Raw genomic sequence first — 456224 nt, forward strand, 5'->3', positions numbered from 1 at the left:
GAAGCTGGTCGAGGACGGCCACCACGGCGGCAAGGGATCGGCCTCGCACGAGGCCACGATCATCGGTGACACCGTCGGTGACCCCTTCAAGGACACCGCCGGTCCGGCGATCAACCCGCTCATCAAGGTGATGAACCTCGTCTCGCTGCTCATCGCGGGCGCGGTCGTGTCGCTGAGCGTGGGCGAGGACCAGAACGACGTGCTGAGGATCGCCATCGCGCTCGTCTCGCTGGCCCTCATCGTGTTCGCGGTCGTCGTGTCCAAGCGGCGTGGCAACGTCATGACCGACGACGCCCCGGCCCAGGCGCACACCACCACCTGAGCCGACGCACCACCGGCCCGGCCGGTCGTCCCCCGCGGGCGACCGGCCGTGCTGCGTCCGGGGCCGGATAGCGTGCGGGGGTGGCGGACACGGCGGGGCAGTCAGGGCGTACGACGGCGCAGTGGACCGGGCGGCTGCGCACCGCGCTGCAGGCGGCGGGCTTCACCTACGACGGCGTCGCCGAGGCCCTCGGGCCGGTGGCCCACGCGGCCCTGTCGCGCAACGAGACGGTGCCCGGGCTGCGGGCGACGCGGGGCGGCAGCCCGGTCGAGACGCTGACGCGGCTGTGGCTGCTGCAGGCGCCCGTGGCGGTGGCCGCGGTCGAGGCGGCGCTGCCCGGCCTGCTCGACCCGCTGTGCGCGGCCGGGCTGCTCGAGCGGTCCGTGGCCGAGGTGCGGGCGCGGGTCGACGTGCGGCCCTACGCCACCGAGGACCTCGACCTGTGGATCGCCAGCGACCTCACCCCCGGCCTCGACGGCCGGCCCTCGCACGTCTCCGGCGACCACGTGCTCGGCATCTCCTCGGCCGCGACCTCGCTGGCCCAGCTCACCGTGCGCGAGCCGGTCGGCCGCGCGCTGGACCTCGGCACCGGGTGCGGCGTCCAGGCGCTCCACCTCGCTCCGCACGCGGCCCACGTCGTGGCGACCGACGTCAACGAGCGCGCGCTCTGGCTGACCCGGGTCAACGCCGAGCTCAACGCGGTCGGCTCGGTCGAGACCCGCTCGGGGTCGTTCTTCGAGCCCGTCGCCGGCGAGCTGTTCGACCTCGTCGTGACCAACCCGCCGTTCGTGATCTCGCCCGCGACGGGGGAGCGGCTGGTCTACCGCGACTCCGGGCTGCCCGGCGACCAGGTCGTCGAGCACATCGTGCGCGGCCTGCCCGGCCTGCTCACCGAGGGCGGCACCGGCCAGGTCCTGGCCAACTGGATGATCCTCGGCGATCGCCCCTGGGACGAGCGGCTGGCGTCCTGGCTGCCCGACGGCACCGGCGCCGACGCGTGCGACGCCTGGGTGCTGCAGCGCGAGGTGGTCGACCTGCCGTCCTACGTCGAGCTCTGGCTCAAGGACGCCGGCCTGCACCCCTCGACGGGGCGGACCGACGCGGCGGCGTACGTCGAGCGCTACGACACCTGGCTCTCGTGGTTCGCCGACCAGGGCGCGGTGGGCGTCGGGTTCGGCTGGATCAACCTCCGCGCGGGTGGCGCCGGGGAGCACCACCTCGAGGAGTGGCCCTACGACGTCGAGCAGCCGATCGGCCCCGAGGTGACCGACCGCTTCGCCCGGCTCGCGGCGCTGCGCTCGCTCGACGACGCGGCCCTGCTCGCCGCTCGTCCGGTGACCCGCGTCGACGTGCGCCAGGAGACCTACGGCGCGCCCGGCGCCGAGGACCCCGAAGAGATCGTCGTGCGCCAGCAGCGGCTGCTGCGCCGCGCCCGGCAGGTCGACACCGTCGAGGCCGCGCTGGTCGGGGCCTGCGACGGCGAGCTCAGCGTCGGCCAGGTCCTCGGCGCGCTCGCCCAGCTCCTCGAGCGCGACGAGTCCGAGCTGCGGTCGGCGTACCTCCCGGTCGTGCGCGAGCTGGTCACCGACGGTCACCTCACGCTGTAGGTCGGGCGGGAGCGCCGGTCCGATCGGGGGCAGAGGTCATACGTCCTGGTCGTGGGGGCGGCCGTCTCGTATGACGTCCCACGCTCGTCGTGCGACCTCCCCACGGAGCTGACGCCGTCAGGGGTGCTCGCGTGGCGGCTGGGGGGTGCCGCCGACCAGGTCGGCCCAGAGCGCGATGAGGGCGGCGGCCGTGAGGGCCACGACGAGCGGGGCGTACGACGCGACGACGGGGGACGGGGAGACGGTGCTGAACGACCACCCGAGGAGCGCGCCGCCCGACAGGGAGGTGACCGCCCCGCCGACGGAGTGGGCGCCGCCGAGCCCCCGGAGGGCGAAGCCCTGGCAGTAGACGAGCAGCGGCACGCCCAGGCCGACCACGGCGACCTGCTCGACGAAGCAGCCGAACAGGTCGTCCGGCGAGGTGCTGCACCTCGGCCCCTCGGCGAACAGCTCCCACGCGAGCGTCAGCGCGAGCACGCCGAGCAGCGTCACCACCGCGGCCCGGGCCGGCCGGTTGCGTCTCAGTCGGTGCACGGGTGCGTTCCTAGCCCACCGCTGCCCCGTGGGTGCGGGCGACACCCGGGAGGGGGCGAAAACGGCTCGCTCCGAACAGGGCCCGGTCCGTAGCGTGGGCGGGTGCGTCACCTCCCCCTCGCCGACCCCGGCACCGCCGACCACCGGTCGCCGGGTCGGTTCCTGTGGTGGATGGCGCGGGGGCAGTGGCGCACGCTCGTCGTGGCGATGCTGTTCGGCATCGTGTGGATGGGCACGCAGGCGGTGATGCCCGCGGTGATCGGGCGCGCGATCGACGCCGGGGTGGCCGCGCGCGACCTCCGGACCCTGGCGGCGTACGGCGGCCTGATGCTCGTCCTCGGCCTGGTCCAGGCGGGCAGCGGCATCGTGCGCCACCGGTACGCCGTGACCAACTGGCTCACCGCGGCCTACCGCACCGTGCAGCTCGTGGGTCGCCAGACCACCCGGCTGGGCGGCTCGCTGCCGCGGCAGACCTCCACCGGCGAGGTCGCCGCCATGGGCACCAGCGACCTCGAGCACCTGGGTCACGTGATGGACGTGCTGGCGCGGTTCGCCGGGGCGATCGTCTCGTTCGTGCTGGTCGCGGTGATCCTGCTGCAGACCTCGGTCACGCTCGGTCTGGTCGTGCTCGTCGGGGTGCCGGTGCTCGTCCTGCTCGTCGGACCCCTGCTCGCCCCGTTGCAGCGCCGCAGCACCGCCCAGCGCGAGCTCACCGGCTCCCTGTCCAACACCGCCAGCGACATCGTCGCGGGACTGCGGGTGCTGCGCGGGGTGGGCGGCGAGCAGGTCTTCGCCCGCCGCTACGCCGCAGAGTCGCAGCGCACCCGTCGGGCGGGCGTCGAGGTGGCGCGACTGCAGTCGGTGCTCGACGCGCTGCAGGTGTTCCTGCCCGGCGTCTTCGTGGTCGTCGTGGTGTGGCTCGGGGCGCGGTACGCCGTCGCGGGCGAGCTCACCGCCGGCGAGCTGGTCGCGTTCTACGGGTACGCCGCGTTCCTGGTGCTGCCGCTGCGGACCGCGACCGAGTTCGTCAACCGGCTGATCCGCGCCCGCGTCTCCGCGCAGTGCGTGATCGCCTTCCTGGCGCTGGACCCCGAGCACACCGACCCCACGGGCACCCGGCCGGAGCCGCCCGTCGGGTCCGACCTCGCCGACGCGGTGAGCGGGCTGCACGTGCACGGCGGCAGCATCGTCGCGCTGGTCGGGGAGCGGCCCGACGAGACGGCCGCGCTCGCGGAGCGGCTCGGCCTGACCACGCCGGCGCGCGACGCGGCGGTGACGCTGGGCGGCGTACCCCTGACGGCGCTGCCCCTGGAGGTCGTACGCCGGCGCGTGGTGGTCTCCGACACGGGCGCGGCCCTGTTCTCCGGCCGGCTGCGCGACGTGCTCGACGTGACCGGGACCGGTGACGTCGAGGCGGCCCTGGCGACCGCGTCGGCGCAGGACGTCGTCGAGGCGCTGCCCGACGGGCTCGACCACGTCGTCACCGAGCGCGGCCGCAGCTTCTCGGGCGGCCAGCGCCAGCGGCTGGTGCTCGCGCGCGTGCTGGCGCTCGACCCCGAGGTGCTGGTGCTCGTCGAGCCCACGTCGGCCGTCGACGCCCACACCGAGGCGGCGATCGCCCGGCGGCTGCGCGAGCACCGCCGCGGCCGGACCACCGTGGTGACCACCTCGAGCCCGCTGCTGCTCGACGCGGTCGACGAGGTGGCCTACGTCCGCGACGGCCGCGTGGTGGCGACCGGCCGGCACCGCGACCTGCTCGCCTCGGTGACCGACTACCGCCTGACCGTGACCCGTGAGGACCTCGAGGAGGTGGCCCCGCGATGACCACGTTGCCGGTCGCCCAGGGACCGCAGGTACGGCGCTACGCGCTCGACCTGGCCCGTCGCCACCCGCGGATGCTCGGTGCCGCCCTGTTCCTGCACCTCTGCGCGGCGCTGGCCGGCCTCGCCGCGCCGCGGCTGCTCGGCGACCTCGTCGAGGGCGTCGAGACCGGCACCACGCTGGCCGCCGTCGACCGGGTGGGGCTGCTGCTCGCCGGGTTCCTGGTGCTGCAGACGGTGCTGACGCGGTTCGCGCGCTACCTCAGCCAGGTGCTGGGCGAGCAGGTGCTCGCCGAGCTGCGCGAGGACTTCGTCGGCCACGTGCTGCGGCTGCCGCTGGGCACCGTGGAGGACGCCGGGTCGGGCGACCTGCTCACGCGCACCGGCCGCGACACCGACCAGCTCGCCTGGTCGGTGCGGTGGGCGCTGCCCGAGTGGACGATCGCGGTGATCACCGCCGTCGTCACCTTCGCCGCCGCGCTCAGCGTGGGCTGGTGGGTGCTGCTGCCGTGCCTGCTCGGCGTGCCCCCGCTCGTGGCCGGGCTGCGGTGGTACCTCGCCCGTGCCAAGGACGGCTACCTGCGCGAGAGCGCGTCGTACTCCGCCATCAACGCGACCCTGACCGAGACCGTCGAGGGCGTCCGCACGGTCGAGGCGCTGGGACTGGGGCAGGAACGGGTCGGTGCCGTCGACGAGGCCATCGCCACGTCGTACGCCGCGGAGAAGTACACCCTGCACCTGCGCACCGTGTTCTTCCCGAGCATGGAGCTGTCCTACCTGCTGCCCACGGTGGGCACCCTGCTGGTCGGCGGCTACCTCCACTCCCAGGGGCAGGTGTCGCTCGGCGACGTCACCACCGCGACGCTCTACGTGCAGATGCTCATCGACCCGGTCGACCGGATCGTCTCGATCCTCGACGAGCTGCAGCTCGGCGCCGCGGCGCTGGCGAGGCTGCTCGGCGTGGCCCAGGTGCCCGACGACCGCGAGGCGACCGGGGTGGTCGCCGACGGCGAGGACCTGCGGGCCAGCGGGGTGCGGTTCTCCTACGTCGAGGGGCGCGAGGTGCTCCACGGCGTCGACCTCGTCGTCGCGCCGGGGGATAGGGTCGCGATGGTCGGGCCCTCCGGCGCGGGCAAGTCGACCCTGGGGCGGCTGCTGGCGGGCATCCACCCGCCCGGCGCGGGCAGCGTCCGCGTGGGCGGGGCGCCGCTGGTCGAGCTGCCGCTGGAGGAGCTGCGCGGCCACGTCGCGCTGGTCACCCAGGAGCACCACGTCTTCGCCGGGACGCTGCGGGAGAACCTCGCGCTCGCGCTGCGCGAGGAGGCCGAGGACGCCCGGATCCACGACGCGCTCGCCGCGGTCGACGCCGCGGAGTGGGTCGCGCTCCTGCCCGGGGGCCTCGACACCGTGGTCGGCTCGGGCGGGCTGGCGCTGAGCGCGTCGCAGGCCCAGCAGGTCGCGCTGGCACGGCTGGTGCTGGTCGACCCGCACACGCTGGTGCTCGACGAGGCGACCTCGCTGATCGACCCGCGCGCGGCGCGTCACCTCGAGCGGTCGCTGGCGGCGGTCCTCGAGGGTCGCACCGTGGTCGCCATCGCCCACCGGCTGTTCTCGGCCCACGACGCCGACCGGGTCGCCGTCGTCGAGGACGGCCGCATCGCCGAGCTCGGCAGCCACGACGAGCTGGTCGCGGCGGACGGCTCGTACGCCGCGCTCTGGCGCAGCTGGCACGGCGAGGACGCCCCGGAAGTGGACCACCGGTAGACCAGTCGCCGGGCCTCCCGGGACCCCGGCCCCCGTAGGGGGCCCGCCGGGAGGACCGGCGTGCGGGCGACCGGGCGGGTTTGCCGAGGCGTTGCGGCGAGGCGTTACGGTGACGCCGCACCCCCCGTGCACCCTCCGTGCACCCCAACGCACCACCAGCGAAGGACGAGAAACCCAGACGTGGCACACAAGCTCGTGATCGTGGAGTCGCCGGCCAAGGCCCGCACCATCGAGGGATACCTCGGGCGGGGCTACAAGGTCGAGTCCTCCATCGGTCACATCCGCGACCTCCCCCAGAGCGCCGCCGACATCCCGGCCAAGCTCAAGGGGGAGCCCTGGGCGCGCCTGGGTGTCGACGTCGACCACGACTTCGCGCCGGTCTACGTCGTCTCCCGCGACAAGAAGTCGCACATGACCAAGCTCAAGGGACTGCTCAAGGACGCCGACGAGCTCTTCCTCGCCACCGACGAGGACCGCGAGGGCGAGGCCATCGCGTGGCACCTGCTCGACGAGCTCAAGCCCAAGGTGCCCGTACGCCGGATGGTGTTCCACGAGATCACGCCCGCCGCCATCAACGCGGCCGTGGCGAACCCCCGCGAGATCGACATGGACCTCGTCGAGGCCCAGGAGGCGCGACGCATCCTCGACCGGCTCTACGGCTACGAGGTCTCGCCGGTGCTGTGGCGCAAGGTCATGTCCGGCCTGTCCGCCGGTCGCGTGCAGTCGGTCGCGACCCGCCTGGTGGTCGACAAGGAGCGCGAGCGGATGGCGTTCCGCGTCGCGTCGTACTGGGACCTCGAGGGCACCTTCGACGCGGGCTCGGCCCACGAGCAGCGGATGTTCCCCGCCCGGCTGCACTCCGTCGACGGCACCCGCGTGGCCCGCGGCTCCGACTTCGGCCAGGACGGCCAGCTCAAGGCCGCCGCCGCCAGCGGCGCCAAGGCCGTCGTCCACCTCGAGAAGACCCGCGCCGAGGCGCTCGCCGCCGCGCTGTCGGACACCGAGCTCTCGGTCCGCAGCCGCGAGTCCAAGCCCTACACGCGCAAGCCCTACGCGCCGTTCCGCACCACCACGCTGCAGCAGGAGGCCAGCCGCAAGCTCGGCTACGGCGCCTCGCGCACGATGTCGATCGCGCAGCGGCTCTACGAGAACGGCCACATCACCTACATGCGCACCGACTCCACGACGCTCTCGGAGACGGCCGTCAACGCGGCGCGCAACCAGGCCCGCGAGCTGTACGGCGCGGAGTACCTCCCCGACAGCCCGCGCACCTACACCTCGAAGGTCAAGAACGCCCAGGAGGCGCACGAGGCGATCCGGCCCGCCGGCGACGCCTTCCGCACCCCGGCGCAGAGCGGCCTGACCGGCGACGAGTTCCGGCTCTACGAGCTGATCTGGATGCGCACCATCGCCTCGCAGATGCGCGACGCGCAGGGCCAGTCGGTCACCATCCGGCTCGGCGGCGCCGCCGCGACCGGCGAGGACGTCGTGTTCTCCGCCAGCGGTCGCGTCATCACCTTCCACGGCTTCCTCAAGGCCTACGTCGAGGGCAGCGACGACGACGGCGCGACCGACGACCAGGAGACGCGGCTGCCCAACGTCTCCGAGGGCGACCGGGTCACCGCGGCCCAGCTGCGCGCCGAGGGCCACGCCACCAAGGCGCCCGCCCGCTACACCGAGGCGACCCTGGTCAAGGAGCTCGAGGAGCGCGAGATCGGTCGCCCCTCGACGTACGCCTCGATCATCGGGACCATCCTGAACCGCGGCTACGTCTACAAGAAGGGCACCGCGCTGGTCCCGGCGTGGCTGGCCTTCTCGGTGATCCGCCTGCTCGAGGAGCACTTCACCCGGCTGGTGTCCTACGAGTTCACCGCCCAGATGGAGGACGTGCTCGACGACGTCGCCGGCGGCCGGCGCGACCGCAACTCCGAGCTCGGCGAGTTCTACTTCGGCACCCCCGAGGTCGAGGGCCTGCAGAAGCTGGTCAACGAGCTCGGCGACATCGACGCCAAGGAGCTGGCGACCTTCCCGATCGGCGGTCCCGACAGCGGGGTGCACCTGCGGGTCGGCAAGTACGGCCCCTACCTCGAGGGCCCGGGCGACGACGGGACGGCGTACGCCAAGAAGGCCAACGTGCCCGACGACCTGCCCCCCGACGAGCTCACCATGGCCAAGGCCGAGGAGCTGCTGGCCAACCCGGCGGGCGAGGAGACGCTGCTCGGCGAGCACCCCGAGACCGGCCTGACGGTGGTGGCCAAGAACGGCCGCTACGGCCCGTTCGTCACCGAGCTGCTGCCCGAGGACGCGCCCAAGAACGCCAAGCCGCGCACCGGGTCGCTGTTCAAGGACATGTCGCTGGAGACCATCGACCTCGACCAGGCGGTCAAGCTGCTCTCGCTGCCGCGCGTGGTCGGTGTCGACGACGACGGCGAGACCATCACGGCGCAGAACGGCCGCTACGGCCCCTACCTCAAGCGCGGCACCGACTCGCGCTCGCTGGCCACCGAGCAGCAGCTGTTCGACATCACGTTGAAGGAAGCGCTGGAGATCTACGCCCAGCCCAAGCAGCGGGGTCGCGCGGCGGCCGCGCCGCCGCTCAAGGAGCTCGGCAACGACCCGGTCTCCGGTCAGCCGATGGTCGTCAAGGCGGGCCGCTTCGGGGAGTACGTCACCGACGGCGAGTACAACGCCACCCTGCGCAAGGACGACTCGGTCGAGGAGCTGACCGCCGAGCGTGCGGCCGAGCTGCTGGCCGAGCGCCGCGCCAAGGGCCCGGCCAAGAAGGCCGCCAAGCGGGGCGCGAAGAAGGCCCCCGCCAAGAAGTCGGCGACCAAGAAGACCACGGCCAAGAAGACCACGGCCAAGAAGACGACCGCGAAGAAGACGACCGTCAAGAAGGCCGCCGCCACCAAGACGACGAAGGCTGCCGCCGAGAAGTCCTGACGGGTGCCGCGAGGAGGTGCCGCGCCCCGGTGCGGGAGAAGCCGGTCACGGTGCCGTGCTCCCCCCTAGGATCGCCACCATGAAGCGCTCGGGTCTCCTTCGTCGTGCATCGTCGGTCTCGGCGGTGGTCCTGCTGGCCATGCTGGCCGCCTGTGGTGACAGCGGGTCCGCGGGGGAGGAGTCGGGCTCCTCGCCGTCGGCCTCCGCCTCGGCCTCGGAGTCGCCCTCGGAGCCGCCCTCGGAGTCCGCCTCGAGCGGCGAGGTCGCCGAGCCGGGTGCGAGCGCCGACGCGACCTGCGGCGACGGGGCCTACGAGACCAAGGTGGTCGAGGCCGCGCAGGGCATCCGGCTCACGGTGCCCGCCGACTGGGAGGTGGAGAGCTTCCGCGCCGGCTTCCAGAACCGGCTCTACCCGCCCGACCGCGACGTCGGCGACGGCTACCTCGTCATCTCGCCGTCGGTCCAGGACCTCGACGCCGCAGCCGACGACGTGCTGAAGGCGACCCGCTCCGCGGCGGAGACCACCTCCGAGCAGGACCTCGAACTGCCGGGCTTCGACGGTGCGCGGATGGAGACCTTCGCCTACGACGACGAGACCTTCGCGGTCAGCGTCGTCGCCGTCTACGAGGGGTTCCGCCTCCAGGCCAACATGACCCGGGAGGGCGTGCCCGAGGAGCAGGCCGTCGCGGAGTCGTGCCTCAGCACGATCTCGCGCAGCTCCTAGGGAGCCGGCCTCGGCGTGGCCTCGATCGGGCCGCTGCCCACGATCGACTCCTGCCCGCAGCGCTCGTAGCGGTAGGTGATGACGTGCTGCGCGGGGTCGGCGGGATCGATGCAGGCGAGCAGCGCGGACCCGGGCTGCCAGTAGTCGTCGGCGACCCAGTCGTCGCCGCCGTACCAGGTCCCGTCGTGCTGGTAGGCGTAGTCGAACTTGTAGCCGTCGCCGACGGTGGAGTCGTACTTCTCCTGCGGGTCGATGACGGTCAGCTCGACCTTCTCGGTGAGGGCGCTCTCGTCGCCGCCGCGGGTGAGGACGAACGTCGTGACGGCGAGGAAGCCTCCGACGAGCGCGACCAGGACCACGGCCACGCAGCCGACCGCCTTCACGCCGGGATGCTCCAGGGGCGCACGCGCAGGCTGCGGGTGATGCGGTCGAGGAGCTCGTGGCCGGCCTCGTGGTCGGGGACCAGGATGCGGGTGACGTGCATCAGCTCCCCGTCGGTGGTGACGACGACCCGCTGGTGCACCAGGTTGCCGCGCACCTCGCCCGCCTGGTCGGCGGCGGAGGCGGCGGCGCCCTCGACGAAGAGGGCGAGGTCGGTCTCGGTCGGGGACTCCGCGCCGGGGGCCGGTCCCGGGCGGAGCTGCTTCAGCTCGGCCCGGAGGTGGTCCCGCGCGCCTGCGGCCGTGCCGAGGCGGGTCGAGCGTGCGGCCACCGAGAGCGTGAACAGGTCGGAGCCGTCGCCGGTCCACTGCCACAGGTGGCCGTAGGTGGCGCGGACGTGACGCATGCCGGCCTCGGGCGCGAGCAGCGACACGGGACCGAGGTCGTTGCGGAGCAGCAGCGTGGACACCTCAGCCTCCCCAGCCGCCGTAGTGCGGCAGGTCCGTCGCCGGGTTAACGCGGATCATCTCGTCGCGACCGGCCTCCCGGTGCCAGATGGTGGTCGCGGTCTCCCCCGACGCCCCCCACCCGGCCTCGACCTCGGCGAACTTGAGGTCGAGCTCGTAGTCGTCCTCGGCGTACTTCTCCACCATCGTCTGACGCACCGTCAGCTCTCCGTTCTGCAGGGCCAGGTCCTTGGCGCGGTCGACGTCGCCCTGCGACAGCGCGGTCTTGATCTCGTCAAGCGCCGGGTTCTTGTCGTCGACCTTGAGCTGGACGTCGACGCCGGCGCCCGTGCTGGTGCCCGGGGGAGCCGCGATGCCGAGGGTGCTGTTCGCGGCGGTGCCGTCCATCTTCCCCGAGAGCGTGAACGAGTCGAACTTGCCGTCGTCGTCGATCTTGATCTCCCCGGCCAGCGAGGCGGCCGCGTTGTAGCCGGACTCGCGCTGACCGAGCTCGGCGTCGACCGATGCCTCGACCTTGAGGCCGTACTGGTCCTTGGCCCAGTCGTAGTAGGCCTCGGCCCGACCCTCCACGGCACCTCGCGCCCAGGGCGAGTCGAACTCCATCTCGCCGGACGCGTAGACGCCGGTGCGGAAGCTGTCGATGTCCTGCTCGTTGACGTAGCTGGCGACGTTGCGGGCGATCTCGATGGGGGCGTCGCCGGTGGCGACGTCCCAGACCCCGATGTCGTGGAACGCCTCCTCGCGGAGGTTCTCCAGGAACTCCTGCGCCTCCTGGGGCGTGTCGAACTTCAGCTCGAGGTCGGTGGTGCCGCCGGCCCCGACGTCGGCCTCGGTGCCGCCGACCTCGATCTCGCGGCCGAGCCCGCCCTCGAGGTGCAGCGCCAGGATGGTGGTGCCGTCGGCCATCACCTTGTAGTCGGCCTGGGCCTTGCCCTCGAACTCGAAGCTGCCGAGCTCGGCCTCGAGCTCCAGGTAGGCCGAGATGGTGTGGACGGTGACGTCCTCACCGAGGAGCGCGGCGAGCTCCTCGGGGCTGAGGTCGTCCATGCTGACCGGCCGCTGGTTGATGGCGTCGGAGAGCGAGCCGGTGCCGCCGTCGGTCTTGCCGTCCACGGCGGCCGTCAGGGCCTTGGCGAGGTCCATGTCGGCCTCCTGCGCGGCCTGGAGCGCGGCGTCGATGTCGGCCGAGACCTGGTCCACCAGCACACCGATCGCGTCGCGCTCGGCGGTGTTGGTGTAGGTGCGCGGGTCCTTGACCGCCCCGGTCTTCTTGTCGACCTCGAACCCCTGGCTCGCCGCGCTGCTCAGCGCGTCCTGCAGGCTCTGCTTGGCCTCCTTGATGCGGGTCTGGGCGTCGTCGAGGTTGACGGTCACGTCCGAGACCTCGGCGGCCATGTCCAGCAGCCGCAGGCGGAGCTTCTCGTGGCTGGTGCGGGCGCGTGACGCGGAGCCCGCCACCCAGGTGGTGGGCGGCTCGGACCCGTCCATCTCGTCCTGGAGGTCGACGAGCTTCTTGCGCTTGCGGGACAGGACGTCGGCCACGTCGCCGAGGGTGCCGGGCTGCCACTGCAGGACGGTGTCGATGGAGACCATGACCTCAGTACCCCCCGCCCGTGCGGTGCATCAGGATCCGCTGCTCGACGTCGGCGCGGTAGTCGCTGGCGTCGTAGGCCGCGGCGCTCTCGCGCATCCGCTCGGCCTGGGCCTCGGCGTCGTCGTGCCAGCCCTGGAAGCGCTCCCGCCAGGCGCCCACCAGCTTGCCGGCCGCTGCGGCGCTCTGGCTCCCGGGCAGGGCCGTGGCGACGTCGCCGACGCTGCCGCTGGGGTCGGCCGACTTCGCGCCGGCGGCGGCGGAGCTCATCTCGCTCCCCGCTGACCTGATGTCGGCTGCTACTGCCTCGAAACCACTCATGACGCCTGTGTCCCCCCGGATGGTGTGCTGCCACGACGGTAGGCCAGCCTGGCCGCACCCACCACCGATTCGCTGCACTCTGCCCGGCTCGGGGACCGTCAAACCCCCGGTGCTCTACGTTGGACGCGTGCCGCTGCCAGCGATCATCTTCGGGTCTCTCTTCCTGCTCCTGCTCCTCGCCGCGGTCGCCATCGTGGTCAACGCCGTCCGCCGCAGCAGGAAGGGCCAGGACGCCGTCGCGCAGCGCGGCTGGACCACGCTGCCGGACGCCGCCGACGTGGTGGCGGGCTGGGACGGCTGGCCCTTCCTGCGGGCGCTGGAGCCCGGCACCGCCCGCGACGTCGTGGTCGGTCACCACCAGGGCGTGGAGTTCGCGTGCCTGCGCTGGACGCAGCGGGAGTACTCCGGGTCGGAGGCCTCGCGCGAGGACCACGAGCGCTACAACATCGTCGCGCTGCGCACCGAGCAGACCTACCCGCACCTGTCGGTCGTCCGGGGTGGCAACCGCATCGACCCGACCGACCAGCACCCCGGCGTGACGGCGTTCGAGACCGGCGACGACCGCTTCGACCGGCGCTGGCAGACGCTGGGGGACGCGGAGTTCGGTCGCGACCTGCTGGTCCCGGAGGTCCGCGCCGCGATGGACGAGCGTGACCACGCCTGGGTGTTCCAGCCCGGGTGGGTCGCCCGGGTCGTCCCGTGGAGCTTCTACGCCGGGGAGGACCGCATGCTGGAGGAGATCGACCACCTGGTCGCCCCGCTGCGGCTGGTCCCGAACGACGTCTGGCGACGCCACGGCGGCGCGCCGCGCTTCCTCGGCAGCCTCGGGCACGGGGCCGGTCCGGGCTGACGGTGCCCCCGCCTAGGGTGGGGCCGTGCTGGACTTCCCCGGGGTGTACGCCGAGACCGGGCTCTTCGTCTGCTTCGAGGGCGGTGAGGGCGCCGGCAAGTCGACCCAGTCGCGGCTGCTGCGCCAGCGGCTCGAGGCCGCCGGCCGCACCGTGCTGCTGACCCGCGAGCCGGGCGGCACCCCCGTCGGGGCCGAGGTGCGCCGGATCGTGCTCGACCCGGCGACCGGTGTCCTCGCCGACCGCACCGAGGCCCTGCTCTACGCCGCCGACAAGGCCGAGCACGTCGAGTCCGTCGTCCTCCCCGCCCTGGCGCGCGACGAGGTGGTGGTGACCGACCGCTACGTCGACTCCACGCTCGCCTACCAGGGCGCCGGCCGCTCCCTCGACGCGGTCGAGCTCGAGCAGGTCGCCCGCTGGGCCACCGGCGACCTGCGGCCCCACCTGACCGTGCTGCTCGACCTCGAGCCCAGCCGCGGGCTGGTGCGCTTCGCCGAGCGCGACCGCATCGAGGGCGAGTCGCTGGAGTTCCACGAGCGGGTCCGGGCGGCGTTCGTCGCGCTGGCCGGCGCCGACCCGGAGCACTACCTCGTGCTCGACGCGCGCTCGGGCGTCGAGGAGATCGCCGCGCTGGTGTGGTCCCGCGTCGAGGGGCTGCTGCCGTGAGCGACGTCTGGAGCGGGCTGGTCGGGCAGGCGCCGGTGATCGCGATGCTGCGTCGGGCGGTCGCGGGCGACATGACCCACGCCTGGTTGTTCACCGGCCCGCCGGGGTCGGGCCGGTCCAACGCCGCGCTGGCGTTCGCGGCGGGTCTGCAGTGCGAGCGTGGTGGGTGCGGCGAGTGCCACAGCTGTCACGAGGTGTCGGTGGGGTCGCACCCCGACGTACGCCTCACCCGCACCGAGAAGCTCTCGATCGGGGTCGACGAGGTGCGCGAGCTGGTGCGCACCTCCGCTCTCGCGCCGGCGGGGCGCCGCTGGCAGGTGATGGTGGTCGAGGACGCCGACCGGCTCACCGACCAGGCCGCCAACGCGCTGCTCAAGGCCATCGAGGAGCCGACCGAGCGCACGGTGTGGCTGCTGTGCGCCCCCACCGTCGAGGACGTCCTGCCCACGATCCGCTCGCGCACCCGGCTGGTCGTGCTCGCCACGCCCTCGGCCGACGACGTCACCGACTTCCTGGTGCAGCACGACGGGTTGCCGGTCGAGACCGCGTCGTACGCCGCCCGCGCCTCGCAGGGCCACATCGGCCGTGCCCGGGCGCTGGCCCGCGACGAGGACACCCGGCGTCGTCGCCGCGAGGTGGTCTCGGTGCCCGGTCGGCTGAAGAACCTCGGCGCCTGCATGGCGGCCGCGGCCGACCTCCACGACCTCGCCAAGGAGGAGGCGGACGCGCTGACCAGTGAGCACGACCGGCGCGAGAAGACCGAGCTCGACCGGTCCTACGGCGTGGTGGAGCGGGGACGGCGGCCCAAGGAGTACGCCCCCGCCCTGCGCGACATGGAGAAGGCCCAGAAGACGCGGGCCAAGCGGCGGGTGCTCGACGTCGTCGACCGCGGGCTGATGGACCTCGTCTCGGTCTACCGCGACGTCCTCACCCTCCACCTGGCCACCGGCACCGACCTGGTCAACGAGGAGCTGCGCGGCGAGGTGGTGGCCCTGGCGCGCGCCTCGACGGCCGAGCTGACGCTGCAGCGGATCCAGGCGATCTTCGACGCCCGCGAGCAGATGCTGGAGTTCAACGTGCCGCCGCTGCTGGCGCTGGAGTCGATGACCGTCGCGCTGCAGCACCGCGCCCCGGCCTAGGACTCCTCGACGAGGGGCTGGGCCCCGCCCCTAGGGTGGCGCCATGGCCTTCCCGCCCCCGCCGCAGCAGGTCCCGCCGCCGCCCGGGGGCGGCGCCCCGTCCCGCTCGGGCTGGAGCACGCGCGCGATCGTCCTCACCGTGGTCGTCGCGATGCTCGCGGGCCTCGTGGTGGTCGGCATCGCGGGGTTCGTGACCTACCGCCTCGTCGACGACGGCAGCGGGGCGGAGGCCTCCCCGAGCGTGACGCCTCCGCCCGACCCCGGCTCGACGGCACCCGAGCCCGAGGTGCCCGCCGAGCTCCGGTCGTTCTACGAGCAGGAGCTCGGCTGGACCGACTGCGGCGAGAACCAGTGCGCCCGGCTGACCGTGCCGCTCGACTACGCCGAGCCCGACGGCGAGACGATCGAGATCGCGGTGCTGCGCGTCCGGGCGGGCGAGCCGGACGAGCGGGTGGGTCAGCTCGTGGTCAACCCCGGCGGCCCCGGTGGCTCCGGCGTCGACTACGCCGCCGGAGGCGGGGCCGTCTTCGGTGCGACCCTGGCGCGCTACTACGACATCGTCGGCTTCGACCCGCGCGGAGTCGGTCAGAGCACCGCCCTGGAGTGCGCCACCACCGCCCAGACCGACGAGTTCCTCGCCTCCGACCCCGACCCCGACACCCGGGCCGAGGTGCAGCGCAACGACCGCCTCACCCGGGCCTACGGCGAGGGCTGCCTGGAGCGCAGCGGCGACCTGGCCCGGCACGTGTCGACGGTCGAGGTCGCCCGGGACGTCGACGTGCTGCGCGCCGCGCTGGGGGAGCGGCAGCTCGACTGGTTCGGTGCGTCGTACGGCACCACGATCGGGGCGACGTACGCCGAGCTGTTCCCCGCCAACGTCCGCCGCATGGTGCTCGACGGTGCCGTGGCGCAGAACCTGCCCGAGGACCAGATGGACGTCGACCAGGCCCGCGGCTTCCAGACCGCCCTGGACGCCTACCTCCGCGACTGCCTCGACAAGGGCTGCTTCCTCGGCGAGGACCTCGGCGAGGCGCAACGCCGGCTGAGCGCCTTCCTCGAGGACGTCGACGCCGAGCCGCTGCCCACGGGGGTGGCGGAGCGGCCGCTCACCGAGGGCCTCGCGGTCTACGGCATCTTCCTGCCGCTCTACGTCCAGTCCTACTGGCCGCTGCTCACCGAGGCGCTGCGCCGCGCGATCCAGGACGGCGACGGCTCGCAGCTGCTGACGCTGGCCGACCAGTACACCCAGCGCACCGCCGACGGCTACCAGGGCAACCAGACCGAGGCGTTGTACGCCGTGAACTGCGCCGACTCCTCGGAGTCCGTCCCGCTGGCCGACGTACCGGACCGGTTCGGGGAGTTCGAGGCGGTGGCTCCGGTGTTCGCGCGGATCTTCGCCTACGGGCTCGCGACCTGCGACAGCTGGCCGATCGAGCCCACCGACGAGCGGCCCGAGGTCGACGGGAAGGGGGCGGCCCCGATCCTGGTCGTCGGCACCACCCGCGACCCGGCCACGCCGTACCGCTGGGCCGAGGAGCTGTCGGAGGAGCTGGACTCCGGCGTCCTGCTCAGCCGCGACGGCGACGGCCACACCGCCTTCCAGCAGGGCAACGCCTGCATCGACAAGGCCGTCGAGGCCTACCTCGTCGCCGGGAAGGTGCCCGAGGACGGCCGCTCCTGCTGAGCCCTCGGCCGTGTCGGTCGGACCCGTCGAGAGCCCCGGACCCGGTTTGGCGACCGGCCTGCCCGCGCCCCTATACTCGTCCGGCGTGCCCGGCTGACCGGCCGGGCACTGCGCCGCCTTAGCTCAGTCGGTAGAGCGTCTCACTCGTAATGAGAAGGTCGTCGGTTCGATTCCGACAGGCGGCTCCAACTCTCGTTGTCGGTCCTGCCCGCTCACCTCTGGGTGAGCCGGGACCGGGGAAGAAACGCGGTCGTCAGCCGGCGTACTCGTCGTCGGTGACGTGGTCGAGCCAGGTGACGACCTGGCCCTGCTCGTCAGCCTCCTGGATGGCGACGTGGGCCATGAACCGGTCGGGGGTGGCGCCGTGCCAGTGCTCCTCGCCGGGCTCGATGTAGACCACGTCGCCGGGTCGGATCTCCTGGACGCCGCCGTCGCGGGTGGCGACGAGGCCGATGCCGTCGGTGACGTAGAGGGTCTGGCCTCGGGGGTGGGTGTGCCACGCGGTGCGGGCGCCGGGGGTGAACCGGACGTGGGCGCAGCCGACGGCCGACTGGTCGTCGGGGTTGCGGATGCCGTCGATGAGGACGGCGCCGGTGAACCAGTCCTTCGGGCCGGAGCCGGACTGACCGCTGCTCTGGGTGAACTTCATGGTGGTGCTCCTCTCAGCGTTCGCTGATCTTGATGAGTGCCTTGATGGCCCGGCGCTCGTCCATGGCGGCGTAGGCGTCGGCGATGTGGTCGAGGTCGGTGACGAGGTCGAAGACCTTGCCGGGGTGGATCTCGCCGTCGAGGACGGCCCGCATGAGCTGGGGCTGGTAGTGGCGGGCGGGGGCCGGGCCGCCGCGCATGCCGATGTTGCGGAAGAAGGTGGCCTCGCCGTCGATGGTCACGTCGTGCGGCACTCCGACGCGACCGACGATGGCGCCGGCGGCGGCGATCGCGAAGCAGGTCTCGGTGGAGTCCTTGGTCCCGACGCACTCGAGGACGGCGTCGGCGCCGTTGCCGTCGGTGAGGTCCTTCAGTGCGGCCACGGCCTCGTCCCCGCGGACGGTGATGATCTCGTCGGCGCCCCACTCGCGGGCCAGTGCGTGGCGGTCCTCGTGGGTGCTGCCGAGGACGATGACGCGGGCGGCTCCGAGGAGCTTGGCCGACAGGACCCCGGACAGGCCCACCGCGCCGTCGCCGACGACGGCGACGGTCATGCCCTCGGTCACGCCGGCGCTGACGGCGGCGTGGTAGCCGGTGCTCATGACGTCGGTCAGGGCGAGCAGGTCGGCCATCACGTCGTCGGAGAGGTCGTCGCCAGGGACCTTGACCAGGGTGCCGGCGGCCTGGGGGACGCGGACGTACTCCGCCTGACCGCCGTCGTCCTGCCCGCCCTGGCCGAAGAAGCCGCCGTGGTCGCAGGCGGTGTGGAAACCGGCCCGGCAGTTGCGGCAGGTGCCGTCGCTCCAGGAGAACGGGGCGATGACGAAGTCACCGACCGCCAGGTCCTGGACGGCGTCTCCGACCTCGTCGACGACGCCGATGAACTCGTGACCGACGGTGCCGTGCGCGAGGTCGGAGATTCCCCGGTACCACCACAGGTCGGACCCGCAGACGCAGGCGAGCACCACGCGCACCACGGCGTCGGTCGGGTCCTTCACGACCGGCTTGGGGCGGTCCTCGAGGTCGATCTTGCCGGGGCCGTTGAAGATTGCTGCTCGCATGGTGGTTCCTCCTGAGTGGATGGGTGGCTCGTGTTCGGCGATGCGCCGAGGCGGGGTGGGGTGGTGTGTCAGCGTCCTTGGACCTGCACCCGGACGGTGCCGTCCAGGTCGGCGATGCGCTCGGCGGCGTCGCCCTGCAGCCGGCCGAGCACGACGATGCCCTCGTAGTAGGACTGGTCGCCGTAGTAGAGGACGAGGTCGTTGCCCGGCGCGTAGTAGCCGACGTCACCGACGTCCGGATCGGCCCCGGAGGGCTGGCCGTCGAGGGACAGGGGCGAGGGGAGACGGCCGGTCTTCTCGACGCCGCCGTGGTCGCTCATCTCGATCGTCACCGGCAGCTGCGCGAGCAGGTCGCGGTTGGCGGCGCTGTCGCGCAGGTCGGCGGTGAACTGCTGGTCGCCGATCGTGATCTCGAGCTGCATCTGGTCCTCCTGACCATCGGTGGGTGGGGTGGGGCTGGACGACGTGGTCTGTGTCGGGATCGGGTCCGTCGAGCTCGACCCGGTCGAGGAAGAGCCGGTGGAACCGGGCGGTGACCCGTCAGCACCGCAGGCGCTGAGCATCAGGGCGAGCAGCGGGATCGTCACCGACGCGCGTGAGGCGGGCCGGAAGGACATGGGTCTCACCGTGCTCCCTCGGAGTGACGCGGAGGCACGGGACGGGATGCGGACCGGAGTGCGGCGGCGGAGACGAGGACCATTGCGAGGACCGTCAGCGCCATGGGGACGGCGGTCGCGGCGCCCCCCGCCCCGGCGACGGGAGCGACCAGGCCGGCCGTGGACCACTGCACGAAGCCGAGCAGCGCCGAGCCGGTGCCGGGGTCGTCGGGGACGGCCTCCGAGGCGAGGGCGCCGGCGTTGGGGCCGATCAGGCCCTGGGCGGTCATGAGCACGAAGAAGCCCGGCACAGCGGCCCACAGGGGCATGTCGAACCACACAGCACCGACGAGAAGGAGCAACCCGGCCGCCCCGGTGGCAGCCAGACCGACGGCGACGACGAGCGCCGTACGCACCCGACCTGCGAGCCGGGCCGAGAGCAGCGTCGCGCCGACGAGGCCGACGGCGTTGGCGGCGAAGACGAGGGAGTACTGGACGGGCGTGAGCCCGTTCATGGACTGCAGCACGAAGGCCGACGCGGCGACGTAGGCGAAGATCACGCCCATCGACAGCGACATCACGACGAGGTGTGCCGTGAAGTGCCGGGTCCGCAGGACGCGAGCCCCTGCGTCGCGGAGGTGGTGGAGACCGCCACTGCTGCGGTGCTCGGTTGGGAGGGTCTCCGGCAGCACGAAGCGGACCACGACGATCATGACCGCGCTCCAGGCCACCAGCAGCCAGAAGGACATGCGCCAGCCCGAGTGCTCGAGCAGGGCGGCGCCGAGCAGCGGCCCGAGGACGGGAGCGACTCCGGCGACCCCCTGCACGAGGTTCAGCGAGCGCACCAGCGTGGGGCCGGAGGCGACGTCGACCACGACCGAGCGGGCGATCACCATGGCCCAGCCGCCGGCGAAGCCCTGCACGAACCGAGCCGCCGTCAGCACGGCCACGGTCGGACTCACCGCGCACCCGAGCGAGGCCACCACCATCAGCGCGAGGGCGGTGAACAGGGGGCGGCGGCGACCCAGCTGGTCGGACAGTGGACCGCCCAGGAGCTGCCCCAGGGCCATGCCCACGAAGTACGTCGTCAACGTGAGCTGGAGGGAGGTCGCCGTCGTCCCCAGGTCCTGCAGCACCAGCGGGAAGGCGGGGACGTACATGTCGGTGGCGAGCGGGGCGATCATGGTCAGCGCCGTGACGCTGACCAGGACGCCGACAGGCACGTGTGCCGGACGGTCGCCGGGCGTCGCCGCCCGGGGGCGACCGTCCCCGCGGGCGGGAGCGGTCGGAGAGGCTTCGGGTCGGGGCGTGGTTCTCGTGGTCATCTCGTCGTCCACTACACCCGCTCCGACGCTCGGGTGGGAGTCCCGCTCATGAGGTGTACTGACAGGGCACCCTTCGCCCTCCGCAGGGATCGATACCGCGACCTACGCTCGTCTGGTGGACAACCGTCATGAGGTTCGTGAGTTCCTGACGTCCCGGCGTGCTCGGCTGACGCCGGGCGACGTGGGCCTGCCCGACATTGGGATCCGTCGTGTCGCGGGGTTGCGTCGCAGCGAGGTCGCGACCATCGCCGGGTTGAGCGTGGAGTACTACGCCCGGCTCGAGCGCGGTCACGTCGCGGGTGCCTCGACGTCCGTGCTCGACGCACTGGCACGGGCGCTGCGCCTGGACGACACCGAGCGCGCCCACCTGTTCGACCTGGCCCGAGCCGCCGACGGCATCCCCACCTCGGGGCGGCCGCGGCGGCGCAGCTCCTCCAGGGTCGGGGCTCGACCCAGCCTGACGTGGGCCCTGGACGCGATCACCGACGGCGTCGCCGTCGTCCGTGACCCGTGCCAGAACCTCTTGGCCACCAACGCACTGGGACGAGCCTTCTACACGCCGGTGATCGGTGACGGTGGACGTACGCCGAACCTCGCCCGCTTCCAGTTCCTCGACCCTGCCTCTCGCGACTTCTACCCGGACTGGGACCGGTTCGCGGAGATGTGCGTCGGCATCATGCGCGCCGAGGCCGGTCGTGATCCGCACGACCGGGGTCTGCAGGAGCTCGTCGGCGAGCTGTCGACGCGGAGCGAGATCTTCCGTCGGCTGTGGGCCGACCACAACGTGCGCAACCACGGCGCGGGCACCAAGCGCTTCCACCATCCCGTGGTCGGCGAGCTCACCCTGGTCTACGAGGAGCTCGCGGTCACCGCCGAGCCCGGCCACATCGCCCTGATCTACACCGCCGAGCCGGGGTCACCGTCGGCCGAGCGGCTGCGCCTGCTGGCCTCGTGGACCGCAGAGATCCCCGCGGTGGAGTCCCACGGGCAGGACCTCACGTGACAGCGCCCTGAGACCATGGCGTCCCGACGCCACGATCGCCGCACGTCCGGCCCCCACGGCCTTGTGGCCCGCACCGGCCAGCCGAGGATGACACCTGATCAGGCCGGGACGCTCGCCCTGGCCAGCACGCGGACCGCGCCGGCGGCCTCGTCGGCAACGAGCTCTTCCTCGGTGGCGAAGCCACGCATGTCGGTCGGGAACTGACCCCCGAAACCGCCGGGCGGTCGGTAGGCGTAGCCGTGGACGACGGCGGTGAAGCTGCGCAGCAGCGGGTTGGCCGCCATCACGCCGCCCGTGACGGTGACGGCGGGCCACAGCAGCTGGTCGAACAACCCCCGGGTCACGTCACGGCGCTCGGCGTCGTGGAAGTCGGACAGCTCGTTGGCCAGGACCAGCTCGAAGGCGGCCCCGTGGGCCAGGGCGTAGCGGACGTACGCCGCCGCGAGGGCGGCCAGCGTCTCCACCGCGTGCCCGACCTCGTCGGCGGGAGCGGCAGGCACGGCCTCGGCCGCCGCGCGCATCTGCGCGGACAGGCGGCGGCCTGACACCGTGGCTGCCGCGGACAGCAGCTCGATCCGGCTGGCGAAGTGCCGGTAGGGGGCTGCCGTGCTCACGCCGATGCGTCGCGCGACCTCGGCCACGGACAGTCCCGCCACACCCTTCTCGGCGATCAGCTCCAGTGCGCCGCTCACCAGGGCCTCACGCAGGTCGCCGTGGTGGTAGGTCGTACGTCGCGCCACGTGCTCTCGCTCCTCTTGTGCCCCGACGCTCGGTGTGCGCGGGTGGGCCAGCCTCGCACTTGACTCAATGTTATAGGGCTCTTACATTGGTGTCGAGAAGCCATCACAGTCATTCGAGGAGTCATCCGCATGTCGTCGCCCGTCCCCACCTACGACCTCAACAACGGCGTGCAGATGCCTGCACTCGGCTTCGGTGTCTTCCAGGACGATCCCGACCAGACGCTCGCCGCGGTGGGCGCGGCGCTGGACGTCGGCTACCGGCACGTCGACACCGCCGCCGGCTACGGCAACGAGCGGCAGGTGGGCGAAGCGATCCGCCGGTCGGGCCTGGAGCGGTCCGAGGTGTTCGTCGAGACCAAGGTGTGGGTCAGCGACTACGGCTATGAGGCGACGTTGCACGCGTTCGACAAGAGCGCCCGCAAGCTGGGCATGCAGCAGATCGACCTGCTGATCCTGCACCAGCCCGCACCCCGGGAGTTCGACCGCACGCTGGAGGCCTACCGGGCGCTCGAGCGGCTGCTGGCCGACGGCCGGGTCCGCGCCATCGGTGTCAGCAACTTCATGCCCGACCACCTCGCCCGGCTGCTCGACGAGCGGACGGTCGTGCCGGCGGTCAACCAGGTCGAGGTGCACCCCTACTTCCAGCAGCCCGACGTGCTCGCGGCCAACGCGGCGAACGGGGTCCTGACCCAGGCGTGGTCGCCCATCGGGGGCATCACGTTCTACGCCGGGTTCGGCGACCAGCGCCGGAGCACCCTGTCCGACCCCGTGATCGCCGACATCGCCCGCGAGCACGACAAGACCCCCGCCCAGGTGATGCTGCGCTGGCACCTCGAGCGCGGACGCCAGGTCATCCCCAAGTCCGTCACGCCGTCCCGCATCGCCGAGAACCTCGACGTCGTCGACTTCACCCTCACCGACGCGCAGCTCCAGGCCATCGACGCACTGGACACCGGCGTACGAGGCGGACCGGACCCGGCCGAGATCACCAGCCAGAGCTTCGGCGGCATCACCATCCCCGAGGCCTGAACCCACCCGACCCCCACACGAGAGGAACCACCATGTCGACCCCGACCACACTGACGATCCCCACCGTCACCCTGAACAACGGCATCGAGATGCCGACCCTCGGGTTCGGCGTCTACGCCGTGTCCCCCGAGGAGACCGAGCGCGTCGTCACCGACGCCCTCGCTGCCGGCTACCGCCACCTCGACACCGCATCTGCCTACGAGAACGAGGCCGCTGTCGGCCGCGCCATCGCTGCCAGCGGGATCCCCCGCGACGAGCTGTTCGTCACCACCAAGCTGTGGATCTCCGACGCCGGCGAGGAGCCCGCGCGACGCGCTTTCGGCCGGTCGCTCGAGCGGCTGGGACTGGACCGCCTCGACCTCTACCTGATCCACCAGCCGTACGGCGACTACTACGGCTCGTGGCGTGCCATGGAAAAGCTGTACGCCGAGGGCGCGACCCGTGCCATCGGGGTCTCGAACTTCCACCCCGACCGGCTCGTCGACCTCGACGACCAGAACGAGATCACCCCCGCGGTCGACCAGGTCGAGACCCACCCGTTCTTCCAGCGCACCGTCGACCACCAGGTGATGGCCGAGCGCGGCGTGCAGCACGAGTCCTGGGGGCCCCTCGGCCAGGGTCGGAGCGACCTGTTCACCGACCCCGTGCTGACCGGGATCGCCGCCTCGCACGAGAAGACCGTCGCGCAGGTCGTCCTGCGCTGGCTGCTCCAGCGCGACATTGTCGTGATCCCCAAGTCGGCTCGTCCCGAGCGCATGCGCGAGAACCTCGACGTCTTCGACTTCGCGCTGACCGACGAGGAGATGGCACGCATCACCACGCTGGACACCGGCGCCAGCACGGCGTTCGACCACCGTGACCCGGCCGGTGTCGCCTTTCTGGGCAACGTCCGCTTCGACACCTGAGAGGCGCCGGCGCAGTCAGGTCAGGTCAGGGTCGGCGGAGTGATCGGAGCGCGTTGAGCCGAGGTCGTCGACGCTGAGCGCGGAGGACGGTTCACCCCGCCGGGTCTGGCGCGGTGGCGGCCGGGGTGTTGTCATCGCCGGGTGATCCACGAGCTGGCTGAGGTCTATCGGCAGTACCTGGATGAGGTTGCCTGGATCACGCGTTCGGGCGCGTGGGGGACTTACGCCGACCTCTTCGGCGAGGACGCGGTCTTCCACCGTTCCGGGTTCCGCGATGTTCGCGGGCGGGAGTCGATCAGGGCGATGATCCTGACGGAGACGACCACGCTGCCGGGGTCGTTGATCGAGCGCACCGACGTGCTGTGGCACGCGCTCGACCTGCGTCGCGGGCTGGTGGTGCAGGAGATGCGGCACGTCGCCAGAGATCCTGGGGACGGCTCTCATCACCAGGCCCTGGCCACGAGCGTGCTGCGCCTCGGCGCCGACGGACTGTGGGCGCGGCTTGACGTCGTGCACAGCCCTGAGGCGTACCGCTCGATGTACCGGAAGTGGGCGCTCGCTGCTCACCGGAGCGGCCGAGACGACGAGGCGCACCGGGTGAGGGAGCTGCTCGAGGTCGCCCACCCCGTCGTCTGAATCCCGACCCGCGATCCACCTGCGGTCAGCCCGAGACCGTGCCGTCGACTCCCGACGAACGCCAACAAAGTCCCGACAAACGATGCGTACACGTGGGTTCGGGTGCGTAACGGTGCGTAGGGATCTGCTGGGAAAACGCAGGTCAGCTGCCCTTCACGACGCGCTCCACGCGTGGACGAGGTGTCGTCACTCGGGATGAGAAGGTCGTCGGTTCGATTCCGACAGGCGGCTCCACGTCAGCTCGCTGACCTGCAGGTCCTCTCCAGGTAGTTGCGCCGTCTCCGAAGCACCTGACCTGCTGGGCGGAACCTGACGGTGCGGCAGTCGCTCTGCCAGGCCCGGTCGCTGCTAGGCCTGCGAGGATCCGCCCATGGGAGAACAGGCGGACCGGTTGGCGAGGGGCGATTGGTACCTCGACGATGCGGAGCTGCAGCGGCGGCGTCGCGACTGCTGGATCGAGCTCGACTGCTTCAACACTGCTCCCGCCGAGGACGACGCCACCCGCGCCCGGGTGCTGTCCGGGCTCCTGCGTTTCGTCGGTGAGGGAGCCTCGGTGGTGCCCCGGTTCCAGTGCAGCTACGGGAGCAACATCTCGATCGGCCGGCACGCCTTCGTGAACGGCAACTCGTTCTTCATGGACGACGCGCCCATCACCGTTGCCGACCACGCGAGGATCGGACCGGGGGTGCAGCTCATGACGGCACTCCACCCGGTCGACGAGCACCAACGCCGTCGAGAGGGGTGGGAACGAGCGGCGCCGATCACGATCGGAGCCAACGTGTGGCTCGGCGCGGCGGTGACGGTCTGCCCCGGGGTCACCATCGGCCGCAACTCCGTCGTCGGCGCTGGCAGCGTCGTCCTGAACGACATTCCCGATCACGCAGTCGCGGTCGGGTCACCTGCGAAGGTCATCCGCGCGACCCCTCCCGACGACGGCTGTCGTTGACGAGCCGGGCCACCGCACCGCACCGTGCCTGCTCCCAGCCATGAGGGAGCGCCGTCTCGGCGAAGCGACGACAGCAGTGGCCGACCGGCTGTTCGGGCCCGTCCTCGCACACACGGTCGGCGACACCGCCACGACGACGTGCGTGACGGCCGCCGCGTCACGGCGCGATGGTGCCGCGGAGCAGGCGGCAGGTCTCGGCGTACGTCTCCAGCAGGTCGGTCGTGCGACTGGTCTCGCGCGAGTCGGCCCACCGGTCGAGGGCCACGCGCACCGCGACGCCGGCTGCCTCGACCGCGACCCGTGGCGCCAGGTCGTCCTCGGCGCCGACGAGGTCGCGGAGCCGGGCGACGAGGGCGTCGGTGCGCTCCTCGTCGTAGCCGACCGCGGCCAGGCGCAGGGCCGGCTCGTGCTGCATCAGACGGCGTACGCGCAGCAGCAACCGACCCGACTCGCTGCGCCCGTTGTCGAAGTCCCGCATGACCGCGCGCCACACCTCCTCGAGCTGGTCGAGCAGAGGACGCGACGGGACCAGCTGCTGGAGGAGCGCCTCGACCCGCTCGTCGAGGTCGACGTGCGGCACCAGAGCAGCGCGCTCCTTGCTCGGGAAGTAGCGGAAGAACGTCCTCGGCGAGATCCCCGCCGCGCGCGCGATGTCGTCGACGGTCGTGCCATCGACGCCCCGGCTCTCGAACAGCTCCAGCGCGGCGTCGCCGATCTCGCGCTCGGTCTGCCGGCGTCGGCGCTCGCGGAGGGCGGTCTCGGACACGGGTCGATCCTACGTGGAACAAAGTCTCGTTGAGCCATGTTGGCACTGACTGCCAGACCGGCACGTGCCGCCATCTCGACCCAGGAGCCCCACCGTGACCACCACCCTCGACGCCGGCCGCACGAAGCGTCTCGTCGCCCTCCTCGTCGGCTCGGCCTTCGTCGTGATCCTCAACGAGACCATCATGAGCGTGGCCCTGCCCGAGCTGATGCGCGAGTTCGACGTGGAGGCGACCACGGCGCAGTGGCTGACCACGGCGTTCCTGCTGACGATGGCGATCGTCATCCCGGTCACCGGGTTCCTGCTGACCCGCTTCCCCCTGCGCACGGTGTTCGTGGCGGCGATGGGCTCCTTCAGTGCCGGCACCCTGGTGGCGGCGCTCGCCCCGACGTTCCCACTGCTCGTCACGGGCCGGGTGGTGCAGGCGGTCGGTACGGCGCTGATGATGCCGCTGCTGATCACCACGATCCTCAACGTCGTCGAACCGGAGCGCCGCGGCCGGATGATGGGCACGATCTCGATCGTCATCTCGGTGGCCCCCGCGATCGGGCCGACGGTGTCGGGCCTGGTGCTCGACTCCCTGTCGTGGCGCTGGATGTTCTGGCTGGTGCTGCCCATCGCCCTGGTCGCGCTGGGACTCGGTGCGAGCTGGGTGCGCAACGTGACCGAGCCGCGCCGCGTGCCGGTCGACGTCGTCTCGGTCGTCCTGTCGGCCCTCGCGTTCGGTGGCCTCATCTACGGCTTGAGCAGCATCGGCGAGAGCGCCGCCGGTGAGGTGCCGCTCGCCCCGTGGATCCCGCTGGCTCTCGGCGCCGCGGCCCTCGTCGCCTTCGTCGTCCGTCAGCTGACGCTGGAGGACCGGGCACTGCTCGACCTGCGCGCCTTCGCCGTCCCGTCGTTCTCCATCGCCGTGGCGCTGGTCGCGGTCAGCATGATGGCGTTGTTCGGCACCCTGATCCTCTTGCCGCTGTTCCTCCAGAACGTGCTCGGCCTCACCACGCTGCAGACCGGTCTCGTACTGCTGCCCGGCGGACTCGCCATGGGCCTCCTGGCACCTGTCGTCGGACGCGTCTTCGACCGCGTCGGCCCCCGGCCGCTCGTCGCCCCCGGCGCCGCTGTCACCAGCGCAGCCCTGTGGGGCATGACGACCCTGGACGCCGCGTCGGGCCGTCCGGCGGTCATCGGGCTGCACGTGCTGATGAGCGTCGGCCTGGCACTGATGTTCACGCCGCTGCTGACCTCGGCGCTGGGCTCGCTCCCGCAGCAGCTCTACTCGCACGGCAGCGCGATCGTCTCGACGCTCCAGCAGGTCGCCGGTGCCGCCGGCACCGCCCTCTTCATCACGGTGATGACCCGTGGCATCGCTGCCGGCACCGAGGCCGGCACGTCGGTGGTCGACGCGACCGCCGACGGCATCCACACCGCACTGACGTACGGCGGAGCCATCTCGGCCGTGGCGGTCCTCGTCGCCCTCCTCGTACGACGCCCGTCGGAGTCGCAGTCCCAGGCAGCGGCGCCCGAGCCCGAGACGGAGCCCGAGTCCGAGCCCGAGTCGGGCAGGGCCGCGGTCGGCGCCCCTCGCTGACGGGTCCGCCGGCAGTCAGCCGGCGCCTGCCGCGGGAAGCCCGCACGGGGACCGGGTGTTGGCCCCACGTGGAGGTCTCGCTGCTCGACCGGTCGAGGACGCGTGTGCACGTCACGGACGCCGCGGCGTTGCGCGGGTCGGTGGATCGGGCGGTGCACGCGGAACGGGTCGGCTACACCAGGTTCTGGGTGGCCGAGCACCACGCCGTGCCGGGCATCGCGTCCGGGTCGCCGGCGGTCCTCCTCGCCGCCGTCGGCGCGCGGACCTCGCGGATCCGGATCGGTGCGGGCGGCGTCATGCTCCCGCTCCACCAGCCGCTCGTCGTCGCCGAGCAGTTCCTCGCCCTCGAGGCCCTCCACCCGGGTCGGGTGGACCTCGGTCTCGGGCGATCGGTCGGGTTCACCGAGCCCGTCCGCCGTGCCCTGCGCCGCGACCTCGATGCCGTCGAGACCTTCGCCGACGACCTGGTCGAGCTGCGCGACCACCTCGGCGGCAGGGCCGAGGTGACGGCCCGCCCCGCCTCGGAGCGGATGGTCCCGATGCACGTCCTCGCCACCCGTCGCGGTGTCGGGCTCGCGGCAGAGCTCGGCCTCCCCGTGGTGGTCGGCGGGCCGCTGCTCGGCACCGACGAGCTCAGCCGGGCGCTCGACCGGTACCGCCGCGACTTCCAGCCGTACGACGCCAGCTCGCCGCACGTGACGATCTCGCTGGACGTCCTGGTGGCCGACGACGACGAGTCGGCTCGTCGGCTGGCGCTGCCCGAGGCGTGGGCGATGGCACGGTCACGGCAGACGGGTGAGTTCCCCCCGCTCGAGCCCGTCGAGGAGATCGAGGCCGCCCCGCGATCGGCGCAGGTGGATCGACGGGTCGAGAGCTGGCTGGGCTCGGCCGTCACGGGAGCTCCCGCCACCGTGCGGCGTCGCCTCGAGCAGCTGGTCGCCTCGACGGGGGCGGACGAGGTGATGTCGAGTGCCTCCACGTACGACCGCGAGGCGCTGTTCGCCTCCGACGCGATGCTGCTCGACCTCGTCGCCGAGCCCCCGGACCAGACGGTCGTGCCTCGGCCCACGCCCCAGGATCGTGCTACGAGCCTCCCGTGACGTCGAGCTCCTCGACTGCCTCGTCGAAGGCGCGGTCGGCCGCCTGCCACGGGTCCGACGGGCCGTTCTGCTGGGCCAGCCCGAGCAGGTGCGGGGTCAGGTCGGCACTGAACCCCTCGCTGGCCTCGCGCGGCAGCAGTGACGGCAGGTTGTCGATGGCGATGACCTCCAGCGGTGGGGTCCCGTGCGCGGGACTGCCGCCGTGCAGTCGCCTGACCGGGTCGTCCCAGGTGGTGATCTCGGTGTTCACCGGGAGCATGTTGGTGGGCCCGGTGACGTCGCAGGTCACGTCCGCGAGGACCCGGAGCCGGCGCTCGTGGTCGAGGTCTGCCTGTTCCAGGAACGGCGTCGTGGGGGTGCGCGTCACCACGCAGTTCACCAGCAGGTCGTGGCCGAGGAGCGCCTGCTTGTGCAGGTCCCGGGTCTCGCGCAGGTCCCACCGGGTGACCGGCACACCGGCCGTCACGAGCGCACCGTGGGCACCACGACCGGAGCGCCCGCGGCCCCCGGTCACGAGCGCGAGCAGGAGCTCGGCGCCCGACCTCCCCGCGTGCTCCAGCTGCGCGTCGAGCTCGCGCTTGGGCATCGGACCGAGCGGCGCGACCAGCGCGCCGGTCAGCTGCAGGACGCCGAGTGCGGCACCGACGTAGCCGGCCCAGTACCCGAACGCGACGACCCGCCTGCCGTCCGTGTCCGTGAGGTACTCGATGTCGAGCAGCCGTCCACCGCCGCGGCGGAACCGCTCCAGGGTGCGCTGGGCGTCCTGCTGACCCTTGAACGCGTGCGCGAAGTAGATGTGCCGGTGGTGCAGCGAGGCCGGCTCGTCGGGAAGCTCCTTGATCCCGAGCACGTAGGCGTCGTGCGGCGCGTCGGTCCACGTGCCCTCGCCCGCCACGGCCGCCCCGGCCGCGGCGTACTCGTCGATGGCGAAGATCCGCTGGGGCGACTCCTCGACCGTCACCTCGAACCCGGCGTCCAGCAGGAGCGGGACATCGGCGGGTACGACGGGCGCACGCCGCTCGGTGCCGCGAGACTCGGAACGGATCCACACATGGACGGGTCGCATGAGGTCAGGATGTCAGCGCCGCCCGCGGCCGCCCGCGGCCGCCCGCGACACCCTGCCTTCGCGGGCGGGGAACCACGTGGGCTTCGATGTCCGGCGGCGGGACGGGTACGGCCCGAGCGGTCAGGCTCTGCGGACGTCGGGCTGGGTCGAGCCACCGAGGCGCGAGGGGACGTGGCGACGCAGGAACCTGAGCTGGTCCGAGATGACCCGCTCGAAGTTCTCACCGCCGTAGATGTCGAAGTGCCCGGCCTGGTAGCGGTGGACCTCGCCCTGGGGCGCCTTGGCGGTGTGCCGCAGCGTCGTGGCCGCTGGGGCGACGGTGTCGTGGTCGCACACGCAGAACATGGCGGGCTTGGTGAGGTCCCTGGTTCGGCGGCCGGGCCGGGCGAGGGGGATGGCGAGGCCGATGCGGGCCGGGACCTGGGACCGGTACTCGGCCTCGGTGAGGCCGGACGCCTCGTCGCGCCCCGTCGAGCCGAGCAGCACGAGCACGACCTGGTCGCGTCGACCTCGGGCAGGGAACGCGCGAACGCCACCGCGGCCCGCCAGCTGCCGCCGGGCCGGCCTCACGCCCAACACTCTGTACTGGCACTTCAGCGACAAGGACGAGCTGTTTGTCGCCCCGTCGGCGACGTCTTCTTGGAGCTGGTCCTCGAGCAGCACTCGACCGTGGCCGACCAACCGTTGGCCCGGCAGCTCGTGTGGCTCGTCGACAGGCTGCGGCCGGTGCGTCACCCGATCGCCGCCGTGCACGACCGCGTGGCTCGCTCACCCGGCATCGCGCGGTGGCACGCCGGCTTCCACGCTCAGGTGGAGGCCCTCTTCGAGCAGCAGCTGGCTCTCGCGGTCCCGGGCGCGCGACGCGACGCCGAGGTCGCGGTCGTCACGTTCGCCATCGAGGGAGCCGTGACCCACGACCTCGAGGGCCGTGAGACCGCAGCGCTGTGCCACTTGCTCGCGGACAGGCTGACCGTGCTCTGAGGCAGACCGTCCGGGGGCGTGTCCCCGAGCACGGACATCCGACGTGTCGAGCAGTCATCGGGTCGTGGGCCCGCGCAGGCCCTGGCCCTCAGCCCTCGGTCGGGGTGAGCCGGAGGAGCCGCCCGGAGCCGGCGTCCTCCAGCAGCCAGACCGACCCGTCCGGGCCCTGCTCGACGGCTCGGACGCGCTGGCCCATGCCCCACGCCTCGATCTCGCCGGCGCGTCGGCCCGCGAGGTCGACGCGGACGAGGGCCTCGCCTGACAGGGCGCCGAGGAACGCGTCGCCGCGCCAGTCGGGGAACTGCTCGCCGTCGTAGATCATCAGGCTGCCGGGGGAGATGCTCGGGTCCCACCAGGCGACGGGGGCGGCGAAGCCGTCGCCGTCGGCGTGGTCCGGGATGTCGCTGCCGTCGTAGTTGCTGCCGTCGGAGGCCTCGGGCCAGCCGTAGTTGCGGCCCTCCTCGATGCGGTTGAGCTCGTCACCGCCGCGGGGTCCCATCTCCGAGGACCACAGCGTCCCGTCGGGGGCGAACTCCAGGCCGAGGGGGTTGCGGTGTCCCCAGCTCCAGATCTCGGCCGAGAGGCCGCCCTGGTCGGCGAGCGGGTTGCCCGGGGCGGGCTCGCCGTCGAGGGTCAGCCTCACGATGCTGCCGAGGTTGTTGCTGGTGTCCTGGGCCGGGTCGAACTGCTGTCGGTCGCCCGAGCTGACGAAGAGGTGACGGCCGTCGGGGGCGACCGCGATCCGGTGCGAGAAGTGGCCGTCGCCGTCGATCGTGGGGGACTGCCGCCAGATCACCTCGAGGCCGTCCAGCCGCGGCTCGCCGTCGGTGACGAGACGGGCGCGGCCCACCACGGCCCCCGAGGTCCCGCCGTCGCCGGCCTCGACCCAGCTGAGGTAGACGGTGCCGTCCTCGGCGTACGACGGGCCCGTGACGACGTCGCCGAGCCCGCCCTGCCCGGCGTCGACCACCTCGGGCACGCCGTCGACCTCGACCCGCTCGCCGGAGTCCTGGTCGCGCAGGTGCAGCACGCCGTCGCGCTCGGTGACGAGCAGGTCGCCCGAGCCGGGGAGGAAGGTCATCGCCCACGGCTGGTCGAACCGGTCGACCTCCTCGACCTCGAACGGCCGGTCCTCCCCGGACGTGGACGCGTCGGTCTGGGCGCCGGCCGCAGTGCGACCGCCGTCGAGGGGGTCACCCGATCCCGATCCCGAGCCCGAGGAGCAGCCGGCGACGAGGGCGGCGCTCGCGGCCAGGCCGGCGAGCAGGGCGGGCCGGGTACGGCGACGTCGGGTCACGCTCCGATCGTCCCCCGGCGGGCCAAGGGAGGGACCGAGGGTTCCTAGACTGCCGGCGTGACGGTGGCCGGGGACGAGGGAGCGCGCACGGCGTTCCGTCGTGGCCTCCGGCTGGGGGTCCCGTTCGCGGTGGTCGGCTTCCTGCTCAGCCTGTCCTTCGGCGTCCTGGCCCGGCAGGCCGGCTTCAGCGTCGGGCAGGCCGTCGTCACCTCGGTGATCGTCTTCGCCGGGTCGGCCCAGTTCGCGATGCTCTCGGTGATCACCGTCGGTGGGGGGATCCCGGCCGCGCTGACCGCGGCGAGCCTGATGAACACCCGCTTCCTGGCGATGGGCGTCGCGCTGGCGCCGTCGTTGCCGGGCGGCCCGTGGAAGCGGGCGGCGCAGGGCCAGACCGTCGTCGACTCCTCGTGGGCGCTGGCCAACCGCGGCGACGGCACCTTCGACCGGTGGCTGCTCTTCGGCACGACGGTCCCGCAGTACCTCACCTGGACGCTCGGGTCGGTCGTGGGCGCGACCTTCGGCAGCGCCCTGGGTGACACCCACCGGTTCGGGCTCGACGCGATCTACCCGGTGTTCTTCCTCTCGCTGCTGATCACCGAGCTCCGGGACCCGACGTCGCGCCGGGCGGCGGCGGGCGGCGGCCTGCTCGCCCTCGCGCTGGTGCCGATCAGTCCTCCGGGCATCCCCATCCTGGCCGCCAGCACCGTGGCGCTCATCGGCCTGATGAGGCGGCCGGCGTGACGCTGACCTACACCCAGGTCTGGGTCCTCATCCTCGGCTGCGCGGCGCTCACCGCGCTCATCAAGGCCTTCGGCCCGGTGCTCCTCGGCGGCCGGGAGCTGCCGACGTGGTTCACCCGCGTGATCGTGCTGATGGCGCCGACGCTGCTGTGCGCCCTGGTCGTCACCTCGGTGCTCGCCAGCGGGCGCTCCTGGTCGGTGGGTGCCCACACCGTCGGCGTCGCCGTGGCCGGCGTGATGCTCTGGCGGCGATGGCCGCTGGTGCTGTGCGTCGTCGTGGCGGTGGTCGTCACCGCCGGGCTGCGGGCGATCTGAGGCAGGGGACCGGTCAGGTCCCGTCCTCGGTCAGGGCCGCGGCCGGCAGCCAGTCGGCACCGAGGAGCCGGGCGAGGTCGGTGAGGCCGCTCGTGTCGCTGCCGACCGTGTCGGAGGCGGCGGCGATCCGCTCGACCATCACCTTGCCGACCTCCTCCTCGACGGTGCCCTCGGCGTACGCGACGTGCCAGGGCGAGACCTGGTGGTCGCGGTGGGTGCGGCCGGTCACCTGCCTCCCGGCGATCCCCGAGAAGCGCGCCTGGTGGAAGACGCCGACGCGCGGCTCGGGGCTGGCCCGGTGGCCGTCGGGGAGGGTCTCGCCCGCGTGCAGGCTGATCGAGGCGACCGTCGTGAACACGCACACCTTCGCCTGGCCGGTCTGGAACCGGAGCCGCTCGGCCTCGGGGTCGAACCGGTCGCGGCCGTAGATCGTGGCGACGTCGATGCCGGAGTCGCGCAGCCGGTCGGCGATCGGGTCGGCCGCGGTGGCGACGAACTCCACCGAGCACGCCACCTGTCGCTCGGCCTGGACCTGCTGGGCGATCCAGGCGACCGTCGAGTCCACCCGGATCAGCCCGGCCTTCTGCCGGAAGCGCAGCAGCGCGGAGCGGCCCTTCGCGACGCTGCGACCGCGTCGCGCGATCTCCATCTCGCGGCAGAACTCGCCCCACTCGGCGTCGTACGCCGCCCGTTCCGTCGGCGTCAGCGCCACCGGCATGCCGGAGATCGGCACCGGTCCCCACGGCGCGGCGCGGTGCAGCATCGCCGGGGGCCGCTCGTCGGCGAGCCACCCGCGCACCAGCTTCAGGTCGGCCGCGCGCCGCCCCGCGTCGGTGGTCCAGGTCGCGCCGTGACGCCCCTGCTCCACGCCGACGCCGTGGCGCTCGAGCGCGGTGGCGAACGCGTCGGCCGGTCGGGCCGCCGACGTCCACCCCCGCATCGGCTCGTCGTGGACCTGCGCGTACGCCGGGGCGAGGTAGGGCAGCTCCAGCGGCGTGTGCCCGGGCGTCGCGGTGGTCGCGATGACGAACGGTGCCGTGTCGTGCGACCGCCCGTGCCCCGAGATCCGCACCCAGTGCTTCCACCGCTTCGTCGTCGTGCGCCGCAGCGCGTGCGCCTCGTCGGCGATGATCACGTCCCAGTCGTGGCCCGCGACCTTCTCCAGCCGGTCCCACGTGATCACGACCCACTCCAGGCCCCCGTCGCCCAGCGCGTCGATGGTGCGGCACCAGTGGCCGATGGTGATCGCGGCGGGCCGGTCCGCCACGACGAGCACCCGTCGTGCGCCCCGGAGGTCGCCGACCGCCGTCGCCCCGAGGACCGCGGAGATCGTCTTGCCCACGCCCGGCTCGTCGGCCAGCAGGAACTGACGTCCGCCCGCCGCGGCGCGCGCCGCGATCGCGTCGGCCGCCTCGTACTGGTGCTGCCGCGGCTCGAGCACCCCGGTCGGCTCCGGGGCGTGAGCCGGGCCGTCGGGGTCGAGCGTGTTCTCCAGGAACCGCCCCAGCGTGTGCGGCCCCGGCGCGTACGGCGCGAGGTGCGTCGGCAGCGCGCGGCCGACGTACAGGTGGGTCCTGACCGCCGGGTGCCAGGCCGCGCCCTCGACCTGGGTCCCGTAGGGGACGTCGAGCACCCACACCCGCTCGCCCGGCCCGGCGACCGGGAGCGGTCGCGTGCTCGCCCCGCTCCGCCGCTGCGACGTCGGACGTCGTCGAGCACCGGCGGTACGGCGACTGGGCACCCCCGGACGGTATCGGCCCGCCTGGCCCACGACGGTCGGCTCGCCCACGCGGCGGCGCGGGTCGCGTCGGCCCGGCAGGGCGTCCGGTCCGCGGCGGCGCGGACCGCTCAGGTCCCGGGGGCGCGGATCCGGCGTGCCGCCAGGGCCACGGCGCCGAGGGCGGCGGCGGTCGCCCACAGGACGGCCCCGGCGCCGGCGCTCGCGGCGAAGGCGCCCGCCGCGGTCGGCACGACGACCTGGCCCAGCCGGTTGCCGGTGAGCCGCAGCGACATCGCCCGTCCCCGCAGCCCGGGTGGGGTGGCGTCGGCCAGCCAGGACATGGTCATGGGTTGACCCACGCCCAGCCCGAAGCCCATGACGGCCACGACGACGAACAGCGACCAGGTGGGCAGGGGGGCCGGCAGCAGGGCCATGCCGACAGCGGCCCCGGCCACGCTCCCGACCAGCAGCCGACCCCGGCCCAGGAGCGCCGCGAGCTGCCCGAGGAACAGCCTCGAGGCCATCGAGAACACGGCCCGCACCGACAGCAGGGCCCCGATCGTGGCGGCCGAGACGTCGCGCTCGGCTCCGAGGGCCGGCAGGTAGACCAGCGAGATGTCGACCGCCGCCAGGACCACCGAGCTCACCGTGAGCGCGCGCACCAGGCCCGGTCGCCGGAGCAGGGTGCGCACCGACCCCTGGTCGCCGGTCCGGCCACGCGAGCCCGTCGTCCGCGGTAGGGCGAGCGTGACGAGGAGCAGCGCCGCCGCCACGGCGCCGGAGGCGAGGAAGATCGCGTCGGTGTCGGGGATCGCCGAGCGTCCCCCGAACAGGGCGATGAAGCCCGGCCCCGCGGCCTGTCCCGCCGAGGCCGCGAACGTGTAGTGGCCGAACGCGGTGTCGTAGCGCGAGCTGTCGGAGACGTTGGCGACGTAGGCCTGCTGCCCCACCACCGAGCACAGGTGCCCCACGCCGAGGGTGACCGTGGCGAGCAGCAGGCCGGGGATGGTGCTGCCCAGGAGGGCGAAGCAGGCGGTGCTGCCGAGGAGGACGACGCCGCCGGTGATCATCAGCGACTTCTCGCCGAGCCGGTCGGTCAGGGTGCCGATGCCCACGGCGAGGAGCAGCGGGACCACGGCGAAGCTGGCGCCGATCGCACCCAGGAGCTGCGCGGGTGCGTCCAGCTCGATGGCGCGGTAGATCGCGGTCGGGCGCAGGATGAAGGTGACGACCTGGACCAGCAGGGTGGAGCCGTAGAGGCTGGCCAGGCCGAGGGGTGGTCGCCTCACGGCGCGTTGGAACGGGACGGGGCCGTCCCCGCACCCGGCTCCCCGAGGGCCCGGACAGCGACGTCGCGGGCGCCGAGGACGTGGCGGGAGGCGAGGTCGGCGGCCGCCACGTCGTCGCCGGCGATGATCGCCGCGCAGATGTCGTGGTGCTCGCCCAGCGCGGCGGTACGCCGCTCCTCGCTGGCGTTGGTGGCGAGCTTGTAGCGCCGCATCTGGTCCGAGACCTGCCGGTGGAGGTGCTGGGCCCAGGCGTTGCCGGCGATCTCCCCGATGCGGTCGTGGATCGCCGTGCCCGCGACCATGGCGTCGTCGCGGAAGTGCACCAGTGCCTCGTTGCGCGCGAGCAGCCCGCGCAGCGCGTCGTGGTCGGCCCCGGTCGCCCTCCGCGCCGCCGTGCCCGCCATCAGGCCCTCGAGCGCGGCGCGGACGTCGTAGAGCTCGACGACGTCGCGGGCGTCGAGGAGCGGGACGAGGACCGCCCCCGTCGGCTGCTGCTCGAGCAGGTTCTCGGCGATGAGCCGGCGCACGGCCTCGCGCAGCGGCGTACGGCTGACCCCGAGCTCGGTGGTGAGCGCCGGCTCGTGGAGCCGCGCGCCGGGCTCCAGCTCGAGGTCGAGGATCCGCCGCTTGAGCTCGACGTAGACGACGTGGGCGCCCGACGCGCGCGCTCCGCCCGGCCGCCGCACCTGGGTCATGTCGGGCAGACTACGGGATCGTGGACATCCGTACTTGTATACGAAACGTCGGTCAGGCCGTGGCGCCCCGGTCCGAGGGCTCCCCGGTCGGCGTCGTGCCCGTCCCCGGGTGAGCCCCACGGAGGTCCTGCTCCTCGTCGCGGCCGGGGTGGGTGCCGGGCTCACCGGGTCCGTCGCCGGACTCGCGTCGCTGATCAGCTATCCCGCGCTGCTCGCGGCCGGCCTGCCGCCCCTGGTCGCCAACGTGAGCAACACCGTGGCGCTGACGGGCAACGCGCTCGGCACGACCGTCGGCTCCCGCCGCGAGCTGGTGGGCCAGTGGCCGCGCCTGCGGCTGCTGATGCTGCTCTGCGCCACGGGCGGCGGCCTCGGCGCGGCCCTGCTCCTGCTGACCGACCCCGCGGTGTTCGAGGCCGTCGTGCCGTGGCTGGTCGCGCTCGGGTCGGCCCTGCTGCTCCTCCGTGACCGGCTGCGGCGGTGGTCGGAGACCCGCCGCGCGACCGCGGGCCCGCCCCGTGCCTGGCGCGGTCACCTCGTGGTCGGCGCAATCGGCGTGTACGGCGGCTACTTCGGCGCCGCCGCCGGGGTGATCATGCTTGCCGTCCTGGCGTTGCGGACCACCGAGCCGATGGCGGTCACCAACGCGGTCAAGAACGTCGCGACCAGCACCGCCAACCTGGTGGCGGCGATCGCCTACGTCGTGCTCGCCCCGGTCGACTGGGCGGCGGTCGTGCCCCTGGCCGGTGGCGCCGTCCTCGGCGGGTGGCTGGGGCCGCAGGTGGTGAGGCTGCTGCCCGAGCGGCCGCTGCGCTGGGGCATCGCCCTCGCCGGGTTCGGGCTCGCGATCCGGCTCCAGCTCGGCTGACGCCGGTCCCGGGGGCGACGTGTCGGTCCCTGCTCAGGCGCCCTCGTCCACCGCGAACCGACGGCGGTAGGACGTCGGTGTCGTGCCGTAGGCGTCGGCGAAGCGCTGCCGGAACGTGACGGCGCTGCCGAAGCCGGTGCGTGCGGCGATCGTGCCCACCGGCAGGGTCGAGCGCTCCAGGAGCCGGCGGGACTCGTCGAGGCGCCGGCTCGTCAGCCACTGCGCGGGGCTGGCCCCCGTCGCCTCCCCGAAGCGGCGGGTGAAGTTGCGCCGGCTCATCCCGGCGTGCGCGGCCATCGCCTCCACCGTGACCTGCTCCTCCAGGTGCGCCAGCGCCCAGTCGATCGTGGCGCCGAGCTGCCCCACGCCGTCCGGCTCGGGCAGGGGACGACGGATGTACTGCGCCTGGCCGCCGTCGCGGTGCGGGGCGACGACGAGGTGACGGGCCAGGGTCGCCGCGGCCTCCGAGCCGAGCTCGCGGCGTACGACGTGCAGGCAGGCGTCCAGCGCGGACGCGGTCCCCGCGGAGGTCAGCACGTCGCCGTGGTCGACGTAGATCGCGTCGGGGTTGACCTCGACGGCGGGGTAGCGCGTCGCCAGCTCCTGCGCCGCGCCCCAGTGGGTGACCACCGCGCGTCCGTCGAGCAGGCCGGAACCGGCGAGGGGGAAGGCGCCGAGGCAGAGTCCCACCAGGCGTGCTCCCCGGTCGACCGCGTCCTGCACGGCCGACGACAGCTCGGCCCCGGGCGGGCGGAGGTCCGGGTGCCACGACGGGAAGACCAGGAGGTCGGCGTCGAGCAGGGCCTCGGGGCCGGCGAGGCCGTCGAGCGAGAGGCCCTCGGAGGTGGTCACCCGGGGGTCGGTGCTCCACACCGTCGTCCGCCACCCGGGGGCCAGCCCGAGCGCGCCCACCTCGCAGAAGACGGTCGAGGGGACCGCGAGGTGGAACATGCTGATGCCCTCGAAGGCGTGGATCGCGATCTTCACGTGGCGTGTCCCAGATCCATCGTAGGTCGGCATTCGCGCCACTCACGATAGTGCCTCCGCGGCGGGGACGATGGTGGTCCGTTCCCCGACCCAGGAGGTTCCCCCGTGACCACCCCACGCCGCGCGCTGGTCGTCGTCGACGTCCAGAACGAGTACTTCGACGGCCCGCTGCAGGTCCAGCACCCGCCGCGCGAGGTCACCCTGGCCAACATCACGCGGGCGATGGACGCCGCGGTCGAGCTGGGCCTGCCCGTCGTCGTGCTCCAGCACGAGCTGCCCGAGGGCGCGCCGGTCTTCGCCGTCGGCTCGCACGGCTGGTCGCTGCACCCCGAGGTGGAGCGGCGGCTGCGGCCTGAGTTCCAGCGGGCGTCGAAGTCCTTCGGGAGCGCCTTCTCCGGCGACGGTGTCGCCGACTGGCTCCAGGAGCAGGAGGTCGACACCATCACCGTCGTGGGCTACATGACCAACAACTGCGACATCGCCACCGCCGTCGACGCCGAGACCCGAGGTGTCGCGGCGGAGGTGCTCGCGGACGCCTCGGGGGCCATCCACCTCGCCAACGACGCCGGGAGTGCGTCCGCCCAGCAGGTCCACGAGACCCTGATGGTGCTGCTCCACTCCAACTTCGCGGCGGTCGCCGACACCGACGCGTGGGTGGCCGCGGCCCGGGCGGGCGACCCGCTGCCCAAGAGCGACCTGGGGACCTCTGCCGTGCAGGGCCGGGCGCGGTACGGCGGCTGAGTCCCGCCCCCTCAGCGGCGGCCGGTCTCCCGGGGAGCCGCGGGGTCCGGGGGCGCCTCGAGCGGGGCGACCCGTGCCACGGCGTGCGCGCGCTCGGTGACCTCGAGCTTGCGGAGCACGCTCTGGACGTGGTGCTTCACGGTGTGGATGCTCACGTGGAGCGCCCCGGCGATGTCGCGGTTGCGCAGTCCCCGGACGAGCAGGCCGAGCACCTCCTGCTCGCGGGGGGAGAGCAGGGCCCAGGCCCGCTCGGCGTCCTTGCGGGCGGTGACGTCGGTGACGCTCACCACCAGCAGGTCGGAGAGCACCGAGGCCACGACGGGACGCTGCACGGTCGAGCTGACCCAGGCCACCGTCCCGTCGGGCCGCAGGAAGCGCCACTCGCGGGCCCGGGGCGACCCGCCGTCGGCCACGCGCCGCACCTCGGCCCGGTGCCCCTCGCGGTCCTCGGGGTGCACGGCCTCGCCGAGGTCGGCGAGCCCCAGCAACGCCTCGCGGGAGCGGCCGAGGACCTCGGCGAACCGGTCGTTGAAGCGGACCGGCCGGCCGTCGGTCCCGATGTTGGCGACGCCGGCCGCGGGCCCGTCCAGCGCGGTGAGGCCGTCGAAGTAGCTCGCGCCCAGCTGCTCGACCCGGTGGGTGATGTCGCGGAAGTGGACCGTCGAACCACCCACCTCCGGGTCCTCGGACAGGTCGCGGAGCATGACCTCGAGGTGGCGCCAGCGGCCGTCGCGGTGCCGGACCCGGAACACCACCGGCTCGGCCGGGCCGGTGGTGCCGCCGACCGCGAGCATCGCGTCGATCATCGGCTCGACGTCGTCGGGGTGGACCAGGTCGATGGTGACCTGCCCGGTCATCTCCTCCGGCGCGTAGCCGAGCACGTCGGTGACCGAGGGGCTGATGTAGCGCAGCGTCCCGTCGGCCTCGTAGAGCGCCACGACGTCGGGCGAGTGGTGGAGGGGGTGGCGGGACCACTGTCGCTCCAGCCCGGTCGGCACCTGGCGGTCCACGTCGTACTCCAGCACCGCGAGGTCCCGCGGCCCGGCGACCTCGACGTCGGTCCCGTCGACCGAGGTGACCGACACGGTGGCCTCGAAGGGTGTCCCCTCCTTGGGCTGGAGCCGCAGCCGCCCCGCGAACCGGCCCGTACGACGCTGCTCCTCGCGCGCCGGGCCGAGCCGGTCGTCGGTGGGGTCGAACACCGCGGTGGTGCCGGCGAGGATGTCCTCGCGCGACAGGCGCAGCTGGAAGCGGCACGTCGTGCTGGCGTCCAGGGCCCGGGACCAGTCGGGCGTGAGGAGCACGATCCGGGGTGCCGGGTCGCCGTGCGGGGGGTCGGGCGCGGAGGCGGGCGCGGCGTCGTCGTGCTGGGGGATGGGGCTGCCCACCTGTCGTGCCGGGCCGGACGCCGTGCGCCGGGAGGAGGGATCGGGGGTCGCGCCGCGTCAGCCTAGCCGCGGATCGAAGATGGGTCGCCCGGCTAGTACCGGTGTGCCTCGGCCCCGCCGAGACTGGGCAGGACCCACTCGTCCCCCGACAGGCATGGAGCCCCACCACGTGACGACCGACCGCACCACCCCCAGGACCGCCAGCGCCCCCACGACGAGGACCACCCGCTCCCGCATCCGCTGAGGGACGCCGTCGCGACCGGTACCGGGGGGAACCGGTCGCGACGACGCCCGTGACGCGGGTCAGGCGGAGGCGGCGATCTCCTCGGCGACGGCTCGGCCGCGGCGCAGGGCGCCGTCGACGTGTTGGTAGCCCTCGGCGGCGGTGTCGGAGCTGGCCCAGTGGATCCGCCCGACCGGGGCGGTCTGGTCCTTGCCGTAGCGGGAGAGGCCACCGAGGTCGAAGCTCGCGGCGTACGCCCCACGGGTCCACTCCTCGCTCGCCCAGTCCGACTCGTGGTAGACGAGCGGCTCGAGCGCCTGCGGCCCGAGGTAGTCGGCGATGGAGGCGAGCACCTCGGCCCGGCGGTCGGCGGGGTCGAGCTCGAGGAGCCGGTCGGCCTTCTCGTCGGAGACGAAGCCGACGAGGGTGCCGCGGTCGTCGCCGTGGTTGGTGTTGTCGTAGACCTCCTGCACCAGCGCGGTCGCACCGAAGCAGGTGCCCGACAGGCCGGCGTCGCGCCAGAACGGCGTCGTGTAGACGGCGTGCACCTTGATCACCAGGCCGAGCGAGAGGTGCTGGTGCATCTGGTGCTGGCGACGGGGCAGCGGCGGGTCGTAGCTGATCCGGCTGTAGAGGTTGGGCGGCACGGCGACCACGACGTGGCGGGCCGTGACGGTGACGTGGTCGGACTCGACGACCACGCCGTCGGCGGTGGTGCGGATGGTGCGCACCGGCGTCGCGAGGCGTACGTCGAGCCGGTCGGCCATCGTCTCGGAGACCGACTGCATGCCGCCGACGACACGGCGGTCGAGGATGAAGGCGTCGTCGAGCAGGTTGCTGAACGACCCGGCCGAGGCCGCCATGAGCACCGCCTGCAGCGCCGAGAAGGCGTGCGCCGGCTTGGTCAGCATGCCGCCGGCGATGAAGAGCCCGATGTTGTCGCAGGCCTGCTCGTCGGCGGAGACCTCGCGCAGCCAGTGGTGGAAGGAGATCCGGTCGAGCTCAGTGGCGCGGGGGTGGGCCCACGGCTCGTGGCACCCGATCTCGGCGGCGAGGTCGTCCAGCAGCGCGGTCAGGCGACGCATCTCGGCGGCGGTCCTCTCCCCGACGGGCAGCTCGAGGCCGTCGTACTGCACCACCTCGCCCTCGGGCGTGCGGTAGACCGAACGGCCCTCGCGGTAGCGGGGGAAGGTGCTCAGGCCGAGCTCGTCGACCAGGCCCAGCAGCTCGGTCTGGTCCGGCGAGACCCACTGCCCGCCGATCTCCAGGAACGCGCCGTCCACCACGTCGCTCCAGGTGCGCCCGCCCACGCGGTCGCGGGCCTCGAGGACCACGACGCTGCGCCCGGCCGCGGCGAGCGTGCGGGCCGCCATCAGGCCCGCGGGCCCGGCGCCGACCACGACCACGTCGCGGTCCAGGGGCGCGGTCGGGGCGTCGCCGGGGAGGTGCTGGCTGGTCATGGTGGCTCCGTCGGGGTGTGGCGGCTCGTGCTGCGCTGGATCAGTGGGTCGACGTCGGGCTTTGGTGCGGAATGCTAGTCCACAGCGGGTTGTGACGACGAATTCCGCAGGTCGTCGGCGAGCAGGGCGAGGTGGAGCGAGGTGCGTACCTCGGCGTCGGCCAGGTCGACCCCCAGCGCCCGCTCGACGCGCGCGATGCGGTCGTAGAGCGCGGGCCGGGACAGCCGCAGCCGGGCCGCCGCGGCCGACTTGTTGCCCCACTCCTCCACCACGACCCGGGCGGCCTCGCGCAGGTCGGTCCGGGCGGCCGAGCCGCCGGTGCCGTCGGGCCCCCGCAGCGGCTGCAGCTCGCGGTCGACGAAGGACCGCAGCCGCTCGTCGTCGGCCAGCAGCGCCAGCAGGCCGCGCACGTGGACGTCGGCGAGGCGGTGGAGCACGCCGGCGTCGGACCCGGCGTCGGACCGGGCGTCGGACCGGGCTCCGTTCTCCGGGGGCAGGGAAGCGAGCACGTGGGCCGCCTCGCGCAGCGTGCGGCCGGCGGCGGCGAGGCCGTCGACGACGCTGCCGGCGGCCGCGGTCGCCACCGGGGCGCGCGAGCGCACCCGGGCGACCAGCCGGTCGGCCGTCCGGTCGGGGTCCTGGCGCGCCGGCACCGGCAGCAGCACGCGTACGTCGGACCCGAACGCCGCGACCAGGAGCGGGGTGTGCAGCAGCTCGGCCGCCCGCAACGTCGCCGCGACCACCTCGTCGGGCGACGCGCCCGCACCGCCCGGGCCGCGGAGCACGAGACCGACGAGCCGGCGTCGCTCCACCGGCACCCCGGCCAGCTCCAGGCGCTGCGCCGTGGCCGGACCGGAGGCGTCGGCGAGCAGCTGCACCAGCAGCTCGTGGTGCAGCCGACGCAGGTGGCCGTCGCGGGTGCGGTCGTGCAGCCGGTGCAGCGCCAGCGCCGCGGCGGCCCGCTCGACCAGGGCGGTGAGCCGCTGCGGCGGCTCGTCGGGAGACTCCACGACCAGCCGCCCCCAGGCGCGCTCGCGGCGGCCGAGCCGGGTCACCAGCCAGCCGTTGCTGCGGTCCCAGGTGGTCCGGTCGGCGACCACGACGCTGCGCGAGCGACGCTCCCAGTCGGCCAGGAAGGCGGTCGGGTCGCCCGGCCCGGCACGGTAGTCGAGCACCTGGTGCTCCTCGCTCTCCAGCACCACCGTCGCCCCGGCCAGCCGCTGCGCGGCGGTGAGCACGTCGTCGGGCCCGGCCTCGGCCACGCTGAGCTCGGTGAAGGTGTCGTGCACCCGCTGCGCCTCGCGCAGCTCGGCGAGCTGGCGGTCGACGAGCCGTTCGCCGACGGCCTGGCTGACGGCCGCGAACCGCACCTCGCGGCGCAGCGCGACCAGCAGCAGCCCCAGCCGCTCGCACTCGGCGACGAGGTGGTCGGGCAGCACCCGCCACCGCCGCCCCAGCTCGACGACCAGGCCGGCGGCCCCGGACTCGACCAGGCTCCCGACGTACGCCGTGACGGCCGCGTCGTCGCCCGGCAGCGCGACGCCGGTCGTCAGCACCAGGTCGCCGCCGCGCAGCAGCGGCGCGATGTCGGCCAGCTCGGTCGGGTGCACCCAGCGGACGACGCCCTGCACGCCCCCCTCCCAGGCCAGCACGACGGGGTCGGCGGCGCGCAGGACCGGCAGCTCCAGGACGTCGGCGACGGTCAGCACCCTTCCAGGGTGTCAGAACACCGAGTCAGGAGCTGACACGGTGTCAGCCCCGTGGGGTCGTCGGGCGGGACGAGACTGGCGGGGACCCCGAGAGAGGACCACCCCATGAGCACCACCATCGCCCACTGGGCGTCGGGCGCGTCGTACGCCGGCTCCGGCGACCGCCGCGCCGACGTCACCAACCCCGCCACCGGCGAGGTGACCGGCTCGCTGCTGCTGGCCACCCGCGAGGACGCCGACGCCGTCATCGCCGCGGCGACGGCCGCGGCCCCGGAGTGGGGGCGCACGTCGCTCGCCCGCCGCACCCAGGTCCTCTTCGCCTTCCGCGAGCTGCTCAACTCCCGCCGCGAGGAGCTCGCCGCGATCATCACCGCCGAGCACGGCAAGGTGCTCTCGGACGCGCTCGGCGAGATCGCGCGCGGCCAGGAGGTGGTGGAGTTCGCCTGCGGGCTGTCGCACCTGCTCAAGGGCGGTCACTCCGAGGGCGTCTCGACCGGGGTCGACGTGCACTCCAAGCGCGACCCGCTGGGCGTGGTCGGCATCATCTCGCCCTTCAACTTCCCGGCCATGGTGCCGATGTGGTTCTTCCCGATCGCGATCGCCGCCGGCAACGCCGTGGTCCTCAAGCCCAGCGAGAAGGACCCGTCGGCCGCGCTGTGGCTGGCACGGCTGTGGCAGGAGGCCGGGCTGCCCGACGGCGTCTTCAACGTGCTGCAGGGCGACAAGGTCGCGGTCGACGCACTGCTGCAGAGCCCGGACGTGCAGGCGATCAGCTTCGTCGGCTCGACGCCGGTCGCGGAGTACGTCTACTCCGAGGCGACGCAGCGGGGCAAGCGCGTGCAGGCCCTGGGCGGCGCCAAGAACCACATGGTGGTGCTGCCCGACGCCGACCTCGACCTCGCGGCCGACTCGGCCGTCAACGCCGGCTACGGCAGTGCGGGGGAGCGGTGCATGGCGATCAGCGTCCTCGTGGCCGTCGGGCCGGTCGCCGACGACCTGGTCGCCCGCATCGCCGACCGCACCCGCGGCCTGGTGATCGGCGACGGCGGCGAGACCGGGGAGGAGAAGGAGGCCGACATGGGCCCCCTGGTCACCCGGGAGCACCGCGACCGCGTCGCCTCCTTCGTGGAGTCCGGCGAGCAGGAGGGGGCCAAGGTCGTGGTCGACGGTCGCGAGGTCCGGCCGCGCGGTGCGCAGGACGGCTTCTGGCTCGGCCCCACGCTGCTCGACCACGTCACCCCGGAGATGGGCGTCTACACCGAGGAGATCTTCGGCCCGGTGCTCAGCGTCGTCCGCGTGGAGACCTACGAGGAGGCGGTGGCGCTGGTCAACGCCAACCCCTACGGCAACGGCACCGCAGTGTTCACCAACGACGGCGGGGCGGCCCGCCGCTACGAGGCCGACGTGCAGGTCGGGATGATCGGCGTCAACGTGCCGGTGCCGGTGCCCGTCGCGTCGTACTCCTTCGGCGGGTGGAAGCGCTCGCTGTTCGGCGACACCCACGCGCACGGCACCGAGGGCGTCCACTTCTTCACCCGCGGCAAGGTCGTCACCACCCGCTGGGTCGACCCCGCCAACCGGCCGCAGGGCGGCCTCGAGCTGGGGTTCCCGCGCAATGTCTGACCGGAAGGGGCCCACCACCACCCACCGCAGCGAGCTCGTCGACCTCGACGCCGAGCAGACCTTCGAGCTCGACCGCCGCCACGTCTTCCACTCCTGGTCGGCCCAGGCGGCCCTCGCGCCGATGGTGATCACCAAGGCGCAGGGCTCCCACGTCTGGGACGGCGAGGGCCACCGGCTGCTCGACTTCACCTCGCAGCTGGTCTTCACCAACCTGGGCCACCAGCACCCGCGGGTCGTCTCGGCCGTCCAGGAGCAGGCCGCCCACCTGTGCACGGTCGCGCCGCAGCACGCCAACGCCGCGCGCTCGGAGGCGGCGCGGCTGGTCGCCTCCCACACCCCCGAGGGCCTCGACAAGGTCTTCTTCACCAACGGTGGTGCCGACGCCAACGAGCACGCGGTGCGGATGGCGCGGCTGCACACCGGCCGGCCCAAGGTGCTCTCGACCTACCGCAGCTACCACGGCGGCACCCAGCTCGCGATCAACCTGACGGGCGACCCGCGGCGCTGGCCCAACGACCAGGCTGCGAGCGGGACGGTCCACTTCTTCGGGCCCTACCTCTACCGCAGCGCCTTCCACGCCACCACGCAGGAGGAGGAGGGGGAGCGGGCGCTGGAGCACCTCGCCCAGGTGATCGCGCTCGAGGGTCCCGGCACCATCGCCGCGATCGTGCTCGAGAGCATCCCCGGCACCGCCGGCATCATGGTGCCGCCGCCGGGCTACCTCAGCGGCGTCCGGGAGCTGTGCGACCGCCACGGCATCCTGCTCGTGCTCGACGAGGTGATGGCCGGCTTCGGCCGGGCCGGGCGCTGGTTCGCCTGCGAGCACGACGCCGTCGTGCCCGACCTGCTCACCTTCGCCAAGGGTGTCAACTCCGGCTACGTCCCGCTCGGCGGCGTCGCGATCAGCGCCGAGGTCGCCGCGACCTTCGCCGAGCGCCCCTACCCGGGGGGCCTGACCTACTCGGGCCACCCGCTCGCGTGCGCCGCGGCCGTCGCCACGATCCGCACGATGGAGGACGACCGGGTGGTCGAGCACGCCGCTGCCCTGGGCGAGGAGGTCTTCGCCCCCGGGCTGGAGGCGCTGCGCGCGGAGCACGAGTGGATCGGCGACGTGCGCGGCACCGGCGCGTTCTGGGCCGTCGAGCTGGTGGCCGACCGGGCCACGCGGGAGCCGCTGGCGCCGTACGTCGGCACCAGCCCGCAGCTGGGCGCCGTGGTGGCCGCCTGCAAGCGCCGCGGGCTGCTGCCGCTCGCGGCGGGCAACCGGATCCACCTCGTGCCGCCGCTGACCACGTCGGCCACCGAGGTCCAGGAGGCGATCGGCATCCTCGGCGAGGCGCTCGGCGAGGCGGCCGCCACCGCGTGAGCGGCCGCCGACCCCGACGCTAGGCGGTGGGGCGGCGACCGATCAGCACCTGGCCGGCGCCGAGCAGCAGCAGCGCGAGGCCGCCGGCCAGCAGGTCCCAGCGCGGGCCGCCGGTGTCGGGCAGGGCCGACGTGGTCGTCCCGGTCGTGGTGGTGCCCGGGGCCGGCGCGGCCTGCGCCCCGCCGTCGCTGTCGGCCCCGTTGCCTGAGCCGTTGCCTGAGCCGCCACCCGAGCCGTCGCCGGTGTTGCCGCCGCTGCCGCTGCCGCTGCCGTTGCCGGAGCCGTTGCCGCCGGAGCCGGGGCCGTCCGTCCCGCCGCCGGGCGCGCCCGTGTCGGGCGTGCTGCCGGCCCCGGAGGAGGGGACGCCACCTGAGGTGGTCGGCAGGGTGAGGCTCTGCAGTGGCAGCGGCTCGGTGGAGTCCTCGCCAGCGGCGGTGGTGACGCTGACCGGGACCGGTGCGGTGTTGCCGCGGTAGTTGGGCGAGGCTCCGGCGACGAGCAGCCGGATCCGGTGGCCCCGGTCGAAGCGGTGCGCGAAGGCGGGCACCGTGACCGTGAACGGCTTCGTGACGTCCTCGACCCGCACGGGCGCCGCCAGGTTGCGCACCACCGTCGAGGTGCCGTCAGGTGCGACGTCGGCCACCTTCAGGTAGAGCACCAGCTTGCCCGTGTCCTCTCCCTGCGTGGCCTGGGCGCTCGGGGCTCGGACCTGCAGCCGGACCTGGGGAGAGCCGACGACGTCGACGGCACGCGTCAGCCGCGCGGTGTCGTAGCGCGCCGAGGTGCCCGGCTCCTCCGCACGCGGCTCGAGCTCCTCGGGCTGCTCGAACAGTGAGCTGATCACGTCGAGCTGCTCGGCGGCCGAGAGCGGACCGCCCGGGGCGACGAAGGCCTCGCGGCCCGCCGTGACGTCGCCGCGGTCGGTCACCAGCGACCCGCCGGTGAGCGCGCTCGTGGGCGTGCTGGAGAGGTGGTAGGTCGAGGTCGAGCCGACGGGGTAGGAGGGTGCGCTGCCGTAGGCGCCCGCGGCGCTGTCGGTGGGGTCGTAGTCGATCCAGTCGCGGAAGTAGGAGAACTCCGGACCGGTCGGGGCCGAGTCGTCCTGCTTCAGGTAGTGGTCGAACCAGTCGACGATGCGCCGGGTGATGTGCTGCGACTCGTAGTCCGGGTCCTCGAAGTCGATCTCGCCCGGGGCAGGGTCGCCGGAGTGGCCGTACTCGGTCCAGCTCATCTTCACCGGAGTGCCCTGCGCCTCGAGCTCCCGGTAGGTGGCGATCGCCTCGTTCAGGTTGAACAGGGTGTCGGCCTGGCCCTGGAGGATCAGCGTCGGGATCGTCACGTCGTCGACGTAGCTGGCCACGGAGGCCCGCCGCAACGCCTGCACGCTGGCGTCGTCGAGGGCACCTGACGCCGCGCCGTTGACCAGCGCGGGGCAGACGAAGTCGGCGAAGTTGGGACAGCCCCGGGGGATCGGGTCCTGCTGGTTCTGCACGTCGCCGGTCAGGCCGATCGCGGAGAAGCCGAGCGCCCAGTTCGTCTTCACCGAGCCGGGGGTGTCGGTGCTGACACCGACCCGCTCCTGGCCCGGCAGGGCGACCTGGTCGGTGTTGTTGGGGCCGAGGGAGTAGCTGAGGTCGTTCCAGGTGATCAACGGGATGATCGTGTCGAGCTTGTCGGTGACCGACGCGGCGGCGTACTGCACCTGGCCGCCGTAGGAGCCGCCGACCATGCCCACGCGGGGGTCGCCCGGACCGTCTTGTGCGACGACGTCGAGGGGGGCGACTGCCTGCGCCTCGGTGTGCTCCTCGCCGGTGAAGGCGATCCCGTCTGCACCGCCGAGGTAGTCGATGAGCTGGGCGGCCGCATCCCCGTCGTAGGCCGGGTCGTCCAGCGTGATCTCGCAGCCGGAGCCGCCGAAGCCGAGGCCGGAGTAGCTGAGCACGACGTAGCCGCGCTTCGCGAACAGCGTGGCCAGCCCGGCCTGGTCGTCCTTGCTGCCACCGAAGCCGTTGGTGGTGAGGATGGCCGGCGCCCGGGTCGACGACGTCGCACCCTCCGGGACGTAGAGGTCGCCGACGACGTCGCAGGGCTCGTTCCCCGGGCCCACCTCGAGGGCGAAGTGTCGCTCGAGGACGTCGAACCGCTGGTCGACGGACTCGGCGGCCCTGGCGGGGGAGGCGGCCCCGACCCCGCCGGCGAGGCCGGTCAGGGCGGTGAGGGACGCGAGGGCGAGGGCGGCGATGCGGCGTGAGCGGGACATGGGGTCCTTTCGACGTGACCACGACCACAACGACGCGGGGGCCTGCGAGGTCACGTGCCCAGCGGTCGGACACCATGGCCGGGTGACGGTGGGGACCCGGCGGGTCGACGGGCTCCTGGCGAGCGCCATCGGGCTCCGGGCGGTCTACGGCCTGGCGATGCTGCCGCTGATCCCGCTGCTGATCGCCTCCCACCCGCTGCTGCTCACCCTGCTGAGCGGCTCGACCGTGGCCGAGGTGGCCCTGGGCGCGCAGGTGCGGATCGGCGCGGTCTCCTGGCCGGTCGCCGTGCTCGCCGGGGTGCCGGTGTGGGTGCTCACCGACTGGCTCTACTGGCTGGCCGGCCGTCGCTGGGGCGACCGGGCGCTGCGGCTGCTGGTCGGTCGCGGACGCGCCGGTCGGGGCGACCCCGCCCGGGCCGAGCGCCGGGTCGAGAAGGCCGAGCGGGCGGCGTACCGCTTCGGGCCGGCGGGGGTCGTGCTCGCGCCGTTCCTGCCGGTCCCCGGCCCGCTGGTGTACGCCGCGGCCGGGACCGCCGGCGTGCGGCTGCCGGTCTTCGTCGCGCTCGACGTGCTCGGGCGGCTGGCCTCCTCGGTCCTCGTGGTGACGCTCGGCTACGCCCTGGGGCGTCGGGCGGTGGAGCTGCTCGACCTGGTGCGCCAGTACGCCCTCGTGACGACGCTGGTCGTCGTCGCGGTGCTGGTCCTGGCCCACGTCGTACGCCGCCGGCGCACCGCCTGAGCCCTCAGCGTCGGCGCAGCGCCACCACGGGGATGGTGCGCGAGGTCTTCTCCTCGTAGGAGCGGAACCCCTCGCTCAGCTGCGTGAACCGCTCCCACGCCCGGTCGCGGTCCTCGCCCCGGAGCTCTTCTGCCCGCACCTCCACCACGCCGTCGTCGGGGGTCTCGATCGAGACCTCCGGGTGGGTGCGGAGGTTGGTCCTCGGCGTGCGACAGCCTGGCGTCGGTCGTCCGGGCTGTCCAGCAGGTGGCGCGGCACCCGCCGTCCGCATGACGAACAGGTGTTCGATAGTGTCGGTGAGTCCGGTTAGAATCGAGCCATGGTTCCCGCATCCCGTTCGCAGAAGGCGCGTCTGGTCGACGCCGCCTGGGAGGCGCGTCTGGTCGACGCCGCCTGGGAGGCGCGGGCCGACGAGCACGAGGCGCAGCTGCGACAGCTCCGGGTCGCGCTGCAGTGGGCGCTGCTCCACCCCGCCCCGGTGGACGCCGACGGGGTGGTCGAGCACGCCGGGTGGGGCGAGATTCGGCTGGTCGGCGACCCGGCACCGCTGCGGCCTTTGGCGGGTGAGGGTGCGCCGTTGGTGGCGCACGAGGCGCCGGTGGAGCTGGCGGCGGCGCTGGGGGTGCCGGTGCTGCACGCCCAGCAGCTGATCGCCGACGCCCTCGAGCTCGCGTTCCGGCTGCCGCGGCTGTGGACCCTGCTCGACGAGGCCACCGGGTTCTCGGGGCCGCGGGTGTGGCAGGCCCGGCAGATCTCGCACGAGACCCACGACCTGTCCCTGGACGCAGCCCTGCACGCCGACCGGCTGATCTGCGCCGTCCCCGACCGGATCGGGCTGGTCGACGCCCGCCGACTGGCCCACGAGGCGCGGCTGCACGCCGACCCCGACCGCGCGGTCGCCGAGGAGGACGACGCCCTGGCCAAGCGGGGCGTGTGGCTGCACCGTGACGGCGCTGCGCCGGCGACGACCGAGGTCGTGATGACGCTGGACACCCCCGACGCGCAGCTGCTGGACCAGAGCGTGACCCGGATCGCGGCCGACCTGAAGCAGCTGGGTGACACCGACCCTCTGGACGTACGCCGCGCCCGCGCCGTCGGCGTCCTGGCCGACCCCCAGCACGCCCTGGACCTCATGTCCGGTCGACCCGACGCCGCACCCAGTCCCGGCGGCACCGGCTCGCTCGACCTCGTCGTCCACCTCACCCCCGCCGACCTGACCGCCGACCTGACCGACCAGCGCGGCGTCGCGTCCGTCGAAGGCCTCGGCGCGGTCTCGACCCGGCTGCTGGCCGACTGGCTCGCCCGCCACCGGCTCACCGACGGCCGGATCTCGGTGCGGGCCGTGGTCGACCTCGCCGACACCCGCGCCCTCGACGCCCACGACCCGCCACCGCTGCAGCGCGAGCAGGTGCTGCAGCGCGACGCCCACTGCGTGTTCCCCGGCTGCCGGGTCGACTCCCGCCGCTGCGACCTCGACCACGTCGTCCCCTACCTCGACCCGGCCGAGGGTGGGCCGCCCGGCCAGACCACCGCCCCCAACCTCGCACCGCTGTGCAGGCGGCACCACAACGCCAAGACCCACGGCGGCTGGACCTACCACCGCCGCGACGGGTCCTACGCCTGGACCTCACCCACCGGCCATCCCTACGACGTGACCCCGGTCAGCCGGGCCCCGATCCCCACCGGCGCCCGAAGAGCCTGACCGCCCCGTCCGGACCCACCCAGGTCCGGGCCACGGGCATGCCCGGACGTGGTCCCGACGGGCTCGACCGACTGGCTCGACCGACGGGCGGTGGAGCCGGTCAGGCGGGCGGGGCGAAGAGCTCCAGCGCAATGCCGTCGGGGTCGCGGAACGACAGGCCCGAGCCGTACGGCGCGTCGACGACGCCGCCGTGGGCGACGCCGAGCCCGTCGAGGCGCTCGGCCCAGGACTCCAGCTCGGCGCGGTCGCGGCAGCCGAAGGCGACGTGGTCCAGGCCCGTGCGCCGCTCGTCGAACCGCTCGCCGGGGGCGGCGTCGACGTGGGCGTGGAGGCCGAACAGCTGGCCCGACGCCAGGGCGAACACGGCGTGGTGGAAGGTGCCCTGCTGCTCCAGCTCGTCGAGCACCGGGTCAGTGCCGAACAGGGCGGCGTACCAGCGGCGGCTGGCCTCCAGGTCGGACACCGTCACGGCGACGTGGGCCAGGGCGGGGAACTCGGGCATGCGCACTCCTGCTCGACGAGGCCGGTGCGGTCACCGACGCGGTCCTCGTCACGCTAGGCGCCGTCCCGGGGCGGCGGACCTGCCTGATCGGGCTGCACCGACCCCCTCCGCCGGTGGGCGCGGTGACCGTCCGCGCGGTCCTCGGCGCCGGATCGTTTCGCGTTCAACCTCTCGGGGAACGCAGGACGTACGCCGCAGCACCTCGCTCGCGGCTCTCGGACTTCCCCACGAGGAGAACCCCCATGAGCACCCACGAGCAGACCCCGCTCGCCCGCAAGGACGTCGTCGCCCGCGAGAAGGAGAGGTACGGCGGCGTCAAGGTCGTCTGCGCCTTCTTCGGCTGGCTGACCGCGACCGGCATGACCGTCCTGCTCACCGCGCTGCTCGCCGCCCTCGGTGCGGGCGTCGGGCTGGTCTCCAGCGCCTCGGAGGTGGCCGACGCCGCGTCGGCCCGCGGCGTCTCGACCCAGGACATCGGCTGGTTCGGCGCGATCCTGGTGATCGCGGTCGTGCTGGTCGCCTACTACAGCGGCGGCTACGTCGCCGGCCGGATGGCGCGCTTCGACGGGGCCCGCCAGGGCGCGGCCGTCTTCGGCTGGGCCGTGCTCACCGCGATCGTCGTGGCCGTGCTCGGTGCCATCGGCGGCGCCAAGTTCGACGTGCTCGAGCAGCTCAACAGCTTTCCCCGGCTGCCCGGCAGCCTGTCCGACCTGAGCCTGCTCGCCGTGGTCGTCCTGGTCGGCGTCGTCGTGGCCAGCCTCGTCGGCGCGGTCCTCGGCGGCATCGCCGGCATGCACTTCCACCGCAAGGTCGACCGCACCGGCCTCGGTCGCTGAGGTCGGAGGAGATCGCCAGCCCACGCACCCCCCTGGGGTGAGGTGGGTCGGGGCCGTGCCGGGGTTCAATGCCGGCATGGCCCCGACGTGCACCCACCCCTGCTGATGGCGCTGCTCGACGAGGCGGCGGGGCTGGTCCTCACAGCGGCCCCGGGCACGGGCAGCACCGCGCTGCGCGAGGCGTTCCTGACGCGGCCCTCGGTGCGCGAGCTGCCCGGCGGCGCGGACGACGTCCGGGTCGCCCGAGCGGCCGGGGTCGACGTCAAGCACGGGACGGTCGGCGAGCTGGTGGCCTGCGGCCTGCTGCCGGCCGACCACGGGCTGCGGGTCGTCTCGACCACGCGCAACCCCTTCGACTTCTACGTCGCCGAGCACGAGCGCACCCGCACCCGCTGGGTCCACGAGCTGCGCGACCCGGAGTCCTGGGTTCACACCACCCCCGGAGCGGTCGACGGCATCGTCGCGGCGGTGACCCTCGACTTCCCCGCCTGGCTCGCCCGGGCGGTGGGCGACCCGCGCGGCACCCGACGGATCAACCGCGGCCACGTCGAGGAGGCCGACGTGGTGCTGCGCATGGAGCACCTCGAGGACGACGTCCGCGCGCTGCTCGGGCTCGAGCTGGCCGTGCCGCCGACCAACGTCACCGAGCGGGAGCGGGCCTACTGGCGCGCCTACGACGTCGAGGGGCGCCGGCTGGTGCAGGAGGCGCACGCCGAGGACCTCGCCCGCTTCGGCTACGTGTTCTAGGCGACACCGACCGCGCGCCCCGCGAGCGCGCACGCGGTCGCGGGTTGGGTACCGATGACGGGTGACCGCCGACCTCGTCTACGTCGTGGCGGGCGGCGCCCTCCTGCTGGCCGTCGTCCTGCCCCAGCTGCTGCGCCACTGGGCGATCTCCGCGCCGATGGTGCTGGTCGTGGTCGGGATGCTCATCGGGCTCACCCCGCTGCCCGACGGCATGCCGCTGGACCCGCAGGACAACCGCGCCACGATCGAGCACGTCACCGAGCTGACGGTGCTGATCGCGTTGATGGGGGTGGGGCTGGCCATCGACCGGCCGCTCAGCCTGCTGCGTCGCTCCTCGTGGCGCGGGTGGTCGCCGACCTGGCGGCTGCTCGTGGTCGCGATGCCGCTCACGATCGGTGCGGTCGCGCTGCTGGGGTGGTGGGTCGCCGGGCTCGCGCCCGCCGTCGCGCTGCTCCTCGGCGCCGTGCTCTCGCCCACCGACCCGGTGCTCGCCTCCGACGTGCAGGTGGAGGGCCCGCGGACCGGCTCCGAGGATCCCGGCGTGGAGGGCCACGACGACGTGCGGTTCGGCCTCACCTCCGAGGCCGGGCTCAACGACGGCCTGGCGTTCCCCTTCGTCTACGCCGCGATCCTGCTGGCGACCGAGGGCGCCGTCGGCGGGTGGGTGTGGGAGTGGGTCGGCTTCTACCTCGTCGGCAAGGTCGTGATCGGGGTCCTCGTCGGGCTCGCGGTCGGGTGGGCCCTGGCCAAGGTGGCGTTCCGCGGGCGGCGTCGGACCGAGGCGCCCAGCGTGGCCGAGCGCGGGGAGTCGCTGCTCGTGCTGGCGGCCCTGGTCTCGGCGTACGGCGTGGGGGAGGTGGCGGGCGGCTACGGCTTCCTGTCGGTCTTCGTCTGCGCCATGACGCTGCGCTCGGCCGAGCGCGGGCACGAGTACCACAAGGCGATGCACGAGGTCGTCGAGCGGCTGGAGCGGCTGTTCACGCTGTTCGTGCTGCTCGTCCTCGGCATCGCGCTCACCCGCGGGCTGCTCGCGACCCTCGACTGGCGGGGCGTGCTGGTGGGCCTCGCGCTGGTCCTCGTCGTGCGGCCGCTGGCGGGGTACGTCGCGCTGGCGCCGTGGGCGCGCCACCCCGACGAGGTCGGCGGCACCACCGGGCCCGAGCGCTGGGCGGTGTCGTTCTTCGGCGTCCGCGGCGTCGGCTCCCTGTTCTACCTCGCGTACGCCGCCGGCGAGTCCGGCGACCTCGGCACGGACTGGCTCTGGTCGACGGTCGCGTTCACGATCGTGCTCTCGGTGATGCTCCACGGGGTGCTGGCCACCCCGGTGATGAAGCGCCTGGACCGCGCGCGTGGTCGAGGCGCGGACGCCGACCCCGACCGCGACGTCCCGGGACGCTCGGCCTCACCCCTCGCTTCCTGACCGGTCGGTCCGTAGCCTCGCCTCCACGCGCCGGCGAGCCGAGGAGTGGACGTGGACGACCTGAGCCCCCGACCGGGTGACCTGGAGCCGGTCGAGACCGCGTCGCTCGACGAGCTCCGGGCGCTGCAGACCGAGCGGTTGGTCTGGTCGGTGCGCCACGCCTACTCCTGCGTCCCGCACTACCGCGCCTCCCTCGACGCGGCCGGGGTCCATCCCGACGACGTGACCGGACTCGACGACCTGGCGCGGCTGCCGTTCACCACCAAGGCCGACCTGCGCGAGAACTACCCCTTCGGGATGTTCGCGGTGCCCCGCGAGCAGGTGGTGCGGATCCACGCCTCGTCCGGCACGACCGGCAAGCCGACCGTCGTCGGCTACACCCGCGACGACGTCGAGACCTGGGCGACGGTGGTGGCGCGCAGCATCCGGGCCGCCGGGGGTCGGGCCGGCCACGTGCTGCACAACGCCTACGGCTACGGCCTGTTCACCGGCGGCCTCGGAGCGCACTACGGCGCCGAGAAGCTGGGGTGCACCGTGGTGCCGGTCAGCGGCGGCATGACCGAGCGGCAGGTGCAGCTGATCCAGGACTTCCGGCCCGACGTCATCATGGTGACGCCGTCCTACATGCTCGCGCTGGTCGACGAGATGGAGCGGCAGGGCGTCGACCCGCGCTCCACCTCGCTCAAGGTCGGGATCTTCGGCGCCGAGCCGTGGACCAACGACATGCGGCGCGAGGTCGAGGGCCGGCTCGACATGCACGCCGTCGACATCTACGGGCTCTCGGAGGTGATCGGCCCCGGCGTCGCCAGCGAGTGCGTGGAGACCAAGGACGGGCTGCACGTCTGGGAGGACCACTTCTACCCCGAGGTGATCGACCCGGTCACCGGCGAGGTGCTGCCCGACGGCGAGGAGGGCGAGCTGGTGCTGACCTCGCTGACCAAGCAGGCGATGCCGGTGCTGCGCTACCGCACCCGCGACCTCACCCGGCTGCTGCCCGGCACCGCGCGGACGATGCGGCGGATGGAGAAGATCACCGGCCGCACCGACGACATGATCATCCTGCGCGGGGTCAACCTGTTCCCGACCCAGGTCGAGGAGCTGATCCTCTCGGCCACCACGGAGCTCTCGCCGCACTTCCAGTGCGTGCTCGAGCGCGAGGGCCACCTCGACTTCATGACCGTGGTGGTGGAGCGGCGCGAGACCGCCGGCGACGAGGCGGCCCGGTCGGCCGGCGTACGCCTGCAGCACCTCGTGAAGAGCTCGATCGGCGTCTCCGTCGGGGTCCACGTCGTCGACCCCGGGACGATCGAGCGCTCGGTCGGCAAGATGAAGCGCATCGTCGACGCCCGCGCGCCGCGCTGAGGCCTTTGCTGACCGACCGGTCAGGAATAGACTCGCCACCAGTCCCTCCTGGAGGTCCGCATGAGCACCACCGCACCCGACGCGACCGCGCCCGACGAGACCGCGCTCGTCGAGCAGTTCGAGCAGGTCCTCGCCCGCCACGACCGGATCGAGCCGCGCGACTGGATGCCGGAGAAGTACCGCGCCACCCTGGTGCGCCAGATCGCCCAGCACGCGCACTCCGAGATCATCGGGATGCAGCCCGAGGGCAACTGGATCACCCGTGCACCGTCGCTGCGCCGCAAGGCGATCCTCCTGGCCAAGGTGCAGGACGAGGCCGGCCACGGGCTCTACCTCTACTCGGCGTGCGAGACGCTCGGCGTCTCGCGCCAGGAGCTGACCGAGAAGCTGGTCTCGGGCCAGCAGAAGTACTCCTCGATCTTCAACTACCCGACGCTGTCGTACGCCGACGTCGGCACCATCGGATGGCTCGTCGACGGCGCGGCCATCGCCAACCAGGTGCCGCTGTGCCGCACGTCGTACGGCCCCTACGGCCGGTCGATGATCCGGATCTGCAAGGAGGAGTCCTTCCACCAGCGGCAGGGCTACGAGCTGCTGATGACGATGATGCGCGGGAGCGACGCCCAGCGCGCCATGGTCCAGGAGTCGGTCGACCGGTTCTGGTGGCCCGCGCTGATGATGTTCGGCCCGCCCGACGACGACTCGCCCAACACCGCGCAGTCGATGGCGTGGGGGATCAAGCGCGACACCAACGACGAGCTGCGCCAGAAGTTCGTCGACATGAGCGTCCCGCAGGCCGAGCGGCTCGGCGTCACCCTGCCCGACCCCGACCTCGTCTGGAACGCCGAGCGCGGCCACCACGACTTCGGCCAGCCCGACTGGGAGGAGTTCCGCGCCGTGGTCACGGGCGCCGGCCCCTGCAACGCCCAGCGGATCGCGCACCGCCGTCGCGCCCACGAGGACGGCGCCTGGGTCCGCGACGCCGCCACCGCCTTCGCCGCCCGCTCGTCGGCCGAGCCCGTCGAGACCCGCGAGGCCCGCGCATGACCGGCCCGGGTGAGGGAGGCGAGGACTTCGCCGCCGAGGGCGGGCACGGCGCCGTGCCGCTCGAGGGCGTGCCCACCGCGCTGGGGGAGACCCCGCGCGGCGAGTGGCCGCTCTACGAGGTGTTCGTGCGCGGCAAGCGCGGCCTCAACCACGTGCACGTCGGGTCGCTGCACGCCGCCGACGACGAGATGGCGCTGCGCCACGCCCGCGACGTCTACACCCGCCGCAACGAGGGCGTCAGCATCTGGGCGGTCCGCGCCGACCGGATCGCGGCGTCGAGCCCCGACGAGAAGGACCCGCTGTTCGCCCCCGCCGGCGACAAGGTCTACCGGCACCCGACGTTCTACGCCGTCCCCGACGACGTCCCCCACATGTGAGCGGGCGGCGACGATGAGCGAGCACGAGAGCGTGTACGACGGCCTGCTGGGCGGCGACGACTCGCAGTGGGCCTTCGGCACCTCCTTCGAGGACCCCCTGGCCGGGGTGGACACCACCGTCCCCGACGGCGTCGACGCGGGCGCGCTCGCGGCGTACTGCCTGATGCTCGGCGACGACGCGCTCGTCCACTCCCACCGGCTCTCCCAGTGGGCCAGCAACGCGCCCGACCTGGAGGAGGACATCGCGCTGTCCAACGTCGCGCTCGACCTCCTCGGCCAGGCGCGGCTGCTGCTGGCCCGGGCCGCCGCCGCCGACCCGGACCTGGTGCCCGCCCTGCCGGAGGGCTCGCCGGTCCCGCCCGAGGACGCGCTGGCGTTCTTCCGCGACGAGGCGGCGTTCCGCAACGTGCGGCTCGCCGAGCAGGAGAACGGCGACTTCGCGGCGACCGTGGTGCGGCTGCTGCTGCTCTCCAGCCACCGGCTCGCGCTGCTGCAGCGGCTGGTGGCCAGCAGCGACCAGGTGCTCGCGGCGATCGCCGCCAAGGGCGTCAAGGAGCTGACCTACCACCGCGACTACGCCGGGCGCTGGTTCCTGACGCTGGCGCAGGGCACCGCGGAGTCGCGCCGCCGGTTGCTGGCGGGCCTCGCGCTGGTCTGGCCGCTGCGGGCCGAGCTGGCCCGCACCCACCCCGTCGAGCGCCTCGTCGCCGAGCAGGGCGTCGGCGTCGACCCGGCATCGGTGACCGACGAGGTCGACGTGCTGCTCGAGCAGGTGTTCTCGGTCAGCGGGGTCGAGCGCCCCGGGCTGCCGGCCACCGGGACCGTGGCCGGTGGCGCCGGCCGGGAGGGCCGCCACAGCGAGGCGATGGGGCGGCTGCTCGCCGAAATGCAGGTCGTCGCCCGCGCCCACCCGACGGGACTCTGGTGACCACCGCGACCCGATCCGACGTCGGTGACCTCGCGCGCTCGGTCACGGACCCGGAGATGCCGATGCTCACCCTCGAGGACCTGGGCGTGCTGCGCGACGTCGCCGTCGAGGACGGCGGGCGGGTGGTCCTCACCATCACGCCGACCTACTCCGGGTGCCCGGCCATGGCCACGATGCGCGACGACCTGGTGCACGTGCTGCACGACGCCGGCCACGACCGCGTCGAGGTCCGCGTCCGCCTGCACCCGGCCTGGTCGAGCGACTGGATCACCGAGCGCGGCCGGCAGGCGCTGCGTGACCACGGCCTCTCGGCGCCCGGCCCGGCGCCGCGCCACGACGGCCCGGTGCCGCTGACGCTGCTGCCCGTGCGCCGCGACCTGGCCTGTCCGCGCTGCGGCTCCGACGCGGTCGCGCTGACCTCGGAGTTCGGCCCGACGGCGTGCAAGGCGATGTACCGCTGCACCTCGTGCGCGGAGCCCTTCGAGCACGTCAAGGAGATCTGAGATGACCTCGGTCCGGGTCCGCGCGCGGTTCCACGAGCTCCGGGTGGCCGCCGTCGAGCGCCTCACCGACGACGCCGCCGCGATCACCTTCGAGGTGCCCGAGGAGCTGCGCGCGGCGTACGCCTTCGAGGCCGGCCAGTCGCTGACGCTGCGGCGCACGGTCGAGGGCCAGGAGCACCGCCGCTCCTACTCCATCTGCGCCCCCGCGGGCGCCCGGCCCCGCGTCGGGGTGCGCGAGGTCCCCGACGGGCTGTTCTCCCGCTGGCTGGTCCGCGAGCTGCGGGTCGGCGACGTGGTCGAGGTGCAGACGCCGACGGGGAGCTTCCGGGCCGACCCCGCCACCCCCGGCCGCCACCTGTGCATCGCCGCGGGCTCGGGCATCACCCCGATGCTCTCGATCGCCAGCTCGGTGCTGGCGCACCCCGAGAGCCGGGTGACGCTGCTCTACGGCAACCGCACCACCGGCTCGGTGATGTTCGCCGAGGAGCTGGCCGACCTGAAGAACCGCCACGGCGCTCAGCTCGACCTGGTCCACGTGCTCTCCCGCGAGCCCCGCGACGTGGAGCTGTTCTCGGGCCGGCTCGACGCCCAGCGGCTGCGCACGCTGCTGACGGTGCTGGTGCCCGTCGACGACCTCGACCACGTCTGGCTGTGCGGTCCCTTCGGGATGGTCGCCGACGCCCGGGCCGTGCTGGAGGAGCTCGGCGTGCCTGCCGACCGGGTGCACGTCGAGCTGTTCTACGTCGACGAGCCGCCGCCCGAGCTCGAGCGCCCCGACGCCGTCGTGGAGGGGGAGACCAGCGAGGTCACCGTCGTGCTCGACGGCCGCTCGACGACCGCCCCGATGAGCACGGGCGCCAGCGTCCTGGACGGCGCCGCGGCCACCCGCCACGACCTGCCGTTCGCCTGCAAGGGGGGCGTGTGCGGCACCTGCCGCGCGCGCGTCACCGCGGGCGAGGTCGACATGCGCCGCAACTACGCCCTCGACGACGACGAGGTCGAGCGCGGGTTCGTGCTGACCTGCCAGTCCTTCCCGGTCGGCGACGCCGTGACCGTCGACTTCGACGCGTGAGCCCGCGGTGGCCCCCGACGGAGGGCGACGAGCACCCCTGAGCACCTCGGGCCCCGGTGGGTACGACGAGACGGTGACCCCCTCGACGAAGGCCCGCCCCGCCGCCGGCACCCCCGACGCCGACCGCGCCCACGCACCCCGCCCCCACCTGTGGCTCCGCGAGGGGCTGACCGGTCTCGAGCTGGCCCACTCGGCGGCGTCGCGGCGCTACCTCGCCGGACTGCCGAGCGGCGACGGCCACCCCGTGCTCGTGCTGCCCGGCTTCCTCGCCGGCGCCAGCTCGACCGGCTTCTTGCGCGGGTTCCTGCGCAGCAAGGGCTACCGCGTCTACGACTGGGGCCAGGGTCGCAACATGGGCGTCCGGCAGGGGCTGCGAGGTCGGCTGAGCGAGCGGCTCGACCACATCGCGCAGCGCTCCGGCGAGCCGATGAGCATCGTCGGCTGGAGCGCGGGCGGCATCTACGCCCGCGAGATCGCGCGCGAGAACCCCGACCGGGTCCGCTCGGTGATCACGATGGGCACCCCGATGCGCGGCAACCTCCGGGCGACGTCGGCCTGGCCGGCGTACACGCTGCTCAACCGGGGCCGCAACGCCGTCGACCTGACGCCCGAGGTGCTCGGCAGCCGGGCGGCGCCGCTGTCCGTGCCGACCACCTGCATCTACAGCCGCTACGACGGCATCGTCGCCTGGGAGCTGTGCACCAGCCTGCCGGCGCCGACCACCGAGAACGTCGAGGTGCGCTCGACCCACCTGGGCTTCGGCCACCACCGCGCCACCCTCGCCGTCGTGGCCGACCGGCTCGCGCAGCCGGTGGGGGAGTGGCGGCCCTACGCGGGCTGAGGCCAGGTCCGCCCGACGACCTCCGCCACCGTCGCGCGAGCGGTGCGCCCGACGCCGATCAGCGTCGCGGAGGCGGGTCCGGTCCAGTCGCCGTACCCCACGAGGTGGACGCGGTGGTCGCGCTCGGCCCGGGTGCCCGACGTGCCGCCCACGGGGACCCGGCCGTCGGCGTCGCGCAGCCGCAGCGGCGCGAGGTGGCGCAGCGCCGGCCGGAAGCCGGTGCACCAGAGCACCACGTCGGCCCGCTCGGTGGTGCCGTCGGCCCAGGCGACGCCGTCGCGGGTGAGCCGCTCGAACATCGGGCGCGCGTGGAGCACCCCGCGGTCGCGGGCCTCGCGCACCTCCGGGACGACCACGACGTCGCCCAGGCCGCCGACCCCGTCGTGCGGCGTACCCCCCTCGCGGGCGCGGACCCGCGCGGTGGCCGCGTCGAAGAGGGCCCGCCCGTCCACGTCGTCGGGCAGGAACCGCGGCGGTCGCGTCGCGACCCAGGTGGTGTCGGCGACGCGGGAGACCAGGGCCAGCAGCTGGGCCGCGGAGTTGCCGCCGCCGACCACCACGACCCGCTGCCCCGCCAGCTCCTCGGGCGAGCGCAGGTCCGCGGCGTGCAGCTGGCGCCCGGCGTACAGCCCGCTCCCGGGGTACGCCGGCCGGAACGGGCGGTCCCACGTGCCGGTCGCCGACACCACCACCCGGGCCCTCACCGCCAGCCCGGGGGCACGCACGAGCAGCGGGCCGCCCGCGTCGTCGTCGGCCGCGACCACCTCGCTCACCCGGTGCGGGCGCAGCGGCGCCAGGCCGTAGCGCTGCTCGTACGCCGTCAGGTAGGCCACCACGTGGTCGCGCGGCGGGTAGCCGTCGTGGACGCCGGTCGGGTCCCGCCACGGCGGCATCATCCAGCCGGGCAGCGAGGAGTACGCCGGGGGCGAGAACAGGTGGAGGCCGTCCCACGTCCGGGGCCACGCGCCACCGGGACGGTCGGCGGCGTCGAGGAGGAGGAAGTCCTGCCGGGGGACCCGGCCGAGCCGCTGCAGGTGGTAGCCGACGGCCAGGCCCGCCTGTCCGGCCCCGACGACCACGACGGGGACCTCGAGGTGCTGCGTCCGCCCCGCCACCGAGCCAGGCTACGGCGCGGACCTCGAGGCCCGCCTGAGCCGCCGCCGCCTGGGTACGACGGGCCCATGCGCATCTTCTTCACCGGCGGCAGCGGCAAGGCCGGCCGGCACGTGGCCCCCTTCCTCGCCGACCAGGGCCACCAGGTCACCAACGCCGACCTCGTCCCGCTCGACCACCCCGGGGTCAGCGACCTGCGGGTCGACCTGACCGACGCGGGGGAGACCTGGTCGGCCCTCGCCGGCATGGCCACCTTCGAGGAGCTCGAGCACACCGAGGCGCTGCGCTACGACGCGGTCGTCCACTTCGCCGCGGTGCCGCGGATCCTGCTGACCAGCGACGCGGCGACGTACGCCACCAACGTGCTCAGCACCTACCACGTCCTCGAGGCCGCCACCCGGCTCGGGATCCCCAAGATCGTCTTCGCCTCCTCCGAGACGACCTACGGCATCTGCTTCGCCCGCGGCGAGCGCAAGCCGCTCCACGTCCCGGTCGACGAGGAGCACCCGACGGTGCCCGAGGACGCCTACGCGATGTCCAAGGTCGCGGGCGAGGTCACCGCACGCTCGTTCCAGGCCCGCACCGGCACCGACGTCTACGGGCTGCGGATCAACAACGTCATCGAGCCCCACGAGTACGCCGAGATGTTCCCGCCCTTCCTCACCGATCCCGGCCGCCGGCGCCGCAACGTCTTCGCCTACATCGACACCCGCGACCTCGGCCAGATGGTGCAGCGCTGCCTGGAGACCGACGGGCTGGGCTACCAGGTCTTCAACGTCGCCAACGCCGACATGTCCACCGCCGCCACGACCGAGCAGGTCCGCGAGCAGTTCTACGACGGCGTCGAGGTGCGCCGCGAGATGGGCCGCGACGAGACCTTCTACGCCATCGACAAGGCCCGCGAGCTGCTCGGCTTCGAGCCGCAGCACTCCTGGCGCGACGTGCTCGACGACCCGGGCGCAGGCGAGGGCTGACCCGGGCGCCCGCGCGGGCGTAGCGTGCCCAGCGGAGGAGGGGACGACCGATGCCGGGGACCCACGCGATCCGCACGCACGGGCTGGTCAAGCGGTTCGGCCGTGCCACCGCGCTCGACGGGCTCGACCTCGAGGTGGCCCGCGGGGAGGTGCACGGCTTCCTGGGCCCCAACGGCGCCGGCAAGTCGACGGCGCTGCGGGTCCTGCTCGGGCTGCTCCGCGCCGACGCCGGCACGGCCGAGCTGCTGGGCGGCGACCCGTGGCGCGACGTGGTCGAGCTGCACCGCCGGCTGGCCTACGTGCCCGGCGACGTGGTGCTGTGGCCCTCGCTGACCGGCGGCGAGGCGATCGACCTCATCGGCAACCTCCGGGGCGGCCTGGACCGGGCGCGTCGCGACGACCTCGTCGAGCGCTTCGAGCTCGACCCGACCAAGCGGGGCCGGCACTACTCCAAGGGCAACCGCCAGAAGGTCGCGATCGTCGTTGCGCTCGCAGCCGACGTCGAGCTGCTCGTCCTCGACGAGCCGACCTCGGGCCTCGACCCGCTGATGGAGGCGGCCTTCCAGGACGAGGTCGCGCGGCTGCCGGCCGAGGGCCGCACGGTGCTGCTGTCGAGCCACATCCTCGGCGAGGTGCAGGCGCTCGCCGACCGGGTGAGCATCATCCGCCGCGGCCGCGTCGTGCAGACCGGCACGCTGGCCGACCTGCGTGGGCAGACCCGGTGGGGCGTCGAGGCGGTCCTCGCCCGGCCGCCGGCCGACCCGGGCGCTCTGCCCGGCCTGCACGACGTGGTGCTCGACGACCGCGGCGGGCTGCGCGCGACCGTCGACCCCGGCGAGGTCAACCGGGCCATGGCCGCGCTGGTGGCGCACGACCTGCTCTCCATCACCGTCTCGCCGGCCTCGCTGGAGGACCTCTTCCTCCGGCAGTACGGCGATGCGCAGGCCGGCGCCACGCCGTGAGCACCCGCCTGGCCGGGGTCGGCCCGCTGCTGCGGGTCTCGCTGCGCCAGGACGCCCTGCGCACCGTGCCCTGGGTGCTGCTGGTCTGCCTGCTGCCGGTCTCCTCGGTGGTGGCCTACGACCTCGTGTTCCCCGCCGCCCGCGACCGGGCCGCGCTGGCCGCCAGCATGGGCAGCAACCCGGCGCTGTCGCTGCTGCTCGGCCCGGCCCGCGACCTGTCCACGGCCGACGGCTTCGCCGGCTGGCGCTCGGGACAGGTGGGTGCGGTGTTCGCAGGGCTGATGACGGTCCTCGTCGTGGTGCGTCACAGCCGGGCCCAGGAGGACTCCGGCCAGGCCGAGCTGCTCGCGTCCGCGGTGATGGCCCGCGGGTCGCGGCTGGCGGTCGCGCTCCTCGTCGCGGGGCTGGCCGCCGGGGCGACCGGGGTGACCTGCGCGGTCGCGACCGTGTCCGCCGGCGGCGACCCGCGGTCGTCGTGGCTGCTCGCCGCGACCTTCACCGCGTCCGGGCTGGTGTTCGCCGGCGTCGCGGCCGTCACCGCGCAGCTGGCCTCCGACGCCCGCACCGCCACGGGCCTCGCGGTCGCGGTGCTGGGCCTGTCCTACGTGCTGCGCGGCTACCTCGACGCCGCGGGAGCCCCGGCCTGGACCACCTGGCTGACGCCGCTGGGCTGGCTGGAGGCGACCCGGCCCGGAGCCGGTGACCGGCCGGCGCCGCTCCTGCTCGCCCTCGTCGCCTCGGTGGCGCTGGCCGCCGCCGCCTTCGTGCTGCAGTCCCGCCGTGACTTCGGTCAGGGCCTGCTCGCCGCGCGCACGGGCCCGGCCGAGGCCGGGTCGGTGGGCTCGCCCTGGGGCCTGGCCGTCCGGCTGCAGCGCGGACCGGTGCTGGCGTGGGTCCTCGCCGTCGTCGGGACGGGGCTGCTCCTGGGGAGCCTCACCGGCTCCGTGGGCGACCTCGTCGCCGAGAACCCCACGATGGCCGCGCTGCTGGCCTCGGGGGCGCTGAGCGCCGGCGGGCTGGCCTTCGCCTTCGTGGTCACGATGCTGCAGGTGCTCGCCCTGCTGGCGGCGGTCGCGGGCGTCCAGGTGGTGGTGCGCGCGCACGCCGAGGAGGCCGCCCACCGGCTCGAGCAGCTGCTGGCGGCCGGCCTGCGCCGGCGTACGCACCTCGCCACGCACGCGGTGATCGCGCTCGGTGCGCCGTCGCTCGCGCTGCTGCTCGCCGGCGCGGCGCTGGGGGTGGTCGCCCACGGACAGGAGCCGGACGTCGCGACCGGCGACGTGGTGCTGCAGGCCGCGGCGACCCTGCCGGCGGTGTGGCTGCTCGTCGGCCTCGCCCTCGCGGCGGTCGGCGCCGCCCCCCGCCTGCGCGCGGTCGGCTGGCTGGCCGTGGTGGGGACCTTCGTCCTCACCGTCCTGGGCCCGACGCTCGACCTGCCCGGGTGGGCGCTCGACCTGAGCCCGCTGCGCCACGTGCCCGACGTCGCGGCTCCGGGCCTCGCGTGGGGCGGCTCGGCGGCGCTGGCCGCGGTCGCGGCAGGGTTGGTCGCGGTGGCCTTCGTCGGCCTCGAGCGGCGCGACGTCGGCTAGGGGCCGGGTGGGGTCCGGCGCCTCAGACGGGCGGGGCGATCCCCTGGCGGTGCTGCTCGATCACGTCGGCGGCGAGCTGGGAGAGCTTGACGTTCATCTGCTGCGAGAGCCGCGAGAGCACCCCGAACGCCTCGGCGTCGGTGAGGTCGTGGGTCTGCATCAGCAGGCCGAGCGCGGTGCCGATGGTGCGGTTGCTCTGCAGCCCCGCCCGCATCGTCTCGGCCTCCTCGCCGTGCAGCGCGGCGGTGACCGCGACCGACGCGAACGCCGCCAGCACCGCGGCCTGGGCCATCGACTCCTCGCCGAGCGCCCCCGGGGTGCTGCTGAACAGGTTGAGCGCGCCCAGGTGGCGGCCGGCGGTGCGGAGCCGGAAGCCGCCCATGCCGCGCACGGGCGTCTCGGCCACGAGGCGGCTCGCGAGGGCCGGCCACCGGTTGGGTGCCGTGAGGTCGGCGCACAGGTGCAGGTCGGGCTCGTCGTCGCGCAGCGCGTCGAGGCAGGGCCCGTCGCCGAGCTCGAGCTCGATGGCGTCGCCGCGGCGGGCGACGTCGTCGGAGGCGGCGGCGGTGCGGCCGCGCCCGTCGGCCAGCAGCATGAGCGACGCGTGGTCGCAGCCGTCGACGACCTCGACGGCACCGCGGCACAGCACCTCGTAGGTGTCGGCCACCGACGCGGCCCGGCCGACGGCCTCGGCGAGGCGCGTGAAGGAGTCGACCAGCTCCGGGGGGTAGTCGACGGTCACGCGCACTCCTCTCGCGACGCCCGGGCACCCGGGCGACACCGGATCTTGTCACACCACGGCGTGGCGGACCGTCCGACCGGGTGTGAACGTGCCTGGAGTGGGCACCCGAGAGGTGGGCACAGATCGAGGTCTTCCTCGTCCCGCACCCCGACGCCTCCGCGGTGAAGCAGTCCGCCGCGGAGGCGTCACCCCGTCGCGACGGGCTGCGTCTGCAGCCGCGCGGGAAGGGCGCCCCACCCGCGCAGGATCCGGGTCGGCCGCCGCCGCGCCCCGGGCTCGAGGGCCAGGTCGGGGAACCGGTAGAAGACCGCGCGCAGCCCGACCTCGCCCTCCATCCGCGCCAGCGCCGCCCCGAGGCAGTAGTGGCGGCCGGACGAGAACGACACGTGGTCGCCCGCGTTGGCCCGGGCGACGTCGAACACGTCGGGGTCGGTGAAGACCTCCGGGTCGCGGTTGGCCCCGGCCAGCAGCGTGGTCACCACCGCGCCGCGGGGCACGGTCGTCCCCGCCAGCTCGGTGTCGCGCACCACGGTCCGGCCGGTCAGCAGCACCGGCGGGTCGTGCCGCAGCACCTCGTCGACGGCGTTGGGCCACAGCGCGGGGTCGTCCTGGAGGGCCCGCAGCTGGTCCGGGTGCTCGTGCAGCAGCCAGATGCCGTTGCCGAGCAGGTTGACCGTGGTCTCGAAGCCGGCGGCCAGGACCAGCCCGGCGGTGGCCTTGAGCTCCGCGTCGTCGAGACCGCGTCCGTCCTCGTCCCGGGCGGTGACGAGCTGGCTGAGGAGGTCGGCGCCGGGCGAGCGGCGTACGTCCTCGATGTGGGTGTGCAGCCACCGCTCGAACTCCGTCAGCGAGGCCTCGACCTCGCGGAAGTGGCGCCACCCCAGGCCCAGGTCGAGGCTGGGGGCGGCGCCCTCGCCGAAGCGCAGCACCCGGTCGCGGTCGGCGGCCGGCACCCCGAGGATCTCGGCGATCACCGTGACGGGCAGCAGCGCGCAGTAGCGCTCGACCAGGTCGACGGGGTGGCCGGCGCGGGCGTCGGCCCCGAGGTCGTCGAGGAGCTCGGTGGCGATCTGCTCGGTCCGCTCGCGCAGCTGCTGCACCGCGCGGGCGCTGAAGACCCGGGTGACCAGCTTGCGGTAGCGGGTGTGGTCGGGCGGCTCGGTCACCAGCAGCGACGGCGGGGTCAGCGGCCCGATGGGCGCCCGGCGTCCGGCCCACGTGGACAGCCGTCCCAGCGGGCCGGGCGCGGAGCCGATGTCGACGCCGGCGCGGACGTCGTTGCTGGTGAGCACCTCCTTCACCGTGGGGAGCGAGGCGGTGACGTAGGCGAACTGCGAGCGGTGCAGCGGGCCGTCGGCGCGGACCTCCTCGAACAGCTCGAGCGGGGCCGCGTCGCTGGAGGCGGTCGCCTCGATCAGCCGGCCGTGCAGGTCGCCGCGCTTCGCCGAGCCGCGGATCGCCCACCGCGGCAGCGCGTGGCCCAGGCCCCACCGCAGCGTGGAGGCGACCTGTCCCTCGAGTCCTGCTCGTACGCCGCTCATGTCGGGTCCCGTCCTCGTCTGCTCGATACCGTTCGGTATCCAATACCTTTCGGTATCGTGCCGCTCGTGTCAACCGTCGGTCCAGGTCGCCGCCCCCCGCGCGAGGAGGTGCGCCGCGCGCTCCTCGACGCCGCGGCGCAGGTGTTCGCCCGGCAGGGGGTCGACGGGGCCAGCGTCGGTGACGTCGCCGCCGCGGCGGGCTTCACCAAGGGCGCCGTCTACTCCAACTTCGGCAGCAAGGACGACCTGGTCGCCGCGCTCGTGGAGGACAGGGTCTCGGCCTACCTCGAGCTCGGTCTGGCCGCGGTCAGCGACACCGACGCCTCGCTCGGCGAGAAGGCCCGCGCGCTCGGCGACCGCCTGACGCGGGCCGCCGACGAGCAGCGCGACTGGCAGCTGCTCTTCCTCGAGCTGTGGCAGCGGGCCGTGCGCAGCGGCGCGGTGGACGGCGCCTTCGTCGACCGCCGGCGCGAGCTGCACGCCGCGGTCACCGACGCGGTGACCGCCCACCTCGACCAGGCCGGGGCGGAGCCGCCGCTGCCGCCCGCGGAGCTGGCCACGCTGCTGATGGCACTGTCCAACGGGCTGGCGCTGGAGCGGCAGATCGACCCCGCCGGGGTGCCCGACGACCTGTTCGGGCGGGTGCTCGCGCTGGTGGTCGGGGACCGGTCCGCGTCCTGAGCAATCGTTTGAAGTTTCAACTGATGCGGTAGGATGGGCCCATGGACGCACCGCAGTGGCTCGACGACGAGCAGCAGGCCGCCTGGCGCGCCTACCTGTTCGCCAACCAGGCGCTGCAGTCGTCCCTGGACCGGCAGCTGTCCCAGGTCGCCGGCATGCCGCACAGCGTCTACCTCGTGCTGGCGATGCTGAGCGAGGCGCCCGAGCGCACCCTCTCGATGGGCGTCTTGGCCGAGATGGTGCGCTCCTCGCCGTCGCGGCTCTCGCACGCGGTGGCCAAGCTGGAGTCGCAGGGCTGGGTCACCCGGGCCCGCCGGCCCGACAACGCCCGGGTGGTCGTCGCCACGCTCACCGACGCCGGCTTCGCCCGCGTCGAGGAGGTCGCGCCGCACCACGTCGCCCAGGTCCGTGAGGTGTTCTTCGACCGGCTCACCCGCGAGCAGGTGACGCAGCTGCGCGAGATCTTCGAGGCGGTGGGCGGTCCGCTCGCCCACGAGACCTCGGTCCCGCCGCCGGTGTGCGACTGAGCGGCTCGCTCAGGTGACCAGCCGCAGCAGCGCCGTCACCGCCACGGCCGCCACGAAGACGACCAGGACGCCCTGCCGCAGCAGCAGTGCCACCACGGCAGCGGCCATCCCGGCCAGGGTCCGCCAGTCCGCGCCGTAGCGACCTCCGTCGTCGAGCAGCTCCACCACGACCAGCCCCGCGAGCATCGCCACCGGGAGCAGGCCGGCCACCCGGCGTACGACGGGGTGGTCGAGGACCGCGGCCGGCAGTGCCACCCCGGCCAGCTTGAGCAGGTAGCAGCCGAGCGCGGCCACGACGACGCCGGTCCAGAGCCCGGTCACGCCCGGGCTCCCGGTCGGGCCCCGGGTCGGGCCCCGGGTCGGGCTCCGGGTCGGGCCAGGCCGAGCACCAGTGCCACGGCGGCGGCCGCCAGCACCGGGACGCCCGGCGGGGCGAGGGGGATCAGCACCAGCGCGACCGCGGCGCCGAGCAGCGCGGTCACGGGGGCGGTGCGCTCGCGCAGCTGCGGCCAGAGCAGGGCGAGGAAGACCGCCGGTGCGGCGACGTCGAGGCCCAGCGCCTCGGCGTCGACGCCCCGCCCGAGCAGCGCCCCGGCGAGGGTGCCTGCGTTCCACAGCACGCACAGCACCACGCCGGTGATCCAGAACGCCCGGCGACCCAGCGCCGGGTCGCGCTCGGCGACGGCCATCGCGGTGGTCTCGTCGATGACGAGGTGCGCGGCCAGCGGGCGTCGTACGCCGCGGGGCCGGACCAGCCGGCTCACCGGGATGCCGTAGAACGCGTTGCGCACCCCGAGCAGCAGCGCCGCCGACACCGCCGCGACGGCCGTGCCGCCCGCGGCGACCACCCCCACGAAGGCGAACTGCGAGGCGCCGGTGAACATCAGCAGGCTCAGCAGCATCGTCTGGCCGAGGTCGACGCCCGACCCGGTGGACACCGCGCCGAACGTCGCACCGAACGCCCCGGCGTACAGCGCGATGCCGGCGGCCGCGCGGTCGACCCGCCGCCGGTCGGCGGCGCTGGGACCAGGGGTGGGGCCGGGGGACGGGCCGGTGGTCGGGGTGGGCACGGGGCCAGCCTCCCAGCGCGCCGCCGCTCCGCGGCGCCGTCCCCGGGGTGCCCGCCGGTAGCGTTCGGCCCGTGGCGGGGATGGTGAGGGCGGCCGACGACGCCCAGCGCAGGTTTCCAGGGCTCGGCTTCCCCCTGGCGGTGGTCTACAAGTACTTCGACGACCAGGGCCCCTACCTGGCGGCGATCATCACCTACTACACCTTCGTCGCGGTCTTCCCGCTGCTGCTGCTCGGCACCTCGATCCTGGGCTTCGTGCTCCAGGGCGACCCGGAGCTGCAGCAGGCGGCGCTGGACTCCACGCTGCGGCAGTTCCCGATCGTCGGTGACCAGCTCGGTCGGCCCGAGGGGCTGCAGGGGTCGGTCGCCGCGGTGGTCACCGGTGGCCTGATCGCGCTCTACGGCTCGCTCGGCCTCGGCACCGCCATCCAGAACGCGATGAACGTCGCCTGGTCGGTGCCGCGCAACAGCCGCCCCAACCCGTTCCTGCTGCGGCTCAAGAGCCTGTTCCTGCTGCTGATCGCCGGTGGTGCGGTGCTGGCCGTCACGGCCGTCTCGGTCACCGGCCAGAAGCTGCTCTCCGACGCCGGCGTCGGCGGCGGTCGCACGCTGGTCTCGGTCGTCACGGTGCTGCTGGTCGGCGGCATCCTGACGGTGCTGTTCCGGCTCGCCACCGCGCGCGAGCACCCGTGGTACTACGCCGCTCCCGGTGGCTTCTTCGTCGCGGTGCTCTGGCAGGGGCTGCAGCTGCTGTCCACGGCGTACGTCAACCGGGTGCTGAGCGAGACCTCCTCGATGAACCAGACCTTCGGCCTGGTCCTCGGCCTGATCGGCCTGATCTTCCTCGCCGCCGTCATCGCCGTCCTCGGCATGGAGCTCAACGTCGTGCTCGTGCGCCACCTGTGGCCGCGCGCCCTGCTCACGCCCTTCACCGACTCCGTCGAGCTCACCGAGGCCGACCGCAAGGCCTACACCAGCTACGCCCGCGCCCAGCGCCACAAGGGCTTCGAGCAGGTGAAGGTCTCCTTCGGCGAGCCCCCCAGCATCCTCGGCTCCGGCTCCGAGGACCACCACGACACCGACTCCGCCCCCGAGCCCGAGCCCGAGCCCGATCGCTCCTAGGCCCCGGCGTCTTCGTGGACCCGGCCGGGCACGACGGTGGCGGGTCAGGTGGGGGCGGGGCCCGACGAGGCGCGGACGACGAGCTGGGTGGGCAGCACCCGGACGGGAGCGTCCTCGCCGGTGGGGGTGGCGCCGGGGCGGGTGAGGGCGGCGAGCGCCTCGACGGCGCGGGCGCCGGCCTCGGTGGTGCGCTCGGCGAGCGTGGTCAGCGGGGGGTGGCAGAAGTCGGCGCCGAAGACGTCGTCGAAGCCGACGACGCTCAGCTGCTCCGGGACGCGTACGCCGCGCTCGGCCAGGCGCTGGAGCACGCCGATCGCCAGCACGTCGTTGTGCGCCACGACCGCGGTCGCGCGGGTGGTGAGGACGGCGTCGGCGGCGGCCGGGCCGGAGGCGGTGGTGGGCGTGTAGGGCCCGAACCGGGTGGCCTCGAGGCCGTGCTCCGCCGCGGCCGCGTGCAGCCCGGCCCAGCGTCGCGCGCCCGACCACGACTCGGCCGGGCCGCCGAGGAAGACGAAGGAGCGGTGGCCGTGGGAGGCGAGGTGGGCGACGATCTGGCCGGTGCCGGAGGCGAAGTCGGCGACCACGCTGGTCAGCCCGGGTGAGGCCCGGTTGACCAGCACGATCCGGTTGAGCTCGCTCGCCCGCTGCAGCGCCTCGTCGGGCATCCGGGAGGCGGTCAGCACGAACCCGTCGACGGCCGCGCCCAGCCGCCTGACCAGGCGTTCCTCGTGCACGGGGTTCTCCTGGGCGTCGCCGATGACCAGCGTCAGTCGGGCCTCGGCGGCGGCGCGCTCGGCGCCCTTGACCACCCCGGAGAAGTAGGGGTTGGTGATGTCGGGGACGACCAGCGCGACGGTGTTCGTGCGGCCGGACTCGAGGGCCTGCGCCGTGGGGTTGGGGGAGTAGCCGAGCCGCTCGGCGACGGCGAGCACGTGCTCCCGCGTGACGTGGTTGACCCGGCCCGGGTTGCTGAACGCGCGCGACACCGTCGAGGTCGCGACCCCGGCCGCCTCGGCGACCGAGGTGATGGTGGCGCGACGGCGGGGGGCGGGCACGAGGCCATGCTGGCACGCGTCTGGCAACTTTTGGCAAACGATTGCCATGTGACGGCGGCCACACCTACGTTCGCCCGGACCGCGAGGAGCGAGACCTCGGGCCGGGAGACAAGTCGGCGAGGCCGACGGAGAGGCACCACCATGAGCACCATCGACACCGCCGCCGCGGGGCACCACGACGAGTCCCGCCGTACGCCGAAGCGCGCGGCCCTCGCCGCCTGGAGCGGCTCCGCGCTGGAGTACTACGACCTGGCGATCTACGGCACCGCCGCCGCCCTGGTCTTCCCCCAGATCTTCTTCCCCGAGGGCAACGACTCGGCCGCCACGATCGCGGCGTTCGCGACCTTCGGCGTCGCCTACGTCGCCCGGCCGTTCGGGTCCTTCCTGATGGGCCACATCGGCGACCGGCTCGGCCGCAAGACGATCCTGATCGGCACGCTGCTGCTGATGGGCGTCTCCACGTTCCTCATCGGCTGCCTCCCGACGTACAGCCAGATCGGGCTGTGGGCCCCGGCGCTGCTCGTGCTGCTCCGGCTGCTCCAGGGCCTCTCGGCCGCGGGCGAGCAGGCCGGCGCCAACTCGATGTCCTTCGAGCACGCCCCCGACGACCGTCGCGGCTTCTTCACCAGCTGGACCCTCAGCGGCACCCAGGGCGGCCAGGTGCTGGCGCCCGCGATCTTCCTGCCGCTGGCCGCGGTGCTGCCCGAGGACGCGCTGCTCAGCTGGGGCTGGCGGGTGCCGTTCTGGCTCAGCGCCGTCATCGTCGTGCTGGGCTTCGTGATCCGGGCCCGCCTCGACGAGACGCCCGCCTTCCAGGACGACGTCGCCGACAGCGACGAGCCGAAGCGGGCGCCGCTCAAGGAGCTGTTCGCCGACCACTCGCCCGCGGTGCTGCGCGTCTTCTTCGCCGCCTTCATCGCGATGGTCAACACCATGTTCCAGGTCTTCGCGCTCAACTTCGCGACGGCCGACGACTACGGCATCGGCTTCGACTCCTCCTTCATGCTGTGGCTGGCGATCGTGGCCAACCTGGTCGCCATCGCGGTGATCCCGTTCTGGGCGATGCTCTCGGACAAGGTCGGTCGCAAGCCGGTCTTCCTGACCGGTCTGGCCGGCAGCGCCGTGCTCGTCACCGCCTTCCTCGGCGCGATCCGGGCGGGCAACGAGCCGCTCACCTTCGTGCTCGGCGTGGCCCTGGCCGGCGTCGTCTACTCGATGCCCAACGCGGTGTGGCCCGCCACCTACGCGGAGTACTTCCCCACCAGCGTCCGCCTCTCCGGCATGGCCATCGGCACCCAGTTCGGCTTCGCGCTGGCCGGGTTCACCCCGACCATCGCCGGTGCCCTGATGGGCGGCGAGGCCGACAACTGGTGGCGCGTGGCGGCCTTCGCCGTCGGGGCCTGCGTGATCTCCGCGATCGCGGTGCTCACCGGGCCCGGCAGGACGCACACCGTGCCGACGCACCTGGTCGGCGTCCGTGCGGCCCGCACCCCCGCCCCGGCCGCGGCATGAGCATCGGCTCGTTCTCGCTCGGCCTGGTCGGCGGTGGCATCGCCCGCTCGCTCACCCCGGCGATGCAGGAGCGGGAGGGTCGCGAGCAGGGCCTCGCCCTGACCTACCGGCTCGTCGACGCCGAGCGGCCCGACGGGCGGGGCTTCGGGGTCGACGACCTGCCCGAGGTGCTGACCGGGGCGGAGCGGTTCGGCCTCGACGGGCTCAACGTCACCCACCCGTTCAAGCAGGCCGTGGTGCCGCTGCTCGACGACCTCTCCGAGGCCGCGGCCGACCTCGGTGCCGTCAACACCGTGGTGCTGCGCGACGGGAAGCGGGTCGGCCACAACACCGACACCACGGGGTACGCCGCGGCCCTCGCCGCCGGGCTGCCCGACGCGCCCCGGGACCGCGTGGTGCTGGTCGGGGCGGGCGGCGCCGGGGTCGCCGTCGGCTACGGCCTGCTCGCCGAGGGGGTGGGCCGGCTCGGCGTCCACGACGTCGACGCGGACCGGGCGCACGCGTGCGTCGTACGGCTGGCGAAGCGGTACGGCGACCACGCCGTGGAGGTCGTCACCGACCTGCCCGGCGCGCTCGCCGGGGCCGACGGCTTGGTCAACGCCACGCCGGTCGGGATGCACGGCCACGCCGGCCTGCCGGTCCCGGCCGAGCTGGTGCGCGGGGACCTGTGGGTCTCCGACGTCGTCTACTTCCCGCTCGAGACCGAGCTGGTCGCGCTGGCCCGCTCGCGGGGCTGCCGGGTGCTGCCCGGTGGCGCGATGGCGGTGCAGCAGGCCGTCGGCGCGTTCGAGCTGTTCACCGGCCGACCGGCCGACGCGGAGCGGATGCAGCGCCACTTCCGGGAGCTGACCGCCTGATGCGCACCGGCGTCGCCACGCTGTCCCTCAGCGGTCGCCTCGTGGACAAGCTGCACGCGGCGGCCACGGCGGGGTTCGACGGCGTCGAGGTCTTCGACAACGACCTCATCGGGTGCCCGCTGTCCCCGGCCGAGGTGGCCCGGCTCGCGGCTGACCTCGGCCTGACGATCGACCTCTTCCAGCCGGTGCGCGACGCGGCCGGCGTCGCCCCGGACGCCTGGCCCGCGACCCGGCGCCGGGTGGTGGCCAAGCTCGAGGTCGCCCGCGAGCTCGGCGCGCCCGTGGTGCTGCTGTGCTCCCACGTCGGCGCCGGCTCGGTCGACGACCCCGACCTCACCGCGTCCCAGCTGGCCGAGCTGGGCGACGAGGCGGCGGGACGCGGGCTGGTGCTGGCCTACGAGGCGCTGGCCTGGGGACGCCACGTCAATCGGCTCGCCCAGGCCTGGGACGTCGTACGCCGCGCCGACCACGCGGCCGTCACCGTGGCGGTCGACACCTTCCACGTGCTGGCCCGGGGCGACGACGCGACCGCGCTCGACGGCGTGCCGGGGGAGCGGATCGGCTTCCTCCAGGTGGCCGACGCGCCGCTGAAGCAGATGGACGTCCTGGAGTGGAGCCGCCACTTCCGCTGCTTCCCCGGCCAGGGGATGCTCGACGTCACCGGCGTCGTGGCCGCCACCTTGGAGGCCGGCTACCGCGGACCGGTCTCGCTCGAGGTGTTCAGCGACGTGGTCCGCGAGTCCGACCAGGCCGTCACGGCGCGCGACGCCTACCGCTCCCTGGTCTTCCTCGCCGACGAGCTCGCCGCCCGGTTGACCGGCCCGGCCGCCGCGCTGGTCGAGCCGGCCCCGCCCGCCCCCGAGCGGGTCGGCCTGGCCTTCCTCGAGGTCGCCGACCCCACCGGCGACCCCGCCCTGGAGGCGCTGCTGCGCGGGCTCGGCCTCACCCGGGTCGGCCGGCACCGCAGCAAGCCGGTGCAGTGGTGGCGCCAGGGGGAGGCCCACGTGGTGGTCAACCAGACCCCCGGCACCGATCCGCGGGCGCACGCCGTCGGGCTGGCCACGCCCCGGGTCGACACCGTCGCCGCCCGGGCCGAGGCGCTGCTCTGGCCCGAGGTCGACCGGACCCGCGGGGCGGGGGAGGCGCTGCTGCCCGGCATCACCACGCCCGGCGAGACCCACCTGTTCCTCTCCGCCGACCCCGGCGCCCCCGACCACTGGCAGGACGACTTCGTCGTCGAGGACGAGCCGGCGACCGAGGGGCGCTGGACCGGGCTCGACCACGTCGGCCTGGCCGTGCCGCCGCGCCGGCTGGACGAGGAGATCGGCTTCCTGCGCACCGTGCTGGGCCTGGAGGCCGCCCCGGTGGAGGAGTTCTGGGAGCCGCAGGGCCGGCTGCGCAGCCGCGCGCTCGAGCCCCGTCACGGTGGTGCGCGCATCGTCGTCAACGTGGCCGAGGGGCCCGACGGCGGCGCCGTCGACCCGGTCGTCGGAGTGACCCAGGCGGCCTTCGCCTGCACCGACCTGCTGGCCGAGGTGCGCGCCCTGCGCCAGCGCGGCGTACGCCTGATGCAGGTACCCGACAACTACTACGTCGACGTCGCCGCCCGCACCGGCCTCGACGCCGACCGCGTCGCCGAGCTGCGTGAGCACCAGGTGCTCTGCGACCGGGTGGGCGACGGGGACGCAGGGGCCGCCGAGCTGCTGCACGTCTACACCGACGTGCTCGCCACCGGGTTCTACGTCGAGCTGCTGGAGCGTCGGGGCGGGTACGCCGGCTACGGCAGCGCGAACACGCAGGTCAGGCTGGCCGTCCAGCGCGGCCCGGCGTAGTCATTGTTGGTCATTTATAGAGCGACCTGTCCGGATAAGTCCGTTTTCGACAGTTGAGAACCGAACTTTCTGGTCAGCGACGTCGCGCACACCCGTCCACCGACCTACCCTGGCAGCATGACCGCGATCTGGGAGTCCCCTGCCCTGGGCGGCATCCCCCTCGACCCGCGGGTCATGGCCGAGGAGGTCGCGGCCGACCTGGGCCTGCTGTCCGGCTCGGTCATCGAGGTCGTCCGGCTCCACCTCGAGGCGCTCGACAGCGCGTTGTCGCTCGGCGTCCCGGAGCTCCTGGCCGACCAGCTGCGGTGGCAGACCGTGCGGCTCGAGAGCGCCGGCGCCCCCTTCGGCCCCGAGGACGTCGACAAGGCGGTCCGCGAGGCGCTCGGACCCCACCTCACCCCGCGCCAGCTGGCCCAGGTCGAGGAGCTGCAGAACAGCGCGGCCGTGCTCGGCGCCAGTGGTGCCCACGCCGACTCGCTGGTCGCCCTGCCCGTCGGACCGGCCCACGACTACCTCGCGGCCGCCCTCGCCGGCCACCGCGACGAGGCGATCGCCGTGGTCCGCGAGGCGATGATGTCCGAGGTCAGCGTCGCCGACATCATGCTCGGCATCCTCCAGCCCGCCCAGGTCGAGCTCGGTCGGCTCTGGGAGGCGGGCGAGATCTCGATCGCCCACGAGCACTACACCACCGCCATCACCCAGCTCGCCCTGTCGCTGCTCTACCCGCGGCTGCTGCTCAACCGCACCCTGCTGGGCAGGAGCGTCGTGGCGACCAGCGTCGGCTCGGAGGCCCACGAGGTGGGCATCCGGATGATCTCCGACCTCATGGAGCAGGCCGGGTGGCGCACCGCCTACCTCGGCGCCGACGTCCCGCACGCCGACGTCATCGAGCGGGTCGCGCAGCACCGCGCCGACGTGCTGGCCGTCTCGGCCACCATGGCCGGCCACATCCGCGGGGTCCGCGAGCTGATCACGCTGCTGCGGGCCGACCCGCGCTGCGCCGGCGTCCGCGTCCTCGTCGGAGGACGCCCGTTCACCATCAACCCACAGCTGGCCGACCTGGTCGGTGCCGACGGCTGGGCCCCCGGGGCCGCCGAGGCGCTCGAGATCTGCCGGACGTGGACGGAGGACAGGTCCCGTGCCCGTTGAGGAGCCCGGACACGAGCTGCTCCTGAGGGAGCTGGGTCGCATCAACAGCGAGCTGGCCTCCCAGCGACGCCTCAGCGCCATGACGGTGCACGACCTCGGCAACCCCGCGCAGGTGATCATGGGGCTGAGCGAGCTGCTGCTCGACCACCCCACGCTCGACCCGTTCGTGCGCACCCGCGTGGAGCAGCTGCACCGCTCCGCGCTCACGATGTCGGCGCTGATCTCCGACCTCAACAACGGCTTCTCGATCGACGACCAGAACCACCTCGACGTGCAGCGCATCGACCTCGTCGAGCTGGTCACCTCGCTGGTGGAGCGTCAGCGGGTGCTGGCCAACGCCAAGGACATGACGATCCTGCTGCTGGTCGACCAGCCGCGTGACGCCGGCTGCTGGGTCGACGGCGACCCGGTCAAGCTGGAGCGCGCGCTGGGCAACCTGCTCGGCAACGCCATCAAGTTCTCCCCGCCGCGCAGCACCGTCTCGGTGGCGCTCGACCGCGGGCTCGACAACGCCAAGATCGCCGTCCACGACGAGGGCCCCGGCATCAGCCGGCTCGGCCTGCAGCGCATCTTCGAGGTCTTCCACCGCGAGCGCGGCACCGACCACGTGCCGGGCCTGGGCCTCGGGCTGTTCATCACCAAGCAGATCGCCGAGAGCCACGGCGGCTCGGTCGACGCCCGCTCCGAGCCGGGCCGCGGCTCGACCTTCCTGCTCGAGATCCCGCTGGCCGTCGAGGCCTACGCCGACCTTGCCTGACCGGGTCGCTCCCCGCGACCTGCCCAGCACGGGACGCGGCGCGTGGGCCGAGCCCGGGGTCGAGGAGGTCGCGCCCGGCGTCCACCGGCTGCCGCTGCCGCTGCCGATGGACGGCCTGCGCGCGGTCAACGTCTACGTCGTCGAGGGCGAGGACGGCCTGACCCTGGTCGACGGCGGCTGGGCGATCCCGACCTCGCGCCAGGTCTTCGAGGACGGGCTGCGCCGGCTCGGGCACGCGCCCTCCGACGTACGCCGGTTCCTGGTCACCCACATGCACCGCGACCACTACACCCAGGCCCGCGTCCTCGGCACCGAGCTGGGCTGCCCGGTCGTGCTGGGCTCCGGCGAGCGGCCCAACCTCGCGAGCGTGCACGCCGACGCCGAGGCCGGCGACACCCGGCAGGCCGGCACCCACGCGCGGCTGCGCTCCGCCGGGGCCGAGCACCTGCACGAGGCGTGGCTGGAGCTGGCGCCGCGCCGTCCCGACGCCCTCGACGCCTACGCCGCCCCCGACACCTGGCTCGAGCACGACCAGGACCTCGACGTGGCCGGCCGTCGGCTGCGCGCCGTGGCGACGCCCGGGCACACCCGCGGCCACTACGTCTTCGCCGACGAGGCCGCCTCGCTGCTCTTCGCCGGCGACCACGTGCTCTCGACGATCACGCCCTCGATCGGGTTCGAGCCGGCGTACGTCCGGCAGCCGCTGCGCGACTACCTCTCCTCGCTCGCCAAGGTCCTGGCGCTGCCCGACCTCACGCTGCTGCCCGCCCACGGCCCGGTCACCGCCTCCTCCCACGCCCGCGTCCACGAGCTGCTCGAGCACCACGACGTGCGGCTCGCGCAGTCGCTCGAGGCCGTGCGCGCCGGCGCCCGCACGGCCTGGGAGGTGGCCTGCGCGCTGCCCTGGACCCGCCGCGAGCGACACATCGACGAGCTCGGCCCGTTCGACCAGGCGCTGGCCGCCTTCGAGACGCTCGCCCACCTCGAGCTGCTCGCGCTGCGGGCCGACCTCGCCCGGGTCGCGGGGGACACCGTGCAGTTCGCGCTCCCGCGCCGCGGCTAGGGTGGGCAGCGTCCGACAGGGGAGCGCCGGGGGCCAGTGAGCCGGAGGCGCTGAGAGTGCGGGAGAGCCGCAGACCCTCGAACCTGCTCCGGTTAGTACCGGCGAAGGAAGTCGAAGGAGACTCCCGATGCGCATCCGCGTGCGTTCCCTGTCCACCCTGCTCACCGTCGGTGCCCTCACCGCGACCCTGGCCGCGTGCGGCTCGTCGGGATCCTCCGACGCCGGCGCGACCGAGGATCGCACGACCCTCACCGTCGTCACCCACGACAGCTGGGCCGTCCCCGACGACGTGCTCGCCGCGTTCACCGAGCAGAGCGGCATCACGGTGAAGGTCCAGCCGCAGGGTGACGCGGGCCAGCTGACCAACAAGCTGGTGCTGACCAAGGACTCGCCGCTGGCCGACGGGGTCTACGGCATCGACAACACCTTCGGGTCCCGCGCCGTCGACGAGGGCGTGCTCGCGGCGTACGACGCGGACCTGCCCGCCTCGGCCGAGCAGCTCCGGCTCCCCGGCGGCGAGGACCGGCTGACCCCGGTCGACTACAGCGACGTGTGCGTCAACGTCGACGACAGCTGGTTCGAGAAGGAGGGCAAGCAGCCGCCCACGGACCTCGACGACCTGACCGACCCGGCCTACGAGGGCCTGTTCGTGACCCCCGGCGCCACCACCTCCTCGCCGGGCCTGGCCTTCCTGCTCGCCACCGTGGCCGCCAAGGGCGCCGACTGGCCCGACTACTGGCAGGCGCTGGTCGACAACGGCGCCAAGGTGACCTCCGGCTGGTCCGACGCCTACGAGGTCGACTTCACCGCCGGCGGCGGCGGGGGCGACCGGCCGATCGTGCTGTCCTACTCCTCCTCGCCGCCGTTCACCGTGCCCGAGGGCGGCACCGAGCCGACCACGAGCGCGCTGCTGGACACCTGCTTCCGACAGGTGGAGTACGCCGGGGTGCTGGCCGGCGCCGAGAACCCCGAGGGCATGCAGGAGTTCATCGACTTCATGCTCGGGCGGGAGTTCCAGCAGGCGCTGCCCGACACCATGTACGTCTACCCCGTCGACGCCGACGTGGCCCTGCCCGAGGCCTGGGCGGAGTTCGCCCCGGCGGCCGAGGAGCCGCTCGCCGTCGAGCCGGCCGACCTCGACGCGAACCGCGAGAAGTGGCTGCGCGAGTGGCGCGACATCGTCACGCAGTAGCCACCGCGCTGCTGGCGGCGCTGCCGCTGGCGGCCCTCGCGCTGTTCTTCGTCTACCCGGTCGCCGGGATGGTGGGGCGCGGGTTCGTGCCCGACGGACGGTTCGAGCCGGGCGCGGTGCTCGAGGTGCTGACCCGACCGCGGGTGCACCGGGTGCTGTGGTTCACGCTCTGGTCGGCCACGGCGGGGACCCTGCTGTCGCTGGTGCTGGGGCTGCCCACGGCGTACGCCCTGCACCGGCTGCGGTTCCCCGGACGCGACCTGCTCCGGGCCGTGGTGGTGGTGCCGTTCGTGCTGCCGACCGTGGTCGTGGGCGTGGCCTTCCGCCAGCTGATCGCGTCCTCGGGCCCGCTGGGCGGGCTGGGGCTCGACGGCAGCGCGGTGGCGATCGTCGCGGCGCTGGCGTTCTTCAACGTCAGCGTCGTGGTGCGCACCGTCGGCACCTTCTGGGAGTCGATGGACCCGCGGCGCGAGGAGGCCGCCGCGGCGCTGGGCGCCACCCCGTGGCAGGTGCTGCGCACCGTGACGCTGCCGGCGCTGCGCCCGGGCGTCGTCTCGGCCGCCAGCGTGGTGTTCCTGTTCTGCTCGACCGCGTTCGGGGTGGTGCTGACCATGGGCGGGCTGCGCTACGCCAACGTCGAGACCGAGATCTACCTGCTCACCACCCAGGAGCTCGACCTGACCGCCGCGGCCGCCCTGTCGGTGCTGCAGCTGCTCGTGGTCACCGGCCTGCTCGTCCTGGCCGCGCGCGTACGCCGCTCCCCGCCGACCGCCCGCACCGCCCGGCCGCTGCCCCGGCCGCGCTGGACCCACGCCCCGGTGCTGCTGTGGACCGCGCTCACCCTGGTGCTGCTGCTCGCCCCGCTGGCCTCGCTCGTGGCCGCCTCGCTGCGCCGCGGCGAGGACTGGGGACTGCAGAACTACCGCGCGCTGGCGACGACCGGCGCCGACAACGCGCTGCTGGTGCCGGTGACCGAGGCGCTGGTCACCTCGCTCGAGATCGCCCTGGTCGCGGCCTCGCTGGCGCTGCTGCTCGGCACCGTCGTGGCCTACCTCGTCTCGCGACCGGGCGGCGGTCGGCCGCGGCAGCTGCTCGACGGCGTCTTCATGCTGCCGCTGGGCGTCTCCGCGGTCACGGTCGGCTTCGGGTTCCTGGTCACCCTGGACCGCCCGCCGCTCGACCTGCGCAGCTCCGCGCTGCTCGTGCCCGTCGCCCAGGCGATGGTGGCGCTGCCGCTGGTGGTGCGCACGGTCGCGCCGGTGCTGCGCTCGGTCGACGACCGGCAGCGGCAGGCGGCCGCCTCGCTGGGCGCCGGGCCGCTGCGGGTGCTGGCGACCGTGGACGTGCCGGCGGCCTGGCGGGCGCTGCTGGCCGCGGCGGGCTTCGGCTTCGCGGTCTCGCTGGGCGAGTTCGGCGCGACCAGCTTCCTCGCCCGCGACGACGACCCGACCCTGCCGGTGGTGATCTACCGGTTGATCGGCCGTCCGGGCGCGGAGAACTTCGGCATGGCGATGGCCGCCTCGGTCGTGCTCGCGGCCACCACGACCGCGGTGATGCTCGCGGTGCAGCGGCTGCGCGGCGGGTCGGTGGGGGTGCTGTGAGCGCGGCGGGACTGCGCGTCGAGGGTCTCTCGGTCACCTTCGAGGGCACCGCGGTTGTCCAGGACGTCGACCTGACGCTCGCGCCGGGGTCGGTGCTGGCCGTCCTCGGGCCCTCGGGCTGCGGCAAGTCGACGCTGCTGCGCACGGTCGCCGGCCTCGAGCGCCCGGCCGCCGGGCGGGTGCTGCTCGAGGGCCGCGACCTCGCCCGGGTGCCCACGCACCGACGGGGCTTCGCGCTGATGTTCCAGGACGGGCAGCTGTTCGAGCACCTCGACGTCGCCGGCAACGTCGGCTACCCGCTCCGGCTGCGACGCACCGGACGGGCGGAGCGTCGTCGTCGCACCGCCGAGCTGCTCGACCTCGTCGGCCTGGGCGGGTACGCCGCCCGCTCGCCCGCCACCCTCAGCGGCGGCGAGCGGCAGCGGGTCGCGCTGGCCCGCGCGCTCGCCGTCGAGCCGCGGCTGCTGCTGCTCGACGAGCCGCTGAGCGCCCTGGACCGTGGGCTGCGCGAGCGGCTGGCCGCCGACCTGCACGACATCCTGCGGGCCGCCGGGGTGACCGCGGTGCTGGTGACCCACGACCAGGAGGAGGCGTTCGCCGTCGCCGACACGATGGCGGTGATGCGCGAGGGGCGGCTGGTCCAGCAGGGCAGCCTGGCCGAGGTGTGGGCGCACCCGGTCGACGGCTGGACCGCCCGCTTCCTCGGGTACGCCGAGGTGCTGGACGGCGACCGGGCGCGGACCTTCCGCCGGCTGGTCGCCCCCGAGGCGTCCTGGGAGGCGGTCGCGCTCCGACGGTCGGCGCTGCGGCTGGACCCGGCCGGCTCGTTGGAGGCCACCGTCGAGGAGGCCCGGCTGACCCCCGAGCTGGTCCGGCTCCGCCTGGACGTCGACGGGCTGGGGGTGCTGCCCGGCGTGGCGTCCCCGGCGGCCGTCGTACGGGCGGGGGAGCGGGTGCGGGTCAGCCTGGATCCGGCCCGGACCGCGCCGCTGCCCGGGCCCGCCTAGACTGCCGCTCGTGAGGCGCGCGTACACGACCATGATCACCATCGCGGTGGTCATGGGGCTGTTGGCCTACTTCACCGGCCAGGCGCTCGGCCTGCCGATGCGCGACCCCGACGGCTTCCTCGGCCCCGCCTGGGTGCGGGCACCGATGCTGGTGCTCGGCGCGTTCGTCGCCGACATCGTGCCGCGCACGCTGTGGCGGTCGCGGTTCCGGCCCACCGAGTTCCGCCGCGAGGCGCGGCTGCTGATCCGCGAGCACTGGACCCGCGAGCGGATCCAGGTCGTGGTGCTCGGGGTGATCTGCTTCTACGTCACCTACGTGAGCTACCGCAACCTGAAGAACTTCCTGCCGTTCGTGCGCGACGTCGGCGTGCAGCCGGGCGACTACGAGCTGCACAAGTTCGACCAGTGGCTGTTCTTCGGCAACGACCTGGCCGTGGTGCTGCACAACGCGCTCGGCACTGGCATCACCGCGCAGGTGCTGTCGTGGGTCTACCTGATCTTCCTGCCGACCGTGCCGATCTCGGTGACCATCTGGGTGGTCTGGTCGCGCAACGTCAGCTTCGGCTACTGGTACGTCACCTCCCAGTGCATCTGCTGGACGCTCGGCACCGCCAGCTACTACATGATCCCCACGCTCGGCCCGAACTTCGCCTTCCCGTGGCTCTACTTCGACCTCGACACCACCGGGGTGACGGCGCTCCAGGAAGCGCTCTACTACGGCCGTGGGGACGTGCTGTCCGGCGTCTCCGACGGGGTCCAGTCGATCGCCGGCTTCGCCTCGCTCCACGTCGGCGTCACCCTGCTGATGGCCCTGGTCGCGCAGTACACCGTGCGCCACCGCCCCATCCGGATCGTGCTCTGGGTCTACATGGGCATCACGGTCCTCGCCACGACGTACTTCGGCTGGCACTACATCGCCGACGACATCTTCGGCGCCCTGATCGCCTTCACGTCCTTCTACCTCGGCGGCCTCGCCACCGGCCAGAAGTTCGACGAGCACGGCCGCCACTCCCACCCCACGACCACCACCTCCAACGTGCCGGTGGAGTCCGAGGTCCGGTAGGGGGTCGGGCAGTTTCACCGGCTAGCCGGTGAAACTGCCCCGCGAAGGGTGCAAACCGGGCGCTGGCGGGCAGTTTCCGCAGCTCCGACGCCCGATTCGTCCCTTCCTGGCGAACGCCGGTCCGGGGCTCGCCCGCAAATCACACGCGTGTGACTCGGGGACGTGTGGGACCACGTTGTCAAGACGACACGCAAGTTACAGATCTGTTCTTCTGGGATTGATGTTCCCAATGTGACGCGTGGGACCTAGCCTCGGCGACGTCCCGTGCCGTGGGGAAGCGGCGCGGGACCCCCGACGAAAGGCCTCGCGTGCTGTCCGCACGAGCCACCCGACGCTCCACCGCCGCCCTGGCGACCCGTGCTGCGACGTACGCCGCGGCGGGCGGGCTGGTGGGTGCCCTCGTGCTGGGCCTGGTCCCGCCGGCCGGTGCCGCACCCGTGCCGCAGCGGCCCGACGCCCCCGCGCCGGTGCCCAGCCGCGCCGAGGTCGACCGCGCCGAGGCCGCCGTGACCACCGGTCGGGCGGCCGTGGCCGGCATCGAGGCCGCGATGCTCGCCGCGAGCGCGCGGCTGCAGCAGGCCGAGGTCGAGGCGCAGCAGGCCGCCGAGGCCTACAACGGCGCCCGCTGGCAGCTCGAGCAGGCGCAGGACGAGGCCGAGCAGGCCGCCGCCCGCGAGCAGCGAGCCCGCCAGGCCGTCGCCGACCAGCGCGTCGGGATCGTCGCGCTCGTCACCGACAGCTACCAGAACGGCACCGAGCTCGGCACCGCCACGGCCCTGCTGGGCGACGAGGGGCCCGCCGGGCTGATGAACCGCGCCGCCGTCGTCCAGAGCGCGGGTGAGTCGATGGACGCGCGCTACCGCGACTTCCGGCGTACGTCGGCCCGCGCCGACCGCGCCACCGAGCGCGCCTCCGCCGCCGAGGAGCGCCAGCAGGAGCTCGCCGACTCCGCCGCGAGCGCCGCCGCCGGTGCCTCGTCGGCCGCGGCCGCCGCGGCCGGGGCAGCCACTGCCACCGCCGCCGAGCAGCAGCGGCTGGTGCGCTCGCTGGCCCGGGCGCAGGGCGTCTCGGTCGCGCTCGCCAGCCAGCGCCGCGACGCGCTCGAGCAGCGCAGCCGCGCCCGCGCCGCCGCCGCCGCGCGCGCCGCCGCGGCGACGGCACCCGTCGCCACCCCCGCCCCGGCCACGCGGGCCGGCGAGCCCGCGGCCGCGCCCCGCGCCACCCCGCGACCCGCCCCGCGACCCACCCCGCGTCCGGACCCCGCTCCGGCCCCGGCCCCCCGGCCGAACCCGGCCCCCGCCCCGGCCCCCGCTCCGGCACCGGCGCCTGCCCCTGCCCCCGCTCCGGCCCCCGCGCCCAGCGGCTCCGCCGTCCAGCGCGCCATCGCCTACGCCGCGGCGCAGGTCGGCAAGCCCTACCTGTGGGGCGCCGACGGCCCGTCGTCCTTCGACTGCTCCGGCCTGACGATGCGGGCCTGGGAGCGCGGCGGGATCTCGCTGCCGCACTACTCCGTCGCGCAGTACTACGCCAGCACGCCGGTCCCGATCTCGCAGGCCCGCCCGGGCGACCTGCTGTTCTGGAGCAGCAACGGCAGCCCGAGCGGCATCCACCACGTCGCGCTCTACCTGGGCGGCGGCCGCCTGATCGAGGCGCCGCGCACCGGCGTACCCGTGCGCTACAGCACGCTGTCGTACTGGTACCCCACCTTCGCCGCCCGCCCCTGACCCCGGGCTCGACGGGGGCTGCCGACGAAACCGCGCCGGGTGGGCCCGGGTCGAGTGCACGAGTGTGCTCGGTTCCACACCCGATCGGCGCGGGATTCGGGCACAGTGGAAGGCATGGCCGACACCACGTCCCTCTCCGTCGACGTCCCCGCCCTGACCTCCCTGCTGGACGGTCGCTACGCCGAGGTCCGCAACCTCGTGCGCAAGAACCTCGCGGAGTACGCCGGCGTCATCCAGGACCAGGTCGAGATGACCGACACCGACTTCCGCGAGCGCGTCCGCGAGGTCATCAAGCACATGGCCGACACCGGCGCGACCGGGCTCGGGTTCCCCACGGAGCACGGCGGCGGCGGTGACGTCGGCGCCTCGATCGCGGCCTTCGAGACCCTCGCCTTCGGCGACCTGTCCGTGCTGGTCAAGGCGGGCGTGCAGTTCGGGCTCTTCGGCGGGGCCGTGCTCCAGCTGGGCACGAAGCGACACCACGACGCCTACCTGCGCGACCTGATCAACGCCGACCTGCTCGGCTGCTTCGCGATGACCGAGTCCGGCCACGGGTCCAACGTGCAGCACCTCGGCACCGTCGCGACCTACGACGTGGCCACCCGCGAGTTCGTGATCACCACCACGACCGAGTCGGCGCGCAAGGACTACATCGGCAACGCCGCCGCCCACGCCTCGCACGCCGCGGTGTTCGCGGTCCTGGAGATCGGCGGGGAGTCGCAGGGCGTGCACGCCTTCGTGGTGCCGATCCGCGACGAGCACGGCGAGGCGATGCCGGGCGTGCGGATCGGTGACGACGGCCCCAAGATGGGCCTCCGCGGGGTCGACAACGGCCGGCTGTGGTTCGACGAGGTCCGCGTCCCCCGCGAGAACCTGCTCAACCGCTACGCCGACGTCAACGAGGCCGGCGTCTACAGCTCCGACATCGAGAACCCCGACCGCCGCTTCTTCACGATGCTGGGCACCCTCGTGCAGGGGCGGGTGAGCGTGGGCGGCGCCGGCATCTCGGCCAGCAAGGTCGCCATCACCATCGCGGTGAAGTACGCGCTCAAGCGCCGCCAGTTCGGCGCCCCCGGCACCGACGAGGAGGAGCTGCTCCTCGACTACGGCCTGCACCAGCGCCGGCTGCTGCCGCGGCTGGCGCGCAGCTATGCGCTGCACTTCGCCCAGGAGGTGCTGGTCGAGCAGCTGCACACCGCGAGCAACGACCCCGACTACCCCGAGCGCGACCGACGGGCGCTGGAGTCCCGGGCCGCCGGCACCAAGGCGCTCGGCACCTGGCACGCCACCGACACCATCCAGGAGGGCCGCGAGGCCTGCGGCGGCGCCGGCTACCTCGCCGTCAACCGGTTCGCGGCGCTCAAGGCCGACACCGACGTCTTCACCACCTTCGAGGGCGACAACCACGTCCTCCTCCAGCTCGTGGCCAAGGGCCTGCTCACCGACTACAGCACCAACTTCGAGGAGCTCGACCAGTTCGGGGTCGCGCGCTTCGTCGCCGACCTCGCCGTCGAGACCGTCATGGAGCGCACCGCGGTCCACAAGATCCTCGAGCGGCTGCGCGACGTGCTGCCGTCGTCCGACGACGGCCAGGACGAGTCGACGCTGCTCGACGCCGACTACCAGCTGGCGATGCTGCGCTGGCGCGAGGAGCACGTGCTCTCCGGCGTCGCCCGCCGCCTCAAGCGCGGCATCGACGGCGGCTCCGACCCGGTGCAGGTCTTCAGCCAGGTGCAGGACCACGTCATCCACGCCGCGCGCTCCCACATGGAGCGGCTGGTGCTCGAGGCCTTCACCGAGAAGCTCCAGGCGCACCCGGACGACCCCAACGCCGAGACGCTGGCGGCCGTGCGCGACCTGTTCGGGCTGAGCACGATCGAGGCCGACCGCGCCTGGTGGATGGAGCACGGCCGGCTCTCCAGCGCCCGCAGCAAGTCGATCACCCGCGAGGTCAACGCGCTGTGCCGCCGGCTGCGGCCGGTCGCCGACGACCTCGTCGACGGCTTCGGCATCCCGGTCGAGATGCTGCAGGCGGAGATGCTCGAGCAGGGCTACTGATGTCGGCCCTGCGACGCCTCGTGGGCCAGGTGCCCGGTGTCGGAGGGTGGGACGAGGACCCGCTGTGGGGCTCGGTCTACGACTGGAGCGTCGAGCACCCGGTGACGGGCGGCGCGCTGTGGCGGCTCGGCATCGGCAGCGACCTGCGCCTGCTGTACGCCGCGGCCGGCGAGACCGGTCGGCTCCCGGCCGGGTCGGTCGTGCTCGACGTCCCCAGCGGGGGCGGCGTGGCGCTGCGCGGGCTGCGGCCCGGCCAGGCAGTGCGCTACGTCGCGGTCGACATCTCCCAGCGGATGCTGGACCGCACCACCGCCTCGGCCCGCCGGCTCGGCGTCGAGGACCAGCTCGAGACGGTGCTGGCCGACGTCGTCGACCTGCCGTTCGCCGACGGGTCCGTGGACCACGTCGTCAGCCTGACCGGGCTGCACTGCTTCCCCGACCCGCGCGGAGCGGTCCGCGAGCTGGCGCGGGTGCTGCGTCCCGGTGGCGTGCTGACCGGAAGCGCGCTGCTCAACGACTCGGGCCTGCGCTTCGAGGGCGTACGCCGCGGCGGGCGCCTGGCCGGCCTGCTCGGTCCGGGCGCCACGCGGTCCGACGTACGCCGCTGGCTCGTCGCGGACGGCTTCGAGCAGGTGACGGTGCGGCTCTCCGGCGCGATCGGCTACTTCCGCGGCGTACGCGCGGACGGGGCCTGAGGCCCCGACCGGGTCAGTTGTCGGTGTCGCGACCCACGGAGGGAGCGGCGTCGCCCTTGACGCCGGACTCGTGCGGGTCCTCCTTGAAGCGCTCGAACGAGGCGTTGACCTCGGCCTCGGCCTCGCGACGGCCGGTCCACTCGGCGCCCTCGACGGACTTGCCGGGCTCGAGGTCCTTGTAGACCTCGAAGAAGTGCTGGATCTCGAGCCGGTCGAACTTCGAGACGTGGTTGATGTCGCGCAGGTGCTCCAGGCGCGGGTCCGTCGCGGGGACGCAGAGGACCTTGTCGTCGCCGCCGGCCTCGTCGGTCATCCGGAACATGCCGATCGCGCGGCACTTGATCAGGCAGCCGGGGAAGGTGGGCTCCTGCAGGATCACCAGGGCGTCCAGCGGGTCGCCGTCCAGGCCCAGGGTGTTCTCGATGTAGCCGTAGTCGGCGGGGTACTGCGTCGACGTGAACAGCGTCCGGTCCAACCGGATCCGCCCGCTCTCGTGGTCCACCTCGTACTTGTTGCGCTGACCCTTGGGGATCTCCACGAGCACGTCGAACTCCACGGCACTTCCTTCTCTGCAGGACGTCGCGGCCCCTGGGCGGGCGCGCCGGGGCTAGTGTCGCGCACATCCTGCCGGTCCGCACATCGAGGAGGCACCCCGCCCATGGGGCGTGAGCCACGCCACAGCCGCATCCACCCCGTGCTGCGCCACCTCGCCGAGCTGCTCGTGCTGGTGATGCTGGCCGCGGCGGTGGTCAGCTACCGCTTCGACCTGGGGGAGCGGTGGTTCGGGTGGGGACCCGTCGACCCGGCCACCGAGCCCGCCGCGGTGCTGCCGCCCGAGGGCCTGCGGCTGCCGGCCTCCCGCGTGGCCCAGCGCGTGGCGGTGGCCGGCGAGCACGTCGACGTCGACCCGGCCGCGGTCTCGGCGGCGGTCGCGCCGCTGCTCCAGCGCCGTGTCCTCGGCCCCCACTACGCGGTGCTGGTCACCGACCTCGGGACCGGCGAGGAGGTCTACCGCGCCGGCGCCCGCAGCGTGGTGCCCGCCTCCACGACCAAGCTGCTCACCTCGGTGGCGGCCCTGGAGTCCCTCGGCGGCACCAGCCGCTTCACCACCTCCACCCGCTGGCAGCCGCAGGCCGGCCGGCTGGTGCTGGTCGGGGGCGGCGACCCGTTGCTGGCCTCGGGCCCGAGCGAGGACGCCGGCACCTACCCCCGCCGGGCCGACCTCCGGACGCTGGCGAAGCGGTCCGCGCAGGCGCTGCGCGCCGAGGGCGTACGCCGGGTCCGGCTCGGCTACGACGACAGCCTGTTCACCGGGCCGGCCGTCAACCCCACCTGGGAGCCCGGCTACCTCGACGACATCACCTCCCCGATCAGCGCGCTGTGGGTCGACCACGCCGAGGACCCCGACGGCTTCGGCTTCGTCGCCGACCCGGCCGCCGACGCGGCGCGGGTCTTCGCGGCGGCGCTGCGCCAGGCCGGCGTCCAGGTGCGCGGCCCGGTCGCGCGCACGCCCGCCCCCGTCGACGCGACCACGACCGACCCGCCGCCCACGCTGGCCTCGGTCCGCAGCGCCACCGTCGGCGAGATCGTCGAGCGCCTCCTGGCGGTCAGCGACAACCAGGCCGCCGACGTGCTCGCCCACCACGTCGGGCTGGCCGAGTCGGGGCAGGGCTCGTTCGAGGGCGGCGCGGCCGGCGTCCTCGGGGTCGTCCAGCGCCTCGGCGTACCCGTGGACGGGGACCGGCTGTTCGACGGCAGCGGCCTCTCCCGCGACAACCGGCTCAGCCCCGACACCCTCGCCGGGGTGCTGCGGCTGGTGGAGGAGCAGGACCGGCCCGAGCTGCGTCAGGTGCTGACCGGCCTCCCGGTCTCGGGCTTCACCGGCTCGCTCGCGCTGCGCTTCGACGAGGGCCCGCCGGCCGCACGCGGCCGCGTCCGGGCCAAGACCGGCACCCTCACCGGCGTCCACGGGCTGGCCGGCGTGGCCGACGACCCGAGCGGTGGCCGGATGGCCTTCGTCGTCGTCGCCGACCGCGTCCGGCCCGAGAAGGAGCTCGAGGCGCGGGACCGCGTCGACCGGATCGCGGCCGCCCTGGGGGCGTGCAGGTGCGGCGTAGGGTCGCCGTCATGAGCGAGGGAGCACCAGGCAGCGCCCGGATGGTCGACTGGGACCTGGCGGTGCGCGTGGGCTCCCGGCTCGTCGGCGAGGGCCCCCAGGTCTCCCGGCGGGAGGCCGCCGACGCCGTCGCCGAGCTGCGGGCCGGGGCCGACCGCTCGACCCAGCTGGTCCGTGACTTCACCGGCCTGGTCGCCACCGAGCGCACCGCGCCGGTCCTCGTCGTCGACCGCCCTGGCTGGATCCAGGCCAACGCCGACGGGTTCGCGACCATCATGGGCCCGCTGCTCGACAAGCTGACCGAGAAAAAGGGACCGCCCGGCGGTCTCACCCAGGCCATCGGCTCGCGGATCACCGGCGTCGAGCTCGGCACCATGCTGGGGTTCCTCGGGTCCAAGGTGCTCGGCCAGTTCGACCCGTTCCACGACCAGCCCGGCGAGCAGGGGCGGCTGCTGCTGGTCGCCCCCAACATCGTCCACGTCGAGCGCGAGCTCGGCGCCGACCCGCACGACTTCCGGCTCTGGGTGTGCCTGCACGAGGAGACCCACCGGGTGCAGTTCACGGCCGTGCCGTGGATGACCGAGCACCTCCGGTCGCTGATGGGCGAGATCCTGTCCTCGGTGCAGACCGACCCGGCCGAGCTCGTGGGCGACCTCGTCCGCAAGCTGGGCGACGTGCGCGGCGGCCGGTCCGACGGCAGCCTGCTCGACCTGTTCGCCAGCCCCGAGCAGAAGGCCGTGATCGACCGGGTGACCGGTGTGATGAGCCTGCTCGAGGGCCACGCCGACGTCGTCATGGACGGCGTCGGTCCCGAGGTGATCCCCTCGGTCGCGCAGATCCGCCGCACGTTCACCGAGCGCCGCAAGGGCGTCGGTGCGCTCGACCGGCTGCTGCGCCGGCTGCTCGGCCTCGACCAGAAGATGGCGCAGTACCGCGACGGCGCGATCTTCGTCCGGGCCGCCGTCGACAAGGTCGGCATGGACGGCTTCAACGCCGTGTGGGCGGGGCCGGAGAACCTGCCCGGCAAGGCCGAGATCCTCGACCCCGCGCTGTGGGTCGCCCGCGTCCACGGCTGACCCGCACGCGTGGCACCCCAGCACCCCGCGGTCGCCGCGGTGCGCCTCGGCGTACGACGCGCGCTGACCGACCTCGACCCCGGCGCCACCGTCCTGGTCGCCTGCAGCGGCGGCGCCGACTCGCTCGCCCTGGCGGCGGCCACCGTCGCCGAGGCCGCCCCGGGGTCGCTGCGGGTCGTCGGGGCGACCGTCGACCACGGCCTCCAGGACGGCTCGGACGCGCAGGCCGCGCGGGTGGTGCAGCAGCTCGCCGACCTCGGCGTCGACGAGACGGTGGGCGCCCGGGTGGTGGTGTCCGCCGACGGGTCCGGGCCCGAGGCGGCGGCCCGGGAGGCGAGGTACGCCGTGCTCGGCGAGATGGCGCGCCACTTCTCCGCGGCCGCCGTGCTGCTGGGCCACACCCTCGACGACCAGGCCGAGACCGTCCTGCTCGGCCTGACCCGCGGTGCCGGCGCGCGCTCGCTGGCGGGGATGCGGCGCTCCTTCGAGGTGTTCCGTCGGCCGCTGCTCGACGTCACCCGCGCGCAGACCGAGACGGCGTGCCTGGTGCTGGGCCTCGAGCCGTGGTCCGACCCCCACAACGACGACGACCGCTTCACCCGGGTGCGGGTGCGCACGCGGGTGCTGCCGGTGCTGGAGGACGAGCTGGGCCCCGGCGTCGCCGCCACCCTGGCCCGCACCGCCGACCAGCTGCGCCGCGACACGGCGTACCTCGACGAGGTGACCGCCGCCGCCCTCGCCGCCGCCACCGGCCCCGACGGCCTGTCGGTGGTGGTGCTCGCCGACCTCCACGAGGCCGTCCGCCTCCGCGTCCTGCGCTCCGCGGCGCTGGCCGCCGGCGCCCTGCCCGCCGAGCTCGCCACCGTCCACCTCGACGACCTCGACCGCCTCGTCACCGCCTGGCACGGCCAGAAGTGGGTCGACCTCCCCGGCCACCTCCGTGCCTCCCGCTCCGGTGGTCTGCTGGTGTTCAGGTCGGTGGGGTGAGCGGTTGCTGATTACCCGGACGTCCGGGTAATCCGGGACTTGTCCGCTGTCGTGACGGCTGACAAGTCCCAGAGAAGGCGGACGGGTCGGTCTGGTCGATGGCGCTTGTCCACAGGTCCTGATTCTCCAGGTGCGCCCACGGTGGCCGGTGTCGCAGGGTCGGGCCATGCATCCGGCTCTGCGCGCGGCAACCAGCCCTCACGGCGTACTCATGCGGTCGGCGGCCCTGGAGCGGGGCTGCGATGACGACGACATCCGTGCCGCTCTGAGGAGCGGCGAGCTGTGGAGGATCCGCGCCGGAACCTATGCGTGGACCCGGCACTGGGACTCGCTCGACCAACGAGGTCGTCACCTGATGGGGGTGCGCGGCGTGGTGCTCAAGGCCGAGACCGATGTCGTGGTGTCGCACATCAGCGCGGTGGTCCTTCACCGAGGACCCCTGTGGGAGCTGCCCATCGACTTGGTGCACGTGACCCGGCCGGACCGTCGCGGGGGACGGCGGGCCGCGGGGGTGGTCCAGCATCGTGGCGTGCTCGCAGAGTCCGACGTGGTGGTGGTCGACGGGCTCGAGGTGACGAGTACGACGCGTACGGCGCTGGACGTGCTCGCCCTCCACGACCTCGAGCACGCGCTGCCGGTGCTGGACGACTTCCTCCGTCGTGGTCTGACGAGCACCGCGGCGCTCGAGGAGTGCCGGCGCCGCATGGACTCCTGGCCGGGCACCCTGTCCGCCGACCTCGCGATCCGTCTCAGCGACGGGCGACGGGAGTCGGTGGGTGAGTCGCGGACGGCGTACTGCTTGTACCTGGGCGGGGTCCCCAGGCCCACGCCGCAGTGGCGCGTCCTCGATGCGCGCGGAGTGGAGATCGCACGACTGGACTTCGCCTGGCCGGACGCGGGCGTGTGGGTCGAGTTCGACGGCAAGGAGAAGTACCTCAAGCACCGGCGGCCGGGTGAGAGCGTGGTCGATGCGGTGCTCCGGGAGAAGCGGCGCGAGGAGCGCATCGCCCGCCTCACCGGATGGCGGTGCATCCGCATCGTCTGGGCCGACCTGTTCCACCCCGAGGCCCTCGCGGCGTACGTCGTCAGCGTGCTGCGCGGTGGACCCGTGCACGCCGGCCGCAAGAGCGCCTGACGTGTCAGCCGTTCTGGGCACTCGTCAGCCGTCGGGACGACTGACACGTCCCCAATTACCCGGACGTCCGGGTAATCCAGCAGCCTCAGACCGCCTCGGCAAGGAGGCGCAGGGTGGCCTCCCGGGTGGGGGCGGAGGTGGGGTCGGTGCCGGTGAGGGCGCCGGCGACGGGGTGGACCATCACCTCGTCGACGTCGAAGGTGTCGGCGAGCTCGCGGACCTGCTTGGCGGCGTCGGCGGGCGTGCCGACGACCCAGCGGGTCAGCATCGACTCCGCCAGTGCGCGGTGGGCGTCGGGCAGCGGGTCGGCCTCGGCCTGCTCGACGGTGCGCTGGGGGGCGAGCTGGCCGCCGGTGCGCAGCGCGACCATGGCGTGCAGGTTGGGCAGCACCAGGCGCTGCGCCTCCTCGGTCGTGTCGGCGACGACGGCGTTGACGGTGAGGAACGTGCGGGGGCGGTCGAGCTGCTCGGAGGGGCGGAACTGCGAGCGGTAGAGGTCCAGCGCCTCGGCGGTGCCGTGGCCGGAGAAGTGGTGGGCGAAGACGTACGGCAGGCCCTTCTCGGCCGCCAGCCGTGCCGAGTAGTCCGACGAGCCCAGCAGCCACACCGGGGCCACCGAGGTGGCGACGGGGGTGGCGCTGAGCGGGTGGGAGCGTCCCTGCACCTGCAGGCCGACCCCGCCGGGGCTCATCATCGCGATGACGTTGTCGACGTACGACGGGAAGCGGGAGACGGCGTCCTCCTCGACCCCACCGGCGCCGTGGCGCAGCGCCCACGAGGTGACGGGGTCCGAGCCGGGGGCCCGGCCGATGCCGAGGTCGATCCGCCCGGGGAAGGCGGCCTCGAGCAGCGCGAACTGCTCGGCCACCACCAGCGGGGCGTGGTTGGGCAGCATCACGCCGCCGGAGCCGACCCGGATCCGCGACGTGGCGGCGGCCAGCATCGCGATCACCACGGGCGGGTTCGTGGCCGCGACGGCGGGCATGTTGTGGTGCTCGGCCACCCAGTAGCGGGTGTAGCCGGCCTCGTCGGCCACCTGCGCGAGGCGGCGGGCGGCGGCGAGCGCGTCACCGGTGGTCTGGTCGGAACGCACGGGCACGAGGTCGAGGACGGAGAGCTGCATACCGGCCCAACGAACCGGCGGCGACCGGCATTCCGACCGGTATGTCGGACAGCGCCCCGCCGTGGGAGGGTGGCTCCATGGACGCAGCCGACCTCGAGGGCGATCTGGTCAACATCCTGTTCACCGAGGAGGACATCCAGCGTCGCCTCGCCGAGATGGCCCGGCAGATCGAGCAGGACTACGAGGGCGAGGACCTCCTCATCGTCGGCGTGCTGCGCGGCGCGGTGATGGTCATGGCCGACATGGCGCGGTCGTTCAACCGCCACCTCGAGATGGACTGGATGGCGGTGTCGTCCTACGGCTCGGGCACCAAGAGCTCGGGCGTCGTACGCATCCTCAAGGACCTCGACACCGACATCAGCGGCCGCCACGTGCTGATCGTCGACGAGATCATCGACACCGGCCTCACGCTGAGCTGGCTGACCGCCAACCTGGCCTCGCGCAACGCCGCCTCGGTGGAGATCTGCACGCTGCTGCGCAAGCCCGAGGCGCTGACGATGCAGGTCGACGTGAAGTACGTCGGCTGGGACATCCCCAACGAGTTCGTCGTCGGCTACGGCCTCGACTACAACGAGCGCTACCGCAACCTGCGCGACATCGGCACGCTCGCCCCGCACGTCTACAGCTGAGCCCGTTCCCACGTCCCGTCGCCGCCGGTTGGCTGACCTGAGAGGATTGCGCGCGTGAAGCGATACGTGCGCAGCCCATGGCTCTGGATCCCCATCGCGGTGGTCGGAGTCCTGCTGGCCCTCCAGTACCTCGTGCCCAACGGCGGATACACGGAGATCAAGACCTCCACGATGGTCTCGCGGATCACCGACGGCGACGTCAAGGAGATCACCTTCGTCGACGGCGGCGACCAGCAGCTGCGCGCCACGATGGACAACGGCGACAAGGAGATGGCCACCTGGGTGGCCGGCCAGCAGCAGCGCCTCGTGCGCCTGGTGCAGGAGGAGGTCTCCGAGGGCACCATCGAGGACTACAACGTCGAGAACCCGCAGCCGAGCATCCTCGGCTCGCTGTTCTCCCTGCTGCTGCCGTTCGCGCTGATCATCCTGCTGTTCCTGTTCCTGATGAACCAGGTCCAGGGCGGCGGCGGTCGCGGCGTGATGCAGTTCGCCAAGTCCAAGGCCAAGCTGATCAGCAAGGACATGCCCAAGACGACGTTCGCCGACGTCGCGGGCTGCCAGGAGGCCATCGAGGAGCTCGGCGAGATCAAGGAGTTCCTCCAGGAGCCGGCCAAGTTCCAGGCCGTGGGCGCCAAGATCCCCAAGGGCGTGCTGCTCTACGGCCAGCCCGGCACCGGCAAGACCCTGCTGGCCCGCGCGGTCGCGGGCGAGGCGGGCGTCCCGTTCTACTCGATCTCGGGCTCCGACTTCGTGGAGATGTTCGTCGGTGTGGGCGCCTCCCGGGTGCGCGACCTGTTCGAGCAGGCCAAGGAGAACGCCCCGGCCATCGTCTTCATCGACGAGATCGACGCCGTGGGCCGTCACCGCGGCGCCGGCATGGGCGGTGGCCACGACGAGCGCGAGCAGACCCTCAACCAGCTCCTCGTCGAGATGGACGGGTTCGACGTGCGCGCGTCGGTCATCCTCATCGCCGCCACGAACCGTCCCGACATCCTCGACCCCGCGCTGCTGCGCCCGGGCCGCTTCGACCGCCAGATCGCCGTGGACGCCCCCGACCTCGCCGGTCGCGAGCAGATCCTCAAGGTGCACGCCCGTGGCAAGCCGATGGCGACCGACGTCGACCTGCGCTCGGTGGCCCGTCGTACGCCGGGCTTCTCCGGCGCCGACCTGGCCAACGTCCTCAACGAGGCGGCGCTGCTGACCGCCCGCGAGGGCAAGGTGCAGATCTTCAAGGAGGCGCTGGACGAGGCCATCGACCGCGTCATCGCCGGCCCTCAGAAGCGCACCCGCCTGATGAGCGAGAAGGAGAAGCTCATCACGGCCTACCACGAGGGCGGACACGCGCTCGTCGCCGCGGCGCTGCCCGGCACCGACCCGGTGCACAAGATCACGATCCTGCCGCGTGGTCGCGCGCTGGGCTACACGATGGTGCTGCCCGACGAGGACAAGTACTCCCAGACCCGCTCGGAGATGCTCGACAAGCTCGCCTACATGCTGGGCGGCCGGGCGGCCGAGGAGATGGTCTTCCACGACCCCACCACCGGTGCCGGCAACGACATCGAGAAGGCCACCTCGCTGGCCCGCGCGATGGTCACGCAGTACGGCATGACCGAGCGGCTCGGCGCGATCAAGCTGGGTGACAGCCAGGGCGAGCCGTTCCTGGGCCGCGACATGGGCCACAGCCGCAACTACTCCGAGGACGTCGCCGCCGTCGTCGACGAGGAGACCAAGCGGCTGCTCGCCACCGCCCACCAGGAGGCCTTCGACATCCTCGAGGAGAACCGCGACGTCCTGGACTCGCTGGTGCTCGCGCTGATGGAGAAGGAGACGCTCGACAAGGAGCAGGTCGCCGAGGTCTTCGTGCCGCTGCGTCGCCGTCCGGTCCGTCCTGCCTGGACCGGCTCGGCCACCCGCAACCCCTCGGAGATCCCGCCCGTGGAGATCCCCGAGCGGATCCGTCGGGCCGCGGCCGAGGGCGCGATCGCCCCGGAGGAGGAGGGTGCCGTCGTGCTGACGCCCCCCGGCGCCGAGGGCGACACCCACGGCGACGCGACGCCGGGCCCCGCCGCCCCCACCCCGCCCGGACCCGGAACGGCCTGAGCGGGTGGGGATCGACCCGGTCGGGGCGGGCCAGGGCGCCGTCGCGCCGTTCGACCACGAGCGTGCCGCCGCGGCGGTCCGCGAGCTGCTGATCGCGGTGGGGGAGGACCCCGACCGCGAGGGGCTGCAGGACACCCCGGCCCGCGTGGCCCGGGCCTACGCCGAGCTCACCGTCGGACTGCACCAGCAGCCCGAGGACGTGCTCACCACGACCTTCGACATCGGCCACGACGAGATGGTCCTGGTGCGCGACATCGAGCTGTGGTCGATGTGCGAGCACCACCTCGTGCCGTTCACCGGGGTGGCGCACGTCGGCTACATCCCCAACGCCAACGGCAAGATCACCGGGCTGTCCAAGCTGGCCCGGCTGGTCGACGTCTACGCCAAGCGGCCGCAGGTGCAGGAGCGGCTGACCACGCAGGTCGCCGACGCGCTGGTGCGGATCCTGGAGCCGCGCGGCGTGATCGTGGTGATCGAGGCCGAGCACCTGTGCATGACGATGCGCGGGGTCCGCAAGGCCGGGGCGCGCACGCTCACCTCGGCGGTGCGCGGCCAGATGCACCAGCCGGCCACCCGCGCCGAGGCCATGTCGCTGATCCTGGCCGCCCGCTAGCCAGGCGGCCGCTGTGAGCGTCGTACGCCCGGACCGCGGCTCGTGGGAGCACGGTCTGCCCCGGCTCCCGCGTCCGCTGGTGATGGGGATCGTCAACGTCACCCCCGACTCCTTCTCCGACGGCGGCGAGCACGCCACCACCGAGGCGGCGGTGCGGCACGGGTTGCAGCTGCACGCCGACGGCGCCGACCTGCTCGACGTCGGCGGCGAGTCGACCCGGCCCGGCGCGACCCGCCCGCTGGTGGCCGAGGAGCTCGACCGCGTCGTCCCCGTCATCGCGGCGCTGGCCGAGCGTGGCGTGGCGGTCTCGGTCGACACGATGCGCCACGAGGTCGCCCGCGCAGCCCTGGACGCCGGGGCGGTCCTGGTCAACGACGTGTCCGGCGGGCTCGCCGACCCGGAGGTGCTGCAGGTGGTGGCCGAGCGCGGGGCGGCGTACGTCGCGATGCACTGGCGCGCCCACGCCACCGAGATGCAGCGCCACGCCCGCTACGACGACGTCGTGGCCGAGGTCGTCGCCGAGCTGCGTGACCGCCTCGACGCCGCGGTCGCCGCCGGGGTGGACCCCGACCGGCTGGTGCTCGACCCCGGCCTGGGGTTCGCCAAGACCGCCGAGCACAACTGGGAGCTGCTGGCCCGGCTGCCCGAGCTGGGCGCCCTGGGGGCGCCGCTGCTGGTGGGCTCCTCGCGGAAGTCCTTCCTCGGCACCCTCCTGGCGGCGCCCGACGGCACGCCCCGGGCGGTGGACGACCGCGAGGACGCCAACGTGGCGCTCACCACGATCGCGGCCACCCAGCGCGTGTGGGGGGTCCGGGTGCACCAGGTGCGGGGCAGCCTGGACGCCATCCGGGTGGTCGAGAGGTGGTCGGAGGCCGCCGGTAGGGTCGGCGCACCATGAGCAGCCCCTCCAGCAGCCCGCTGACCAGCCCCGTCGGGACCACCCGGCGTCCTGTCGCCGACCGGCTCGCGGTGCGCGGGCTGCGGTTCCGGGGCCACCACGGCGTGCTCGACCACGAGAAGCGCGACGGCCAGGACTTCCTGGTCGACCTCGTGCTCCTGCTCGACACCCGGCCGGCGGCGCAGACCGACGACTTGCAGGACACGGTCGACTACGGGAGTCTCGTGGAGCAGGTGCGCGCCGTGGTGGAGGGTGATCCCGTCGACCTCATCGAGACCCTCGCGCAGCGCATCGCCGACGTCTGCTTGACCAAGCCGGCGGTCGTCGAGGTCGAAGTCACCGTGCACAAGCCCCACGCCCCGATCCAGGCGACGTTCGAGGACGTCGCCCTGACCATCAACCGGAGCCTTGAGTGAGCGAGTCCCCCAACCCGAACATCATCGACACCGACAGCATCACCGGTGAGATGCACCCGATCCGCCGCGGCGTGATCTCCATCGGGTCCAACCTCGGCGAGCGTCGCTCCCACCTGCAGGGCGCCGTCGACGCGCTGGCCGACACCCCCGAGGTGTGGGTCACCGAGGTCTCCGGCGTCTACGAGACCGACCCGGTCGACGCCCCCGAGGGCTCGCGCGAGTTCCTCAACGCCGTGGTCCTGTTCGACACCACGCTGCCCGCCCGCACCCTGCTGGAGCGTGCGCTGGCCGTCGAGTCGGCCTTCGGCCGGGAGCGCTCCGGCGTCGCGAACGAGCCCCGCACCCTCGACGTCGACCTCGTCGTCCTCGGTGACCGCCGGGCCGACGAGCCCGACCTGCAGCTGCCCCACCCGCGCGCCGCCGAGCGCGCCTTCGTGCTGGTGCCCTGGCTCGACCTCGAGCCCGACGCCGAGATCCCCGGGGTCGGCCCCGTGGCCGGCCTGGTCGAGAAGACCGGCCGTGACGGGGTGCGCCTGCGCGAGGACATCGAGCTCGAGGTCCACTGAGCCGTGCCGTCACGCGGCGGACCGGGCGACCCCGCGCGGCCCGACCGGCGTCCCGACCGGGCGCCCGACGGGGGTCCCGAGCGGGACCCCGGCACCGTCGGCACGACGGGTCCGGCGCCGCTGGTGCTGCTGGGCGTGGTCGGCCTGGTGGTCGGCTGGTCGCTGCGGCTCGCCGCGCTGCGCCTGGGGTACGCCGAGCCCGACGTCACCTCCACCTCGCTGGCGCTGCTCGCCTTCGTGGCGGCGATCCTGGGTGGGTCGGCCTGGCTGACCCGGCGCGCCGTACGCCGTGACCGCACTGCGCTGGCGCACCACGCGGCCGTCAACCGGCTGGTGCTGGGCAAGGCCTGCGCCCTGGTCGGGGCGCTGCTGCTCGGGGGGTACGCCGGCTACGGGCTGGCCCAGCTCGGGGTCGGTGACCCGGCCGCCTTCACCCGGTTGTGGCGCTCGGGGCTGGGCGTGCTGGCCGCGGGGGCCGTGCTCGTGACGGCGCTGCTCCTGGAGCACGCGTGTCGTGTGCCGGGGGACCCCGACTAGTTCCCTACGCTGCCGACATGGCTCCCCGCCGCCCGCGCAGGCACGTCCCGACCGGCCCCCGATCGGCCCCTCGCCGTCGCCAGCGCAGCGTCCGGGTGAGCGTCGCGGTCGCGCTGCTCGGCACCGCCACCGCGCTGGTGCTGCTGAGCCTGCCGACCCGGTCGGTGCTGTGGCTCAGCCTCGCCTCGGTGAGCAGCCTGGTGCTGTCGTGGGCGGCGCTGCGGATGGTGTGGACCGAGGTGCTGCAGTCGCGGCGCGAGAACGCCGCCGACCGGGCCGCCGCGGCCCGGGCCTACCGCGAGCTGTTCACCGTCCGTGCCGCCGAGCACGCCGAGTTCACCACCGCGATGACCGAGCGCCTCGCCGAGGCGCGGCTCTCGCAGCGCGAGCTCGAGGGGCTGCTCGCCCAGCAGCAGGGACGCACCGCCGCCGCCGAGTCGGTCGCGGCCGAGCGCCAGGCCGAGCAGGAGGAGCGCCTGCAGCAGCTCCGGGTCCGGGTCGCCGAGCTGGAGGCGGCCGCCGCCGCGGAGGCGGCCGAGGAGGTCGCCCGGGCGGCTGCCCGTCCGGTCGACGAGGAGGCGCTCCGCGCCTGGGAGACCCGCAGCGCCGACTCCGTGGTGGAGCTCGCCGCGTGGGAGGAGAACCTGCGCGACACGATGCGGGCCGCGGGACGCTCCCGCCGCCAGGCCTGAGCCCCGACCGCCCGCCCCGACCCGCGCTAGGGTCGCCGCGATGCCGGCCCCGCGACGCTCCCCGCACCACCCTGCCCGCCGTCCCGGGCTGCCGGTCGTGGTGCTGCTCGTGGTCGCCCTGCTGGCCGGCTGCGGGGGCGGGACCGAGGACGCCGCGCCCGTCGAGCGGCGCACGGTCACGCTGGTGGCGCAGAGCACCACCGAGGGCGACGTGCTGACCGCGCTCTACGGGCTGCTCCTCGAGCAGGCGGGCTACCGGGTCGAGGTGGCCGGTCCCGCGCCGCGCGAGGACTACCTGGAGGCGCTGCGGGAGGGGCGGGCGCAGCTGGCCCCCGACTACGTCTCCGCCCTGGCCGAGACGCTGCGGGGCGAAGGCACGGCCGGCACCGCCCCGGGAGCCGGTCCGGCGGCCGCCGTGCCCGCTCCGGCGCCCGACGTCGCCCTGGCGGAGCTCGAGGAGCTGGCGCGCGCGGTCGGCCTGGCGCCCCTGCAGCCGGCCCGCGCCGAGGACGTGCGCTCGTTCGCGGTCACCCGCGCCTTCGCCGAGAAGCACCGGCTGCGGACGCTGAGCGACCTGGCCCGGTCGGGGCAGCGGGTCGCGCTCGCCGCGGACACCGAGTGCGCCACCCGCGCCGACTGCGCCCGCGGGCTGCGCGAGGTCTACGGCGTCCGGCTGCGCCGCACCGTGCCGGTGGGCATCGACGGCGGCGACACCCTGGGGCAGCTGCGCGGGGGCGCCGTGCAGCTCGCGCAGGTCGCCTCGACCGACGGCCGGCTGGCCGGTCCGGACGCCGACGTCGTGGTGCTGGCCGACGACCGCGACCTGCAGCCCTCGCAGCAGGTGGTGCCGGTCGCGAACGCCGCCTGGGTCGCCGAGCAGCCGGTCGTGCGCACCGTGATGGCCGACCTGGCGCCGGTGCTGACCACCGGGGCGCTGCGCGGACTCGCCGCCCGGGTCGACGGCGACGCGACGTCGGCCCGCGAGGCCGCCCAGGTCTGGCTCCGCGAGCAGGGCCTGCTCTAGCGGGTCGGACGGGCCTCAGACCGGCAGCCGGGCGGCGGGCACCATCGCGGCCAGCCCGCCGACCAGCTCCTCGGCAAGCAGCAGGTCGGAGGTCAGGTCGCGGTCGGCGGTGTCGGCCACGCCACCGTCCTGCTCGTCGAGCCACGCCATCGCCCGGGCCAGGGCCGGCGGGTGGGAGTCCTGCATCCGCAGGCACCGCAGCGACGCGACCAGCTCGGCGGCGATGACCGCGCGGAAGCGCGACACGGCGTCCAGGGCCTGCCGGGCCGCCAGCGTGGCGAAGCTGGCGTCCTCCTCGACGCCGCGCGAGAGCGTCACGACCTGGGTGCCGGCGGGGGTGGCGAGCGCCCGGAGCTCGGCCAGCGCCGAGGCCGCGGAGTACTCCACGATCATCACCCCCGAGGCGGCCGGGGTGCCGTCGCCGAGGAACGGGTGCAGGCCGGTGTACGCCGGCTCGGCCAGCATCGTCAGCCGGGCCAGGCTCAGCTGCGCCGCCTGGGCGAGCGCGAGCACCAGCGCGTCGAGCGACTGCACGAGGTACGCCGCGTGGAAGCCGCCGTGGTGGGCCACCCCGTGCGACGCGGACACGATCGGGTTCTCCGAGGGGGCGTTGGCCATCGCGGTCACCACGGTCTCGGCGAACGCCAGCCGGTCCATCAGCGCCCCGTGCACCTGCGGCAGCGTGCGCAGCCCGAAGGGGTCCTGGATCCGGCTCGGCGCGACCCCGGTGTCGACCAGCTCGCGCACCGTCCGGCAGACCCAGCGCGCGCCGGGGAAGGGCGTGGCGACCTCGACGGCCGGGCTGAACGCCTCGGGGTTGCCGCGCACCGCCGCGAGGTCCATGGCCGCGACGACGAGCGAGGAGCGGGCCAGCCGGTCCAGGTCGGCGACCGCGAGCGCCGCGTCGGCGAGGACGGCGGCGTTGCTCGACATGAAGGTGAGCGCGTCGCCGGGCCCGAAGGTGGCGGTGCGGGGCGGCACCGGGACGCTGCGGACCTCGCCCGCGATCACCAGCGCCGTGGTGGCCAGGGCCGCGAGGTCGGCGGTGCCGACGCTGCCGCCCTCGCGCACGGGCGGCAGCGCGTCGGCGGCGATCATCTCCGCGAGGGCGTCGACCACCTCGGGCCGGATGCCGTTGCCGTCGGCGGCGAGCTGGTTGAGCCGGATCGTCAGCATCGCCCGGACCCGGGAGGCCGATCGGCGCTCGCCGGAGCTGGTGGCGTGGGAGCGCAGCAGCCGCAGCGACTGGGCGTCGGGGTCCGGCACCACGACGTCGCGGTTGGCCCCGACCCCCGTCGAGCGGCCGTAGACGGGCCGGGTGGCGGCCACCTCCTCGGCGTACGCGTGGGAGCGGGCGACCCGGTCGCGGGCGGCCGGGTCCAGCCGCACCGGGTCCGTGCGCCGCGCCGCCGCGACGACGTCCGCCAGGCTCAGGTGCTCCCCGTCGACGACCGGCACGACCGACTCCCTCCCGCGCCGGGCACGACCGCCCGGCGCCGCTCCGGGCCCGGCGCGGCTCGCCGTCGGCCCCCCGCCATCGTCCACCCGATGTCCGCCCCGCGGTCGCCGCCCACCCCGGCTGGGCGGCGTGTCCTAGCGTGGAGGGGCGAATCTGCACAACCGGTGTGTGGAATGCTCGACAGCAACGCCCGGCCGCCGGCCGGGCCCGGACCGTCCACGGAGGACTCCAGAGATGATCCGGTTCGACCGAGCGACCAAGAGGTATCCCGACGGCACCGTCGCGGTGGACGAGCTCGAGCTCGAGGCCCCGACGGGTGAGATCACCGTGCTGGTGGGGCCCTCGGGCTGCGGCAAGACCACGTCGCTGCGGATGGTCAACCGGATGATCGAGCCCACCTCGGGCACCATCTGGCTCGACGACACCGACACCGCCTCGATGCCGGCCCACGAGCTGCGCCGCAAGATCGGCTACGTCATCCAGCACGCGGGACTGTTCCCGCACCGCACCATCGTCGACAACGTCGCGACCGTGCCCTACCTGCTCGGCACCGGCAAGCGCGAGGCGCGCAGCCGGGCGATGGAGCTGCTCGAGCGGGTCGGGCTCGATCCGGCCTTCGCCAAGCGCTACCCCGCCCAGCTCTCGGGCGGCCAGCAGCAGCGCGTCGGTGTCGCCCGCGCGCTGGCGGCCGACCCGCCGGTGATGCTCATGGACGAGCCCTTCAGCGCCGTCGACCCGGTGGTGCGCGACCAGCTGCAGGACGAGTTCCTGCGGCTGCAGGGCGAGCTGGGCAAGACCATCGTGTTCGTCACCCACGACATCGACGAGGCCATCAAGCTCGGCGACCGGGTGGCGGTGCTGCGGGTCGGCGGCACGCTGGCCCAGGTCGCGCCCCCCGCGGAGCTGCTCTCGCGGCCGGTCGACTCCTTCGTCGCGGGCTTCGTGGGCCGCGACCGCGGCTACCGCGCGCTGGGCTTCACCGAGACCGGCTCGCTGCCCACCCACGACGAGCCCACGGCCCGGCTCGGCGAGGCCGTGCCCGAGGGCCGCGACCTCGTGCTCGTCGTCGACGGCGAGCGACGGCCGCAGGGCTGGCTCGACCCGGCGAGCGCCAGCGGCGCCGTCGACGAGTCCGACCTGCTGCGCGGCGGCACCCTGGCCACCCAGGGCGGGACCCTCCGCGCCGCGCTCGACGCCTGCCTGTCCTCGCCCTCGCGGCGCGGCGTCGTCGTCGACGAGCAGGGTCGGCTGCTGGGCTCGTTGACCGCGCGCGAGGTGCTCGACCTGATCGAGCGCGACGAGGAGCCGGCGTGAGCACCGCCGCGGCGTACGCCGTGCCGGACCTGGCCGCCCACGTGGTGCAGGCGGCGAGCTCCTCGCCGTGGGCGTTCTTCTCCTACTTCCTCGACAACCGCGCCCGGACGCTGGACTGGCTGTGGGCCCACACCTGGCTCTCGGTCGTCCCGGTGCTCGTCGGGCTGGTGCTCGCGCTGCCGCTGGGGTGGCTGGCGCGCCGCTACTCCTTCGTCTACCCGCCGATGATGTCGATCACCGGCGTGCTCTACACCGTGCCCTCGATCGCGCTGTTCGTGCTGATCCCGCCGCTGCTCGGCCTCGACCCGCTCTCGCCGCTGCAGGTGCCGATCGCGCTGAGCCTCTACTCCACCGCGCTGCTCGTGCGCGTCGTCGCCGACGGCCTCGCCGCCGTGCCGCAGGAGACCATTCAGGCAGCCACCGCGATCGGGTTCCGGCCGGTCAACCGGTTCTTCAAGGTCGAGCTGCCGATCGCCGTGCCCGTCATCACCGCCGGGCTGCGCGTGGCCATCGTGGCCAACGTGAGCATCGTGGCGGTCGCGGGCACCATCGGCATGACCAACCTCGGACTGCTCTTCGACGAGGGCTTCAAGCTCTCGGTCGACACGCCGTACTACCCGCCGATCGTGCTCGGCATCGTGCTCTGCGTGCTGCTGGCCCTGTTGCTGGACGCGTTCGTGGTGGCCCTCGACCGGGCGCTCACCCCCTGGCGACGGGCGGTCGGACGATGATCGGCGACACCTTCGGCTGGCTGACCGACGCCGCCCACTGGCGCAGCACCAACTTCGACACCGGCATCTGGGACCAGCTGCTCGCCCACATCGGCTTCTGCGCGATCGCGCTGGTCGTCGCGGTCGCGATCGGGCTGCCGCTGGGGCTGTGGATCGGCCACAGCGGCAAGGCCACCTGGCTGGTCACGGTCGTCAACGCGGTGCGGGCGCTGCCCACCGTCGGCGTGCTCGTGCTGCTGGTCGTGGTGATCGCGCCCAACTTCTACGGCCGCACCAACGCGGGCTACCTCATCCCCACCGAGATCGTGCTGGTGCTGCTCGCGGTGCCGCCGATCCTGTCCAACGCCTACGCCGGGGTGCAGAACGTCCCGCCGGCCGTGCGTGACGCCGCCTTCGGGATGGGCATGACCGGCCGCCAGGTGCTGGCCCGGGTCGAGCTGCCCAACGCGCTGCCGCTGATCTTCTCCGGCTTCCGCTCGGCCACGCTGCAGGTGATCGCCACCGCGACCATCGCCTCCTACGTCACCCTCGGCGGGCTCGGCCGCTTCATCTACGACGGGCTCGCCCAGCAGGACTACCCCCAGATGATCAGCGGCGGCCTGCTCGTCGCGGCGCTGGCGCTGACCACCGACCTGCTGCTCGCCCTGGTGCAGCGCTACACCGTCTCCCGCGGCCTGACCGGGCGGCTTCCGCGCGCGGGCCGCGTCCGCACCGAGGGCGCCGACTCCCGCTCGGCGGTCCTGACCGAGGAGCTCGCCTCCGAGGGCGCGCGCTGAGCGGCGTACGCCCCTCCCACGACCCACCACGACCCACCACGACACCCGTCACCCGACACAACGGAGAAACCCCATGAAGAACACGCTCGTCGCCATCGCCACGGCGGCCACGCTCAGCCTCGTCGTCGCCGGCTGCGGCTCGGACTCCGGCTCCGGCAGCTCCGGCTCCGGCTCGTCCGGCGGCGGCACCATCGCCGAGAACATGGTCTTCGGCGGCCCGCCGGAGTTCAAGACCCGCGCCGACGGCATCCCCGGCCTGGAGGAGAACTACGGGGTGAAGTTCGGCAAGTACACCGTCACCGACGTCGGCGGCCCCGTGACCGTCAACGCGCTCAAGCGCGGCCAGGTCGACGCGGTCGACCTGTTCACCACCGACCCCGCCATCGAGGCCAACGACTTCGTCATCCTCGAGGACCCCAAGAGCAACTTCGCGGCGCAGAACATCGTGCCGATCATCAACAAGGACAAGGCCTCCGACGGCGTCACGGAGGTGCTCGACCAGATCTCCGAGGAGCTGAGCACCGACACCCTCGGCGACCTCATCGGCCAGGTCGCCAACGACAAGGAGAAGCCCGAGGACGTCGCCAAGGCGTGGCTCGCCGACGAGGACCTCGACGCCACCGGCGACTCGGCCTCCGGCGAGAGCCTGACCGTCGGCTCGGCCAACTTCACCGAGAACGTCATCCTGGCCGAGATCTACGCCCAGGCCCTCGAGGCGCAGGGTGCCGACGTCACGACCAAGCTCAACATCGGCAGCCGCGAGAAGTACTACCCGGCGCTCGAGCAGGGCTCGCTCGACCTGTTCCCGGAGTACACCGGCACGATCCTCACGTTCATCGACAAGGAGGCCACGGCCACCAGCCCCGAGGACGTCGCCAAGGCCCTCACCGAGGCGCTGCCCGAGAACCTCGTCGCGCTCGACTACTCCGAGGCCCAGGACAGCGACGCCGTCGTGGTGACCGCGGAGACGGCCGAGAAGTTCGACCTCGAGACGATCGCCGACCTGGCCAAGAGCGCCGGCTGATCACCCACGTCGCCGCCGTCGGCGGTGCGGCAGGATGCGGGACATGAGCCCCGAGTCCACCCTGCCGCGCCGCTGGCGCGGCAAGGTCGCTCGCCGCGTCCTCGCCGCCCGTCGCACCGTGCGGGCGGCCCACCCCGACGTCACCGTCGTGGTGGTCCTCGACGGTGGGGTCCGTGCGGCCCGGCGCGCCCTCGAGGCCGCCCGGGCGCAGACCCACGCCCGTGTCGAGGTGCTCGCCGTGGCGGCCGACGAGCGGCTGCTCGCCCTGGCGCGGGCGGCCGCGTCCGACGACGGGCGGGTGCACGTCGTCGAGGCGCCCGGCTGCGACCGGGCCCGCGCCCGGGCCTTCGGCGCCGTCGCGGCCAACGGCGCCTGGCTCCTCTTCGTCGCCCCCGGCCAGGTCCTGCACCGCGAGGCCGTCGCCCGGCTGCTCGCGGGCCGCGAGCAGGGCCCCCACGACGCCGGCGTGGTGCTCGGCGGCCTCGCCGGGGCCGACCCGGCCGCCTCCTGGGCGCGTACGCCGCTGCTCGCCCGCCTGCTCGTCGAGCAGGAGCGCTGGGCCCGCGCCCTCGACGACGCCGAGCCGGCCGGCCTGACCGCGGCCACCGGGCTCCTCGCGCTGGGCCACGTGGTCGCCGACGGCGTCGTCGTCGACGACGTCCGCGACCAGCCCGACTGGTGGAGCAGCAGCCGCGACCCCGCCGCCGAGCTGTCGGCGAGGGTGGCGCAGGACCGCGCCTCGCTGGCGCTGCTCGAGCGCGACGACCAGCTCCGTCACCGTCGCGAGCGCGCCTCCGGGGCGCTGACCGACGACCTGCCCCCGGTGCTCGCCGCCGCCGAGCTGCTCGACGAGGCGGGCTGGCGGCTGCTGTGCTCCCACGCCGCCGAGCTGTTCGCGGTGGCCGACCTGGCGACCGTCCCGGTCACGCCGCGGGCCGCGGCCTGGCTGGCGGCCCAGGACCGGCGCGAGGACCTCGTCGCCCTGGTGGCGGCCCGTCGGGCGGCCTCGGGCCACCTGGCCACCGAGGTCGTCGACGGTCGGGTGCTGGCGCTGCTCCCCGGGGCGGGCGACCTGCCCGACGACGTCCGCGAGCTGACGGTCGCCGAGTCCGGCGTCGCCGCCCGGGTCGTGGGCCACCGCGTCGAGGGCGAGGAGCTGGTGGTCGACCTGCAGGCCGGGCTGCGGCGGGTCGACGAGCACGCGCCCGTCGTACGGCTGGAGGCGGTGGGGGCCGGCTCCGTCGTCCTCGGCGACCTGCCGGTCGAGCTCACCGCCGACCCCGCGGTGACGGCCTGGCTCGGCGAGGCCCACCAGCGCCACGACACCGGCGCCGTGCGGACCCGGCTCCCGCTCGCGGCGCTGGGGGAGGGGACCTGGGAGCTGCGGGTCGAGGTCACCGACCGGGGCGTCACCCGCACCGGCCTGGCCCACGGTCCGGTCTCGGCGGCCGCGCCCGCGACCTCGGCTCCGTCGGCGCCGGGCCCGGGCCCCGACCCGGACCTGTCCGCCCACGAGCAGCGACGGCTGCAGGACGGCTTCGCGGCGGCCTCCGGGCCGCTCGACCCCCGCCTGCTGCTCGCCGTCCCGGTCGCCTCGGGCCTCACCTCCGACGCAGCGGCCCTGGCCGCCCGGTGGGCCGAGCACGCCGGTCCGGGCGCGCGGGTCCTGGTCGCGGTCGACGACCTCGCGGCCCCCGTCGTGCCCGGGGCGGAGGCGGTGCTGCGGCGCAGTCCGGGGTGGTACGCCGCCCTGGCCGAGGCCGGGTGGGTGGTCACCGACCACGACGACGTCCTCGGCACGCTCGACACGCAGGCGGGGGCGACGGGCGAGGGCTGGTACGCCCCGCGCGCCGGCCAGCGCGTCGTACGCACCACGACCGGAGGTCCCGGTCCCGCCCGCGGGCTGGCGCGCTGGCGGCGGCTCGGCCTGGTGCCCTCGCACGTCGAGCAGCTGCTCGACCGCACCTCGCGGCGCTGGACCGACGCGCTGGCGCCGGTGCCGGACCTCGCGCGCCTGGTCGTCGAGGACTGGGCCCACGACGGCCCGGTGCTCGCCCTCGGCCAGCCCCGCACCGACGCCCTGGTCGGCCCGTCAGCGGACGACCGTCGCGCCGCGGTCCGCGCCGCGCTGGGCCTGTCGGACGGCGACACGGCCGTGCTCTGGGCCACCACCTGCCGCGACGACGTCACCGGCGCGTGCCTCGCCGCTGCCGGCGGGCCTGGCCCCGACGCCGCCCGGGTGGCCGGCCTGCTCGGTGCGGGCCACGTGCTGCTGCGGCTGCACGACCACTGCGGCCGTCACGACCCGCCGCGCGGCGGCGCCCGCCTGCTCGACGTGCCCGACCACCCGGTGGCCGACCTCGTGCTCGCGGCCGACGCCGCCGTCGTGGACTTCTCCCCGCTGCGCCACGACCTCGCGGTCGCCGGCCGCCCGGTCGTGGTCTGGGCCCCCGACCTGGCCGACCACGTCGACCGGCAGGGCGAGCTGTTCGACCTCCCCGCCTCGACCGCCGGTCCCACCGTGGGGTCGACGGAGGAGGTCGTCGACGCCCTGGCCGACGTACCCGCACTCCGGGCCGCGTGGACCCCCCGCCGCGACGCCCTCGTCGCCCACCTGGCCGGTCTCGACGACGGCCACGCCACCGACCGCGTCCTCACCTCGCTCGACCCCTCGGCCGCCCGCGTGTGAGGAACCTCACGGCCGCGCCGCGGTCTAGGGTCGGGCGACAAGCGAGCCAGCGGAGGCAGCCATGGGACTCAACGCCCTCTCACGTCAACGAGCACGCCAGGCCCGGAGCGCGGTCACGCGGTGGTGGGGCCAGGCCCGGCACGACACCGCCGAGGACCCCGAGCTGGTCGCGCAGCTGCGTCGCCGGCTGCGCCGGGCCCGTGCCGCCGCGGAGCGGGAGAAGGCGGAGAAGGAACGGCTGCGGCGGGAGCTGCGCACCACCCGCGTCTCGCTGCGCAACCCGTTCCCGGAGATCGAGCTGCCGGCGACCGTCCTCGCCGTGGCCGACACGGTGGTGGCGGAGCAGCTGTCCTACCTGCGGCGGGAGAACCTCCTCGCCCTGGCCGCGGTGGTCCGCGAGGCCGACCTCGCAGGTCGTGAAGGGCTGGTGATCGAGGCCGGGACCGCGCTGGGCGGGTCGGGGATCGTGATGGCCAGCGCCAAGGCGCCCACCCGGACGATGCGGGTCTACGACGTGTTCGGACAGATCCCGAGCCCCAGCGACCGCGACGGGGAGGACGTGCAGCAGCGCTACGAGGTGATCGCGGCGGGAGCCGCCAGGGGCGTCGGGGACGACCTCTACTACGGCTACCGCGACGACCTGCTCGGCGAGGTCACCGCGTCCTACGAGCGGCTGGGTGTCCCGCTGGACGACCACCGGGTCGAGCTCGTCCGCGGTCTGTTCCAGGACACGCTGGAGGTCGACGAGCCGGTGGCCGTGGCCCACCTGGACGGCGACTGGTACGACTCCACGATGACCTGCCTGGAGCGCATCGCCCCGCGCCTGGTGCCGGGTGGTCGTCTGGTCCTCGACGACTACTACCACTGGTCGGGCTGTCGCACCGCCGTCGACGACTACTTCGCGGGACGCACCGGGTTCCAGCTCGAGCACCGCGCCCGGTTGCACGTCGTACGCCGCTGACCGCCCGCGGCCCGTCGGTCTGCTAGGGCTCCGACGCCCGGGTCTCGAGGGAGGCCAGGACCTGCCGACGCAGGCGCGGGGCGACCGGCTTCTCCGCGACGAGGTGCACCAGGTAGGCGAGCAGCAGGCTCGCCGACGTGGCGATCGCGAGCACGGCGTAGCTGCCCGTCCGGGTCTGCAGCGTGTCGATGAGGAAGAACCCGAGCTGGCCGTGGACCAGGTAGAGCGGGTAGGTCAGCGAGCCCGCGAAGGTCAGCCATCCCCAGGAGATCCTCGACACGGCGCCGCGGGAGCAGGCCAGGATGGCGAGCAGGCCGCCGGAGACCACCAGTGCCGCGACCACGGGCGAGACGGGCGCGCCGACGAGGTCGGTGGCGCGTTCGGCGTACGCCATGGTCTGCCGCAGGCACAGCACCCAGTTCAGGAGCAGCGCCAACCAGGTGGTGACGTCGTGGCGCTCGCGGAAGACCAGGAAGAGGAGCATGCCGGCCGCGAAGTAGGGCGCGTAGGTGGGGATGAGCAGCGACCGCAGGAAGCCGCTGTCGGTGGCGGCGGCGACCTGTCCCAGGAGCGGCCACAGGACGCAGAAGGCCAGCACCCGGCGCCGGGTCATGCCGACCAGGATGAACACGCCGATCAGCAGGTAGAACTTCAGCTCGATCCACAGGGTCCAGAAGGCTCCCTGGACGTTCACCACGTCGTAGGCCTCCTGCGTCATGGTGAGGTTGACCAGGACGTCGCTCAGCGTGGGGTTGCGCCCCCCGGTCCAGAACTGCTGCAGCACGGCGGTGAGCAGCACCACCGCCCAGTAGGCGGGGAAGAGCCGCGCGACCCGCGAGGCCGCGAACGACTCGATGCTCCGGTCGTAGGCCGTCATCAGGATCACGAAGCCGCTGATCGCGAAGAAGACGTTCACGCCGAGGTAGCCGTAACGGGCCACCTCGTTCAACCCGGGGAACTCGACGTAGGAGGGGACGCCCCAGTACGGCAGCTCGATCCCGACGTAGTGGAAGGCGAGCACGGCGAGCGCTGCGACGAGGCGCAGGCCGTCCAGGGCGGCCAACCGGGGCCGCGACGGGGAAGTCGACACCGCGGGACGGTACCAACCCACGCAGCGGACGTTTCGGGCAGTCTAGGGACCGAAAATGAGCAATCAAGACCGAAAAGTCCGTTTTGTGGCTACGGTCGTCCTGTTCACACCTGAGAGGACCCAGTCATGAAGTTGCGGATGTGCAGGTCGGCCGTCGCCCTCGCGGTGGCGGGAGCGATCACCGCCACGCTGGCCGCCACGGGCCCCGGGAGCGCCGTCGCGGCGGTGTCCCCGGACCTGCGCGTGGGCAGCTTCAACATCTCCGGCGTCAGCTTCGACTCCTCGGTCTCCGGTGAGGAGCAGGTGTGGAAGGTGCGCCGGCCCAAGGTCGTGTCCCAGGTCCTCGGGCAGAAGCTCGACGTCCTCGGGGTCCAGGAGGCCAACGTCAGCGCGATCTACCAGGACCGGCTGACCTACGGCGAGACGCAGTACGCCGACCTGCTGGGTGCCCTCAAGGCCAAGGGCGGCACCTACGCCCTGACGAACACCTCGTCCTACAACTGCGTCAACCCGCGCAGCACCTACAAGTGCGTCTACCAGGACCGCGGTGCGGCGGGCTCCGACCGGATCCTCTACAACACCTCCACGACCGACCTCGTGCGTCAGGGAGGCGTCACCTACGCCGCCCGCACCCCGGGTCGTCCGGAGCGGTTCCTCGCCTGGGCCGTGCTGCGGCAGAAGTCGACCGGGAAGCAGTACCTCTTCGCCAACACCCACCTCGACCCCTACGACGTGAACGTCCGGCAGCGCCAGTGGGACGAGCTGATCTCGAACGTCAACCGGCTCAAGGGGGGACTTCCCGTGGTGGCCGTCGGTGACTTCAACACCTCGAAGTTCAGCGTGTACGCCGGGACCTACCTGCCCCGCATGCGCAGCAACGGCTACGGCGACGTGCTCAACCAGCAGGCCCGCCAGGCCAAGGTCACCCAGCCCCGCGCCGAGGCGCTGCGCCGGGGGTGGGTCAACTCCTTCGGCAACTTCAACCGCGACGTCACCCAGTGGGGGTACGCCGCGGACCGGACCAAGGTCGGCAACAACATCGACTGGGTCTTCGCCAGCAACAACATCCGGGTGAAGGCGTGGGAGACCGTCGTCGACGTCGACCCGACCACCCTCCGCCTGCGCGGCGTGATCCCCTCCGACCACGCCCTGGTGCGCAGCACGCTCGTGCTCCCCTGACCCGGAGGCACGCGCGAGCGCCCCTCTGGACCGCCTCCGACGCCGTCGACACGCGCGACGGCCCGGCGCGGTGGGCGGACCGGGCTGCGCTCCGCAGTAGGATCGCTCGTCGGTCGGACCGCAGAGCGTTGGGGAGAACACACAGGTGAGTGCCACTCGTCGGACGGTGCGGCGTTACGTGCCCGAGGTCGCCGTCCGGGCGCTGCGTGCCGCACGCGCCCGGGTGAGCGAGCCCCTCGCGGTCTCCGGACCCGGGGCGGCGTCGCCGCGAGGTCGCGAGCCCGTGGTGGAGGCACTCCGCAAGGGCCGCTCCCTCTCGGAGGGACTGGTCGCCGAGGTCCGCTCCCTGCTGAAGCGGGACGACGTGGCGGGGGCGACCGCCGTCGCGGCCACCCTGCGCGACGACCCGAGCACGCGTGAGCTCGGGCTGGTGTGCTCCGGGCTCGTGGCCTTCCACCGGGACTACACCCGGTTGGCCTGGGCCGAGCTGTCGCAGACCTCGCCGGACACCTGGTCGCGCTACGCGGCGGCGGAGTACGCCCGGGCCGGCGTCGCCCACGGCCTCGACGAGGCCCTCCGCGCGATCGAGGCGTTGCTCCAGGCCCCGCCCGCGCACATGAACGCCAAGCGGTGGATGGACGTCCTGGAGCCGGTCTACGGCGCGGGCTCGCTCGACCTGGCCGGCCGCCTGAGCGACGCCCTCGACGCGCAGCTGGCCGACCAGGACGACGTGAGCGAGCGCGTCACGCTCCGGCGTGACTGGATCCGACGCTGGATCGACCGTGCCCCCACGGCCCCGACCGCGCCCGCGCCCGACGCCGACGTGTCGTTCGCGGTGATGGACTACGACCACCCCGGTCGCTCGCGGGCCTCGGCCAACATCGGCGACCACGTCCAGACCATCGCCTCGCTGGGCCACCTGGTCCGCCACTCCGACGTCACCCTGCACGGGCCGCAGGAGCTGGTGGACCTGCTCACGCAGCTGCGTGCGCGCGTCCGCCCCGAGATGCGGCGGCACGGGCAGCCGGCCACGGTGCAGGTGCTCACCGTCGACCGCGACGCCAGCGCCTTCAACGAGATCCCCGAGAACACCTGGACCCTGGCGTTCGGCTGGTACATGCACGCCCTGTTCGGCGACCGCTTCGGCTTCCCCTTCCATCCCCACCTGCAGCCCCTGTTCGTCTCCTTCCACTGCAACAAGCGGGGCCTGCTGACGCCGGAGGCCATCGCCTACCTGCGGGAGCACGGGCCCATCGGTTGCCGCGACTGGACCACGGTGGACATCCTGCTGAGCGTGGACGTCCCGGCGTTCTTCTCGGGGTGCCTGACCACCACGATCAACACCGTCTTCCCCGACGCCCCGGACAGCTTCCCCGCGCAGGCCCCCGTCGCGTACGTCGACGTCAAGGAGCCGCCCGCGGGTGCGCCGACCTACCGCCACAGCGACGACGCCGTGCGGTTCCGCAGCTTCGAGGGCAACGTCTACGAGGCGATCGACCTGCTCGAGACCTACCGCCGCGACCACAGTGCGGTCGTCACCTCGCGCCTGCACTGCTACCTGCCCGTCCGGTCCATCGGCGGACAGGTGGACTTCCAGCCCCACAACCGTTCCGACATCCGCTTCGCCGGCCTCATCGACATCGACGACGACGCCTTCGACGCCATCCAGGGCGGCATCAACCGCCGGCTGGAGCAGGTCTTCGAGCTGATCCTCGCGGGCGCTTCCCGCGAGGAGGTCTACGCACGGTGGCGCGAGCTCTGCGCCCCCGACGTACGCCGCGCCGAGCAGCGCCGGGCCGAGGCGCAGGTCGTCCCCGACACGAGCACCCACCCGGGCTCGCAGTCGGCCGTCGAGCGCGCCGTCGCCGGCACCCGGTCGCTGGGCCAGCCCCGGGACGGGGCCCTCGACGTGGTGGTGCGGGTGGACGAGCGCCGCCCGCAGGTGCTCAACGTCCTGGTCGACTCGCTCGTCACGACCGCCTCGCGGCCGTTGCGGCTGTGGCTGCTCAACGGCTCGGGGGAGCGCCTCGACCTCGGCGAGGTGGCCCGCCGTGCGCCTGGCACCGAGCTCCACGAGGTCGCGACGCACGACCTCGGGTCCGACCTGCGGGGGCTCGCCCGCCGCGACCGCGGGCTCGAGCTGGTGATGCTCCCCGAGCTGCTTCCCTACGTCGACCGCGCCGTGGTGCTGCCGATGGCCGCCGTGGTGGACGCCGACGTGGCGGAGCTGGCCGCGACGGACCTCGCCGGGCACGCCCTGGCCGCTCCGGACGTCGCCGGGCGCCCCGGCGCCAGCGGGTTCGGCGTGATCCACCTCGCCGGCAACCGCCTGGGGACGCGGACGGCGGTGGCCGTGGAGCTGCGCCGCCGCACCCACGCCATGCACACCTTCGACTTCAGCGCGTTCGACACCGACGTGCTCGTGATGGACCTCGAGCGGTTGCGCCGCGAGGGAGCGGTGGCAGCGGGCGCGCGGCTGGTCGAGGAGTTCGGGCTGACCGCCCACGAGGCACTCCACGTCCGCACCGGCCCGCACCGTGCCGTGGTCCCGGCCCGGTGGCACGTCGTGCCGACGCGTGACGAGGACGACGACGCGGCCCTGGTGCACTGGCTCGACGAGCCCCGTCCGTGGGGTCCTGAGTACGCCCCGGCGCAGCAGCGCTGGGTGCTGGCGCGTCGGGCCATGCGCCAGCGCGTCGCCGGGCAGTCGTGAGCCGGGCCCGTCGGGCGCTCGTCAGGCTGGCCCAGCAGCCGTGGGCCGCGCCCGCGCGGCGGGTCCGCCGCCGCGTGCTGGAGCGCCGGATGCCCCTCCTGTCCGTGGTGGTGCCGGTGCACGACGCCGAGCCGTTCCTGGAGCGGTGCGTGGACAGCCTGGTCGCGCAGGCAGCGAGGCTCGAGCTGGTGATCGTCGACGACGGATCGCGCGACGCGAGCCTGGAGCTCGCCCGGTCCCTGGCGCGTCGCCACCCCCGCGTCGTCGTGGTCGCGCAGGAGCACCAGGGGGTCGGGGCGGCACGCAACGCCGGGGTGGCCCGCGCCACCGGCGACTACCTCGCGTTCTGCGACGCCGACGACACCGTGACCCCCGGCGGCTACGACCGCCTGGTCGCCGCCCTCGAGCGCAGCGGCTCCGACCTGGCGGTCGGTGGGGCGCTGCTGCAGTTCCGCGGCCAGTTCAGCCAGCCCGACTTCGTGCGCCGCTCGAACGCCCAGCGACGCCTCGGGGTCAGCGTCGAGGAGGTGCCCGAGCTGCTCGGCAACACCGTGGTGGGGGCGCGGGTGTTCCGCCGTTCCGCGTGGGACCGCGACGGTCTGCGCTTCACCTCCGACGACGAGCGCTCCGACGTCGCGCTCGTGGTCGCCTCGCTGCTCGGCAGCGCCTCGGTCGACGTCCTGCCGGCGCCGGTCTACCGCTGGCACGCGCGGGAGGACAACCGCTCCCTCCACCAGCGCGACCTCGCCGACCCGGAGCGGGTCGCGGAGCGGGTCGCCTCCCTGCGGACCGCCGGGTTGCTCCTGGCCGAGCGACCCCCGTCGATGGGCGAGACCTACTTCTCCGAGCTCCTCCACAGCACGGTCCCCGACCTGGTGCGGGCGGCGGTGTGCCGCGACACCGACTACTGGAGCGCGCTGTCCTCGGAGCTCGCCCGACTGCTGGACTCCATCCCCCCGTCGGCGCTGCGACGCGTGCCCGTCGCCGACCGCATCACGGCGTGGCTGTGCGCCCACGACGAGCTCGCGACCACCGAGGCCTACCTCGAGTACGTCGTGGACAACCAGCGGGGCCTGCCCTTCTCCGTGGTCTCCGGCCACCCCAGCATCGCCCTGCCCTTCCTCGACGACCTGGCCGACGCACCGCCCGGGCTGACCGAGGTCGCCGAGGTCGACCTGGCCTTCCGGACGCGCCTGGTGCGACTGGCGTGGGCCGGTGACGGACTGCTGCGCGTGGGCGGCGTGGCGTTCCGCGAGTACCTCGACGACCGCTTCGGTCCTCGGACCATCGAGCTGCACCTGGTGGACGACGCCGGCCGCGTCGTGCGCGTCCCCACCACCTCCTCGGAGGAGGTGCGGGCCAACCAGTGGGCGGCCCGTCCCAACGAGGACCACACGTCGGCCGGGTTCACCGCTGACATCGAGCTCGACCGGCTGTCGCCGGGCACCTGGCGGGTCGAGGTGCACCTGGAGGTGGCCGGGCGAGCGAGCAGCAAGGGCTTCGACTCGCGCACCGGGATCGGCTCCGCCGGCCTGCTCGAGCCGCAGACCGGTCCGACCGGGACCTCGGTCCCCGTCTGGCGGGAGCACGAGGGGCTGCGCCTCCGGGTGGGGACCGTGCAGCCGCCCCCTGCCCGGGGCGACCGCCGCGACGAGGGTCCGCTCGTGGAGTCGGTCGACGTCCATGACGGCCGGCTGTGGCTGCGGGGGACCGCGGACCGCTCGTTCGAGGTCCGGCTGGCCGGCCCCCGTGCCGTCACCGAGGACGCGTCGGCGGTCGTCACGGACGGCCGCTTCGAGGTCGGCATCGACCTGCTGGTGGACGAGTGGGGGGTCGGGGCGACGGCGTCGCTCCCGGCCAACGTCTACAAGGTGATGGTGTCCTCACCCGGCTCGCCGCGGCCGCTGCAGGTCGCCCGCTCGCTGTGGCGCGAGCTCCCCTCACCGGTGGACGCCGAGCACTGGACGGTGGCACCGCAGGTCTCCGGCGACGGTGACCTGTCCGTGCGCATCGTCCCGGTCGAGTACCTCGAGAGCCGCACGGCCTACGTGCGACGCGCCCTGCGCGACGAGCTCTACCAGGAGTCGCGCACGCGCCCCCTGCTCGACGTGGTGCTGTTCGAGACGTTCGCGGGCAAGGGCACCGGCGACAACCCGGGCGCCCTGTGCGCCGAGCTCGCACGGCGCGACCTCGGCCTGGACCTGGTGTTCGCCGCCGTCGACCACTCCACGGTGCCCCCGGACGGCGCCCGGACCGTGATCCGCTACTCCGCGGAGTGGTTCGAGCTCCTGGGGCGGGCGCGCTACCTCGTCGTGAACGCGTCGCTGCCCTACTTCTTCCGCAAGCGTGAGGGCCAGCTCTACTTCCAGACCTGGCACGGGACGCCGCTCAAGCGGATCGCTCACGACCGGCCCCACCTCGACTTCTTCAACTGGCACCACCGTCGTCAGCTCCTGCTGGCCCGCGACGGCTGGGACTTCCTGCTCAGCCAGAGCGAGGCGTGCGGCCGCTTCCTGTCCAGCGCGTTCCGCTACTCCGGCCCCCTGATGGAGCTGGGGTACCCGCGCAACGACATCCTGGCGCTGCCGGAGGGCGACGCGGTGCGTCGGCGGGTGCGCGCGCACTTCGGCATCCCGGACGACGCCCGGGTGGTCCTCTACGCCCCCACGTGGCGGGACAACAACCGCGTCGGCCGGGTGTTCAACAAGGTGCTCTACCTCGATCCCCTCGAGGTCGTCGCCAGGGTGCCGAACGCGTTCGTCCTGGTGCGCGGCCACTACAACTCGGTGGGTGCGGCCGAGGACCGCTCGGTCTCCGACCGGGTGGTCGACGTGACGCGGTACCCCGACATCGCGGACCTCTACCTCGCCGCGGACGTGCTCGTGACCGACTACTCGTCGGTGTTCTTCGACTTCGCCATCACCGACAAGCCGATGGTCTTCCTCGCGCCCGACCTGCGGGAGTACCGCGACGACAACCGAGGCTTCTACCTCGACTACCACGACACGGTGCCGGGCCCGGTCTGCCTGACGACCGCCGAGGTGGTCGAGGCCGTCCTGGCCCCCGACACCTACGGCGAGACGCGCGAGGCGTTCCGGCGACGCTTCACCCCCCACGACGACGGGGGTGCTGCGGCGCGGGTGGTGGACGCCATCCTCGCCTCCCACCCGCTCCCGGGGGGCCGGGCTAGCGCCGGGTGAGCGTCAGCTCGTCGGTCGCTCCGTAGCCGACCTCGAGGCCCGCGTGGCTCCGGTCGGCGCGGTCCACCCACGTCTCCCAGGCCGTGTTGCGCCAGGTGAGGCGCAGCCGCAGCCGGCAGCGGTCACGTGCGGACGCCTCGGCCGGGAACAGCTGCTGGAGCCGGACAGCCGTCCGGAGGGTGAACCCACGCCCCCGGCGGCGTACGTCGAGGGGCAGCTCGACCACCAGCCCGCTGTCCTCGTGCACCGCGGCCAGCTCCACGACCGCGTCGTCGAGCTCGCCGTGCCCCTCGACCTCGAGCCGGCCCGCCAGGTGCAGCCGACGCCGGGCCCCGAAGATGCCGGGACCACCGGAGCGCCGGCCGATCCCCAGCCGGTCGACGCGCAGGGTGACCTTCTCGACGCGGGTGCGGTGGGGCTGCTGGGCCACCACGCCGTCGAGCACGCGGCGCCAGTCGGCCCGGAACCGGTCGTACCCGTGCTGGGTGGCCTTCTCGCGAGCGGCGACGCTCATCCGGCCCACCAGCGCGGGGTCGCGCAGCAGCCGCACGATCCGCTCGGCCATGGCGTCCATGTCGCCGGCCGGCACCAGGAAGCCGTCCTGGCCGTCGGTGATCTGCTCACGGGGGCCGTACTTGATGTCGTAGCTGACCACCGGGCAGCCGTGGCTCATGCTCTCCAGGGTCGAGAGGGGATATCCCTCGTAGGCGCTGGTCATCATGAACGCGCTCGAGGTCCACAGTGCCTCGCGCGCCTTGGGGTGGTGGCCCATCATGGTCACCGAGTCGCCCAGGCCGAGCCGGCCGATGACCTTGCTCACGGCGTCGCTGCGGCTGCCGCGCCCGTAGATCTCCAGCCGGGCGTCCGGGACCTCGGCCACCACGCGCTGGAACACCTTGACCGCGTCGCCCAGCCGCTTCTGGGCCTCGATGCGGGCCACGACCGCGACCAGCCTCGGGTCGCGGTCGAGGTCCGGCGCCTCGGCGGGGAAGTCGACGGGGTTCGGCACGGTGAAGAGGTTGTCGGTGCGCCCGTGGCGCTGGGCGATGTCGTCGGCCTGGCGCTCGGTCAGGGTCACCATCGCGTCGAGGTCGCCGAGTCCCTCGACCACCCGGGTGTAGGCCTGGCCCATGTCGGAGTCCCAGCGGCGCTCGCCGTACACGTGGATGTTGTGCAGCACGTAGATCAGCAGGAGGTTGCGGGACCGCGTGGGAGCGACGAGCGGCACCATGAAACGGGAGTCGAGGAAGACGAACGCCCGTTCGTCCCCGGCGAGGTCCCGCAGCCAGCGGCGGTACCACGCCGACGGCGAGCGGTAGGTGCCGACGACCTGTCCGTCGCGCCCCACCTTGGTGATGGTGGTCGGCCACGTCGTCGGGTCCTTGAACACGAAGGACGGGAGTCGGACGAACGGCGTGCCGTCCGGCCTCAGGTAGTCGTAGACCGTCTGGTTGCCCCCGAACTTGTAGGTGCGTCGCCAGGGGGTGCCGTCGGCCAGCGCCGTCTCGGCCGAGAGGTGGGCGTCGAAGTCCTGGAGCGCCACCTGGGTGGGCTCGTCGCCCGGCCAGTCGGTGTCGCGGTAGTGCTCGAAGATGTTCAGCAGCCCGATCTCGGGGGTCAGCAGGCCCTGCTCGCGCAGCGTGTCCCGGCGCCAGTCCATGTCGTGGTGCCCGGCGACCGTCAGCACGTCGCACGAGGCTCCCTCGGCGGCGAGGATGCGGTTGCGCATCAGCATCGCGCGGGTCTGGCCGCCGTAGCTGGGGTGCACGTCGATCGTCATGGACAGGTAGCGACCGCTCGGCAGGGTGGTCGACGGGGACGGCGGCACGCCTCACCTCTCGTGGGTCGCTGACACTGCGGCATCGGGGCTCTCGAGCCAGGGACGGCACTGTAGCGTCCCCCGCCGGTGTGAGCCGCGTCATGTTGCGTTGCCGTATCGGGCGCCGCGGGTGCGGCGTACATTCAGAAGTGCTCCTGCGACATCCGAAGTAGTCCGGTACCCCTGGTGGACTGGAACGAAAGGCGATGATCACCGATGGCCCGAATCGGGGTTGTCGGCGCCGGCCGTGTCGGCGCCGTCCTGTCCGCTGCGCTGCGCGCCGCCGGCCACGAGGTCGTGGCGGCCGCGGGCCAGTCGCCCGCCACGCTGCAGCGCGCCGCCGAGCTGCTGCCCGGCGTCCCGGTGGCCAAGCCCACCGACGTCGCCCGCGCCTGCGACCTGCTGCTGCTCACCGTGCCCGACGACATGCTGGAGAACGTCGCGACCACGTTGGTGGGCGCCGGCGCGATTCGCGAGGGCCAGCTCGTCGTGCACACCTCGGGCCGTCACGGCCTTGCGGTGCTGCACGCCGTGACCGCCGTCGGCGCCCGGCCGGTGGCGCTCCACCCCGCGATGACCTTCACCGGCACCGCCGTCGACCTCGACCGGCTCGAGGGGTGCGTGTTCGGCGTGACCGCCGGCGACGCGGAGCGCGACGTGGTCGAGGGCCTCGTCGCCGACCTGCGCGGCGTGGCGATGTGGGTGCCCGAGGACAAGCGGACGCTCTACCACGCCGGTCTCGCCCACGGCGCCAACCACCTCGTCACCCTGGTCAGCCAGGCCATGGACCTCCTGGCCGCCTCGGGCGCGGAGGACCCCGCCGCGACGCTGCGGCCGTTGCTCACCGCCGCGCTCGACAACGCCCTGGCCTCGGGCGACGCCGCGCTGACCGGGCCGATCGTGCGCGGCGACGTCCGCACCGTCCGCGACCACCTGGTCGAGATCACGCGGACCGCGCCGGCCACCGTCCCGTCGTACGTCGCGATGGCCCGGGCCACCGTCGAGCGCGCCATGCGCGACGGCCGGCTGCTGCCCATCCGCGCCCACGCCGTCGTCCGTGTGCTCGACGCCGCGCTCGCCCGGGTCGAGGGCACGCCGCAGCGCCAGCCGGTCCGGTGACCGCGGCCGCACCCGCCGGCACCCGACCCGCCTCGCCGCGCCTGGTCGGGTCGCGCGCCGAGCTCGCGGGGGCGCTGCGCGGGACCCACGGCCGCGTGGCGCTGGTGCCCACCATGGGCGCGCTGCACCCCGGCCACGCCGCGCTGATGGCGCACGCCCGCGCGGTCGTCGGTCCGGACGCGCCGCTGGTGGTCTCGGTCTTCGTCAACCCGCTCCAGTTCGCGCCGGGTGAGGACCTCGACCGCTACCCCCGCACGCTCGACGCCGACCTCGAGGTGTGCGCCCGCGCGGGGGTCGACCTGGTGTTCGCGCCCTCGGCGGACGAGGTCTACCCGGGGGGCGAGCCCGAGGTCACGGTGGCGCCGGGGCCGCTGGGCGCCGAGCTCGAGGGCGCCTCGCGGCCCACCCACTTCCGCGGCGTCCTGACCGTCGTGGCCAAGCTCTTCGGCCTGGTGCGGCCCGACGTCGCGGTCTTCGGCGAGAAGGACTACCAGCAGCTCGCGCTGGTGCGTCGGATGGCGGCCGACCTGTGCCTGGGCGTGGAGGTGATCGGCGCGCCGACCGTCCGCGAGGACGACGGGCTGGCCCTCTCCAGCCGCAACCGCTTCCTGGACGCCACGCAGCGGCAGCAGGCAGGGGCGCTCTCACGGGCGCTGCGGGCAGCGGCCGCGGCGGGCGACGGGGGGCCGGAGGCCGCGCTGGCGGCGGCCCACGACGTCCTCGACACCGCCCCGGGCGTGGACCTCGACTACCTCGCGCTGCGGGCGCCGGACCTCGGCCCCGCGCCGGCGACCGGCCCCGCCCGGCTGCTGGTGGCGGCCCGGCTGGGCACCACCCGGCTCATCGACAACGCCGGCCTCGAGCTGGGTGCCGGCCCGACCGCGACCACGGCGACGCCCGGGAGCACCTGATGCTGCGGACCATGATGACCAGCAAGATCCACCGAGCGACGGTGACCCAGGCCGACCTGCACTACGTCGGCTCGGTCACCGTCGACGAGGACCTCCTCGACGCCGCCGACCTGCTGCCCGGCGAGCTGGTGCACGTCGTCGACATCACCAACGGCGCCCGGCTCCAGACCTACACGATCGCGGGCGAGCGCGGCTCCGGAGTGCTCGGCATCAACGGCGCCGCCGCCCACCTCGTCCACCCGGGCGACCTCGTCATCCTCATCGCCTACGGCCAGATGGACACCGCCGAGGCACGCACCCATCGGCCGCACGTCGTGTTCGTCGACGAGCACAACCGGGTGGTCGACCTCGGGGACGACCCGGCGCGGGTGCCCGACCCGGCCGACGGCCTCGTGCGCGGCGACCTGGTGGACCGGTAGCCCCGTGCTGCTCTGCGCCGACATCGGCAACTCCCACACCGTCCTCGGGCTGCTCGAGGCGGGCCCCGGGGGGACGGAGGTGCTCGAGCACTGGCGCGTGGCCACCGACGAGCGGCGCACCGCCGACGAGTGGGCGGTGCTGCTCGGCGGGCTGCTCCGCGACAGCACGGTCGGCGACCGGGTGACCGGCGTCGCCGTCTGCGCCACGGTCCCCGCCGTGCTGCACGAGTGGCGCGAGATGCTCACCCGTCACTGGGGCACGGTCCCGTCGGTGATCGTCGAGGCGGGGGTGCGCACCGGCGTGCCCGTGCTGATGGACAACCCGCGCGAGGTCGGCGCCGACCGGGTCGTCAATGCCCTCGCGGCCGCCCGGCTGTACGACGGGCCGGCGGTGGTCGTCGACTTCGGCACCGCCACCACCTTCGACGTCGTCACCGCCCGGGGGGAGTACGTCGGCGGCGCCATCGCCCCCGGCATCGACATCTCGCTGGAGGCACTCGGCCGCCGCGGCGCCCAGCTGCGCAAGGTCGAGCTGCTCCGGCCCCGGTCGGTGATCGCCAAGAACACCGTCGAGGCGCTGCAGTCGGGGATGGTGCACGGCTTCGCCGGCCTCGTCGACGGCATCGTCACCGCGATGGTCGCCGAGCTCGGCGTACCCCCGGAGGACGTGCACGTCGTCGCCACCGGCGGCCTGGCCCCGGTGGTGGTGGCCGAGTGCCGCACCCTCACCGACCACCAGCCCTGGCTGACCCTCCTCGGCCTCGCCCTGGTCTTCGAGCGCAACCGCCCCGCCTGACGACCCCGTCCGGGTACTCCGAGACGTTCGGCACCCTCGTCGGGCCTCAGCGGGGTGCCAAACGTCTCGGACTACCCGGACCGGGGGGCGGAGCTCAGTGGGCGCCGGGCGCGGCGACCTTCTTCTTGCGCTTCGGCACGACGTGCATGACGGCGACCACGACGGCGCCGACGACGACCCCGATGAGGGCCGAGAAGAAGGTGTTGGTCAGCCACGCGAGCGCACCCTCGATGGCCGGGGCCAGGTGGGCGACGGCCTCCTCGGCGTGGTGGACCAGGTCGTACGGCGCGTGCCAGCCGAGCTCGTCGACCCCGACGAGCAGGATGTGGCCGCCGACCCACAGCATCGCCACGATGCCGACGGCCGAGAGGCCGCTGAGCAGCCAGGGCATCCCCTTGACCAGCCCGCGGCCGAGCTTCTGGGCGGCGGGGGAGTCGCGCTGCGCGAGGTGCAGACCGACGTCGTCCATCTTCACGATGACCGCGACCACGCCGTAGACGAGGGCCGTGATGGCCACGGCGACGATCGCCAGGATGATCGCCCGGCTCACGAAGGCCTCGCTGGCGACCTCGTTCAGCGAGATCACCATGATCTCGGCCGAGAGGATGAAGTCGGTGCGGACCGCCCCGGAGACGACGACGTCCTCGTGGTCCTGGCCCTGCGAGCTCGCGGGCTCGGCCGCCGCCTCGTGGTGGCCCGAGAACTTCTCCCACAGCTTCTCGGCGCCCTCGTAGCAGAGGTAGGTGCCGCCGACCATCAGGATCGGGGTCAGCAGCCAGGGCAGGAACTGGCTGAGCAGCAGCGCCGCGGGGAGGATGAACAGCAGCTTGTTGCGCAGCGATCCCTTCGCGATCCGGGCGATGATCGAGAGCTCGCGCTTGGGGTCGAGGCCCTGCACGTAGCGCGGCGTGACCGCCGCGTCGTCGACGATGACGCCGGCCGCCTTGGTGCTCGCCCGGCCGGCCGCCGCGCTGACGTCGTCGACCGAGGCCGCCGCGAGCCGGGTCAGTGCCGCCACGTCGTCGAGCAGGGCGGCGAGGCCGCCGCTCACCGGCGGGTCCGAGGGGCGGGAGCGGCGCAGGAGGGGCGGGTCATGGGCGCAAGCCTAGGGGCTCGCCCGCCCGTGGGAGGGGCCTCGCGGTCTTCTACGCTTGCGCGCATGAGCGACGCCGCCGCCCCCTCACCGGGCGCCACCCCCGACGACCTGCCCGAGCAGCTGCAGGTACGCCGGGAGAAGCGGCAGCGGCTCCTGGACTCCGGTCGGCAGCCCTACCCGACGACCGTCGAGCGTACCCACACCATCCGCCGGCTGCGCGAGACCCACGACCCCCGCCTGGAGGCCGGTGAGCTCGAGCCGGACACCCGCACCGGCGAGCAGGTCGCGATCGCCGGGCGCGTGATCTTCCAGCGCAACACCGGCAAGCTCTGCTTCGCCCGGCTGCGCGAGGGCGACGGCGCGGAGATCCAGGTGATGCTGAGCCTGGCCGAAGTCGGTGAGGAGTCGCTGGGCGAGTTCAAGCAGCTCGTCGACATCGGCGACCTGCTCGCGGTGCGCGGCGAGGTGATCACGAGCCGGCGCGGCGAGCTGAGCGTCGCCGCCACCTCCTGGCAGCTGGCGGCCAAGACGCTGCGCCCGCTCCCCAACGAGCACCGGCCGCTGTCCGAGGAGGCCCGGATCCGGCTGCGCTACGTCGACATGATGATCCGGCCCGAGGCCCGCGAGATGGTCCGGACCAAGGCGACGGTGCTCAAGAGCCTGCGTCGGACCCTCGACGAGCGCGGCTACACCGAGGTCGAGACCCCGATCCTGCAGCTGACCAACGGCGGCGCCGCGGCCCGGCCGTTCCGCACCCACCTCAACGCCCTCGACCAGGACATGCTGCTGCGGATCGCGCTCGAGCTGGACCTCAAGCGGGCCATGATCGGCGGCGTCGACCGCGTCTACGAGATCGGCCGCACCTTCCGCAACGAGGGTCTCGACTCCACCCACGCGGCCGAGTTCTCGATGCTGGAGGCCTACGAGGCCTACGGCGACCAGTTCACGATGATGGAGCTCACCCGCGCCCTGGTCATCGACGCCGCGCGCGCCGTCGGTCGCACCGTGGTGCCCGGGCGCGACGGCTCCGAGATCGACCTCGAGGGTGAGTGGCGACAGGCCTCGATCCTCGATCTCGTCTCCGAGGCGCTAAACGAGGAAGTCACCGTCGACACCCCCGTGGAATTGCTGCGCCGGCACGCCGCCGCGCACGACGTCGAGCTGCAGCCGAATTGGGGTCACGCCGAGATCGTGGTCGAGCTCTACGAGCAGCTCGTCGAGGACCACCTGATCAACCCGACGTTCGTCATGGATTACCCGTCGGCGGTGAAGCCGCTCGCGAAGGCGCACCGCAGCGAGGCCGGGATCAACGAGGCGTGGGACCTCATCATCAACGGCGTCGAGCTCGCCCCGGCGTACACCGAGCTCAACGACCCCGTGGTGCAGCGCGAGCGGTTGGAGGCGCAGTCGCTGCTGGCGGCGGCCGGCGACCCCGAGGCGATGGAGCTCGACGAGGTGTTCCTCAAGGCCATGGAGTACGGCATGCCGCCCGCCGGAGGCATGGGAATGGGCGTCGACCGGCTCGTCATGCTGCTCACCGGCGCCGGAATTCGGGAGACAATTCTTTTTCCGTTGCTGCGACCCGAGTAGGCCGCACTTTCTCGCCATGTGGTCTGTTAGTGTCCGGGTTTGGAAATGGCCGGGAAATACCACGGCCCTGGATAGGTGGAACACCATGGCGCAAAAGGTCAACATCGTGCTCGTCGACGACATCGACGAGACCGAGGCGGACGAGACCGTCTCCTTCGGGCTCGACGGCAAGGAGTACGCCATCGACCTGAACACCGACAACGCGACCAAGCTCCGCGAGGCCCTCGCGCCGTACGTCGCCCACGCCCGCCCGGTCAGCGGCCGCGGCGGTCGGCGCAGCAGCGGCGGCTCCTCGCGCGCCGCCTCGACCTCGAGCGGCCCCGCGCCCGCCGAGATCCGGGCCTGGGCCCGCGAGAACGGCTTCGACGTGCCCGAGCGCGGTCGCGTCTCGGCCGAGGTCCGCGACGCGTACGCCGCGGCGCACTGACCCCCCAGCACGGACCAGCACCACCCGCACGAGCCGGGCCCGGACCACCGGGCCCGGCTCGCGCTGCGTCCGCGTCCGTCCGCCGGGCGCGAGGTCGGCGCCCCTACCCTGTGGCCATGAGCGCCGAGCGGACCGTCTTCGACCCGACCGACGGCGACGTCAACGCCTACAAGCTGCTCAACTCGCTGGTGGTCCCGCGCGCCATCGCCTGGGTCTCGACCCTCGACGCGCAGGGCCGCGGCAACCTGGCGCCGCACTCGTTCTTCACCGTCGCCAGCGGCCGGCCCCCGGTCGTGCTGTTCAGCGCGCTGGGGCACAAGGACACCGTCACCAACATCGAGCAGACCGGCGAGTTCGTGGTCAGCCTGACCTCGGAGGAGCTCGCCGACCAGGTCAACGCCAGCAGCGCGCCGTTCGAGCACGGCGAGGACGAGGCCCGGGCGCTCGGCATCCTCACCGAGCCCTCGCAGACGGTGGCCCCGGAGCGGGTCGCCGCCTCCCCGGCCTCGATCGAGTGCCGGCTCGAGCGGATCGTCGAGGTCGGGCACGCCTACGTCGTCTTCGGCCTGGTCACGGCCATCACGGTGCGCACCGACGCGCTGGAGGACGGCGTCCACCCCGCCATCGAGCACCTCCGTCCGGTCTCCCGGCTGGGGCGCGACGAGTGGGGCCGGCCGCCGGAGGTCTTCCGGCTCACCCGGCCGGAGAAGCCCGAGGACGTGCTCTGAGCGCGCCGACCGACCGCGCACCGGCCCTGCCGGGGCGGCCGGTGATGGACCAGATCTGGGGCGACCTGCTCTTCCTCCACTGGCGGGTCGACCCCGCGTCGGTGGAGCGCTGGATGCCGCCCGGCGCCCGCCCGGACGTCCACGACGGCTCGACCTGGGTGGGCCTGATCGGCTTCGAGATGCGACGCGCGGGTTTCGGCTCGGGCCACCCGTTGCCCTACCTGGGCGACTTCGCCGAGATCAACGTGCGGCTCTACTCCACCGACGACCAGGGGCGCCGCGGCGTGGTGTTCCGGTCCTTGGAGACCGAGCGGCTGGCGCTCGTGGCCGCGACCAACCCGGTGGGGGTGAACTACCGCTGGGCGCGGATCCGGATGGAGCGCTCGGCCGAGGGCACCGGGCGGATCGGCTACACCTCGCGCCGGCGTACGCCGCCCGGTGTCGGCGCCGCCACGGACTTCGCCGTCCGGACCACCGAGGAGGTGGTGCGCGACCCGCTGTCGGTGTTCCTCACCGCGCGGTTCGGCATGCACCACCGGCTCGGCCGGCGGCCGCTGTGGGTGCCCAACACCCACGAGCCGTGGCCGCTGCGACGCGCCGAGCTGCTCCACTGCCGCGACGGGCTGGTGGCCGCCGCCGGGCTCCCCGGCGTGACCGACGACCCTCCCGAGTCGGTGCTCTGGTCGCCGGGCGTGCGCACCCAGTTCGGCCGGCCCCGGCTGTGAGCCGTGGGGCTCCATGCCGGTGTTCGCTGACAGCGATAACCGGCTCACCCCGGAACACGTAGGCTGAGCCAAGGGTTGAACCGGCCGTGCGGGTCGCACTGGCCGACCCCGCAGAGTCCCGAGGAGATACGCATGTTCGAGCGGTTCACCGACCGAGCCCGACGAGTCGTCGTGCTGGCCCAGGAAGAGGCCCGCATGCTCTCGCACAACTACATCGGCACCGAGCACATCCTGCTCGGCCTGATCCACGAGGGCGACGGCATCGCCGCCAAGGCCCTGGAGAGCCTGGGGGTCTCCCTGGAGGCCGTGCGCGCCCAGGTCGAGGAGATCATCGGCCAGGGCCAGCAGGCCCCCAGCGGCCACATCCCCTTCACCCCGCGCGCCAAGAAGGTGCTCGAGCTGTCCCTGCGCGAGGCGCTGCAGCTCGGCCACAACTACATCGGCACCGAGCACATCCTGCTCGGCCTGATCCGCGAGGGCGAGGGCGTCGCCGCCCAGGTGCTGCACAAGCTGGGCGCCGACCTCAACCGGGTGCGCCAGCAGGTCATCCAGCTGCTCTCGGGCTACCAGGGCAAGGAGCAGCAGACCGCGGGCACCGCCCCCGAGGCCGCCCCGTCGTCGTCGCTGGTGCTCGACCAGTTCGGCCGCAACCTCACCCAGGCGGCCAAGGAGGGCAAGCTCGACCCGGTCATCGGTCGCTCGCAGGAGATCGAGCGGGTCATGCAGATCCTCTCGCGCCGCACGAAGAACAACCCCGTGCTGATCGGCGAGCCCGGCGTCGGCAAGACCACGATCGTCGAGGGCCTGGCCCAGGACATCGTCAAGGGCGACGTCCCCGAGACGCTCAAGGACAAGCAGATCTACACCCTCGACCTCGGCGCCCTGGTCGCCGGGTCGCGCTACCGCGGTGACTTCGAGGAGCGACTGAAGAAGGTCCTCAAGGAGATCCGCACCCGCGGCGACATCGTGCTGTTCATCGACGAGATCCACACCCTCGTCGGTGCCGGTGCGGCCGAGGGCGCGATCGACGCCGCCAGCATCCTCAAGCCGATGCTGGCCCGCGGCGAGCTCCAGACCATCGGTGCCACCACGCTCGACGAGTACCGCAAGCACCTCGAGAAGGACGCCGCGCTCGAGCGCCGCTTCCAGCCGATCCAGGTCAACGAACCCTCGATCGCGCACACCATCGAGATGCTCAAGGGCCTGCGCGACCGCTACGAGGCCCACCACCGCGTCACCATCACCGACGAGGCCCTGGTCTCGGCGGCGACGCTGGCCGACCGCTACATCTCCGACCGCTTCCTGCCCGACAAGGCGATCGACCTCATCGACGAGGCGGGCTCCCGGCTGCGCATCCGCCGGATGACCGCGCCGCCGGACCTGCGCGAGTTCGACGACAAGATCGCCGAGGTGCGCAAGCGCAAGGAGGGCGCCATCGACGGCCAGGACTTCGAGGCCGCCGCGCGTCTGCGCGACGAGGAGAAGCAGCTCATCCTGGCCAAGGGCGAGCGCGAGAAGCAGTGGCGCGCCGGTGACATGGACGTCGTGGCCGAGGTCGACGAGGAGCTCATCGCCGAGGTCCTCGCCGTCGCGACCGGCATCCCGATCGTGAAGCTCTCCGAGGAGGAGTCCTCGCGGCTGCTCAAGATGGAGGACGAGCTCCACAAGCGGGTCATCGGCCAGGAGGAGGCCGTCAAGGCGCTCAGCCGGGCGATCCGGCGTACTCGTGCGGGCCTGAAGGACCCCAAGCGTCCCGGTGGTTCGTTCATCTTCGCCGGGCCCTCGGGCGTCGGCAAGACGTGGCTGTCCAAGACGCTGGCGGAGTTCCTCTTCGGCGACGAGGACGCGCTCATCCAGCTCGACATGTCGGAGTTCAGCGAGAAGCACACCGTCTCGCGGCTCTTCGGCTCGCCCCCCGGCTACGTCGGCTACGAGGAGGGCGGCCAGCTCACCGAGAAGGTGCGGCGCAAGCCGTTCTCGGTCGTGCTGTTCGACGAGGTCGAGAAGGCCCACCCCGACATCTTCAACAGCCTGCTGCAGATCCTGGAGGAAGGTCGCCTGACCGACTCCCAGGGCCGGGTCGTGGACTTCAAGAACACCGTCATCATCATGACGACCAACCTCGGCACCCGTGACATCTCCAAGGGCGTCAGCCTCGGCTTCAACCAGTCGGGCGACGAGGGCACCTACGAGCGGATGAAGACCAAGGTCAAGGAGGAGCTCAAGCAGCACTTCCGGCCCGAGTTCCTCAACCGTGTCGACGAGATCATCGTCTTCCCGCCGCTGACCAAGGACCAGATCATCGCGATGGTCGACAACATGGTCGCCTCGGTGGAGCTGCGGATGAAGGACCGCGACATGTCGCTGGAGCTCACCCAGCCCGCCAAGGACCTGCTCGCCACGCGCGGGTTCGACCCGGTGCTGGGTGCGCGGCCGCTGCGTCGCACGATCCAGCGCGAGATCGAGGACGTGCTCGCCGAGAAGATGCTCTTCGGCGAGGTCGGCCCCGGCCAGATCGTGCTGGTGGGCGTCGAGGGCGAGGGCACGGACGCCGTCTTCACCTTCCAGGGCAACCAGAAGACCCAGCTCCCGGACTCCGTGCCGCTGGAGCCGGTCGGTGGCCCCGACGACAGCGACGGCCCCGTCGACATCCCCAAGGGCGAGGGCCTGGGCGACTGACCCACCCGGCTCCCGCTCCACCCGGCACCCCGCAGGCCCCGCCTGCGGGGTGTCGTGCGTCCGGGGGACACCCGGGGCGGCCGCTCCGACGGGCCGTCGTGGTCAGGCGGCTAGCCCGGCAGGGCGTACCGCCCCTCCTGCCGTACGACGAGCCCGTCGGCGAGCAGGCTGGCGAGCGCACGCTCGCGCTGGACCGGCTCGGGCCAGGCCTCGGCCAGGCGGTCGGGTGAGACCGAGCCGGGGGCGTCGCGCAGCACCGCCATCAGCCGGCCGCGGACCTGGCGGTCGGTGCCGGCCCAGGCCTGGCCGCGCCGCGCGGGTCCGTCGTACGCCGGCCGGCCGGCCGCCAGCCACGCGCACTGCGTGGCGACCGGGCAGTCGCCGCACCGCGGGGAGGCGGCCGTGCAGACCAGGGCGCCGAGCTCCATCACGGCGATCGCCCAGGTGGGGGCGTCGTCCTCGCCGGGGACCAGCGCCTCGGCGCGGTCGCGCTCGGCGCGGGTGACCGAGGGGCCGGGGTGCTCGACGCCGCCGACCGCGCGGGCCAGCACCCGCCGGACGTTGGTGTCGAGCACGGCGTGCCGGCCACCGAAGCCGAAGGAGGCGATCGCGCTGGCGGTGTAGTCGCCGACCCCCGGCAGCGCGATCAGGTCGTCGTAGGAGCCGGGCACCTCGCCCCCGTGGTGCTCGACCACGGCGACTGCCGCAGCGTGCAGCCGGAGCGCGCGCCGCGGGTAGCCCAGCCGGCCCCAGGCCCGCACCGCCTCGCCGACCGGCGCCGCGGCCAGGTCCGCCGGGGTGGGCCAGCGCTCGACCCACGCCTCGAAGACCGGCAGCACGCGGGCGACCGGGGTCTGCTGGAGCATCAGCTCGCTGACCATCACGCGCCACGGGGTCGCGCCGGGGCCGCGCCACGGCAGCTCCCGGGCGTGCGCGGCGTACCACTCCAGCAGGGGCTCGTGCAGCTCGCTCATCGCCGCCGATCCTCGCCCGCGGCCGCCTGGTCGCACCACCCGGGGGTCGCTCCCGGCGTGCCCGGCGTTGCTCCCCCGACGCGGGCCCGCCGCTCGGTACGGTGCTCGGCATGGCTGCCGCTCCTCGACCTCGCGGACGGCTGCCCCGGCGGGTCTACTGGACGCGCCGCCTGCTCGTCCTCGCCGTCGCCCTGGCCGTCGTGCTGGGCCTGGTCCAGCTGGTCCGCGGCTTCGCGCCCGACGACGCCCCCGCCGAGCGGGCGGCCACCAGCAGCGGCACCACCCGCCCCACCCCGCGGGCGATGCCGACCTACGGCCCCGTCGCCGTGCGGGGCCTGACCCCCAAGCAGCGCAAGCAGGCCGTCCAGGCCGCACCGACCGGCGAGTGCCGTGCCGACGAGATCAGCGTGCTGCCCGTCGTCGACACGGCCGAGGCGGGCGGCCGGATCCCGATCCGCCTCGACCTGCAGGGCACCCAGCCGGCCTGCACCTTCGAGGTCTCCGCCGCGTCGCTGGTGGTCAAGGTCGTCACCGACGACGGCACCCGCTTCTGGTCGACCCAGGACTGCGGCCGGGGCGTGCCGAAGAGCGACGTCGTGGTCCGCAGCGCCCAGCCCACCTCGGTCACGGTCACCTGGAGCGGCCGGGCGTCGGACCCCGACTGCACCGACCAGCCCGCGTGGGCCCTCCCTGGCTTCTACGAGGTGTACGCCGCCGCCGCCGGCTCCTCGCCCACGGACGTGCCGTTCGAGGTCACCCGGCCCTCGGTGCGCTACGTGACCGAGACGCCCAGCCCCACCGCGACCCCCAGCGCGACGTCCTCGGGCACCGCGAAGCCGCGCCGCACGCCGTCGCCCTCGCCGTCGGCCAGCCCCACCCGCTAACCCCACCCGCGCGACGGGCCAGGGCGGCTGCTCGCGAGCGGCTCAGACGTAGCGCTCGAGGATGCTGGACTCGGCCAGCCGCGACAGCCCCTCGCGGACGCTGCGGGCCCGCAGCTCGCCGACGCCGTCGACGGCCTGGAGGTCCTCGACCCCGGCCGAGAGCAGCTTCTGGAGCGTGCCGAAGTGCTCGACCAGCCGGTCGACCACGGTGGCGGGCAGCCGCGGCACCTTGGCCAGCAGCCGGTGCCCGCGCGGGGTGACGGCGCCGTCGAGGTGCTCGCCCTGGCCCAGGCCGAGGGCCCGGGCGACGCAGGAGATGTCGACGAGGTCGGCGGGGGAGAGGCCCTCGAGCTCGGCGAGGACCTCCTCGACGGTGTAGGTGCGGCGGCCGCCGGCCTGGTAGTCGCGGACCACCAGGGCACGCTCGGCGTCGACGCCGGTGACGAGCTCCTCGAGCTGCAGCGAGAGCAGTCGCCCGTCGGTGCCGAGCTCGTTGACGTAGTCGTCGATCTCGCGGGCGATCCGGCTGACCATCTCGAGCCGCTGGGCGACCACGGCGACGTCGCGGACGGTGACGAGGTCCTCGATCTCCAGCGCCGAGAGGGTGGAGGAGACCTCGTCGAGCCGGGTCTTGTAGCGCTCCAGGGTGGCCAGCGCCTGGTTGGCGCGCGCCAGGATCGAGCCGGAGTCCTCGAGGACGTAGCGGATGTGCCCGACGTAGATCGCGATGATCTGCATCGACTGCGACACCGAGATGACCGGCGCGCCGGTCTGCTTGGCCACCCGGTCGGCGGTGCGGTGCCGGGTGCCGGTCTCCTCCGAGGGGATGGTGTGGTCGGGCATCAGGTGCACGTTGCAGCGGTGGATCCGGCTGATGTCGCCGTCGACGACGATCGCGCCGTCCATCTTGGCCAGCTCGCGCAGCGCGGTCGGCGAGAACGGCACGTCGAGGGTGAACCCGCCGGTGAGGATGCCCTCGACCTCCTTGTCGTGGCCGAGCACGATCAGGGCGCCGGTGCGACCGCGCAGGATGCGCTCGAGGCCGTCGCGCAGCGAGGTGCCGGGGGCGATCACGGCGAGGGTGGCGCGCAGCCGCGCGGCGTCGTCCGGGCGCTCGGGACGGTCGGAGGCAGCCACGGCCGGGAGTCTAGTGCAGCGTGAAGGGCCGGCCCGTGTCACCGCGGGACGACGGGTCCTCGCGCTGCAGGCCGAGCAGGTCCAGCGCCCGGCGGACGTGGTCGACCTCCACCACCCGCAGGCCGTCGAGCACCTTGCTCTGCCCGGCGCTGCGCGGGGTCTCGGCGGGCATGAAGGCCTGGCGGAACCCCATCCGGCCGGCCTCGGCCAGCCGGGCGCCGAGGTCGCGGACCCGTCGCAGCTCACCGGACAGGCCGAGCTCGCCGATGGCGACGATGTCGCGCCCCAGCGGGCGGCCGAGGTAGGCCGAGACGATCGCGAGGGCGATCGCCGCGTCGTTGCTCGGCTCGGTCAGGCGGGCGCCGCCGACGCTGGAGACGAAGACGTCGTGGGCGTGCAGCCGGATGCCGGCGTGCTGCTGGAGCACGGCCAGGATCAGCGCCACCCGGGCGTGGTCGACACCGGAGCAGGTGCGGCGGGGGCGCTCGTTGGGGCTGTGGGTGACCAGCGCCTGCACCTCGCTGAGCAGCGGCCGGCGGCCCTCCATGCTGACCGCGACGCAGGTGCCGGGCACGGGGCCGTGGCGGGCGTCGAGGAACAGCCCGGTCGGGTCGGTGATCGCGACGATGCCGGTCGCGGACAGGTCGAAGCAGCCGACCTCGTCGACGGGGCCGTAGCGGTTCTTCACCGCCCGCACCATCCGCAGCCGGCTGGTGCGCTCGCCCTCGAACTGCAGCACGACGTCGACGAGGTGCTCCAGTACCCGGGGGCCGGCGATGCTGCCGTCCTTGGTGACGTGGCCGATGATCACCAGCGTGATGTTGCGCAGCTTGGCCATCCGGATCAGCGCGGCCGAGACCTCCTTGACCTGCGTCACGCCGCCCGGGACGCCGTCGACGTCGCCGGCGCTGATGGTCTGCACCGAGTCGATGACCAGCAGGGTCGGCTTGACCTCCTCGACGTGGCCGAGCACCGCACCGAGGTCGGTCTCGGCGGCGAGGTAGAGCTCGGGGAAGATGCCGCCGGTGCGGTCGGCCCGCATCCGCACCTGGGCCGCGGACTCCTCGCCGGTGACGTAGAGGACGCGGTGGCGCAGCCGGGCGGTCTGCGCGGCCACCTCGAGCAGCAGCGTCGACTTGCCGACGCCGGGCTCGCCGGCGAGCAGGATGGCGGCGCCGGGCACCAGGCCCCCGCCGAGCACCCGGTCGAGCTCGGGCACGCCGCTGCTGCGGGCCTGGGAGTCCTCGATCGGCACCTCGCCGATGGGGCGGGCCGGGGCGGTCACCGGGCCGGCCTGCACCCGGCTGCGCGGGGCGGAGCGCTCCACCACCGTGCCCCACGCCTGGCACTCGCCGCAGCGGCCCACCCACTTGCCGGTCTCCCAGCCGCAGTCGCTGCACTGGTAGGCCACCTTGGGGGCGCGGCCCGCGGCCTTGGAGGACGGCTTGGCGGGGGTCCGGTCGGAGCTGGAGAAGGCCATGGCGGCACGCTAGGCCACGGCACCGACAGTCCGCGGGAGCCACCGACGGGCTCGCTGCCGCAGGCGGGTGTCGTACGGTTGGATCGTTCCAGACCCGCCCAGGAGACCCATGAGCCAGCCCATCGACCGGCGTCTGCCCCGCGCCGAGGTGCGCACGCGTCCCGCGGGCCCGCCGACGCTGGCCACGGTGGCCGACGAGGCGGGCGTGTCGCGCCAGACCGTCTCCAACGCGCTCAACAACCCCGACCTGCTGCGCCCCGAGACCCTCGAGCGGGTCCAGGAGGTCATCGAGCGGCTGGGGTACTCGCCCAACCGCGCCGCCCGCCAGCTGCGCACCCGGTCCTCCCACCTCGTCGGGCTGCGCTTCGAGCCCGCGCAGGAGGGCACCAGCAACGCGCTGATGGACCGCTTCCTGCACAGCCTGGTCGCCGCGGCCTCGCGCACCGGCCACCACGTGCTGCTCTTCTCCGGCGACCCCGACGACCCGCTCGACGGCTACGACGACCTGCTGCGCTCCACCGCCGTCGACGCGTTCGTGGTCACCGACACCTACGCCGGCACCCCGCAGGCGGGCTTCCTGAAGGACCGCGACGCCCCGTTCGTCACCTTCGGCCGCCCCTGGGAGGACCCCCACGCCGACCACGCGTGGGTCGACGTCGACGGGGCCGCCGGCGCCCGCGCCGCCACCCGCCACCTGCTCGAGCAGGGCCACCGGCGGATCGCCTGGCTCGGCTGGGAGCGCTCCTCGCGCATCGGCCAGGACCGCCGCAGCGGCTGGGAGGAGGCGCTGCGCGCCGAGGGGCTGGACCCCACCGGCCTCGGGGTCCGGGTCACTGACAACGTCGACGCCGCCCGGATGGCCACCCACCACGTGCTCGACGACCCGACCGTGACCGGGTTCGTGTGCGCCAGCGACACCCTCGGGCTCGGGGTGCTCCACGCCCTCGCCGAGCGCCGGCTCCAGCCCGGGGCCGACGTCGGCGTGGTCGGCTTCGACGACTCCGCCGCCGCGCAGGTCGCCTGGCCCGGTCTCACCTCCGTGCGCCAGCCGCTCGAGGACGTCGCCGTCGCGCTCGTCCACACGCTGCACGACGTGCTGGCGCACCGGCCGGTCGCCGAGCAGGGCCGGATGCTCGAGCCCTCCCTCGTCGTACGCCGCTCCAGCCTGCGGGGCTGGACGCCGTAGCGCTCAGAAGCGCCGGCTCCACACGTTGACGGCGTAGTCGACGGTCGTGCCCTCGTGGCCGGCCAGCACCTCGTCGGCGACCTCGGGGGAGAGCTCGATGCGCACCACGGCCTCGAGGTCCTCCCGCGAGTCGAAGGTCCACGCCATGTCGACCGGGTGCCGCGTCCACCCCTGGGCGTGCCAGAAGTCCTCGACCGCGCGGGGGTCGACCATCGGGTAGCCCCGGCGGAACCACGCGCCGAAGGTCGACCGGGTGGCGTCGTTGTCGATCACGAACGCCCGTCCGCCGGGACGCACGACGCGGTCGAGCTCGCGCAGGCCAGGCTCGCAGCCGGGGCCGAAGAAGTAGGCCCAGCGGGCGTGGACGACGTCCACGGAGGCGGCCGCGAGCGGCAGGTCGGTGACCGAGCCGTGGAGCACGGTGACGCCGGGCAGCCGGCGGGTGCGCCGTCGCGCCACGGCCACCAGCGCGGAGTGGGGCTCGATGCCGACGACCGAGCGGGCGGAGCCGGCGAGCAGGGGCAGGTGGTAGCCGGTGCCGCAGCCGACGTCGAGCACGTCGCGGCCGGCCCAGCCGCCGAGGCGCCGCATCGTCGCGACGAGCGCACCGGCCCGGTCGACGGCGCGGTTCTCGATCTCGTAGACGTCCGCGTGGTGCCAGATGTTCGGGCTCGGGATCGCCCCGGGAGCCAGGTCGGGCTCGGTCACCGGACGGCCGCGGACCTAGAGGCGGACGAGGCCGTTCGGGGTCTGGAACTTGGCGGCGGTGATGCCGGGCGTGCCGTTGGGGGCGACCCACTCGACCTTCACGGCCTCCAGCGGCTGGTCGACGGACTGGCCGAGCCACTCCGAGACGCGCGCCGGGTCGCCGGCGATCTCCAGGCACTCCAGCGAGACCGCGCCCGAGGCGCCGCCGCTGGGGTGGTCGGCCGAGGCGATGTCCCACTCGATGAAGAAGGGCAGCTGCGGGTCGGCCTGCAGGCCCTTGACGCCCAGCTGCTTCCAGAGCAGCTCGGTGCCGTCGGGCCGGTGCCGGTTGCCCTTGACGGCCTCGCGGCCCAGGCGCTGCTCGTGGGGCGCGATGTCGTCGACCGCGACGACCCAGCCGAGCCACCCGCCGCCGAGCTCGGAGCGCGCCCGGACGGCCTGGCCGAACGGAGCCTTGTCCGAGGCGGGGTGGTCCAGGACCTCGACGACCTCGAGGTAGGTGTCCTGGGTCAGGGGCAGGATCGCGTTGCGGGTGCCGAATCGGGGGTGGATGCCACCGGAGCGGAACTCCTCGCCCAACAGCTCCCCGAGGCGTTCGGTGGTGCCCGTGAGTCCACCCGGGCCGGCTGCGAAGACGATGTGGTCGAGACGCATGCCTGATTCTGACCCGGGTAACGAAACGCGACGACACCGGGGGTCTCGGTGTCCTGCCCCTCGTCCCGGCCTGGCGGGAGCCCGCCAGGCCGCGGTGGCGCGGTCCGACCGGTGGCCGGAGCCGTCAGTGACGCGGGTCGGCGGGGTGCAGCGCGAGCGCCGAGCGGGAGCGCAGGTGGCGCTCGCAGGCGGCCGCCAGCACGTCGTACGCCGGCTGCCCCATCAGCGTGACCAGCTCGACCGCGTTGGAGAGGTAGACCGGCTCGGCGCCGACGTGCGCCTCGGTGTTGCCCGAGCAGTACCAGTCGAGGTCGTGGCCCCCGGCGCCCCAGCCGCGGCGGTCGTACTCCTCGATGCCGACCTCGAGGTAGGTGGTGCCGTCCGGCCGCTCGACGTCGCGGTAGGTGCGCCGGATCGGCAGCTGCCAGCACACGTCGGGCTTGGTCTCCACGAAGTGCACGTCACGGTCCAGCGCGAGCCCGTGGAGCGCGCAGCCGTAGCCGGCGGCCGACCCGCGCGGGTTGTGGAAGATGCAGGCGCCGTCGACGACGCGGGTCTTGCGCGCCCCGTCGGCGTCGGTCTCGACCCAGCCCTTGCGAGTCAGCCGGCCGCGCCCGTCCAGCGCCTGGTCACGGTGGTGCCAGTGCGCGTCGTCGAGCCGGTCGACCCAGACCTTGACGCGGTCCTCGTCGTCGCGGTCGGAGAAGTGCGCACCGAGCGTGCAGCAGCCGGAGTCGGGCGCGGTGTCGTAGATGCCCTGGCAGCCCTCGCCGAAGATGCAGGTCCAGCCCGACGTGAGCCAGGTGAGGTCGCAGCGGAACACCTGGTCGGGGTCGGCGGGGTCCTCGAACTCGATCCAGGCACGGGGGAAGACCAGGTCGACCTCGGGCACCGGGTCAGCCTAGGCCAGCCCGGGTGACCCGCCGCCGGCGCGCCGCGCCCCCGGTAGCCTCGGGGCATGCGCCTCGGTGTGCTCGACATCGGCTCCAACACGGGGCACCTCCTCGTGGTCGACGCCTACCGCGGGGCGGCGCCGCTCCCGGCCTCCTCGGCCAAGGAGCCGCTGCGCCTGGCCGAGCACCTCGCCGACGACGGCACCATCACCACCGCCGGCGTCGACGCGCTGACCGCGTTCGTGGGTCGCGCGCTCGAGCTGGCCGAGGACAAGGGCTGCCAGCAGGTCTTCTCCTTCGCCACCTCCGCCATCCGCGAGGCCGGCAACGGCGAGGAGGTGCTCGCCCACGTGCAGGAGCGCACCGGCCTCGAGGTCGTGGTGCTGCCCGGCGAGGACGAGGCCCGGCTGACGTTCCTCGCCGTGCGCCGGTGGTTCGGCTGGTCCTCGGGCCGGCTCGCCGTCTTCGACATCGGCGGCGGCTCGCTCGAGGTCGCCGGCGGCGACAGCGAGGTGCCCGACGTCGCCTGGAGCCTGCCGCTCGGAGCCGGGCGGCTCGCCCGGCGGCACTTCGCGTCGGGCCGGCCCGACGAGGCCGCGCTGCGACAGCTGCGCCGCCGGATCCGGGCCCAGGTCGCCGAGGACGCCGGCTCGCTGCTGCGCGGCGGCGCGCCCGACCACGCGGTCGCGACGTCGAAGACCTTCCGCTCGCTGGCCCGCATCTGCGGCGCGGCGCCGTCCAGCGAGGGCCTGTTCGTACGCCGGGTCCTGCCGGCCGACGAGCTGCGCGACTGGGTCCCGAAGCTGATCGCGATGGACGTCCAGGAGACCGCCGAGCTGCCGGGCGTCTCGGCGAGCCGGGCCCACCAGGTGGTGGCGGGGGCGCTGGTCGCCGAGGCCGTGATGGACGTCTTCGACCTGCGCGAGCTGGAGATCTGCCCCTGGGCGCTGCGCGAGGGCGTCATCCTCGACCGGCTGGACACGCTCGGCTCGGCGGGCTGAGCGCGCGTGCCCCTCTTCGGTCTCTCCACCGCCTCGGTCTACCCCGAGCCCACGGCGCACGCCTTCGACTACGCCGAGCGGCTCGGCTACGACGCCGTCGAGGTGATGGTCAGCATCGACGTCGTCAGCCAGGAGACCGACCGGATCCTGGCGCTGCGCGACCAGCACGGCGTCCCCGTCTGCGCGGTGCACGCGCCCTGCCTGCTCATCACCCAGCGGGTCTGGGGCACCGACCCGTGGGTCAAGCTCGAGCGCAGCGCGGAGATGGCCGCGGCGCTGGACGCCGACGTCGTGGTCGTCCACCCGCCGTTCCGCTGGCAGCGCGACTACGCGGCCGGGTTCGTGGCGGGGATCGCCGAGCTGGAGCGGCGTACGGGCATCGCCTTCGCGGTCGAGAACATGTATCCCTGGCGGGCCACCTCCAAGCGCGAGCTCAAGGTCTACCAACCCGGCTGGGACCCCTCGGAGGAGTCCTATGCGAACACCACGCTCGACCTCTCCCACGCGGCGACGGCGCAGTCCGACCCGCTGGCGATGGCGCAGCGGCTCGGCGACCGGCTGCGGCACGTGCACATGACCGACGGGAGCGGGTCGCCCAAGGACGAGCACCTCGTGCCCGGCCGCGGGGCGATGCCGACCGGTCCGCTGCTGGAGCACCTCGCCGGGCGCGGGTTCGAGGGCCACGTCGTGGCCGAGATCAACACCCGCAGGGCCGACGACCCCGAGGAGCGCGAGTCCGACCTGCTCGAGACGCTCGCCTACACCCGGCTGCACTTCGCGGCGCCCGACGCCGCACCACGCCGTGACTAGGGTCACCCCATGAAGAAGCTGATCAACGAGGTCGGGGACGTCGTCCCGGAGATGCTCGAGGGCCTGGTCGCCGCGAACCCCGGACTGGTGCTGCTCGACGGCCAGACCGTGGTGGTCCGGCGCGACCACGCGGACCTCGCCCGCGACGGCGTCGTGGCGATCGTGTCCGGCGGCGGGGCCGGCCACGAGCCCGCGCACGGCGGGTACGTCGGCCCGGGGATGCTCACCGGTGCCGTGGTCGGCGACGTGTTCACCTCGCCCTCCACCGACGCCGTGCTCGCCACGCTGCGCACCGTGGGTTCCGGGCCGGGCGCGCTGCTCGTGGTGAAGAACTACACCGGCGACCGGCTCAACTTCGGCCTCGCCGCCGAGATCGCCCGCACCGAGGGCCTCGACGTCGAGATGGTCGTGGTCGGCGACGACGTGGCCCTCGCGGCGGAGGGCGACCACGCCGGTCGGCGTGGCATCGCCGGCACCGTGCTGGTCCACAAGGCCGCCGGGGCCGCGGCGGCCCGCGGCGACGACCTCGCCGGCGTCCGCGACGTGGCGCAGCGGGTCGCCGAGGGCGTCCGCTCGATGGGCGTCGCGCTCGGCGCCTGCACCGTGCCCGCCGTCGGTCGGCCGGGCTTCGAGCTGGACGAGGACGAGGTGGAGTGGGGCCTGGGCATCCACGGCGAGGCCGGCGTCGAGCGGGGTGCGCTGGTGGGCGCCGACGCCGTCGCCGAGCGGCTGGTGGGGGCGGTGGCCGACGACGCCGACCTGGCCGACGGCGACCGCGTCGTGCTGCTGGTCAACGACCTCGGCACCACCCCGCCCAGCGAGCTCGACGTCGTGGCCCGTGGCGCGGTGCGCGTGCTGCGCGGGCGCGGCGTACGCGTGGAGCGGCTGTGGGTCGGGGCCTTCCTCACCGCCCTGGACATGCCCGGCTGCTCGGTCTCGGTGCTGCCCGTCGACGACGACCTGCTCGCGCTGCTCGACGCGCCGTCGGAGACCTCCGCCTGGCCGGCCGCCCACCGCGGCCGCGTGACCGCGGAGGGCGAGGAGCGGCTGCCGGCCCCGGAGGACGCCGCCGCGGCGGCCGACCCGGTCCCGGGAGGCGCCCCGGACGGGCCCGTGCGCCGTGCGCTGGAGGCGGCCTGCGCCGCGCTGCGCGAGGCCGAGCCCGAGCTGACCCGGATGGACGGCGAGGTCGGCGACGGCGACCTCGGCACGGGCCTGGCCCGCGGCGCGACCGCGGTGGAGCAGGAGCTCGACGGCTACGCGGGCGACGCGGCGGGCACGCTGCGCGGTGCCTCGGCGACGCTCCGGCGGGCGATCGGCGGCACCTCGGGACCGCTCTACGCCATCCTGCTGCTGCGCGCGGCCGCCGAGCTCGACGAGCGCGGCGAGGACCCCCGGTCCTGGGCCCACGCGCTGCGCGCCGGCGCGGACGGCATCCGTGAGGTGGGCGGCGCCGAGGTGGGCGACCGCACCATGCTCGACGCCCTGGTGCCACTCGCCGACACCCTGGCCGCCGCCCTCGACGAGGGCGCCGACCCGGGCGAGGCGCTGGCCCGTGCGGTCGAGGCCGCCCGCGAGGGCACCGCCGGCACGGCCGACCGGGTCGCCCGGGTCGGTCGCTCGAGCTATCTCGGCGAGCGCGTCCGTGGCACGCCCGACCCGGGCGCCCACGCCGTCGTGGTCTGGGCCGAGGCGGTGCAGCGCACCCTGGCCTGACCGACCGACCGACCGGTCGGCGGCCGGGTCAGGTCCAGGGCAGCGAGCGGCGGTGCTCCCAGTACGCCGCGGCCGGCTCGGCGTGCCCCTCCCACCCGCCCGCCGGGACGACGAGGTCCCGCGCGGCCAGGTTGGCGTGGAGCTGCGCCGTCGTGCTCGCCCCGGCCAGCACGACGTCGGCCCACGGCTGGGCCGCGGCCACGGCCAGCGCCACCGCGTCGGGGGTGCTCGACAGCTCGTGGGCCGCCGTCGCCAGGACGCTCTGCGGACCGGCCAGGCGGCCGTTGGCCATCGCCTCCTTGACCACCACCAGCCACCCGGCGTCGTGGGCCCGCGCCAGCGCCGGGCCGGCGGAGGGCTCGAGCGGGTTCCAGGTCGACTGCACCGTGGTGAACGGCGGGTCCGGCAGCGCGAGGGCCCGGCGCAGCACGTCGGCCTGGTCGGGCCCCGACGTCGAGAGCCCCACCCGGACCCCCTCGTCGGCCAGCGCGCGCAGCCGCCGCAGCACGGCCTCGTCGCCGAGCGCCGGGCTGTCCGAGGTCAGGCTGTGCACGAGGTAGAGGTCGGGCGGACCGCCGAGGGCGGCCAGCGTCTCGGGCCACTGCCGCTCCAGCGTGGCCACGGAGTGGTCCTTGGTCTCGTGCTCGGCGGCGCCGGGGGAGAACCCGGCGACGTAGGTGTAGCCCCACTTCGACCCCACCCGCACCTCGCGGCGGCGCGCCGGCGCAGCGGCCAGCCAGCCGCCCAGGAACTCCTCGGCGGCGCCGTAGGACCGGGCGGCGTCGTAGTGCCGGACGCCGGCCTCCCACGCGGCGTCGAGCACGGCCACCGCGTGCGAGCGCAGCCGCTGCACGTCGTACCGCTCGGGGCCGGCGTCGGCGGCGAGGTCGTCTCCGTGGCCCAGGTTGAGGTACTCCGGGCGCCCCAGCGCGGCGGTGCCGAGGCCGAGCTCGGCGCTCACGGGAGCGGGTGTCGCGGGTCGTGGACGGACATGCGCGCCATGGTGCCAGCCCGTGGTGGGGTGGGCGGGCGTCCCGGGGATACCGTGGCCGCACGTCCGTCGAGGGGGGAACGCCCGTGCTCCGTCAGCTGCTCCTGCTGCTCTCCCGCAGCCCTGCTGTGAAGGGCCTGGTCACCCGGGTCCCGGTCAGCAGTGCGATCGTCACGCGCTACGTGCCGGGCGAGGCCACCGAGCAGGCCGTGGCCGCCACCACCGAGCTGGCCGCCGACGGCCTGCAGGTGACGCTGGACTTCCTCGGCGAGGACACCCTCGACCAGGCGCAGGCCGAGTCGACGGTCCAGGCCTACCTCGAGCTGCTGGAGGCGCTCGGTCGTGCGGGCCTGGCCCGGCACGCCGAGGTCAGCGTCAAGCTCTCCGCCGTCGGCCAGGCGCTGCCCGAGGTGGGGGAGCGGCTGTCGACCGACAACGCCCGCCGGATCTGCGCGGCGGCGCACCAGCTCGGCACCACGGTGACCCTCGACATGGAGGACCACACCACCACCGACCGCACCCTGGCCACGCTGCGCGAGCTGCGGCGCGACTACCCCGAGACCGGCGCGGTGCTGCAGGCCTACCTCCACCGCACCGAGGCCGACTGCCGCGACCTCGCCCACGAGGGCAGCCGGGTGCGGCTGTGCAAGGGCGCCTACAACGAGCCGGAGTCGGTGGCCTTCACCGACCGCCACGAGGTCGACAGGTCCTACGTGCGCTGCCTGAAGGTGCTGATGGCCGGGTCCGGCTACCCGATGGTCGCCACCCACGACCCGCGGATGGTCAAGATCGCCGCGGCGCTGGCCACCCGCAACGGCCGGATGCCCGGCACCTACGAGTTCCAGATGCTCTACGGCATCCGCGCCGAGGAGCAGCAGCGCCTGGCCCGGGCCGGCGAGCAGGTGCGGGTCTACCTGCCCTACGGCGACGAGTGGTACGGCTACCTGATGCGCCGCCTCGCCGAACGCCCCGCCAACCTGACCTTCTTCCTGCGCTCGCTGGTGTCGCAGAAGTGAGCGCCGAGCAGCCCGGAGCCGGCGCCGCGTCCCCGCTCTCCTCCGGGACCACGACAGCGGTGATCGGCGCCGGGGTGATGGGGGAGACCCTGATCTCCGGGCTGGTGCGCGGCGGCCACGACCCCTCGCTGCTGCTCGTGGTGGAGAAGCGGGTCGACCGGGCGCAGGTGCTCGCCGACCGCTACGGCGTCCGCGTCGTCGACGACCTCGCCGCGGTCGCCGTGGCCGACACCGTCGCGCTGGTCGTCAAGCCGCAGGACATGTCCGAGGTGCTGGCCGAGGTCCGCGACCACGTCGTCCCCGGCCAGCTCGTGGTCAGCCTGGCCGCCGGCATCACCACCGCCTTCGTCGAGGCCCGGCTGCAGCCGGGCGTCGCCGTGGTGCGGGTGATGCCCAACACCCCGGCGCTGGTCGACGAGGGGATGGCCGCGATCTCGGCGGGCAGCCACTGCGACGTCGAGCACCTGGCCCGCGCCGAGGCGATGCTCGCGGTCACCGGCAAGGTGCTGCGCGTCCCGGAGAAGCAGCAGGACGCGGTGACGGCGATCTCCGGGTCCGGTCCGGCCTACCTCTTCTTCGTGGTGGAGGCGATGATCGAGGCCGGCGTCCACCTCGGCCTCCCGCGCAGCACCGCCACCGAGCTGGTGGTGCAGACCGTGGTCGGCTCCGCGACGCTGCTGCGCGAGACCGGCGAGCACCCGACGGTGCTCCGCGAGCAGGTGACCTCGCCCGGGGGCACGACCGCGGCCGCCATCCGCGAGCTGGAGGACCACAAGGTCCGCGCCGCCTTCCTCACCGCCATGGAGGCCGCCCGCAACCGATCGGTCGCCCTGGCCCGCGACGAGGACTGAGCGGGTCGTGGACGAGCACCGCAGCTGCCGCGCCAGCCTGGTGTACGACGAGTCGCTCACCGGCTACGACTTCGGGCCCGAGCACCCGATGAACCCCGTCCGGGTCGACCTGACCGTGGACCTGGCCCGGCACGCCGGGGTGCTGGACACCCTGAGCGTCGTCGCCGCGCCCGACGCGACCGAGGACGACCTCGTCACCGTGCACGACCCGGCGATGATCGAGGCGGTGATGCGCTCCAGCCGCGACCCCGCCCTCACCGACCTGCCGCGCGGGCTGGGTGGCGACGACAACCCCACCTTCGCCCGGATGCACGAGGCCGCACGCCACGTCGTCGGCGCCAGCGTCGAGGCGGCCCGTCAGGTGTGTACCGGGCAGGTCGACCACGCCGCCAACATCGCAGGCGGCCTGCACCACGCGATGCCCGACCGGGTCAGCGGCTTCTGCGTCTACAACGACGTGGCGGTGGCGATCCGGTGGCTGCTGGAGCACGGCGCCGAGCGGGTGGCCTACGTCGACGTCGACGTCCACCACGGCGACGGCGTCGAGCGGATCTTCTACGACGACCCCCGGGTGCTGACGATCTCGCTGCACGAGACCGGGCAGATGCTGTTCCCCGGCACGGGCTTCCCCGCGGAGTCCGGCGGTCCCGACGCGGTCGGGACCGCGGTCAACGTGGCGCTGCCGCCCGGCACCGCCGACGCCGGCTGGCTGCGCGCCTTCCACGCCGTGGTGCCGCCGCTGCTGCGGGAGTTCGCCCCGGACGTGCTGGTGACCCAGCAGGGCTGCGACAGCCACCGCGACGACCCGCTGGCCCACCTCGCGCTCAGCGTGGACGGGCAGCGGGCGAGCTACCTCGCGCTGCACGAGCTGGCCCACGAGACGGCGGGCGGGAAGTGGGTCGCGCTCGGCGGCGGCGGCTACGCCGTGGTCGACGTCGTGCCGCGTGCCTGGACCCACCTGCTCGGGGTGCTGGCCGGTGCCCCGCTGGCGACCGACGTGGCGACCCCGGAGGCGTGGCGCGAGGGGGTGCTGGAGCGGCTCGGCGTGCGGGCGCCGTCGCGGATGACCGACGGCCGCTCCGCGGCGTACAAGGACTGGGGCGAGGGGTTCGACCCCGACACCTGGCTGGACCGCGCGGTGCAGGCCACGCGCGACGCGACCTTCCCCGAGCACGGCCTCGACCCGATGCTGTAGCACCGCCGCCCGCCGGGGTGGAAGCGGCGCCCGCGCCTGGCGCAAGCCGACACGCCGCAACCTCATGAGTCACATGCACGATTTTGTGGCACACGGGTCACACGAGCCCTATCCTTCTCACAGCGCACGTGGGGTCGTCGTGGGACAGCCGGGGGACGTGCAACAGAAAGCTTGGTGTGACCATGCCGACCAACAAGCCGGGAGACATCTCCGAGGTGAAGTTCCTGACGGTGGCCGAGGTCGCCGCCCTGATGCGGGTCTCGAAGATGACCGTCTACCGCCTCGTCCACAACGGCGAGCTGCCCGCCGTCCGCGTGGGCCGCTCGTTCCGCGTCAGCGAGGACGACGTCGACGAGTACCTCAAGACCAGCTTCTACGACGCCGGCTGAGCTCCGGGCCCCGCCCGCTGTCCGCGCTCCGGCGCGATTGGGAGGGGCCGGGGGTCGACGGCTAGGCTGTGGCTTCTGCGCCGCCGGGTCCCGACGGCGCTTCCGAATCAGCCTCAACGAATAGGTCCGACGTGGGTTCTGTCATCAAGAAGCGCCGCAAGCGCATGGCGAAGAAGAAGCACCGCAAGCTGCTGAAGAAGACGCGCGTGCAGCGTCGTCGTCTGGGCAAGTAAGGACCTAGCCCCGACCATGGGCCACGTCGTCCTCGTCACCGGCGTCGCCGGCGACCTCGGGCGCCGCTTCGCGGCGCAGCTGTCCGAGGCGCCGGGGGTCGACCGCGTCGTCGCGGTCGACGTCCTGCCTCCTCGGGGCGACCTGGGGCAGGCGCACTTCGTCCGCGCCGACATCCGCAACCCGGTCATCGCCAAGGTGATGGTGCGCGAGCGCGTGGACACCGTGGTGCACGCCAGCGTCGCGGCCACCCCCGCTGCGGCGGGCGGGCGGTCCTCGACCAAGGAGCTCAACGTCATCGGGACGATGCAGCTCCTGGCGGCCTGCCAGCAGGCCCCCGACGTGCGCAAGCTGGTGCTGAAGTCCAACGCGGCCTTCTACGGCGCCTCGCACCGCGACCCCGCGAAGTTCACCGAGGGCATGACCGCCAAGCGGCTCGCCGGCGGCGGGTTCGCCAAGGACGTCAACGAGGTCGAGTCCTACACCCGCGGCTTCGCTCGCCGACGTCCCGACGTCGACGTCACGACGCTGCGGCTGGCCAACGTGATCGGGCCGCGGATCACCACCGCGATGTCGGGCTACTTCCGGCTGCCGGTGGTGCCGACCGTGCTCGGCCACAACCCCCGGCTGCAGCTGCTGCACGAGCAGGACGCCCTCGACGTGCTCCAGCACGCCACGCTGAGCGAGGTCACCGGCACCTACAACGTCGCCGGCGACGGCGTGCTCACCCTCGCCCAGGCCGTACGCCGCCTCGGTCGCCCCTCGGTCCCGCTCCCCGGCTTCGCCGTGCCCTCCTTCGGCTCGGCGATCCGGCAGACCAAGGTCGCCGACTTCTCGCCCGAGCAGGTCGCCTTCCTCACCTACGGCCGCGGCATGGACACCACCCGGATGCGCACGATGCTCGGGTTCGAGCCGCGCTACACCACCGCCCAGGCGCTCGACGACTTCGCCACCTCGCTCACGCCCGGCCTCCTGGGGCCGGACCGGCTCCGGGCCGCCGAGCACGCCCTGGCCGGTGCGCTCCACGCGGTGAGCACCCCCGCGCGGTCCGCCGCCCCCACGGCGACCGCCCCCTCGCTGCTCGGACGGGAGGACCACGATGGGTGACGCCGAGATCATCCCGATCGGCACCCGCGGCCGCCCCGGTCGCGGCAACGGCGGGGAGCGCCCGTCGGCCGGCAGCCGTGGCCTCGCCGCCCGCACCCCGCGGCCCCGCGACACCGACCCGGTCGAGGCGCCGTCTCCGGCCGATTCCGTGGCGTCCGCCGTCGACGGGCCGCCCGCCGCCGACGCGCCGGTCGCGCCCGCGCAGCGCACGCCCGGCCCGACAGAGCCGACCGGGACGACCGGGCCGACCGCGTCCGACCGCGCCCCGGCCCGCACCGAGCACCGCCTGCCGGGTCCGGCGATCGCGCCGCGCGAGTGGCTGGCCGCGCTCACCCGCACCGCCCAGGAGATGTTCGGCGAGAGCTGGGAGCCGCGCCTGGCGCAGTTCCTGGCCGTGCTGCGGCGCCGCCTGACCGGCGAGTTCGTGGTCGACGACTTCGGGTTCGACGCCGAGTTCACCGACCGGTTCCTGCTCAGCGCGCTGCGCCCGGTCGCGCAGAAGTGGTTCCGCATCGAGGTCATCGGCGCCGACAACATCCCCGACGTCGGTGGCGCGCTCGTGGTCTCCAACCACTCCGGCACGGTCCCGGTCGACGGGATGATGACGGCGGTCACCGTCTTCGACCACACCGGTCGCCACCTCCGCCCGCTCGGGGCCGACCTGGTCTTCAAGCTCCCGCTGGTGGGCGACCTCGCCCGTCGCGGCGGCGCCACGCTGGCGTGCAACGAGGACGCCGAGCGGATGCTGCGCGAGGGCGAGCTGGTCGGGGTCTGGCCCGAGGGGTTCAAGGGCATCGGCAAGCCGTTCAGCGAGCGCTACAAGCTGCAGCGGTTCGGTCGCGGCGGCTTCGTGTCGGCGGCCATCCGGACCGGCGTACCCATCGTGCCGACGTCGGTCGTGGGGGCCGAGGAGATCTATCCCCTCGTCGGCAACGTGCCCTCGCTGGCGCGGCTGCTGGGCGTGCCCTACCTGCCGATCACGCCACTGTTCCCGCTGCTCGGGCCCCTGGGGCTGATCCCGCTGCCCTCGAAGTGGCTGATCGAGTTCGGCGAGCCGATCCGCACCGACGAGTACGACGCGGGCGCGGCCGACGACCCGATGCTGGTCTTCAACGTCACCGACCAGGTGCGCGAGTCGATCCAGCAGACGCTCTACACCCTGCTGATGAAGCGGCGCTCGGTCTTCTCCTGACGCCTCCGCCGGTCCTCCGGCTGAGCACCCTCAGGGCAGCAGCCCTCCGGTGACGCCGGTGACGGTGTCGTCGAGGTCCTCGGTGACCTTCTCGACGCCGTCGAGCGCCGGGCCGACCTCGGGCACCGTGGTGCGCAGCGTGCCGGTCACGCCGGTGACGGTGCCGGTGACGCCCTCGAGCAGGTCGCGGACAGGGCGGTCGGAGAGCACCTTCGGCGTCTCGGTGCGCGGGGTGATCGTGCTGGCGACCGGACCGTGCTGGTCGACCTCGACCGGGGGCACCTCGCGCTGCAGCTCCTCGGACGCCCCCACGTCTCCGGCGCTGCGCTGGGCTGCGTCGCGCAGGTCGCGCAGCTCCCCGAGCCGGAGGTCCTCCATGGCCCGGCGGTCGAGGCCGGCCTGGGCCACGGGACGCGCGAGCAGGGCGTCGACCGTGGCGCGGCCGGCGCCGGCGGCGACCGAGGTCGGCATCACGAGCTCCTCGCCCTGGCAGCCGGGGCAGAGGTCCTGCGCCCGCAGGTCGAGGTCGGCCAGGGTGTCGGCGGCGTCCACGAGGGCAGCGGCGACGACGGGCTCGGCGTCCTGCGAGAGCGTGTCGAGCGCCTTCATCTGCGCGGCGGCGAAGCTGCGGACGGCGACGACGTCGGCCTGGTCCTGCTCGGCCTCGTAGGCGGCGAACAGCCGGGAAGACCCGTCGGCGGCGGACGCGCGGAACGACCGCAGCGCGCCCGTCACGAGGCGGTCGTCGGCGCCCTCGTCCTGCAGCTCCTGGGCCTCCTGGAGGCGGGTGGCGGCCTGGTCGAGCACGGACCGGCCCTTGCGGGCCTCGCCCACGGCGAGCGTGGTGCCGACCTGCTCGGTGCCGCGCTTGACCGGGTAGAGCGTCTCGCCCGGCAGGGCGTCGCCCGACGCGGCGGCCAGGCCGGCGGTGCTGCCGACGATGACGAGCGAGGCGGCGACCGCGCCGACGCGGCGGCGGGCCGGGGTGACGGGCCGCAGCGTCCGGACGACGGCGGTGCGGTCGGGGACCAGCTCGGTCTCGGCGGCGGCCATCAGGCGGGCGCGGAGGTCGGAGCTGAACCCGGCACGGGGCTGCACGGCCGGGTGCTCGGTGAGCAGCCCGACGGTGCGGACCAGACGGGCCTGGCGTGCGGACTCCTCGGCCGTGCCGGCGCCGTCGAGGACGCGCTGGAGCTCCTCGGCGGTGCCGCGAGATGAGGAGGTGGGGCTCATGCGGGTCGTCCTGAACTGCTGGTGGTGGCGTCCGGGCCACGGCGCAGGGCCGGGCTCGGCGTACATCCTGTCGAGCCCCACAACGACGCGTCGCGCGGCGAAGTTATGGCGCTGGACAAGTTACCGTCCGGCAACATCCACCCCTCGGACAGCCGGACATTCCGGACGGCGTACGGCGGGGTCGTGGGGGGCCTCATCGGAGGTCCTCCGGCAACGCCTTGGCGAGGTTGCGGACCCCGCGCAGCTGCAGCTGCTTGACCGCCCCGGCGCTGCGACCGAGGACCTCGGCGGTCTCGGCGATCGAGAGCCCCTGCAGGAACCGCATCACCAGGCAGTCGCGCTGCTCGGTGGGCAGGTCGCCCAGCGCCTCCATCAGCGCCTCGTTCGTGAGCGAGGCGAGCACGGCGCTCTCGGGGCCCTCGGCGGTGCTGTCGAGGGTGCCCATGTCCTCGGTGGTGTGCTCGAGTCGCGTGCGGCCCGCCTTGTAGTGGTCGGTGGTGAGGTTGCGCGCGATGGTGGTCAGCCAGGCGCCGAAGTCCTTGCCCTGCCAGCGGAAGGTGCTCATCGCCCGGAGCGCGCGGAAGAAGGTGTCCGAGGTGAGGTCCTCGGCCAGCTGCACCGAGCCGACGCGGTAGTAGAGGAACCGGAAGACGCCGGAGTGGTAGTGGTCGTAGAGCTGGCCGAACGCCTCGGCGTCGCCGCCGCGGGCGAGCTCGACCAGCGCGATCAGCCGGGCCTGCTCGGCCTCGTCCTCGGCCGAGGACGCCGCCTGGTCGGCGTCGCCGTGGTCGCCGGGACCGCTGCCGGGCCCGGTGGTGCCCGCCGCGGTGCTGGACTGCGCCATGAGCAGCCATCCCGCCGGGGTGGTCGCCGGGGGGAGGGCCGGTCCCGCCGGCACCGGCGCGGGGGCGAGCAGCACCTCCAGGACGGCGCGTCGGAGCGCGTCGAGCCCGCGAAGGACCTCGTCTCGCTCCATGGCACGCTCCCACCGGCGTGACGCCGGTCTCCCCTTGGCTGACCAGTTGGTGAGACTACGCGTCCGGTGAACGCCTGTGAACCGAAACGGCCCGGCAGATCTGGCTAGAGCACGCGCCGCCGCAGCGCGTTGCCGGCGGCGGCCGTGCCGGCGACCGCTCCGGCCACCGCGGCGGTGAAGACGCCGGCGCGCGCGGCCTTGCGTGCGGTGCGGTAGTCGCGGACCCGCCAGCCCTGCGCCTTGGCGTGGTCACGCAGCCGGGCGTCGGGGTTGATGGCGCAGGGGTCGCCGACCAGGGTCAGCAGCGGGAGGTCGTTGTAGGAGTCGGAGTACGCCGAGCAGCGGGCCAGGTCGAGGCCGAACCGGTCCGCCAGCTCGCGCACCGCCACCGCCTTGGCCGAGCCGTGCAGCATCTCGCCGACCAGCTCGCCGGTGTAGACGCCGTCGACGTGCTCGGCCACCGTGCCGAGCGCGCCGGTGAGGCCGAGCCGCCGGGCGATGATGGTCGCGATCTCGATCGGTGCCGCCGTCACCAGCCACACCCGCTGGCCCTCGTCGAGGTGGAGCTGCGCGAGCGCGCGGGTGCCGGGCCAGATCCGGTGGGCCATCCGCTCGTCGAAGATCTCCTCGCCGAGCGACTCCAGCTCCTCGACGGTGTGGCCCGCGATGAAGGAGAGCGCCGAGGCGCGGGCGTCGGCGACGTGCTCGGGGTCCTCGACCCCGACGACGCGGAAGTAGACCTGCTTCCAGGCGGCGCCGAGGATGTCCTTGGTCGTGAAGAACTCGCGGCGGTGCAGGCCCCGGGCGAGGTGGAAGATCGAGGCGCCCTGCATCACGGTGTTGTCGACGTCGAAGAACGCCGCCGAGGTCTGGTCGGCCTCGATGCTGAGCGCGCTCTCGACCTCGGCGATCGCGGCGGCGGCCTCGCCCGCGAGCTGGGAGCGGCGCTGCAGGTTGGGCGGTCGCGGCGGGGCCTTGCGGGAGGGGCGGGAGGGGCGTGAGGGCCGCTTGTCGCCGGGGCGGCCGGGCGGCGGAGGGGTCACGCGGCACAGCCTAGGGGCACCTCGCCGTGTGGGAGACTCCTCCGATGGAGTCCAACGTCGCCGACCTCCTGACCCGGGCGTGCGTCGAGGAACCGGGCAAGACGGCGCTCTCCGAGGCCGTCACCGGTCGCAGCGTGACCTGGGCCGGTCTCGACGACCTGGTGCAGCGGGTGGTGCAGGGCCTGGCCGACGCCGGCATGGTCGCCGGCTACCGCGTGATGATCGCGGCGGGCAACAGCATCGAGTTCGTGGCGGCCTACCTCGGCGTGCTGCGGGCCGGGATGGTCGCGGTGCCGGTCAACCCGCGCAGCGTCACCGGTGAGCTGGTGCGCGTCCTCGTCGACTCCGGCACCCGGATGGTGGTGGCCGACGCCGCCACCGTCACGACCGTGCGCGCCGCGGTCCGCGGGCTCGGCGAGGCCATGGCCGCCGCCGGCCAGGAGGCCTCGGCGCGGCCCCGCATCGTCACGGTCGGCACCACGCTGGAGCCGGGGGAGCGCGGCTGGGACCAGCTGGTCTCCCGCAGCGGTCGGCCCACGCCGGTCCGCCCGGACCCCGAGGGCCTCGCGGTGCTGCTCTACACCAGCGGCACCTCCGGTCGTCCCCGCGCGGCGATGCTGTCGCACCGCGCGCTGCTGGCCAACGTCGAGCAGGTCGCGGCCGCCGACCCGCCCATGGTCACGGGTCGCGACGTCGTGCTCGGCGTGCTGCCGCTCTACCACGTCTACGGCCTCAACGCCGTGCTCGGCCAGGTGGTGCGCCAGCACGCCCGGCTGGTGCTCGTCGACGGCTTCGACCCCGAGGGCTCGCTCGACCTGATCGAGGACGAGGCCGTCTCGGTCGTCCCGGTCGCGCCACCGGTCTTCTCGGCCTGGCTGGCCGTGCCCGGCCTGGAGGAGCGGCTCGGTCCGGTGCGGCTCGTGCTCAGCGGCTCCGCGCCGCTGGCGCCCGAGGTGACCGAGGCCTTCACCGAGCGCACCACCGTGGAGGTGCACCAGGGCTACGGCCTGACCGAGGCCGCGCCCGTGGTCACCTCGACCCTCGGGCAGCCGCTGCGGCCGCGCTCGGTCGGACGTCCGCTCGCGGGCATCGAGGTGCGCCTGGTCGACGAGGCGGGCCGCACCCCCGAGCACGCCGACGCCGGGCAGATCGAGCTGCGCGGCGCCAACCTGTTCTCCGGCTACTGGCCCGACGGGGCCGGGGGGCCCGACGCCGAGGGCTGGTGGGCCACCGGCGACGTCGGCTACCTCGACGCCGACGGCCACCTCTACCTCGTCGACCGGGTCAAGGACCTCGTCATCGTCTCGGGCTTCAACGTCTACCCGGTCGAGGTCGAGGAGGTCGTCGGCGAGCTGGCCGAGGTGGCGCAGGTCGCGGTCGTCGGGGTGCCCGACGCGGCGACCGGCGAGGCCGTCGTGGCCTACGTCGTGCCGTCGGGCTCGCGGCTCTCGGCCGACGAGCTCCGCGACGTCGTACGCCGCCACTGCGCCGACCGGCTGGCCCGCTTCAAGCAGCCCACCGTCGTCGAGGTCGTCGACCAGCTGCCCCACACCGCGACCGGCAAGGTGCAGAAGGGTCGGCTCCGCGCCGAGGCCCGCCGCCGCGACCCCGGGTTGCTGCGGTGACCGCCCGCGTCACGCTCTACACCCGCGTCGGGTGCCACCTGTGCGAGGAGGCCCGCGTGGTCGTCCAGGCGGTCTGCGACGACCTCGGCGAGGCCTTCGAGGAGGTCGACGTCGACTCCGCGGTCGAGCTGCAGGAGGCCTACAGCGACCAGGTGCCGGTCACGCTGGTCGACGGCCGGCGCCACGACTTCTGGCGCGTCGACGAGCGGCGGCTGCGCACTGCGCTGGCCCGTCCCGCCGGCTGAGCCGAGACCCTCCCGGTCAGGTCAGCAGCCAGGTCAGCGGCAGGTCAGGGGCCGGTCAGGGGCTCGGTCGCGCCCGGCGCGACGCACCGGACCCGGGGGTAGGCCCCCGGTGGAGGTGAGCATTCTCACCTGTGCTAGCCCTGGGCCGTCGCTGGTTTGTTCGCGAGTTCACAAACTCCTAGAGTGATCGAGGCCCTCCAGTCCAGGAGGGTCCTCCGACCGGTCTGGAGAGTGTCACCAGCGTGAGTGCGACCAGGATCCCCGAGGCGACGGTGGCCCGTCTCCCGGTCTACCTCCGGGCGCTCAACGCGATGAGCGAGGCCGGCACCACGACCTGCTCGAGCCTCGAGCTCGCGACCGCCGCCGGCGTCAACAGCGCCAAGCTGCGCAAGGACCTCTCGCACCTCGGCTCCTACGGCACCCGCGGGGTCGGCTACGACGTCGACTACCTGCGCTACCAGATCTCCCGCGAGATCGGGCTGACCCAGGACTGGCCCGTGGTCGTGGTCGGCATCGGCAACCTGGGTCACGCGCTGGCCAACTACTCCGGCTTCTCCTCCCGCGGCTTCCGCACCGTCGCGCTCCTCGACGCCGACGGGTCGCGGCAGGGCGAGGTCGTCGCCGGGCTGGAGATCCGCTCCTTCGACGACCTCGAGGACGTCGTGACCGAGCACGGCGTCGGCATCGGCGTCATCGCCACCCCCGCCGTGGCCGCCCAGGACGTCGCCGACCGCATGGTCGCGGTCGGCATCCGCAGCATCCTCAACTTCGCGCCGACCATCCTGGCGCTGCCCGAGGGGGTCGACGTACGCCGCGTCGACCTCTCCAGCGAGCTGCAGATCCTCGCCTACCACGAGCAGCGCAAGGCCTCGGCCGCCTCCGCGCCCGCCATCGTGGTCGAGCAGGTTGCCCGCACGGCCGGAGGTGCCCGATGAGCGTCCTGGTGGTGGGCCTGTCCCACAAGACCGCCCCCGTCCCGGTGCTCGAGCAGGTCGCGCTCGACGGCGACGGCGTGCAGAAGCTGATCCGCGAGGTCACCGACGTCGAGCACGTCCTGGAGGCGACGGTGATCTCGACGTGCAACCGCACCGAGGTCTACGCCGACGTCGACCGCTTCCACGGCAGCGTCGAGGCGATCTCGCGGATGCTCGGCGAGCGCACCGGCCGCCCGGCCGAGGAGATGCTCGAGCACCTCTACGTCCACTACGACGACGGCGCCGTGAGCCACCTGTTCCACGTCGCCGCGGGCCTGGACTCGATGGTGCTGGGCGAGAGCCAGATCCTCGGCCAGACCCGGGAGGCGCTGCGCGTGGGCCAGGAGGTCGGCACCGTCGGCCCGTCGCTCAACGTGCTGTTCCAGCAGGCGCTGCGCGTCGGCAAGCGCTCGCACGCCGAGACCGACATCGACCGCGTCGCGCCGAGCCTGGTCGCCACCGCGCTCGACCGGGCCGTGGCCCACGTCGGCCCGCTGGCCGGCAAGCGCGTCCTCGTCGTCGGGGCCGGGTCGATGGCCGGCCTCACCGTCGCCACCGTGACCCGCGCCGGCGCCGGCTCGGTCACCGTGGCCAACCGGTCGTCCGAGGGCGCGGCGCGCCTGGCCCGGCAGTACGACGCCACGGCGATCTCGCTGGCCGACCTCGGCGCCTGGACCGCGCCGGTCGACATCGTCGTCTCCTGCACCGGCGCCGCCGGCCAGGTGCTCTCCGCGGACGCGGTCGCCGCGCGGCGCACGGACCCGACCCGGCCGCTCGCCGTCGTCGACCTGGCGCTGCCCCGCGACGTCGACCCGGCCGTGGCCGACCTGCCCGGCGTCCGCCTGGTCGCGCTCGACACCCTGGCCGCCGAGCTGGAGGCCAGCCCCGAGGGGGCCGACGTCGACGGCGTGCGCACCATCGTCAGCCAGGAGCTGGCCGCCTTCCTCACCGCCCGCCGCAGCCAGAGCGTGACGCCCACCGTGGTGGCACTGCGCACGATGGCGACCGGCGTGCTCGAGGGTGAGCTGGCCCGCCTGGCCCACCGCCTGCCCGACCTCGACGACAGCACCCGCGCCGAGGTGGAGCGCACCCTGCGCCGCGTGGTGGAGAAGCTCCTCCACCACCCGACGGTGCGGGTCAAGGAGCTGGCCAACGAGTCGGGCGCGGTGTCCTACGCCGCCGCGCTGGCCGAGCTGTTCGCGCTCGACCCCGAGGCCGTCGAGGCCGTGACCCGGGCGGAGGTGGAGCGCCCGTGACCGGCACGACCACGACGCCCGGCACCACCACCGTCTCCACGACCGGGGAGACCCGCGCCCGCGTGGTCCGCATCGGCACCCGCGCCTCCACGCTGGCCCGCACCCAGAGCGGCCTGGTCGCCGACCGGCTGACCGAGGTGACCGGGCTGCCCACCGAGCTGGTGCACATCCGCACCCACGGCGACGTCTCCACCGAGCCGCTGGCCCAGATGGGCGGCACCGGCGTCTTCGTCAGCGCGCTGCGCGACGCGCTGCTGCGCGGTGACGTCGACCTCGCCGTGCACTCGCTCAAGGACCTGCCGACCGCGCCGCCGGAGGGCATCGCGCTGGCCGCGGTGCCGCCGCGCGAGGACCCCCGTGACGTCGTCGTCGCCCGCGACGGGCTCACCCTCGGCGAGCTGCCGCAGGGCGCCACCGTCGGCACCGGCGCCCCGCGCCGCGTCGCCCAGATCGCCGCGCTCGGCCTCGGGGTCGACCTCGTCGGGGTGCGCGGCAACGTGGACACCCGCATCGGCAAGGTCCGCTCCGGCGAGCTCGACGCCGTCGTGCTCGCCCGCGCCGGCCTGGCCCGGCTCGACCGGGTCGAGGAGGCCACCGAGGTGCTCGACCCGATCCAGGTGCTCCCGGCCCCCGGCCAGGGCGCGCTGGCCGTCGAGTGCCGCGCCGACGACGACCTCGTCGCGACCGTGGCCGGCGCCCTCGACGACCCCCTGACCCGGGCCTGCGTGACGGTCGAGCGCGTGCTGCTCGCCGAGCTCGAGGCAGGGTGCTCGGCACCCGTCGGCGCCCTGGCCGAAGTTGCCATGGGGGACTCCGGTGACGAACTGTGGGTCCGTGCGGTCGCGCTGTCGCCCGACGGGACCCTGTCCGTACGCCGCTCGGCCTCGGGGCCGCTCGAGGATCCCGAGGGCCTCGGCCGGTCGCTGGCCGCCGAGATGCTCGCCGAGGGCGCGGCCGACCTGATCGCACCCGAGACCTGACGCAGCACCGCACCACCCGCACCACCGCACCTGGACGCAGTCACCGAAGTAGCAAGAAGGCGATAGTGAGCAAGCAGAACACCACCAGCACCCGCGCCGCAGCAACGGGCGCCGGCACGGCCTCCGCGGGGCGGCCCACCAAGTGGGTCTCCTTCGTCGGCAGCGGCCCGGGCGACCCCGGGCTGCTGACCGTGCGCGCCGTCGAGCTGCTGCGCGAGGCCGAGGTCGTCGTCACCGAGGTCCCCGACCACCAGGCCCTGGTGCGCTCGGTCCTCGGCCTGGCGGCCCCGCTCGAGGACGAGGTCGAGGCCGAGCTGCCCGGCCCGCTGTTCGTCGACGGCGGCTTCGGCGAGGACGGCCAGCCGCTGACCCACGCCGCGCGCGCCAAGGTCGTGGTCAAGCACGCCAAGTCCGGCAAGCGCGTGGTCCGGCTGATGGCCGGCGACCCCTTCCTCTACGCCTCCGGCCCCGAGGAGGCGCTGGCCTGCACCAAGGCCGAGGTCGGCTTCGAGATCGTCCCGGGCGTGTCCTCGGTCAGCGCCGTCCCGGCGTACGCCGGCATCCCGCTCACCACCAAGAACCACCGCGAGGTGGCCGTGGTCTCGTGCGGCGACGCCAAGATCGACTGGGCGTCGTACGCCACCCACCCGACGCTGGTGCTGCTCTCCGCCGTCGGCGCGATCGGCCAGGTCGCGGCCGAGCTGGTGGCCGCCGGCCGCCCCGGCGACACCCCGGTGTCGATGACCCGCACCGGCACGCTCACCACGCAGGAGACGATCGTCTCCACCCTCGACGACATCGCCGCCGACGCCCACGCCGCCGGCATGACGCCGCCCGCCGTCACCGTGGTCGGCCCGGTCGTCGACCTGCGCCAGACGCTGTCGTGGTTCGAGACCAAGCCGCTGTTCGGCTGGCGCGTGCTGGTGCCCCGCACCAAGGAGCAGGCCGGCGGGCTGTCGGCCCGGCTGCGCGGCTACGGCGCGACGCCCGAGGAGGTGCCGACCATCTCGGTCGAGCCGCCCCGCAACCCGCTGCAGATGGACAAGGCCGTGCGCGGCCTCGTCGAGGGCCGCTACGAGTGGATCGCCTTCACCTCGGTCAACGCGGTCCGCGCGGTGCGGGAGAAGTTCGAGGAGTACGGCCTGGACGCCCGCGCCTTCTCCGGCCTCAAGATCGCCGCGGTCGGCGACAAGACCGCCGCCGCGCTCGGCGACTGGGGCCTCAACGCCGACCTCGTGCCCTCGGGTGAGCAGTCCGCCCGTGGGCTGCTCGAGGACTGGCCGCCGTACGACGACCTGCTGGACCCGATCAACCGCGTCTTCCTGCCGCGCGCCGACATCGCCACGGAGACCCTGGTCGCCGGGCTCGTCGAGCTCGGCTGGGAGGTCGACGACGTGACGGCCTACCGCACCGTCCGGGCGGCCCCGCCGCCGGCGCCGGTGCGCGAGGCGATCAAGTCGGGCAAGTTCGACGCGGTCGTGTTCACGTCGTCCTCGACGGTGCGCAACCTGGTCGGCATCGCCGGCAAGCCGCACACCTCGACGATCATCGGCGTGATCGGCCCGGCCACGGCCAAGACGGCCGAGGAGCACGGCCTGCGCGTCGACGTGATGGCCTCCGAGCCGTCGGTCGAGGAGCTGGTCGACGCGCTCGCCGACTTCGGCGGCGCCCGACGCACCGCGCTGCTCGACCAGGGCCAGCCGGTGACCAAGCCGTCCGACCGTCGTCCGGCCACCCGCCGCAAGGCGAGCTCGAAGTAGTCGTGAGCGGCTTCCCCGAGGTCCGGCCGCGGCGGCTGCGGCGTACGCCCGCGCTGCGGCGGATGGTGGCGGAGACCGCGCTGCGGCCCTCGCAGCTGGTGCTGCCGATGTTCGTCGGCGAGGGGCTCACCGAGCCCCGCGAGATCGCGAGCATGCCCGGCGTCGTGCAGCACACCCGCGACTCGCTGAAGCGGGCGGCCGCCGAGGCGGTCGGGGCGGGACTGGGCGGCGTGATGCTCTTCGGGCTGCCCGAGACCAAGGACGCCGAGGGCTCGGGCGCGCTCGACCCCGCGGGCATCCTCAACGTCGCGATCACCGACGTCGTGGCCGAGGTCGGCGACGGGCTCACGGTCATGTCCGACCTGTGCCTGGACGAGTTCACCGACCACGGCCACTGCGGCGTGCTCGACCCCGACGGCTGGGTCGACAACGACCGCACCCTGGAGATCTACGGCCAGATGGCGCTGGCCCACGCGGCCGCCGGCGTCGACCTCGTCGCGCCGAGCGGCATGATGGACGGTCAGGTGGGCGTGATCCGCCGGGCGCTGGACGCCGAGGAGCACGCGGGCGTCGGCATCCTGGCGTACTCCGCGAAGTACGCCTCCGCCTTCTTCGGCCCCTTCCGCGAGGCCGTCAACTCCTCGCTCGTCGGGGACCGCCGCACCTACCAGCAGGACACGCCCAACCGGCTCGAGGGCGTCCGCGAGACCCGGCTCGACATCGAGGAGGGCGCGGACATCGTCATGGTCAAGCCGGCCCTGGCCTACCTCGACGTCCTGCACGCCGTCCGCCAGGCCGTCGAGGTCCCGGTCGCGGCCTACAACGTCTCGGGCGAGTACGCCATGGTCGAGGCCGCCGCCCAGCGCGGCTGGATCGACCGCGAGACCGCCCTGATGGAGACGCTGATGTCGATCCGCCGGGCCGGCGCCGACATCATCCTCACCTACTGGGCCATGGACGCCGTCCGCCTGCTCGACGCCTGACCCGGCCTCCAGCACACCGGCTGCCGTCGTGTGGGTGCCCTGCGGGAGTCCGGGAACGACGAAGCCCCCGACCGGTGGTCGGGGGCTTCGTGGAGATGTTGCCGTCAGGGGCGGCAGTCCTCCAGCAGGGTGACGACGCAGCCGACGATCTTGCCGGTGCTGTCCAGCACCTCCCCAACGGTCCCCCCAACGGCACCGCCAGTGCCGCCCGTGGCGCCACCAGTCGCCTTATCGACGGAGTCCCCAGCACCCTTGACCGTGTCCCCGAGCTTCTTGGTCGTCTCCTTGACAGTGCCCGACACGGTGTCGCTGCCGGACGGGGCAGTGGGGCTCGACGGAGAGATCACGCCGTCTGTGCCACCGCTGCTCGGCGACTCACCGAGGCTGCCGGTGCTGCTGCTGCCGCCGGAGCTCTGCGCAGCGCGCTCGCGGCGGACCTGCGCGGCGCGGGCCTTGGCCTTGCGCTCGCGGGCGACCTCGTAGGACTTCTGGATCGAGGCGGAGTAGCTGGTGCTGTTGCTGGGCGAGAACGAGGAGCCGCCCTGGGCGCCCGAGGGGACGGCGGTGTAGTCGCCGGAGGAGTAGGCCTCCATGATCCGCAGCACGAGGTCGACGTACTCGCGGCTGTGGTTGTAGCGGTAGACGGCCGCCTCCTGGCCCGCGCGCTCGGACAGGTCGTCCTTGCCGGAGCAGAGGTAGACCGCGGTGGCCAGCGCGGAGTCGTCGACGTCCTGCGGGTTGCGCTCGCCGTCGCCGTCGGCGTCGACCTTCACGACCTGCCAGGTCGAGGGGATGAACTGCATGGCGCCGACCGCGCGGTCGAAGACGGTGTCCTTGTCGAGCTGGCCGCCGTCGGTGTCGTTGATGGCCTGCGTGCCGTTCTTGCCGTTGAGGGGGATGCCGTAGATGCCGGGCTTGCTCAGGCCCTCGTCGGTGAGCTTGTTGCCGTTGTAGCGACCGTGGTCGGACTCGACGCGGCCGATGGCGGCGACGATCTCCCACGGGAGGTTGCAGGACTTGTCGGCCGCGCCGATGATCTGGCCCGCGCGCTGGTAGGCGGACAGGGCCGGCGCGGGGATGCCGTTGCTGGAGGCGCCGGAGACGACCGAGTCGGCGGAGCCCTGGGGGACGGCCGGCGCGATGATGCCGGCGACCGGGACGCTCGCGGGCGCCTCGATCGCGTCGCTGGGGACGCTGGTGCCATCGGGCAGGGAGGCGGCGACCTGGGCGGGCTGCTCCGCGTTGGCGCTGGAGGTGACCAGGCTCCCGGTCCACACGGCCGACAGCACGGCCAGGGGGACCAAGGTGATCGCCTTGCTCCGACGGGACAACGACCTCGACGACATGTGTGTGCTCTCTCCCCTGGGTGATCCTGCGGTGCCAGCCTCCCGAGCGGCCCGGTAGTGCAACAACGAGACTTCCCTCACGCCGTCACGCACAAACGTGCTCTGTGACCGACGACACACCGCGCTGCTGCCCCGCCTGACACTAGTGCCGAAACGGACGAGTGTGCACCGAACCCCGGCAACGTCCCGTCCCGCGGGCGGCCTCGCCGGGGCACGCGGGTTCGGTCGGCTGAGGGGTGTCGGGGAGAATGGTGGGGTGCCGCAGACACCGACGTCCTCGGCGTCCTCACCGGACGCCCGCACGCCCCTGCCCACGGACGGCTCCGCCGCGTGGTTCGAGCGGGCCCACCGGGTGACCCCCGGCGGCGTGAACTCCCCGGTCCGCGCGTTCAACGCGGTCGGCGGCACGCCCCGGTTCATGGTCTCGGGCCAGGGCGCCTGGCTGACCGACGTCGACGGCAACGACTACGTCGACCTGATCTGCTCCTGGGGGCCGTTGCTGCTCGGCCACGCCCACCCCGAGGTGCAGGCCCGCGTCGCGGAGGCGGTCGCCCGCGGCACGTCGTACGGCACCCCGTCGCGGAGCGAGGTCGAGCTCGCCGAGGAGATCGTGGCCCGCACGCCCGTCGAGCAGGTGCGGCTGGTCTCCTCCGGCACCGAGGCGACCATGTCGGCGATCCGGCTCGCGCGCGGGTTCACCGGCCGCGACGTGGTCGTGAAGTTCGCCGGCTGCTACCACGGCCACGTGGACTCGCTGCTGGCCGAGGCCGGCTCCGGCCTGGCCACCCACGCCGTCGCAGGCACGCCCGGCGTCCCCGCGGCCTCGGTCGAGGCGACGGTGGTGCTGCCCTACAACGACCGCGCGGCCGTGGAGCAGCTGTTCGCCCAGCGGGGCGGCGAGATCGCCTGCCTGGTCACCGAGGCCTCGCCGGGCAACATGGGCGTGGTCCCGCCCGAGCCGGGGTTCAACGAGTTCCTGGCGCAGACCTGCGCCCGCCACGGCGCGCTGTTCGTCTCCGACGAGGTGATGACCGGCTTCCGCGTCTCGCGGCAGGGCCAGTGGGGCCTCGACGGCGCCCGCGAGGGCTGGGCGCCCGACCTGATGACCTTCGGCAAGGTGATGGGCGGCGGCTTCCCGGCCGCGGCCTTCGGCGGACGGGCCGACGTCATGGGGATGCTCTCGCCGCAGGGCCCCGTCTACCAGGCGGGCACGCTGTCGGGGAACCCCGTCGCGACCACCGCCGGGCTGACGACGCTGCGGCTGGCGGCCGACGAGGTCTACGCCCACGTCGACGCCGCGGCGGCGACGGTGTCGGCCGCGGCCGGCGAGGCGCTGACGGCGGCCGGCGTACCCCACCTGGTGCAGCACGACGGCAACATGTTCTCGGTCTTCTTCGCCCCGCAGGTCGACCGCGTCGTCGACTACGTCGGCGCGGCGAGCCAGGACACCGCGGTGTTCCGCGCGTTCTTCCACGCCATGCTGGAGCAGGGCGTCTACCTGCCGCCCAGCGCCTTCGAGGCGTGGTTCCTCTCCGCCGCCCACGACGACCGGGCGATCGGTCACGTCCTCGACGCCCTGCCCGGTGCCGCACGTGCGGCCGCCCGCGCCCACGAAGGAGACACCGCGTGAAGACCACCGTCCACCTGCTGCGTCACGGCGAGGTCCACAACCCCAAGGGCATCCTCTACGGCCGCAGTCCGGGCTACCACCTCTCCGAGCTCGGCCGCACCATGGCCGAGCGGGTGGCCGAGCGGATCGGCCACCGCGACATCACCGTGATCGTGTCCTCGCCGCTGGAGCGCGCGCAGGAGACCGCCTCGCCGCTGGCCGCCGCACGCGGCCTGGAGGTGCGCCTGGACGACCGCGTGCTGGAGTCGAGCAGCGTCTTCGAGGGCAAGCCGTTCCGGTTCCGCAAGTCGGTGCTGCGCAGCCCGCACATGTGGCGCCACATGTGGAACCCGTTCCGTCCCTCCTGGGGCGAGCCGTACGCCGAGATCGTGGCGCGCGTGTGGCCCGCCGTGCTGGACGCTCGCAAGGAGGCCGAGGGCCACGAGGCGGTGATCGTCTCCCACCAGCTGCCGATCTGGACCACGCGGCTCTCCGCGGAGGGGCGCTCGTTCCTGCACGACCCCCGCAAGCGCCACTGCACGCTGGCCAGCCTGACCTCGTTCACCTTCGAGGACGAGCGCCTGGTCTCCATCGGCTACTCCGAGCCGGCGGGCGACCTGATCCCGGTCGCCGACCGGCACAAGGCCTTCTCCTCCGGCGGCGTCGAGCCCGACCAGAACGAGATCGGTGGAGCGGGCTGAGGTGACCACCCGACCCCGGCAGCGTGCCCGACGGAGCGTGGCCGTGCTCGCGACCCTCGTCGCGGGCGCGGTGCTCGTGGGCTGCTCGGAGTCGCCGGAGACCGGCGACCAGGGCTTCGTCGGCGCCGAGGGCATCGTCAACACCCTCGACCCGGGGGCTCGCCAGCAGCCCGGCGAGGTGGCCGGCGAGACCCTCGAGGGCGAGCAGGTCTCGGTCGAGGACTACCGCGGCCGGATCGTGGTCCTCAACGTGTGGGGCTCGTGGTGCCCGCCCTGCCGCGCGGAGGCGCCCGACCTCGCCGAGGCCGCCACCGAGCTGGCGAAGGACGACGTCGCCTTCCTCGGCATCAACACCCGCGACGCCAGCCAGGACCAAGGGCTGGCCTTCCAGCGCCGTTACGACGTGCCCTACCCCTCGCTCTTCGACCCCTCGGGCCGCACGCTGCTGGCCTTCGCCGGCACCCTGAACCCCAGCGCCATCCCGAGCACGGTGGTCCTCGACGAGCAGGGGCGGGTGGCGGCCAGCATCGTCGGCCCGGTCCCGAGCCGCCGCACGCTCGTCGACCTCGTGGAGGACGTCCGAGGATGATCCCGCTCGCTCTGGGTGACTGGTTCCGGGACCAGGCGCTGTCGGGGTCGCTGCTGCTGGCGGTCCCGGTGGCGATGGTCGCCGGCCTCGTCTCGTTCTTCTCGCCGTGCGTGGTGCCGCTGCTGCCGGGCTACCTGTCCTACGCCACCGGCCTCTCCGGCGCCGACCTCGCCGACGGTCGCCGCGGCCGGATGCTCACCGGGTCGGTGCTCTTCGTGCTCGGCTTCTCCTTCGTCTTCGTCTCCTTCGGGGCGCTGTTCGGCGGGCTGGGCAACTTCCTGTTCGACTACCAGCGCCCGATCACGATCGTGCTGGGGTGCGTCACCGTCCTGCTCGGGCTGACCTTCCTCGGGGTCGTGCCGCTGTTCCAGCGCGACGTGCGGGTCCACCGGGTGCCGGCCGTGGGCCTGGCCGCCGCACCGATGCTCGGGGTGCTCTTCGGCCTGGGCTGGACCCCCTGCATCGGCCCCACCCTCATCGCCGTGCTCTCGCTGGCCAACCAGGAGGCCACCGCCACCCGGGGCGCGCTGCTGACGCTCTTCTACTGCCTCGGCCTCGGGGTGCCGTTCGTCCTGGCGGCGCTGGCCTACCGCCGGATGCTCGGCACCGTCGGGTGGGTACGCCGGCACCAGCGGGTCGTCACCGCCATCGGCGGCGTCATGCTCGTCGTGGTCGGCCTGCTGCTGGTCACCGGCTGGTGGGCCGAGCTGGTCGGCTGGATCCGGCTCTGGTTCTTCCCCGGCTACACGGCGGGCGTGTGATGGCCGCGACCACCACCGAGCGGCCGACCGGGCCGCCCGCCGAGCCCCCGGGCCCGCCGTCGCTGAGCCCGCTCGAGCTCGCCCGCTGGTCCTGGCGCCAGCTGACCTCGATGCGCACCGCGCTGATCCTGCTGTTCCTGCTCGCGCTGGCGGCCATCCCCGGGTCGGTGGTGCCGCAGACCGCGGTCGACTCGGTGCGGGCGTCGCGCTGGATGGACGACCACCCCAGGCTCACGCCCGTCTACGAGAAGCTCGGCCTGTTCTCGGTCTACGACTCGGTGTGGTTCTCCGCGATCTACATCCTGCTGGTGATCTCGCTGGTGGGCTGCATCGTGCCGCGGCTGCGCGTCTACTGGCGCGGCGTACGGGCCGAGCCGCCGCGCGCCCCGCGCCGGCTGGACCGGCTGCCCGAGCACCGCACCCTGGAGACCGACGCCGAGCCGGAGGCGGTGCTGGAGGCTGCCCGCGCCGCGCTGCGCTCGCGTCGCTACCGCGTGCGGGTCGACGACGCCGAGGGCGTGACGCCGGGCGCGGTCCGCGCCGAGCGCGGCAAGCTCCGCGAGGGCGGCAACCTGGTCTTCCACCTCTCGATCCTGGTGGTGCTGGTCGGCTTCGCGCTCGGGTCGCTGCTCGGGTTCAAGGGCGGCGCCATCGTGGTCACCGGCGACGGCTTCGCCAACACGCTGAGCCAGTACGACGACTTCCAGGCCGGCTCGTTCTTCGACGTCGCCGACCTCGAGCCCTTCGACTTCACCGTCGACGGGTTCGACGTGACCTTCCTGCAGGAGGGTCGCCAGGCCGGCATGGCGCAGAAGTTCCGGGCCGACGTCACCTACCGCACCGCCCCGGGGGCCGAGGACCAGCAGCGCGAGGTCGCGGTCAACCACCCGCTCTCGATCGACGACACCGACGTCTTCCTCATCGGCCACGGCTACGCGCCCAACATCACCGTCCGCAACACCGACGGCACCGTCGCCTACTCCGGTCCGGTCGTGTTCCTGCCCGAGGACACCACCTTCCGGTCCTTCGGCGTGGTCAAGGTGCCCGACGCCGAGCAGGCCGGCGGGCGCACGACGCAGCTCGGCCTGGAGGGCGAGTTCTACCCGACGTACGGCTTCACCGACGCGAGCGGGCCGTTCTCGGCCTTCCCCGACTCCAAGAACCCCGCGCTGTCGATGCTCGCCTACACCGGCGACCTCGGTCTGGACTCCGGTCGGTCGCAGTCGGTCTACGCCCTCGACAAGGACGGCCTCGAGCCGCTGCTCCAGGCCGACGGAGCGCCGGTGCGCCTCGACCTCGCCCTCGGGCGCAGCGCCGAGCTTCCCGACGGGATGGGCACGGTGACCTTCGACGGGCTGAGCCGCTTCGTGAAGCTGCAGGTCAGCCACACGCCCGGGCAGACCACCGCCCTCGTCGGCGTCGTCCTGGCGCTGCTCGGGCTGCTCGCCTCGCTCTTCGTCCGGCCGCGACGCGTCTGGGTCCGGGCGCGTCGTGAGGGCGGACGTACGCTGGTGGAGGTGGCCGGTCTCGACCGCAGCGCCGGGGGCGACCTCTCCGGCGAGCTCGACGCCCTGGTCGGACGGTTGCGTCCCGCGGACGCCGCCACCCCCGCCACCACCCGAACCCCGGAGGAGCCGACGTGACGCACGAGCAGTTCGAGGTGCTGAGCAACCAGGCCGTGGCCGCGTGCGGCGTGGCGTACTTCCTGGCCTTCCTCGCCCACCTGGGGCAGTGGGCCGCCGCGCGCCGCTCCGCCCCCGCCGAGGCCGAGGTGGCCCAGCACGCGACCGCGTCGGTCGGCGGCGGGACCTCGGTGGCCGAGCGTCCCGTGGCCGCGGCGACGGTCCCCGACGAGCCGGAGCGGATGCAGCTGCTGGGCCGCGTCGGCGTGGCCCTGACCGTCGTGGCGGCCGCCGTGCACGCCCTCGCCGTCGTCACCCGCGGCCTCGCCGCGGACCCGGTGCGGGTGCCCTGGGGCAACATGTACGAGTTCACGCTGACCGGCACCTTCTTCGTGGTGCTCGGCTACCTGCTGCTCTACAAGCGCTTCGGGCTCTCCTGGCTCTCCCCGGTCGTCACCGGCTTCGTGCTCGTGGTCCTGATGGTCGACGTGCTGGCGCTCTACGAGGAGGTCGTGCCGCTCCAGGACTCGCTGCAGTCGCCGTGGCTGGTGATCCACGTCGTCGCCGCGGTCATCGCCACCGCCGCCTTCACCATCGGCGGGATGTGCTCGGTGCTCTACCTCGTGAAGTCACGCTGGGAGCAGCGCACCGACGCCGCCGGCCGCGCCCGCGGGGGCTACCTCGCCCGGCTGCCCGAGCTGGCCGTGCTCGACCGCGTCGCCTACCGCACCCACGCCTTCGGCTTCCCGATCTGGACCTTCGCGGCCCTGATCACCGGCCCGATCTGGGCGCACTACGCCTGGGGCCGCTACTGGGGCTGGGACCCCAAGGAGGTGTGGGCCTTCATCACCTGGGTGGTCTACGCCGCCTACCTCCACGCCCGCGCCACCTCCGGCTGGAAGGGCTCCTCGGCCGCCGTCGTCGCGCTCGTCGGCCTGGCCACCCTGTGGTTCAACTTCGTCGGCATCAACTTCTTCTTCGGCAGCGGCAGCCAGCACTCCTACGCCGCCCCCGAGCCCACCGCGGTCGTCCTGCGGCTCGACGGCTAGCGGGGGGCAGCGGGCCGTCGGCGGATTCCCAAGGTCGCGTGGGAAACCGCCACCGCGCCGGAGCCGCAACCCCGGCCCAGGGGCACGATCTCCGGGCGAGCGGCAGCGCGTCGAGCCGTCTCCCGTCGACGTACGCCGACCGGTCAGGCGTTCTCGTCGGTCTGCTCGCCCTCGGCGGTGGAGCCGTCGGTGGGCTCCTCCGGGCGCGGGGCCGGCGGCGGTTCGGTGGGCCGCTTGCGCTGGTCGTGGCGCCGCTTGCGGTCGAGCTCGCGGAGGAAGTCCTCGTCGTCGTCGGGGCCGCGGGGCGGGCGGGGGGCGGGCCGGCCGCCGCTGCCGCCGGCGTCACCGGGTCCGCTGGCCTGTCGGCGCCGGTCGAGGACCCAGAAGAAGGCCCACACGACCGCCCCCAGGAGCACGAGGAACAGCGCGACGCGGAGCATGACCCCAGGGTAGATGGTGGCCGGTAGGCGTTCTCGTGGTCCGGTCTCCTACCCTCGTGGGGTGAAGGAGTTCGCCGTCTACACCGCACTGCGGCTGGGTCTGTTCGTCGTCTGCTACGCCGTGCTCGGTGGGCTCTACCTCGCGCTGTTCGGCGGCCGGGGCGTGGTGATCTGGCCGTTCCTGCTGGCCGTGGTGGTGTCCTCGGTGCTCTCGGTCACCCTGCTGCGGCGGCAGCGCGAGGCGTTCGCGCTGCGGGTGCAGCAGCGCGCCGAGAAGGCGTCGGCGCGGTTCGAGGAGCGACGCTCCCGCGAGGACGTCGACTGAGCCGACCGGGGAGTCCCCGCAGGCTCAGCGTCCCCGGCGCTTGAGCTGCCGGTTGATGCGCGTCTCGGACTGGCCCAGGACCTTGGCCAGCAGCGCGACGCGGTTGACGTAGGCCAGCGCGCAGACGCCGACGATGACGAGCAGGATCACGAACCACATGCGACCAGTGTGACAGCCGAGGTCACGTCAGCACCCCGACCGTGACGCCGGCGAGGATGCCGGCGGCGTACAGCAGCTCGGCCTGACCGGTCTGCTGCAGCACGGGGATCAGCGCGGGCCCGGTCGCGCGGTCGCCGAGGACCGTGGTCACGGCGCGGACGGCCGGGGGTGCGGCGACCAGCGCGAGCACGACCCACCACGTCGTCGTCAGCGCGACCCCGACCAGGGCGACCACGGCGGCGTCGACGAGCAGGCCGTAGAGGTGGCGGGTGCGGTCCTCGCCCAGCACGACCGCCAGGGTGCGCTTCCCGGCGACGCGGTCGGTGGGGATGTCGCGCAGGTTGTTGGCCACGAGGATCGCGCACGCCAGCGCGCCGATGCCGATACCGGCCCAGAGGGCGGCGAGGTGGAACGCCTGGGTCTGGACGTACGCCGTGCCGATGACGGCCACCAGCCCGAAGAAGACGAACACCATCACCTCGCCCAGCCCGAGGTAGCCGTAGGGCCTCGACCCGCCGGTGTAGTACCAGGCGGCCAGGATGCACAGGGCGCCGACGGCGACCAGCCACCAGCTCGTCGTCGCCGCGAGCACGAGCCCGACGACCCCGGCGGCCGCCAGCGAGCCGAGCGCCGCGGCCTTGACCGCCCGCGGGCTCGCCGCGCCGCTGCCGACCAGCCGCATCGGCCCGACCCGGTCGCTGTCGGTGCCGCGGATGCCGTCGGAGTAGTCGTTGGCGTAGTTCACGCCGACCTGGAGCAGCAGCGAGACGGCCAGCGCGAGCAGCGCCTTCCACCACACCGCACCGTCCTCCCACAGGGCGACGGCGGTGCCGGCGAGGACCGGCGCGACCGCCGCGGGGAGCGTCCGGGGGCGGGCACCGGCGATCCACTGGGCGGGGGTGGCCATGCGCGGATCATGCCAGGGAGCAGGTACGCCGCTCGCGGCCGGCCGCCGCCGGGCTAGCGTGGGCCGGTGCCCAGCCCGACGCCCACGCCGACGCCGACGAGCAGCCTGCGCCCCGTCGCCGGTGACGCCGACGGGGTCCTGGCGCTGCTGCGGGAGTGGGACGCCGCCGCCGACCCCGAGCCGCTCGTCGTGGCGACCAGCGGCTCGACGGGCCGTCCCAAGCGGGTGGTGCTCTCCCGCGACGCGCTGCGGGCCTCGGCGCGGGCCACGCACGAGCGGCTCGGCGGCCCCGGCCAGTGGGTGCTCGGACTGCCGCCGACCTACGTCGCGGGCGTGCAGGTGCTCTTCCGCAGCGTGGTGGCCGGCACCGACCCGGTGCGCCACGACGGCGACTGGGTGGAGACCGTCGCGCGGCTCCGGGGTCGCGGCTACGTCTCGCTGGTGCCGACCCAGCTGGTGCGGCTGCTGCGCGGAGCCGGCACCCGGTCGGCCGTCGAGGCGCTGGCGCAGGTGGACGCCGTGCTCGTGGGCGGCGGTCCGCTGGACGCCCGGGTGCGCGCGGAGGCCGAGCGGCGCGGCGTACGCGTGGTGCAGACCTACGGCATGAGCGAGACCTGCGGCGGCTGCGTCTACGACGGCGAGCCGCTCGACGGCGTGGAGGTGCGCGTCCGCGACGGCGAGGTGCAGCTGCGCGGGCCGGTGCTCTTCGACGGCTACGAGGACGAGCCCGAGCGCTCGGCGGCCGCGCTGGACGACGGCTGGCTGCGCACCGACGACCTGGGCGAGCTCGACGCCGACGGCCGGCTCCGGGTGCTCGGTCGCGCCGACGACGTCATCATCAGCGGCGGCGTCAATGTGCCCGCCCGCGCCGTGGCCACCGCCGTGACCGCCGACGCCGCCGTGGTCGAGGCCGAGGTGGTCGGCGTGCCCGACGAGGAGTGGGGCGAGCTGGTGACGGCCGTCGTCGAGGCCCGCGAGCCGGTCACGCTGGCCGGCGTACGTGACCTGGTCGAGCCCCGCGCCTGGGCCCCGCGCCGCCTGGTCGTGCTGGAGCAGCTGCCGCGGCTGGCCAACGGCAAGCCCGACCGGCTCGCGATCCGCGCGCTGGCGGCCCGGGAGGTGGCCCGTGGCTGAGGTGTTCTCGATCCCGCTCACCACCCGCTTCCGCGGCATCACCGTCCGCGAGGGCGTGCTGCTGCGCGGCCACGCGGGGTGGGGGGAGTTCAGCCCCTTCCTGGAGTACGACGACCCGACCGCCGCGCCCTGGCTGGCCTGCGCCCGCGAGGCCGCCGACCTCGGCTGGCCGGCGCCGGTGCGCAGCCACGTGGCGGTCAACGTGACCGTGCCCGCCTGCGGCCCCGAGGAGGCGCACGCGATCGTGCTGGCCGGCGGCTGCCGCACCGCCAAGGTCAAGGTGGCCGAGCGCGGCCAGGACCCCGGCGAGGACGAGGCACGCCTGGAGGCGGTCCGCGACGCCCTCGACGCCGGCGGCCCCGGCGGGCTGGTGCGCATCGACGCCAACGGCGGCTGGGACCTCGAGGAGGCGGTCCGCCGGATCCCGGTGCTGGCCCGCGCCGCCGGCGGCCTGGAGTACGCCGAGCAGCCGGTCGCCTCCGTCGAGGACCTCGCCGCGTGCCGCCGCCGCGTCGACGTGCCGGTCGCGGCCGACGAGTCGATCCGCCGTGCCGAGGACCCCTACCGGGTGCGCGACCTCGAGGCGGCGGACGTCGCGGTGCTCAAGGTGCAGCCGTTGGGCGGCGTGCGTGCGTGCCTGCGGATCGCCGAGGACATCGGGATGCCGGTCGTGGTCTCCAGCGCGGTGGAGTCCAGCGTCGGCATCGCCGCGGGCGTGGCCCTGGCCGCCGCCCTGCCCGAGCTGCACCACGCCTGCGGGCTGGCGACGGTGCAGCTGCTGACCGGTGACGTCACCGCCGCGCCGCTGCTGCCCGTCGACGGCGCGCTGCCGGTCGGGCCGGTCGAGGTCGACCCCGCCCGGCTGGCCGCGCTCGCCGCGCCGCCCGACCGGGCGCGCCACTGGCAGGACCGGCTCGCCCGGGTCGGGTCGCTGCTCGACGGGACGACGTCGTGAGCCCCGCCGAGGAGCTGGCCACCTGGCTGGTCGACGCGCTCGTGGCCCGCGGCGCCGTCGAGGCGGTGCTCTGCCCCGGCTCGCGCAACGCACCGCTGGCCTTCGCCCTGGCCGCCGACCCGCGGCTGCGGCTGCACACCCGCGTCGACGAGCGGACCGCCGGGTTCCTCGCGCTGGGGCTGGCCAAGGGGTCGCGGCGACCGGTGCCGGTGGTCACCACCTCGGGCACCGCCGCGGCCAACCTGCACCCCGCGGTGCTCGAGGCCGCCCACGCCGGCGTGCCGCTCGTCGCGGTCACCGCCGACCGACCCGCCCGGCTGCGCGGCACCGGTGCCAACCAGACCACCGACCAGGTGCGGCTCTACGGCGACGCCGCGGCGTTCCTCGACCTCGTCGCCCCCGACGACGTCGCGCTCACGGCGGTGCTGAGCGACGTGGTCTCCCCCGAGCCGCCCGGGCGCGGGGGACCGGCCCACCTCAACGTGCAGCTCGACGACCCGCTGGTGCCGGCGGTGCTGTCCGACCGGACGCCCGCGCCGGTCGTCGAGGCGCCCCGGCCGCACCCGTGGTGGCGCGACGTCGAGGCGGTGACGCTGCCCCTCGGGCCCCGGACCGTCGTGGTCGCCGGCGACGACGCGGGCCCGCCCGCGCGCAAGCTCGCCGAGCAGGCGGGGTGGCCGCTGCTCGCCGAGCCCAGCAGCGGCTCGCGCACCGGCACCCACCCGATCCGCACCTACCGGCTGCTGCTCGGCACCGCGCTGGGCGAGCGCGTGGAGCGCGTCGTGGTCCACGGCCACCCGACGCTGTCGCGGCCGGTCGCCCGGCTGCTCGGCCGCGCGGGGGTCGAGGTGGTCTCGGTGCCCGCCGTCGGTCGCTGGGCGGCGCGGCCGTTCCCGGTCGCCGCCGAGCACGCCGCGGTGCGGGCCGACGCCGACGACCCGGCCTGGCTGGAGGAGTGGCGCGCGGCCGACCGCCAGCTGTCGCGGCGCGTCGACGAGCTCGTGGCCGCGCAGCCCGGCCTCACGGCGTACGACGTCGCGGCGGTCGTCGACGCCACCAACCCGCCCGGGGGCCTGCTCGTCGTCGGCGCCAGCAACCCCATCCGCGACCTCGACCTGATGGCGGGCGCCCACCCGGTCGGGGAGCGCCGGATGGTGCTGGCCAACCGCGGCCTCGCCGGCATCGACGGCACCCTCTCGACCGCGATCGGCGCCGCCCTCGCCCGGTCGCGCAGCACCCGCGCCACGGCGTACGTCGGGGACGTGACGTTCCTCCACGACCTCACCGGCCTCGTGCTCGGCCCCGACGAGCCGCGGCCCGACCTGACGATCGTGGTGCCCAACGACGACGGCGGCTCCATCTTCGCCACGCTGGAGCAGGGCGGACCGGCCTACGCCGACCGCTTCGAGCGGCTCTTCGCCACCCCCCACGGCGTCGACCTCGCGGCGCTGTGCGCGGCGACCCGCACCCCGCACTGGCGCGTGGAGAGCCGTGCCGAGCTCGAGCACGCGCTGGCCAGCCCGGCTGGCGGCATCGAGGTGGTGGAGGCCCGCGTCGACCGGCGCGACCGCCGCCGCACGGACGAGGCGATCCGGGCCCTGGCCTGACCCGGCGGAATGTTCTCGACCCCGACGGTGGTTGGGGACCCGAACCGTAGAGGAGTCTGTCCAGGTGCACACCGTCGTCCTGCTCGTGGGCATCGTGGCCGTCGTGGTCGCGGTGGCCGCCGTCTGCGCCAAGCTCGACCTGCCCTCGCCGCTGGTGCTGATCCTGGTCGGTGTCGTGGGCTCCTACCTGCCCTTCGTGCCCGACGTGACCCTCGAGCCCGAGGTGGTCCTCTTCGGCCTGCTCCCACCCCTGCTGTACGCCGCGGCGCTGCAGACGAGCCTGGTCGACTTCAACGCCAACCGACGGCCGATCCTGCTGCTGTCGGTGGGGCTGGTCATCCTCACCACGTTCGGGGTGGGCGTGGTCGTGCACGCGCTGCTGCCGGGCGTCGGCTGGGCCGGTGCGCTGGCCATCGGGGCGGTCGTGGCGCCGCCCGACGCCGTGGCGGCGACCTCGATCGGCCGCCGGATCGGGCTGCCGCGGCGGGTGGTGACGATCCTGGAGGGCGAGTCGCTGCTCAACGACGCCACCGCCCTGGTCGCGCTGAACACCGCCATCGCGGCGATCGTGTCCTGGCGGGTCGTGGGTGCCGACTTCGCGATCGCGGCCTTCGGTGGCGTGGCCGTCGGGCTGGCCTTCTACGTCGTGATCGGCTTCGCCCGCAAGCACGTCACGCAGACCACGCTGGACACCGCGCTGGGGCTGCTGACGCCGTTCGCGGCCTTCGTGGCGGCCGAGGAGATCGCCGTACCCACCTCCACGGACCACGTCGCCCACCCCTCGGGCGTGGTGGCGGTCGTGGTCGCCGGGCTGCTGCTCGGGCACCGGTCGGCGATGCTGCAGAACGCCCAGTCGCGGATCGCCGAGCGGCTCAACTGGCGCAGCATCCAGTTCCTGCTCGAGAGCGCGGTGTTCCTGCTGATCGGCCTGCAGGCCCGCGACATCATCAGCAACGCCTTCGGCGCCGAGGCCAGCACGACCCGGGTGCTCGCGCTGTGCGTCGCGACGCTGGTCACGGTCGTGGCCATCCGGATGGCGTGGGTGTTCTTCTCCCGCTACGCGCTGGTGCGGCCCGGGCCCGACGGCAGCGGCAAGGTGCCGCCGTGGACCTACACCTTCCTGCTCGGCTGGGCCGGCATGCGCGGCGTGGTCACCCTCGCGGCGGCGTTCATCATCCCGACCGAGTTCCCCTACCGCGACGTGCTGCTGCTCATCGCCTTCTTCGTCACCGCCGGCACCCTGCTGCTCCAGGGCGCGTCGCTGCCGTGGGTGGCGAGGCGGCTGCGGGTGCCCTCGCCCGACCCGGCCGCCGACGCGCTGCTGCGGGCCAACGTCCTGCACCAGGCCTCGCAGGCCGGTCTCGGCCGCCTCGACGAGCTGGCCGCCGAGGACCCCCACGACGTCGCGACCACCATCCGCGACCGGGTGCAGCGCCGCGACTTCGCCGCCTGGGAGCGTGTCGGCCCGCAGGGGGCCGAGAACCCCAGCGAGACCTACAACCGGTGGCGCCGCGAGATGATCGACGTCGAGCGCGGCCGCGTGCTGGAGATCCGCAGCACCGGGACGGTGCCGCACGAGGTGATCGACGAGGTGCTGGCCATGCTCGACGTGGAGGAGTCGATGCTCGACCACAGCAGCGCCGAGCGCGAGCGCGTCCGCGGGGCCGACGCGGCCGCCTTCGAGGGCGACTGCGAGCACCTGCGGAAGGTGCGGCCGCCGGTCGAGCCCGACAGCGCGGGGGAGTGCACCGACTGCCTGCGCGAGGGCACCACCTGGGTGCACCTGCGGATGTGCGTGGTGTGCGGCCACATCGCCTGCTGCGACTCCTCGCCGCAGCGGCACGCCAGCGTGCACCACGAGCAGACCGGCCACGAGGTGATGCGCTCGGCCGAGCCCGGCGAGGACTGGCGCTGGTGCTTCGTCGACCAGGTGACCGGCTGACCCGCCGCCACCTAGGTTTGCTCCCATGAGGATCACCAAGCTCGGCCACGCCTGCGTCCGCCTCGAGGTCGACGGTGCCGTCGTCGTGGTCGACCCGGGGGCGTTCACCCCCGAGGCCGACGCCACCGACGGCGCCACGGCGGTGCTGCTGACCCACGAGCACCCCGACCACTGGTCGGTGGACCACCTGCGCCGCACCGACGCGCCGGTCCACACCATCCGGGCGGTCGCCGACGCCGTGGTCGCCGCCGCCCCCGACCTCGCCGAGCGGCTGCGGGTCGTCGAGCCCGGCGAGAAGCTCGACGTCGGGGTCCCCGTCACCGTCGTCGGCGAGAAGCACGCGGTGATCCACCCCGAGCTGCCCCACTTCGACAACAGCGGCTACCTGCTCGACCTCGACGGCACGACGGTGTTCCACCCCGGCGACGCGCTGACCGTGCCCGGCGTACGCCCCGACGTGCTGCTGCTCCCGGTCAGCGCCCCGTGGCTGAAGCTCTCCGAGTGCATCGACTACGCCCGCGAGGTGGGGGCGCCGCGCAACGTCGCGATCCACGACGCGATCTACAGCGAGGTCGGCCACCAGGTCGCGGGCGGCATGCTCGACCGGTTCCTCGGCGCCCGCGACCAGACCTACACCCGCCTCGAGCCGGGCACCGACGCGTGATCGACTGGCTGCGCGACCGCTCGGTCTGGGAGCTGGTCTGGCTCACGCTGCTCCTGCTCGTCGTCCTGACGGTCCTCTCGGCGTTCGCGACCCGCGCGCTGGTGCGCCGCGGCATGCGGGCGCCGTTCGTGATCCGGTTCTTCAACCGGATCCAGGAGCGCGTCGTGGACGTCGTCAAGCGCCCGATCACCATCGCGGTGCTCGACGAGGTCGCCGACGTCATCCAGACCGGCCACTACACCCGCAACATCTCCGCCGCCCTGGTGGAGAACCACGACGCCCTGATCGCCCTGGTCTCGGAGAAGGTCCGCAACGACCCCTCGTCGCGCGTCGTCAGCCGGCTGCCGGGCTACGACGCGATCGTCGGCCAGGTCAGCGAGACCACGCTGCGGGTGCTCATCGAGATGCTCGGCGACCCGCGCATGGACGAGCTCGTCTCCGACCTGCTGCGCAACAACCTGCAGCAGATCAAGCTCGCCGTGCGCGAGCGGCAGAACGAGGCGGTGCCGGCGCACACCCCGCCCGACCCCGTGCCGCCGCACCTGCGCCACATCTCGCCGATGACGGGGCCGGTCCCCGGTGGCGGTCCCGGCTCGGCGTACGACGCGACGGGGCGGTAGCCGACCCTCAGGCTCAGGCGGGACCGGGGCCGAGCGCGTCGCGCACCGGCAGGAACTTCGCCTGCGCCTCGGCGAGCTCGGCCGCCGGGTCGGAGCCCGCGACCACGCCGCAGCCCGCGAACAGCCGGACCGTCGCCGGGTCGGCCGGGTCGACCTCGGCCGAGCGCAGCGCGATGCCGAACTCGCCGTCGCCGTGGGCGTCCATCCACCCGACCGGCGCCGCGTAGCGGCCCCGGTCCATGCCCTCGATCTCCTCGATCAGCTCGACCGCGACCTTGGTGGGCGTCCCGCCCACGGCGGCCGAGGGGTGCAGCGCCGCGGCGAGGTCGAGCACGCTGGCCCCGGCGGCGCCGGCCGACTCGTGGTGGTCGTGGACCACGCCGGTCACGTCGGTCGCCAGGTGCATCACGTTGGGCAGGTGCAGCACGAACGGCACCTCCGGGACGTTGGTCGAGGAGCAGTACGGCGACAGCGACTCGGCGACCGAGCGGACGGCGTACTCGTGCTCCTCGAGGTCCTTGGAGGAGCGGGCCAGCTGGCCGGCGAGCCCGGCGTCGCGGGCGTCGTCGCCGGTGCGGCGGATGGTGCCGGCGAGCACGCGGGAGGTGACCAGCCCGCGCTCGCGTCGTACGAGCATCTCGGGGGTCGCGCCGAACATCCCCTCGACGTGGAAGGTCCAGCACATGGCGTAGTCGCCGGCCAGGCGGTGCAGCGGCCAGCGGACGTCGACGGGTGCGGCGGCCGTGGCCAGCAGGTCGCGGGCCAGCACGACCTTCTCCAGGTCGCCCTCGCCGATGCGCCCGACGGCGTCGGCGACCACCGACTCCCAGGCGGCACCGCTCATCGCGCCGTCGGCGAAGGTGACCTCGCGCGGCGGGGCGGGCCGCTCGCGACGCGCCAGGGCGGCGAGGTCGGGCAGCGCGGGTGTCCCGCCCGAGCCGGTGACGGTCACCCAGGCGCGGCCCTCGCGACGACCCACCAGGACCTCGGGCACGACCAGCAGGCTGTCGCCGGGCTCGTCGGCGAAGCCGAAGCTGCCCAGGGCGACCAGGCCGGTGCCGGGCACCTCGACCTCGTCGGTGACCGCGGCGGCGCCCGCGACCTCGCGCCACCAGTCGGAGGCGTCGGCGAACCGGTCGTGGCCCGACGTACGGCACCGGGCGGCCACGCCCCAGGCCACCAGGCCGTCGCCGCGGCGCAGCCACGCCATCGGCTCGGCGCCCGCGGGGAGCAGGTCGAGCAGGTCGGTCGGCAGCGCGCTGGGGGGCAGCTCGACGGTCCTCGTCACCAGTGGTCGGCCGGTCGCGCTCGGCGACGGCGACGGGCTGCTCACCCCTCGAATCTACGGGAGCGGTGCATCCGTCCTCGCGCAGACCCCGCGCCCGTGGCCCCTCAGGACCAGTGGACGACGACCTTGTCGCCGACCGAGACCTGGTCGTAGAGCCAGGTGATGCCGGGGAGGTCGCGGACGTTGACGCAGCCGTGGGAGGCGCCGGCGTAGCCACGGGCGGCGAAGTCGGCGGAGTAGTGGACCGCCTGGCCGCCGGAGAAGAACATCGCGAACGGCATCGGGGAGTCGTAGAGCGACGAGACGTGGTCGCGCGACTTGCTCTCGACGGAGAACAGGCCTTCGCGGGTCGGGGTGTAGGAGGAGCCGAAGCGCACCGAGACCGACCGCAGCACCTTCCCGTCGACGACCCACCGCAGCGTGCGGCTCGTCTTGTCGATGCACAGGGCCCGACCGGTCCGGCAGCGCGGGTCCAGCGCCGCGGACGTGTCGCCGTCGCCGGGGAACCGGTTGGCGAGCTCGTCGCGGGTGGGCTCGCGGGTCATGGCCGCCAGCCGGTCGCGGGTGCGCTGGTCGACGTACCCCGTGACGGCGATGCCGCGCCTGGCCTGGAACCCGCGCACGGCCGTCTCGGTCGCCGTGCCGTAGTCGTCGGTGACGTCGCCGACGAACCACGCCACCTGGCGCAGTCGCGACTGCAGCTCGCGGACCGCGGCGCCCGCGTCGCCGGGACCCAGCAGCCGGGGACCGGGCCGGGGCACCTGCCGGGGCCGCTCGGCGGGCAGCGGCGCGCGCGCCGCGACGGTGCCGCGACCGCTCACCGACCCGGCGGGGGACGCAGAAGGGGAAGCGGAGACGGACGCGGACGGGGAGGCGGACGGCGCGACGCCGACCGACGGTGAGGTCGTGGGCTCGGCCGCGGCGGGGGAGGCGAGGTCCGCGCCCGGCCCGTCGAGCAGCCCGCCCCGGGTGACGGCCCAGCCCGCGGCCGAGGTCACCCCCACCACGGCCAGCAGCATCGCGAGGCCCGCGACCCCGGCGCGCGCCCGACCCCTGCGTCCACGAGACCCACCCGACCCACCCGACCCACCCGACATGCGCCCCATCCTCACCCGCGGAGGGCCCGGACGGTGGAGGACGCACCGGGAAGGCCCGGGGTCCTGGGGCCTAGGGTTCGGGGGTGACCCGCGCGAGCCTGGCCAAGCGACCTGCCGAGGTGCAGGCGATGTTCGACGACGTGGCCAAGCGCTACGACCTCACCAACGACGTGCTCTCGCTGGGCCAGGACCGCCGCTGGCGGCACGCCGTGGTGCGCGCCGTCGACCCGCGGCCGGGGGAGCGGGTGCTCGACCTCGCGGCCGGGACGGGCACGTCCTCGCAGCCGTTCCGAGACCTCGGCGCCGAGGTGGTCCCCTGCGACTTCTCGGTCGGGATGCTCCGGGTCGGCAAGCAGGCCCGCCCGGCGCTGCCCTTCACGGCCGGCGACGCCACCCGGCTGCCCTTCGCCGACGACAGCTTCGACGCGGTGACCATCTCCTTCGGCCTGCGCAACGTCGTCGACCCGGACGCCGGCCTGCGCGAGATGCTGCGCGTCACCCGGCCCGGCGGCCGGCTGGTGGTCTGCGAGTTCTCCAGCCCCACCAACGCGGCCTTCCGCACCGTCTACCTCAACTACCTGATGCGAGCGCTGCCGCCGATCGCCCGGGGGGTCTCGTCGAGCCCCGACGCCTACGTCTACCTCGCCGAGTCGATCCGCGAGTGGCCCGACCAGCCGGCCCTGGCGGCCCGTCTGGAGACCGCCGGCTGGCGGGCGCCGCAGTGGCGCAACCTCTCCGGCGGCATCGTGGCGCTGCACCGCGCCACGGCCTAGCGCCTCGTAATTAGGCAAGCCCGCCGTGCGTTAAATCCGCTGGTCAGGGGGCTGTCGGACCCGTCTGTCAGGGTGGCGGGGCAGGTTCGCCAACTGTGACGTGGGCCTCTATGCTGGGCCGTCGTCGGAGTTCGTGAAGAACTTCACAACTGCACCAACGCTGATGATCGAGCTGGTCCGAGGGGGATCATGGAGCTCTACACGCCCGTGCTGGCACTGGCGGCCCTGGCCGCCGGCTTCGCAGTCTTCTCCGTCGTCGTCAGCTCGCTCACGGGTCCGGCGCGCGCCAACCGCGCCAAGCTGGACTCCTACGAGTGCGGCATCGAGCCCACGCCCCAGCCCGTCGGCGGGGGTCGTTTCCCGGTGCGGTACTACATCACCGCGATGATGTTCATCATCTTCGACATCGAGATCGTCTTTCTCTACCCCATCGCCGTGGCCTTCGACCAGATGGCGTTGTTCGGCCTGATCGAGATGGTGCTGTTCATCATCCCGGTCTTCGTCGCCTACACCTACGTGTGGAAGCGCGGCGGGCTGGAGTGGGACTAGTGGTCCTCACCGGACCGGTTTGGTTGTGAGTCATGGGACTTGAGGAGAAGCTCCCCAGCGGGGTGCTGCTGACCACCGTCGAGGGCGTCGCGGGCTACATGCGCAAGGCGTCGTTCTGGCCGGCCACGTTCGGACTGGCCTGCTGCGCCATCGAGATGATGACCAGCGGCGGTCCGAAGTACGACCTCGCGCGCTTCGGCATGGAGGTCTTCCGGGCCAGCCCGCGCCAGGCCGACCTGATGATCGTCGCCGGTCGGGTCAGCCAGAAGATGGCCCCGGTGCTGCGCCAGATCTACGACCAGATGGCCGAGCCCAAGTGGGTGCTGGCCATGGGTGTGTGCGCCAGCTCCGGCGGCATGTTCAACAACTACTCGATCGTGCAGGGCGTGGACCACGTCGTCCCCGTCGACATGTACCTCCCCGGCTGCCCGCCGCGGCCCGAGATGCTCATCGACGCGATCCTCAAGCTGCACGACCAGGTCCAGGCCACCAAGCTCGGCCCGAACCGCCTGGCCGAGATCGAGGAGCAGGAGACCGCCGGGCTCAACGCGCTGCCGACCGGGCAGCTGAAGGGCCTGATGAGGTGAGCGACGACACGACCGGCACCAACCCCGAGACCCGCGCCGAGCCCGGGACCGAGGTCGACAGCACCGACCGGATGCCCGAGAACGTCCCCGACCACGAGGGCGAGCAGATCGGCCGCCGCCAGGGCATGTTCGGCGTCCGCGGCACCGGCGACACCTCCGGCTACGGCGGCCTCGACCGCCCGGTGCAGATGCCGGGCAGCACCCCGCCCCCCTACGGCGGCTGGATGGACGACGTCGCGGCCGCGCTGGCCGAGGCCGCCCGCTCCGCCGGCGTCGAGTCGGCGGTCGAGCGCGTCGTGGTCCACCGCGGCGAGATCACCTTCTTCGTGCGGCGCGAGCACCTGCGTGCCCTGGCCGCCCGGCTCCGTGACGACGACGCCCTGCGCTTCGAGCTGTGCTCGGGCGTCAGCGGCGTGCACTACCCCGACGACCGCGGCCGCGAGCTGCACGTCGTCTACCACCTGCTGTCGATGACCCACAACCGCCGCGTGCGGATCGAGGTCACGGCACCGGACGCCGATCCCCACGTGCCGAGCGTGGTGGCGACGTACCCGACGGCTGACTGGCACGAGCGCGAGGTCTTCGACTTCTTCGGCGTGGTCTTCGACGGCCACCCGGCGCTGACGCGCATCCAGATGCCGGACGACTGGCCGGGCCACCCCCAGCGCAAGGACTACCCCCTGGGCGGCATCCCGGTCGAGTACAAGGGCGGGACGGTCCCCCCGCCCGACCAGCGGAGGAGCTACAACTGATGAGCTCGACCACCGAAGCACCGGACCCGTACGCCGCCACCGAGGCCGAGACCAGCCAGGGCCGCGTCTTCACCGTCACCGGCCAGGACTGGGACTCGATCACCCAGGGCATCGACGACGAGCACGACAACAAGGTCGTGGTCAACATGGGTCCGCAGCACCCCTCGACGCACGGGGTGCTCCGCCTGATCCTCGAGCTCGAGGGCGAGACGGTCACCGAGGCCCGCTGCGGCATCGGCTACCTCCACACCGGCATCGAGAAGAACATGGAGTACCGCTCCTGGGTGCAGGGCGTCACCTTCTGCACCCGGATGGACTACCTCTCGCCGTTCTACAACGAGATGACCTACTGCATGGGCGTCGAGCGGCTGCTCGACATCGAGGCCGACATCCCCGAGAAGGCCCAGGTCATGCGGGTGCTCCTGATGGAGCTCAACCGCATCTCCTCCCACCTGGTGGCCATCGCCACCGGCGGCATGGAGATCGGCGCGCTGACCGTGATGACGATCGGGTTCCGCGAGCGCGAGCTGGTCCTCGACCTGTTCGAGCTGATCACCGGGCTGCGGATGAACCACGCGTTCATCCGTCCCGGCGGTGTCGCCCAGGACATGCCGGCCGGCGGCATCGACGCCATCCGCGACTTCGTGACGCTGATGAAGAAGCGCCTGCCCGAGTACGCCGCGCTGTGCAACGCCAACCCGATCTTCAAGGCCCGCCTGCAGGGCGTCGGCCACCTCGACCTGGCCGGCTGCCTGGCGCTGGGCATCACCGGTCCGGTGCTGCGCTCGACCGGCTACCCCTGGGACCTGCGCAAGACCCAGCCCTACTCCGGCTACGAGGACTACGAGTTCGACGTCCCGACCCGCGACTCGATGGACGCCTACGGCCGCTTCCGGATCCGCGTCGACGAGATGTGGGAGTCGCTGAAGATCGTCGAGCAGGCCACCAACCGGCTGGCCGACCTCGAGGGCGCGCCGGTCATGGTCGGCGACAAGAAGATCGCCTGGCCCAGCCAGCTGGCCATCGGCAGCGACGGCATGGGCAACAGCCTGGACCACATCAAGCACATCATGGGCGAGTCCATGGAGGCGCTGATCCACCACTTCAAGCTGGTGACCGAGGGCTTCCGGGTGCCGGCCGGGCAGGCCTACGTGCCGGTCGAGTCGCCGCGCGGCGAGCTGGGCGCCCACGTCGTCTCCGACGGCGGCACCCGCCCCTTCCGGGCGCACTTCCGCGACCCGTCCTTCGTCAACCTGCAGGCGACCTCGGTGATGAGCGAGGGCGGCCAGGTGGCCGACGTCATCGTCGCGATCGCCTCGATCGACCCCGTCATGGGAGGAGTGGACCGATGAGCCCCTCGGAGGAGGCCGGCCGCATCCCCGGCATGGACGACGACACCACTGCCGGTGCGGTCTCGACCACGCAGGTGACCGCCGACCGGCTGCCCGCGGCGACCTACGCCGAGCTCGAGCAGATCGCGGCGCGCTACCCGCAGGCGCGGTCGGGCCTGCTCCCGATGCTGCACCTCGTGCAGAGCGCCGAGGGGCAGGTCACCTCGCGCGGCATCGAGGCGTGCGCGGAGATCCTCGGCATCAGCGCGGCCGAGGTCAGCGGCGTGGCGACCTTCTACACGATGTACAAGCGCCGCCCCGTCGGCGACTACCACGTCGGGGTCTGCACCAACACGCTGTGCGCGATCATGGGCGGCGACCTGATCTTCGACCGCCTCAAGGACCACCTCGACCTCGGCAACGACGAGACCACCCCGGCCGAGGACGGTCGCCGCTCGATCACGCTCGAGCACATCGAGTGCAACGCCGCGTGCGACTACGCGCCGGTGATGACGGTCAACTGGGAGTTCATGGACAACATGACGCCCGAGTCGGCCACCAGCCTGGTCGACGACCTGCGCTCCGGCGCCGAGGTCACCTCGACGCGCGGGCCGCGGCTGGTGACCTGGCGCGAGGCCGAGCGCGTGCTCGCCGGGTTCCCCGACGACCTGGCCGACGAGGGCCCCTCCGCGGGGCCCGCGTCGCTGCTCGGGCGCGAGATCGCCCGGGAGCGCGGCTGGACCGCCCCCAGCGTGGAGGAGGCGGCGCAGGCCGCCGACGAGAAGGACCAGGGCGCCGACGCGGCCGAGGGAGAGACCACGGCCGACAAGGCCGGCGGGGCTCCCGAGTCGGCCGAGACGGAGTCGCAGGCGGCCGTCGCCGAGTCGGGTGCGGACGCCAAGCACGAGGACAACCCGCGCAACACCGGAGAGGGCGACGCGTGAGCACTCCCATCGACACCCTGACCCCCGTCCTGACCGACAACTGGGGCACCGAGCGCTCCTGGACCCTCGCGGCCTACGAGGCCCAGGGCGGCTACCGCGCGCTCCACAAGGCCCTGGCCATGGAGCCGGCCGCGGTCGTGGAGACCGTGAAGGCCTCCAACCTGCGCGGCCGGGGCGGGGCGGGCTTCCCGACCGGCATGAAGTGGGGCTTCATCCCGCAGGACAACCCCAACCCCACCTACCTCGTCGTCAACGCCGACGAGTCCGAGCCGGGCACCTGCAAGGACACCCCGCTCATGATGGCCACCCCCCACACCCTGGTCGAGGGCGTCATCATCAGCGCCTACGCGATCCGGGCCAGCCACGCCTTCATCTACGTCCGCGGCGAGATCCTCCACGTCATCCGCCGGCTGCAGCGGGCCGTGCAGGAGGCCTACCTCGCGGGCCACCTCGGCGCCGACATCCACGGCTCGGGCTACAGCCTCGAGCTGGTCGTCCACGCCGGCGCCGGCGCCTACATCTGCGGCGAGGAGACGGCGCTGCTCGACTCCCTCGAGGGTCGTCGCGGGCAACCGCGGCTGCGCCCGCCGTTCCCGGCGGTGGCGGGCCTGTACGCCAGCCCGACCGTCATCAACAACGTCGAGTCGATCGCCTCGGTGCCCAGCATCATCGACCGGGGCGCGGAGTGGTTCGCCTCGATGGGCACCGAGAAGTCCAAGGGCTACGGCATCTTCTCCCTCTCCGGCCACGTCACCAACCCCGGCCAGTTCGAGGCGCCGCTCGGCATCACGCTGCGCGAGCTGATCGAGCTCGCGGGCGGGATGCGGCAGGGCCACGAGCTGAAGTTCTGGACCCCCGGTGGGTCCTCGACCCCGCTGCTGACGGCCGAGCACCTCGACGTCCCCCTGGACTTCGAGGGCGTCGCCGGCGTCGGCTCGATGCTCGGCACCCGCGCGCTGCAGCTCTTCGACGAGACCACCTGCGTGGTCCGCGCGGTGCTGCGGTGGACGGAGTTCTACAAGCACGAGTCGTGCGGCAAGTGCACGCCGTGCCGCGAGGGCACCTGGTGGCTGGTGCAGACGCTGGCCAACCTCGAGCAGGGCAAGGGCTCGGAGTCCGACCTCGACCTGCTCGACGACGTCTGCGACAACATCCTGGGCCGCTCCTTCTGCGCGCTCGGTGACGGCGCCACCAGCCCGATCACGTCCTCGGTCCAGCACTTCCGCGACGAGTACCTCGCGCACCTGTCCCACGGCGGGTGCCCGTTCGACCGCGAGGCCTCCACCGTCTTCGCCCGCGAGGGAGCAAGCGCATGACGACCACCCCGGAGAGGTCGAAGGAGACCGCCCCGCAGCGTTCCGACGAGGTCACCGTGACCATCGACGGCGTCGAGGTCTCGGTCCCCAAGAACACGCTGGTGATCCGGGCGGCCGAGCAGATCGGCGTCCAGATCCCGCGCTTCTGCGACCACCCGCTGCTCGCGCCGGTCGGCGCCTGCCGGCAGTGCCTGGTCGACGTGCCCGACGGCGGCAACGGCCGGGCCATCCCCAAGCCGCAGGCCTCCTGCACGCTGACGGTCGCCGACGGCATGGTCGTCAACACCCAGGCCACCTCGCCCGTCGCCGACAAGGCGCAGCAGGGCGTGATGGAGCTGCTGCTGATCAACCACCCCCTCGACTGCCCGGTCTGCGACAAGGGCGGCGAGTGCCCGCTGCAGAACCAGGCGATGAGCAACGGTCGCGGCGAGACCCGCTTCACCGCCGAGAAGCGGCTCTACCCCAAGCCGATCAACATCTCCGCGCAGGTGCTGCTCGACCGTGAGCGCTGCGTGCTGTGCGCCCGCTGCACCCGCTTCTCCGAGCAGATCGCCGGTGACCCGTTCATCGCGCTGGTCGAGCGCGGGGCGCTGCAGCAGGTCGGCATCTACGAGAAGGAGCCCTTCGAGAGCTACTTCTCCGGCAACACGATCCAGATCTGCCCGGTCGGCGCGCTGACGTCCTCGGCGTACCGCTTCCGCTCGCGGCCCTTCGACCTGGTCTCGACCCCGTCGGTGGCCGAGCACGACGCCTGCGGCTCCGCGATCCGCGTCGACCACCGTCGCGGCAAGGTGATGCGCCGCCTGGCCGGCGACGACCCGCAGGTCAACGAGGAGTGGATCACCGACAAGGACCGCTTCGGATTCACCTGGGCCCGCCAGGACGACCGGCTGCGCCACCCCCAGGTCCGCGACACCGAGACCGGTGAGCTGCGCGCCGCGAGCTGGCCCGAGGCGTTCGCCGTGGCCGCGCGCGGCCTCGACGCCGCCCGCGAGGCCGGCGGGGTCGGTGTGCTGACCGGCGGCCGGCTCACGGCCGAGGACGCCTACGCCTACGCCAAGTTCGCCCGCGTCGCGCTCGGCACCAACGACGTGGACTTCCGGGCCCGTGCCCAGTCGGCCGAGGAGGCGGAGTTCCTGGCCGCCCACGTCGTCCTGTCCGGTCCCGGGTCGGGCGCGGTGACCTACGCCGACCTCGAGGCCGCCCGCTCGGTGCTGCTGGTCGGCTTCGAGCCCGAGGACGAGGCCGGCACGGTCTTCCTGCGGCTGCGCAAGGCCGTGCGCGGTGCGGCCGGCGCCAAGGTGTGGTCGATCGCGCCCTTCACCTCGCGTGGCCTGCACAAGCTGGCCGGCACCCTGGTCCCGACCCGTCCCGGCGACGAGGTGCGGGTCCTCGAGGGGCTGGCCCACAGCCCCGAGGTCCCCGTCGACGCCGGCTCCGTGGTGCTGGTCGGGGAGCGGCTCGCCGCCGTCCCCGGCGCGCTGGCGGCGGTCTCGGCCCTCGCCCGCACCACCGGCGCCCGGCTGGCCTGGGTGCCGCGCCGGGCCGGTGACCGCGGGGCGCTCGAGGTCGGCGCGCTCCCGACCCTGCTGCCCGGCGGCCGCCCCGTGGCCGACGCCGCGGCCCGGGTCGACCTGGCTGCGGCCTGGGGCGTCGAGAGCCTGCCCGAGACCCCCGGACGCGACACCGACGCGATCGTCGCTGCCGCCGCGGCCGGCGAGCTCGGCGGCCTGGTCGTGGGGGGCGTGGACCCCGCCGACCTCCCCGATCCGGCGCTGGCCCGGGCCGCCATCGAGCGTGCCTCCTTCGTGGTCTCGCTCGAGGTCCGCGAGTCCGACGTGACCCGCCTCGCCGACGTGGTGCTGCCCGTCGCCCCGCCGACCGACAAGGCCGGCACCTTCGTCAACTGGGAGGGACGCCTGCGCCACTTCGGCAAGGTGATGCACAACCCCTCCTCGCTGCCCGACGTGCGGGTGCTGGCCGGGATCGCCGAGGAGCTCGGCACCCCGCTCGGCCTGCGCACCCCCGAGCAGGCCTGGGACGAGATGGGCCAGATCGGCCCGTGGGACGGCGAGCGCGCCACGTCCGTGGCCGCGCCGGAGCACGACGCCGCCGCCGCGGTGTCCGCCCCGGCCGACTTCGACGGCTCGCTCGTGCTGGCCTCCTGGAAGCAGCAGCTCGACGACGGCCGGCTCCAGGACGGCGACGAGCCGATGCGGGCCACCGCCCGCAAGCCCGTGGTGCTCGTCGGAGCGGCGACGCTCGAGGCGCTCGGGGCCCGGGCCGGCGAACGGGTCACCCTCACCGGCCCGCTGGGCTCGGTCGAGCTGCCGATCGCCGTCTCCGACCTCGCCGAGGGCACCGTCTGGGCCCCCGCCAGCGCACCCGGCCTGTCAGTGCGCCACCTGGTCGGCCCGGCGGGCAGCCCGGTCTCGCTGACCGTGGGAGCCTCGACGGGCTCGAGCTCCCTCACCACCACCGGAGGCGACCAGTGAGCTCCATCCTCCCCGCCGTGCTCCCGATCGGGCTCCCCGTCCCGCTCGCGGACGCCGGGCTCGAGGCGTTCGGCAAGGACCCGATCTGGCTGGTGCTGCTCAAGGCCGTGCTGATCTTCGTGGTCCTCGTGCTGCTCACGCTGTTCAACATCTGGTGGGAGCGCCGGGTCGTCGCGCGGATGCAGCACCGCATCGGCCCCAACCGCCACGGTCCCTTCGGGCTGCTGCAGAGCCTCGCCGACGGCGTGAAGCTGGCGCTGAAGGAGGACATCATCCCGAAGGCGGCCGACAAGCTGGTCTTCGTGATCGCGCCGGTGATCGCGGTGATCCCGGCCTTCGTGACCTTCGCGGTGATCCCGTTCGGGCCCGAGGTCGAGGTCCCCTTCACCGACATCACCACCCCGCTGCAGCTCACCGACATGCCGGTCGCGGTCATCTTCGTGATGGCGATCGCCTCGATCGGCATCTACGGCATCGTGCTCGGCGGCTGGTCCAGCGGGTCGACGTACTCCCTGCTGGGCGGGCTGCGCTCGAGCGCCCAGATGATCTCCTACGAGGTCGCGATGGGCCTGGCCCTCGTCGCGGTCTTCCTGCACGCCGGCTCGATGTCGACCTCGCAGATCGTGGCCGCGCAGAGCGACGTGTGGTTCGTCTTCACGCTCATCCCCTCGTTCGTGATCTACGTGATCGCGATGGTGGGGGAGACCAACCGCGCGCCGTTCGACCTCCCCGAGGCCGAGGGTGAGCTGGTCGGTGGCTTCCACACCGAGTACAGCTCGCTGAAGTTCGCGCTGTTCTTCCTCGCCGAGTACATCAACATGGCCACCGTCTCGGCCCTGGCCACGACGCTCTTCCTCGGCGGCTGGCGCGCCCCCTTCGGGATCGCGCAGGTCTGGGAGGGCGCCAACGAGGGCTACTGGCCCTTCATCTGGTTCATGGGCAAGACCCTGGCCTTCATCTTCATGTTCATCTGGCTGCGCGGCTCGCTGCCGCGGCTGCGCTACGACCAGTTCATGGCCTTCGGCTGGAAGGTCCTCATCCCGGTCTCGATCGTGTGGATCGTGGCCGTCGCCGCCATCCGCGTGGTGGACCTGCAGGGCGGCTTCGACCGTCGCTGGCTGATCGGCGCCGCCGCGGTGCTGGCCCTGCTGGTGGTCGTGCTGATGTTCGTCCCCGAGCGGCAGCAGCCCGAGCCGGTGGCCGACGACGAGCCGTTCGACGCCTTCGCCGGCGGCTACCCCGTCCCCCCGATGCCCGGCCAGGACACCGCCGGCGCCGGTCGCACCGGCTCCACCTCGCTGAGCAGCACCGGCTCATCCACCCCCGACGCAGGAGGCACGCGCTGATGGCGACGCTCAAGGAGCAGCTCTGGGACCCGGTCGCCGGGTTCGGCGTCACCTTCCGGACCATGTTCCGCAAGGTGGTCACCGAGCAGTACCCCGAGCAGAAGGAGCCCACGGCGCCCCGCTTCCACGGGCGCCACCAGCTCAACCGGTGGCCCGACGGCCTGGAGAAGTGCATCGGCTGCGAGCTGTGCGCCTGGGCCTGCCCGGCGGACGCGATCTACGTCGAGGGCGCGTCCAACGACGACGGCGCGGGGGACGGCTCCGGCCGGTTCTCGCCCGGCGAGCGCTACGGCCGCGTCTACCAGATCAACTACCTGCGCTGCATCCTGTGCGGGCTGTGCATCGAGGCGTGCCCGACGCGCGCGCTCACGATGACCAACGAGTACGAGCTGGCCGACAACAACCGCGCCGACCTCATCTACGAGAAGAGCGACCTGCTCGCGCCGCTGCTGCCCGGCATGGAGCAGCCGCCGCACGCGATGCGGCTCGGCGCCGACGAGGGTGACTACTACCGCGGCACCCTGCGCCGGCAGGACGCCCCGGAGGAGACGCCGGGAGGAACCACGCCGTGATCGCCTTCTGGATCCTGGCCCCGGTGATGGTGGTGTGCGCCCTCGGGCTGCTGTTCGCCCGCAAGGCGGTGCACTGCGCCCTGCTGCTGGCGGTCGTGATGATCAGCCTCGCCGTGCTGTACGCCGTCCAGGACGCGCCGTTCCTCTTCGCCATCCAGATCATCGTCTACACCGGCGCCATCTTGATGCTGTTCCTGTTCGTGCTGATGCTCGTCGGCGTCGACGCCTCGGACTCCGTGGTCGAGACGATCCGTGGCCAGCGCGTGCTCGCCACCATCGTCGGCCTGCTGTTCGGGGTCACCCTCGTGGTCGGCATCGCCCAGGTGAGCGTCGGCACGGTCGTCGGTCTCGACGAGGCCAACGCCGAGGGCAACGTGATCGGCATCGCGCGGGTGCTGTTCACCAAGTACGTCTTCGCCTTCGAGGTCACCTCCGCGCTGCTGATCACCGCTGCCCTGGGTGCGATGGTGCTCGCCCACCGCGAGCGGCTCACCCCCAAGCTGGGCCAGGCCGAGGTCGCCGCCCAGCGGATGCGCGACTACGCCGAGCACGGCAAGCACCTCGGCCCGCTGCCCTCCCCGGGCGTCTTCGCCCGCCACAACGCGGTCGACACCCCCGCCCTGCTGCCCGACGGCAGCGTGGCCGAGTCCTCGATCTCGCGGGTGCTCGCCGCCCGTGGGTCGGTCAACAACGCCCCGGGCAGCGCGCGCCAGGTGCAGCGCCTCGGCGGCGGCGACCAGGACGTGCCCGAGCGCGACGACTCCTCCGACGCGGGGGGTGCGGGCCGATGAGCGTCACCCCCTTCATCGTGCTCAGCGCGATCCTGTTCACCATCGGTGCGGTCGGCGTGCTCACGCGCCGCAACGCGATCGTGGTGTTCATGTGCGTGGAGCTGATGCTCAACGCCAGCAACCTCGCGCTGATCACCTTCGCCAAGGCCAACGGCAACCTCGACGGGCAGATCGCGGCGTTCTTCGTCATGGTCGTCGCCGCCGCCGAGGTCGTGGTCGGGCTCGCGATCATCATGACCATCTTCCGCACGCGTCGCTCCGCCTCGGTCGACGACGCCAGCCTGCTGAAGTACTAAGGGGCACTCCACGTGATCTCAACTGCGATCGACGTCCTCGCCGCGGAGGGTGGACACAGCATCCCGCTGGTCGAGCCCACCTCGGCCGGGTCGCTGGCGCTCCCGCTCGTCCTGGTCATCGCGCTCCCCGCCGTGGGCGCCGCGATCCTGCTGCTCGGCGGTCGGCGTACCGACGCCTGGGGGCACCTGCTCGGGACCGCGGCCGTCGTCGGCTCGTTCGTCTGCTCGCTGTGGCTCTTCCTCGGCCTGCTCGGCCGCGGTGAGGAGGAGCGCCAACTCGGGCTCGACCTGTGGACGTGGTTCGCCACCGGACAGTGGGAGGTGAAGCTCGGGCTGCTCTACGACCCGCTGTCGGCGCTGTTCCTGCTGCTCATCACCGGTGTGGGCGCCCTGATCCACGTCTACTCCATCGGCTACATGGAGCACGACGTGCGGCGGCGGCGCTTCTTCGGCTACCTCAACCTGTTCGTCGCCGCGATGCTCGTGCTGGTGCTCTCCTCGGACTACGTCGGGGTGTTCCTGGGCTGGGAGGGCGTCGGCCTGGCGTCGTACCTGCTGATCGGCTTCTGGCAGCACAAGCCGAGCGCGGCGGCGGCCTCCAAGAAGGCGTTCGTGATCAACCGGGTCGGCGACATCGGGCTCTCGCTCGGCGTCGGCCTGATGCTGGTCACGTTCGGCACGACCTCCTTCGACGAGGTCTCCGAGCTCACCAGCGGGGCCTCGGCCGGGGTGATGACCGCGATCGGCCTGCTGCTGCTCCTCGCCGCCTGCGGCAAGTCGGCGCAGTTCCCGCTCCAGTCGTGGCTGCTCGACGCGATGGAGGGCCCGACCCCCGTCTCGGCCCTGATCCACGCCGCGACCATGGTCACCGCGGGCGTCTACCTGATCGTCCGCTCGCAGTTCGTCTTCGAGTACTCCGACACGGCCCGGCTCGCGGTCGCGATCATCGGCACGATCACGCTGCTGATGGGTGCCTGGATCGGCTGCGCCAAGGACGACATCAAGAAGACCCTGGCCGGCTCGACGATGAGCCAGATCGGCTACATGGTGCTGGCCTCGGGCCTCGGTGTCGCGGGCTACGCCTTCGCGATCTTCCACCTGCTCACCCACGGCGCCTTCAAGGCCAACATGTTCCTCGGCGCCGGCTCGGTGATGCACGGCACCGACGACGACGTCGACATGCGCCACTACGGAGCGTTGCAGAAGGCGATGCCGGTCACCTTCCTGACCTTCGCCATGGGCTACCTCGCGATCATCGGCTTCCCCGGGTTCTCCGGCTTCTGGTCCAAGGACAAGATCATCGAGACCGCGCTCGCGGAGAGCCCCGTCCTCGGGGTCTGCGCGCTGCTCGGCGCCGGCGTCACCGGCTTCTACATGACCCGGCTGATGCTGATGACGTTCTTCGGCAAGCAGCGCTGGGAGCCCGGCGTGCACCCGCACGAGTCGCCCAAGGTGATGACCTTCCCGCTGGTCGCCCTCGCGGCGCTGTCGGTGCTGGGCGGCCTGCTGCTGCTCAACGACTGGATCGTCACCTTCCTGGCCCCCGTGACCGGTGAGGCCGAGGAGCACCACCTGCCGGTGCCGCCGATCCTCATCAGCGCGCTCGTGGTCGTCGTCGTCCTCGTCGGCGTCGCGCTGGCGGTCGTGCTCTTCGGACGCCGTGAGGTGCCCCGCGAGGCGCCGCGCAACGTCTCGGTGTTCACGCGCGCCGGCCGCAACGAGCTCTACGGCAACGAGGTCAACGACACCCTCGTCGTCCGGCCCGGCACGCAGCTCACCGCCGGGCTCGCCGCCTTCGACCGCACCGTGGTCGACGGCGGGGCGATGGGGACGGCCGCCTCGATCGGCGGACTCTCCCAGGCGCTGCGCCGCGCCCAGAACGGCTTCGTGCGCTCCTACGCGCTCTCCCTGCTGGCCGGGGCTGCCCTCGTCCTGCTCGCACTCGTGGTGGTGAACCTCGCATGACGCTCCCGTGGCTGACCATCCTGCTGCTGCTGCCGATCCTCGGGTCGGTCGTGGTCGCGTTCCTGCCCGCACGCCTGGGCGGTTCCCTGCCCAAGCTCGTCGGCATCGGCTTCTCCGTCCTCACCCTCGCGCTCGCGCTCGGCATCGCCGTCGCCTACCAGCCCGGCACCGCGCTGCAGTTCGCGGAGGAGGTGACCTGGATCGACCTGTTCGGGGCGCACTACGCCCTCGGGCTCGACGGCATCGGCCTCACGCTGGTGCTGCTGACGGTGATCCTCACCCCGATCGTGATGCTGGCCTCGTGGGAGGACGGCGAGACCGGACGCTGGGGCGCCAAGGGCCTGTTCGCGTGGATGCTCGCGCTCGAGGGCCTCTCGATCGGCGTCTTCGCGGCCACCGACGTGTTCTTGTTCTACGTCTTCTTCGAGGCCACGCTGATCCCCGTCTACTTCATGGTGGCCGGCTACGGCGGCCCCCGACGGGTCCAGGCGGCGGTCAAGTTCCTGCTCTACTCGCTGGCCGGCGGCCTGGTGATGCTCGCCTCGGTCATCGGCCTCTACGTCGTGTCCGCGGACAGCGAGGGCGGTCCGACGTACCTCATCAGCGAGCTCGCGCAGCTCGACATCGGCACCGCCGCCGGACGCTGGATGTTCGTCGGCTTCTTCATCGCCTTCGCGATCAAGGCGCCGATGTTCCCGGTCCACACCTGGCTGCCGGACACCACCGAGCAGGCGACGCCCGGCACCTCGGTGCTGCTGGTGAGCGTGCTGGACAAGATCGGCACCTTCGGGATGATCCGGTTCTGCCTGGAGATCTTCCCCGAGGCCTCGCGCTGGGCCACGCCCGTCGTGATCGTGCTCGCGGTGTTCTCGATCCTGTACGGCGCCCTGATGGCGATCGGCTCCTCGAACATCTCGCGGCTGATCGCCTACACCTCGGTGTCGCACTTCGGCTTCATCGTGCTGGGCATCTTCGTGATGAACAGCCAGGGCCTCGCGGGCGCCAACCTCTACATGTTCAACCACGGGCTCTCCACCGCCGCGCTGTTCCTGGTGACCGGCTACCTGATCTCGCGCCGCGGGTCCGCCCGCATCGAGGACTTCGGCGGCGTGGAGAAGGTGGCGCCGGTGCTGGCCGGGCTGATGCTCGTCGCCGGGCTGTCCTCGCTGGCCCTCCCGGGGCTCTCGCCGTTCGTCTCCGAGCTGCTCGTGATGGTGGGGGCGTTCGTCTACTCGCCGTGGGTGGCCGCGTTCGCGGTGCTCGGCATCGTGCTGGCCGCGATCTACGTGCTCTGGCTCTACCAGCGCACCATGACCGGGCCGGTCCACGACGGCGTCGCCGGCATGCGCGACCTCGGTCTGCGCGAGATCGGGGCGCTGGCCCCGCTGGTCGCGCTGATCGTGGCGCTGGGCTTCTACCCCCAGCCGCTGCTCGACGTGATCAACCCCGCCGTCGACCACACCATGTCGCAGGTCGAGAAGTCCGACCCCCGACCCACCGTGACCGAAGGGGAGGCCCAGGAGTGAACGGCTTCGACGCCCCGAAGATCGAGTACTTCACCGTCTCGCCGATCCTCATCGTCCTCGGCGTGGCCGTGGTCGGCGTCCTCATCGAGGCCTTCGCCCCTCGCAAGCTGCGCTACCCGGTCCAGGTCGGCACGGCCCTGGTCGGTCTCGCCGCCGCCTTCGCCACGTCGGTCGTCGTCTTCGCCCGGCTCAACCCGTTCGCCGGCGACGTCAAGGTCGGCACGGTCGTGGCCGAGGGTGCCCTCGCGGCCGACGGCCCGGCGATCTTCTGCTGGCTGCTCGTCCTGGTCCTCGGCGCGCTGAGCGTGCTGCTGTTCGCCGAGCGTCGGCTCGAGGCGGGCGTGGTCGGCTTCGCCGGCCAGGCGGCCGCCCTGCCCGGCACCGAGGCCGAGCGCGAGGCCTCGACCAGCGGCCTGGAGCACACCGAGGTCTTCCCGCTCATCATGTTCGCCATCGGCGGCATGCTGCTCTTCCCGGCGGCCAACGACCTGCTCACCATGTTCGTCGCCCTCGAGGTGCTCTCGCTCCCGCTCTACCTGCTCTGCGGGCTCGCCCGCCGGCGCCGGCTGCTGAGCCAGGAGGCGGCGCTGAAGTACTTCCTGCTCGGCGCCTTCAGCTCCGGCTTCTTCGTCTACGGCATCGCCCTGGTCTACGGGTACGCCGGGTCGATGGGCTTCGCCCAGATCGCCGCCGCCGTCCAGGCCGACGGCGGTGAGCGCGGGCTGCTGCTGGCCGGCATCGCGCTGATCTCGGTCGGCCTGCTGTTCAAGGTGGGCGCGGCGCCGTTCCACTCCTGGACCCCCGACGTCTACCAGGGCGCCCCGACCGCGGTGACCGCCTTCATGGCCGCCGCGACCAAGGTGGCCGCCTTCGGCGCGCTGCTGCGACTCTTCTACGTCGCCTTCGGCGGCAACCGCACCGACTGGACCCCGATGATCTGGGCCGTGGCCATCCTCACGATGGTGGTCGGGTCGGTGCTCGCGATCTCGCAGACCGACATCAAGCGGATGCTGGCCTACTCCTCGATCGCGCACGCGGGCTTCATCCTCACCGGGTTCCTCGGCATCCGCTCGCTGGACGAGGTCGCCGCCGGCAGCCTCACCGGGGTCAGCGCGGTGCTGTTCTACCTGACGACGTACGGCTTCACCACGCTCGCGGCCTTCGCCATCGTCACCCTGGTGCGCGACGGCGGCGGCGAGGCCACCCACCTCGCTCGCTGGCAGGGCCTGGGCAAGGAGTCGCCCCTCGTGGCCGGTGCCTTCGCCTTCCTGCTGCTCGCCATGGCCGGCATCCCGCTCACGAGCGGCTTCACCGGCAAGTGGGCCGTGTTCGCGGCCGCGCTGCAGGTCGGCGCCTGGCCGGTGGTGATCGTGGCCGTGCTGATGTCGGCCGTCGCGGCATACTTCTACGTCCGCGTGATCGTGCTGATGTTCTTCTCCGAGCCCGTCGGTGACGGCCCCAGCGTGACCACGCCCAGCATCATGACCTCGGTCGTCATCGGCTTCGGCGTCCTGGCCACCCTGGTGCTGGGCATCGTCCCGGGCGCCCTGATCGACGTTCTCGGCCGCGTGGGAGTATTCATCAGGTGAGCGCACCCCTCGCCCTGCCCATCCTCGACGCCGCGCTCGAGGCGCGGCTGCGCCGTCGGATGGACGAGGTCGAGGTCGCTCTCACCGACCACGTGGCCAGCGAGGCCGCCTTCGTGACCGAGGCCGCACGGCACCTCCTCGAGGCGGGCGGCAAGCGGTTCCGGCCGCTGCTGGTCCTGCTCGCCGCGGAGGCCGGCGACCGTCCCGACGACCCGGGCGTGCTCACCTCGGCCTGCGTCGTGGAGCTGACCCACCTCGCCTCGCTCTACCACGACGACGTCATGGACGAGGCCGACCTGCGGCGCGGGGCCGCGTCGGCCAACGCCCGCTGGGACAACCACGTCGCGATCCTCACCGGCGACTTCCTGTTCTCCAAGTCCAGCGAGCTGACCGCCGAGCTCGGGGCCGACGCCGTGCGGATCCAGGCCCAGACCTTCTCCTCGCTGGTCGAGGGCCAGATCCTGGAGACCGTCGGTCCCCGCGACGGTGCCGACGAGCTCGAGCACCACCTGCGCACCGTCGCCGGCAAGACCGGCTCCCTCATCGCCACCTCGGCCCGCTACGGCGCCCGCTTCTCCGGCGCCCCCCGCGACGTCGAGGACGCGCTGCACGAGTACGGCGCCAAGGTCGGCGTCGCGTTCCAGCTCTCCGACGACATCCTCGACATCGCCTCCGACACCGAGGAGTCCGGCAAGACGCCCGGCACCGACCTCCGCGAGGGCGTCCCCACGCTGCCGGTGCTGATCGCCCGTCGCTCCACCGACCCGGCCGACGCCCGCCTGGTGGAGCTCCTCGGGTCCGACCTGTCGGCCGACGAGCCCCACGCCGAGGCGCTGGCCCTGCTCCGCGCCCACCCGGCCCTGGCCGAGGCCCGTGCCTACGTCGTCGACCTGGCCGGCGAGGCCAAGGCGCTGCTCAAGGTCCTCCCTGACGGCCCCGTCCGCGCCGCCCTCGAGGCCTTCGCCGACGTCGTCGCCACCCGCACCGCCTGAGCGGCGTACGTCGGGGGGTGTCACGTCCGGCCCCGCGCGGTTTCCCGAGGTCGCTCGGGAAACCGTCGCCTCGCCGGGGTTGCGATCCCGGCGGAGCGACAGGCGCTCCGGCGCAGTGGCGTACGACGGGCCCGCGCGACCGTGCTCGTGGCGGGATGCCGCCCCCGACTGCCTGGTCAGAAGCACCACGCGCAGGGGTGGCGGGCCGATAACCTCCGATCGCCGCGCACCATCGGGTGGTGCGCCCACGAGAGGAAGCCTGCATGTCCCAGAACCAGCCCCCTTCCGGCGGAGGCTACGACGCTGCTCCGCCCCCGCCGCCCGGTGGCGGCTACGGCGCGCCCGGTGGCTACGGCACCCCGCCGCCCAACTACCTCGTCTGGTCGATCCTGACGACCCTGTTCTGCTGCCTCCCGCTCGGCATCGTCTCGATCGTGTTCGCCGCGCAGGTCAACAGCAAGTGGTCGGCCGGCGACGTCGCCGGTGCCCAGGAGTCGTCGGCGAAGGCGAAGAAGTTCGCGATCTGGTCGGCCATCGCCGGCGTCGTCGTGGCGGTCCTCTACATCGTCCTCATCGTCATCCTCGGTGTCGCGGGCTCCGGCTCGGCCGAGTTCAGCACCACCTCGTAGGGCGTCAGCCACCCCCGTGACGCAGCCCGTGCTCGACCAGGCCCCCGCCTCGTCCGCCCCTACCCAGGGGCGACGGGGCGGGGTGCTGGCGGTCGCCGGGGTGGCGGCGACCGGCCTGGCCGTCGGTGTGCTCCTGGCCGCCGTCGACCCCCACGAGCCCGGTCACTACCCGACGTGCCCGTTCCTGGCCACGACCGGTCTCTACTGCCCGGGCTGCGGTGCGCTGCGGGCCACGCACGACCTGCTGCACGGCGACGTGGTCGGTGCACTCGCCCGCAACCCGCTGACGGTCCTCGCGGCGCCGTACCTCCTCCTCGCCTTCGTGACGTGGGCACTGCGCCGCCTCGGCCGCCCCGCCCCCCGCTCGACCAGCCTGCCCCCGTGGGCGATCTGGTCCCTGCTCGCGCTGGTCGTCGGGTTCGGCGTGCTGCGCAACCTGCCGGGGTTTGCTTTCCTGTCGCCGGCCTAGCTGGCGCGTCGGTTCCCCAAGCGACCTCGGGAATCGGTCAGCCGGGGCTCCAGCGGACCAGCAGGAGCCCGCCCCGACGGGGACGGACTCCTGCCCGGCGTACTGCGCCGGAGATCCTGGTGCTGTGCCGGAGCTGTGGCTCCGGCGCGGTGGCTGTCCCGAGCGACCTTGGGAGACAGCCACGCCCCAGCGCCCGGTCAGTCCTGGTAGGTCACCACCACGGCGGGGCGGGCGAAGTCGTCGGTGCCCGGCCAGGTGGAGGAGGGGTTCTCGAAGGTGGCGCCGTCGGTCTCCCCGGGGTGCTGGACGGCGACGAAGACCGAGTGGCCGTCGTCGGTGATGAGCGGGCCGCAGGTCTCGGCGCCCGTGGGGACGGTGAGGAACTGCTGGACGTGACCGCGCTGCGAGCCGCTGACCGGCACCCGGAAGAGGCCGTCGTGCGAGCCGAGCTGGGCGCCGTCGGTGGAGATCCACAGGTTGCCGACGCTGTCGAAGGCGACGTTGTCGGGGCAGCTGATCGGGCTGACCTGCTGCTTGGGGTAGCCCGCGAAGTAGGTCTCGGGGGCGTCGGGGTCGCCGCACACCAGCATCAGGTCCCAGCCGAAGGTGGTGGCGCTGTGGTCGCCGCCGGCCGGGCTGATCTCCAGCACGTAGCCGTTGCGGTTGCCCGACTTGGTCTCCAGCGGGCCGCCCAGGGTGGAGCGGGTGCGGCTCTGGGCGAGGGGGTTCGCCTCGTCCGTGGGGTACGACGTGCCGCGGTTGCTGTTGTTGGTCAGGGCGCAGTAGACCTTGCCGTTGACGGGGTTGGGCTCGATGTCCTCGGGCCGGTCCATCTTGGTGGGGCTGACGGTGTCGGCGGCGAGACGGGTGTCGATGAGCACGTCGGCCACGCTCATGCCGGGCACGTAGGACGTCGTGTCGGAGGTGAGCCGGATCCACTCGCCGGTGCCGTCGTAGACGCCGTCCCCGGTGCCGTCGCCGGTGAAGCGGGCGACGTACAGCGTGCCCTCGGTGAGCAGCTCGAGGTTGCGGCGGCGGGCGGCGCGGCCCGGGCGACCGTCGTACGTGCGTCGCGACACGAACTTGTAGATGTAGTCGCCGCGCTCGTCGTCACCCATGTACGCCACGGCGCGGCCGTTGCGCGCGATCGCGACGTTGGCGCCCTCGTGCTTGAACCGGCCGAGCATCGTCTGCTTGCGCGGGGTCGAGCGGGGGTCGGAGGGGTCGACCTCCACGATCCAGCCGAACCGGAACGGCTCGTGCGGCTCCTTGCTCAGGTCGAAGCGGGGGTCGACCTCGCCCCAGCCGCGCGAGCCGGAGCCGGTCAGGCCGTAGCGGGCGTAGGACCTGGTGTAGCGGGCGTCGAGGGAGCCGGACTTGTCGAAGTAGCCGTTGAAGTTCTCCTCGCCCGACAGCACCGTGCCCCACGGGGTGGTGCCGCCGGCGCAGTTGCCGAAGGTGCCCCGCACGGTGCGGCCCTTCGGGTCGGCCGAGGTGCGTAGCCGCGGATCGCCCGCGGCGGGGCCGACCACGGCGAACTTCGTGGTGCCGGTGATCCGGCGGTTGAGCGGGGCGCTGCCGGGACGCACCTGCGTCCACGAGCCGCGCCGGCTGCCGCGCTGGAGCTCGACGACGGACATGCCGTGCGACTGAATCGCGATCTGCTTGATGGTCGCGGAGTCGTAGCGGCCGGTGGGGAACATCAGGTTCTCGTCGGTGTACTCGTGGTTGGTCACGAGCAGGGCCCGGTTGCGGCCGCGGGGCAGCACCCCGACGTAGTCGTTGTTGTAGCCGAACTGGAGCGCCGCCGACTCCGGCGTCTGGTTGTCGACGTCGAAGGCGGGGGAGCGCTTGAACAGCCGGTCGCCCCACTTCACCACGACGTCGGAGCGGTAGCCCCGCGGGACGGTGACCCGGTCGGCGGTGTTCGGCGCGACGGGGGTGAAGGCGGCGGTGGCGACCCCGCCACCGCGACGTGCGGCGACCGGCGCGGCGCCGGCGGCGGCCGGTGCGGCGGCCGCAGGAGCGGCGTTGACGCCGGCCACCGCCAGGGCGCCGATGCCGACGCCGGCGGCCGTGAGCACCGAGCGGCGGCGCAGGGCGCTGGCCGCGACCTCGTGGAACTCCGGGTTGTCGGAGGTGTTGGGCATGGGCTTGAAGCAGGCGTCGGCGCAGCGGTAGTGACAGGTCGCCGCGCTGCGCGAGCCGTGGGGGCCCTCGGTCAGGAGCGGGAGCAGCTGGTGCAGGGTCATCGGTTCTCCGAGTACGACGTGGGGTGGACCCCCCCAGCCAACCCAGCCCCGGCGGACCCCCGGTGACACCCAGGTGAACGCTGGCGGTCCGGTCCGGTCCGGTCCGGTCCGGTCCGGACCTAGACCGCGGCCGCCTCGGCCGACATCCGCAGCTGCTCGCGGCGGTGCTGCAGCGTCTCGACGGTGAACACCACGAGCGCGACCCAGACCAGGCCGAAGCCGACCCACTTCACCGGGGTCATCTGCTCGCCGAACACGATCAGCCCGAGCGCGAACTGCAGGGTCGGGGCGAGGTACTGCAGCAGCCCGATCGTGGTCATCGAGACCCGGGTCGCGGCGGCCCCGAAGCAGATCAGCGGCACCGCGGTGATCAGGCCCGTGGAGACCAGCAGCGCGGCGTGGCCGCCGCCCTCGGAGCCGAAGGTCGACCGGCCGGCCACCCCGAGCCACACCAGGTAGCCCAGCGCCAGCGGCACCAGCACCACGGTCTCGAAGGTCAGGCTCTCCACCGCCCCGACGTCGGCCTTCTTCTTCATCAGCCCGTAGGTGCCGAACGACCCGGCCAGCAGCACCGCGACCCACGGCGGGTGGCCGTAGTCGACGGTGAGCACCACGACCGCCAGCCCGGCCAGCGCGATGGCCGCCCACTGCACGGGGCGCAGCCGCTCGCCGAGGACCAGGACGCCGAGCAGCACGGTGACGAGCGGGTTGATGAAGTAGCCGAGCGAGACCTCGACGACCCGGCCGGCGTTGACGCCGTAGATGAACCCGCCCCAGTTGAAGGCGATCACCACCGCCGCCGCGGTGAGGAGCAGGAGCACCCGGCGGTCGCGCAGGATCGCGCGCAGCTGCGGCGTACGACGCAGGAGCAGCGTCAGCGCCACCATCGTCACCAGCGACCAGCAGACCCGGTGGGCGAGGATCTCGAGCGCCCCCGCGGGCTCGAGCAGCGTCCAGTAGAGCGGGAACAACCCCCACATGGCGTACGCCGCAGCCCCCAGGAGGAACCCCTGCTGCGCGGCGGTCCGGGGCTCACGGGTGCGCGACACGTCACTACCGTACGCCGCGGACACTCCTGACAGACACGGCCCCGCCGAGCAGGTCACTCGACGGGCGAGCTCCGGGCGAGCGGCTGAGTCCCGAGGACTCAGACGACCGTCCAGGTGTCGCCGCCGCTGATCAGCGTGGACAGCGCGGCGTGGGCGTCGTCCTGGCCGACGGCCGCGGTCGCGATCTGCGAGCGCGCCTGGTCGTCGTACGTCGCCCGCTCGACCTGGCGGAAGATCCCGATCGGCGACTGGTGCAGCACGCCCGCGTCGGTGAGCCGCGAGAGCGCGAACGCCGTCGTCGGGTCGTCGAGGTGCGCGTCGTGGACCAGGAGCTCGCTGTCGGCGACGGCGGCGGTGTCCACGACCTCGACCCCGCCGGTGCGCGCGCGCACCAGGCCCTTGGAGCCCTCGACGCCGAACCGGATCGGCTCGCCCTGGACCAGCGGGATGATCGCGTCGGCCTTGGTGTCGGGGTTCTTGATGGCGTCGAACGCGCCGTCGTTGAAGATCGGGCAGTTCTGGTAGATCTCCACCAGCGCGGTGCCGCGGTGGGCCGCGGCGGCGCTCAGCACCGAGGTGAGGTGCTTGCGGTCGGAGTCGATGGTGCGGGCCACGAAGGTCGCCTCGGCGCCCAGCGCCAGCGACACCGGGTTGAAGGGGTGGTCGACCGAGCCGGCGGGGGTCGACTTGGTGACCTTGCCGGGCTCGGAGGTGGGGGAGTACTGCCCCTTGGTGAGGCCGTAGATCCGGTTGTTGAACAGCAGGATCTTCATGTTGACGTTGCGCCGCATCGCGTGGATGAGGTGGTTGCCGCCGATCGAGAGCGCGTCGCCGTCACCGGTGACGACCCAGACCGACAGGTCCTCGCGCTGGGTGGCGATGCCCGAGGCGATCGCCGGCGCCCGGCCGTGGATGGAGTGCATCCCGTAGGTGTCGAGGTAGTAGGGGAAGCGCGAGGAGCAGCCGATGCCCGAGACGAACACGATGTTCTCGCGGCGCAGGCCGAGGTCGGGCAGGAACGACTGCACGGCCTTGAGCACGGCGTAGTCGCCGCACCCGGGGCACCAGCGCACCTCCTGGTCGGAGGTGAAGTCCTTGCCGGTCAGCTTGTCCTCGGACGTGGGCACGCCCTGGAGACCGGGGAAGGGGAGCTCGGCGGTGGTCATCAGTCCTCCTTGGTCGTCTCGACGAGGTCGGTGATGGCCTCGGCGAGCTCGGCGGCCTTCAGCGGCAGGCCGCGGACCTGGTTGTAGCCGACCGCGTCGACGAGGTACTTCGCGCGGACGAGCATCGAGAGCTGGCCGAGGTTCATCTCGGGGACCAGCACCTTGTCGTACCCCTTCAGGATCTCGCCGAGGTCCTGGGGGAACGGGTTGAGGTGGCGCAGGTGGACCTGGGCCACGTCGTGGCCGGCCTTGCGGACGCGGCGGCAGGCCGCGCCGATCGGGCCGTACGTCGAGCCCCAGCCCAGCACCAGGACCTTGGCCCGTCCCGACGGGTCGTCGACCTCGAGCGGGGGCAGCGACGCGGCGATCCGGTCGACCTTGGCCTGGCGGATCCGCACCATGTAGTCGTGGTTGCCGGGGTCGTAGGCGATGTTGCCGTGCCCGTCGCCCTTCTCCAGCCCGCCGATGCGGTGCTCGAGGCCGGCGGTGCCGGGGATGGCCCACGGCCGCGCGAGGGTCTCCTCGTCGCGCAGGTAGGGCCAGAAGTCGGCCTCGGTGGAGCCGTCCTTGGCGGTGGTCTCGTGGTTGGGCTCGGTGGCGAAGGCCGGGTCGATGATGGGCAGGTCGCCGACCTCGGGGATGCGCCAGGGCTCCGAGCCGTTGGCGAGCATGCCGTCGGAGAGCAGCATCACCGGCGTGCGGTAGGTGACGGCGATGCGGACGGCCTCGACCGCGGCGTCGAAGCAGTCGCCGGGCGACTGCGGCGCCACGATCGGCACCGGCGACTCGCCGTTGCGGCCGAACATCGCCTGCAGCAGGTCGGCCTGCTCGGTCTTGGTGGGCAGGCCGGTCGAGGGGCCGCCGCGCTGCACGTCGATGACGACGAGCGGCAGCTCGGTCATCACGGCCAGGCCGATGGTCTCGGACTTCAGCGCGACACCGGGACCCGAGGTGCTGGTGACGCCGAGCGAGCCGGCGAACGAGGCGCCGAGCGCCGCGCCGATGCCGGCGATCTCGTCCTCGGCCTGGAAGGTCGTGACGCCGAACCGCTTGTGCTTGCTCAGCTCGTGGAGGATGTCGGAGGCCGGGGTGATCGGGTAGGTCCCGAGGAAGACCGGCAGGCCCGACGCGACGCCGCCGGCGACCACGCCGTAGGCCAGCGCCAGGTTGCCGGTGATGTTGCGGTAGGTGCCGGCCTGCATCGGGGCGGGCTTGATCTCGTACTGCACCGCGAACGCCTCGGTGGTCTCACCGAAGAAGTAACCCGACTTGAAGGCCGTCACGTTGGCGTCGCGGATCGCGGGCACCTTGGCGAAGCGGCGCTCGAGGAAGGCGACCGTGGTCTCGGTGGGGCGGCCGTACATCCACGACAGCAGGCCGAGGGCGTACATGTTCTTGGCGCGGCTCGCGTCCTTGCGCGAGAGCCCGAACTCCTTGACCGCCTCGACGGTCATGCCGGTCAGGTCCAGGACGTTGACGGCGAAGTCGACCAGCGAGTCGTCCTCGAGCGGGTTCTCGGCGTACCCCGCCTTGGTGAGGTTGCGGCCGGTGAAGTCGTGGCTGTCGACGATGATCGTGGTGCCCGGCTTCATGTCGCCGAGGTTGGCCTTGAGGGCCGCGGGGTTCATCGCCACGAGCACGTCCGGGGAGTCGCCCGGCGTGAGGATGTCGTGGTCGGCGAAGTGCACCTGGAACGAGGAGACGCCGGGGAGCGTGCCCTGGGGCGCCCGGATCTCGGCGGGGAAGTTGGGCAGCGTCTGGAGGTCGTTGCCGAACGCCGCCGACTCCTGGGTGAACCGGTCGCCCGTCAGCTGCATGCCGTCACCGGAGTCGCCCGCGAACCGGATGATCACCCGGTCGAGCTGCTTGACCTGCTTGGCCACGTCGATCCTTCGTCTGGTCGGACACGTCCCGGCACCTGGTCGGACGGACCCGCGGGCCGCGCCGCCGGGCGCACGACCTCCCACTTTAGTCCGGCGTGTCGCAGGAACCGATGCGTCCCAGCGTGGAAGACGCCGCAGCGGCGTGATGCCTGTCACGACGCGGTACGCCGCGGCGCGTCGTCGGTGGACGGCGGGCGAGGCGGAGCCCAACCTGTAGTAACTTGCTCATGTTAATTGAGTTACTCGGGCTCCCCATTCTTTGAGCAAGGAAGACAACACACATGTCGATGACGTGGAAAGCCGCAGTCGCAGGTTCGGTCGCAGCCCTGGTGGCGCTGACCGGCTGCGGCACCAGCGGCGGCGCTGGCGGGTCGTCCGAGGGAGGCGCCACCTCCCTCTCCCTGGTGGGCTTCGCGGTCCCGGAGAAGGCCAACAAGGACATCCAGGCCGCGTGGGCCAAGACCGACGCCGGCAAGGGCGTGACCTGGAAGACGTCGTACGGCGCCTCGGGGGACCAGAGCCGTGCCGTCGAGAGCGGCCTGGATGCCGACTACGTGCACTTCTCGCTCGAGGGCGACGTGACCCGCCTGGTCGAAGCCGGCCTGGTGGCCGAGGACTGGAACGCCGGCGAGACCAAGGGCATCGTCTCGCAGTCCGTCGTGGCGCTGGTGGTCCGCAAGGGCAACCCCAAGAACATCCAGGGCTGGGACGACATCGTGAAGCCGGGAGTCGGCATCGTCACGCCCAACCCGGGCTCCTCGGGCTCCGCGCGCTGGAACATCATGGCGGCCTGGAACCACGTCATCGCCCAGGGCGGCACCGAGGCCGAGGCGACCGCCTTCGTCACGAAGTTCTTCGAGAACGCGGTGGCGCTGCCCGGCAGCGGCCGCGAGGCCACCACGGCCTTCACCTCCGGCAACGGCGACGTCCTCATCTCCTACGAGAACGAGGCCATCCTGGCCCGCGCCAACGGCGAGGACTTCGACTACGTCGTCCCCGACGACACCCTGCTGATCGAGAACCCCGGCGCCGTGCTGAAGGACGCCGACCCCAAGGCCCAGAGGTGGCTCGACTTCGTGCTCACCGACGAGGCCCAGGCGATCTTCGGCAAGGACGGGTTCCGGCCGCTGTCCGGCGAGGTCGACTACGACGTCGAGGGCGCCAACGACCCGAGCAACCCGTTCCCGGAGCCCAAGGACCTCGCCACCATCGGTGAGGACTACGACGGCTGGTCCGCGGTGAACGACACGTTCTTCGACGAGGAGAACGGCATCATCACCAAGATCCAGGCGGAGACGGGCAAGCAGTGACCGCGACTCGTACCGGCCCGGATCCCGGGTCAGGCACGAGCAGCACCCCGGGGGCGACGCCGACGCGTCGCCCCCGCGGGCGCGTCCGGGCCACCCAGACCGGCCAGCCCCTCGGGGTCGGGTCCACGCTGGGCCTCGGCATCGCCATGACGTGGTTCAGCCTGCTCGTGCTGATCCCGCTCGCCGCCGTGCTGGTCGCCGCCTCCACCGGAGGCTGGGACGGCTTCTGGACCACCATCACCTCGACCCAGACCGCGTCGGCGCTGCGCCTCACGGTCCTCGAGGCCCTGGGCGTCACCGCCCTCAACGTCGTGATGGGCACCGCCCTGGCCTGGGTGCTGGTCCGCGACCGGTTCTGGGGCAAGCGCGTCCTCGACCTCGTCATCGACGTGCCGTTCGCGCTGCCCACGATCGTGGCCGGCCTGGTGCTGCTCGCGCTCTACGGCCCGCAGTCGCCGGTCGGGATCGACGTCGCCAGCACCCGGATCGCGGTGTTCCTGGCCCTGGCCTTCGTGACGCTGCCCTTCGTGGTGCGCACCGTGCAGCCGGTCCTGGAGTCGCTCGAGCGCGACGTCGAGGAGGCCGCGGCCTCGCTGGGAGCGAGCCGTGCCACCACGTTCCGTCGCGTCATCCTGCCCTCGCTCGTGCCCGCCATCACCGCAGGCGCCGCGCTGAGCTTCGCCCGAGCGATCAGCGAGTACGGCTCGCTGGTGCTGCTCTCGGGCAACCTGTCCAACCGCACCGAGGTCGCTTCGGTCCGGGTCCTGGTCTACATCGAGAACGGCAACGAGGCGGCCGCCGCGTCGGTCGCCGCCATCCTGCTCGTGGTGGCCCTGCTCGTGATCGTGCTCCTCGACGTGATCCAGCGAAGGGTGGCCCGTCGTGGCGAGTGACCTGCTGTCCCCCGGGACCCCCGTCGCCCCGGAGACCCCGGGCGACACCATCCCCCGTCGCGGCCGTCGCCCGGACCGGCTGCGCGAGCCGTGGGCCGTGAGATGGCTGCTGCGCGTGGTCACCGTCGGCTACGTGTTCTTCCTCGTGGCCTGGCCCACCTCGCTGGTCTTCCGCAACGCCTTCGCCGACGGCACCCAGGGCGTCCTCGACGCGCTCACCGACGAGTCGGTCCGGCTCGCGCTGCAGCTCACGGCCGAGATCACCGTCTGGTCGGTGCTGATCAACCTGGTCTTCGGCGTCACGATCGCGATGCTGCTGGTGCGCTACCGGTTCCCCGGCAAGCGGCTGCTCTCGGCCCTCATCGACGTGCCGCTCTCGGTTTCCCCGGTCGTCGTGGGCCTCTCGCTGCTGCTCGTCTACAACGGCCGCGACGGCTTCCTCGGCACGACGCTGGAGAGCATCGGCGTGCAGATCATCTTCAGCGCCCCGGGCATGGTCATGGCGACCACGTTCGTCGCGCTGCCGCTGGTGATCCGCGAGGTCGTGCCGGTGCTGCAGGAGATCGGCGACGAGCAGGAGCAGGCCGCCCGCAGCCTCGGTGCCAACGCCCCGCAGACCTTCCGCCGGATCACGCTGCCGGCCATCAAGTGGGCGGTCGTCTACGGCGTCGTCCTCTCGCTCGCCCGGTCCCTCGGTGAGTTCGGCGCGGTCAAGATCGTGTCGGGCAACATCGTCAACCAGTCGCAGACGGCCACCCTGGTCGTCGAGCAGAAGTACCAGAACTTCGAGCAGACCTCGGCGTACGTCGTCGCGGCGCTGCTCGCGGCCGCGGCCATGGTCTGCCTCGTCGTGGTCGCCATCCTCCGCCCGAAGGAATCCTCATGAGCATCAACGTCTCCGGCGTCACCAAGAAGTTCGGTGACTTCGTCGCCCTCGACGACGTCACGGTCGACCTGCCCACCGGGCAGCTGACCGCGCTGCTGGGGCCCAGCGGCGGCGGCAAGTCCACGTTGCTGCGGATCATCGCGGGCCTGGAGTCCGCCGACAGCGGCACGGTCACCATCGAGGGCAACGAGGCCACCCACCTCCCGCCCCAGAAGCGCAACGTCGGCTTCGTGTTCCAGCACTACGCGGCCTTCAAGCACATGAGCGTGGCCAAGAACGTCGCGTTCGGGCTGGAGATCCGCAAGCGGCCCAAGGACGAGACCACCCGGCGGGTCGCCGAGCTGCTCGAGCTGGTGCACCTCGCGCAGTTCGCCCACCGGCTCCCGGCACAGCTCTCCGGCGGCCAGAGGCAGCGGATGGCGCTGGCCCGGGCGCTCGCGGTGGAGCCCACGGTGCTGCTGCTCGACGAGCCGTTCGGCGCCCTCGACGCCAAGGTCCGCAAGGAGCTGCGCGAGTGGCTGCGTCGGCTGCACGACGAGGTGGCCGTCACCACCGTGTTCGTCACCCACGACCAGGAGGAGGCCCTCGAGGTCGCCGACGAGATCGTGGTCATCAACGACGGCCGGATCGAGCAGGTCGGCACCCCCGACCAGCTGTACGACGAGCCGGCCAACGACTTCGTGATGAGCTTCCTCGGCCCCGTCACGCGGCTGGGCGGCACCCTGGTGCGGCCCCACGACATCGATGTCAGCACCACGCAGGAGCCGGGGTCGGTGCGCGGGACGGTCGAGCGGATGTTGCGCGTCGGCTTCGAGGTGCGGCTCACCGTCGCGCTCGAGCCCGACCACGCGGATGCCGCGGAGTCGCTCTCGGCCCCGACCGAGCGCGAGACCGTCGAGGTGACGGTCACGCGGGCCACCCAGCGGCACCTCCACCTCGAGGAGGGACAGCAGGTGTGGGTCGCCCACACCGAGGGCGCCCGCGCCGTACCCGAGCAGGCGGCGCTGCACACCCCGCTAGCGTCGGGCGCATGACGACTCCCGACCCCGCCCGCCAGAGCCTCGAGGGCGCCTCCGCCGAGCTGCTGCGCCTGCACACCGACCCGACCCTGCTGACCGTGGTCAACGTGTGGGACGTGATCAGCGCGACCGTCGTGGCCGAGACGCCCGGCACCAGCGCGCTGGCCACCGCCAGCCACTCCATCGCGGCCTCGCTGGGCTACGAGGACGGCGAGCAGATCCCCGTCGAGGAGATGATCGCGGCCGTCGGTCGCATCACCGCGGCCACGACGCTGCCCGTCACCGCCGACCTCGAGGGCGGCTACGGCGACGCAGCCGAGACGGTGCGCCGGGCGATCGGCGTCGGTGTCGTCGGCGCCAACGTCGAGGACCAGCTCAAGCCGGTGGCCGAGGCGGCCGCCCAGGTCGCCGCGATCCTCGACGCCGCCGCGGCCGAGGGCGTGCCGGACTTCGTGCTCAACGCCCGCACCGACGCCTTCGTCAAGGCCGGCGACCGCGACCCGGCCGCCGTGCTCGACGACGCGGTCGAGCGGGGCCGTGCCTACCTCGACGCCGGCGCCCCCGTGGTGTTCGTGCCGGGCAAGCTCGACGAGGCCCAGGTGACCACGCTGGTCGAGGCCTTCGGTCCGCAGAAGCTGACCCTGATCGGGCTCCCCGGCACCCCGCCGCTGGCCCGGCTGGAGGAGCTCGGCGTCGCCCGCGTCTCCTACGGCCCGCTGTCGCAGCGGGTCGCGCTCACCGCGCTGCAGCGGCTCGTCGAGGACGTGCTCGCCGGTGGCGGCGTCCCCGAGGACACCCGCCCGCTGAACTGACCCGCCCCACCCGCCGCCGCACCCTCCGCCCGACCACCTGCCCGACCACCTGCCCGTCCGGGCGTGGTGCGGCGGTGGCGTCGGCGGGTACACATGAGTCATGTCTGCCTACACGAGCACCAACCCCGCCACCGGCGAGACCCTCCAGGAGTTCCCCGAGCTCGACGCGGCCGGCGTCGAGGACGCCCTCGCCCGCAGCCACGCGGCGTACTCCAGCTGGCGCACCACCTCGGCCGCCGAGCGCGCCGAGGTCCTCAACGCCGTCGCCGCGGCGTACGACGAGCGCGAGCAGGAGCTCGCCGAGCTGATCGCCCTCGAGATGGGCAAGCCCGTCCGCCAGGCCGTCGGCGAGGTCAAGCTGTCCGCCGCGATCTACCGCTGGTACGCCGAGCACGGCCCCGCGCTGCTCGAGGACCAGGTCCTCGACGCTGCCGACGCCCCCGGCGCCGAGAGCTCGGTCGTCCGCACGCTGCCGATCGGGCCGCTGCTGGGGATCATGCCGTGGAACTTCCCCTACTACCAGGTGGCCCGCTTCGCCGCCCCCAACCTGATGCTCGGCAACACCATCGTGCTCAAGCACGCCCCCAGCTGCCCCCAGTCGGCGCTGGTGATGGAGGAGATCTTCGCCGGGTCCGGGCTGGTGCGCGACGCCTACGTCAACGTCTTCGCCACCAACGACCAGATCGCCGAGATGATCGCCGACCCGCGCATCCAGGCCGTGTCGCTGACCGGCAGCGAGCGCGCCGGCGCGGCCGTCGCCGAGATCGCCGGACGCAACCTGAAGAAGGTCGTGCTCGAGCTCGGCGGGTCCGACGCCTTCATCGTCCTCGACTCCGAGGACCTCGACGCGACCGTGAAGTCCGCCACCCGCGGCCGGATGAACAACACCGGCCAGGCCTGCAACGCCGCCAAGCGGTTCGTCGTCGCCGAGGGCCTCTACGACGAGTTCACCGAGAAGCTCACCGCCTCCTTCGCCTCGATGAGCCACGGCGACCCGCTGGACCCGAAGACCGCCATCGGCCCGCTGTCCTCGCAGCAGGCGGCCGACACCCTCGCCTCGCAGGTCGACAAGGCCGTCGAGCAGGGCGCGACGGTGCTCACCGGCGGCAAGAAGGTCGACGGCGCCGGCGCGTTCTTCGAGCCCACGCTGCTGGCCGGCGTCACGCCGGAGATGGACGCCTACCGCGAGGAGCTGTTCGGCCCCGTCGGCGTCGTCTACAAGGTCGGCTCGGTCGACGAGGCCGTGGAGCTCACCAACTCCTCGTCGTTCGGCCTCAGCGGCTCGGTCTGGAGCAGCGACACCGAGCTCGCCCAGCAGACCGCCGACCGCCTCGAGGTCGGCATGGCCTTCGTCAACGAGCACGGCACGACCATGCCCGGCCTGCCCTTCGGTGGCGTCAAGCGCTCCGGCTTCGGCCGCGAGCTCGGCGCCTGGGGCATGGAGGAGTTCGCCAACAAGAAGCTCGTCCGGGTGTCGTCGGCGACGTAGGGCTGTGGGGGGCAGTTTCACCGGCTAGCCGGCGAAACTGCCCGCCAGAACGGACATGTCGGGCGTCGGCGGGCAGTTTCGCCCGGGTCGGCGCCCGATGTGTCCGTACGCCGGGTCGGCTGGCCCACCGGCGAAGGTGTCGCCCGGCGGCGTACCCACGCAACCCGCTCCGCCTGTCACCGGGTCGTGAGCGCCGCGGCGACCCCGCCGTACGAGCGCTCGAGTGGCCGGCAGCCGACCACGCCCCCCGTCAGCTCCACACCCGCCGCACGACGCAGGTGACGGCGAAGGGGTCCTCGCCGCGGTGGGTGGCCAGCACGCCGGCGCCGTCGGGGGACTGGGCGTAGACCGCCTTCACGGTCGTGCCGTCACCGCTGGCCCAGTGGTGCCAGGCGCCCGCGAAGGCGTCGGCGGCGGTGCGCTGGCCGGCCAGGGCCGAGGGCACGGTGTGCCAGACCTCGCCGTCGGGCTGATGGCGGCCGCGGGAGCGCAGCCCGCGCTTGAGGCCGTCCAGGCCGGCGGGGGCCGAGGTGACGCGGCGGGGGACGACGTAGCGCGGCGAGGCCATCGGGGAGACGACCTCCTCGAACGCCGTGGCGAAGCGGGCCGAGACGTCCTCGTCGACGTCCGCGAGGCCGTAGGACGTGGTGCCGTCGGCAGCGACCTGCACCCGCAGCGCGTCCGAGCCGACCGGGGACAGGCCCGCGCGGTGCAGGCCGTCGGCGACGGCCGCGGCCGCGTGGCCGAGGCCGACACGGTGCTGCGAGGCGCCCTGCAGCGTGGCCCGGCCGAGCAGCGCGACGGCCGCCACGGCCGCGGCCCCCAGCAGCAGCACCCCGAGCACGACGACCGCCGCGAGCGGCAGGCCGAGCAGCGCCAGCGTCGCGACGAGCACGACGGCGACGACCGGGGGCACGGCGGCGAGCCGAGCGCCGGGACGTCGTGAGGACTGCTCGGTCCAGGAGGTGAGGCCGGTGGTACCGGTGCGGGGCTCGTCGGCGGGGGCGGCGCCGGTGCCGGTGCGGCGCACGCGCACGACGTGGCCCACGGCGTCGGCGACCTCGCCGCACGAGCGCCACTGCGAGCGGATCGCGTCGCGGTCCTCGGCGCGCACCAGCATCCGCGCGTCGATGGCGTCGTGCGCGTCGGCCGGCGGCGGGTGGAACTCGCTGAAGGCCGAGTCGACGCCGGCGACGCCGTCGACGACCTCGCCCTGCTCGTCGACGGTGAAGTAGCCGCGGTGCTTGCGCGAGAACCGGTCCCAGTCGCCGGCGCCCGCGACGTGGCCGTCGTAGGTGCACACCACGGTCCACACGAGCGCGACCTTGTCGGGGTGGTCGGGGTCGGTGCGCAGCGCGCGGCCCCGCGTCTGCACCACGGCGGTCGGGGTGGTCGCGGTGGTCAGGTCGACGAGGGAGGTGACGCACGGCGCGTCCCAGCCCTCGCCGAGCAGGCTGCGGGTGCCGATCAGGCACTGCGTGCCGCCCTCGGCGAACCAGCGGGTGAGGTGCCCCACCCAGGCGCCGCTCGTCCAGCGACCGGTGAGCACCGCGACGCCGTCCGCGTCCTCGATGCGCAATCCGCCGGCCAGCATCGGGTGGGTACGCCGGAGCCAGTCCACCAGCGCGGCCAGGGTGCTGTGCGACGCGGCGACCGTGCGGCCGGTCACCAGCACGGGCCGCAGCGCCGCGGCGTCGCGGTGGCGCAGCAACGAGGCCAGCACGCCCAGCGCCGAGCCGGCGGGTTCGGGGGTCGCCGTGCCCTCGTCGGTGGGGCCGTCGGAGAGCCGTCGACGGGTGGTCGCCGTGGCGCGCTCGTGGTCGCAGAGCACCAGCACGCGGGTGCGGTCGCCGAGGTTGCGCGCCTCGGCGGCGGCGATGCCGGCCACCGCCGCCTCCTTGGCGCGCGAGCGGGCGGTGACCCGGTCGACGGTCCCGCGTCCGGTGCGTACGCCGCGGCGGGTCCAGGTGTAGCCGATGGCCGGCAGGGTGCGGCGCACGGTCTCGAGGACGTCGCGGTCACCTGCCCCGTCGGCCCCCTCGACCTCGGCGCGCGGCTGGATGCAGCCGCGCAGCCAGTCGTCGACCAGCACCCGCCAGTCATCGGCGCCGGGGTCCTCGCGGTGCCGCTCGAGCAGGACCGCGCCCGGCGGCAGCGCCAGCAGCTCGGCGTGGGCGAGCCGCAGCACCGCGTCGGCGAGCTCCGGCTCCCGCGTGGACTGCTCGGCCCAGGTGGTGGCGGGTCCGTCGGCCCCGGCCTCGGAGTCACCGGGGAACCGGTGCTGCAGCCAGGTCGGGAACGGCGTCGAGCCGAAGCCCGGCGCGAACAGGTCGCTGGTCAGCTCCGCGAAGCGCGTGGACTGCTCGGCCAGCCAGGCGGCCTCCTCGGGCGTCGGCTCGACCAGCCAGGCCAGCTCGGCGTACGGCGCGAGGGTGCCGGCCGCGACGAGCGCCGGGATCGTCGCCTCGTAGAGCACCGGCCCGAACAGCTCAGCCGTCAGGTCGACCTGGGCGCGGGTCATGGCGCCGGGGGGTGTGGCGGTGAGGCCGAGCACGACGGCCTCGGGGAGCTGGTCGAGCACCTCGCGCAGCAGCTCGCCCCAGACCTCGAGCAGGTGGTGGCACTCGTCGAGCACGACGAGCAGCGGACCGGCCTCACGCATCGTCTCGACCAGGTCGCGGCCGTGGGGGTGCAGCCGGTCGAGGTGGCTCGGGGAAGGCTCCTCCACGTCGCCGGTCTCAGCCGCCTCGCGGTCGTCGTCGTCGAAGACGGCCAGCGACTGGTAGGTCAGCGAGGTGAAGCTGCTGCGCAGGTCGCGCCGGTTGCCGGCGGGCGGCCCGTCGTAGGACTCCCAGGTGTGGGCCCACTGCGCCGTGATCGCGGTGTTGGGCGAGAGGACCAGGGTGCGCAGGCCCAGCAGCCGGGCGACCTCGGTGCCGACCAGCGTCTTGCCGGCGCCCGGGGGCATGGTGACCCACCAGCGACGGCTGCCGGCCTCGGAGGCGCGGCGCACGGCCTCGAGGGCCTCGTGCTGGTGCGGGCGGAGCGGGACGGGCGAGCTGAGTCCGTCGTACGACGGGACGGGGGGTAGCAGTGGAGCTCCTTCGACGGGTCGGCGCGGTGCCGGGGGAGTCGTCTAGCGGTAGTTGGTGAACTGCACCGGGAAGTCGTAGTCCTGCGACTTCACGAGCTGCTGGACCGCCTGGAGGTCGTCGCGCTTCTTGCTGCTGACGCGCAGCTCGTCGCCCTGCACCTGCACCTTGACGCCCTTGGGGCCCTCGTCGCGGATCAGCTTGCCGACCTTCTTGGCGTCCTCGGAGGTGATGCCCTCCTTGAGGGCCACCGAGATCTTGGACTCGCGACCGGACTGGCGGGGCTCCTCGGCGTCGAGGATCTTCAGCGACTGCTGACGCTTGACCAGCTTGTCGCGGAACACGTCGAGGACGGCGGACGCGCGGTCGTCGGCGTTGGCGGAGATCTCGACCCCGTTGTCCCCGGCGCGCTTGATCGTGGCGCCGGTGCCCTTGAAGTCGAAGCGTTGCGAGATCTCGCGCTCGGCCTGGTTGATCGCGTTGTCGATCTCCTGCTGGTCGAGCTTGCTGACGATGTCGAACGACGAGTCGGCCATGTCCGGGTGGTCCTCCTGGGCGATTTAAGTTCTGGGTCGAGGCTGCGCTATCGTCTCTTCCGCTGCGGGCCACCCTACGTGGTCCCGACGCATGGCAGGTTGTCCGAGCGGCCAATGGAAACGGACTGTAAATCCGTCGACTTATGTCTACGCAGGTTCGAATCCTGCACCTGCCACCGAGCGGTACGTCGAGAACCCGCAGGCCTCTGGCCTGCGGGTTCTTGCATGCCCCGGTGGGGTGAGGCCACGGCGGAGGGCAGCGTGGCGTCGTGGCTCTCAGACCGCGTGGACGCGGAGGTGTGGGCGAGCGTTGTTGACGTAGCCCTTGGGGTTCCACAGTGCTGCTTCGCTCTCGGGCTGGGTGGCTGCCGAGGAGTCCCAGGCGCGCACGACGATGTCGTGCTCTCCGGGTGCGAGGTCGAGCACGATCCGCCACTGCCGCCAGGCCCACGGCCCCTGGTCGTCGAGGAGCTCTGCCGTCGACCAGCTCGCGCCGTCGAGCGAGACGTCGACGCGGGTGACGTGCCTCTCGCCGCCGGCGAACGCGTGACCGCGCACGCAGAGCGATCCCGCGGGAACCGTGTCGCCGTTCCTCGGCGTCACCACGTCGGAGTTCAGCGCCACGAGCCCGAGAGGCATGCCGAGGCCGGCGCCCGGCACTCCGTCCTCCGGCAGCAGCCGGTAGACGACGTCCTGGAAGTAGCCCGGCCACGGGGTCGGGCGGATCTCGATCTCCTCGAGCCACTTGACGCTGCGAGCCCCGATGTAGCCGGGCACGACGACGCGCACCGGCGCGCCGTGGACGGGTCGCAGGGGTTCGCCGTTCATCTCCCAGGCGAGCAGGACCTCGGGACGTGACGCCTTCGCGAGCGGGATCGAGCCACCGAAGCGCTGGGCGGGTCTCGCCTCCGGTGCGACGTCGGCGCCCACGAAGCCGACGTGCTCGGCCTCGGGCCGCGGGCCGGCGAGCGCGAGCACGTCGGCGAGCGCGACCCCGGTCCACGTCGCGGTCCCGGTGGCACCCGGACCCCACGGCGCCTCTCCCGGGATGTCGCGGATGCCGATCAGACCTGCGCGCCGGTTGCCCGCGCACTGCAGCGTCGCCGTGACCTCACGCTCCTGGAACGCCTCACGCAGGGTCGCGAGGGAGAGACCCAGCTCACGCTCGGCGGCACCGTGCACCCTCAGCCGCCACGTCCCGGGATCGAGGTCCGGCACCTCGCCGTGCCCCCGCACGTAGAAGGCGTCGGTCGGGGTCAGCGGCTCGGCCAGGGCAGCCAGGTCGCTCTCGGCGTTGAACGGCTGCTCCTGGTGGACGATCATGTCCGCGCGTTTTCCGTGGCGACCCATGTCCGGATCGTAGGGCCCGCTGCACACGTGGGCCCCGGTGAATCCGTCGTCGGGCGCCGGCGTGCAGGGCTACCGCCCGGGGCCGTAGCGTCTGGTGGTGACCAGCACGACCTCCAGCGGCTCTCCCACCGGACGCCGGGACGGCATCCTCTCCCCGACCTACCTCGCGATGACCGTGGGCATGTTCGGACTGATCGCGTTCGCGGCCTTCGAGGCGATGGCCGTGACGACGGTGATGCCGAGCGTCGCACGCGACCTCGACGGCTTCGACCTCTACGCGCTGTCCTTCGCCGCACCCCTGGCGAGCGGGGTCGTCGGGATGGTCGGGGCCGGCACGTGGAGCGACCGCGTGGGTCCGCGGGGGCCGCTGCTGTTCGCGATGGCGCTCTTCTCGCTCGGGCTGCTGGTCTGCGGCACCGCACCGACCATGGAGGTGCTGATCGCAGGCCGCGTCGTCCAGGGGCTGGGCGGCGGCGCCCTCGTCGTCGGGGTGTACGTCGTCGTCGGCCTGGTCTACCCGAGCGTGCTGCAGCCCGCGATCTTCGCCTCGTTCGCAGCCGCCTGGGTCCTGCCCTCCCTCTTCGGGCCCGGGCTCGCGGCCCTGGTGGCAGGCGCCGTCGGCTGGCGCTGGGTCTTCACCGGCACCATCGGCATGGTGCTCCTGGCGCTCGTGCTCATCGCGCCGACGCTGCGCCGCCTGGTGGCGCACCCCGAGGGGACCGCCACGTCGGCGTCCCGCCTGGGCTGGGCCTGCGTCGCGGCGGTCGCGGTGCTCGCCCTCGAGCTGCTGGGCTCCGCCGGCGCTCTGGCCAGGGTCGGTGCGCTCGGCGCGCTCCTGGTGGTGCTCGTCGCCCTGGCCCGGCTGCTCCCCGTCGGCACGCTGACCGGCAGGCGCGGGCTGCCGGCCGTCGTGGCGACGCGGGGGCTGCTCGCCGCCTCGTTCTTCAGCGCGGAGGCCTACCTCGTCTACGTCCTGCAGGACCGCTGGAGCCTCTCGGTCGGTCAGGCCGGCGTCGCGCTGACGATCGTCGGGGTGGTGTGGGCCGTCGCCAGCCAGGGGCAGTCACGGCTGGGGGACCGCATCACCCACGAGCGGGCGATGCGGTGGGGCGCCGCCGTGGTGCTGGTCGGCCTCCTCGCACTGGTCGTCACCGTGGCCCTGCGGGCCGGTGGGAGCGACCTGCCGGCCGTGCTGCCGATCGCGGCGTACGTCCTCGCGGGCGCAGGGATGGGCTTCGCCTACCCCCGCACCTCGGTCGCGATGCTGGCCGAGTCCACCGACCGCGACCGCGGGCTGAACACCTCGGCGCTCTCGGTCGCCGACTCGCTGGGCGCCGCGCTTGCCCTGTCGGTGAGTGGGGTGGCCTTCGCTGCGGCCCAGAGCGGTGGCCGCGACCCGTTCGTCGTGGTCTACGCCCTGGCCGGGGTCATCGGCGTGCTGGGTGCCTCCGCTGCCGTCAGGACCCGCTCCTGACGCTCGGCGGGACGTCCGGGGACGGATAGCCTGAGCCGGTGACGGACACGGATCGGATCGCCGGACTGCTCGTCGACTTCCCCGTGAGGGTGGAGATCCCCGTCGCGTGGGGCGACATGGACGCCTTGGGCCACGTCAACAACACCGTCTACTTCCGCTACTTCGAGACCGCGCGGCTCGCCTGCTTCGGCGAGCTCGGGCTGGGGCAGGTCGGGCAGTCCGACGGCGTCGGCCCGATCCTGCACTCGGCGAGCTGCCGGTTCCGGATCCCGCTGACCTACCCCGACACCGTCACCGTCGGGGCCCGGGTCGGCGACGTCGGCGAGGACCGGTTCGCGGTGCTCTACCGGGCGGTGAGTCACCGCCACGACGCGGTCGCAGCAGACGGTGAGTCGCTCGTCGTCACCTTCGACTACCAGACCGGCACCAAGGCGCGGGTCTCGGACGAGCTCCGCGTCCGTCTTCGCGCGCTGCGGGGCGACGCCGAATAGCGGCCGACCGGCCCGGCGGCACCCACGGGCGGCGGTGCAGCGGAGACAGGCGTGCCGCGGAGCCCGCCCCCGGATGGGGAGGTCTCACCCCGCCGGCGCGGGTCGTACGACGAACCGCACCTCGTCCGGCTCCTCGGCACCGTCGGTCAGCACCTGCACCTCGACCAGCCCCGGCTCGACCCCCATCGCGTCGTGCTCGCGGTGGAAGACGTCGCGCACCGAGGCCAGTCCCTCGGACTCGATCGTGAACGTGCCCAGCGCGACCAGCGGCCGGTCCCCGGCGGTCGGTGCGACCGAGACGACCGTCGGGCCGTCGACCGGGCTGAGGGTGGCCACGGCGACGCAGTCCGCGGTGGCGACGCACGGGGCGCCGCCGAAGGACGTGGGGGCGGTGTAGTCCTCACGCCCCACGAGCAGCACGATCGAGTGCGGCGGTCGGATCGAGGGGCTCACGGGGCAAGCGTGCCGCACCACCCCGACGTCCTCCCCGCGGCCCGCGACCGGGGATCGTGGGGTCAGCCGGCGAGACGCTCGCGGGCGCGCTCCCCGCGTCGGGCGACCCGCACGGTGCCGTCGAGCGAGGCGAGCCCGAAGTCGGCCGCCCCGGCGTAGATCGACTCGAGCCCGCCGGCGGGGACCGCATAGGTCTCGTGCCAGATGGTGACCGCCCGCGGCGCCGACGCGGCGTACCCGTAGAAGGCCTTCCAGGCCGGCCGGTGCTCGAGCCCGGGGGCAGCGGCGTAGCGGTAGAGCTGCTCGGTGCTGCGCCAGTACTGCAGGACCGTGGGGTGGCCGCCGTCGAGCAGGTAGCGGGCCCCGAGGAAGCCGAGGTCCTCGGCCTCGCCGCGCTCGGCCTGCTGCCGGTTGCGCTCGAGCTCGGCGATCATCCGGGGCATCGCGGCCAGGACCCGACCGACGACGCCGAGCCGCCACGGCTGGTGGAGGCGGACACCGATCAGGAAGAGGACGAGGTCGCCGTCGTAGGCGTGGGTGACGCGAGGTGCGGGTGCGGGCATCGCGGGCTCCGATTGGATAGTGTCGCTATCTGCGACACCCACGATGGGTAGCCGCACTATCCGATGTCAAGGGGGACGCGTGCGGATCTCCGAGCTGGCCGAGGCCTCGGGCGTCAGCCTGCCGACGCTGAAGTACTACCTGCGCGAGGGCCTGCTCATGCCCGGGGTGGCCACGGCCCGCACCCGGGCGGAGTACGACGAGGCCCACCTGGAGCGGCTGCGGCTGGTCCGCGCGCTCGTCGAGTCGGGCGGTCTCGGGATCGCCGCCGTGCGAGCCGTGATCGCGGCGCTCGACGATCCGCCGGCCTCCCCGCACGAGCTCCTGGGCGTCGCCCACCACGCGCTGCCCCCGCCGGTGGAGCCCGTCGCTCCCAGCGCGGAGGTGGTCGGCTGGATGCGCGAGCTCGGCTGGGAGTCGTGCCTGCACAGCCCGCTGCTCGGGGCCCTGACCCGCGCCGTCGCCGACGTCCGGGCGGCCGGCGTGCCGCTGCCCGACACCGCGGTCCGGGCGTACGCCGACGCGGCGCTCCGGCTCGCGGCGGTCGACGTCGCCATCGCGGCCCGGGCCCCGTCGCCCGCGGCGGCGCTGCACACGGTCGTGGTGGGCACGGTGATGATCGACCCGCTGGTCGCGATCCTGCGACGGCTCGCCCAGGAGGTCGAGAGCAGCCGCGTGCTGGGGGCCTGACGCGGACCCGGCTCAGTCGCGCCAGAACAGGTGGTGCACGACGCCGCCGCTGCCGGGCACGACGTCGCGGTGGTAGCGGTCGAGCAGGTCGTCGGGGGAGCTCCACCACCGCGAGCCGGCGCCCAGCTCGACCGGCGCGACCGCGACGTGGAGGGTGTCGACGAGTCCGGCGTCGAGGAACTGCCGGATGCTCTCGGCGCCCCCGCCCAGGCGTACGTCGCGCCCCCCGGCCGCCTCGAGCGCGCGCTCGAGCACCTCCGCCGGCTCGCCGCCGACGAAGTGGAAGGTCGTGTCGCCCAGCGTGAAGGAGGGCCGCGGGTGGTGGGTCATCACCAGCACCGGGGTGTGGAACGGCGGCTCGTCGCCCCACCAGCCCTGCCAGTCGTGGTCGGTCCAGGGGCCGCGCTGGGGGCCGAACTTGTTGCGGCCCATGACCTCGGCGCCGACGTTGCGGTGGAAGTCGCGCACGAGGTAGTCCTCGAGGCCGCGGCTGCCGCCCGGGTCGGTCCGGTTGGGCCAGCTCGCGGTCGCCCCCGCCCAGGACATCAGCGCCATCGGGTCCGCGTGGCCGAAGGGTCGTTCCAGGCTCTGGCCATCCCCGGCGGCGTACCCGTCGCTCGACACGCCGAAGTTGTGGACCCGCACCAGCTGCGTCATCCGAGCACCGTAGTCCTCACGGGGGTTCCCGACCCGGTTCGCGCGGGCCATGCTGGGCCGGTGCGCCCGCTCCGCTACTCGATCAACGTCTCCCTCGACGGCTGCGTCGACCACGCGGCCTTCGGTGGCACGGAGGCGGTCCAGGCCGTGCTGCACCGGCACGCGACCGACAACCTGGCACGGTCCGACGGGCTGCTCCTCGGCCGGGTGACCTACGAGCTGATGGAGGCCGGCTTCCGGGCCGACGCCGAGTCAGGGACCTCGACGGACCCCTTCGTGGCGGGCCTCCACGCGGCGCGCAAGCACGTCGTCTCGCGCACCCTGCAGCACGTCGACTGGAACGCCGAGCTGGTGCGCCCAGACCTCGCCGAGGGCGTCGCCCGGCTCAAGGAGCAGCCGGGCCGTGGCCTGCTCGTGGGTGGGGTCGAGGTGCCGCTCGTGCTGGCCCGCGCAGGCCTGGTCGACGAGTACGAGCTGGTGGTCCACCCGGTCGTGGTGGGCCACGGGCCCACCCTGCTCGCCGGCCTGCCCGCGGCGCTCGACCTGCGGCGGGTGAGCAGCGAGGACCTCGGCGAGGGCGTCGTCGCGCACCGCTACGAGCCCCGGCGCTGAGGGCTCAGTCGAGGCAGAGCTCGTTGCCCTCGACGTCCTGCATCACCAGGCACGACTCGTCCTCCTCGTCGGCGAGCATCAGCCGCACCTGCGTCGCCCCCAGCGCCTCGAGCCGGGCGGCCTCGGCGCGGAGTGCGGCCAGCCGCTCGTCGCCGACCAGGCCGGGGCCGACGCGCACGTCGAGGTGCAGCCGGTTCTTGACCGTCTTGCCCTCGGGCACCCGCTGGAAGTAGAGCCGTGGACCGACGCCGCCGGGGTCGGAGCAGGCGGCCCAGTGCGGCTCGGCGTCCGGCGCCTCGTCGTACCCGAGGACCTGCGCCCAGAAGTGGGCCACCCGTCTCGGCTCCCTGCAGTCGAAGGTGACCTGGACCTGGCGAACCGTCGTCATCGGGCCACCCTAGGAACTCAGGTGCCCGACCGCCACGGGGTCCCGGTCAGGGCCCGGTCACGGCTTGGTCAGGGCGCGGTCAGGGCGCGGTCGCGGTGCCCAGGTAGCCGAAGGTCCAGGGAGTCCGCGGCCCCGGGAGGTACGCCGCCCGCACCGGACCGGGCTGCAGGCCGGACGCCGCGACCAGGGCCGGCACGTCACGGCTGAGGTGGCAGCCGCCGGCCACGCGGCGCTGCAGCGGGTCGAGCCGACGCTGCCACCGGGCGACCACCGCCGTGGGGGCGAGACCGTGCTCGAGGAACGCCAGCGTGCCGCCGGGCCGCAGCACGCGGCGTACCTCCCGCAGCGCGAGCGACGGGTCCGGGATCGTGCAGAGCGTGAACGTGCACAGCACGTGGTCGTAGGACGCGTCGGCGGCGTCGAGCCGCTGCCCGTCGAGGCCGACCCGCTGCACCGGCAGGTCGTGCCGGGCCCGCCGACGCTCCGAGAGCGCCCAGCCCCGGTCGGCCGGCTCGACCGCGTCGACCCGGGTGACCGCAGCGGGCAGGTGACGCAGGTTGAGCCCACCGCCGAACCCGAGCTCCAGCACGGTCCCGTCCAGCCCGGCGCACGCCTCGGCCCGCAGCTCGCCGATGTCGCGGCCCTTCAGCGCCCGGTCCACCAGGCCCGGCACGACACGGTCCTCCCACCAGCCCATGCGGTCAATCATGCGCCGTGCCCTTCCGCGGCGCACGCGGCTGGGAGACCCTGGCGCCATGGCGTACGACGTGGAGCTGGCCGACCGCATCCGGGACGTGCTCGAGACGACCGACGACCTCGACGTGCCGAGCGAGGTGGTCGAGAAGCAGATGTTCGGGGGGCTGGGGTTCCTGGTCGGTGGCCACATGGCGGTGGCGGCGGGTTCCCGCGGCGACCTGATGATGCGCGTCGACCCCGACCGGGCGGGTGCGCTGCTCGCCGAGCGGCACGTGGAGCCGATGGTGATGGGCGGTCGGCCGGCAGAGGGCTGGCTCCGCGTCGCGGCCGAGGGCTGCCTCGAGGTCGACGACCTGCGGCGCTGGGTCGACGTCGGGCTGGAGCGGGTCCGGCAGCTGCCGCCCAAGCCCGGGAAGGGCTAGCCGCACGCACCGCCCGTGTCCTGCGTCCACGGCCCCGATCTACACGGCGGCCCCCCGCTACAGCAGCGCGACGAACGCCCCCAGCCCGGCGGTCACGACGAGGGTGCGGAGCACCCGGTCGGGGAGGCGGCGGCCGACGAAGGAGCCGGCGTACCCGCCCACGACCGACCCGACCGCCAGGAGCGCGATCACGCGCCAGTCCAGCGGGGCGAGGACGAGGAAGACCAGGGTGGCGACCAGGTTGCCGGCCATCACGGCGAGGGTCTTGAGGGCGTTGACGACCCGCAGCTCGATGTCGAGGCCGAAGCCGAGGACGGCCATCATCATCACGCCCGAACCGGCGCCGAAGTAGCCGCCGTAGACGCCCGTCAGCGTCGCGAACGCCGTCGTCGCCGGCGACATCGTGAGGCGGTCGGCGGCTCCTTCTCCGCGGCGGGCGCGGACCCGGGCGGAGACCCACGGCTGCACCCCGACGAGCACGGCGGTCATCAGCACCAGCCACGGGACGACCGCCTCGAAGACGCCCGGTGGCAGGGCGAGCAGCAGCAGCGCCCCCGCGACCGCGCCGACGGCGCACGTGGCCAGGACGGCGACCGCGACGCGGGGGTGGACCCGCAGCTCGCGGCGGTAGCCGAAGGACCCGCTCAGCGCCCCGGGCAGCAGCCCGACCGTGTTGGAGGCGTTGGCGGTGACGGGTGGGACGCCCAGCGCGACCAGGACGGGAAAGCTCGCGAGCGAGGCGACGCCGACGGTCGAGGTGAGCACGCCCGCCGCGAGCCCGGCGCCGAGGACGGCGAGGACCTCGAGCGGGCTCACCCGGTCGCGGGTCCGCGCAGCAGCGCGACGTCGCTGACCATCGCCACGTGGTCGTGCATCGCGGCCGCGGCGGCGGCGGGGTCGCCGGCGCGGATCGCCTCGGCGACGGCCCGGTGCCCGGCGAGGGAAGCGCGCGGCCGGTCGGGCTGCGAGAGCGACTCCAGCCGGGTCTCGCGGATCAGCTCGGAGATCTCCTCCATCAGCCGGGCCAGCAGCAGCGAGTGGGCGGCCGCCGTCACGGCGCCGTGGAACTGCTCGTCGCCGGCGACGCCGCGGCCTCCGGCCTCGACGTCGGCGGCCATGCCGGCCAGGGCGGCGTCGATGCGTGCGAGGTCCTCGTCGGTGCGTCGCTGCGCCGCGAGCGCCGCGAGCTTCGTCTCCAGGGCGTCGCGGGTGTCGATGATCTCGGGCAGCCGGTCGGCGTGGGCGCGGATCGCCTCGACGATGCGCGCCGCCCCGGCCCGGGTCACGACCGTCCCGTCGCCGTGCCGCACCGCGACCACGCCGATCACCTCGAGCGCGACCAGGGCCTGGCTCAGCGTCGCCCGGCTGACTCCCAGCCGGGTGGCGAGCTCGCGCTCCGGGGGGATCCGGTCGCCGGCCCGCAGCCCGTTCTCGGCGATCCACGCCGTGATCTGCTCGGCCACCTGCTCGTAGAGGCGGCTGCGGTTCAACCGGCCGGGAAACGCAGCGGGGGAGCGCTCGGTCATGACGGGAGTCTATTGACAACTGGACTGTTGGGCTATTGGCTAGGCCACTGATCCAGTACGTGACCCCGCTCACAGGGGCACGACGGCACAAGCAAAGGTGGTCGGTCGATGGGACCGGAATGGGTGGCGATCCTCGCCCTGGTAGCACTGTTCGTGATCGGCACGCTGCTGCCGATCAACATGGGGGCCCTGGCGTACGTCGCGGCCTGGCTGGTCGGCATGTACGCCCTCGACCTCGACGAGAAGACGATCCTCGGCGGCGTCAGCGGTGACCTGATCCTGACGCTGATCGGCGTGACGTACCTCTTCGCGATCGCGAGGAACAACGGCACCGTCGACCTGATCGTGCGCAGCGCGGTCCGGGCGGTCGGTGGGCGCGTCGCGCTGATCCCGTGGGTGATGTTCTTCGTGACCGCGCTGCTCACCGCCATCGGCGCGGCCAGCCCGGCCGCCTGCGCGATCATCGGACCGATCGCGCTCGGCTTCGCCGGCCGCTACAGGATCAGCCCGCTGATGATGGGCATGATGGTCGTCCACGGCGCGCAGGCCGGTGGCTTCTCGCCGATCAGCATCTACGGCACCATCACCAACTCGGTGATGGAGGGTGCCGGTCTCCCCTCGAGCGAGATCGCGGTGTTCCTGGCCAGCCTGGTCGTCAACTTCATCCTCGCGCTCGGGCTCTTCGTCGCCCTCGGAGGCCGCTCGCTGATGAGCCAGCGGCTCGACCCCGCGGACCCCGACACGCTGTCGGACGACCTGCACCGCGGTGGGGCGGCCATCCCGCAGCGCGGCTACGGCACCTCGACGGCGACCGGCACGAAGACCGCCAACCCCGGCGTGCGCCACGACCAGGTGCTCACCCTCGTCGCCTTCGTCGCGGTCGCCGTCATCGCGCTCGCCTTCGACAAGAACATCGGCTTCGTGGCCATCACGGCGGCGGTCCTGCTCAACATGCTCAGCCCCCAGCAGCACAAGGACGCCGTGAAGCAGATCGCCTGGCCCACCGTCCTGCTGGTGGCCGGCGTCAGCACCTACGCCACGGTGCTCACCACCGCCGAGGCACCGGAGTTCGTCGGGACCTGGGCCGCCGGCCTGGGCGCGGTCGCCATCGGTGCGCTGATCCTCTGCTACGTCGGCGGCGTGGTCTCGGCCTTCGCCAGCTCGACGGCGCTGCTGCCGGTGATCATCCCGATCGCGGTGCCGCTGATCGCGGACGGCGGCATCAACGCGGCCCTGTTCGTCGCGGCGTTGGCGGTGTCGTCCACCATCGTGGACGTGAGCCCCTTCTCGACCAACGGTGCGCTGATGCTGGCCAATCGGCCGGACACCGTCGAGGAGCCGGTCTACTACAAGCAGATCCTGACCTACGGCGTGCTCGTCACCCTGGTCGGACCCCTCCTCGTGTGGGCGGCACTCGTGCTGCCGGGATGGTGAACCCCGTGACCGACCCCTCCGCAGACCCCGCCGTCGGGCCCCTCTCCGACGTCCTCGTCGTCGACCTGTCCCGTGCCCTGGCCGGCCCGCAGGCCTCGATGATGCTGGGCGACCTCGGCGCCCGTGTGATCAAGGTCGAGGCGCCGGGCCACGGCGACGACACCCGCGGCTGGGGGCCGCCCTTCGTGGGCCCCGAGGACGACCGGCAGTCGACGTACTTCCTCTCGGCCAACCGCAACAAGGAGTCGATCACCCTCGACCTCAAGGCCGAGGCCGACCGTGAGGTGCTGCTGCAGCTGGTGGACCGCGCCGACGTGCTGGTGGAGAACTTCCGCACCGGCGTGCTCGACCGGCTCGGGCTGGGCTTCGAGCTGCTCCAGCAGCGCAACCCGCGCCTGGTGGTGCTCTCGGTGACCGGGTTCGGCCACGACGGCCCCGAGGGCGGCCGCGCCGGCTACGACCAGATCGCGCAGGGCGAGGCCGGGCTGATGTCCTTCACCGGCTCCGGGCCCGACGACCCGCAGCGCGTGGGCGTCCCGATCTCCGACCTGCTGGCCGGCATGTACGGCGCGTACGGCGTCCTCGCCGCGCTCCACGAGCGGGACCGCACCGGCGTCGGCACGGTGGTGCGGACCTCGCTGCTCGCTGCCACCGTCGGGGTGCACGCCTTCCAGGGCACCCGCTGGACCGTGGCCGGCGAGGTCGGCCGCGCGCAGGGCAACCACCACCCCTCGATCACGCCGTACGGGCTGTTCCACTGCCGCGACGGCGCGGTGCAGATCTCGGTCGGCAGCGAGGGGCTGTGGAAGCGGTTCTGCGCCGGCTTCGACGTCGACCCCGCCACCCCCGGCCTGGCCAGCAACCCCGAGCGGGTCGCGGCCAAGGACCGCGTGGTCGCGCTGGTCGAGGAGGTCTTCGCCGACTGGGACGCCGAGCCGCTGCTCGCCCGACTGGCCGAGATCGGCGTGCCCGCCGGCAAGGTGCGCACCGTGGACGAGGTCTACGCCTGGGACCAGACGCTCAGCCAGGGCCTGCTGGTCGACGTCGAGCACGCGGTGCTCGGCCGGGTCCAGCTGCCCGGACCGCCGCTGCGGTTCTTCGCCGGCGACGGCACCGAGGTCACCCGCACGCAGCACCAGGCCCCGCCCACGCTCGACGAGCACGGTGCCTCGGTCCGGCGGTGGCTGGAGGAGGACGCGTGACCAAGCGCTGGGGGGTGCGCGACCTGGTCGCGCTGGTGCTGGACCCCGACTCCTTCGAGTGCTGGGACGAGCCGGTCGACATCTCGGGCCACCCCGAGGCCTACCGCGCCGAGCTCGAGGCGGCCGCCGAGAAGGCGGGCACCGACGAGTCGGTGGTCACCGGACGCGGCCTGGTCCGCGGTCGGCCCGTCGCGGTCGTGGTCAACGAGTTCCGCTTCCTCGGTGGCTCGATCGGCCTGGCCGCGGCGCGGCGGATCGTGGCCGCCGTGCGCCGCGCCACCGCCGAGGGCCTCCCGCTGCTGGCCACCACCGCCTCGGGCGGCACGCGGATGCAGGAGGGCACGCCCGCCTTCTGGCAGATGGCCGAGATCTCCCGTGCCGTGATGGCCCACCGGGCCGCCGGCCTGCCCTACCTCGTCCACCTGCGCCACCCCACCACCGGCGGCGTCTTCGCGTCCTGGGGCTCGCTCGGCCACGTCACCGTCGCCGAGCCCGGCGCGCTGGTCGGGTTCCTCGGGCCCAAGGTCTACGAGGCGCTCAACGGCAGCTCCTTCCCCGACGGGGTGCAGCGCGCGGAGAACCTCGCCGCCCACGGCGTCATCGACGCGGTGGTCGCGACGTCAGCCCTGCCCGAGCTGGTCGACCGCACCCTTGCGGTGCTCGTCGACCCGCCGGTCGCCCCGGCCCTGGAGCCGCGCCGCGACGTCGCCGACCCCGTCGGGGTGTGGGACTCGGTGCTGCTCACGCGGTCCGACGAGCGGCTCGGCGTACGCGAGCTGACGAGGTACGCCGCCACCGACACCCTCGCGCTCGGAGGCACCCAGATGGGCGAGCGCGACGCCTCGGTGATCGTGGCGCTGACCCGGCTCGACGGGCAGCCGTGCGTGCTCGTCGGGCAGGACCGGCTGCGCCAGACCGCCACCACGCCGCTCGGCCCCGCTGCGCTGCGCGAGGCCCGCCGCGGGATGGCGCTGGCCGAGGAGCTGCGGCTGCCGCTCGTCACCGTCGTCGACACCCCCGGCGCCGAGCTGTCGCAGGCCGCCGAGGAGGGCGCCGTCGCCGGTGAGATCGCCCGCTGCATCGCCACCCTCACGACGTTGACCGTCCCGACCGTCTCGGTCGTCCTCGGCCAGGGCTGCGGCGGTGGCGCGCTCGCGCTGCTGCCGGCCCGCACCGTGGTGGCGACCAGCAACGCCTGGCTCTCCCCGCTGCCGCCCGAGGGCGCCAGCGTGATCCGCCACGGCGACGTCGACCACGCACCGGAGATGGCGGCGGCCCAGGGCGTGGACGCCGCCTCGCTGCTCGCCGCCGGCATCGTGCACCACGTGGTGCCCGAGCGCCCCGAGGACGGCCACGAGTCGCTGGCGAGGGCGGTCGTGGCGGTCGTCTCGCACGCCCTCGCCGACGCCTGAGCCCGCGGAGCGTCCTACGGGGTGGTCGTCACCGAAGCCACGCCGTATGACGTACGGCGCACGCGCTCGATGCGGGCGATCCGGACAGGTTGCCCTAGGCTGGTCCCACTAGGACCGTCCACCCGCTTCGGTCCTGACGCGTGTCGCAGCCTGACTCCCGCTCCTCGGAGCGCACGGGCTCCACGCCGACCGTTGCCCCGGACCGCCCAGGTCCCAGCGGCTTGTTGCGGGGACCACCACCTCTTCTGAGAGCGATATCCCTTTGTCTTCCTTCCCAGGCCTCGGCCTGCCCACGACCCTGTCCGACGAGCTCGCGCGCCAGGGCATCACCGACCCCACCCCGATCCAGGCGGCCACGCTGCCCGACTCCCTCAAGGGACGCGACGTCCTCGGCCGCGGCCGCACCGGCTCGGGCAAGACCCTGGCCTTCCTGCTGCCGATGGTGACCCGCCTCGCGGCGTCCGGTCGGCGTCGTACGGCGCGCAAGCCCCGCGCCCTGATCCTCGCCCCGACCCGCGAGCTGGTCTCGCAGATCGACGAGGCGCTGGCGCCGCTGGCCGCGCTCCACGGCCTCACCACCCGCACCGTCTTCGGCGGCGTGGGCCAGAACCCCCAGGTCCGCGCCCTGCGCGACGGCGTCGACGTCCTCATCGCCTGCCCCGGCCGGCTCGAGGACCTCATCCAGCAGGGCTTCGCCGACCTCTCGCAGGTCGAGATCACGATCCTCGACGAGGCCGACCACATGGCCGACCTCGGCTTCCTGCCCGCCGTGCGCCGCCTCCTCGAGGCCACGCCCCGCGGCGGACAGCGGATGCTCTTCTCCGCCACGCTCGACAACGCCGTCGGCGTGCTGGTCAAGCGCTTCCTCGTCGACCCGGCCGTGCACGAGGCCGACTCGGCGCAGTCGCCGGTGTCCCAGATGGACCACCACGTGCTGCACCTGCCGCGCGAGCAGCGGGTCCCGGTGCTGGTCGACCTGACCTCGGCGCCCGGCCGCACCGTGGTCTTCACCCGGACCAAGCACGGCGCCAAGGCGCTGGCCCGGCAGCTGAACTCCCGCGGCGTGCCCACGGTCGAGCTGCACGGCAACCTCGCCCAGAACGCCCGCACCCGCAACATGGAGGCGTTCCACTCCGGTCGCGCCACCACCCTGGTCGCCACCGACATCGCCGCCCGCGGCATCCACGTCGACGACGTCACCCTCGTGGTCCACGCCGACCCGCCGGCCGAGCACAAGGCCTACCTGCACCGCTCGGGCCGCACCGCCCGCGCCGGTGCCGCCGGGACCGTCGTCACCCTGATGACCGACCAGCAGGTGCGCGACGTCCGCGACCTCACCCGCGCGGCCGGCATCAAGCCCACCGTCACCAAGATCCCCGGCCCGGCGCACGCGCTGCTGCGCGACCTCGCCCCCGGCGAGCGCACCCTGGTCGAGGGCGGCCTCGTCGACGAGCGCCCGCAGGTCCGCCAGGGCTCCGGCCAGGGCGCCGGCCAGGGCGGCTCGCGCCCGCAGGGCGCCGGCGGCGGACGCCGTCGTCGCAGCGGCGGTCGCTCCGGCGGCCCCGGCGGCTCCGGCGGACAGGGCGGCCAGGGCGCCGCGACGAGCGGTTCCCGTCGCTCCGGAGGCGGCCAGGGTGCTCCCGCAGGCACGCGTTCCGGTGGGGGCGGCCGCGGCCGTCGCGCCGGTGCCCCCGCGGCGTCCGGCGGCTCGCACAGCGCCGCCGACTTCAGCCGTGGCCGCGCCCGCTGACGCACCACCGCACCTGCTCCACCCGACAGCCCCGGCCCCTCGGCCGGGGCTGTCGTGCGTCGGTGCTGGAATAGCCCGGTGCCGCGGCAGGTTGCCGCGGGCACCCCATCACCGGCTCCCCGGAGGACCCATGAACCTGCGCAACCTGCCCACCCGTCTCGCCGTCGGCGCGTTCGTGCTCCACTCCGGCATCGAGAAGTGGAGCGGCGACGAGGGCACCGCCCAGGCGCTGCACGGCATGGCGTCGGGCACCTACCCGGTGCTCAAGGACCTCAAGCCGACCACGTTCCTCTCGGCGCTGTCCGCCGGGGAGATGGCCGTGGGGGCCGCGCTCCTCGCGCCCGTCGTGTCGCCGACCGTCGCCGGTGCGGCGCTGACCGGGTTCTCCGGCGGCCTGATGGGCCTCTACTGGAACACCCCCGGCCTGCGGAAGCCCGGCACCCCGTGGCCGACCCAGGACGGTCTCGGCGTCAGCAAGGACGTCTGGATGCTCGGCATCGGCGTCGGCCTGCTGCTCGACGGCCTGACCCGCGGCGCCAAGAAGTCGGCCACGAAGGTCCTGCCCAGCAGCTAGTCCCGGTCGGGCTGCGGCAGGTTCTCGATCTCGAGGACCGGCAGCTCCTCGGCGGGCTCGTAGCCCCACAGCTGCGCCAGGAACGACAGCTCGAGCTCCGCGGCCCGGACGATCGCGTCCGGGTTGCGGAAGCCGTGTCCCTCGCCCGCGAACTCCACGAGGGCGACCGGCAGGTGCTTCTCGCGCAGACCCCGCGCCATCGCCCGGGCCTGCGACGGCGGCACGACCTTGTCCTCGAGGCCCTGCAGGAGCAGCAGCGGCGCGTCGATCCCGTCGACGTGGTGCAGCGGCGAGCGCTCCTCGTACGTCGCCCGCGCGGCCGGCCACGGCCCGATCAGGCCGTCGAGGTAGCGCGACTCGAACTTGTGCGTCTCCTGCGCCAGCAGCGAGGGGTCGGAGACGCCGAACAGGCTGACCCCGGCGGAGAAGGCGTCGTGGAAGGCGAGCGCGGCCAGCACGACGTACCCGCCCGCGGAGCCGCCCCGCACCCCGAGCCGCCGCCCGTCGACGACCCCGGTGTCGGCGAGGTGACGGGCACCCGCGACGACGTCCTCGACGTCCGCGACGCCCCACTGCCCGCGCAGCCGCTCGCGGTAGGCGCGGCCGTAGCCGGTCGAGCCGGCGTAGTCGACGTCGAGCACCGCGATGCCCCGGCTGGTGAAGAAGGTGTACGCCGCCCGCGGCACCGTCGTGGTGGCCGAGGTCGGGCCGCCGTGCGCGACGACCACCAGCGGCGGCAGCTCGTCCTCGGGGCCCCGGACGTCGGGGTGGGTCGGTCGGTGCAGGAAGCCGTGGGCCACGTCCCCGCCCGAGCCCGTCCAGCTGATCGCCTCGGCGCGGGCGAGGTACGCCGCGTCGGGCACCGTGCCGCGCACGGCCACCACCTCCAGGGAGGCGGCGTCTCCGTCGACGGCGACGGTGACCGCCGCCCAGCCCACGTCGGGAAGGCCGGCGTCGACGACGAGGCCACCGGCGTGGGTGGCCAGGCCGGACGCCGAGACCAGGGGCAGGTCGAGGTCGACCGGCACCGGGTCCGTGGCGCTCGGGTCGACCACGCTCAGCCGCGCCGTCCCGTCGACGTGGCGCACGCCGACCAGCCGGCCGTCGGGCAGCAGCGCGAGGGTGCGCGTCCGCAGCATCCACGCGGGGAGCCCCCACTCGGTGCCGGTGGGCGCGAGCGGCTGCGCGTCCCCGCCCGGGTCGGTGACGTCGACGAGGTGCGGCACCGCGAAGCCCTCGGACTCGGTGAGGAAGGCGAGCCGGTCGTCGTCGACCCAGACCGGCTCGACCGCGGTGCCGTCCTCGCCGCCCGCGACCAGGCGCGCCAGTCCGGGCGCCCCGGCGCCGTCGAGCTCGGCGACCAGCACGGACGCGGCGTCCCAGGGCATCGCGGGGTGCGACCACTGCACCCATGCCAGCCGCCGGCCGTCGGGGGAGAGGACCGGGTCGGAGACGAAGTCGGGCCGGGCCGGGTCGCCCGCGTCGTCGGCGTCCGGACGCGGCAGCGACCGGCGACGGCCGGCCACGACGACGTCGCCGAACCCGGGCTCGCCCTCGGGCTCCAGCGGCAGCCGCACCAGCTCGTTGAGCGGCTCGGCGTCGCGGTCGCGGTGGTCCTCTCGGACCACGAGCACGATCCCGCGGTCGAGGTCGACCAGCGGCGCGCCCCAGCGCACGGCCGCCCCGGTGGTCTCGCCGCTCAGGGGGCGGGGGGTGCCGTCGAGGCGCCACAGCCGCTGCGTGGTGAAGTCGACGGCGACCACGACGCCGCGCGCGACGGCGTACGCCCCGCCGCCGTACTCGTGGACGCGCGAGCGCACCGACATCCAGTCCGGCGAGACCTCGCCGACGGTCCCGGCGGCGTCGCGGCGGTGGAGCACCACGCGCGAGCCGCCGTCGGTGGTGGTGGCCAACCAGTAGACGTCGTCGCCGTCGGCGCGGGGCTCCGCCGCCACGCCGCCCCCCGCGACCAGGTCGCGGGCCGAGACGGGGGAGGGCCAGGAGCCGTGGGGGAGCACGTCGGTCGTCATCCCCCCATGGTGCTCGCGCGTCGTCACGGGGGCGGGCGCGGGGGTGGACGCGGGTGGCAGGCTGGGGCCATGGAGGTCCTGACGCCCCGTGACGTGCCGCTGGGCGGGCTGCGGGCGATGACGGTGCGTCGTACGCTGCCGCAGCGGCAGCGCAGCCTCATCGGCGCCTGGTGCTTCGTCGACCACTATGGCCCCGACGCCGTCGACGACTCGGGCGGCATGGTCGTGCCGCCACACCCGCACACCGGGCTGCAGACCGTGAGCTGGCTGTTCACCGGCGAGATCGAGCACCGCGACTCCGCGGGCCACCACGCGACCGTGCGTCCCGACGAGGTCAACCTGATGACCGCCGGGCGGGGCATCAGCCACAGCGAGTACTCCACCCCGGGCACCACCACCCTGCACGGCGCCCAGCTGTGGCTGGCGCTGCCCGACGGCCGCCGCGAGACCGACCCGGCCTTCGAGCACCACGCGCCCGAGCCGGTGACCGGTGACGGCTGGGAGGCGCGGGTCTTCCTGGGCTCCCTGCTGGGCTCCACCTCGCCCGTGCGGACGCACACGCCGCTGCTGGGCGCCGAGCTGCTGCTGGCCGCCGGTGCGTCGCTCGAGGTCGCCGTCGACCCGGCGTACGAGCTGGGGGTGCTGGTGGACACCGGCGCGGTGCGCGTCGGCGGGAAGCCGTTGGGCAAGGACGAGCTGGGCTACGTCGCCCCGGGCTCCGACACCCTCGCGCTGACCGCGGAGGTGCCCACCCGGCTGCTGCTCCTGGGCGGTGAGCCGTTCGGCGAGAAGATCGTGATGTGGTGGAACTTCATCGGTCGCGACCACGACGAGGTGGTCGCCCACCGCGACGCGTGGGAGGCCCGGCTGGACGCCGGCGACACCTCGCGCTTCGAGCTGCCGGCCGACGACCCGATGGAGCCGCTGCACGCCCCGCCGCTGCCCGGCGTACGCCTCCGGACGCGCGGGCCCTGACGCCCCTCGCCGTGCGCCCGCCCGCGACCTAGGCTCAGGCAGGTGACCACTGCCGCGACCCCGTCCCCGTCCCCGTCCCGCTCGCTGTCCGACCTCGTCGCCGACGGCGTCGTGCTGGTCGACGGGGGGATGGGCACGCTGCTCCAGGACATGGGGCTCGACGACGGCGGCTCGGGCGAGCTGTGGAACCTCGACCGCCCGGACGCCGTCCGCGACGCCCACCGGGCCTACGCCGAGGCCGGCGCCCGCGTGCTCACCACCAACACCTTCGGCGGCACCCGCCCGCGCCTGGAGATGCACGGCCTGGCCGACCGCGTCCACGAGGTCAACGAGGCCGGCGCCCGGCTGGCCCGCAAGGAGGCCGACCGCGTCGGCGCCCTGGTGGCCGGTGACCTCGGCCCCACCGGCGAGCTGATGGCGCCGCTGGGCACGCTTGAGCCCGCCGACGTCCAGGAGCTCTTCGCCGCCCAGCTGCGCGGTCTCGTGGCCGGCGGCATCGACCTGGTGCTCATCGAGACGATGAGCGACGCGGCCGAGGCCGAGGCCGCACTCGCCGCGGCCCGCGAGGTGGCCCCCGAGCTGCCGGTGGTCGTCACGTTCAGCTTCGACACCAACCTGCACACGATGATGGGCCTCGACCCCGCGGAGGCCGTGCGCCGCCTGGCCGCCGCCGGTGCGGACGCCGTGGGCGCCAACTGCGGCCGCGGCCCTGAGGAGATGACCAGGATCGCCGCCGCGATGGTCGCGGCCCGTCCCGACGGGCTGCTGCTGATCGCGCAGTCCAACGCCGGGCTGCCCCAGGTCGTCGGCGACCACTTCGAGTACGACGCCACCCCCGCCGACATGGCCGCCCACGCGGTCGCGCTGCGCGACGCCGGCATCGACATGGTCGGCGCCTGCTGCGGCTCCACCCCGGCGCACCTGGCCGCGATGTCCGACGCCCTGCGGTGACCGACGGCACCGACCTGGGGGAGGACGGCGTACGCCGCTGCCCGTGGGCCGGCACGCCCGGCACGATGCGCGACTACCACGACACCGAGTGGGGGCTGCCGGTCACCGACGAGCGCGGCCTGTTCGAGCGGCTCTCGCTCGAGGCCTTCCAGGCGGGGCTCTCGTGGCGCACCATCCTGGACAAGCGCGAGCGGTTCCGCGAGGTCTTCCACGGCTTCGACCCCGACGCGGTCGCCGCCATGGGCCCCGACGACGTCGAGCGCCTGCTCACCGACACCGGCATCGTGCGCAACCGCGCCAAGGTCGAGGCCACGCTGCACAACGCCCGCGCCACGGTCGCGCTGCGCGACGACGACGGCCTGGTGGCGCTGGTCGCCGGCTTCGCCCCGGTGTCCGACCCCGAGCCCCGCGTCCCGGCCGAGGTGCCGACGACCTCGCCGGAGTCGGCCGCGCTGTCCGAGGAGCTGCGCCGCCGCGGCTTCGGCTTCGTCGGCCCCACCACCATGCACGCCCTGATGGAGGCCACCGGCCTCGTCGACACCCACCTCCTCGGCTGCCACCGGCGGGGCTGCGCCCGCTGAGCGCGGGCGGGGGTGCGGGGCGCATGTAACGCGGGGTTATTGCATGTGAACGACCCCTGTGAGGGGTGTACGGCCGCGGTAACACCGCGTTACATGCGGCTCGGGCCGGCGGCCGGATCGGGCCCGGCTCGGCCGGCGGCCGGCGGCCGCCGACCGCGCGGAGGGAGCCTCCCGCCCTACTCCGCCACGTGTCGCCCACGAGCGACGGGAGGAGCGCCGCCGTCGAGGTCGGCCTCGGCCCGGTGAGCACCGGGTGTCGCGACGGCCGGCGCGGCGGCCTGGCCCTCCGCCCGGGCGGCGGCGCTGGCCGAGGTGCTGCGCAGCTCGACGGCGGGCAGCAGGTTGAGGATCAGGAAGGCCAGCAGCATCACGACGCCGCCGCCGAGCAGGACGAGGCTCATCGAGTCGGCGAACCCGACCTGGAAGGGGTGGGCGACCAGGTCGCTCATCCGGCTGATCACCGAGGAGTCGTCCTGCACCGAGGACAGCACCCCGCCCCCGCCGCCCTGGAGCGCGGTCAGCACCTGCTCGTCGACGGCGTTCTGCGGGATCGTGCCGTCGGCGGCCGCACGCTGCAGCTCGGGCCCGGCCGAGGTCAGGGCGGTGCGGATGTTGTCACCGAGCGTGCTGAACAGCAGCGAGAGGAAGATCGCGACGCCGAGCGTGCCGCCGAGCTGGCGGAAAAAGGTGGCCGAGCTGGTGGCGACGCCGATCTCGCGCGGCGGCACGGCGTTCTGGACGATGATCGTCAGCGGCTGCATGCACTGGCCCAGACCCAGGCCGAGGAACACCATCCCGCCCATCACCCACAGCAGGTTGGTGTCGGCGCCGACGAACGACAGCGCGACCATCGACAGCCCGGCCATGCCGGAGCCGATGATCGGGAAGATCCGGATGCTGCCGGTGCGCGAGGTGATCTGTCCGGTCACGATGCCGGCGCTCATCATGCCCAGCACCATCGGCAGCATCATCAGGCCGGCCTTGGTGGGGGAGGCGCCGTGGACGATCTGCATGTACTGCGGCAGCACCGTGATCGCCCCGAACATCGCCGCGCCCACGATGACGCTCGCGCCGATCACGACGGCGGCGGCACGGAGCTTGAAGATCCGCAGCGGGATCAGGGCGTCGTCGCCCATCCGCCGCTCGGCCAGCACGAAGGCCGCGACGCCCGCCGCACCGATGACGTACGCCGCCAGCGAGCGCCCGGAGCCCCAGCCCCACTCGCGGCCCTGCTCGGCCACCGTGAGCAGCGGCACCAGCGCGACGACGAGCGAGGTGGCGCCCATCCAGTCGATGCGGGCCTCGCGCCGCACGTGGTGCAGGTGCAGGTTGCGGGTGACGACGAACAGCGCCGCGATGCCGATCGGCACGTTGATCAGGAACACCCAGCGCCAGCCGGTCACGCCGAGGATCGAGTCCTGACCGGCGAACAGTCCGCCGGCCACCGGGCCGAGCACGCTGGAGGTGGCGAAGACGGCCATGAAGTAGCCGGTATACTTCGCCCGCTCCCGGGGGCTGACGATGTCGCCGATGATCGCGAGCACGAGCGTGAACAGGCCGCCGGCGCCCAGGCCCTGCACGGCGCGCAGCGCGGCGAGGTTCCACATCGAGGTCGCGAACGAGCACGCCGCCGAGCCGATGATGAACACCGTGATCGCGAACAGGAACAGCTTCTTGCGGCCGTAGAGGTCGCCGAGCTTGCCGTAGATCGGCGTCGTGATCGTCGAGGTGATCAGGTACGCCGTGGTGACCCACGCCTGCGCGGACAGCCCCTGGAGGTCGTCGGCGATGGTCCGGATCGAGGTGCTGACGATCGACTGGTCGAGCGCGGCCAGGAACATCCCGAGCAGCAGCCCCGACAGGATGGTGAGGATCTGGGCGTGCGTGTAGTCGCCCTGCTCCTCACCGGGGGGCGCGGCGGCACCGGCGGCGCCGGCCGGTGCGGGGCCGGTCGCGCGGGACGAGGTGGCGGTCACGAGGCACGCTCCTGCGAGGTGGAGGGGAGGACGGTCGCGACCGCGTGGATCCACGGCCCCGACCAGGCTAGTTGCGCGCGGCAAGGACCGGGACCGGACCCGCGGAACCCCTAGGCTGCGGGGATGGCCCCGACGCCCGCGAGCGCGACCCACGAAGCCGTCCTCGACGTCCACGACCGACCGGGCTGGAGGCGGGCCGCCGACGTCGTCGGGGTGCTGGTCGGCTCGGCGCTGGGGGACTCCGCGGGGCTCGGCGGCGACGTCGTGGTGCGCAGCCGCGCCGACGGGTCGGTGCTCTGGCGCACCGACGTCGGGCCGGGCGAGGAGGCCGCGTCGATGCTGGGCCGGATCCGCGAGGACCTCGACCGGATGAGCGTCGAGGAGTTCCTCGAGACCCGGGGCGGCGCGGCCACCGACGACGGCGTCGACCCCGCATGAGCGGCACGCCCGAGCGGGTCCACGCCTTCGGCGACGACGCGCTCGGCGACCACGACGCCGTCGGCCTGGTCGAGGAGCTGCGGGCCGGACGCGTCTCGCGCGGCGAGCTGGTGGCCGCGGCCGTGGAGCGGACCCGGCGCCTGGACCCCGTGGTCGGCGGTCTCGCCGCCGAGCGGTTCGACGTGGCGGCGCAGGAGTCGCACAAGCCCCACGCGGGCTACTTCGCGGGCGTCCCGTCGTTCGTCAAGGACAACAGCGACGTGCTCGGCCTGCCGACCCAGCACGGCACCCGGGCCTTCGAGGCGGTGCCCGCGGTCGCCGACGGCGACGTGGCCCGGGTCTTCGGGCTGCTGGGACTGACCGTGCTGGGCAAGACCCGGCTCTCGGAGTACGGCCTGTCCGCCAGTGCCGAGCCCGTCGGCGAGCCGCCGGTGCGGACCCCCTGGCACACCGCGCACACCGCGGGCGCCTCCTCGTCGGGGTCGGCCGCGTTCGTGGCCGGCGGCGCGGTGCCGCTGGCCCACGCCAACGACGGCGGCGGCTCGATCCGGATCCCCGCGGCCGTCAACGGCCTGGTCGGGCTCAAGCCGACCCGCGGCCGGGTGCCCTCGGACCGGATGAACCGCGAGATGCCGGTCAAGATCGTGGCCGACGGCGTCGTCAGCCGCAGCGTCCGCGACACCGCGGCCTTCCTGCGCGAGGCCGAGCGGGCCTACCACGACCCCGGCCTGCCGCCGGTCGGCGACGTGACCCGGCCGGGCCGCAAGCGGCTCCGCGTCGCGCTGGTCACCCAGACCCTGACCGGCGCCCCGGTGGCGCCCGAGGTGGTCGCGGCCACCGAGGACGCCGGCCGGCTGCTGGAGTCGCTGGGCCACCACGTCGAGCCGGCCTCGCTGCCGGCCCCGGCCTCGCTCGCGGAGGACTTCCTCGACTACTGGGCCTTCCTGGCGATGGCGATCAGCGCGGGCGGGCGGCGCACCTGGGGCCGCGGCTACGACCGCTCCCGCAACGACGCCCTCACCCGGGGCCTCGCCGCCCGCGGCCGGTCACGGCTGTGGCGGGTGCCGCAGGCGATCGTGCGGCTGCAGCGCTCGCACCGCCACACCGCGCGCCTGTACGCCGACCACGACGTGCTGCTCTGCCCGACCGTGGCCGGCCCCACCCCCGAGATCGGCTGGCTCAGCCCCGCGCAGCCCTACGAGACGGTGATCGAGCGTCTCCTGGACTGGGTCGCGTTCACCCCGGTGCAGAACGTCACCGGCGACCCCGCGGTCTCGCTCCCGCTCGCGACCTCGGCCGCCGGGCTGCCGCTCGGGGTGCAGCTCTCGGCCGCCCGCGGCCGCGACCGCCGGCTGCTCGAGGTGGCCTACGAGGTCGAGGCCGCGCGCCCCTTCGCCCGCATCCAGGACTGAGCCCCAGGACCGAGCCCCAGGGCCGAGCCCCAGGACTGACCAGGGCGCCTCAGGGCGCCGCGAAGACCCCGTCGTCGAGCACGGGCACCCGGGGCGAGGCGTCGAGCTCCAGGGCGACCTCGACGTCGGCGGCGAAGCCCGTCCCGGACAGCTCGACGCCGCTCGGGCAGGCGCGCACCCGGTCGCCCAGGTCGCTCCTCGCCTCGTCGTACGCCGCCACGGCCGCGCGTGCGTCCGCGTCCAGCACCGCGCCGGCGTCCGCGGCGGCCGCGAGCACCGCGCCGGCCCCCAGCAGGTCCTCCAGCGCCGGGCGCAGGCCGCCGTCGGTCCACCGCTCGCCCGCGGCGACGACCACGCCGGGCACGTCGGCGGCGGCCAGCCAGCGCCCGGCGGCCGTCGCGTTGCGCAGGCAGCCGACCGCGACCTCGACCTCCTCCTCGTCGAGGGCGGCGCAGATCGTGGAGCCGTTGGGGGAGGGCAGCACCAGCCGGTGCAGGCCGCTGGCGAGCCGCAGGCTCACCGGGGACAGGCTGACCTCGCCCGGGCCCGCCTGGTGGCGGCCGCGCGCCAGCGTCGCACCGTGGCTCAGGGCGTGTGCCGCGGCCGAGGACGTCCACGCGTGGGGGAGCACCTCCACGCCGAGGTCGGCCGCGACGGTGACGGTCGTGCTGAAGCTCAGCACGTCGACGACCACCGCGGTCCCGACGCCGGCGGCGGCCGCGTGCTCGGCCCCGCCCACGCCCCAGACCAGCGTCGTCAGGTGCGTCGCGGCCACGTCCCCATCCCCCCTCGGTGCCGTCCCGACCGGGCCTCCCGGGGCCCGGTGCGGCCCGATTTCATCTATCGCCTCGGGCCTGTGTATTCTGCTCGTCGGCCCGAGAGGTCGTGCCCCTTTAGCTCAGTCGGCAGAGCGTCTCCATGGTAAGGAGAAGGTCTACGGTTCGATTCCGTAAAGGGGCTCTGGGAATGACCGCGGGGACGCGGTGGTTGCCCGGGGCGGGGTAGCTCAGCTGGTTAGAGCGCACGACTCATAATCGTGAGGTCGCGGGATCGAGTCCCGCCCCCGCTACTCACTCGTCATTCGAAGCAACAACGCAGGGAAGAAGGCACGCGCGTGGCCAGCAAGAGCTCCGACGTCCGCCCCAAGATCACCTTGGCGTGCGTGGACTGCAAGGAACGCAACTACATCACCAAGAAGAACCGCCGCAACGACCCCGATCGCATGGAGCTGAAGAAGTTCTGCCCCCGTTGCCGCACCCACACCGCTCACCGCGAGACCCGCTGAGCCCCAGGCTCCGCGGGCCCTCCGAGCCCATCGCCGCAAGCGGCCCCGGCCTCGCCGGGGCCGCTTGTCGCGTTCCTGGCCTCCCACCGCACTAGCCTTGCGAGCGATGACCGTGACCGATCCCACCAGCGCCCCCGCGGCGCCCCGGCTGGCCGACCTGACCACCGTGCGCCTCGGCGGCCCGGCGGCCGACCTGGTCGTGGCCACGACCGAGGCCGAGCTCGTCGACGCGGTCCGTGACGCCGACGCCGCCGGCACGCCGGTGCTGGTCGTGGGCGGCGGCAGCAACCTGGTCGTGGCCGACGAGGGGTACGCCGGTCGCGTGGTCCTCGTCCGGACCCGCGGCGTCGACGCCGAGGCCGACCTGTGCGGTGGCGCCTTCGTCGAGGTGGCCGCAGGCGAGCCCTGGGACGACCTGGTCGCGACCTCGGTCGAGCGCCGCTGGATCGGCCTGGAGGCGCTCTCCGGCATCCCTGGCACCACCGGGGCCACCCCGATCCAGAACGTCGGCGCCTACGGCCAGGAGGTCAGCCAGACCGTCGCGCGGGTCCGCACCTGGGACCGGCAGCGCGGCGCGGTGCGCACCTTCGCGGCCGCCGACTGCGGCTTCGGCTACCGGTCCTCGCGGTTCAAGGCCGAGCCCGGCCGCTTCGTGGTGCTGGCGGTGACCTTCCAGCTCGGCCTGGGCGACCACGGCTCCCCGGTGCAGTACGCCGAGCTGGCCCGCGCCCTCGACGTCGAGACCGGCCGCCGCGCCCCCTCCGCGCAGGTCCGCGAGGCCGTCCTGGCGCTGCGGCGCGGCAAGGCGATGGTCCTCGACGCCGCCGACCACGACACCTGGAGCACCGGCTCGTTCTTCACCAACCCGATGGTCGACCCGTCGCTGCTGCCCGAGGGTGCCCCCTCGTGGCCCGCCGACGGCTCGCGGGTCAAGACCAGCGCCGCCTGGCTGATCGAGCACGCCGGGTTCCACAAGGGCCACGGCAACGACCTGGCCCGGCTCTCCAGCCGGCACACGCTGGCGCTGACCAACCGGGGCGGCGCCACCACGGCCGACCTGCTGGCGCTGGCGCGCGAGGTGCGCGACGGCGTGCGGGAGCGGTTCGGGATCGAGCTGGTCAACGAGCCCGTGCTGGTCGGCTGCGAGCTCTAGCCCGCAGCGTCCGTCGGGCCCGCCGGGTCAGACGTCGCCGTACTCGTAGGTCGAGCTCGAGTCGCCCGCGTTGATCGCCAGCACGATGAAGGCCACCAGGGCTGCGATGCCGAGCACCAGCAGCACGGTGCCGATCACGCCCATGATGTAGCCGGACTTGGCCTGGCCCTCGCCGCCGAGGCGACCGCCCGAGGCCCGGATGGTGCGCAGGCTGCTGCGGCCCAGGAACCACGCGACGGGGGAGACGACCAGCCCGAGGCCGCACAGCAGCGGGATGCTCGCGAGGCCGACGATGCCGAGCACCATCGCGGTGGTGCCCTGGCCGTGGTTGGGGGCGGTGGTGCCGTACGGCGACCCGGGGCCGTAGCTGCCGTAGCCCGGCGCGGGGGTGCCGTAGGGCTGGCCGTACCCGGCGCCCTGCTGCTGCCCGTACTGCTGGCCGTACGACTGACCCTGCTGGCCGTACTGCTGCCCGTACTGCTGGCCGTAGGGCTGCTGGTCGTAGGACTGCTGCGGCGCCGCCCCCCACTGGTCGACCGGCCGCTGGTCGGGCTCCTCGGCCGGCCGGTAGCCGTAGGGCTGGGTGTGCTCGACGTCCTGGGCCGCGTCGTCGGACTGCTCGTCGCGACGCGGCTCCTCCCCGGGATAGCTGCTGCTCATGGCCTCATCCTCCCAGCCAGGCGTCGATCTCGCCCAACCAACCCGACTTCTCCGACTCCGGCGCGGCGCTGGCGCGGACCGAGCCGCGGGCGAGCTCGGCGAGCTGGGCGTCGTCGAGCTCGTGGGCGGCGCGCATGGTGGCGTACTGGCCGGCGAGCCGCGATCCGAACAGCAGCGGGTCGTCGGCGCCCAGCGCGACGGTGGCGCCGGCGGCCAGCAGCTCGGGCAGCGGCACCGACGTGGGGTCGCTGTAGACGCCGAGGGCGACGTTGGAGACCGGGCACACCTCCAGGGCCACGCCCTGTTCCACGATCCGCTCCAGCAGCCGCGGGTCCTCGACCGAGCGGATGCCGTGGCCGAGCCGGTCGGCGTGCAGGTCCTCCACGCAGGTCCGTGCCGACGGGGCGCCCAGCAGCTCGCCGCCGTGGGGGACCAGCAGCAGGCCGGCGCGCTCGGCGATGGCGAAGGCCGGCGCGAAGTCCTGGGTGCGACCGCGGCGCTCGTCGTTGGACAGGCCGAAGCCGACGACCCCGCGACCGGCGTACTGCGCGGCCAGGCGGGCCAGGGTGCGGGCGTCGAGCGGGTGCCGGGTGCGGTTGGCCGCGATCACCACCGCCATCCCGATGCCGACCTCGCGCGAGGCGGTGGCCACGGCGTCGAGGACGAGGTCGGTGAAGGGGGTGATCCCGCCGAAGCGGGCGGCGTACCCGCTGGGGTCGACCTGGATCTCCAGCCACACCCCGCCGTCGCGGGCGTCGTCCTCGGCGGCCTCGCGCACCAGGCGGCGCACGTCGTCCTCGGTGCGCAGCACCGACCGCGCCACGTCGTAGAGCCGCTGGAAGCGGAACCAGCCCTTCTCGTCGGCCGCGGAGAGCTGCGGCGGCCAGTCCTCGACCAGCGCGTCGGGCAGGTGCAGCCCGTCGCGCTCGGCCAGCTCCAGGAGCGTCGCGTGCCGCATCGACCCGGTGAAGTGGAGGTGGAGATGGGCCTTCGGGAGCTGCTCCAGCTTCCTCGGGGCGGGCTCTCGGGCTCCGCCCTCGTCATCGTCACCGCGGTGCGCCACCCGACGTCCTAGGCCCGGTCGGCGACGAGCTTCTCGGCGGCGGCGAGCCGCACGCAGGTGGCCACGGCCTCCATCGCCGCGGTCACCTCGGCCGGCTGCGGGAAGGTCGGGGCGAGGCGGATGTTGCGGTCGCGGGGGTCGTGGCTCCCGGGGAAGGCCGACCCGGCCGGCGTCAGCGCCACCCCGGCCTGCTTGGCCAGCGCGATCACCCGGCTCGCGGTGCCGTCGAGGACGTCGAGGCTGACGAAGTAGCCGCCGGCCGGACGGGTCCACGAGGCGACCTCGAGCCCGCCGAGCCGCTCCTCGAGCACCCGGTCGACCTCGGCGAACTTCGGCGCGATGATCTCGCGGTGCCGTGCCATGTGGTTGCGCACGCCCTGCGCGGTGCCGAAGAACTGCACGTGGCGCAGGTGGTTGACCTTGTCGGGGCCGATGGAGCCCTTGCCGAGGTGGGCGAGGTACCAGCGGACCGTCTCGACCGAGCCGCCGAGGAAGGCCACGCCCGCGCCGGCGAAGGTGATCTTGGAGGTCGAGGCGAACACGACGGGCCGGTGCGGGTGGCCCGCGGCGGAGGCGAGCGAGACGATGTCGGCGCTCTTCGCCTCGGCGGTGGTGAGGTGGTGCAGGGCGTAGGCGTTGTCCCAGAAGATCTTGAAGTCGGGCGCCGCGGTCGGCATCGAGGCCAGCCGCTCCGCGACCTCCTGCGTCACCACCGACCCGGTGGGGTTGGCGTACGTCGGGACCAGCCACATCCCCTTGATGCTGGGGTCGGCGGCCGCCAGTCGGGCCACCTCCTCGACGTCGGGGCCGTCCTCGTGCATCTCCACGGTGACCGTCTCGATGCCCAGCCAGTCGAGCAGCGTGAAGTGCCGGTCGTAGCCGGGCACGGGGCAGATGAAGGTGACCTTCTCCTCCTGGCCCCACGGGCGCTCGGAGTCGACGCCGCCGTGCAGCACGAGGTTGACGAGCACCTCGCGCATCATCACCAGGCTGGCGTTGCCGCCCGCGACGAGCTGGTCGGGCTCCAGGCCCAGCAGCTCGGCGAACATCTCGCGCAGCTCGGGCAGGCCCTCGAGGCCGCCGTAGTTGCGGGTGTCGACGCCGTCGCGGGAGGTGTGGCCCTCGGGCAGGTCCAGCAGGCGGGCGGACAGGTCGAGCTGCGCGGGCGCGGGCTTGCCCCGGGTCAGGTCGAGGGTGAGGCCGGCGGAGCGGAGGGCGTCGTACGACTCCTGGGCCGTGGCGAGGAAGGCGTCGACCTCCTCGGCGGGACGCTCGGCGAGGGGGCGGGGCTGGTCGGTCGGGGCGGTCACGCCACCATGCTCCCAGAGGTCGTGCACGACGCCACCTCCTGCTCGCCCGCTGCTCTGGACGGGCGCGAGCGGATCGGCGCGACGACGCCCGTGCCGGCCACCGGTTCGACTTGTCCGGGCCACCCCCGTAGACTCCGTGACTGGTGATTCCGGCCCATGGTTCGACCATGCCCGGAGATCGCCGTAGGGCACTAGCTCAACTGGCAGAGCATCGGTCTCCAAAACCGAAGGTTGGGGGTTCAAGTCCCTCGTGCCCTGCGAGACCCCTCGGAAGCCTCGGGGGATCCCCAACGCAGACCAGGTCGGCGACCGGAATGAGGAAGCACGTGACGGAGAAGGCAGTCCGCTCGGAGAAGGACTCTCGCGAGCGCACCGGCCCGCTCACGTTCTACCGCCAGGTGGTCGCCGAGCTCCGCAAGGTGGTGTGGCCGACCCAGCAGCAGCTGGTGACCTACTTCCTGGTGGTCCTGGTCTTCGTGCTCGTGATGATCGCGTACGTCTCCCTGCTCGACGTCGCGTTCGGCAAGGCGGTCTTCGCGCTGTTCGGCGACTAGCCCCGCCACGGGCTCCCGACCAGCAGCCCGCCCGGGGGACCGGGCAGCCGAGGACCACAGTGAGCAGGACCCTGACCCAGATGACGGAGTGATCGTGTCGCAGCGTGAAGACGAGCAGCCCACCGAGGCCGACTCGACCGGGACCGAAGCGGTCGAGGTGGCCGAGGAGGCCGTCCTGACCGACCCCGAGACAGGGCAGACCACCGAGATCGTCTCCCCGCCCGAGGAGGAGGTCGTCGACCCCGACTCGCCCGTGGACGAGGCCGGCGCGACCGACGAGGACGAGGACGAGGCGTCCGCCGAGCTGCCCGACATCGACGCGCCCCCGGCCGACCCGCTGGAGGAGTTCCGCCAGGCCCTGCGGGAGAAGGAGGGCGACTGGTTCGTCGTCCACACCTACTCCGGCATGGAGAACCGGGTGAAGGCCAACCTCGAGAACCGCATCACCTCGCTCAACATGGAGTTCTACATCCACGAGGTCGTCGTCCCGACCGAGGAGGTGGCCGAGATCAAGAACGGCCAGCGCAAGATGGTCAAGCGCACCGTCCTCCCCGGCTACGTCCTGGTCCGCATGGACCTCACCGACGAGTCGTGGGCCGCCGTGCGCCACACCCCGTCGGTGACCGGTTTCGTCGGGCACAGCCACCAGCCGGTGCCGCTGAGCCTGCAGGAGGTCGAGAACATGCTCGCCCCGGCCATCGCCGCGCAGGCCGCTGCCGCCGCCCCGGCCGAGTCGAGCAGCGGTGGTGGCTCCTCCACCAGCACCCCCCGCCAGCAGGTGGCCGTTGCCGACTTCGACGTCTCCGACTCCGTGATGGTGGTCGACGGTCCGTTCGCCACGCTGCACGCGACCATCACCGAGATCAACGCCGAGGCGCAGCGCGTCAAGGCGCTGGTCGAGATCTTCGGCCGGGAGACCCCGGTCGAGCTGAGCTTCACCCAGATCCAGCGCGTCTGAACCTGGACCGCCCTGATGCCGGGCCGGCGCCAGCCGGACCGGCGCGAAACACACCTGTGGCAGGGGCCGTCGGCCCCGTCATGACCACGTAGAGAGAGAAGAGAGCAATGCCCCCCAAGAAGAAGATCGCTGCCCTGGTCAAGGTGCAGCTCAACGCTGGCGCCGCGACCCCGGCCCCGCCCGTCGGTACCGCCCTGGGCCCGCACGGCGTGAACATCATGGAGTTCTGCAAGGCCTACAACGCCCAGACCGAGGCCATGCGCGGCAACGTGATCCCCGTCGAGATCACCATCTACGAGGACCGCTCGTTCACCTTCATCACCAAGACCCCGCCGGCCGCGGAGCTCATCAAGAAGGCCGCCGGCGTCGCCAAGGGCTCGGGCGTGCCGCAGAAGGACAAGGTCGGCAAGCTGTCGAAGGACCAGGTCCGCGAGATCGCGACGACCAAGCTCCCCGACCTCAACGCCAACGACCTCGACGCCGCCGTCAAGATCGTCGAGGGCACCGCCCGCTCGATGGGCATCGTCACCGAGTGACCGACCCGCCGGCGCGCCCCGGGGCCGTACCCCGACGACGCCGGCACCACCGTGGCAGAGCCGCGCTGGCTCATCGCGACCACACCTTCCGAGAAACAGAGGAACAACCATGCAGCGCAGCAAGACCTACCGCGCGGTGGCGGAGACGTTCGACCAGGACGAGCTCCACGCCCCGCTGACCGCCATCCAGATCGCCAAGGGCGGCGCCAAGAAGAAGTTCGACGAGACCCTCGACGTGGCCATGCGCCTCGGCGTCGACCCCCGCAAGGCCGACCAGATGGTCCGCGGCACCGTCAACCTCCCGCACGGCACCGGCAAGACCGCCAAGGTCCTCGTGTTCGCCAACGGCGACAAGGCCGAGGCGGCCCGTGAGGCCGGCGCCGACGTCGTCGGCGGCGACGAGCTGATCGAGAAGGTCAACGGCGGCTGGCTCGACTTCGACGCCGTCGTCGCGACCCCCGACATGATGGGCAAGGTCGGCCGTCTGGGCCGTGTGCTCGGCCCCCGTGGCCTCATGCCCAACCCGAAGACCGGCACGGTGACCCCCGACGTCGCCAAGGCCGTGACGGACATCAAGGGCGGCAAGATCGAGTTCCGCGTGGACCGCCACGCCAACCTGCACTTCATCATCGGCAAGGCGTCGTTCTCCGAGGCCCAGCTGGCCGAGAACTACGCCGCGGCGCTCGAGGAGGTGCTGCGGCTCAAGCCCGCCAGCTCCAAGGGCCGCTACATCCGCAAGGTCACGGTCTCCACGACCATGGGCCCCGGCGTGCAGGTCGACCCCAACCGGACGCGCAACGTCGCCTCCGAGGACGAGGCCTGACGAACACCCGTCAGCACGCGCGTAGTGCTCCCGCCGAGGCGGCTGTCCTGAGAGGATGGCCGCCTCGGTCGTTTCTGCACCCGTGGTCGACCGCCCCGTCCTCGGAAGGTGCCCCATGCGTCGTACGTCCCTGATCCGTCTCGCCGTCGTGCCCGTCGTCAGCCTCGTCGTGCTGACCGGGTGCGGCTCGTCCGAGGAGGGGTCCTCGTCCGGCGGGTCGTCCTCGGGCTCGAGCAGCTCCGCCGAGGACAGCGGCAGCGGCGAGAGCGCCGAGGCCGCCGAGCCGCTGACGAAGGGCGACTTCGGGGACCGCATCTACGCGGCCTTCAAGGACGCGGGCACCCTGAAGTTCGAGATCACCCAGACCGGCACGGCCTCCAGCACGGGCTCGGGCGAGGCCGACATCAGCGGTGAGCAGGTGGCCTCCAAGGTCACCCAGGAGGTCCAGGGCGCCGGCAGCGTGGAGGCGATCGTCCTCGACGGCCTCTTCTACCTCAAGTCGGCCCAGATCAGCGGCGAGAAGTGGCTCAAGGTCGACCCCGAGGCCAAGGACGGCCTCGGCGCCCTGGTCGGGTCCCTCGGCGGCAACAGCGACCCCGCCAAGCTGCTGCAGGTGATGAACCAGGCCTCCGAGGTCACCGACGAGGGCACCGAGGAGGTGGGCGGGGTCGAGACGACGAAGTACCACGTCGTGCTCCCGCGCGAGGCCTTCGCCGAGACGCTCGGCGACAACCCCCAGATCACGCAGATGCTGCCCGAGACCGTCGAGTTCGACATGTGGGTCGACGGGGAGGACCTCGTGCGCAAGCAGGCCTCCGAGCTGACCGTGGGCGGGCAGAAGACCGCCAGCACCATCCTCTACAGCGGCTTCGGCGACCCGGTCGAGATCGAGGCCCCGCCGGCCTCGCAGACCACCACCAAGGCCCCGGGCCTGGGCGGCTGAGCGCCCACTCCCCGTGCCACCGTGCGGCCCGCGACCGATTTGGTCGCGGGCCGCAGTGCGTCTATCGTTCTGCGTTGTAGCCGAAGACCGTCGGTCGGCCACTCCCCGGAGTGGTCCGAAGGGCCCGCACCGCGGGCGACCTGCGTAGGTGACACCGAGTGGCTCGCGGATTCCGCGACGTACGCCCTGTGCACCTGCACGGGGCGTCTTGCATGTAGCCCTCCTCGTCGGTCCCGGTTGCGGGACGCCGGTCAATCCGTCCGGCATCCCTGCACGCACCAGTGCACCGACGTTGGAAGGAGACCCATGGCGCGGCCAGACAAGGCAGCAGCCGTCGCGGAGATCGTCGACGCGTTCAACGACTCCACGGGCGCTGTGCTGACCGAGTACCGCGGGCTCACCGTGAAGCAGCTGCAGGACCTGCGGCGAGTTCTCGGCGAGAACGCCCACTACGCCGTGGTCAAGAACACGCTGACCAAGATCGCTGCCAAGGAGGCGGGTGTCGACGGTGTCGACGCCCTGCTCACCGGCCCGACCGCCATCGCCTTCATCAGCGGCGACGTGGTCGAGGCAGCGAAGGGTCTGCGTGACTTTGCCAAGGCCAACCCCGCCCTCGTCATCAAGGGCGGTTACGTCGACGGTGCCTCGATGGAGGCTTCGGAGATCGCCAAGCTGGCGGACCTGGAGTCCCGCGAGGTCCTGCTGGGCAAGATGGCGGGCGCCATGCTCGCCAGCCTGAGCCAGGCCGTCTACCTCCTCAACGCCCCCGTCGCGCAGGTGGCCCGGCTCGCCGGTGCCCTGCAGGCGAAGGCCGAGGAGGACCCCACGATCCTCAAGGGTGGGGCCGGTACGCCGGCCGCCCCGGCCGAGGACACCGCAGCGGAGGAGGCCCCCGCGGCCGAGCCTGCTGCAGCCGACGAGGCGCCCGCCTCCGAGGACAGCACCGAGGCCACCGAGAGCACCGAGGCCTGACATCCCCGTCCGCGGCATCCCGCGGGCACCACTGAAAGGAACGCCACCATGGCGAAGCTCAGCACCGACGAGCTGCTCGACGCTTTCAAGGAGATGACCCTCCTGGAGCTCAGCGAGTTCGTGAAGCAGTTCGAGGACACCTTCGGCGTCACCGCCGCCGCCCCCGTCGTCGCGGCCGCCCCCGGCGCCGGTGCCGGCGCTGCCGAGGCCGTCGAGGAGCAGGACGAGTTCGACGTCATCCTCGAGGGTGCCGGCGAGAAGAAGATCAACGTCATCAAGGAGGTGCGTGCGCTCACGAGCCTGGGCCTGAAGGAGGCCAAGGACCTCGTCGAGTCCGCCCCCAAGGCCGTCCTCGAGAAGGTCAACAAGGAGACCGCCGAGAAGGCGAAGGAGTCCCTCGAGGGCGCCGGCGCCTCGGTCTCCCTCAAGTGAGACCGTCCCGGTCGGCCCCAGGGCCGGCCGGGACCCCGCACCACGACGATCGCCTCGCGATCGATGCACCCCGGACCGTCATGGTCCGGGGTGTTCGTCGTCTCCCGGGGGACCGGTGCTGACGTCGGGGTGCGCCTGGCGCGTCCGTCGGTGTACACATGGTCACCGGATCGTCCGTCTTGTTTTGAGACGAGTGGTCCATCCGCAGGACGCCTCCGCAATGCTGCCGTAACTTAGCCCCGGGCTACTCGTTGGTACGCGGGAGCAGGGGGGCTGCATCCGCGTACGCGCGCCGCGGCGACGGAACACCGTGCGACCGCGGCCGCAACGGACGAGAAAGGGAGAGGGAGACCACATGGGTGTCGAGATCGAGATCAAGGATCTGACGAAGAGCTTCGGCAACCAGCTCATCTGGGGCGACGTCTCCCTGACCGTCCCCGCGGGCGAGATCTGCGTGATGCTCGGCCCCTCCGGCACCGGCAAGTCGGTGTTGCTCAAGACCATCATCGGCCTGCTCAAGCCCGACCGGGGCAGCGTGGTGATCGAGGGCGTCGACATCGCCTCGTGCCCGGAGAAGGACCTCTACGAGATCCGCAAGCTCTTCGGTGTCCTGTTCCAGGACGGCGCGATGTTCGGCTCGATGAACCTCTACGACAACATCGCCTTCCCGCTGCGCGAGCACACCAAGAAGTCCGAGTCCGAGATCCGCGACATCGTCATGGAGAAGCTCGACCTCACCGGCCTGCTCGGCACCGAGGACAAGCTGCCCGGCGAGATCTCCGGCGGCATGCGCAAGCGCGCCGGCCTGGCCCGCGCGCTGGTGCTCGACCCCGAGATCGTGCTCTTCGACGAGCCCGACTCGGGCCTGGACCCGGTGCGCACCTCGTTCCTGAACCAGCTGATCGTCGACCTCAACGCCCAGATCGACGCGACCTTCCTCATCGTCACCCACGACATCAACACCGCCCGCACGGTGCCGGACAACATCGGTCTGCTCTACCACAAGCACCTGGCCATGTTCGGTCCCCGCGAGATGCTGCTGTCCTCGGAGGAGCCGGTGGTCCGGCAGTTCCTCAACGCCCAGGTGGTGGGCCCGATCGGCATGTCCGAGGAGAAGGACGCCGACGAGCTCGAGGCCGAGAAGGACATGGACCTCCCGCCGCTGCCGCCCATCCCGATGCAGCTCGAGCCCAGCAACGGCCAGCCCCGGCGCAGCCAGCGCGACCCCGGTGCGTGGTGCAAGGAGAACGGTGTCGAGCCCCCGCCCGGCTCGTTCGAGGAGAACATGACCATGACGACGGGCAGCTGAGGCGCGGATGGCCTCACTCACCGCGAGCAAGGTGCTGAAGCCCATCGGGGCCTCGGGCAAGCTGTTCGCCTTCGCCCTCGACATTTTCCGGCAGCTGTTCCGGCGTCCTTTCCAGACCCGGGAGTTCATCCAGCAGGCCTGGTTCCTCGCCTCGGTCACGATCGTCCCGACCGCACTGGTCGCCATCCCCTTCGGTGCGGTCATCGCGCTCCAGGTGGGTGGTCTGATCAAGCAGTTCGGTGCGCAGTCGTTCACGGGATCCGCGTCGGTCCTCGCGGTCGTGCAGCAGGCGGCGCCGATCGGCACCGCGCTGCTGATCGCCGGTGCCGGTGGCAGCGCCATCGCGGCCGACCTCGGCGCCCGCAAGATCCGCGAGGAGCTCGACGCCATGATGGTGCTGGGCATCGACCCGATCCAGCGGCTCGTGGTCCCGCGCGTGCTGGCCTGCATGATGGTCGCGGTCTTCCTCAACGGCATGGTGAGCGTCGTCGGCGTGGCCGGCGGCTACGTCTTCAACGTGGGCCTGCAGGGCGGCACCCCGGGTGCCTACCTCGCCAGCTTCACCGCACTGGCCCAGCTCCCCGACCTCTGGGTGGGCCTGGTCAAGGCGTTGATCTTCGGGCTGCTCGCCGCAGTCGTGGCCGCCTACAAGGGCGTCAACGCCGGTGGTGGGCCCAAGGGCGTGGGTGACGCCGTGAACGAGTCGGTCGTCATCACCTTCGTGCTGCTGTTCATCGTCAACTTCGTCGTCAGCGCGATCTACCTCCAGATCGTCCCACCGAAGACGGGCTGAGCAGATGGTCAAGGTCAAGGACGTCGCGGGCAAGCCGCTGGGCGCCGTGGACAGGATGGGCGAGGAGCTCGCCTTCTACCTGCGCGCGCTCGCGGTCACGCCGCGCTCGGTCAAGCGCTACCCCAAGGAGATCCTGCGGCTGCTGGCCGAGGTCACCCTCGGGTCCGGCGCGCTCGCCGTCATCGGCGGCACCGTCGGGGTCATCCTGGCGATGACCTTCTTCACCGGTGCCCAGGTCGGCCTGTCGGGCTACGCCGCGCTCGACCAGATCGGCACGGCCCCGTTCGCCGGGTTCGTGTCGGCCTACTTCAACACCCGTGAGATCGCGCCCCTGGTCGCCGGCATCGCCCTCGCGGCGACCGTCGGCTGCGGGTTCACCGCCCAGCTCGGCGCGATGCGGATCTCCGAGGAGGTCGACGCCCTCGAGGTGATGGCCATCCCGTCGATGCCGTTCCTGGTGACCACGCGCATCGTCGCGGGCCTCGTCGCGATCATCCCGCTCTACGTCGTCGGCCTGATGTCCTCCTACCTCGCGACGCGGCTGACGGTGACGCTGTTCTACGGACAGAGCCCCGGCACCTACGACCACTACTTCAACCTCTTCCTGCCGCCGGGCGACGTGCTGTGGTCCTTCGGCAAGGTGCTGGTGTTCTCGGTCGTGGTGATCCTCATCCACTGCTACCACGGCTACACCGCGGGTGGCGGTCCCGCCGGCGTGGGTGTCGCGGTGGGACGCGCGGTCCGCACCTCGATCGTCGCGGTCAACGTGATCGACCTCTTCCTGTCCATGGCGATCTGGGGATCTGCCACCACCGTGAGACTGGCGGGGTGAGGTCATGAGCAAGTTCTTGATGAACCACAGGTTCCTCGGCATCGTCTTCATCGGCCTGCTGATCCTCGGCGTGTGGCTGGTCAGCGCGATCTTCGGCCAGAAGTTCACCGACTTCGACCGGGTCGCCCTGACCACCAGCAACGCCGGTCTCAACCTGCCCGAGAAGGCCGACGTCAAGATCCGCGGCGTCATCGTGGGCCAGGTGATGAGCGCGGAGTCCGAGGGCGACGGCGCCAAGCTCGAGCTGGGCATCAAGCCCGACTCGATCGGTCAGATCCCGCGCAACGTCAGCGCGGCGATCCTGCCCAAGACCCTGTTCGGCGAGAAGTACGTCGACCTCACCGTGCCGGAGCAGCCCTCCTCCAAGCCGCTGCAGGCCGGCGACGCGATCAAGCAGACCGACCTGCCGGTCGAGGTGGAGAAGGTCCTCAACGACCTCTACCCGCTGCTGCGCGCGGTGCAGCCGGCCGAGCTCAACTACACCCTCAACGCGCTGGCCGAGGCTCTCGAGGGGCGCGGCGACAAGCTCGGCGAGGGCCTGGTGACCCTCGACGGCTACCTCAAGCGGATGAACCCCGAGCTGCCGGCGCTGCTGGACGACCTGCGCCTGCTCGCCAGCGTGACCGACACCTACGCCGACGTCTTCCCGCAGCTGGCCGACACCCTGCGCAACACCACCAAGACCGGCAACACGTTGGTCTCGAAGGAGCAGAAGCTGAACGCGTTCCTGGTCGACCTGACGTCGTTCTCCGACACCACGACCGGGTTCCTCAACGACAACGGCAACAACCTGATCCGGCTCAGCCAGCTCAGCGAACCGATCGTGGCCCTGCTGGCGCGCTACTCCTCGACGTTCCCCTGCATGCTGGAGGGCCTGGTCAAGCAGGTGCCCCGGCTGGCCTCGACCTTCCGCGGCTACATCTTCCACATCGACCTGGAGCTGCTGCCCAACCAGCCACGCGGCTACACCAGGGCGGACACCCCGGTCTACGGCGCCTCCAACGCACCCAACTGCGCCGGGCTGCCCAACCCGCCGATCCCCTACCCCAAGTTCCCCAACCTCGACGACGGGGTGGACGGCATCGGCAAGGGCGGACAGCGCGCCACGCCCGGCTTCGCCGCCGGCGGCACTGCGACCGAGGCCGCTGCCACCAGCATCGGTCAGCCGAACCGCTCCCGGATGAGCGTGGGTCCCTCGGGCACGCCGTCGCAGAAGGCGTTGATCAACTCGCTGCTCGCCCCGTCGCTCGGCGTCCCGGTCGACGAGATGTCCGACGTCTCGACGCTGCTGTTCGCCCCGGCCTTCTCCGGCACGGAGGTGAGCGTGCGATGAGCATCCTCGACAAGAAGACCAGCAGCGACCTGGTCAAGCTGATGGCCTTCATCCTGGTGACCTCGCTGGCGACCGGTGTGCTCGTGGTGCTCATCGGCAACTTCACCTTCGAGTCCAGCCGCAACTACAAGGCGGTCTTCTCCGACGCCACCGGCGTGGTGAAGGGCGACGACATCCGCATCGCCGGGGTCAAGGTCGGCAGCGTCAAGGACGTCAAGGTCGTCGACCGGGAGCGGGCGCAGGTGACGTTCAGCGTCGCCAAGAGCTCCACCGTGACGCAGTCCTCGACCGCCCGGATCCGCTACCGCAATCTCGTGGGGCAGCGCTACATCGCGCTGACGCAGGGGGTCGGCACGCTGGACCCGCTGCGCGAGGACGCGACCATCCCGATGGACCGCACCGAGCCGGCGCTGGACCTGACCGTGCTGTTCAACGGGTTCAAGCCCCTCTTCGCCGCCCTCTCGCCGTCGGACATCAACAAGCTCTCCGCCGAGGTCATCTCGGTCTTCCAGGGCGAGGGCGGCAACCTGACCGCGCTGCTCCAGAGCACGGCGTCGCTGACCAACACCCTCGCCGACCGCGACGAGGTGATCGGTCAGGTGATCGACAACCTCAACTCCGTGCTGGCCACGCTCGCCGGCCGCGACCGCGAGCTCAACCGCCTGATCACCGACTTCCAGACCCTCATGGCCGGCCTCGTCGAGGACCGGGAGGCCATCCTCGGCTCGCTCGACTCCGTCTCGGTGCTGGCCAACGAGACCTCCGACTTGGCGGTCGGGATCCGGCCGTCGCTGGTGCGCGACGTCAAGGGCCTGCGCAAGACGGCGGGCAACCTCAACAAGGACCGCGCAGAGATCGACCGGGCACTGCAGGTGCTGCCGATCAAGCTCCGCAAGATCGGGCGCACCGCCGTCAACGGGTCGTTCTTCAACTTCTACCTGTGCCAGTTCAACCCCAACATCACCGTGGCGGGGCAGCCGCTGGCGATCAAGTACGACACCAACCAATTCGGCGCCGACAAGAGGTGCAATCTCGGATGAGTGTTCCGTTCCGGGAGAGAAATCCCGTCATCATCGGTGCCATCAGCATCGCCGTCCTGGCCGCGCTCATGCTGGCCGCGTTCCGGGCGGGCGACCTGCCGCTGATCGGCGGCGGCAACTCCTACAAGGCGGCCTTCTCCGAGGCCAGCGGCCTCAAGGCCAACGACGAGGTCCGCATCGCCGGCGTGCGCGTGGGCAAGGTCGACTCCGTCGAGCTGGCCGGCGACGAGGTGCAGGTCAGCTTCAAGGTCGACACGCCCTCGAAGTTCGGCACCCGGACCGAGGCGCAGATCAAGGTCAAGACGCTGCTGGGCGACATGTACCTCGCGCTGCTGCCCGCCGGTGACGGCCAGCTGAAGGAGGACACCACCATCCCGCGCAGCCGGACCCAGTCCGCCTTCGACGTCGTCTCGGCCTTCGAGGGCCTGGCCGACAAGGCCGCGAAGATCGACGTCGACCAGCTCGGAGAGTCCTTCGACGTGCTCGCCGACCTGACCCAGGACACCCCCGAGGGCTTCCAGGGCACGCTCCGGGGGCTCTCGCGGCTCTCCCAGACGGTGGCCAGCCGTGACGAGCAGATCGGCGAGCTGCTGCAGAACCTCGACACGGTGTCCGGCACGCTGGCCGAGCGCGACGAGGACATCGTCGCGCTGATGAAGAACAGCGACATCCTGCTGCGCGCGCTGGTGGCACGGCGCGAGGCGGTGCACACCCTCCTCGTCTCCACCGACCGGCTGGCACGCGAGCTCACCGCCCTGGTGCGGCAGACGCGCGCCGACCTGAAGCCGGCGCTCGACAACCTCCAGGGCGTGGTCAACGTGCTCATCAAGAACCAGAACAACCTCGACGAGTCGCTGCGCCTGCTCGCGCCGTTCTACCGCGTGTTCACCAACGTCCTCGGCAGCGGTCCGTGGTTCGACACCTTCATCGCCAACCTGCCGCCCGCCCCAGGGCTGCCCACCGCGACGGGGGGCAACGGATGAAGACCCTCGGCAAGGTCAACCCGATCATCGCGGTGATCCTGGTCGTGGCCCTCGTGGCTGCCGCCCTCGCGCTGTTCTGGCCCGGTTCGGACAAGCGCACCGTCACCGCCGACTTCCCGCGCACGGTCAGCCTCTACGAGGGCTCCGACGTCCGCATCCTCGGCGTGGCCGTGGGCAAGGTCGAGAAGGTCACCCCCGTCGGCGAGGCCGTGCGCGTGAAGCTGCAGTACGACGCGAAGTACAAGCTGCCGGCGGACGCCAAGGCCGTCGTCGTCGCGCCGTCCATCGTCGGGGACCGCTACGTCCAGCTCACCCCGGCCTACTCCGGCGGCGACCAGCTGCCCGACGACGCCAAGCTGGGGCTGGACCGCACCGCGACCCCGCTCGAGCTCGACGAGATCTTCTCCAGCCTCAACGACCTCAACATCGCCCTCGGGCCGGAGCAGTCCAACCGGCCGCGTGACAACGGCGTCGGCCCGCTGACCCGCCTGCTCGACTCCACGGCCCGCAACCTCGGCGGCCAGGGAGTGGAGTTCAACAAGACGCTGAAGAACGTCGGCGAGCTCACGCAGACGCTGTCGGACAACAAGGACGAGCTGTTCGGCTCGCTGGAACAGGTGCAGGACTTCACCAGCACCCTGGCCGAGAACGACCAGACGGTGCGCCAGTTCAACGACTCGCTGGCGGGCGGCGCCAACCTGCTGGCCGACGAGCGGCAGGAGCTCGCGGCGGTGCTCAAGAGCCTGGGCATCGCGATGGCCGAGGTGCGCACCTTCATCCGCGACAACAAGGGTGCGCTCTCGCGCAACATCTCGGGGCTGAACAGGCTCACCAAGACGCTGGTGAAGCGACGGGCCGCCCTGGACGAGACGTTGCAGTACGCCCCGGGTGCGCTCAACAACCTGTTCCTGGCCGGCAACACCGATGCCGGGACCCTGGACACCCGCGACAACGTCGGCGAGCTCTTCGAGTCGCTCGAGACCCAGCCGTTGACCGCCCTGTGCACCATCGCCGGCGGCGGCCTCCAGAGCCAGGCCTGCAAGACCATCCGCGATGCGCTGGGCGACCTGCCTGCCCCGCGGGCCACCCCCTTCCAGGGCGACCCCGCGACCAAGCCCCGCGTCCCCGAACCCGTCGACCGCTCGCTCGGCGGCCTCGTGGAGGTGCAGCGATGAAGACCCCCCGTGCGCTGTCGCGGCTGGTGACCGGCCTCGTGGCCGGTGGCCTGCTCCTGTCCGGCTGCTCGGTCTACGACGCCCCCCTGCCCGGCGGGCCCGACACCGGTGACAGCCCGATCGAGGTCACGGCCAGGTTCCGGGACGTGCTCGACCTGGTGCCGCAGTCGACGGTCAAGATCGACGACGTGTCGGTCGGCAAGGTCACCGCGGTCAAGCTCAAGGGCTACGTCGCCGAGGTGACGCTGCGGCTGCCCAAGGACGTCGCCCTGCCCGACAACGCCCGGGCCCAGATCCGGCAGACCAGCCTGCTCGGCGAGAAGTTCGTCTCGCTGGCCCCGCCGGAGGACCCGAGCGACGCGCGCCTGTCCAACGGCGACGTGATCGGGCTCGACCGCACGGGCCGCAACCCGGAGATCGAGGAGGTGTTCAGCGCCCTCGCACTGCTGCTCAACGGCGGTGGTGTGGGCCAGCTGAAGACGATCGTGTCGGAGCTGAACAACACCTTCGAGGGGCGCGAGGACGAGATCCGCTCGGTCCTGACGCAGCTGCGCTCCTTCACCGGCCAGCTCGACGAGCGTCGCGCCGACATCGTCGCGGCGATCGAGAACACCAACCGCCTCGCCGCTGCCGCGAGGAAGCAGAGCGGCACCATCGAGAACGCGCTCGACGACATCCCCGGTGCGCTGCGCTCCCTCAACCGCCAGCGCGACGACCTGGTCAAGCTGCTCAAGGCGCTCAACCGCCTCTCCGACGTCGGCGTCCGGGTGATCCGGGCGTCCAAGGAGTCCACGATCAACACCTTGCGTGACCTCGGACCCGTGCTGGACAACCTGGCTGCCGCCGGGGAGAACCTGCCCAAGTCCTTCCAGGTCTTCCTCACCTACCCCTTCATCGACGAGGCCGTCGGTCGCAGCCCGGTGGTCGCCAACAGCATCAAGATGGGCGACTACACCAACCTGTCGGTCGACCTCGACCTCGACCTCGCCGACTTGCCCGCACTGCCCGGACTCCCCGATGCCGTCTGCGACACCCTTGGTCAGGTGCAGCGGGAGACCGTACGACGCTCGCGCGAGGCGGCCGCGCGGGTGGTCCGGCCCCTCAAGCAGGCGGGAGCCCCTGCCGCGGTCACCGACGCCATCGAGGACGAGCTGGTCACGGCCCTGGTCGACCGGTTCCTGGGCCAGGCCAAGCGCCAGTGCGAGGCCCCGGACCTGGGGGCCCTGGTCGGCTTCGGACGCGGCGAGCTCGAGGACGTCATCGAGGACCTGCCCCAGCGGCTCCGAGACCTCCTGAACGCGGTCCCCGGCATCGGTGACGTCGTCGGCGACGTCGTCGGTGGCGTCCTCGGCGGCGCCACGGGCGGCGGTACGACCTCGGGCTCGGGCGGGGGCGGTGCGGGCGAGGGATCCAGCGGCCTGGGCGGCGTCCTCGGCAACCGACCCGCTCCGTTCCAGGTCGAGGACGACCGGCAGATCGATCCCTTCGGGCTGGCCCGCCACGGGTTCGACCCCGGGGTCGGGACACTCCTGCTCCAGGGGGTGGCGACGCAGCGATGATCACCGCACGCACGAAGCGACAGCTGCTCATCTTCCTGGTCATCACGGTGGTCGGGGTGACCTACGTGGGCGCGCGCTACGCCCGCCTCGACCGGCTGTTCTACGACTCCTCCTACAGCGTCACCGCGCACTTCAAGGAGTCCGGCGGCATCTTCACCGACGCCGAGGTGACCTACCGCGGCGTCCAGGTCGGCCGCGTCGAGGAGCTCAAGCTCACCGACGCGGGCGTGGACGTCGTCCTGTCGATCGAGAAGGACCACGACGACATCCCGGCCGACAGCCTGGCCCTGGTCGGCAACAAGTCCGCGGTGGGCGAGCAGTACGTCGAGCTCCAGCCGCAGAGCGACCAGAAGCCCTACCTGAAGGAGAAGTCGGAGATCGCGGCCGACAAGACCTCGGTGCCGGTCTCCACCACCGAGATCCTCACCAACCTCGACAACCTCGTGCAGTCGGTCCCGCAGTCCGATTTGCGCACGGTGGTCGCCGAGTCGGGAGCCGCCTTCCAGGGCGCCGGTCCGGACCTGGCACGCATCATCGACACCTCGACGTCGTTCATCGACACGGCGAACGCCAACTTCGAGACCACCCAGAAGCTGATCCGCGACTCCCGGGTGCTGCTGCAGACCCAGGTCGACAAGGAGTCGGCGATCCGCAGCTTCTCCCGCGACCTGTCGCTGTTCACCGGCACCGTGGCCGACTCCGACCGCGACCTGCGCCGCCTCATCGACGAGGGCTCCGCGACCGCCAACGAGCTGCGCAGGTTCCTGGAGAACAACCGGGTCAACCTGGGCGAGCTGATCAGCCAGCTGGTGACGACCAACGAGGTCGTCGTGAAGCACCTCGACGGCATCCGCCAGGTCCTGGTGATCTACCCCTACGTGGTGGCCGGCGGTTACACCGTCGCGGCCAGGCAGACCACCGGCGAGGACAAGGGTGCCTACAACGCCCGCTTCGGCCTGATCCTGCAGCAGCAGAGCCCGACGTGCAGCCAGGGCTACCTGCCCAAGCGCGACCCGCGCACCGACCGCGAGGACAGGCCGCTGCCCGAGGACGTCGGTTGCCGCGAGAGCGGCACCAACCTGCGTGGCGCGGAGAAGACCCCGAGCAACCGCACCGGCACCGCCTACCGGTCACCGGTGGCGACGTACGATGCCGAGACCGGCGACGTGCAGTGGACCGACCCGGCCGACGGCCAGGTGGCCTACGACGGGGGAGCGGCCAAGCTCTTCGGCGACGACTCGTGGAAGTGGACGCTGCTCCAGCCGGCACTGCCCGACGACCAGGAGTAGACGTTGCCCGTCCTTGACACCGGCGAGACCACGGGTCCCGCCCCGGAGACCGCCGCGCGCCCGCCTGCTCGCTGGCGTGTGCTGCTGACCGTCGTGCTCGGCTCCGTCCTGGTGCTGGGCCTGGTCGCCGTGGGCTACCTCGCCTACCGGCTGCAGAACCCGACCACCGCGCCGTTCCGGCCCACCGCCGGCTCGGCCGTCCCGACCGGTGCCGACCGTCGGGACGCCCTCGACGTGGCGGAGCAGTTCGCCCTGCGCATGGACACCGTCGACGGCGCCGACATCGACGGCTACGTCAAGGGCATCAACGAGATGCTGACCACCAAGGCCAAGACCGAGAACGTCAAGACCTTCGACGCCATGAAGGAGTCGTACGCCGCGGCCGAGGTCAAGGGCAAGGGCCAGGTCCTGCAGCGGGGCATCGCCGACATCGACCCGGACTCCGCCACCGTGCTCGTGGCCCACGACGCCGACGTGAGCACCACGCAGGGCGACATCGAGCACCACTACCGCTGGACCGTCGAGCTGGTGAAGGTCGACGGCGAGTGGCGCGTCGACGACTTCACCCCGGTCAACTAGGAGGCTCAGATGACCTCCTCGATCTCCGGGCCCGGGGCCGGCCCCGGCACCAGCCCGACCTGGTACGACGTCCTCGGGGTCGACCGCACCGCCTCCGCGGCCACCATCAAGCAAGCGTGGCGCGAGGCGACCGACAAGTTCGAGCCCGGAACCGGCGCGGGCCAGTTCCGGATGTTCAACGAGGCCGCCGACGTGCTGCTCGACCCGGAGCGGCGAGCGGCGTACGACGCCACGCTGACCGGTGACACGGACAGCGCCCCGGTCCCCCCCGCGGCCGAGCCGACGCCGACCGTGCGCGCCGAGGCGAGCGAGCCCACCGGGCCGACCTCGACGCGGCGTGGCCTTCGCGCCCCCCGACGCCGGACCGCGACGGGCACGGCCGCCCCGACCGCAGGGCGAGATGGGTCGCGTGTCCCCGGGTTCCTGGCCCGCCCGGCCCGCAGCACGGCCGTCCTCGCGGTGCTCGCGCTCCTGGTCGTCGCCGTCGTGACGGCCGCGGTGCTGGTCGGCCTGCGGGTGCAGGACGCTGCGGTCGCGCAGGACGCACGCTCCGAGGCGCCGGCCGCCGCCGAGCGGGCGGCCGCGGCGATGCTGTCCTACGACTACCGGACGCTGCCGGAGGACCGGCAGCGGGCCTCGCGCTACCTCACCGGTGGCTTCAAGAAGCAGTACCTCGACAACTTCACCCTCCTCGAGAAGCAGGCGGACGGCACCGACGGTGCCGCGGTGCAGAGCAAGGCCGTGGTCGAGGCCAGCGTGGAGAGCTCGGGCGTGGTCGACGTGAGCTCCTCGGGCCGCACCGTGCGGGTGCTGGTCTTCGTCAACCAGGTCTCCGAGAAGGAGGGGGCCGACCCCCAGATCTTCCAGAACCGGGTGCAGATGACGATGCAGGACGTCGACGGCCGCTGGCTGGTCAGCAACCTGCGCAGCTACTGACTCCTCCACCGATCCGGCGGGGAGTGCTCCCCATCCGGGGGTGGACGGGGTAGCGTGTCGCCACCGCGTCGCGCGAGCGCCGTGGGGGACGGGTCCCGAGCCGAGCGCGAGGGCACCCGAGGTTGAGGGCGCCTTGCTCCGTGTTGTAGCCTGACTCTTTGCGCCCTCCCTCAGATGCGTCCTGCCTGTCCGGTGGCCGGCTCGTGGGGGGACTGGGCGCCACTCATTCGTGAGCCCGGAAGGACCCCTCTTGGCCGCCAAGCGCCCCAAGTCCACCATCAAGACCCCCCGCCGCATCTCCTTCGCCAAGATCTCCGAGCCCCTGGAGGTCCCGCAGCTCCTCGCGCTGCAGACCGACAGCTTCGACTGGCTCGTCGGCAACGAGAAGTGGGAGCAGCAGGTCGCCGAGCGTCGCGCCGCCGGCGAGCAGGTGTCCGAGAAGTCGGGCCTGCACGAGATCTTCGAGGAGATCTCCCCCATCGAGGACTTCTCCGAGACGATGTCGCTCTCGTTCGAGAACCCGGTCTTCCTCGACCCGAAGTACACCGAGGAGGAGTGCAAGGAGAAGGACTTCACCTACTCCCGCCCCCTCTACGTCTCCGCCGAGTTCACCAACGGCGAGACCGGCGAGATCAAGGGCCAGACGGTCTTCATGGGCGACTTCCCGATGATGACCCGCAAGGGCACCTTCATCATCAACGGCACCGAGCGCGTCGTGGTCTCGCAGCTCGTCCGCTCGCCCGGCGTCTACTTCGAGCGCTCGGCCGACAAGACGTCGGACAAGGACATCTTCACCGCCAAGGTGATCCCCTCGCGCGGTGCGTGGCTGGAGTTCGAGGTCGACAAGCGCGACCTCGTCGGCGTCCGCCTGGACCGCAAGCGCAAGCAGAACGTCACGGTGCTGCTCAAGGCCCTCGGCTGGACCAACGAGCAGATCCGCGAGGAGTTCGGCGAGTACGAGTCGATGATGCTCACCCTCGAGAAGGACAACACCGAGGGTCAGGACGACGCGCTGCTCGACATCTACCGCAAGCTGCGCCCGGGCGAGCCGCCCACACGCGAGGCGGCCCAGACGCTGCTGCAGAACTACTACTTCAACCCCAAGCGCTACGACCTGGCCAAGGTCGGTCGCTACAAGATCAACAAGAAGCTCGGCACGCACGAGGCCTTCGACAGCCAGCAGCTGACCATCGACGACATCGTGGCCACGATCCGGTTCATCGTCGAGCTGCACGCCGGCAAGGAGAACCTGGTCGACGCGTCCGGTGCGGAGATCAAGGACCTGCACGACGAGTCGATCGAGGTCCGTGCGGACGACATCGACCACTTCGGCAACCGCCGCATGCGCACCGTCGGCGAGCTCATCCAGAACCAGCTCCGCACCGGCCTGGCCCGGATGGAGCGGGTGGTCCGCGAGCGGATGACGACCCAGGACGTCGAGGCCATCACGCCGCAGTCGCTGATCAACATCCGTCCCGTGGTGGCGGCGCTGAAGGAGTTCTTCGGCACCTCGCAGCTCTCGCAGTTCATGGACCAGACCAACCCGATCGCCGGCCTGACCCACAAGCGTCGCCTCTCGGCGCTGGGCCCGGGCGGCATCTCGCGTGACCGCGCCCAGATGGACGTGCGTGACGTGCACCCCTCCCACTACGGCCGCATGTGCCCGATCGAGACCCCGGAGGGCCCGAACATCGGCCTGATCGGGTCGCTGGCCTCCTACGGCCGGATCAACCCGTTCGGCTTCGTGGAGACCCCCTACCGGGTGGTCAAGAACGGTTCGGTCACCAACGAGATCCACCACCTCACCGCCGACGAGGAGGACTCCAAGGTCATCGCGCAGGCCAACGCGCGACTCGACGACGACGACAACCTCATCGACGAGCGCGTCCTGGTGCGCACCCGTGGTGGTGAGGCCGTGGACATCCCGCGCGACGAGGTCGAGTACATGGACGTCTCGCCGCGCCAGATGGTGTCGGTGGCGACCGCGCTCATCCCGTTCCTCGAGCACGACGACGCCAACCGCGCGCTCATGGGCGCCAACATGCAGCGCCAGGCCGTGCCGCTCATCAAGAGCGACGCGCCCCTGGTCGGCACCGGCATGGAGTTCCGTGCCGCCGTCGACGCCGGTGACGTCGTCACCAGCGACGTGGCCGGCGTGGTCAAGGAGGTCTCGGCCGAGGAGGTCGTGATCATGACCGACGAGGGCGGCGACAAGTCCTACCGCCTGCTGAAGTTCACCCGCTCCAACCAGGGCACGTGCATCAACCAGCGCCCCCTGGTCGCCGAGGGCGAGCGCGTCGAGGTCGGGTCCCCGATCGCCGACGGTCCCTGCACCGACGAGGGCGAGATGGCGCTGGGCACCAACCTGCTCGTCGCCTTCATGCCCTGGCAGGGTCACAACTACGAGGACGCGATCATCCTCTCCCAGCGCCTGGTGCAGGAGGACGTCCTCACCTCGATCCACATCGAGGAGCACGAGGTCGACGCCCGTGACACCAAGCTCGGCCCGGAGGAGATCACGCGGGACATCCCCAACGTCTCCGACGACGTGCTGGCCGACCTCGACGAGCGGGGCATCATCCGCGTCGGCGCGGAGGTCACCACCGGTGACATCCTCGTCGGCAAGGTGACCCCCAAGGGCGAGACCGAGCTGACCCCCGAGGAGCGCCTGCTGCGCGCGATCTTCGGCGAGAAGGCGCGCGAGGTGCGCGACACCTCGATGAAGGTCCCGCACGGCGAGTCCGGCACGGTCATCGGCGTCCGCGAGTTCAACCGCGAGGACGGCGACGAGCTGCCCCCGGGCGTCAACCAGCTGGTGCGCGTCTACGTCGCCCAGAAGCGGAAGATCTCGGTGGGCGACAAGCTCGCCGGTCGCCACGGCAACAAGGGCGTCATCGCCAAGATCCTCCCGATCGAGGACATGCCGTTCATGGAGGACGGCACCCCGGTCGACGTGATCCTCAACCCGCTGGGCGTCCCGCGACGGATGAACATCGGCCAGATCCTCGAGCTCCACCTGGGCTGGCTGGCCAAGCAGGGCTGGGACCTCGACCTCTCCGGCGAGGACCAGTCGGCCGACTGGAAGCAGCGCCTGATCAAGATCCACGCGGAGAAGGCGGAGGCCGACACCAACGTCGCGACCCCGGTCTTCGACGGTGCGCGCGAGGACGAGATCGTCGGGCTGCTCGGCTCGAGCATCCCCAACCGCGACGGTGTGCGGATGGTCGGCGAGAGCGGCAAGGCGAGCCTGTTCGACGGCCGCTCCGGGGAGCCCTTCCCGGACCCGGTCTCGGTCGGCTACATGTACATCCTCAAGCTCCACCACCTCGTCGACGACAAGATCCACGCGCGCTCGACGGGTCCCTACTCGATGATCACCCAGCAGCCGCTCGGCGGTAAGGCCCAGTTCGGTGGCCAGCGCTTCGGTGAGATGGAGGTCTGGGCGATGGAGGCCTACGGCGCGGCGTACGCGCTGCAGGAGCTGCTCACCATCAAGTCCGACGACGTGCCCGGTCGCGTCAAGGTCTACGAGGCGATCGTGAAGGGCGAGAACATCCCCGACTCGGGCATCCCCGAGTCGTTCAAGGTGCTCGTCAAGGAGATGCAGTCGCTCTGCCTCAACGTCGAGGTGCTGTCCCAGGACGGCTCCGCGATCGAGATGCGCGACGCGGAGGAGGACGTCTTCCGCGCCGCCGAGGAGCTCGGCATCGACCTGTCCCGTCGCGAGCCCAGCTCGGTCGAAGAGGTCTGAGGGACGGGGGTCGGCGCGCCCGCGAGGTCGCGCCGCCCCCGCCTCCGACCCCCGTCACGATCCAAATAGTTCTTCCTAACGAGGGAAAGCAGCCACTGTGCTCGACGTAAATTTCTTCGACCAGCTCAAGATCGGCCTGGCCACCGCGGACGAGATCCGCGGGTGGAGCCACGGCGAGGTCAAGAAGCCCGAAACCATCAACTACCGCACGCTCAAGCCCGAGCGTGACGGCCTCTTCTGCGAGAAGATCTTCGGTCCCACCCGGGACTGGGAGTGCTACTGCGGCAAGTACAAGCGCGTCCGCTTCAAGGGCATCATCTGCGAGCGCTGCGGCGTCGAGGTGACCCGGTCCAAGGTGCGTCGCGAGCGCATGGGCCACATCGAGCTCGCCGCGCCGGTCACCCACATCTGGTACTTCAAGGGTGTCCCGAGCCGGCTCGGCTACCTGCTCGACCTGGCGCCGAAGGACCTCGAGAAGGTCATCTACTTCGCCGCCTACATGATCACCAGCGTGGACGAGGAGTCGCGTCACCGCGACCTCTCCGACCTCGAGGGCAAGATCGGCCTGCAGCGCAAGAGCCTGGAGAACCGCCGCGACGTGCAGATCGAGGAGCGGAGCCAGAAGCTGGAGTCCGACCTCGCCGCGCTCGAGGAGGAGGGCGCCAAGGCCGACGCCAAGCGCAAGGTCAAGGACGGCGCCGAGCGCGAGATGGCCGCGGTGCGCAAGCGCTCCGACGCCGAGCTCGCGCGCCTGGAGGAGGTCTGGAACACCTTCAAGAACCTCAAGGTCCAGGACCTCATGGGCGACGAGATGCTCTACCGCGAGATGAACAACTGGTTCGGCAAGTACTTCGAGGGCTACATGGGCGCCACGGCGATCCAGAAGCGCCTCGAGAGCTTCGACATCCCGCAGGAGGTCGAGAACCTCCGCGAGACGATCGCGACCGGCAAGGGCCAGAAGAAGGTCCGTGCGCTCAAGCGCCTCAAGGTGGTCGACGCCTTCCGCAAGACCGGCAACTCGCCCATGGGCATGGTGCTCGACGCCGTCCCCGTGATCCCGCCGGACCTGCGCCCGATGGTGCAGCTCGACGGTGGTCGCTTCGCGACCTCCGACCTCAACGACCTGTACCGCCGCGTGATCAACCGCAACAACCGGCTCAAGCGGCTCCTCGACCTCGGTGCGCCCGAGATCATCGTCAACAACGAGAAGCGGATGCTCCAGGAGGCCGTCGACTCGCTGTTCGACAACGGCCGTCGTGGTCGTCCGGTCACCGGCCCGGGCAACCGGCCGCTGAAGTCGCTCTCCGACATGCTCAAGGGCAAGCAGGGTCGCTTCCGCCAGAACCTGCTCGGCAAGCGCGTCGACTACTCCGGCCGTTCGGTCATCGTGTCGGGCCCGCAGCTGAAGCTGCACCAGTGCGGTCTGCCCAAGTACATGGCGATCGAGCTGTTCAAGCCCTTCGTGATGAAGCGGCTGGTCGACCTCTCCCACGCGCAGAACATCAAGTCCGCCAAGCGGATGGTCGAGCGCGCCGTGCGTCCCGAGGTCTGGGACGTGCTGGAGGAGGTCATCGCCGAGCACCCGGTGCTGCTGAACCGTGCACCCACGCTGCACCGCCTCGGCATCCAGGCCTTCGAGCCCCAGCTGATCGAGGGCAAGGCCATCCAGATCCACCCGCTCGTCTGCTCGGCCTTCAACGCCGACTTCGACGGTGACCAGATGGCGGTGCACCTGCCGCTGTCGGCCGAGGCCCAGGCCGAGGCGCGGATCCTGATGCTCTCGACCAACAACATCCTCAAGCCGTCCGACGGCCGCCCGGTCACGATGCCGACCCAGGACATGATCATCGGCATCTTCTTCCTGACCCGGGCCGACGAGGGCGCGATCGGCGAGGGCCGTTCGTTCTCCTCCATCGGCGAGGCCGTGATGGCGCTGGACAAGGGCGAGATCAAGATCCAGTCCAAGGTCAAGATCCGGCTCGAGGGCGTCGTGCCCCCGGCCGGTGCCCCGCTCCCCGAGGGCTGGACCGAGGGCGACTCCGTCGTGCTCGACACCACCCTGGGCCGCGCGCTGTTCAACGAGACCCTGCCGAGCAACTACGAGTACGTCGAGTTCGGTGTCGGCAAGCGCGAGCTGGGCCGGATCGTGAACAACCTGGCCGAGCGCTACACCAAGGTCGAGGTCGCCAACAGCCTCGACGCCCTCAAGGACGCCGGCTTCGCGTGGGCGACCCGCTCGGGCGTGACCGTCTCGATCGAGGACGTGGTGACCCCGGCCAACAAGCCGGAGATCCTCGCCAAGTACGACGAGAAGGCCGCCAAGGTGCAGCAGCAGGCCGAGCTGGGCCTGATCACCGACGACGAGCGTCGCCAGGAGCTCATCGAGATCTGGACGCAGGCCTCCAACGAGGTCGCGAAGGCCATGGAGGCCAACTTCGACAAGAAGAACCCGATCTACATGATGGTCGACTCGGGTGCGTCCGGAAACATGATGCAGATGCGTCAGGTCGCGGCCATGCGTGGTCTGGTGGCCAACCCCAAGGGCGACATCATCCCGCGTCCGATCAAGGCCAACTTCCGTGAGGGCCTCTCGGTCCTGGAGTACTTCATCTCCACCCACGGTGCCCGCAAGGGTCTGGCCGACACCGCGCTGCGCACCGCCGACTCGGGCTACCTGACCCGTCGTCTGGTGGACGTCTCGCAGGACGTGATCATCCGCGAGGACGACTGCGGCACCGAGCGCGGCATGCCCAAGGTCATCGGGGTCCGGGGCGAGGACGGCGTGGTCCGCAAGGACGACAACGCCGAGACCTCGGCGTACGCCCGGGCCGCGGCGGTCGAGATCACCCACCCCGAGACCGGGGCGGTGCTCGCCGGAGCCGGCGAGGACCTCGGTGACATCAAGATCGAGGAGCTGGTCGCGGCCGGCATCGAGACGGTCAAGGTCCGCTCGGTCCTGACCTGCGACGCCCGCACCGGCACCTGTGCCAAGTGCTACGGCCGCTCGCTGGCCACCGGCAAGCTGGTCGACATCGGTGAGGCCGTCGGCATCATCGCGGCGCAGTCCATCGGTGAGCCCGGCACGCAGCTGACGATGCGCACCTTCCACACCGGTGGTGTGGCCTCGGCGGACGACATCACTCAGGGCCTGCCCCGCGTGGTCGAGCTCTTCGAGGCGCGTCAGCCCAAGGGCAAGGCGCCCATCGCCGAGTCCGCGGGTCGCATCGAGATCGAGGACACCGACAAGTCCCGCAAGGTGCTGCTCACCCCCGACGACGGCTCGGAGGTGCAGGAGTACCCCGTCAGCAAGCGCTCGCGCCTGCTGGTCGGCGACGGCGACCACATCGAGGTCGGCGAGCAGATCACGCAGGGCACGCCCGACCCGCAGGAGGTGCTGCGCATCCTGGGTGTCCGCAAGGCCCAGGAGCACCTGGTGGCCGAGGTGCAGCGCGTGTACCGCAGCCAGGGCGTGTCGATCCACGACAAGCACATCGAGATCATCGTCCGGCAGATGCTGCGCCGGGTCACGGTGATCGAGTCCGGCGACACCAAGCTGCTCCCGTCCGACCTCGTCGACCGGGTGCGCTACGAGGAGGAGAACCGCCGCGCGGTCTCCGAGGGCATCAAGCCCGCCTCGGGTCGTCCGGTGCTGATGGGCATCACCAAGGCCTCGCTCGCGACCGAGTCGTGGCTCTCGGCGGCCTCCTTCCAGGAGACCACCCGAGTGCTCACCGACGCCGCGATCAACGGCAAGTCGGACTCGCTGCTGGGTCTGAAGGAGAACGTGATCATCGGCAAGCTGATCCCGGCGGGCACCGGCCTCGAGCGGTACCGCAACATCCGGGTGGAGCCGACCGAGGAGGCGCGCGCCGCGGCGTACGCCGTCACGGGCTACGACAACTACGGCGACGACTACTTCGGTGGTGGCGCCAGCCAGACCGTCGCCCTCGACGACTTCGACTTCGGTTCCTACCAGAACTGACGCGAAGCCAGAGCAGCTCCACCGAACGGCCCCCGGCACACCGCCGGGGGCCGTTCGGCCTCCCCGGGGCAGGTCGGCGAGCGGCCCTAGGGTGGACCGGTGCCGACGCCGGAGGAGATCACCCGCCACGAGGACGACGTGCCCACCGGGGCGCCGAGCGCCTGGGTGGGCGACGCCCGGCCGGAGACCGGCGTCGAGGTGGTCGAGCCCGACCCCGCGTGGCCGGCGGCGTACGCCGAGGTGGCGGCGCTGGTCCGCGACGCCCTGGGCGACCGGGTGCTCGTGCTGCAGCACGTCGGCTCCACCGCGGTCCCCGGGCTCGTGGCCAAGCCGGTCCTCGACGTGGACCTGGTCGTGGGCGACGTGGACGACGAGGCGGCCTGGCTGCCCCCGCTGGAGGCCGCGGGCTTCGTGCTGCGCGTCCGCGAGCCGTGGTGGCAGGGGCACCGGGGACTCCGCCTGACCAGTCCTGTCGTGTCCAACCTGCACGTCTTCGGGCCCGGTGCGGCCGAGCCGGTGCGGCACCGCATCTTCCGCGACTGGCTGACCGAGCACCCCGAGGACCGCGAGAGGTACGCCGAGGCCAAGCGGGTGGCCGCCCGGCAGACCGAGGCCGCGGGGGAGCACGTCATGGACTACAACGCCCGCAAGCAGGCGGTGGTGCGCGAGATCTACGACCGGGCCTTCGTCGCGCTCGGGCTGCTGCCGGGCCCTGGCACGGCGCCGACCACCCCCTTGCGAGAATGAGCAGGTGAGCATCGCCCCCGTCCCCGCCGAGACCGACGTCCTCGTGGTGGGGGCCGGACCCGCAGGGTCAGCGGCCGCTGCCTGGGCCGCCCGGGCCGGGCTCGACGTCGTCCTCGTCGACGCGGCCGTCTTCCCCCGGGACAAGACCTGCGGCGACGGCCTGACGCCGCGTGCGATCGGTGAGCTGGAGCGGCTCGGGCTCGGTGAGTGGGTGCGCTCGCACACCGTCAACCACGGCCTGCGCGCCCACGGCTTCGGCCAGACGCTGCTGCTGCCGTGGCCGGGCGGCTCGCTGCCGGCGTACGGCTCGGCCGTGGCGCGCACCGAGCTCGACGACCACCTGCGGACCACCGCGATCAAGGCCGGCGCGCACGGGGTCGACGGCCTCCGGGCCGTCGACGTCCGGCGTGAGGGGGGCCGGGTCACCGGGGTCGTGCTCGAGCGCGCCCGCGGCACCGAGGGGGCGGGGGAGCGGGTCGAGATCAGCTGCCGCCGCCTCGTGGTCGCCGACGGCGTGCGGTCGCCGCTGGGCAAGCTGCTCGGCCGCGAGTGGCACCGCGACACCGTCTACGGCGTCGCCGCGAGGTCCTACGTCGACTCGACCGCGTCCGACGACCCGTGGATCTCCAGCCACCTCGAGCTGCGGGGCGTCGACGGCGAGATCCTCTCCGGCTACGGCTGGATCTTCCCGCTGGGCGACGGCCAGATCAACGTCGGGGTCGGCACCCTGGCGACCTCCAAGCGCCCGGCCGACGTGGCGCTGCGGCCGCTGATGCAGTTCTACGCCGACGAGCGGCGCGAGGAGTTCGGCATCACCGGCGAGCTGCGCGCCCCCACCTCGGCGCTGCTGCCGATGGGCGGCGCGGTCTCACGCGTCGCGGGTCCCAACTGGGCCCTGGTCGGCGACGCCGCCGGCTGCGTCAACCCGCTCAACGGCGAGGGCATCGACTACGGCCTCGAGGGCGGTCGGCTGGTCGTCGACCTGCTCCTCGAGGGCGCCGACCTGGAGCAGGCGTGGCCCGACCTGCTGCGCGAGCACTACGGCGAGTCGTTCTCCATCGCCCGCCGGTTGGCCGGGCTGGTGACCGTGCCGCGGATCCTGCCGACCCTCGGCCCGGCCGGGATGCGCTCGGACTGGCTGATGACGCTCGCGCTGCGGTGGATGGGCAACCTGGTCACCGACGAGGACCGCGACCGCGCCGCCCGGGTGTGGCGCTGGGCGGGGCGCCGCTCGGTGGCGCTCGACCACCGGCCGCCGTTCAGCTGAGGGTCGCGGACGTGGCCGACGCGGCGTACCGCTTCGTCAACGCGGTGGGTCGTGCCGCCCTGCGGGGGCTGCGCGTCGACGTGCGGTGGACGGGGGCCGAGCACCTCCCGCACACCGGCCCGGCGCTGCTGGCGGCCACCCACGTCGCCTTCCCGGACTTCTTGTTCGTGGAGCGGGCGGCGGTGACGCGCGGGCGGCTGGTGCGGTTCCTGACCCGCCACGACGTGTGGGACGTGCCCGGCGCCGGCTGGTGGATGGACCGGATGGGGCACGTGCCGGTGGACCGGCACGTGCCCGCGCACGCCTACGTGCGAGCCCGGGCGCTGCTGCGGAGCGGCGAGGCGGTGTGCGGGTTCCCCGAGGCGGGGATCTCCCACTCCTACACGGTCCGTCCGCTGATGCGCGGCCTGGTGGCGCTGGCCCGCGAGACCGGTGTGCCGGTCGTGCCGGTGGGGGTGTGGGGGACCCAGCGGTTCCTCTCCGTCGGCGACCCCGCACCGCCCCCGGACTGGTCGCGCGGCCGCCGCGTCGACCTGGCCTTCGGCGCCCCGATCGCGGTGGCGCCCGGCGACGACCTCACCGCCCGCACCCACGACCTCGGCCACGCCCTCACGGGTCTGCTCGAGGGCCTGCAGACGCTGCCGCACCACCGCCCCGACCCCGGGGTCCCCGCGGTCTGGCACCCGCACCACCTCGGTGGTGACGCGCCCACCCGGCAGCGGGCGGTGCACCTCGACGAGGTGCCCTTCGCCGCGGTCAGACCGAGCTGGGGTCCCGATCTCGACGCCTACGACGTGCCCGCTGCCACGACCCCACCGGGTCCACCAGCACGTTGAGCCGGCTCGAGACCGGCCGCCACGCGAGCAGCACCGCGAGGCCGACGGCGACGACGGTGGTGAGCAGCAGCGACAGCGGCCAGTGGTCGGCGGCCCAGCCCTTGTAGCCCAGGAACTCCGCGCCCAGCACGACGAAGCCGTGGTAGAGGTACACCACCAGCGTCGCCCCGCCCAGGGCCGAGAACCACGTCCGGGTCCGCGGCACCACGGCGAAGAAGGCGAAGGCGCCGACGAGGCCGCTGAGCAGCATCGACATCCGGATCACGAGGGCGCGGACGTTGTCGGGGTCGAGCGCGTCGTAGCGGGTGCGGTAGTAGAACCACTCGGTCTCCAGCAGCCCACCGGCCCAGCGGGCGGCCACCGCCATCAGCAGCAGCACCGCGACGCCGTACCAGCGGGCCCGGCGGGTGCGCAGCAGGTTCCAGTGGCCCTCGTGCATCTTCAGGCCCAGCACGAAGAAGGGCAGCAGGCCCAGGATGCGGGCGTTGTCGAGCACGTCGGTGGCGAACAGGCCGGCGGCGAGGCTGATGGCCGTGGCGACGACCACCTTGGCGGGCAGGCGCTGGAAGAGCGGCACCGAGAGCCGCCAGAAGAACAGCGCCGAGAGGTACCACATCGGCCAGTGCGGGTTGGCCCAGATGCGCTCGAACTCCACGCCCCCGAACTCGTGCCGGAACCACACCAGCAGACCCTCGAAGATGACGTAGGGCACCGCGACCGTGGTGACCAGCGACCAGATCCTGGCCCGGGTCCAGGTGAACGACCTCGACAGGTAGCCGGTGACGACGACGAACGCCGGGATGTGCCAGGCGTAGAGGAAGTGGTAGACCCAGCCGTCGTAGAACCTCGCCGTGTCGCTGCCGGCGTCGCCGTCGAAGAGCGGGAGCAGCGTCCAGGCGTGGCCCACCACGACGAGCACGACGAGCAGCATCTTGGCGTTGTCGAACCAGGGGTCGCGCTGCTTCGTCGCCGCCGGGGGCGGGGTGGGGCGCGTCTGGGTCTGGGCTCCGGCGTCGTGCACGGCCCGACGGTACCGGGTACATGAGGGTCCCATCGCCTTGTCTAGACTCCGGACGTGTCCGACACCACGGCCCGCGGCCCTGCCCCGGTGCAGCGCCAGCGCGTCGCGGCGTACGCCGTGGTGGTGCGCGACGGCGACGTCCTGCTGTCCCGGCTGGCCCCCTACCTGGCCCCGACCGAGCGGTGGACGCTGCCCGGCGGCGGCATCGACTTCGGCGAGCACCCGCGCGACGCGGTGGTGCGCGAGGTCCACGAGGAGACCGGGCTCGACGTGACCGTCGGGGCCGAGGCGGTCGTCGACTCCGCGCTGCGGGCGCTGAAGGACCCCGGCGAGCCGGCGGCCGAGCTGCACTCGGTCCGCATCGTCTACGAGGGCTGGGTGGCCCCCGACGCCCCCGAGCCCCGGGTGGTCGAGGTCGACGGCTCGACCGTCGACGCCCGGTGGCACCCGGTGGCCGACGTCGAGTCGGGCGCGGTGGCGACGGTGCCGATGGTGCGCTGGGCGCTGGTCCGGCACCGTGCGGCGCGACGCCAGCGGCTGGCGGCGTACGCCCTGGTGGTGCGCGACGGCGAGGTCCTGCTCACGCGCAACTCCGCGCTCGGCCCGCGGCCCGGGTCGTGGACGCTGCCCGGGGGCGGTGTCGAGCACGGCGAGTCGCCGGCCGACGCGGTGGTCCGCGAGGTCGCGGAGGAGACCGGGCTGGTGGCCGGGGTGGGTCGGCTGCTCGGCCTGCACGACGAGCACTTCACCGGCACCGCGCCCTCGGGACGCGAGGAGGACTTCCACGGGGTGCACGTGCTCTTCGAGGCCACCGTGACCGGCGGCGACGAGCCCGTGGTGCGGGACCCGGACGGCACCACCGACGCCGCGGCGTGGGTGCCCCTGGACCGCCTGGTCGACGGGTCGCTCGACGTGCGGCCGCTGGTGCACGAGGCGCTCGGCCTGCGCTGAGGGCCGCCGGGGGCCGCCTGCGTCGCATAGGTTGGCCGGCATGAGCGCTGAGTCGATCTTCACCTACGGAGCACCCGGTCTGAAGTTCGGTGAGGGGGCGTCCGACGAGATCGGCCACGACCTGTCGCAGTACGACGTGAAGCGGGTGCTCGTCATCACCGATGCCGGCGTGGCCGCCACCGGCCACCCGCAGCGCGTCGCCGACCAGATGGCGCAGTACGGCATCGAGGCGTCGGTCTTCGACGGCGTCCACGTCGAGCCGACCGACGCCAGCCTCGAGCTCGCCATCGCCCACGCGCGCGACACCGGGCCCTGGGACGCCTTCGTCGCCGTCGGGGGAGGGTCGGCGATCGACACCGCCAAGGCCGTCAACCTCCTCACCACCAACGAGGGCGAGCTGATGGACTACGTCAACGCACCGGTCGGTCGGGCGCGTGCCCCGAAGCACGCCTTGAAGCCGCTGGTGGCGGTGCCGACGACGACCGGAACCGGAGCGGAGTCCACCACCATCTGCGTGCTCGACGTGCTGGACCAGCACGTCAAGACCGGCATCAGCCACCCGCGCCTGCGCCCGACGCTCGCCGTGGTCGACCCCGAGCTGACCCGCACCCAGCCGGCGGGGGTCACCTCGGCGGCAGGCATGGACATCCTGTGCCACGCACTGGAGAGCTACACCGCCCGCGCCTACACCTCCTACGAGCGCAAGCAGCCCGACCAGCGGGTGCCCTACTGCGGGTCCAACCCGATGTCGGACCTGTGGTCGGAGAAGGCGATGTCGCTGCTGGCCACGTCGTTCCGCAGGGCGGTGCAGCACGGCGAGGACGACGCGGCCCGCCACGACATGGCACTCGCCGCGACCTTCGCCGGCATCGGGTTCGGCAACGCCGGCGTCCACATCCCGCACGCCAACGCCTACCCGATCGCGGGCCGAGTCCGGGACTTCCGCCCCGAGGGCTACCCCCAGGAGGAGGCGATGGTGCCGCACGGCATGGCCGTGTCGCTGACCGCGCCGGCTGCGTTCCGGTGGACCTTCGAGGCGTCGCCCGAGCGCCATCTCCGCGCCGCGGAGCTGCTGGCCCCGGGCCACTCCTACGACCGCGGCCCCGAGGCGCTGCCCTCGGTGCTGGCCGACCTGATGCGCGACATCACCATCCCCAACGGCCTCGCTGCGGTGGGCTACGGCGAGGGCGACGTCGACGCCCTCGTCGAGGGCACCTTGAAGCAGCAGCGGCTGCTGGCCACCTCGCCCCGCGAGGTCACCGAGGACGACGCGGCCGACATCCTGCGGGGGTCGCTCGAGAACTGGTGAGGTCGCGGCCCGAGGGGGTCCGCGTGGCGGCGGGTGCGAGAATCAGGCACGTGCCGACCAGCGACCTCCTCCTCGCCCTGCGCGCCGCCGGGGTCGCCGACGCCGACGACTCGGACCTGACCCGCAGCCTCTACGCCAGCGACGCCGGGCTCTACCGGATCCCGCCCCGGGTGGTCGTCCGGCCCCGCCACACCGACGAGGTCGTGGCGACGCTCGCGGTCGCGCGGGAGAGCGGCGTACCCCTGACGATGCGGGGGGCGGGCACCTCGATCGCCGGCAACGCCATCGGTGCCGGCATCGTGCTCGACACCAACCGCCACCTCAACCGCGTCCTCGGCATCGACCGCGAGGCCGGGGTCGCCCACGTCCAGCCCGGCACCGTGCACGCCACCCTGCAGAAGCAGGCGGTGCCGCTCGGGCTGCGCTTCGGGCCCGACCCCTCGACCCACACCCGCTGCACGATCGGCGGAATGATCGGCAACAACGCCTGCGGCTCCCGTGCGCTGGGCTACGGCCGCACCGTCGACAACGTCGAGGGCCTGACCGTGCTGCTGGCCGACGGGAGCGTCGTACGGGCTGGTGCGGCGGGGGGAACGCCCGCGGCGCTGACCGACCTCGTCGACGCGCAGCTGGGCACCGTCCGGACCGAGTTCGGCCGCTTCGGCCGCCAGGTCTCGGGCTACTCGATGGAGCACCTGCTGCCCGAGCGGGGCCGGCGCTTCGACCGCTTCCTGGCCGGCACCGAGGGCACCCTCGGCGTCGTGCTCGACGCCCACGTGCGGCTGGTGCGCGACGCCCCCCACCGGGCCCTCGCCGTGCTGGCCTACACCGACATGGCCGAGGCCGCCGACGCCGTCCCGGCCCTGCTCGAGCACGACCTGGTGGCGTGCGAGGGTCTCGGCGAGCGGATCGTCGCGATGGTCACCGGCCACCCCGAGCTCCCCGTCGGCGGAGGCTGGCTGTTCGCCGAGGTCGTGGGCGAGACGGTGGCCGAGGTGGAGGCCGCGGCGCTGGCCGTCGCCCGGACGGCCGGAGTGCCGTTCCGTGTCGTCAGCGACGCCGCCGAGCAGGCCGCGCTGTGGAAGATCCGTGAGGACGGCGCCGGGCTCGCCGCCCGCTCGCTGAGCCGACCGGCCCAGGCGGGCTGGGAGGACGCGGCGGTGCCCCCGGCGAGGCTCGGCGCCTACCTGCGCGAGTTCGAGGCGCTGCTGCGCGAGAGCCGCCTCGACGGCGTGCCCTACGGCCACTTCGGCGACGGCTGCGTGCACGTGCGCATCGACTTCGAGCTCGAGGACGCCGGCGGCCGCGACCGCTACCGCGCCTTCGTCGAGCAGGCCGCCGACCTCGTCGCGGGCTACGGCGGGTCGATGTCGGGCGAGCACGGCGACGGCCGCGCCCGCTCCGAGCTGCTGCCGCGGATGTACTCCCCGCAGGCGATGGCGCTCATGGAGCAGGCCAAGCGGGTGCTCGACCCCACCGGACTGCTCAACCCCGGCGTGCTGGTCGACCCGGCCCCCTTCGACGCCGACCTGCGGCTCGCGCAGCCGCTGCCCGGGCTGCGGACCACGCTGCGCCTCACCCACGACGGCGGGTCGCTGACCGACGCCGTCCACCGCTGCACCGGCGTCGGCAAGTGCGTCGCGGACAACACGGCCGGCGGCGGGGTGATGTGCCCGTCCTACCTCGCCACCCGGGAGGAGAAGGACTCCACCCGTGGTCGCGCCCACGTCCTGCAGGACGTCGTCAACGGCGCCCTCGACGTGCGCAGCGACGCCGTCGCCGACGCCCTCGACCTGTGCCTGTCCTGCAAGGGCTGCGCCCGCGACTGCCCCACGGGCGTCGACATGGCGACCTACAAGTCCGAGGTGCTGTCCCAGAAGTACGCCGGTCGGCTGCGCCCCCGCTCCCACTACGCCCTGGGGCAGCTGCCCCGCTGGGCCCGGATGACGCCGCCGCGGCTGGCCAACGCGGTGCTGCGCAGCCGCACCGTCGCCCGGGTCGCGAAGGCCGCCGCCGGGGTCGACCAGCGTCGCTCGCTGCCCTCGTTCTCCGAGCGGCCGCTCCGAGCGCCGGCCGGGCGCCGGGCCGACCGCCCCGCCGAGGACGCCCACGGCGTGGACCCGACCGTCGACGTGTGGGTCTGGGCCGACTCCTTCACCGACCGGTTCGCCGCCGACACCGGCCGCGCCGCCCTCGAGCTGCTGCGCTCCATCGGGCTGCGTGCCGAGGTCATCCCCGACCCGGCCTGCTGCGGCCTGACCTGGGTCACCACCGGCCAGCTCTCCGCGGCCCGCCGGATCGTCTCCGGCGCGGTCGCCACGCTGCACCGCTACGTCGCCTCGGGCGCCCCCGTGGTCGGGCTGGAGCCCAGCTGCCTGGCCGCGATGCGCGAGGACGCCGTCCAGCTCGTCGACGACCCCCGGGCGGTCGAGGTCGCGGGCGGGCTCCGCTCGCTGGCCGAGCTGCTGGCCGGGCTCGTGGCCGAGGGCCGGTGGACCCCGCCCGACCTGACCGGGGTCGAGGTCGTCGCCCAGCCGCACTGCCACCACCACGCGGTGGTCGGCTGGGCCACCGACGCCGCGCTGCTCGCGCAGACCGGCGCGACGGTCACCCGGGTCGGCGGCTGCTGCGGCCTGGCCGGCAACTTCGGCGTGGAGGTCGGGCACTACGAGACGAGCGTCGCCGTGGCCGAGCACGACCTGCTGCCCGCCGTACGCGCCGCCGGTCCCGACGCCGTCGTCCTCGCCGACGGCTTCTCCTGCCGCACCCAGCTCGAGGACCTCGAGGGTCGCCGCGCCCTCCACCTCGCCGAGCTGCTGCTGCAGGGCACGCCCCGCCGGTCCGAGGGATAGTCCGAGACGTTTGGCACCGTCCAGAAGGTCGTGAGGGGTGCCGAACGTCTCGGACTACCGCGTCAGCGGCGCAGCCGCTCGACGGCCGACATCACGTGGAAGACGACGACGGCGGCGACGGTGCCCAGGGCGATGCCGTTGAGGCTGATGTCGCCGCTGGTGAAGGTGTAGTTGGCGATGCCGACGACCAGGGCGGTCGCGGCCGTGAACTGGTTGACCGGGCGCGAGAAGTCGACGCGGTTGTCGATCCAGATCTTCACGCCGATGACGCCGATCAGGCCGTAGAGCGCGGTGGTGACGCCGCCGAGCACGCCCGGCGGGACGGTGTTGACCAGGGCGCCGACCTTGGGCAGGAAGCCCAGGGCGATCGCGAAGGCGCCGGCCACCCAGTACGCCGCGGTGGAGTAGACCTTGGTCGCGGCCATCACCCCGATGTTCTCGCCGTACGTCGTGGTGCCGGACCCGCCGCCCAGGCCGGCCACCGTGGTCGCCAGGCCGTCGGCGAACAGCGCCCGCCCGGTCTGCGCGTTGAGGGAGTCGTCGGCGAGGTGGGCGACGCTGCGCACGTGGCCGACGTTCTCCGCGACCAGCACCAGGACGACGGGCAGGAACGCCGGCAGCACCGACCACGCGACGGTGGGGGAGCCGAAGTCGGGCAGGCCCACCCAGGCGGCCTCGCGCACCGGGGCGAAGTCGACCTGGCCCGCGAGCACCGCGGCGACGTAGCCGACGACGACGCCGAAGAAGATCGAGAGCCGGGCGACCAGCCCCCGGAAGGCCACGGTCCACAGCAGCACCGCGGCCAGGGTCAGCACCGCCACCCACGGCGCCTGGACGAAGTTGTCGCGGGCGGCGGGGGCCAGGTTGAGGCCGATCAGCGCGACGATCGCGCCCGCCACGACCGGCGGCATCAGCACGTCGATCCAGCCCGTGCCGGTCACGGTGACGAGCAGCCCGACGAGCGCCAGCACGATGCCGACGACGACGATGCCGAACAGGGCCGCACCCTGGCCGCCCGAGGCGGTGGCGGCGCCGATGGGGGCGAGGAAGGCGAAGGAGGACCCGAGGTAGCTGGGCAGCCGGTTGCGGGTGACCAGCAGGAACAGGATCGTGCCCACGCCGGAGAAGAAGAGCGTCGTGGTGGGCGGGAAGCCGGTGAGCACCGGCACCAGGAAGGTCGCCCCGAACATCGCCACCACGTGCTGCAGCCCGAGCCCGATCGTGGCGGGCCACGCGAGCCGCTCGTCGGGGCGGACGATCTCGCCCTCGGTGATCGTGGTGCCGTCGCCGTGCAGCTTCCAGGTCAGTGCCATGGGCGGCACTCTGACGCATCGGTGTGACGGTCTCGTGACGAGGGTCCGCCCGCCGTACGACGCGGCAGCGTGCCCGGGTCGGCGGACTCGTTTTGACCCTCGTGGGGCCGCCCGGTAATCTCATCCCTTGTGTCTGGTAACGCCAGACCCGTTCGCGTGCCCTGAATCCAGCGCAGCGCGTCACCGCACCACCACACGCCACATCGTCGTGCCCGGCAGAGCGCCGCGTACTGAGAGCCGACAAGAGAGGGAACCACCAGGTGCCCACGATCAACCAGCTGGTCCGCAAGGGCCGACAGGACAAGGTGTCCAAGAACAAGACGCCTGCCCTGAAGGGTTCGCCCCAGCGACGCGGTGTCTGCACCCGCGTCTACACGACCACCCCGAAGAAGCCGAACTCTGCCCTCCGCAAGGTCGCCCGCGTGCGCCTGTCGAGCGGCATCGAGGTCACGGCGTACATCCCGGGTGTGGGCCACAACCTCCAGGAGCACTCCATCGTGCTCGTCCGCGGCGGCCGGGTGAAGGACCTCCCCGGCGTCCGCTACAAGATCATCCGCGGCTCGCTGGACACGCAGGGCGTGAAGAACCGCAAGCAGGCCCGCAGCCGCTACGGCGCGAAGAAGGAGAAGAGCTAATGCCCCGCAAGGGTCCCGCCCCGAAGCGGCCGATCGTCACCGACCCGGTCTACGGCTCGCAGCTGGTCTCCCAGCTCGTCTCCAAGGTGCTGCTCGACGGCAAGAAGCAGGTCGCCCAGCGCATCGTCTACAGCGCCCTCGAGGGCACCCGCGAGAAGACCGGCACCGACCCCGTCGTCACGCTCAAGCGCGCGCTCGACAACGTCAAGCCGGCCATCGAGGTCAAGTCCCGCCGCGTCGGCGGTGCGACCTACCAGGTGCCGATCGAGGTCAAGCCCAACCGCAGCACCACGCTGGCGCTGCGCTGGCTGGTCGGCTACTCCGCCGCCCGTCGCGAGAAGACCATGTCCGAGCGACTGATGAACGAGATCCTCGACGCGTCCAACGGCCTCGGCGCCGCTGTGAAGAAGCGTGAGGACACCCACAAGATGGCCGAGTCCAACAAGGCCTTCGCGCACTACCGCTGGTGATCTCCCGGTACGCCGCCGCGACCTGCGGCGGCGTGCCGATCACCTGACACACCGACAACCGAGGGGATCGAAGACCTACCGTGGCCGTCGACATCACCACCGACCTCAACCAGGTCCGCAACATCGGCATCATGGCGCACATCGACGCCGGCAAGACCACCACCACCGAGCGCATCCTCTTCTACACCGGGGTCACCTACAAGATCGGTGAGGTCCACGAGGGTGCGGCGACGATGGACTGGATGGAGCAGGAGCAGGAGCGTGGCATCACGATCACGTCCGCTGCGACCACCTGCTGGTGGAAGAACCACCAGATCAACATCATCGACACCCCCGGGCACGTCGACTTCACCGCCGAGGTCGAGCGCTCGCTGCGCGTCCTCGACGGCGCGGTCGCGGTCTTCGACGGTGTCGCGGGTGTCGAGCCCCAGACCATGACCGTGTGGCGGCAGGCCAACAAGTACTCCGTCCCGCGGATGTGCTTCGTCAACAAGCTCGACCGCACCGGCGCGGACTTCTTCCGCTGCGTGGACATGATGGTCGAGCGCCTCAACTCCACCCCGCTCGTGCTCCAGCTGCCCATCGGCGCGGAGTCCGACTTCCTCGGTGTCGTCGACCTGGTCGGCATGCGTGCCCTGACCTGGCGCGGCGAGACCAAGATGGGCGAGGACTACGAGGTCGAGGAGATCCCCGCGGAGCTGGCCGAGCAGGCCGCCGAGTACCGCGAGAAGCTGCTCGAGACCCTCTCCGACGTCGACGACGACATCATGGAGAAGTTCCTCGAGGGCGAGGAGTTCACCGTCGAGGAGCTGGAGTCCGCGATCCGTCGCGCCACGCTCGCCGACAAGGTCAACCCCGTCCTGTGCGGCACCGCGTTCAAGAACAAGGGCGTGCAGCCCCTGCTCGACGCCGTCGTGAAGTTCCTGCCCTCGCCGCTCGACATCGACGGCATCCAGGGCCACTCGGTCAAGGACGAGGACGAGGTCATCGTCCGTCAGCCCAGCGACGACGAGCCGTTCTCCGGCCTGGCGTACAAGATCGCCACCGACCCGCACCTGGGCAAGCTGATCTACGTGCGCGTCTACTCCGGCAAGCTCGTCGCCGGCTCGACCGTGGTCAACTCGGTCAACGGCCGCAAGGAGCGGATCGGCAAGGTCTACCAGATGCACGCGAACAAGCGTGAGGAGATCGCGTCGGTCGGCGCCGGCCAGATCGTGGCCGTCATGGGCCTCAAGGACACCAAGACCGGTCACACGCTGAGCGACCCGGCCCACCCGGTGATCCTGGAGTCGATGACCTTCCCCGCCCCCGTGATCGAGGTGGCCATCGAGCCCAAGACCAAGGGCGACCAGGAGAAGCTCGGCACCGCGATCCAGCGCCTGTCCGACGAGGACCCCACGTTCACCGTCAAGGCGGACGAGGAGACCGGCCAGACCATCATCGCCGGCATGGGCGAGCTCCACCTGGAGATCCTGGTCGACCGGATGAAGCGCGAGTTCCGCGTCGAGGCCACCGTCGGCAAGCCGCAGGTCGCCTACCGCGAGACCATCCGCAAGAAGGTCGAGAAGCACGGCTACACCCACAAGAAGCAGACCGGTGGGTCCGGCCAGTTCGCGAAGGTGCAGATCAGCCTGGAGCCGAACACCGACCCCGAGACCGGTCTCGGTGCGGGCTACGAGTTCGTCAACAACGTCTCCGGTGGTCGTGTCCCCAAGGAGTACATCCCCTCGGTGGACCAGGGCGGCCAGGACGCCATGGAGTTCGGCGTGCTCGCCGGCTACCCCATGGTCGACGTGAAGTTCACGCTCGAGGACGGCGCCTACCACGACGTCGACTCCTCCGAGCTGGCCTTCAAGATCGCCGGCAACCAGGCCTTCAAGGAGGCCGCCCGCATGGCCAAGCCGGTCCTGCTGGAGCCGATGTTCGCGGTCGAGGTCGTCACCCCGGAGTCCTTCATGGGCGACGTGATCGGCGACATCAACTCGCGTCGCGGCCAGGTCCGCGCGATGTCGGAGCGCTCGGGCGATCGCGTGGTCGACGCCCTCGTGCCGCTGTCGGAGATGTTCGGGTACGTTGGTGACCTGCGGTCGAAGACCTCTGGCCAGGCGTCGTACTCGATGGAGTTCGACTCCTACGCCGAGGTTCCCCAGAACGTCGCCGACGAGATCGTCAAGAAGGTCCGCGGCGAGTAGTCGCGCGGCCTGCTGCACCACCCCGTAGTTCACCCACGAGTCAAGAACAACAACAGGAGGAGCCCCCGTGGCTAAGGCGAAGTTCGAGCGGACCAAGCCGCACGTCAACATCGGAACCATCGGTCACATCGACCACGGCAAGACGACGTTGACCGCAGCGATCACCAAGGTCCTGCACAACAAGTACCCCGACCTCAACGCCGCCTCGGCCTTCGACGAGATCGACAAGGCCCCCGAGGAGCGTCAGCGCGGTATCACCATCTCGATCGCGCACGTCGAGTACCAGACCGAGAACCGGCACTACGCGCACGTCGACTGCCCGGGTCACGCGGACTACATCAAGAACATGATTACCGGTGCCGCGCAGATGGACGGCGCGATCCTGGTCGTGGCCGCCACCGACGGTCCGATGCCGCAGACCCGTGAGCACGTGCTGCTCGCCCGCCAGGTCGGCGTCCCCGCCCTGGTCGTCGCGCTGAACAAGTGCGACATGGTCGACGACGAGGAGCTCATCGAGCTCGTCGAGATGGAGGTGCGCGAGCTCCTCTCCGAGTACGAGTACGACGGCGACGACATCCCCGTCGTGCAGGTCGCTGCCTTCCCGGCGCTCCAGGGCGACGAGAAGTGGGGCGAGTCGATCCTCAAGCTCATGGACGCGGTGGACGAGTACATCCCGCAGCCCGTGCGTGAGACCGAGAAGCCCTTCCTCATGCCCGTCGAGGACGTCTTCACGATCACCGGTCGTGGCACCGTCATCACCGGTCGCATCGAGCGCGGCATCGTCAAGGTCAACGAGACCGTCGACATCATCGGCATCCGCGAGGGCAAGCAGTCCTCGACGGTCACCGGCATCGAGATGTTCCGCAAGCTGCTCGACACCGGCGAGGCCGGCGAGAACGTCGGGCTGCTGCTCCGCGGCACCAAGCGCGAGGACGTCGAGCGCGGCATGGTCGTGATCAAGCCCGGCACGACGACCCCGCACACCAACTTCGAGGCGTCGGTCTACATCCTCTCGAAGGAGGAGGGCGGCCGTCACACGCCGTTCTTCAACAACTACCGTCCGCAGTTCTACTTCCGGACCACGGACGTGACCGGCGTGGTGACCCTCCCCGAGGGTCGCGAGATGGTCATGCCCGGCGACAACACCGACATGTCGGTCGAGCTGATCCAGCCGATCGCCATGGAGGACGGCCTCCGCTTCGCGATCCGCGAGGGTGGCCGCACGGTCGGCGCCGGCCGCGTCACCAAGATCACCAAGTGATCTAGCGACACCTGCTCCACCGAAGGCCCCGGACCTGCTGGTCCGGGGCCTTCGTGCGTCCTCTGCGCGCAGCAGGCCGCGGCGGGCCACGAGGGACCGGGTGCGCTGCCGGTGACGCCGGGAGGGAGGATGTCGGCCGTGGAACAGCCCTCACCTGCGACCCGGGACCAGCTCCCTCCGGCCCGGCCGCACCAGAAGTACACCGAGGACGGCCAGCGGATGCGCGAGGTCCTCACCTACTCCCGACGCGGCAGCCGGTTCACGCCCTCGCAGCAGCAGTCGTGGGACGCGCACCACGAACGGTGGGTCGTCCCGGACCACCGGGTCGACCAGCCCGGCTTCGACTGGGACGAGCTGTTCGGCCGCTCGGCGCCCCGGATCGTGGAGATCGGGTCGGGAGTCGGGGAGGCCACCGCGGTGCTGGCGGCCGCGCGTCCGGCGTACGACGTGGTGGCGCTGGAGGTCTGGCGGCCGGGCGTGGCCCACACCCTCGGGCTGCTCGCGGAGGCCGGGGCCGACAACGTCCGGCTGCTCTCCGTCGATGCGGTGTGGTGCCTGGAGCACCTGTTCGCGCCGGGCTCGGTGAGCGGGCTGTGGACGTTCTTCCCCGACCCCTGGCCCAAGAAGCGGCACCACAAGCGCCGACTGGTGACGCCGGAGTTCGCCGCGCTCGTGGCCTCGCGGCTGCGGCCGGGCGGCGAGTGGCGGCTGGCCACCGACTGGAGCGAGTACGCCGTCCAGATGGCGTCGGTGATCGACGCCACCGACGGCCTGACCGGTGGCGTCGTCGAGCGCTGGGAGGAACGGCCGGTGACCAAGTTCGAGCGCAAGGGCGTCGAGGCGGGCCGACCGATCACCGACCTCCGCTACACCCGCGAGGACTGACCCCGAGACGGCGACCGCCTACTGCGGCAGGTCCTGGCCCGGGGAGGGGCGGGGCTGCCACACCAGGCCGGCCGCGGTGAGGGCGTGCTCGAGCCGCATCCGCTCCGCCTCGCGCTCGAGGCCGTAGAGCGGCAGCGCGAGCAGGCTGGTGGGCACGTCGAGCGCGGATCCCGCAGCGGCCAGGCGTTCGTCGTAGGCCAGCTGGGCGCCCTGCTGCTTGGCCATCCGCGTGCCCGGTCGGGGGTGGTGGACGTCGGGGTGCAGCCGCCGCAGGTCGGCGGCCAGCTTCTCCAGCGGGGGCCCCGAGGGCTCCTCGGGACGGCGTCGGCGGGGGAGCCGCGGGCCGATCACCCGCGCGCACCAGGCCCAGGCGCGGGGCGCCCGCCCCAGGCCGACCAGCAGCGCGACGGGGACCAGGGAGATGCCCACCACCTGCAGCAGGCCCACGAGGACGGTGCGGTCCATCTCTCGACGCTAGGTCCGTCGGCGCGGCGGGACAAGGCGGCGACGCCGGTGGTCTCGCCCGGTGGCGGGATCCCGGCGGTCCGCGACCGTCCTCGGCCCGGCGCCGCAGCGCACCCGGGGCCTAGGATCCGCGGGTGTCCACCACCCCCGCCCGTCGCACCGACGCGGCCGCGGCGCTCGGCTCCTCACGGGCCTGGTGGGTGGCGCTGGCGACGATGGCGGCCCTCGTGGCCACCGCGGGCTTCCGCAGCTCCACGGGGGCGCTGCTGGAGCCGCTGGAGGCGGAGTTCGGCTGGTCGCGGACCACCACGTCGGGCGCGGTCACGCTCAACCTGGTCGTCTACGGGCTCACCGCCCCCTTCGCGGCCGCGCTCATGGAGCGCCTGGGCGTACGCCGCGTGGCCGCGGGCGGGCTGCTGCTCGTGGCCGCCGGGTCCGGGCTGACGCTGGTCATGACGCAGGCGTGGCAGCTGTGGCTGCTGTGGGGGATCCCGGTCGGGGTCGGCACCGGCTCGATGGCGCTCGTCTTCGGTGCGGTGGTGGCCAACCGCTGGTTCGTGCGGCAGCGCGGCCTGGTGACCGGGCTGTTCTCGGCGGCCAGCTCGGCCGGTCAGCTGGTCTTCCTGCCGACCATCGCGCGGCTCGCCGCCGAGCCGGGCTGGCGCTGGGCGGCCGGCCTGGTCGCGGCAGCCGCCCTGCTGCTCGTGCCGGTGGTCGCGCTGGTGCTGCGCGACCGGCCCTCCGACGTCGGCCAGGTGCCCCACGGCGCCCCCGCGTCGTACGTCGACCCGCCGCTCGACCACGACGGGCCCGGTGCCGCCCGCACCACGCTGCTGACGCTGCGCCAGGTCGGTCGCAGCCGCGTGTTCTGGGCGCTGTTCGCCAGCTTCTGGATCTGCGGCTGGTCGACCAACGGGCTGGTCGGCACCCACTTCATCCCGGCCGCCCACGACCACGGCATGCCGGCCACCACGTCGGCCTCGCTCCTGGCGCTGATCGGGGTCTTCGACATCGTCGGCACGGTCGCCTCGGGGTGGCTGACCGACCGGGTGGACCCCCGGCTGCTGCTGGTCGTCTACTACACCCTGCGCGGGCTCTCGCTGCTCGTGGTGCCCTCGCTGCTGGGCCCGGAGGTGGTGCCCAGCCTGTTCCTGTTCGTGGTCTTCTACGGCCTCGACTGGGTGGCCACGGTGCCACCCACGGTCGCGCTGTGCCGCGTGCACTTCGGGCTGGTGCGCTCGGGCGTGGTCTTCGGCTGGGTGTTCGCGGCCCACATGGTCGGCGCGGGCGTCGCGGCGACGTACGCCGGCTGGGTGCGGCAGGCGACCGGCGACTACCAGGGCGCCTGGTTGACCGCGGGCGGCCTGTGCGTGGCGGCCGCGGTCATGTGCGCGACCATCCCGCGCGGGCCGCGGGAGCCGGTCGAGCCCGCTGCGGCCGGGCCCGAGGACACCGCCCAGATCTAGGGCGGCAGCAGGTCAGGGGCGTCGGGCCAGCCGCTGCCGCTGCGCGACCTCGCCGCGCAGCCGGCGCTCGTCGCGGGCGCGGCGCTCGGCGCTGACGGCGGCGAGGAAGGCTCCGGGCGGGGTGCCCTGCGGCGGGGCGGGGGCGACGTGGCGCGCGACCTCGGCGGCGGTGTGCAGCAGCAGCCGCTCGTGCGCCCGGGGGTCCAGGCCCTCGCCGCGGCCGAGCAGGCGGTGCACGGTGAGCGCGAGGGCGTCAGGGAGCGGGGCGATGTCCGCCCGCGCGGCCCAGGCGGCCAGCGGCGGCGGCATCGTCACCGGCCACGGGAGGCGCAGCGCGAACCGGTCGCGGACGACGTAGGTGCCGGCCACGAGATCGCCCAGCCGCTTGCCCCGGCGGCTGAGCAACGCCGAGACCAGGGCGGGCACGCCGGCCATCACCCAGACCTCGACCACGCTCACCAGGTGCCGCACGAAGCAGTGGTGGAACGACGGGGGACCGGCGTCGTCGCGGACGGTGCGCAGTCCCAGCACCAGCTTGCCGAGCGAGCGCCCCGACGTCAGCGTCTCCACCGCGGCTGGGCCCAGCACGAGCGTCGTCGCGGTCACCACGACCGACCCCGCGGCGGCGAGGGCGTCGTCGGGCGCGGCGATCGCCACCAGGACGAGGCCGAGCACGAGCAGCACGCCCTGCGCGACCAGGTCGACCAGCCCCGACAGCACGCGTACGCCGAGCGACGCGGCCGGCAGGTCCAGCGCGACCGCCTCCCCGGTGACCAGCAGGTCGCCCGCGCCCCACGCGCCGTCCCGGGCGTCGGCGTCCTCGGACCCCCAGGCGGGCGTGGTTCCACTCACCGGGCCAGGGTAGGGCGCCCTACCCTGGCCCGGTGGACATCGACGCCTTCGTGGGGGTGCACCAGCCGACCTGGCAGCGGCTGGAGGACCTGACGCGCCGGGCGCCGTGCACCGGGGCCGAGGCCGACGAGCTCGTCGAGCTCTACCAGGAGGTCGCCACCCACCTCAGCGCCATCCGCTCGACCTCGCCCGAGCCCCAGGTCGTGGCCTACCTGAGCGGGCTGCTCGCCCGGGCGAGGGTCCGCGCCGGGGGCACCCGGACGCCCGCCTGGTCGGGCGTCGCCGACTTCTTCGTGCGCCGCTTCCCGGCCGCGCTCCACCGCACCAGGCGCTGGTGGATGACGACGATGCTGGCCAGCTACGCCGTCGCCGCGGTGATGGTCTGGTGGCTCCTCGAGCACCCCCAGGTCGAGCAGACGCTGCTGGACCCGGCGCAGGTGAGGCAGCTGGTCGAGAGCGACTTCGAGAACTACTACTCCGAGTCGGCGGCGGGCAGCTTCTCGGCGCAGGTGTGGACCAACAACGCCTGGGTGGCCGCGCTCTGCATCGCCTTCGGGGTGCTCGGGGCGCCGGTGCTGTGGGTCCTGCTGCAGAACCTGCTCAACCTCGCCGTGGTCGCGTCGCTGATGATCCGCTACGACCGCACCGCGCTGTTCTTCGGCCTGATCACGCCCCACGGCCTGCTGGAGCTCACGGCCGTCTTCGTCGCGGCGGGGACCGGGCTGCGGCTGTTCTGGTCGTGGGTGGTGCCGGGCGACCGGACCCGCGGCCAGTCGCTCGCCGCGGAGGGCCGCAGCGCGGGCGGGGTGGCGCTGGGGCTGGTGGTGGTGCTGCTGGTCTCCGGGGTGATCGAGGGCTTCGTGACGCCGTCCGGCCTGCCGACCTGGGCGCGGGTGGGCATCGGCGTGGTGGCCGAGGTGCTGTTCCTGGCCTACGTGTGGGTGCTGGGCCGGCGCGCCGTACGGGCGGGGCACACCGGGGACGTCGACGCCTCGCTGCTCGAGGACCGGGTGGCCACGGCCGGGTAGCCGCGCGGGCTCACAGCTGCCCGCGCGCCTTGAGGTCGAGGTAGTGGTCGGCCAGGCGCACCGCGAGCTGCTCGGCGTCCACGTCGAGCACGTCCACCCCCAGCGTGGAGAGCAGGCGCCCGGTGCGCTCCCGCCCGGTCGAGGCCTGCTCCGCGGCGGCGGCGGCGTACGTCGTGGCGGTGTCGTCACGGACGCGGGCGAGCCGGTCGATCTCGGGGTCGCGGACCGAGGCCAGGACCACCCGGTGCCGGGCCACCAGCGGGGCGACGAGGGGGAGCAGGCCGTTCTCGACGGCGGCGGGCTCCAGCGGGCTCAGCAGCACCACCAGCGAGCGCTGGCGGGTGAGCCCGTCCACGGCGCCGACCAGCCGGCGCCAGTCGGTCTCGGCAAGGACGGGGTGCAGCCCCGCCATCGCCTCCTGCACCTGGTCGACGACCTGGCCGTGGCCGCCGCGGATCCGGGAGCGCACCGCGAGGTCCCCCGCCACGAAGTGCACCCGGTCGCCGGCGCGGCCCGCGAGCGTGCCGAGCAGCAGGGCGGCGTCCATCGCGGCGTCCAGGCGCGGCACGTCGTCCACGCGGCCGGCCGAGGTGCGTCCGGTGTCGAGCACGAGCACGACACGGCGGTCGCGCTCGGGCTGCCAGGTGCGGACCACCACCGTGCGGCTCCGTGCGCTGGCCCGCCAGTCGACGCTGCGGACGTCGTCGCCGAGGACGTACTCCCGCAGCGAGTCGAACTCCGTGCCCTGCCCGCGCACCCGCACCGACGCGCGCCCGTCGAGCTCGCGCAGCCGGGCCAGCCGGCCGGGCAGGTGCCGCAGCGAGGGGAAGGCCGGCAGCGCCCGCACCGCGCCCCCGACCTCGCGGGACCGCTGGCGGGCCGCGAGCCGCAGCGGCCCGAGCGACCGGACCGTCACGCGGTCGGCACGCAGGTCGCCCCGTCGTCGCGGGCGCAGGTCGGTGGTCAGTGCCCGGCTCCCGCCCGGTGCCAGGTCGAGGAGGTGGCGTGTCCCCGTCGCGCCGGCGGAGGGCTGCCAGGCGTCGCGCAGCGCCCCGCGGAAGCGCCGGCGGCCCGGGTGGGTCACCACGAGGGTGGTCGAGGTGGGCTCGCCCACGCGCACCCGGGCCGAGGGGCGGCGCCGGACGTCGAGGGCCGCGGGGCGTGGGGCGAGCGCCACGTCCAGCGCGACCAGCAGCACCGTGGCGAGCAGCCACAGCCCCGCCGTGCTCCCGGCCGGCCGCAGCAGCACGAGCGGCAGCCCGAGCAGCAGCAGGGCCGGGACGCGCCAGGTCAGTGCCACGACGGCCTAGCGGGGGACCGGCACGGAGGCGATGGCGGTGTCGAGGACCTGGTCGACGGCGACACCGTCGAGCTCGGCCTCGGGGCGCAGCGCCAGGCGGTGGGCCAGGGTGGCGTGGGCCAGGGCCTTGACGTCGTCGGGGGTGACGAAGTCGCGGCCGGTCAGCCACGCCCACGCCCGGCTGGCGCGCAGCAGCGCCGTCGCGCCGCGCGGACTGACACCCAGGGAGAGCGACGGCGACTCCCGGGTCGCGCGCGCGAGGTCGACGATGTAGGCGCCGACCTCCTCGCTCACCCGCACCGTCCGCACCGCGGCGATGCCGGCCTCGACGTGGGCGGCGCCGGCCACGGGCCGCACCCCGGCCGCGGCGACGTCCTGGGGGTCGAACCCCTCGACGTGGCGCCGCAGGATCGCCACCTCCTGGGCGCGGTCGGGCAGCGGCAGCTGCAGCTTGAGCAGGAACCGGTCCAGCTGGGCCTCGGGCAGCGGGTAGGTGCCCTCGTACTCCACGGGGTTCTGCGTCGCCGCCACCAGGAAGGGGGTGGGCAGGCGCCGGGTGACCCCGTCGGAGGAGACCTGGCCCTCCTCCATCGCCTCGAGCAGTGCCGACTGCGTCTTGGGCGGCGTCCGGTTGATCTCGTCGGCCAGCAGCAGGTGGGTGAAGACCGGGCCCTCGCGGAAGCGCAGCTCGCCGGCTCCGCCCTCGATCACCATCGAGCCGGTCAGGTCGCCCGGCATCAGGTCGGGGGTGAACTGCACCCGCTTGGTGCCCACGTCGAGCGCCGCGGCCAGGCTGCGGACCAGCAGGGTCTTGGCCACCCCGGGCACGCCCTCCAGCAGCACGTGGCCCCGGGCCAGCAGCGCCACCAGCAGGCCGGAGACGGCCGCGTCCTGGCCGACCACCGCCTTGGCCACCTCACGCCGCACGGCGCCCAGGGCGTCGTGGGCCGCGGCGGCGTCCGGGACGTCGTGGCTGTCGGGGCTGTCGGGGGCGTCGGGCCCGGTCGGGCTCGTCTCGGTCGTCATGCTCGGTGCACCTCGTCCTCCAGGTCGCGCAGACGCTGGCCGAGGTCGACCAGCTGGGTGTCGTCGGTGGGGCTGGGGGGCCGCAGCAGGGCCGCGACCTCGTCGGAGCGGCGGCCGGTGCGGCCGACGACCGCGGCGACGAGCGCCTCGAGCGGCGCGTCGGGCGGCAGCCGCAGCCGGGCGTGGAGCCGGCGCCGGGTGGCGGTCACCAGGGCGGTCGCCGCGTGGGCGCGGTCGCCGGCGCGGCGGTAGAGGCGCCCGCGGCTGTGCGTCGACTCCGCCGCCCGGACCACCACCGGGAGCGGCTCGGTCGCCAGCGGCCCGAAGCGTCGCCCCCGCCACAGCACCAGGGCCAGGGTGGCGGCCCCGAGCAGCAGCAGGGAGGGGAGCAGCGCCGGCGGCAGCAGGGCACCGAGCGGCGAGCCCTCGTCGACGGGGGCGTCGGCGAGGTCGGGGACGTACCAGACCACGCGGTCGCCCTGCCCGAGCAGCCGCAGGCCCAGCGCGGCGGCACCGGCCCGGGTCACGTGCTCGTCGGCCAGGACGGAGCCGGGGGCGAGGCCCCACCTGCTGCCGTCGCGGGTCAGCGCCACGGCGCCGTCCACGCCGAAGCAGCCAGGGGCGTCGAGACCGAGGCCGCCGCGCACGTCCAGCTCCAGGTCGTCGGCCAGCGGCTCCCCGCAGCGTGCCGGGCGGGTGCCGGGCCGCAGCGGTGCGGTGTCGACGTCCAGCCGCTCGGCCACGGCGGCGGCGTCCCCGGCGTACACCAGGGCCGTGGCGCTCGCCGCGTGACGCTCCAGGCGGCGCTGGGTGGTCGGCACGAGGTCCTCCGGGGTCGTGACGACCACCGTGTCCTCGACGGTGACCCGACGCTGGAGGAGCGCCTCCTGGCCGCGCACCACCGCGACCTCCACCCCTTGGCGCTCCAGGACCTGGGCCAGCGCACGGGCGCCCGCGGGGCCGGGGTTGTCCGGGTCCAGCGGGGCGTTGCTGGTGGCCCCGCCCCGACCCAGCGCCGTCACCACGACGAGCGCCAGCAGCACCAGGGCGCCCAGCAGCCAGGGGGTGCGGGAGCGCCGGGGGCGGTCCACGCCGTCGGGGGCGAGCGAGGCCGTCGCGGCGGCGTACGTCACCGGGGCACCGCGCTCACCGGGCCGTCGACCGCGGCGCCGGGCGTGGCCGCGGCGACGCGACCCTCGAGGTCGAGCGCCGACCGCGCCGCCGGCTCGTCGGCCGGTCGGTCGCCGTAGCGGACCTCGTCGAAGCGTCGGCCCAGGCCGTCGAGCGGCTCCTGCTCCCCGGCGAACCGTCGCCCCGCCGCCGTCACGACCTCGCGGACGGTCAGCCCGGCCTGGTCGTCGAGGAGGCCGCGGTCGACGAGCCCGGCGGCCAGGGCGCGCACCGCCTCGACCAGGGCGTCGTCCCACCGTGCCGCGTCGTACGCCGCCCGGGCGGCGGCCCGGTGCTCGGCCGCGCCCAGCCGGACCTCGCCGAACACCGTGGGGGCCGGGGCGGACCGTGCCGGATCGCGCCGCAGCCGGGACAGGGCCAGCACCGCGGCCCCGACGAGGAGGAGCAGCAGCCCCGCCGTCGCGGCCCGGCCGAGACCGTCCCCACCCTGGGCCGCCGCACCGACCAGGTCCGAGACCCACCCCAGCACCCGCTGCAGGAAGGGCTCGCGGTACTCCGAGCCCTCCAGCTCGCGCTGCAGCAACCGCCGCGCCTCGTCCGGGCCAGGGTCGAGCAGCAGGGTGGACGTCGCTCGGGTCACGGGCGTCACCGGCGCAGGGTCTCGTCGAGCAGCGTGATGTCGAGCCCCTCCTTGCGGAACCGCTGGTCGACGTACTGCAACCCGGTGACGCCGGCCGTGAACGGCCCGACCAGCGCCCCGGTGAGGATGGACCCGACGTTGGACGCCAGGAGCAGGCCGGGCAAGCCCCAGGCGGGAGGCAGCACGAACGCCAGCACCGCCCCCAGCACGCTGAACGGCACGGCGACCACCTGGCTCGCCACCCCGGCGATCAGGCCGGCCAGCAGGGCGATGCCGAGCAGCCGCCAGAACTGCCCACGGCTGAGCGCCCCGGCGCGTCGCAGCGAGGCCACCACCCCGAGCTCCTCGAGGACCAGCGCGGGGGCGGCGAGCAGCAGGAAGCGGGTCCAGAGCCAGACCGTCGCCACCACGGCAGCGAGCCCCAGCAGGATCCCGAGGACCACGCCGAGCGCCACGCTGTCGGTCGCCGCCCAGGCCAGCACCCCGAGCGCGACGGGCGCGGCGAGCAGGACCACCGAGACCAGGCCGCCCAGGAGGCTGAGGCCGACGAGCGCCACCAGCCGGCCCCGGGTGCGTCGCCAGGCCTCGCCGGCGCGCATCGGTCGTCCGACGACGGCGGCACCGACCACCCGCACGATCAGGCCGGCGATGACGACCGTCGCGAGCGCGCTGAACACCGTGCTCACCCCGAGCAGGCCGTAGTAGGAGGCACCCCCCGCACCGGCGAACGGGTCCTCGGAGGCGCCGACGTCGAAGCCGGGCGAGGACCCGGCCAGGCCGACCGCGACCGACGCGAGCACCGGGAGCAGCATGAACAGGGCCGAGACGACCAGGGCGAGGCCGATCGTGGCCCGCGGGTTGCGCTGGATGGTCTGGACCGCGCCGCCGAGCAGGTCGCCCAGGGTCAGGGGCCGCAGCGGCACCACGCCGGGACGCGCCACGGGTGGCCCCCAGGGCGCCCCCGGGCCCGCGGGCGGTGGGCCCTGCCGCGGTGGGCCGACCGGACCGGCCGGACCGGCGGGGCCGGGGGGCGGGGGTGGACCGGGCGGGGGAGCCGACCCCGGAGGTGGGTACGACGGGGGCGGCGCGTGTCCCCACGGATCGTGCGACATCTGGCTCCCCCCGGATCGGCCGTCTCGGCCGGACGCCGGTGCCGACCTGCGGTCATCCTGCCAGCCGGGCCTTCCTGCGCCGCCGATTTGGCGCACCGCGGGGGTCTCTGCCAAGATAGTCCGGTTGCTCCGGCGGGATTGCCGGGGCGCGGACATTGACTTCTGAACAGGTTCTCCTGAGCCGTCCTTCGACGGTGTTCGTGGTCGTGCGTCCGCGCCGCACCAGGAGATCCCGTTCAGCCCGGCCCCCCGGGCTTCATCGGAAGACTTCGACCCGCACTGCGACTGGCATGGTCGCGCGTTCTGGAAAGCGCGCGACACGCCCGACCGCGGGGGTCGGGGAGAACCGATGAGGACACAGGGCGGACCGCCTCACCGAGGAGGTCCGAGACCATCGCAGGACTACGAAGCGAAGGACGTCGTTTGATGGCGGGACAGAAGATCCGCATCAGGCTCAAGGCCTATGACCACGAGGTGATCGACACCTCGGCGCGGAAGATCGTGGACACGGTGACCCGGACGGGCGCGAAGGTGGCCGGCCCCGTGCCGCTGCCGACGGAGAAGAACGTCTACTGCGTCATCCGCTCGCCCCACAAGTACAAGGACTCCCGCGAGCACTTCGAGATGCGCACCCACAAGCGCCTCATCGACATCATTGACCCCACGCCGAAGACGGTCGACTCGCTGATGCGACTCGACCTCCCTGCCGGCGTCGACATCGAGATCAAGCTCTGAGGTCGTCATCATGGCTAGCACTTTCGAACGCAACCTGAAGGGTCTGCTGGGCACCAAGCTCGGCATGACCCAGGCATGGGACGAGAACAACCGCATCGTCCCCCTCACCGTCATCGCGGCCGGGACCAACGTGGTCACCCAGGTCCGCACGCCCGACAAGGACGGCTACAACGCCGTCCAGATCGGCTTCGGCGAGATCGAGGGCCGCAAGGTGGGCAAGCCCGCCGCCGGCCACTTCGACAAGGCCGGGGTCACGCCCCGTCGCCACGTCGCCGAGATCCGGACCAGCGACGCCGCCAGCTACGAGGTCGGCCAGGAGCTGACCACCGAGCTGTTCGCCGCCGGCCAGGCCGTCGACGTCACCGCGACCAGCAAGGGCAAGGGCTTCGCCGGCACCATGAAGCGTCACGGCTTCTCCGGCGTGGGTGCCTCGCACGGCGCGCACCGCAACCACCGCAAGCCCGGCTCGATCGGCGCCTGCGCCACCCCGGGTCGCGTCTTCCGCGGCACGCGGATGTCGGGCCGGATGGGCACGGACACCGTGACCACCCAGAACGTCACCGTGCACGCGGTCGACGCGGAGAAGGGCCTGATCCTGATCCAGGGCGCCGTCCCCGGCCCCAAGGGTGGGCTCGTCCTGATCCGTTCCGCGGCCAAAAAGAACCAGGAGGCCGGAGCATGAGCGCCACCGTCAAGGTCGACCTCCCCGCCGAGATTTTCGGCGTCGAGACCAACGTGCCGCTGATCCACCAGGTCGTGGTGGCCCAGCAGGCCGCGGCCCGCCAGGGCACGCACGCCACCAAGACCCGCGGCGAGGTCCGCGGCGGTGGCCGCAAGCCCTACAAGCAGAAGGGCACCGGCCGCGCCCGCCAGGGCTCCACCCGGGCGCCCCAGTTCGCCGGCGGTGGCGTCGTCCACGGCCCGCAGCCGCGTGACTACGACCAGCGCACCCCCAAGAAGATGAAGGCCGCCGCCCTGCGCGGTGCCCTCTCCGACCGGGCCCGCGCCGGCCGCATCCACGTGGTCGACCAGCTGGTCGAGGGCTCCGTGCCCACGACCAAGGCCGCGGTCAAGGCCCTCAAGGGACTCTCCGACCGTCGCCGCCAGCTGGTCGTGCTGGAGCGCGACGACGCCATCACCTGGCTCTCGCTGCGCAACGTGGCGTCGGTCCACCTGATCGCCGTCGACCAGCTCAACACCTACGACGTGCTCCTCGCCGACGACGTCGTCTTCTCCAAGGGCGCCTACGACGCGTTCGTCAGCGGTGCCGCCGCGGCGAGCTCGCGTCGGGCGACCGTGGTCGAGGCCCCGGCGCACGACGAGCAGCCCGCCACCGTGACCGACGAGGAGGCCACCAAGTGAGCACCCTGCACAAGGACCACCGTGACGTCCTGATCGCGCCCGTGGTGAGCGAGAAGAGCTACAACCTCCTCGACGCCAACAAGTACACCTTCCTGGTGCGCCCGGACGCGAACAAGACCGAGATCAAGGTCGCGGTCGAGAAGGTCTTCGACGTCAAGGTCACCTCGGTGAACACGCTCAACCGTCCCGGCAAGACGCGCCGCACGCGCAACGGGCTCGGCAAGCGCAAGGACACCAAGCGCGCCATCGTCAGCCTGGCCGAGGGCCACCGCATCGACATCTTCACCGGCCCGGTCGGCTGACCGGGACGAGGAGCTGAGGAACTCACATGGCTATCCGCAAGTACAAGCCGACCACCCCGGGCCGTCGTGGCTCGTCGGTCGCTGACTTCGTCGAGATCACGCGCACCACGCCCGAGAAGTCCCTGACGCGTCCGCTGCCCAAGAAGGGCGGTCGCAACAACCAGGGCCGGATCACCACCCGTCACCAGGGCGGCGGTCACAAGCGTGCCTACCGCGTCATCGACTTCCGTCGCTACGACAAGGACGGCGTCCCCGCCGTGGTCGCGCACATCGAGTACGACCCCAACCGCACCGCGCGCATCGCGCTGCTGCACTACGCCGACGGCGAGAAGCGCTACATCATCGCGCCGGTCGGCATCGTGCAGGGCACCCGCCTGGAGGCCGGCGTCGGCTCGGACATCAAGCCGGGCAACAACCTGCCGCTGCGCAACATCCCCGTCGGCACCACGATCCACTGCGTCGAGCTCCGGCCCGGCGGCGGTGCCAAGATCGCCCGGTCCGCCGGCAACAGCGCCCAGCTCGTCGCCAAGGAGGGTTCCCGCGCCCAGCTGCGGATGCCCTCCGGCGAGATGCGCTACGTCGACGTCCGCTGCCGCGCCACGATCGGCGAGGTCGGCAACGCCGAGCAGTCCAACATCAACTGGGGCAAGGCCGGCCGCATGCGGTGGAAGGGCAAGCGCCCGACCGTCCGCGGTGTCGTGATGAACCCCGTCGACCACCCGCACGGTGGTGGCGAGGGCAAGACCTCCGGTGGTCGCCACCCGGTCTCGCCCTGGGGCAAGCCCGAGGGCCGCACGCGCAAGCGCAAGGCCAGCGATGCCCTCATCGTCCGTCGCCGCCGCTCCGGCAAGAACAAGCGCTGAGTAGGGAAGAAACCAGATGCCTCGCAGCCTGAAGAAGGGCCCGTTCGTCGACGACCACCTGATCACCAAGGTGGACAAGCAGAACGACGCCGGGACCCACAACGTGATCAAGACGTGGTCGCGTCGCTCGATGATCGTGCCGGCCATGATCGGCCACACGCTCGCCGTGCACGACGGACGCAAGCACGTCCCGGTCTTCGTGACCGACTCGATGGTGGGACACAAGCTCGGCGAGTTCGCGCCGACCCGCACCTACCGGGGCCACGTCAAGGACGACCGGAAGAGCCGTCGCCGCTGATCGCGGCGACCAAGGAGAGATGACTGCAATGAGCGTAGGAGAGCGTAGGCGCAGCAGCGCCCGCCGTGACTCGCTGCTCGGTGACAACCCGGGGGCGTTCGCAAGCGCGCGCTTCGTCCGGATCACGCCGATGAAGGCGCGGCGCGTCGTGGACATGGTCCGCGGCCTGCCCGTCGACGACGCCCTGGCCCTGCTGCAGTTCGCGCCGCAGGCAGCCAGCGAGACCGTCTTCAAGGTGCTCGAGTCGGCGGTGGCCAACGCCACCACCACCGAGGACCTCGACCGCGGTGCCCTGGTCGTCAGCAAGGCGATGGTCGACGAGGGTCCGACGATGAAGCGGTGGCGGCCGCGTGCGCAGGGCCGGGCCACCCGGATCAACAAGCGCACCAGCCACATCACCCTCGTCGTGGAGCCCCGCGTCGAGACGACCAGCACTGCCAAGAAGGGACGGAAGGCCTGATGGGTCAGAAGATCAACCCGAACGGGTTCCGCCTCGGCATCTCCACCGACCACAAGAGCCGGTGGTACGCCGACAAGCTCTACAAGGCCTACGTCGGCGAGGACGTCGCGATCCGGCGCCTGCTGTCCAAGGGCATGGAGCGCGCCGGCATCTCCAAGGTCGAGATCGAGCGCACCCGTGACCGGGTCCGCGTCGACATCCACACCGCCCGCCCCGGCATCGTCATCGGTCGCCGCGGCGCGGAGGCCGACCGCCTGCGCGGTGAGCTGGAGAAGCTCACCGGCAAGCAGGTGCAGCTGAACATCCTCGAGGTGAAGAGCCCCGAGGTCGACGCACAGCTGGTCGCCCAGGGTGTCGCCGAGCAGCTCGCCGGCCGCGTGCAGTTCCGTCGCGCCATGAAGAAGGCCATGCAGACCGCGATGCGCTCCGGTGCCAAGGGCATCCGCATCCAGTGCTCGGGTCGTCTCAACGGTGCCGAGATGTCGCGCTCGGAGTTCTACCGCGAGGGCCGCGTGCCCCTGCACACCCTCCGTGCGGACATCGACTACGGCTTCTACGAGGCCAAGACCACCTTCGGTCGCATCGGCGTGAAGGTCTGGATCTACAAGGGCGAGGTGGCCGCGACGCGCGCCGAGCGCGAGGCCCAGGCCGCCGCCCGTGCGGGCGCCCCCGGCCGTGGCCGCGGTCCCGCCCGTGGTGGCGAGCGACCGACCCGCGGCACCCGCGGCGACCGTCCCGCCCGCAGCGACCGTGCCGACGCCCCCGCCGAGGCCACCGCTGCCCCGACCGAGGCGACCGCCTCGGCCGGCACGACCAGCAACGGGGAGGCCTGACCATGTTGATGCCCCGCAGGGTCAAGCACCGCAAGCAGCACCACCCCAAGCGGACGGGTGCGGCCAAGGGCGGCACCAAGCTCGCCTTCGGTGACTTCGGCATCCAGGCGGTGGAGTCGCACTACGTGACCAACCGCCAGATCGAGTCCGCCCGTATCGCGATGACCCGTCACATCAAGCGTGGCGGCAAGGTCTGGATCAACATCTACCCGGACCGCCCGCTGACCAAGAAGCCCGCCGAGACCCGCATGGGCTCCGGCAAGGGCTCGCCGGAGTGGTGGGTCGCCAACGTCAAGCCCGGCCGCGTCATGTTCGAGCTGTCCGGTGTCTCCGAGGACGTCGCCCGTGAGGCGATGCGTCGTGCGATCCACAAGCTCCCCATGAAGTGCCGGTTCATCACGCGCGAGGCAGGTGATTTCTGATGGCTACCGCACACGAACTCGACGACCTCAACGCCGTCGACCTCGAGGGCAAGCTGCGCGAGGCCAAGGAAGAGCTGTTCAACCTGCGCTTCCAGGCCGCGACCGGCCAGCTCGAGAGCCACGGCCGCCTGCGTGCGGTCAAGAAGGACATCGCCCGGATCTACACCGTGGTGCGTGAGCGCGAGCTCGGCATCCGGTCGGCTCCGGCGCAGGAGAAGGATGGTGCTGCATGAGCAACGACGTGAGCCCCGCGGGGCAGCGCACGGCGCGCAAGGTCCGTGAGGGCCTGGTCGTCAGCGACAAGATGGAGAAGACGGTGGTCGTCTCCGTGGAGGACCGCGTCAAGCACGCGCTCTACGGCAAGGTCCTGCGTCGCTCGACCAAGCTCAAGGCGCACGACGAGGCCAACTCGTGTGGCGTCGGTGACCGCGTACTGATCATGGAGACCCGCCCGCTCAGCGCCACCAAGCGCTGGCGCGTCGTGGAGATCCTCGAGAAGGCGAAGTAGGAGAAGACAAGCCATGATCCAGCAGGAGTCGCGACTCAAGGTCGCCGACAACACGGGTGCCAAGCAGATCCTGTGCATCCGCGTGCTCGGCGGCTCGGGTCGACGCTACGCCGGAATCGGCGACGTCATCGTCGCCACCGTCAAGGACGCGATCCCGGGCGGCAACGTCAAGAAGGGCGACGTCGTCAAGGCGGTCATCGTCCGCACCGTCAAGGAGCGCCGTCGTCCCGACGGTTCCTACATCCGCTTCGACGAGAACGCCGCGGTGATCCTCAAGGCCGACGGCGAGCCGCGCGGTACGCGCATCTTCGGCCCCGTGGGCCGCGAGCTGCGTGACAAGCGGTTCATGAGGATCGTCTCGCTGGCGCCGGAGGTGCTCTGAGATGAGCGTCAAGATCAAGAAGGGCGACACCGTCAAGGTGATCGCCGGCAAGGACAAGGGCGCCGAGGGCAAGGTCATCGAGGTGCTGCGTGAGCAGGGCCGCGTGATCGTCGAGGGCGTGAACCGCATCAAGCGGCACACCAAGGCGGCCCAGCAGGGCGGCACCGGCGGCGGCATCATCACCGCCGAGGCCCCCATCCACGTGTCCAACGTGATGCTGGTCGACGGCGGGGGAGTCACCCGCCTCGGCTCCAAGCGCGTGGACGTGGAGAAGCGTCGCGGCGACGGGTCGACGTACGCCGCCCAGCGCAGCGTGCGCATCTCGCGCAAGTCGGGAGACGAGATCTGATGAGTGAGCAGATGACCGAGATCAACCAGGACCAGGCGGCCGAGCAGGCCCCGGGTCCCCGGATGAAGGCGCGCTACCGCGAGGAGGTCCTCCCCGCGATGCGCGAGCAGTTCGGCTACGCCAACGTCATGCAGGTGCCGGGCCTGACCAAGATCGTGGTCAACATGGGTGTGGGCGAGGCTGCCCGCGACTCCAAGCTGATCGAGGGCGCCGTCAAGGACCTAACCGCGATCACCGGCCAGAAGCCGCAGGTCACCAAGGCCCGCAAGTCCATCGCGCAGTTCAAGCTCCGCGAGGGCATGCCGATCGGCGCCCACGTGACGCTGCGCGGCGACCGGATGTGGGAGTTCCTCGACCGCCTCCTGGCGCTCGCGCTTCCCCGCATCCGCGACTTCCGCGGTCTCTCCGACCGCCACTTCGACGGCCGGGGCAACTACACCTTCGGCCTGACCGAGCAGGTCATGTTCCACGAGATCGACCAGGACAAGATCGACCGGTCGCGCGGCATGGACATCACCGTGGTCACCACCGCGACCAACGACGACGAGGGCCGGGCGCTGCTGCGCAAGCTCGGCTTCCCGTTCAAGGAAGGCAACTGACATGGCGAAGACTGGACTGAAGGTCAAGGCCGCTCGCAAGCCCAAGTTCGCGGTCCGCGGCTACACCCGCTGCCAGCGCTGCGGTCGCCCCAAGGCGGTCTACCGCAAGTTCGGCCTGTGCCGCGTCTGCCTCCGGGAGATGGCCCACCGCGGCGAGCTCCCCGGCGTGACCAAGAGCTCCTGGTAACCACCACCCACGACGATCGCCCCAGGTCGCACCCGAGATGCGGGTGCGAAACCGGGGTGGAGAAAGGGCCGATCCGGCCATGACGATGACTGACCCCATCGCAGACATGCTCACGCGTCTGCGCAACGCCAACCAGGCGTTCCACGACTCCGTCTCGATGCCCCACAGCAAGCTCAAGCAGGGTGTCGCGGAGATCCTCCAGCAGGAGGGCTACATCACCTCCTTCGCCGTCAGCGACGACGAGGGAGTGGTCGGCAAGACGCTGGAGATCCAGCTCAAGTTCGGCCGCAACCGCGAGCGCTCGATCGCCGGTGTCCGGCGCATCAGCAAGCCCGGTCTGCGGGTCTACGCCAAGAGCACGGGCCTGCCCAAGGTCCTCGGCGGCCTCGGCATCGCGATCATCTCGACGAGCCAGGGCCTGCTGACCGACCGTCAGGCCAACAGCAAGGGCGTGGGTGGGGAAGTCCTCGCCTACGTCTGGTGACCAGGAAGCAGAGGTAGAAGCAATGTCACGCATCGGCAAGCTGCCCGTCCCGGTCCCCTCCGGCGTCGACGTGCAGGTCCAGTCCAACACGATCACGGTCAAGGGCCCCAAGGGCACCCTGAGCCACGTCGTGGTGGAGCCGCTCACCATCGAGCAGTCCGACGGCGCGCTGGAGATCAAGCGCCCCGACGACCAGCGCCAGAGCCGTGCCCTGCACGGCCTGACCCGCACGCTCGTGAACAACATGGTCGTGGGCGTCACCGACGGCTACGAGAAGAAGCTCGAGATCGTGGGCGTCGGCTACCGGGTCCTGTCCAAGGGCCCGACCCAGCTGGAGTTCCAGCTCGGCTACTCCCACCCCATCACCTTCAACGCTCCCGACGGCATCACGTTCTCCGTCGAGGGCCCCACGCGACTCGGTGTCCAGGGCATCGACAAGCAGCTGGTCGGCGAGGTCGCCGCCAACATCCGCAAGCTGCGCAAGCCCGAGCCCTACAAGGGCAAGGGCGTGCGCTACGCCGGCGAGCAGGTTCGCCGCAAGGTCGGAAAGGCTGGTAAGTGACATGGCCATCTCGCTGAAGACTGGCAAGCACTCCTCGGCCCGGCTGGCGTCGCGCACGCGTCGTCAGATCCGAGGTCGCAAGAAGGTCAGCGGCACCGCCGAGCGTCCGCGTCTCGTCGTGACGCGCTCGAGCAAGCACATCACCGTGCAGGTCGTCGACGACCTGGTGGGCAAGACGCTCGCCTCCGCGTCGACGATGGAGGTGGACGTGCGCACCCTCGAGGGCGACAAGACCGCCAAGGCCCGCAAGGTGGGTGCGCTCGTCGCCGAGCGCGCCACGACGGCCGGTGTCCAGGGCGTGGTCTTCGACCGCGCCGGCAACAAGTACCACGGTCGCGTCGCGGCCCTGGCCGACGGCGCCCGCGAGGGCGGCCTGACCTTCTGATGGCGAGTGGTGCAGACATGACATTCAAGGGAGTTATCTGATGAGCGGATCCCAGCAGCGCGGTCAGCGCGCCGGTGGCGGCCGCGGTGGCCGTGACGGTGGTCGCGGTGGCCAGCAGGAGAAGAGCCAGTACATCGAGCGCGTCGTCGCGATCAACCGCGTCGCCAAGGTCGTCAAGGGTGGTCGTCGCTTCAGCTTCACCGCCCTGGTGATCGTCGGTGACGGCGACGGCATGGTCGGCGTCGGCTACGGCAAGGCCAAGGAGGTGCCCGCGGCGATCGCCAAGGGCGTCGAGGAGGCGAAGAAGCACTTCTTCCGCGTCCCCCGCGTCCAGGGCACCATCCCCCACCCCGTCCAGGGTGAGAAGGCTGCCGGCGTCGTGCTCCTGCGTCCCGCCGCCCCCGGTACCGGTGTGATCGCCGGTGGCCCGGTCCGCGCGGTGCTCGAGTGCGCCGGCATCCACGACGTGCTGAGCAAGTCGCTCGGCTCCTCCAACCAGATCAACATCGTGCACGCCACGGTGGAGGCGCTGCGCTCCCTCGAGGAGCCCGAGGCGGTGGCCGCTCGTCGTGGCCTGCGCGTCGAGGACGTCGCTCCGGCGGCGCTGCTGCGTGCCAAGAACGAGGTGCCGGAGGGCGTCAGCCAGGAGGTGGCTTCCTGATGGCGAACCTCAAGGTCGAGCAGAAGAAGTCCACCATCGGCTGCAAGAAGAACCAGCGCGACACCATGCGCTCGCTGGGTCTGAAGCGGATCGGTGACGTGGTCGTCAAGGAGGACCGCCCGGAGTTCCGGGGCATGGTCCACACCGTCCGTCACCTGGTGACGGTCGAGGAGGTTGACTGAGATGACGCTGAAGCTGCACCACCTGCGTCCCGCCCCCGGGGCCAAGACCGCCAAGACCCGCGTGGGTCGCGGTGAGGCCTCGAAGGGCAAGACCGCCGGTCGAGGCACCAAGGGCACCAAGGCGCGCTACCAGGTCCCGGCCGCCTTCGAGGGCGGCCAGATGCCCCTGCACATGCGCCTGCCGAAGCTGCGCGGGTTCAAGAACCCGTTCAAGGTCGAGTTCCAGGTCGTGAACCTGGACCGGATCAACGCCCTCTACCCCGACGGGGGCGACGTCACCGTCGCCGACCTGGTGGCCAAGGGTGCGGTCCGCAAGGGCCAGCCGGTCAAGGTGCTCGGCCAGGGCGACCTCGCGGTCGCCGTGTCCGTCACGGCCGACAAGTTCTCGGCCTCGGCCAAGGAGAAGATCGCGGCTGCCGGTGGCAGCGCGACCGAGCTCTGACCACCAGCAGATGAACCTGTCGCAGGGCAGGACGGCGTGACCGGCTCCGGCCGGTTGCTCCCCGTCCTGCCCTGTTAGGCTTTCGAGGTTCGCCGACCCGACCTGCTCCGTGCCGGTCGCACCAGAGGAGAGGCACGTTGCTAGGCGCATTCGTCAACGCTTTCCGCACGCCGGACCTGCGCAAGAAGCTGCTGTTCGTGCTGTTCATCGTCGCGATCTTCCGGCTCGGCTCGCAGATCCCTGCCCCCGGCGTCAACGTCGGCAACGTGCAGAAGTGCTTCGCCCAGGTCGAGAGCGGTGGGGTCTACGGACTCATCAACCTGTTCTCCGGCGGAGCCCTGCTCCAGCTGACCATCTTCGCCCTCGGCGTGATGCCCTACATCACCGCCAGCATCATCCTGCAGCTGCTCGTCGTGGTGATCCCACGGCTCGAGGCGCTGAAGAAGGAGGGCCAGTCCGGCCAGGCGAAGATCACGCAGTACACCCGCTACCTCACGCTGGCGCTCTCCGTGCTCCAGGCGACCGGCATCGTGGCCCTGGCCCGCGCCGGCAACCTGCTGCCCAACTGCACCCGCCCGCTGCTCTACGAGAACACCGCCACCATCGCGGCCCTCATGGTCGTGACCATGACCGCCGGCACCGCGATCATCATGTGGTTCGGCGAGCTGATCACCGAGCGCGGCGTCGGCAACGGCATGTCGATCCTGATCTTCACCCAGGTCGTGGCCACCTTCCCGGGCGCCCTGTGGGGCGTCCAGCAGTCGCAGGGTCCCTGGGTCTTCGGCGCCGTGATGCTGATCGGACTCGTGGTCATGGCGGCCGTCGTGTTCATCGAGCAGGCGCAGCGGCGCATCCCGGTGCAGTACGCCCGTCGGATGGTCGGCCGCAAGATGTTCGGCGGCTCCTCGACCTACGTCCCGCTCAAGGTCAACCAGGCCGGCATCATCCCGGTCATCTTCGCCTCGAGCCTGCTCTACCTCCCCGCCATGGCGGTGCAGTTCAACCAGAGCTCCGACGCCGCCTGGGTGAGGTGGGTCTCGACGTACTTCGTGCGTGGTGACCACCCGCTCTACATGATCACCTACTTCCTGCTGATCATCTTCTTCACCTACTTCTACGTCGCGATCAACTTCAACCCCCAAGAGGTCGCGGACAACATGAAGAAGTACGGAGGCTTCATCCCCGGGATCCGGGCGGGCAAGCCGACCGAGGAGTACCTCTCCTATGTCCTGTCCCGCATCACGCTGCCGGGTGCGCTCTACCTGGGCCTGATCTCGCTGATCCCCCTCATCGCCCTGGTCTGGGTCAACGCCAACCAGAACTTCCCGTTCGGCGGCACCTCGCTGCTGATCATGGTCGGGGTCGCCCTCGACACGGTGAAGCAGATCGAGAGCCAGCTCCAGCAGCGCAACTACGAAGGATTCCTCCGTTAATGCGAATGATCTTCATGGGCCCTCCCGGGGCCGGCAAGGGAACCCAGGCCAAGCTGGTCGCGGACAAGTACGGCATCCCCGCCATCTCCACCGGTGACATCTTCCGCGCCAACGTCTCGCAGGGCACCGACCTGGGCAAGCAGGCCCAGGAGTTCATGGACGCGGGGGAGTACGTCCCCGACGAGGTGACCAACCTGATGGTGCGCAACCGCATCGACGAGGACGACGCCCACCCGGGCTTCCTGCTCGACGGCTACCCGCGCACCCTCGCCCAGGTCGAGGAGCTCGACGGGATGATCCGTCACACCGGTCACGAGCTCGACGCCGTGGTGGTGCTCACCGTCGATCCCGAGGAGCTGGTGCAGCGGCTGCTGCAGCGCGCGGAGACCGACGGGCGCTCCGACGACACCGAGGACGTCGTACGCCGCCGCCAGGAGGTCTACACCGAGCAGACCGAGCCGCTCATCGGGGTCTACCGCGAGCGCGGGCTGCTGGTGGAGGTCGACGGCATGGGTCCGGTCGAGGAGGTCACCGCTCGCATCTTCGGGGCGCTCCAGGACGTGCGCGAGAGCTAGGCCCGATGGGACTGCGTGACCGGGGCGTCGAGATCAAGACGCCCGACCAGATCGCCCGGATGCGGGTGGCCGGCCTGCTGGTCGGCCGCACGCTCGAGGTGCTCCGCGAGGCGGTGCGCCCGGGTGTCAGCACCGGCGAGCTCGACCGCCTGGCCGAGCAGCACATCCGCGGCGGCGGGGGCACCCCCTCCTTCCTGGGGTACGGCGACCCGCCGTTCCCGGCCAGCATCTGCGCGTCGGTCAACGACCAGGTGGTCCACGGCATCCCCGGCGACCGCGTGCTCGCCGAGGGCGACGTCATCTCGATCGACTGCGGGGCCATCGTCGACGGCTGGCACGGCGACGCGGCGATCACGGTGCCGGTGGGCGAGGTGAGGTCCGACGTGCGCGAGCTGATGCGGGTCACCGAGGAGGCGATGTGGGCGGGCTTCGCCGCCGCGCGCCTCGGCGGTCGGGTCACCGACATCTCGCACGCGGTCGAGCAGCACGTCCGTTCGCAGGCCCACCCCACCGGTGGTTCCTGGGGCATCCTGGAGGACTTCACCGGCCACGGCATCGGGACCGCGATGCACCAGCCGCCCAACGTGCCCAACTACGGGCGCGCCGGCCGCGGGCCCAAGCTGGAGCGGGGCCTGGCGCTCGCGGTCGAGCCGATGGTGACGCTGGGCAGCAAGCACGCCGTGCTCGACGACGACGAGTGGACGGTGCTCTCGGCCGACGGCAGCTGGGCCGCGCACTCCGAGCACACCTTCACCCTCACGCCCGAGGGCGCGTGGATCCTCACCGCCGTCGACGGCGGCCGGGCCCGGCTCGCCGAGCTCGGCGTGCCGTACGGCGGGGACTGACCCGCACCCGTGCTGCCGTTCCTGCTCCTCTCCATCCGGGCCGAGCCGGAGGCCGCCGACGACGAGTACGCCACCTTCCTGCGCTTCAGCGGTCTCGACGAGCACGAGCTGCCCCGGGTCAACGTCCACGCCGGCGACCTGCCCGAGCTCGACCTCGACGCCTGGTCGGGGATCGTGCTCGGCGGGGGACCGTGGAACGCCAGCGACCCCGACGCGTCGAAGTCCCCGCAGCAGCGGCGCGCGGAGGTGCAGCTCTCGGCGCTGCTCGACCGGGTGGTGGCGCAGGACTTCCCCTTCCTGGGCGCCTGCTACGGGATCGGCACGCTCGGCACGCACCAGGGCGGCGTGGTGGGACGCGAGCACCCCGAGGGCGTGGGGCCGCTGCACGTGACCCTGACCGAGGAGGGGCTGGCCGACCCGCTGCTGGCGGGCCTGCCGCGCGAGTTCGCGGCGTACGGCGGCCACAAGGAGTCGCTCGAGGTGCTGCCGCCCGGGGCGGTGCGGCTGGCGACCTCGACGGCCTGCCCGGTGCAGGCCTTCCGGGTGGGTCGCCACGTCTACGCCACGCAGTTCCACCCCGAGCTCGACCTCGCGGGGGTGTGCACGCGGATCGAGGTCTACAAGGACGCGGGCTACTTCCCGCCCGACCAGGCCGAGACGCTCAAGGAGATCTCGCGTGCGGTGGCGGTGGAGCACCCCACCCGGATCCTGGGCAACTTCGTGCAGCTGCACGCCCGGTGAGCGCCGATTAACGCCGGGGACCGGTTGTCACCTAGACTCTCTCCTTGGCCCAACGTGGGCTCGTCCCGTGGTGCCTCACGGCTGCCCGGACATCACCGCACCTCCCCTCCTCGAGGCCGTGCGGCGTGCCCGGGAAGAGGCTCGGGGGACGGCTTCACGAGGTCCACCCGGTGTGCTCCAGGGCACCCGGGAGGTTCCCGGGCCGACGGTAGACAACGGACGAGCAGATTGCGGAGGACATGCCGAAGAAAGAAGGCGTGATCGAGATGGAGGGCTCCGTCGTGGAGGCCCTCCCCAATGCCATGTTCCGGGTGGAGCTCTCCAACGGACACAAGGTGCTCGCCCACATCAGCGGCAAGATGCGCCAGCACTACATCCGGATCCTCCCCGAGGACCGGGTCGTGGTGGAGCTCTCGCCGTACGACCTCACGCGAGGTCGCATCGTCTACCGCTACAAGTAACCGCCAGCCGACCCAGGAAGGGCTGACATGAAGGTCAACCCGAGCGTCAAGCCGATCTGTGACAAGTGCAAGGTGATCCGTCGCCACGGCCGCGTCATGGTGATCTGCTCCAACCCTCGCCACAAGCAGCGCCAGGGCTGAGCCGCGGTCCCGACCCGTCGGGACCGGCTCGAGCAGCAGCACAACTGAACACACCACCTACGTGATCGCTAGGGGGCCCTCGTGCCCCCGACCACCTCCGGAGCGGATGGCCGGAGCCCGACGACAGCTGCGGGACGCGACACGACCAGACCACCGTATTTCGAAAGGACACCGCCAGCACATGGCACGCCTCGTTGGTGTCGATCTCCCCCGTGACAAGCGGATCGAGATCGCACTCACCTACATCTTCGGCATCGGCCGAACCCGTTCCCAGCAGGTCCTCGCGGCCACGGGGGTGGACCCCAACGCGCGGGTGCACACCCTGGGCGACGACGAGCTGGTGAAGCTCCGCGACGAGATCGAGTCGCAGTTCAAGATCGAGGGCGACCTCCGTCGTGAGGTGCAGGCCGACATCCGTCGCAAGATCGAGATCGGCAGCTACCAGGGCCGCCGCCACCGCATGGGCCTTCCCGTGCGCGGTCAGCGCACCAAGACCAACGCGCGCACCCGCAAGGGCCCCAAGCGCACCGTGGCCGGCAAGAAGAAGGCCAAGTAGGCCTCTCGCCTGCCGCCGGTCCCGACCCCGGTCGGACCCGGTCCCGAGCTATCACCAGACTTTTTCGAGGAGTACAGCAATGCCCCCCAAGAGCCGCAGCGCGGCCGGCGCCAAGAAGGTGCGCCGCAAGGAGAAGAAGAACGTCGCTCAGGGCGAAGCCCACATCAAGAGCACGTTCAACAACACGATCGTCACGATCACCGACCCCACCGGGGCGGTCATCTCGTGGGCCTCGGCCGGCACCGTCGGCTTCAAGGGCTCGCGCAAGTCCACCCCGTTCGCCGCCCAGATGGCCGCCGAGGCCGCTGGTCGCCGGGCGATGGACCACGGCATGAAGAAGATCGACGTCTTCGTCAAGGGGCCGGGGTCGGGTCGCGAGACCGCCATCCGGTCGCTGGGTGCCATCGGCCTCGAGGTCGGCACCATCCAGGACGTCACCCCCACCCCCCACAACGGTTGCCGCCCGCCCAAGCGCCGGCGCGTCTGACCCGAGACTGAACAGGAGACTCTGACCCATGGCTCGTTACATCGGCCCCATGACCAAGAAGTCGCGCCGTCTCGGTGTCGACCTCGTCGGCGAGGACAAGGCGTTCGAGAAGCGCCCCTACGCCCCCGGGCAGCACGGTCGGACCCGCATCAAGGAGTCCGAGTACCGCAACCAGCTGCAGGAGAAGCAGAAGGCCCGCTTCACCTACGGCGTGATGGAGAAGCAGTTCCACCGCTACTACGAGGAGGCGGCCCGTCGCACCGGCAAGACCGGTGACAACCTGCTACAGCTCCTCGAGTGCCGTCTGGACAACGTGGTCTACCGCGCCGGGTTCGCCCGCACGCGCCGCCACGCCCGCCAGCTGGTCGTCCACGGCCACTTCCGGGTCAACGGCAAGAAGGTCGACATCCCGTCCTACCAGGTCGACGCCCACGACATCATCGACGTGCGTGAGAAGAGCCTGGAGATGACCCCGTTCATCGTGGCTCGTGAGACCCACGGCGACCGGCTCGTCCCGGCGTGGCTCGAGGCGATCCCCTCGCGGATGCGGATCCTCGTGCACTCCCGCCCCGTGCGTGCGCAGATCGAGCTGCCCGTCCAGGAGCAGCTCATCGTCGAGTACTACTCGAAGAAGTAATCACCACCCTCCCCGGTACACCACGCATGTTCGAGCCCGTCAAATAGCGGGTGGGCTCGGAAAGGAAAACAACAGTGCTCATCGCTCAGCGCCCGACCCTGTCGGAAGAGGTCGTCGACGAGACCCGTTCGCGGTTCGTCATCGAGCCCCTCGAGCCCGGCTTCGGCTACACGCTCGGCAACTCCCTGCGGCGCACGCTGCTCTCGTCGATCCCCGGTGCCTCGGTCACGAGCATCAAGGTCGACACCGCGCTCCACGAGTTCTCCACCGTGGAGGGCGTCAAGGAGGACGTCACCGAGATCATCCTCAACCTCAAGGCCCTCGTGGTCTCCAGCGAGCACGACGAGCCGGTGGCCATGGTGCTGCGCAAGACCGGCTCGGGCGTCGTGACCGCCGCCGACATCGAGGTCCCCGCCGGCGTGGAGGTCCACAACACCGACCTCAAGATCGCCACGCTCAACGCCAAGGGCAAGATCGAGATGGAGCTGATCGTCGAGCGCGGTCGCGGCTACGTCTCCTCCGCCCAGAACAAGGGTGCCGACAACGAGATCGGCCGGCTCCCGGTCGACTCGATCTACAGCCCCGTGCTGAAGGTGACCTACAAGGTCGAGGCCACCCGCGTCGAGCAGCGCACCGACTTCGACAAGCTCGTCATCGACGTCGAGACCAAGCCGTCGATCTCGCCCCGTGACGCGATCGCGTCCGCGGGCAAGACGCTGGTCGAGCTCTTCGGGCTGGCCCGGGAGCTCAACGTCGAGGCCGAGGGCATCGACATCGGCCCGTCGCCCGTCGACGAGCAGCTGGCGCAGGACCTGGCGCTGCCGGTCGAGGACCTCAACCTCACCGTCCGCTCCTACAACTGCCTCAAGCGCGAGGGCATCCACACCGTGGGTGAGCTGATCTCGCGCTCGGAGCAGGACCTGCTCGACATCCGCAACTTCGGCGCCAAGTCGATCGACGAGGTCAAGGCCAAGCTGGTCGAGATGGGCCTGTCCCTCAAGGACAGCGCGCCCGGCTTCGACCCGGCGACGGCCCTCGCGGCGTACGACGACGACGACGACTCGTTCGTCGAGGACGAGCAGTACTGATCGCACGACCGTGAGCGCTCGTGCGCTCGCGTCCGAACCCCCTACTCGAGTACCTGACACGGCTCGGGAGAGAAAAGAGATCCGAAGATGCCCAAGCCCAAGAAGGGTGCCCGCCTCGGCGGCAGCCCGGCCCACCAGCGCCTGATCCTGCGCAACCTGGCCACCTCGCTGTTCCAGCACGGTGCCGTCACCACCACGGAGGCCAAGGCCCGCGCACTGCGGCCCTACGCCGAGAAGCTCATCACCAAGGCTCGCAAGGGCGACCTGCACAACCGTCGCCTGGTGATGCGCGAGCTCTACACGAGCGTGGACCAGCGCCAGCTGGAGGAGGACGGCGTCCTGGCGGTCAACCAGTTCCCCCAGCACCGCCTGTTCGCCGAGATCGCTCCCGGCTTCGGTGACCGTCCGGGCGGCTACACCCGGATCACCAAGATCGGCCCCCGCAAGGGCGACAACGCCCCGATGGCCGTCATCTCGCTGGTGACCGAGCCCTACACCCCGTCGGCTCCCCGCACCAAGGCCGCCACCGCTGCGGCGCCGGTGACCGAGGAGACCGCCACCGAGACGACCGACTCCGCGGAGTCGGGCGACGACGTGGTCGTGGCCGAGGCCACCGAGGGTGGCGTGGCCGGCAAGTACGCCGGCTCGCACGCCCCTCTCGAGGACGAGCAGGAGGCCCCCGAGGGCTTCCCGATCAAGGGCAACGAGGACTCGATGAAGTACCACGAGCCGCTCAGCCCGGCGTACGCCCAGACCATCGCCGAGGTCTGGTTCGACTCCGTCGAGTCGGCCGAGGCCGCGGGCTTCACCGCCCCCGGTGGTCAGGACTGACCAGCAGCACCCACGCACGAGGCCCGTCACCCCTGGGGTGGCGGGCCTTCGTGCGTCCTGCCCGCTGGGCGGGCGCCGGACGGCGTGGCTCAGTCGTCGAGGAAGGCGCGCAGCACCTCGGCCTCGGACAGCATCCGGGTGGCGCGGCGCGGGTCGCCGGCCTCGCGGTAGCGCGCCGCCGCCCGCTCGCGCTGCTCGGCCTCGGCAGCGACGATGCCGGCCACCTCGAGGTCGGTGAGCTCCTGCCCCGGCAGGTCCGAGGCGCGCCCGCGGGCGCTCGCGCGGCCCTGCACGGCCTCGGCGCTGGCCAGCACGGCCAGGGTCGAGCGCAGCGCGATCGCCGTCGTGTGGTCGTGGTCCTTGGTCGCACGCGCCAGCGCCACCACCATCCGGCGGCGCAGCACGTGGGTCGACGTGTCCCCCTGCATCAACCGACCGTAACCGGGTCGCGCCGCGGGGCCCAAGACATTTCGACACCCCGCCGGGGTGGTGAGCCTCGGTGAGGCTCGTTCCTGCTCACGGCGTCGTCATCGCCCCGCGGTCAACCGGTGACGACGTCGTCGCCGGCGCGGGGCTGGTGGACGTCGAGGCGCAGGGCGCGCCCCGCCAGGTCGACCAGGGGCCCGAGCAGCAGCACGACCGCGACGGTGCCCACCCCGACGGTGCCGCCCAGCAGCCAGCCGACGAGCGCGCTCGCGCCCTGGGCCGCGCCGTAGCTCCAGCGGAACGGCACCGGCGGGTCCCAGGCCAGGGCCGCGCTCTCGATGGGGCCGGCGCCGAGGTGGCCCGCGAGGTAGGCCGCGATGCCGAGCGCCAGGACCGGCAGCGCGGCGACGAGCAGCAACCCGCGGCCGGCGTACGACGACGGGGTGACGACCACGGGGAGCAGGACGGAGACCACCAGACCGACCACGACCACCTGCACCACGGTGCCTACGCCCGGCAGCAGGCGGCGACCGGCCGCCAGCAGCAGGAAGTCGACGCTCACGACCAGGTTGGCCACCACGAAGGGCAGCCCGCTCGCCCGGGCGAGCCCGTTGACCAACGTCGAGAAGCCGTCGGAGCCCAGGTCGGCCGCCAGGAGCAGGGCGACGCCCACGCCGAGGACGACGCAGCCCGTGGTGAGCAGGAGCAGCCGCCGGGACAGGGTCACGCGGGCGAGCATCCCAGACGCCGGGGCCCCGACGACGACGGTAGGTTGGCGCGGTGCGGCTGCGTCTCGACCTCGCCTACGACGGCTCCGGCTACCACGGGTGGGCCCGGCAGCCCGGGCTGCGCACCGTGCAGGGCGAGCTCGAGCGGGGCCTGACGACCGTGCTCCGGGTCGACCGTGCCGAGGTGACCGTGGCGGGGCGCACCGACACCGGGGTCCACGCCCGCGGCCAGGTGGCGCACGTCGACGTCGCCGAGGACGCGCTGGCAGCGGTGGTGGGGCGCGGCACCGACGCCCCGGTCGACGCGCTGCTGCGACGCCTCAACGGGGTGCTGGACGCCGACGTCCGGGTGCGCTCGGTCGCCCCGGCGCCGCCGGGCTTCGACGCGCGGTTCTCGGCGATCTGGCGCCGCTACGTCTACCGGGTCGCCGACCGGGTGACGCTGGTCGACCCACTGGTCCGGGGCCACGTCCTGGCCTGGCCGCGGCCGCTGGACGAGGCCGTCATGGCCGAGGCCTCGCGGGAGCTGCTCGGCGAGCACGACTTCGCGGCGTTCTGCCGCAAGCGGGAGGGTGCGACCACGATCCGCACCCTGCTCGACCTGACCTGGGCCCGGCGCGAGGACGGCCCGGGGGCGGGCACCCTCGAGGCGACGGTGCGGGCCGACGCGTTCTGCCACAGCATGGTGCGCGCCCTGGTCGGGTGCCTGCTCGCCGTGGGCGACGGCCGTCGGCCACCGGAGTGGGCCGCCGAGGTGCTGGCCGGTCGTCGGCGCGACCCCGCGGTCACGGTCGCGCACGCGCACGGGCTGACCCTCGAGGAGGTCGCCTACCCCGCGGACGCCGACCTCGCCTCCCGGGCACGGACCTCGCGCGCGCTCAGGACGCTGCCGCCGACGACACCCGCGTGAGCCGCCCGGCCTCCACCTCGTAGCGGCTGGCCCGGCCGGCCGCCCCGGCGAAGAACCGGCGTCGCAGCGCGCCCTCGACGCGGACGCCGTCGCCGGCGACGAGCCGGCCCGCCGCGCGCTGCGTGCGCGTGGTCCAGCAGGCCACGTCGATCACGTCGACGGTCCGACGGGTGCTGCCCGTGACCGGGGGACGGTCGACCACCACGCGCAGCGTGAGGAGACGGTCGCCGCTCGGCAGGTCGCGGGACTGCGCCTCGGCGCTGACCCGGCCCACGAGGACGACCTCGTTGCGGTGGGCGCCGGGTCCGGGGCCGGCGTCGTCGGGGAGGGGTGGGGCCGCGGACGGGCTGGCGGGGACGTCGGAGGACACGGTGCTCATGGCGCCAGGATGGCCCCGGTGACGGACGGCGTACGGGGCGCGCCGGCGGCTGTGGAAAGGTGGGCCGCCGACGGCGGCTGTGGAGGCCGCGGCCGCCGCGGGGCGGCGTACGAGGAGAGGGGCGGCGTGACCGAGGAGCACTACTTCGCAGCGAACCCCAGCACTCCGTTCACCCGTGTGCCGGTCCGCGCGGACGTGTGGGGCCACTGGCTGGAGCTCACCACCGGCTCGGGCGTCTTCGCCCGCGGCCGGCTCGACGTCGGCACCGGCGTGCTGCTGCGCGAGACCGCCCCGCCCACGCAGGCCCGCGAGGTGCTCGACCTCGGCTGCGGCTACGGCGTCATCGGGCTGGCGATCGCCGTCGCGGTGCCGGGCGCGCGGGTCACCGCGGTCGACGTCAACGAGCGGGCGCTGCTGCTGGCCCGCGAGAACGCCGAGCGGCTCGGCGTCGCCGATCGGTTCCGCGCGGTGCGCCCCGACGAGGTCGAGGCCGACCTGCGCTTCGACGAGGTCTGGTCGAACCCGCCGATCCGCGTCGGCAAGGACGCGCTCCACGAGCTGCTGCTGACCTGGCTGCCCCGGCTGCGGCCCGACGGTCGTGCAGTCATGGTGGTGGGCAAGAACCTGGGCGCGGACTCGCTGACCCGGTGGCTGGGGGAGCAGGGCTTCCCGACCACCAGGTCAGCGAGCGCCAAGGGCTTCCGGGTGCTGGAGTCGCGCCCGTCCCGAGGCCCGTCCTGACGCCCGTCCTGACGTCAGTCCTGGCCGGGGATGCCGGAGGACGGCGGCGCGTCCTTGCCGGCGTCGGAGCTGTCGGGCTCGATCGGGTTGTCGCCGATCTCGGTGACCTCGACCTCGGTCTCGGGCACCACCTTCGCGCCGTCGAGACGGGCGACGCGCATGCCGGTCGTGCCCATGTGGCTGTCCTTGCTGTAGGCGAAGGGCGCCACCATCGGGCCCTCGAAGTCACCGCCCTGCTCCTCGAGCGCGTCGACGATGCCCTGACGGGTGAGGTCCTTGCCCGCGGCCTGCAGCGCCTGCACGAAGGTGTAGGCCTGGGCCATGCCGTAGACCCGGTAGTTGGTCAGCGGCTGGTCGTCGCCCTCCTGCTCCCACACCTTCTTCCACAGCTTGATCCACTCGCTGTCGGCGTCGTCGACGGTGTCGAGGTACTTCGTGGTCAGCACCCCGTCGAGCGAGCTGGCGCCGCCCTTGACCGCACCCTCGGAGAACCGCGAGAGCAGCGAGCCGACGAGCGTCGCGTCGGAGCCGACGTTGGTGTAGAACCACTGCGGCTCGAAGCCGAGCTTGAGCGAGGTCAGCTGCGACAGCGCGGTGTAGGACGGGGTGTTGAACCCGATCACCAGGTCGGCCCCGGAGGACTGCAGCGCCGAGATCTGGGGCGCCACGTCGGTGTTGCCCGAGGTGTAGCGCACGGTCTCGACGACCTGGTCCCCGATGTACTGCTCGAGCCCCTTCTCGCCGTCGGCACCGAGGTCGTCGTCCTGGAGGAACAGCCCGACCTTGGCGTCGGGGAAGTTCTTCTTGACGTACTGGCCGATGACCTTGCCCTCGCTCTCGTAGTCGGTCTGCCAGCCGAACGTCCACGGCTTCTCCGCCGGGTCCTCGCCCCAGGCGAGCGAGCCGGAGGAGACGAACAGGTCGGGCACCTCCTCGTCGTTGAGGAAGTCGACGACCGCGCCGTGGGTGGGCGTGCCGAGCCCGCCGACCATCGCGAAGATCTTCTCCTTCAGGACCAGCTCGTTGGTGACGGTGCTGGTCTTGGTGGGGTCGTAGCCGTCGTCGCGGACCAGGTAGTCGATCGTGCGGCCGTTCACGCCGCCGCCTGCGTTCACGTAGTCGTAGTAGGCCTTGGCGCCGGTGGGGATCTCGCTGTAGCCGGGTGCGGCGACGCCGGTCAGCGGGAAGTGGCCGCCGATCTTGACCGAGTCGTCGGTGACGCCGACCGTGGTGGCGCCGCCCTCGGGACGGGTGCCGCCGCAGGCGCCGAGCACGAGCGTCGCCAGCGCGACCCCGGTGACCAGGGCGCGGGCCCGGCGTCTGGGGCGGGTGCCCCTGGTGTCGTGAGTGGTCATCGGACGTCTCCCTTCGAGGTGGGCACGGCCCCGGTCGGGGCAGCGTCGGTGTGCGTCGTACGACGGTCCGGGGTGGTGTCGCGACCGGACCGCGAGCTGCGGGCGCGCCGACGGGCGGCCGCCGAGCGGACGGTGCCGACCAGCCCGGCGGGGGCCAGCAGGACGACCGCGACCATGACGAGGCCGTAGACCAGGGGGGCCAGCTCGGCGGCGCGGATGTCGCCGAGCCCGGCGCTGCGGCCGGCGTCGGTGACCACGTCGGGCAGGAAGGTCAGCAGCGCCGCCCCGACGAGCGCGCCGGTGAGGCTGCCGAGGCCGCCGAGCACGACCGCGGCGAGCAGCGTCAGGCTGAGGGTGAGCGTGAAGCCGCTGGGCGCGGCGAGCCGGACCGCGAAGGCCATCACCGCACCCGCGGCCCCGGCCGCCGCGGCGCTGACCATGAAGGCGGAGACGCGCGACCGGCCGAGACCGATGCCGGCGAGCTCGGCGGCGACCTCGTCGTCGCGCACCGCCCGCCACCTCCTGCCCACGCGGCTGCGGGAGAGGTTGGCGAGCAGCACGTAGGTGACGAGCAGGACCAGCCAGGCCAGGTAGGCGACGTAGCTGCTGCGCGTCAGCTCGCTGCCGGTGACGAAGTACGCCGCGTCGAGCACCCACTCGGGGATGTCGGGCAGCCGCACCCGCAGGCCGGCCTCGCCGCCGAGGGTCTCGCCGAAGCGCAGCGCGATGCCGGGCACGGCGACGGCCAGGGCCAGCGTGGCGCCGGCGAGGTAGGGGCCGTGCAGCCGCGCCGCGGCCACGCCGACGAGCGTGCCGACGGCCAGCGCCACCAGCATCGAGACCAGCACGATGCCGAGCAGGGGGATCGGCGGCTCGCCGTCCTGCAGCATCAGTGCGGCGGTGTAGGCCCCGATGGCCATCAGGGCGCCGTGGCCGAGCGAGATCTGGCCGTTGAGGCCGGTGAGCACGGTGAGCCCGCCGGCGGCGATGCCGAGGTAGGCCAGCGAGGCGAGCTGGACGTTGCGGAAGTCGCTGACGCTCTCCACGACCAGCACCACCACGACGAGGCCCAGCAGGGCGAGCAGCAGGTGGCGACCGGCCGAGGCGTCCCAGACGCGGGCGAGGCGCTGCTTCATCAGACCCTCCGTTCCTGGGCCTGGGCGAACAGGCCGCCGGGGCGGAGCAGCAGCACCGCCATCAGGATCCCGAGCGCGGCCAGCGCGACCAGCTCGGAGCCGAGGTAGCCGCTGACGAAGCTGAGCGAGAGGCCGAGCAGCAGGCCGCCGACGACGGCACCGAGCGGGGAGTCGAGCCCGCCGAGCACCGCCGCGACGAAGCCGTAGACCACGATCGAGTCCATGTAGCCCGGGTGCACCAGGCTGCCGCCCGCGATCAGCAGCGCGGCCAGGGAGCCGACGAGCGCGGCCAGGGCCCAGCCCAGGGTGAGCATCCGGCCCACCTTGACGCCCAGCAGCCGGGCGACCTCGGGGTTGAAGGCCGAGGCCCGCATCCGCAGGCCCACGTCGGTGAAGCGGAACAGCGCGACGAGCAGCCCCATCACGACGAGCACGGCGACCACGGTGAAGATGCCGAACCCGGTCAGCCCGATCGTGGTCTCGCCGACCTCGATGCCGCGGATCCCGAACGGCGCGGGGAAGGAGCGGTAGCGGTTGCCGAACACCACCGAGGCCAGCGCGTGCAGCACGATGAACAGCCCGAGGGTGAGGATGACCGCGTTGATCTCCGGCCCGCCCTCCACGTGGCGTACGACGAACCGCTCGATCACCGCGCCGAGCACGAGGCCGGCCAGCAGGGCGACCACGAAGCCGATCCAGTAGGAGTAGCCGGCGTCGATGACGGTGAGCGCCACGAAGGTGGTGAGCATCGCCATGGGCGCCTGCGCGAAGTTGACGATCCGGGTGGAGCGCCAGATCAGCACGAGTGCCAGCGCGAACGCGGCGTACACCATGCCGAGGGTGAGGCCGCCGAGGGCGGTGTTGAGGAGCTGCTGCACGTCGGTCTCCCGTCAGAATCCGAGGTAGGCGTGGCGGAGCTGGTCGTCCCCGGCCAGCACCTCCGCGCGGTCGTCGGCCACGACGCGGCCGAGGTTGAGCACGACGCCGTGGTCGGCCAGGGAGAGCGCGCTGCGGGCGTTCTGCTCGACCAGCAGCACCGTGAGGCCCTCCTCGGCGACGAGGTCGCGCAGCAGCGCGAAGATCTGGGCGGTGATGCGTTGGGCGAGGCCGAGCGAGGGCTCGTCGAGGAGCAGCAGCGACGGCTCGGCCATCAGCGCGCGCCCGACCACGAGCATCTGCCGCTCGCCGCCCGAGAGCGTGTGCGCCCGGGCCTCGCGGCGCTCGCCCAGCACCGGGAACAGGTCGTAGACGCGGTCGAGGTCGCCGGGCGTGACCTTGCGGCCCCGCCCGAGCCCGCCGAGGTGGAGGTTCTCGGCGATGGTCAGCTCGGTGATCACGCCGCGCCCCTCGGGCACGTGCGCCAGCCCGAGGGCGGGCATCGCCTCAGCCGGGGTCCGGCTGATGTCGTGCTCGCCGAGGTGGACGCTGCCGGAGTCGGGTCGCACCAGGCCCGAGATCGTCCGCAGCAGGGTCGTCTTGCCGGCTCCGTTGGCGCCGAGCACGGCGGTCACCTTGCCGCGCTCGGCGGTGAAGGAGACGTCCTGGAGCGCCCGGACGGGTCCGTAGCTGGTGGTGAGGCCCTCGATCCGCAGCACCTCAGACCCCCTCGACCGTGTCGCCGAGGTAGGCCGCCAGCACCGCCGGGTCGTCGCGCACCACGGCCGGCGGGCCGTGGGCGATGCGGCGGCCGAAGTCGAGCACGGTGATCTGGTCGCACACCCGCATCACGAGGTCCATGTGGTGCTCGACCAGGAGCACCGCCATCTCTCCGGTGAGCTCGCGCACCAGCTCGCCGAGCTCGTCCATCTCGTCGGCGGCCAGGCCGCTGGCCGGCTCGTCGAGCAGCAGCAGCCGCGGCCGGGCGGCCAGGGCCCGGGCGAGGGCGACCTTCTTGCGCACCGGGTAGGGCAGGCTCGTCGGGGTGCGGGCGGCGTACGACGCGACGCCGAGGCGCTCGAGCACCGCCATCGCCTCCTCGCGCAGCTGCCGCTCCTCCCGCGAGGAGCGGGGCAGCCCGAGCAGGGAGCTCCAGAAGCCCGAGCGGGCCCGGGTGTCGGCACCCACCACGACGTTCTCCAGCACGCTCATCCGGTCGAAGAGGCCGACGCCCTGCAGGGTGCGGGCGATGCCGAGACCGGCGAGGTCGTGGGGGCGCAGCCGGTCGAGCCGGGTGCCCTCCCAGCTCAGCGTGCCGCTGTCGGGGGCGGTGAAGCCGCAGGCGACGTTGAACAGCGTCGTCTTGCCGGCGCCGTTGGGCCCGATCACCCCGTGCACCGTGCCGGGCTCGACGACCAGCGACACCTCGCTGAGGGCGGTGAGCCCGCCGTAGGTGACGGTGATGCCGTTCAGCTCCAGGGCCTCGTCCATGCGCGCCTCCGAGACGTGGTCGCCGAGTGTGACGTGCACCACCTTGGTCCCCGCGCACAGAATGTGCACTAGGCGCAGCGCACAAGATGCCTTGGTTTGAGCGGGACAGTTCGCCCGCGCCCTGGTCAGAATTGTGCGGGGAGTGCGAACGTGGGCAGGTGATCTCGGGAGGCGCCTCGCGCGACCCCGTGCTGCGGGCGCAGGTCGCCCGGGCCTGGGCGCTGCTGCTGCCGCGCTCGGACGAGGTCGCCGACGCCATCTCGGACCGGTTGTTCGAGGAGGACGTCGAGGGCTACGAACGCCTCACCCCCGAGCTGCGCGTCGAGGTGCGGCAGAGCACCCGCGTCCACCTGCGCCGGGGCCTGGAGGTGCTCGCCGAGGAGGACGTCGCCGGCGGCGCGACCGTGGAGCTGTGGCGCGAGACCGGTCGCACCCGGGCCCGCCAGGGCGTGCCGATGGAGCTGGTCCTCAACGCCTACACGATGGGCTCGCGCGTGCTGTGGCAGGCGCTGATCGAGACCGCCGCGGACACCGCGATCTCCGAGACGGTGCTGATCGAGGCCGGGCAGGCGGTGTGGGCCGCGCTGGACGTGCAGTACGCCGTGATGATCGACGGCTACCGCGAGGAGAGCCGGCGGCTGCGCCGACGCGACCTGCAGCGGCAGCAGAGCACCCTGGACGCGCTGGTGGCGGGCCGGGGCGGCGACCCGGAGTTCGGCGCCGAGGTGCGCACCGTGCTCGGGCTGGGGGTCGACGCCGCCATCGCCTGCGTCGTGGCCCTGTACGACGGGGCGCTGGACGAGCCGCTGACCGCGGCCGACGACCAGCTCGCCCGGCTGGGCGTGACCTCGTTCTGGCACGTCCGCACCGGGGTCTACTTCGGGCTGCTCGCCGGTCCCGTGCTGCGCGAGCCGGCGCTGGTGGAGCTGTTCTCCTCGCACGCCCGTGGCCGGGTCGGGGTGGCCGCGTCACCGGACGGTCTCGCCGGCTTCGCCACCGCCTTCCAGCTCGCCACCCGCGCCGCGGAGACCCTGCCGCGCGGCGAGCGGCGGGTGGTCTCGGTGAGCGACCGGCTGCCCGAGGTGCTGCTCGCGGGCAGTCCCGAGGTGCTGCCGCTGCTGCGCTCGCAGACGCTGGACCCGCTGCTGGCCCAGCCCGAGCACCACCGGCGCACCCTGCTGCGCACGCTGGCGGCGGTGCTGCGCCACGACGGGTCGGCCAAGCACGCCGCCGAGGAGCTCTACTGCCACCGCAACACCGTCATCTACCGCACCAAGCAGATCGAGCAGCTCACCGGCTGCACGCTCACCGACCCGCGCGACAAGCTGATGCTCGAGCTGGCGCTGATGACCGTCGAGCCCGACCCGGGTCGCGCCGAGGAGACCTAGCCGGTCAGGCCCCGGTGACGGCCTTGCGGACCTCGTTGACGCACAGCGCCAGGAACGCCAGCGCGCACACGACCATCGCCGCGTTGGAGTGGAGCTTGTTGCGCCACTCCCGCGGGGTGCGGTCGCTGTTGAGCAGCCACAGCAGGGTGACGGCGAGGAACGGCATGAAGAACGCGCCCAGCACGCCGTACGCCAGGATCAGCCAGACCGGCTTGCCGAGGAACAGCATGACCATCGGCGGGAAGGTCAGCCACAGGACGTAGGCGCGGTACCACGTGCCGCCGGCGCGGCGGGCCGGGTCGTCGGCGTCGAGGCCGCGGACGTGGCCGACGAAGTCGGCGAACATCAGGCTGACGCCGTTCCACACACCCACGAGCGAGGACATCGCCGCGGCCCAGAAGCCGACGAGGAACACGGTGCCGGCGACGCGGCCGTAGCGGTCGGCCAGCACCTCGGAGAGGTCGAGCAGGCCCTGGTCGCCGGTGCTCACGGCGATGCCGGCGGAGTAGAGCAGCTCGGCGCCGACGATGAGCGTGGCGATCACGAACAGCCCGGTCACGGCGTACGCCACGGCGTTGTCGATGCGCATCACCCGCATGTGGCGCGGGGTGATCCAGCCCTTCTCGCGCAGCCAGTAGCCGTACGCCGCCAGGGTGATCGTGCCGCCGACACCACCGGCGAGGCTGAGCACGTAGACCAGGCCGCCGTCCGGGACCAGCGGGACCAGGCCGGTGACGACCTCGCCGAGGTGGGGCAACGTCACCGCGGCGGCGCCGACCATGGTGACGAACATCAGCAGCACGAGGGCGCCGAGCACCTTCTCGAACACCCCGTAGCGTCCCGCCCAGACCAGGGCGAGGCCGATGAGCCCGGAGACGATGCCCCAGGCCGTGACCGACAGGACCGGGAAGAGCGAGTGCAGCGGGAGGCCGGTGCCGGCCATCGCCGCGGCGCCGTACACGAAGCCCCAGACCACGATGTAGGGACCGAAGTACCACGACGTCCAGGCCCCCAGGCTGGACCAGCCCTCGTAGATCGTCTTCCCGGTCGCCAGGCTCCAGCGGCCGGCGCCCTCGACGAGCACGATCTTCATCAGGCAGCCCAGGACGGCGCACCAGAGCAGCGCGTAGCCGTACTCGCTGCCGGCCACGAGCGTGGCCACCAGGTCGGCGGCGCCGACCCCGGTGGCGGCCACCACCAGGCCGGGCCCGATGAGCCTCCAGCGGGGTGGGGAGTCGGTCTGGTCGGCCCGAGTCTGCTGCGACATGCGCTCCACGCCATCACGACCCCGGGGTGGGGCGCACCTCGCGCGGACCCGGTTCAGGCCGTGAAGCGGGTGCGCAGCTCGCGCTTGAGGACCTTGTGGGTGGGGCCCACCGGGAGCTCGTCGACGACGTGCACGACGCGGGGGTACTTGTGCCCGGCGAGGCGCTCGCGCGACCACGCGACGAGGTCGGCGGCCTCGATCACCGTGTCGGGCGCGGGCACCACGACGGCGCAGACCTCCTCGCCCTGCTGGTCGTCGGGGAGCCCGATGACGGCGACCTGGGCGATGCCCTCGTGGCGCATCAGCACCTCCTCGACCTCGCGCGGGTAGACGTTGAAGCCGCCGCGGATGATGAGGTCCTTGGTGCGGTCCACGATCGAGATGAAGCCGTCCTCGTCGCGCCGGCCGATGTCGCCGCTGCGGAACCAGCCGTCGACGATCGCCGCCGCGGTGGCGTCGGGGTCGTCGAGGTAGCCCGCGAACACGTTGTGGCCGCGGATCACGATCTCGCCGAGCTCGCCGCGGGGGAGCAGCCGGATCTCGTCGAGCACGTGCTCGTCGGCGATCTCCACGTCGACGCCCCAGATCGGGTGGCCCACGGTGCCGGCGCGGGTGCCGTACCAGGGCTGGTTGACCGAGGCCGTCGGCGAGGTCTCGGACAGGCCGTAGCCCTCGAAGACGGTGGTGGCGAAGGTCTTCTCGAACTCCTCGAGCACCGCCACCGGCAGCGACGCGCCCCCGGAGACGCACTCGCGCAGCCGCGGCAGCTGCTCCGCCGAGCGGGCGGCGGCGAGCAGCTGGATGTACATCGTGGGCACGCCGAAGAACAGCGTGGTGGCGTGCTCGCGCATCAGGGCCAGCGCACCGGCCGGCTCGAAGCGGGGCTGCAGCACCAGCGTGGCGCCGACGCGGAAGGTGGAGTTCATCGAGACCGACTGGCCGAAGGTGTGGAACAACGGCAGGCAGCCGAGCACGACGTCGTCGCGGCGGATCGGGTTGGCGTCGAAGGCGTTGGTGGTCGCGTTGAGCACCAGGTTGAGGTGGGTCAGCACCGCTCCCTTGGGCCGGCCCGTGGTGCCACTGGTGTAGAAGATGACCGCCGGGTCGTCGGCCTCGCGGGTGGTGTGGGCGGGCAGCGGCTCGGCGTCCCCGGGCAGGTCGACGAGGTCGAGCGCGGCGACGCCCGTCTGCTCCGAGACGGCGGCCGCGACCTCGGCGTACGACGCGTGGTGGAGCAGCAGCTCGGCGCCGGAGGCCTGCACCAGGTAGGTCGCCTCCTCCGGTCCCAGCAGCGTCGGGATCGGCACCACGACACCGCCGGCGGCCACGACGCCGTAGTAGGTGCGCACGAAGTCGGTGACGTTGGGCGCCAGGATCGCGACCCGCGCTCCCGCCCCCAGCCCCCGCTGCTGCAGGGCGGCCGCGCGGACGAGCGCGTCGCGCCACAGCGCGGCGTACGTCACCCGCGCCTCGCCCTCGACGACCGCGACGCGGTCGGGGGTACGCCGGGCGGACTCGGCGAGGATGCTGGCCAGCGACAGGACGGTCATGGGTCTCCTGGGGTTCGGTGGTCGGGCCCGTCGCGGCTCAGGTGAACGCGTTGATGCCGGTCTCGGCGCGGCCGATCAGCAGCTTCTGGATCTGGCTGGTGCCTTCGTAGAGCGTCATCACGCGGGCGTCGCGGAGGTACTTCGCGGCGGGGTACTCGTCGATGTAGCCCGACCCGCCGTAGACCTGGATGGCGTGGTTGGCGGCACGGACGGCGGCCTCGGAGGCGTACAGCTTGGCCTTGGACGCGGCGACGCCGAACTTCTCGCCGCGGTCGCACAGGTCGGCGGCGCGCCAGACAAGCAGCCTCGCGGCATCGGCGTCGAGCGAGATGTCGGCGATCATGTCCTGCACCAGCTGGAAGCTGCCGATCGGACGGCCGAACTGGGTGCGGCTCGTGGCGTAGTCCACGGCCGTCTCCAGGCAGCCCTGGACGATGCCGACGCAGCCGGCGGCCACCGCGATGCGGCCCTTGTCGAGCGAGGACATGGCGATCTTGAAGCCATGGCCCTCCTCGCCCAGCATCGCCGAGGCCGGCACCCGGACGTCGGTGAGGAAGAGCTCGGCGGTGGCCTGGCCGCGCAGCCCGAGCTTGCCCTTGATCTCGCGGGCCTCGAAGCCCTCGCTGTCGGTGGGCACGATGAAGGCGGAGATGCCGCGCGGGCCCTCGCCGCCGGTGCGCGCGAAGACGAGCGCGATGTCGGCCCAGGTGCCGTTGGTGATGAAGAGCTTCTGCCCGCTGATGACCCAGTCGTCGCCGTCGCGGCGGGCCTTGGAGGTCAGGTTGCCGGCGTCGGAGCCGATGTCGGGCTCGGTCAGGCCGAAGCAGCCGAGGATCTGGGCGGTGGCGAGGCGCGGGAGGTACTCCTGCTTCTGCTCCTCGGTGCCGAAGTAGAGGATCGACTTGCCGACCAGGCCGCTGGAGACCGAGACGATGCCGCGCAGCGCGGAGTCGGCCCGGCCGAGCTCCTCCATGCCGATCGCGTAGGTGACGTAGTCGCCGCCGACCCCGCCGTACTCCTCGGGGATGGTGAGGCCGAAGAACCCGAGCTCGGCCATCTTGGGCACGATCGCGAGGTCGACGGCCTCGCGGCGGTCCCACTCGACGCGGTGCGGGACCGCCTCCTTGTCGAGGAACTCGCGGGCGATCTCGCGGAAGCTGCTCTGCTCGTCGGTGAGGCTGAGGTCCATGGCGGCCACACTACGACCGGCCCCAGCGACCTGTCCGTGGACCTCAGGCGCCGCCGGTGAGGGTGACGCCGCCGTCGAGCACGACCGTCTGCCCGGTCGTCCACGACGACTCGTCGCTGAGCAGGAAGGCCACGGTCGCGGCGACGTCCTCCGGGGTGCCGAGACGCTTCAAGGGGTACGCCGCGGCGACCTCCTCCTCGCGGCCCTCGTAGAGCGCGGTCGCGAACCGGGTCTTCACCACGGCCGGCGCGACCGCGTTGACGCGCACGGTCGGGCCCAGCTCGACGGCCAGCGACTCGGTCAGCCGCACCAGCATCGCCTTGCTCGCGCCGTACAGGTCGATGCCGGGGGCGGGCCGCAGCCCGGCGACCGAGGCGACGTTGACCACCGCGCCGCCGTGCTCGCCCAGCCAGGCGCGGTGGGCCGCCTGCACCCAGCCCAGCGCGGCGACGACGTTGACCTCGGTGATCTTGCGGGCGGCGGCGAGGTCGAGACCCATGAGTGGGCCGTAGACCGGGTTGATGCCGGTGTTGTTGACCAGCAGGTCGAGGCTGCCGTACGTCGCGACGGCCGCCGCCACGACCTCCTCGCGGTGTGCCTCGTCGTCGGCCGCCCCGGCGATCCCCAGCGCGTGGTCGGGACCGCCCAGCTCGGCGACCGCGGCCTGGAGCGCCTCGTCCCTGCGGGCGGTCACCACCACCCGCGCCCCCTCCTCCACCAGGCGCCGGGCGACCCCGAGGCCGATGCCCCGGCTCGCCCCGGTCACGACGGCGGTCTTGCCGGACAGTCCACGCACGGGCACTCCTCTGGTCGGGTCCGGGCACTCTGCCACGAGGGAAACCCGGGTGACACCGTCGCGCGGCACCGGGGAGAATCCGGGGCGTGGGTCATGTCGAGGTCGCCGGGGTGCGCTACGAGCTGCCGGACGGGCGGGTGCTGCTCGACGAGGTGTCGTTCCGGGTCGGCGAGGGGGCCAAGGTCGCGCTGGTCGGCGCCAACGGTGCCGGCAAGACGACGCTGCTGCGGATCGTCACCGGCGAGCTGGTGCCGCACGCGGGGGCGGTGACGCGCAGCGGCGGGCTGGGCGTGATGCGGCAGATGGTCGGGCGGGACGCCGAGACGGTCGCCGAGCTGCTGCTCTCCGTGGCGCCGCCGCGGGTGCGCGAGGCGGCCGCCGACGTCGACCGGCTCGAGCTGCGGCTGATGGAGGCCGACGACGAGAAGACCCAGATGGCCTACGCGCAGGCGCTCTCGGAGTTCGCCGACGCGGGCGGCTACGACATCGAGGTGGTGTGGGACAGCTGCTGCACCGCCGCGCTGGGGGCCGGCTTCGAGAGGGTGAAGTACCGCGACCTCGCCACGCTCAGCGGCGGCGAGCAGAAGCGGCTGGTGCTGGAGTACCTCCTCGCCGGGCCCGACCAGGTGCTGCTGCTCGACGAGCCCGACAACTTCCTCGACGTCCCCGGCAAGGTGTGGCTGGAGCGACGCATCCGGGAGTCGCCGAAGACGGTCCTGTTCATCAGCCACGACCGCGAGCTGCTGGCCAACACCGCGACCCGGGTCGTGACCGTGGAGCTGGGTGCTGCGGGCAACACGGTGTGGACCCACCCGGGCGACTTCGCGTCGTACCACCAGGCGCGCAGCGACCGGTTCGCGCGCTTCGAGGAGCTCAAGCGGCGCTGGGACGAGGAGCACGCCAAGCTCGTGGCGCTGGTGCTGCGCTACCGCGTGAAGGCGGAGTTCAACGACGGGCTCGCCTCGCAGTACAAGGCCGCCCAGACCCGGCTGCGCAAGTTCGAGGAGGCGGGCCCGCCCACGGGGCAGCCGCGGGAGCAGCAGGTGACGATGCGGCTCACCGGCGGCCGCACCGGCAAGCGCGCGGTCGTGTGCGAGCAGCTGGAGCTGACCGGGCTGATGCGGCCCTTCGACCTCGAGGTCTGGTACGGCGAGCGGGTGGCCGTCCTCGGCTCCAACGGCTCCGGCAAGTCCCACTTCCTGCGGCTGCTGGCCGCGGGCGGCTCGGACCCCGACGTCGAGCACCGGCCCGTCGGCGACGCCCCGCCCGACCCGGTGCGCCACACCGGACGGGCGCGGCTGGGCGCGCGGGTGCGACCGGGCTGGTTCGTGCAGACCCACGCCCACCCCGAGCTGGTCGGCCGCACGCTCGTGGACGTGCTGCACCGCGGCGAGACCGGACCGCAGGGCGTGGGCCGTCCGGGCATGCCGCGCGAGCCCGCCTCGCGGGCGCTGGACCGCTACGAGCTGGCCCACGCCGCCGACCAGACCTTCGACTCGCTCTCGGGCGGGCAGCAGGCGCGGTTCCAGATCCTGCTGCTCGAGCTCTCCGGGGCGACGCTGCTGCTCCTCGACGAGCCGACCGACAACCTCGACGTGGAGTCCGCCGAGGCGCTCGAGGAGGGCCTGGCGCGGTTCGAGGGCACCGTCGTCGCGGTCACCCACGACCGCTGGTTCGCCCGCGGCTTCGACCGGTTCCTGGTCTACGGCGCGGACGGCGCGGTCTACGAGTCGGAGGGCCCGGTGTGGGACGAGGGGCGGGTCAGCCGGGCCCGCTGAGGAGTCGCGACGGCGCCACCTAGGCTCCTCGGGTGGTCGACGGAGCAGCTCGGGGGTCGCGGCTCGTCGTACCCGCTCCGCTGCTGGTGCTCGGCGGCGTCCTCTCGGTGCAGTTCGGTGGCGCGCTGGCCGCCACGCTCGTCCCCGAGATCGGGGCCGGCGGGTCCGTGCTGCTGCGCATCGGCATCTCCGCGCTCATCCTGGTCGCGCTGGTGCGGCCCCGGCTGCGCGGTCACTCCCGCCGCGACTGGGCGACCGTGGTGGCGTTCGGCATCGCCCTCGGGCTGATGAACTGGAGCTTCTACGGCTCGCTGGCCCACCTGCCGCTCGGGGTGGCGGTGACGGTGGAGTTCATGGGGCCGCTGCTGCTCACCACGGTGCTGTCGCGGCGCCTGCTCGACTTCGTCGCCGTCGGGGCGGCGGCCGCCGGGGTGGTGCTGATCTCCGAGGCGCTGACGGTGCCGTTCGAGGACCTGAGCGGCACCGGGTTGCTGCTGGCCGCGACGGCAGGCGTCTTCTGGGCGGCGTACATCCTGCTGAGCAGCCGGACCGGCGCGGCGTTCCCCCGCCTGGACGGGCTGTCGATCGCGCTGCTGGTCTCGCTCGTGGTGGTCGTGCCCGCGGGCCTGCCCAGCCTGGGGGAGTGGACGCCGCGGCACCTGCTCCTGGGGCTGGGGCTGGCGGTGCTGTCCTCGCTGCTGCCCTACTCCCTGGAGCTGCTGGCGCTGCGCCGGCTGGCGGCCCCGGTGTTCGGCATCCTGCTCTCCCTCGAGCCGGCGGTGGCCGCGCTCGCCGGGCTGCTCGTGCTCGGCCAGCGCCTCGACGGGCTGCAGGTCCTCGGGCTGCTGCTCGTGGTGGCGGCGTCGGTGATCGTGCTCGGGCTGGGGGCGCGGCGCGCGCCCGCGGCGGTCGCGGAGGCCGAGCTCAGCCCGCGTAGCTGAGGTCGCGGCCCACCAGCACCAGCCGGAGGCCCGACGTCGTCGCCGACAGCGACTCCGGGCGGACGTCGTACGGCAGGCCGTCCACGGGCAGGTCGACGTCGAACGCCGCCTGCACCACGGCCGTCACCGCGGGAGGGAGCGAGCCCTCGGCGGCGGCGTCGACGAACCGCACCGCGCCCTCGGTCAGCCGCGGCCGCACCGTCACGCCGGGGTCGAAGTCCTGGCCCGCGACGGTGACCTCGCGGCTGCCGCGCACCCGCCCCTCGCCGACGTAGGTCACGTCGAGCCCGGTCAGCCGGCCCAGCTCGCCGTAGGAGATGGTCGTCACCGCCCGTCCCCGCCCCGCCGCGAACCGGGACACGTCGCGGTCGGTGGTGACGTCGGTGAAGGTGACGCGCAGCCGCGCCAGGCGCAGCTCGCCGTCACCGCTGCGCACCACGACGTCCTCGGCGGTCGCGCTCACCTCGCCGAACTCGCGCGCCAACGCCTGGGTGAGGAAGGGGAACCCGGCGATGTCGACGTCGGGGGTCGAGCCGAGGTCCTGGCTGGCCGCGAGCCGCGTGGCGACCTCACGCTCGGCCCACCAGTCGGCGGCACGGTCCGCGCCGACCGCGAGCAGGGCCAGCACGACGAGGGTCCAGAGCAGGGTGCGCACGCGCGACAGCCTGGCAGGCGGGCCGGAGGGGAACCCACGGCGTTGTCCGCTCGTGTGAGGTGTGTCACCCTCACCCCACCCGAGCCCGAGGAGATCGCCAGATGACCGCCACCGAGACCGCGCCCACCAGCCCCGGGGCGCTGCCCGACCCCGTGCTGCTCGACGACCGGCTGACCCACTGGGCGACCACGACGCCGGACGCGGAGGCGTTCACCTACCTCGGCCGCACCTGGACCTGGGCCCAGTGGGAGGAGCGCGTACGCCGCCTCGCCGGCGCGCTGAGGTCGCTGGGCGTCGGGCGCGGCGACGTGGTGTCCTTCCTCGACAAGAACCACCCCGCCTGCGTGGAGCTGACCATGGCCGCGGCCTCGCTCGGGGCCGCCAACGCGATCATCAACTTCCGGCTGGCCGGCGACGAGATCGACTACGCCGTCAACGACTCCGGCGCCACGGTGCTGCTCGTCGGCAGCGAGCTGCTGCCGACGATCTCGCGCATCCGCGACAGGCTCGTCCACGTCGAGGAGGTCGTCGAGCTGACCCCCGACGGCGGCGAGGGCGACCAGTACGAGGCGCTGCTCGCGCGGTCGGAGCCGATCGGCCGCGACCCGGAGGTGACGCCCGACGACGTGTGCCTGGTGATGTACTCCTCGGGCACCACCGGCCGGCCCAAGGGCGTGATGCTCACCCAGGCCAACATGGTCGCCCACACCCTCGCGGCCCACGACGGCTGGGGCTTCGACCCCGGCGACAAGAACATGGTCTCGATGCCGCTGTTCCACGTCGGCGGCTCGTCGTACGTCCTGTTCAGCATCCACGACGGCGTGCCCAGCGTGATGACGCGCGACCCCGACGGCGCCTCGCTGGCCGGCGCGATCATGCAGGGTGCCAACCGCACCTTCCTGGTGCCGGCCGTGCTCGCCCAGGTGCTGCAGTCCGGGCCCGACGCGGTGCGGCTGTTCGGGCAGCTGAAGACCTACTGCTACGGCGCGGCGCCGATGCCGCTGCCGCTGCTGCGGGCCGCCATCGAGGCCTGGCCCGACACCGACTTCATCCAGGTCTACGGCCTCACCGAGCTGTGCGGCGTGATCACCCACCTGATGCCGCCCGAGCACCGCGACCCCGACCACCCCGAGCGGCTGGTGAGCGCGGGGCAGGTGCTGCCCGGCGCCGAGGTGCGCGTCGTGGACCCCGGCAGCCTCGAGGACGTCGCGGTCGGCGAGCACGGCGAGCTGTGGTTCCGCAGCCCGCAGGTGATGAAGGGCTACCTCCACCAGCCCGAGGCCACGGCGGAGGTGATCACCGAGGACGGGTGGTTCCGCACCGGTGACATGGGCAAGGTCGACGCCGACGGCTACGTCTACGTCGAGGACCGGCTCAAGGACATGATCATCTCGGGCGGGGAGAACATCTACAGCCCCGAGATCGAGCGGGTGCTGGCCGAGCACCCGGCCGTCGCGGAGGTGGCGATCATCGGGGTGCCCGACGACCGCTGGGGCGAGTCGGTCAAGGCCGTGGTCTCGCTCAAGCCCGGCGCCTCGGCGGGCGAGGACGAGCTGATCGCGTTCTGCAAGGAGCACCTCGCCTCCTACAAGGCGCCGAAGTCCGTCGACGTCCTCGAGGCGCTGCCCCGCAACCCCACCGGCAAGATCCTCAAGCGCAGCCTGCGGGCGCCGTACTGGGAGGGGCAGGAGCGCCAGGTCTGAGGCCGGGCTGGGGCGGGTCTGCTCCACGGGCGTCGGCGGTTTCCCACGTCCGCCTGGTTTCTCCGGCGGAGCCTCCCCGACGTACGACGCGTCGCCCCGGCAGCCGGACGCGACGAGGGCCGGTCCACCCGCAGGTGGACCGGCCCTCGGTCGTACGACGTGACGCTCAGCTGATGCCGGGCGTGATCCCCGCGTCGCCGGCCCAGCGCTCCGAGCTCGGCACGAAGTCGAGCGTGCGGTCGCCGGTGTAGATCTGCTTGGGGCGGGCGATCTTCTGGTCCTTGTCCTGCACCAGCTCCAGCCACTGCGCGAGCCAGCCGGGGGTGCGGCCGATCGCGAACAGGACGGTGAACATCTCCGGCGGGAACTGGAAGGCCTCGTAGATCAGGCCGGAGTAGAAGTCGACGTTGGGGTAGAGCTTGCGCTTGACGAAGTACTCGTCCTCGAGCGCGATCTTCTCCAGCTCCTGGGCGATCTCGAGCAGCGGGTTGACCCCGGTGACCTCGAAGACGTCGTCGCAGGCCTTCTTGATGATCTTGGCGCGCGGGTCGTAGTTCTTGTAGACCCGGTGGCCGAAGCCCATCAGCTTCTCGTTGCCGTTCTTCACGCCCTCGATGAAGGCGGGGATGTTCTCCTTGCTGCCGATGCGTCGCAGCATCCGGAGCACGGCCTCGTTGGCGCCACCGTGGAGCGGTCCGTAGAGCGCGCCGATGCCGGCGGCGACCGAGGAGTAGGGGTCGACCTGCGAGGAGCCGACGGAACGGACCGCGTTGGTCGAGCAGTTCTGCTCGTGGTCGGCGTGCAGGATGAACAGCACGTCGAGCGCCTTGACGAGGCGCTCGTCGGCGACGTACTTCTGCTCGCTCATCTTGAACAGCATCGCGAGGAAGTTCTCGGTGTAGGACAGCTCGTTGTCGGGGTAGACGTAGGGCTTGCCCTGGGCGTGCCGGAAGGCCCAGGCGCCGAGCGTCGGCATCTTGGCGATCATCCGCACGATCTGCATGTGGCGGTTGTCGGCGTCGGTGATGTTGTTCGACTCGGGGTAGAACGTCGACAGCGCGCCGACGGAGGCCATCAGCATCCCCATCGGGTGGGCGTCGTAGCGGAAGCCCTGCATGAAGGTCTTGACGTTCTCGTGCAGGAACGTGTGGTGGGTGATCTCGTGCACCCAGGCGTCGTACTGCTCCTTGGTGGGCAGCGCGCCGTGGATGAGCAGGTAGGCGACCTCGAGGAAGCTGGACTTCTCGGCCAGCTGCTCGATGGGGTAGCCGCGGTACTCCAGGATCCCCTTCTCGCCGTCGATGTAGGTGACCGAGCTGCGGCACGACGCGGTGTTGGTGAACCCGGGGTCGTACGTCGACAGGCCGGGGCTGTCCTCGTCGATCTTGATCTGACCGGGCTCGGCGGCCTTGATGGCGCCGTCGCTGATCTGGATCTGGTACTCCTTGCCGGTCCGGTTGTCCCGGACGGTGAGGGTGTTGTCACCGGTGTCGGTCACGTCGACTCCTTGCGCTCGAGGGCGGGGCGGTCGCCCCGGCGTGGGGTGGTGCGGTCGAGACGGTGAGGACGGGGTTGCCGTCGCAGGCGGAGCGGGCTGGTGCGCCCGGTTTCACCGGTCTTCAACCTAGTGCGTGGTCGGTGACCCCCACCAGTGGGGAGGCGTTTTGACGCCTCGCGCGTGGGGCCGGTATCTTTGCAGGTCGCGTCTCCTGCCGCGCCCGGCCGACCTTCGTCGTCGGCCTGGTGCAGTCCCGGGAAGGCTGGCCCACCACGGTGGTCCACGTCCCGGGCAGAGTTCGTCAGAAGGCGCTGCACCACCCACCGGTCCGGGAATCAGCCCGGGCGGTCACGAACGAGCAAGTAAGGCAACAAACGTGCGCACGTACAGCCCCAAGCCCGGCGACGTCCAGCGCGAGTGGCACGTCATCGACGCCACCGACGTCCGGATGGGCCGCCTCGCCGTGCAGGTCGCGAACCTGCTCCGCGGGAAGCACAAGCCCACCTTCGCCCCGCACATGGACATGGGCGACTTCGTCATCGTCGTCAACGCGGAGAAGCTGTCCCTGTCGGGCACCAAGTCCACGAAGAAGATGTCCTACCACCACTCGGGCTTCCCGGGTGGTCTGTCGGCCACCCCGATGGGGGAGCTGCTGGAGAAGGACGCGCGCAAGGCCGTCGAGAAGGCCGTCTGGGGCATGCTCCCCAAGAACCGCCTCGGCCGTCAGGTCCTCAAGAAGCTGAAGGTGTACTCCGGTCCGGAGCACCCGCACACGGCCCAGCTGGCCAAGCCCTTCGAGATCACCCAGATCTCCCAGTAACTCTCCCCGACCCAGATCTGACGTAAGGAACACCGTGGCTGACACGACCAACGAGACCGGCGAGGAGACCTACGAGGTCAACGAGCAGGGTGTCGCGTACTCCTCCGAGAGCGCTCCCAGCGCCGACGCCCCCGCCCGTCCGGCGACCATCGCCCCCGCAGCGGCCACCGGCCGCCGCAAGGAGGCGGTCGCCCGCGTGCGGATCGTCCCCGGCTCCGGCAAGTGGACCGTCAACGGTCGCGAGCTGGACAACTACTTCCCCAACAAGCTCCACCAGCAGGTCGTGAACGAGCCGTTCGCCACCACCCAGCTGGAGGGGCGCTTCGACGTCATCGCCCGCATCCACGGCGGTGGCATCACCGGTCAGGCCGGCGCCCTGCGCCTCGGCGTGGCCCGCTGCCTCAACGCGATCGACGAGGAGGCCAACCGCCCGGACCTGAAGAAGGCCGGTCTGCTGACCCGCGACGCCCGCGTCATCGAGCGCAAGAAGGCCGGTCTGAAGAAGGCCCGCAAGGCGCCCCAGTTCAGCAAGCGCTGACCTCAGCACCTGCACGTCGGCCGTCCCGCAGCCCATCGGCTGCGGGGCGGCCGACGTCGTTGTACGGTCGCGGCCGCGGATCGCCGCGTCGTACGCCCCGTCAATCCCGGAGGGTCTCCCATGGCACGCCTGTTCGGCACCGACGGGGTCCGCGGCCTGGCCAACGGTGACCTCACCGCTGAGCTGGCCCTGGACCTCTCCGTCTCCGCCGCCCACATCCTCGCCGAGCGCGGCACCTTCGCCGGGCACCGGCCGACGGCGGTCGTCGGACGCGACACCCGCATCTCGGGGCAGTTCCTCGAGGCCGCGGTGGTCGCCGGGCTCGCGTCGGCCGGCGTCGACGTGCTGCTCCTCGGCGAGCTCCCCACCCCCGGCGTCGCCTGGCTGACCGCCGAGCTCGGCGCCGACCTCGGCGTGATGCTGTCGGCCTCGCACAACGCCATGCCCGACAACGGCATCAAGTTCCTGGCCCGCGGCGGCGTCAAGCTCGACGACGCGATCGAGGCGGCCATCGAGAAGCGGCTGCGCGAGCCCTGGGACCGGCCCACCGGTGCCACGGTCGGACGCGTCCGCACCCTCGACACCGCGGTCGAGCAGTACGCCGCCCACCTGGTCGGCACCATCGAGCACCCCCTCGCTGGTCTCAAGGTCGTCCTCGACTGCGCCCACGGCGCCGCCTCCGCGGTCGGCCCGCTCGCGCTGCGCGACGCCGGGGCCGAGGTCGTCGCGATCTGCGCCGAGCCCGACGGCACCAACATCAACGAGGGCTGCGGCTCGACCCACCTCGAGGTGCTGCAGGCGGCCGTCCTGGAGCACGGCGCCGACGCCGGCTTCGCGCTCGACGGCGACGCCGACCGGTGCCTGGCCGTGGACCGTCGCGGCGAGGTCGTCGACGGCGACCAGATCCTGGCCGTCCTGGCGCTGTCGATGCGCGAGGCCGGGCGGCTCCACGACGACACCGTCGTCGCGACCGTGATGAGCAACCTGGGCTTCGTGCAGGCGATGCGGGCCGCCGGGGTCGGGGTGCGGCAGACCAAGGTCGGCGACCGCTACGTCCTGGAGGCGATGAAGGTCCTCGGCTTCACCCTGGGCGGCGAGCAGTCCGGCCACGTCATCATGAGCCGCTACGCCACCACCGGCGACGGCCTGCTGACCGCGCTGCACGTGCTCGACCGCATGGTGAGCACCGGCCAGGAGCTGCACGAGCTCGCCGCGGTGATGACCCGCCTGCCCCAGGTGCTGGTCAACGTGCCGGGCGTCGACAAGGCCCGCGCCGACGAGGACTTCGTGCTGGCGGCCGCGGTCGCCGACGCCGAGGCCGAGCTGGGCGACGAGGGCCGGGTGCTGCTCCGCCCCTCGGGCACCGAGCCGCTCGTCCGCGTCATGGTCGAGGCCCCCACCGCCGACCAGGCCCGCGCGGTCGCCGACCGGCTGGCGGGCGTGGTGCGCGACCAGCTGTCCCTCTAGCCGCCGAGCGGGCAGTTGTGCTGACGCTGGATGCGCCGAGCGGGCAGTTCTGCTGAGGGTGGGTGTGGCGAGCGGGCAGCTCTGCTGAGGGTGGGTGCGCCGAGCGGGCAGTTCTGCTGAGGGTGGGTGCGCCGAGCGGGCAGTTCTGCTGACGCTGGTACGCCGGCCGGCCCGGCGTACGGAACAAAGGGGGTGGTCCTGCCGGTTGGGCCAGGCATGACCAACACACCCGAGAAGATCGTCTACACCGCCCGCGCCACCGTGACCGGCGGCCGCCAGGGCCGCGCGACGTCCGAGGACGGCGTGCTGGACCTGTCGCTGACCGCCCCCAAGGAGACCGGTGGGCCGGGTACGGGGACCAACCCCGAGCAGCTGTTCGCGGTCGGGTACGGCGCCTGCTTCCAGGGCGCGCTCGGCCTCGTGGCCAAGAAGCAGGGCGTCGACGCCTCGGGCTCGACCCTCGACATCGCCGTGGGCTTCGGTCCCGAGGGCGACTCGTTCGCCATCACCGCCGACATCGTCGCGACCATCCCTGGCGTCGACGACGCCAAGGCCCAGGAGCTGGTCGAGGCCGCCCACGCGGTCTGCCCCTACTCCAAGGCCACCCGCGGCAACGTGCCCGTCACGGTCACCGGCAAGGGCGCCTGACCCCCACGCCTGACCACCGAGGACCCCGGACGACACCGTCCGGGGCCCTCGTCGCGCGCAGAGGTGCCCGGTCGGCGGTCCTGGAGCGAGCAGAAGTGCCCGGTCGGCGGTCCTGGAGCGAGCAGACGTGCCCGGTCGGCGGCTGTCGCTCGCGTCAGCCCCAGACCTCCTGGGCCACCTCGACGACCAGCCGGAGCTTGGCGACCTCGTCGTCCTGGGTGAGGTCGTTGCCCTCGACGGTGGAGGAGAAGCCGCACTGCGGGGAGATGCTGAGCTGCTCGAGCGGCACGTGCTTCGCGGCCTCGTCGATGCGACGCTTGAGGTCGTCCTTGCTCTCCAGCACCGGCGACTTGGTGGTGACCAGGCCGAGCACGACCTGCTTGCCCGGCGGCACGAAGCGGAGCGGCTCGAAGCCGCCGGAGCGCTCGTCGTCGTACTCCAGGAAGAAGCCGTCGACGTCGAGGCCACCGAACAGCGCCTCCGCGACGAAGTCGTAGCTGCCCGAGGCCGCCCACGAGGAGCGGTAGTTGCCGCGGCACAGGTGGGTGGTGACGGCAAGGCCCTCGGGGCGGCCGGACAGCGCCTGGTTGAGGGTGCGGATGTAGCGCTCGTGCTGGTGGTCGGCGTCACCGCCCTTGGCCGTCACGGCCTCGCGCTGGGCGGGGTCGTTGAGGTAGGCGAGGCTGGTGTCGTCGAGCTGGAGGTAGGTGCAGCCGCGGTCGGCGATCATCCGCACCTGCTGGGAGTACGCCGCCGCGAGGTCGTCGAAGAACGCGTCCTCGTCGGCGTACACGCTCGGGTCGATCGCCGCGGTGCCGCCGCGGTAGTGGACCATGCTCGGCGAGGGGATCGTCAGCTTCGGCGTCGTCCCGGCGGGTGCCACCGACCGCAGGTGCGCGAAGGCGTCGGCGAAGATCGGCTCCTCGATCCGCACGGGCGCGTCGACGACCAGCCCCGCGGAGGTGAACGAGCGGTCCTCCGAGGCGTTGCGCATCCGCACCTCGAGCTGCTCCTCGGTGCGGCGGATGCCGGTGACGGCGTAGATGAAGTCCATGTGCCACGACGTACGCCGGAACTCGCCGTCGGTGACGGTCTGCATCCCCGCGTCGGCCTGGAGGCGTACGACGTCGGCGATCGCCTCGTCCTCGGCGGCCCGCAGCCCGGCGTCGTCGAGTCGCCCGTCGGCGTGCGCGGCGCGGGCCTCGAGCAGCGCGGGCGGGCGCAGCAGGCTCCCGACGTGGTCGGCACGGAAGGGCGGGGTGGTGCGTGCGGTCATCGGGGCTCCCGAGGGTGAGGGTGCCGCCAACCTAGCCCCGGCCCGGAACGGCCCGCTCGGGGCTCCAGGGGGGACCCGGAGCGCCCGCTCGGCGGTGCTAGGCGGGCGGCTTGACCGCCAGGACCGGGCAGGTCGCGTCGAGCAGGATCCGCTGGCCGACGCTGCCCATGAGGGCCTTGCCGACGGGGGAGCGGTGCCGGACGCCGACGACGACCAGCGCGGCGTCGGTCTCGCGGGCCACCTCCAGGACGGCCTGGGCGACGTCGGGGACGACCTCGTGGCGCACCGTAACCGTGACGCCCCGGCCCTCGAGGTCGGAGGTGATCGCCGCGATCTGGTCCTCGTGGGCGTAGCGCGGGTCGACCAGGGCGTCGCCCTTGGTCGCGTTGACGACCACCAGGTCGGTCCCGCGGCGCACGGCCTCGGCGGCCCCGTGGTCCAGGGCGGCCTGCCCGTAGGCGTCGGGGGTGTAGGCGACCACGATGCTCATGCGTTGACCTCGTCCTTCTCGGTGACCGACGTGGGGGTGGTGGAGCGCGAACCGCGGACCCGGGCGACGACGAGCCCGACGAGCAGCAGCGCCATGACGACGTACGCCGTGATGGCCACCGGCTCGCCGAGGAGCGTGCCGTAGTCGCCGCGGGAGATCTCGAGCGCCTCCGAGAGCTGCTCCTCCAGGCGGGGGCCGAGGATGACGCCGATGATCAGCGGCAGCACCGGGATCCCGAAGCGGCGCATCGCGAAGCCGAGGATGCCCAGGACGAGCAGCAGGCCGAGGTCGAAGGACGAGGTGCCGGCGGCGTAGGCGCCCAGGGTGGCGAAGAACAGGATGCCGGCGTAGAGGTAGGGCCGGGGGATCTGGAGCAGCTTGGCCCAGACCGGCGCCAGCGGCAGGTTGAGCACCAGCAGCAGCGTGTTGGCGACGAACAGGCTCGCCAGCAGCGCCCAGACCAGGGCCTCGTTCTGCGTCATGAACTGCGGGCCGGGCTGCAGGCCGTAGCTCTCGAAGGCCACCAGGATGACCGCCGCGGTGGCGGTGGTCGGCAGGCCGAGCGCGAGCATCGGCAGCAGGGTGCCGGCGGCCGAGGCGTTGTTGGCGGCCTCGGGCCCGGCGACGCCCTCGATGGCGCCCTTGCCGAACTCCTCGGGGTGCTTGGAGAGGCGACGCTCGGTGACGTAGGACAGGAAGGTCGGCACCTCGGCGCCACCGGCGGGCAGCGCGCCGAACGGGAAGCCGAACGCGGTGCCGCGCAGCCAGGGCTTCCAGGAGCGGCCCCAGTCGGCCTTGCTCATCCAGGGCTGGCCGACGGGGATGATCTCGAGCGGCTTGCGGCGCAGGTGGGCGGCGACCCACAGCGCCTCGCCGAGCGCGAAGATCGCGACGGCGACGACGACGATCTCGATGCCGTCGGAGAGCTCGGCGAAGCCGAAGGTCATCCGGGGCTGGCCGCTGGTCATGCCGACCAGGCCGATGGCCAGACCGAGGAACAGCGCGATGAAGCCGCGCAGCTTGGAGGAGCCGAGCACCACGGTGACCGCGAAGAGCGCGAGCAGCATGATCGCGAAGTACGACGGGGCGCCGAGCTGGACGACCAGCGGGCCGACCGTGGGGGCCAGCACGATGAGCAGGACGGTGCCGATGGTGCCGGCGACGAAGGAGCCGATGGCGGCCGTGGCCAGGGCCTGCGCGGCCCGGCCGTTCTTGGCCATCTTGTTGCCCTCGAGCGCGGTGATCACCGACGAGGACTCACCGGGGGTGTTGAGCAGGATCGAGGTGGTGGAGCCGCCGTACATGCCGCCGTAGTAGATGCCGGCGAACATGATCAGCGCGCTGTCGGCCGGGACGCTGTAGGTCACGGGCAGCAGCAGCGCCACGGTCATGGCCGGGCCGATGCCGGGCAGCACGCCGACGGCGGTGCCGAGCAGCACGCCGACGACGGCGAAGAGCAGGTTGGTGGGCGTCAGCGCGGTGGCGAAGCCGTCGAGGAGCAGGTCCATGTCACAGGACTCCGTTCAGGATGCCGGCGGGCAGCGGGACGCCCAGGCCGACGTAGAAGGCGTAGAAGGTGCCGACCGAGAGGGCGACGCCCAGCGCGATGTCGCGGACCCAGTGGCGGCTGCCCAGGACCCAGGCGGCGCCGGTGAACAGGATGGCGCCGGTGATGGCCCACCCGAGGACCTCGATCAGGAAGACGTTGACGCAGAGCACGGCGACGAGCAGCCCGAGCGTGCGGACGTCGGTGCCGCCGCTGAGGTCGACGTCCTCGCCCTCCTCGGCCTCGGCGACGTCGCCGCGGGCCGTCGCGACGGCCAGCAGGACCGCGAGCACGAGCAGCACGCCGCCGACGACGTAGGCGAAGGTGGAGGGCGGCAGGAAGTCCGCGGACAGGCCGCCGCGGAGCTGGGTGCCGTTGTAGACGACGTAGCCGCCGGCCACGGCGAGGAAGGCCGCCATGGCGTACTGCGCGGTGTCGACGACGCGGTGGCGCGTCGGCTCGGGCGCCGGGGGTGCCGCGGGGGCGGCGTGCTGCTGGGACATCGGTGTCTCCTCGATCGGCCGGGTGACCGGGCGGCCCCCTGCTGGGGGCCGCCCGGCGTCACCGGGGGGTGGTGCGGACCGCTCAGGCCAGGCCGAGGTCGGTCAGCGTGGTGCGGACGCGCTCGTTCTGCTCGTCGAGGTAGGACTCGAACTCCTCGCCGGTGGCGAAGTTGTCGGACCAGCCGTTCTTCTCCAGCGTGTCCTTCCAGGCCTGCGTGTCGTGCATCTCCTCGAAGGCCTTCACGTAGGCCTCGCGGGTGGCGTCGTCGATGCCGGGAGGGGCCAGGACGCCGCGCCAGTTGGTGAACACCAGGTCGATGCCCTCCTCGGTCAGGGTCGGGGCGTCGGTGGTCTCCAGGCGCTCCTCGCCGGAGACCGCGAGCACGCGCAGCGAGCCGTCGGCGATCTGGCCCTCGAACTCGCCCAGGCCGGACATGCCGACGTCGATCTTGGAGCCGAGCAGCGCGGTGGTCAGCGGGCCGCCACCGTCGTACTCCACGTAGGCGACGTCCTTGGGGGTGACGCCCACGGCGTCGGCCAGCTGCATCGGGAACAGGAAGTCCGGGCCGCCGGGCGCCGAGCCGCCGCCGACGACGACCTTGTCGGGGTCGGCCTTCCAGGCCTCGACGAAGTCGTCGACGGTCTTGAAGGGGGAGTCCTTGGGCACCAGGATCGCCTCCTGCTCCTCGATGAGGCGGGCGATCGGGACGGCCTTGTCGACGGTGGCGTCGGACTTGTTGGTGTAGACGGCGCCGACGACGCCGAGGCCCATGGTCATGAGCAGGTCGTCGGAGCCCTTCTCGTTGAGCAGGCGCTGCATCGCGACGGTGCCGCTGGCGCCCTCGACGTTGCTGACCTCGAAGCGGCCGGTGATCTTCTCGTCCTCCATCACCTTGACCGCGGCGCGGCCGGTGAGGTCGTAGCCGCCGCCGGCGGCGTTGGGGATCATCATGCGCATCCGCTTCTCGGACAGGTCGCCGCTCGCGTCGCCGCTGTCGGACGACGAGGTGACGCCGCCACAGGCGGTGAGGGCGGCCAGCGAGACGACGCTGACGGTGGCCAGGACGGCGCGCAGTCCACGACGGGTGGACGGCGAACGGTGGGGGAACAGGTTGACGGTCATCCTGCGAGCACCTCCTCGGTGAGTTCCGTGGGAGCATGTCCCGCGCATGTGGCGCCCGTCACGCTTGCGGAAGCAAAGGAGGTTGCGGTCGTTGTGGTCACCGTCACGTCCGGCCGTCGCCGCGACCCCAGCCTGGCCGCTCAGGTGCTGGTCCTGCAGCTCGTGGTCGTCGTCGGGGTGCTCGCCCTCGTCGCGGTGATCTCGCTGCGGCAGTCGGGCGCGACCTTCCGGGCGCAGTCGGGGTCGCAGATGCGCGGCGTCGCGGAGTACGTCGCCGACACCTTCCAGGTGCGCACCAAGCTGGAGGAGGCCTCCGGCCGCGCCACCGGCACCTCGGCCCGCGACACCATCAACGAGCTCGCCCCCACCCTCGACGCGGCGCTGACCACCTCGGCTGCCGACGAGATCGACATCGCCACCCCCGACGGCGAGGTGCTGGTGAGCTCCGACCCGCTGCGGGTCGGCGAGCGCATCGCGGTCGAGGGCCGGGCCGGCGCGCAGTGGTCGGGACTGCGCGAGGTGGACGGCGCCACCGTGGTGGCCGCCCGCGCCCCGGTGCTCTCCGACGAGGACGGGCAGGAGGGCGACCTCGTCGGGCTGGTGCTGGTCGAGCAGGACTACCCCTCGGTGTGGGAGCGGCTGACCTCGAGCGCGGCCAACCTGGCGCTGTTCCTGGGGCTCGGCGCCCTGCTCGGCGTGCTCGGCACCTACGTCGTCTCGCGGGTGGTCAAGCGCCGCACGCACGGCCTGGGCGCCTCGGAGATCGCCCGGCTGGCCGACCACCGCGAGGCGCTGCTGCACAGCATCCGCGAGGGCGTGCTCGCCGTCGGCACCGACGGCCGGGTCACGATGGTCAACGACGCCGCGCTCGACCTGCTCGCCCTCCCGGCCGACCCCGTCGGGCAGCCGGTGGCCGGGCTGGGGCTGGCCGACCAGGTGGTGGCGCTGCTCGACGGCTCCGCCCCGGCCGACGAGGACGCGGTGGCGGTGGTCGCCGACCGGGTGCTGGTGTTCAACCGTCGTACGGCGTCCAGCGGCGGCAGCCGGATCGGCACCGTCACCACGATGCGCGACCGCACCGAGCTGGTCTCGCTGCAGAGCCAGCTGTCCTCCAACCTCTCGATCTCCGACACGCTGCGCGCACAGACCCACGAGTTCAGCAACCAGCTCCACACCATCTCGGGTCTCGTCCAGCTCGGGGAGTACGACGAGGTGCGCTCGCTCGTCGGCACGCTGACCCGTCGTCGCGCCGAGAGCGAGGACTTCGTGACCAGCCGGATCGACGACCTCGCGGTGGCGGCCCTGGTGCTGGCCAAGGCGAGCGTGGCCGCCGAGCGCGGCGTACGGCTGGAGCTGACCGAGGACTCCGCGCTGCCGCCGCTGGTCGCGCTGGACTCCGCGGACCTCACCACCGTGCTCGGCAACCTGGTCGACAACGCGATCGACGCCTGCAGCGGCCGCGCCGGCGCCGAGGTGACCGTGGCGCTCCAGTCGGGCACCTCCTTCCTCCACGTCGAGGTCGGCGACAACGGTCCCGGCGTGCCGGAGGAGCTGCGCGGGGCGATCTTCGTGCGGGGCTGGTCGACCAAGCCCGACGTCCTCGGTGGTCGCGGCATCGGGCTGCCGCTGGTGCAGCTCATCTGCGCGCAGCGGGGTGGGAGCATCGAGGTCCACCAGCGCGACGGGGCCGTGTTCTCGGTCCGGCTGCCCTACTCCGCCACCAGGAGGGTCCCGTGAGCCCCACGCCCCTGCGCGTGCTCGTCGTCGACGACGACTTCATGGTGGCGAGCGTCCACGAGCGGTTCGTGCAGCGCACGGAGGGCTTCGAGGTCGTCGGCAGCGCCCGCACCGGCGCGGACGCGCTCGAGCTCGCGGCCCGGCTCGGGCCCGACATCGTCCTGCTCGACGTCCACCTGCCCGACCTCAGCGGCCTGGAGGTCCTGGCCCGGCTCCGTGCCGCCGGGTCCGAGGCGGGGGTGCTGATGGTGACCGCGGAGCGGGGGGCCGAGACGGTGCGGCAGGCGCTGCACGGCGGCGCGACGCAGTACCTCGTCAAGCCCTTCGAGTACGACGACCTCGCCGGCCGACTCCAGCACGTCGCGCAGGCGCTCGGCGCGCTGCGCGGGGGGCAGGCCGACCAGGACACCATCGACCGGCTCTTCGGCGCCGTCACCCCGGCCGCCGCCGGGCCGCCGCCGCTGCCCAAGGGCCTCAGCGCCGAGACCGGCCAGCTGGTGCGGGCCGCGCTGCACGCGGGCGAGGAGCTCTCCGCGGCCGAGGCCGGCGAGCGGCTGGGGCTCTCGCGGGTGAGCGCGCGGCGCTACCTCGAGCACTTCGTGGCCACGGGCGACGCGGTGGTGCGGCTGCAGTACGGCGGCGCCGGGCGTCCGGAGCGGCGCTACCGCGCGTCCGGCGCCGGTCGCTGAGCACGCAGCACCGCCACGACGTAGTCCTCGCCCGGCGGCCGGAGGTCGTAGCTCCCGGCCAGCAGGTCGAGCCGCAGCCCGGCCTCCTCGGCGTGCTCGCGCAGCTCGGCGGCGGGGTAGTCGCGGCTGCCGGTCGGTCCGGCCACCGGGTGGAAGCCGACGAGCAGGCAGCCGTCCTCGGCCAGCAGCCCGGCCAGCACCCGGAGCACCTCGACCTGGGTGTCGTCGGCGAGGAAGACCATCACGTTGCCGACCACCACGACCACGTCGTACGCCGAGGGCCGGCCGTGCGTCGTGAGCAGCTCCGGCGTGAGCGCCAGCAGGTCGGCCTCGACGACGCCCACGTCGGGGAACCGCTCGCGCGAGATCGCCACCAGCGCGGCGTCCTTCTCGACCGCGGTGACGTCGTGGCCGCGGCGGCGCAGCGCCTCGGCCACCCGGCCCACGCCGGAGCCGGCGTCGAGCACCCGGGCGCCGCGCGGGGCCAGGACGTCGGCCAGCCGCGCCTCGCCGTCGTCACCGGAGCCGGCCTCGTGCTGCTCGAGGAAGGTGCGGACGTAGCCCGACTCGCGCGAGTCCCCGGCCAGCTCCCAGCGGGTCGGGGGAGGGGGCTCGGTCACGGCGCGACCTCCCGTCGTCGACCCCGGGCTACCCGGCTCCACACCAGGCGCTGCACCAGCAGGGTGAGGGTGCCGGCGAGCACGATGCCGAGCAGGTTGATCCCCAGCTGCAGCGACGCCGACGCGGCCTCGCCCCAGATGCCGCAGGCCAGGCAGATGGCCAGGGTCCCGACGGCGGGGATCGTGGTGACCGAGATGAAGACCCCGACGAGCGGACCCGACTTGCCGGTGGTCAGCGAGAGCACGCCGGCCGTGCCCGCGAGGACCGCGACCACGAACGACCAGGCGTCGGGACTGACGATGAAGTCGGTCAGCTCCCCGGTCCCGGCCTGGGTCCGCGTGAAGCCGCCGGCGGCGTACGCCACCGCCCAGACGGTCGTGGCGACCGCGAGCGCGATGGCGAACCCGGCACCCAGGGCGCCCAGTGCGCGCGGCAGCAGCGAGGGTCGCGGCCGGGCGAGCGCGAAGCAGACGGCGGCGATGGGCACGAACTCCGGTCCGACGACCATGGCGCCGACGATGAGGATCGGTTGGTCGAGGATGCGTCCGGCGCCGGCGATCAGGGTGGCCAGGGTCATGAAGGCTACGAAGGCCCAGGACAGTCGCGAGTCCTCGCGCAGCCGCTGCTCCACCGAGACCCACACCACGCCGTCGTCGGGTGCCCCCGGCGCGACCCGCTCGGCCTCGTCGGCGGAGCGCGCGAGGATCGTGTCGATCTCCCCGATGCTGATGGAGCCGTGGTGGTGCAGGCCCAGGTCGCGCAGCCGTCCGACGACCGCGGTGGCGTTCTCGCGGGCGACGTCGGCCAGGACCAGGCAGCCGGCGGGCTTGCGGAAGCCGTGGGGGACCACCGCGAGGTTGGTGACCGTGGGGTCCTGGTCGAGCAGCTCCACGACCGAGTCGGTCCGGTCGCTGGGGACGCGCAGGCGCAGGTGCAGCATGCTCAGCCCCTCACAGCTTGCGCAGCCTGACCCACCGCACCGAGTGGTCGTGGTCCTTGCGCAGCACCAGCGTGGCGCGCGAGCGGGTGGGCTGGACGTTCTGCTTCAGGTTGGGCCCGTTGATCTCGTCCCAGATGCGGCTGGCCTCGGCCACGGCCTCGTCGTGGGTCAGGGCGGCGTACTTGGCGAAGTAGGACTGCGGGTCGCGGAAGGCGGTCCCGCGCAGCCGCAGGAACCGGTCGGTGTACCACCGGCGGATGTCGCTCGTGGCCGCGTCGACGTAGACCGAGAAGTCGAAGAAGTCGCTCACGGCCAGGCCCACGCGGCCGTCCTGGCGCACGCCGGCGGCCTGCAGCACGTTGAGGCCCTCGACGATGACGATGTCGGGGCTGCTGACCACGACCTTCTCGTCGGGGACGACGTCGTAGACGAGGTGGGAGTAGGTCGGCGCCTCGACCTCGTCGCGGCCCGACTTGATGTCGACCACGAACTTCAGCAGCGCCTTGCGGTCGTAGGACTCCGGGAAGCCCTTGCGGTGCAGGATCCCGCGGCGGCTCAGCTCGGCGTTGGGCAGCAGGAAGCCGTCGGTGGTCACCAGCGAGACCCGCGGGTGCTCGGGCCAGTGGGCCAGCATGTGCTGCAGCACGCGGGCGGTGGTCGACTTGCCGACCGCCACCGACCCGGCGAGCCCGATCACGAAGGGCGTGCGCGGCGGCTGGCGCTGGTGGAGGAACTCCTCCTGGCTGCGGTGGAGCTGGCCGGCCGACTCGACGTACAGGCTCAGCAGGCGCGACAGCGGCAGGTAGACCTGCTGCACCTCGTCGAGGTCGAGCTGGTCGCCGAGGCCCTTGACGCGGTCGATCTCGTCGGCCGACAGCGGCTGCTCGGTGGCCCGACCCAGCGCCGCCCAGGCGGTGCGGTCCAGCTCGACGTACGGGGAGCTCTCGCCCGCGTGCAGGCCGTGCGACCCGTTCGACATGCCCCCGACCCTAGGACGTCCGGGGCGTCGGACGACGTCCGCACCCACCTATGCTGCTGCCCATGTGTGGAATCGTCGGGTACGTCGGACCCCAGCAGGCGCACGACGTGGTGATCGCGGGCCTGCGTCGCCTGGAGTACCGCGGCTACGACTCGGCCGGGATCGCCGTCATCGACGGTGGGGCCATCGCCTCGGACAAGCGGGCCGGCAAGCTCGCCAACCTCGTCACCGCGCTGGAGGAGTCGCCGCTGCCGGCCGCGACCACCGGCATCGGCCACACCCGCTGGGCCACCCACGGCGCCCCGACGGACACCAACGCCCACCCCCACCTCGGCGAGAAGCGCCGGGCCGCGGTGGTGCACAACGGCATCATCGAGAACTTCGTGACGCTGCGCGAGGAGCTCGAGCTCGCCGGCCACGAGCTGCTCTCGGAGACCGACACCGAGGTCGCCGCCCACCTGCTCGAGGTCGCCCTGACCGAGTGCGACGACCTGACCCGGGCGATGCAGGCCACCTGCCGCCGGCTCGAGGGCGCCTTCACCCTGGTCGCGATCGACGCCCAGGACCCCAGCCGGGTGGTCGCCGCGCGGCGCAACTCCCCGCTGGTGGTCGGGCTCGGCGAGGGCGAGAACTTCCTCGGCTCCGACGTCGCGGCCTTCATCGAGCACACCCGCGAGGCGCTCGAGCTGGGCCAGGACCAGGTCGTCACCATCACCGCCGAGGGCGTCGAGGTGACCGACTTCGAGGGCCACGCCGCCGAGGGCACGCGCTACCACGTCGACTGGGACCTCTCGGCCGCCGAGAAGGACGGCTACGACTGGTTCATGCGCAAGGAGATCTTCGAGCAGCCCCGCGCCGTCGCCGACGCGCTGCTGGGCCGCCACGACGGCGACGGGCTGCTGCAGCTCGACGAGGTCCGCATCTCCGAGGACGAGCTGCGCGAGGTCGACAAGATCGTGATCATCGGCTGCGGCACCGCCAACTACGCCGGCCTGGTCGCGAAGTACGCCATCGAGCACTGGACCCGCATCCCCTGCGAGGTCGAGCTGGCCCACGAGTTCCGCTACCGCGACCCGATCCTGACCCGCAACACCCTGGTGGTGGCGATCAGCCAGTCCGGCGAGACCGCCGACACCCTGATGGCGATCCGCTACGCCCGTCAGCAGAAGGCGCGGGTCCTCGCGGTCTGCAACACCAACGGCTCGACCATCCCGCGCGAGTCCGACGCGGTGATCTACACCCACGCCGGGCCCGAGATCGGCGTCGCCTCGACCAAGGGCTTCCTGACCCAGCTGATCGCCTGCTACCTCCTCGGCCTCTACCTCGCCCAGGTGCGCGGCACGAAGTTCGGCGACGAGATCGCCGCGGTGGTCGACGAGCTGGCCAAGATGCCCGACCACGTGCAGTGCCTGCTCGACTCCGCCGAGCAGGTCTACGAGCTCGCCCGCACCTACGCCGGCACCCGGTCGGTGCTGTTCCTGGGCCGCCACGCCGGCTTCCCCGTCGCCCTCGAGGGGGCGCTGAAGCTCAAGGAGCTGGCCTACATCCACGCCGAGGGCTTCGCCGCCGGCGAGCTCAAGCACGGTCCGATCGCGCTCATCGAGGAGGGGCTGCCCGTCTTCTGCGTGATGCCTCCCCGGGGACGGGACCAGCTGCACGACAAGATGGTCAGCGCCATCCAGGAGATCCGCGCCCGCGGCGCCCGCACCCTGGTGCTGGTCGAGGAGGGCGACGAGGAGGTCACCCGGTACGCCGACGAGCTGATCCGGCTCCCCGTCGTACCCACGTTGCTGCAGCCGGTCGTGGCCACCGTCCCGCTCCAGCTCTTCGCGTGCGAGCTGGCCACGGCCATGGGCCACGACGTCGACCAGCCGCGCAACCTGGCCAAGTCCGTCACCGTCGAGTGAGCGTGTGATCGTCGGGATCGGCACGGACGTCGTCGACCTGGCGCGGTTCGAGGCCACCCTGACGCGCACCCCGTCGGTCCGCGAGCGGCTGTTCACCCCCGCCGAGGCGGCCCTGCCGCTCGCCTCGCTGGCCGCCCGGTTCGCCGCCAAGGAGGCGCTCAGCAAGGCCCTCGGGGCCCCCGCCGGCCTGGACTGGCACGACGCCGAGGTCGTCACCGACGCCGCCGGCGCCCCCTCCTTCGTGCTGCGCGGCACCGTCGCTGCCGCCGTGGGCCCCGCCCGCCCCCACCTCTCCCTCTCCCACGACGCCGGAGTCGCTCTCGCCTTCGTCGTCCTGGAGTCGTGAGGCTGAGAGGGCGCTAGGACGCCCTCTGGGACTCACGACCCGGCAGTCCGAGGGCGGCGAGGTCGTCGAAGACCGCCTCCGGCTCGTCGCGCAGCTCACGGCTGCTGCACCGCACGATCACCCGGCCCGGTCCACTGAGCCGGCGCTGGCGGGTCATGTCGTCCTCCCAGTGCGCGACCTCCATGTGGAAGCCGCCGTCGATCTCCAGCACCAGCACGGAGTCGTCCGCGAGCCGCCACTCGCAGTCCAGGAACCGGAGGCGACCCGCGCTGTCGCGCCGCCGACGCTGCCGGTGCGGGGGTGCGACGCCGTGGCGACGGCAGAGCCGGCCGAGGTCCAGCTCGGCCAGGGACTGGGCCCCGCCCTCGATGTCGCGCAGCACGCCGCGGAAGAGGGCCGCCCGCCGCAGCGGTCGCATCGAGACCAGCTCGTCGAGCAGCAGCGTCGGCGTGGTGAGGCGCTGCTGGACCACCGCGGCCAGCAGTCCCTGGGCGGTGCGCACGGAGCGGTCGTAGCCGGCGAACAGCAGCGCGGCCGGCTCGACCCGCGCCAGCGGCAGGACGCTGGTGCGGTCGCGGAACCGCGCGAGCGTACGCCGGGTGCGTGTGAAGACGACCCCGGGCAGGTCCTCGACCAGCACCTCGTCGTCGACGAGCACGCTCACCTCGTCGCGCTGCCAGCCACGCAGCCCCCGGACCTCCAGGGCGCTGAGGCCACCCACCACGGCGTCGCCGCCGACGTGCAGCGGTCCCAGCCACCTCGTCGCCTCCCGATCGAGCGGTCCGGTGAAGGTGCTCACGACCGTGCTCGACCGCTCGGCCCACCGACGGGCGGCGAGCTGGTTGCGGACCCGCTTGTGGTCGCAGCCCAGGGCGCGGAGCTGGCGCCGCGCCACGAGGCCGGACTGGGCGGCCGCCAGGCGGGCGATGACGAGGTCGTCCATGCCCGCACCCTCCCCGAAGCCGGCGAGCGGGGCCGTCGTACGTCCACAGGCACCGGGTCGTGAGGCTGAGAGGACGCCCCAGCGCCCTTTCAGCCTCACGACTGCCTAGGTTGGGGGGATGAGGTGTGCGCACACGGTCGAGCAGGTGCGGGCTGCGGAGCAGGCCGCGATGGTGCGGCTGCCGGAGGGGGCGTTGATGCAGGTCGCGGCGGCCGGGTTGGCGACCGCGGTGGCCGAGCTGCTCGGGGCGACGTACGGCGCGCGGGTGCTGCTGCTGGTCGGGGGCGGGGACAACGGCGGTGACGCGCTGTACGCCGGAGCGCTGCTCGCCCGGCGCGGCACCTCCGTGCAGGCGGTGCTGCTCTCGGAGCGCACCCACCAGGCCGGGCTGGCCGCGCTGCGCCGCGCCGGGGGCCGGGTGGTCGAGCCGCAGCGGGCCCGCCGGCCCGACGTGGTCGTGGACGGCATCGTCGGCATCGGCGGCCGGCCGGGGCTGCGGCCCGAGGCCGAGCAGGTCCTCGCCGGGCTCACCGGGGTGCCGGTGGTGGCCGTCGACCTGCCGTCGGGGGTCGAGGCCGACACCGGGCACACCGACGGGTCGCACGTGCGGGCCGACCTCACCGTCACCTTCGGCACCCACAAGGTCGCCCACCTCGTCGACCCGGCGGCGCTGGCGTGCGGGGTGGTGCACCTCGTCGACCTGGGGCTGGACCTGCCCGCCCCGGCGCTGGAGGCGCTGCAGGCCGAGGACGTCGCGATGCTGCTGCCCCGGCCGGGGCCCTTCGACCACAAGTACACCCGCGGCGTGGTGGGCGTGCACGCCGGCTCGGCGACCTACCCGGGCGCGGCGGTGCTGGCCACCTCGGCGGCGGTCTCGGGGCTCGCCGGGATGGTGCGCTACCAGGGGTCGGCGGCCGACGCGGTGCGCGCCCGCCATCCCGAGGTCGTGGTCTCCGACGGGCGGGTGCAGGCCTGGGTGGTGGGCTCGGGCGGCGACGCCGACGCCGAGCAGGCGTTGGCCGCGGCGCTGGCCGACGGGGTGCCCGCCGTGGTGGACGCCGACGCGCTGGTGCACCTCGCCCCGCACCCCGACGGCTCGCGCGGGCTGGTGCTGACCCCGCACGCCGGTGAGCTGGCACGGATGCTCGACGTCGGGCGCAGCGAGGTCGAGGCCGACCAGCTGGGCTGGGTGAGGCGGGCCGCGGCGGCGTACGACGAGGTGGTGCTGCTCAAGGGACGCCACACCCTCGTCGCCCACCCCGACGGCCGGGTCCGCGCCACCACCAGCGGCGTGCCGTGGCTGGCCGTGGCGGGCGCCGGTGACGTGCTCGCCGGGCTGGTGGGGTCGCTGCTGGCCTCCGGCCTCGAGCCGTACGACGCCGCGTCGGTCGGCTCGTGGCTGCACGGCGCGGCCGCCGCGCTGGCCGCCGACGGGGGGCCGCTGCAGGCCTCGGCCGTGGCCGATGCCATCCCGGCCACGGTGAGGCGGCTGCTCGCCTGACCCCGCGCGGGTGGGAGGATGTGCGGGCCATGGACGCCTCCGACCCCACGCTGCGCCCGCGCCCGGACGCCGAGGTCGTGGTCGACCTGGGGGCCGTCCGGCACAACGTGCGCCGGCTCCGCGAGCTGGTCTGGGGCGACCGTCCGGCCGACGAGCGCGGCCAGGTGATGGTCGTGGTCAAGGCCGACGCCTACGGCCACGGCCTCGTCCCCGTGGCGCGCGCGGCCCGGCAGGCCGGCGCGGAGTGGCTCGGCGCCGCGACCCCGGCCGAGGCGCTGGCGCTGCGCGAGGCCGGCGACGCCGGTCGGCTGCTGTGCTGGCTCGCGGCCCCCGGCCACGACTTCGCCCCGCTGGTGAGCGCCGACGTCGACGTCACGGCGTACTCCGTCGCCCAGCTCGAGGAGGTCGTCCGCGGCGCCCGGGTCGCCGGTCGCCCGGCGCGGCTGCAGCTCAAGCTCGACACGGGCCTGTCCCGCGGCGGCGCCGCGCGCGACGACTGGCTCGCGCTGGTCACCGCGGCACGGCACGCCCAGGACGACGGCGACGTCCGCGTCACGGGTGTCTGGTCGCACCTCGCCTGCGCCGACGAGCCCGGCCACCCGGCCAACGCCGCGCAGCTCGCGGCCTTCGAGGACGGCCTGGCCCTGGTGGCCGACGCGGGCCTGGAGCCCGAGGTGCGCCACCTGGCCAACAGCGCGGGCGCGCTGTGGCACCCCGGCGCCCGGCACGACCTGGTGCGGCTGGGGATCGCGTCGTACGGCGTGAGCCCGGCGCCCGAGGTCGCCACCAGCGACGAGCTGGGACTGGTGCCCGCGATGACGGTGCGCGGCCGGCTGGTGATGGTCAAGGAGCTGGCGGAGGGCGACGGGGTCTCCTACGGCCACACCTGGACCGCCCCCGCGCCGACCCGCGTCGGGCTGGTGCCGATGGGCTACGGCGACGGCGTGCCGCGCCACGGGTCCTCGCGCGCCGAGCTGCTGGTGGCCGGCGTACGCCGCCCGGTGCTCGGCCGGATCTGCATGGACCAGCTGGTCGTCGAGGCGGCGGGGGCGGAGGCCGGCGACGAGGTGCTGCTGCTCGGCCCCGGGTCGGCCGGCGAGCCGACGGCGGCGGACTGGGCGGCGTGGTGCGACACCATCGGCTACGAGGTCGTGACGCGGATGGGCGGCCGCCAGGTCCGCTCCTGGGTGGGGGAGGACGAGCGGTGAGCAAGCGCAGGCTGGCCTACGCGACGGGCGGGATGGCGGTCGCGGCCGTCACCGCCCTGGCGAGCGGGGTCGTGGTGGAGAAGCGGGTGGTGGCGGCCCGGCGCGAGGGCGCCGCCGAGGCCGACCGGCTCGGCTCACTGCGCTCCCCGGCTCGCCCGGTGACGTGCGAGGACGGCGTGGTGCTGCACGGTGAGCTCGACGAGCCCGCCGACGGCGCCGACGCGGCGTCGGGGACGACGCTGCTGTTCGTGCACGGCTTCGCGCTCAACCTCGACTGCTGGCACTTCCAGCGCGACGCCCTGCGCGGCCGCTACCGGATGGCGTTCTACGACCAGCGCTCCCACGGCCGCTCGGAGCGGTCGGCCAAGGAGAACGTCAACATCGACCAGCTCGGCGACGACCTCGCGGGGGTGCTCGAGCAGCTCGTGCCCGACGGTGACGTGGTGCTGGTCGGCCACTCGATGGGCGGGATGTCGATCGTCGCGTTCGCCGAGCGCCACCCCGAGGTGTTCCGCGACCGGGTGCGCGGCGTGGCGCTGATCGCCACCACGGCCGGCGGCCTCAAGCCCCACCGGACCGTCAGCCGCTTCATCCCCGACGGCCTGGGCCAGCTGGTGGCGCCGCGGCTCGTGGCCGCGCTGGCGATGGCGCCCGAGCTCGTGGACTCCGCCCGGCGCGGCGGCTCCAACATCGGCTTCCTGGTCTCGGAGATGTTCGCCTTCGGCCACGACGCGCCCGCCGCGGAGGTGGAGTTCCTCGACGAGATGCTGGCCGGTACGCCGTTCGAGGTGCTGGCCGCCTTCTTCCCCAACTTCTCCACCCTCGACAAGTTCGCCAGCCTCGAGCTGTTCCGCACCGTGCCCACGGTGATCGTGTGCGGCACCAAGGACCGGCTGACCTCGATCGGGCACAGCCGCAAGATGGCCGCCCTGATCCGCAACGCCCGGCTGGTGGAGTCCGACGGATCGGGCCACATGGTCATCTTCGAGGACCGGGAGCGCGTCAACGCCACCCTCGTCGAGCTGGTCGAGGAGGCCGCCCGGTGACCCCGTCCGACGAGCCGGTGATCACCATGGTCGACGGCAGCCGCGCCGCCGACGTGCTGGCCGTGATCCACGAGGCCTTCGGCGACCGGCCCCCGCTGGACCCGCCCGCCACCGCGCTCGACGAGACCGAGGAGTCGGTCCGCGCGGCGCTCGACGAGCACGGCGGCCTGCTCGTCGAGCACGAGGGACGCCCGGTCGGCTCGCTGCTGTTCGAGCTGCGCGGCCGGATGCTGGGGCTGCGCCGGGTCGGCGTGCTCGGCAGCGCCCGCGGGCTCGGCGTCGCGGCCCGGCTGACGGCCGAGGCGATGCGGATCGCCACCGAGCGGCACTTCGGCGGCATCGAGCTCGAGGCCCGGGTGGAGCTGCCGAGGACGGTCGCGATGTGGCGGCACTTCGGCTTCGTCGAGGCGGGCCGCAACGGCAACCGCCTCACCATGCTCAAGCTGCTGCCCGTGCGCCGCGTCCTCCCCACCGCCGAGGACACCCGCGCCTTCGGCGGCTGGCTGGCGACCCTGATGCGCGAGGGCGACATGGTGATCCTCACCGGCGACCTGGGGGCCGGCAAGACGACCCTGACCCAGGGCCTGGGACAGGGGCTGGGCGTGCGCGGCGACGTCACCTCGCCGACCTTCGTCATCGCCCGGGTGCACCCCTCCCTGACCGGTGGCCTGCCGCTGGTCCACGTCGACGCCTACCGGCTCGGCGACACCGCCGAGCTCGACGACCTCGACCTCGACACCGACATCGAGGAGGCGGTCACGGTCGTGGAGTGGGGGGAGGGGCTCGCCGAGACGCTGGCCCACAGCCGGCTCGAGATCAGCCTGGAGCGCGGCGACGACGACGTCCGCTCGCTCACCCTGACGCCCGTCGGCCCGCGGTGGCGCGAGCTGGTCTTCTAGGCTCACGCCCGTGCTGCTCGCCTTCGACACCGCCACGTCCCGGGTCACCGTCGCCCTCCACGACGGCACGTCCGTCGTCGCGTCGTACGCCGCGGACGAGGCGATGCGCCACGGCGAGATGCTCGCGCCGGGCATCGCCCGCGTGCTGGCCGACGCCGGCGCGACCGTCCGCGACCTCACCGCCGTCGCCGTCGGGGTCGGCCCCGGGCCGTTCACCGGCCTGCGCGTCGGCCTGGTCACCGCCCGCACCCTCGGGCTGACCCGCGGGATCCCCGTCCACGGCGTCTGCACCCTCGACGTGCTGGCCGCCGCGGCGATGGACGCCGGTCTCGACGAGCTCGCGGTCGCCACCGACGCCCGCCGCAAGGAGGTCTACCTCGCGACGTACGCCGGGGGCCGCCGCACGTCCGGACCACTCGTCGTGAAGCCGCTGGACGCGGACGTCAGCGGCCCCGTGGTGGGCCGGGGTGCCGTGCTCTACCCCGAGGCGTTCCCCGACGCCCGCGGCCCCGAGCAGCCCGACGCGGCCGTGCTGGCCGAGGTGGTGCAGCAGCAGCGGTTCGAGCTGCTGGGGCCCGACCCGCTCTACCTGCGGCGGCCCGACGCCGCCACGCCCGGCGTGCCCAAGCGCGTCAGCTGAGCGGGGCCGTCGCCCCGCGGCGGCGCTGGAACAGCACCAGCGCCGCGACCACGAGGGGCGAGACCAGGCCGACGTAGCCCGGCCAGGCGTCCGCGGCGACGAGGGCGACGCCGACCCAGACCGCCACGTCCCCGAGCCAGGAGCGACCGAGCGCCACCAGTGCCTGGCCCAGCAGCCACACCACCAGTCCGAGCCAGGTGAGCGGCCCGAGGATGCCGATGGTGAAGACGGTGACCTGGAGCGGGGCGGAGACCAGCCACAGCGCCGGCACGGCGACGACGACCGGGACGCCGAGCAGCGGCGAGTGGTGGCCGGTGCCCGAGCGGAGCACGTGGAGGACGGACCAGAGCAGCGCCATCACGAGCGGGAGCCAGACCAGGGTGAGCACGGGATCCGGCGGCGCACCCGTCCGGGTGTCGTAGACCGTGACGAAGGTCCGCTCGCCCAGCACGAAGGCCCACAGCACGGCGCACACCACGGCCACGACCGCCATCGACGACGACCAGGTCAGCGCGGCGGTCGCGTCGGCGGTCCAGCCGCGCCGCGGCGCCAGCGCTCGCACCGTCAGGACCACCACGGCCACGGCGGCCAGGCTCAGCAGCCCGACCAGGGCGAGGGAGCCCGTGTCGAGGGCCAGGCCGATGTCCGAGGTCACCCCGGGAGCCTAGGAGACGGGCTGCTTCCGGGGCGGGAGGGGGACGAACATCGAGGTGCGCTCGGCGTACTCCGGGTAGCCCTCGCGCTGCATCATCGTCTTCTCCAGCAGCTTGGCGCCGGTGGCGAAGACCAGGAAGTAGGTCATCACGGCCGGCGAGAGGACGGTCGCCAGTCCGACCAGGCCGCCGCCGAGGCCGACCAGCCAGATGCCCCACCACACGCAGGCGTCGCCGAAGTAGTTCGGGTGCCGCGTGTAGCGCCACAGGCCCTGGTCCATCACCTTCGGGCGCGACTCCTTCGGCTGCTTGCGGTACGCCGCCAGCTGGGCGTCGCCGACGGTCTCGAAGACCAGCCCGACGAGCCACACGACCACGCCGACGACGACCAGCCACGTCCAGCGGGTCTCCGTCACCGCCGCCACCTGGACCGGCAGCGAGACGAACCACATCGCCACGCCCTGGGTCAGGAAGACCCGGGTGACGGCGTAGGAGAACGGCTTGCCGTCGAGCAGCTCGGCGTAGCGCGGGTCCTCCTCGCCGCTGGCCAGCAGGCGGGTGAGGGTGTGCCGGAACAGCCGCAGGCCCCAGACGCCGACCATGACGAGCAGCAGCCAGCGCACGGGCGCGTCGCCGAGCAGCGCGCACACGAGCGCCACGACGACGAAGCCGAGGCCCCAGGTGGCGTCGACGACGACGACCCGGTCGAACCGCCGGGCGACGACGGCGGTGGCCGCCATGAGGACCGCGACGGCGGCGAAGGAGGCCAGGATGACGGTCAGCACGTCAGGAGTGTCGCACCGCGGCCAGCGTGTGCGCCGCTCCGGGCCGCACCATCAGGATCTGGTCGACGCCCATGCGGCCGTCGCGGAAGGCCATCGCGCCGCCGACGAGGTAGAGGCGCCAGACGCGGACGACCTCCTCGCTGGTCAGCTCGGTGAGCCGGTCCAGGTTGCGCTCGAAGTTCTCCAGCCAGCCCGCGACCGTCTTGACGTAGTGCTCGCGCATGGCGTGCACGTCGCGCACCTCGAGCCCCCCGCGCTCGAGGAACGCGACCGTCTCGCCCACGGGCCGCATGGTCATGTCGGGGGCGATGAAGGACTCGATGAAGGGACCGCCGCCGGGGTGGCCCTTGCGGCCGCCCGCCCGCGACATCTGCTGGATCAGCACCCGGCCGCCGGGACGCACGGCGTCGTGCAGCACCTGCGCGTAGGTGTCGTAGTTGCGCTCGCCGACGTGCTCGCCCATCTCCAGCGACCCGACCGCGTCGAACGGTCCGGCGCCGCGGCCGTGGGCCTCGGGGATCTCGCGGTAGTCCTGGAGCCGGATCTCGACCCGGTCCTCCAGCCCGCGCTCGGCGATCCGGGCGTCGATGAACTTCTTCTGCTCCGCGGAGATGGTCACGCCCACCACCTGGGCGCCGAAGTGCTCGGCGGCGTGCAGCGACAGCGAGCCCCAGCCGCAGCCGATGTCGAGGAAGCGCATGCCGGGCTCGAGGCCCAGCTTGGTGCAGACGAGGTCGAGCTTGTCGCGCTGCGCGTCCTCCACGGTGTACGCCGGGTCGTCGCTGGTGTGGTAGCCGCAGGAGTAGGCCATCTGGGGCTCGAGGATCAACGAGTAGAACTCGTTGGACAGGTCGTAGTGGTGGCTGATCGCGCGCCGGTCGCGCAGCTTGCTGTGGAGGCGGCCCTTGACCTGGGCCTGCGAGTCGGGCGTGCGGGGCGGGCGGCCGACGGCGCCGACGTCGACGGCGGTGCGCAGCGCCCGGGCGAAGGCACCGGGCGAGGGGCGGACGCCGGACAGGCCGCGCTCGGCGGCGACGGACCAGACGTGGGTCAGCGCCTCGTCGAGGTCGTGGTGGACCTCGAGCTCGCCGGTGACGTAGGCCTGCGCGGCCCCGAGCTCGCCCGGGTGCCACAGCAACCGGCGGATGGCGTCGGGGGAGCGCAGCTCGACCAGCGGGGCGCCGGCGGGCCCGGCCTCCGAGCCGTCCCAGGCGCGCAGCCGCACCGGCAGGTCGCCGCCGACGAAGGGACGCAGGGCCTCGGCGAGCCGCGGGGCCACCCCGGCGTCGGTCGGGCGGGCGTCGGTCGGTCGCTCCTGGGTCGCGGTCACGACGTGGTCCTCTCGAAGGTGAGCTGCTGGACGTCGAGGTAGCCCGAGGCGAAGCCCGCCCGGGAGTACTCGAGGTAGAAGTGCCACATCCGCTCGAAGGTCTCGTCGAACCCGAGCCGGGCGACCTCCTCGTGGGCCGCGGCGAAGGTCTCGTCCCAGCGCTGCAGGGTGGCGGCGTAGTGGCGCCCGAAGGAGAGCCGGTCGCTGATCCGCAGCGAGGTGTCGGCCGTGACGATCTCGTCGATCGCCTGCACCGAGGGCAGGAAGCCGCCGGGGAAGATGTACTTGTTGATCCAGGTGTAGGTCTGCCGGGTGGCGAGCATCCGGTCGTGGGGCATCGTGATCGCCTGGATGCCGACCCTGCCGCCGGGGGCGAGCAGCCGGTCGATCGTGCGGAAGTACGTCGACCAGTACTCGTGGCCGACGGCCTCGACCATCTCGACGGACACGATCGCGTCGTACTCGCCCTCGACCTTGCGGTAGTCGCACAGCGCGATCTCGACCCGGTCGGAGAAGCCGGCCTCGGCGACCCGGGCCTCGGCGAGCTCGAGCTGCTCGCTCGACAGCGTCACCGAGTGGACCGTCGCGCCGCGGCGGGCGGCGCGGACGGCCAGCTCGCCCCAGCCGGTGCCGATCTCGAGCACGCGGGTGCCCTCGCCGACGCCGGCCCGGTCGAGCAGCCGCTCGATCTTGCGGGCCTGGGCCTCGGCCAGCGGCTCGTCGGCGGCCTCGGGCGGCGCCGCGACGAGGTGTCGGCGCCCGTCGGCCACGACGCGGGTCACCGAGGTGTCGAACAGCGCCGAGGAGTAGCTCAGCGTCTCGTCGAGGAAGAGCCCGAAGAGGTCGTTGGACAGGTCGTAGTGGTGTGCGATGTTGTCGCGGGTGTTGCTGGTGGTGTTGCGGTGCATCGACGGCGGCCGCTGCACGTAGACCTTGCGCAGCTTCTGCATCCAGCCCGGCACCAGCCGCGGCATCTCGGCGGCGAGCACGGTCAGGAAGCCCCCGAGGTCCTCGGCGTCCCACGCCCCGGTGAGGTAGGCCTCGCCGAAGCCGATCAGGCCGTCGTGGCCCACCCGGCGGTAGAACTCCGCCGGGCGGCGCACCGTCATCGTGGGCCCGCCGAGGCCGATCACGTCGCCGCCGTCGCGGACGGTGACGGGCAGCCGCTTCACGGCGGCGTGGAAGATCTTGCGCGCGATCGGCGCCGCGACGTCGGCACGTCGTCCCGAGGGGACGACGTCGAGGTCCGGCCAGGCCGAGCGGGTGCGGGAGGGGATGGTGGTCATCGGGTGACCCCTTCCTGTCGTGGGTGCTCCGGGCGCGGTCGCACGCCCAGGCGTCGGGCCCACAGCCAGAGGCCGTGGACGTGGATGAGCACGGTGTGGCGCAGCGCGGCGGGGGCGGCCCGCAGCGTGCTGGTCGAGGTGCGCTCGCCGTCGAGCGAGGCGCTGAAGGTGGCCCCGTCGTCGGTGTGGAGGGTCACGGCGACGTGGAGCCGGTCGGTCGGGACGGGCACAGCCACGTCGTACCAGCCGTCGGTGCCGTGGAAGGGCGAGACGTACATCTGCTTCTCGGTGCGCGCCCGGCCCTGGGCGTCGGGGTGCACGAGGTAGGCGTGGCGCTCGCCGTAGGTGTTGTGCACCTCGACGACCACCGCGGCCAGCGCGCCGTCGCGGCGGTGGCACCAGAACACGCTGATCGGGTTGAAGCAGTGGCCCAGGGCGCGCGCGTTGGCGGCCATCACGATCCGGCCGCCGTCGGGCTCCACGCCCTGGAGCCGCAGGAAGTGCTCGACGTTGCCCTTGAGGGTGCCGGCGGGGTCGCCGAGGTGGTCGCGGGCCTCGAAGCTGCCCAGCACGCCGCCGGGACCGGCGGGCGCGGGCACGTGGTCGAGGTCGACCAGCCAGGTGGTCGAGCGGTGCTCGAAGCTGCGGCGGAACGGCCGGCGGCGGGTGTGGCGGATCGTCGTGGCGTACGCCGTGGGCTCACGCGGGGGCTCGACGGGCGGGGTCGAACCCTGCTCGGTACCCCATTCCACGCCCAGCCTGCGCGCCGCCTCGACACCGCTGCGGGCGCCGTCCTCGTGGAAGCCCCAGCCGTGGTAGGCCCCGGCCAGCACGACGCGGTCGGTGTCGCACTCGGGCAGCCGGCGCTGCGCGGCGACCGAGGCGGGGGTGTAGATCGGGTGCTCGTACTGCATCGTGTCGAGCACCAGGTCCTGGTCGACCAGGTCGGTGCCGCCGAGCGTGACGAGGTAGCGGGTGCCGTCGGCGGGCACGGGCAGGCGCATCAGCCGGGTCATGTCGTAGGTGACGGTGACCGTGCGGTCCTGCGCCGACGGCCGGCGCAGGTAGTTCCACGACGCCCGGGCACGCGGCAGCCGGGGGAGCACGCTGGTGTCGGTGTGCAGCTGCGCGGTGTTGGGGGAGTACGGCATCGCCTCCAGCACCTCGCGCTGCACCGGCGTGGGGTCGGCCAGCACGGCCAGCGCCTGGTGCGGGTGGGTGGCGATCACGACCGCGTCGTAGGCCTCGACGGCCCCGTTGCCGTCGGTCACGCCGACGCCGGTGGCCGTCTCGGCGACGGCGGTCACCTTGGTGCCGGTGCGGACCTCGGCCAGACCGGCGGCGACGCGGGTGACGTACTCGCGGGAGCCGCCGCTGACGGTGCGCCACGTGGGCGAGCCGAAGACGCCGAGCATGCCGTGGTGGCGCAGGAAGGAGAACAGGTAGCGGGCGGGGTACTCCAGCGCCACGGCCGGGTCGCAGGACCAGACGCAGGCGACCAGCGACTCCATGAAGTGGGTGCGGAACAGCGGCGTGAACTGCCCGCGGTCCAGGAAGGCACCCAGGGTCTCGCCGTCGTCGGCGACCGAGGTCGCCCGCGACGCCGTCCGGTCGGTGTCGTCGAGCAGCCGGCGGGCCATCCGGTGGAAGCGGGGGATCTCCACCAGCATCCGCAGGTAGGCCGGTCGGAACGCGTGTCGCCAGGTCGGGAACAGGCCGGAGGCGCCGAGCGCACCGGCGTACTCCAGGCCGCCCTGGCGGTCGACGCGCGCGTCGGAGCGCACCGACATCGACATCTCCGACTCCTGCGTCGCGACGCCGAGCTCGTCGAAGAGACGCAGCAGGTGGGGGTAGGTGCGGTGGTTGTGGACGATGAAGCCGGTGTCGACGCCGATGCGGCCGACGCGCGGGTCACCGGTCTCGACGTCGTGGGTGTCGGCGTGGCCGCCCAGGCGGCTGTCGGCCTCGTAGAGGGTGACCCGGCTGCCGCCGCGCGTCAGCACGTGGGCGGCCATCAGCCCGGCGACCCCGCTGCCGACGACGGCGACACGGTCAGGGGTGGGACGGCTCATGCAGTGCCCTCGAACTCCAGGTAGGCGATCGGGTCGCTCGTGGGGGCCGCGGACCCGGTCTCGGGCTCGAGGGTGATGCCGACCGCGGTGGCGGCGGCGCCGTCGCCGGTGAGCACGAAGGTCTGGTCGCCCCCGTCGGTCATCAGCCCGGCCGGAGCCATCCGGCCGTCGATGCGCAGCCACATCTCGAAGGCCTTGCCCTCGGGCGGTGCGGCCATCCGCTTGGTCGACAGCACGGCGCGGCCCTCGCTCACCGAGCGGGTGACGGTGGCGCTGGAGCCGTCGGGGAAGCGCTGGGTGACGGCCTCGGCGTCGGGGGCCGAGAGCACCCGGTCGGCGGCGCTGAGGTTGCGCGACGGGCTGGTGGGGTCGGGGTTCCAGGGCTGCGTGACCGCACCCGCGCCGACGACGCCGAGGATCGCGGCGGCGACGGCCAGGTTGGCCAGACGACGACGCCGGCTGCGGCCCAGCGGGACCACGTTGCCCGCAGGAGCGGTGGCGGACATCGGCTCGGGGGCGGGCTCGGTCGTCGTCTCCGGGGGGAGGGGACGCACGGTGGAGATCGCGGCGAGCACCGAGGCGCGCAGCGCGGGCGGAGGCTCCTCGGCGACGTCGTGGGCCAGCTCGGCGGCGGCGCGACGCAGCTCGGCGACCTCGACCTGGCAGTCGCGGCAGCCGGGCAGGTGCGCCTCGAAGCCGGTGCGCTCGTCGTCGTCGAGCGCGTCGACGGCGTACGCGCCCGACAGTGCGTGGATCGACGTGGTCACTGTCCCACCCCCAAGTGGTCGCGGAGGCGGATCAGGCCGTCTCGGATTCGGGTCTTGGCCGTGCCCAGCGGGAGGTCCAGCATCGTGGCGACCTCGCTGTGGGTGTAGCCCTTGAAGTAGGCCAGGTCGAGCGCCTCGCGCTGCGCCTGGGTGAGGCCCGCCAGCGCCTGGCGGACCCGGTGTGCCTCGAGCGACGCGGTGGCCGCCTCGGCGGTCGAGTCGTGCTCGGTGGCGTGGTTCTCGTGGTGGTAGGTCGTGTCGCGGCGGGTGCTGGCCTCGGCCGAGCGGACCCGGTCGACCGCCTTGCGGTGCACGACGGTGAGCATCCACGACACGGCGTGGCCCTGGGACTCGTCGAACCGTCCCGAGCTGCGCCAGATGTCGAGGAACGCCTCCTGCGTGACCTCCTCGGCCTGGGCCGGGTCGCGGACCACGCGCTTGGCGAGTCCGAAGACCCGCGCGGCCATCGCGTCGTACAGCGAGGCGAAAGCCTGCTCGTCGCCGCGTCCGCAGCGACGCAACAGCTCGGCCAGGTCGGGGGTGCCGATCTGGTCGGCCGCGGTCGACCTGGTCACGACAGCGGCGACCCCCGCCCCCTCGGAGGAGGGGACGGAGGTCGGGAACCCGCTGTCATTCACAGGTCAACTTTCGCAGACGTCGGTGCTCGGTGTCCGTCGACTGCTCAGGCAGCCGGGGGCATGAGCACGCCGTCGATGATGTAGACGGTCGCGTTGGCGGTCTGCACGTTGCCGCAGATCACGTTGGCGTCGCTCTCACCGACGGTGAACTCCTCGCCGGAGCCCTCCACGGTGACCTCGCCACCCTCGAGGGTCTTGTGGGTGCCGGCGAGGTCCTCGGGGGCCAGCTTGCCGGGCACCACGTGGTACTGCAGGACCTTGGTCAGCGTGGGCTTGTCGGCGAGCAGCGCGTTCAGGTCCTTCTTCGGGACCGCGGCGAACGCGTCGTTGGCCGGGGCGAAGACGGTGATGTCCTGCGCCGAGTTGAGCGTGTCGACCAGGTCGGCCTCGGTCACGGCGGTGACCAGGGTCGAGAGCACCGGGTTGGCGCTGGCGGCGTTGGCCACCGGGGCCTCGGACATGCCCTCGAACGAGCCGGGGCCGTCCGCGGGGACGGCGGAGCAGGCGGAGCCGAACTCGCCGGTGGCGGCAGCGGACTCGCTGGGGCTCGAGGACTCGCTCGGGGTCGAGGACGAGGAGGAGCTGGAGGACGACGAGCCGGAGCCCTCGTCGGAGGAGCCACAGGCGGCCATGCCGAACGAGACGGTGAGGGCCATGGCGGCGAGGCCGGTGCGGCGGAGCTTGGTGTTCATCATGATCGAAGCCTTTCGTCGGTGTGTGACGTGATGCAGTTCGGAGCGGTGGCGGTGCCGGATGGGTCGGATGGAAGAAATTTCTACGAGACCGTGACGACGACGGTCTGGATGCCCGTCGAGCCGGCCGGGAAGGGGGTCGCGCGGTCGGCCGTCTGCACCTCGCCGCGGGTGTTCGTCGCGCGCACCGCGAGCGTGTAGGTGCCGGGGGTGGCGTCCCAGGGCAGGAACCACTGGCGCCAGTAGACCGAGCCGGCGTCGGGGCCGAGCTTCGCCTCCTGCCACGCCAGGTCGCCGCCCTCGCCGTCGTCGATGCGCACCTCGACCGATCCGATCCCGTCGGGCTGGGCCCAGGCGACGCCGCCGATCACGGTGGAGCCGGCGTCGATGTTGTTCAGCGCCTTCGGGGTGTCGATGCGGCTGGACAGGCGGACGGGGGCGTCGGTGGCCCACTTGCGCTCGGTCCAGTAGGCCTCCTGCTTCGCGTAGGTCGTCAGGGTGAGGCGCTCGAGCCACTTGGTCGAGCCGACGTAGCCATAGATGCCGGGGGTCAGCAGCCGCACCGGGAAGCCGTGCTCGCGGGGCAGCGGCTCGCCGTTCATGCCGAACACGACGAGCGAGTCGCGGCCGTCCAGGGCGACGTCGAGCGGGGTGGAGATGGTGAAGCCGTCGACCGCGGTGGAGAGGATCTGGTCGGCCTTCGTGGAGTCGATGCCGGCGCGGTCGAGCACCTCGCGCAGGGGCACGCCGAGCCAGCGGGCCGAGCCGAGCAGGTTGCCGCCGACCTCGTTGCTGACGCAGGTCATGGTGATGTCCTTCTCGACGACCTCCATGGTGGTCAGCTCGTCGAAGGTCAGCGTCACCTCGCGCTCGACGTCGCCGTCGATGGTCAGCGTCCAGCCCTCGACGTCGACGGCGGGCACGGTCAGGTTGGTGTCGACGCGGTAGAACGACGCGTTCGGGGTGACGAACGGCGTGATCGCGTCGTACGTCACCTCCAGGCCGTCGGGCAGCGCGGCGAGGGGCTTGCGGGCCGCGGGCAGCGCGATGTCGGTGATCCGCTCCTTGGCCCGGATCAGCAGCTGGCCGGTGCCGCCGACGACGGCGGCGAGCACCGCGGTGGCTCCCGCGCCGACGAGGAAGCCGCGGCGGCTGGCACCGGCGGGCCGCTCGGTGTCGATGCGGGTCCCCCGGGTGCCGGTGCCGCCGCTCGCGCGGGTCAGGAAGGCCAGCACGGCCAGGCCGACGACCGCGGTCGCGACGGCCGGGAGCGCGTCGAGGGGGCCGGCCGCCGGCTGCACCAGCGCCGCCAGCCCGGCCAGGGCGACCAGCGCCATCAGCATCGCCACCCCGACGCCGAAGCGTCGGCGGGCCACCAGGCCCGCCACGCCGGCGAAGAGCAGGGCGACCACGAGGACGGTGCCGATCAGCACCGGCTTGTCGGCGCTGCCCAGCTCGCGCACCGCCCACACCTTGACCGGCGTGGGCGTCAGGTTGATCACCGCCGTGCCGACGGCGAGCACGGGCGAGGACGCCGGGTTGGTCAGCGCCGCGACCAGGTGGCCGGCGGCGGTGCCGCCCAGGGCGGCGAGCAGACCGGCGACGAACGAGGACAGTGCGGGGCGGGGACGAGGCATGCCGGTGGTTCGGTGCGGTGCGGCGACCGGATGGGGTGGCCGGCACGACGTGTCGCGGTCCGCGCGACCATGGTGCGGTGCCCACGCCCCCTGCTCCCGTGACCGTGCGCCCGGGACGCGACGCCGACCTGGCGGCCGTCGTCGACCTCGAGCGGGTCTGCCTGGGCGAGGACGCCTGGGGCGAGGCCCTCGTCGCGCCCGGTCTGGCGGGCGGGCTGCCCACCGTGTCGTACGCCGTCGCGGTCACCGCCGACGTCGTCGTGGGCCACGCCGTGCTCTCGGCCGTCGGTGACGTCGCCGAGCTGCAGCGGATCGGGGTGGCGCCGGACCGGCGACGGCACGGGGTGGCCGCGCTGCTGCTGGCGGACGTGGTGGAGCAGGCCGAGGGCGCGGGGGCCGAGCGGCTGCTGCTCGAGGTGCGCGAGGACAACGCCCCGGCGCTCGCGCTCTACGCCCGGCACGGGTTCGAGGAGCTCGCCCGCCGCCGGCGCTACTACGCCGACGGCGCGACGGCCGTGGTGCTCCAGCGGGGGCTCGGCCTCAGCCGACCGGGTTGAGCTCGTCGAGGCGGCGTACGGCCAGCTCGGCGTAGACCGTCGCCGCGTCCGGCAGCACGTCGGGGTCGAAGTCGGCGCGCGGGCTGTGGTTGTTGGGCGCGGTGGCCGGGTCGCGGCCGGGCAGCGGGGCGCCGAGGAAGACGAACGCGCCGGGCACGGCCTGCAGCACGCGCGAGAAGTCCTCCGAGCCGGGGATCGGGTCGGCCAGGTCGGCCCAGCGGTCCTCGCCGAGCACCTCGCGCACCACGCCGGAGGCGAACTCGACGCCCCGCGCGTCGTTGACGGTCAGCGGGTACTCGCCCTGGAAGTCGACCTCGACCTCGACCCCGTGGGCTCGCGCCACGCCCTGCAGCACCTCGGGCACCAGCTCGCGCAGCAGGTCGTGGTTGGCCTCGGAGAAGCGACGCACGGTCGCCTCGAAGCGGGCGGTGTCGGGGATGACGTTGCGGCGGGTGCCGCCCTCGACCATGCCGACGGTCACCACGACCGGGTCGAAGACGTCGAAGCGCCGCGTCACCATCGTCTGCAGCGCGGTGATCATCTCCGCCATCGCCGCGATCGGGTCGCGGCCGCGGTGCGGCATCGAGCCGTGGCCGCCCTGGCCGCGCACCGTGACGTAGAGGCCGTGCGAGGCCGCCATCAGCGGCCCGGGCCGGCTGCTGAACTGGTGGGGCTCGAAGCTCGCGGAGAACACGTGCAGCCCGTACGCCGCGTCCGCCCGCCGCCCGGCCGCGTCGAGGACCCCCTCGTCGATCATCACGCCGGCGCCGTCCCAGCCCTCCTCGCCCGGCTGGAACATCAGCACCACGTCGCCGCGCAGCCGGTCGCGGTGCTGGACGAGCATCCGGGTCGCGCCGAGGAGCGCGGCGGTGTGCAGGTCGTGCCCGCAGGCGTGCATCGCGCCGTTGGTCGCGGCGTACTCCAGACCGGTCTCCTCGGCGACGGGCAGCGCGTCCATGTCGGCGCGCAGCAGCACGGTGCGCGGGTCGGCCGCGTCGCGGGCGCCGCCGCGCAGCACGGCCGTGACCGAGCTGGTGCCGGTGCCGGTCGAGACCTCCAGGCCGAGGCCGTCGAGCTCGGCCAGGACGAGCTCCTGGGTGCGGGGGACCTGGAGGCCCACCTCCGGCACCTGGTGCAGCCGTCGACGCAGGTCGACGAGGTCGTCGTGCAGGCTCCGGGCGTCGTCGCGCAGGTCCACGGGGGTCCTCTCGGTCGGGTGCGGGGTCCTCGGCCACCCTGCCACGCGCGCGTCGTACGACGGACCGGGCGGTGTGCGCCGACCGCCGGGACCGGGCCGACCATCAGGGCTGGGAGGATGGACGCGTGAACGACTCCTCCGGGCCCCTGGTGCTCGGCATCGAGACCTCCTGCGACGAGACCGGCGTCGGCATCGTCCGCGGCCACACCCTGCTCGCCGACGCCGTGGCGTCCTCGGTGGAGGAGCACGCCCGGTTCGGCGGCGTCGTCCCCGAGGTGGCCTCGCGGGCGCACCTCGAGGCGATGGTGCCGACCCTGGAGCGGGCCTGCGAGACGGCCGGGATCACGCTGTCGGACGTCGACGCCGTCGCCGTCACCTCGGGGCCCGGCCTCGCCGGCGCGCTGCTCGTCGGCGTCGCCGCGGCCAAGGCGCTGGCCCTGGGCCTGGAGAAGCCGCTGTACGGCGTGAACCACCTCGCCGCCCACGTCGCCGTCGACCAGCTCGAGCACGGCGCCCTGCCCGACCCGTGCCTGGCGATGCTGGTCTCCGGGGGCCACTCCTCGCTGCTGCGGGTCGACGACGTCACCTCCTCGGTCACCCCGCTCGGCGCCACCATCGACGACGCGGCGGGGGAGGCCTTCGACAAGGTCGCCCGGCTGCTCGGCCTGCCGTTCCCCGGCGGCCCCCACATCGACCGCGCCGCCCGGTCCGGCTCCTCGGTGGCGATCGACTTCCCCCGCGGCCTGTCCTCGCGGCGCGACCTCGAGCGGCACCGCTTCGACTTCTCCTTCTCCGGCCTCAAGACCGCCGTCGCGCGGTGGGTGCAGGCCCGCGAGGCCGCCGGCGAGCCCGTGCCCGTCGCCGACGTCGCCGCGTCGTTCCAGGAGGCCGTCTGCGACGTTCTTACCCGCAAGGCCGTCGACGCGGCCGTCTCCGCCGGCATCGAGGACATCCTGGTCGGCGGCGGCGTGGCCGCGAACTCCCGGCTCCGGGTCCTCACCGAGGAGCGCGCCGCCCGCCACGGCATCCGCGTCCGCGTCCCCCGCCCGGGCCTGTGCACCGACAACGGCGCCATGGTGGCCGCCCTCGGCTCGGAGATGGTCGCCCGCGGCCGCACCCCTTCGTCCCTCGACCTCCCCGCCGACTCGAGCCTCCCGGTGACCGAGGTCCTCGCCGGGTAGGAGGCGGGTGCGCGGGGCGGCCCATGTAAATCGGGGTTATGGACGCTCAACACGGGTCCTGCCGGGTCGAAAGCGTCCACAAGCCTGTCCGAGTGAGGCCCGGCGTGGTCGCCCCGACCTGGGGCCGAGCCCCGTGGAGGGTGGCCACCTGGCGTCCCCAGGGTACCGGCGGGCCACGGCCGTCCACAGGTCCGTCGTACGCCGCCCCGCTCGCCGCCCGCGTCGCGGACGCTGCCGGCATGATCCCCGACCTCGCCGCCGTCGCCGCCCAGCAGGGCGGTTGCTTCACCCGCACCCAGGCACTCGACCTCGGCGCCACCGAACGCGGCCTCAAGACCGCGCTCGGACCACGGGGGCTGTGGGTGCCGGTCCGCCGTGGGGTGTACGCCGAGCGTCACCACTGGGAGGCCGCCGACGACGCCGGCCGGCACGTGATGCGGGTGTGGGGGGCCCACCTGACCTCGTGGCGCGACGACCCCTTCAGCCACACCTCCGCGGCCGCGGTGCACGGCCTCGACTGCCGCCCCCACTGGCGCGAGCTGCTCCACCTGAGCCATCCCGACGTGCGCGGCGGGCGCACCGAGGGCGGTGTCAAGCACCATCCGGCCCACGTGCCCGAGCGCCAGGTCGAGACGGTCGGGGGCCTACGGGTGACCGACCTCGCGCGGACGGCCGTCGACGTGGCCCGCGAGCACGGCACCGAGGACGGGGTGCTGGCCTGCGACCAGGTGCTGCGTCGCGGCGTACGGCGGCCCGAGCTCGAGGCCGTCCTCGAGCAGATGCGCAGCTGGCCCCACGTCACGCAGGCCCGCGCGGCCGTGGACCTGGCCGATGCCGGGGCGGCCAACATCGCGGAGAGCCTGACCCGGCTGCTGGTGATCGAGCTGGGCCACGGCCGGCCGCAGACCCAGGTGCTGGTCGAGGAGGGCGGTCGGCGCGCTTACCTGGACCTGCTGCTGCGCGGCCACGCCTTCGAGTTCGACGGGCACGTGAAGTTCATCGGCCGCGAACGCGGCGGCTTCGCCGAGGACCTCGAGCGAGCACTGTGGGAGGAGAAGCAGCGCGAGGACTGGCTGCGCTCGCTCGGCTTCGGGATCTCGCGGGTGATCTGGGCCGACCTGTTCGGCGTACGACGCAGGCACACGCTGCGCCGCCTCGACCGGGAGTTCCGCGCCACCCAGGCCCGCCTCGGCCACCGGGTGGCGTGAGGGGCTCGGCCGACCTCACTATGGTCATCCCCGACAGGGTTGTGGACGGTTCTGCCCCGGCAGGACCCGTGTTGAGCGTCCATAACCCCGATTTACATGCGCCCCGCCCGCGGGCCCCCGCCCGCGGGACCCGCCGCCCCCACCCCTCCCGAGGAGCCCCCATGCAGCAGGTCAAGGCCGTCATCGCCCGGAGCAAGGGAGCGCCGGTCGAGCTCGTCACCATCAACGTGCCGGACCCCGGGCCGGGGGAGGCGCTGGTGCAGGTGCAGGCGTGCGGGGTGTGCCACACCGACCTGCACTACCGCGAGGGCGGCATCAACGACGAGTTCCCGTTCCTGCTGGGCCACGAGGCCGCGGGCGTGGTCGAGGCCGTCGGCGAGGGCGTGACCGAGGTGGCGCCCGGCGACTTCGTCGTCCTCAACTGGCGCGCGGTGTGCGGTGAGTGCCGCGCCTGCAAGCGCGGCGAGCCGCAGTACTGCTTCGCCACCCACAACGCCACCCAGAAGATGACCCTCGAGGACGGCACCGAGCTGTCCCCGGCCCTGGGCATCGGCGCGTTCGCCGAGAAGACCCTGGTCGCGGCCGGCCAGTGCACCAAGGTCGACCCCGAGGCCCGTCCGGCGGCCGTCGGCCTGCTCGGCTGCGGCGTGATGGCCGGCATCGGTGCCGCCATCAACACCGGCGCCGTCGGCCGCGGGATGTCCGTGGCCGTCATCGGCTGCGGCGGCGTCGGCGCGGCGGCCGTCGCGGGCGCGGCGCTCGCGGGCGCGGCGAAGATCATCGCGGTCGACCTCGACGACAAGAAGCTCGAGGGCGCGAAGCGCCTGGGCGCGACGCACACGGTCAACAGCAAGGAGTCCGACGCCGTCGAGGCGATCCAGGCGCTGACCGACGGCAACGGCGCCGACGTCGTCATCGACGCGGTCGGTCGGCCCGAGACCTGGAAGCAGGCGTTCTACGCCCGCGACCTCGCCGGCACCGTCGTGCTCGTCGGCGTGCCCACGCCCGACATGACGATCCCCGAGATCCCGCTCATCGACGTCTTCGGGCGCGGCGGGTCGCTGAAGTCGAGCTGGTACGGCGACTGCCTGCCCAGCCGCGACTTCCCGATGCTCGTCGACCTCTACCGCCAGGGTCGGCTCGACCTCGACGCCTTCGTGACCGAGGAGATCGGCATCGGCGACGTCGAGGCCGCCTTCGAGAAGATGCACCACGGGGACGTGCTCCGATCCGTCGTCCTGCTCTGACGCCCGCGTCCTCGCCGCTGCGGCTCCTCGTCGGGGCCGTGGCGCTGTCGCTGTGCCTCACCGGGTGCAGCGGCGGCGGTGACGACGACGGCGACACCGCTCCCGACGCCCGGGCGTCGTCGTCGGCCGGGCCGCCCGAGCCCACCTTCGGCGAGCAGGCCGTACGCCGGCTGACACTGCGCGAGCAGGCGGGCCAGGTGATCGTCGCCTCGTGGGCGGGCACCGGCTCGCCGGCCCCGCTCGTGCGCCGGCTCCACCTCGGCGGCGTGATCGCGTTCAGCGGCAACGTCGAGTCCACCGACCAGATCCGGCGCGTCAACGGCGACGTACGCCGGGTCGTCGCCCGCCGGGGCTGGCCGGCCTTCGTCGGGGTCGACCAGGAGGGTGGGCTCGTCGACCGGGTCGGGGCGCCCAGCACCGGCTTCCCGGCGTTCATGGCGGCGGGTGCGGCGGACGACCCGGGACTGACCGAGCGCGCCGCCCGGGCCAGCGCCGCCGAGATGCGCGGGCTCGGCTTCGACGTCGTGTTCGCGCCGGTGGCCGACGTCACCGTGGGTGACGGCGACGCGGCGATCGGCTCCCGGTCGGCCGGCGGCGACCCGCAGCAGGTGGCACGTCAGGTCGTCGCCGCAAGCGAGGGCATAGCGGCGGCCGGCGTGCTGCCCGTGGTCAAGCACTTCCCCGGGCACGGGTCGCTGGGCGCCGACAGCCACGCCGAGCTGCCCGTGCAGCGCCGCGGCCTGCGGTCGATCGAGCGCCGGGACCTGGTGCCGTTCGAGGCCGCGGTCGCCGCCGGCCGGGACGGGCCCGTCGGTGCGCCCGCGGTGCTGACCGGCCACATCGCCGTGCGGGCCGTCGACCGCGGCGTGCCTGCGAGCATCTCGCGCAAGGTCACCACCGGCCTGCTGCGCCGCGACCTCGGCTTCCAGGGCCTCGTGGTCACCGACGCGCTCGACATGCAGGGCGTGCAGCGCCTCGCCCCCGGGCCGAGGGCCGCCGTGCGCGCGCTGCGTGCCGGGGCCGACGTGCTGCTCATGCCGCCCGACCCGCGCGCCGCCCGCGACGCGATCGTGCGCGCGGTGCGCCAGGGCGACCTCTCCCGCGCGCGGCTGGCCGAGGCCGCGGCCCGGATGGTCGACACGATGCACGGCCTCGGCCGGGGCACCGCCGCCGCGCCGGGCAGCGGCGGCCGGGCCGCGGACGCGCTCGCCCGGCGCTCGGTCACCTCGGTGGCGGGGCCCTGCGAGGGGCGGCTGGTCGGCGACCGGGTCCGCGTCGTCGGCGCGCCCGACGACGTGGCCGCGTTCGACTCCCTGGTCCAGGCGCGCGGCGTCACGGTGGCCCGCGACTACACCAAGCGGGTGCGGGCGGGCTCCAGGTCGGTGGTGGTCGGCAGCAGGACCGTGGTGACCAAGGTCCGCAAGAAGGTCGAGGTCAAGGGCAAGGTGCGGGTCAAGGTGGTCAAGGTCCGCACGGAGGTCCCGGTGCGCGAGCGTCGGCCCGTCTACAAGCAGGTGCTCGTCGTCGCCGACGCCCCGACGGTGGCGCTGGTCGGCAGCGGCGGCGGCACCCCGGGCGCGGCCGACGTGACCGTGGCCCTCGACCGGCCGGGCGTCCTGGGTCGGGTCTCCTCGCGGGTCGAGCTGGCGGCGTACTCCGACCAGCCGGCCTCGCTCCGTGCCGTCGTCGACGTGCTGCTCGGCGAGCGGGACGCGCCGGGGCGGCTGCCCCTCGAGGTCGCCGGGGCGGAGCGCCGCGGCTGCTGACCCCGTCGGGACGGGCCGCCGCTAGCCTCGGTCCATGAGCACCCTGCGCATCGACCACGCCGTCTCCAGCGGCACCTTCAGCCTCGACGGCGAGACCCACGAGGTCGACAACAACCTGTGGGTGGTCGGCAACGACGACGAGTGCGTCGTCATCGACGCCCCGCACAGCGTCGAGGACATCCTGGCGCTGGTCGGCGGCCGGCAGGTCAAGGCCATCATCGCCACCCACGCCCACGACGACCACGTCCGCGTGGCGCCCGAGCTGCGCGAGCGCGTCACCGCGCCGATCCTGATGCACCCGGCCGACCGCGAGGTCTGGGAGCTCACCCACACCGACCACCTGTGGGACGTCGACCTCGAGGACGGCCAGACCGTCAAGGTCGCCGGCGCCTCCATCAAGGTCCTCCACACGCCGGGCCACGCGCCGGGCGCGGTGAGCCTCTACGTCCACGACCTCGGCTGCGTGTTCACCGGCGACACCCTCTTCGAGGGCGGGCCCGGCGCGACCGGGCGGTCGTTCAGCGACGCCGGCCTGATCGAGCACTCGATCCGCACCAAGCTCTTCGACCTGCCCGACGAGACCGTCGTGCACACCGGCCACGGGCCCGACACCACGATCGGTGCCGAGCGCGCCAACCTCGGGTGACCCGGCTGCGGCTGCCCGCCCGCGCGGTCTTCGTCGCCCTGCTGGTGGCCACGCTGGTCTCGTTCCTCACCCCGGCCGACGACCTCGCCGACCCCGGCGTCGACGACAAGGTGATGCACGCGCTGACCTTCTGCGTGCTCACCCTCTCCGGTGCGCTGGCCGGGGTCGGGTGGCGGCCGCTGCTCGCCGGGCTGGCGGCGTACGCCGTGGGCACCGAGGTGCTCCAGCACCTGCTCCCGATCGGGCGCCACGGCGACCCGCTCGACGCCCTGGCGGACCTCGTCGGGGTCGGCGTGGGGCTGCTGGTCGTGGCCGGCGTCGGTGCCCTCAGCCGGCGCGCGCCGTCCGCCGCTCCCGCACCACCTCGAGCACGCCGACCGAGGTAGCCGCCAGCACGAAGCACAGCGAGACCCCGACCGCGACGGCCAGCGCCGCGGCGTACGACGTGGGGCCGGGGCCCGCGACCGCGGCGAAGAACGCCGCGCCGATGACCGCCTGGCCGACGGCGAGGCCCACCCGCTGCGCGGTCTGCAGCACGCCGCCGGCGGTGCTGCCGACGACGGGGTCGACCTCGGCGAGGGTGAGCGCCTGGTTGGGCGTGATCACCGCGCCGTTGCCGACGCCCATCAGGAACAGCGGCACCGCCAGGGCGTACGCCGCGGCCCCGGGCGGGGTGAGGTGGGCCGCGACCGCCAGCGAGACGCCGCCGACCCCGAAGACCGCGGTGCCCACGACGGTGAGCGGGCGCCCGACCCGGGTGACGAAGCGGCCGGCGGCCTGCGCGGCCACCGCGCTGCCGACGGCGAACGCGGTGACCGCCAGCGCCGTGTGCAGCGCGCTGTAGCCCAGGCCGCGCTGGAAGTAGAGGGTGAGCACGAGCGGGATGCCCGCCTGCGCCGGGAAGTAGAGCAGCGCCAGCACCACGCCGGAGGTGTACGACGGCTGCCGGAACAGCCGCAGGTCGACCAGCGGGTCGAGCCGGGCGCGGGTGAGCCGCCGCTCGCGGCGGTAGAAGCCGAGGAGCAGCGCCGCCGCGGGGGCGAGCAGCACGAGCACGACCGGGCCGACCCGCTCCAGCTCGACGGCGGTGAACAGCACGCAGAAGGTGGCAGCGCCCAGCAGCAACGACCCGACCACGTCGAGCCGGTGGCGTCCGGTCGACGGGGTCTCGGGGAGCAGCCGCCGGGCCAGCACGAGCACCACCACGGCGATCGGCACGTTGACGAAGAACACCAGCCGCCAGCCCAGCTCGGGTCCGCCGACCGCGATCAGCAGCCCGCCGACCATCGGGCCCAGCGCGACGCCGAGACCGACGGTGGTGCCCAGCGCCCCGAACGCGCGGCCGCGCTCCTCGCCGCGGAACATCTGCTGGATCAGGCCCGAGACCTGCGGGTTGATCAGGCCGCCCGCGACGCCCTGCAGCACCCGGGCGGCGATCAGCAGCTCGGGCGTGGGGGCGAGCCCGGCGACGGCGCTGGTGAGCGCGAACCCGACCACCCCGACCTGGAACATCAGCTTGCGGCCGTGGTCGTCGCCGAGCCGCCCGGCCAGGACCGGCACGAGGCCGAAGGCGAGGGTGTAGCCGCTGACGATCCACTGCAGCTCGGCCGGACCTGCTCCGGTGGCGTCGCTGATCGAGGGCAGCGCGACGTTGGTGATGGAGACGTCGAGCAGCGTCATGAACAGCGCGCTGCAGCACACCAGCAGCGCCAGCCAGCGGTTGGTCGGGGCGGCGGGAGCGGGAGCGGCGCCGTCCTGGTGGGCGTGCTGGTCGTGGGGGAACTCGCTCACGCCGGCGGCTCCACCAGCAGCGCGACGCCCTTGCCCGCGACCCGGGTCATCACCAGGGTCGCCTCGGCGGTCCCGCGCAGCGCCAGCCGCCTGCGCAGCTCCTCGGGCACCACCTGGACGCCGCGCTTCTTGATCGTCAGCCGGCCCACGCCCCGCTCGCGCAGCGCGGCCCGCAGCGGCTTCTCGCGGTAGGGCAGCTCCTCGACGACGCGGTAGCAGCGCGCGAACGGCGTCGCGACCGACGCCGGGGCGCCGACGTAGGCGATGTGCGGGTCCAGCAGGTGCCCGTCGGCCAGCGCCGCCACCGCCTGCACCAGGCCGGCGCGGATGACCGCGCCGTCCGGCTCCAGGACGTACGCCGGCAGGCCGTCCGCCTCGCGCAGCGAGCCCGCGGCCGGGAGGTCCTCGTCGGTCAGCGTGGCCAGGCCGCCGTCGCCGATCACGGTCGCCCGCCGGGCGGTGGTGGCCAGCCGCCCCGACCACAGCACCGCCTCCTTGACCTCGCGGCGGTCGCTGACCCACTCCGCCTCGACGCCGTCGGGCACGACCTCGTGGGGGAGGCCGGGCGCGAGCTTGACGCAGGCGTCGCGGGTCAGCAGGTCGAGCACGAACGGCCACGGCGGTGTCCAGCCGTCGACGTCGAAGACGCGGCCGCGGGCGGAGCGGCGGGCCGGGTCGGCGTACGCCACGTCGAAGGCGGTGGTGTCCACCTCGGTCGCGTCGGCGACGCCGACCGCGCCGCCCAGCCCCAGCGCGGCGAGGTTGGCGCGGGCGACCTCGACCCGCACGGGGTCGAGGTCGACGCCGGCGACGGTGAGCCCCGCCCGGGCCAGCGCGACCAGGTCGCCGCCGATGCCGCAGCCGAGGTCGACCACGGTCCGCAGCCCCGAGGCGCGCAGCCGGGCGGCGCGGTGGGCGGCCACCGGGGCGCGGGTGGCCTGCTCGAGGCCGTCGGGGGTGAAGTACATCCGGGCGGCGTCCTCGCCCAGCTTGGCCACGGCGCGGCGCCGCAGCTCGACCTGGGTCAGCGCCGCGGCGACGTGCTCGGGGGCCGCCGTACGCCGCAGCGACTCCGCGTCCGAGAGCGACCTCGGGTCGAGACCGGTCGCCCGGTCGAGCAGCCGCCGGCCGTCGTCGGTGAGCAGCCAGCGGAAGGCGTCGAGGTCCACCCGGCCATCCTGGACCACCGCTGGGGCACCGGTCCGGGCCGGGGACGGCGACGCGGGGGAGGGGTGCTCTGGCACTCGGTGGATGTGAGTGCTAGTTTTTCGTTGGCACTCTCCCCGTGAGTGTGCCAGCGCTTGTACGGCGTACGACCCCCGCGACGGCGTGCTCCGCCACAAGTGCCGAACTTCGCAAGCCAACCCCAGACAACTGCGTGGAAAGTGGAGGTCGACAACGTGTCGGTCAACATCAAGCCCCTCGAGGACCGGATCGTCGTCAAGGCCCTGGAGGCCGAGCAGACCACGGCGTCCGGCCTGGTCATCCCGGACACCGCCAAGGAGAAGCCCCAGGAGGGCGAGGTCCTGAGCATCGGTCCCGGCCGCGTCGACGACAACGGCAACCGCGTCCCGCTCGACGTGCAGGTCGGCGACAAGGTCATCTACAGCAAGTACGGCGGCACCGAGGTGAAGTACGCCGGCGAGGAGTACCTCATCCTCTCCGCGCGCGACGTCCTCGCCGTCGTCTCCTGATCCACCCGCACCACCCCTGATCCACCGCCAGTCCGGGCCCCGGTCGTCCGCGAGCCCGCTCGCCGACGTACCCCGGCCCGGACTGTCGTCTTTTCCTGACCCGACCGGAAGGAGCATCCACCGAGATGCCGAAGATCCTGGAGTTCGACGAGCACGCCCGCCGCTCCCTCGAGCGGGGCGTCGACGCCCTCGCCAACGCCGTCAAGGTGACGCTGGGCCCGCGCGGCCGCTACGTCGTCCTGGACAAGAAGTGGGGCGCCCCCACGATCACCAACGACGGCGTGACCGTCGCGCGTGAGATCGAGCTGGACGACCCCTTCGAGAACCTCGGGGCCCAGCTGACCAAGGAGGTGGCCACCAAGACCAACGACGTCGCCGGTGACGGCACCACCACCGCCACCGTGCTGGCCCAGGCCATGGTCCACGAGGGCATCCGCGCCGTTGCCGCCGGCGCCAACCCGCTGGCGCTCAAGCGCGGCATGGACCTCGCGTCCGCCGCCATGTGCGACGCCCTCTCGGCCGCGGCCCGCGACGTCGACGACCGCTCCGACATGGCGGCCGTGGCCACCGTGTCGAGCCGTGACGCCCACATCGGCGACCTGCTCGCGCAGGCCTTCGACAAGGTCGGCAAGGACGGTGTCATCACCGTCGAGGAGTCCAACACCATGGGCACCGACCTCGAGTTCACCGAGGGCATGCAGTTCGACAAGGGCTACCTGTCGCCCTACTTCGTCACCGACCAGGAGTCGATGGAGGCCGTCCTCGACGACCCCTACATCCTGCTGCACCAGGGGAAGATCTCGGCCATCTCCGAGCTGCTGCCCCTGCTGGAGAAGGTCATCCAGGCCGGCAAGCCGCTGTTCATCCTCTCCGAGGACGTCGAGGGCGAGGCCCTCTCGACCCTGGTCGTGAACAAGATCCGCGGCACCTTCAACGCCGTCGCCGTCAAGGCCCCCGCCTTCGGTGACCGCCGCAAGGCGATGATGCAGGACATCGCCACCCTCACCGGTGGCCAGGTCGTCGCCCCCGAGGTCGGCCTCAAGCTCGACCAGGTCGGGCTCGACGTGCTCGGCACCGCCCGTCGCATCGTGGTCACCAAGGACAACACCACGATCGTCGAGGGCGGCGGCAAGGCCGACGAGGTCAACGGCCGCGTCAACCAGATCAAGGCCGAGATCGACGCCACCGACTCCGACTGGGACCGCGAGAAGCTCCAGGAGCGCCTCGCCAAGCTCGCCGGCGGCGTGTGCGTCGTCCGCGTGGGTGCGGCCACCGAGGTCGAGCTCAAGGAGAAGAAGCACCGCATCGAGGACGCCGTCTCCGCGACGCGCGCCGCGATCGAGGAGGGCATCGTCGCCGGTGGCGGCTCCGCCCTCGTCCACGCGGCCTCCGCGCTCACCGACCTCGGCCTGACCGGCGACGAGGCGACCGGCGTGCGCATCGTCCGACGCTCCGTCGACGAGCCGCTGCGCTGGATCGCCGAGAACGGCGGCGAGCAGGGCTACGTCGTGGTCGCCAAGGTCCGCGAGCTCGGTGTCGGCAACGGCTACAACGCCGCGACCGGCGAGTACGGCGACCTGGTCTCCCAGGGCGTCCTCGACCCGGTCAAGGTCACCAAGTCGGCGCTCACCAACGCCACCTCCATCGCGGGCATGCTGCTCACCACCGAGACCCTCGTGGTGGACAAGCCCGAGGAGGAGGAGCCCGACGCCGGTGGCCACGGCCACGGTCACGGCCACTGAGCCCCTCGCTCCACCCAGCTCCACCCAGCTCCACCCGCCGGCCCGTCGCGCTCCTGCGCGGCGGGCCGGTGTGCGTGCGGGGGTGGTGGCCTGGAGTGGCCGTCGAGCGGCCCGAGATGTCCGGGTGTCCCGTCCGGCTGCCCGTCGTACGCCGCGAGGGTGGTGGGCCGGAGAGCTGGCTGCTCGGCCGGGGTCGTCGCTCCGGCGCAGTGACGGTCTCCCGAGCGACCTCGGGAAACCGCGGAGCCCGGGCCGGCCCCGCTCCGGACCCGCCCCCTACCCGCCCGCCTGCTCGCCCAACGCCTCGGCGGCCTCGTCGATGATGCCGCGCATGGCAGCCTCGGCGGCGGGGGCGTCGCCCTCGCGGACCGCCCGGGCGACGGCGTCGTGGAGGGCGATGGCGGCGGGGTTGGGCCGGGCGGGCATCAGGTCGTGGTGGGTGCGTCCGGCGAGCACCTCGGCGACGACGTCGGCCAGCGCCCGGATCATCTCGTTGCCGCTGGCGGCGAGCAGGGTGGCGTGGAAGCGGACGTCCGCGACGAGGTAGGACTCCAGGTCGCCGGCGCGGCCGTGGACGGCCATGTCGCTGACGGCCGCGGCCAGGGAGGCGCACTGCTCGGGGGTCGCCCGGGTCGCGGCCAGGGAGGCGGCGACCGGCTCGAACCCGCGGCGCAGCTCGGCGAGGGAGAGCAGCTGAGCCGCCCGGTCGTCGCCGGCCAGGCGCCAGCGGATCAGCCGGGGGTCGAAGACGTGCCACCGCTCGCGCGGCTGCACGGTGACGCCGACCCGACGGCGCGAGGTGAGCATCCCCATCGAGTCCAGGACGCGCACCGCCTCGCGGGCGACGGGGACGGAGACGCCGTGCTCGCGGGCGATGCCCTCCAGGGTCAGCACCGTGCCCGCGGGGAGGCCGCCCGCGACGAGGCGCTCGCCCAGGGCGTCGAGCAGCTCGGCGTGGAGCGCGCCGTGCACGCGGGGGACGGTCATGCCGCGATCCTGGCAGGCGCCGCCCGCGAAGGAAAGATCTGATCAATGTTCCGCGACCCCTTGCAAAGATCAGATCTTTGGCGGCATGCTGTGGCGACCATCACAGACGCCGCCACGGCGGCACCACGGGAGCCACGCATGTCAGCACCTCCGTCGCCGGCCGCCCCCGGCGCTCCGCTCGTCGTCGTCATGGGCGTCTCCGGATCGGGCAAGTCGACCGTCGGGGCCGCGCTCGCGCAGCGCCTCGGGGTGCCGTACGCCGACGCCGACGACTTCCACCCCGACGCCAACATCGCCAAGATGAGCGCCGGCCACGCGCTCGACGACACCGACCGCGGGCCCTGGCTCGACGCGGTGGGCGCCTGGCTGGCCGACCACGACGCCTCGGGCGGCGTGATGAGCTGCTCGGCGCTCAAGGTGGCCTACCGCGACCAGCTCCGCCACCACGCGCCGCGGGCCGAGCTGGTCCACCTCGAGGGCACCCGTGAGGTCATCGCGAGGCGCCAGGCCAGCCGGCCGGGTCACTTCATGCCGGCCTCGCTCCTGGACTCCCAGTTCGCCACGCTCGAGCCGCTCGGTCCGCACGAGCCCGGCCAGGTGATCAGCGTCGACCAGTCCGTCGACGCGATCGTCCAGGCGTACGTCGACCAGCACACCACCACCGAGAGCAGGACCCGATGATCCCGTTGCCACTCCTGTCCGTCCCGGCCGCCGACGCCGCGCCCCTGGCCGAGCCCGTCGCCTCCGGCCTGCAGCTCGTCGTCGCGGCCCTGGCCGCGATCGCCCTCATCGTCGTGCTGATCACGTGGGCCAAGGTCCACCCGTTCCTGGCGCTGATCCTCGGCGGGCTGACCGTCGGCATCGTCGCCGGGCAGAACATCAACGACGTCATCACCAGCTTCTCGACCGGCTTCGGCACCACGGCCGCCGGTGTCGGTGCGCTGATCGCCCTGGGTGCGATGTTCGCCAAGCTGCTGGCCGACTCCGGCGGCGCGGACCAGATCGTCGACACGATCGTCTCGCGGGCCTCGGCCCGGACGCTGCCGTGGGCGATGGCCGGCGTCGGTGCGCTGATCGGGCTGCCGATGTTCTTCGAGATCGGCCTCGTGCTGCTGATGCCGGTGATCTACCTCGTCGCCCGTCGGGCCCAGATGTCGGTGATCGCGATCGGCATCCCGACCCTGGCCGGCCTCTCCGCGATGCACGGCCTCGTCCCGCCCCACCCCGGCCCGCTCGTGGCGATCGACTCGCTGGGCGCCGACCTCGGCACCACGCTGCTGTTCGGCGTCATCGTCGCGGTCCCGACGGTCGTGGTCGCCGGCCCGCTGTTCGGCAAGCTGGCGGGCCGCTGGGTCGACGTACCGGCTCCGGAGCTGTTCGAGTCCCGCGAGGAGAAGCCGGTCGCGAGCCGTCCGGGCTTCGGCGTCACCCTGTTCACGGTGCTGCTGCCCGTGGCGCTGATGATGCTCAAGGCGCTGGTCGACATCTTCCTCACCGACGAGGAGAACACCGTCCGCCAGGTCTTCGACGTGATCGGCAACCCCTTCACCGCGCTGCTGATCGCCGTCCTGGTCGCGATGTTCACCTTCGGCCGCGGCTCGGGCATGGACCGTGCCGGCATCACGAAGTCGGTGGAGACCTCGCTGCCGGCGATCGCCGGCATCCTGCTCATCGTCGCCGCCGGCGGTGGCTTCAAGCAGGTCCTCGTCGACACCGGCGTCGGCACGCTGCTCGCCGACTGGGCCCGCGACGCCGACGTCTCGGTGCTGCTCCTCGCCTGGTTCGTGGCCGTGCTGATCCGCCTCGCCACCGGCTCCGCGACGGTGGCCACCATCACCGCCTCGGCGCTGATGCTGGGCCTGGTGGAGGGACTGAGCCAGCCCGAGGTGTCGCTGGTGGTCCTGGCCATCGGCGCGGGCTCGGTGTTCTTCAGCCACGTCAACGACGCCGGGTTCTGGCTGGTCAAGGAGTACTTCGGGCTCTCGGTCGGCCAGACCATCAGGTCCTGGTCGCTGATGGAGACCGTGCTGTCGGTCTCCGGCCTGGTGTTCGTGCTGCTGCTCGGGCTCGTCGTCTGAGGGCCGTGCGGGTGAGTTGACCTCACCGAAATACGGACGCATCGGATCCGCAACACGGGCCCAGCACAGTGACGCACATGTTCTTCCGAGTGCGAGCCTCGCTGACGGACCGTCCCGGTGCGCTCGCGAGCCTGGCCTCGACCTGCGGGGACGCGGGCCTCAACATCCTGGGCCTGCAGCTGTTCCCCGATCTCGGGAAGGTCACCGACGAGCTGGTGATCAGCACGCCCGAGGGCTGGACCGCGCGGGCGGTCGCTGAGCTCGTGGGTGGTGCAGGCGGGGACGAGGTGAGCGTCGAACCCTGCACCACCCACGACCTGATCGACCAGCCCACGCGGTGGCTCGCCGCCGCCCAGGACGTGGTGGGCGACCCCACCCGGCTGCCGGAGCTGCTGGACAAGCTGCTCGGGCCGCACCCGGAGCGGTGGACCGCCACGGAGCACTCCCGGGCCGGTGCGCTGACCGCGCTCGCCGAGGCGGGCGGTCCTGACGAGGCCGCCTCGGCCGGGGGCCGGCCCCGCTCCGCCGGGGTGTCGTACGCCGTGTCCCCGACCGGCCTCGTGGCCCGGATCGGTGGCCACACGGTCGGTGTGGCCACGGTGGCGCCGACCGAGGCCCAGGAGGTCACCATCGAGGTCGCCCCGGCGTGGCGTCGGCTGGGCATCGGGAGCGCGCTGCTGCAGCGCGCCTGCGACCTCGTGGCCGAGCGCGGCCTGGCCGAGATGGTGCTGCTGGCGCCGGCCGAGGACGAGGGCTTCGTCTCGATGGTGTGCAGCACCGGGATGCGTGCCCGGATCCGGGTCACGCAGGGCGTGCTCCAGGCCCGGATCCCGCTGGCGGGCCACGGCGCCCGGGGCAGCACCACCCCCGTCGGCTGACCGCCGGCAGCGGCCCGCCCGCGCCCGAGCCGGGGGAAGATCGTGCCGTCGCCGACGGTTAGGATCGAGGTCTCTCCCACCCCGCTCCGGAAGGCCCCGCGACGATGACCTCCGACGACGTCCCCGCCAAGTTCGCGACCCTGGGGCTGACCTACGACGACGTCCTGCTGCTGCCCGGCGAGACCGACGTGATCCCCAGCGAGGTGGACACCGCCACCCGACTGACCCGCGGCATCACGTTGCGCACCCCGCTGATCTCCAGCGCCATGGACACCGTCACCGAGTCGCGGATGGCGATCGCGATGGCCCGCCAGGGCGGCATCGGCATCCTGCACCGCAACCTCTCCATCGAGGACCAGGCCTACCAGGTCGACCTGGTGAAGCGGACCCAGACCGGCATGATCTCCAACCCGGTGGTGATCGGCCCCGACGCGACGCTGGAGGAGCTCGACGCCATCTGCGGCGAGTACCGCGTCTCCGGCCTGCCCGTCGTCGACCTCGACAACCGGCTGCTCGGCATCATCACCAACCGCGACCTGCGCTTCACCCCGGTCGCGGAGTGGGCCACCACCAAGGTCGACGAGGTGATGACCCCGATGCCGCTGGTCACCGCACCGGTCGGCATCTCGCGCGAGGACGCCACCGCGCTGCTGCGCCAGCATAAGCGCGAGCGGCTGCCGATCCTGGACACCGAGGGTCGCCTCGCCGGGCTGATCACGGTCAAGGACTTCGTGAAGTCCGAGCAGTTCCCCGACGCCTCCAACGACGCCGACGGCCGGCTGCTGGTCGGCGCGGCGGTCGGCTACTTCGGGGAGTCCTGGGAGCGGGCCACCACGCTGGTCGAGGCGGGCGTCGACGTGCTCGTCGTCGACACCGCCCACGGCCACGCCCGGCTGCTGCTCGACATGATCCGCCGCCTCAAGGCCGACCCGGCCACGCAGCACGTGCAGGTGATCGGCGGCAACGTCGCCACCCGTGCGGGCGCCCAGGCGCTGATCGACGCGGGCGTCGACGCCGTCAAGGTGGGCGTCGGTCCGGGCTCGATCTGCACCACCCGCGTGGTCGCCGGCGTCGGCGTGCCCCAGGTCACCGCGGTCCACGAGGCCTCGCTCGCCTGCGGCCCGGCCGACGTGCCGCTCATCGCCGACGGCGGCCTGCAGTACTCCGGCGACATCGCCAAGGCCCTGGTCGCCGGGGCCGAGTCGGTGATGTTCGGCTCGCTCCTCGCCGGCTGCGAGGAGAGCCCCGGCGAGCTGGTCTTCGTCAACGGCAAGCAGTACAAGTCCTACCGCGGCATGGGCTCGCTGGCCGCCATGAGCAGCCGCGGCAAGAAGTCCTACTCCAAGGACCGCTACTTCCAGGCCGACGTGGAGAGCGACGACAAGATCGTCCCCGAGGGCATCGAGGGTCAGGTGGCCTACCGCGGCCCCCTCGCCGCCGTCGCCCACCAGCTGTTGGGCGGCCTGCACCAGTCGATGTTCTACGTCGGCGCGCGCACCGTCCCCGAGCTGCGCGAGCGCGGCCGGTTCGTCCGGATCACCTCGGCCGGGCTCAAGGAGAGCCACCCGCACGACGTGCAGATCACGGCCGAGGCGCCCAACTACTCCTGGCGCTGAGCGGTGCGGGTCACACGACTGCGCCGCTACCCCGTCAAGGCCATGGCGGGCGAGGCGCTCGAGGTCGTCGAGGTCGACCACCGCGGGCTGGTGGGTGACCGCTGGTACGCCGTGGTCGACGACGAGGGCCGGTTCGCCAGCGGGAAGGCCGGTCGTCGGTTCCGTCGACGCGACGAGGTCCTCGCCCACGCGGCCAGCACGACGGCCGAGGGCGTCCGTGTCAGCGGCCCGGGCGGCACCTGGGCGGTGGGCGACCCCGCCCTCGACGCAGCCCTGAGCGAGGAGATGGGCGCCCGGGTGCGCGTGCTCCCGGAGACGGGGGCTCCCCACCAGGACGCCGCCCCGGTGTCGCTGGTGGGCACCGCCACCCTCGACTGGTGCCGCGAGCACCTCGGCGTCGACGGCGAGGCCCGGCGGCTGCGCGCCAACCTGCTCGTCGCGACCGAGGAGCCCTTCGTCGAGGAGGGCTGGGAGGGCACCGAGGTCGAGGTCGGCGGGGTGGTGCTCCACCTGCTCGGGCGCACCGTGCGCTGCCGGATGGTCGACGCCGCCCAGGACGGCCTCACCGAGCAGCCGGGTCTCCTCACGGCGCTGGGCCGCGAGCGCGACGCCCGCCTGGGCGTGTACGCCGAGGTCCGCACGCCCGGGACGATCCGGGTCGGCGACCCGGTGCGGTCGCGGTGAGCGCACCCGTCCTGGTCCGGCCCCTCGCGGAGCAGGACTGGCCGCAGGTGCACGCCCTCGTGGTCGAGGTGGCGCGCGCGGGCGAGACCTACGCGCTCGAGGTCCCGGCCGACCAGCAGGAGACCCGCGACTTCTGGGCCGGCGAGCTCCTCGTGGTGGCGGTGGACGCCGAGGACCCGGCCCACGTCCTCGGCGCGGCCAAGGCGGGCCCCAACCGACCCGCCCAGGGCAGCCACGTCGGCACCGCGTCGTTCATGGTCGCCTCCGCGGCCCGCGGTCGCGGGGTGGGGCGGCTGCTGGGCGAGCACGTCGTCGCCTGGCACCGCGAGGCGGGGTACGCCGCGATCCAGTTCAACGCGGTCGTGGCCACCAACACCGCGGCGGTCGCACTGTGGCGCTCGCTGGGCTTCGAGGTCGTGGGTCGGGTGCCGGGCGCGTTCCGGCGTCCCTCCGGCGAGGTCACCGACCTGCTGGTGATGCACCGCGACCTGGCCGACGCCCCGGCCCGCCCCCCGGCGGTGGGCGAGGCTGCCGAGGAGGACCGTGCCCGGGTGCTCGACGCCGCCGAGCGCTGCTTCCCGGCGCAGGGGTGGGCCGGGACGACGATGCAGCAGCTCGCCGAGGAGTCGGGGGTGGCGACCTCGCGCATCCACCGCGTCCTCGGCACCAAGGGCGAGGTGTTCTCGGCGATGGTGTGGCGCACCATCATCGGCACGCACGCCGACCTGCAGTCGGTCTTCGACGACCTGCGCCTGGAGGACGAGCCCGACGTCGACGTACGCCTGGCCAGGGTCGCCGACACCGTGCTGGACGCCGCCTCGGGCATGTCCCACCTCGTGCCGGTCATCGCCGAGGCCGTCTCGCGCGACGCCACGGTGCGCGGCATCGTGCAGGGAGCCGAGCTGCAGCGGATCGGCACGTCGCGCAGGCTCGTGCGCGCCCTCACCCGAGGTGCTGCCCCGCGGCCCGACGCCGTGGTCGAGGTGCAGATGCTGTGCTCGGGCGAGGCCTACCGGTCGATGGCGGCGTTCGGCTGGCCGCGCGAGCGGCACGCCGCCTGGCTGCGCCAGGCCTTCGACCACGCGGTCAACGGCCCGGGCGCCACCCCGGGGCCGGGGCCGAGCACCGATAGGCTCCCCGGGTGACCGAGATCGAGATCGGCCGTGCCAAGCGCGGTCGCCGCGCCTACGCCTTCGACGACATCGCGATCGTCCCGAGCCGTCGCACCCGCGACCCCGAGGAGGTCTCGACCGCCTGGCAGATCGACGCCTACCGGTTCGACCTGCCGATCCTCGCCGCCCCGATGGACTCCGTGATGTCCCCGGAGACCGCGATCGCCTTCGGTGGTCACGGCGGGCTGGGCGTGCTCAACCTCGAGGGCCTCTGGACGCGCTACGACGACCCGAGCGACCTACTGGTCGAGGTCGCCGGCCTGACCGGCCCCGACGCCGTGCGCCGGATGCAGGAGATCTACACCGCCCCGATCCGGGCCGAGCTGATCACCGAGCGCATCCGCCAGGTCCGCGACGCCGGGGTGACCGTGGCCGGCTCGCTGAGCCCGCAGCGCACCAAGGAGTTCGCCAAGACCGTCGTCGACGCCGGCGTCGACATGTTCGTCATCCGCGGCACCACCGTCAGCGCGGAGCACGTCTCGTCCAACGCCGAGCCGCTGAACCTCAAGGAGTTCATCTACGAGCTCGACGTCCCGGTCATCGTCGGCGGCTGCGCCACCCACCAGGCGGCGCTCCACCTCATGCGCACCGGTGCGGCCGGCGTGCTGGTCGGCTTCGGCGGGGGAGCGGCGCACACCACCCGCACCGTGCTCGGCGTCGCCGTCCCGATGGCCAGCGCGGTGGCCGACGTCGCCGCGGCCCGTCGCGACTACATGGACGAGTCGGGCGGCCGCTACGTCCACGTCATCGCCGACGGCTCGATCGGTCGCAGCGGTGACATCGCCAAGGCCATCGCCTGCGGCGCCGACGCCGTGATGATCGGCTCGCCGTTGGCGCGGGCCACCGACGCACCCGGCCGCGGCTTCCACTGGGGCGCCGAGGCGCACCACCCCGAGCTCCCGCGCGGCCAGCGGGTCGAGTTCGGCACCGTCGGCAGCCTGGAGGAGATCCTGTTCGGTCCCTCGGTCGTGGCCGACGGGACGATGAACCTCGTGGGGGCGCTCAAGCGGGCGATGGCCACCACGGGCTACACGGACGTCAAGGAGTTCCAGCGCATCGAGGTCGTCGTCTCCTAGCGGGCGCGGCGCGGTTGACACCTCTGGTCGATACCGGTCTAGTGGGGCGAATCGTTCCGTTCGACGGCTCCGAAGTGAGGCACCGTGTCCGACACGTCCGTGAACACCTCCGACGCCGAGCCCGACGGCGACCTCAAGCGCTCCATCACCGGTCGGCTGCTGTTCTTCTACGTCCTCGGTGACGTCCTCGGCTCCGGCATCTACGTCCTGATCGGCTCGGTCGCCGCCGCGGTGGGTGGCGCCTTCTTCGTCGCCTTCGCCGTGGGCGTGACCATCGCGACCGTGACGGGCATGGCCTACGCCGAGCTCGCGACGAAGTACCCCCGTGCCGCCGGGGCTGCGCTCTACATCAACAAGGCCTTCGGCAACAAGCCGCTGACCTTCCTGGTGACGGTGCTGTTCCTGGCCTCGAGCTTCGCCGCGGCCGGGTCCCTGGCCACCGGGTTCGCGAGCTACTTCGCCGAGGTCTGGGCGGCGCCACCGATCCTGCTGGTCTCGCTCGTCTTCATCGCGCTGCTCGCCGTCGTGAACTACATCGGCATCACCGAGTCGGTGGTGGCCAACATGGTGATGACCTTCGTGGAGGTCTTCGGCCTGGTCATCGTGATGATCATCGGCGTCGTCGTGGTCTTCCAGGGCGACGCCGACTTCGCGGTGCTCGGCGACTTCAGCGCCGAGGGCAACCCGATCTTCGCGGTCGTCGCCGGCGTCTCGCTGGCCTTCTTCGCCATGACGGGCTTCGAGAACGCCGCCAACGTGGCCGAGGAGGTCGTCGACCCGGCCCGCAACTTCCCGCGGGCGCTCATCGGCGGCATGGCCGGCGCCGGCATCTTCTACGTGCTGGTCTCGATCGCCGCCGCGCTCACGGTCCCGGTCGGCACGCTGGCCGACTCCGACGCGGCCCTGCTCACCGTGGTCGAGTCGGGCGTGCTCCCGCTCCCGGTCGGCGTCGTCTCCATCGTCTTCGCGATCATCGCCATGACCGCGATCACCAACACCACGTTGGTCGCGATCGTCACCCAGCCCCGCGTGCTCTACGGCATGGCCCGCGAGGACGTCGTCCCCGCGGTCTTCGGCAAGGTGCACCCCACGCGACGCAGCCCCGTCGTGGGGCTGATCTTCTCCGCCGCCGTGGTGATGATCCTGCTCAGCATCAGCCAGGGCCTGAAGTCGGCCGGCCTGAGCATCGACGTCGTCGCCCGGCTCGCGTCGGTCACCGTCGTGCTGCTCCTGATCATCTACTCGATGGTGATCATCGCCTGCATGAAGCTCGGCACGACCGAGGTCAACACCGAGCACTACCGGGCACCGCGACCGCTGCTCGTGCTCGGCCTCGTCGGCAACCTGGCGGTGCTCTTCTACACCGTGCAGGACGACCCCACCTCGGTGATCTGGTGCCTCGGGCTGATCGCGGTCGGGGTCGCGCTGTTCGTCTTCGAGTACTTCTTCGGCAAGCGCGACCGGCCGTCCGGCCTGGATCGTGGAGAGCAGACCCTGGGTGAGGAGAGCCGCTGACATGCACGTCGTCGTCGCCACGGACGGGTCCAAGCAGTCGCTGGCCGCCGCCAAGAAGCTGATGTCCTTCGCCGACCCCGCCAAGATCACCGACATCTCGGTGGTCGGTGTCGTCAGCCCCTACGCCTCGGTGGCCTTCGCCGACGAGATCAGCAAGGAGAAGCCGCACGACCGCAGCTTCCGCGAGGCGGCCGAGGACGCCGTCGCCACGGTGGCGGCCGTGTTCGAGGGCTGGGGCCCGCAGGTCCACCAGCGGCTGCGCAGCGGCTCGCCCGCCAGCGAGATCGTCAAGGCCGCCAAGGCCCTGGGCGCCGAGCTCGTCGTCGTCGCCAGCGGCAGCCGCGGCCTGAGCAACACGGTGCTGCTCGGCAGCACGGCCCAGCGGGTGCAGCACTCCGCGCCGTGCCCCGTGCTCGTCGTGCGCCCGGTGCGCAAGAAGTAGGTCGCGCGGCCCGCCCCGCCCGGGGCAGGGTGGGGCCATGACCTCCTTCGTCTCGCACACCTCGTTCGACTGCCGCGACGCCTACGCGCTCTCGGAGTTCTGGAAGCAGGTGCTGGAGTACGTCGACGACCCCGAGGACGGCAACGAGCCCGGCCACGACGAGTGCTGGATCCAACGGCCCGACGGCGGCCACCCGCTGCTGTTCATCGAGGTGCCCGAGGACAAGCAGGTCAAGAACCGGGTCCACCTCGACCTGCGGCCCAGCGCGGGCAGCCAGGCCGAGGAGCTGGAGCGGCTGCTCGGGATCGGGGCCCGCCAGGTCGCCGACCTGCGCGGTCTCCACGGTCCCGACACCGGGTGGATCGTCCTGGCCGACCCGGAGGGCAACGAGTTCTGCCTGCTGGGCCCGGCCGACCACTAGCCACGGGAGCCGTGCTTCGCCCGGGTTCGTAGACTGGGCCCACCCCCTGGCGCGCACGTCCGGGGGTCGACGCGCGTGCCCAAGGAAGTGTCTGTGCCCCTCCCCACCCCCTCCCCGCTGTCCCCGCTGAGCGCGATGGTGCTCCGCGAGCCGGTGCTCGCCGACGCGCTGTCGCGGGCCGGCGACCCCGGGGCGGGCCTCGACCTGGTGGGGCCGCAGGCGCTGCGGCCGTTCGTCGTCGAGGGCCTGGTCCGGGCCGGCCGCACGGTGCTGGCCGTCGCCGCCACGGTCCGCGAGGCCGAGGACCTGACCGAGGAGCTCGCCGACCTGCTCGGAGCCGACCAGGTGGCGCTGTTCCCCGCCTGGGAGACCCTCCCGCACGAGCGGCTGAGCCCCCGCAGCGACACCGTCGGCCGTCGGCTGGCGGTGCTGCGCCGGCTGGTGCACCCCGGCACCGACGCGTCCAACGGGCCGCTGCAGGTCGTCGTCGCCCCGGTGCGGTCGGTGCTCCAGCCCCAGGTCAAGGGCCTGGCCGACCTCGAGCCGGTCGAGCTCCAGCCCGGCCAGGAGGTCGAGCTCGAGCACGTGGTCGCGCGACTGGCCGGCGCGGCGTACTCCCGGGTCGACCTGGTGGAGAAGCGTGGCGAGTTCGCGGTGCGCGGCGGCATCGTCGACGTCTTCCCGCCCACCGAGGAGCACCCGCTGCGGGTGGAGTTCTTCGGCGACGAGATCGACGAGATCCGCAGCTTCGCCGTCGCCGACCAGCGCACCCTGGAGCCCGTGGAGCGGCTGTGGGCGCCGCCGTGCCGCGAGCTCCTGCTCACCGATGACGTACGCCGCCGCGCGCGCGAGCTCGGCGAGCAGCACCCGCAGCTGCGCGAGCTGACCGACAAGCTGGCCGAGGGCGTGGCCGTCGAGGGCATGGAGTCGCTGACCCCGGTGCTCGTGGAGGAGATGGAGCTGCTGGTCGACCTGCTCCCGGCCGACTCGCACGTGCTCGTGCTCGACCCGGAGCGGGTCCGCACCCGCGCCCGCGACCTGGTGCAGACGAGCGAGGAGTTCCTCGACGCGAGCTGGGCGGCGGCCGCCTCGGGCGGCACCGCCCCGATCGACCTCGGCTCGGCCTCGCTGCAGGGCATCGCCGAGGTGCGCGAGGTGGTCCGCGACAGCGGCCGGGCCTGGTGGGGGATCTCGCCGTTCGGTCTCGACCTCGACTCCGGGGCCCTCGAGGTCGGGGCCCAGCCGGCCGAGACCTACCGCGGCGACGTCGAGCAGGCGGTCGGCGACATCCGCGCCGCGCTGGCCGCCGGGCAGACGGTCGTGACGCTGCACCAGGGCGCCGGGCCGGCCCAGCGGATGGTCGAGGTGCTGGGCGAGCACGACGTGCCCGCCACGCTGGTCGCCGACCAGGCCTTCGCCGACCGTGCCGACGGCGTGGTGCAGGTGGGCCAGGGCTGCCTGGCCCACGGCCTCACCCTCGCCGACCCCGGGCTGCTGCTGCTGACCGGCGAGGACATCGCGGGGCAGAAGGCGACCACGCGCGACATGCGCAAGATGCCGGCCCGCCGCAAGAAGCAGATCGACCCGCTCGAGCTCAAGGCCGGCGACTTCGTGGTCCACGAGCAGCACGGCGTGGGCCGGTTCGTGGAGATGAAGCAGCGCACCGTCCACGGCGCGGTCCGCGAGTACCTCGTCCTGGAGTACGGCGCCTCCAAGCGCGGCCACCCGGCCGACCGCCTCTACGTGCCCGCCGACGCGCTCGACCAGGTCACCCGCTACGTCGGCGGCGAGCAGCCCAGCCTGGACCGGCTCGGCGGCGCCGACTGGGCCAAGCGCAAGGGCCGCGCCAAGAAGGCGGTGCGCCAGATCGCGGCCGAGCTGATCAAGCTGTACGCCGCCCGCCAGGCCACGCAGGGCCACGCCTTCGGCCCCGACACGCCCTGGCAGACCGAGCTCGAGGACGCCTTCCCGTTCCACGAGACGCCCGACCAGCTGAGCACGGTCGAGGAGGTCAAGTCCGACATGCGCCAGGTGGTCCCGATGGACCGCCTGGTCTGCGGCGACGTCGGCTACGGCAAGACCGAGATCGCGGTGCGCGCCGCCTTCAAGGCGGTGCAGGACGGCAAGCAGGTCGCGGTGCTGGTGCCCACGACGTTGCTGGTGACCCAGCACTTCTCCACCTTCGCCGAGCGGATGAGCGGCTTCCCGGTCACCCTGAAGCCGCTGAGCCGGTTCCAGACCGACAAGGAGGCCAAGGAGGTCCTCGCCGGGCTCGCCGACGGCAGCGTCGACATCGTCATCGGCACCCACCGGCTGCTCAACCCCGACATCACGATGAAGGACCTCGGGCTGATCGTGGTCGACGAGGAGCAGCGCTTCGGCGTCGAGCACAAGGAGCAGATGAAGCGGCTGCGCACCAGCGTCGACGTGCTCTCGATGTCGGCGACACCGATCCCGCGCACCCTGGAGATGGCGATCACCGGCATCCGCGAGATGTCGACGATCGCGACGCCGCCCGAGGAGCGGCACCCGGTGCTGACCTACGTGGGCGGCTACGAGGACCGCCAGGTCGCGGCCGCCGTACGCCGGGAGCTGCTGCGCGACGGGCAGGTGTTCTTCATCCACAACCGGGTCAGCTCGATCGAGAAGGCCGCCGCGAAGATCCAGGAGCTGGTGCCCGAGGCGCGGGTCGCCACCGCCCACGGCCAGATGGGGGAGCACCAGCTCGAGCAGGTGATGCTCGACTTCTGGGAGAAGCGCTTCGACGTGCTGGTGTGCACCACCATCGTCGAGTCGGGCCTGGACGTCTCCAACGCCAACACGATGATCATCGAGCGGGCCGACACCCTCGGCCTGTCCCAGCTGCACCAGCTGCGCGGCCGGGTGGGCCGGTCGCGGGAGCGGGCCTACGCCTACTTCCTCTACCCGCGCGACAAGCCGCTCACCGAGACCGCCCACGAGCGCCTGGCCACCCTGGCCCAGCACTCCGACCTCGGCGGCGGCATGGCGATCGCGATGAAGGACCTCGAGATCCGCGGCGCGGGCAACCTGCTCGGCGGCGAGCAGTCGGGCCACATCGCCGACGTCGGCTTCGACCTCTACGTCCGGCTCGTCGGCGAGGCGGTCGCGGAGTTCCGTCAGGACGGATCGGCACCCGAGCAGGCCGTCGAGGTCAAGATCGAGCTGCCGGTGGAGGCCCACCTGCCCCACGACTACGTGCCCAGCGAGCGGCTGCGCCTGGAGATGTACAAGCGGCTGGCCGAGGTGCGCTCCGACGAGGACGTCGCCACGCTGCGCGAGGAGCTGGTCGACCGCTACGGCGAGCCGCCGGCCGAGGTGGTCCGGCTCCTGGGCGTGGCCAGCTTCCGGGCCCGCTGTCGCGAGGCCGGCGTCAGCGAGGTCACGGTGCAGGGCAAGTACGTCCGGTTCCACCCGGTCGAGCTGCCCGAGTCGCGCGTCGTACGCCTGAACCGGCTGCACCCCAAGAGCCTCTACAAGGCTCCCGTGGCTACCATGCTCGTGCCGCGGCCCCAGCCGCCCGGCTTCGGTGCGCCCGCCCCGCGGGACGAGGAGCTGCTCGACTGGGCGCGGCAGGTGATCGACGGGGTGATCGCCCCGGACCAGGCCAAGGCCCCGGTCGGGGCCGGCGCGAGCGAGAGGACCGGATCGTGACTGCACTCCGAGGGGGCCCTCGGGCCCGGTGGACGCGCGGCATCGCCCTGATCGGCGCCGGCGGCGTCCTGCTCACCGGCTGCAGCGGCCTCACCCCGGGCACGGCGGCGGTCGTCGACGGCACCCGCATCACCTCCGCCAGCGTCGACCGGCTCGCCGAGGCGCAGTGCGGCGCCATCGAGCAGGCGGGCCAGCAGGGCCAGTCGCAGCCGGTCGCCCTGGCGAGCATCAAGCAGCAGAGCCTGCAGCTCCTGCTCGACATCGAGATCGACGAGGCGTTCGCGAAGGACGAGGGCATCACCGCGCCCAAGGCGCTGGTGACCTACATCGACGACCAGCTGCAGACCCAGGTGCAGGGCCTGCGCGGTCGGCCCGGCGAGGTGCTCGGCGAGACCCTGCAGCGGTACGCCGCCAGCCGGGCCGCCGTCGTCCAGGCCGGCGCCGAGGCGGCCGGCCAGGAGGCCAGCCCGGAGAACATCGAGCAGCTCATCAACGCCGGGCTCGAGCAGCGCGACGCGTGGGTGAAGGACGCGGACGTCGACACCGACCCGCGCTACAGCCCCGACGCCGACGGCAACCCCGGCGGCGGCAGCGGCTCGGTCTCGACCGCGGCGTCGGAGTTCGCCAAGCAGGGATCGGCCGAGCAGGCCGACCCGGCCTACGTCGCCGCGCTGCCCGCCTCCCAGAAGTGCGGCTGAGCCGCACGGGGACGATGGACCAGCAGGCCCTGCCCGAGGTCGTCGCGATGATGCGACGGCTGCGGGCGGAGTGCGGCTGGAAGGCGGCGCAGACCCACCGGACGTTGGCGCGGCACCTGCTCGAGGAGACCTACGAGACCCTCGAGGCGATCGAGTCCGACGGGCCCGGCCGGGACGACCACCTCCGCGAGGAGCTGGGCGACCTGCTGCTCCAGGTGCTCTTCCACGCCGCGATCGCCGAGCAGGAGGGCCGCTTCGACCTCGACGACGTCGCGGCGGGTCTCGCGGTCAAGCTGCGCCACCGCAACCCGCACGTCTTCGGTGACCTCGTCGAGACCGACCCGGTGCGGATCAACGAGGCCTGGGAGGCCGCCAAGGCGACCGAGAAGCAGCGCGACGACCTGTGGGAGGGGATCCCGGCGGCGCTGCCCGCGCTGGCCTTCGCCGCCAAGGTGCTCGACCGCCACGAGCGGGCCGGGATCGCGGCACCCCTCCCCGTCGTGGACCCCGACCCGGCCGTCGCCGTCGGCGAGGAGCTGCTGGGGTGCGTCGAGCGGGCGCGGGCCCATGGGGTCGACCCCGAGCAGGCGCTGCGCGACGCCGTACGACGGCGACGACCGTGAGCCGCAGGGCGGCAGCCGTCGCGCTGTCCCTCGCCCTGTGCCTGACCGCCGCCGGGTGCCAGCGGGGCCAGGACGACGAGCTGGAGCCGCGTCCGACGCGAACGGTGACCACGACCCCCAGCCCCACCCTGCAGCCCCCCGCCACGGTCCCGCTGGGCGGGGCGAGCGGGTTCACCGACGACGGCCTGGTGTGGGCCCAGGGCAGCGAGCTGCACGTCGGCGGCCGCACGCTCGACCTCGCGCCGGTCACCGTCGAGGGCCTGGTGGCCACGCCCGACGGCGCCTACGTGCTCGCCCGGGGGGAGCTGTGGTCGGTCGACCTGCGCCGCGCGGAGGGCACGACGCTGCCGGGGGTGGAGCGGGTCGGGCTCTCCCGCGACGGCCGCCGCCTGCTCGTCGACCTGCGGGGTGACACCCGCCGCCGCGCCTACGACCTGGCCACGGGCCGGCTGGTCCCCGGTCCCGCGCCCGCGGCGCTCACGGCCCGCGCCCGTGCCGCCGGCCCGGGGGAGTACGCCGTGACCTCGGCCGCCGACGGCACCCCCCGCGTGACCGGCCCCGACGGTACCGAGGTCACGGTGCCCGACCTGCCCGAGCGGTTCGTGCCCGAGGCCTGGTCGACGCCCACGACCGTGGCGGGCCGGGCGACCGCAGCCGACGGCGCCACCTCCCACGTCAGCTGCCGCCTGGACGGCGCCGCCCGCTGCACGACGCTGGGCGACCCGGAGGCCGACGAGCCGGTCGTCCTCGCGGTCGCGGCGCTCCCCGGATAGGGGCGTCCGCGCCGTTAGGGTGGGAGGGCCGCTGCCCGACTCACGAGGAGCACCTCCCTTGGCTTCCATCGACACCGTCATCGCCCGCGAGATCCTCGACTCCCGGGGCAACCCGACGGTCGAGGTCGAGGTGCTGCTCGACGACGACTCCGTGGGTCGCGCCGCGGTCCCCTCCGGTGCCTCCACCGGCGCCTTCGAGGCGGTCGAGCTGCGCGACGGCGGCTCCCGCTACGGCGGCAAGGGCACCGAGAAGGCCGTCGCCGCCGTGCAGGACCAGATCGAGCCCGAGATCATCGGCCTCGACGCCACCGACCAGCGCCTCGTCGACCAGGCGATGCTCGACCTCGACGGCACGCCCAACAAGGCCAACCTCGGCGCCAACGCCATCCTGGGCGTCTCGCTGGCCGTGGCCCGGGCGGCCGCGCTCAGCTCCGGACTGCCGCTGTTCCGCTACGTCGGCGGCCCCAACGCCCACCTGCTGCCCGTGCCGATGATGAACATCCTCAACGGCGGCGCCCACGCCGACACCAACGTCGACGTCCAGGAGTTCATGGTCGCCCCGATCGGTGCGGCCACCTTCCGCGAGGCGCTGCAGCAGGGCGCCGAGGTCTACCAGGCGCTGAAGTCGGTGCTGAAGAAGCAGGGCCTCGCGACCGGCGTCGGCGACGAGGGCGGCTTCGCCCCCGAGCTGACCAGCAACCGTGCGGCGCTCGACCTCATCGCCGAGGCCGTCGCCGCCACCGGCCTGAAGCTGGGCGACGACGTCGTGCTGGCCCTCGACGTGGCCGCGAGCGAGTTCCACGAGAAGAAGAAGTACGCCTTCGAGGGCAAGAAGAAGTCCAGCGCCGAGATGGTCGACTACTACGCCGACCTGGTCTCGGCGTACCCCATCGTCTCCATCGAGGACCCGCTCGACGAGGAGGACTGGGACGGCTGGGCCGCGATCACCGAGCGCCTGGGCGAGAAGATCCAGATCGTCGGCGACGACCTGTTCGTCACCAACGTCGAGCGGCTGCAGCGCGGCATCGACGCCCGCTCGGCCAACGCGCTGCTGGTCAAGGTCAACCAGATCGGCTCGCTGACCGAGACCCTGGACTCCGTCGACCTGGCGCACCGCAACGGCTTCCGCTGCATGATGAGCCACCGCTCCGGCGAGACCGAGGACACCACCATCGCCGACCTCGCCGTGGCCACCAACTGCGGCCAGATCAAGACCGGCGCCCCCGCGCGGTCCGAGCGCGTCGCGAAGTACAACCAGCTCCTCCGCATCGAGGAGGAGCTCGACGACGCCGCGCGCTACGCCGGCCGCGGCGCCTTCCCCCGCTTCCGAGGCTGACCCGGAGGACCACGAGTGGCCACCCGACACCCGCAGCGCGGGTCGCGCCGTACGTCCCGCACGGGGCGTCCGGTCTCGACCCCGCGGCACCTGCCGGGCAACCTGCGGCCCCGCGCGAGCGGCGGCACCCGCGAGCGGCAGGACCCGCGTGCCCCGCGGCCGCGGTTCACGCAGCGGATGGCGGTCCTCGTGCTCGTCGTGGCGGTGCTGGTCGTGTCCTACGCCTCCTCGATGCGCGCCTTCCTCGACCAGCGCAGCCACATCGCCGACCTGCGCGCGCAGATCGCCGGCTCCGAGCGCGAGATCGCGGGCCTGGAGCGCGAGAAGCGCCGGTGGCAGGACGACGCCTACGTCGAGGCGCAGGCCCGGGAGCGGTTCGGCTGGGTGATGCCCGGCGAGACCAGCTATCAGGTGATCGACCGCGACGGGAAGCCGCTGGAGCGCACCGACGAGCTCACCGACCCCGACTCCGTGGAGGAGGAGGTCACCGACGCGTGGTGGGACAAGGTGTGGGGCTCGGTCGAGACCGCCGACCACCCCGAGAAGGTCCCGACGCCGCCGAGCGAGCTCGACACCCCCGAGCAGCCCGCGGACGGCTCGTGATCGACCCCGACGACGTCGCGGTGGTGGGCGCGCAGCTCGGCCGCCCCCCGCGCTCCATCCACGCGGTCGGCCACCGCTGCCCCTGCGGCAACCCCGACGTGGTGGCGACCGAGCCGCGCCTGGACGACGGCACGCCGTTCCCGACCACCTTCTACCTCACCTGCCCGCGGGCGGCGTCGATGATCGGCACCCTCGAGGCGTCCGGCCTGATGCGCGAGATGAGCGAGCGGCTGGCCGAGGACCCCGACCTGGCCTCGGCGTACGCCGCGGCGCACGACGCCTACCTGGCCGCGCGCGCCGAGATCGGCGAGGTGCCCGAGATCGCGGGCGTCTCCGCCGGCGGCATGCCCGACCGGGTGAAGTGCCTGCACGTGCTCGCCGGCCAGTCGCTGGCCCTTGGGCCCGGCACCAACCCGCTCGGCGACGAGGTCCTCGACCGGCTCGGTGCCTGGTGGGAGAAGGGGCCGTGCGTGCTCCGGGACGCGTCTGCCTCGGGGACCGGCGCGGGGGAGCAGCCGTGACGCGGGTCGCCGCGTTCGACTGCGGCACCAACAGCCTGCGCGTGCTCGTCACCGACCTCGACCCCGAGCGGGGGACCTCCCAGGAGCTGGTGCGCGAGATGCGGATCGTGCGGCTGGGGCAGGGCGTGGACCGCACCGGCCGGATCTCCGAGGCGTCGCTGCAGCGCGTCTTCGACGGCGTCGAGGAGCTGATGGGGCTGGTCGAGCCCCACGACGTCGCCTCGGTCCGGTTCTGCGCCACCTCCGCCGCCCGCGACGCCGAGAACGCCCAGGAATTCCTCGACGGCGTCCGCGCCCGCACCGGCACCACCCCGGAGGTGCTGGACGGCGAGGCCGAGGCGCGGGCCACCTTCGCCGGCGCCGTGCGCGACCTGCCGCCCCTGCCCGGGCCGCTGCTCGTCCTCGACATCGGCGGCGGCTCGACCGAGCTGGTGCTCGGCGACCCCGAGGGCGGTGTCACCGCCCAGCACTCCCTCGACATCGGCTCGGTGCGGCTGACCGAGCGCTGCCTGCCCAGCGACCCGCCGACCCGTGAGGAGGTCGAGGCCGCGGTCGCCGCCATCGACAGCGCCCTCGACGGCTGCGAGGTCGACCCCGCCCAGGCGGGCGCGGTCGTCGGGGTGGCCGGCACGGTCACGACGCTCGCGGCCGCGGTGCTCGGGCTGGCGTCGTACGACCGCTCGGTGATCCACCACAGCGTGCTGCGCGCCGACGCCGTGCAGGGCGCGGTCAGCCACCTGCTCAGCCTCGACGTCGAGCAGCGCCGGGCGCTCGGCTACATGCACCCCGGTCGTGCCGACGTCATCGGCGCCGGGGGACTCATCCTCGCCGCGGTGCTGCGACGCACTCCCGTCGCCTCCCTGCTCGTCAGCGAGCACGACATCCTCGACGGCATCGCCTGGTCCCAGCTCGACCCCACCCCCTCAGGCCTCCCCTCGGGCGGGTCGCCCCACGGAAAGGGATAACCCCATGTCCACCAGCACCCCCACCCGCCCCGACGCCGGCAGCACGCGCCTCCAGGCCCACGACCCCGCGGCCGCCACCTCGCCGTCGGAGCCCGCCGGGCGACGCTCGCCGTGGTTCGTGCTGCGCCGCACGCTCGCCGAGTTCCGCGAGGACCGCGGCAGCGACCTCGCCGGCTCCCTGACGCTGTGGACGCTGCTGGCCGCCGTCCCCGGTCTCGGGCTGCTGCTCGGCCTGGTCGGCCTCACCGGCCAGACCGGCTCCGCGGTCACGCTCGTCGACGACGTGCTCTCGCGGCTGCTCTCGGGCGCCACGGTCGACCTGGTCACCGGTCGGCTCACCGAGCTCGGAGGCCTGTCCGACGTCGGCTCGGCGGTCCTCGTCGGTGCCTCCGCGCTGCTGCTGGCGTGGGCGGCCAACGGCTACGTCCGCGCCTTCTCGCGCGTCACCAACACCGTCCACGAGGTGCCGGAGGGCCGTCCCTCCTGGCGGCTGCGCCCGGCCCAGCTGGTGCTGACCCTCGCCGTCGTCGTGCTCGCCGCACTCGCCCTGGCGCTGATGGTCGTGACCGGCCCGGTCGCGCAGACGCTCGGCGACGCGCTCGGCCTGTCCGCCGACGTGGTCGGGGTGTGGTCGGTGGCGCAGTGGCCGCTGCTCGCGCTCGTGGTCGTGGTCCTGGTGACGCTGCTGCTCCACGCGACGCCCAACGTGAAGTTCGGCCGGCTCAAGCTGCTGACCCCCGGCGCCTTCGTCGCGATCCTGGTGTGGGTCGCGGCGTCGGTCGGGGTGGCCTGCTTCGTCGCCACCTACGGCACCTACGACCGCACCGTCGGCGCGCTCGCCGGTGTCGTCGTGGTGCTGCTGTGGCTCTGGGTCACCCACGCCGCCCTGGTGCTCGGTGCCGAGCTGGACGCCGAGCTCGAGCGCGGCCGGCAGCTGCAGCACGGCCTGGCCGCCGAGGAGCGGCTCCAGCAGCCGGTGCGCGACGACCGCGTCAGCCTCAGGCGCGACGGCCGCCGCGAGCGCGACCTGACCGTCCAGCGCGACATCCGGGTCGCCGCCGCCGGTCACGGCAACCCGGCCGACCGGCCGTTCGGCCGGCCCTCGCGCGGCGGCGAGTGACCCTGCGGTGATCCTCCCGGGGTCGGGCCACCCGGCCGACCCCGTCGGGCCCGGGGTGCCCCCGCCCGTCTCGGCGCGCTCGGCGGCCGGCGTCTCGCGCCTGGCGGCCCGGGCGACGCTGGAGCAGGTCGACGCCCGCGTCTCGGTGTGCCGCGCCTGCCCCCGCCTGGTGGCGTGGCGCGAGCAGGTCGCGCACGAGCGGCGGGCGTCGTACGCCGAGGAGGAGTACTGGGGCCGCCCGGTCCCCGGGTTCGGCGACCCGGCCGCCCGCGTGCTCGTGATGGGGCTGGCCCCCGCCGCCCACGGCGCCAACCGCACCGGCCGGGTCTTCACCGGCGACCGCTCCGGCGACTGGCTGTTCGCCTCGATGCACCGCGTCGGCCTGGCCTCCCAGCCCACCTCCCGGCACGCCGGGGACGGGCTGGAGCTGGTCGGCACCCGGGTGGTCGCCGCCGTGCGCTGCGCCCCGCCCGCCAACCAGCCCACCCCCGTCGAGCGCGACACCTGCGCACCGTGGGTCGAGCGCGAGGTCCGGCTGCTGCTGCCCACGCTCCGGGTGGTGGTCTGCCTGGGCGGCTTCGGCTGGGAGGCCGCGCTGCGGGCCCTGGCGGGCGCCGGCGCGGTCGTGCCCCGGCCGCGTCCCCGCTTCGGCCACGGCGTCGAGGTCGCGCTCGACGGACTCACCCTGCTCGGCTGCTTCCACCCCTCGCAGCAGAACACCTTCACCGGCCGGCTCACCGAGCCGATGACGGACGCGGTGCTGGGCCGGGCGGCCGAGCTCGCCTCCCTATGATCGGCCCCGCGCCCCGGTATCCCAACCGGCAGAGGAAGCGGTCTTAAACACCGCGCAGTGTGGGTTCGAGCCCCACCCGGGGCACCGGGGACCGGGGCCTGCCCCGACCAGCGACGGACGAGGCGGGAACACCGGCCCCCGGCGGGACGTTGTGACAGCGACGCACCGGTAGGATCCGGGCTTCACGCGAACACCAGAGTGGGGGGTTCGCACGGCTCCCTAGGAGGACGCCTTGCAGAGCAGCAACCCGATCTTCCGTCGTTCCGAGGGCTTCAACGGCCGCGGGAACGCCACCATGAACAGCCCGGCGACCTGGAGCACCGGCGCCGCCGGCGGCTACGCCCAGGGCCAGGGCGGCTACGACCAGGGCGGCCATGGGGGCGGCTACGGCCAGGCCCCGCAGGTCGACCAGGGCCGGATGACCATCGACTCGGTAGTGCAGAAGACCGGCCTGACGCTCGGCGTCGTGGTCCTCTTCGCCGCCGCGACGTGGTTCCTCACCCCGAACCTGTCCGAGGACCCCGCGGCGATCAGCACGCTCTACGCGCTGTCGATGTTCGGCGCGCTGACCGGCTTCGCGCTGGCGATGGTCAACTCCTTCAAGAAGGTCATCAGCCCCGCGCTGGTGCTGGCGTACGCCGCCGTCGAGGGCATCTTCGTCGGCGCGTTCTCCAAGTCGCTCGAGGCGATGTTCGGTGACGGCCTCGTCATCGGCGCGGTGCTCGGCACCATGGCCGCCGTCGCGGGCACGCTCGCGGCGTACAAGTTCTTCGACATCAAGGTGACCCCCAAGTTCCGGATGTGGGTCATGGGCGCGCTGATCGGCTTCGTGGCCGTCAGCCTGCTCAACTTCGTGCTGCGGTTCTTCGGCGCGGACTTCGGCTTCAACGGCTTCGGCACGATGGGCCTGATCTCCAGCGTCATCGCGCTGGGCCTCGGCGTCCTGCTGCTGATCCTCGACTTCGACTTCGTCGAGCGCGGCATCGAGGCGGGCCTGCCCGAGCGCGAGTCCTGGCGGGCGGCCTTCGGCCTGACCGTGACGATCATCTGGATCTACATCGAGCTGCTCCGACTGCTCGCGATCCTGCGCGGCAACGACTGACCTGACCCGACCCCCGCGAGGGGGAGCGTCATCCGGGAGCCCCGGCCGAGTCCTCGGCCGGGGTTCCTGCGTCCTCGGGTGTGCCCTCGGCCCCGTCGGGGGTCTGGGCGGTGCCGGTCGGGAGCAGCCGGCGGCGCATCAGCGTCACCCAACGGCCGCCGACGCCGCGGGTGGCGCCACCGACCTCGGTGCCGTCGATCTCGGTGCCGGGGCTCTCGCTGGCCTTGGCGGCGGCGTACCCGAGGGGCAGCACGGCCTCGCCGCGCCCGGCGCGGGGCGCGTCCTCCTCGGTCTCACCGAAGCCGAGGGCCGCGAGCACCGAGGGCACCATCACGCGTGCCATCGACTCGTAGCCCCGCGCCGAGGGGTGGAAGCGGTCGGGGCCGAAGAGCAGGGCCGGGGCCGCGGCGAACTCCTCGCCCAGGATCGAGGCCAGCGAGACCGTCCGCCCACCGGCCTCCACGACGGCGATCGTCTGGGCGGCCGCCAGCTGGCGCGACCAGATCCGGGCGACCTGGCGCAGCGGTGGCGGCAGCGGCTGGATCGTGCCGAGGTCGGGACAGGTGCCCACCACCACCGCGGTGCCGGCCTCGGTGAGGCGGCGCACGGCCGCCGAGAGGTGGCGCACCGAGGCGGACGGCAGCACCGCGTGGGTCACGTCGTTGGCACCGATGTAGACGATCGCGACGTCGGGGGAGGCGGTCAGCGCGGCGGTGACCTGGGCGTCGAGGCCGCTGCTCTGGGCCCCCACCTTGGCGTACTCGCGCAGGTGGACCCGCCGGTCGGCCCGCTCGGCGACGCCGGAGCCCAGCCAGGCGCCGGGCGTCTCCTCCACGGTGCGCACGCCGTAGCCGGCGGCGCTGGAGTCACCCAGCAGCGCGAGCCGCAGGGCGGGGCCGGGGCGACCCCGGCCGTACCAGCCGGTGGCGTCGCGGACCCGCCCGTCGGCCTCGCCGATGGTGCGCCGGGCGAACTTCGCCTCGGCCCGCAGCACGCCGTACAGCGAGGCGCCCAGCGCGGTCAGGCCGCCGCCCCCGTAGACGGCCGCCACCGCGACCCGGCGTGCCGCTGCTGCTCTCACCACGCCGCGATCCTAGTGAGTGCCGGCAGCGGCATAGGTTGGGCCCATGAAGTACGCCAACTCCCTCCTCGAGCTGATCGGCAACACCCCGCTGGTCAAGCTCAACCGCACGGTCGGCACCACCTCGTCGCTCGTGCTCGCCAAGATCGAGTACCTCAACCCGGGTGGCTCGGTGAAGGACCGCATTGCGGTCAAGATGATCGACGCGGCCGAGGCCAGCGGCGAGCTGAGGCCCGGCGGCACCATCGTGGAGCCGACCTCGGGCAACACCGGCGTCGGCCTGGCCCTGGTGGCCCAGCAGCGCGGCTACTCGTGCGTGTTCGTGTGTCCCGACAAGGTCAGCGAGGACAAGCGCAACGTCCTCAAGGCGTACGGCGCGGAGGTGGTCGTCTGCCCGACCGCGGTGGCCCCCGAGCACCCCGACAGCTACTACAGCGTCTCGGACCGCCTCACCCGCGAGATCGAGGGCGCCTGGAAGCCCAACCAGTACGTCAACGTCAACAACCCGCTGTCGCACTACGAGCAGACCGGCCCGGAGATCTGGGAGCAGACCGAGGGCCGCATCACCCACTTCGTGACCGGCATGGGCACCGGCGGCACCATCAGCGGCGTCGGGCGCTACCTCAAGGAGCAGAACCCCGACATCCAGGTGATCGGCGCCGACCCGCACGGCTCGGTCTACTCCGGCGGCACCGGCCGCCCCTACCTCGTCGAGGGCGTCGGGGAGGACTTCTGGCCCGACACCTACGACCGCGGCGTCGCCGACCGCGTCATCGAGGTCTCCGACGGCGACTCCTTCCACTTCACCCGCCGGCTCGCCCGCGAGGAGGGCATGCTCGTCGGCGGCTCCGCCGGCATGGCCGCCTTCGCCGCGGTGCAGCTGGCCCAGGAGCTCGACGATCCCGACGCCGTGATCGTGGTGCTCCTGCCCGACAGCGGCCGCGGCTACCTCACCAAGGTGTTCAACGACGAGTGGCTGGCCCGCTACGGCTTCCTGGCCGATCCGCACAGCGGCCAGAGCGTCGGGGAGGTGCTGCGCGCCAAGAAGGGTGACATCCCCGCCCTGGTGCACACCCACCCCACCGAGACCATCGCCGAGGCGGTGGCGATCCTGCAGGAGTACGGCGTCTCGCAGATGCCCGTCGTCCGCGCCGAGCCCCCCGTGATGGCCGCCGAGGTGGCCGGCTCGGTCTCCGAGCGCCGGCTGCTCGACGCGCTGTACGGCGGCAAGGCCCGGCTCGCCGACCAGGTCGAGGACCACATGGACGACCCGCTGCCCACTATGGGCGCCGGGGCGGGCGTGCCCGAGGCGGTCGCGGCCCTGCGCGACGCCGACGCCGTGCTCGTGCAGGAGGACGGCCGGCCGATCGGCGTGCTGACGCGGCAGGACCTGCTGGGGTTCGTCACCGCCGACTGATGTCCGACGTGCGAGGAAGAGGTACGCCGTGTCCCTCGCACTTCGGGGTCGGTGACCGTACGCTGGAGTCGACGCGTGAGCGGCGGTGCACCCACATCGACCGCCGCGTGTGCGGCCGGAGGCGGACGGCCTGCCCTGCAGGCCCCTCCACGTCCGTCGTCAGTCGAGGATGGCGGGGTGACACTCCCAAGGTCACCCCGCCATCTGCTGTCCGACGGGGTGCTCACGGGGTGCTCGCGCCGTCTAGCGGACGCGGCGGGCGGCGGCCGGGTCCGGCGTACGCCCGGTGAGGATCTGCTCGAGCTGCTCGACGCCGTCGACCAGGCGCGGCCCCGGACGGGCGTACGACGCGTTGGCGTCCACCGCCCACACCGGCACCCCCGGCGGCAGCACGTCACGGGCCAGCAGCTGCTCGGCCAGCGCGACGGAGGCCGGCAGCTCGAAGCCGCAGGGGGCGCAGACGACCACCTCGGGGGCGGCGTCGCGGACGGCGTCCCAGCCCAGGCGCACCGACTTCTCGCCGGCCCGGCCCAGCACGGACTCGCCGCCGGCCAGCTCCACCATCTCGGGCACCCAGTGCCCGGGGGAGAAGGCGGGGTGGGTCCACTCCAGCACCGCGACGCGGGGCCGGCGGCTCCCGCGCAGCGAGGCTCGCGCGGCGACGGCGAAGAGCCGGGAGCGCAGCCCGGCCACCAGCTCGACGGCGGCCGGCTCCCGACCGGTGGCGCGGCCGAGGACCAGGACGGAGTCGAGCACCTGGTCGAGCGTGTGGGGGTCGATGGTGAGCACCTCGGCGGTGCAGCCGAGGTGGGCCAGCGCGTCGTCGACCACCGAGACGTCGACGGCGCAGACCGCGCACAGGTCCTGGGTGACCACGAGGTCGGCGTCCAGGCCGGCCAGCGCGCCCTCGTCGAGGTGGTAGAGGTCCTCGCCGGCCTGCATGGCCCGGGCCACGAAGGCGTCGATGCCGGCCGGGTCCAGCCCCTCGGGCAGCGCACTGGTGGACACGATGGTGCGGGTGCGCGCCTCGGGCGGGTGGTCGCACTCGAACGTGACGCCGACGACGTCGTCGCCGGCCCCGACCGCGAACAGGATCTCGGTCGTCGAGGGCAGCAGGGAGACCACGCGCATGGACGCCATCGTCGCAGGCGGTCGGGGACTGCGATGATCGGCGCCGTGACCAGCGCCTCCTACCTCACCGTCGCGCGCGACGGCTGGGCCGAGATCGAGGTGGAGCGATCCCGCTTCCGGGGGACGGTCGCCCGGGTGGGCGACGAGCAGGAGGCCCGCTCCGTCGTGGAGACGCTGCGCCGGGAGCACTGGGACGCCCGCCACCACTGCTCGGCGTTCGTCGTCGGACCCGAGCGCACGCTGGAGCAGGCCAGCGACGACGGCGAGCCCAGCGGCACCGCGGGCCCGCCGATCCTGGCGCAGCTGCGCGGACGCGAGCTGAGCGACGTCGTCGTGGTGGTGAGCCGCTGGTTCGGTGGCGTGCTGCTCGGCACCGGCGGGCTCACCCGGGCGTACGCCGACGCGGCTCGGACCGTGCTCGACGAGGTGGGCACCCTCCAGCGGGTGCTGCACGACCTGTGCGAGGTCAGCGTCGACATCGCCGAGGTGGGCCGGCTCGAGCACGCGCTGCGCTCGCGGGGCGCGCGGGTCCTGGGCGTGGAGTACACCGGCGAGGCCCAGCTGCGGCTCTCGGTGCCGCCCGCGGCCCGTCACGTGGTCGAGGAGACCGTCGCCGAGCTGACCGGCGGGACGGCCGAGCCGCGACTGGTCGGCCAGCAGTGGGTGGACGCCGGGCGCTAGCGTCCCGCGGAGTCCGTCATGGCCGCCCGCAGCCGCGCGGTGACGGCCCGCACCACGTCGGCGTCGGGCTTGAGCACCTCGCGGTCGTAGGTCAGCAGCCCGTTGAGCTCGTCCTCGACGTCGCTGAGCTGGGTCCAGACGGTGGCGGCCAGGCCGTCGCGGGCGGCCCCGACGAGCCCCTCGTGCAGCTGCTCGAACGCCGCCGTGAGCGCGGCCGCGTCCGCGTGGTGGCGGTAGCCGAACTCGCGGTCGCTCCAGTCGTGGCCGTCGACGCGCAGGCTGTGGCCGCCGTACTCGGTCAGGGCCACGACGCGGCGCCACCGCCGGGGCCGGTGCAGCCGCGGCATCGTGAACGGGGCGAGGTAGGCGTGGAAGCTGCGCACGTCGCCCCCGCCCTGGTCGACCCAGCCGCTGACGTGGTTGACCGGGCGGGTGGGGTCCTGCCGACGCACGGCGCGGGCGTGGGCGTTGGCGTCGAACTGCCCCCAGCCCTCGTTGAACAGCGTCCAGACCACCACCGACGGGCTGCCGTCCAGCAGGTCGACGGTCTCGTGCAGCTCGCGGGTCAGCTCGGCCCGGCCGTCGGCGTCCTGCCGGCCGAAGAGCGCGTGCAGCCGGTCGGGGACCGGCAGCGGCAGACGGGCCGGCCGGGTGGTGGTGAGCGCGCGGTAGCGGCCGCCCCCGTTGACGACGTCCTGCCACACCAGCATCCCGAGGCGGTCGCAGTGGGCGTACCACCGCAGCGGCTCGACCTTGGCGTGCTTGCGCAGCACCGTGAACCCGAGGTCCTTCATGGTGGTGATGTCGTGCACCATCGCCGCGTCGCTCGGCGCGGTCAGCAGCCCGTCGGGCCAGTAGCCCTGGTCGAGCACGCCGACGTGGGGGTAGGGCCGACCGTTGAGGAGCAGCCGCGGGTGCCCGTGGGTGTCACGGCCGGTGCCGAGCGTGCGCAGGGCGGTGTAGGAGGTGACGTGGTCCTCCCCGTGGGTCACCGTCACGTCGTACAGGTGGGGGTGCTCGGGCGACCACGGGCGTACGACGCGCAGCGGCAGCCGGGCCGTCGCGCCCGACCCGACCTGGGCGCGGGCCACCTCGCCGTCCTCCGTGGTGCTCACCACCACGGTGGCGGTGCCGTCGCCGACCAGGTCGAGGTGCACCTCGAGGGCGGCCGTGGCGAGGTCGGGGGAGAGCCGCGGGGTCAGTCGCAGGTCGGCGACGTGGCGCGCCGGCAGCCACTCCAGCCAGACGGTCTGCCAGATGCCCGACTGGGCGGTGTACCAGATCTCGCCGCGGTCCAGCCGCTGCTTGCCCCGGGCGTGGGGAGCGGTCTCGGAGCGGTCGCGGACCCGCACCACCAGCTCGTGCGCGCTGCCGGGTGACCCGAGGGCGTCGGTGACGTCGAGGGTGAAGGGCAGGTAGCCGCCGGTGTGGCCGCCGACCTCGACGCCGTCGACCCGCACGCTCGCCTGCTGGTCGACCGCGCCGAGGTGCAGCAGCACCCGGCCGCCCGGCTCGACGTCGGGCGTGGTCAGGGTGCGGCGGTACCAGAGCCACTCGTCGGGCCGGAGCTGCCGCCCGACCCCGGACAGCGGCGCCTCCGGCGAGAACGGCACCACGACGGGGCCGTCGTACGCCGTCGGCGGGGTGGGGTCGGCGGTGAACGCGTGCTCCCAGACGCCGTTCAGGCTGCACCAGGTCGCGCGGTGTCGCTGCGGGCGCGGGTGCTCGGGGAGCGGAGCCTCGGGGTCCACCGCGCGGCCCCACCGTGTCATCACGGCAGGAGCCTGGCAGTCCCCGAGGCGCTCAGGGCCGCGTCAGTCCTTCTTCTCGACGTCCTTGCGCACGTCGACGAGGAGCGCGGCGAGCTGCTTGCTGTCGTAGCCCGGCACGGTGGGGACCAGCTCGCCCATGGTGTCGTTGGTCGCCCAGGCGCAGATCGCGATCTTCTGGCCGGTGCCCTGGTAGGCGCACACGGCCTGGCCGCCGCCGTCGCCGGGGGAGACCTTCTCGGTCTTGAAGCCGTTGGTCTCGGCCTGCTTGCGGAAGGAGGAGACGAACGTGGCCGGGTTCTGCTGGCCGTCGATCTTGGCGCCGAGGAAGACGAGCGCACCCTCGGGGCCGCGCTTGGAGTCGTCCTGGTCGTAGACGCCCGAGCGGACGTAGCTGACGCGCTTGGCCTGGGTCTTGAACTGCTGCTCCGCGGCGTCGAGCTGGGTCTTGAGCTCGGTCTCCTTGGCGGAGTCGCGGTCCATCCCGCCGGCGGTCTTGGTGATCGTCAGGGTGTGCTTGTCGGGACCGGTGAGGGCCACGACCGCCACGACCGCGGCGCCGGCGACCAGCGCCAGGACGACCACGGCGGCGATGATGCCGATGACGAGCTTCTTCTTCGACTTCTTCTCCGGCGGGGGCGGCGGGGGCGATCCGCCCGGCGTGCCGTAGCCCTCGGTGGGGGGCGGGGGCGTCGTCCCGCCGGTGCCGCCCGGGGTCGCGCCCGAGGTGGGGGTCCCGTCGTGGGGCGGCTGTGCGGGCGGCGGGAACTGGTCACTCATGCGAGCCAGTGTGCCCCAGGGTCCTCAAACCCGACCAATCGGCCGCAGCGGGCGAGAGCCGGGTCACGGAGCGGGCGGCGCCGGGAACGCTACGGAGACCGTGGCAGGTGCCACGGTCTCCGTAGTCGACGTCGGTGCCCTCAGAAGGCGCCGCAGTTGGAGAGGGCAGGGATCCCCCGGAAGCGGGCCTCGAGGAAGGCGAACGACTCCGGGTAGGACGCCGCCGCGCCGGCGACGTGGGTGATCGCGGCGTTGGGCGCGAAGCGCACCTTCGCGCCGAGGGCACACCACCGCCGGGCGACGTCGCGACCGACCTTGAACGGGATGACGTCGTCGCCCAGGCTCTGCGTGACCAGGGTCGGGACGGCCGGCTTGCGGCCGTCGGCGATCTTCTGCTCCGCGACGACCGTGTCGAACGGCGGCTCGTCGAGGTAGGCCGTGAGCGGGCGGCCGTCCTCGGTCAGGGTCGTCGACCGGGTGAAGGGGTAGCGGGCGACCGACTCCACGGTGCACTGGCCCTCCAGCTCCTCGAGCACCTGCTCGCCGCGGGTGTTGAGGTAGGGGTCGGTGTCGATGTCGTAGCTGGCGGCCAGGCCGGCCACGGCGTACCCCAGGAAGGCGAAGTAGGGCGAGCCGTCGAGGTTGGCGGCCACGGCCTTCAGGTCACCGGGGACCGCGCCGGCCACGACGCCCTTGAGCCGCAGCTCGGGGGCGTACGACGCGGCGATCTCACCCGCCGCGGCGGTGGCGCCACCGCCCTGGGAGTAGCCGGTGAGGGCGACCGGGCCGGCGTCGGGGAGGTTCGCCGCCGGCAGCGACTGGGCCGCGCGGACCACGTCGAGGGTGGCGCGTCCGGTGACCTCGCGGCTGACGTAGGTGTGGGTGCCGGGTGTGCCCAGGCCCTCGTAGTCGGTCACGGCGATGCCGTAGCCGCGGCTCAGCAGGCCCTTGACGAAGCCGCCCTCGTACTCCGTGCCGGCGTTGAGCTGGCGCGAGGGGGCGCACTGGTCGCCGAGCCCCTGGGTGCCGACGGCGAAGCTGACGACCGGGCGCTCGCCCGGCCCGGACCACGCGCGGCGCGGGGTGAGCACGCTGCCGGTGACGGGGATCCGCTCGCCGTTGCGGTCGGTGCTGACGTACATCACCCGCTGCACGTCGGCGTCGGCCCGCAGCGTCCGGGCGGGGTCGAGGTAGAACGCCGACGGCTCGCTGCGGATCACCGTGCCGGGGGCTCCGTCGAGGGTCGCGGGCGGCGTGTAGAACGCGTCGTCGCCCGCCGCGGCGGTGACCGCCGTCGTGGGTGCGGCGGCGGTCGCGGTCGGCGCGGTCGCGAGCAGGGCGGCCGGGGTCGCCAGTGCGGCGACGGAGGCGACGACGGAGGTGGCGAGGCGACGGCGGGTGCGGGGGTGCGGGGTCATGACGCTCCAGGGGCCGGGTCGGTGAGGCCCGACTCCTACCCCGCGCTACCGAGCGGTAATCCCGCACCTCCGGCGCGTCTCACAGCACGGTCGGGTCGAGGTCCAGCGTCGTGGTGTCGAGCGAGGCCAGCAGGTCCAGCCTGGGTCCGGTGGTGGGGAGCTCGAAGGCGTAGAAGTAGCGCGCCGCGGCGCGCTTGCCGTCGTGGAACGGCTCGGTGCCCTCGCCCACCGCGACCAGCTGCTCGAGCCACAGCCACGCCACCACGACGTGGCCGAAGGCCTCGAGGTAGGGCGTCGCGTTGGCCAGCGCCAGCGCCGGGTCGCCCTTCTCCCACAGCACGCCGGTGACGCGCAGCAGCTCCTCCCAGGTGCGGCCCAGCTGGTCGGCGTACGCCGCCGGGTCGCCGCCGACGGCCCGGGCCGCCTCGACGGTGGCCGTGATCCGGGCGCCGAGCACGCCGAGCGAGCGACCGCCGCCCTCGAGGACCTTGCGACCGAGCAGGTCCTGGGCCTGGATGCCGAGGGTGCCCTCGTGGATGGGGTTGAGCCGGTTGTCGCGGTAGAGCTGCTCGACGGGGTGGTCGCGGGTGTAGCCGGCACCGCCGAGGACCTGGATCGCGAGGTCGTTGGCGGCCAGGCACCACTGCGAGGGCCACGACTTCGCGACCGGGGTGAGCAGCGAGAGCAGCTGCTCGGCCTCGCGGGCGGCGTCGGCGTCGGGGTGGGTGCGCGACTCGTCGACCAGGTGGGCGCAGAACAGCACCAGGGCGAGCGCGCCCTCGACGTAGGACTTCTGCGCCAGCAGCATCCGGCGGACGTCGGCGTGCTCGACGAGCGGGACCGGGGGCGTGGTGGGGTCCTTGCGGTCCAGCGGGCGCCCCTGGGTGCGGACGCGGGCGTACTCCAGGGAGTGCAGGTAGCCGGTGTAGCCGAGCGCCGTCGCGCCCGCGCCGACGCTGACCCGGGCCTCGTTCATCATGTGGAACATGTAGGTCAGGCCGCGGCCCTCCTCGCCGACGAGGTGGCCCACCGCCCCCGCCTCGCCCCCCGGCGTGGCCAGGCCCTCGCCGAAGTTGAGCAGCGTGTTCGTGGTCGCGCGGTAGCCCATCTTGTGGTTGAGCCCGACCAGCGCGACGTCGTTGCGCTCGCCGACCGACCCGTCGTCGGCCGGCAGCCACTTGGGCACGATGAACAGGGAGATGCCCTTGGTGCCGGGCGCCGCGTCGGGCGTCCGGGCCAGCACCAGGTGGACGATGTTCTCGGCCAGCTCGTGGTCGCCGCCGGAGATCCACATCTTGGTGCCGGTGAGCCGGTAGCTGCTGCCGTCGTCCTGGCGCACGGCCCGGGTGGTGATGTCGCCCAGCGAGGAGCCGGCCTGCGGCTCGGAGAGCGCCATGGTGCCGTACCAGCGCCCCTCGACGACCGGGACGGCGTACGTCGCGACCTGCTCGGGCGTGCCGTAGGTCGCGAGCAGGTTGGCGTTGCCCTCGGCGAGGAACGGATAGGCGAACGTGCCGATGCTCGCGGCCTGGAACCAGCTCGACGCCGCCTGGTGGACCACGAACGGCAGCTGCATGCCCCCGAGCTCGGCGTCGAAGACGCTGGTGGGCAGCCCCGAGGCGGTGTACGCCGCCAGTGCGGCCCTCACCGACTCCGGCTGCACGACGCGACCGTCCTCGCCGACGAACGGCTCGTGGGTGTCGGCCTCGCGGTTCACCGGCGCGAAGTGCTCGGTGGCCAGCTGCTCGGCGAGGTCGAGCACGGCGTCGAAGGTCTCCCGGTCGTGATCGGCGTACCGCTCCCGCTCGACGAGCCGCTCGACCCGGAGCCAGTCGTGGAGCAGGAAGTCGAGGTCGCGGCGCGACATGATCAGCGAGGAGGCCATGGGGTCAGCCTGCCACCGGCGGCGCGGGCACGACCCCGTCCGCCTCGAGCCGGTCGAAGAGGTCGAGGAAGGCGTCGAGGGTGACGCGGTGGCCGGTGAAGCCGGCGCGGCGGCTGCGGGCCAGGTCGGTCAGGCACTCCATCTCGCGACCCAGGTCGCCGTCGGTGTGCCACCACGAGGCGACGCGGTCGACGTCGGTCTCGCGCAGGCCCTCGCGCTCGGCGATCGCGCGCCAGGTCGGGGCGGCGTCGGTCATCTGCTCCTCGAGCGGGCGCGGCGCGTCGGCGTACCCCTCCGGGCGTACGCCGAGCCGCTCGGCCAGCTGCGGCCACAGCCAGCGCCAGCGGAAGACGTCGCCGTTCGCGACGTTGAAGGCGGTGTCGGCCGCCGCCGGGGTGGTCGCCGCCCAGTGCAGCTGCTCGGCCAGCAGGTCGGCGTCGGTCATGTCGGTGACGCCGTCCCACTGCGTCTGCGAGCCCGGGAACACGAACGGCCGGTCGAGCTCGCGGCAGATCGCGGCGTACGCCGCCAGGGTCTGGCCCATGTTCATCGCGTTGCCCAGCGCGGCACCGATGATGGTGTGCGCGCGGTGGACGCTCCAGGTGAAGCCGTCGCGCTCGGCGGCGGCGAACAGCTCGTCCTCCTGGGCGTAGTAGAAGTTCTTGTGGGGCAGCCGCTCCTCGTCCTCGTGGAACGGCGTGTCCGGCACCTCGCCCTGGCCGTAGGCCTCGAACGGGCCGAGGTAGTGCTTGAGGCCGGTCAGCAGCGCCACGTGGCGCACCGACCCGCCCCCGCGGACGGCGTCGAGCACGTCGCGCACCATCCCGGCGTTGACGCGGATGTTCTCGTCCTCGGAGTCCTGGCGGGCCCAGGCGGTGAGGAAGACGTGGGTGGGCCGGTGGTCGGCCAGGGCGGCGCGCAGCTCCTCGGCGTCGGTCAGGTCGGCCTGCACCGTCTCCACGGCCTCCAGGCCGGGCAGCTCGCGGCCGCTGCGGGACAGGCCGAGCACGTGCCAGCCGGCGCCGACGAGGCGGGCGGACAGCGCGGCGCCGGAGATGCCGGTGGCACCCACGACGAGCGCGGTCGCCCCGGCCGGCGACGGGTCGGTCGCGGGAGTCGAGCCGGGGGTGGAGCCGGGGGTGGTGGAGGTCGAGGGCGCGCCGGAGGAAGTCACGGACCGACGTTAGGCGCACCATCCAACGTTCCAGGGGTACGATGAGGCGCAGAGCAGCCGTCTCGACGGCTGCGGTCCCACCCGGAGGTGGCCCGTCGTGGCCCGACCCGGAGGCCGCCCAGGCCACGCGAGCAGCAGCGTGGGGACCGATCCAGCAGGAAGCGGACGCCCGCCGTCCGCCGCAGATCCGCCGCACCAGGGCCTCGACCGCGGACCCGGTGCGTCACCGGGGCCGCTCCGCAGCAGCCCCGGACCGGGCTCGTCGAGGTGGCGTACCCGGGCACACGACAGGAGGAACCTGTGGCTCGAGGAGGCCAGCGCCAGAACGGCGCCCGCCGAGGCACGCAGCAGCGACGGCGCACGCGTGCGGTCGACAACGAGGGCATCATCCCCGTGCTCGCGCGCACCGTCCGCGAGGTCGAGAACGCCGTCGGCCGCGGCTCGGTGATGTCGTCGGTCCGCAGCAAGTTCCAGGTCGTCGCCCTCCTCGCCCGCGAGGAGCGCACCCGCGTCAAGACCGACCCCGACCTCAACGAGTCGCGCCGCGGCGAGCAGCTCAAGCGCCTCGACGGCATCGCCACCATCCTCGCCACGACCGCCGCCCGCGACAGCACGCTGTTCACCCTGCTCGACGAGAACGCCGAGGTCAGCGAGTCGGCCAAGGTGCTGATGCGCGAGATGCTCGAGGAGGCCGGCCTCGAGGCCCCCGAGGAGCCCGAGCCCCAGGTCGACGACGTCGTCCTGCCCGCCACGCACCGTCAGGTGGTGCCGCAGTCGGTGGTCTCCCGCCAGCTCGCGAACCCCTTCCTCGTCCCCGACTTCACCAATGCCCGGCAGGTCCGCACCCAGGCTCGCCGGCTCGCCGGCTGGGAGCTGCTCGGCCCGCTGTTCCGCTCCTTCGAGTACGCCGGCGCCGGCGCGTCCGCCTGCATGGCGCTGCCCGACCTCGAGGCCGACCCGGGGGCGTTCCAGGCGCCCGACGGCCTCGAGCTGATGCCCCACCAGGCCCAGCTCGTCGCCTCCGCCGCCGGCGGCCACCGCACCTTCCTGCTCGCCGACGAGCCCGGCCTAGGCAAGACCGCGCAGGCGCTGCTCGCCGCGCAGGCCGCCGACGCGTTCCCGCTGCTCGTCGTGGTGCCCAACGTGGTCAAGACCAACTGGGCCCGCGAGGCCGGCCTCTGGACCCCCGCCCGCCCGGCCACCGTGATCCACGGCGACGGCCGCGACATCGACGGGTTCGCCGACATCGTGGTCGTCAACTACGAGGTGCTCGACCGCCACGTCGGCTGGCTGGGCGAGTTCGGCTTCCGTGGCATGGTCGTCGACGAGGCGCACTTCATCAAGAACAAGCAGTCGCAGCGCTCGCAGCACGTGCTGCACCTGTCGGAGAAGATCCGGGCCCGGGCCGGTCGGCCGCTGCTGATGGCGCTCACCGGCACCCCGCTGATCAACGACATCGAGGACTTCCAGGCGATCTGGGAGTTCCTCGGGTGGATCAACGACAAGGTCCCGCTCGGCGACCTCATGGAGTCGTTGGAGGAGACCGGCCTGACCCCCCAGGACCCCGGTTTCTACCCGGCCGCGCGGCAGAGCGTGGTCGACCAGGGCATCGTGCGCCGTCGCAAGGTCGACGTCGCCGCCGACATCCCCGCCCGTCGCGTGGCCGACCTGCCGGTCGAGCTCGACGACGAGGCCGGCCGCTCGATCCGCGAGGCCGAGCGCGAGCTGGCCCGCCGGCTCGTGGGTCGCTACGAGAGCGCGATGGCCACGCGGTCCTCGGGCCGCACCGGCGAGGGCATCGACCACGACCTGGTCCGTCGCGTCGCCCAGTGGGAGCGCGAGGACGGCAGCAGCGAGGGCGGCGAGAACGTCTTCGGGATGCTGCGCCGCATCGGCCAGGCCAAGGCGGGCCTGGCGGCCGACTACGCCGCCCAGCTGGCGCGCAGCGTCGGCAAGGTCGTCTTCTTCGCCAAGCACGTCGACGTGATGGACCAGGCCGCCGAGGTCTTCACCAAGCGCGGCCTGCGCTACTCCTCGGTGCGCGGCGACCAGACCACCAAGCACCGCCAGGAGCAGATCGACGCCTTCGTCAACGACCCCGACGTCAGCATCGCCGTGTGCTCGCTGACGGCCGCGGGCGTCGGCCTCAACCTGCAGGTCGCGTCCAACCTGGTGCTGGCCGAGCTGTCGTGGACCGACGCCGAGCAGACGCAGGCGATCGACCGCGTCCACCGCATCGGCCAGGAGGAGCCGGTCACCGCCTGGCGCATCATCGCCACGCAGACCATCGACACCCGCATCGCCGAGGTCATCGACCGCAAGGCCGGCCTCGCCGCCCGTGCGCTCGACGGCGCCGGCGAGGACGTCGTCACCTCCGTCGACGTGCAGCTCGAGGCCCTCGTCACCCTGCTCACCGACGCCCTGGAGGAGCAGGCCGCCTGACGCCGACCTCGGCTCTCGCTAGGGGGTGAGGAACTCCAGGAGCGCGGTCGTGGTGGCCTCCGGGGCCTCCTCGGGGAGGAAGTGGCCGCAGTCGAGGGAGCGGGCGGTGACGTCGGCGGCGTACTCCTGCCACACCGCCTCCACGTCGTACGCCGCACCGACGAACCCCCGCGCGCCCCACAGCACGAGCAGCGGGGCCTCGACGCGGCGGCCCGCCGCCGCGTCGGCGTCGTCGAGCGCGAGGTCGACGGTGACCGCGGCGCGGTAGTCCTCGCAGCTGGCGTGGACGACGGCCGGGTCGGAGAAGCAGCGGACGTACTCCGCGAGCGCGGCCTCGTCGAACGCGCCCGGCACCGCCGACCAGGCGTCCAGCTTGGCGCGCAGGTAGCCGCCGGGGTCCGACCCGATCAGCCGCTCGGGCAGGTCGTTCTCCTGGCTGAGGAAGAACCAGTGCTCGTAGGTGCGCGCGAGCGCGAGGTCGACGTGGTGCAGCACGTGCCGGGTCGGTGCGACGTCGAGCACCGCGGCCCGGGTGACGGCCTCGGGGTGGTCCAGGCACAGCCGGTGGGTCACGCGCGCGCCGCGGTCGTGACCCACGACGGCGAACCGCTCGTGCCCCAGCGCGCGCATCAGCCCGACCTGGTCGGCGGCCATCGCCCGCTTGGAGTACGCCGCGTGGGTGGACGACCCGGCCGCGTCACCGGCCGCACCACCGGGCTCGTCGGCGGGCCGGTCGCTGTCGCCGTAGCCGCGCAGGTCGGCCAGCACCACGGTGTGCCGCTTGGCCAGGACCGGGGCGACCCGGTGCCACATCACGTGGGTCTGCGGGTAGCCGTGGAGCAGCAGCACCGGCGGCCCCGACCCGGCGGTCCGGGCGTGCACCCGGACGCCGTCCACGTCGACGTCGACGGTCGCGAAGCCGCTCAGGGAGTCCACGGGGCTCATCCTGCCGGGAGCAGGACACGGAAGCTGCTGCCCGTGCCGGGAGAGCTCGACGCCTCCAGCCGACCGCCCATGAGGTCGACCAGCTCGCGGCAGATGGCCAGCCCCAGACCGGCGCCGCCGTGGCGACGCGTCTGGGAGGAGTCGAGCTGGCTGAACGGCTCGAAGAGCGACTCCAGCAGGTCCGTCGGGATGCCGGCCCCGGTGTCGCGGACCTCGAAGCGCACGGCCGGCGCGGCGGGTCCGGCCTCGTCCAGGACGGCTGTCGCGGGCGAGGCCAGGATGGCGATCTCGCCGTCCTCGGTGAACTTCACGGCGTTGCCGACGAGGTTGGTCAGCACCTGCGAGAGCCGCGCGGGGTCGGCGACGAGTGGGGGGAGGTCGGCCGCGACCTCGCAGCGCAGTCGCAGGCCGCGGCGTACGGCGAGGGGCTCGGCCCAGGCCCGCAGGTCCTCGACGATGTCGGCCACCGCGAGCTCGACGGGGTCCAGCCGGAGCCGGCCGGCCTCGAGCCGGGAGATGTCGAGGATGTCGTTGACGAGGAGCAGCAGCCGCTCCCCGGAGCGGTGGACGACGTCGACGAGGTGGCGCTGCTCCTCGTCGAGCTCGCCGTCGGCCAGCAGCTCGGTCGCACCGAGCACGCTCGTCAGCGGCGTACGGACCTCGTGGCTCATGTTGGCCAGGAACATGGTCTTGGCGCTCGCCGCCTCCTCGGCCGTGCGCCGGGCCTCCTCGAGGTCGCGCATCATGGCGTTCTCGCGGGTCATGTCCTCGGCCACGCCGTGGAGCCCGACGACCTCGCCGTCGATCACGACCGGCACCAGCGCCACGTTGAGCTCCATCACCTCGCCGGCGGAGCTGCGGATCCGGGTGTGCAGCTTCTGCGACTCCCGGCCCAGCGCGCCCTCGAAGGCGGCGACGGCGTCGGGCAGCGCCTCGGCCAGCAGGATCTCGTCGAACCGCATCGTGAGCAGCACCTCGAGGGAGAAGCCGCTCAGCTCGACCGTGACCGCGTTGGCGTCCTGGAACCGGCCCTCGGGGTCGAGGGAGAACGTCGCGTGCGGGTTGTCGAAGAACAGCGCCCGGTAGCGCTCGGTGCTCTCCCGCAGCGCCTCCGCGTCCGGGGAGACGCCCTGGGGAACGCCCTGGGGCACGTCGGGGGAGTCGTCGGGGGACGCCTCCGGCGAGCGTGCTCCCGGCCCGCCCGCGGGCCCCTCACGTCCTGGCACCGTCACGTGCGTCGGCCCCTTCCTGTCACGACCGTGTCGCGGCCAGGGCACATCGTGACAGAAGCGGGCAGACCTCGCACCGCCCCTCTCGTCCCGTGGGCGCGCTAGCGTCGGCAGCCCCCGTCCGGGACGCCTCGGCGCCCCCTGGCCCCCTGGAGGAACCCGTGACCCAGCTCGACGTCGACGACGTGCTGCCCCAGCTCACGCTCGAGGAGAAGGTCTCGCTGGTGATGGGCGGCGACTTCTGGCACACCGCCGCGGTGGAGCGTCTCGGCGTCCCGCGGGTGATGGTGGCCGACGGTCCGCACGGCCTGCGGATGCAGCCCGACGAGGGCGACCACGCCGGCATCGGCGGCAGCCTGCCCGCCACCTGCTTCCCGCCGGCCGCCGGCCTCGCGTCGTCGTGGGACCGCGGCCTGCTGGCCGAGGTCGGCGCCGCGCTGGCCCACGAGGCCCGTGAGCAGGGCGTCTCGGTGGTGCTCGGCCCGGGGGTCAACATCAAGCGGTCACCGCTGTGCGGGCGCAACTTCGAGTACCTCTCCGAGGACCCCCACCTCGCCGGCGAGCTCGCCCTCGCGCTCGTCCAGGAGCTCCAGGCGGGCGGGGTCGGCACCTCGGTGAAGCACTTCGCCGCCAACAACCAGGAGGACGACCGGCTGCGGGTCAGCGCCGAGGTCGACGAGCGGACGCTGCGCGAGATCTACCTGCCCGCCTTCGAGCGGGTGGTGACCGGGGCGCAGCCGTGGACGGTGATGTGCGCCTACAACAAGGTCAACGGGACCTACGCCTCGGAGCACCACTGGCTGCTCACCGAGGTGCTGCGCGGGGAGTGGGGCTTCGAGGGCGTCGTGGTCTCCGACTGGGGCGCCGTCCACGACCGCGTCGCGGCGCTGGCGGCCGGCCTGGACCTGGAGATGCCGCCGCAGGTCGGGGTCAGCGACACCGCGCTGCTCGACGCCGCCCGCTCGCACCGGCTGCCGCCCGAGGTCCTGGACCTGGGCGCCCGCCGCGTCCTGGAGCTCGTACGTCGCGCCCAGCCGACGCTCGATGCCGCCGGCGACACCCCCGCGTCGGCCACCCGCACCGAGGAGCACCACGCGCTGGCCCGTCGCGCCGCGGCCGCCTCGGCGGTGCTGCTGCGCAACGAGGGCGGCCTGCTGCCGCTGGACCCCGACGCGAGAGGGGTGGTGGCCGTCCTGGGGGCGTTCGCGACCGAGCCGCGCTACCAGGGCGCCGGCAGCTCGCAGGTCAGCCCGACCCGCGTCGACGTCCCGCTGGAGGAGCTGCGCGCGGCCCTCCCGGGGGCGCAGGTGGAGCACGCCGCGGGGTTCGCCCTCGACGGCGAGCCCGACGAGGCGCTGCTGACCGAGGCCCGCGACCTCGCCGCGCGCGCCGACACCGTGGTGCTGTGCCTGGGCCTGCCCGCGGCCGCGGAGTCCGAGGGCTTCGACCGCACCCACCTCGAGCTGCCCGCCGACCAGCTCGCGCTGCTCGACGCCGTCGCGCGGGTGCACGACCGCGTGGTCGTCGTGCTCGCCAACGGCTCGGTCGTGCGGGTCTCGGACTGGGAGCACCGGGTCGGCGCGGTGCTGGAGTGCTGGCTCGGGGGCCAGGCCGCCGGCGGCGGTCTCGCCGACCTGCTCACCGGTCGCGTCACCCCCGCGGGCAAGCTCGCCGAGACGGTGCCGCTGCGGCTGCAGGACACCCCCTCCTACCTCGCCTTCCCGGGCGACTCCCAGGTGGTGCGCTACGGCGAGGGGCTCTTCGTCGGCTACCGCGGCTTCGACGCCCGTGAGCAGGAGGTCAGCCACCCGTTCGGGTTCGGCCTGTCCTACACGACCTTCGCGCTGGCCGAGCCGCGCGTCGAGGTGACCGGCAGCGTCGCCGGCGGCGACCTCGACGTCGTGGTCCGGGTCGCGGTGACCAACACCGGCGAGCGTGCCGGCGCCGAGGTCGTCCAGCTCTACGTCGCGGCGCCGGACGCCACGGTGACGCGACCGCAGCGCGAGCTCAAGGGCTTCGACCGGGTCGCGCTGCAGCCGGGGGAGACGGGCGAGGCGGTGCTGCACCTCGACCAGCGCTCCTTCTCCCACTGGTCGGAGCTGCACCGGCGCTGGGCGGTGGAGGCGGGCGACTTCGTGCTGCACGTCGGCACCTCCTCGCGCGACCTGCCGCACGCGACCACGCTGCACCTCGACGCCCCGTCGCTGGCAGCGCCGCTGGGGCCCGGCTCCACGCTGCACGAGTGGCTGGCCGACGACCGGGGCCGCACCCTGCTGGCCGAGCTGTTCGAGCAGCAGGGCGGCGGCGGGATCCTGGCGGACGAGCACATGGTCTCGGTGATTGGCACGATGCCGCTCACCACGCTGGCCGGGTTCGGCACCGCGGGCCTGGACCACGCGGGGCTGCGCGGGCTGGTGGAGCGGCTCGACCGGTAGCGGTCAGGCGGGGCCGAGGCCGGCCGCGAAGGCGGGGGCGGCGGCCGACCCGAACAGTCCCGGGAGCCCGCCGGTGTGCAGCAGCACGGTGCGCTCGCCGCGGCGTACGTCCCCCTCGGCGACGGCCGCGACCAGCCCCGCCAGCGCCCGACCGGTGTAGACGGGGTCGAGCACGACGCCCTCGGTGCGCGCCGCCAGCACGAGGGCGTCGCGCACGGGCTGCGGGAGCGTGGAGTAGCCCTCGCCCACCTGGTCGAGGCGCAGCCGCAGCCCGCCCGTGAGGTCGGCGCCCAGCGCCTCCGCGAGCCGCCGGACGCGCACCTCGGGGTCGCTGGTCGCGCCGGTGTCCACGCCCAGGACGCGGTCGGTGCCCAGCGCGGCGAGCAGGCCCGCCATGGTGCCGCCGGAGCCGACGGCGACCACGACGTGGGCCGCGTCGGGCACCTGCTCGAGCAGCTCGCGCCCCGCGTCGGCGTACGCCTGGGCGCCGACGGCGTTGGAGCCGCCGTAGGGCACGAGGTACGCCGCGTCGCCGAGCTCGGCGACCCGCTCCTCGGCCCGCCGCTCCAGGCCGGGGGTGTCGACCGCGCCGGCCCAGTGCAGCCGGGCGCCGAGCAGGTGGTCGAGCAGCAGGTTGCCGCTCGGGGGTGCGTCGGGGGCCTCGCCCGCGAGCACGAGCTCCACGGCGAGCCCCAACCGGGCGCCGGCGGCCGCGGTCAGCCGCGCGTGGTTGCTCTGCGCGGCGCCGGTGGTGACCAGGGTGGTCGCGCCGCGGGCGAGCGCCTCGGCGGTGGTCCGCTCCAGCTTGCGGACCTTGTTGCCCCCGCCGCCCAGGCCGAGCAGGTCGTCGCGCTTGACCACGAGGTCGGTCTCGTCCAGACCCAGGGCCCGGGCGAGACGGGGTGCCGGCTCGACGGGGGTGGGGTAGCTGCCCAGGACGGTGCGTTCGACCATGGCCCGACCCTGGCACAGGGCGTACGCTCGCGGGTGAGGGCCGTCTCGCCCGTCCCGTCGGGACCGGAGCGCGGGCAGCCAGGAGTTGGTCCCATGACCGCAGCACCGACCGCAGCGACCAACCCCGGGGCGGGCTACGCCCTGCTGGCCAAGGAGATCCGCGGCCTCGGCCTGCTGGAGCCACGACGCGGCTTCTACGCCGGCGTCGGCGCGGTGGCGCTGGTGCTGACCGCGCTGGTCGTCGTGGCGATGGTGGTCTGGCGCGACTCGTGGTGGCTGCTGCTGGGAGCACCCGTGCTCGCGGTCCTCTCCACGCAGTACGGCTTCCTGGGTCACGACATCGGCCACCGCCAGGTCACCCGCGGCCGCGTCGCCACCCGGGTGCTCGGCATCGGGGTCGGCAACGGTCTCGCCGGGCTGTCCTACGGCTGGTGGGTGGCCAAGCACAACGCCCACCACGCCCACCCCAACGACCTCGCCACCGACCCCGACGTCGCCGTCGGCGCCCTGGTCTGGGACGCCGACCAGGCCGAGGAGCGCCGGGGCGGGTTCGTCGGCTGGGTCACCCGCCACCAGGCGGCGCTGTTCGTCCCGATGCTGCTGGGCGAGGCCTTCGCGCTGCACGTCTCGAGCGTCCGCGAGCTGTTCAAGCCCGGGCTGCGCGACCGCGCGGCCGAGGCGACGCTGCTGGTGGCGCACCTCGCGGCGTACGTCCTGCTGCTGGTGACCACGCTGACCTGGGCGCAGGCGATCGTGTTCGTGCTGGTCCACAAGATGCTCCAGGGCCTCTACCTCGGGCTGTCCTTCGCGCCCGGCCACAAGGGGATGCCGACGCTCGGGCCCGTGGAGGCGGCCGACCCGCTGCTGCGCCAGGTGCTGACCTCGCGCAACATCCGCGGCGGCCGGTTCGTCGACGCGGCGCTGGGCGGGCTGAACTACCAGATCGAGCACCACCTGTTCCCGAGCATGCCGCGGTCCAACCTGCGGCACGCCCAGCCCGTCGTACGCCGCTTCTGCGCGGAGCGCGGCGTGCCCTACGCCGAGGCGGGCGCTGCGACGGCGTACGCCGCGGGGCTCACGCACCTGCACGCCGTCGGCAGCCGGCTGCGGGAGCGCGTCGCGGCCTGACGCCGCTGTCGGTGCGGGGTCCTACGGTGGACCCATGGCCGATCTCCGCTTCTGGTTCGACCCCGTCTGCCCCTTCGCCTGGATGACCAGCCGCTGGGTGCGGCTGGTGCAGGAGGAGCGCTCCTACGACGTCGAGTGGCGCTTCATCTCGCTGCGGCTGCTCAACGCGGCCGTGGACTACGACGCCCAGTTCCCGCCGGAGTACGCCGCCGGCCACACCGCCGGGCTGCGGCTGCTGCGGGTCGCGGCGCGGGTCCGCGAGGACCACGGCCCCGAGGCGGTCGCGCGGCTCTACGAGGCGCTGGGGGAGCGGATCTTCGAGACCCCGCGCTCGGGCGGCTGGACCGACGCCGACCAGTCCGTGGACGAGCGCGGCACGGCGGCCTTCCTCGCGCCGGTGCTGGCCGAGGTCGGGCTGCCGGCGTCCTTGGTGGACGCGCTGTCCGACGCCGCGCTCGACGAGGTCGTGCGGGCCGAGACCGACGAGGCGCTCGCGCTGACGGGGCGCGACGTCGGCACCCCGATCATGCAGGTCGACCCGCCGGACGGGGTCGCCTTCTTCGGCCCCGTGATCAGCCGGGTGCCCGACGCCGCGGGCGCCGCCGTGCTGTGGGACCACGTGGTGGGGCTGGCGCGCTACCCCGGGTTCGCCGAGCTCAAGCGCAGCCTGCGCGAGCGGCCGCAGCTGCCCGGCCTCGGCGTCGACGTGGCCGAGGTGGGCGTCACCGAGGACTGGCACGGCGGCAGTCGGCGACAGCACCACTGAGGTCTTGCCCGGTTCTGCCAGGGTGGGGCCCGTGACCACCTCGCCGCCGCTGCACCACCAGCAGACCATCGTCGTCCACGTCCCCGCGGAGGAGCTCTACGACCTCGTCAGCGACGTCACCCGCACGGGCGAGTGGAGCCCGGTCTGCACCGCCTGCTGGTGGGAGGACGGCTCCACCCCGGGCACCGTCGGCGCCTGGTTCGGTGGGCGCAACGAGACGCCCGACCGCACCTGGGAGACGCGATCCCAGGTCGTCGCGGCCTCCCGCGGCCGCGAGTTCGCCTGGCTGGTCGGCGGCGCCCTGGTCCGGTGGGGCTACACGATGGAGCACGACGAGGACGGCACCTACCTCACGGAGTCGTGGGACTTCCTCCCGGCCGGCATCGAGTTCTTCCGCGAGAAGTACGGCGAGGAGGCCGAGGCGCAGATCGCCGAACGGTCGCAGGCCGCGCTGAACGGCGTGCCCGAGACGCTGGCCGCCATCAAACGGATCGCCGAGGACGCCGCCGCCGCGCGATGATGCGTCGGTGAAGAAGCGAGAAGAGGAGCTGGTCGTCGCGCGCAACCGCAAGGCGCGCCACGACTACCACCTCGAGGACACCTGGGAGGCCGGCATCGTGCTGGTCGGCACCGAGGTCAAGGCGCTGCGCGCCGGTCGCGCCTCGCTCGTCGACGGTTTCGCCGAGGTCGAGGACGGCGAGGTGTGGCTGCAGCAGGTGCACATCCCGCAGTACGCCCAGGGCACCTGGACCAACCACACCGTCCGCCGCAAGCGCAAGCTGCTGCTCCACCGCACCGAGATCGCCCGCATCGAGCGTCGGCTGAGCGAGAAGGGCCTCACCCTGGTCCCGATCTCGCTCTACTTCTCCGGCGGCCGCGCCAAGGTCGAGATCGCCCTCGCCCGCGGCAAGAAGACCTGGGACAAGCGCCACGCCCTCGCCGAGCGCCAGGCCACCCGCGAGGTCGAGGCGGAGTTCTCCCGGCGGTTGAAGGGGCGGCGGGGGGAGTAGGTCTGGGGCAGTTTCACCGGCTGGCCGGTGAAACTGCCCGACAGAGCGGGCATTCCGGGCACGCGCGGGCAGTTTCCCCTGTCGAGCTGCCCGCGCGCGGCGTACGTCGCCATCACTGTCGAGAGGCGGGTGCGGGTCGGACAACCGCCCCCGCGTCGTACGCCGCCCGCATGCCCGTAAGTCCTGGTGCTGCGCCGGAGCCGTGGTCCCGGCGCAGTGACGGTTTCCTAGGCGACCCCGGGGAACCGCAGGGCCCCAGACCCAGCCCCCTACCCGAGCTCCCGATCGAGGTTCATGGCGGCGGAGATCAGGGAGAGGTGGGTGAAGGCCTGGGGGAAGTTGCCGAGCTGCTCGCCGGCGAGACCGATCTGCTCGCCGTACAGCCCGAGGTGGTTGGCGTAGGTGAACATCTTCTCCAGGGCCAGCCGGGCGTCCTCGAGGCGGCCGGAGCGGGTGAGCGCCTCGACGTACCAGAACGAGCAGAGCGAGAAGGTGCCCTCGGAGCCCTCCACGCCGTCGGGGGAGGCCTCGACGTCGTAGCGGAAGACGAGGCTGTCGGAGACCAGGCGGTCCTCGATCGCGGCCAGCGTGGAGGTGAAGCGCGGGTCGTTGGGCGCCACGAACTTCACCATCGGCATCAGCAGGACGCCGGCGTCGAGGGTGTCGGCGCCCGCGTGCTGCATGAACGCGCCGACCTCGGGGTCCCAGTGCTCGTCCATGATGCGGCGGTAGATGTCGTCACGTACGTCGGCCCAGCGCGACAGCTCGCCGGGGAGGCCGCGCTGGCGGGCGGTGCGCATCATCCGCTCGATGGCGACCCAGCTCATCAGCAGCGACGTGGTGTGGTGCCGCGGGTCGTCGCGGATCTCCCACATCCCGGCGTCGGGCCGCTCCCAGTTGTCCATCAGCCACTCCAGCGCCCGGGTGAGGTCGTGCCAGGAGTCGGCGCTGATGCCCTCGCCGTACTTGTTGTAGAGGTAGACCGAGTCGATCAGCTCGCCGTAGATGTCGAGCTGGAGCTGGTCGACGGCCCCGTTGCCGATCCGCACCGGCCGCGAGTCGCGGTAGCCGCGCAGGTGGTCGAGCTCGGTCTCGTGGGGGACGTTGCCGTCGATGTCGTAGAGCACGAGCAGCGGGCCGAGGTCCTCGGTCGTGCCGTTCTCGGGCGGGTGCGCCATCCGCTCCGACAGCCACCGCATGAAGGCGGCCGCCTCGTCGGTGAAGCCGAGCCGCAGCAGGGCGTAGAGGCTGAACGCGGCGTCGCGGATCCAGACGTAGCGGTAGTCCCAGTTGCGCCCGCCGCCCATCGCCTCGGGCAGGCTCGTGGTCGGTGAGGCGATGATCGCGCCGGTCGGCTCGTGGGTGAGCAGCTTGAGGGTGAGGGCGGAGCGGTTGACCGTCTCCCGCCAGCGCCCGGTGTACGTCGAGCGCGAGACCCACGCCCGCCAGAACTGCGCGGTGCGCTGGAACAACCGGTCGCTGTCGACCGCGTCGGTGGAGGCCACGGCCTCGTCCTCGCCCAGCACCTCGAGCACGAACAGCGCCTCCTGACCCTGGCTCAGGGTGAGCTCGGCGAGCACGTCGCCGTCCTGCAGCCGCAGCTCGACCGACGCGGTCAGCCCGAGGCGCACCTCGCCCCCGGTGATCAGCACGCCCTCCGCGACCGCCTCGGTCTCGGGGTGCGTGCGGCCGTAGTCGGGCCGCGCGCTCAGCGTCATGGTGAGGTCGGTGGTGCCGCGGACGGCCGTCACCCGCCGCACGATGCGCTGCCGGTGGTCGGGGTCGGAGGCCTGCAGGACCGGCATGAAGTCGTGCACCTCGGCGACCCCGCGCTCGGTCATGAAGCGGGTGACCAGGATGGTGCTGTCGGGGAAGTAGAACTGGCTGGTGCGCACGCCCGCCTCCTGCTGCGGCCCGAGCCGCCAGGAGCCACCGCGGTCGGGGTCGAGCAGGGAGCCGAAGACGCTCGGGGAGTCGAAGCGACCGGCGCAGAACCAGTCGATGGTGCCCTCGGACCCCACGAGCGCGCAGGTGCGCAGGTCGCCGATCAGCCCGTGCTGGGCGATCGGCAGGAAGTCCTCGTGACCACCCGGTCGGCTGTCCGCCCGACCGGCCTCAGCCACGGAGCTGCCACCCGCCGGGCGGCATCGCGAGCGCGGCCTCGGGACCCCAGGAGCCGGGCTCGTAGGACTGCACCTCCGGCGGCGACTGGAGCACCGGCTCGCAGACCTGCCACAGCCGGTCGACCTCGTCGGCGCGGGTGAACAGCGTCTGCTCGCCGCGCAGGACGTCGAGCAGCAGCCGCTCGTAGGCCTCCAGCGGCGTGGCGTCGGGGGCGGCGTCGCCGACGTCGAGGTGCATGGTGGCCTCCACCAGGTCCATGTCGGGGCCGGGCTTCTTGGCCCGCATCTCCACGTGGATGCGCGGGTCGTCGGTCAGCTCCAGCACGAGGTCGTTCGGCGGCCGGTCGGTCGGCTCGTCGTCGAACATCGTGCACGCCGAGCCGCGGAAGCGCAGCGTGATCACGCGGTCCCCCTTGGCCAGGCGCTTGCCGGTGCGCAGGTAGAACGGCACGTCGCGCCAGCGGTCGTTGTCCACGAAGGCCTCGATGGCGACGAAGGTCTCGACCTCGGAGTCGTCGGCCACGTCGTCCTCGTCGCGGTAGCCGTCGTACTGGCCGTACACCACGCGCGCGGGGTCCAGCGGCCGCATCGCCTCGAAGACGGCGTGCTTGGCGTCGCGCACGGCGTCGGCGGTGAAGTGCTCGGGGTCCTCGAGGGCCACGAAGCCCAGCAGCTGGCACAGGTGGGTGGAGATCATGTCGCGCAGGCACCCGGTGGACTCGTAGAAGCTGCCGCGGCCCTCCATGCCGAGGTCCTCGGGCACGTCGATCTGCACCGAGGCGATGGAGTGGCGGTTCCAGGCGGGCTCGAACAGGCCGTTGGCGAACCGCAGCGCCAGGATGTTCTGCACCGCCTCCTTGCCGAGGAAGTGGTCGATGCGGAACACCTGGTCCTCGTCGACGACGTCCTTGAGCGCCGCGTCGAGCTCGCGGGCGCTCTCCAGGTCGAGGCCGAACGGCTTCTCCAGCACCAGCCGGGCGCGCTCGGTCAGCTGCTCGCGACCGAGCATCGCGACCATCCCCTGCATGGCCGAGGGCGGCACGGAGAGGTAGACGAGGCGGCGTACGTCGTCCCCGAGCTCCTCCTCGCAGGCGCGGACCGCGGCGGCCAGGTCGCTGCCGTCGTCGGCGTCGGAGGTCTGGAAGCTGATCCGCTCCAGCAGCACCCGCGCGACGTCCTCGTCGAGGTCCTCGACGGTGTCCTGCAGGCCCTCGCGGACCTGGTCACGGAACTCCTCGTCGGTGCCGGGGGAGTGGCGGCCGCTGCCGATGATGCGGAAGTCCTCGGGCATCCGCCCGGCGGCGGCCAGGTGGTAGAAGCCGGGGAAGAGCTTGCGGGCGGCGAGGTCGCCGGTGGCCCCGAACAGGACCATCACGTGGGGCGGGAGCTGCTCCTCCGCGGAGGAGGTGGAGGGGGCGGACTGCGGGGCGGTGGAGGAGTCGGGCACGTCTCCTTCGTACCCGACGCCCCCGCAGCGTCACGTGGCCCGCGCCACGCGGCGTACCGGACCCGGGTCCGCCGGGGCGCCGAGCCGGGACGCACCACGGACGCGGACCCGAGCGGGGTCCGCGTCCGTGGGGTGGTGCTGGTGAGGGTCTCGCTCAGCCGGCCGCGCGGCCCGGCTGGGGGTCCTCGATGTCCGAGCGGAGCTGACCCAGGATGCGGGCGAGCAGCCGGGAGACCTGCATCTGCGTGACGCCGATGTCCTCGGCGATCTCACGCTGGGTGAGGCCGTCGAAGAACCGCAGCTGCAGGACGCGACGGTCACGGTCGCCGAGACGGCGCACGACGGGGCCGAGCATGACCCGGGCCTCCGCGGCGTCGCCGTCGTTCTCCTGCCCGGGCAGGACGTCGCCCAGGGCGATGGGGGAGTCCTGGCCGACCGGCACGTCGAGGGAGGCGGGGGTGAAGCAACCGAGCGCGCTCATCGCCTCGGACACCTCGCTCTCGGCGACGCCGAGACGCTCGGCGATCTCCTTCGGCTCGGGGTCACGACCCAGGCTGTTGGCGAGGTCGCCGCGCGTCGGGGCGATCCGGGCCTGGAGCTCCTGGATCCGGCGCGGCGGCCGGACCATCCACCCGGCGTCGCGGAAGTGGCGCTTGACCTCGCCCCGCATGGTCGGCACGGCGAAGCTGACGAACTCGTGACCGGTGGAACGGTCGAAGCGACGCGCCGCCTTGACGAGCGCGAGCCGGGCGACCTGGAGCAGGTCGTCGGTGGGGATGCCGCGTGAGCGGAACCGGGCGACCACGGCCGTGGCCAGGCCGAGGTTGAGCTCGACGACGCGGTCGAGCAGGCGGCGCCGCTCCTCGGGGTCCTCGGTCGCGTCGGCCTCGGCGAAGAGGTCGGCGGTGTCGTGGGCCCGCTCCTGGCGACGCGCCTCCGAGGGCGTCGTGGGGCGGTCGTCGAGCGCAGCCGTCGGGCGGGCGGCGGCATGGGGCTGACGGATGATCGTCGTGGTCGACGTGTCGGACAGGGCCTGGGGCAGGGCGTCGGACGTCGTGACGGAGGTGGGCGTGTCGGAGAGGTCAGAATGCGTGGGGCGGTCGATGTCGTTCATCGGGTCACCACCGTTCGTGTCGCTGAGTGGTTTCGCCGAGTGGCTGCAGCGAAGGTGGGCGCGAGGCGCCTCGCACGGGGTGTACCGGTGGGTGCTTTCGTGGACCACCGGCGTCGGGACGATCCCGTGCAACGTCTTCGACAGTACGCCCTCCCCCTGACATCGCTCACCCCCCTGCGGGTGAACTTCCGGCGAGGTGCGCCCTCAGACCGCCCATCGCGTCGTCCAGGAGGCCCCTCAGGTCCGCCTCCGGGCGGCGCAGCCACAGCTCGTACGCCGCGAGGGCCAGCGCCAGGGAGACCTGGCTCACCACCTCGGGCACCAGGTCGTGCGGTCCGACCCCCTGGCGGCGGGCCACGAACTCGGCGATCACGGCCCGCCACTCGGCGTACCGCAGCGCGGAGTGGGCCTGCAGCTCCGGCGTCATCAGGATCAGCCGCATCCGCTCGCGGTGGCCGGGCTCGGCGCCATCGGGGAAGTCGTTGAAGGACAGCACGGCCCGGTGCACGGCCTCGTGGACCGGCAGGTCGTCGGGCATGGCGGCGAGGGTGTCGCGGAAGCCGGCCAGGGTGCGGTCGAAGCGTCCCCACGGGATGTCGTTCTTGGAGCGGTAGTAGCGGAACAGCGTGCGTCGTCCGACCCCGACCTCGGCGGCGATCATGTCCAGCGTCGTCCCGGCGAAGCCGTGGTCGGCGAAGAGCCGGAAGGCGGCCCGCTCGATGGCGCCGTGGCTGGTCGCGACGGGGCGTCCGAGGGCCGAGCTGCTGCTGCGCGCCGGCGTGGCGCCGGAGAGGGACCGCTCCACCATGAGGGGCGCGAATCTACCCGACCGGAGGGGTGACTTTCCGCACTTGGTGCCAATACTGTGGCGCGCACCACAGCCCGGGCACGGGGTCCGGGCGGGCGACGTCCAGGAGGACCCATGACCCCCGAGCAGCCCAGCACCACCGCGGAGCAGAGCGCAGCGGCCGAGCCCGCCACCGGGGAGGTCGTCACCGACAGCCTCGTCGAGGAGGTCTCCATCGACGGCATGTGCGGCGTCTACTGATGCTCGACGAGCCCTGGACCCTGTCACCTGCGGTGGCGCTGCGACCCGAGCCGTTCGGTGCGCTGGCCTACCACTTCGGCAACCGCAAGCTCAGCTTCCTCAAGCGGCCCGAGCTGGTGACGGTGGTCCGGGGACTCGGCGACCAGCCGGACGTGCGTGCCGCGCTGCTCGCCGCCGGCGTCCCCGAGCCGCAGCACGCGTCGTACGTCGAGGCGCTGCGCGGCCTGGCCGCCACCGACATGATCCGTCCCCGCGAGACCGCACCCCAGAACGCCCCCCAGACCGCTGGAGCCCCGGCATGACCCTGACGCCCGCCCGCCCCTCCGCGCGCACCGCGCCGCCCGCGGCCCGCCCCGAGCGACCGCAGGGCGGCACCCTGGTGGAGCAGTTCGAGTTCGGCCTCGACGCCCCGATCTGCCTGACCTGGGAGCTGACCTACGCCTGCAACCTGGCCTGCGCCCACTGCCTGTCCTCCTCCGGCAAGCGCGACCCGCGCGAGCTGAGCACCGAGCAGTGCGAGGCCGTGATCGACGAGCTGCAGCGGATGCAGGTCTTCTACGTCAACATCGGCGGCGGCGAGCCGACGATCCGGCCCGACTTCTGGCACCTCCTGGAGTACGCCGTGGACCACCAGGTCGGCGTGAAGTTCTCCACCAACGGGGTGCGCATCACCCCCGAGCGGGCGCGCTTCCTGGCCTCCACCGACTACGTCGACGTGCAGATCTCGCTCGACGGTGCGACCGCCGAGGTCAACGACTACGTGCGCGGGCCGGGCTCCTTCGACACCGCCCTGACGGCGCTGCAGAACCTCCAGGACGCCGGCTTCGAGGACGCCAAGATCTCGGTCGTGTGCACCCGGCAGAACATCGGCCAGCTCGACGACTTCAAGGCCATCGCCGACCGGTTCGGCGCCACGCTGCGCCTGACCCGGCTCCGGCCCTCGGGCCGCGGCGCCGACGTGTGGGACGAGCTGCACCCGCTGCCGGAGCAGCAGCGGGTGCTCTACGACTGGCTCGTGGCCCACGGCGAGGGCGTGCTGACCGGCGACTCCTTCTTCCACCTCGCCGCCTTCGGCGAGGCGCTGCCCGGCCTGAACCTGTGCGGCGCCGGACGGGTGGTGTGCCTGATCGACCCCGTCGGCGACGTCTACGCCTGTCCCTTCGCGATCCACGACAACTTCCTGGCCGGCAACCTGCTCGACGAGGGCGGCTTCCAGCGGGTGTGGCAGGACTCGGAGCTCTTCACCGACCTGCGGTCGCCGCAGACCGGCGGCGCGTGCGCCAGCTGCTCGGCTTACGACGCGTGCCGCGGTGGCTGCATGGCCGCGAAGTTCTTCACCGGCCTGCCCCTCGACGGCCCCGACCCGGAGTGCGTCAAGGGCAACGGCGAGCTCGCCCTGGCCGGCGCGCGCACCATCCCCGCGCCCAGCCAGGACCACTCGCGCACGATGCCCACGCGCAACCAGCCGGTGATGCTGACGCTGCAGCGCACGCCCTCAATGAGCGCCTGCGCCGAGAGCCCGCTGGCCGGCTTCGACCCCGTCAGCCCAATGGGCGACGGGGCCGCGCCGGTGGTCGCGTCGGGCGGCTGCGGCTGCGGGGGCCACTGAGATGGCCACTCCGGCGATCTTCTCCAGGATCGAGAACCCCTGGAAGCAGAACCCCTGGTTCGAGTCCGTCGCCGTCGCCCAGGAGCGGGCGCGCAAGCGGCTGCCCAAGCCGGTCTACGGCGCCCTGGTGGCGGGCTCCGAGCGCGGCCAGACCATCGCCGACAACCAGGCGGCCTTCGCCGAGCTCGGGATGGCACCGCACGTGGCCGGGCACCAGGCGGAGCGGTCCCTGGGCACCACCGTGATGGGCCAGTCGATCTCGTTGCCGGTCATCATGAGCCCGACCGGCGTCCAGGCCGTGCACCCCGACGGCGAGGTCGCCGTCGCGCGCGCGGCCGCTGCGCGGGGCACCGTGGTCGGGCTGTCCAACTTCGCCTCCAAGTCGGTGGAGGAGGTCGTGGCGGCGAACCCGCAGACCTTCTTCCAGATGTACTGGACCGGCGACCGCGACACGATGGTGCAGCGGATGCAGCGCGCCCACGCGGCCGGGTCCCAGGGCCTCATCGCCACCCTCGACTGGTCGTTCTCGATGGGCCGTGACTGGGGCAGCCCGGAGATCCCCGAGAAGGTCGACCTCAAGACGATGGTGCGGATGGCGCCGCAGGTCGCGCTGCGGCCGCGCTGGCTGTGGGAGTTCGGCAGGACCGGGCAGATCCCGGACCTCACCGCGCCCAACCTCGCCCCGCCCGGGCAGGACAAGGGACCGACCTTCTTCGGCGCCTACTACGAGTGGATGACCACGACGCCGCCCACCTGGGACGACGTGGCCTGGATGCGCGAGACCTGGCACCAGATCTCGGGCAAGCCGTTCATGCTCAAGGGCGTCTGTCGGGTCGACGACGCGCTGCGCGCGGTCGACGCCGGCGTCACGGCGATCTCGGTGTCCAACCACGGCGGCAACAACCTCGACGGGACCCCGGCCGCGATCCGCTGCCTGCACCCGATCGCGACCGCGGTCGGGGACCAGCTCGAGGTCGTCATGGACGGCGGGGTACGCCGCGGCTCCGACGTCGTCAAGGCGCTGGCCATGGGGGCCCGGGCGGTGATGATCGGCCGCGCCTACCTCTGGGGCCTCGCCGCCAACGGCCAGGCCGGCGTGGAGAACGTCCTCGACGTGCTCCGCAGCGGCATCGACTCCGCGCTGCTCGGCATGGGGCTGTCGTCCATCGACCAGCTCACCCCGGAGCTGCTGGTGGTGCCCGAGGGCTTCCACCGCACCCTCGGTGCGCCCGGCAGCCACGGCGCCGCCGCCACCCCGGCGCCCCGGGCCACCGCCGCCTCGTGACCGGCCCATGACCGGTCGCGCGCTCCGGCTCGCCGACCTGACCTGGCCGGAGCTGCCGCCGTCCGCCACGGTGGTCGTCCCGGTCGGGTCGCTGGAGCAGCACGGCCCGCACCTCCCGCTCGAGACCGACGCCCTGGTCGCCGAGGCGGTGGCGGTGCGGGCCGTCGCGGCCCTCGACCGCGACGACGTGCTGGTCGCACCCGTCGTGGCGTACGGCGCCAGCGGCGAGCACCAGCACTTCGCCGGCACCGTCTCCACCGGCACCCCCGTGCTCCACCTGCTGCTCGTCGAGCTGGTGCGCTCGCTGCGCACCTGGGCGACGAGGGTGGTGCTGGTCAACGGCCACGGCGGCAACCTCGACGCGGTCCGCGGCGCGGTCGCCCAGCTGGTCGACGAGGGCCACGACGTGGCCTGGGCGCCGTGCGCCGCGGCCGGTGCCGACCTGCACGCCGGTCGCACCGAGACCTCGCTGCTGCTCCACCTGCGCCCCGACCTGGTGCGGCTCGACCACGCCGCCGCCGGGGCCACCGCACCCGCCGCCGAGCTGATGCCGCTGCTGCGCGCCGGGGGCGTCGTCGCGGTCTCGGCCAACGGCGTGCTCGGCGATCCCGCCGGCGCCAGCGCCGAGGAGGGCCGGGCGCTGCTGGAGGAGATGGTGGGGCGGGTGCTGGCCGTGCTCGCGCTGCCCTCGCCGGCCGACCCCGTTCGCGCGCCGGTCGACCCGGTCGAGACCCCGCAGGTCGCCCGGTGAGGGTCGCCCTCGTGACCGGCGCGGCGCGCGGGATCGGCGCCTCGACCGTGGACCACCTGGCCCGCGACGGGTGGGCGGTGCTGGCGGTGGACGCCTGCGCCGGGCCCGACGCGGCGCCGTACGCCCAGCCCGACGCGGCCGACCTGGACGCGGTCGCCGCCCCGCACGCCGAGGTGGAGGCGGTGGTCGCCGACGTCCGCGACCGGTCGGCGCTGGACGCCGCGGTCGCCCGCGCGCTCGAGCGGTGGGGCCGGCTGGACGCGGTCGTCGCCTGCGCGGGCATCGTCGGCGGCGGCCGGCCGCTGTGGGAGACCGACGAGGCCGAGCTGGACCTGCTGTGGGACGTGGACGCCAAGGGCGTGTGGCACACCGCCGCGGCCACGGTCCCGGCGCTGCTGGCGGGCCCCGACCCGTCGGGCGCGCGGTTCGTGGCCGTCGCGTCCGCGGCGGGGACGCACGGGCTGTTCCGGATGGCGGCCTACAACGCCGTCAAGCACGCCGTCGTCGGCATCGTGCGCGGGCTGGCCGCCGACCTCGTCGGCACCGGCGTGACCGCAGTCGCGGTCTCGCCGGGCTCGACCGACACCGCGATGCTGCGCGCCACCGCCGAGCTGTACGACGCCACCACCGACGACCTCGCCGCCCACCAGCTGCTGCGTCGCCCGCTCCGTCCGGAGGAGGTGGCCGCCACCCTGGTCTTCTGCTGCTCCCGCGAGGCAGCGGTGCTCAACGGCAGCGTGGTCAGCGCCGACGGCGGGTTCCAGGCGTGAGTGCCGCGCCGGTCGAGGCGCCCGCCGACGAGCGGCTGCCCGGGGGGTTCGAGGTCCGGGTGCGGTCCGACGTACGCCGGGTCGAGGGGGGTCGCACCCTGCTCGGCGGGTCCCCGTTGCGCTCGCTGCGGCTCTCGCCCCGGGCGCGACGCGCGCTGGAGGGCGACCGGCTGGTGGTCGCCGACGCGACCTCGGAGGAGCTCGCGCGGCGGCTGCTCGCGGCCAACCTCGCCGACCCCGTCCTGGACGACGTGGCGGTGGCCCAGCACGAGCTGACCGTGGTGGTGCCGGTCCGGGACCGTCCCGAGCAGCTCGAGCGCGCGCTCGCCCCCCTGGCCGGGCTGCGGCTGCTCGTGGTCGACGACGCCTCGCACGACCCGGCCGCGGTCGCCGCGGTGGCGGCGCGGCACGGAGCGAGGGTGCTGCCGCTGCCGGTCAACCTCGGCCCGGCCGGGGCGCGCAACGCCGGGTTGCGCGAGGTGCGGACGGCCTGCGTCGGCTTCGTCGACTCCGACGTCCAGGCCGACACCGCGATGCTGCTGCGCCTGGCCCGCCACCTCGCCGACCCCCGCGTCGCGCTGGTCGGGCCGCTGGTGCGGAGCCGGGCGCGGTCGGTGCCGCCGCGGTGGTTCGAGCGGTACGACGAGTGCTCGTCCTCGCTCGCCCTGGGAAGTCGCAGCTGCGCGGTCGCACCGGGCGCCGCCGTCGCCTGGCTGCCCAGCGCCTGCCTCGTCGGCCGCACCGACCTGCTGGGCGAGGGGTTCACCGAGGCGATGCGCGTGGGCGAGGACGTCGACCTGGTGTGGCGGCTGGTCGGGGCGGGACGGGTGGTCCGCTACGAGGCGGGCGAGACCGCGTGGCACGACGCCCGCCCGACGGTCGGGGAGTGGGCGGGCCGGAAGTACCTCTACGGCACCGGCGGCGCGGCCCTCGCGGCCCGGCACGGCTCGGCCGGCGCGGTCGCCGTGCTCTCGCCCGCGATGGCGGTGGCCGGCGCGGCGGTGCTGCTGCGGCGCCGCTGGTCGCTCCCGGTGGTCGCGCTCGGCCTGGCCCGCGCCTGGCAGCAGCTGGTGCGGGTGCTGCCCGACGTGCCCGAGCGCCCGGCCATGGCCGCGTCGGTCGCGGTCCGCGGGCTCGGCTGGGCGGTGCGCCAGGAGTCCGCGCTGCTGCTGCGGCACTGGTGGCCGCTCGGGCTGCTCGCGCTGGGGTCCCGGTCGGGTCGGCGGGCGCTGGTCTCCGCGGTCGCCGTCGACCTGGTGGTGCACCGTGACGTCGTACGCCGCACCGGGCTGCTGCGCACGCTCGTGGCCCGCCGCGTCGACGACCTCGCCTACGGCTCGGGCCTGTGGGTCGGGGCGGTGCGCGAGCGCGAGTGGCGTGGGCTCGCCGTACGGGTGGTGGGGCGGCGGCGGGCTCCGGCGTCACCTGCCGGCAGGTGAGACCGGGCGCGAGGAGCCGCTCGTCCGCCCAGCCCTGGTAGGTCCCGCGCGCGGTCCGTCCCGCCGGCTCCCCGAGGGCGTACGCCGACCCACAGGCCGGCCGCCGACGCGGCGTACGGACAACTCGGGCGCCGGGCAGGGCGAAACTGCCCGTGGGTGACCGCAATGTCCGTTCCCGCGGGCAGTTTCACCGGCCAGCCGGTGAAACTGCCCCTCACCGCCCCAACAGCTGGTCGAGCAACCGCGGCAGGTCGTCGACGGACTCGATGGCGGCGATGCGCGCTCCGGCCTCGCGGGCGACACGGCGGGCCTCCTCGTCGTCGGAGGCAGGGGCGATCACGACGAGCTCCTCGAGCGCGCGGGCGGCGGGGACGGCGTCGACCTCGTCGGTGGCGCGGCAGTCCGAGAGCACGATGGTGATGCGGCGGGTGGCGCGGGCGCCGCGGAGCTGGTCGGCGGCCGCACGGAAGGCGGCGTCCATCGAGGTCATGCCGTGGCCCCGCAGGCCGAGCACCCGCTGCACCGTGCGCAGCGGGGGCGAGGGGGCGTGCAGGTCGAGCAGCACCTCGGGCGTCCGGTCGAAGGCGATCACCGAGAGCTCGCCCTCGGCCCGAAGCGCGCACGCGGCGGCGGCCATGGCGGCGGTGACGAGGCGGGACCCGTCCATGGAGCCGGACCGGTCGAGCAGCAGGCACAGCGCGGTGCGGGGGCGGTGCCAGGTGGTCGCGGTCAGCTCCTCGAGGCCCGGTGGCCGCTGCTCGCCGCGGGCCTGTCCGATCGCCTCCATCGAGGCGTCGACGTCGAGGTCGCCGCCGCGGTCGGCGGGGGAGCGCCGCAGCCGTCCGGCGCCGGACCCGCCGCGGGTGCCGGAGCGGGCGCGCTCGAGCACCAGCCGCGGCACCAGCGCCTGCACCTTGGCGCGGAGCGCGGGGTCGGTGGCCGTCGACATCTGCATCAGGAGCGGCAGCACGTCGTCGGGGTCGTCCGCGACGGCGTCGCGCACCGCCGCGGTGTCGAGCTCCCCGACCTCGGGCGACATCTCCTCGAAGCGGGCGTGCCGGGACAGCTCGGCGCGTCCCGTGGTGCGTTGCGGCCGACCACGCCGCGAGGGTTGCGGCTTCGGCGGAGCAGCGGAGCCGCCCGCCCCGGCCGGGGGCGGGCTCAGGCTTCCCCCGGTGGGTCACCCCCGTCGCTCGGTGCGGCGTCGTCGGACGAGGGCTCGGGGCCGAAGGTCGCGACGTACAGCTCCTCCACGACCTCCTCGGCCGTCCGCGACGACGACTCGTCGACCTTGACGCGGCCGCTCAACGCCACGAAGGCGGCGTCGAGGCCGGTGCGCCAGTGCGTCGGGGGTACGTCGCGCACCAGCGCCAGCTCGTGGGTCAGGCCGGCCAGGTCGATGGTGCCGCGCACCGAGGAGCCGACGCGCAGCTCGGGGTGCTCGCGGGTGGCGCGCACCAGCGCCACCGCCTTGGCTGCCCACTCCGGGGAGTCGATCGGCGCCTGCTGGGTGAGGATCGCCTGCTCGGACTCGGCCGACTGGTAGCCCATCACGATGCGGCAGGTCCGGTCGTAGACCGCGCTCGAGACCCGGGCGGTGCCGACCGCGTCGTAGGGGTTCATCGCGGCGACGATGCCGAAGCCCGGCTCGGCGCGCACGGTGCCCAGACGGGGTACGGCGATCTCCCGCTCGCTCATCACCGTGAGCAGCACGTTGAGCGTCTCCTCGGGGACGCGGTTGAGCTCCTCGAGGTAGAGCAGCCCGGCACCGCGCATCGCGTCGAGGAGCGGACCGTCGACGAACACGTCGGGGCGGTAGCCCCGGTCGAGGACCAGGGCGGGGTCGAAGTGACCCACCAGGCGGGCGGGGGTCAGCTCGGCGTTGCCCTCGACCAGCACCAGCGCGGAGTCGCGACGGCTGGCCAGGGCGCGCAGCAGGGTGGACTTGCCCGTGCCGGGCGGTCCCTCGAGGACCACGTGGGCGCCGGCGCGCAGCGCGGCCTCGAGCAGCTCGGTCTCACGTCGGCGGTCGACGACCGGGGCGGGAATTCCCACGCCCCGGTCGCCGAGCCCGCTGTCGACGCGGCGGACGGTGCTCAGTGCTCGTGCACCACGATGCCGCGGACGTTCTTGCCCTCGAGCAGGTCGTCGTAGCCCTCGTTGACCTGGTCGAGGGTGTAGGTCCTCGTGATGATCTCGTCGAGCTTGATGTCGCCCGACTGGTAGAGGCCGAGGATGCGCGGGATGTCGGTCGTGGGGTTGCAGTCGCCGAACAGGCTGCCGCGCAGCTGCTTGCGGTAGAGCGTCATCACCGAGCCGGACAGCTGGATGTTCTCCATCTCGATCTTGTTCAGGCCGGTCAGCACCACGACGCCGCCCTTGCCGACGGAGTTGAAGCCGTCGCGGACGATCTCGGAGGTCATCAGACCGGGGGTGAGGATGGCCGAGTCGGCCATCTGGCCGCGGGTCAGGTTGGTGACCGTCTCCATCGCCTCCTCGGCGCTGCCGAAGGCGTGGGTGGCGCCGAGCTCCATGGCCTTCTCGCGCTTGTTGGCGAGCGGGTCGATGGCGATGACGTTCTTGGCGCCGGCCAGCGCCGCGCCCTGCACGGCGTTGATGCCGATGCCGCCGATGCCCATGACGACCACGGTCTGGCCGGCCTTGACCTCGGCGGTGTTCACGGCCGCGCCCCACCCGGTGGGGACGCCGCAGCCGACGAGCACGGCCTTGTCCAGGGGCAGGTCGTCGTCGACCTTGACGCAGGAGTTCTGGTGGATCACGCCGTACTGGCTGAAGGTGCCGAGCATGCACATCGCGCCGTACTGGCCGCGCGGGCCGGTGATCGGGAACCGCTCGCCGGGCAGGTAGCCCTCGAGGATGGTGGCGCCCATGTCGCAGATCGACTGCTGGCCGTTGGCGCAGTAGCGGCACGAGCCGCAGTTGGGGATGAAGGAGCAGACCACGTGGTCGCCGACCTTGACGCGCGAGACGCCCGGGCCGACCTCCTCGATGATGCCCGCGCCCTCGTGCCCGAGCACCATCGGCAGCCGCGCCTCGAGGTCGCCGTGGGCGACGTGGACGTCGGAGTGGCACAGGCCGGCGTAGGTGTAGCGGATCAGGACCTCGCCCTCCTGCGGCTTGTCCAGGTCGAGCTCCTCGATCTCGATCCGCTTGCCGGCTTCGATGACGACTGCTGCCTTGGTCTTCACCCGTGGACTCCTCTGTCGTTCGGCGTGTGGGCCCCGCGAGACGCAGGGGGTCGATGTACGCCGGGACCGGCGAGCGTGACCTCCGCCACACTCACACCTCCGCAGGGTGCGTGGCTGTTCAACAACTGGACATTCGACGGGTGGACAGCACGGCGTAGTGTGACCGGCACCACAGGGGGTGACGCAGTGGAGGCGACCGGCACCGCGACGGGGCTCCGCGCGCCCATCGCCGACTCGTGGCGCCGCGCCTCGCTGGCCGGGGTGGATCCCGCCTCCGCGCTGGACGGGCTGCGGCTGCGCGACGTCGACCAGACCTCGCCGCTGCTGGCCGCCGCCACCCCGGTGCTCGACGACCTCAACGAGCGCCTGCGGGAGACGATGTTCGCCACGCTGCTGGTGGACCGCGAGGGCCACGTCGCCCGTCGCTGGTGCGGCGACCGCGCCGCGGCCGGTGCGCTCGACGACCTCGGCGTCGACGTCGGGGTGGGCCTGCTCGAGGACGCGGTCGGCACCAACGCGCTCGGCACCGCCCTGGAGACACGGCGCGCCATCTCGGTGCACGGCGAGGAGCACTTCGCGGTGCCGCTCAAGCGGTTCAGCTGCTACGGCCACCCGATCGTGCACCCGACCACGAAGCGCATCGAGGGGGTCCTCGACATCACCGCGCTGGTCGACCGGGCCAGCCCGCTGCTGCCGCCGTTGGTGGCGCGGGCGGTGGCCGACATCGAGCAGCGGCTGCTCGACGGCAGCCGGATCTCGGAGAAGCAGCTGCTCCTCGCCTTCCAGTGCGCCTCGGGCCGGCGGCGCCCGGTCGTGGCGGTGGGGGAGGACCTGATGCTGAGCAACCACGCGGCGATGGACCTGCTCGGCGCCACCGACACCGCGGTGCTCCGGATGATCGGCCTCGACCTCGCCCGCGGCCACACCACCGACCTCGACCTGACCCTCGCCAGCGGCACCGCGGTGCGGGTCCGCGCCGAGCGCGTCACCGGTGCCCGCCACGGCATGCTGCTCCACCTCGAGCCCGCCCTGCCGCGACCGCGCCCGGCCCCCGCGGTGACCGGGCCCGCCCCCGACACCGACGCGCCGGTGCTCGTCGCCGGCGGTCCCGGCACCGGCCGCTCCACCCGGGCCCGGGCGCTGGCGCAGGAGCCGGTCTCGGTGCTCACCGCCGCCAGCGCCCTGCTCGACGGCAGTGACGCGTGGGCCCGCGACTTCGCCTCGATGGTGCGCTCCGGGCAGGGCACGGTCTGCGTCGACGGCCTCGACCTGCTGCCCGAGGAGCTGCTCGACCTCGTCTCCTCCCACGTCGCCACGCAGCGCCCCCCGCGGCTGGTCCTGGTCTCCGGTCCCGTCGACGCGCTCACCGGCCGCGCCGCCGCCCTGGCCGCGGAGTGCCTGCGCCGCGAGGAGCTGCCGCCGCTGTCGGCGCGGCCGACCGAGCTGCCGTCCCTGGTCGCCGCGATGCTGCTCGACCTCGGCGCCCCCGCCTCGCTGCACCTCACCCCGGCCGCGCTCGCAGCCCTCTCGGCCCACCCCTGGCCGGGAAACCTGCGCGAGCTGCGGGCCGTCGTGCGCCACGCCGCCGCCCGGCGCTCCACGGGTGCCGTCACGGTCGAGGACCTGCCCGAGCAGTACCGCACCGGCGGCTCCAGCCACGTCCTCGCCCCCATCGAGCGGGCCGAGCGCGACGCCATCGTCGGCGCCCTGCGCGAGCACGGCGGCAACAAGCTGCGCACCGCCCGCGCTCTCGGCATCTCCCGCACCACCCTCTACGCCAAGATGCGCACGCTGCGGATCACGCACTACTAGGCACGCCGGCTCCCGGACGTCCGGCACGCCCTACGACGGGGCCCGGGTGCCCGATGCTCCGGTTTCCCCGGCGAACCCGGGAACCAGCCTCGTCACTCAGCCCAGGTAGCCGCGCGCGCCGGCGGACGTGACGGCCTCGGCGGCCGCGGCGCACGCCTCGCTCACCGCCGTCGTCAGGTCGGCGCCGTCGGCGAGACGGGCGGCGAGGGTGCCGACCAGCACGTCGCCGGCGCCGGTGGTGTCGACCGCCTGCACCCGCGGCGAGGACACGCGGAGCTCACGACGCGAGCCGACCGCACCGCTCACCACCACCGCGCCCTCGGCGCCGAGCGAGACCACCACCGAGGGACAGTCGAGCAGGTCGGCGAGCGGGCGGGCCAGGTCGGCGGCCGGCGCGTGCGACGCGAACGTCCCGTCGTGCTCGCGCAGCAGGTCGACCGCCTCGTGCTCGTTGACGACCAGCGGGTCGGCCGCACGCAGCGTGTCGAGGTCGAGGCCCTCGACGGGGGCCGGGTTCAGCACCAGCCGTACGCCGCGCGCAGCGGCCTCGCGGGCGGCCGCGACGACCGGGGCGGTGCCCGGCTCGGTCTGGGCGAGCACCACGTCGACGTCGCCGCCGGCCAGGGCCCGCTCCACGTCGTCGGCCCCCAGCAGCGCGTTGGCCCCGGCGCCGACCGCGATGGAGTTCTCGCCGTCGGGGGTCAGCACGATCAGGGCGGCGCCGGTCGCGACGTCGGCCGCGCGGCGTACGCCGGAGACGTCCACGCCCGCGGCCTCCAGCGAGCCCAGCTGCTCCTGCCCCGCGGCGTCGTCGCCGACCACGGCGCACAGCCGCACCGCGGCCCCGGCGTACGCCGCAGCAGCGGCCTGGTTGGCACCCTTGCCCCCGCCGCCCACGACGGGTCCCTCGCCGACGGTGGTCTCGCCACCGGTCGGCCGGCGGTCCACCCGCACGGTCACGTCCTGGTTGACCCCACCGACCACGAGCACGACTCCCACGGCGCCAGGTTCTCACGTGGGTGACGCACGTCCCGCGCCGAACCGGTTGACGTGCAGCTCCGCTTAGGCAAGCCTTACCTCACCGCTCGTCGTCCCCGTCGTCCTCACCGCCCCGGAGCCATCGTGATCTTCTGCCACTGCGCCGTCGTGGGCGACCGTGAGGTGAAGCAGGCCGTGGACGCCGGCGCGCGCACCGTCTCGCAGGTGTGCCGCTCCACCGGGGCCGGCCAGGAGTGCGGGTCGTGCGTCTTCGCGGTGCGTCGGGTGGTGTGCGAGCATCTGGCGCAGGTGGCCGTCATGGCCGCCGCCGACCCGGAGGTGGACGTTGCAGCCAGTTAGCCCGCGCGTGGTGGAGCTCCTCAACGAGGCGCTCACCTTCGAGCTCACCGTGACCAACACCTACTTCCTGCACGCGCGGATGCTGGACAACTGGGGCCTGCCCAAGCTGGGCAAGGTCTTCTACGCGCTCTCCATCGACGAGATGAAGGACGCGGACGCGATCATCAACCGCATCCTGATGTTCGAGGGTCACCCCAACCTGCAGCGCCTGGGCAACATCACCGTCGGTGAGACCGCCGAGGAGATGCTCGCGCTCGCCTACGAGAGCGAGAAGGCGGCCGTGAAGCAGTTCAACGGCGCCGCCCAGGAGTGCCACGACCTCGGCGACCACGGCACGGCCGCGGTGTTCGAGGAGTACGTCCGCGACGAGGAGCAGCACGCCGAGTGGTTCGAGGCGCAGCTCGAGGCGATCCAGCGCGTCGGCGTCCAGGGCTACCTCGCCCAGCAGATCGACGCGAGCGTCCCGCCCGGGTCCTGACCTCCGTTCAGGAGACCTCGGACACCAGCGCCGAGGCCGTGCGCCGCAGCAGCGGCACCGCCTCGGCGACCAGCTCGTCGGTCATCCGCGGCGCCGGTCCCGAGATCGACAGCGCCAGCGGGAGCGGGCCGCCGCCGAGCGCGACGGCGACGCACCGCACCCCGACCTCCTGCTCGCCCTCGTCGAGGGCGAAGCCCGCCTCGCGCACCTGCGCCAGCGCCGCGACGAACGCGTCGGCGTCGGTCAGCGTGTGGTCGGTGTGGCGGGGGAGCCCGGTGCGGGCCAGCAGCGCCCGTACGTCGGCCTCGGGGGTGCTCGCCAGCAGCGCCTTGCCCACGGCCGTGCAGTGCGGGTGCACGCGACGGCCGACCTCGGTGAACATCCGCATGGCGTGCCGCCCGGGCGCCTGCGCGACGTAGGCGACCTGGTCGCCGTCGAGCATCGCCAGGTTGGCGGTCTCGCCCAGCGCGTCGACGAGCCCGCGCAGCAGTCGGTCGGTGCCGGCGCCGGCCATGGCGCTCGCCGAGCCGCCCAGCGGCACCAGCCGGAACCCCAGGGCGTAGCGCCGGTCGGGCATCTGGCGCATGTAGCCACGGTCGACCAGCGTCCGCAGCAGCCGGTGCGTCGTGGGCAGGGGTACGCCGGTCACCTCGGCGATCTCGCCGATGCTCAACGTCCCGCCGCGCGCCGCCACCGCCTCGAGCAGGTCGAGCGACCGGTGGACGGACTGCACGCCGCCGGGCTGATTCGTCCCGCTGTTCCTGGGCATGGAGAGGACCTCCCGGGTGTGACGGTTGACACCGGGTGCCACCGTTGCCTAGTTTCCAATATCGATTGGTGACAATTCCACATCGTGGAAAAACGAGCAAGCAATTCCTGAGGAGCGGCATGGATCAGCGTGTGCAGACCGGCGGCCTCGAGGTCGGGGCCCGCCTCCACGACTTCGTCGAGCAGGAGGCGCTGCCGGGCACCGGCATCGAGCCGGCCGCGTTCTGGGAGGGTCTCGCCGCGATCGTGCGCGACCTCGCCCCCCGCAACCGCGAGCTCCTGGCGAAGCGCGACGACATCCAGCAGCGCCTCGACGACTGGCACCGCGAGCACCCGGGCCGCCCCGACCAGGGCGCCTACACCGCGATGCTGCGTGAGCTCGGCTACCTGCTCGACGAGCCGGCCGAGGTGTCGGTGACGACCTCGGGCGTCGACGAGGAGGTCGCCGAGATCGCCGGCCCGCAGCTGGTGGTCCCGCTGCTCAACGCGCGGTTCGCGACCAACGCCGTCAACGCTCGCTGGGGCTCGCTCTACGACGCGCTCTACGGCACCGACGTGATCTCCCACGACGGCGACCTGGCCCCCGGCGACTCCTACAACAAGGTCCGTGGCGACGAGGTCATCCGTCGGGGACGGGCCTTCCTGGACGAGCACTTCCCGCTCGCCTCGGGCTCCCACGCCGACGCGACGGCGTACGCCGTGGACGACGAGGGCGTGGCGGTCACCGTCGACGGCGAGGTCGTGCGCCTGGCCGACCCGGCGCAGCTGGTGGGCTTCCGCGGGCCGCGCGAGTCGCCCGAGGGCGTGCTCCTGGTCCACCACCGGCTCCACGTCGAGATCCAGGTCGACCCGGAGGACTCCATCGGCGCCACCGACCGGGCCGGCGTGAAGGACCTCCTGCTCGAGTCCGCGGTCTCCACGATCATGGACCTCGAGGACTCCGTCGCCGCCGTCGACGCCGAGGACAAGGTGCTCGGCTACCGCAACTGGCTGCACCTCATGCAGGGCACCCTGGCCGAGGAGGTCACCAAGGGGGGGAAGACCTTCACCCGCCGGATGAACCCCGACCGGACCTACACCACGGCCGCGGGCGAGGAGGTCACGCTGCGGGGCCGCTCGCTGCTGTTCATCCGCCAGGTGGGGCACCTGATGACCACCGACGCCGTCCTCGACGCCGAGGGCCAGGAGGTGCCCGAGGGCGTCCTCGACGCCGTCGTGACCGCGCTCGGCAGCGTGCGTGCGCTCAAGGGCGAGGCCGAGCTGACCAACTCGGCGACCGGGTCGCTCTACGTCGTCAAGCCCAAGATGCACGGCCCCGAGGAGGTCGCCTTCGCCGTCGAGCTGTTCGGCCGGGTCGAGGAGCTGCTCGGCCTGCCGCGGCTGACGATCAAGGTCGGCATCATGGACGAGGAGCGGCGTACGACGCTCAACCTCAAGGCGTGCATCCACGCGGCCCGCGAGCGGGTCGCCTTCATCAACACCGGCTTCCTGGACCGCACCGGCGACGAGATCCACACCTCGATGCAGGCCGGCCCGGTCGTGCGCAAGAGCGACATGAAGTCCGAGACCTGGATCAAGGCCTACGAGGACCTCAACGTCGACATCGGGCTGGAGTGCGGCCTGCTGGGTCGCGGCCAGATCGGCAAGGGGATGTGGGCCGCGCCCGACAGCCTCGCCGACATGCTCGAGACCAAGATCGGCCACCCGCAGGCCGGCGCCAGCTGCGCCTGGGTGCCCTCGCCGACCGCGGCCACCGTGCACGCGCTGCACTACCACCAGGTCGACGTCCGGGCCCGCCAGGAGGAGCTGCGCGACGGCGGCCGCCGTCGCGACCGCGAGGACCTGCTGCAGGTGCCGCTCGGCGACCCCGCCTGGTGGTCCGAGGAGGACCGGCAGGCCGAGATCGACAACAACCTGCAGAGCCTCCTGGGCTACGTCGTGCGCTGGGTCGACGCCGGCATCGGCTGCTCCAAGGTGCCCGACATCACCGGCGAGGCGCTGATGGAGGACCGGGCCACCTGCCGCATCTCCGCGCAGCACGTCGCCAACTGGCTCCACCACGGCGTCGTGACCCCGGAGCAGGTCGAGGAGACGCTGCGCCGGATGGCGGGCGTCGTGGACGAGCAGAACGCCGGCGACGACTCCTACACGCCGATGGCGCCCGACTTCGACGGCGAGGCCTTCCAGGCCGCGCACGACCTGGTCTTCGAGGGCCTGCGCCAGCCCAGCGGCTACACCGAACCGGTGCTGCACGCCCGCCGCGCCCAGAAGAAGCAGCACCTGACCGAGAAGGGGAACGCCTGATGAGCGTGCTCGACCTGGAGACCGCCCGCAGCATCATCGCCGGGGCCCGCGCCCACGGCAGCTCTGCGGGGTTCAAGCCCCTGACCGTGGTCGTGCTCGACGCCGGCGGCCACGTGATCGCCGTCGAGCGCGAGGACGGCGCCTCGATGAAGCGCTTCGAGATCGGCTTCGGCAAGGCCTACGGCGCGCTGTCGCTCGGCATGGGCTCGCGCTCGATCATGGCTCGTGCCGAGCAGCAGGCGTTCTTCGTCGCGGCCGTCACCTCGGCCGTGGGAGGGACGCTCGTCCCGGTGCCCGGCGGCGTGCTGGTGCGCGACGAGGGCGGCGACCTGCTCGGCGCCGTCGGCATCACCGGCGACACCTCCGACAACGACGAGGCCGCGGCCGTGGCCGGCATCGAGGGTGCCGGTCTCACCGCCCAGGTCGACTGAGGAGCTGACGCGATGACCACCACCGAGGACCGGACCCACGTCGGCGCCGGCATCGACGCCGTCACCGCGGTGGCCCGCCGGCTGCTCCCCGAGGCCGGGGTCATCACCGACCGGACGCGGCTGCGCACCTACGAGTGCGACGGGCTCGCCCACTACCGGGTCACTCCCGCGCTGGTGGTCATCCCCGAGGACGACGCCCAGGTCGCGGCCATCGTCCGGGCCTGCGCCGAGCACGGCGTGCCCTACGTCGCCCGTGGCTCCGGCACCGGCCTCTCCGGCGGTGCCCTGCCCCACGCCGAGGGCGTGCTCGTCGTGACCTCGCGGATGCGCGCCATCCGCGAGGTGCGCCGCGAGGACCAGCGCGCGGTGGTGGAGCCCGGGGTGATCAACCTCGACGTCACCAAGGCGGCCACGCCGCAGGGCTACTACTACGCGCCCGACCCCTCGAGCCAGCAGATCTGCTCGATCGGCGGCAACGTGGCGGAGAACTCCGGCGGCGCCCACTGCCTGAAGTACGGCTTCACCACCAACCACGTCACCGGCGCCGACTTCATCACCCCCGACGGCGACATGGTCGCGCTGGGCGGCGCGGCACCCGACGCCCCCGGCTACGACCTGCTCGGCGCCGTGGTCGGCTCCGAAGGCACGCTCGGCATCGTCACCGCCACCACGGTCAGGCTGGTCCGGCTGCCCGAGGAGGTCCGCACCATCCTGGTCGGCTTCGAGTCCACCGACCAGGCCGGCGCCGCCACCTCGGCCATCATCTCCGCCGGCATCGTCCCCGCCGCCATCGAGATGATGGACGCCCTCGCGATCGAGGCCGCCGAGGCGGCCGTGCACTGCAACTACCCCGACGGCGCCGGCGCGGTCCTGGTGATCGAGCTCGACGGCGCACGCGTCGAGGTCGAGGAGGAGTACGCCGAGGTCGCCCGCCTGTGCGAGGACAACGGCTCCTTCGAGCAGCGCCTCGCCACCGACGCGGTCGACCGCGCGCTGATCTGGAAGGGCCGCAAGTCGGCCTTCGCCGCGGTGGGGCGCATCAGCCCCGACTACATCGTCCAGGACGGCGTCATCCCGCGAACGGCGCTGCCCGAGGTGCTGCGCGCGATCGCGGAGCTCTCGAGCTCCTCGGGCGTCCGCGTCGCCAACGTCTTCCACGCAGGCGACGGCAACCTGCACCCGCTGGTGCTCTTCGACGACGCCGTCGAGGGGGCCGGCGAGGCGGCCGAGCAGGTCAGCGGCGCGATCCTCGACCTGTGCATCGAGCACGGCGGCTCCATCACCGGCGAGCACGGCGTGGGGATGGACAAGGCGAAGTACATGCCTCGGATGTACACCGACGAGGACCTCGACACGATGCAGCTCGTGCGGTGCGCCTTCGACCCGGGCAACATCTCCAACCCCGGCAAGATCTTCCCGACCCCGCGCCTGTGCGGCGAGGTGCCCGGTCGCCACAAGGCCGCCCACCCGCTCCAGCAGGCCGGTCTGGCGGAGGTGTTCTGATGACCACGCAGACGCTCGACGCCACCGCCCGCGAGGCCGTCACCTCGGCCTGCGCGCGGGTCGAGGAGCCCGGTGCGGGCGACCACGTCGACGGCGTGGTGCCCGGCCTGGTGGCCCGGCCCGCCGACACCGACCAGGTCGCGGAGGTGCTGCGGGCCGCGACCGCCCACGGCCTCACGGTCGTGCCGCGCGGCGGCGGCACCAAGCTCTCCTGGGGGGTCGCTCCCCGGAGCGCGGACGTGCTGCTCGACGTCAGTGCTCTCGACCAGGTGCTCGACCACGCCGCCGGCGACCTCATCGTCGCCGCGCAGGCCGGGTGCCGGCTCGCCGACCTGCAGGAGCGGGTCGCCCAGGGCGGCCAGCGGCTCGCGATCGACGAGACCGTGCCCGGCACCACGGTGGGCGGCATGCTCGCCGCCAACACCAGCGGGCCCCGTCGCACGGCGGTCGGCGCGGCGCGCGACCTGCTCATCGGCATCACGATGGTGCGCGCCGACGGCGTCGTGGCCAAGGCCGGGGGACGGGTCGTGAAGAACGTCGCCGGCTACGACCTCGGCAAGCTGCTCATCGGCTCCGCCGGCACCCTCGGCGTGATCACCGACGCCACCTTCCGGCTGCACCCGGTGCCGGCCGCGTCGCAGTGGGTCACCGCGCCCGTGTCCGACCCGGCCGCGGCGCTGGCGATGACCCAGGCCGTGCTGCACGCCCAGGTGGTGCCCGCGGCCGTCGAGGTCGCGTGGGCCGAGGGGTCCGGCTCGGTCTCGGTGCTGCTCGAGGGCCGGGTCGCCGGGGTGGCCGGCCGCGCCGACGCCACCCGCGCGATCCTCGGCGAGGGCGCGACCGGGTCCGACGACGCTCCGGCGGGCGGGGCGACGTACCCCTGGGACACCCGCGCCTCCGGTGAGGACCGCAGCACCGCGCTCAAGCTGACCTTCGAGCTCTCCGCGCTCGGCGAGGTGCTCGCCGCGACGGCCGGCACGCCTGCCGTGCTGCGCGGGTCGGCCGGCTCGGGGGTCCTGTACGCCGCCCTCCCGCCGACCACCGACCCGGCCGAGGTCGCGACGCTCCTGGAGCGGCTGCGACGGGTGTGCACCTCCCGGGGTGGCGCCGCCGTCGTCGTCGACGCGCCCGCCGCGGTGAAGGCGGCCGTCGACGCGTGGGGCCCGGTGCCCGCGCTGGAGCTGATGCGCCGCGTGAAGGACCAGTTCGACCCTGACCACCGGCTCTCGCCGGGCCGCTTCGTGGGAGGCCTCTAGCCATGACCGACACCAGCCAGCGCGACACCTCCGGCACGCTCGGCGAGATGGGCGCGGTCGTGGAGACCGGTGACCGTGCCGGCGCCGTCGACTGGGGCATCCCCGCTCCCGGTGGTGCCTTCGACGCCCACAAGCCGCCGGACGCCGCCCTGATCGGTGACTGCGTGCACTGCGGGTTCTGCCTGCCGACCTGCCCGACCTACGTGCTGTGGGGCGAGGAGATGGACAGCCCCCGCGGGCGCATCTACCTGATGAAGGAGGGGCTCGAGGGCGAGCCGATGGACGACGAGATGGTCGGCCACATCGATGCCTGCCTGGGCTGCATGGCCTGCGTCACCGCCTGCCCCTCCGGCGTGCAGTACGACGTGCTCATCGAGCAGACCCGCAACCAGGTCGAGCGCCACCACGACCGCTCGGCGGCCGACAAGGCGCTGCGCGGCCTGATCTTCGCGCTGTTCCCGCACCCCAAGCGGCTCAAGCTGATGCGCGGCCCGCTCAAGCTGGCCCAGCGCACCGGCCTGGACCGCGCGCTGCGCCGCACCGGCCTGCTGGAGCGGATCTCGCCCCAGCTGGCCGTGATGGAGAGCCTCGCGCCCCGGCTGGGCAAGCCGCAGCCGCTGCCGGAGTACATCCACGCCACCGGCGAGCGCCGGATGGTCGTCGGGATGCTGGTCGGCTGCGTGCAGGGCGCGTTCTTCCCGGGCGTGAACTCCGCGACCGCGCGGGTGCTGCGCGCCGAGGGCTGCGACGTCGTCGTGCCCGCCTCGCAGGGCTGCTGCGGCGCGCTGTCGGCGCACAACGGCCGCGAGCCCGAGGCCCAGGACTTCGCCCGTCGCCTCGTCGACTCCTTCGAGGACTCCGGCGTCGAGCGGGTCGTGGTCAACGCGGCCGGCTGCGGCTCCACGATGAAGGAGTACGCCGCCCTGCTGGCCGACGACCCGGCGTACGCCGAGCGCGCGGCGGCGTTCGCCGAGAAGGTCCGCGACGTCTCGGAGATCCTCGTCGAGCTCGGCCCGGTGGCCCCGCGCCACCCGCTCGAGATGACGATCGCCTACCACGACGCGTGCCACCTCGCCCACGCCCAGGGCGTCCGCTCCGAGCCGCGCCAGCTGCTCGAGGCGATCCCCGGGCTGGAGCTGCGCGAGATCGCCGAGGCCGAGATCTGCTGCGGCTCGGCCGGCATCTACAACGTGCTCAACCCCGAGCCCGCCCGCGAGCTGGGGGACCGCAAGGCCGCCAACATCGTCCGCACCGGCGCCCAGGTGCTCGTCACCGCCAACCCCGGCTGCCTGATGCAGGTGACCTCGGCGATCGAGCGCGCCGGCCACCCCATGGGCATGGCCCACACCATCGAGGTGCTCGACGCCTCGATCCAGGGCGCGCCCGCCAGCGCGCTCCTCCCCGACCAGACGGCCTCCTAGCCCCACACTTCAGCCCAACGCACCACCCGCCCGCACCACCACGACCACGGGAGTAGTCACATGTTCCAGCAGGACCTCAATCCGGTAGGGGGGTCACTGGCCCTGTCCGCCCTGTGCGCGGCCATTCCCCTCGTCACCTTGTTCGTGCTGCTGGGCGGGTTGCGCCTCAAGGCGTGGGTCGCCGGCCTGATCTCGCTGGGCGTGGCCCTCGTGATCGCGATCGCGCTGTTCAAGATGCCGGTCGGGCAGGCGCTGCTCGCCGGCGCCGAGGGCGCGGCGTTCGGGTTCTTCCCGATCCTGTGGATCGTCATCAACGCGATCTGGGTCTACAACCTGACCGTCGCCAGCGGGCACTTCGACGTGCTGCGCCGGTCCTTCGAGAAGGTCAGCCCCGACCAGCGGATCCAGGCGATCATCATCGCCTTCTGCTTCGGCGCCCTGCTCGAGGCGCTCGCCGGCTTCGGCACCCCGGTCGCGATCAGCGTCGTGATGCTGATGGCCCTGGGCTTCCAGCCCCTCAAGGCCGCGACCGTCGCGCTGATCGCCAACACCGCCCCGGTCGCCTTCGGCGCCCTGGCCACCCCGATCGTCACGCTCGCCTCGGTGACCTCGGGCGTCAACGACGACCCCCGCCTCAACATCGACACCCTCGGTGGCATGGTCGGTCGGCAGACCCCGATCCTGGCCGTGCTGGTGCCGCTGGTGCTCGTCTTCGTGGTCGACGGCAAGCGCGGCGTACGCCAGATGTGGCTGCCCTCGATCGTCTGCGGCGTCGCCTTCGGTCTCGCCCAGTTCGTGGCCGCCAACTACATCTCGGTGCCGCTCGCCGACATCATCGCGGCGCTGGTCGCCGCCGGTGCCGTCGTCGGCCTGCTCCGCGTCTGGAAGCCGGCCCACGAGCTCACCGCCGCCGAGGTCGACGCCGAGCTCGAGGCAGGAGAGGGTGGCGACGGCGGGTCCGGCAGCACCCCCTCGAAGCGCCGCCAGCCCTCCGGCATCTCCACCTCGGTCACCTCCTCCACCGGGCGGGGCGGCACGAGGACCGAGGAGCGCACCGAGGACAGCAGCGCCGACGTGATCCGCGCCTACGCGCCGTACGCCGTGATCATCGTGATCTTCTCGATCACCAACATCCCGGCCGTCAAGGAGTTCCTGGCCCAGAAGCCGTTCACCTACGCCTTCGCCTGGCCCGGGCTGGAGGTCCTCAACACCGCCGGCGACCCCGTGTCGACGACGACGTTCAACTTCAACTGGCTGCCCGCAGCCGGCACGCTGATGATCCTGGCCGGTCTGATCACGATGGTGATCCTCAAGCTGTCGCCGGCCAAGGCGTTCAAGACCTACCTCGAGACCTACGTCGAGCTGAAGTCCGCGATCATCACCGTGATGGCGGTGCTGGCCCTGGCCTACGTGATGAACCTGTCGGGCCAGACCGGCTCGCTGGGCGCCTGGCTCGCCGGTGCCGGTGCGGCCTTCGCGATCATCTCGCCGATCCTGGGCTGGATCGGCGTCGCGGTGACCGGCTCGGACACCTCGGCCAACGCGCTCTTCGGGGCGCTGCAGGTGCAGACGGCCGTCGAGGCCGGGCTCGACCCGGTGCTGATGGCCTCGGCCAACACCTCCGGTGGCGTGCTCGGCAAGATGGTCAGCCCGCAGAACCTCGCCATCGCCGCCGCGGCGGTCGGGCTCGCCGGTCGCGAGGGCGACATCTTCCGCAAGGTCATCGGCTGGAGCCTCGGCCTGCTCGTCCTGATGTGCATCCTGGTCGGCCTCCAGGCCACCCCGGTGCTCAGCTGGATGGTGCCCGGGAGCTGACCCCGCACCGACCCCCACGACGCCGACCGGGCACAGGCTGCCCGGTCGGCGTCGTCACGTCCGGAGGTCGAAGCGGCGCAGGTGCGTCCACGGCCCGCCGTCGTAGCGCCACAGCTCCAGCGCCACCCCGGTGCACCCCCACGGCTCGAACCCCGACCGCAGCCGCTCCACCGTGGCCCGCGCCTGGTCGGCGTCGACCTTGTTCTGCACGGTGACGTGCAGCGACAGCGGCTGGGCGTCCTGGCGGGTGAGGTGCTCGCTCCAGCGCTCCTGCCACCCGGCGTGGAGGTCGACCAGCGGGGGACAGCCGAGCCGGTACGCCGCACCGCGGCCCAGCGACCGGACCTCCTCGACGGCGACCGGCAGCGGCGCCCGGTCGGCGGCGGACCCGAGCACCTCCTCCACGTCCGCGCGCAGGGCTGCGGGGAGGGCGTGGAACAGGGTCACGTGCGCGCCGACCGCGGTCCGGCCGGCCGGGAACAGCGCGCGCCGCTCGGCCTCGAACCGGGCCTGCGTGGGGTCGTCGAGCAGCAGCGTCACGATCAGCGGGGCGTCGGTCACCCCGCCATGGTGACGGTCCCGTCCACACGGCCGGGTGCGCCCTCGCGGCGGTCGCTGGTTGACTGCGGGGCATGAGCGACTCACCGTTCCCCCCCGGCATGGAGACCACCGGACAGTTCGCGGACTGGCTCGGCATCGAGCTGGCCGAGACCTCCGGCGACCGCGTGGTCGCGACGTGGTCGGCCGCACCCAAGCTCCACCAGCCCTACGGCATCGTCCACGGCGGAGTGCACTGCAGCGTCGTGGAGACGCTCGCCAGCATCGGGGCCGCGTTCTGGCTCGGCGAGAAGGGCCAGGTCGTCGGCGTCAACAACAACACCGACTTCTACAAGGCCGTGCGCGAGGGCACGCTCACCTCGACCGCCACCCCGGTCCACCGCGGCCGCTCCCAGCAGGTGTGGGCCGTCGAGACCGTCACCGAGGAGGGCACGGTCGTCTCGCGCGGCCAGGTCCGTCTGCAGAACCTGTACGCCGAGCGCTGAGCGCCGCTACGTCTCCTGCCCGGCGGGCGGTGCCGCCGGCCGACGTACGACGAGCAGGTAGTTCTTGGGCATCCCGGCCTTGGTGTACTTCCACCGGCCGTCCGCCCGGGCCAGGGACGGCGCCACGGCACCCGCCAGCCGGGCGGTGAGCCACAGCAGCGGCGTGAGGTAGAGCGCGCGCTTGCGCCCGACGGCGGCGCGCACCTGGCGTGGGTCCGTCGGCAGCGCGCGTGACATCACGTCGAGCTGGTAGGACGACGTGGCCAGGTAGCCCTCCAGCCAGACCAGCCGCACCACCTCGAAGCCCGCGTCCTCGAACAGGCGGCGCAGCCCGAAGCGGGTGTAGCGGAAGAAGTCGTAGGGCACCTGGTGCTCGGCGTAGAACAGCGGGGCCGAGCACATCAGCCGTCCCCCCGGGCGCAGCACGCGATGGAGCTCCTGGACCGCCGCCGCCGGGTCAGGCAGGTGCTCGAGCACCTGGTTGAAGAGGATCCGGTCGAAGCGACCGTCCTCGACCGGGATGTCGGTCAGGTCGCAGACGTAGTCCAGCGGGGCGTACTTCGTGGAGAGCTGCGCGAAGTCGGCCGCCTCGTAGTGCGCGTGGTCGAACAGGTGGCGGTACGGCGACCGACCGGCGCCCGCGTCGAGGACGCGCATCCCGGGCTCGGTGTTGCGCGCGAACCTCGCGACCTGGGTGGCCAGCTGCTCGCGCGACGGGTTCGGCGCGCGGCGGACGGGACGGCGTCGTCGAGGTGCGGTCACGCGCCGCAGTCTCCCCGACGGGACCGGTCGATGCCAGCACCGCGAGGGCTCAGTCCAGGGTGGGCAGGTTGTCGCTGACCCGCTGCGTGCGCCACAGCAGCTGCTGGCCGTACGCCGGCTCGAGGGCGTCGCTGATGACGTGGGGCACGACGCGGCTGTAGTAGTCGGTGACGGGGCCGTCGGACTCCCGGACGATGCCGCCAGCGGCCTCCCCGTCGACGATCCAGGACCCGACCATCGCGTAGTTGTCGCCGTCGGCGGCGGTGCCGAAGTTGGGCAGCTCGACGTACTGCTGGTAGACCATGCGGTCGCCGGCGTACGCCCCGTCCTTGACGACCTCGGTGCCGTCGGCGCGGTGGACCACGATGTTGTCGCCCTCACGGCCGCGCAGCGGCTTGGCGATCCACTCCTCGAGGTCGCGCGGCTCGTCGAAGTAGGCGGGGAGCAGGTAGGGGCACTCGGGCCACATCTCCCACAGCACCGGCAGCAGCGCCTTGGTCGAGAGCAGCACCTTCCAGGCCGGCTCGACCCACTTCACCGGACTGAGCTCGGCACCCGAGAGCAGGATCTGCCCGACCGGGTCCTCCTCGAGCATCGCCTCCCAGGGGTAGAGCTTGAAGGCGGCGCGGATCTCCTCGCCGTTGGCGTCGAGGAAGCGACCGCGCCCGGCCTGGTCGACGTGCTCGTTCCACTGGATCATCTCGATCGGCTGCACCGAGACCGTGAGCCCGGCCTGCGAGGCGGTGTCGGCCATGTAGTGGACGGTCATCTCCTCCTCGCCGGAGGTGTCGGCCTGGCTGTGGAACAGGTGCAGCCGGTGGCCGGGGACGCGGCCCTGCCGGGCCAGCTCGCGCCAGCGGTCGACGAGCCGCTCGTGCAGGCTGTTCCACTGGTCGGTGTCCTCGGAGAAGGACATGTCCTCCTTCCAGTGCCACTGCGCCACCGCGGTCTCCACGAGCCCGGTCGGGGTGTCGCCGTTGAGCTCCATCATCCGCAGGTCGATGCCGTCGTAGCGCAGGTCGAAGCGGCCGTAGATGCTCGGGTCGCCGCGTCGGATCGAGTCGCGGACGTGCTCGAGGGTCCCGCGGGGGAGCCGCAGCGCGTCCTCGTCGAGGTCGCGCAGCATCTTCGGCACGGCCTCCAGGCACATCCCCCAGAGCTGCTCGGTCGCCTTCTCCATCACCTCGACCTCGTCGCCGGTGAACTCGTACCACGCCGCCTCGTTCCAGTACGGCGCCGTGCCCCCGCCGGGCAGGTCGGTCTCGGGGAAGATCAGCCCCTGCTGCTTGACGGTCTGCAGGAACTGCGTGCGCGGGACGCTGGAGTGACGCCACATGGCGGCCGGCTCAGGCGATCGAGGCGCAGACGATGGCCGAGATGGCCAGCGTCGAGGCCGCGCTCAGCACGGCCAGGGGCACCACCGGCCCGGGGGTGCAGACCACGGCGCGCAGGTTGCCGGGCGTGACGAGGTCGATGGCGACCAGCATCACCGCGTTGAGGGCGCAGCCGACCAGCCCGAAGACCAGCGTCCAGAGCAGGGCGTAGCCCAGGTCGGTGTCGCCGTTGGTCCAGATCGCGGTGAACACCACCGCGCCGTTGCCGATCACCCAGGCGGCCGCGACCGTGGCGGCGGAGTACGACGCCCCGTGCTCGGTGGTGCCGAGCAGGTGGCGTCCGAGGTGGCCGGGGGTGAGCAGGTCGAGCACCACGTAGGCCAGCACCAGCACGGCGCCGGCCAGGACGGCGTACACGACGGCGTGGTAGAGCGCGGTCCAGAGGTCGAACATGGGCGGCCTTTCGGTCGGTCGGGAGCCGGGGCGGCTCAGGAGGAGGAGACGCCCTTGGAGGAGCCGAAGCCCCCGGACTTGGAGTAGGACTTGAACGACGTCGCCCCGTCGGCGGGGAGCCCGCCGCGCTGGACGCTGCGCCCG

439 protein-coding genes, 6 tRNA genes and 1 riboswitch (2 of these 446 cut by a window edge) are annotated in these 456224 nt (G+C 73.3%); of the genes, 304 read left to right on the forward strand and 141 right to left on the reverse strand.

Annotation, left to right across the window (positions count from 1 at the left end; genetic code table 11):
• On the forward strand, nucleotides 1-322 hold the 3' end of the coding sequence (locus tag EDD33_RS00825; protein WP_123388722.1) for a sodium-translocating pyrophosphatase. 1979 nt of this gene lie to the left of the window's left edge; only the last 322 of its 2301 coding nucleotides appear in the window; its start codon lies beyond the left edge, outside the window; its stop codon occupies nucleotides 320-322.
• An 80-nt stretch (nucleotides 323-402) separates the two neighbouring features.
• The gene (locus tag EDD33_RS00830) at nucleotides 403-1929 is read left to right on the forward strand and encodes a DUF7059 domain-containing protein (protein WP_123388723.1); all 1527 of its coding nucleotides are present in this window, start codon (nucleotides 403-405) and stop codon (nucleotides 1927-1929) included.
• 117 nt (nucleotides 1930-2046) lie between these two features.
• On the opposite strand, the gene EDD33_RS00835 is transcribed toward EDD33_RS00830, so the two are convergent.
• Entirely contained in the window at nucleotides 2047-2463 is a 417-nt protein-coding gene (locus EDD33_RS00835; RefSeq protein WP_123388724.1) for a hypothetical protein, read from the reverse strand.
• Nucleotides 2464-2565: 102 nt separating this feature from the next.
• Between EDD33_RS00835 and EDD33_RS00840 the strand changes: the two genes are divergently transcribed.
• From EDD33_RS00840 to EDD33_RS00855, 4 genes are all read left to right on the forward strand, one after another.
• On the forward strand, nucleotides 2566-4287 hold the full coding sequence (locus tag EDD33_RS00840; RefSeq protein ID WP_211332367.1) for an ABC transporter transmembrane domain-containing protein: 1722 nt from the start codon (nucleotides 2566-2568) through the stop codon (nucleotides 4285-4287).
• Nucleotides 4284-6047 carry an ABC transporter ATP-binding protein gene (locus EDD33_RS00845; protein ID WP_123388725.1) on the forward strand — a complete coding sequence of 588 codons (1764 nt, stop codon included), beginning with the start codon at nucleotides 4284-4286 and terminating at the stop codon, nucleotides 6045-6047. Before EDD33_RS00840 ends, EDD33_RS00845 begins: the two co-directional genes overlap by 4 nt.
• A 180-nt stretch (nucleotides 6048-6227) precedes the next feature.
• On the forward strand, nucleotides 6228-8990 hold the full coding sequence (gene topA / locus EDD33_RS00850; RefSeq protein WP_123388726.1) for a type I DNA topoisomerase: 2763 nt from the start codon (nucleotides 6228-6230) through the stop codon (nucleotides 8988-8990).
• Nucleotides 8991-9069: 79 nt separating this feature from the next.
• Nucleotides 9070-9714, forward strand: coding sequence for a hypothetical protein (locus tag EDD33_RS00855; protein WP_148076903.1), 645 nt, complete (start codon nucleotides 9070-9072; stop codon nucleotides 9712-9714).
• On the opposite strand, the gene EDD33_RS00860 is transcribed toward EDD33_RS00855, so the two are convergent.
• From EDD33_RS00860 to EDD33_RS00875, 4 genes are read right to left on the reverse strand one after another with little or no spacing between them, the layout of a single operon-like run.
• A complete protein-coding gene (locus tag EDD33_RS00860; protein WP_123388728.1) occupies nucleotides 9711-10097 on the reverse strand; it encodes a hypothetical protein in 387 nt (128 codons plus the stop codon). The two genes, EDD33_RS00855 and EDD33_RS00860, sit on opposite strands and share 4 nt — an antisense overlap.
• On the reverse strand, nucleotides 10094-10564 hold the full coding sequence (locus EDD33_RS00865; protein ID WP_123388729.1) for a hypothetical protein: 471 nt from the start codon (nucleotides 10562-10564) through the stop codon (nucleotides 10094-10096). Before EDD33_RS00865 ends, EDD33_RS00860 begins: the two co-directional genes overlap by 4 nt.
• Before the next feature lies 1 nt (nucleotide 10565).
• On the reverse strand, nucleotides 10566-12155 hold the full coding sequence (locus tag EDD33_RS00870) for a hypothetical protein (protein WP_123388730.1): 1590 nt from the start codon (nucleotides 12153-12155) through the stop codon (nucleotides 10566-10568).
• Between the two features lie 4 nt (nucleotides 12156-12159).
• Complete coding sequence (locus EDD33_RS00875) at nucleotides 12160-12423, reverse strand: hypothetical protein (RefSeq protein WP_123388731.1); 264 nt, start codon at nucleotides 12421-12423, stop codon at nucleotides 12160-12162.
• A 178-nt stretch (nucleotides 12424-12601) separates the two neighbouring features.
• On the opposite strand from EDD33_RS00875, the gene EDD33_RS00880 reads away from it, so the two are divergent.
• From EDD33_RS00880 to EDD33_RS00900, 5 genes are all read left to right on the forward strand, one after another.
• Complete coding sequence (locus EDD33_RS00880; RefSeq protein WP_123388732.1) at nucleotides 12602-13324, forward strand: hypothetical protein; 723 nt, start codon at nucleotides 12602-12604, stop codon at nucleotides 13322-13324.
• A gap of 25 nt (nucleotides 13325-13349) precedes the next feature.
• On the forward strand, nucleotides 13350-13988 hold the full coding sequence (gene tmk / locus EDD33_RS00885) for a dTMP kinase (protein ID WP_342773573.1): 639 nt from the start codon (nucleotides 13350-13352) through the stop codon (nucleotides 13986-13988).
• Nucleotides 13985-15127 (forward strand): DNA polymerase III subunit delta', encoded by a 1143-nt coding sequence (locus tag EDD33_RS00890; RefSeq protein ID WP_170169663.1) that lies wholly within the window; start codon nucleotides 13985-13987, stop codon nucleotides 15125-15127. Before tmk ends, EDD33_RS00890 begins: the two co-directional genes overlap by 4 nt.
• A 43-nt stretch (nucleotides 15128-15170) precedes the next feature.
• Nucleotides 15171-16811, forward strand: a complete 1641-nt coding sequence (locus EDD33_RS00895; protein ID WP_123388733.1) for an alpha/beta hydrolase — start codon at nucleotides 15171-15173, stop codon at nucleotides 16809-16811.
• Nucleotides 16812-16923: 112 nt separating this feature from the next.
• Nucleotides 16924-16999, forward strand: a tRNA-Thr gene (locus tag EDD33_RS00900).
• A gap of 65 nt (nucleotides 17000-17064) precedes the next feature.
• On the opposite strand, the gene EDD33_RS00905 is transcribed toward EDD33_RS00900, so the two are convergent.
• The 4 genes from EDD33_RS00905 to EDD33_RS00920 form a co-directional block, all read right to left on the reverse strand.
• Nucleotides 17065-17460, reverse strand: coding sequence for a (R)-mandelonitrile lyase (locus EDD33_RS00905; protein ID WP_123388734.1), 396 nt, complete (start codon nucleotides 17458-17460; stop codon nucleotides 17065-17067).
• 13 nt (nucleotides 17461-17473) lie between these two features.
• Nucleotides 17474-18520, reverse strand: a complete 1047-nt coding sequence (locus EDD33_RS00910) for an alcohol dehydrogenase catalytic domain-containing protein (protein ID WP_123388735.1) — start codon at nucleotides 18518-18520, stop codon at nucleotides 17474-17476.
• A 68-nt stretch (nucleotides 18521-18588) separates the two neighbouring features.
• On the reverse strand, nucleotides 18589-18942 hold the full coding sequence (locus tag EDD33_RS00915) for a cyclophilin-like fold protein (RefSeq protein ID WP_246003290.1): 354 nt from the start codon (nucleotides 18940-18942) through the stop codon (nucleotides 18589-18591).
• A gap of 200 nt (nucleotides 18943-19142) precedes the next feature.
• Entirely contained in the window at nucleotides 19143-20339 is a 1197-nt protein-coding gene (locus EDD33_RS00920) for a multidrug effflux MFS transporter (protein WP_246003291.1), read from the reverse strand.
• A gap of 217 nt (nucleotides 20340-20556) precedes the next feature.
• On the opposite strand from EDD33_RS00920, the gene EDD33_RS00925 reads away from it, so the two are divergent.
• On the forward strand, nucleotides 20557-21444 hold the full coding sequence (locus EDD33_RS00925) for a helix-turn-helix domain-containing protein (protein WP_123388736.1): 888 nt from the start codon (nucleotides 20557-20559) through the stop codon (nucleotides 21442-21444).
• A 98-nt stretch (nucleotides 21445-21542) separates the two neighbouring features.
• Here the strand turns inward: EDD33_RS00925 and EDD33_RS00930 are convergent, their stop codons facing one another.
• A complete protein-coding gene (locus tag EDD33_RS00930) occupies nucleotides 21543-22184 on the reverse strand; it encodes a TetR/AcrR family transcriptional regulator (RefSeq protein WP_123388737.1) in 642 nt (213 codons plus the stop codon).
• Nucleotides 22185-22313: 129 nt separating this feature from the next.
• Between EDD33_RS00930 and EDD33_RS00935 the strand changes: the two genes are divergently transcribed.
• From EDD33_RS00935 to EDD33_RS20630, 4 genes are all read left to right on the forward strand, one after another.
• Nucleotides 22314-23213 carry an aldo/keto reductase gene (locus tag EDD33_RS00935; RefSeq protein WP_123388738.1) on the forward strand — a complete coding sequence of 300 codons (900 nt, stop codon included), beginning with the start codon at nucleotides 22314-22316 and terminating at the stop codon, nucleotides 23211-23213.
• A gap of 50 nt (nucleotides 23214-23263) precedes the next feature.
• A complete protein-coding gene (locus EDD33_RS00940) occupies nucleotides 23264-24118 on the forward strand; it encodes an aldo/keto reductase (protein ID WP_211332625.1) in 855 nt (284 codons plus the stop codon).
• A 141-nt stretch (nucleotides 24119-24259) separates the two neighbouring features.
• Nucleotides 24260-24754: a nuclear transport factor 2 family protein gene (locus tag EDD33_RS00945; protein ID WP_123388739.1), complete on the forward strand. Its 495-nt coding sequence runs from the start codon at nucleotides 24260-24262 to the stop codon at nucleotides 24752-24754.
• A 370-nt stretch (nucleotides 24755-25124) separates the two neighbouring features.
• A complete protein-coding gene (locus EDD33_RS20630; protein WP_123388740.1) occupies nucleotides 25125-25700 on the forward strand; it encodes a sugar O-acetyltransferase in 576 nt (191 codons plus the stop codon).
• Between the two features lie 157 nt (nucleotides 25701-25857).
• On the opposite strand, the gene EDD33_RS00960 is transcribed toward EDD33_RS20630, so the two are convergent.
• Nucleotides 25858-26466: a TetR family transcriptional regulator gene (locus EDD33_RS00960; RefSeq protein WP_123388741.1), complete on the reverse strand. Its 609-nt coding sequence runs from the start codon at nucleotides 26464-26466 to the stop codon at nucleotides 25858-25860.
• A 94-nt stretch (nucleotides 26467-26560) separates the two neighbouring features.
• Here EDD33_RS00960 and EDD33_RS00965 point away from each other — a divergent pair, with 94 nt between their 5' ends.
• Both EDD33_RS00965 and EDD33_RS00970 read left to right on the forward strand, forming a co-directional pair.
• On the forward strand, nucleotides 26561-28051 hold the full coding sequence (locus EDD33_RS00965) for an MDR family MFS transporter (protein WP_211332368.1): 1491 nt from the start codon (nucleotides 26561-26563) through the stop codon (nucleotides 28049-28051).
• Between the two features lie 68 nt (nucleotides 28052-28119).
• A complete protein-coding gene (locus EDD33_RS00970; protein ID WP_123388743.1) occupies nucleotides 28120-29151 on the forward strand; it encodes an MsnO8 family LLM class oxidoreductase in 1032 nt (343 codons plus the stop codon).
• Here EDD33_RS00970 and EDD33_RS00975 read toward each other — a convergent pair.
• Both EDD33_RS00975 and EDD33_RS19860 read right to left on the reverse strand, forming a co-directional pair.
• Entirely contained in the window at nucleotides 29135-30217 is a 1083-nt protein-coding gene (locus EDD33_RS00975) for a Rossmann-fold NAD(P)-binding domain-containing protein (RefSeq protein WP_123388744.1), read from the reverse strand. The two genes, EDD33_RS00970 and EDD33_RS00975, sit on opposite strands and share 17 nt — an antisense overlap.
• A 120-nt stretch (nucleotides 30218-30337) precedes the next feature.
• Nucleotides 30338-30787: a hypothetical protein gene (locus EDD33_RS19860; RefSeq protein WP_246003293.1), complete on the reverse strand. Its 450-nt coding sequence runs from the start codon at nucleotides 30785-30787 to the stop codon at nucleotides 30338-30340.
• Nucleotides 30788-30886: 99 nt separating this feature from the next.
• Here EDD33_RS19860 and EDD33_RS20440 point away from each other — a divergent pair, with 99 nt between their 5' ends.
• On the forward strand, nucleotides 30887-31198 hold the full coding sequence (locus tag EDD33_RS20440) for a hypothetical protein (protein ID WP_246003294.1): 312 nt from the start codon (nucleotides 30887-30889) through the stop codon (nucleotides 31196-31198).
• 88 nt (nucleotides 31199-31286) lie between these two features.
• Here the strand turns inward: EDD33_RS20440 and EDD33_RS00990 are convergent, their stop codons facing one another.
• Nucleotides 31287-32495 carry a PQQ-dependent sugar dehydrogenase gene (locus tag EDD33_RS00990; protein ID WP_246003295.1) on the reverse strand — a complete coding sequence of 403 codons (1209 nt, stop codon included), beginning with the start codon at nucleotides 32493-32495 and terminating at the stop codon, nucleotides 31287-31289.
• Between the two features lie 57 nt (nucleotides 32496-32552).
• Here EDD33_RS00990 and EDD33_RS00995 point away from each other — a divergent pair, with 57 nt between their 5' ends.
• Together EDD33_RS00995 and EDD33_RS01000 are read left to right on the forward strand one after the other, a co-directional pair.
• Nucleotides 32553-33236 carry an AzlC family ABC transporter permease gene (locus EDD33_RS00995; RefSeq protein WP_246003296.1) on the forward strand — a complete coding sequence of 228 codons (684 nt, stop codon included), beginning with the start codon at nucleotides 32553-32555 and terminating at the stop codon, nucleotides 33234-33236.
• The gene (locus EDD33_RS01000; protein ID WP_246003297.1) at nucleotides 33233-33550 is read left to right on the forward strand and encodes an AzlD domain-containing protein; all 318 of its coding nucleotides are present in this window, start codon (nucleotides 33233-33235) and stop codon (nucleotides 33548-33550) included. Before EDD33_RS00995 ends, EDD33_RS01000 begins: the two co-directional genes overlap by 4 nt.
• 13 nt (nucleotides 33551-33563) lie before the next feature.
• Here EDD33_RS01000 and EDD33_RS01005 read toward each other — a convergent pair whose 3' ends face one another.
• From EDD33_RS01005 to EDD33_RS01015, 3 genes are all read right to left on the reverse strand, one after another.
• Entirely contained in the window at nucleotides 33564-35291 is a 1728-nt protein-coding gene (locus EDD33_RS01005; RefSeq protein ID WP_123392855.1) for a DEAD/DEAH box helicase, read from the reverse strand.
• A 107-nt stretch (nucleotides 35292-35398) separates the two neighbouring features.
• Entirely contained in the window at nucleotides 35399-36559 is a 1161-nt protein-coding gene (locus EDD33_RS01010) for an MFS transporter (protein ID WP_123388747.1), read from the reverse strand.
• Nucleotides 36556-37254, reverse strand: coding sequence for a GntR family transcriptional regulator (locus EDD33_RS01015; RefSeq protein ID WP_123388748.1), 699 nt, complete (start codon nucleotides 37252-37254; stop codon nucleotides 36556-36558). Before EDD33_RS01015 ends, EDD33_RS01010 begins: the two co-directional genes overlap by 4 nt.
• Before the next feature lie 109 nt (nucleotides 37255-37363).
• Between EDD33_RS01015 and EDD33_RS01020 the strand changes: the two genes are divergently transcribed.
• On the forward strand, nucleotides 37364-38119 hold the full coding sequence (locus tag EDD33_RS01020) for a sulfite exporter TauE/SafE family protein (RefSeq protein WP_246003298.1): 756 nt from the start codon (nucleotides 37364-37366) through the stop codon (nucleotides 38117-38119).
• A gap of 33 nt (nucleotides 38120-38152) precedes the next feature.
• Here EDD33_RS01020 and EDD33_RS01025 read toward each other — a convergent pair whose 3' ends face one another.
• Nucleotides 38153-39106, reverse strand: a complete 954-nt coding sequence (locus EDD33_RS01025; protein ID WP_123388750.1) for a GlxA family transcriptional regulator — start codon at nucleotides 39104-39106, stop codon at nucleotides 38153-38155.
• Nucleotides 39107-39211: 105 nt separating this feature from the next.
• Between EDD33_RS01025 and EDD33_RS01030 the strand changes: the two genes are divergently transcribed.
• Nucleotides 39212-39847 carry an isochorismatase family protein gene (locus EDD33_RS01030; protein WP_123388751.1) on the forward strand — a complete coding sequence of 212 codons (636 nt, stop codon included), beginning with the start codon at nucleotides 39212-39214 and terminating at the stop codon, nucleotides 39845-39847.
• An 11-nt stretch (nucleotides 39848-39858) separates the two neighbouring features.
• Here EDD33_RS01030 and EDD33_RS01035 read toward each other — a convergent pair whose 3' ends face one another.
• The 3 genes from EDD33_RS01035 to EDD33_RS01045 form a co-directional block, all read right to left on the reverse strand.
• Nucleotides 39859-41235: a PAS domain S-box protein gene (locus EDD33_RS01035; RefSeq protein WP_123388752.1), complete on the reverse strand. Its 1377-nt coding sequence runs from the start codon at nucleotides 41233-41235 to the stop codon at nucleotides 39859-39861.
• A 303-nt stretch (nucleotides 41236-41538) separates the two neighbouring features.
• The gene (locus EDD33_RS01040) at nucleotides 41539-42918 is read right to left on the reverse strand and encodes a flavin monoamine oxidase family protein (protein ID WP_123388753.1); all 1380 of its coding nucleotides are present in this window, start codon (nucleotides 42916-42918) and stop codon (nucleotides 41539-41541) included.
• A 74-nt stretch (nucleotides 42919-42992) separates the two neighbouring features.
• Nucleotides 42993-44627: a PucR family transcriptional regulator gene (locus EDD33_RS01045; RefSeq protein ID WP_246003299.1), complete on the reverse strand. Its 1635-nt coding sequence runs from the start codon at nucleotides 44625-44627 to the stop codon at nucleotides 42993-42995.
• A gap of 105 nt (nucleotides 44628-44732) precedes the next feature.
• On the opposite strand from EDD33_RS01045, the gene EDD33_RS01050 reads away from it, so the two are divergent.
• The gene (locus EDD33_RS01050; protein ID WP_123388754.1) at nucleotides 44733-46250 is read left to right on the forward strand and encodes a CoA-acylating methylmalonate-semialdehyde dehydrogenase; all 1518 of its coding nucleotides are present in this window, start codon (nucleotides 44733-44735) and stop codon (nucleotides 46248-46250) included.
• The gene (locus EDD33_RS01055; RefSeq protein ID WP_123388755.1) at nucleotides 46243-47616 is read left to right on the forward strand and encodes an aspartate aminotransferase family protein; all 1374 of its coding nucleotides are present in this window, start codon (nucleotides 46243-46245) and stop codon (nucleotides 47614-47616) included. Before EDD33_RS01050 ends, EDD33_RS01055 begins: the two co-directional genes overlap by 8 nt.
• 19 nt (nucleotides 47617-47635) lie before the next feature.
• On the opposite strand, the gene EDD33_RS01060 is transcribed toward EDD33_RS01055, so the two are convergent.
• Nucleotides 47636-49876 (reverse strand): CocE/NonD family hydrolase, encoded by a 2241-nt coding sequence (locus EDD33_RS01060; RefSeq protein ID WP_211332369.1) that lies wholly within the window; start codon nucleotides 49874-49876, stop codon nucleotides 47636-47638.
• An 82-nt stretch (nucleotides 49877-49958) separates the two neighbouring features.
• Between EDD33_RS01060 and EDD33_RS01065 the strand changes: the two genes are divergently transcribed.
• On the forward strand, nucleotides 49959-50615 hold the full coding sequence (locus EDD33_RS01065) for a DedA family protein (protein WP_170169666.1): 657 nt from the start codon (nucleotides 49959-49961) through the stop codon (nucleotides 50613-50615).
• Between the two features lie 4 nt (nucleotides 50616-50619).
• Here EDD33_RS01065 and EDD33_RS20635 read toward each other — a convergent pair whose 3' ends face one another.
• The gene (locus tag EDD33_RS20635) at nucleotides 50620-50886 is read right to left on the reverse strand and encodes a nitroreductase/quinone reductase family protein (RefSeq protein ID WP_123388756.1); all 267 of its coding nucleotides are present in this window, start codon (nucleotides 50884-50886) and stop codon (nucleotides 50620-50622) included.
• A 48-nt stretch (nucleotides 50887-50934) separates the two neighbouring features.
• Here EDD33_RS20635 and EDD33_RS01075 point away from each other — a divergent pair, with 48 nt between their 5' ends.
• Complete coding sequence (locus EDD33_RS01075) at nucleotides 50935-52317, forward strand: HNH endonuclease signature motif containing protein (RefSeq protein ID WP_123388757.1); 1383 nt, start codon at nucleotides 50935-50937, stop codon at nucleotides 52315-52317.
• 100 nt (nucleotides 52318-52417) lie between these two features.
• Here EDD33_RS01075 and EDD33_RS01080 read toward each other — a convergent pair whose 3' ends face one another.
• Nucleotides 52418-52819 carry a VOC family protein gene (locus EDD33_RS01080; protein ID WP_123392859.1) on the reverse strand — a complete coding sequence of 134 codons (402 nt, stop codon included), beginning with the start codon at nucleotides 52817-52819 and terminating at the stop codon, nucleotides 52418-52420.
• Between the two features lie 242 nt (nucleotides 52820-53061).
• Here EDD33_RS01080 and EDD33_RS01085 point away from each other — a divergent pair, with 242 nt between their 5' ends.
• The 10 genes from EDD33_RS01085 (at nucleotide 53062) to EDD33_RS01130 (ending at nucleotide 61952) form a co-directional block, all read left to right on the forward strand.
• Nucleotides 53062-53655 carry a hypothetical protein gene (locus tag EDD33_RS01085; protein ID WP_123388758.1) on the forward strand — a complete coding sequence of 198 codons (594 nt, stop codon included), beginning with the start codon at nucleotides 53062-53064 and terminating at the stop codon, nucleotides 53653-53655.
• An 87-nt stretch (nucleotides 53656-53742) separates the two neighbouring features.
• A complete protein-coding gene (locus EDD33_RS01090; RefSeq protein WP_148076905.1) occupies nucleotides 53743-54402 on the forward strand; it encodes a hypothetical protein in 660 nt (219 codons plus the stop codon).
• 61 nt (nucleotides 54403-54463) lie between these two features.
• Nucleotides 54464-55822: a cation:proton antiporter gene (locus tag EDD33_RS01095; protein WP_123388760.1), complete on the forward strand. Its 1359-nt coding sequence runs from the start codon at nucleotides 54464-54466 to the stop codon at nucleotides 55820-55822.
• A 51-nt stretch (nucleotides 55823-55873) separates the two neighbouring features.
• A complete protein-coding gene (gene paaK, locus EDD33_RS01100) occupies nucleotides 55874-57184 on the forward strand; it encodes a phenylacetate--CoA ligase PaaK (RefSeq protein WP_123392860.1) in 1311 nt (436 codons plus the stop codon).
• A 60-nt stretch (nucleotides 57185-57244) separates the two neighbouring features.
• Nucleotides 57245-58231 carry a 1,2-phenylacetyl-CoA epoxidase subunit PaaA gene (gene paaA / locus EDD33_RS01105; RefSeq protein ID WP_123388761.1) on the forward strand — a complete coding sequence of 329 codons (987 nt, stop codon included), beginning with the start codon at nucleotides 57245-57247 and terminating at the stop codon, nucleotides 58229-58231.
• Nucleotides 58228-58608 (forward strand): 1,2-phenylacetyl-CoA epoxidase subunit PaaB, encoded by a 381-nt coding sequence (gene paaB / locus EDD33_RS01110; protein ID WP_123388762.1) that lies wholly within the window; start codon nucleotides 58228-58230, stop codon nucleotides 58606-58608. The genes paaA and paaB overlap by 4 nt, the downstream gene beginning before the upstream one ends.
• Before the next feature lie 13 nt (nucleotides 58609-58621).
• Nucleotides 58622-59536: a 1,2-phenylacetyl-CoA epoxidase subunit PaaC gene (paaC, locus tag EDD33_RS01115; RefSeq protein WP_123388763.1), complete on the forward strand. Its 915-nt coding sequence runs from the start codon at nucleotides 58622-58624 to the stop codon at nucleotides 59534-59536.
• Entirely contained in the window at nucleotides 59533-60039 is a 507-nt protein-coding gene (gene paaD / locus EDD33_RS01120) for a 1,2-phenylacetyl-CoA epoxidase subunit PaaD (protein WP_123388764.1), read from the forward strand. Before paaC ends, paaD begins: the two co-directional genes overlap by 4 nt.
• Nucleotide 60040: 1 nt before the next feature.
• Nucleotides 60041-61111, forward strand: a complete 1071-nt coding sequence (gene paaE / locus EDD33_RS01125) for a 1,2-phenylacetyl-CoA epoxidase subunit PaaE (RefSeq protein ID WP_123388765.1) — start codon at nucleotides 60041-60043, stop codon at nucleotides 61109-61111.
• Nucleotides 61112-61184: 73 nt separating this feature from the next.
• A complete protein-coding gene (locus EDD33_RS01130) occupies nucleotides 61185-61952 on the forward strand; it encodes an esterase/lipase family protein (protein ID WP_123388766.1) in 768 nt (255 codons plus the stop codon).
• On the opposite strand, the gene EDD33_RS01135 is transcribed toward EDD33_RS01130, so the two are convergent.
• A complete protein-coding gene (locus EDD33_RS01135; protein WP_123388767.1) occupies nucleotides 61940-63067 on the reverse strand; it encodes an ArsO family NAD(P)H-dependent flavin-containing monooxygenase in 1128 nt (375 codons plus the stop codon). The genes EDD33_RS01130 and EDD33_RS01135 overlap by 13 nt on opposite strands.
• Nucleotides 63068-63133: 66 nt before the next feature.
• On the opposite strand from EDD33_RS01135, the gene EDD33_RS01140 reads away from it, so the two are divergent.
• Genes EDD33_RS01140 through EDD33_RS01150 form a run of 3 tightly spaced genes read left to right on the forward strand, consistent with a single transcriptional unit; the run spans nucleotide 63134 to nucleotide 66590 of the window.
• On the forward strand, nucleotides 63134-64039 hold the full coding sequence (locus EDD33_RS01140) for an NAD-dependent epimerase/dehydratase family protein (protein ID WP_123388768.1): 906 nt from the start codon (nucleotides 63134-63136) through the stop codon (nucleotides 64037-64039).
• 50 nt (nucleotides 64040-64089) lie between these two features.
• Nucleotides 64090-65001, forward strand: a complete 912-nt coding sequence (locus EDD33_RS01145; RefSeq protein WP_123388769.1) for an ABC transporter ATP-binding protein — start codon at nucleotides 64090-64092, stop codon at nucleotides 64999-65001.
• Nucleotides 64998-66590 (forward strand): ABC transporter permease, encoded by a 1593-nt coding sequence (locus tag EDD33_RS01150; protein ID WP_123388770.1) that lies wholly within the window; start codon nucleotides 64998-65000, stop codon nucleotides 66588-66590. Before EDD33_RS01145 ends, EDD33_RS01150 begins: the two co-directional genes overlap by 4 nt.
• A 22-nt stretch (nucleotides 66591-66612) precedes the next feature.
• On the opposite strand, the gene EDD33_RS01155 is transcribed toward EDD33_RS01150, so the two are convergent.
• On the reverse strand, nucleotides 66613-67332 hold the full coding sequence (locus tag EDD33_RS01155; protein WP_211332371.1) for a GAF and ANTAR domain-containing protein: 720 nt from the start codon (nucleotides 67330-67332) through the stop codon (nucleotides 66613-66615).
• Nucleotides 67333-67517: 185 nt separating this feature from the next.
• Nucleotides 67518-68873 (reverse strand): cytochrome P450, encoded by a 1356-nt coding sequence (locus EDD33_RS01160; protein WP_123388772.1) that lies wholly within the window; start codon nucleotides 68871-68873, stop codon nucleotides 67518-67520.
• Between the two features lie 66 nt (nucleotides 68874-68939).
• Here EDD33_RS01160 and EDD33_RS01165 point away from each other — a divergent pair, with 66 nt between their 5' ends.
• Nucleotides 68940-69554: a TetR/AcrR family transcriptional regulator gene (locus tag EDD33_RS01165; protein ID WP_170169667.1), complete on the forward strand. Its 615-nt coding sequence runs from the start codon at nucleotides 68940-68942 to the stop codon at nucleotides 69552-69554.
• Nucleotides 69555-69595: 41 nt separating this feature from the next.
• Complete coding sequence (locus tag EDD33_RS01170; protein ID WP_123388773.1) at nucleotides 69596-70081, forward strand: MarR family winged helix-turn-helix transcriptional regulator; 486 nt, start codon at nucleotides 69596-69598, stop codon at nucleotides 70079-70081.
• Between the two features lie 9 nt (nucleotides 70082-70090).
• Here the strand turns inward: EDD33_RS01170 and EDD33_RS01175 are convergent, their stop codons facing one another.
• Both EDD33_RS01175 and EDD33_RS01180 read right to left on the reverse strand, forming a co-directional pair.
• On the reverse strand, nucleotides 70091-70402 hold the full coding sequence (locus EDD33_RS01175; RefSeq protein WP_123388774.1) for an AzlD domain-containing protein: 312 nt from the start codon (nucleotides 70400-70402) through the stop codon (nucleotides 70091-70093).
• Nucleotides 70399-71151 carry an AzlC family ABC transporter permease gene (locus EDD33_RS01180; RefSeq protein WP_123388775.1) on the reverse strand — a complete coding sequence of 251 codons (753 nt, stop codon included), beginning with the start codon at nucleotides 71149-71151 and terminating at the stop codon, nucleotides 70399-70401. Before EDD33_RS01180 ends, EDD33_RS01175 begins: the two co-directional genes overlap by 4 nt.
• Before the next feature lie 80 nt (nucleotides 71152-71231).
• Here EDD33_RS01180 and EDD33_RS01185 point away from each other — a divergent pair, with 80 nt between their 5' ends.
• Nucleotides 71232-72272: a YihY/virulence factor BrkB family protein gene (locus EDD33_RS01185; protein WP_123388776.1), complete on the forward strand. Its 1041-nt coding sequence runs from the start codon at nucleotides 71232-71234 to the stop codon at nucleotides 72270-72272.
• Between the two features lie 44 nt (nucleotides 72273-72316).
• On the opposite strand, the gene EDD33_RS01190 is transcribed toward EDD33_RS01185, so the two are convergent.
• Complete coding sequence (locus tag EDD33_RS01190; protein WP_123388777.1) at nucleotides 72317-73327, reverse strand: LacI family DNA-binding transcriptional regulator; 1011 nt, start codon at nucleotides 73325-73327, stop codon at nucleotides 72317-72319.
• A 141-nt stretch (nucleotides 73328-73468) separates the two neighbouring features.
• Here EDD33_RS01190 and EDD33_RS01195 point away from each other — a divergent pair, with 141 nt between their 5' ends.
• From EDD33_RS01195 to EDD33_RS01260, 13 genes are all read left to right on the forward strand, one after another.
• Nucleotides 73469-74839 carry an MFS transporter gene (locus tag EDD33_RS01195; RefSeq protein WP_123388778.1) on the forward strand — a complete coding sequence of 457 codons (1371 nt, stop codon included), beginning with the start codon at nucleotides 73469-73471 and terminating at the stop codon, nucleotides 74837-74839.
• Entirely contained in the window at nucleotides 74836-75696 is an 861-nt protein-coding gene (locus tag EDD33_RS01200; RefSeq protein WP_123388779.1) for a shikimate dehydrogenase, read from the forward strand. The genes EDD33_RS01195 and EDD33_RS01200 overlap by 4 nt, the downstream gene beginning before the upstream one ends.
• On the forward strand, nucleotides 75696-77528 hold the full coding sequence (locus EDD33_RS01205) for a sugar phosphate isomerase/epimerase and 4-hydroxyphenylpyruvate domain-containing protein (protein ID WP_123388780.1): 1833 nt from the start codon (nucleotides 75696-75698) through the stop codon (nucleotides 77526-77528). Before EDD33_RS01200 ends, EDD33_RS01205 begins: the two co-directional genes overlap by 1 nt.
• A gap of 117 nt (nucleotides 77529-77645) precedes the next feature.
• A complete protein-coding gene (locus EDD33_RS01210) occupies nucleotides 77646-78677 on the forward strand; it encodes a cobalamin B12-binding domain-containing protein (protein WP_123388781.1) in 1032 nt (343 codons plus the stop codon).
• Nucleotides 78667-79434, forward strand: a complete 768-nt coding sequence (locus EDD33_RS01215) for a sensor histidine kinase (protein WP_123388782.1) — start codon at nucleotides 78667-78669, stop codon at nucleotides 79432-79434. The genes EDD33_RS01210 and EDD33_RS01215 overlap by 11 nt, the downstream gene beginning before the upstream one ends.
• Nucleotides 79427-80497, forward strand: coding sequence for an MBL fold metallo-hydrolase (locus tag EDD33_RS01220; RefSeq protein WP_246003301.1), 1071 nt, complete (start codon nucleotides 79427-79429; stop codon nucleotides 80495-80497). The genes EDD33_RS01215 and EDD33_RS01220 overlap by 8 nt, the downstream gene beginning before the upstream one ends.
• A gap of 7 nt (nucleotides 80498-80504) precedes the next feature.
• Nucleotides 80505-80624: riboswitch (TPP riboswitch) on the forward strand.
• Nucleotides 80625-81689, forward strand: a complete 1065-nt coding sequence (locus EDD33_RS01225; RefSeq protein ID WP_123388783.1) for a thiamine ABC transporter substrate-binding protein — start codon at nucleotides 80625-80627, stop codon at nucleotides 81687-81689.
• Complete coding sequence (locus tag EDD33_RS01230) at nucleotides 81665-83290, forward strand: ABC transporter permease (protein ID WP_246003302.1); 1626 nt, start codon at nucleotides 81665-81667, stop codon at nucleotides 83288-83290. Before EDD33_RS01225 ends, EDD33_RS01230 begins: the two co-directional genes overlap by 25 nt.
• Nucleotides 83287-84297, forward strand: coding sequence for an ABC transporter ATP-binding protein (locus tag EDD33_RS01235; RefSeq protein ID WP_246003303.1), 1011 nt, complete (start codon nucleotides 83287-83289; stop codon nucleotides 84295-84297). The genes EDD33_RS01230 and EDD33_RS01235 overlap by 4 nt, the downstream gene beginning before the upstream one ends.
• Nucleotides 84298-84307: 10 nt before the next feature.
• Complete coding sequence (locus EDD33_RS01240) at nucleotides 84308-85360, forward strand: phosphatase PAP2 family protein (protein ID WP_246003304.1); 1053 nt, start codon at nucleotides 84308-84310, stop codon at nucleotides 85358-85360.
• Between the two features lie 308 nt (nucleotides 85361-85668).
• Nucleotides 85669-87084 (forward strand): C40 family peptidase, encoded by a 1416-nt coding sequence (locus EDD33_RS19865; RefSeq protein WP_170169668.1) that lies wholly within the window; start codon nucleotides 85669-85671, stop codon nucleotides 87082-87084.
• 114 nt (nucleotides 87085-87198) lie between these two features.
• A complete protein-coding gene (locus tag EDD33_RS01255; RefSeq protein ID WP_123388786.1) occupies nucleotides 87199-89142 on the forward strand; it encodes an acyl-CoA dehydrogenase family protein in 1944 nt (647 codons plus the stop codon).
• The gene (locus EDD33_RS01260; protein ID WP_123388787.1) at nucleotides 89142-89837 is read left to right on the forward strand and encodes a class I SAM-dependent methyltransferase; all 696 of its coding nucleotides are present in this window, start codon (nucleotides 89142-89144) and stop codon (nucleotides 89835-89837) included. The genes EDD33_RS01255 and EDD33_RS01260 overlap by 1 nt, the downstream gene beginning before the upstream one ends.
• A gap of 13 nt (nucleotides 89838-89850) precedes the next feature.
• Here EDD33_RS01260 and EDD33_RS01265 read toward each other — a convergent pair whose 3' ends face one another.
• On the reverse strand, nucleotides 89851-90393 hold the full coding sequence (locus EDD33_RS01265; protein ID WP_123388788.1) for an inorganic diphosphatase: 543 nt from the start codon (nucleotides 90391-90393) through the stop codon (nucleotides 89851-89853).
• Nucleotides 90394-90495: 102 nt separating this feature from the next.
• Here EDD33_RS01265 and dacB point away from each other — a divergent pair, with 102 nt between their 5' ends.
• The 4 genes from dacB to EDD33_RS01285 all read left to right on the forward strand — a co-directional run bounded on the left by dacB (nucleotide 90496) and on the right by EDD33_RS01285 (nucleotide 95151).
• Nucleotides 90496-91968 (forward strand): D-alanyl-D-alanine carboxypeptidase/D-alanyl-D-alanine endopeptidase, encoded by a 1473-nt coding sequence (dacB, locus tag EDD33_RS01270; RefSeq protein WP_123388789.1) that lies wholly within the window; start codon nucleotides 90496-90498, stop codon nucleotides 91966-91968.
• Nucleotides 91965-93029: a zinc-dependent metalloprotease gene (locus tag EDD33_RS01275; protein WP_246003305.1), complete on the forward strand. Its 1065-nt coding sequence runs from the start codon at nucleotides 91965-91967 to the stop codon at nucleotides 93027-93029. Before dacB ends, EDD33_RS01275 begins: the two co-directional genes overlap by 4 nt.
• 9 nt (nucleotides 93030-93038) lie before the next feature.
• Nucleotides 93039-94016: a tRNA lysidine(34) synthetase TilS gene (tilS, locus tag EDD33_RS01280; protein ID WP_123388791.1), complete on the forward strand. Its 978-nt coding sequence runs from the start codon at nucleotides 93039-93041 to the stop codon at nucleotides 94014-94016.
• 529 nt (nucleotides 94017-94545) lie between these two features.
• Nucleotides 94546-95151 carry a hypothetical protein gene (locus EDD33_RS01285; protein ID WP_148076907.1) on the forward strand — a complete coding sequence of 202 codons (606 nt, stop codon included), beginning with the start codon at nucleotides 94546-94548 and terminating at the stop codon, nucleotides 95149-95151.
• 85 nt (nucleotides 95152-95236) lie between these two features.
• On the opposite strand, the gene EDD33_RS01290 is transcribed toward EDD33_RS01285, so the two are convergent.
• On the reverse strand, nucleotides 95237-96274 hold the full coding sequence (locus tag EDD33_RS01290; RefSeq protein ID WP_123388793.1) for an LLM class flavin-dependent oxidoreductase: 1038 nt from the start codon (nucleotides 96272-96274) through the stop codon (nucleotides 95237-95239).
• A 77-nt stretch (nucleotides 96275-96351) separates the two neighbouring features.
• Here EDD33_RS01290 and hpt point away from each other — a divergent pair, with 77 nt between their 5' ends.
• Genes hpt through EDD33_RS01335 form a run of 9 tightly spaced genes read left to right on the forward strand, consistent with a single transcriptional unit; the run spans nucleotide 96352 to nucleotide 103749 of the window.
• Nucleotides 96352-96903 (forward strand): hypoxanthine phosphoribosyltransferase, encoded by a 552-nt coding sequence (gene hpt / locus EDD33_RS01295; RefSeq protein ID WP_056539472.1) that lies wholly within the window; start codon nucleotides 96352-96354, stop codon nucleotides 96901-96903.
• Nucleotides 96904-96957: 54 nt separating this feature from the next.
• Nucleotides 96958-99003, forward strand: coding sequence for an ATP-dependent zinc metalloprotease FtsH (gene ftsH / locus EDD33_RS01300; protein ID WP_123388794.1), 2046 nt, complete (start codon nucleotides 96958-96960; stop codon nucleotides 99001-99003).
• A gap of 10 nt (nucleotides 99004-99013) precedes the next feature.
• Nucleotides 99014-99616, forward strand: coding sequence for a GTP cyclohydrolase I FolE (folE, locus tag EDD33_RS01305; protein ID WP_246003627.1), 603 nt, complete (start codon nucleotides 99014-99016; stop codon nucleotides 99614-99616).
• Between the two features lie 13 nt (nucleotides 99617-99629).
• The gene (gene folP / locus EDD33_RS01310) at nucleotides 99630-100514 is read left to right on the forward strand and encodes a dihydropteroate synthase (RefSeq protein ID WP_484213818.1); all 885 of its coding nucleotides are present in this window, start codon (nucleotides 99630-99632) and stop codon (nucleotides 100512-100514) included.
• Nucleotides 100511-100930 (forward strand): dihydroneopterin aldolase, encoded by a 420-nt coding sequence (gene folB / locus EDD33_RS01315; RefSeq protein ID WP_123388796.1) that lies wholly within the window; start codon nucleotides 100511-100513, stop codon nucleotides 100928-100930. Before folP ends, folB begins: the two co-directional genes overlap by 4 nt.
• The gene (gene folK / locus EDD33_RS01320; protein WP_211332373.1) at nucleotides 100927-101496 is read left to right on the forward strand and encodes a 2-amino-4-hydroxy-6-hydroxymethyldihydropteridine diphosphokinase; all 570 of its coding nucleotides are present in this window, start codon (nucleotides 100927-100929) and stop codon (nucleotides 101494-101496) included. The genes folB and folK overlap by 4 nt, the downstream gene beginning before the upstream one ends.
• Nucleotides 101497-101499: 3 nt before the next feature.
• A complete protein-coding gene (locus EDD33_RS01325) occupies nucleotides 101500-102033 on the forward strand; it encodes a DUF3180 domain-containing protein (protein WP_123388797.1) in 534 nt (177 codons plus the stop codon).
• Nucleotides 102034-102050: 17 nt separating this feature from the next.
• Entirely contained in the window at nucleotides 102051-102725 is a 675-nt protein-coding gene (locus EDD33_RS01330; protein WP_148076908.1) for a hypothetical protein, read from the forward strand.
• A 40-nt stretch (nucleotides 102726-102765) separates the two neighbouring features.
• On the forward strand, nucleotides 102766-103749 hold the full coding sequence (locus tag EDD33_RS01335; RefSeq protein WP_123388799.1) for an ABC transporter substrate-binding protein: 984 nt from the start codon (nucleotides 102766-102768) through the stop codon (nucleotides 103747-103749).
• Between the two features lie 15 nt (nucleotides 103750-103764).
• Here EDD33_RS01335 and EDD33_RS01340 read toward each other — a convergent pair whose 3' ends face one another.
• Nucleotides 103765-105207, reverse strand: a complete 1443-nt coding sequence (locus EDD33_RS01340) for an aromatic amino acid lyase (protein WP_170169669.1) — start codon at nucleotides 105205-105207, stop codon at nucleotides 103765-103767.
• Between the two features lie 235 nt (nucleotides 105208-105442).
• Here EDD33_RS01340 and EDD33_RS01345 point away from each other — a divergent pair, with 235 nt between their 5' ends.
• The 6 genes from EDD33_RS01345 to EDD33_RS01370 all read left to right on the forward strand — a co-directional run bounded on the left by EDD33_RS01345 (nucleotide 105443) and on the right by EDD33_RS01370 (nucleotide 112703).
• A complete protein-coding gene (locus EDD33_RS01345) occupies nucleotides 105443-106522 on the forward strand; it encodes an ABC transporter ATP-binding protein (RefSeq protein WP_123388801.1) in 1080 nt (359 codons plus the stop codon).
• Nucleotides 106519-107253, forward strand: coding sequence for an ABC transporter permease (locus tag EDD33_RS01350; RefSeq protein ID WP_246003306.1), 735 nt, complete (start codon nucleotides 106519-106521; stop codon nucleotides 107251-107253). The genes EDD33_RS01345 and EDD33_RS01350 overlap by 4 nt, the downstream gene beginning before the upstream one ends.
• Nucleotides 107250-108029 (forward strand): ABC transporter permease, encoded by a 780-nt coding sequence (locus EDD33_RS01355; RefSeq protein WP_123388802.1) that lies wholly within the window; start codon nucleotides 107250-107252, stop codon nucleotides 108027-108029. Before EDD33_RS01350 ends, EDD33_RS01355 begins: the two co-directional genes overlap by 4 nt.
• A gap of 73 nt (nucleotides 108030-108102) precedes the next feature.
• Nucleotides 108103-109053 carry a glycine betaine ABC transporter substrate-binding protein gene (locus EDD33_RS01360; RefSeq protein WP_123388803.1) on the forward strand — a complete coding sequence of 317 codons (951 nt, stop codon included), beginning with the start codon at nucleotides 108103-108105 and terminating at the stop codon, nucleotides 109051-109053.
• A gap of 43 nt (nucleotides 109054-109096) precedes the next feature.
• Entirely contained in the window at nucleotides 109097-111742 is a 2646-nt protein-coding gene (locus EDD33_RS01365) for a CDP-glycerol glycerophosphotransferase family protein (RefSeq protein WP_123388804.1), read from the forward strand.
• Nucleotides 111743-111803: 61 nt separating this feature from the next.
• Nucleotides 111804-112703, forward strand: coding sequence for a TylF/MycF/NovP-related O-methyltransferase (locus EDD33_RS01370; RefSeq protein ID WP_123388805.1), 900 nt, complete (start codon nucleotides 111804-111806; stop codon nucleotides 112701-112703).
• A 22-nt stretch (nucleotides 112704-112725) separates the two neighbouring features.
• Here the strand turns inward: EDD33_RS01370 and EDD33_RS01375 are convergent, their stop codons facing one another.
• Nucleotides 112726-113793: an acyltransferase family protein gene (locus EDD33_RS01375; RefSeq protein WP_170169670.1), complete on the reverse strand. Its 1068-nt coding sequence runs from the start codon at nucleotides 113791-113793 to the stop codon at nucleotides 112726-112728.
• 126 nt (nucleotides 113794-113919) lie between these two features.
• Between EDD33_RS01375 and EDD33_RS01380 the strand changes: the two genes are divergently transcribed.
• From EDD33_RS01380 to EDD33_RS01390, 3 genes are all read left to right on the forward strand, one after another.
• Complete coding sequence (locus EDD33_RS01380; RefSeq protein WP_123388807.1) at nucleotides 113920-114972, forward strand: endonuclease/exonuclease/phosphatase family protein; 1053 nt, start codon at nucleotides 113920-113922, stop codon at nucleotides 114970-114972.
• 145 nt (nucleotides 114973-115117) lie between these two features.
• A complete protein-coding gene (locus EDD33_RS01385) occupies nucleotides 115118-117685 on the forward strand; it encodes a glycosyltransferase family protein (RefSeq protein WP_148076909.1) in 2568 nt (855 codons plus the stop codon).
• Nucleotides 117682-120885: a CDP-glycerol glycerophosphotransferase family protein gene (locus EDD33_RS01390; protein WP_123388809.1), complete on the forward strand. Its 3204-nt coding sequence runs from the start codon at nucleotides 117682-117684 to the stop codon at nucleotides 120883-120885. Before EDD33_RS01385 ends, EDD33_RS01390 begins: the two co-directional genes overlap by 4 nt.
• Here EDD33_RS01390 and EDD33_RS01395 read toward each other — a convergent pair.
• A complete protein-coding gene (locus tag EDD33_RS01395) occupies nucleotides 120872-122713 on the reverse strand; it encodes a glycosyltransferase (RefSeq protein ID WP_123388810.1) in 1842 nt (613 codons plus the stop codon). The two genes, EDD33_RS01390 and EDD33_RS01395, sit on opposite strands and share 14 nt — an antisense overlap.
• A 207-nt stretch (nucleotides 122714-122920) precedes the next feature.
• On the opposite strand from EDD33_RS01395, the gene EDD33_RS01400 reads away from it, so the two are divergent.
• From EDD33_RS01400 to EDD33_RS01415, 4 genes are read left to right on the forward strand one after another with little or no spacing between them, the layout of a single operon-like run.
• Complete coding sequence (locus tag EDD33_RS01400) at nucleotides 122921-123823, forward strand: Rossmann-like and DUF2520 domain-containing protein (protein WP_123388811.1); 903 nt, start codon at nucleotides 122921-122923, stop codon at nucleotides 123821-123823.
• Nucleotides 123820-124734 (forward strand): pantoate--beta-alanine ligase, encoded by a 915-nt coding sequence (gene panC, locus EDD33_RS01405; protein ID WP_170169671.1) that lies wholly within the window; start codon nucleotides 123820-123822, stop codon nucleotides 124732-124734. Before EDD33_RS01400 ends, panC begins: the two co-directional genes overlap by 4 nt.
• Nucleotides 124734-125153 (forward strand): aspartate 1-decarboxylase, encoded by a 420-nt coding sequence (panD, locus tag EDD33_RS01410; protein WP_123388812.1) that lies wholly within the window; start codon nucleotides 124734-124736, stop codon nucleotides 125151-125153. The genes panC and panD overlap by 1 nt, the downstream gene beginning before the upstream one ends.
• Nucleotides 125154-125157: 4 nt before the next feature.
• Nucleotides 125158-125949 carry a type III pantothenate kinase gene (locus tag EDD33_RS01415; RefSeq protein WP_123388813.1) on the forward strand — a complete coding sequence of 264 codons (792 nt, stop codon included), beginning with the start codon at nucleotides 125158-125160 and terminating at the stop codon, nucleotides 125947-125949.
• Between the two features lie 94 nt (nucleotides 125950-126043).
• On the opposite strand, the gene EDD33_RS01420 is transcribed toward EDD33_RS01415, so the two are convergent.
• The gene (locus EDD33_RS01420) at nucleotides 126044-127000 is read right to left on the reverse strand and encodes a DUF808 domain-containing protein (RefSeq protein WP_123388814.1); all 957 of its coding nucleotides are present in this window, start codon (nucleotides 126998-127000) and stop codon (nucleotides 126044-126046) included.
• Between the two features lie 108 nt (nucleotides 127001-127108).
• On the opposite strand from EDD33_RS01420, the gene lysS reads away from it, so the two are divergent.
• The 5 genes from lysS to EDD33_RS01445 all read left to right on the forward strand — a co-directional run bounded on the left by lysS (nucleotide 127109) and on the right by EDD33_RS01445 (nucleotide 133194).
• Nucleotides 127109-128635, forward strand: coding sequence for a lysine--tRNA ligase (gene lysS, locus EDD33_RS01425; RefSeq protein WP_123388815.1), 1527 nt, complete (start codon nucleotides 127109-127111; stop codon nucleotides 128633-128635).
• 85 nt (nucleotides 128636-128720) lie between these two features.
• Complete coding sequence (locus EDD33_RS01430) at nucleotides 128721-129062, forward strand: histone-like nucleoid-structuring protein Lsr2 (protein WP_123388816.1); 342 nt, start codon at nucleotides 128721-128723, stop codon at nucleotides 129060-129062.
• Between the two features lie 116 nt (nucleotides 129063-129178).
• Nucleotides 129179-129790 carry a flavin reductase family protein gene (locus tag EDD33_RS01435; protein WP_123388817.1) on the forward strand — a complete coding sequence of 204 codons (612 nt, stop codon included), beginning with the start codon at nucleotides 129179-129181 and terminating at the stop codon, nucleotides 129788-129790.
• A 44-nt stretch (nucleotides 129791-129834) separates the two neighbouring features.
• Nucleotides 129835-130515, forward strand: a complete 681-nt coding sequence (locus tag EDD33_RS01440; protein ID WP_123388818.1) for a YqjF family protein — start codon at nucleotides 129835-129837, stop codon at nucleotides 130513-130515.
• Between the two features lie 132 nt (nucleotides 130516-130647).
• The gene (locus tag EDD33_RS01445; RefSeq protein ID WP_123388819.1) at nucleotides 130648-133194 is read left to right on the forward strand and encodes an ATP-dependent Clp protease ATP-binding subunit; all 2547 of its coding nucleotides are present in this window, start codon (nucleotides 130648-130650) and stop codon (nucleotides 133192-133194) included.
• A 110-nt stretch (nucleotides 133195-133304) separates the two neighbouring features.
• Here EDD33_RS01445 and EDD33_RS01450 read toward each other — a convergent pair whose 3' ends face one another.
• Nucleotides 133305-134168, reverse strand: coding sequence for an HhH-GPD family protein (locus EDD33_RS01450; protein WP_123388820.1), 864 nt, complete (start codon nucleotides 134166-134168; stop codon nucleotides 133305-133307).
• A 110-nt stretch (nucleotides 134169-134278) separates the two neighbouring features.
• Between EDD33_RS01450 and EDD33_RS01455 the strand changes: the two genes are divergently transcribed.
• Nucleotides 134279-135052, forward strand: coding sequence for a hypothetical protein (locus EDD33_RS01455; RefSeq protein WP_148076910.1), 774 nt, complete (start codon nucleotides 134279-134281; stop codon nucleotides 135050-135052).
• Nucleotides 135053-135094: 42 nt separating this feature from the next.
• Here the strand turns inward: EDD33_RS01455 and disA are convergent, their stop codons facing one another.
• Both disA and radA read right to left on the reverse strand, forming a co-directional pair.
• Entirely contained in the window at nucleotides 135095-136189 is a 1095-nt protein-coding gene (gene disA / locus EDD33_RS01460; RefSeq protein WP_123388822.1) for a DNA integrity scanning diadenylate cyclase DisA, read from the reverse strand.
• Nucleotides 136190-136199: 10 nt separating this feature from the next.
• Nucleotides 136200-137669 carry a DNA repair protein RadA gene (gene radA, locus EDD33_RS01465; protein ID WP_123388823.1) on the reverse strand — a complete coding sequence of 490 codons (1470 nt, stop codon included), beginning with the start codon at nucleotides 137667-137669 and terminating at the stop codon, nucleotides 136200-136202.
• A 109-nt stretch (nucleotides 137670-137778) separates the two neighbouring features.
• On the opposite strand from radA, the gene EDD33_RS01470 reads away from it, so the two are divergent.
• A complete protein-coding gene (locus EDD33_RS01470) occupies nucleotides 137779-138855 on the forward strand; it encodes a LacI family DNA-binding transcriptional regulator (protein WP_123388824.1) in 1077 nt (358 codons plus the stop codon).
• A gap of 3 nt (nucleotides 138856-138858) precedes the next feature.
• On the opposite strand, the gene EDD33_RS01475 is transcribed toward EDD33_RS01470, so the two are convergent.
• From EDD33_RS01475 to EDD33_RS01485, 3 genes are all read right to left on the reverse strand, one after another.
• The gene (locus EDD33_RS01475; RefSeq protein ID WP_123388825.1) at nucleotides 138859-139563 is read right to left on the reverse strand and encodes a class I SAM-dependent methyltransferase; all 705 of its coding nucleotides are present in this window, start codon (nucleotides 139561-139563) and stop codon (nucleotides 138859-138861) included.
• Between the two features lie 15 nt (nucleotides 139564-139578).
• Nucleotides 139579-140217 carry a VOC family protein gene (locus EDD33_RS01480; RefSeq protein ID WP_123388826.1) on the reverse strand — a complete coding sequence of 213 codons (639 nt, stop codon included), beginning with the start codon at nucleotides 140215-140217 and terminating at the stop codon, nucleotides 139579-139581.
• 124 nt (nucleotides 140218-140341) lie between these two features.
• Nucleotides 140342-141109 (reverse strand): DUF3109 family protein, encoded by a 768-nt coding sequence (locus tag EDD33_RS01485; RefSeq protein ID WP_123388827.1) that lies wholly within the window; start codon nucleotides 141107-141109, stop codon nucleotides 140342-140344.
• Between the two features lie 66 nt (nucleotides 141110-141175).
• Here EDD33_RS01485 and EDD33_RS01490 point away from each other — a divergent pair, with 66 nt between their 5' ends.
• From EDD33_RS01490 to EDD33_RS01500, 3 genes are read left to right on the forward strand one after another with little or no spacing between them, the layout of a single operon-like run.
• Complete coding sequence (locus EDD33_RS01490; protein ID WP_123388828.1) at nucleotides 141176-142111, forward strand: Ppx/GppA family phosphatase; 936 nt, start codon at nucleotides 141176-141178, stop codon at nucleotides 142109-142111.
• A 6-nt stretch (nucleotides 142112-142117) separates the two neighbouring features.
• The gene (locus tag EDD33_RS01495; RefSeq protein WP_123388829.1) at nucleotides 142118-142921 is read left to right on the forward strand and encodes a sugar phosphate isomerase/epimerase family protein; all 804 of its coding nucleotides are present in this window, start codon (nucleotides 142118-142120) and stop codon (nucleotides 142919-142921) included.
• Between the two features lie 9 nt (nucleotides 142922-142930).
• Nucleotides 142931-144637: a dihydroxyacetone kinase family protein gene (locus tag EDD33_RS01500; RefSeq protein WP_123388830.1), complete on the forward strand. Its 1707-nt coding sequence runs from the start codon at nucleotides 142931-142933 to the stop codon at nucleotides 144635-144637.
• Between the two features lie 28 nt (nucleotides 144638-144665).
• Here EDD33_RS01500 and EDD33_RS01505 read toward each other — a convergent pair whose 3' ends face one another.
• Nucleotides 144666-145598, reverse strand: a complete 933-nt coding sequence (locus EDD33_RS01505; protein WP_123388831.1) for an aldo/keto reductase — start codon at nucleotides 145596-145598, stop codon at nucleotides 144666-144668.
• Nucleotides 145599-145714: 116 nt separating this feature from the next.
• Here EDD33_RS01505 and EDD33_RS01510 point away from each other — a divergent pair, with 116 nt between their 5' ends.
• The 7 genes from EDD33_RS01510 (at nucleotide 145715) to EDD33_RS01540 (ending at nucleotide 151609) form a co-directional block, all read left to right on the forward strand.
• Entirely contained in the window at nucleotides 145715-146644 is a 930-nt protein-coding gene (locus EDD33_RS01510) for a proline dehydrogenase family protein (protein ID WP_123388832.1), read from the forward strand.
• A complete protein-coding gene (proC, locus tag EDD33_RS01515) occupies nucleotides 146641-147495 on the forward strand; it encodes a pyrroline-5-carboxylate reductase (RefSeq protein WP_281274093.1) in 855 nt (284 codons plus the stop codon). Before EDD33_RS01510 ends, proC begins: the two co-directional genes overlap by 4 nt.
• Before the next feature lie 7 nt (nucleotides 147496-147502).
• Nucleotides 147503-148690 carry an acetoin utilization protein AcuC gene (locus EDD33_RS01520; protein WP_246003307.1) on the forward strand — a complete coding sequence of 396 codons (1188 nt, stop codon included), beginning with the start codon at nucleotides 147503-147505 and terminating at the stop codon, nucleotides 148688-148690.
• A gap of 182 nt (nucleotides 148691-148872) precedes the next feature.
• Nucleotides 148873-149079, forward strand: coding sequence for a helix-turn-helix domain-containing protein (locus tag EDD33_RS01525; RefSeq protein ID WP_056539489.1), 207 nt, complete (start codon nucleotides 148873-148875; stop codon nucleotides 149077-149079).
• A 131-nt stretch (nucleotides 149080-149210) separates the two neighbouring features.
• Nucleotides 149211-149312 (forward strand): 30S ribosomal protein bS22, encoded by a 102-nt coding sequence (locus EDD33_RS01530; RefSeq protein WP_081683056.1) that lies wholly within the window; start codon nucleotides 149211-149213, stop codon nucleotides 149310-149312.
• 16 nt (nucleotides 149313-149328) lie between these two features.
• The gene (locus tag EDD33_RS01535; RefSeq protein ID WP_123388833.1) at nucleotides 149329-150417 is read left to right on the forward strand and encodes an NAD-dependent epimerase/dehydratase family protein; all 1089 of its coding nucleotides are present in this window, start codon (nucleotides 149329-149331) and stop codon (nucleotides 150415-150417) included.
• Nucleotides 150410-151609, forward strand: a complete 1200-nt coding sequence (locus EDD33_RS01540; protein ID WP_123388834.1) for a lysophospholipid acyltransferase family protein — start codon at nucleotides 150410-150412, stop codon at nucleotides 151607-151609. The genes EDD33_RS01535 and EDD33_RS01540 overlap by 8 nt, the downstream gene beginning before the upstream one ends.
• A gap of 30 nt (nucleotides 151610-151639) precedes the next feature.
• Here the strand turns inward: EDD33_RS01540 and EDD33_RS01545 are convergent, their stop codons facing one another.
• From EDD33_RS01545 to EDD33_RS01555, 3 genes are all read right to left on the reverse strand, one after another.
• The gene (locus tag EDD33_RS01545; RefSeq protein WP_123388835.1) at nucleotides 151640-152842 is read right to left on the reverse strand and encodes a DUF5667 domain-containing protein; all 1203 of its coding nucleotides are present in this window, start codon (nucleotides 152840-152842) and stop codon (nucleotides 151640-151642) included.
• Between the two features lie 193 nt (nucleotides 152843-153035).
• Complete coding sequence (locus EDD33_RS01550; protein ID WP_123388836.1) at nucleotides 153036-153818, reverse strand: sigma-70 family RNA polymerase sigma factor; 783 nt, start codon at nucleotides 153816-153818, stop codon at nucleotides 153036-153038.
• A gap of 104 nt (nucleotides 153819-153922) precedes the next feature.
• The gene (locus EDD33_RS01555; protein ID WP_170169672.1) at nucleotides 153923-154861 is read right to left on the reverse strand and encodes an HAD family hydrolase; all 939 of its coding nucleotides are present in this window, start codon (nucleotides 154859-154861) and stop codon (nucleotides 153923-153925) included.
• Nucleotides 154862-154905: 44 nt separating this feature from the next.
• On the opposite strand from EDD33_RS01555, the gene EDD33_RS01560 reads away from it, so the two are divergent.
• The 7 genes from EDD33_RS01560 to hemB all read left to right on the forward strand — a co-directional run bounded on the left by EDD33_RS01560 (nucleotide 154906) and on the right by hemB (nucleotide 162684).
• The gene (locus EDD33_RS01560) at nucleotides 154906-156486 is read left to right on the forward strand and encodes an AMP-binding protein (RefSeq protein WP_123388837.1); all 1581 of its coding nucleotides are present in this window, start codon (nucleotides 154906-154908) and stop codon (nucleotides 156484-156486) included.
• Complete coding sequence (locus tag EDD33_RS01565) at nucleotides 156483-156731, forward strand: glutaredoxin family protein (RefSeq protein WP_123388838.1); 249 nt, start codon at nucleotides 156483-156485, stop codon at nucleotides 156729-156731. The genes EDD33_RS01560 and EDD33_RS01565 overlap by 4 nt, the downstream gene beginning before the upstream one ends.
• A gap of 242 nt (nucleotides 156732-156973) precedes the next feature.
• A complete protein-coding gene (locus EDD33_RS01570; RefSeq protein ID WP_246003308.1) occupies nucleotides 156974-157666 on the forward strand; it encodes a redox-sensing transcriptional repressor Rex in 693 nt (230 codons plus the stop codon).
• A complete protein-coding gene (locus EDD33_RS01575; RefSeq protein ID WP_123388840.1) occupies nucleotides 157663-158961 on the forward strand; it encodes a glutamyl-tRNA reductase in 1299 nt (432 codons plus the stop codon). The genes EDD33_RS01570 and EDD33_RS01575 overlap by 4 nt, the downstream gene beginning before the upstream one ends.
• A gap of 62 nt (nucleotides 158962-159023) precedes the next feature.
• Nucleotides 159024-159941 (forward strand): hydroxymethylbilane synthase, encoded by a 918-nt coding sequence (gene hemC, locus EDD33_RS01580; protein ID WP_123392876.1) that lies wholly within the window; start codon nucleotides 159024-159026, stop codon nucleotides 159939-159941.
• 65 nt (nucleotides 159942-160006) lie between these two features.
• On the forward strand, nucleotides 160007-161701 hold the full coding sequence (locus EDD33_RS01585) for a bifunctional uroporphyrinogen-III C-methyltransferase/uroporphyrinogen-III synthase (protein ID WP_123388841.1): 1695 nt from the start codon (nucleotides 160007-160009) through the stop codon (nucleotides 161699-161701).
• A 2-nt stretch (nucleotides 161702-161703) separates the two neighbouring features.
• Nucleotides 161704-162684: a porphobilinogen synthase gene (hemB, locus tag EDD33_RS01590; RefSeq protein WP_123388842.1), complete on the forward strand. Its 981-nt coding sequence runs from the start codon at nucleotides 161704-161706 to the stop codon at nucleotides 162682-162684.
• A gap of 104 nt (nucleotides 162685-162788) precedes the next feature.
• On the opposite strand, the gene EDD33_RS01595 is transcribed toward hemB, so the two are convergent.
• A complete protein-coding gene (locus EDD33_RS01595) occupies nucleotides 162789-163988 on the reverse strand; it encodes a lytic transglycosylase domain-containing protein (RefSeq protein WP_246003309.1) in 1200 nt (399 codons plus the stop codon).
• 349 nt (nucleotides 163989-164337) lie between these two features.
• Here EDD33_RS01595 and hemL point away from each other — a divergent pair, with 349 nt between their 5' ends.
• Genes hemL through ccsB form a run of 6 tightly spaced genes read left to right on the forward strand, consistent with a single transcriptional unit; the run spans nucleotide 164338 to nucleotide 170361 of the window.
• Nucleotides 164338-165660: a glutamate-1-semialdehyde 2,1-aminomutase gene (gene hemL / locus EDD33_RS01600; RefSeq protein WP_123392878.1), complete on the forward strand. Its 1323-nt coding sequence runs from the start codon at nucleotides 164338-164340 to the stop codon at nucleotides 165658-165660.
• The gene (locus EDD33_RS01605) at nucleotides 165657-166340 is read left to right on the forward strand and encodes a histidine phosphatase family protein (RefSeq protein WP_123388844.1); all 684 of its coding nucleotides are present in this window, start codon (nucleotides 165657-165659) and stop codon (nucleotides 166338-166340) included. The genes hemL and EDD33_RS01605 overlap by 4 nt, the downstream gene beginning before the upstream one ends.
• Nucleotide 166341: 1 nt before the next feature.
• A complete protein-coding gene (locus EDD33_RS01610) occupies nucleotides 166342-166929 on the forward strand; it encodes a TlpA disulfide reductase family protein (protein WP_123392879.1) in 588 nt (195 codons plus the stop codon).
• Entirely contained in the window at nucleotides 166926-167690 is a 765-nt protein-coding gene (locus tag EDD33_RS01615; RefSeq protein WP_211332374.1) for a cytochrome c biogenesis CcdA family protein, read from the forward strand. Before EDD33_RS01610 ends, EDD33_RS01615 begins: the two co-directional genes overlap by 4 nt.
• Nucleotides 167690-169333 carry a cytochrome c biogenesis protein ResB gene (resB, locus tag EDD33_RS01620; protein WP_123388845.1) on the forward strand — a complete coding sequence of 548 codons (1644 nt, stop codon included), beginning with the start codon at nucleotides 167690-167692 and terminating at the stop codon, nucleotides 169331-169333. The genes EDD33_RS01615 and resB overlap by 1 nt, the downstream gene beginning before the upstream one ends.
• On the forward strand, nucleotides 169330-170361 hold the full coding sequence (gene ccsB, locus EDD33_RS01625) for a c-type cytochrome biogenesis protein CcsB (RefSeq protein ID WP_123388846.1): 1032 nt from the start codon (nucleotides 169330-169332) through the stop codon (nucleotides 170359-170361). The genes resB and ccsB overlap by 4 nt, the downstream gene beginning before the upstream one ends.
• A gap of 143 nt (nucleotides 170362-170504) precedes the next feature.
• Here ccsB and EDD33_RS01630 read toward each other — a convergent pair whose 3' ends face one another.
• Nucleotides 170505-170801, reverse strand: coding sequence for a hypothetical protein (locus tag EDD33_RS01630; RefSeq protein ID WP_211332375.1), 297 nt, complete (start codon nucleotides 170799-170801; stop codon nucleotides 170505-170507).
• A gap of 61 nt (nucleotides 170802-170862) precedes the next feature.
• Between EDD33_RS01630 and EDD33_RS01635 the strand changes: the two genes are divergently transcribed.
• Nucleotides 170863-171126 carry a DUF4229 domain-containing protein gene (locus EDD33_RS01635; RefSeq protein WP_123388847.1) on the forward strand — a complete coding sequence of 88 codons (264 nt, stop codon included), beginning with the start codon at nucleotides 170863-170865 and terminating at the stop codon, nucleotides 171124-171126.
• A gap of 24 nt (nucleotides 171127-171150) precedes the next feature.
• Here the strand turns inward: EDD33_RS01635 and EDD33_RS20640 are convergent, their stop codons facing one another.
• Together EDD33_RS20640 and EDD33_RS01640 are read right to left on the reverse strand one after the other, a co-directional pair.
• Complete coding sequence (locus EDD33_RS20640) at nucleotides 171151-171285, reverse strand: hypothetical protein (protein WP_281274094.1); 135 nt, start codon at nucleotides 171283-171285, stop codon at nucleotides 171151-171153.
• 22 nt (nucleotides 171286-171307) lie between these two features.
• Nucleotides 171308-172192 carry a 1,4-dihydroxy-2-naphthoate polyprenyltransferase gene (locus tag EDD33_RS01640; RefSeq protein WP_123388848.1) on the reverse strand — a complete coding sequence of 295 codons (885 nt, stop codon included), beginning with the start codon at nucleotides 172190-172192 and terminating at the stop codon, nucleotides 171308-171310.
• A gap of 66 nt (nucleotides 172193-172258) precedes the next feature.
• Between EDD33_RS01640 and EDD33_RS01645 the strand changes: the two genes are divergently transcribed.
• The 6 genes from EDD33_RS01645 (at nucleotide 172259) to EDD33_RS01670 (ending at nucleotide 179114) form a co-directional block, all read left to right on the forward strand.
• A complete protein-coding gene (locus EDD33_RS01645) occupies nucleotides 172259-173326 on the forward strand; it encodes an AMP-binding protein (protein WP_246003310.1) in 1068 nt (355 codons plus the stop codon).
• A complete protein-coding gene (locus tag EDD33_RS01650; RefSeq protein ID WP_123388849.1) occupies nucleotides 173319-174281 on the forward strand; it encodes an o-succinylbenzoate synthase in 963 nt (320 codons plus the stop codon). The genes EDD33_RS01645 and EDD33_RS01650 overlap by 8 nt, the downstream gene beginning before the upstream one ends.
• Entirely contained in the window at nucleotides 174278-175888 is a 1611-nt protein-coding gene (menD, locus tag EDD33_RS01655) for a 2-succinyl-5-enolpyruvyl-6-hydroxy-3-cyclohexene-1-carboxylic-acid synthase (RefSeq protein WP_123388850.1), read from the forward strand. Before EDD33_RS01650 ends, menD begins: the two co-directional genes overlap by 4 nt.
• Before the next feature lie 64 nt (nucleotides 175889-175952).
• Complete coding sequence (locus EDD33_RS01660) at nucleotides 175953-177830, forward strand: cation:proton antiporter domain-containing protein (RefSeq protein ID WP_123388851.1); 1878 nt, start codon at nucleotides 175953-175955, stop codon at nucleotides 177828-177830.
• Nucleotides 177831-177855: 25 nt separating this feature from the next.
• Nucleotides 177856-178494: an MBL fold metallo-hydrolase gene (locus tag EDD33_RS01665; protein ID WP_123388852.1), complete on the forward strand. Its 639-nt coding sequence runs from the start codon at nucleotides 177856-177858 to the stop codon at nucleotides 178492-178494.
• Nucleotides 178491-179114 carry a hypothetical protein gene (locus EDD33_RS01670; RefSeq protein ID WP_123388853.1) on the forward strand — a complete coding sequence of 208 codons (624 nt, stop codon included), beginning with the start codon at nucleotides 178491-178493 and terminating at the stop codon, nucleotides 179112-179114. The genes EDD33_RS01665 and EDD33_RS01670 overlap by 4 nt, the downstream gene beginning before the upstream one ends.
• A 13-nt stretch (nucleotides 179115-179127) precedes the next feature.
• On the opposite strand, the gene EDD33_RS01675 is transcribed toward EDD33_RS01670, so the two are convergent.
• Nucleotides 179128-180447, reverse strand: coding sequence for an isochorismate synthase (locus EDD33_RS01675; protein ID WP_342773580.1), 1320 nt, complete (start codon nucleotides 180445-180447; stop codon nucleotides 179128-179130).
• 59 nt (nucleotides 180448-180506) lie between these two features.
• Entirely contained in the window at nucleotides 180507-181421 is a 915-nt protein-coding gene (locus tag EDD33_RS01680; RefSeq protein WP_123388854.1) for a L,D-transpeptidase family protein, read from the reverse strand.
• 161 nt (nucleotides 181422-181582) lie between these two features.
• On the opposite strand from EDD33_RS01680, the gene EDD33_RS01685 reads away from it, so the two are divergent.
• The 18 genes from EDD33_RS01685 to EDD33_RS01770 all read left to right on the forward strand — a co-directional run bounded on the left by EDD33_RS01685 (nucleotide 181583) and on the right by EDD33_RS01770 (nucleotide 200421).
• Nucleotides 181583-182272 (forward strand): demethylmenaquinone methyltransferase, encoded by a 690-nt coding sequence (locus EDD33_RS01685; protein ID WP_123388855.1) that lies wholly within the window; start codon nucleotides 181583-181585, stop codon nucleotides 182270-182272.
• A gap of 189 nt (nucleotides 182273-182461) precedes the next feature.
• Nucleotides 182462-182821: an NADH-quinone oxidoreductase subunit A gene (locus EDD33_RS01690; protein WP_056536042.1), complete on the forward strand. Its 360-nt coding sequence runs from the start codon at nucleotides 182462-182464 to the stop codon at nucleotides 182819-182821.
• 32 nt (nucleotides 182822-182853) lie between these two features.
• A complete protein-coding gene (locus tag EDD33_RS01695; protein WP_056536045.1) occupies nucleotides 182854-183408 on the forward strand; it encodes a NuoB/complex I 20 kDa subunit family protein in 555 nt (184 codons plus the stop codon).
• On the forward strand, nucleotides 183405-184160 hold the full coding sequence (locus tag EDD33_RS01700; protein ID WP_123388856.1) for an NADH-quinone oxidoreductase subunit C: 756 nt from the start codon (nucleotides 183405-183407) through the stop codon (nucleotides 184158-184160). Before EDD33_RS01695 ends, EDD33_RS01700 begins: the two co-directional genes overlap by 4 nt.
• Nucleotides 184160-185512: an NADH-quinone oxidoreductase subunit D gene (locus EDD33_RS01705; protein ID WP_123388857.1), complete on the forward strand. Its 1353-nt coding sequence runs from the start codon at nucleotides 184160-184162 to the stop codon at nucleotides 185510-185512. Before EDD33_RS01700 ends, EDD33_RS01705 begins: the two co-directional genes overlap by 1 nt.
• On the forward strand, nucleotides 185509-186435 hold the full coding sequence (gene nuoE / locus EDD33_RS01710; protein ID WP_123388858.1) for an NADH-quinone oxidoreductase subunit NuoE: 927 nt from the start codon (nucleotides 185509-185511) through the stop codon (nucleotides 186433-186435). Before EDD33_RS01705 ends, nuoE begins: the two co-directional genes overlap by 4 nt.
• Nucleotides 186432-187751 (forward strand): NADH-quinone oxidoreductase subunit NuoF, encoded by a 1320-nt coding sequence (nuoF, locus tag EDD33_RS01715; protein WP_211332376.1) that lies wholly within the window; start codon nucleotides 186432-186434, stop codon nucleotides 187749-187751. The genes nuoE and nuoF overlap by 4 nt, the downstream gene beginning before the upstream one ends.
• On the forward strand, nucleotides 187748-190246 hold the full coding sequence (locus tag EDD33_RS01720) for an NADH-quinone oxidoreductase subunit G (protein WP_123388859.1): 2499 nt from the start codon (nucleotides 187748-187750) through the stop codon (nucleotides 190244-190246). The genes nuoF and EDD33_RS01720 overlap by 4 nt, the downstream gene beginning before the upstream one ends.
• A 5-nt stretch (nucleotides 190247-190251) precedes the next feature.
• Entirely contained in the window at nucleotides 190252-191592 is a 1341-nt protein-coding gene (gene nuoH, locus EDD33_RS01725) for an NADH-quinone oxidoreductase subunit NuoH (protein ID WP_123392886.1), read from the forward strand.
• Nucleotides 191592-192164 carry an NADH-quinone oxidoreductase subunit NuoI gene (gene nuoI, locus EDD33_RS01730; RefSeq protein WP_056536054.1) on the forward strand — a complete coding sequence of 191 codons (573 nt, stop codon included), beginning with the start codon at nucleotides 191592-191594 and terminating at the stop codon, nucleotides 192162-192164. The genes nuoH and nuoI overlap by 1 nt, the downstream gene beginning before the upstream one ends.
• A complete protein-coding gene (locus tag EDD33_RS01735; protein ID WP_123388860.1) occupies nucleotides 192161-192955 on the forward strand; it encodes an NADH-quinone oxidoreductase subunit J in 795 nt (264 codons plus the stop codon). The genes nuoI and EDD33_RS01735 overlap by 4 nt, the downstream gene beginning before the upstream one ends.
• A complete protein-coding gene (gene nuoK / locus EDD33_RS01740; RefSeq protein WP_056536057.1) occupies nucleotides 192952-193251 on the forward strand; it encodes an NADH-quinone oxidoreductase subunit NuoK in 300 nt (99 codons plus the stop codon). The genes EDD33_RS01735 and nuoK overlap by 4 nt, the downstream gene beginning before the upstream one ends.
• A gap of 93 nt (nucleotides 193252-193344) precedes the next feature.
• Nucleotides 193345-195216: an NADH-quinone oxidoreductase subunit L gene (gene nuoL, locus EDD33_RS01745; protein ID WP_123392887.1), complete on the forward strand. Its 1872-nt coding sequence runs from the start codon at nucleotides 193345-193347 to the stop codon at nucleotides 195214-195216.
• Nucleotides 195213-196742 carry an NADH-quinone oxidoreductase subunit M gene (locus EDD33_RS01750; protein ID WP_123388861.1) on the forward strand — a complete coding sequence of 510 codons (1530 nt, stop codon included), beginning with the start codon at nucleotides 195213-195215 and terminating at the stop codon, nucleotides 196740-196742. The genes nuoL and EDD33_RS01750 overlap by 4 nt, the downstream gene beginning before the upstream one ends.
• Nucleotides 196739-198331 carry an NADH-quinone oxidoreductase subunit NuoN gene (gene nuoN, locus EDD33_RS01755; protein WP_123388862.1) on the forward strand — a complete coding sequence of 531 codons (1593 nt, stop codon included), beginning with the start codon at nucleotides 196739-196741 and terminating at the stop codon, nucleotides 198329-198331. The genes EDD33_RS01750 and nuoN overlap by 4 nt, the downstream gene beginning before the upstream one ends.
• 59 nt (nucleotides 198332-198390) lie before the next feature.
• Nucleotides 198391-199323, forward strand: coding sequence for a polyprenyl synthetase family protein (locus tag EDD33_RS01760; RefSeq protein WP_123392888.1), 933 nt, complete (start codon nucleotides 198391-198393; stop codon nucleotides 199321-199323).
• A 263-nt stretch (nucleotides 199324-199586) separates the two neighbouring features.
• A complete protein-coding gene (locus tag EDD33_RS01765; protein ID WP_123388863.1) occupies nucleotides 199587-199952 on the forward strand; it encodes a CD225/dispanin family protein in 366 nt (121 codons plus the stop codon).
• Nucleotides 199953-199968: 16 nt separating this feature from the next.
• Nucleotides 199969-200421, forward strand: coding sequence for a DUF2752 domain-containing protein (locus EDD33_RS01770; RefSeq protein ID WP_211332377.1), 453 nt, complete (start codon nucleotides 199969-199971; stop codon nucleotides 200419-200421).
• 197 nt (nucleotides 200422-200618) lie between these two features.
• Here the strand turns inward: EDD33_RS01770 and EDD33_RS01775 are convergent, their stop codons facing one another.
• From EDD33_RS01775 to EDD33_RS01790, 4 genes are all read right to left on the reverse strand, one after another.
• On the reverse strand, nucleotides 200619-202673 hold the full coding sequence (locus tag EDD33_RS01775; protein ID WP_123388864.1) for a PhoX family protein: 2055 nt from the start codon (nucleotides 202671-202673) through the stop codon (nucleotides 200619-200621).
• A gap of 119 nt (nucleotides 202674-202792) precedes the next feature.
• On the reverse strand, nucleotides 202793-203722 hold the full coding sequence (gene rarD / locus EDD33_RS01780; RefSeq protein WP_246003311.1) for an EamA family transporter RarD: 930 nt from the start codon (nucleotides 203720-203722) through the stop codon (nucleotides 202793-202795).
• A gap of 98 nt (nucleotides 203723-203820) precedes the next feature.
• Nucleotides 203821-204888 carry a 2-oxoacid:ferredoxin oxidoreductase subunit beta gene (locus EDD33_RS01785; RefSeq protein WP_123388865.1) on the reverse strand — a complete coding sequence of 356 codons (1068 nt, stop codon included), beginning with the start codon at nucleotides 204886-204888 and terminating at the stop codon, nucleotides 203821-203823.
• Nucleotides 204888-206771 (reverse strand): 2-oxoacid:acceptor oxidoreductase subunit alpha, encoded by a 1884-nt coding sequence (locus tag EDD33_RS01790; protein WP_123388866.1) that lies wholly within the window; start codon nucleotides 206769-206771, stop codon nucleotides 204888-204890. The genes EDD33_RS01785 and EDD33_RS01790 overlap by 1 nt, the downstream gene beginning before the upstream one ends.
• Before the next feature lie 287 nt (nucleotides 206772-207058).
• Here EDD33_RS01790 and EDD33_RS01795 point away from each other — a divergent pair, with 287 nt between their 5' ends.
• The 6 genes from EDD33_RS01795 to EDD33_RS01820 all read left to right on the forward strand — a co-directional run bounded on the left by EDD33_RS01795 (nucleotide 207059) and on the right by EDD33_RS01820 (nucleotide 213180).
• Complete coding sequence (locus tag EDD33_RS01795; protein ID WP_246003312.1) at nucleotides 207059-208081, forward strand: sulfate ABC transporter substrate-binding protein; 1023 nt, start codon at nucleotides 207059-207061, stop codon at nucleotides 208079-208081.
• The gene (gene cysT, locus EDD33_RS01800) at nucleotides 208078-208974 is read left to right on the forward strand and encodes a sulfate ABC transporter permease subunit CysT (RefSeq protein WP_123388868.1); all 897 of its coding nucleotides are present in this window, start codon (nucleotides 208078-208080) and stop codon (nucleotides 208972-208974) included. Before EDD33_RS01795 ends, cysT begins: the two co-directional genes overlap by 4 nt.
• Nucleotides 208964-209860 (forward strand): sulfate ABC transporter permease subunit, encoded by an 897-nt coding sequence (locus EDD33_RS01805; protein ID WP_246003313.1) that lies wholly within the window; start codon nucleotides 208964-208966, stop codon nucleotides 209858-209860. The genes cysT and EDD33_RS01805 overlap by 11 nt, the downstream gene beginning before the upstream one ends.
• Nucleotides 209857-210894 (forward strand): sulfate/molybdate ABC transporter ATP-binding protein, encoded by a 1038-nt coding sequence (locus tag EDD33_RS01810; RefSeq protein ID WP_123388869.1) that lies wholly within the window; start codon nucleotides 209857-209859, stop codon nucleotides 210892-210894. The genes EDD33_RS01805 and EDD33_RS01810 overlap by 4 nt, the downstream gene beginning before the upstream one ends.
• Nucleotides 210891-211691: an isocitrate lyase/PEP mutase family protein gene (locus EDD33_RS01815; protein ID WP_123388870.1), complete on the forward strand. Its 801-nt coding sequence runs from the start codon at nucleotides 210891-210893 to the stop codon at nucleotides 211689-211691. Before EDD33_RS01810 ends, EDD33_RS01815 begins: the two co-directional genes overlap by 4 nt.
• A 100-nt stretch (nucleotides 211692-211791) precedes the next feature.
• Entirely contained in the window at nucleotides 211792-213180 is a 1389-nt protein-coding gene (locus EDD33_RS01820; protein ID WP_123388871.1) for an NAD-dependent succinate-semialdehyde dehydrogenase, read from the forward strand.
• Nucleotides 213181-213430: 250 nt separating this feature from the next.
• On the opposite strand, the gene EDD33_RS01825 is transcribed toward EDD33_RS01820, so the two are convergent.
• Complete coding sequence (locus EDD33_RS01825) at nucleotides 213431-216274, reverse strand: DEAD/DEAH box helicase family protein (RefSeq protein WP_123388872.1); 2844 nt, start codon at nucleotides 216272-216274, stop codon at nucleotides 213431-213433.
• Between the two features lie 42 nt (nucleotides 216275-216316).
• Nucleotides 216317-216808, reverse strand: a complete 492-nt coding sequence (locus tag EDD33_RS01830; protein WP_056536100.1) for a YajQ family cyclic di-GMP-binding protein — start codon at nucleotides 216806-216808, stop codon at nucleotides 216317-216319.
• Between the two features lie 93 nt (nucleotides 216809-216901).
• On the opposite strand from EDD33_RS01830, the gene EDD33_RS01835 reads away from it, so the two are divergent.
• Nucleotides 216902-216984, forward strand: a tRNA-Tyr gene (locus tag EDD33_RS01835).
• A gap of 100 nt (nucleotides 216985-217084) precedes the next feature.
• On the opposite strand, the gene EDD33_RS01840 is transcribed toward EDD33_RS01835, so the two are convergent.
• Nucleotides 217085-218158 carry a sulfite oxidase gene (locus tag EDD33_RS01840; protein ID WP_211332378.1) on the reverse strand — a complete coding sequence of 358 codons (1074 nt, stop codon included), beginning with the start codon at nucleotides 218156-218158 and terminating at the stop codon, nucleotides 217085-217087.
• Nucleotides 218159-218255: 97 nt separating this feature from the next.
• On the opposite strand from EDD33_RS01840, the gene EDD33_RS01845 reads away from it, so the two are divergent.
• Together EDD33_RS01845 and EDD33_RS01850 are read left to right on the forward strand one after the other, a co-directional pair.
• The gene (locus EDD33_RS01845; protein WP_148076911.1) at nucleotides 218256-219632 is read left to right on the forward strand and encodes an MFS transporter; all 1377 of its coding nucleotides are present in this window, start codon (nucleotides 218256-218258) and stop codon (nucleotides 219630-219632) included.
• A gap of 38 nt (nucleotides 219633-219670) precedes the next feature.
• Entirely contained in the window at nucleotides 219671-220123 is a 453-nt protein-coding gene (locus EDD33_RS01850; protein WP_211332379.1) for an acyl-CoA thioesterase, read from the forward strand.
• 84 nt (nucleotides 220124-220207) lie between these two features.
• Here EDD33_RS01850 and EDD33_RS01855 read toward each other — a convergent pair whose 3' ends face one another.
• Together EDD33_RS01855 and EDD33_RS01860 are read right to left on the reverse strand one after the other, a co-directional pair.
• Nucleotides 220208-220576, reverse strand: coding sequence for a hypothetical protein (locus tag EDD33_RS01855; protein ID WP_123388875.1), 369 nt, complete (start codon nucleotides 220574-220576; stop codon nucleotides 220208-220210).
• 62 nt (nucleotides 220577-220638) lie between these two features.
• On the reverse strand, nucleotides 220639-221139 hold the full coding sequence (locus tag EDD33_RS01860) for a DUF4188 domain-containing protein (RefSeq protein ID WP_123388876.1): 501 nt from the start codon (nucleotides 221137-221139) through the stop codon (nucleotides 220639-220641).
• Between the two features lie 79 nt (nucleotides 221140-221218).
• On the opposite strand from EDD33_RS01860, the gene EDD33_RS01865 reads away from it, so the two are divergent.
• Nucleotides 221219-221827, forward strand: a complete 609-nt coding sequence (locus tag EDD33_RS01865) for a MerR family transcriptional regulator (RefSeq protein WP_123388877.1) — start codon at nucleotides 221219-221221, stop codon at nucleotides 221825-221827.
• Nucleotides 221828-221839: 12 nt separating this feature from the next.
• On the opposite strand, the gene EDD33_RS01870 is transcribed toward EDD33_RS01865, so the two are convergent.
• Complete coding sequence (locus tag EDD33_RS01870; RefSeq protein WP_123392895.1) at nucleotides 221840-222484, reverse strand: dihydrofolate reductase family protein; 645 nt, start codon at nucleotides 222482-222484, stop codon at nucleotides 221840-221842.
• 60 nt (nucleotides 222485-222544) lie between these two features.
• On the opposite strand from EDD33_RS01870, the gene EDD33_RS01875 reads away from it, so the two are divergent.
• On the forward strand, nucleotides 222545-223096 hold the full coding sequence (locus EDD33_RS01875) for a dihydrofolate reductase family protein (RefSeq protein ID WP_123388878.1): 552 nt from the start codon (nucleotides 222545-222547) through the stop codon (nucleotides 223094-223096).
• Nucleotides 223097-223100: 4 nt separating this feature from the next.
• Here the strand turns inward: EDD33_RS01875 and EDD33_RS01880 are convergent, their stop codons facing one another.
• The gene (locus tag EDD33_RS01880; RefSeq protein ID WP_123388879.1) at nucleotides 223101-223484 is read right to left on the reverse strand and encodes a VOC family protein; all 384 of its coding nucleotides are present in this window, start codon (nucleotides 223482-223484) and stop codon (nucleotides 223101-223103) included.
• 79 nt (nucleotides 223485-223563) lie between these two features.
• Nucleotides 223564-224193 carry a class I SAM-dependent methyltransferase gene (locus EDD33_RS01885; protein WP_246003315.1) on the reverse strand — a complete coding sequence of 210 codons (630 nt, stop codon included), beginning with the start codon at nucleotides 224191-224193 and terminating at the stop codon, nucleotides 223564-223566.
• A 46-nt stretch (nucleotides 224194-224239) separates the two neighbouring features.
• Between EDD33_RS01885 and EDD33_RS01890 the strand changes: the two genes are divergently transcribed.
• On the forward strand, nucleotides 224240-224602 hold the full coding sequence (locus tag EDD33_RS01890; protein WP_123388881.1) for a TfoX/Sxy family protein: 363 nt from the start codon (nucleotides 224240-224242) through the stop codon (nucleotides 224600-224602).
• A 57-nt stretch (nucleotides 224603-224659) separates the two neighbouring features.
• Here EDD33_RS01890 and EDD33_RS01895 read toward each other — a convergent pair whose 3' ends face one another.
• Entirely contained in the window at nucleotides 224660-225418 is a 759-nt protein-coding gene (locus EDD33_RS01895; protein WP_123388882.1) for a sulfite exporter TauE/SafE family protein, read from the reverse strand.
• On the reverse strand, nucleotides 225415-226128 hold the full coding sequence (locus EDD33_RS01900; RefSeq protein ID WP_123388883.1) for a FadR/GntR family transcriptional regulator: 714 nt from the start codon (nucleotides 226126-226128) through the stop codon (nucleotides 225415-225417). Before EDD33_RS01900 ends, EDD33_RS01895 begins: the two co-directional genes overlap by 4 nt.
• 108 nt (nucleotides 226129-226236) lie before the next feature.
• Here EDD33_RS01900 and EDD33_RS01905 point away from each other — a divergent pair, with 108 nt between their 5' ends.
• The 5 genes from EDD33_RS01905 to EDD33_RS01925 all read left to right on the forward strand — a co-directional run bounded on the left by EDD33_RS01905 (nucleotide 226237) and on the right by EDD33_RS01925 (nucleotide 232500).
• The gene (locus tag EDD33_RS01905; protein WP_123388884.1) at nucleotides 226237-227562 is read left to right on the forward strand and encodes an SLC13 family permease; all 1326 of its coding nucleotides are present in this window, start codon (nucleotides 226237-226239) and stop codon (nucleotides 227560-227562) included.
• Between the two features lie 5 nt (nucleotides 227563-227567).
• Nucleotides 227568-228764 carry a CaiB/BaiF CoA transferase family protein gene (locus tag EDD33_RS01910; protein WP_246003316.1) on the forward strand — a complete coding sequence of 399 codons (1197 nt, stop codon included), beginning with the start codon at nucleotides 227568-227570 and terminating at the stop codon, nucleotides 228762-228764.
• Nucleotides 228761-230176 carry a carboxyl transferase domain-containing protein gene (locus EDD33_RS01915; protein ID WP_123388886.1) on the forward strand — a complete coding sequence of 472 codons (1416 nt, stop codon included), beginning with the start codon at nucleotides 228761-228763 and terminating at the stop codon, nucleotides 230174-230176. The genes EDD33_RS01910 and EDD33_RS01915 overlap by 4 nt, the downstream gene beginning before the upstream one ends.
• A 262-nt stretch (nucleotides 230177-230438) precedes the next feature.
• A complete protein-coding gene (locus tag EDD33_RS01920; RefSeq protein ID WP_123388887.1) occupies nucleotides 230439-231926 on the forward strand; it encodes a DEAD/DEAH box helicase in 1488 nt (495 codons plus the stop codon).
• Nucleotides 231927-232056: 130 nt separating this feature from the next.
• Complete coding sequence (locus EDD33_RS01925; RefSeq protein ID WP_123388888.1) at nucleotides 232057-232500, forward strand: hypothetical protein; 444 nt, start codon at nucleotides 232057-232059, stop codon at nucleotides 232498-232500.
• Here EDD33_RS01925 and EDD33_RS01930 read toward each other — a convergent pair.
• Nucleotides 232497-234530: a S9 family peptidase gene (locus EDD33_RS01930; protein WP_123388889.1), complete on the reverse strand. Its 2034-nt coding sequence runs from the start codon at nucleotides 234528-234530 to the stop codon at nucleotides 232497-232499. The genes EDD33_RS01925 and EDD33_RS01930 overlap by 4 nt on opposite strands.
• 69 nt (nucleotides 234531-234599) lie before the next feature.
• Here EDD33_RS01930 and EDD33_RS01935 point away from each other — a divergent pair, with 69 nt between their 5' ends.
• From EDD33_RS01935 to EDD33_RS01945, 3 genes are read left to right on the forward strand one after another with little or no spacing between them, the layout of a single operon-like run.
• On the forward strand, nucleotides 234600-235505 hold the full coding sequence (locus EDD33_RS01935) for a pirin family protein (protein ID WP_246003317.1): 906 nt from the start codon (nucleotides 234600-234602) through the stop codon (nucleotides 235503-235505).
• Between the two features lie 42 nt (nucleotides 235506-235547).
• Entirely contained in the window at nucleotides 235548-236456 is a 909-nt protein-coding gene (locus EDD33_RS01940; RefSeq protein ID WP_211332380.1) for a homocysteine S-methyltransferase family protein, read from the forward strand.
• Complete coding sequence (locus EDD33_RS01945) at nucleotides 236453-237037, forward strand: DNA-3-methyladenine glycosylase I (protein ID WP_123388891.1); 585 nt, start codon at nucleotides 236453-236455, stop codon at nucleotides 237035-237037. The genes EDD33_RS01940 and EDD33_RS01945 overlap by 4 nt, the downstream gene beginning before the upstream one ends.
• A 176-nt stretch (nucleotides 237038-237213) precedes the next feature.
• Here the strand turns inward: EDD33_RS01945 and EDD33_RS01950 are convergent, their stop codons facing one another.
• The gene (locus EDD33_RS01950) at nucleotides 237214-239013 is read right to left on the reverse strand and encodes an MDR family MFS transporter (RefSeq protein ID WP_123388892.1); all 1800 of its coding nucleotides are present in this window, start codon (nucleotides 239011-239013) and stop codon (nucleotides 237214-237216) included.
• A 123-nt stretch (nucleotides 239014-239136) separates the two neighbouring features.
• Here EDD33_RS01950 and EDD33_RS01955 point away from each other — a divergent pair, with 123 nt between their 5' ends.
• Complete coding sequence (locus tag EDD33_RS01955) at nucleotides 239137-239451, forward strand: hypothetical protein (RefSeq protein WP_123388893.1); 315 nt, start codon at nucleotides 239137-239139, stop codon at nucleotides 239449-239451.
• Nucleotides 239448-240863 carry an amidase gene (locus EDD33_RS01960; protein WP_123388894.1) on the forward strand — a complete coding sequence of 472 codons (1416 nt, stop codon included), beginning with the start codon at nucleotides 239448-239450 and terminating at the stop codon, nucleotides 240861-240863. The genes EDD33_RS01955 and EDD33_RS01960 overlap by 4 nt, the downstream gene beginning before the upstream one ends.
• A gap of 49 nt (nucleotides 240864-240912) precedes the next feature.
• On the opposite strand, the gene EDD33_RS01965 is transcribed toward EDD33_RS01960, so the two are convergent.
• Complete coding sequence (locus tag EDD33_RS01965) at nucleotides 240913-241638, reverse strand: 2-phosphosulfolactate phosphatase (protein WP_123388895.1); 726 nt, start codon at nucleotides 241636-241638, stop codon at nucleotides 240913-240915.
• Between the two features lie 112 nt (nucleotides 241639-241750).
• Here EDD33_RS01965 and EDD33_RS01970 point away from each other — a divergent pair.
• The 4 genes from EDD33_RS01970 (at nucleotide 241751) to EDD33_RS01985 (ending at nucleotide 243301) form a co-directional block, all read left to right on the forward strand.
• A tRNA-Thr gene (locus EDD33_RS01970) sits at nucleotides 241751-241823 on the forward strand.
• A gap of 35 nt (nucleotides 241824-241858) precedes the next feature.
• Nucleotides 241859-241932 (forward strand) — tRNA-Met (locus tag EDD33_RS01975).
• Between the two features lie 45 nt (nucleotides 241933-241977).
• Nucleotides 241978-242148: a 50S ribosomal protein L33 gene (gene rpmG / locus EDD33_RS01980; RefSeq protein WP_056536155.1), complete on the forward strand. Its 171-nt coding sequence runs from the start codon at nucleotides 241978-241980 to the stop codon at nucleotides 242146-242148.
• 106 nt (nucleotides 242149-242254) lie between these two features.
• The gene (locus EDD33_RS01985; RefSeq protein ID WP_123388896.1) at nucleotides 242255-243301 is read left to right on the forward strand and encodes a UDP-N-acetylmuramate dehydrogenase; all 1047 of its coding nucleotides are present in this window, start codon (nucleotides 242255-242257) and stop codon (nucleotides 243299-243301) included.
• Between the two features lie 27 nt (nucleotides 243302-243328).
• Here EDD33_RS01985 and EDD33_RS20235 read toward each other — a convergent pair whose 3' ends face one another.
• From EDD33_RS20235 to EDD33_RS02000, 3 genes are read right to left on the reverse strand one after another with little or no spacing between them, the layout of a single operon-like run.
• Nucleotides 243329-243961, reverse strand: a complete 633-nt coding sequence (locus tag EDD33_RS20235; RefSeq protein ID WP_211332381.1) for a DUF4190 domain-containing protein — start codon at nucleotides 243959-243961, stop codon at nucleotides 243329-243331.
• Between the two features lie 4 nt (nucleotides 243962-243965).
• Nucleotides 243966-245024: an adenosine deaminase gene (locus EDD33_RS01995; RefSeq protein ID WP_425463829.1), complete on the reverse strand. Its 1059-nt coding sequence runs from the start codon at nucleotides 245022-245024 to the stop codon at nucleotides 243966-243968.
• 8 nt (nucleotides 245025-245032) lie between these two features.
• On the reverse strand, nucleotides 245033-246334 hold the full coding sequence (locus EDD33_RS02000; RefSeq protein WP_123388897.1) for an aspartate aminotransferase type Ic: 1302 nt from the start codon (nucleotides 246332-246334) through the stop codon (nucleotides 245033-245035).
• Between the two features lie 185 nt (nucleotides 246335-246519).
• On the opposite strand from EDD33_RS02000, the gene EDD33_RS02005 reads away from it, so the two are divergent.
• From EDD33_RS02005 to EDD33_RS02120, 24 genes are all read left to right on the forward strand, one after another.
• A tRNA-Trp gene (locus EDD33_RS02005) sits at nucleotides 246520-246592 on the forward strand.
• Between the two features lie 68 nt (nucleotides 246593-246660).
• Entirely contained in the window at nucleotides 246661-246888 is a 228-nt protein-coding gene (secE, locus tag EDD33_RS02010) for a preprotein translocase subunit SecE (protein WP_170169673.1), read from the forward strand.
• A 94-nt stretch (nucleotides 246889-246982) separates the two neighbouring features.
• Complete coding sequence (gene nusG, locus EDD33_RS02015) at nucleotides 246983-247846, forward strand: transcription termination/antitermination protein NusG (RefSeq protein ID WP_425463830.1); 864 nt, start codon at nucleotides 246983-246985, stop codon at nucleotides 247844-247846.
• A gap of 107 nt (nucleotides 247847-247953) precedes the next feature.
• Nucleotides 247954-248382, forward strand: coding sequence for a 50S ribosomal protein L11 (rplK, locus tag EDD33_RS02020; RefSeq protein WP_056536169.1), 429 nt, complete (start codon nucleotides 247954-247956; stop codon nucleotides 248380-248382).
• A gap of 109 nt (nucleotides 248383-248491) precedes the next feature.
• Nucleotides 248492-249205, forward strand: coding sequence for a 50S ribosomal protein L1 (gene rplA, locus EDD33_RS02025; RefSeq protein WP_123388899.1), 714 nt, complete (start codon nucleotides 248492-248494; stop codon nucleotides 249203-249205).
• Nucleotides 249206-249320: 115 nt separating this feature from the next.
• Nucleotides 249321-250148, forward strand: coding sequence for an SCO4651 family lipoprotein (locus EDD33_RS02030; RefSeq protein ID WP_123388900.1), 828 nt, complete (start codon nucleotides 249321-249323; stop codon nucleotides 250146-250148).
• Between the two features lie 306 nt (nucleotides 250149-250454).
• Complete coding sequence (gene rplJ / locus EDD33_RS02035) at nucleotides 250455-251120, forward strand: 50S ribosomal protein L10 (RefSeq protein ID WP_123388901.1); 666 nt, start codon at nucleotides 250455-250457, stop codon at nucleotides 251118-251120.
• A 48-nt stretch (nucleotides 251121-251168) separates the two neighbouring features.
• Entirely contained in the window at nucleotides 251169-251552 is a 384-nt protein-coding gene (gene rplL, locus EDD33_RS02040; RefSeq protein WP_123388902.1) for a 50S ribosomal protein L7/L12, read from the forward strand.
• A 355-nt stretch (nucleotides 251553-251907) separates the two neighbouring features.
• Nucleotides 251908-252861 carry an ABC transporter ATP-binding protein gene (locus EDD33_RS02045; RefSeq protein ID WP_123388903.1) on the forward strand — a complete coding sequence of 318 codons (954 nt, stop codon included), beginning with the start codon at nucleotides 251908-251910 and terminating at the stop codon, nucleotides 252859-252861.
• A 7-nt stretch (nucleotides 252862-252868) separates the two neighbouring features.
• Nucleotides 252869-253654, forward strand: coding sequence for an MlaE family ABC transporter permease (locus EDD33_RS02050; RefSeq protein ID WP_123388904.1), 786 nt, complete (start codon nucleotides 252869-252871; stop codon nucleotides 253652-253654).
• Between the two features lie 4 nt (nucleotides 253655-253658).
• Nucleotides 253659-254486, forward strand: a complete 828-nt coding sequence (locus EDD33_RS02055; protein WP_123388905.1) for an MlaE family ABC transporter permease — start codon at nucleotides 253659-253661, stop codon at nucleotides 254484-254486.
• Nucleotides 254487-254490: 4 nt separating this feature from the next.
• Entirely contained in the window at nucleotides 254491-255819 is a 1329-nt protein-coding gene (locus tag EDD33_RS02060) for an MCE family protein (protein ID WP_246003318.1), read from the forward strand.
• The gene (locus EDD33_RS02065) at nucleotides 255816-256859 is read left to right on the forward strand and encodes an MCE family protein (RefSeq protein ID WP_123388906.1); all 1044 of its coding nucleotides are present in this window, start codon (nucleotides 255816-255818) and stop codon (nucleotides 256857-256859) included. The genes EDD33_RS02060 and EDD33_RS02065 overlap by 4 nt, the downstream gene beginning before the upstream one ends.
• The gene (locus EDD33_RS02070) at nucleotides 256856-257842 is read left to right on the forward strand and encodes an MCE family protein (RefSeq protein ID WP_123388907.1); all 987 of its coding nucleotides are present in this window, start codon (nucleotides 256856-256858) and stop codon (nucleotides 257840-257842) included. The genes EDD33_RS02065 and EDD33_RS02070 overlap by 4 nt, the downstream gene beginning before the upstream one ends.
• The gene (locus EDD33_RS02075) at nucleotides 257839-259017 is read left to right on the forward strand and encodes an MCE family protein (RefSeq protein ID WP_123388908.1); all 1179 of its coding nucleotides are present in this window, start codon (nucleotides 257839-257841) and stop codon (nucleotides 259015-259017) included. The genes EDD33_RS02070 and EDD33_RS02075 overlap by 4 nt, the downstream gene beginning before the upstream one ends.
• On the forward strand, nucleotides 259014-260576 hold the full coding sequence (locus tag EDD33_RS02080; protein WP_123388909.1) for an MCE family protein: 1563 nt from the start codon (nucleotides 259014-259016) through the stop codon (nucleotides 260574-260576). The genes EDD33_RS02075 and EDD33_RS02080 overlap by 4 nt, the downstream gene beginning before the upstream one ends.
• Nucleotides 260573-261865, forward strand: coding sequence for an MCE family protein (locus EDD33_RS02085; RefSeq protein ID WP_123388910.1), 1293 nt, complete (start codon nucleotides 260573-260575; stop codon nucleotides 261863-261865). The genes EDD33_RS02080 and EDD33_RS02085 overlap by 4 nt, the downstream gene beginning before the upstream one ends.
• A gap of 3 nt (nucleotides 261866-261868) precedes the next feature.
• Entirely contained in the window at nucleotides 261869-262444 is a 576-nt protein-coding gene (locus EDD33_RS02090; protein ID WP_148076912.1) for a hypothetical protein, read from the forward strand.
• Between the two features lie 9 nt (nucleotides 262445-262453).
• Nucleotides 262454-263380 (forward strand): J domain-containing protein, encoded by a 927-nt coding sequence (locus tag EDD33_RS02095; protein ID WP_123388912.1) that lies wholly within the window; start codon nucleotides 262454-262456, stop codon nucleotides 263378-263380.
• Nucleotides 263381-263630: 250 nt separating this feature from the next.
• Entirely contained in the window at nucleotides 263631-267131 is a 3501-nt protein-coding gene (gene rpoB / locus EDD33_RS02100; RefSeq protein ID WP_211332383.1) for a DNA-directed RNA polymerase subunit beta, read from the forward strand.
• 97 nt (nucleotides 267132-267228) lie between these two features.
• The gene (locus EDD33_RS02105; protein WP_123388913.1) at nucleotides 267229-271113 is read left to right on the forward strand and encodes a DNA-directed RNA polymerase subunit beta'; all 3885 of its coding nucleotides are present in this window, start codon (nucleotides 267229-267231) and stop codon (nucleotides 271111-271113) included.
• Between the two features lie 99 nt (nucleotides 271114-271212).
• Nucleotides 271213-271860 carry a GrpB family protein gene (locus EDD33_RS02110; RefSeq protein WP_123388914.1) on the forward strand — a complete coding sequence of 216 codons (648 nt, stop codon included), beginning with the start codon at nucleotides 271213-271215 and terminating at the stop codon, nucleotides 271858-271860.
• Nucleotides 271861-271864: 4 nt separating this feature from the next.
• Nucleotides 271865-273127, forward strand: a complete 1263-nt coding sequence (locus tag EDD33_RS02115; RefSeq protein WP_281274095.1) for a geranylgeranyl reductase family protein — start codon at nucleotides 271865-271867, stop codon at nucleotides 273125-273127.
• Nucleotides 273128-273138: 11 nt separating this feature from the next.
• Nucleotides 273139-273963, forward strand: coding sequence for a lysophospholipid acyltransferase family protein (locus EDD33_RS02120; RefSeq protein WP_170169674.1), 825 nt, complete (start codon nucleotides 273139-273141; stop codon nucleotides 273961-273963).
• On the opposite strand, the gene EDD33_RS02125 is transcribed toward EDD33_RS02120, so the two are convergent.
• The gene (locus tag EDD33_RS02125; RefSeq protein ID WP_170169675.1) at nucleotides 273884-274984 is read right to left on the reverse strand and encodes an acyltransferase family protein; all 1101 of its coding nucleotides are present in this window, start codon (nucleotides 274982-274984) and stop codon (nucleotides 273884-273886) included. The two genes, EDD33_RS02120 and EDD33_RS02125, sit on opposite strands and share 80 nt — an antisense overlap.
• Nucleotides 274985-275038: 54 nt before the next feature.
• On the opposite strand from EDD33_RS02125, the gene EDD33_RS02130 reads away from it, so the two are divergent.
• From EDD33_RS02130 to EDD33_RS02140, 3 genes are read left to right on the forward strand one after another with little or no spacing between them, the layout of a single operon-like run.
• Nucleotides 275039-275935 carry an NUDIX domain-containing protein gene (locus EDD33_RS02130; protein ID WP_211332384.1) on the forward strand — a complete coding sequence of 299 codons (897 nt, stop codon included), beginning with the start codon at nucleotides 275039-275041 and terminating at the stop codon, nucleotides 275933-275935.
• 40 nt (nucleotides 275936-275975) lie between these two features.
• A complete protein-coding gene (locus EDD33_RS02135) occupies nucleotides 275976-277244 on the forward strand; it encodes a hydroxyacid-oxoacid transhydrogenase (protein ID WP_123388917.1) in 1269 nt (422 codons plus the stop codon).
• Nucleotides 277245-277294: 50 nt separating this feature from the next.
• Nucleotides 277295-280096, forward strand: coding sequence for an FAD-binding and (Fe-S)-binding domain-containing protein (locus EDD33_RS02140; RefSeq protein WP_123388918.1), 2802 nt, complete (start codon nucleotides 277295-277297; stop codon nucleotides 280094-280096).
• 62 nt (nucleotides 280097-280158) lie between these two features.
• Here the strand turns inward: EDD33_RS02140 and EDD33_RS02145 are convergent, their stop codons facing one another.
• Nucleotides 280159-281409 carry a uracil-xanthine permease family protein gene (locus EDD33_RS02145; RefSeq protein ID WP_123388919.1) on the reverse strand — a complete coding sequence of 417 codons (1251 nt, stop codon included), beginning with the start codon at nucleotides 281407-281409 and terminating at the stop codon, nucleotides 280159-280161.
• A gap of 260 nt (nucleotides 281410-281669) precedes the next feature.
• On the opposite strand from EDD33_RS02145, the gene rpsL reads away from it, so the two are divergent.
• The 5 genes from rpsL (at nucleotide 281670) to trmB (ending at nucleotide 286852) form a co-directional block, all read left to right on the forward strand.
• Nucleotides 281670-282044 (forward strand): 30S ribosomal protein S12, encoded by a 375-nt coding sequence (gene rpsL / locus EDD33_RS02150; protein WP_027860526.1) that lies wholly within the window; start codon nucleotides 281670-281672, stop codon nucleotides 282042-282044.
• Nucleotides 282044-282514 (forward strand): 30S ribosomal protein S7, encoded by a 471-nt coding sequence (gene rpsG, locus EDD33_RS02155; protein ID WP_123388920.1) that lies wholly within the window; start codon nucleotides 282044-282046, stop codon nucleotides 282512-282514. The genes rpsL and rpsG overlap by 1 nt, the downstream gene beginning before the upstream one ends.
• 80 nt (nucleotides 282515-282594) lie before the next feature.
• Nucleotides 282595-284706, forward strand: a complete 2112-nt coding sequence (gene fusA / locus EDD33_RS02160; RefSeq protein WP_123388921.1) for an elongation factor G — start codon at nucleotides 282595-282597, stop codon at nucleotides 284704-284706.
• Nucleotides 284707-284773: 67 nt separating this feature from the next.
• Nucleotides 284774-285967: an elongation factor Tu gene (tuf, locus tag EDD33_RS02165; RefSeq protein ID WP_056536243.1), complete on the forward strand. Its 1194-nt coding sequence runs from the start codon at nucleotides 284774-284776 to the stop codon at nucleotides 285965-285967.
• Nucleotides 285968-286105: 138 nt separating this feature from the next.
• A complete protein-coding gene (gene trmB / locus EDD33_RS02170) occupies nucleotides 286106-286852 on the forward strand; it encodes a tRNA (guanosine(46)-N7)-methyltransferase TrmB (protein WP_246003319.1) in 747 nt (248 codons plus the stop codon).
• Nucleotides 286853-286870: 18 nt separating this feature from the next.
• On the opposite strand, the gene EDD33_RS02175 is transcribed toward trmB, so the two are convergent.
• Nucleotides 286871-287317 (reverse strand): hypothetical protein, encoded by a 447-nt coding sequence (locus EDD33_RS02175; RefSeq protein ID WP_123388923.1) that lies wholly within the window; start codon nucleotides 287315-287317, stop codon nucleotides 286871-286873.
• A gap of 134 nt (nucleotides 287318-287451) precedes the next feature.
• Between EDD33_RS02175 and EDD33_RS02180 the strand changes: the two genes are divergently transcribed.
• Nucleotides 287452-288783, forward strand: coding sequence for an MFS transporter (locus EDD33_RS02180; RefSeq protein WP_246003320.1), 1332 nt, complete (start codon nucleotides 287452-287454; stop codon nucleotides 288781-288783).
• A gap of 12 nt (nucleotides 288784-288795) precedes the next feature.
• Here EDD33_RS02180 and EDD33_RS02185 read toward each other — a convergent pair whose 3' ends face one another.
• Nucleotides 288796-289635 carry an RDD family protein gene (locus tag EDD33_RS02185; protein ID WP_123388924.1) on the reverse strand — a complete coding sequence of 280 codons (840 nt, stop codon included), beginning with the start codon at nucleotides 289633-289635 and terminating at the stop codon, nucleotides 288796-288798.
• Nucleotides 289636-289667: 32 nt separating this feature from the next.
• Between EDD33_RS02185 and EDD33_RS02190 the strand changes: the two genes are divergently transcribed.
• A complete protein-coding gene (locus EDD33_RS02190) occupies nucleotides 289668-290663 on the forward strand; it encodes a stage II sporulation protein M (RefSeq protein ID WP_123388925.1) in 996 nt (331 codons plus the stop codon).
• 10 nt (nucleotides 290664-290673) lie between these two features.
• Here EDD33_RS02190 and EDD33_RS02195 read toward each other — a convergent pair whose 3' ends face one another.
• From EDD33_RS02195 to EDD33_RS02215, 5 genes are read right to left on the reverse strand one after another with little or no spacing between them, the layout of a single operon-like run.
• On the reverse strand, nucleotides 290674-291963 hold the full coding sequence (locus EDD33_RS02195; protein WP_123388926.1) for a DUF58 domain-containing protein: 1290 nt from the start codon (nucleotides 291961-291963) through the stop codon (nucleotides 290674-290676).
• Between the two features lie 6 nt (nucleotides 291964-291969).
• On the reverse strand, nucleotides 291970-292989 hold the full coding sequence (locus EDD33_RS02200) for an AAA family ATPase (RefSeq protein ID WP_123388927.1): 1020 nt from the start codon (nucleotides 292987-292989) through the stop codon (nucleotides 291970-291972).
• Entirely contained in the window at nucleotides 292986-294122 is a 1137-nt protein-coding gene (locus EDD33_RS02205) for a DUF4350 domain-containing protein (RefSeq protein WP_123388928.1), read from the reverse strand. Before EDD33_RS02205 ends, EDD33_RS02200 begins: the two co-directional genes overlap by 4 nt.
• The gene (locus EDD33_RS02210) at nucleotides 294119-294769 is read right to left on the reverse strand and encodes a DUF4129 domain-containing protein (RefSeq protein WP_123388929.1); all 651 of its coding nucleotides are present in this window, start codon (nucleotides 294767-294769) and stop codon (nucleotides 294119-294121) included. Before EDD33_RS02210 ends, EDD33_RS02205 begins: the two co-directional genes overlap by 4 nt.
• A complete protein-coding gene (locus tag EDD33_RS02215) occupies nucleotides 294766-295701 on the reverse strand; it encodes a hypothetical protein (RefSeq protein WP_148076913.1) in 936 nt (311 codons plus the stop codon). The genes EDD33_RS02210 and EDD33_RS02215 overlap by 4 nt, the downstream gene beginning before the upstream one ends.
• A 597-nt stretch (nucleotides 295702-296298) precedes the next feature.
• Between EDD33_RS02215 and rpsJ the strand changes: the two genes are divergently transcribed.
• The 32 genes from rpsJ (at nucleotide 296299) to rplQ (ending at nucleotide 313683) form a co-directional block, all read left to right on the forward strand.
• Complete coding sequence (gene rpsJ / locus EDD33_RS02225) at nucleotides 296299-296607, forward strand: 30S ribosomal protein S10 (protein ID WP_008360994.1); 309 nt, start codon at nucleotides 296299-296301, stop codon at nucleotides 296605-296607.
• 10 nt (nucleotides 296608-296617) lie between these two features.
• On the forward strand, nucleotides 296618-297289 hold the full coding sequence (gene rplC / locus EDD33_RS02230) for a 50S ribosomal protein L3 (RefSeq protein WP_123388932.1): 672 nt from the start codon (nucleotides 296618-296620) through the stop codon (nucleotides 297287-297289).
• Nucleotides 297286-297969, forward strand: coding sequence for a 50S ribosomal protein L4 (gene rplD / locus EDD33_RS02235; protein ID WP_123388933.1), 684 nt, complete (start codon nucleotides 297286-297288; stop codon nucleotides 297967-297969). The genes rplC and rplD overlap by 4 nt, the downstream gene beginning before the upstream one ends.
• Nucleotides 297966-298271 (forward strand): 50S ribosomal protein L23, encoded by a 306-nt coding sequence (gene rplW / locus EDD33_RS02240; RefSeq protein WP_056536284.1) that lies wholly within the window; start codon nucleotides 297966-297968, stop codon nucleotides 298269-298271. The genes rplD and rplW overlap by 4 nt, the downstream gene beginning before the upstream one ends.
• A 26-nt stretch (nucleotides 298272-298297) precedes the next feature.
• Nucleotides 298298-299134, forward strand: coding sequence for a 50S ribosomal protein L2 (rplB, locus tag EDD33_RS02245; RefSeq protein WP_123388934.1), 837 nt, complete (start codon nucleotides 298298-298300; stop codon nucleotides 299132-299134).
• Nucleotides 299135-299150: 16 nt separating this feature from the next.
• Nucleotides 299151-299432, forward strand: coding sequence for a 30S ribosomal protein S19 (gene rpsS, locus EDD33_RS02250; protein WP_123388935.1), 282 nt, complete (start codon nucleotides 299151-299153; stop codon nucleotides 299430-299432).
• Nucleotides 299433-299460: 28 nt separating this feature from the next.
• A complete protein-coding gene (gene rplV / locus EDD33_RS02255; RefSeq protein ID WP_056536299.1) occupies nucleotides 299461-299892 on the forward strand; it encodes a 50S ribosomal protein L22 in 432 nt (143 codons plus the stop codon).
• Nucleotides 299892-300725 (forward strand): 30S ribosomal protein S3, encoded by an 834-nt coding sequence (gene rpsC / locus EDD33_RS02260; protein ID WP_123388936.1) that lies wholly within the window; start codon nucleotides 299892-299894, stop codon nucleotides 300723-300725. Before rplV ends, rpsC begins: the two co-directional genes overlap by 1 nt.
• Before the next feature lie 2 nt (nucleotides 300726-300727).
• Complete coding sequence (rplP, locus tag EDD33_RS02265) at nucleotides 300728-301147, forward strand: 50S ribosomal protein L16 (protein WP_056536305.1); 420 nt, start codon at nucleotides 300728-300730, stop codon at nucleotides 301145-301147.
• On the forward strand, nucleotides 301147-301380 hold the full coding sequence (gene rpmC, locus EDD33_RS02270) for a 50S ribosomal protein L29 (protein ID WP_056536308.1): 234 nt from the start codon (nucleotides 301147-301149) through the stop codon (nucleotides 301378-301380). Before rplP ends, rpmC begins: the two co-directional genes overlap by 1 nt.
• Entirely contained in the window at nucleotides 301377-301655 is a 279-nt protein-coding gene (gene rpsQ / locus EDD33_RS02275; protein WP_056536311.1) for a 30S ribosomal protein S17, read from the forward strand. The genes rpmC and rpsQ overlap by 4 nt, the downstream gene beginning before the upstream one ends.
• A gap of 13 nt (nucleotides 301656-301668) precedes the next feature.
• A complete protein-coding gene (gene rplN / locus EDD33_RS02280) occupies nucleotides 301669-302037 on the forward strand; it encodes a 50S ribosomal protein L14 (protein WP_056536313.1) in 369 nt (122 codons plus the stop codon).
• Between the two features lies 1 nt (nucleotide 302038).
• Nucleotides 302039-302386: a 50S ribosomal protein L24 gene (gene rplX / locus EDD33_RS02285; RefSeq protein WP_056536316.1), complete on the forward strand. Its 348-nt coding sequence runs from the start codon at nucleotides 302039-302041 to the stop codon at nucleotides 302384-302386.
• Nucleotides 302386-302985 (forward strand): 50S ribosomal protein L5, encoded by a 600-nt coding sequence (rplE, locus tag EDD33_RS02290; protein WP_211332385.1) that lies wholly within the window; start codon nucleotides 302386-302388, stop codon nucleotides 302983-302985. Before rplX ends, rplE begins: the two co-directional genes overlap by 1 nt.
• A 1-nt stretch (nucleotide 302986) precedes the next feature.
• The gene (locus EDD33_RS02295; RefSeq protein ID WP_056536319.1) at nucleotides 302987-303172 is read left to right on the forward strand and encodes a type Z 30S ribosomal protein S14; all 186 of its coding nucleotides are present in this window, start codon (nucleotides 302987-302989) and stop codon (nucleotides 303170-303172) included.
• Nucleotides 303173-303251: 79 nt separating this feature from the next.
• Nucleotides 303252-303656 carry a 30S ribosomal protein S8 gene (rpsH, locus tag EDD33_RS02300; protein WP_056536322.1) on the forward strand — a complete coding sequence of 135 codons (405 nt, stop codon included), beginning with the start codon at nucleotides 303252-303254 and terminating at the stop codon, nucleotides 303654-303656.
• 22 nt (nucleotides 303657-303678) lie between these two features.
• Nucleotides 303679-304218: a 50S ribosomal protein L6 gene (gene rplF, locus EDD33_RS02305; RefSeq protein WP_056536325.1), complete on the forward strand. Its 540-nt coding sequence runs from the start codon at nucleotides 303679-303681 to the stop codon at nucleotides 304216-304218.
• A 1-nt stretch (nucleotide 304219) separates the two neighbouring features.
• Nucleotides 304220-304603, forward strand: coding sequence for a 50S ribosomal protein L18 (rplR, locus tag EDD33_RS02310; RefSeq protein WP_123388937.1), 384 nt, complete (start codon nucleotides 304220-304222; stop codon nucleotides 304601-304603).
• A 40-nt stretch (nucleotides 304604-304643) separates the two neighbouring features.
• On the forward strand, nucleotides 304644-305264 hold the full coding sequence (gene rpsE, locus EDD33_RS02315) for a 30S ribosomal protein S5 (protein WP_056536331.1): 621 nt from the start codon (nucleotides 304644-304646) through the stop codon (nucleotides 305262-305264).
• Complete coding sequence (gene rpmD / locus EDD33_RS02320; RefSeq protein WP_056536334.1) at nucleotides 305264-305446, forward strand: 50S ribosomal protein L30; 183 nt, start codon at nucleotides 305264-305266, stop codon at nucleotides 305444-305446. Before rpsE ends, rpmD begins: the two co-directional genes overlap by 1 nt.
• A gap of 1 nt (nucleotide 305447) precedes the next feature.
• On the forward strand, nucleotides 305448-305888 hold the full coding sequence (gene rplO / locus EDD33_RS02325) for a 50S ribosomal protein L15 (protein ID WP_123388938.1): 441 nt from the start codon (nucleotides 305448-305450) through the stop codon (nucleotides 305886-305888).
• 137 nt (nucleotides 305889-306025) lie between these two features.
• Nucleotides 306026-307321 (forward strand): preprotein translocase subunit SecY, encoded by a 1296-nt coding sequence (gene secY, locus EDD33_RS02330; RefSeq protein WP_123388939.1) that lies wholly within the window; start codon nucleotides 306026-306028, stop codon nucleotides 307319-307321.
• Nucleotides 307321-307896: an adenylate kinase gene (locus tag EDD33_RS02335; protein WP_123388940.1), complete on the forward strand. Its 576-nt coding sequence runs from the start codon at nucleotides 307321-307323 to the stop codon at nucleotides 307894-307896. The genes secY and EDD33_RS02335 overlap by 1 nt, the downstream gene beginning before the upstream one ends.
• Before the next feature lie 5 nt (nucleotides 307897-307901).
• A complete protein-coding gene (gene map / locus EDD33_RS02340; protein ID WP_123388941.1) occupies nucleotides 307902-308741 on the forward strand; it encodes a type I methionyl aminopeptidase in 840 nt (279 codons plus the stop codon).
• 9 nt (nucleotides 308742-308750) lie between these two features.
• Nucleotides 308751-309482: a glutamine amidotransferase gene (locus tag EDD33_RS02345; RefSeq protein ID WP_123388942.1), complete on the forward strand. Its 732-nt coding sequence runs from the start codon at nucleotides 308751-308753 to the stop codon at nucleotides 309480-309482.
• A 239-nt stretch (nucleotides 309483-309721) separates the two neighbouring features.
• A complete protein-coding gene (gene infA / locus EDD33_RS02350) occupies nucleotides 309722-309943 on the forward strand; it encodes a translation initiation factor IF-1 (protein ID WP_056536352.1) in 222 nt (73 codons plus the stop codon).
• A 27-nt stretch (nucleotides 309944-309970) separates the two neighbouring features.
• Nucleotides 309971-310084 carry a 50S ribosomal protein L36 gene (gene rpmJ / locus EDD33_RS02355; RefSeq protein ID WP_056536355.1) on the forward strand — a complete coding sequence of 38 codons (114 nt, stop codon included), beginning with the start codon at nucleotides 309971-309973 and terminating at the stop codon, nucleotides 310082-310084.
• Nucleotides 310085-310265: 181 nt separating this feature from the next.
• Nucleotides 310266-310640 carry a 30S ribosomal protein S13 gene (gene rpsM / locus EDD33_RS02360; protein ID WP_056536358.1) on the forward strand — a complete coding sequence of 125 codons (375 nt, stop codon included), beginning with the start codon at nucleotides 310266-310268 and terminating at the stop codon, nucleotides 310638-310640.
• Nucleotides 310641-310719: 79 nt separating this feature from the next.
• Nucleotides 310720-311127, forward strand: coding sequence for a 30S ribosomal protein S11 (gene rpsK / locus EDD33_RS02365; protein ID WP_030483007.1), 408 nt, complete (start codon nucleotides 310720-310722; stop codon nucleotides 311125-311127).
• A 28-nt stretch (nucleotides 311128-311155) separates the two neighbouring features.
• Nucleotides 311156-311764 (forward strand): 30S ribosomal protein S4, encoded by a 609-nt coding sequence (rpsD, locus tag EDD33_RS02370; RefSeq protein WP_056536361.1) that lies wholly within the window; start codon nucleotides 311156-311158, stop codon nucleotides 311762-311764.
• A 74-nt stretch (nucleotides 311765-311838) separates the two neighbouring features.
• Nucleotides 311839-312852, forward strand: a complete 1014-nt coding sequence (locus EDD33_RS02375; protein WP_123388943.1) for a DNA-directed RNA polymerase subunit alpha — start codon at nucleotides 311839-311841, stop codon at nucleotides 312850-312852.
• Nucleotides 312853-312939: 87 nt separating this feature from the next.
• A complete protein-coding gene (gene rplQ / locus EDD33_RS02380) occupies nucleotides 312940-313683 on the forward strand; it encodes a 50S ribosomal protein L17, sunset domain variant (protein ID WP_123388944.1) in 744 nt (247 codons plus the stop codon).
• An 89-nt stretch (nucleotides 313684-313772) separates the two neighbouring features.
• Here rplQ and EDD33_RS02385 read toward each other — a convergent pair whose 3' ends face one another.
• Entirely contained in the window at nucleotides 313773-314111 is a 339-nt protein-coding gene (locus tag EDD33_RS02385) for a GatB/YqeY domain-containing protein (RefSeq protein WP_123388945.1), read from the reverse strand.
• 113 nt (nucleotides 314112-314224) lie between these two features.
• Nucleotides 314225-314836: a DUF6198 family protein gene (locus EDD33_RS19870; protein ID WP_170169676.1), complete on the reverse strand. Its 612-nt coding sequence runs from the start codon at nucleotides 314834-314836 to the stop codon at nucleotides 314225-314227.
• A 53-nt stretch (nucleotides 314837-314889) separates the two neighbouring features.
• On the opposite strand from EDD33_RS19870, the gene truA reads away from it, so the two are divergent.
• Nucleotides 314890-315747 (forward strand): tRNA pseudouridine(38-40) synthase TruA, encoded by an 858-nt coding sequence (truA, locus tag EDD33_RS02395; RefSeq protein WP_123388946.1) that lies wholly within the window; start codon nucleotides 314890-314892, stop codon nucleotides 315745-315747.
• Here the strand turns inward: truA and EDD33_RS02400 are convergent.
• Nucleotides 315716-316126, reverse strand: a complete 411-nt coding sequence (locus tag EDD33_RS02400) for a single-stranded DNA-binding protein (RefSeq protein ID WP_123388947.1) — start codon at nucleotides 316124-316126, stop codon at nucleotides 315716-315718. The two genes, truA and EDD33_RS02400, sit on opposite strands and share 32 nt — an antisense overlap.
• A 126-nt stretch (nucleotides 316127-316252) precedes the next feature.
• Here EDD33_RS02400 and EDD33_RS02405 point away from each other — a divergent pair, with 126 nt between their 5' ends.
• Nucleotides 316253-316867: a class I SAM-dependent methyltransferase gene (locus EDD33_RS02405; RefSeq protein WP_246003321.1), complete on the forward strand. Its 615-nt coding sequence runs from the start codon at nucleotides 316253-316255 to the stop codon at nucleotides 316865-316867.
• A 14-nt stretch (nucleotides 316868-316881) separates the two neighbouring features.
• Here EDD33_RS02405 and EDD33_RS02410 read toward each other — a convergent pair whose 3' ends face one another.
• From EDD33_RS02410 to EDD33_RS02430, 5 genes are read right to left on the reverse strand one after another with little or no spacing between them, the layout of a single operon-like run.
• Complete coding sequence (locus tag EDD33_RS02410) at nucleotides 316882-318222, reverse strand: ABC transporter substrate-binding protein (protein ID WP_123388949.1); 1341 nt, start codon at nucleotides 318220-318222, stop codon at nucleotides 316882-316884.
• Nucleotides 318219-319358, reverse strand: coding sequence for a branched-chain amino acid ABC transporter permease (locus tag EDD33_RS02415; RefSeq protein ID WP_123388950.1), 1140 nt, complete (start codon nucleotides 319356-319358; stop codon nucleotides 318219-318221). Before EDD33_RS02415 ends, EDD33_RS02410 begins: the two co-directional genes overlap by 4 nt.
• A complete protein-coding gene (locus tag EDD33_RS02420; RefSeq protein ID WP_123388951.1) occupies nucleotides 319358-320236 on the reverse strand; it encodes a branched-chain amino acid ABC transporter permease in 879 nt (292 codons plus the stop codon). The genes EDD33_RS02415 and EDD33_RS02420 overlap by 1 nt, the downstream gene beginning before the upstream one ends.
• A gap of 12 nt (nucleotides 320237-320248) precedes the next feature.
• Nucleotides 320249-320953, reverse strand: coding sequence for an ABC transporter ATP-binding protein (locus EDD33_RS02425; RefSeq protein WP_123388952.1), 705 nt, complete (start codon nucleotides 320951-320953; stop codon nucleotides 320249-320251).
• A 1-nt stretch (nucleotide 320954) separates the two neighbouring features.
• Nucleotides 320955-321725, reverse strand: coding sequence for an ABC transporter ATP-binding protein (locus EDD33_RS02430; RefSeq protein ID WP_123392908.1), 771 nt, complete (start codon nucleotides 321723-321725; stop codon nucleotides 320955-320957).
• Nucleotides 321726-321883: 158 nt separating this feature from the next.
• On the opposite strand from EDD33_RS02430, the gene EDD33_RS02435 reads away from it, so the two are divergent.
• Nucleotides 321884-323113, forward strand: coding sequence for a PucR family transcriptional regulator (locus tag EDD33_RS02435; RefSeq protein WP_170169677.1), 1230 nt, complete (start codon nucleotides 321884-321886; stop codon nucleotides 323111-323113).
• Nucleotides 323114-323117: 4 nt separating this feature from the next.
• Here the strand turns inward: EDD33_RS02435 and EDD33_RS02440 are convergent, their stop codons facing one another.
• The 4 genes from EDD33_RS02440 to EDD33_RS02455 are packed head-to-tail and all read right to left on the reverse strand — an operon-like array spanning nucleotide 323118 to nucleotide 327915.
• On the reverse strand, nucleotides 323118-324380 hold the full coding sequence (locus EDD33_RS02440; protein WP_123392910.1) for an Nramp family divalent metal transporter: 1263 nt from the start codon (nucleotides 324378-324380) through the stop codon (nucleotides 323118-323120).
• Nucleotides 324381-324433: 53 nt separating this feature from the next.
• The gene (locus EDD33_RS02445; RefSeq protein ID WP_123388954.1) at nucleotides 324434-325930 is read right to left on the reverse strand and encodes a long-chain-fatty-acid--CoA ligase; all 1497 of its coding nucleotides are present in this window, start codon (nucleotides 325928-325930) and stop codon (nucleotides 324434-324436) included.
• A 37-nt stretch (nucleotides 325931-325967) separates the two neighbouring features.
• Complete coding sequence (locus tag EDD33_RS02450; RefSeq protein ID WP_123392911.1) at nucleotides 325968-327119, reverse strand: acyl-CoA dehydrogenase family protein; 1152 nt, start codon at nucleotides 327117-327119, stop codon at nucleotides 325968-325970.
• Nucleotides 327120-327162: 43 nt separating this feature from the next.
• Nucleotides 327163-327915 carry an SDR family oxidoreductase gene (locus EDD33_RS02455; protein WP_123388955.1) on the reverse strand — a complete coding sequence of 251 codons (753 nt, stop codon included), beginning with the start codon at nucleotides 327913-327915 and terminating at the stop codon, nucleotides 327163-327165.
• 86 nt (nucleotides 327916-328001) lie between these two features.
• On the opposite strand from EDD33_RS02455, the gene EDD33_RS02460 reads away from it, so the two are divergent.
• Together EDD33_RS02460 and EDD33_RS02465 are read left to right on the forward strand one after the other, a co-directional pair.
• Complete coding sequence (locus EDD33_RS02460; protein WP_123388956.1) at nucleotides 328002-329693, forward strand: ABC-F family ATP-binding cassette domain-containing protein; 1692 nt, start codon at nucleotides 328002-328004, stop codon at nucleotides 329691-329693.
• 32 nt (nucleotides 329694-329725) lie between these two features.
• Nucleotides 329726-330634 carry an EamA family transporter gene (locus EDD33_RS02465; RefSeq protein WP_246003322.1) on the forward strand — a complete coding sequence of 303 codons (909 nt, stop codon included), beginning with the start codon at nucleotides 329726-329728 and terminating at the stop codon, nucleotides 330632-330634.
• Here EDD33_RS02465 and EDD33_RS02470 read toward each other — a convergent pair.
• The gene (locus EDD33_RS02470; protein ID WP_170169678.1) at nucleotides 330618-331289 is read right to left on the reverse strand and encodes an LmeA family phospholipid-binding protein; all 672 of its coding nucleotides are present in this window, start codon (nucleotides 331287-331289) and stop codon (nucleotides 330618-330620) included. The genes EDD33_RS02465 and EDD33_RS02470 overlap by 17 nt on opposite strands.
• A 101-nt stretch (nucleotides 331290-331390) precedes the next feature.
• Between EDD33_RS02470 and EDD33_RS02475 the strand changes: the two genes are divergently transcribed.
• Nucleotides 331391-332992: a long-chain-fatty-acid--CoA ligase gene (locus EDD33_RS02475; RefSeq protein ID WP_123388958.1), complete on the forward strand. Its 1602-nt coding sequence runs from the start codon at nucleotides 331391-331393 to the stop codon at nucleotides 332990-332992.
• Between the two features lie 166 nt (nucleotides 332993-333158).
• On the opposite strand, the gene EDD33_RS02480 is transcribed toward EDD33_RS02475, so the two are convergent.
• Nucleotides 333159-334490, reverse strand: coding sequence for a citrate synthase (locus EDD33_RS02480; protein WP_123388959.1), 1332 nt, complete (start codon nucleotides 334488-334490; stop codon nucleotides 333159-333161).
• Nucleotides 334491-334866: 376 nt separating this feature from the next.
• Here EDD33_RS02480 and rplM point away from each other — a divergent pair, with 376 nt between their 5' ends.
• The 4 genes from rplM (at nucleotide 334867) to EDD33_RS02500 (ending at nucleotide 337963) form a co-directional block, all read left to right on the forward strand.
• A complete protein-coding gene (gene rplM, locus EDD33_RS02485) occupies nucleotides 334867-335310 on the forward strand; it encodes a 50S ribosomal protein L13 (RefSeq protein ID WP_123388960.1) in 444 nt (147 codons plus the stop codon).
• Nucleotides 335311-335344: 34 nt separating this feature from the next.
• Nucleotides 335345-335848, forward strand: coding sequence for a 30S ribosomal protein S9 (rpsI, locus tag EDD33_RS02490; protein WP_123388961.1), 504 nt, complete (start codon nucleotides 335345-335347; stop codon nucleotides 335846-335848).
• 120 nt (nucleotides 335849-335968) lie between these two features.
• Nucleotides 335969-337315: a phosphoglucosamine mutase gene (glmM, locus tag EDD33_RS02495; RefSeq protein ID WP_123388962.1), complete on the forward strand. Its 1347-nt coding sequence runs from the start codon at nucleotides 335969-335971 to the stop codon at nucleotides 337313-337315.
• Between the two features lie 216 nt (nucleotides 337316-337531).
• The gene (locus EDD33_RS02500) at nucleotides 337532-337963 is read left to right on the forward strand and encodes an organic hydroperoxide resistance protein (protein WP_123388963.1); all 432 of its coding nucleotides are present in this window, start codon (nucleotides 337532-337534) and stop codon (nucleotides 337961-337963) included.
• Between the two features lie 154 nt (nucleotides 337964-338117).
• On the opposite strand, the gene EDD33_RS02505 is transcribed toward EDD33_RS02500, so the two are convergent.
• From EDD33_RS02505 to EDD33_RS02525, 5 genes are all read right to left on the reverse strand, one after another.
• Entirely contained in the window at nucleotides 338118-339239 is a 1122-nt protein-coding gene (locus tag EDD33_RS02505) for a 5-methyltetrahydropteroyltriglutamate--homocysteine S-methyltransferase (protein ID WP_123388964.1), read from the reverse strand.
• Nucleotides 339240-339336: 97 nt separating this feature from the next.
• Entirely contained in the window at nucleotides 339337-339729 is a 393-nt protein-coding gene (locus EDD33_RS02510) for a universal stress protein (RefSeq protein ID WP_123388965.1), read from the reverse strand.
• Nucleotides 339726-341237 carry a tripartite tricarboxylate transporter permease gene (locus EDD33_RS02515; RefSeq protein ID WP_123388966.1) on the reverse strand — a complete coding sequence of 504 codons (1512 nt, stop codon included), beginning with the start codon at nucleotides 341235-341237 and terminating at the stop codon, nucleotides 339726-339728. Before EDD33_RS02515 ends, EDD33_RS02510 begins: the two co-directional genes overlap by 4 nt.
• A gap of 1 nt (nucleotide 341238) precedes the next feature.
• Complete coding sequence (locus tag EDD33_RS02520; protein ID WP_123388967.1) at nucleotides 341239-341778, reverse strand: tripartite tricarboxylate transporter TctB family protein; 540 nt, start codon at nucleotides 341776-341778, stop codon at nucleotides 341239-341241.
• A gap of 82 nt (nucleotides 341779-341860) precedes the next feature.
• Entirely contained in the window at nucleotides 341861-342901 is a 1041-nt protein-coding gene (locus EDD33_RS02525; RefSeq protein ID WP_123388968.1) for a Bug family tripartite tricarboxylate transporter substrate binding protein, read from the reverse strand.
• A gap of 93 nt (nucleotides 342902-342994) precedes the next feature.
• Between EDD33_RS02525 and EDD33_RS02530 the strand changes: the two genes are divergently transcribed.
• Complete coding sequence (locus tag EDD33_RS02530) at nucleotides 342995-344638, forward strand: sensor histidine kinase (RefSeq protein WP_211332386.1); 1644 nt, start codon at nucleotides 342995-342997, stop codon at nucleotides 344636-344638.
• On the forward strand, nucleotides 344635-345327 hold the full coding sequence (locus EDD33_RS02535; RefSeq protein ID WP_246003323.1) for a response regulator: 693 nt from the start codon (nucleotides 344635-344637) through the stop codon (nucleotides 345325-345327). Before EDD33_RS02530 ends, EDD33_RS02535 begins: the two co-directional genes overlap by 4 nt.
• Here the strand turns inward: EDD33_RS02535 and EDD33_RS02540 are convergent.
• From EDD33_RS02540 to coaA, 3 genes are read right to left on the reverse strand one after another with little or no spacing between them, the layout of a single operon-like run.
• Nucleotides 345300-345947, reverse strand: coding sequence for a class I SAM-dependent methyltransferase (locus tag EDD33_RS02540; protein ID WP_211332387.1), 648 nt, complete (start codon nucleotides 345945-345947; stop codon nucleotides 345300-345302). The genes EDD33_RS02535 and EDD33_RS02540 overlap by 28 nt on opposite strands.
• A complete protein-coding gene (locus tag EDD33_RS02545; RefSeq protein WP_123388971.1) occupies nucleotides 345944-346888 on the reverse strand; it encodes a DUF389 domain-containing protein in 945 nt (314 codons plus the stop codon). Before EDD33_RS02545 ends, EDD33_RS02540 begins: the two co-directional genes overlap by 4 nt.
• A 10-nt stretch (nucleotides 346889-346898) precedes the next feature.
• Nucleotides 346899-347867: a type I pantothenate kinase gene (gene coaA, locus EDD33_RS02550; RefSeq protein WP_123388972.1), complete on the reverse strand. Its 969-nt coding sequence runs from the start codon at nucleotides 347865-347867 to the stop codon at nucleotides 346899-346901.
• Nucleotides 347868-347929: 62 nt separating this feature from the next.
• Between coaA and glmS the strand changes: the two genes are divergently transcribed.
• Together glmS and EDD33_RS02560 are read left to right on the forward strand one after the other, a co-directional pair.
• Entirely contained in the window at nucleotides 347930-349774 is a 1845-nt protein-coding gene (glmS, locus tag EDD33_RS02555) for a glutamine--fructose-6-phosphate transaminase (isomerizing) (protein WP_123392917.1), read from the forward strand.
• A gap of 4 nt (nucleotides 349775-349778) precedes the next feature.
• Entirely contained in the window at nucleotides 349779-350120 is a 342-nt protein-coding gene (locus EDD33_RS02560) for a holo-ACP synthase (RefSeq protein ID WP_123388973.1), read from the forward strand.
• A 13-nt stretch (nucleotides 350121-350133) separates the two neighbouring features.
• On the opposite strand, the gene EDD33_RS02565 is transcribed toward EDD33_RS02560, so the two are convergent.
• Complete coding sequence (locus tag EDD33_RS02565) at nucleotides 350134-351063, reverse strand: PDDEXK family nuclease (protein ID WP_123388974.1); 930 nt, start codon at nucleotides 351061-351063, stop codon at nucleotides 350134-350136.
• Nucleotides 351064-351181: 118 nt separating this feature from the next.
• Between EDD33_RS02565 and EDD33_RS02570 the strand changes: the two genes are divergently transcribed.
• The 5 genes from EDD33_RS02570 to tsaB are packed head-to-tail and all read left to right on the forward strand — an operon-like array spanning nucleotide 351182 to nucleotide 356357.
• Nucleotides 351182-352564 (forward strand): NAD(P)H-hydrate dehydratase, encoded by a 1383-nt coding sequence (locus tag EDD33_RS02570; RefSeq protein WP_123388975.1) that lies wholly within the window; start codon nucleotides 351182-351184, stop codon nucleotides 352562-352564.
• 29 nt (nucleotides 352565-352593) lie between these two features.
• Entirely contained in the window at nucleotides 352594-353772 is a 1179-nt protein-coding gene (gene alr / locus EDD33_RS02575) for an alanine racemase (protein WP_123388976.1), read from the forward strand.
• Complete coding sequence (locus EDD33_RS02580; protein ID WP_246003324.1) at nucleotides 353769-354818, forward strand: alpha/beta fold hydrolase; 1050 nt, start codon at nucleotides 353769-353771, stop codon at nucleotides 354816-354818. The genes alr and EDD33_RS02580 overlap by 4 nt, the downstream gene beginning before the upstream one ends.
• Complete coding sequence (gene tsaE / locus EDD33_RS02585; RefSeq protein ID WP_246003325.1) at nucleotides 354815-355717, forward strand: tRNA (adenosine(37)-N6)-threonylcarbamoyltransferase complex ATPase subunit type 1 TsaE; 903 nt, start codon at nucleotides 354815-354817, stop codon at nucleotides 355715-355717. Before EDD33_RS02580 ends, tsaE begins: the two co-directional genes overlap by 4 nt.
• Nucleotides 355718-355727: 10 nt before the next feature.
• Entirely contained in the window at nucleotides 355728-356357 is a 630-nt protein-coding gene (gene tsaB / locus EDD33_RS02590; protein WP_123388977.1) for a tRNA (adenosine(37)-N6)-threonylcarbamoyltransferase complex dimerization subunit type 1 TsaB, read from the forward strand.
• On the opposite strand, the gene EDD33_RS02595 is transcribed toward tsaB, so the two are convergent.
• From EDD33_RS02595 to EDD33_RS02635, 9 genes are all read right to left on the reverse strand, one after another.
• On the reverse strand, nucleotides 356350-357012 hold the full coding sequence (locus EDD33_RS02595; protein ID WP_123388978.1) for a DUF1295 domain-containing protein: 663 nt from the start codon (nucleotides 357010-357012) through the stop codon (nucleotides 356350-356352). The genes tsaB and EDD33_RS02595 overlap by 8 nt on opposite strands.
• Before the next feature lie 9 nt (nucleotides 357013-357021).
• Complete coding sequence (locus EDD33_RS02600) at nucleotides 357022-357795, reverse strand: DUF1295 domain-containing protein (protein ID WP_246003326.1); 774 nt, start codon at nucleotides 357793-357795, stop codon at nucleotides 357022-357024.
• Nucleotide 357796: 1 nt separating this feature from the next.
• Nucleotides 357797-359125, reverse strand: coding sequence for an SAM-dependent methyltransferase (locus EDD33_RS02605; RefSeq protein WP_211332388.1), 1329 nt, complete (start codon nucleotides 359123-359125; stop codon nucleotides 357797-357799).
• On the reverse strand, nucleotides 359122-360411 hold the full coding sequence (locus tag EDD33_RS02610; RefSeq protein WP_123388979.1) for an SAM-dependent methyltransferase: 1290 nt from the start codon (nucleotides 360409-360411) through the stop codon (nucleotides 359122-359124). Before EDD33_RS02610 ends, EDD33_RS02605 begins: the two co-directional genes overlap by 4 nt.
• On the reverse strand, nucleotides 360408-362483 hold the full coding sequence (locus EDD33_RS02615; RefSeq protein WP_123388980.1) for an FAD-dependent oxidoreductase: 2076 nt from the start codon (nucleotides 362481-362483) through the stop codon (nucleotides 360408-360410). The genes EDD33_RS02610 and EDD33_RS02615 overlap by 4 nt, the downstream gene beginning before the upstream one ends.
• Nucleotides 362480-363250: an anti-sigma factor gene (locus EDD33_RS02620; RefSeq protein WP_123388981.1), complete on the reverse strand. Its 771-nt coding sequence runs from the start codon at nucleotides 363248-363250 to the stop codon at nucleotides 362480-362482. Before EDD33_RS02620 ends, EDD33_RS02615 begins: the two co-directional genes overlap by 4 nt.
• Nucleotides 363247-363825 carry an ECF RNA polymerase sigma factor SigK gene (gene sigK, locus EDD33_RS02625; protein ID WP_211332389.1) on the reverse strand — a complete coding sequence of 193 codons (579 nt, stop codon included), beginning with the start codon at nucleotides 363823-363825 and terminating at the stop codon, nucleotides 363247-363249. Before sigK ends, EDD33_RS02620 begins: the two co-directional genes overlap by 4 nt.
• 107 nt (nucleotides 363826-363932) lie before the next feature.
• Nucleotides 363933-364583 carry a fasciclin domain-containing protein gene (locus EDD33_RS02630; RefSeq protein WP_123388982.1) on the reverse strand — a complete coding sequence of 217 codons (651 nt, stop codon included), beginning with the start codon at nucleotides 364581-364583 and terminating at the stop codon, nucleotides 363933-363935.
• A gap of 80 nt (nucleotides 364584-364663) precedes the next feature.
• Nucleotides 364664-366217 carry a molybdopterin-dependent oxidoreductase gene (locus tag EDD33_RS02635; protein WP_123388983.1) on the reverse strand — a complete coding sequence of 518 codons (1554 nt, stop codon included), beginning with the start codon at nucleotides 366215-366217 and terminating at the stop codon, nucleotides 364664-364666.
• A 77-nt stretch (nucleotides 366218-366294) separates the two neighbouring features.
• Between EDD33_RS02635 and rimI the strand changes: the two genes are divergently transcribed.
• Nucleotides 366295-366774, forward strand: a complete 480-nt coding sequence (gene rimI / locus EDD33_RS02640; RefSeq protein ID WP_246003327.1) for a ribosomal protein S18-alanine N-acetyltransferase — start codon at nucleotides 366295-366297, stop codon at nucleotides 366772-366774.
• Here rimI and EDD33_RS02645 read toward each other — a convergent pair.
• Entirely contained in the window at nucleotides 366758-367972 is a 1215-nt protein-coding gene (locus EDD33_RS02645) for a M20 metallopeptidase family protein (protein ID WP_123388985.1), read from the reverse strand. The genes rimI and EDD33_RS02645 overlap by 17 nt on opposite strands.
• Before the next feature lie 125 nt (nucleotides 367973-368097).
• Between EDD33_RS02645 and tsaD the strand changes: the two genes are divergently transcribed.
• The 6 genes from tsaD to EDD33_RS02680 all read left to right on the forward strand — a co-directional run bounded on the left by tsaD (nucleotide 368098) and on the right by EDD33_RS02680 (nucleotide 374406).
• Nucleotides 368098-369153, forward strand: a complete 1056-nt coding sequence (gene tsaD / locus EDD33_RS02650) for a tRNA (adenosine(37)-N6)-threonylcarbamoyltransferase complex transferase subunit TsaD (protein WP_123388986.1) — start codon at nucleotides 368098-368100, stop codon at nucleotides 369151-369153.
• A 239-nt stretch (nucleotides 369154-369392) separates the two neighbouring features.
• Nucleotides 369393-370361: a type IV toxin-antitoxin system AbiEi family antitoxin domain-containing protein gene (locus tag EDD33_RS02655; RefSeq protein ID WP_123388987.1), complete on the forward strand. Its 969-nt coding sequence runs from the start codon at nucleotides 369393-369395 to the stop codon at nucleotides 370359-370361.
• Between the two features lie 161 nt (nucleotides 370362-370522).
• The gene (locus EDD33_RS02660; protein ID WP_123388988.1) at nucleotides 370523-371608 is read left to right on the forward strand and encodes an S-(hydroxymethyl)mycothiol dehydrogenase; all 1086 of its coding nucleotides are present in this window, start codon (nucleotides 370523-370525) and stop codon (nucleotides 371606-371608) included.
• A gap of 38 nt (nucleotides 371609-371646) precedes the next feature.
• Nucleotides 371647-373374 carry a glycoside hydrolase family 3 protein gene (locus EDD33_RS19620; RefSeq protein ID WP_170169679.1) on the forward strand — a complete coding sequence of 576 codons (1728 nt, stop codon included), beginning with the start codon at nucleotides 371647-371649 and terminating at the stop codon, nucleotides 373372-373374.
• A 34-nt stretch (nucleotides 373375-373408) separates the two neighbouring features.
• Nucleotides 373409-374020, forward strand: coding sequence for an MBL fold metallo-hydrolase (locus EDD33_RS02675; protein ID WP_123388990.1), 612 nt, complete (start codon nucleotides 373409-373411; stop codon nucleotides 374018-374020).
• The gene (locus EDD33_RS02680; protein WP_123388991.1) at nucleotides 374017-374406 is read left to right on the forward strand and encodes a VanZ family protein; all 390 of its coding nucleotides are present in this window, start codon (nucleotides 374017-374019) and stop codon (nucleotides 374404-374406) included. The genes EDD33_RS02675 and EDD33_RS02680 overlap by 4 nt, the downstream gene beginning before the upstream one ends.
• Here the strand turns inward: EDD33_RS02680 and EDD33_RS02685 are convergent.
• On the reverse strand, nucleotides 374348-375811 hold the full coding sequence (locus EDD33_RS02685) for an MFS transporter (protein WP_123388992.1): 1464 nt from the start codon (nucleotides 375809-375811) through the stop codon (nucleotides 374348-374350). The genes EDD33_RS02680 and EDD33_RS02685 overlap by 59 nt on opposite strands.
• Entirely contained in the window at nucleotides 375808-376980 is a 1173-nt protein-coding gene (locus tag EDD33_RS02690) for a class I SAM-dependent methyltransferase (RefSeq protein ID WP_123388993.1), read from the reverse strand. Before EDD33_RS02690 ends, EDD33_RS02685 begins: the two co-directional genes overlap by 4 nt.
• Nucleotides 376981-377211: 231 nt before the next feature.
• Here EDD33_RS02690 and groES point away from each other — a divergent pair, with 231 nt between their 5' ends.
• Together groES and groL are read left to right on the forward strand one after the other, a co-directional pair.
• Nucleotides 377212-377505: a co-chaperone GroES gene (gene groES, locus EDD33_RS02695; RefSeq protein ID WP_056539586.1), complete on the forward strand. Its 294-nt coding sequence runs from the start codon at nucleotides 377212-377214 to the stop codon at nucleotides 377503-377505.
• 125 nt (nucleotides 377506-377630) lie between these two features.
• The gene (gene groL, locus EDD33_RS02700; RefSeq protein ID WP_123388994.1) at nucleotides 377631-379247 is read left to right on the forward strand and encodes a chaperonin GroEL; all 1617 of its coding nucleotides are present in this window, start codon (nucleotides 377631-377633) and stop codon (nucleotides 379245-379247) included.
• Nucleotides 379248-379523: 276 nt separating this feature from the next.
• Here groL and EDD33_RS02705 read toward each other — a convergent pair whose 3' ends face one another.
• On the reverse strand, nucleotides 379524-380234 hold the full coding sequence (locus EDD33_RS02705; protein WP_123388995.1) for a FadR/GntR family transcriptional regulator: 711 nt from the start codon (nucleotides 380232-380234) through the stop codon (nucleotides 379524-379526).
• A 138-nt stretch (nucleotides 380235-380372) separates the two neighbouring features.
• Here EDD33_RS02705 and EDD33_RS02710 point away from each other — a divergent pair, with 138 nt between their 5' ends.
• The 22 genes from EDD33_RS02710 (at nucleotide 380373) to EDD33_RS02815 (ending at nucleotide 402322) form a co-directional block, all read left to right on the forward strand.
• The gene (locus tag EDD33_RS02710) at nucleotides 380373-380915 is read left to right on the forward strand and encodes a gluconokinase (protein ID WP_246003328.1); all 543 of its coding nucleotides are present in this window, start codon (nucleotides 380373-380375) and stop codon (nucleotides 380913-380915) included.
• The gene (locus tag EDD33_RS02715; RefSeq protein ID WP_123388997.1) at nucleotides 380912-382312 is read left to right on the forward strand and encodes a GntP family permease; all 1401 of its coding nucleotides are present in this window, start codon (nucleotides 380912-380914) and stop codon (nucleotides 382310-382312) included. The genes EDD33_RS02710 and EDD33_RS02715 overlap by 4 nt, the downstream gene beginning before the upstream one ends.
• A gap of 77 nt (nucleotides 382313-382389) precedes the next feature.
• Nucleotides 382390-383190: a GNAT family N-acetyltransferase gene (locus EDD33_RS02720; RefSeq protein ID WP_123388998.1), complete on the forward strand. Its 801-nt coding sequence runs from the start codon at nucleotides 382390-382392 to the stop codon at nucleotides 383188-383190.
• A 104-nt stretch (nucleotides 383191-383294) separates the two neighbouring features.
• Nucleotides 383295-384806, forward strand: coding sequence for an IMP dehydrogenase (guaB, locus tag EDD33_RS02725; protein ID WP_123388999.1), 1512 nt, complete (start codon nucleotides 383295-383297; stop codon nucleotides 384804-384806).
• A gap of 3 nt (nucleotides 384807-384809) precedes the next feature.
• Nucleotides 384810-385490 (forward strand): MOSC domain-containing protein, encoded by a 681-nt coding sequence (locus tag EDD33_RS02730; RefSeq protein WP_123389000.1) that lies wholly within the window; start codon nucleotides 384810-384812, stop codon nucleotides 385488-385490.
• Nucleotides 385487-386635 (forward strand): GNAT family N-acetyltransferase, encoded by a 1149-nt coding sequence (locus EDD33_RS02735; RefSeq protein ID WP_123389001.1) that lies wholly within the window; start codon nucleotides 385487-385489, stop codon nucleotides 386633-386635. Before EDD33_RS02730 ends, EDD33_RS02735 begins: the two co-directional genes overlap by 4 nt.
• Nucleotides 386632-387738, forward strand: a complete 1107-nt coding sequence (locus tag EDD33_RS02740; protein ID WP_123389002.1) for a GuaB3 family IMP dehydrogenase-related protein — start codon at nucleotides 386632-386634, stop codon at nucleotides 387736-387738. The genes EDD33_RS02735 and EDD33_RS02740 overlap by 4 nt, the downstream gene beginning before the upstream one ends.
• An 84-nt stretch (nucleotides 387739-387822) precedes the next feature.
• Nucleotides 387823-389253, forward strand: coding sequence for an APC family permease (locus EDD33_RS02745; protein ID WP_123389003.1), 1431 nt, complete (start codon nucleotides 387823-387825; stop codon nucleotides 389251-389253).
• A 1-nt stretch (nucleotide 389254) separates the two neighbouring features.
• Nucleotides 389255-389695, forward strand: a complete 441-nt coding sequence (locus EDD33_RS02750; protein WP_123389004.1) for a universal stress protein — start codon at nucleotides 389255-389257, stop codon at nucleotides 389693-389695.
• A 37-nt stretch (nucleotides 389696-389732) separates the two neighbouring features.
• Nucleotides 389733-390116, forward strand: coding sequence for a VOC family protein (locus EDD33_RS02755; RefSeq protein ID WP_123389005.1), 384 nt, complete (start codon nucleotides 389733-389735; stop codon nucleotides 390114-390116).
• Between the two features lie 135 nt (nucleotides 390117-390251).
• Nucleotides 390252-393788, forward strand: a complete 3537-nt coding sequence (gene mfd, locus EDD33_RS02760) for a transcription-repair coupling factor (protein WP_123392930.1) — start codon at nucleotides 390252-390254, stop codon at nucleotides 393786-393788.
• Nucleotides 393785-394486, forward strand: a complete 702-nt coding sequence (locus EDD33_RS02765; RefSeq protein WP_123389006.1) for a SurA N-terminal domain-containing protein — start codon at nucleotides 393785-393787, stop codon at nucleotides 394484-394486. Before mfd ends, EDD33_RS02765 begins: the two co-directional genes overlap by 4 nt.
• 14 nt (nucleotides 394487-394500) lie before the next feature.
• Nucleotides 394501-395109 carry a nucleoside triphosphate pyrophosphohydrolase gene (locus tag EDD33_RS02770; protein WP_148076916.1) on the forward strand — a complete coding sequence of 203 codons (609 nt, stop codon included), beginning with the start codon at nucleotides 394501-394503 and terminating at the stop codon, nucleotides 395107-395109.
• On the forward strand, nucleotides 395106-395882 hold the full coding sequence (locus tag EDD33_RS02775; RefSeq protein ID WP_123389008.1) for a hypothetical protein: 777 nt from the start codon (nucleotides 395106-395108) through the stop codon (nucleotides 395880-395882). The genes EDD33_RS02770 and EDD33_RS02775 overlap by 4 nt, the downstream gene beginning before the upstream one ends.
• Before the next feature lie 58 nt (nucleotides 395883-395940).
• Nucleotides 395941-397218 carry a phosphopyruvate hydratase gene (eno, locus tag EDD33_RS02780; RefSeq protein ID WP_123389009.1) on the forward strand — a complete coding sequence of 426 codons (1278 nt, stop codon included), beginning with the start codon at nucleotides 395941-395943 and terminating at the stop codon, nucleotides 397216-397218.
• A 15-nt stretch (nucleotides 397219-397233) separates the two neighbouring features.
• On the forward strand, nucleotides 397234-397821 hold the full coding sequence (locus EDD33_RS02785; protein WP_246003329.1) for an FtsB family cell division protein: 588 nt from the start codon (nucleotides 397234-397236) through the stop codon (nucleotides 397819-397821).
• Nucleotides 397818-398342 carry a DUF501 domain-containing protein gene (locus EDD33_RS02790; protein WP_123389010.1) on the forward strand — a complete coding sequence of 175 codons (525 nt, stop codon included), beginning with the start codon at nucleotides 397818-397820 and terminating at the stop codon, nucleotides 398340-398342. Before EDD33_RS02785 ends, EDD33_RS02790 begins: the two co-directional genes overlap by 4 nt.
• Nucleotides 398339-399307, forward strand: a complete 969-nt coding sequence (locus tag EDD33_RS02795) for a Ppx/GppA phosphatase family protein (RefSeq protein ID WP_123389011.1) — start codon at nucleotides 398339-398341, stop codon at nucleotides 399305-399307. Before EDD33_RS02790 ends, EDD33_RS02795 begins: the two co-directional genes overlap by 4 nt.
• A 4-nt stretch (nucleotides 399308-399311) precedes the next feature.
• Entirely contained in the window at nucleotides 399312-400427 is a 1116-nt protein-coding gene (locus EDD33_RS02800; RefSeq protein ID WP_123389012.1) for a YhjD/YihY/BrkB family envelope integrity protein, read from the forward strand.
• 7 nt (nucleotides 400428-400434) lie between these two features.
• Nucleotides 400435-401220, forward strand: a complete 786-nt coding sequence (locus tag EDD33_RS02805) for a uracil-DNA glycosylase (protein WP_123389013.1) — start codon at nucleotides 400435-400437, stop codon at nucleotides 401218-401220.
• Nucleotides 401221-401230: 10 nt separating this feature from the next.
• Nucleotides 401231-401304, forward strand: a tRNA-Leu gene (locus tag EDD33_RS02810).
• A 148-nt stretch (nucleotides 401305-401452) separates the two neighbouring features.
• Nucleotides 401453-402322, forward strand: a complete 870-nt coding sequence (locus EDD33_RS02815) for a Bax inhibitor-1/YccA family protein (RefSeq protein WP_123389014.1) — start codon at nucleotides 401453-401455, stop codon at nucleotides 402320-402322.
• A gap of 28 nt (nucleotides 402323-402350) precedes the next feature.
• On the opposite strand, the gene EDD33_RS02820 is transcribed toward EDD33_RS02815, so the two are convergent.
• Complete coding sequence (locus tag EDD33_RS02820; protein ID WP_123389015.1) at nucleotides 402351-403406, reverse strand: SGNH/GDSL hydrolase family protein; 1056 nt, start codon at nucleotides 403404-403406, stop codon at nucleotides 402351-402353.
• A gap of 43 nt (nucleotides 403407-403449) precedes the next feature.
• Here EDD33_RS02820 and EDD33_RS02825 point away from each other — a divergent pair, with 43 nt between their 5' ends.
• Nucleotides 403450-404820: a cystathionine beta-synthase gene (locus EDD33_RS02825; protein ID WP_123389016.1), complete on the forward strand. Its 1371-nt coding sequence runs from the start codon at nucleotides 403450-403452 to the stop codon at nucleotides 404818-404820.
• A 243-nt stretch (nucleotides 404821-405063) separates the two neighbouring features.
• Here the strand turns inward: EDD33_RS02825 and EDD33_RS02830 are convergent, their stop codons facing one another.
• Complete coding sequence (locus EDD33_RS02830) at nucleotides 405064-405951, reverse strand: ABC transporter substrate-binding protein (RefSeq protein ID WP_123389017.1); 888 nt, start codon at nucleotides 405949-405951, stop codon at nucleotides 405064-405066.
• Between the two features lie 45 nt (nucleotides 405952-405996).
• On the opposite strand from EDD33_RS02830, the gene EDD33_RS02835 reads away from it, so the two are divergent.
• Entirely contained in the window at nucleotides 405997-406632 is a 636-nt protein-coding gene (locus EDD33_RS02835) for an IMPACT family protein (RefSeq protein ID WP_246003330.1), read from the forward strand.
• On the opposite strand, the gene EDD33_RS02840 is transcribed toward EDD33_RS02835, so the two are convergent.
• The 5 genes from EDD33_RS02840 to EDD33_RS02860 form a co-directional block, all read right to left on the reverse strand.
• Nucleotides 406629-408404, reverse strand: a complete 1776-nt coding sequence (locus tag EDD33_RS02840) for a glycoside hydrolase family 2 protein (protein ID WP_123389019.1) — start codon at nucleotides 408402-408404, stop codon at nucleotides 406629-406631. The two genes, EDD33_RS02835 and EDD33_RS02840, sit on opposite strands and share 4 nt — an antisense overlap.
• A 42-nt stretch (nucleotides 408405-408446) precedes the next feature.
• The gene (locus tag EDD33_RS02845; protein ID WP_123389020.1) at nucleotides 408447-409181 is read right to left on the reverse strand and encodes a hypothetical protein; all 735 of its coding nucleotides are present in this window, start codon (nucleotides 409179-409181) and stop codon (nucleotides 408447-408449) included.
• A gap of 140 nt (nucleotides 409182-409321) precedes the next feature.
• Nucleotides 409322-410599: a lipase family protein gene (locus EDD33_RS02850; RefSeq protein ID WP_123389021.1), complete on the reverse strand. Its 1278-nt coding sequence runs from the start codon at nucleotides 410597-410599 to the stop codon at nucleotides 409322-409324.
• A gap of 79 nt (nucleotides 410600-410678) precedes the next feature.
• Complete coding sequence (locus tag EDD33_RS02855) at nucleotides 410679-412484, reverse strand: acyl-CoA dehydrogenase (protein ID WP_123389022.1); 1806 nt, start codon at nucleotides 412482-412484, stop codon at nucleotides 410679-410681.
• A gap of 4 nt (nucleotides 412485-412488) precedes the next feature.
• Nucleotides 412489-413658 carry an SDR family oxidoreductase gene (locus tag EDD33_RS02860; protein WP_123389023.1) on the reverse strand — a complete coding sequence of 390 codons (1170 nt, stop codon included), beginning with the start codon at nucleotides 413656-413658 and terminating at the stop codon, nucleotides 412489-412491.
• Between the two features lie 300 nt (nucleotides 413659-413958).
• Between EDD33_RS02860 and EDD33_RS02865 the strand changes: the two genes are divergently transcribed.
• Nucleotides 413959-416100, forward strand: a complete 2142-nt coding sequence (locus tag EDD33_RS02865; protein WP_123389024.1) for a DEAD/DEAH box helicase — start codon at nucleotides 413959-413961, stop codon at nucleotides 416098-416100.
• Between the two features lie 18 nt (nucleotides 416101-416118).
• Here EDD33_RS02865 and EDD33_RS02870 read toward each other — a convergent pair whose 3' ends face one another.
• Together EDD33_RS02870 and EDD33_RS02875 are read right to left on the reverse strand one after the other, a co-directional pair.
• Nucleotides 416119-417036, reverse strand: a complete 918-nt coding sequence (locus tag EDD33_RS02870; RefSeq protein ID WP_211332391.1) for an alpha/beta fold hydrolase — start codon at nucleotides 417034-417036, stop codon at nucleotides 416119-416121.
• Nucleotides 417037-417041: 5 nt separating this feature from the next.
• Nucleotides 417042-418271, reverse strand: a complete 1230-nt coding sequence (locus tag EDD33_RS02875; RefSeq protein WP_148076917.1) for a sensor histidine kinase — start codon at nucleotides 418269-418271, stop codon at nucleotides 417042-417044.
• Nucleotides 418272-418435: 164 nt separating this feature from the next.
• Here EDD33_RS02875 and EDD33_RS02880 point away from each other — a divergent pair, with 164 nt between their 5' ends.
• Nucleotides 418436-420709, forward strand: a complete 2274-nt coding sequence (locus tag EDD33_RS02880) for a glycoside hydrolase family 3 C-terminal domain-containing protein (RefSeq protein ID WP_246003331.1) — start codon at nucleotides 418436-418438, stop codon at nucleotides 420707-420709.
• Nucleotides 420710-420712: 3 nt separating this feature from the next.
• Here EDD33_RS02880 and EDD33_RS02885 read toward each other — a convergent pair whose 3' ends face one another.
• Entirely contained in the window at nucleotides 420713-421663 is a 951-nt protein-coding gene (locus tag EDD33_RS02885) for a pyridoxal-phosphate dependent enzyme (RefSeq protein ID WP_123389027.1), read from the reverse strand.
• A gap of 93 nt (nucleotides 421664-421756) precedes the next feature.
• On the opposite strand from EDD33_RS02885, the gene EDD33_RS02890 reads away from it, so the two are divergent.
• The 4 genes from EDD33_RS02890 to smpB are packed head-to-tail and all read left to right on the forward strand — an operon-like array spanning nucleotide 421757 to nucleotide 424567.
• On the forward strand, nucleotides 421757-422791 hold the full coding sequence (locus EDD33_RS02890; RefSeq protein WP_123389028.1) for a fatty acid desaturase family protein: 1035 nt from the start codon (nucleotides 421757-421759) through the stop codon (nucleotides 422789-422791).
• Between the two features lie 34 nt (nucleotides 422792-422825).
• On the forward strand, nucleotides 422826-423557 hold the full coding sequence (locus tag EDD33_RS02895) for a mycothiol-dependent nitroreductase Rv2466c family protein (RefSeq protein WP_123389029.1): 732 nt from the start codon (nucleotides 422826-422828) through the stop codon (nucleotides 423555-423557).
• Between the two features lie 31 nt (nucleotides 423558-423588).
• Complete coding sequence (locus EDD33_RS02900) at nucleotides 423589-424077, forward strand: SRPBCC family protein (protein ID WP_246003332.1); 489 nt, start codon at nucleotides 423589-423591, stop codon at nucleotides 424075-424077.
• A 7-nt stretch (nucleotides 424078-424084) separates the two neighbouring features.
• Nucleotides 424085-424567, forward strand: coding sequence for an SsrA-binding protein SmpB (gene smpB, locus EDD33_RS02905; RefSeq protein ID WP_123389030.1), 483 nt, complete (start codon nucleotides 424085-424087; stop codon nucleotides 424565-424567).
• A 269-nt stretch (nucleotides 424568-424836) separates the two neighbouring features.
• On the opposite strand, the gene EDD33_RS02910 is transcribed toward smpB, so the two are convergent.
• The 4 genes from EDD33_RS02910 to mftR form a co-directional block, all read right to left on the reverse strand.
• Complete coding sequence (locus tag EDD33_RS02910) at nucleotides 424837-426690, reverse strand: glycoside hydrolase family 15 protein (protein WP_123389031.1); 1854 nt, start codon at nucleotides 426688-426690, stop codon at nucleotides 424837-424839.
• The gene (zwf, locus tag EDD33_RS02915) at nucleotides 426683-428137 is read right to left on the reverse strand and encodes a glucose-6-phosphate dehydrogenase (protein WP_246003333.1); all 1455 of its coding nucleotides are present in this window, start codon (nucleotides 428135-428137) and stop codon (nucleotides 426683-426685) included. The genes EDD33_RS02910 and zwf overlap by 8 nt, the downstream gene beginning before the upstream one ends.
• Nucleotides 428138-428291: 154 nt before the next feature.
• On the reverse strand, nucleotides 428292-429251 hold the full coding sequence (locus EDD33_RS02920; RefSeq protein ID WP_123389032.1) for a SigB/SigF/SigG family RNA polymerase sigma factor: 960 nt from the start codon (nucleotides 429249-429251) through the stop codon (nucleotides 428292-428294).
• Between the two features lie 166 nt (nucleotides 429252-429417).
• On the reverse strand, nucleotides 429418-430059 hold the full coding sequence (gene mftR, locus EDD33_RS02925) for a mycofactocin system transcriptional regulator (RefSeq protein ID WP_123389033.1): 642 nt from the start codon (nucleotides 430057-430059) through the stop codon (nucleotides 429418-429420).
• A 114-nt stretch (nucleotides 430060-430173) separates the two neighbouring features.
• Here mftR and mftA point away from each other — a divergent pair, with 114 nt between their 5' ends.
• Genes mftA through mftF form a run of 7 tightly spaced genes read left to right on the forward strand, consistent with a single transcriptional unit; the run spans nucleotide 430174 to nucleotide 436153 of the window.
• A complete protein-coding gene (gene mftA, locus EDD33_RS02930; protein WP_123389034.1) occupies nucleotides 430174-430299 on the forward strand; it encodes a mycofactocin precursor MftA in 126 nt (41 codons plus the stop codon).
• On the forward strand, nucleotides 430299-430601 hold the full coding sequence (gene mftB / locus EDD33_RS02935) for a mycofactocin biosynthesis chaperone MftB (RefSeq protein WP_123389035.1): 303 nt from the start codon (nucleotides 430299-430301) through the stop codon (nucleotides 430599-430601). Before mftA ends, mftB begins: the two co-directional genes overlap by 1 nt.
• Entirely contained in the window at nucleotides 430598-431908 is a 1311-nt protein-coding gene (gene mftC / locus EDD33_RS02940; RefSeq protein WP_123389036.1) for a mycofactocin radical SAM maturase, read from the forward strand. The genes mftB and mftC overlap by 4 nt, the downstream gene beginning before the upstream one ends.
• Nucleotide 431909: 1 nt before the next feature.
• Nucleotides 431910-433193 (forward strand): pre-mycofactocin synthase MftD, encoded by a 1284-nt coding sequence (mftD, locus tag EDD33_RS02945; protein WP_123389037.1) that lies wholly within the window; start codon nucleotides 431910-431912, stop codon nucleotides 433191-433193.
• Nucleotides 433194-433200: 7 nt separating this feature from the next.
• Nucleotides 433201-433944 carry a mycofactocin biosynthesis peptidyl-dipeptidase MftE gene (gene mftE, locus EDD33_RS02950; protein ID WP_123389038.1) on the forward strand — a complete coding sequence of 248 codons (744 nt, stop codon included), beginning with the start codon at nucleotides 433201-433203 and terminating at the stop codon, nucleotides 433942-433944.
• Entirely contained in the window at nucleotides 433941-434714 is a 774-nt protein-coding gene (locus EDD33_RS02955; protein ID WP_123389039.1) for a mycofactocin-coupled SDR family oxidoreductase, read from the forward strand. Before mftE ends, EDD33_RS02955 begins: the two co-directional genes overlap by 4 nt.
• Nucleotides 434711-436153, forward strand: a complete 1443-nt coding sequence (gene mftF / locus EDD33_RS02960) for a mycofactocin biosynthesis glycosyltransferase MftF (protein WP_123389040.1) — start codon at nucleotides 434711-434713, stop codon at nucleotides 436151-436153. The genes EDD33_RS02955 and mftF overlap by 4 nt, the downstream gene beginning before the upstream one ends.
• A gap of 214 nt (nucleotides 436154-436367) precedes the next feature.
• On the opposite strand, the gene EDD33_RS02965 is transcribed toward mftF, so the two are convergent.
• From EDD33_RS02965 to EDD33_RS02975, 3 genes are all read right to left on the reverse strand, one after another.
• Nucleotides 436368-437192 carry a vWA domain-containing protein gene (locus tag EDD33_RS02965; RefSeq protein ID WP_123389041.1) on the reverse strand — a complete coding sequence of 275 codons (825 nt, stop codon included), beginning with the start codon at nucleotides 437190-437192 and terminating at the stop codon, nucleotides 436368-436370.
• A gap of 122 nt (nucleotides 437193-437314) precedes the next feature.
• Nucleotides 437315-438208: an AAA family ATPase gene (locus EDD33_RS02970; protein WP_246003334.1), complete on the reverse strand. Its 894-nt coding sequence runs from the start codon at nucleotides 438206-438208 to the stop codon at nucleotides 437315-437317.
• Nucleotides 438209-438249: 41 nt separating this feature from the next.
• Entirely contained in the window at nucleotides 438250-439362 is a 1113-nt protein-coding gene (locus EDD33_RS02975; RefSeq protein ID WP_123389042.1) for an NDMA-dependent alcohol dehydrogenase, read from the reverse strand.
• 159 nt (nucleotides 439363-439521) lie between these two features.
• On the opposite strand from EDD33_RS02975, the gene EDD33_RS02980 reads away from it, so the two are divergent.
• Nucleotides 439522-441174: a sigma-54-dependent Fis family transcriptional regulator gene (locus tag EDD33_RS02980; RefSeq protein WP_211332392.1), complete on the forward strand. Its 1653-nt coding sequence runs from the start codon at nucleotides 439522-439524 to the stop codon at nucleotides 441172-441174.
• A gap of 96 nt (nucleotides 441175-441270) precedes the next feature.
• Here the strand turns inward: EDD33_RS02980 and EDD33_RS02985 are convergent, their stop codons facing one another.
• Nucleotides 441271-442173 carry a PfkB family carbohydrate kinase gene (locus tag EDD33_RS02985; RefSeq protein WP_123389044.1) on the reverse strand — a complete coding sequence of 301 codons (903 nt, stop codon included), beginning with the start codon at nucleotides 442171-442173 and terminating at the stop codon, nucleotides 441271-441273.
• A 123-nt stretch (nucleotides 442174-442296) separates the two neighbouring features.
• Between EDD33_RS02985 and EDD33_RS02990 the strand changes: the two genes are divergently transcribed.
• Nucleotides 442297-442512: a (2Fe-2S)-binding protein gene (locus EDD33_RS02990; RefSeq protein ID WP_123389045.1), complete on the forward strand. Its 216-nt coding sequence runs from the start codon at nucleotides 442297-442299 to the stop codon at nucleotides 442510-442512.
• A gap of 10 nt (nucleotides 442513-442522) precedes the next feature.
• A complete protein-coding gene (gene bfr / locus EDD33_RS02995) occupies nucleotides 442523-442990 on the forward strand; it encodes a bacterioferritin (RefSeq protein WP_246003335.1) in 468 nt (155 codons plus the stop codon).
• A 7-nt stretch (nucleotides 442991-442997) separates the two neighbouring features.
• Here the strand turns inward: bfr and EDD33_RS03000 are convergent, their stop codons facing one another.
• A complete protein-coding gene (locus EDD33_RS03000) occupies nucleotides 442998-443759 on the reverse strand; it encodes an IclR family transcriptional regulator (RefSeq protein ID WP_123389047.1) in 762 nt (253 codons plus the stop codon).
• A gap of 119 nt (nucleotides 443760-443878) precedes the next feature.
• On the opposite strand from EDD33_RS03000, the gene EDD33_RS03005 reads away from it, so the two are divergent.
• From EDD33_RS03005 to EDD33_RS03030, 6 genes are read left to right on the forward strand one after another with little or no spacing between them, the layout of a single operon-like run.
• A complete protein-coding gene (locus tag EDD33_RS03005; RefSeq protein ID WP_123389048.1) occupies nucleotides 443879-446062 on the forward strand; it encodes a malate synthase G in 2184 nt (727 codons plus the stop codon).
• Entirely contained in the window at nucleotides 446062-446493 is a 432-nt protein-coding gene (locus tag EDD33_RS03010) for a GlcG/HbpS family heme-binding protein (RefSeq protein WP_123389049.1), read from the forward strand. The genes EDD33_RS03005 and EDD33_RS03010 overlap by 1 nt, the downstream gene beginning before the upstream one ends.
• A gap of 12 nt (nucleotides 446494-446505) precedes the next feature.
• Nucleotides 446506-447996, forward strand: coding sequence for an FAD-linked oxidase C-terminal domain-containing protein (locus tag EDD33_RS03015; RefSeq protein ID WP_123389050.1), 1491 nt, complete (start codon nucleotides 446506-446508; stop codon nucleotides 447994-447996).
• On the forward strand, nucleotides 447996-449252 hold the full coding sequence (locus tag EDD33_RS03020; protein ID WP_123389051.1) for an FAD-binding oxidoreductase: 1257 nt from the start codon (nucleotides 447996-447998) through the stop codon (nucleotides 449250-449252). Before EDD33_RS03015 ends, EDD33_RS03020 begins: the two co-directional genes overlap by 1 nt.
• A 2-nt stretch (nucleotides 449253-449254) precedes the next feature.
• On the forward strand, nucleotides 449255-450673 hold the full coding sequence (gene glcF, locus EDD33_RS03025; RefSeq protein ID WP_246003336.1) for a glycolate oxidase subunit GlcF: 1419 nt from the start codon (nucleotides 449255-449257) through the stop codon (nucleotides 450671-450673).
• 60 nt (nucleotides 450674-450733) lie between these two features.
• On the forward strand, nucleotides 450734-452488 hold the full coding sequence (locus tag EDD33_RS03030; RefSeq protein ID WP_123389052.1) for an L-lactate permease: 1755 nt from the start codon (nucleotides 450734-450736) through the stop codon (nucleotides 452486-452488).
• Between the two features lie 54 nt (nucleotides 452489-452542).
• Here the strand turns inward: EDD33_RS03030 and EDD33_RS03035 are convergent, their stop codons facing one another.
• Nucleotides 452543-453049: a 2'-5' RNA ligase family protein gene (locus EDD33_RS03035; protein ID WP_170169680.1), complete on the reverse strand. Its 507-nt coding sequence runs from the start codon at nucleotides 453047-453049 to the stop codon at nucleotides 452543-452545.
• A gap of 71 nt (nucleotides 453050-453120) precedes the next feature.
• On the opposite strand from EDD33_RS03035, the gene EDD33_RS03040 reads away from it, so the two are divergent.
• Nucleotides 453121-453531: a PaaI family thioesterase gene (locus tag EDD33_RS03040; RefSeq protein ID WP_246003337.1), complete on the forward strand. Its 411-nt coding sequence runs from the start codon at nucleotides 453121-453123 to the stop codon at nucleotides 453529-453531.
• 6 nt (nucleotides 453532-453537) lie between these two features.
• Here EDD33_RS03040 and EDD33_RS03045 read toward each other — a convergent pair whose 3' ends face one another.
• The 4 genes in view from EDD33_RS03045 to EDD33_RS03060 are tightly spaced (at most 49 nt apart) and all read right to left on the reverse strand, a layout consistent with a single transcriptional unit that may run on beyond the window.
• Entirely contained in the window at nucleotides 453538-454293 is a 756-nt protein-coding gene (locus EDD33_RS03045) for a class I SAM-dependent methyltransferase (RefSeq protein WP_170169681.1), read from the reverse strand.
• Nucleotides 454294-454342: 49 nt separating this feature from the next.
• Nucleotides 454343-455629, reverse strand: coding sequence for a glutathionylspermidine synthase family protein (locus EDD33_RS03050; protein WP_123389055.1), 1287 nt, complete (start codon nucleotides 455627-455629; stop codon nucleotides 454343-454345).
• A 10-nt stretch (nucleotides 455630-455639) separates the two neighbouring features.
• Nucleotides 455640-456080: a DUF350 domain-containing protein gene (locus tag EDD33_RS03055; RefSeq protein WP_123389056.1), complete on the reverse strand. Its 441-nt coding sequence runs from the start codon at nucleotides 456078-456080 to the stop codon at nucleotides 455640-455642.
• 35 nt (nucleotides 456081-456115) lie between these two features.
• Nucleotides 456116-456224, reverse strand: the end of a protein-coding gene (locus EDD33_RS03060) for a hypothetical protein (protein WP_123389057.1). 308 nt of this gene lie beyond the right edge of the window; 109 of the gene's 417 nt are visible here — the last part of the coding sequence; its start codon lies beyond the right edge, outside the window; its stop codon occupies nucleotides 456116-456118.

It is taken from the genome of Nocardioides aurantiacus (assembly GCF_003752505.1).
Taxonomy (GTDB): Bacteria; Actinomycetota; Actinomycetes; order Propionibacteriales; family Nocardioidaceae; genus Marmoricola; species Marmoricola aurantiacus.

Coding starts and splice junctions, on each gene's coding strand:
- EDD33_RS02705 (WP_123388995.1), bottom strand. CDS start 380,234: ATGACCGTCCCCCGCGTGCACGGCGCGCTCCACGCCGAGCTGCTCGAC.
- EDD33_RS00875 (WP_123388731.1), bottom strand. CDS start 12,423: ATGAGCTCCGCCGCCGCCGGCGCGAAGTCGGCCGACCCCAGCGGCAGC.
- EDD33_RS02710 (WP_246003328.1), top strand. CDS start 380,373: ATGTCAGCACCTCCGTCGCCGGCCGCCCCCGGCGCTCCGCTCGTCGTC.
- EDD33_RS01490 (WP_123388828.1), top strand. CDS start 141,176: ATGCGCCTCGGTGTGCTCGACATCGGCTCCAACACGGGGCACCTCCTC.
- EDD33_RS01680 (WP_123388854.1), bottom strand. CDS start 181,421: ATGCTGCTGGCCGTGGTGGGGGTGACCTCGGCCGCGGGCTGGGCCGTC.
- EDD33_RS03010 (WP_123389049.1), top strand. CDS start 446,062: ATGAGCGTGCTCGACCTGGAGACCGCCCGCAGCATCATCGCCGGGGCC.
- EDD33_RS01775 (WP_123388864.1), bottom strand. CDS start 202,673: ATGACCCTGCACCAGCTGCTCCCGCTCCTGACCGAGGGCCCCCACGGC.
- EDD33_RS01370 (WP_123388805.1), top strand. CDS start 111,804: ATGGGACTCAACGCCCTCTCACGTCAACGAGCACGCCAGGCCCGGAGC.
- EDD33_RS01470 (WP_123388824.1), top strand. CDS start 137,779: ATGAGCCAGCCCATCGACCGGCGTCTGCCCCGCGCCGAGGTGCGCACG.
- glcF (WP_246003336.1), top strand. CDS start 449,255: ATGACCGACACCAGCCAGCGCGACACCTCCGGCACGCTCGGCGAGATG.
- EDD33_RS01885 (WP_246003315.1), bottom strand. CDS start 224,193: ATGATTGACCGCATGGGCTGGTGGGAGGACCGTGTCGTGCCGGGCCTG.
- EDD33_RS01290 (WP_123388793.1), bottom strand. CDS start 96,274: ATGCAGCTCTCCGTCCTCGACCTCGTGCCCGTGCGTTCCGACCAGACC.
- guaB (WP_123388999.1), top strand. CDS start 383,295: ATGACCTCCGACGACGTCCCCGCCAAGTTCGCGACCCTGGGGCTGACC.
- rplX (WP_056536316.1), top strand. CDS start 302,039: ATGAGCGTCAAGATCAAGAAGGGCGACACCGTCAAGGTGATCGCCGGC.
- rplJ (WP_123388901.1), top strand. CDS start 250,455: ATGGCGCGGCCAGACAAGGCAGCAGCCGTCGCGGAGATCGTCGACGCG.
- EDD33_RS00870 (WP_123388730.1), bottom strand. CDS start 12,155: ATGGTCTCCATCGACACCGTCCTGCAGTGGCAGCCCGGCACCCTCGGC.
- EDD33_RS02030 (WP_123388900.1), top strand. CDS start 249,321: ATGCGTCGTACGTCCCTGATCCGTCTCGCCGTCGTGCCCGTCGTCAGC.
- EDD33_RS02655 (WP_123388987.1), top strand. CDS start 369,393: ATGATCCCCGACCTCGCCGCCGTCGCCGCCCAGCAGGGCGGTTGCTTC.
- EDD33_RS02050 (WP_123388904.1), top strand. CDS start 252,869: ATGGCCTCACTCACCGCGAGCAAGGTGCTGAAGCCCATCGGGGCCTCG.
- rpsC (WP_123388936.1), top strand. CDS start 299,892: ATGGGTCAGAAGATCAACCCGAACGGGTTCCGCCTCGGCATCTCCACC.
- EDD33_RS00975 (WP_123388744.1), bottom strand. CDS start 30,217: ATGCGACCCGTCCATGTGTGGATCCGTTCCGAGTCTCGCGGCACCGAG.
- EDD33_RS02840 (WP_123389019.1), bottom strand. CDS start 408,404: ATGACACGGTGGGGCCGCGCGGTGGACCCCGAGGCTCCGCTCCCCGAG.
- paaC (WP_123388763.1), top strand. CDS start 58,622: ATGAGCGAGCACGAGAGCGTGTACGACGGCCTGCTGGGCGGCGACGAC.
- rplA (WP_123388899.1), top strand. CDS start 248,492: ATGCAGCGCAGCAAGACCTACCGCGCGGTGGCGGAGACGTTCGACCAG.
- rpsE (WP_056536331.1), top strand. CDS start 304,644: ATGAGCGGATCCCAGCAGCGCGGTCAGCGCGCCGGTGGCGGCCGCGGT.
- rplK (WP_056536169.1), top strand. CDS start 247,954: ATGCCCCCCAAGAAGAAGATCGCTGCCCTGGTCAAGGTGCAGCTCAAC.
- mftB (WP_123389035.1), top strand. CDS start 430,299: ATGCTCGACGAGCCCTGGACCCTGTCACCTGCGGTGGCGCTGCGACCC.
- EDD33_RS02715 (WP_123388997.1), top strand. CDS start 380,912: ATGATCCCGTTGCCACTCCTGTCCGTCCCGGCCGCCGACGCCGCGCCC.
- EDD33_RS00910 (WP_123388735.1), bottom strand. CDS start 18,520: ATGCGAGCAGCAATCTTCAACGGCCCCGGCAAGATCGACCTCGAGGAC.
- EDD33_RS01550 (WP_123388836.1), bottom strand. CDS start 153,818: ATGGAGCGAGACGAGGTCCTTCGCGGGCTCGACGCGCTCCGACGCGCC.
- rpmJ (WP_056536355.1), top strand. CDS start 309,971: ATGAAGGTCAACCCGAGCGTCAAGCCGATCTGTGACAAGTGCAAGGTG.
- EDD33_RS01815 (WP_123388870.1), top strand. CDS start 210,891: ATGACGACTCCCGACCCCGCCCGCCAGAGCCTCGAGGGCGCCTCCGCC.
- EDD33_RS02175 (WP_123388923.1), bottom strand. CDS start 287,317: ATGGACCGCACCGTCCTCGTGGGCCTGCTGCAGGTGGTGGGCATCTCC.
- EDD33_RS01055 (WP_123388755.1), top strand. CDS start 46,243: ATGTCTGACCGGAAGGGGCCCACCACCACCCACCGCAGCGAGCTCGTC.
- rplB (WP_123388934.1), top strand. CDS start 298,298: ATGGCTATCCGCAAGTACAAGCCGACCACCCCGGGCCGTCGTGGCTCG.
- glmS (WP_123392917.1), top strand. CDS start 347,930: ATGTGTGGAATCGTCGGGTACGTCGGACCCCAGCAGGCGCACGACGTG.
- EDD33_RS01935 (WP_246003317.1), top strand. CDS start 234,600: ATGGAGGTCCTGACGCCCCGTGACGTGCCGCTGGGCGGGCTGCGGGCG.
- EDD33_RS00845 (WP_123388725.1), top strand. CDS start 4,284: ATGACCACGTTGCCGGTCGCCCAGGGACCGCAGGTACGGCGCTACGCG.
- EDD33_RS01480 (WP_123388826.1), bottom strand. CDS start 140,217: ATGCGTCTCGACCACATCGTCTTCGCAGCCGGCCCGGGTGGACTCACG.
- EDD33_RS01930 (WP_123388889.1), bottom strand. CDS start 234,530: ATGACGACCGACGTGCTCCCCCACGGCTCCTGGCCCTCCCCCGTCTCG.
- EDD33_RS01210 (WP_123388781.1), top strand. CDS start 77,646: ATGACCGCGATCTGGGAGTCCCCTGCCCTGGGCGGCATCCCCCTCGAC.
- EDD33_RS02430 (WP_123392908.1), bottom strand. CDS start 321,725: ATGGACGAGGCCCTGGAGCTGAACGGCATCACCGTCACCTACGGCGGG.
- EDD33_RS01275 (WP_246003305.1), top strand. CDS start 91,965: ATGAGCGAGGGAGCACCAGGCAGCGCCCGGATGGTCGACTGGGACCTG.
- EDD33_RS02475 (WP_123388958.1), top strand. CDS start 331,391: ATGACCGCCACCGAGACCGCGCCCACCAGCCCCGGGGCGCTGCCCGAC.
- EDD33_RS02415 (WP_123388950.1), bottom strand. CDS start 319,358: ATGAAGCAGCGCCTCGCCCGCGTCTGGGACGCCTCGGCCGGTCGCCAC.
- paaB (WP_123388762.1), top strand. CDS start 58,228: ATGACCGGCCCGGGTGAGGGAGGCGAGGACTTCGCCGCCGAGGGCGGG.
- EDD33_RS01900 (WP_123388883.1), bottom strand. CDS start 226,128: ATGACCGAGCGCTCCCCCGCTGCGTTTCCCGGCCGGTTGAACCGCAGC.
- paaA (WP_123388761.1), top strand. CDS start 57,245: ATGAGCACCACCGCACCCGACGCGACCGCGCCCGACGAGACCGCGCTC.
- EDD33_RS02570 (WP_123388975.1), top strand. CDS start 351,182: ATGAGGTGTGCGCACACGGTCGAGCAGGTGCGGGCTGCGGAGCAGGCC.
- EDD33_RS01840 (WP_211332378.1), bottom strand. CDS start 218,158: ATGGGTCGCCACGGAAAACGCGCGGACATGATCGTCCACCAGGAGCAG.
- rplQ (WP_123388944.1), top strand. CDS start 312,940: ATGCCCAAGCCCAAGAAGGGTGCCCGCCTCGGCGGCAGCCCGGCCCAC.
- EDD33_RS01345 (WP_123388801.1), top strand. CDS start 105,443: ATGATCCGGTTCGACCGAGCGACCAAGAGGTATCCCGACGGCACCGTC.
- EDD33_RS02400 (WP_123388947.1), bottom strand. CDS start 316,126: ATGAGCACCGTGTCCTCCGACGTCCCCGCCAGCCCGTCCGCGGCCCCA.
- EDD33_RS01640 (WP_123388848.1), bottom strand. CDS start 172,192: ATGGCCACCCCCGCCCAGTGGATCGCCGGTGCCCGCCCCCGGACGCTC.
- EDD33_RS01400 (WP_123388811.1), top strand. CDS start 122,921: ATGGCCCGAATCGGGGTTGTCGGCGCCGGCCGTGTCGGCGCCGTCCTG.
- rplR (WP_123388937.1), top strand. CDS start 304,220: ATGGCCATCTCGCTGAAGACTGGCAAGCACTCCTCGGCCCGGCTGGCG.
- EDD33_RS00855 (WP_148076903.1), top strand. CDS start 9,070: ATGAAGCGCTCGGGTCTCCTTCGTCGTGCATCGTCGGTCTCGGCGGTG.
- EDD33_RS01720 (WP_123388859.1), top strand. CDS start 187,748: ATGACGACCACCCCGGAGAGGTCGAAGGAGACCGCCCCGCAGCGTTCC.
- EDD33_RS02525 (WP_123388968.1), bottom strand. CDS start 342,901: ATGACCGTCAACCTGTTCCCCCACCGTTCGCCGTCCACCCGTCGTGGA.
- rpmC (WP_056536308.1), top strand. CDS start 301,147: ATGGCTACCGCACACGAACTCGACGACCTCAACGCCGTCGACCTCGAG.
- nuoE (WP_123388858.1), top strand. CDS start 185,509: ATGAGCCCCTCGGAGGAGGCCGGCCGCATCCCCGGCATGGACGACGAC.
- EDD33_RS01255 (WP_123388786.1), top strand. CDS start 87,199: ATGGCCGACACCACGTCCCTCTCCGTCGACGTCCCCGCCCTGACCTCC.
- EDD33_RS00905 (WP_123388734.1), bottom strand. CDS start 17,460: ATGAAGTTCACCCAGAGCAGCGGTCAGTCCGGCTCCGGCCCGAAGGAC.
- EDD33_RS02520 (WP_123388967.1), bottom strand. CDS start 341,778: ATGTCCCAGCAGCACGCCGCCCCCGCGGCACCCCCGGCGCCCGAGCCG.
- EDD33_RS01330 (WP_148076908.1), top strand. CDS start 102,051: ATGGCTCCCCGCCGCCCGCGCAGGCACGTCCCGACCGGCCCCCGATCG.
- EDD33_RS01545 (WP_123388835.1), bottom strand. CDS start 152,842: ATGAGCCCCACCTCCTCATCTCGCGGCACCGCCGAGGAGCTCCAGCGC.
- EDD33_RS20235 (WP_211332381.1), bottom strand. CDS start 243,961: ATGAGCAGCAGCTATCCCGGGGAGGAGCCGCGTCGCGACGAGCAGTCC.
- EDD33_RS02845 (WP_123389020.1), bottom strand. CDS start 409,181: ATGAGTGACCAGTTCCCGCCGCCCGCACAGCCGCCCCACGACGGGACC.
- EDD33_RS01260 (WP_123388787.1), top strand. CDS start 89,142: ATGTCGGCCCTGCGACGCCTCGTGGGCCAGGTGCCCGGTGTCGGAGGG.
- EDD33_RS02075 (WP_123388908.1), top strand. CDS start 257,839: ATGAAGACCCTCGGCAAGGTCAACCCGATCATCGCGGTGATCCTGGTC.
- rplO (WP_123388938.1), top strand. CDS start 305,448: ATGACGCTGAAGCTGCACCACCTGCGTCCCGCCCCCGGGGCCAAGACC.
- EDD33_RS02895 (WP_123389029.1), top strand. CDS start 422,826: ATGGCCGATCTCCGCTTCTGGTTCGACCCCGTCTGCCCCTTCGCCTGG.
- EDD33_RS02890 (WP_123389028.1), top strand. CDS start 421,757: ATGACCGCAGCACCGACCGCAGCGACCAACCCCGGGGCGGGCTACGCC.
- rpsS (WP_123388935.1), top strand. CDS start 299,151: ATGCCTCGCAGCCTGAAGAAGGGCCCGTTCGTCGACGACCACCTGATC.
- rpsJ (WP_008360994.1), top strand. CDS start 296,299: ATGGCGGGACAGAAGATCCGCATCAGGCTCAAGGCCTATGACCACGAG.
- glmM (WP_123388962.1), top strand. CDS start 335,969: ATGGCACGCCTGTTCGGCACCGACGGGGTCCGCGGCCTGGCCAACGGT.
- EDD33_RS02055 (WP_123388905.1), top strand. CDS start 253,659: ATGGTCAAGGTCAAGGACGTCGCGGGCAAGCCGCTGGGCGCCGTGGAC.
- EDD33_RS02080 (WP_123388909.1), top strand. CDS start 259,014: ATGAAGACCCCCCGTGCGCTGTCGCGGCTGGTGACCGGCCTCGTGGCC.
- EDD33_RS01365 (WP_123388804.1), top strand. CDS start 109,097: ATGAGCCCCGAGTCCACCCTGCCGCGCCGCTGGCGCGGCAAGGTCGCT.
- EDD33_RS02830 (WP_123389017.1), bottom strand. CDS start 405,951: ATGCGCGTGGTCTCCCTGCTGCCCTCGACGACCGAGATCCTGTTCGCG.
- EDD33_RS03050 (WP_123389055.1), bottom strand. CDS start 455,629: ATGTGGCGTCACTCCAGCGTCCCGCGCACGCAGTTCCTGCAGACCGTC.
- EDD33_RS02200 (WP_123388927.1), bottom strand. CDS start 292,989: ATGACGACCGAGACGAGCCCGACCGGGCCCGACGCCCCCGACAGCCCC.
- paaE (WP_123388765.1), top strand. CDS start 60,041: ATGACCTCGGTCCGGGTCCGCGCGCGGTTCCACGAGCTCCGGGTGGCC.
- EDD33_RS01040 (WP_123388753.1), bottom strand. CDS start 42,918: ATGACCAGCCAGCACCTCCCCGGCGACGCCCCGACCGCGCCCCTGGAC.
- EDD33_RS01430 (WP_123388816.1), top strand. CDS start 128,721: ATGGCGCAAAAGGTCAACATCGTGCTCGTCGACGACATCGACGAGACC.
- EDD33_RS02750 (WP_123389004.1), top strand. CDS start 389,255: ATGCACGTCGTCGTCGCCACGGACGGGTCCAAGCAGTCGCTGGCCGCC.
- EDD33_RS01760 (WP_123392888.1), top strand. CDS start 198,391: ATGGACGAGGTCGAGGTCGCTCTCACCGACCACGTGGCCAGCGAGGCC.
- EDD33_RS02825 (WP_123389016.1), top strand. CDS start 403,450: ATGAAGTACGCCAACTCCCTCCTCGAGCTGATCGGCAACACCCCGCTG.
- EDD33_RS02505 (WP_123388964.1), bottom strand. CDS start 339,239: ATGACCGCACGCACCACCCCGCCCTTCCGTGCCGACCACGTCGGGAGC.
- EDD33_RS01060 (WP_211332369.1), bottom strand. CDS start 49,876: ATGTCCCGCTCACGCCGCATCGCCGCCCTCGCCCTCGCGTCCCTCACC.
- EDD33_RS02610 (WP_123388979.1), bottom strand. CDS start 360,411: ATGACCACCATCCCCTCCCGCACCCGCTCGGCCTGGCCGGACCTCGAC.
- rpsM (WP_056536358.1), top strand. CDS start 310,266: ATGGCACGCCTCGTTGGTGTCGATCTCCCCCGTGACAAGCGGATCGAG.
- nuoI (WP_056536054.1), top strand. CDS start 191,592: ATGGCGACGCTCAAGGAGCAGCTCTGGGACCCGGTCGCCGGGTTCGGC.
- groL (WP_123388994.1), top strand. CDS start 377,631: ATGCCGAAGATCCTGGAGTTCGACGAGCACGCCCGCCGCTCCCTCGAG.
- EDD33_RS01870 (WP_123392895.1), bottom strand. CDS start 222,484: ATGACGCAGCTGGTGCGGGTCCACAACTTCGGCGTGTCGAGCGACGGG.
- EDD33_RS01985 (WP_123388896.1), top strand. CDS start 242,255: ATGACCGTGACCGATCCCACCAGCGCCCCCGCGGCGCCCCGGCTGGCC.
- EDD33_RS01015 (WP_123388748.1), bottom strand. CDS start 37,254: ATGACCCAGGTGCGGCGGCCGGGCGGAGCGCGCGCGTCGGGCGCCCAC.
- EDD33_RS02095 (WP_123388912.1), top strand. CDS start 262,454: ATGACCTCCTCGATCTCCGGGCCCGGGGCCGGCCCCGGCACCAGCCCG.
- EDD33_RS02635 (WP_123388983.1), bottom strand. CDS start 366,217: ATGCCTCGTCCCCGCCCCGCACTGTCCTCGTTCGTCGCCGGTCTGCTC.
- EDD33_RS02630 (WP_123388982.1), bottom strand. CDS start 364,583: ATGATGAACACCAAGCTCCGCCGCACCGGCCTCGCCGCCATGGCCCTC.
- EDD33_RS01445 (WP_123388819.1), top strand. CDS start 130,648: ATGTTCGAGCGGTTCACCGACCGAGCCCGACGAGTCGTCGTGCTGGCC.
- EDD33_RS01335 (WP_123388799.1), top strand. CDS start 102,766: ATGCCGGCCCCGCGACGCTCCCCGCACCACCCTGCCCGCCGTCCCGGG.
- alr (WP_123388976.1), top strand. CDS start 352,594: ATGGACGCCTCCGACCCCACGCTGCGCCCGCGCCCGGACGCCGAGGTC.
- EDD33_RS01955 (WP_123388893.1), top strand. CDS start 239,137: ATGGCCCCGACGCCCGCGAGCGCGACCCACGAAGCCGTCCTCGACGTC.
- EDD33_RS03055 (WP_123389056.1), bottom strand. CDS start 456,080: ATGTTCGACCTCTGGACCGCGCTCTACCACGCCGTCGTGTACGCCGTC.
- EDD33_RS00935 (WP_123388738.1), top strand. CDS start 22,314: ATGTCGTCGCCCGTCCCCACCTACGACCTCAACAACGGCGTGCAGATG.
- EDD33_RS01560 (WP_123388837.1), top strand. CDS start 154,906: ATGGAGTCCAACGTCGCCGACCTCCTGACCCGGGCGTGCGTCGAGGAA.
- mftD (WP_123389037.1), top strand. CDS start 431,910: ATGGCCACTCCGGCGATCTTCTCCAGGATCGAGAACCCCTGGAAGCAG.
- EDD33_RS02060 (WP_246003318.1), top strand. CDS start 254,491: ATGAGCAAGTTCTTGATGAACCACAGGTTCCTCGGCATCGTCTTCATC.
- EDD33_RS01960 (WP_123388894.1), top strand. CDS start 239,448: ATGAGCGGCACGCCCGAGCGGGTCCACGCCTTCGGCGACGACGCGCTC.
- EDD33_RS20635 (WP_123388756.1), bottom strand. CDS start 50,886: ATGCGGACGGCGGGTGCCGCGCCACCTGCTGGACAGCCCGGACGACCG.
- EDD33_RS02965 (WP_123389041.1), bottom strand. CDS start 437,192: ATGTCGCCCGAGGTCGGGGAGCTCGACACCGCGGCGGTGCGCGACGCC.
- nuoK (WP_056536057.1), top strand. CDS start 192,952: ATGAGCGTCACCCCCTTCATCGTGCTCAGCGCGATCCTGTTCACCATC.
- EDD33_RS01665 (WP_123388852.1), top strand. CDS start 177,856: ATGAGGATCACCAAGCTCGGCCACGCCTGCGTCCGCCTCGAGGTCGAC.
- EDD33_RS01145 (WP_123388769.1), top strand. CDS start 64,090: ATGCCGGGGACCCACGCGATCCGCACGCACGGGCTGGTCAAGCGGTTC.
- map (WP_123388941.1), top strand. CDS start 307,902: ATGGGACTGCGTGACCGGGGCGTCGAGATCAAGACGCCCGACCAGATC.
- EDD33_RS01085 (WP_123388758.1), top strand. CDS start 53,062: ATGAGCACCCACGAGCAGACCCCGCTCGCCCGCAAGGACGTCGTCGCC.
- EDD33_RS02385 (WP_123388945.1), bottom strand. CDS start 314,111: ATGCAGGGGGACACGTCGACCCACGTGCTGCGCCGCCGGATGGTGGTG.
- EDD33_RS02755 (WP_123389005.1), top strand. CDS start 389,733: ATGACCTCCTTCGTCTCGCACACCTCGTTCGACTGCCGCGACGCCTAC.
- EDD33_RS01830 (WP_056536100.1), bottom strand. CDS start 216,808: ATGGCCGACTCGTCGTTCGACATCGTCAGCAAGCTCGACCAGCAGGAG.
- EDD33_RS02675 (WP_123388990.1), top strand. CDS start 373,409: ATGAGCACCCTGCGCATCGACCACGCCGTCTCCAGCGGCACCTTCAGC.
- rplF (WP_056536325.1), top strand. CDS start 303,679: ATGTCACGCATCGGCAAGCTGCCCGTCCCGGTCCCCTCCGGCGTCGAC.
- EDD33_RS02515 (WP_123388966.1), bottom strand. CDS start 341,237: ATGGACCTGCTCCTCGACGGCTTCGCCACCGCGCTGACGCCCACCAAC.
- EDD33_RS02135 (WP_123388917.1), top strand. CDS start 275,976: ATGAGCGCTGAGTCGATCTTCACCTACGGAGCACCCGGTCTGAAGTTC.
- rpsG (WP_123388920.1), top strand. CDS start 282,044: ATGCCCCGCAAGGGTCCCGCCCCGAAGCGGCCGATCGTCACCGACCCG.
- EDD33_RS01455 (WP_148076910.1), top strand. CDS start 134,279: ATGGCTGCCGCTCCTCGACCTCGCGGACGGCTGCCCCGGCGGGTCTAC.
- EDD33_RS02085 (WP_123388910.1), top strand. CDS start 260,573: ATGATCACCGCACGCACGAAGCGACAGCTGCTCATCTTCCTGGTCATC.
- EDD33_RS03030 (WP_123389052.1), top strand. CDS start 450,734: ATGTTCCAGCAGGACCTCAATCCGGTAGGGGGGTCACTGGCCCTGTCC.
- EDD33_RS02065 (WP_123388906.1), top strand. CDS start 255,816: ATGAGCATCCTCGACAAGAAGACCAGCAGCGACCTGGTCAAGCTGATG.
- EDD33_RS01880 (WP_123388879.1), bottom strand. CDS start 223,484: ATGACGACGGTTCGCCAGGTCCAGGTCACCTTCGACTGCAGGGAGCCG.
- EDD33_RS02545 (WP_123388971.1), bottom strand. CDS start 346,888: ATGCTGCACCTGCGCCTGCGCGTCCCCAGCGACCGGACCGACTCGGTC.
- mftC (WP_123389036.1), top strand. CDS start 430,598: ATGACCCTGACGCCCGCCCGCCCCTCCGCGCGCACCGCGCCGCCCGCG.
- lysS (WP_123388815.1), top strand. CDS start 127,109: ATGAGCGACGCCGCCGCCCCCTCACCGGGCGCCACCCCCGACGACCTG.
- EDD33_RS01525 (WP_056539489.1), top strand. CDS start 148,873: ATGCCGACCAACAAGCCGGGAGACATCTCCGAGGTGAAGTTCCTGACG.
- coaA (WP_123388972.1), bottom strand. CDS start 347,867: ATGTCGAACGGGTCGCACGGCCTGCACGCGGGCGAGAGCTCCCCGTAC.
- EDD33_RS02145 (WP_123388919.1), bottom strand. CDS start 281,409: ATGGCACTGACCTGGAAGCTGCACGGCGACGGCACCACGATCACCGAG.
- EDD33_RS02445 (WP_123388954.1), bottom strand. CDS start 325,930: ATGACCGTCCTGTCGCTGGCCAGCATCCTCGCCGAGTCCGCCCGGCGT.
- EDD33_RS02440 (WP_123392910.1), bottom strand. CDS start 324,380: ATGTCGCAGCAGACTCGGGCCGACCAGACCGACTCCCCACCCCGCTGG.
- EDD33_RS02850 (WP_123389021.1), bottom strand. CDS start 410,599: ATGACCCCGCACCCCCGCACCCGCCGTCGCCTCGCCACCTCCGTCGTC.
- mftA (WP_123389034.1), top strand. CDS start 430,174: ATGACCCCCGAGCAGCCCAGCACCACCGCGGAGCAGAGCGCAGCGGCC.
- EDD33_RS02450 (WP_123392911.1), bottom strand. CDS start 327,119: ATGGACCTCAGCCTCACCGACGAGCAGAGCAGCTTCCGCGAGATCGCC.
- rpsH (WP_056536322.1), top strand. CDS start 303,252: ATGACGATGACTGACCCCATCGCAGACATGCTCACGCGTCTGCGCAAC.
- rplN (WP_056536313.1), top strand. CDS start 301,669: ATGATCCAGCAGGAGTCGCGACTCAAGGTCGCCGACAACACGGGTGCC.
- EDD33_RS01535 (WP_123388833.1), top strand. CDS start 149,329: ATGGGCCACGTCGTCCTCGTCACCGGCGTCGCCGGCGACCTCGGGCGC.
- EDD33_RS01440 (WP_123388818.1), top strand. CDS start 129,835: ATGGACCAGATCTGGGGCGACCTGCTCTTCCTCCACTGGCGGGTCGAC.
- resB (WP_123388845.1), top strand. CDS start 167,690: ATGGCCGCGACCACCACCGAGCGGCCGACCGGGCCGCCCGCCGAGCCC.
- dacB (WP_123388789.1), top strand. CDS start 90,496: ATGGGGCGTGAGCCACGCCACAGCCGCATCCACCCCGTGCTGCGCCAC.
- rplV (WP_056536299.1), top strand. CDS start 299,461: ATGAGCGTAGGAGAGCGTAGGCGCAGCAGCGCCCGCCGTGACTCGCTG.
- EDD33_RS02800 (WP_123389012.1), top strand. CDS start 399,312: ATGTCCACCAGCACCCCCACCCGCCCCGACGCCGGCAGCACGCGCCTC.
- EDD33_RS03020 (WP_123389051.1), top strand. CDS start 447,996: ATGACCACGCAGACGCTCGACGCCACCGCCCGCGAGGCCGTCACCTCG.
- panD (WP_123388812.1), top strand. CDS start 124,734: ATGCTGCGGACCATGATGACCAGCAAGATCCACCGAGCGACGGTGACC.
- EDD33_RS00895 (WP_123388733.1), top strand. CDS start 15,171: ATGGCCTTCCCGCCCCCGCCGCAGCAGGTCCCGCCGCCGCCCGGGGGC.
- EDD33_RS02855 (WP_123389022.1), bottom strand. CDS start 412,484: ATGGCCTCCTCGCTGATCATGTCGCGCCGCGACCTCGACTTCCTGCTC.
- EDD33_RS01860 (WP_123388876.1), bottom strand. CDS start 221,139: ATGCCCGCACCCGCACCTCGCGTCACCCACGCCTACGACGGCGACCTC.
- rpsQ (WP_056536311.1), top strand. CDS start 301,377: ATGAGCAACGACGTGAGCCCCGCGGGGCAGCGCACGGCGCGCAAGGTC.
- EDD33_RS20630 (WP_123388740.1), top strand. CDS start 25,125: ATGGGAGAACAGGCGGACCGGTTGGCGAGGGGCGATTGGTACCTCGAC.
- EDD33_RS01540 (WP_123388834.1), top strand. CDS start 150,410: ATGGGTGACGCCGAGATCATCCCGATCGGCACCCGCGGCCGCCCCGGT.
- mfd (WP_123392930.1), top strand. CDS start 390,252: ATGGTGCTCCGCGAGCCGGTGCTCGCCGACGCGCTGTCGCGGGCCGGC.
- EDD33_RS01575 (WP_123388840.1), top strand. CDS start 157,663: ATGAGCGTCCTGGTGGTGGGCCTGTCCCACAAGACCGCCCCCGTCCCG.
- EDD33_RS02565 (WP_123388974.1), bottom strand. CDS start 351,063: ATGGACGACCTCGTCATCGCCCGCCTGGCGGCCGCCCAGTCCGGCCTC.
- EDD33_RS02295 (WP_056536319.1), top strand. CDS start 302,987: ATGGCGAAGACTGGACTGAAGGTCAAGGCCGCTCGCAAGCCCAAGTTC.
- EDD33_RS02070 (WP_123388907.1), top strand. CDS start 256,856: ATGAGTGTTCCGTTCCGGGAGAGAAATCCCGTCATCATCGGTGCCATC.
- EDD33_RS01380 (WP_123388807.1), top strand. CDS start 113,920: ATGAAGTTGCGGATGTGCAGGTCGGCCGTCGCCCTCGCGGTGGCGGGA.
- EDD33_RS01225 (WP_123388783.1), top strand. CDS start 80,625: ATGCGCATCCGCGTGCGTTCCCTGTCCACCCTGCTCACCGTCGGTGCC.
- rpsK (WP_030483007.1), top strand. CDS start 310,720: ATGCCCCCCAAGAGCCGCAGCGCGGCCGGCGCCAAGAAGGTGCGCCGC.
- EDD33_RS01185 (WP_123388776.1), top strand. CDS start 71,232: ATGGTGAGGGCGGCCGACGACGCCCAGCGCAGGTTTCCAGGGCTCGGC.
- EDD33_RS01695 (WP_056536045.1), top strand. CDS start 182,854: ATGGGACTTGAGGAGAAGCTCCCCAGCGGGGTGCTGCTGACCACCGTC.
- EDD33_RS03015 (WP_123389050.1), top strand. CDS start 446,506: ATGACCACCACCGAGGACCGGACCCACGTCGGCGCCGGCATCGACGCC.
- EDD33_RS02920 (WP_123389032.1), bottom strand. CDS start 429,251: ATGAACGACATCGACCGCCCCACGCATTCTGACCTCTCCGACACGCCC.
- rplP (WP_056536305.1), top strand. CDS start 300,728: ATGTTGATGCCCCGCAGGGTCAAGCACCGCAAGCAGCACCACCCCAAG.
- EDD33_RS02615 (WP_123388980.1), bottom strand. CDS start 362,483: ATGAGCCGTCCCACCCCTGACCGTGTCGCCGTCGTCGGCAGCGGGGTC.
- EDD33_RS01795 (WP_246003312.1), top strand. CDS start 207,059: ATGACGTGGAAAGCCGCAGTCGCAGGTTCGGTCGCAGCCCTGGTGGCG.
- EDD33_RS01050 (WP_123388754.1), top strand. CDS start 44,733: ATGAGCACCACCATCGCCCACTGGGCGTCGGGCGCGTCGTACGCCGGC.
- rplD (WP_123388933.1), top strand. CDS start 297,286: ATGAGCGCCACCGTCAAGGTCGACCTCCCCGCCGAGATTTTCGGCGTC.
- EDD33_RS01765 (WP_123388863.1), top strand. CDS start 199,587: ATGTCCCAGAACCAGCCCCCTTCCGGCGGAGGCTACGACGCTGCTCCG.
- EDD33_RS01785 (WP_123388865.1), bottom strand. CDS start 204,888: ATGACCACCGCCGAGCTCCCCTTCCCCGGTCTCCAGGGCGTGCCCACG.
- EDD33_RS02510 (WP_123388965.1), bottom strand. CDS start 339,729: ATGAGCATCGTGGTCGCCTACACCCCCGACGCCTACGGGCAGGCCGCC.
- EDD33_RS02885 (WP_123389027.1), bottom strand. CDS start 421,663: ATGGTCGAACGCACCGTCCTGGGCAGCTACCCCACCCCCGTCGAGCCG.
- EDD33_RS01080 (WP_123392859.1), bottom strand. CDS start 52,819: ATGCCCGAGTTCCCCGCCCTGGCCCACGTCGCCGTGACGGTGTCCGAC.
- mftR (WP_123389033.1), bottom strand. CDS start 430,059: ATGGTGGAGCGGTCCCTCTCCGGCGCCACGCCGGCGCGCAGCAGCAGC.
- EDD33_RS02335 (WP_123388940.1), top strand. CDS start 307,321: ATGCGAATGATCTTCATGGGCCCTCCCGGGGCCGGCAAGGGAACCCAG.
- EDD33_RS01705 (WP_123388857.1), top strand. CDS start 184,160: ATGAGCTCGACCACCGAAGCACCGGACCCGTACGCCGCCACCGAGGCC.
- EDD33_RS01615 (WP_211332374.1), top strand. CDS start 166,926: ATGATCCCGCTCGCTCTGGGTGACTGGTTCCGGGACCAGGCGCTGTCG.
- EDD33_RS01435 (WP_123388817.1), top strand. CDS start 129,179: ATGAGCGCCGAGCGGACCGTCTTCGACCCGACCGACGGCGACGTCAAC.
- hpt (WP_056539472.1), top strand. CDS start 96,352: ATGGACGCAGCCGACCTCGAGGGCGATCTGGTCAACATCCTGTTCACC.
- EDD33_RS01160 (WP_123388772.1), bottom strand. CDS start 68,873: ATGAGCGGCGTACGAGCAGGACTCGAGGGACAGGTCGCCTCCACGCTG.
- rpsD (WP_056536361.1), top strand. CDS start 311,156: ATGGCTCGTTACATCGGCCCCATGACCAAGAAGTCGCGCCGTCTCGGT.
- rplL (WP_123388902.1), top strand. CDS start 251,169: ATGGCGAAGCTCAGCACCGACGAGCTGCTCGACGCTTTCAAGGAGATG.
- rplC (WP_123388932.1), top strand. CDS start 296,618: ATGGCTAGCACTTTCGAACGCAACCTGAAGGGTCTGCTGGGCACCAAG.
- EDD33_RS01200 (WP_123388779.1), top strand. CDS start 74,836: ATGAGCATCGGCTCGTTCTCGCTCGGCCTGGTCGGCGGTGGCATCGCC.
- EDD33_RS01890 (WP_123388881.1), top strand. CDS start 224,240: ATGGCGTACGACGTGGAGCTGGCCGACCGCATCCGGGACGTGCTCGAG.
- EDD33_RS02770 (WP_148076916.1), top strand. CDS start 394,501: ATGGACCAGCAGGCCCTGCCCGAGGTCGTCGCGATGATGCGACGGCTG.
- folB (WP_123388796.1), top strand. CDS start 100,511: ATGAGCAGCCCCTCCAGCAGCCCGCTGACCAGCCCCGTCGGGACCACC.
- EDD33_RS01355 (WP_123388802.1), top strand. CDS start 107,250: ATGATCGGCGACACCTTCGGCTGGCTGACCGACGCCGCCCACTGGCGC.
- EDD33_RS01630 (WP_211332375.1), bottom strand. CDS start 170,801: ATGCTCCGCGTCGCGCTGTTCCTCGTGCTCCTGGGGGCGGTCGTGTGG.
- EDD33_RS00915 (WP_246003290.1), bottom strand. CDS start 18,942: ATGCAGCTCGAGATCACGATCGGCGACCAGCAGTTCACCGCCGACCTG.
- EDD33_RS02500 (WP_123388963.1), top strand. CDS start 337,532: ATGACCAACACACCCGAGAAGATCGTCTACACCGCCCGCGCCACCGTG.
- EDD33_RS01075 (WP_123388757.1), top strand. CDS start 50,935: ATGGTTCCCGCATCCCGTTCGCAGAAGGCGCGTCTGGTCGACGCCGCC.
- EDD33_RS02720 (WP_123388998.1), top strand. CDS start 382,390: ATGTTCTTCCGAGTGCGAGCCTCGCTGACGGACCGTCCCGGTGCGCTC.
- EDD33_RS01820 (WP_123388871.1), top strand. CDS start 211,792: ATGTCTGCCTACACGAGCACCAACCCCGCCACCGGCGAGACCCTCCAG.
- infA (WP_056536352.1), top strand. CDS start 309,722: ATGCCGAAGAAAGAAGGCGTGATCGAGATGGAGGGCTCCGTCGTGGAG.
- EDD33_RS20640 (WP_281274094.1), bottom strand. CDS start 171,285: ATGTGGTTCGTGATCCTGCTCGTCATCGTCGGCGTCTGCGCGCTGGCC.
- radA (WP_123388823.1), bottom strand. CDS start 137,669: ATGGCCTTCTCCAGCTCCGACCGGACCCCCGCCAAGCCGTCCTCCAAG.
- EDD33_RS03000 (WP_123389047.1), bottom strand. CDS start 443,759: ATGCCCAGGAACAGCGGGACGAATCAGCCCGGCGGCGTGCAGTCCGTC.
- EDD33_RS01360 (WP_123388803.1), top strand. CDS start 108,103: ATGAAGAACACGCTCGTCGCCATCGCCACGGCGGCCACGCTCAGCCTC.
- EDD33_RS01905 (WP_123388884.1), top strand. CDS start 226,237: ATGGGACCGGAATGGGTGGCGATCCTCGCCCTGGTAGCACTGTTCGTG.
- EDD33_RS01810 (WP_123388869.1), top strand. CDS start 209,857: ATGAGCATCAACGTCTCCGGCGTCACCAAGAAGTTCGGTGACTTCGTC.
- EDD33_RS01205 (WP_123388780.1), top strand. CDS start 75,696: ATGCGCACCGGCGTCGCCACGCTGTCCCTCAGCGGTCGCCTCGTGGAC.
- EDD33_RS02410 (WP_123388949.1), bottom strand. CDS start 318,222: ATGACCACTCACGACACCAGGGGCACCCGCCCCAGACGCCGGGCCCGC.
- EDD33_RS03040 (WP_246003337.1), top strand. CDS start 453,121: ATGAGCGACTCACCGTTCCCCCCCGGCATGGAGACCACCGGACAGTTC.
- EDD33_RS01195 (WP_123388778.1), top strand. CDS start 73,469: ATGAGCACCATCGACACCGCCGCCGCGGGGCACCACGACGAGTCCCGC.
- EDD33_RS01500 (WP_123388830.1), top strand. CDS start 142,931: ATGAAGAAGCTGATCAACGAGGTCGGGGACGTCGTCCCGGAGATGCTC.
- EDD33_RS02045 (WP_123388903.1), top strand. CDS start 251,908: ATGGGTGTCGAGATCGAGATCAAGGATCTGACGAAGAGCTTCGGCAAC.
- EDD33_RS01690 (WP_056536042.1), top strand. CDS start 182,462: ATGGAGCTCTACACGCCCGTGCTGGCACTGGCGGCCCTGGCCGCCGGC.
- EDD33_RS02660 (WP_123388988.1), top strand. CDS start 370,523: ATGCAGCAGGTCAAGGCCGTCATCGCCCGGAGCAAGGGAGCGCCGGTC.
- mftE (WP_123389038.1), top strand. CDS start 433,201: ATGACCGGTCGCGCGCTCCGGCTCGCCGACCTGACCTGGCCGGAGCTG.
- EDD33_RS01170 (WP_123388773.1), top strand. CDS start 69,596: ATGGACGCACCGCAGTGGCTCGACGACGAGCAGCAGGCCGCCTGGCGC.
- EDD33_RS01925 (WP_123388888.1), top strand. CDS start 232,057: ATGAACCTGCGCAACCTGCCCACCCGTCTCGCCGTCGGCGCGTTCGTG.
- rplE (WP_211332385.1), top strand. CDS start 302,386: ATGAGTGAGCAGATGACCGAGATCAACCAGGACCAGGCGGCCGAGCAG.
- EDD33_RS01140 (WP_123388768.1), top strand. CDS start 63,134: ATGCGCATCTTCTTCACCGGCGGCAGCGGCAAGGCCGGCCGGCACGTG.
- rpmD (WP_056536334.1), top strand. CDS start 305,264: ATGGCGAACCTCAAGGTCGAGCAGAAGAAGTCCACCATCGGCTGCAAG.
- EDD33_RS03005 (WP_123389048.1), top strand. CDS start 443,879: ATGGATCAGCGTGTGCAGACCGGCGGCCTCGAGGTCGGGGCCCGCCTC.
- EDD33_RS01450 (WP_123388820.1), bottom strand. CDS start 134,168: ATGAGCGAGCTGCACGAGCCCCTGCTGGAGTGGTACGCCGCGCACGCC.
- EDD33_RS01750 (WP_123388861.1), top strand. CDS start 195,213: ATGACGCTCCCGTGGCTGACCATCCTGCTGCTGCTGCCGATCCTCGGG.